Here is a 442,813-nt window from a genome sequence, read left to right on the forward strand (position 1 = left end):
GCGGCGGATTTCCTCGTCGCGGCCGATCACCGGGTCGAGCTTGCCCTCGCGCGCGACTTCGGTGAGGTCGCGGGCGAATTTCTTGAGCGCTTCGTAGCGGTCCTCGGCCGAGGCGGTGTCGGCGGTGCGCCCGCCGCGAAGCTCGTTGATCGCGGCGTTGAGCGCGTCGGCCTTCACGCCCGCGTCGGCGAAGGCCTTGCCGACCGGGGTGCCGCTCGCAAGCACCATCGCGAGCAGCAGCCGCTCGACGGTGACATAGCCGTCGCCGGCCTTGGTCGCGACCTGTTCGGCCTGATCGAGCAGCCGCACCGCGTCGTTGTTGAGGCCCGGCGTCGCCTGCGCGCCCGAGCCCGACACCGCGGGAATCTTGTCGAGCAGCGCGTCGATGCCGGCCCCCGCGCGCGCGGCATCGCCGCCGCTGCGCTGGATCAGCCCGGCGGCCATGCCCTGATTGTCTTCGAGCAGCGCCTTGGCGATATGTTCGGGGGCGATCTGCTGATGGTTCATGCGGATCGCGATCGTCTGCGCCGCCTGCAGGAAGCCTTTGGCGCGGTCGGTGAATTTTTCGAGGTTCATATGTGGTAAGCCCCTTTCTCGCTGCCAGAGATAGTGTTGCCTTTATGCAACACAAGAGCATGGCTTCCCGCGCCCAGGATTTTCCGCCATGAGGGCGCGTCGCACGATCATAATGCAGCGGGTGGGCAAGCGGATGCGTAAATTTTTCCTCGGATTGCTTTTGCTGCTCGCCGCGGTGGCGATCGGGCTTGCGATCTGGGAGCCGCTCACCGCCGAAGCGCCAGCCGCCCCCGCCTACAAGGTGGGCGACGTCCGGATTGCGCGCGACAAGTTCGGGGTGCCGCATATCTTCGGCAAGACCGACGCCGATGTCGCCTATGGCGTCGCCTTCGCGCACGCCGAGGATGATTTTTCGACCTTGCAGGAAGTGCTCGCGATGACGCGCGGTCGCGCGGGGGCGATGCTTGGGCCGGATGGCGCGAAGATCGACTATGTCGCGGCGCTGCTTGGCGTGCGCGACACGACTGCGCGCGACTGGCCGCGCTTGCCCGCCGACGTGCGAGCGCTGTTCACCGCCTATGCCGCGGGGCTCAACCATTATGCCGAAAAGCATCCGGGCGAGGTGCGGATGCGCGGGCTGTTCCCGGTGACCGGCGAGGATGTCGTCGCGGGTTTCGTGCTGCGCTCGCCCTTTTTCTTCGGGCTCGATTCGGTGCTCGGCAAGCTGGCTGCGGGCGAACCGCTGGGCCGCGAGGGCGGTCCGGCGATCGACGTCACGGGCAAGATCGTGCCGCGCGCCGACACGCCGCTCGGGCGCGATCCGGGCGAGAATGGCTCGAACGGCATCGCGGTCGCCCCGTCGCGCATGGCCGACGGCACGACGCGGCTCGTCTCGAACTCGCACCAGCCATGGACCGGCGGGGTCGCATGGTACGAACTCGTCGTCCACAGTCAGCAGGGATGGGATTTCGCCGGCGCCAATTTCCCCGGCTCGCCCTATCCCTTCCTTGGCCACAATGAATATCTCGGCTGGACCAACACGGTGAACCGGCCCGACCTGATCGACGTCTATAAGCTGACGCTCGACGAAAGCGGAAAAAACTATCGCTTCGACGGGAAATGGCTGCCGCTCGAGCAAGAGCGGATCTGGCTCAAGGTCAAATTCGGCCTCTTCGTGCTGCCGGTGCCGCGCACCGTCTGGCGTTCGGTGCATGGGCCGGTGATCGAGAACGACCAGGGTGCCTTTGCGATCCGCTACGCAGGGCAGGACCAGGCGAATATGGTCACCCAATATTACCGGCTGAACAAGGCAAAGAGCTTCGCCGAATGGCGCGCCGCGATGGCGGCGCAGGGCGTGCCGGCGACCAATTTCATCTATGCCGATGCCAAGGGCAATATCGGCCTTTTCTATAATGCGATGTTCCCCGACCGGCCGCGCGGCTTCGACTGGCGCACCATCCTGCCCGGCGACACCTCGGCCGATCTGTGGACCAAGACCCTACCGTTCGACCGCGTTCCCGCGCTCGTCAACCCGGCGTCGGGCTATGTTATCAACGCGAACAATACGCCGTGGGTCGCGGCGGGGCCGGGCGACGAGCTCGATCCGGCGGCCTTTTCGCCCTTGCTCGGGATCGAGGACGACATGACCAACCGCGCGGCGCGGCTGATCCAATTGTTCGAGGCATCGGGCAAGATCGACGAAGCGCGGCTCAAGCAAATCAAATATGACACCGCCTATGCGAAGGCCGGCTATGCCAAGGCATGGATCGACAAGCTGCTCGCGCTCGACACCAAAGGCGACCCGGCGCTCGCCGAAGCGCAAAAGCTGCTTCGCGAATGGGACTGGAATCTCGACGGCAAGGGGCATGGCGACGCGCTCGCGCTGATGGTGCTGCGCCCCGCGGGCAGTGCGCATTACCAGCGCCGCGCCGACCCCGACCCGCGCGAAGTGCTGAGCGAGGTTGCCGCGCATCTCCGGCAATATTTCGGCAGCCTCGACCCGAAGCTCGGCACCGTGCTGCGCCTGCGCCACGGCGAGGGCGCGCATCGCGTCGACCTGCCGCTCGATGGCGGCAACGACACGGTCCGCGCCTCGACCCTGTGGGACGCCGAGCCCGACGGGCGGCTGAAGGTGCGCCACGGCGACAGCTTCATCCTATTCGTGACATGGGACAAAGCGGGGCGGGTGCATTCGCAGTCGATCCAGCCCTTCGGCGCCGCGACGACGCGCCCCGACAGCCCGCACTATAACGACCAGGCGCCGCTGTTCGTGCGCCATCAGCTCAAGCCGGTGCTGTTCGACCCCGCGGCGCTGAGGGCGAGCGGGGCGCGCTTCTACCGGCCTTGAGGATATTTCCATCTATCGTCATGCCGGACTTGATCCGGCATCCAGCGCGGCGGCGCAGCCGTGGACCCCGGATCAAGTCCGGGGTGACGAGGGAGGAAAGGGGAGGGCGCACCGTGCAACTGCGAGCGCCTTCCCGGCCTTGAAAGCGCGGAAATGCCGTCCTAAACCAGTGACACACCTCTGTTCTGCCGACCAATTCCCTTATTGCCTGCGATTTCCAAAGGAGCATCCATGCCCCCCTTCCGCCGTACCGCTCTCGCTCTCGCCGCCTCGACCGCGCTCGTCGCCGCTGGCCCCGCGCTCGCCAAGCCGAAGGCCGAGCAGGCGGCGCCGATCGCCGAACTCGTGAAGGCGGTCGACATTCCGTATCAGAGCTTCACGCTCGACAACGGGCTGCGCGTGATCGTGCATGAGGATCGCAAGGCGCCGGTAGTCGCGGTGTCGGTGTGGTATCGCGTCGGGTCGAAGAACGAGCCCGCGGGCAAGACGGGCTTTGCGCATCTGTTCGAGCATCTGATGTTCAACGGGTCGGAAAACGCACCCGGCGATTTCTTCGAGCCGCTCGAACAGGTCGGCGCGACCGACAGCAACGGCACGACCAACATGGACCGCACCAATTATTTCGAGACGGTGCCGACCGGCGCGCTCGACCGCGCGCTGTTCCTCGAAAGCGACCGCATGGGGCATCTGCTCGGCGCGGTGACGCAGGAAAAGCTCGATAACCAGCGCGGCGTCGTCCAGAACGAGAAGCGCCAGGGCGACAATAATCCCTATGGCCTCCTGCGCTACGAGATTTTCGAGAATCTCTTCCCCTCGGGCCACCCCTATCACCACAGCACCATCGGCTCGATGGACGACCTCAATTCGGCGACGCTCGCCGACGTGAAGAAATGGTTCACCGACCATTATGGCCCGAACAACGCCGTGCTGGTGCTGGCGGGCGACATCGACCCGGCGACCGCAAAGGCGAAGGTCGCCGAATGGTTCGGCGACATCCCGCGCGGTCCCGACGTCCAGATGCCGAAGGTCACGGTCCCGACGCTGCCCGCGCCGCTCGCGAAGCAGGTCTTCGACATGATCCCGACGACGCGCATCTATCGCATGTGGGCGATCCCGGGGCTCAATGATCCCGAAGCGGTGCCGCTCCAGATGGCGATGAGCGTGCTCGGCGGGCTGTCGAGTTCGCGCCTCGACAATGCGATGGTGCGCAAGGACCCGGTCGCGGTCAGCGTCGCCGCCTTCGCCCAGCCCTTCGAGGATGCGGGCATCCTGATCGTCCAGGCCGACGTCAAGGAGGGCGTGTCTCCGCAAGTCGTCGGCAGGAAGCTCGACGAAGAGATTGCGAATTTCCTCGCGACCGGCCCGACCGCCGACGAATTGCAGCGCGCCGCAGCGAGCACTTTGGGCGGCACCATCGCCAGCCTCGAATCGGTCGGCGGCTTCGGCGGCAAGGCAGTGACGCTCGCCGAGGGCGCGCTCTATTCGAACGATCCGGCCTATTACAAGACCGAGCTCGCGCGGATGGCGAAGGCGACCCCCGAGGAAGTGAAGGCGGTCGCGAACAAATGGCTGTCGCGCCCGGCCTTCTCGCTGACCTACACCCCCGGCGAGCGCACCGAGGGCGGCGAGAATCGCGGCGGCGCGGTGCGCGCCGGCAAGGTGGCAGAAGCGGTCGCCCCCGATCGCTACTGGAACCCCGACCTCGGTGACGTCGGCCCCGACACCGGCGTCGGCGCGGCAACCTCGATCGCCGACCGCTCGCAGCTGCCGCCGGTCGCCCAGCTCAAGGCGCTCGATTTTCCCGCGATCGAGCGCACGACGCTCAAGAACGGCATCCCGGTCTATTTCGCGCGCCGCGACGCGGTGCCGACGGTGCAGGTCGCGGTGAGTTTCGACGCGGGCTATGCCGCCGATCCGCACGACGCGCTCGGCACCCAGTCGCTGATGCTCAGCCTGATGGACGAGGGCACGACGAGCCTCCCTTCGATCGCCTTTGCCGAGGCGAAGGAGCGGCTCGGCGCACAGATCGACGGGTCGGCGAGCGCCGACGAAACGATATTCAGCCTGTTCGCGCTGACCCCCAATCTGCGCCCCTCGCTCGCGCTGCTCGCCGACTATATCCGCAACCCCGCCTTCGACGCGCAGGAACTCGAACGGGTGCGCGCGCAGCAGCTGACGCGGCTCAAGGCCGAACTCAACAATCCGCGCGCGGTCGCGTCGCGCGTGCTCGCGCCGGTGCTTTACGGCGCCGATCATCCCTATGGCATCCCGCCCTCGGGGCTTGGCTCGGCCGATGCGGTGCAGGGCGCGACACGGGCCGATCTCGTCGCCTTCCACGACACATGGATCCGCCCCGACATGGCGCGCATCTTCGTCGTCGGCGATACGACGCTCGCCGAGGTGAAGAAACAGCTCGACGCGACGCTCGGCGCGTGGAAGTCGCCTGCGACGCCGAAGCCCGAAAAGAATTTCGACGTCGCGATTCCGAAGCCGCAGCCGCGCATCCTGCTCGTCGACCGGCCCAAATCGCCGCAGTCGGTGATCATGGCGGGCAAGGTGCTGGATGCGAAGGGCGGCGACGACCTCGAAGTGCTGCGCGCGGCGAACGATATCTTCGGCGGCAATTTCCTGTCGCGCTTCAACATGGACCTGCGCGAGACCAAGGGCTGGTCCTATGGCGTGCGCTCGGGCATTTCGGACGACGAAGGCCGCGTGACCTGGGTCGCAACCGCGCCGGTGCAGGCCGACCGCACCGGCGATTCGATCAAGGCGCTGCGCGAGGATCTCGCCGCCTATCTCGGCGACAAGGGCACCACCGCCGAGGAACTCGAGCGCACGATCAACGGCAGCGTGCGCGCGCTTCCGGGCAGCTTCGAAACCTCGGGCGACGTGCTCGGCGGGATGCGCTCGATCGTCAAATTCGGCCGTGCGGACGATTATTACGAAAAGCTGCCCGCCATCTATGAAGCGATGACCGCCCCGGCGATCGACGGCGCCGCCCGGCAGGCGCTCAGCGTCGACGACCTCGTCTATGTCGTCGTCGGCGATGCCGCGACGGTCAAACCGCAGCTTGACGGATTGGGGCTGACCGTGGAAACAGCGACCCCGTAACTAACATCAGTTTCAGTAAGGAGAGCCCCTATGTCTCAAGTCGATGGCAGCTATGATTGCGTGACCAAGTCGCCGATGGGCGACCAGAAGTCGGTTTTCACCGTCAAGAGCGACGGCGACAGCTTCACCGGCCAGAATGCCGGCGCGATGGGTTCGCTCGACGTCGAGAACGGCAAGGTCGACGGCAACAAGCTGAGCTGGACGATGAACATGAAGGTGCCGATGCCGATGACGCTCGAATGCGAAGCGACGATCGACGGCGACGCGCTGACCGGAACGATCAAGGCCGGCCCGTTCGGCTCGATGGCGATGACGGGCACGCGCCAGGCCTGATCCCGCCCGATCGCGATTTTCGGGGCCGTCCGTTGCGAAAGCGACGGGCGGCCCTTTCGTTTATGGGAGGGGCTTTCGGGCGAAGGTCGGTTTTGGGGTGTGAGCGGGCTCTTGCGGCGCAAGAAGGTGCGCGCAGAAGGCGTTGGTTGAAACCGGCGGATCGGGATTTTTCGTTTCGCGCGAAGACGCAAAGACGCGAAGATGTCGCGCTTGCCGCGAAGCGGCTTTCCCTATTTCGCGTTGCGGTGGACGCGACGCTGAAGGAAAAGGCGGCCTTGCGGCCGCGAACCGGCCCCTTCGCGTCTTCGCGTCTTCGCGCGAAACAAATCTCACCGGCACCCGCAGCACGGCGCGTTGCTCTGTTCCCTCAACCCCCGCGGCTGCTATCGCCCGACCGCAGTGGCCCCCTTCGTCGAAGGGCCGCCGCAGGTCAGACCGCGGCCAGCCGCTCGATTTCGGGCGCGCCGGCGAGGCAGGGGCCGAGCTTGGCGCCGAGGGTACGGAAATGGTCCGAGGCGCGGTGCGCTTCGGTCGCCGCCTCGTCGTCATAGCATTCGAGCACCTTGTATACGCCCGCTTCGCCCGTCCTGAACAGGCGGTAATAGCTGTTGCCGGGTTCGCCCGCGCGCACCGCCGGGGCGAGCTCGGCGAAAACGCCTTCGAATTCCTCTTCCTTGCCCGCCTGCACGCGCAGCGTCGCGATGATGCCGATGGCGCTCATATCGCTCTCCCTCATTATGATTGGCGTCCGGGCCGGCACGCGCCGGCCCGGCTCGCATTGTCAGAAGACTTCGAACAGGCCCGCGGCGCCCTGACCGCCGCCGATGCACATGGTGACGACGGCATATTTGACGCCGCGGCGCTTGCCTTCGATCAGCGCATGGCCGACGCAGCGCGCGCCGGTCATGCCGAACGGGTGGCCGATCGAGATCGAGCCGCCATTGACGTTCAAAAGCTCGTTCGGAATGCCGAGCTTGTCGCGGCAGTAAAGCACCTGCACCGCAAAGGCTTCGTTGAGCTCCCACAGGCCGATGTCGTCCATCTTGAGCTCGAAGCGTTCGAGCAGCTTCGGGATCGCGAAAACGGGGCCGATGCCCATTTCGTCGGGCTCGGTGCCCGCGACCGCCATGCCGACATAGCGGCCAAGCGGCTGGAGCCCGCGCTTCTCGGCGACCTTGGCTTCCATCACCACACACGCCGACGAGCCGTCCGACAGCTGGCTCGCATTGCCCGCGGTGATCGTATGACCTTCGCCCATCACCGGCTTCAGGCTCGCGAGCCCTTCGAGCGTGGTGTCCGGACGGTTGCATTCGTCACGGTCGGCGGTGACGTCCTTGTAGGAAACTTCCTTCGTCTCCTTGTCGACGATCGCCATCGTCGCCTTGCAGGGGATGATCTCGTCGGCGAACTTGCCCGCGGCTTGCGCGGCGGCGGTGCGCTGCTGCGACTGGAGCGAATATTCGTCCTGCGCTTCGCGACCGATGTTGTAGCGCTTCGCGACGACCTCGGCGGTGCCGATCATCGGCATATAGGTGTCCTTGTGCATCGCGAGCAGTTCGGCGTCGGGCTCGATGAAGACCTTGCCGCTGCCGCTGACCTTCGAGATCGACTCGACGCCGCCGGCGACGCAGATGTCCTGACGGTCGACGATGATCTGCTTTGCGGCCGTCGCGATCGTCATCAGGCCCGACGAGCATTGGCGGTCGATCGACATGCCGGGGACGGTGACGGGCAGGCCGGCGCGCAGCGCGATCAGGCGCGCGACGTTCGGCGACTGCGACCCCTGCTGCATCGCGGCGCCGAAGACGACGTCGTCGATCTCGCCGCCCTCCAGGCCGGCGCGCTCGACCGCGGCCTTGACCGAAAAGGCGCCGAGCGTCGGCGAGGGGGTGTTGTTGAACGAGCCGCGCGCCGCCTTGGTCAGCGGGGTGCGGGCGGTGGAAACGATGACGGCGTCACGCATGATAGAGGTCCTTCTTTCTGGTTCCGGTTGTCTTTACGGGGGAGGTCAGCCGGATGGATATGCTCACACGAAAAACTGGCTGATCCATTCGGCGATCAGCGCAGGCTTTTCCTCGCCTTCGATCTCGATCGTCACTTCGTTGGTCTGCTGCCACTGGCCGGGACGTTTTTCTTCGAGTTCGAGCAGTTTCACATGGCTGCGGACGCGCTTGCCCGAGCGGACGGGGGCAAGGAAGCGGACCTTGTTGCCGCCATAGTTGACGCCCATCTTGACGCCTTCGATCTTCGGCCCGTCGGTCTTCTGGCCGAGCATCGGGATCAGCGACAGCGTCAGAAAGCCGTGCGCGATCGTGCCGCCGAAGGGGGTCAGCTTGGCCTTTTCGGGGTCGACATGGATGAATTGATGGTCACCCGTCGCATCGGCGAATTTGTCGATCATCGCCTGATCGACGAGCACCCAATCGGAGGTGCCGAGATGCTGCCCGACTTTCGACTGCAATTCCTGCGGCGTGATGGTGGCCATAAATCATCCCCTCAATCTTGGTTCGGGGCGCGTTCTAGGCCTCTCTTGCCGCATCGCACAAGGGCCAAGCCCCGACGCCGCGTCGCCGTAGCGTCAGCTCTGGGCGGGCTTCGGCGTCTTCATCGTCACGCTCTCGGCATAGGGGAGAATCATCGTCCCGTCAGGCGCCGCGGTGAAGGTCGTCTGCGTCGGGTAGGCGAAGTCGTAGCCCGCCCTGGTCATTTCATCGAAGACGCGAATGCCGATCGCGGTGCGCGCAGCGATCACCTGATTATAATCGTCATTGTGGACGTCGGCGACCAGCTCGAAATCGAGGCTCGACGCGCCGAAGCCGACGAAGCTCGAGCGGATGAATTCATGCCCCTCGGCCTCGACCTGCGCCTGGAGCAACGCCGGCAGCGCGCGCAGCATTTCGGGCGTCGTCTGATAGACGACCCCGATCGCATATTGGATGCGCCGCCGGTGAAGGTTGGCGTAGTTGGTGATCTCCTTCGACAGCAAATTGGTGTTCGAGATCACGAGCAGCTCGCCGTTGATCGAGCGGAGGTGCGTGCTCTTGAGCCCGATGCGCTCGACGGTCGCGACGCTGTTGTCATATTTGATCGTCTCGCCGACGCGGAACGGGCGGTCGAAGATGATCGACAGCGAGGCGAAGAGGTCGGAGAAGATGCCCTGCGCGGCAAGGCCGATCGCGATGCCGCCGATGCCGAGCCCGGCGACGAGGCCGGTGACATTGACCCCCATATTGTCGAGGATGACGATCGCCGCGACCGCGAACAGCGCGACGCTGATCAGGATGCGGATGATCCCCATCGCATTGGCGAGCGTTTCATTATGCCCTTCGGCGGCGCGGCGCTGGATCAGCCCAAGCACAATCTCGCGCGCCCAGATCGCGACCTGCAGCACGACCGCGACGGTGAAGACGAAGCGGATTGTCTCCATCACCACCGCGGGCGGGCTGGCATAGCCGGCGACGAGCCGGATCGCGACGATTGCAAGCACCAGCGACTTGGTCTTGTGGATCACGCGGCCGACGATGTCGGTCATGGTGAAATGGCCGGGAGCCGATTGCGCGCGCTTCAGCGCGAAACCGCGGACCAGCGAGAGCAGGAAATAGATAATCAGTCCCGCGCCGACGGCGATCGCTATCTGGAGCCAGTGACCGTTCACCCAGACGACGCTGCTGTCCCACCAATATCGCAGCTCCGCGAGCGGATCGGCGGCGGGCGCGGTCTTTGGCGTGGCGGGGGTTGCGGCGGCCAGGCTAAGCAAAGTCACATCGTTCCTCTTGAACGGTTGCGGGACAGGCGGGCGGGCATGGCCCAATAGCGAACGGTCACCGTGATGGTTCCGCGCGTTTCACGCGTATAGAGTCTGACCCGTTCGGATGGAACCGTTGCGTTGAGGCGCGATTCCACCGACCCTGGAGTCTGTCCTGTTGAAGCGGATTCAATGCTCCCGTTCGTCCTGAGGAGCCATTGAGCCCCGTCGAAATGGCGTCGCGAAAGACAATGCGCCGCGTGGGGTCCTTCGAGACGGGGCTTCGACAAGCTCAGCCCCCTCCTCAGGACGAACGGGCTTCAATCCACCCGATCAGGACAGACGCTAACCCTGCGAGCGTCGCGCGCGATATTTGAGCGCCATCGTCGCGAGCAGGCCGTCCCCGCCGCGCTGAACAATCCGGCGCGCGGGGATTTCGAGGCCGGCGTGCAGCAGGTGCGACACCGCGAGCGTCAGCAGCACGAAGGCCGCGATCGCCTCCGGGCCGACCGCCGCGAGATCGTCGACGAAAAAGAGCTTGAACAGGATCCACAGGAAGAAGTGCGACAGATAGACGGCGTAGCTGATGTCGCCGAGCCATTGCGCGACCCGCCCCGAGAGCGCGGGCCGCGCCGCGAGCGCGGCCTGCAGCGCGAAGATCACGACCGCGACCATCGCGAGCGGGACCGCCATGGGCTGCGGGAGGCCCGCCGCCAGCAAGGCCGCGGAGAGAAGCGCGAGGCCGATCGCGGTGGCGTAAATGACCCGCGCCTCGTCCGCGCGCCCGCGCTGCACGCTCCACCAGCGGCAGAGCGCGACGCCCATCGCGAATTCGGCCAGGCAGCGCGCCAGGCCGGTCGCCGCAATGTCGTCGCCGATGTCCGCGCGACCGGTTGCGGCGAACCAGCCGCCGAGCGCGAGCGCGAGCAGGACAACGAAGGCGGGAAAGACGATCCGCCCGGCGGGCAAGCGCGCGAACAGGCCGCCTGTCGCGGCGAGCAGCAGATAGGCGGCCCATTCGGTCGAGATCGACCAGGCGGGGATATTCCATGTGAGCTCGCCGGCGAAGCCCCAGTTCTGGACGAGCAGATAATGGGCGGGCAGCCGTGCGAAGTCATATTGCGCGCCGGGATCGCGACCGCTCATCAGCAGCGCGGCGGCGAACGCCAGCATCGCCGACAGGATCGCGAGGTGCAGCGGAAAGATGCGCGCGATCCGGCGCACGAGGAAGCGCGGCGCGGCGCGGTGGCCCTCGGCGGCGAACCCGGCGCCATAGTTCCACCACAGCACGAAGCCCGACAGGACGAAGAAAAGGTCGACCGCCAGATAGCCGTGCGCGAGCAGCGCGATCGCCGATTCGGGCAGGAACCCCGCCATCGCGAAGCGAATGTGATAGAAGAGCACCGCCAGTGCGGCGATCCCGCGCAGCCCGGTGAGCGTCGGTAGCATCGGCACTTTGCGCTCGGCGATCATGCGGCGCTTCCCGCGAAACGCGGCGCCATCGTCCGCCAGCCCGACTGCCGCTCGCGGCGGCGGCAATAGGTCGACAGGCCGATTTCGAGCGCGACCATCATATAGATGAAGGGCTGAAAGGCGATGCCGACGAACAGCGCGCCGACCAGATAGATGATGTGGCCGTGCTGAAGCGCGGTCGCGAGCGGCGCGATCCATTGCTCTTCGGCGCGCCGCGTTTTCAAATAGCGGCGCCGCAGCCGCTCCATCTGCAAAATGCCCGCGACGTGGAGCAGCAGCCACAGCGCGAGCCCCGGATAGCCCTGTTCGCCGAGCATTTCGAAATAGGCCGAATGATAGGCGCGCGCGCGCTCGTCGTGGACCGCGGTGTCGGCCGCGTCGGCGGCATCCGCCCCGCCGATCGTTTCGACGCGCAGCCGGTTCTGTCGATAGGCCTCGAACCCGCCGCCGAACGGATGCTCTTTCGCATAATTCCACGTCCACGCCCACACCGCGACGCGCGTCGAGGCCGACTGGTCGACCCGATAATCCTCGAGCGTCTCCATCCGCGTCGTATAGCTTTGCGGCAGAAAAGGAATTGCCGCCGCGACGAGCAGCGCGGCGCCCGCCATATAAAGAAAGCGGTGCTTCACCGCGCGCAGCGACAATATCGCAAAGACGCCAAGGCAGATGAGCCCGGTGCGCGCCTGCGTTCCCACCGGGATCAGCATACAGGCGAAACACAGGGCGAAGGCAAAGAGCGACACGCGCCAGTCGGGCGGAAACACCGTGCCATGGCGGCGCAGCCACAGGATCAGCGGGATGATCGAGATCGCGACCGTCGACATGGTGCTGCCCTCGTAAAGCCCGTAATTTTCGTTGAGCAGCAGTTGCAGCGAGCCATAGCCGCCGCCGCCCGCCGCGGTCTTGATCCCCCCCGCGATCGCGATCGCCGCCGCCGAGAGCAGCATGATCAGCGCCAGCGCCTCGATCCTCAGCTTGGTGCGCAAGGTCAGCGGCAGAAAGATCGCCCAGACGAGCGCCTTCCACACCCAGTCCCATTTGACCAGCGCCTCGACGGGGAAATCGGCCTGCAGCGTCGTGATCCCGCAATAGAGGAGGAGCAGCAGCATCAGCGTCTGGCGCCCCGACCATCGGGTATCGCGCTTGTCGTCGGCGACGAGCCAGCCGAGGATCGCGAGTATGAAGACGATCAGCGAGATCGGGATCGAATTGATCAGGAAATAGCTGAGCCGCTGCGGCGCGACGATGTCGATATAGCAATAGCAGAGGACGAACAGGAACGGCTTGCGGAAGCCGACTCCGATGAAGGCGAACAGGAAGGCGACGAAGGCAAGGTCACGCATCGCCGCCGCGCTCCTTCGCGGCTTCGGCATCGCGGCGCTGCTGCCACAATTGCCGCGCGCTCACTTCATGGTCGAGGTCGTCACGGTGAAGCAGGCGCCACAGTGCGATCGCCATCAGCGCGTGAGTGAGGGCAATCGAGAAATTGTCGACCATGGATGGAGCGATGCCTAGCTTTGGCTGCGACCTCAAGAGTAGCGTTGGGGGCACTACCCCAAGGGGGTTGACGCCGCGTTAAGTCTTCTATGTCACAGACCACCGGCATGACCCGCATCCTGCACGTCCTCGACCACAGCTTGCCCGCGCACAGCGGCTATACCTTCCGCACCCGCGCGCTGATGAAGGCGCAGGTCGCCAAAGGATGGACGGTCGCGGGGATCACCGGGGTGCGGCATCCGCTGCCCGGCCCCGAGGTCGAGACCGTCGACGGCCTGACCTTCTATCGCACGCCGCCCGCCGCGCCCGCGCCATCGCCGCTGCGCGAATGGCGCGAGATCGGCGCGCTCGCGGCGCGGATCGAGGCGCTCGTCGACGACTGGCGGCCCGACCTGCTCCACGCGCATTCGCCGGTTCTCGATGCGCTTGCGGCGCTGCGCGTCGGCAAGCGGCGGGGCATTCCGGTGCTGTATGAAATCCGCGCCTTCTGGGAGGATGCGGCGGTCGGCAACGGGACGGGGCGCGAAAGAAGCGCACGCTATGTCGTGACGCGCGGGCTCGAAACGCACGCGGTCAAGGCGGCCGATGCGGTCGCGGTGATCTGCGAGGGGCTGCGCGGCGACCTGGTCGCGCGCGGGGTCGATCCGGCGAAGATCACCGTTTCGCCCAACGGCGTCGACCTGGGCCTGTTCGGCAGCCCGCCGCCGCGCGACGCGGCGCTGGCGGAGCGGCTCGGCCTCGCCGCGGGGGCGCCGGTGATCGGCTTCATCGGCAGCTTCTATGACTATGAGGGCATCGACGATCTGATCGCGGCGATGCCCGCGCTCGTCGCGGCCGAGGGCGATGCGCAATTGCTGCTCGTCGGGGGCGGGCCGCGCGAGGCGGCCTTGCGCGAACAGGCGGCGGCCTCGCCGGTCGCGGGGCATATCCACTTCGCCGGCCGCGTGCCGCACGAAGCGGTCGAGCTTTATTATTCGCTCGTCGACATCCTCGCCTATCCGCGCAAGAAGATGCGGCTCACCGACCTCGTGACCCCGCTGAAACCGCTCGAGGCGATGGCGCAGGGCAAGCTCGTCGCGGCTTCGGACGTCGGCGGGCACCGCGAGTTGATCGAGGACGGGACGACCGGGACGCTGTTCGCGCCCGACGATCCCGCGGCGATCGCCGCCGCGCTGATCGGCTTGCTCGGCGACCGGGCGATGTGGGACAAGCGGCGGCGAACGGCGCGGGCCTTCGTCGAGGCACATCGTAACTGGTCGTCAAACATTTTGCGTTACGAACCGGTTTACCAACGCCTGCTGGGGCGCGGCGTGGCGCCGCTCGCCGCATGAGGCACGATAGAAGCATCCTTGCGGCGCGCGAAATCAGAAGCGATATGGACGACGAAATTGGAAGCAGGAGGAAGCAGATGGCGATCGCGGTGATGCGCGCGCTGCGTCCGGCCGTTCCGGCGGTCATCGGCGCCGCGGCGCTGACCTTCCTCTTCGCCGCGGTGATGCCGCTCGCGTGGGTCGCCGGGATCAGCTGGAACCTCTATCTCGACCGCCTCTCGCCGCTGTTCGAGCCGCCGGTCGGCAATGGCGGCCGCCTCGCGCTCGCACTTGGCATGGCGGCAGTCGCGGCGCTGATCGCCGGCCTCGTCGCGCTGGCGCTGGCGCGGCCCGATGCCGTCTCCCCGCGGCTGCGCCGCGGTGCGCGCGCCGAGGCCGAAGCCGGTCTCGACAATGTGCTGCCGCGCCGCCGCGCCGATTTCCATCCCGACGATCCGCCGCGCCCGCCGCTCCGCGCCGGTCGCGATCTGCCCGCGGGCGGACTCGCGCCGTTCGTTGCGGCGCGCGAAGCCGAGCAGCTTCCCGAGGCGCCGGTCGCCGACCTCGCGCCGGCTGAACCAGCCGAAGGCGACGAACCCTGGCTGCAACCCGCCGAGCTCGCCATGCCGCGGCGCGCCGATTCGCTCGACCGTTCGCTCGGCGCGATGGTCGCGCGGCTCGAGGCGGGGCTGGCGCGTCGTCAGCGGGTCGAGGAGCCGCCGCAGCCGCCCGTGCCCGACGAATCGGTCGCGGCGACGGAAAGACCGGACGGCGCGGTCGATTTCGCACTGGAAGCCGCGCTCGGCACGTTGCAGCGGATGAACCGGCAGGTGGCCGGCTGACCGGTCAATCCTCGACCGTCAGCACCTCGATCCGCAGCATCGCGCCCGCCGCGTCGCTCTCCACCGCAATATCGGCGACGACATGGCCGGCGAGCCGCCATTCGACCGCCTCCAGATGCGCCGCGAGCGACCGGCGCAGCGGCTCGGCCTCGCCGGCCGCGAAGGCGCAGGGGAAGATGTGCCGCGCCCCGACGAAGCTCGCGCTCGCCCATGGCCGCAGCGTCGAGGCGCCGAGCGCCAGCCCGTGCGGCAGTTCGCGCGCGAGCAGGCGGCGGAGACGCCGGTGCGGGCAGGCGGGCCGCATCGGCGCGGCGGGCGACCAGGCGATCATCGCGCGCTTCCTTCGCGGCGCGGCGCGGCCCCGCGATGCGTCTCGCGCCACATGTTCATGAAATGTTCCACACGTCCGATCATCCGGCGGCCCGGTTCGCGTCCGCCGCGCAGGTCGGATACCAGCCGCGGGTCGCGCACCGACGCGCGGCCGAAGACGGTCGGCGGCATCTGCGATTCCTTCAGAAAGGCCTCGACCCGCTGCAACAGGCTGCGCTCCATTTTCGTCTCCCCGTCGGTTGAAGGTGGCGGGCGAGTCGCCCGATAGGATATTTCCTATCTGAACCGTCATTTCCTACTTGTCTAGGAAAAATCCTCTTGCTAGGAAGAATGCGGAAGGACCAGCCCCGTGACCGACTTCGCCGACGATCCGCGCGCCACGCTCGACCGTCTCTTGCAGGACAAGGGGATCGACTATGCGCGGCTGTCGGCGGTGATCGGGCGCAATGCCGCCTATATTCAGCAATATATCAAGCGCGGGACGCCGCGCCGCCTCGCCGAACAGGACCGTGCGCGTATCGCCGCCTATCTGGGGGTCGCCGAAGCGCTGCTCGGCGGGCCGGAGCAGCGCGTCGCGACGCCGGCGCGGCCGCGCGGCCGCGACATGATACTCGTTCCCAAGCTCGCGGTCGGCGCGTCGGCTGGCGCGGGGGCGAGCATCGACGGCGAAGCGGTCGAAGGCGCGGTGGCGTTCGACCCCAAATGGCTGCGCGACCTCGGCGCCGACCCGCGCGCGCTCAGCATCATCCGTGTCGAGGGCGATTCGATGGCGCCGACCTTGAACGACGGCGACGACATCCTCGTCGACGGCGGCGACGCGGCAGGGCGGCTGCGCGACGGCATCTATGTGCTGCGGATGGACGACGCGCTGATGGTCAAGCGCGTCGCGCGCGCGCCGGGCGCCGGACGTATTTCGGTGATCAGCGACAATCCCCAATATCCGAGCTATCCCGACCTGCCGATGGGATCGGTGCAGCTCGTCGGCCGCGTCGTTTGGACGGGGCGCCGGGTGCGCTGATCGCTACGCGAAAACCTCAGATCGGCTCCGCCATCACCGCCTCGATCTCGTGATCGAGCACTTCGGCGCGCTGACATTGCTCTTCGTCGCCGTCGCGGCATTTCGCCGCCGCCTTGTCGCGCTTGCGCGACAGCTCGCCGAGCCGCTCTTCGCGCTCGCGCATCGCGCGGCCGCGGTTGCGGTCGGCTTCGTCCTGGCTCGTCGTCGACCAGTCGGCGACCTGTCCGGCCGCTTTCACCGGCGCGGTCACGACGCTCTTCACCGTGCTCACGCAGCCGCCGAGCGCCAGCGGCGCCATCAGCATCATGATCGTCGTCGCACGCATCCCGTTTCTCCTCACCTGCGGCCCATCGCATAGCGCGCGGTTTCTGAACAGGCGCTTGCGACGGATAGATCGCAGAAATCGTTCATCTGTCACAGCATTGAAACAATTGGTTAAAGTGCCGTTTACCTTGCCGGAGTAGTCGGGGTGCCACCGACGATCCATCGCATGGAGCCAGTATGAACCCCGCAGACACGGCCCTCGCTCCTTTCTCCGGCCATTCGGTCGCGATCGGGGCCGACGCGCCGATGTCGGACGTCATCGACATTTTTCGCGCCCATTCGGGGCTGCGGGTTCTCGCAGTTCTCGACGACGCGCGGCGCCCCGTCGGCATCATTCGCGAACAGAGGGTGCGCGAACTGCTTTTCTGTCCCTATTGGTTCTCGCTGATGCAGAACCCGACGATCGGCGGCTCGATCGAGGCGATGATCGACCCCTGCCTGACCGCCAGCATCGACGAGCCGACGCAGCGGTTGCTGCAAATCGTTTCGCAGGCGTCCGATCACGAAGCGCTGCTGCTCGTCGAGGATGGCCGGTTCGTCGAGGCGCTCGACAGCGCGCAGCTCGCCAAGCTCGCGATGCTGCGCGAAATGGAACTCGCGCACGAACGCGCGGCGCGCGCGGCGCGGATCGACGCGGCGGGCAAGGGGTTTCAGGACGATGTCGCCGCGCTGACCGCGTCGCTCGCCGACATGGCGCGCGAGGTCGAAGCGGTGGCTGAGCGGCTCACCGCGCGCGCGGGCCAGACCGGTGCCGATGCGATGTCGGTCGCGGGCGCGACGGCGCAGACGGTGGCGGGCCTGCAGGAGCTGGGCGAACGCGGTCATGCGCTCGCCGACGCGATGGCACGGATCGTCGACGACGGCACCCGCGCACGAACCGTGCGGCGCGAGGCCTATGAGCGGGTGCGCGGCGCGAGCGAGCGCGCCGCCGCGCTTCAGGCGGCGAGCCAGTCGATCGAACAGATGCTCGCCCTCATCATCGACATGGCGCGGCGGACGAACATGCTCGCGCTCAACGCGGGGATCGAGGCGGCGCACGCCGGCGATGCGGGGCGGGGCTTCGCGGTGGTCGCGTCGGAGGTCAAGGCGCTGGCGGCGCAGACGCGAGCCGCCGCGGGCGACATCGCGCAGCAGGTCGATCAGATCCGGCAGGCGGTCGAACAGGTCGCGGGCGGCTTTCGCGAGATCGAACGCGCGATCGAGGCCAACAATAAATTCTCCGACACGGTCGACCGCGCGGTCGACGGCCAGCGCACCACGACGCTGATGATCGCGAGCTATGTCGAACAGGCGGTGGCGGCGGGGCGCGAGGTCGACATGCGCGTGCTCGACATCAGCAAGGGCGCGGCGTCGGTCGGCAGCGGCGCCGAAACGCTCGGGCGCCTGTCCTCGGGGCTCAGCGGCGCGGCGCGATCGCTCCACGACCGCGCGCGCCATTTCGTCGACGCGGTGGCGGCGGCATGACGCGAGCTTTAGGCCTTGCGGAACAGCGCTTCGGCGCTCGCCTTGACGCCCCCGGCGGCGTCGCGGTGCGCCTTCGTCCGCGCGATCTCGCCCTCGAGCACGGCAATGCGTTCGCCCAGCTCCTCGACCGACAGCGGATCGAGCGATTGTTTCGTCAACGCCGCGAGTATATCGTCGCGGCGGCGGGGAAGATCGTCGTCATCCATCTATGGGCTCCTCTTCCGGTGGCGACTGTTGACCCGCGCGCCGCGGCTGTCAATAAGGCGGCGCGTTGGGTAAATCGAGGAAAGTGGGGGATTTAGCGTGACCAGCCTGCCCGAAAGCATGACCGCCGTCGCCATTCGCGAGCCCGGCGGGCCCGAGGTGCTGGTGCCCGAACGGCGTCCAGTCCCGCAGCCGGGCGCGGGCGAGCTGCTGATCCAGGTCGCCGCCGCCGGGGTCAACCGCCCCGACGTCCTTCAGCGCATGGGCTTTTACCCGCCGCCGCCGGGCGCGTCCGACCTGCCGGGGCTCGAGGTCGCGGGGACCGTCGCCGCGGTCGGCGCGGGGGTCGATCCCGAATGGCTGGGGCAGGCGGTCTGCGCGCTCGTCGCGGGCGGCGGCTATGCCGAATATTGCGCCGCGCCGGCGGGCAGCGTGCTGCCGGTGCCCAAGGGATTTTCGATGGCCGAGGCGGCGGCGCTGCCCGAAACCGTCTTCACCGTCTGGCACAATCTGTTCGAGCGCGGCTGGGTCAAGGACGGCGAAACCGCGCTCGTCCACGGCGGCACCAGCGGCATCGGCACCACCGCGATCGGCCTTGCCAAGCTGTTCGACATCCGCATCATCGTGACTTGCGGCAGCCCGGCGAAGTGCGACGCCGCGCGCGCGCTCGGCGCCGATCTCGCGATCGACTATTCGGCCGAGGATTATGTCGAGGCGGTGAAGCAGTTCACGGACGGCAGGGGCGTCGATGTCGTGCTCGACATGGTCGGCGGCGATTATGTGCCGCGCAATCTTGCCTGCCTCGCCGATGACGGGCGCCACGTCACCATCGCCTTTCAGCGCGGCGCGACCGCCGAAATCGACATGTCGCAGCTGATGCGCCGCCGCCTGACCATGACCGGATCGACGCTGCGCGCGCGCAGCGCGGCCTTCAAGGCGGCGCTCGCCGACGAGATCCGCCGGACGCTATGGCCGCGCCTCGCCGAGGGCGCGTGGAAGCCGGCCATGGACCAGAGCTTTCCGCTCGCCGAGGCGGCAGCAGCGCACGCCCGGATGCAGGCGGGCGAGCATGTCGGAAAGATCGTGCTGACGGTCTGAGCGAGCGGGTTGGCCGCTCGCGCCTACCAGCTTCCGAAGGTCGCGTCGGCCGGGTTCGCGCGGTGAAAGGCGCGTTCCTTGCGCCGATAGCCATAGCGCCGCCGCTTGGTGAGCAGCAGGCACGGCCATTCGGCGCTTCCCCCGCGCGCGGCGAGGCGAAAGCCCTGTGCGCGATAGGCGGCGAGTACGGGCTCCATCTGCCGCGCGATCAGTCCCGCGAGGATCGCGTGACCGCCCGGCGCGGTCGCCGCCGCGATGTCGGGCGCGAGGGTGATCAGCGGCCCCGCGAGGATATTGGCGACGACGAGATCATAGGGCGCGCGGTGCCGGATCGCCGGATGATCGGTGCCCGGCGCGACGGCGAGCGCCAGCTGGCCGCCCGACCGCCCGAGCGCCACGCCGTTGACCGCGGCATTCTCGCGCGTCACGGAAATGCTCGCCGGGTCGATGTCCGACGCGATCGCCCGCGCGCGCGGCCATAGCGACAGCGCGGCGAAGGCGAGCAACCCCGTTCCGGTGCCGATGTCGGCGATATTGCGCGGGCTCGCGCCGGTCGCCGCGAGCCGGTCGAGCATCGCGAGGCATCCCGCGGTCGTGTCGTGCCCGCCGGTGCCGAACGCCTGGCTCGCGTCGATCAGGAACGGCGTCGTGCCCGCCGGCACCGCGTCGGCATAGCTGCTCGTGTGGACGAAGAAGCGCCCGGCGCGCACGGGTTCGAGGCCTTGCTGGCTCAGCGTCACCCAATCCGCTTCTGGAAGCGCCTCGACTTGCGGTGCGACGCCTGTGGCGCTCGGCACCAGCGATTTCAGCAGCGCCAGCAGGTCGGCGCCGGGCTTATCGTCGACATAGGCGTCGAGCTGCCACGTCCCCGCCTCCTCGTCGATCTCGCGCGTGACCACCACCGGCGGCGCGGCCAGCGCGTCGAGTTCGGGGATCTCGCCCGACAGCGCCTCGGCTTCTTCGCGGGTGCAGGGAAGGGAGACGATCCAGCTCATCGGTCAGCGGACATAGCTCGCGCCATTGGCGTCGAGCACCGCGCCGGTCATCGACGGCGGCGCGTCGAGCGCGCACCAGCGGATCATTTCGGCGATCTCCGCCGGCATTGCGACGCGGCCCAGCGGAATGTCGGCGAGCAATTTGTCGCCGCCGCGGCTCGCGAGATAATCTTCGGCCATGCCGGTCATCGTGAAGCCGGGACAGATGGCGAAGGCCAGAATATCGTCCTTGGCATAGCCGCGCGCGATCGTCTTGGTCATCGCGACCATGCCCGCCTTTGCCGCCGCATAATGCCAGTGCGCCGGACTGTCGCCGCGATAGGCGGCGCGGCTCGCGACATTGACGATGCGCCCGCCGAGCCCCGTCTGCTGCCAGTGCAGCACCGCGAGGCGGCACAGCGACGCCGCGGCGGTCAGGTTGATCTGCAGCGTCCGGTTCCAGCTTTCGAGCCACACGTCGCCCGCCGCCTCGATCGGGTTTGCCTCGAACACTCCGGCATTGTTCACCAGCACGTCGATGCGCCCGTCGAGCCGGTCGAGGCTCTCGGCCCACAGCCGCGCGGGTTCGTCGGGCCGGCCGAGGTCGCCGTCGGCGCTCGACAGCGCGACGATGCGATGATTCCGGTGCGCGAGGGCATCGGCGGCGGCGGCGCCGATCCCGCGGCTCGCGCCGGTGATCAGGATATGCGTGGTCATGGCCCCGCGTTTAGCGGGACCATCGCCATATTCAAAGCGTCACGCCACCCGGCGGCTGAACTCGCTCGCGGCCTGTTCGAGCGACTGGAGCCGCTCGCCCATCCTGGCGAATTTCTCGCTGAGCACGCTGATCTCGCTCGCGACCATGCCCGAATCGTTACGGATGCTGGCGATCGTCGACGACATCGAATCGGCCGCGAGCGCGGTTTCGTCTACCGCGGCGGTGATCGAGGTGACCGTCTGCGCCTGCGCGTCCATCGCGTCGCGGATGCGCTGCGCCGACTGCTGCACCTCGGTGATCGTTTCGCGGATCGACTGGTTGGCGGTCACTGTGCCCTTGGTCGCCTGCTGGATCGCGGCGATCTTGCCCGCGATGTCGTCGGTCGCGCGCGCGGTTTCGTTGGCGAGGCTCTTCACCTCCTGCGCGACCACGGCGAAACCGCGGCCCGATTCGCCGGCGCGCGCCGCTTCGATCGTGGCGTTGAGCGCGAGCAGGTTCGTCTGGCCCGCGATCTCGCGGATCAGGCCCAGGATCGATTCGATCGATTCGGCATGGCGCGACAGCGCTTCGGACATGGCGACGGCTTCGCCCGCCTGTTCGGAGGCGCGCGTCGCGACGCTCGCCGAGGCCTCGACCTCGCCGCGTGCGTCCTCGATCGCGCGGATCAGCCCGGCGGCGGTCGAGGCCGCCTCGCGCATCGCGATCGCCGACTGCTCGGAGGCCGCGGCCACTTCGCTCGTCTTGGCGATCATGCCCTTGGCGGCGATGTCGGCGGCGTCGGCCTGGCTGGCGAGCTGCTGGCGCACCCCGTCGGTGTCCTGCACCAGCGATGCGATCGAGCGGTCGAAATCGCCTGCGAGCGCCTGCCGCTCGCGCGACACGGCGGCGCGTTCGAGCTTTTCGGCATAGCTTTGCATGATGTCCATCTCGAGCAGCGCGAGCCGGTTCACCGCGCTCGTCAGCCGCACGATGCGTGCGGCATCGCCCGCGCAGGCTTCGACGACATAGTGGATCGTGAGCCGCTGGCATTCGGCGATGCAGGAAAGGACCGAAGCGAGCGGAACGCCGACGCGCAGCGCCATATGCGTGTTCTGGCAGGCGATCGTCGCTGCGTCCTGCCCTGCCGCGTCGGCATATTTGACGCGCATATGCTTGGCGCTGCCCTGAACATAGCTGTTGTAGAGTTCGCCCTCGACCTTGCGCTCGTTCGAGGGAAGGGCGTTGAATGCGTCCCAATAGGCGCGGCCCATTTCCTCGTCATGGCCTTCGGTGATCCTGTGGATCTCCGCGGCGTCGGCGGCGAGCCGCCCGTCGAGGTCATAAAAGGGAAAGCGATCGGCCATCAGCACCGGATCGATCTGCTGCTTATGAATGGGATTATCCTTCACCATGATCCTGTCCCCTGGGCCACTTTGGAACGCGCGATTTCTCTCGCCCGCCTGCGTCCGCGAAATTGGTCAACGGGATATGATGCGATAAGGGTAAATTCGTCGTTAACTGCGCGGTGGAATCTCAGGCCGCGCGCACCGGATAGCCTTCGAAACCCTTGATCGTGCGCAGCGCAAAGGCGCTGTGCATCGCGGCGACACCGGGCAGCCGCGACAGGCAGTGGCGGTGCAGCCGGTCGAAATCGGCGACGCTGCGTGCTGCGACGCGCAGGCGATAGTCCGCCGCTCCCGACAGGAGCTGGCATTCGAGGATCTCGTCGAAGCGCATCACCGCGCTTTCGAACGCGGTCAGCGCCTCCTCGCTCTGCGAGGTCAGCGTGATGTCGACGAACACGTCGAGCCCCAGCCCGATCCGCTCGGGATCGAGCCGCGCCGCATAGCCGGCGATGATCCCCGCCGCCTCGAGCGCGCGGATGCGGCGATGGCACGCCGAGGGCGACAGTCCGACCGCGTCGCCGAGCTCGACCGCCGGTTTCGGGCCGTCGCGTTGCAGAAGCTCGAGCAGTTTGACGTCGATTCGGTCGAGCATTTGGCGTCGATTCTTCTCATCTTGCATAATTTGTGCGCGATCCTGTGACAGCAAGCGAAAATATGCAAGCACCTCGCACGGCCTTGCTGTTATGGTTCGCCAAAGGCTTCGGGAACCGGAAATTGGCGCCCGACGTAGCGTTAGTGGAGAGCGATCATGATCATCGGCACGCCGAAGGAAATCAAGAATCACGAATATCGCGTCGGGCTGACCCCCGAAAGCGTGCGCGAACTTGTCGCGCACGGGCATCGGGTGCTGGTGGAGACCGGCGCCGGCGAAGGCATCGCTGCGCACGATGAACTGTATCGCGACGCGGGGGCCGAGATCGTCGCCACGCCCGCCGACATCTTCGCCAATTGCGACATGGTGGTGAAGGTCAAGGAGCCGCAGGCGAACGAGCGCGCGATGCTGCGCGAGGGCCAGATCCTCTACACCTATCTCCACCTCGCGCCCGATCCCGATCAGACGCAGGGCCTGATGAAATCGGGCGCGGTGTGCATCGCCTATGAAACCGTCACCAGCCCGCACGGCGGCCTGCCGCTTTTGAAACCGATGAGCCAGGTCGCGGGGCGCATGTCGATCCAGGCGGGGGCGACCGCGCTCGAAAAGGCGCATGGCGGGCTCGGCGTATTGCTCGGTGGCGTCCCCGGGGTTGCGCCAGGCAAGGTCACGATCATCGGCGGCGGCGTCGTCGGCTTCAACGCGGCACAGATGGCGACCGGGCTCGGCGCCGACGTGACGATCCTCGACCGCGACCCCGAAGTGCTCGAGCGCGTCGGCACCTTCTTCGAATCGCGGGCGAAGACGCGCTTTTCGAACCGCGCGAACCTCGCCCAATGCGTCGCCGAGGCCGATCTCGTCATTGGCGCGGTGCTGATCCCCGGCGCCGAAGCGCCGAAGCTCGTCAGCCGCGAGATGCTGAAGACGATGCGCCCCGGATCGGTGCTCGTCGACGTCGCGATCGACCAGGGCGGCTGTTTCGAGACGAGCCACCCGACGACGCACGACGTCCCTACCTATGTCGTCGACGGGATCGTCCACTATGCGGTCGCGAACATGCCCGGCGCGGTGGCGCGCACCAGCACCTATGCGCTCAACAATGTCACCCTGCCGCACGCGCTGCGCATCGCCGACCTCGGCTGGAAAGAGGCGCTGCGGCGTGACGTGCATCTTTCGCACGGACTGAACGTTTGGAATGGGAAGGTTACGTTCGAGGCCGTAGCCGAAGCCGTCGGAACCGATTATGTGCCTGTCGAACAGGCACTCGCCTGACAGGAGGACCCGAGTTTCCAAAATGACCCTTGAGACGAACGACGATCATGAACCGCTGACGGCAGCAGATGCGGGCGAAGAGAATGAAGTGCTGCGCGCGGTCCGCGAACGCAAGCAGCAGGAACAGGCGGCCGAGGAAGCCGAAGCCGCCGATGGCCGCCGCGGCAAGCGGATCGGATGGAAGACCGCCGCCGCCGCGGGAATCGGCATCGGCTCGGCCGCGGTGCTCGCGGCGCTGCTCTATGCAGGCCGCGATCGGAAGTAGCCGCGCGGGGGCTGACACCTTCGCGGCTGCTTCGGGGTGGGAGCGGACGTTGGGATACGGCACGAACCTCCCCTCCCGCCTGCGGGAGGGGCAGTGAGGCTCGCGAGCTTGCTCGCTAGCCGCAGCGGGGTGGGCCTCTGTGCCGTCGCTGCCCACCCCCGACCCCTCCCGCAAGCGGGAGGGGAGGATTTATGCCCGCTGTCGGCCGATCCCCGCCAACCGCTAAATCTTGCCTGCCTCGGCGCCTAAGCAATTGCATATCGCCGCGGGAAGGCTTAACCGGCGCTCCATCGACCGGATAGAGTCATAAGATACGGGGCTGATATGGCTGGCAAGCAACCGAGCGCACGGCCGCTCTCACCGCACCTCGGGGTGTATAAATGGGCGCCGTCGATGGCGGTCTCGATCTTCCACCGCATCACCGGCGACGGGCTTGCCATCGTCGGCGCGCTGATGTTCCTCTGGTGGCTCGGCGCGCTCGCCGCCGGCCCCGATGCCTATGCCGCCTTCGTCGCGTGCGTCTGGCACGATCCCGACGCGGGTACGGTGCATCGGGTAACCAATATTCTCGGCAAGGTCGTGCTCGTCGGCCTGACCTGGGCCTTTTTCCAGCATCTCTTCTCGGGCCTTCGCCATTTGGTGCTCGACACCGGCGCGGGCTATGAGCTCAAGATCAACCGGCTCTGGTCGACGCTGGTCTTCGTCGGCGCGATCCTCGCGACCGCGGCAACCTGGCTCTACATCGCGAAGGAGGCGCTCAATGGGTAATGGTACGCGTCTCGGCCGCGTGCGCGGGCTCGGCGCCTCGCACCACGGCACCGGCCACTGGCTCCAGCAACGCCTGACCGCGCTCGGCAACGTCTTGCTCGTCGTCTGGTTCTTCGTGTCGCTCCTGCGCCTGCCGCTCGGCGATCATGGCGCGGTGCTGCGCTGGGCCGCGAACCCGACCGTCGCGCTCGCGCTGATCCTGATGGTGGTCAGCGTCTTCTGGCACCTGCGCCTCGGGCTGCAGGTGATGATCGAGGATTATGTGCATGGCGAGGCGGCGCGCCTCTTCGCCATCGTCGTCCTGAATTTCTATGCGATCGGCGCCGCCGCCTACGGCATCTTCGCCATCGCCCGTATCGCTTTCGCCGGGGGATCCGCGGCATGACCGACGCCTACAAGATTATCGACCACACTTATGACACCGTCGTCGTCGGCGCCGGGGGATCGGGCCTGCGCGCGACGATGGGCAGTGCCGAGGCGGGGCTGAAGACCGCGTGCATCACCAAGGTGTTCCCGACGCGCAGCCACACCGTTGCGGCGCAGGGCGGCATCGCGGCCTCGCTCGGCAACAATTCGCCCGACCACTGGACCTGGCACATGTACGACACCGTCAAGGGGTCGGACTGGCTCGGCGACCAGGACGCGATCGAATATATGGTGCGCGAAGCGCCGCAGGCGGTTTACGAGCTCGAACATGCCGGCGTGCCCTTTTCGCGCAACCAGGACGGCACCATCTACCAGCGCCCGTTCGGCGGCCATATGCAGAATATGGGCGAAGGCCCGCCGGTGCAGCGCACCTGCGCCGCGGCCGACCGCACCGGCCACGCGATGCTCCACGCGCTCTATCAGCAGTCGCTGAAATATGACGCGGATTTCTTCATCGAATATTTCGCGCTCGACCTGATCATGGAGAGCGGCGTGTGCCGCGGCGTGATCGCGCTGTGCCTCGAGGACGGCAGTATCCACCGCTTTCGCAGCCAGGCCGTCGTGCTCGCGACGGGCGGCTATGGCCGCACCTATTTCACCGCGACCTCGGCGCACACCTGCACCGGCGACGGCGGTGGCATGGTGCTGCGCGCCGGCCTGCCGCTGCAGGACATGGAATTCGTCCAGTTCCACCCGACCGGCATCTATGGCGCGGGCGTGCTCATCACCGAAGGCGCGCGCGGCGAGGGCGGCTACCTCACCAACAGCGAAGGCGAGCGCTTCATGGAGCGCTATGCCCCGTCGGCGAAGGACCTCGCGTCGCGCGACGTCGTCTCGCGCTCGATGGCGCTCGAAATCCGCGAAGGCCGCGGCGTCGGGCCGCACAAGGACCATATCTTCCTGCACCTCGACCATATCGATCCGAAGGTGCTCGCTGAGCGCCTGCCGGGCATCACCGAGAGCGGCAAGATTTTCGCGGGCGTCGACCTGACGCGCCAGCCGCTGCCCGTCGTGCCGACGGTCCATTATAATATGGGCGGCATCCCGACCAACTATCACGGCGAGGTCGTCACGCTCGGCAAGGACGGCCCCGACACCGTGGTCCCCGGCCTGTTCGCGGTCGGCGAAGCGGCGTGCGTGTCGGTCCACGGCGCGAACCGCCTCGGCTCGAACAGCCTGATCGACCTCGTCGTCTTCGGCCGCGCGACCGGACATCGCCTCAAGGAACTGGTGAAACCCGGCGCCGCGCAGGACGCGCTGCCCAAGGACAGCGCCGACCTCGCGCTCGGCCGCCTCGACCATTTCCGCAATGCCAGCGGCGGCTCGCCGACCGCGGAAATCCGCACCGAGATGCAGCGCGCCATGTCGCAGCACGCCGCGGTGTTCCGCACCGACGAGCTGATGGCCGAAGGCAAGGAAAAGCTCGCCAAGACCTATGCGCGGATGCAGGACATCCACGTCACCGACCGCAGCCTGATCTGGAACACCGACCTCGTCGAAACGCTCGAGCTCGACAATCTGATCGCGCAGGCGGTGGTGACGATGCACTCGGCGCACAACCGCAAGGAAAGCCGCGGCGCCCACGCGCACGAGGATTTCCCCGATCGCGACGATGCGAACTGGATGAAGCACACGGTCAGCTGGTTCGACGGCTGGGGCGGCAAGGGCGGCGGCGTCAAGATCGACTATCGCCCGGTCCACGAATATACGCTCACCGACGACGCCGAATATATCAAGCCGAAGGCGCGCGTTTACTGATATCGGAAAACAGGCAAGGCGCATCAGCGCATCATGCCGCCCGTCTCCTACGCCGCCGCGAGGCGCCAGTCTTCGCGCAACGTGTCGGGCCAGCGAAGGCCGGGCATGGCGACGGGGCTGTCCTCCCCGTCGCCGTCATTGCCGGGAGCCGCGATCTCGCGCGCATATTCGATCGTCGGCGCCGTCTGGCTGCGGCCGAGGCTCGCGCGTTCGGGGTGGCGGCCGGTGGGCCGGAAGCCGAGCTTGCGCAGCACCGCACCCGACGCCGGATTGTCGGTGAAGTGCGATGCGACGAGGCGGCGGATGCCGAGCGTGCGCGCGAGGTCGATCATGTGGCGGCCCGCCTCGGTCGCATAGCCGAGCCCCCAATAGGGCCGCGCGACCCAATAGCCGAGTTCGACGTCGCCGCTCTCCATCCGGTCCATGCCGATGCAGCCGATCAGCCGCGGCGCGCTGGCGGTGCGCTGGATCATCAGAAAGCGGCTCGGGTTCCCTTCCGTCCAGCCGCCGAGGAAGGCGCGCGCATGCGCCTCGTCATAGGGCCAGGGTGCGCGCGACAGGTTGCGCACGATCATCTCGTCGCCGATCGCCCGCGCGAGGGCGGGGGCGTCTTCCTGCCAGCCGGGCCGCAGCAACAGTCTTTCGGTACGCGCAAACATCTCTTTTCACTCCCATTTGCCTGTTGCCGTTGGCGCCAGATGGTGACGCTTTGACGACAGGCGATGTGCGAGGGAGATGGATGGCCCCGTTTTCGCGTCCGCCCGCACGGGGCAAGCGGACAAGAAAAAAGGGAGACCGGGGGCGACCCGTCTCCCTCTTTTCGAACCTGGTTTCCGCTTGGGGCGGAAAGGGCGGCTCCGGGTCGTCCCTGGTGGACGACCCCGACCGGGTCGTCCCTTATTCGGCGGCGTCCGCCATGGCGTCGACCGACACATATTTGCGGCCAAGCTTGCCGTCGTGGAATCGGACGCGGCCGTCGGCGGTCGCGAACAGCGTGTGATCCTTGCCCATGCCGACGTTGACGCCCGGGTACACCTTGGTCCCGCGCTGGCGCACGATGATGTTGCCGCCGATCACGTCCTGACCGCCGAACTTCTTCACGCCAAGGCGGCGGCCGGCTGAGTCGCGACCGTTGCGCGAAGAACCGCCTGCTTTCTTATGTGCCATGACTGATGCTCCTTAATCTGTTGCCGAGCCGCGGACGAGCGCGCTCAGGCGTCCTTCTTGGGGGCTGCCTTCTTGGCAGCGGGCTTCTTCGCGGGGGCCTTCTCGGCGGCTTCCGCCTTCGGAGCAGCGGCCTTCCTGGGCGCGGCCTCCTTCTTGGGAGCCGCTTCCTTCTTGGCCGGCGCGGCCTTCGCTTCGGCAGCCGGAGCCGCTTCGGTCTTGGGCGCGGCTTCCTTCTTCGGCGCGGCCTTCTTGGCGTCGCCGATCGCGGTGATGCGCAGCAGCGTCAGCGACTGGCGGTGACCGTTGCGGCGGCGATAATTGTGCCGACGGCGCTTCTTGAAGACGATGACCTTTTCGCCGCGGGTCTGCGCGATGATCTCGGCCGACACGGTCAGGCCCTTCGCGTCCTTCACTTCGCCGCCGTCGCCGGCCAGCAGGACGTCGCCCAGCGACACGGTGTCGCCCGCTTCGCCGTCGATCTTTTCAACGGCGATCTTGTCTCCAGCGGCGACGCGATATTGTTTGCCGCCCGTGCGCACGATTGCGAACATGGTCTTCCATCCAATCAGAAACTAAAACGCCCGCGCTACCAGTCACCCGCCGAAGCAGGCGATTTTTCCGGCATGCGGGAAAGTCAGCGCCACTAGCGGTGAACGGCGGGGCTGTCAACCGCATATTTCGGGGTTTTTTGCGGTTTTGCCGTCGTTCGCGCCGGCGCGCGGTCTTTACCCGATTCGACCTTGCTGGACCGGTAAAGCGACCATATCAGAGACGGCGATGATGCGCACCCACCTCCTGATGCCGCTTCTTGCCGCCGCCCTGCTGCCGCTTTCGGGCTGTGCATCGGCGCAGCAGACGGGCGCGCCGTCGCTCGCCCCGCGCCCGGTCGAGGGCCGTTTCGACGTCGCGCCGCCCGCGGTGATCGCCGAGCCGCCGGGGCCGCTGCCGACTGACCTTGCCGGCCGCCTCGCGCGCTGGGAATCGGATGCGACGCAGGCGCAGCGGGCATTTGCGGCCGAACGCGACGGCACCGCCGCGCTCGTGTCGGAAGGCGTCGGCGCGAGCGTGGGCAGCGAGCGCTGGGTCGTCGCGCAGCAGGCGATCTCGCGCCTGCAATCGACGCGCGCGCCGCTGACCCTCGCGCTCGCCGACATCGACCGCCTCTATATCGACCGCAGCGTCGAGGAGCAGGTCGACGGCTTGCCCGACATCTACGCGCTGCGCGACCGGCTCGCCGACATGGATGCGACCCAGCGCGCGGTGGTCGATGCGCTGCAGGCGCAATTGCGGGAAGAATAGGGCGTTCGCTATAGCCGTCGCCCCGCCTTCGCGGGGGCGACCTTGTCAGTTCAACCCATGCTTCTTCAGCGCGTGCCGGATCTGATCGTAGCTGAGGCCGAGCGCTTCGGCGGCGACCTTCTGATTATAGCGGCAGCGCGCCATGGTGTCGGCGAGAATCTGCCGTTCATAGCCGTCAACCGCGGCGCGCAGGTCGTTCACCGTCCCGGCCGGCGGCGTGGCGGCGGACGCGGAATCGCCCGGCTGCGCCGGCGCCTCGGCCTTCGCCGCCGCCTTGCTCGCGACCGGTTGCCACGGGCTCGCGAACGGATCGAAGGTCAGCGCATCGACCGGCTTTTCGGGGTCGGCCCAGCGATAGATGGCGCGCTCGATCACATTCCTGAGCTCGCGGACATTCCCCGGCCAGTCGTGCCCCTCCATCGCCGCGAGCGCGCGCGGGCCGAAGCCCGGCCATTCCTCCCAGCCGAGCACCGCCGCCATGCGCTGCCCGAAATAGGTCGCGAGCACTTCGATGTCCCCCTCGCGCGCGCGAAGCGGGGGCAGGGTGATCACCTCGAACGACAGGCGGTCGAGCAGGTCGGCGCGGAAGCTGTTCGCCTCGACCAGCGCGGGCAGATGCTCGTTGGTCGCCGCGACGATGCGCACGTCGACGCGGATCGGGCGCGAGGCGCCGACGCGCGTGACCTCGCCATATTCGACCGCGCGCAAGAGGCGCTCCTGCGCCGCCATCGACATGGTCGCGAGCTCGTCGAGGAACAGCGTGCCGCCGTCGGCCTCCTCGAAGCGCCCTGCGCGGCTGCGCGTCGCACCGGTGAAGGCGCCCGCCTCATGCCCGAACAATTCGGCTTCGATCAGCGTTTCGGGCATCGCGGCGCAGTTCATGATGACATAGGGCTTGTCCCAGCGCGCCGACAGGCGGTGGAGGCGCTCCGCGATCAGTTCCTTGCCGGTGCCGCGCTCGCCGATGACCAGCACGGGGCGGTCGAGCGCCGCGGCCTGGCTCGCGCGATCGACCGCATCCTGAAAAGCCGCCGACTGGCCGATGAACTGCGTTTCGCGCTCCATTCCCAATCATTGGCAATATTTCCCGCTGATTGGCAAGAAAAATCGGCGAGCAAGGCGAATCCGGCGTGAAGTTGCGCCATTTTCGGGGCTTTCCGGCAATTGGCACGGTCCCTGCAAAGATTGGTGCGAACCGGCGCAATGGCGCGCCGGCGCAGTCAGAACAGGGAAGGTTGAAGCCATGAAGACGATGTTTGCCCAGGCCGCCACATTTGCGCTCAGCGCGGCGGGAGCGCTGGCCATTCTCGTCGGCGTGATCGACCATCCCCAGATCGCCGTCAGCCACGCCGGACACTCGGTCGGCATGATTTCGGTGATCGCTGCGGCTTCCCCGGCGGTCGGCCCGATGGCCTGACCGGCACTGGTGCCGGGGCACTCTCCCCCTTGCCCCGCCCCGGCACCAGCATTCATCAACCGTTACTGGGTCTCTAAAAAAGAATTCGATCAGGAGTTAGCAAAATGGGTATTTTTTCTCGAACCCGCGACATCATCGCCGCCAACGTCACCGATTTGCTCGACCGGGCGGAAGATCCCGAAAAGATGATCCGCCAGATCATTTTCGAGATGAACGAGACGCTGGTCGAGGTTCGCGCCTCCGCTGCCCGCACCATCGCGGACCAGAAGGAGATGCGCCGCCATATCGCCAAGCTCGAAAGCCTTCAGGACAGCTGGAAGGAAAAGGCCGAGCTTGCGCTGTCGAAGGACCGCGAGGATCTCGCCACCGCCGCGCTCGTCGAAAAGCAGAAGGCGGGCGACATGGCCGAGAAGCTGAAGGCCGAAATCGCGGTGCTCGACGACGCGCTCAAGGGCTATGAGGCCGATATCGCCAAGCTGCAAAAGAAGCTGAGCGAAGCGCGCGCGCGCCAGTCGGGTATCGTCAACCGCCTCGAAAGCGCCGAAAACCGCTACAGGCTGCGCGAAATGACGAACGGCGACCGCGTCGAGGATGCTTTCTCGCGCTTCGAGATCCTCGAGCGCCGCGTCGACGAGGCAGAAGGCCGCGCCGAAGCGCTTGGCCTCGGCTACAAGAAGTCGCTCGACGAAGAGATCGCCGAGCTGCAGGCCGCCGACAAGGTCGCCGACGAGCTCGCCGCGCTGAAGGCCGCGCAGGGCAAGAAATAAGGAACCGGACCGATGGAAGAAGTCATCATTGTCCCGATCGTCATCGGCACGCTCTTCCTCGGTCTGCCCTGGCTGATCCTCCACTATATCACCAAGTGGAAGCAGGCCAAGACGCTGACCGGAGAGGATGAGCAACTGCTCGACGAACTTTACGATACGGCTCGCCGGCTCGAGAATCGTCTTCATACCGTCGAACGCATCATCAGCGCCGACCATCCCGATTTCCGCCCCGCGGTGCGCAGCGATGAGGATTTGGCGCAGCTCGAGAATATGAACAGGAGGAACTGAGATGTCTGCCAGCCGCACCAAATTCTATCTCGACAAGCAGAACGCCAAATGGAGCGGCGTCTGTGCGGGGATCGCGGACTATAGCGGCATCGACGCGCTGTGGGTCCGGGTCGGCGCGGTGCTGCTCACCTTGATGGGCGGCTTCCCCTGGACGCTGATCGCCTATTGGCTCGTCGCCTGGATGGCCACGCCCAAGCCCTTTGCGCTCTATGCGACGCAGGAGGAGGCTAAATTCTGGCAGGGCGTGCGGTCGAACCCCAGCGCTTCGACCCGCGACATCCGCTCGCGCTTCCGCGACATCGACCGCCGGCTTGCCGACATCGAGCAATATTATACCAGCCACAACCGCCGTCTCGCCGACGAAATCGACGCGCTGCGCTGAGCAGGAACCGGTTTCGAGCGGACGGGCAACAGGGAGAATGAGCAATGAGTTGGGGTAGTCCGTCCTTCGTCCTCGTCATCATCGGCATGTCGATGGTCGGCTGGATGGTGACGACGTGGATGCGCGCCAAGCATGGCTATCCGGTCGAGAATGAATGGGGCGAGACGGTTCATCGAACCACCCCCGACGCCGATCGAAAAATCGCGCTGCTGGAAGGCGATAATGCCAAGCTCGCCGACAAGATTGTCCGGCTCGAGGAACGCATTGCGGTGCTCGAACGCATCGCGACCGACACCAATGGACAAGCGGCGCAGCTCGCCGACCAGATCGACCGGCTGCGCTGAGAGAGAGGATTTGCACATGGAAGCCATTGAAATCATCAGTGCGATCGCCCCCATCGTCACGATCGTCGGCGTGGTCGCGATCGGCGGCTGGGTCTTCACGACCTGGCTCCGGATCAAGAACGGCTATCCGCTCGACGGCGCCTGGGGCCAGGCGATCTATCCGAAGACGAGCGACGAGGCGATGGAGCGCGTCAAGCTGATCAGCCAGGAAAATGCGCAGCTGCGCGCCGAGCTCGGCTCGGTCAAGGATCGCCTCTCGGTGGTCGAGCGCATCGTCACCGATGAGAGCCACCGGGTAGCGAGCGAAATCGAGGCGCTGCGGCGCCCGGCGAACTGAGGAGCGAACCGATGAACGAATATTTCATTCTGGGCTTCTTCTTCATCGTGGTCGGCATCCCGGTGATCCTCGGCGTGGGCGGCGACATGTACAAGCGCCACCTGAAGTTCAAGGAAAAGCAGCTCGAGGCGATCAGCAACGAGACCGCCGAAAAGGCGGCGCAATATGCTGCGCACACCGAACGGCTTGAGCAGCGGATGCGCGTCCTCGAACGCATCGTCACCGATCGCGGCCTCGAGGTCGCGGACGAGATCGAAAAGCTGCGCGACGCGCCGCTCAACTGACGGAAAAGATTTGGAGAAGACCCATGGGTGACGAAATCTGGATCCTGATCCCGCTCGCTCCCTTCATCCTGACCGGCTTCATCGTGTGGTCGAAGCATCAGCAGCGGATGATCGAGAAACAGTCGGAGATGACCGCCGAAAAGGCGGCGCAATATGCGACGCAGACCGAAAAGCTCGAAGCACGCGTGCGCGTCCTCGAACGCATCGTCACCGATCGTGGCATCGACGTCGCCGACGAAATCGACAAGCTGCGCGACGCGCCGCTCAACTGACAGATACGAAAGACACGAAAGGATCCCTCCCCATGAACCCCTTTGAAATGGTCATCGGCATCGTCCTCATCGTGACGATCGGCAGCATCATCCGGGCGAAATATGGCGTGCATGGCCACCGCGGCCGTGACAGCGGCTATGGCCCCGATATTACCCCGCGCGACGATGCCGAGACCAAGGCGCTGCAGGCGGAGATCCGCGCCCTCAAAGAGCGCATCCAGGTGCTCGAACGCATCGCCACCGACAATAACCGCGCCGTCAGCCTCGACGAAGAGATCGAGAAGCTGCGCGACCGGTCCCTCCCGTAAAAGCGACGAAGAAGGAGCCGATCCATGGGCACCATGACGTCCGACCTTGCCACCAATCTGGTCACCGCAGCGATCGCACTCTCCGCGCTGACCATCGTCAGTCTGGTCGCGCTGCGCGGCTGGCGCGACTGGATTCAGCTGAAGCGCGAGGAACTCGCGGCGGGGCACGGCCCGGCGCAGGACCCCGCGGTCCCGCACGCGGGCTCGCGCATCGAGATCGCCGATCTGAAGGAACGGCTGCGCAAGCTGGAAGCGATCGCGGCGGGGGTCGATCTTTAACTATGACGTCGCCCCGCGCAGGCGGGGGCCGCCGGCGGCCTTGCCCGGCGGCGTTGCGTAAACCTCCAGCGGCCCCCGCCTGCGCGGGGGCGACGGTTTCTCTTTAAACCGCATGTCGAATCTGCCACTGCCGCGCCATGCGCAGTCTCGACGATATTTTCGAAGAATATGACTTTCTCGACGGCGACGATCGCTATCGCCTGCTGATCGAACTCGGCCGCAGCCTCGAGCCGATGCCCGACGCGCTCAAGACCGACGCGACGCGGGTAGCGGGCTGTTCGGCGAGCGTGTGGGTCTATCCGGTGCCGCAGGCGGGCGGCCACCTCCACTTCCTCGCCGACAGCAATGCGGCGATCACCAAGGGCATCGTGGCGCTGGTGCTGAGCGCGGTGCAGGACCAGCCCGCAGCGGAGGTCGCCAAGATGGACATCGCCGCCCGCCTCGCCCCCTTCGACCTGACACGCCAGCTCTCCTCGAACCGCACGCAGGGGGTGCCGAACATGATCGCGCTGGTCCAGGACACGGCGCGGCGGATTGCGGCGGAATAGCAAGCGAGCCCCGACGTCGGCAAACGACCGATTGCTGCCCTATTTATCATCGTCACCCCGGACTTGATCCGGGGTCCATGACTTCGGCGCTGCTGTGGATCCCGGATCAAGTCCGGGATGACGAAAGAGAGCAGGCGAACGTCAGTTCCCCACCCCGAAGCCGCCAGATCAGTTTGCTGGACGACCACAAAAAAGGGCGCGGGAGTTGCTTCCCGCGCCCCGTTTTGAATCGATGCCGCCGGACTTAGAAGCCGATGACGATCGAGCCGCTGATCGCGCGCGGCGAGCCGATGTTCACGAAGGTCGAGGTGGTCGTGAGGCCGGTCGAGGCCGAACCGATATAGACCTTGTCGAACAGGTTGCTGACGTTGAGCTGGAAATAAGTCTTTTCCAGGCCCCACTGTGCGAGCGAAAGGCGCGCGTCGAGATCGACGATCGTGTAGCCCGGGAGGGTCACGGTGTTGATGTCGTTCAGGAAGCGGCTGCCGGTGCGCTTGACCTGCGCACCCAGTTCCACGGGTCCGAGGGTTCCCTGGACGCGGGCGCCATAGGTATATTTCGGCGCACCCGCCTCGCGTTTGCCGGCCGTCGGGGCGAAGCTCGTTTCGCCGGTCTGGACGTCGTCCTGGATTTCCGACTTCAGGTAGGAACCGAAGACATAGATCAGGATCGGGTCGGCGGGACGATAGGCGACGCTGCCGTCGATACCGTATTTTTCGACCTTGCCGAGGTTGCGCGTGACGGTGCAATCGCAATCGGGATCATAGGCCGACGCCAGACGGTTGGTATATTTATTGTACCAACCCGATACCTGCGCCTGGACGCGGCCCGACTGATAGCGGAAGCCGACGTCGAACGCGTCCGAGGTTTCCGGCGCCGGCGAACCCGCCGGATCACCCTTGGGGAAGTAGATCGCGCCATAGAGCGCGTCGGTGCCGGGGACCGAGAGGTTCTTCGCATAGCTTGCAAAGACGCTCGCGTTCTGGGTGAACTTATAGGTCAATCCGACGTTCGGCAGCAGCTTGTCATATTTCAGCGTGCGCGACTGCGGCGCGGTATAGTCGGGGTTGGCATCCAGATAGTCCTGAATATTCGCGTCGCCGTTGATGCAGTTGACGTTGCCGCCGGCATCGGTCGTGACGCAATATTGATTAAGGTCACGCTTGAAGAAGGGCGCGCGGGCGCCGAGCAGCACGATCAGCGAATCGTCGAGGAACGAACCGCGATATTCGCCCGAAACCTGATGCAGCGTCGCATAGGAGAGGCGATTCCGCTTCTGCGGCGCGATACCGTCGATATCGAGCAGCGGGTCATTGATCGGGAAGACATCATACGGCTCGCCGTTGGGATATAGCAGGCCCGACGTGCCGGTCTGACGGTGACGCGCCCGGTCATAGGTGTAGGCGATACGGATGCGGTTCGATTCGTCGATGTCGTACGACAGGTTGGCGATCACCCCGTAGCGCCGCGTTTGCGTGTGACTCGGCGACAAAATGGTCACATAGTCGAGCGCGTCGCCGTCGCCGTTCAGATCGACGCCGCCGAAATAATAATATTGTGTGCTGCGGTCCGGACGCCCAGCATTGCGCGGATCCGTCGTATAGATTCCGCCGGTGAAGCCATCGTCCGAGAAACCTTCGTAGCCGGTGGAGGTGCCACCGCCATTCGCTTTCACATATTGGAAGCTCGGATCGACGGTCAGAACCAAATTGTCGGCGAGCGTGAAGCGCGAATTGATGCGGATATTGCCGGTGTTCGACGGATTATAGCGACGCTCGAACTCCGTGCCGCAGCTCGTATCGGCCAAATCGGGGGCGCCTTCGACGCCCGGGTCGATCGCGCAAGGATAGTTGATGTCATAGAAGCGCGAGGAGGGGTCGAGCGGCCAGTTCACGTTCGACGTCGGCGAACCGTTGAAGTTGTTGCGGTTCTCATTGTAGTGGCCGGCGATCGAGATGAAGTCGCCATTGTCGCCGATCGGCTGATAAATCTTGCCATTATACTGCTGCTTGTCGACGCCGCCGTAGTTCGAATAGGTCGAATCGTTCTTTGCCCTTGACGCCGAGAACCACGCCTTGGTGCCCCACGGCGTGAAGACGCCGGTCTGGATCAGGCCGAACGCGCGGTAGAAGGGGCGGTCGCCAGGATTGCCGCGCGCGACGATGTTGCCATAGGTGGCGCTGACCATCGCCCCCATATCGTCGCTCGGGGTGAGCGAGCGGATGTTGATCGTGCCGCCCGCGGCCGATGCGGTCGGGCTGTCGACGTCGGTCGAACCGAGGCTGACGGTCGCCGATTCGATGATCTCGGGATCGAGCATCTGGTTGGTGTAGAGCGCGTAATTGCCCGAATCGTTCAGCGGAATGCCGTCGACGGTCTGCGAGATGCGATCCGACGAAAAGCCGCGGATCGTGAAGCTGCCGCCCAGCGAGCCCCACGGGTCGTTGTTGGTGAAGCTGACACCGGGGACGAGGTTCAGCGTGTCGTTGATCGTCTGACCCGGACGCTGACGCATGATGATTTCCTGGTCGAGCGTCACTTTGGCCTTCGGCGTTTCCGGAACGATGACGCCGCCGACGTCGCGCGAGACCGAACCGGTGACGACGATCGCGTCGTCGAAGTCCTGCGAACCGGTCGACTGCGCGAAGGCAGGCGTCGAGAGCAGCGCAACGGGAAGCGTCGCGACGCTCGCTGCGAGAATATGGCGGAATTTCATGACTGGGTGTCCCCTTTTGGTGGCTTAACGGCGGCGTGCGACTTGCGGCACGCGTTGCCTGCGAGCGCCCCTGGGCCTCGCGTGTGGCACGATTGTGACAGCAATTGTGACAATGCAAGGGGAGGGGGCGGAGGGGGGGACGCCCAAGTTCAGAAACGACGCTTTTGCGTGGCTCAGCGGCCCTCAGCCGCGCGCGGCAGGGGAATTTTTCCCGCCACTGTTGCTGCAATGCAACATGAAAAGGTGGCGGCGCGCCGGGGCGCGCCGCGACTCAGGCCGCGTCGCCGGCGGCCTCTTTCGCCTTGTCGGCATAGACGCGCACCGGCTGCTTGCGTCCTTCGACGACGTCCTTGTCGACGACGATCTCGACCACGTCCGACAGGTCGGGAAGGTCGAACATCGTGTCGAGCAGGATCGCCTCGACGATCGAGCGCAGTCCGCGCGCGCCGGTCTTGCGTTCGATCGCCTTTTTGGCGACCGCGACGAGCGCGTCGTCGGTGAAGGTCAGCGCGACCTCTTCGAGATCGAACAGCTTCTTATACTGCTTCACCAGCGCGTTCTTGGGCTCGCCGAGGATCTTGACCAGCGCATCGACGTCGAGATCCTCGAGCGTCGCGATCACCGGCAGGCGGCCGACGAATTCGGGAATGAGGCCGAATTTGAGGAGATCCTCGGGCTCGATCTGCTTCAGCACTTCGCCCGCGCGGCGCTCGTCGGGGCCGGCGACATGCGCGCCGAAGCCGATCGACTTGCCCTGCAGGCGGTCGCCGATGATCTTTTCGAGGCCGGCGAAAGCGCCGCCCGCGATGAAGAGGATGTTCGTCGTGTCGACCTGCAGGAACTCCTGCTGCGGATGCTTGCGGCCGCCCTGCGGCGGGACGCTCGCGGTCGTGCCTTCCATCAGCTTAAGCAGCGCCTGCTGAACGCCTTCGCCCGACACGTCGCGCGTGATCGAGGGGTTTTCGGCCTTGCGGCTGATCTTGTCGATCTCGTCGATATAGACGATGCCGCGCTGCGCTTTTTCGACATTATAGTCGGACGCCTGCAGCAGCTTCAGGATGATGTTCTCGACATCCTCGCCGACATAGCCCGCCTCGGTCAGCGTCGTCGCGTCGGCCATGGTGAAGGGCACGTCGAGGAAGCGCGCGAGCGTCTGCGCGAGCAAGGTCTTGCCGCTGCCAGTCGGCCCGACGAGCAGGATGTTCGACTTCGCGAGTTCGACATCGTCGCCGCGGCCCGAGTTGGCGAGGCGCTTGTAATGATTGTGCACCGCGACCGACAGCACGCGCTTCGCGGTGTTCTGGCCGATCACATAGGCGTCGAGATGCTGGCAGATTTCGAGCGGGGTCGGCACCGCGCCGTCCTTGCGCGCGGCAACGCCACCCTTGATCTCCTCGCGGATGATGTCGTTGCACAGCTCGACACATTCGTCGCAGATGAAGACGGTCGGACCCGCAATCAGCTTGCGGACCTCGTGCTGCGACTTGCCGCAGAAGGAGCAATAAAGGGTGCTCTTGCTGTCGGAGCCAGAGAGCTTGGTCATAAAATTCCTTTTCGGACCGCACGAATTTCCACGCGGCCGGTACTGACGCGACCCCCGCTGATCGCGTCGCCTGATATCCTAGCCCCGGTGCCTCCAATTACAATATGGCAATTGGGTGACATGGGCGCAATGTCCCGCATAGCGCCGCGGCGCCAAGGACGCCTCAAGAAACGCGGTTAGCGGGAGGTTGCAAATCGGCCCCAAGCCGGGACTTACGGCGTGGGACCCTCGCTCTGCTCGGACGCCGCGTCGGTGTCGGGCATGCCCGGACGACGGTCGTAGACATGATCGACGAGGCCGAAGGCCTTGGCTTCGTCGGCCTCGAGGAAGGTGTCGCGGTCCATCGCCTTTTCGATCTCTTTCAGCGACTTGCCGGTATATTGGACATAGAGGTCGTTCATTCGTTTGCGGATGCGCAGGATTTCCTTCGCCTGAATCTCGATATCCGACGCCATGCCGCGCGCACCGCCCGAGGGCTGGTGGACCATGATGCGCGCATTGGTCAGCGCGACGCGCATTCCGGGCTCGCCCGCGGCGAGCAGGAAGCTGCCCATCGACGCCGCCTGCCCGATGCACACCGTGCCGACGCGCGGGCGGATATATTGCATCGTGTCGTGGATCGCCATGCCCGCCGTGACGACTCCGCCCGGCGAGTTGATGTACATATAGATGTCCTTCTTCGGATTTTCCGATTCGAGGAACAACAGCTGCGCGACGATCAGCGACGCCATCTGGTCCTCGACTTCGCCCGTCACGAAGACGATGCGCTCGCGCAGCAGGCGCGAGAAGATGTCGAAGCTGCGTTCGCCGCGGCTCGTCTGTTCGACGACGACGGGAACCAGGGCGGCCAACGGGTCGATCATTGGAATTTCGTCCTTCATTATCGGGGGCGCCCTGCCGAGAACCGGCGGGCTGGCCCCTCCGCTGCCTTACATCGGCGCCAAGGTAAAGTGTTTCAAGGGGGCAAACGGGTTCAACAGTTCGGGAAAGGGACGTCGATGCCGGCATCGGGGGCGGCGGCAATGGCAAAGCCGAAGACCGGCGACCTTTTATCTCGAAGTTCAGGAAAGTTCAGCCTTGTGTGTCCCGTGATCTCGATCTTTGGGTGTTGGACGCGCTGGGCACTCCCCGTTGAAAAAGCCCGATGAAGGCTGACACAGCGGGATCATGTAGGAAAGCCTTATTTGATGGCGGTGGCCGATTTGGGGTGGTTTGCTGTCATTCGACCAAACCCCTCCTCTTCAGAGGAGGGGCAGCGAGACTTGCCAGCTTGCTGGCTTAGTCGCAGCGGGGTGGTGCTCGAAGTCTTGCGCGCTATCGCGCGCCACCACCCCCAACCCCTCCTCTGAAGAGGAGGGGCTTATTACGCCCGCTCCCGCCCGCAAGCGGTCATTCCGGCCAAAATCGGCAGCGATCGTCCTATTTGGGGTGGAAGCAGCCGTTCCCGCGGTGGCATCATAAGGTGATCCCCGGCGAAGGCCGGGGTCCAGCGCGAAAGCGCTGCGCCTGATGCATGGACCCCGGCCTTCACCGGGGATCACCCAGATATACAGATAGTCCTTTCGTCATCCCGGACTTGATCCGGGATCCACAGCAGCGCCGAAGTCATGGACCCCGAATAAAGTCCGGGGTGACGATGATCAACAGGGCAGCAATCGGTCGTTAGCCGACATCTTCCTTTTCCCGTTCGCTCGGTGCGAACAGGTTATGGATGGCAAACCGGTCGCTTGCCGACCTTCGTCATCCGGCCAAAAAGAAAGGGCGGGAATGACCCCGCCCCGATCGACCGCCCTTGGCTTGCCGACTCAGTCGCCCTCGCCGGGTTCGGGCGAGAAGAATTTCTCGAACTTGCCTTCGACGCCCTTATATTCGTCGGCGTCGGCGGGGCTGTCCTTCTTGGTCGTGATGTTCGGCCATTCGGCGCTGAACTTGGTGTTGACCTCGAGCCACTTTTCGAGCCCGCTCTCGGTGTCGGGCAGGATCGCCTCGGCCGGGCATTCGGGTTCGCACACGCCGCAGTCGATGCATTCGTTCGGATTGATGACGAGCATATTCTCGCCCTCGTAGAAGCAATCGACCGGGCAGACCTCGACGCAGTCCATATATTTGCAGCGGATGCAGGCGTCGGTGACGACATAGGTCATGGGTATCGGCTCCATCTGTCGGCGGCCTCGCCGCCGCCCTTCCATGCGATTCCCAGCCTCCTATGCCGCCCGGCGGCGGCGCGTCAACGCTTAGAGTCTGCCTGATGGATATTTGCGCGCTGTGACGGAGCCGATTTTGGCCGAGCGCGAGGAGTGAGGAGGGAGCCATGCCGAAGCATAGGGACCGACGAAGGACGCGGCGATCGGCCAAAAGCGGCCCGCCCCTTGGGGTTGCCGCAGGAAGCGCCCCGGACGGCGTCGCGTTGCTGGTCCGGGCCACCAGCCCGGCCTGCGCAACGCTCCTTGCCGGGACGCTTCCTGCGGCAATCACAGTGCGCAAATATCCATCAGGCAGACTCTTGCGGCAGTTGCGAATCACTCTCACTCCATAGGCCCTGCGGCGCGGAGAGTGGCGACAGCTTTTTCTTGCGCGCCGAAAGTTCAGCTCGCGGCGGGCGGGGCCGCAGCATCGAGCCTTTCATAATGCGCCTGCGCCTCGCTTGCCGGGCCGCGGCGGCCGGGGAGCGAGAGCAGGCGCACCACCTCGATCCGCTCGCCGAGGGGCAGGACCAGCGTTGCGCCGGGGTGGACCGCGCACGACGCGCGGGTCACGCGGCGCCCGTCGAGGCGGATGTGCCCCGCGGCGACCATCGCCTGCGCGATGCTGCGCGATCGGGCGAAGCGCAGATACCAGAGCAGCTTGTCGAGCCGGATGCTGCCTGCCGCGCCGGGACTGGCCATCAATCCTCGCGCGCTTCGGCGAGCAGGGCGGCGAGGCCGGCGAAGGGGCTGTGCGGCGAGGGGCCGCGGCGCGGAGCACGGTCGCCGCGCGGCGGGCGCGGGCCGTCGTGCATGGGCTTGCCGCCGCCTTTCGCCTTTTTCGGCCGCGCGGCCTTGGCGGGCTTGGCGCGGGGGGAAGGCGCGTCGTTCGGGCGCGGCCCCCGCTCGCGCGCGTCCTTGCGCCCGCGCTTCGCCCGCTTGCGCGTCTCGGCGCGCTTGCGCCCCGACCAGCGCCAGCGTTCGAGCGCCGGGTCGCCGACCGCGCGAAAGCCGAAGCTCGCGAGCAGCGCGCGCCGCGCCGTTTCGTCGAGGCCGAGCGAGGTGGCGAGCGCGGGGTCGATCGCAAAGCCCGGCGGTTCGGGCGCGTGCGGATCGCCGCCCGCCTCGTCGTGATGCGCGTCGTGCGGGTCGCCGCTCGCGACGGGCGCGGTCGGCGGCGCCGCGGCCTGCATCCGCGCGGCGTGCGCCTGACGCGCGAGTTTTTCGGCCATGTCGATGCGCAGCCATCCGCTCGCGCAGCGGCGGAATCCCGCGACGGCAAGCCCCGTCGCATCGCCGTCCTTCTGCAGGACCGCGCCGTGCGGCGGCAGCGGCGGGATGCTGCCGCCCTGTTGCGCGGCGAGCAGCGCCGCGCGCCAGCGCACCGCTTCGGGCTTCAAAAGTTGCGGGTGGAAGATGTCGAGCGTGCCGATGGTGAGCCCCAGCTTGCGGAGCTGCGGCCGCTCTTCGGCGCTCATCGCCGCGAGCTGGTCGTCGACCGCCGCGCGCTCGATCAGCCCGCCGCCGTCGGTCATCGCGGCGAGCAGCGCGCGCACGCGCGGCGGCGTGAACAGGTCGCCCGCGGCCTCGCCCATCGTCGCGAGCGGGCGGGCGTGGCGGGCGAGCTGTTCGGCGACGAAGCGCTGGAGGCGCTCGGCGATCGCCTGCACCTGCGGCGGGTCGAGCCGGCGCAGCGCGGGTTCGAGTTGAATCGACGGCTGGATCAGCGTCGTGCCCTTGGCGAGCGCCGCGACGACCGTGCCGTTCCACGCGAGCCGCGGCGGCGCGGCGGCTTCGGCGACCAGCGCGAGCGCGCTGCCGTCGCCTTCGGCGAGCGCGGTTGCGCGCCGCGCGAGTTCGCCGCGCAGATGCTTCTCGGCCGCCGCGAGCAACAGCCGGTGGTCGCTCGCGCGCGCCGTGGCATCGACTTTGAACTGAAAGCCGGTCAGCGTGCCGATCGCCTCGCCATCGACCGCGACGGTGCCGTCGTGGCCGACCGCGACCGGCAGCGCGGCGTTCCGCTGGCCCGCGTCGCGGATCAACAGCGCGAGCCGCCGGTCGACGAAACGCTGCGCGAGCGCGGCGTGGAGCGCGTCCGACAGACGCGATTCGAGCGCTTGGGTCTGCTCGGTCCAGCCCGCTGCGTCGGCGATCCAGTCGCCGCGCTGGGCGATGAAGCAGAGGGTGCGGACCGCGGCGATGCGGCTCGCGAGCTGGTCGATGTCGCCGTCGGTGTCGTCGAGCCGCGCGAGGCGGCGCGCGAACCATTCGGCGTCGATCGTGCCGCTGCCGCTGGTGCGCCACTGCCACAGCTTCAAAACCGTGCGGCTGTGATGTTCGGCGCCCAATTGTTCGAAATCGGGGAGGCCGCAGACGTCCCACAGCCGTTCGACCGCCTCTGAGTCGCGCCCGCGCGCCGCCACCTCGATGTCGCCCGCGAGATGCCTGAGCACGGCAAGGTCGACCGCCTCGGGCGCCGCGCGCAGCGACGGATGCGCAGGCATCTGTCCCAGATCACCGATCAGCCGGTCGAGCGAGGTGAAGCGCGGCAGCGGGTTGCGCCAGAAGAGGCTGGCGAGCGGCGGAAAGCGATGCTCCTCGATCGCCATGATTTCCTCAGGCGTCATGCCGCCCTGCGGCTGGCCGATCGTCCCGAAGCTGCCGTCCTGCTGGTGCCGTCCTGCGCGACCCGCGATCTGCGCCATTTCGGCGATGGTCAGCCGGCGCAGGCGGCGGCCGTCGAACTTTTGCAGGCTGGCGAAGGCAACGTGGGTGACGTCGAGGTTCAGCCCCATGCCGATCGCGTCGGTGGCGACGAGATAATCGACCTCGCCAGCCTCGAACATCGCGACCTGCGAATTGCGGGTCCTGGGGCTGAGCGCGCCCATGACGACCGCCGCGCCGCCAGCGAAACGGCGCAGCATCTCGGCGATCGCATAGACCTCCTCGGCCGAGAAAGCGACGATCGCCGAGCGCTTGGGGAGCCGCGACAGCTTCATCGGGCCGGCATAGCTCAAGGTCGAAAAGCGCGGGCGGGTGACGATCTCGGCCTCGGGCACCAGATCGCGGACAAGGCCGGTGATGCTCGCCGAGCCGAGGATCATCGTCTCCTCGCGCCCGCGCGCGCGCAGCATCCGGTCGGTGAAGACATGCCCGCGCTCAGGATCGGCGCCCAGCTGCGCTTCGTCGATGCCGACGAAGGCGACGTCGCGCTCCACCGGCAGCGCCTCCATCGTCCCGAGCAGATAGCGCGCGCCGGGCGGCATGATTCGTTCCTCGCCGGTGACCAGCGCGACCTCGCCCGGCCCCTTGATCCGCACGACGCGGTCATAGACCTCGCGCGCGAGCAGGCGCAGCGGAAAGCCCATCATGCCGCTCGCATGCGCCGTCAGGCGCTCGACCGCCAAATGGGTTTTGCCGGTGTTGGTTGGGCCAAGGACGGCCTTGACCGGGGAGGTGGCGGGAGAAGGCATCGTCTTTGCGGTGATGCTGGCATGAGCCGCGTTGCGGCGCAACAGCGATAATCGCGGGTCCGGCACTTTCGGGCGCGGTGCACCTGAATCGGTGCGACTCGCCATATCCCGCGCGGGCCACGCTTCATCGCAGCGACGCGCCGCGACTCTCCCGTTAAATTGACTTTAACGGCCTTTGTTTACAGAAAAACGCGCACGGAAATTTGGATCGGCGCCCGGCTGATATTCGAGGATGGGAGGGCGCCGGGCGGGGGTTGCAACTTGTTCCAGCGTCACGAACCCGTCGCGGGGATGTCCGGCAATGCCGCCGCCCTCGCGATGTCGCAGGCGATCCCGCTCCAGCGGGCGCAGGGCGGGCTTGCGTGGCACGAAAGACTGCGCGACCGGCTCGCCGAGCTCGACCTCGTTCCCGACCTCGGCAGCAATATCGGCTCGGCCGAATGGTGGCGCGGGCTGGCGACGCTGACCCTGCTGTGCGGCAGCGCGATCGCGACCTTCCCGGGGGTTCGGCCGCTCGTCGCGGGCGGCGCGCCGGCGCTCGACACCGCCGATTTCGACGAGGCGCGCGCGCAGATGATCATGCCGCTGGCGCTCGGCGCCGACACGGGACGCCACATGGCGGCGACCGATGCGGTGCGCCCGCTCGCGCACGCGCCCGAACGGCCGCAGATCGAACTCACCGCGACGCTCGGCAACGGCGACAGCTTTGCGCGCCTGCTCGAACGCTCTGGGGTCGGGCGGGCCGAGGCGCAGGCGCTTGCCGGGCAAGTGTCGACCGCGGTGCCGCTCGCCGACATCGCGCCGGGCACGCGCATCGACCTCGTCCTCGGCCGGAGGGCTGCGCGCACGATGCCGCGCCCGGTCGATGCACTCGCGATGCGCGCGCGGCTCGACCTCCGGATTGAAATGGAGCGCGTCGGCGGCCGCCTCGTCATGCGCCGCATCCCGATCACCGTCGACGACACGCCGCTGCGCATCCGCGGCAAGGTCGGCGCCGGCCTCTATCGCTCGGCGCGCGCCGCCGGGGCGCCGCCGCAGGCGATCCAGTCCTGGCTGCGCGTGATCGGCAGGCAGATGCCGGTGTCGGGCATTCGCGCGTCGGACGAATATGACATCATCGTCGATTATCGCCGCGCCGAGACCGGCGAGACCGAGACGGGCAAGCTGCTCTATGCCGGGCTGATCCGCGGCGGAAAACCCAAGCTCTCGATGCTCGAATGGCAAAAGGACGGCCGCAGCCAATGGTTCGAGGCCTCGGGCGTCGGGCAGCAGACGGGCGGCATGGTGCGCCCGACGCGCGGGCGCATCACCTCGGGCTACGGGATGCGCCGCCACCCGATCCTCGGCTACCGGCGTATGCATTCGGGGGTCGATTTCGGCGGCGGCTATGGCGCGCCGATCTATGCGGTGACCGACGGCAGGGTGACCGTCGCCGGGCGCACGGGCGGCTTCGGCAATTATGTGAAGCTCAATCACGGCGGCGGGCTCGGCACCGGCTATGGCCATATGAGCCGCATCGCGGTGCGCGCGGGCCAGCATGTCCGCCGCGGCCAGATTCTCGGCTATATCGGGTCGAGCGGGCTTTCGACCGGCCCGCACCTGCATTTCGAAGTCTATCGCAACGGCCATGCGGTGAACCCGATGTCGGTCAGCTTCGTCACCCGGGCGCAGCTCGAGGGCAAGGAACTCGCCGCCTTCCGCGCGCGCATCCGCGAGCTGACCGCGATCGAACCCGGCGCCGCGCTGACCCCGATCGCGCCGAAGCCGGTGGAGGGACCGAAGCTCGGCACGCTCGCCGATGTGGCGGCGAAGCGGGCGGGCGACGGGATCTGATGTCGTTCCACCCCTCCCCTTCAGGGGAGGGGCAGCGAGACTTGGTTCGGCGCAAGCCGAGCCTTAGTCGAGCGGGGTGGGGCTTCGGGACCTTGTGCAAGGCCGATGGCCCCACCCCAACCCCTCCCCTGAAGGGGAGGGGCTAATTGCACGCCAATATCCGTTTCCCCCGCGCTCAAGCGCGGCTATGCACGCGCCATGACTCACGCCCCCTTTCCCGACACGCGCCTGCGCCGCACCCGCCGCACCGGCTGGAGCCGCGCGATGGTGCGCGAGCATCGTCTGACCCCGGCGAACCTGATCTGGCCGCTCTTCGTATGCGACGGCACGGACGCCGAGGAGCCGATCGCGAGCCTGCCCGGCGTGTCGCGCTGGTCGGTCGATCGGCTGGTCCAGCGCGCGAAAGAAGCGGTCGCTGCCGGCATCCCCTGCCTCGCGCTCTTCCCCTATACGCAGGCCGAGCGGCGCAGCGACGACGGCGCCGAAGCGCTCAATCCCGGCAATCTGATGTGCCGCGCGACCGCCGCAATCAAACATGCGTGCGGCGACGATATCGGCATCCTCACCGACGTCGCGCTCGATCCCTATACCAGCCACGGGCAGGACGGGCTGGTCGACGATGCGGGCTATGTCCTCAACGACGAGACGGTCGAGATATTGGTCGGGCAGGCGCTGAACCAGGCGCGCGCCGGCGCCGACATCATCGCGCCGTCGGACATGATGGACGGCCGCGTCGGCGCGATCCGCGAAGCGTTCGAACTCGAAGGCTTCGGCCACGTCCAGATCATGAGCTATGCCGCCAAATATGCCTCGGCCTTCTATGGCCCGTTCCGCGACGCGGTCGGTTCGCGCGGGCTGCTGAAGGGCGACAAGACGACCTATCAGATGGACCCGGCGAACGTCGAGGAGGCGCTGCGCGAGGTCGAAATGGATCTCGCCGAGGGCGCCGACAGCGTGATGGTCAAGCCGGGCCTCCCCTATCTCGACGTCGTGCGCGCGGTGAAACAGGCCTTTGCGGTGCCGGTCTATGCCTATCAGGTGTCGGGCGAATATGCGATGATCGAGGCCGCCGCCGCGGCGGGCGCGGGCGAACGCGACGCGCTCGTCCTCGAAACCCTGCTCGCCTTCCGCCGCGCGGGCGCGTCGGGGGTGCTCAGCTATCACGCGCTCCACGCGGCGCGCCTGCTCGGCGCATGATCGAGACTGAACGGCTGGTGCTGCGTCCTCCGGCGTCGGATGACCTGCCATGGCTCCGCGAGGAGATGAACAGCGAAGCGGTGATGCGCCACCTTGGTGGAGCGCGTAACGATGCCGAGGTTGCCGACGGTCTTGCTGCCGATATCGCCGCTTTTGCCGAGCCGAAAGGATGGCGGCGCTGGACAATATGGCGGCGCGACGATGAACGCCGCATAGGTCGCTGCGGTCTTTTTCATGTGCGCAGCGGTGCCGCGCCTGATGGTCTGCGCGGCTCGAACGAGATCGGCTGGACGCTCGCCGAACGGTTCTGGGGTCAGGGCTATGCGACGGAAGCGGCGCGCGCGGTGCTGAGCTACGGTTTCGGTGCCGCTCGTTTCCCGATCATCTTTGCGCAGACCAGCGACTCAAATGTTGGTTCGACGCGAATGATGGTGCGGCTGGGCTTCGACCGCCTGCCGGCGCTCGACTATACCGACCCCGATTATCCGCCCGAAGATAATCCGACCACCGTGTGGCGTATGACGCGCGACGTTTGGCGCGCGCGCGCATGACCGCCGCCGCATCGCCGCGCCGCTGGCTGTTCGTGCTGACGATCCTCGTCGGCAGCTTCCTGTTGTTCCTCGTCCAGCCGATGGTCGCGCGGATGGTGCTGCCGCGGCTCGGCGGCGCGCCGATGGTGTGGAACAGCGCGATGCTCGTCTATCAGGCGCTGCTGCTCGGCGGCTATGCCTATGCGCATTGGCTCGCGCGCTTCGCGGTGCGGCGGCAGGCGGCGATCCATCTCGCGCTGCTGCTGTTTGCCGCCCTGTGGTTGCCCATCGGCATTGCGCAGCTCGCCCCGCCGGCGCCGGGGCAGGAGGCGCTGTGGGTGCCGCTGCTCCTCACCGCGTCGATCGGCCCGGTCTTTTTCGCGGTCTCGGCGCAGGCGCCGCTGATGCAGCGCTGGTTCGCCGCCGACGCCTCCGCGGGCGATCCCTATTATCTCTACGCCGCATCGAACCTTGGCAGCTTCGCGGGGCTGATCAGCTATCCGGCGCTCGTCGAGCCGTCGATGCCGCTCGCGGCGCAGAGTTGGGGCTGGACCGCCGGCTATGCGCTGCTCGTGCTTCTCGTCGCGGCGAGCGCGGCGGCGCGCTGGCGCGGCGCGGCGGCGACGCCCAAGGCCGCCGAGGCCGATGCGCCGCGCCCGACGCTGGCACGCCGGCTCCACTGGCTGCTGATCGCGGCGGTGCCGTCGGGGCTGATGCTGTCGACGACGACGCACCTGACCACCGACATTGTGGCGATGCCGCTGCTGTGGGTGCTGCCGCTCGGCCTCTATCTATTGAGCTTCGTCATCGCCTTTTCGACGCTGACGCGGCTGACGATGACCTTCACGGTCGTTGCGCCCGCGGTGCTGCTCGGGGTCGGCGGGCTTGCCCTGCTCAGTTCGGGGGGCGGCTCGATGATGGTGGCCTTCGCCAGCCTCGCGATGCTGTTCGTCGTCGCCGTGGCGCTGCACGGCTATCTCTATCATCTCCGTCCCGCGCCGCGGCACCTGACGCTCTTCTATCTCGTCATGTCCGCGGGCGGCGTGCTTGGCGGCCTGTTCGCGGCGCTTGCCGCGCCCCTGTTGTTCGACTGGGTCTATGAACATCCGATCCTCGTTCTCGCTGCCGCCCTGCTGCTGCCGCTCCCCAGGCTGATCCCGTGGGACAGCGCCTTTGGACTCGCGCCGAGAACTGCGAATGTGGCCGTCGTGCTGCTTGTTGCGGTGGCCGCCATCGCCGCCTGGCGCATGGTCGGCGACTGGACCGGCCGGTACGAAGGCGCTGCGATCGGGTGGAGCGCCGTGCTCTTCGTCATCGGCCTGTTCGTCATTGGCTGGCGCTGGGCCTATGTCGCGGTGCTCGCGATGCTGATGCTCGGCGTCGGCGGCTGGAGCACGGTGCAGGAAAGCTTCACCGACATGCGCGTGCGCAGCTATTTCGGCATCTATACCGTCACCGACGACCCGTATCGCCACCAGCGCCGGCTCGCGCACGGGACGACCTTGCATGGGTTGCAGCGCACCGACGCGGGGCACGAATATGACCCGACGACCTATTACGGGCATGATTCGGGGGTCGGCCTGGCGCTCGATCGCGCGCCCGCCGAAGCGGCGGTCGGCATCGTCGGGCTGGGGGCGGGCACGCTCTCCTGCTACCGCAAGCCGGGTCAGCACTGGACGATCTTCGAGATCGACCCCGCGATGGTCGCGATCGCGCGCGACCCCGCCAAATTCACCTTCCTCTCGCACTGCGCCCCCGATACGCCGATCATCCTTGGCGATGCGCGGCTCGAAATCGCAAAGCAGCCGCCGGGGCGGCTCGACATCCTTGTCATCGACGCCTTTTCGTCAGATGCGATCCCGCTGCATTTGCTGACGGAAGAGGCGATGGGCATTTATGCGCGCGCGCTGAAGCCTGGCGGCCTGCTCCTCGTCCATATCTCGAACCGCTTCTTCGACCTCGAGCCGGTGCTCGCCGAAGAGGCGCGGGCGCGCGGCTGGGCGGCGGCGATCCGCATGGACCCGGGGCCGCCGCGCGAGGACGGCAATCTGACCGGATCGAACTGGGTCGCGCTCGCGGCGAGCCCCGAACGGCTTGCGCAATTGACGGGACCCCTCCGCCCGCGCGACAAGGCCCGCGACGCGGGCGCATGGGTGCCGCTCGAAGAGCGGCCGCATTTCGACCGCTGGACCGACGACTATGCCTCGACATTGCCGGTCCTCTTGTGGAAGCATCTGATCGGAGGTCGCGAATGACCCGCAACGACGTCAGCATCATCGCGGTGAACGGCAAGGCGCCGCGCATCGACCCCAGCGCATTCATCGCGCCGGGTTGCCGGATCATCGGCGACGTCGAGATCGGCCCCGACGTCAGCATCTGGTATAATTGCGTGCTGCGCGCCGACGTCAGCCACATCCGCATCGGTGCGCGCTCGAACATTCAGGACGGCAGCATTCTCCACTGCGACGGACCGATGCCGCACCGGCCCGAGGGCTTTCCGACGATCATCGGCGAAGATGTGCTGATCGGCCATCTCGCGATGGTGCATGGCTGCACGCTCGCCGATCGCGCATTCGTGGGCCTGAAAGCCACGGTGATGAACGGGTGCCGGATCGGCAGCGACGCGATGCTCGCGGCGGGGGCACTGCTCACCGAGAATAAGGAGATTCCCGATCGCGAACTATGGGCCGGGGCGCCCGCGCGGCGTATCCGCGCGATCGACGACGCGCAGGCGGCGGGGATGCAGGCGGGCGTCGCCCATTATGTGCTCAACGGCCGGATGCACAGGCAAGCGGTGGAGGAATAAATCTCCCCTCCCGCTTGCGGGAGGGGTCGGGGGTGGGCAGCGACGTCGCTATGGCCCACCCCGCTGCGGCTAGCGAGCAAGCTCGCAAGTCTCGCTGCCCCTCCCGCAAGCGGGAGGGGAGATTAGCCGTCGCTCTCTTCCGTCGCCGCCAGCCCGTTCCTCATCATCACCGGAAGCTGGGTCAGCGCGAAGAGGAAGGAGAGGGCGGTGACGCCCCACACCTTGATCGTCAGCCACAGATCGAAGCTCATCCGCCCCGCCTCGATCAGCTCGTACATGATGTGGTTGGCGATGCCGAGCGCGGCGAAGAAGATCCCCCAATTGCGCGACAGGGTCAGCCAGCCCGTTTCGGTCACGCCTTCGAGCGCCGATTGCAGCAGATATTTGAGCATCGGCCGCTTCATCAGCCAGCCGCCGAGCAGCAGGGTCGCGAAGGCGGCATAGATGATCGTCGGCTTCATCACGATGAAGCGCTCGTCGTGGAACCACACGGTCAGCGCGCCGAAGCCGAGGACGAGGATGCCCGACATCCACAGCATCGGCGAAATTTTGCCGAGCTTCCATTTCGACACGATCATCGCGACGACGATCGCGGCCATGAAGGCGACGGTGCCCTTGATCGCGCCGGTGGTCGCGGCGAAGGAGCCCTCGCCGCCGGAGGTGAATTTATAGGTCAGGAAAAAGACGAGCAAAGGCCCGAAGTCGATCGCGAAATTGAGCCAGCCATGCTTGGCGGGCGGCGGGGCGGGAATCGGCTCGGGGCCGCCCGGCAGCTGTTCGAGCGGCTCGCTCATCGGATATTTCCTGCAATGATGCCGGCGATCTCGTCGGCGTCGAACGGGCGCAGATCGTCGATGGTCTCACCGATGCCGATCGCGTGGATGGGAAGCCCGTGGCGTTCGGCCGCGGCGACGAGGACGCCGCCGCGCGCGGTGCCGTCGAGTTTGGTCATCACCAGGCCGGTGACCCCCGCGACCTCGCGGAACACGTCGATCTGCGACAGTGCATTCTGCCCTGTCGTCGCGTCGAGCACGAGCACGACATCGTGCGGCGCGGCGGGGTTGAGGCGGCCGAGAACGCGCTTGATCTTGGCAAGCTCGTCCATCAGCTCGCGCTTGTTCTGCAGCCGCCCGGCGGTGTCGACGATCAGCACGTCGATGCCGGTCGCGGTCGCCTGTTTGACCGCGTCGAAGACGATCCCCGCGGCGTCGCCCCCCTCTGGCCCCGCCATGATCGGCACCCCGAGCCGTTCGGCCCAGACCTTGAGCTGCCCGATCGCGGCGGCGCGGAACGTGTCGCCCGCGACGAGCATCACGCCATAATCCTGTTCCTGGAACAGATGCGCTAGCTTGGCGATGGTGGTTGTCTTGCCCGATCCGTTGACGCCGATCACCAAAATCACCTGCGGACGCGGAAAGGCGTCGATTTCGAGCGGTTCGGCGACCGGGCGCAGCACCGCGGCAATCTCGTCGGCGACGATTTTCCTCAGTTCCTCGACATTGCCCGCGACCGCGTCGCGTCGCGCCGCGAGCCGCTCGCGGATACGCGCCGCCATTGCGGGGCCAAGGTCGGCGGTGATCAGCGCTTCTTCGATCCGGTCGAGATCCTCGTCGTCGAGGCGCGACTTGCCCGCGAGGCCCGACAGATTTTCGCCGAGCCGCTCCGACGTGCGGCGAAGGCCGCCGAACAGCCGTTCGCTCCAGCTCGCGCCGCTCATGCCGCAATCCCCGTCGCCCGCATCCGGTCGCCGTCGCGCGCGCCGATCCGCACGCGCACGATGCTGTTCGGCGCGGCGGGCGCCGCGAGGGTCAGCGCCGCGAAATTTTCGGCATGGCCGCTGTGTCCGTCGCGCTCGACGAGCATCGCGGTTTCGCGCCCGCGCTGCGCGTCCATCCAGAGGTGACGGCGCCGGGCATTAGCCTCGCGCAGCCGCGCGGCGCGTTCGCGCGCCGCCGCGCGGCCGACCTGCGGCATCCGCGCGGCGGCGGTGCCGGCGCGCGGGCTGTAGGGAAAGATATGGCCGAAGACGATGTCGGCATCGTCGATCAGCGCCAGCGTATTGGCAAACATGGTGTCATCCTCGGTCGGAAATCCGGCGATCAGGTCGGCGCCGATCGCAATCTCGCTGCGCGCGGCCTTCAGCCGTTCGACGAGCCGCACCGCATCGGTGCGGCGATGGCGCCGTTTCATGCGCGTCAGGATCATGTCGTCGCCCGCCTGCAGCGACAGATGGACGTGCGGCATCACCCGCGCTTCTCCGGTGAGCAGCGCGAACAGCGCATCGTCGATCCGGTCGGGGTCCAGCGACGAGAGGCGCAACCGCTCGACCGGCAGCGCGAGCAGCGCCTCGACCAGCGCGGCGAGGCTGGTGCCGCTGTCATCGCCATAGCTCGCAAGATCGACCCCGGTGAGCACGATCTCGCGCTGCCCGCGCGACAGCGCGACCTCGGCGGCCTCGACGACCGCAGCGACGGTGGCCGACCGCGCGGCGCCGCGCGCCAGCACGGTCGCGCAAAAGGTGCAGCTGTGCGAACAGCCCGTCTGGACGCCCAGAAAGGCGCGGGCATGGTCGGCGCCCGAGAGGGCGGGGGCGTAGGGACCCACGGCCTTGAATAAATCCGTGTGCTCCCGCGGAGGCGGGAGCCCATCACCCGCCGGTGCGATGTCGAACCGGCCGGAGATGGGTCCCCGCCTGCGCGGGGACACGCTGGCCTGATAGCTCTTCGCCAGGCCCTTGGCGTCGTTTCCGACCACCCGCGCGCCCATCGCTTCGAAGGCGCTGCGTTCGAGTTCCGCGGCGCACCCCGTCACCACCACTTCGGCGCCCGGCCGTTCGCGCAAGGCCCGCCGCACCGCCTGCCGCGCCTGCCGCACCGCTTCGTCGGTCACCGCGCAGCTGTTGAAGACGATCGTGTCCGCCGCGCCGGCCGCGATCGCCGCCGCGCGCACGGCTTCGCCCTCGGCGATGTTCAGCCGGCATCCGAAATTGACGACCTCGACCCCGGCGCGAGCGCTCATCCGAAGCGCGCCCAGTCGGTCTCACCCTCGAACACGCGCGTCGCGGCGCCGCTCATCACGATCGGCTCGCCGTCGCGCCATCGAATGACGAGGTCGCCGCCGGGCAGCGAGATGGTGACCGGCGATTTTGCGAGCCCGGCGCGGATCGCGGCGACCGCGGTCGCGCAGGCACCGGTGCCGCACGCCTGCGTCAAGCCGACGCCGCGCTCCCAGACGCGCAATTGCAGCCGGTCGGGTCCGTCGAGGCTCGCGACATTGACGTTGACGCGCTCGGGGAACAGCGGATCGGTCTCGATCCGCGGTCCGAGGTCGGTCAGCGCCACCGCATCGGCTTCGGGGACGAAGAAGATGATGTGCGGATTGCCGACATTGACCGCCGCGCCATGTTCGAGCTCGTCCCACGCGACGGGCATGTCGCGCGTGTCCATCGGCATCGCGAGCGGGATCTGCTCCCAGTCGAAGGCGGGCTCGCCCAAGGTCACCTCGGCGCCGCCGTCGGCGGGGCTGACGCGCAGCATCCCGCCCAGCGTCTCGATCACCGCGGGCTTGCCGATCAGCGTCGCGACGCAGCGGGTCGCATTGCCGCACGCCTCGACCTCGCCGCCGTCGGCATTGAAGATGCGCATCTTCACATCGGCCTTTTCGGACGGTTCGAGCAGGATCAGCTGGTCGCAGCCGATGCCATGGCGCCGGTCGGCGATCGCGTGCGCGCGCGCCGCGGTCATCTCGACCGCGTCCTCGCGCGCGTCGATCACGACGAAGTCGTTGCCGAGGCCATGCATCTTGGTGAAGCGATCCGCCATAGTGTCGCGCATTTAGGAGCGCGCGGGCGCGAAGTCTAGCGACGCGGGTGCGGCCTTCTCATTCTCCCCTCCCTGGAAGGGAGGGGAAACTATGCCGTCTTGCGGAGCGGTTCTTCCGCGCCGCCCGCGGGCAGCATCGGCGCGCGCAGAAGCCCGCGCTCGGCGAGCATCGCCGCGGTGTCGTCCGCCGACATCGCGCGGCCATAGTGCCAGCCCTGGCCCTTGGTGCAGCCGAGCCGCGTCAGCTCGATCGCGGTCGCCTCGTCCTCTACCCCCTCGGCAGTGATCGGCATGGCGAGGCTTTCGCTGAGGCGCATGATCGCGACGACGATCGCCTGCGCGTCGGTGCTGCCGCGCATCGCAGTGATGAAGCTGCGGTCGATCTTGATGCGGTCGAAGGGCAGCGCGCGCAGGTGCGAGAGCGAGCTGTAGCCGGTGCCGAAATCGTCGAGGGCGAGCGATACGCCCTGATTCTTGAGGCTGGTGACGATCGAGCGCACGAGCGGCAGATTTTCGAACAGCGAGCTTTCGGTGATCTCGACCTCGAGCTGGCTCGCCGGAAAGCCGGTTTCGACGAGCAGCTTGGTCAGCTTCTGGCTGAACCACGGGTCCTTGAGTTGCTGCGGCGAAATATTGACCGCCAGCGACACCGCCGGGTCCCATGCCTTCGCGCTTTCCATCGCCTCGCGGATGACGTGCAGCGATAATTCGCCGATCAGCCCGCTTTCCTCGGCGACGGGGATGAAGCGTTCGGGCAGGATCATGCCATATTCGGGCGAGTCCCAGCGCATCAGCATCTCGAAGCCGATCAGGCGTCCGCTCGCAATGTCGACCTGCGGCTCGAAATAGGGGATGAACTCGCCGCGCGGCATGCCTTCGCGAATGCCGTTTTCGATCTGGTTGCGCACCTGGACCGCCATTTCCATGCCCGTCTGGAACCAGATATAGCGGTTCCGCCCTTCGTCCTTGCAATGATACATGGCGATGTCGGCCTGACGGACGAGCGTCTCCATCGTCGCGCTCGCCTCGGTCGCGAGCGCGATGCCGAGCGAGCAGCCGATGCGGATGCGCCGCGCGTCATAGGGCACGGGTTCCTCGAGCGCGGTGACGAGCTGGCCGGCCAGCGCCTCGATATCGGGGCGTGCCGCGGGTTCGAACACCAGCATCGCGACGAATTCGTCGCCGCCGAGCCGCGCCTTGGTCGCACTCGGCGGCAGGATCGCGGAGATGCGCTCGGCGGCGATCTGCAGCACGCGGTCGCCCGCGACATGGCCGTGGATGTCGTTGACGGTCTTGAAATGGTCGAGGTCGAGCAGAAAGAGCGCGACGTGCCGATGCTCCGACGCGGCGCGTGCGATCAGCGCCTGGCCCTGCGCGAGCAGCGCGCGGCGGTTGAGATAGCCGGTCAGCGGGTCGGTATCGGCCAAATAGCGCGCGCGCTTTTCGGCTGCGGTGCGCTCGCGAATCTCGCGGTTGAGGTCGTCGTAGCGGCGCCAGCCGAACAGGATCAGCGCGATGTTGAGGATCAGCATCGTCGCGAGCACGCGGTCGGTGCCGCCGCCGAAACCGGCGATCGTCCGCACGACCGATTGCATCACGCTGCTGCCCGTGCCCACGAACAGCAGGATCGCCGCGACGACGATTCCCCCTGCGAGGACGTCGCGCTTGGCGCCTTCGCTACGATTCCATTCCTTCGGCACAGCCGGTTCGACGGTCATTGAATTTCCCCACAGTCGCGGTCTGTTTGCGCCGCAAGCGGTGAAATTTGCGTTAAGTGCGCCGCGGCCCGCGCTTGCCTTTGCGCGCGCATTGGCGTAAGGGCGCCGCGTCCGTCCGCATCATGCGGAGGGGCGCACAAGACATCCGCGACGGAAAATCTGTCCACGGATAGCCGCTGGTTGGCGAGGTTTCGCTCACCGGCGTCTTTTGCGTTGCGGGTCGTCAGAAGGGTAAAAGGACGCATGTTCGACAGTCTGAGCACTCGGCTTGGCGATGTTTTCGGGAAGCTCCGCGGCCGCGGTGCGCTGACCGAGGCCGACGTGCGCGCCGCGATGCGCGAGGTGCGAATCGCCCTGCTCGAAGCCGACGTCGCGCTGCCCGTCGTGCGCAGCTTCGTCGATCAGGTCACCGAACTGGCGATCGGCCGGAATGTCCTGCGTTCGGTCACGCCGGGGCAACAGGTGGTCAAGATCGTCAGCGACGCGCTGACCGAGATGCTCGGATCGGAAACCGCCGAGCTCGACCTCAATGTCACCCCGCCCGCCGTGATCATGATGGTCGGCCTGCAAGGCTCGGGTAAGACGACCACGACCGCGAAGATCGCCAAGCGGCTGAAGGACAAGGAGCGCAAGAAGGTGCTGATGGCGTCGCTCGACGTCAATCGCCCCGCCGCGCAGGAACAGCTTGCTGTGCTTGGCACGCAGATCGACGTCGCGACCCTGCCGATCGTCGCGGGACAGCAGCCCACCGAAATCGCGAGCCGTGCGATGCAGGCGGCGAAGCTGCAGGGCTATGACGTCCTCATGCTCGACACCGCCGGCCGCCTCCATGTCGACCAGCAGTTGATGGACGAGATGCAGGCGGTGGCGCGCACCGCGAACCCCGCCGAAACCCTGCTCGTCGTCGACAGCCTGACCGGCCAGGACGCGGTTCAGGTCGCGCAGCGCTTCACCGAGCAGGTGCCGCTCACCGGCGTCGTGCTGACCCGCATGGACGGCGATGCGCGCGGCGGTGCCGCGCTGTCGATGCGCGCGGTCACCGGCAAGCCGATCAAATTCGCGGGCACGGGCGAAAAGCTCGATGGCCTCGAACTCTTCCAGCCGTCGCGTATCGCCGGCCGCATCCTCGGCATGGGCGACGTCGTCAGCCTCGTCGAGCGCGCCGCCGAGACGATCCAGGCCGAAGAGGCCGAGGCGATGGCGAAGAAGATGGCCAAAGGTCAGTTCGACCTCGACGATCTTCGCACCCAACTCAATCAGATGCGCCGCATGGGCGGCATCGGCGCGCTCGCGGGGATGATCCCCGGTTTCAAGAAGGCGCAGGCGGCGATGGCGCAGAGCGGCGCCGACGACAAGATGCTGATCCATTTCGATGCGATCATGGGGTCGATGACCCCCAAGGAGCGCGCGGCCCCGGCGATCATCAACGCCAAGCGCAAGATCCGCATCGCGAACGGATCGGGCACCAGCGTGCAGCAGGTGAACAAGCTGCTCAAGATGCACCAGGAAATGTCCACCGCGATGAAGAAGATCCGCAAGATGGGCGGGCTCAAGGGGCTCGGCGCGCTGCTCGGCCGCGGCGGCGGCATCCCCGGAATGGGCGGTATGGGCGGCGGCGCAGGCGGCCTTCCCGGCCTCGGCGGCGGCGCGATCCCGCCCGACCTGGCCAATTTGATGAATAAAAAGAAATAACCCGGACAACCAGTTTAGACTCAGAAGGACAATATCATGGCTACCTCCATTCGCCTCTCGCGCGGCGGTTCGAAAAAGCGCCCCTATTACAAGATCGTCGTCGCCGATTCGCGCAGCCCGCGCGACGGCCGTTTCATCGAGCGCATCGGCAGTTACAACCCGCTGCTCGCCAAGGATAACCCCGAACGCATCAAGCTCGATGCCGATCGCGCGAAGCATTGGCTGAGCGTCGGCGCGCAGCCGACCGACCGTGTCGCCCGCTTCCTCGACGCCGCCGGCCTCAAGGAACGCGCCGCGCGCAACAACCCCAAGAAGGCCGAGCCGGGCGAGAAGGCCAAGGAACGCGCCGAAGAGCGCGCCGCCAAGCTGGCCGAGGCCGAAGAGGCCGCGAAGGAAGCCGCTGCGGCTCCGGCTGAAGAGGCGCCCGTCGCCGAGGAAGCCGAATCGGATGCGACCGGCTCGGTGAAGAGCGAAGAGACCGCCGAAGCCGTTGCCGACGCGGTGGCTGACGAAGTGCCCGCCGAAACGACGGCCGAAGACGCCGCCGCGATCGCCGAGGAAGTCGCCGAGGGCGGCCCGGCGCCGGCCGAAGGCGAAGAAAAGGCCGAGGGTTGATTCTTCTCCCCTCCCGCTTGCGGGAGGGGCCGGGGGTGGGCAAGGACGCGGGATATGGATAGCTCGCCTTCGGCTCGCCCCACCCCTAACCCCTCCCGCAAGCGGGAGGGGGACAAGGCCGACCGCCCCGTCACCCTTGCCGCCATCGCCGGCGCGCACGGGGTGCGGGGCGAGGTGCGGCTCAAATTATTCGGCGAAGGCGTGCAAGGCTTGCGCGCCTTTTCCGCATTCGATGCCGGCGGGCGCAAGCTCACGCTGAAATCGCTGCGCCCCGCCAATCAGGGCGCGGTCGCGCAATTCGCCGAAATCACCGACCGCAGCGCCGCCGAGGCGCTCCGCGGCACCGTCCTGACGGTCCCGCGGTCGGCGCTGCCGCCGCTGGGCGAGGGCGAATATTATCACCACGATCTGATCGGGCTCGCCTGCACCTCGACCGACGGCACGGCGCTCGGCACCGTCGTCGCGGTCGAGAATTTCGGCGCGGGCGACATCCTCGAAATCGAGCGGCCGAGCGAAGGCGGCAAGAAGGCGAAGCGCTTCATGGTGCCGATGAATGCGCAGGCGGTGCCGGCGTGGAGCGACGACGGCGTGACCGTCAACGCGGCTTTCGCCGAATAAAGCGGCGGGCCGGGCACCCGGCGGTCACCGAGCGGCGTGCCCATTTCAGATGGAATCGTTTCTCACCACGGAATCGTTTCTCACCGAAGCCCTGAGCCTGTCGAAGGGCGCCTCTCGTCGATAGCCGCCCTTCGACAGGCTCAGGGCTACGGTTCAACCTAAATTGAGCGGTATCCGATCAGGGAAAAGGTTGGACGGGAATAGCGCCGCAAGGGGGGAGCGGCCGCGGCGCCGGTGGCGCGTCGGCACGGTCGACGCCATTCCCGCCCGTCTCAGTGCGCGCCGGCGCGGGGCTTTGCGCTCCCGCCGGCGCCCGGACCGCGGCGGCGCCACGACCGCCAGGCTTGCGCAATCTGCGAAAGGCCGCGGTCGAGATCGGCGCTGAAGCGGCCGTGATTTTCGGCCCAGCCGCGCATCCACATCTCGTCGATCATCGGTCGTCTCCTGCTGGGTGGGTGCATCTTAAATGCGCCTTCCCTGGCTCCGGCGCCAACAAAAGCTTTGCGGTGCAGCATAAGTTCACCTTATAAGATGGCATGTCCCGCCTGCCGCCGCTCGCCGCGATCCGCGCTTTCGAATCCGCCGGAAGACTGGAGAATTTCTCGCGCGCCGCCGAAGAGCTCGGGATGACGCAGGCGGCCGTCAGCTATCAGGTCCGCCAATTGGAGGATCGGCTCGGCCGCGCGCTGTTCGTGCGCGAAAAGGGACGCGTGCGACTCTCCGAAACGGGGCAGCGGTTGCTCCCCGCGATCAGCACCGCCTTCGCGTCGATGGGCGATGCTTTCGCGGCGCTCGGCAATGACGAGGCCGATATTTTGACGATCAGCGCCGCGACGACCTTTGGCGGCACCTGGCTCAGCGCGCGCATCGGGCGCTTCCAGCTGCGCTATCCCGACCTTGCGGTGCGGCTGTCGATGTCGAACGCCTATGTCGATTTCGACGCGTCGGACGTCGACGTCGCGATCCGCATCGGACCGGGCGGCTGGCCCGGCCTGCGCGCCGATTTCCTGTTCCGCAGCCATGTGACGCCGATCTGCGCGCCGGCTTTCCTCGAGGCGAATCGCATCACCGCGCCCGCCGATCTGCTCAACGTCGAACGGCTCGCCCCCAACGACCCCTGGTGGGCGGGCTGGCTCGCCGAGGCGGGCGTCGACGTCAAACCGCCCCCGCGCCGCGGGGTCGAACTCGACAGCCAGCTTCAGGAGGCGAGCGCGGTGCAGGGCGGCTACGGCATCGCCCTGATGACCCCGCTGCTCTGGCGCGCCGAACTCGACAGCGGGCGGATGGTCCAGCCGTTCGACACGCTCTACCAGCCCGGCGGCGCGAACTGGCTCGTCTATCGCGAAGGCCGCAGCCGGGTGCGCAAGATCGAGCGTTTCCGCGAATGGCTGCGCGAGGAATTCGAAGCGGATCGTCCTCTGCTGCCAGAGGCGCTATGGCAGCCGCTCGATTAGCATTGCTTGAAATGATCGCTGATGTATATACATCATGTATATACGGAGTTTCCTATGACCAAGGAATATCGCGCCAAAGTCTTCAAGTCGGGCAATTCGCTCGCGCTGCGCTTGCCAAAGGCATTGGGGATCACGGAAGGAGATGATGTCGTGATTGCTCCGCACAAGGATGGCAGCTTTTCGCTGTGGAAGGAAAGCGATAGCCTGTCGGTGCTGATGGGGCTCTATGGCGCCTTCTCGCCCGGCTTTATGGGGCATGGGCGTGGTGACACCGATCAGGAGGATTATGATTGGGGTGATGGTGACGCCGGCGGGCGTGCCGCCTGACCCCATGTATATGCTCGACACCAACGTCTGCATCGACTTCGCGCGGGCGCGAAGCGAGAATCTGCGCGACAAGATGCGAGAGAATTTTGCGAGCGGCCTTGCGATCTCCGCCATCACCCTGTCCGAACTGCGCGTCGGCGCGCGCGAGAGCGGCGACGATACGCGCGACGACGAATTGCTCGACACGCTGATCCGATTGATCGACGTCCACTCTTATGACGATGCGGCGGCAGACGCCTATGGGCGAATTGCGCGCCAGATCGGAATCCGGCGGCGCAATTTCGATCGCTTGATCGCTGCGCATGCGGTCAGTCTCGGTCTGACGCTGATCACCCGCAACGCAGCCGATTTCGCCGATGTGCCGGGGCTGACGGTCGAGAATTGGACGCTATAGGCGGCCGATGCCCTTCACCGCCGTCCCGCTCACGCTCTATCCCGACATGTTCCCCGGTCCGCTGGGGCACAGCATGGCGGGGCGCGCGCTCGAAAGCGGGACGTGGAATTGCGCGCCCGTGCAGATTCGCGATTTTGCGACCGATCGGCACCGCACGGTCGACGATACGCCGGCGGGCGGCGGGGCGGGGATGGTGCTTCGCGCCGACGTGCTCGCCGCGGCGATCGACCATGCGAGCGCCGCGCATCCGGGCCTGCCGCTGCTGGCGATGACCCCGCGCGGCGCCCCGATCACCCAGGCCCGCGTGCGCGCGCTCGCGGCCGGCCCCGGCGCCATCATCCTCTGCGGCCGCTTCGAAGGTTTCGACGAGCGGATTTTCGAGGCGCGCGCGATCGAAGAGGTGTCGATGGGCGACATCATCCTGTCGGGCGGAGAGATGGGCGCGCTGATGCTGCTCGACGCTTGCATTCGGCTGCTTCCCGGCGTAATGGGCGCGGCTTCAAGCGGCGACGACGAATCGTTCGAAGACGGTTTGCTCGAATATCCGCACTATACCCGGCCCGCGACGTGGGAAGGGCGCACGATCCCCGAAGTGCTGCGATCGGGGGATCATGCGAAGATCGCCGCCTGGCGGAAACAAAGGGCGGAAGAGGACACACGGTTACGCAGGCCGGACCTTTGGGAGCGCCATGAGGGCGCTCGGGACCGACCTGCCTCTGGCGCGCGGCAAAAGAAGAAGGACTAGAGGCATGAACCTCATCCAGACGATCGAAGCCGAAGAAATCGCCAAGGCTGGCAAAGAAATTCCGACGTTCCGCCCAGGCGACACGCTGCGTGTCGGCGTGCGCGTCGTCGAAGGCGAACGCACCCGCGTCCAGAATTTCGAGGGCGTGTGCATCGCGCGTTCGAACAAGGGCATGGGATCGAACTTCACCGTGCGCAAGCTGTCGTTCGGTGAGGGCGTCGAGCGCGTCTTCCCGCTCTATTCGCCGAACATCGATTCGATTACCGTCGTCCGCAAGGGCGCCGTCCGCCGCGCGAAACTTTACTATCTGCGCGGCCGCACCGGCAAATCGGCGCGTATTGCGGAGCGCCGCGACAACCGGCCCGGAACCGAAGGCTAAGGAGAGCTTCTCTCACCCAAAGCCGAACAGCTTTCCAAAACGGCCGGTTCCGCCAACAGGCAGAACCGGCCGTTTGCATATCGGAAGATGAAAAACGCGAACCAACCATCACCGCCGTTCGTCCTGAGGAGGGACGCAGTCCCGTCTCGAAGGACAGTAGCGCACCGTCGCGGCCCTTCGAGACGGGACTTCGCCAAGGCTCAGTCCCTCCTCAGAACGAACGGAAATACCGGAAAGGCAGAAACATCATGGGTTATCGTATCGTCGTCGCGGGCGCGACGGGCAATGTCGGGCGCGAAGTGCTCGCCATTCTCGCCGAGCGCGAATTTCCTATCGACGCGCTCGCCGCCGTCGCCTCGTCGCGCAGCCAGGGCACCGAGGTGGAAATCGGCGACACGGGCAGGACCGTGAAATGCCAGAATATCGACAATTTCGACTGGTCGGGCTGGGACATGGCGATCTTCGCCATCGGCAGCGATGCAACCGCGATCCATGCCCCCAAGGCGGCGGCGGCCGGCTGCACGGTTATCGACAACAGCTCGCTCTACCGCATGGACCCCGACGTGCCGCTGATCGTGCCGGAAGTGAACCCGGAGGCGATCGACGGCTACACGGCCCGGAACATCATCGCGAACCCCAATTGCTCGACCGCGCAGATGGTCGTCGCACTGAAGCCGCTGCACGACGCCGCGACGATCGAACGCGTCGTCGTCTCGACCTATCAGTCGGTGTCGGGCGCCGGCAAGGCGGGGATGGACGAGCTGTGGAACCAGACGCGCCAGATCTTCGTCGGCGACGAAAAGGATGTGCAGAAATTCACCAAGCAGATCGCCTTCAACGTCATCCCGCACATCGACAAATTCCTCGACGACGGCTCGACCAAGGAGGAATGGAAGATGGTCGTCGAGACGAAGAAGATCCTCGATCCCAAGATCAAGGTCACCGCGACCTGCGTGCGAGTCCCCGTGTTCGTCGGCCATAGCGAGGCGATCAATATCGAGACCAAGGACGAGCTGTCGGCCGAGGAAGCGCAGCGCATCCTGCGCGAAGCCCCCGGCGTCGTGCTCCACGACAAGCGCGAGGACGGCGGCTATATCACCCCGGTCGAATGCGTCGGCGATTTCGCAACCTTCGTCAGCCGCGTGCGCGACGATCCGACGGTCGACAACGGCCTCAACCTGTGGTGCGTCAGCGACAATCTGCGCAAGGGCGCAGCGCTCAACGCGGTGCAGATCGCCGAACTGCTCGGCCGCCGGCATCTGAAGAAGGGCTGAGGCGCCGCGCCCCCGTTCGCGCGGGGGCGCCGGCGTCGCCCGGCCGCGCGTGGTGCAAAAGCCTGTAGCCCTTGCGGCGGCGGGTGCGGTAGGATGCCGTTCCGGTCATATAAGCTGAAGGGCGGGCGATGCGCAGACTGACGACGATCCTGGTGCTGGCGCTCCTGGGTGCCTGCAAGCCCGCTGCCGCGCCTGAAGAGCCCGACGAGGCGATTGTCCCCACCGCGCCCGAAATGCCAGCGGCGAAGGCCGGCGGGCCGGCTGCCGCGACCACTGCGATCAGCCTCGACGGCGAAGGCCTGCGCTTCGTCGACAAGGCGAGCGGCAAGGCGAGCCTCCTCGCTTTCGGCACCCCGCGCGCGCAGGCCGAAGCCGCGCTCGCGCGCGTTGCCGGCGCTGCGGAGGATCGCAGCACCAATGTCGAATGCGGCGCCGGTTCGATGGAGTTCACGCGTTTCGATGCAATGACGCTCAACTTCCAGGACGGCAAATTCGTCGGCTGGTTTCTCGGCAACGAGCCCGGCGCCGACCGCTATTCGACGATGAGCGGCATCGGCATCGGCACGACGCGAGCCAAGGCAAAGCAATCGGTGAGCATCGTCGACGTCGAGGACAGCACGATCGGCGAGGAATTCACGATCGGCAGCGGCGATAGCGCGATCGGCGGCATGTTCGCGGCGCCGGGCGATACGGCGAAGATCGACGCGCTGTTTGCGGGAGCCAATTGCTTCTTTCGCTGACGCGGCCGAAGTTCGACGAAATTTGGCGAGCAAGCACCGGCTCTGCTAGGCTGCGCGCCGATGACGGCTTTCATCCCCTATGCGCCGCTCAACACGCTCAAGCCGTTCGGCCCCGACATCTGGACGGTCGACGGTCCCGAAATCCGCATGGATTACGGGCCGAGCTCGATTCCATTTCCGACGCGGATGACCGTGGTGCGGCTCGCCGGCGGCGGGCTGTGGCTGCACTCGCCGATCGCGCCCGAGGAGACGTTGCTCGCCGCGATCGACCGGCTCGGCCGGGTCGCGTGGCTCGTCGCGCCGAACAGCCTCCATTACTGGTATGTCGCCGACTGGCAGCGGCGCTATCCCGCGGCGCGGACGCTCGCCGTGCCGGGGCTTGCCGACAAGGCGAAGCGCAGCTTTCGGGTCGATGCGGTGCTCGACGGCACCGCGATGCCGCTCTCCGACACGTTCGATGCGGTGCTGGTGCCGGGGACGATGGTCAACGAGGCGGTCTTCTTTCACCGCGCATCGCGCACCGTGATCCTGACCGACCTCATCGAGAATTTCGAGCCGCAGCGGGTGCGAGGCCGCTTCTATCGCTGGCTCGTCCGCCTGTCGGGCGCGGCGCACCCCGACGGCAAGGCGCCGATCGACCTGCGGCTGACCTTCTGGCCCAGGCGCCGCCGCGTCCGCGAAGCGGTGGCGACGATTCTCGGCTGGGATTGCGAGCGTGTCGTGATGGCGCATGGGCTGCCCTATGCCGCGGACGGCGCAGCCGAATTGCGTCGCGCGTTCGACTGGGCCGTGTAGGCGCTACAAAATCTCGTGAACCCGATCCTGCGGCCGGCACAGGCGCACGCCCCTGTCGGTCTCGACGAAGGGGCGTTCGACATAGGCGGGGTTTGCGGCCATTGCGGCGATGATCGCATCCTCGTCCGCATCGGGCAGGCCGCGTTCGGCGGCGTCGGTCCCGCGCAGGCGCAGCGCGTCCTTCGCCGCGAGCCCGGCGTCGGCGAAGAGCTGGCGCAGCTTCGCTTCGCCATAGGGCTGTTTCAGATATTCGATGACGGTCAGTTCGACTCCGGGCGCTTCCTGAAGAATCGCGAGGGTCTTGCGCGAGGTGCCGCAGGCGGGGTTGTGCCAGATGGTCGCTTTCATGCGCGCTTGCCTATCGCCCGGGACCGGCCGACGCAATATGCGGGGTGTAAACTCGCTGTTCATGGTAAATATGGCACAATTGCCCGCATGATTGGACACAGGCTGCTTGCTTTTGATGGGCGAGCTGCCGTTTATGGCCGCACGAGGGATCGCCGAAGGCGGCATGCGGGGTTGGGTTGCAAGACGTGAACAGGTTTATCGATCGCAGGGCGATGCTGGCGACAATGGCGGGGGCGGGCGCCCTTGCCGCGCTGCCGGCGCGTGCGCAATTGCCCGACTGGATCACCGCCAGGGCGCCCGCGGCGCCGCCGGTCGACTATCTGGCGGTCGCGCGCGCGCAGCTCGCGCGCGAGGGCAGCCGCATCAAGCTGGCCGACCGCGTCGGCATCGTCGATTATGGATTGCCCTCCTATCGTCCGCGCTTCGCGCTGGTCGACATGGTCGCGGGGACGATCGACATGTTCCCGGTGACGCACGGGCGCGGCTCCGACCCGCAGCACGACGGCTGGCTCAAGAGCTTTTCGAACCTGCCGGGCTCGCTCGCCAGCTCGCGCGGGGCCTATCGCACCAGCGACTATTATTGGGGCTCGAACGGCTCGTCGATGCGGCTCGCCGGGCTCGATCCCGACAACAGCAACGCCGACATGCGCGCGATCGTCATCCACGGCGCCTGGTACGCCGAACCGTCGCTGATCGCGACGCAGGGCAAGCTCGGGCGCAGCGAGGGCTGTTTCGTGTTCGGTGAGGAATTGCTGCCGCAGATCCTGTATAAACTCGGCCCGGGGCGGCTGCTCTATGCCGACAGGCTGAGCGCACCGCCGCCGCAGCCGGTGCTGCCGCCGCTGCCGGGGACCGAGAATATCGTGCGCACCGGCGCGACCAGCGGAGAGATGCCGGGCGCCACGAAATAGCTTCGGGCGGCGCCCAATCTCCCCTTGCCGATTTCCTGCGAGCGGCCTATATGCACGCTCACTCCTAGACATGGATAGCCAGATAGGACGTCGGGGCCGCGGGCCGCGGCGGCCAGAAACGCATGGCTTTCCGGTCTGCAACCTTGGGACGAGCATTGGTCGATTTCGACGCCCTCAACGCGATCATCGCGCCCGAAGCCGAGGCGATGGGCCTTGCGCTCGTGCGCGTCGCCTTCTTTGGCGGCGACAGCGACCCGACCCTGCAGGTGATGGCCGAGCGGCCCGACACGCGCCAGCTGACGATCGACGATTGCGCCGACCTGTCGCGCCGCATCTCGGACCGGCTCGACGCGCTCGAGGAAGCGGGAAAGGACCCGATCGAGGGCGCCTATCGGCTCGAAGTCTCGTCGCCCGGCATCGACCGGCCGCTGACGCGCCCTGCCGACTTCGCCGACTGGGCGGGGCATGAGGCGAAGATCGCGCTCAAGGAAAAGCGCGACGGACGCCAGCGTTTCAATGGCACGCTCGTCGGCATCGACGGCGTTACCGTCACGATTTCGGACAAGGAAGGGGTGGAGCACAAGCTGCCGTTCGACGCGATCGATACGGCGAAGCTGGTGCTCACCGACAGATTGATAGCTGCAACCGTCCCGCTCTCGACCGAGGGCGCCGACGATATGGAAGAAGAAGGACAGGACTGATGGCCACAGCCATTTCCGCCAACAAGGCCGAGCTGCTCGCGATTGCCAACAGCGTCGCCAGCGAGAAGATGATCGACAAGGGCATCGTCATCGAGGCGATCGAGGAAGCGATCCAGCGCGCCGCGCGCGCGCGTTACGGCGCCGAGAACGACATTCGCGCCAAGCTCGACCCGCAGACCGGCGACCTGCGCCTGTGGCGCGTCGTCGAGGTGGTCGAGGCGGTCGACGATTATTTCAAGCAGGTCGATCTTGCCGCCGCGCAGAAGCTGCAGAAGGATGCGAAGGTCGGTGACTTCATCGTCGATCCGCTTCCCGCGGTCGACCTCGGCCGCATCGACGCGCAGTCGGCGAAGCAGGTCATCTTCCAGAAGGTGCGCGAAGCCGACCGCGAGCGCCAATATGAGGAATATAAGGACCGCGCGGGCGAGATCATCACCGGCGTCGTCAAGTCGGTCGAATTCGGCCACATCGTCGTCAATCTGGGCCGCGCCGAGGGCGTGATCCGCCGCGACCAGCAGATCCCGCGCGAACTGATGCGCGTCGGCGACCGCGTCCGCGCGATCATCCTGTCGGTGCGCCGCGAGAATCGCGGACCGCAGATTTTCCTGAGCCGCGCGCACCCCGATTTCATGAAGAAGCTGTTCGCGCAGGAAGTGCCCGAAATCTATGACGGCATCATCGAGATCAAGGCCGCGGCGCGCGATCCGGGCAGCCGCGCGAAGATCGGCGTGATCAGCTATGACGGCTCGATCGACCCCGTCGGCGCCTGCGTCGGCATGAAGGGCAGCCGCGTCCAGGCGGTCGTGCAGGAAATGCAGGGCGAAAAGATCGACATCATCCCCTGGTCGGAGGATACCGCGACCTTCGTCGTCAACGCGCTCCAGCCCGCGACGGTGCAGCGCGTCGTGATCGACGAGGACGACGGGCGCATCGAGGTCGTCGTTCCCGACGATCAGCTCAGCCTCGCCATCGGCCGCCGCGGCCAGAATGTCCGCCTCGCGAGCCAGCTTACGGGCAAGCAGATCGACATCATGACCGAGGCCGATGCGAGCGAGAAGCGCCAGCGCGAATTCGTCGAACGCTCGACGATGTTCCAGGAAGAGCTCGACGTCGACGAGACGCTCGCGCAGCTGCTCGTCGCCGAGGGCTTCGGCGAGCTCGAGGAAGTCGCCTATGTTCCGGTCGAGGAACTGGCGGGGATCGAGGGCTTCGACGAGGAACTCGCCGAGGAATTGCAGAGCCGCGCGACCGAAGCGCTCGAACGCCGCGAGGAAGCTGCGCGCGCCGAACGCCGCGAACTGGGCGTCGAAGACGCGCTCGCCGACATTCCGCACCTGACCGAAGCGATGCTCGTCACGCTCGGCAAGGCGGGCATCAAGACGCTCGACGACCTTGCCGACCTCGCGACCGACGAGCTGATCGCCAAGAAGCGCAGCGAAAACCGCCGCGGTCCATCGCGCGATCGCGCCGAGGACAAGGGCGGCGTGCTCGGCGAATATGGCCTGTCGGAAGAACAGGGCAACGAGATCATCATGGCGGCGCGCGCGCACTGGTTCGACGACGAACCGGCGGCAGAGCCGCAAGACGGGCCCGCGGCGGAGCCGCAAGACGGGGAGGCCGCCGATGCGGACCCCGCGCAATGATCAGCTAGGCGACACCGACCGCGCAAAGGGGCGCGGCCAACATGCGCCCGAGCGGCGTTGTGTGGTGACCGGCGACGTGGCGCCGGCCGAAAGGCTCGTGCGCCTCGCGCTCGGGCCCGACGGCGTGATTGCGCCCGACGTGCTGGCAAAGGCGCCGGGGCGCGGCGCATGGATCGGCGTCGACCGTGCGGCGCTCGAGGCGGCGCAGGCGAAGGGCAAGCTCAAGGGCGGGCTCGCGCGCGCGCTGCACGAGGGCGCTTTCGTCATTCCCGACGATCTCGGCGCGCGGATCGACGCGCAGCTCGAACGCGCGACGCTGAGCCGGCTCGGGCTCGAGGCGCGCGCCGGGACGTTGCTCACGGGCAGCGAGCGGATCGAGGAAGCGGCGCGGCGCGGACAGGTTCGCCTGCTTCTCCACGCGCGCGATGCGGGCGAGGATGGGCGGCGGAAACTGGCGCAGGCGTGGCGCGTCGGCGAGGATGAAGAGGGCTCGGGGCGCGAAGGCACGGTCTTGCCGGTGGACCGAAGCACCCTATCTATGGCATTGGGGCGTGAAAATGCGGTGCATCTGGCGCTTGTCGACGCCCGCGCCGCGGACCGGGTGCTGGCGCATCTCTCCCGCTGGCAGTTTTTCACCGGATGGTTTAGGGACGCGGCGAACCGCGGTCCCGATACGGATTCCCGCACGGCGGGTAATGGGGCGGCGTCCACGGACTCCGCCGTTTCGGACGCGTAGAAGGATATTTGGTTTTCGATGAGTGACGAACAGGACAAGCCGACTCTGACCCGCAAGCCGCTGGGGCTCAAGCGGACGGTCGAGGCCGGCCAGGTGCAGCAGCAATTCAGCCACGGCCGCCGCAACACGGTGGTGGTCGAGGTGAAGCGCCGCCGCGTCATCGGCCGTCCCGGCGAAACTCCGAGCGCGCCCGAGGCCGAAGAGGCGAAGGAAGCGCCCGCACCCGCGCCCGCCGCTGCGCCCAAGCCGGCAGCGCCGAAGCCCGCCGCGCCGCGCAAGAGCGAGGCCGACAGCCTGATGTCGCGCCAGGAGCGCCAGGCGCAGCTGCTGCGCGAGGCCGAGGAAGCGCGTCTAGCGGCGCTCGAGGACGCACGCCGCCGCGAAGAGGCCGAGCGTGCGAAGGCGATCGAAGAGGAAAAGGCGCGCGCCGCCGAAGCGAAGCAGGAAGAGGCCAAGCCGGAAGAAGAGGCCAAGGCCGCGCCCGAAGCCGCACCCGCCGCCGAGGCCTCCGCGCCCGCCGAGGCGAAGAAGGAAGAGGCCGCGCCGCGTGCCGCGACCGCAGCCCCCGCGCCGCGCCGCTTCACGCCGGTCGAGCCGCCCAAGCGTCCCGAGCCCAAGCGCCCCGAACCGAAAAAGGAACATCGCGGCGATCATCGCCGCCAGTCGGGCAAGCTGACCGTCACGCGTGCGCTGAACGAGGATGAGGGCGCGCGTGCGCGCAGCCTCGCGGCGCTCAAGCGCGCCCGCGAGAAGGAAAAGCGTGCGCATATGACCCCGTCGTCGGGTCCGCGCGAAAAGCAGGTCCGCGAAGTGGTGGTGCCCGACACGATCACGGTGCAGGAACTCGCCAACCGCATGGCCGAAAAGGGCGCCGATCTGGTCAAGGCGCTGTTCAAGATGGGCATGATGGTCACCGTCAACCAGACGATCGACCAGGACACCGCCGAGCTGCTCGTCACCGAGTTCGGGCACGAGATCAAGCGCGTCAGCGAAGCCGACGTCGACATCCGCCACGACGAGGACGTCGATGCGCCCGAGGCGCTGAAGCCGCGGGCGCCGGTAGTCACGATCATGGGCCATGTCGACCATGGCAAGACCAGCCTGCTCGACGCGCTGCGCGGCGCGAACGTGCAGGCGGGCGAGGCCGGCGGCATCACGCAGCATATCGGCGCCTATCAGGTGAAGGCAAAGGACGGCAGCGTCATCACCTTCCTCGACACGCCGGGCCACGAAGCCTTCACCGAGATGCGCGCGCGCGGTGCGAACGTCACCGACATCGCGATCCTGGTGGTCGCGGCCGACGATGGCATCAAGCCGCAGACGATCGAATCGATCAACCACGCCAAGGCGGCGGGAGTCCCGATCATCGTCGCGATCAACAAGATCGACAAGGACGGCGCCAACCCGCAGCGGGTGCGCGAGCGCCTGCTCGAGCATGAGATCATCGTCGAAGCCATGGGCGGCGACGTGCAGGACGTCGAGGTTTCGGCGCTCAAGAAGCTGAACCTCGACAAGCTGCTCGACGCGATCGCGCTGCAGGCCGAGATCATGGAGCTGAAAGCGAACCCCGACCGCAATGCCGAGGGCACGGTGGTCGAGGCGAAGCTCGACAAGGGCCGCGGCCCGGTGGCGACGATCCTCGTCCGCCGCGGGACGCTGAAGGTCGGCGACGTCTTCGTCTGCGGCGCCGAAAGCGGCCGCGTCCGTGCGCTGATCGACGATCAGGGCAAGCAGGTGAAATCGGCGGGTCCGTCGATGCCGGTCGAGGTGCTCGGGCTCGGCGGCGTGCCGATGGCGGGCGACACGCTGACCGTCGTCGAGAATGAGGCGCGCGCCCGCGAAGTCGCCGCCTATCGCCAGGAACAGGCATTGAAGAAGCGGACGGCGCAGGCGCCGGTCAGCCTCGAAGGCATGTTCTCGGCGCTCGCCGACAAGGCCAATGTCATCGAGTTTCCGGTAGTCATCAAGGCCGACGTGCAGGGCTCGGTCGAGGCGATCGTCAACGCGCTGGGCAAGCTCTCGACCGACGAGATCCGCGTGCGCGTGCTCCATTCGGGTGCCGGCGCGATCACCGAAAGCGACGTGACGCTCGCGGCCTCGACGGGGGCGCCGATCATCGGCTTCAACGTCCGCCCGAACGCCAAGGCGCGCGAGATCGCGAACCGCGAGAAGGTGCGCTTCCTCTACTATGACGTCATCTATCACCTGACCGAGGAAATCGCGAAGGAGATGGCGGGCGAACTGGGTCCGGAACGCGTCGAAACCGTCGTCGGCCGCGCCGAGGTCAAGGAAGTCTTCCCGGCCGGCAAGCGCGACAAGGCGGCAGGCCTGCTGGTGCTCGAAGGCGTCATCCGCAAGGGGCTCCACGCGCGCCTCACGCGCGAGGACGTCATCGTTTCGGCGACGACGATCGCGTCGCTGCGCCGCTTCAAGGACGACGTCGCCGAAGTGCGCGCGGGCCTCGAATGCGGCGTCGTGCTGGCCGACACCAACGACATCAAGCCGGGCGACCATCTCGAGGTGTTCGAGGTCGAGGAACGCGAACGGACGTTGTAAGAGCTATCCCTGCACCCCCGCCCGGCGCGGGGGTGCAGCAGGACATAACCGATGCGTCATAATGATCAGAACCAAGGTCCCTCGGTCCGCGTGCTTCGCGTCGGCGAGCAGGTGCGCCATGTCCTGTCCGAAATCCTCCAGCGCGGCGACGTCCACGACGAGGTGCTCGCCAAGCATCCGGTGAGCATCACCGAAGTGCGCATGTCGCCCGACCTGCGCCATGCGACGGTGTTCGTGAAGCCGCTGCTCGGCAAGGATGAGGATGCGGTGATCAAGGCGCTCAGAACCAACACCGCCTATCTCCAGCGCGAGGTCGCGCATCGCATCCGCATGAAATATGCCGCGAAGCTGAAATTCCTGCCCGACGAAAGCTTCGACGAGGCGAGCCACATCGACAAGCTGTTGCGCGACCCGAAGGTCGCGCGCGATCTGGAGGGCGGCGAGGGCTGAGGTTCCCGGGCTGGCTGGCGCGGGCTGTGCGGCCGCGCTATGGCGCGCGCATGGCCAAGCTCTATTTCTATTATGCCAGCATGAACGCCGGCAAATCGACGACGCTGCTGCAGGCGGATTTCAACTATCGCGAGCGCGGCATGGAAACGATGTTGTGGACCGCGGCGCTCGACGATCGCTATGGCGCGGGCCAGATCACGAGCCGGATCGGCCTGCTCGCCGAAGCGCATAAATTCGATCCCGAAAGCGACCTCTGGGCCGCAGTGAGCGCCGAGAACCGGCAGCGCCCGCTCGCCTGCGTGCTCGTCGATGAAGCGCAATTCCTGACGCGCGATCAGGTGCTCGACCTCGCGCGGCTTGCCGACGAGGCCGATATTCCGGTGCTCTGCTATGGCCTGCGCACCGATTTTGCCGCGAACCTGTTTCCGGGTTCGGCGGCGCTGCTCGGCCTTGCCGACGCGCTCGTCGAACTCAAGGCCGTGTGCGAATGCGGGCGCAAGGCGACGATGAACCTGCGCGTCGATGCCTCGGGGCGTGCGGTGGTCGAGGGCGCGCAGACCGAGATCGGCGGCAACGACCGCTATGTCGCGATGTGCCGGCGGCATTTCATGGAGAAACGGCGCGCGGCCGCAAAGGCGCCCGCCGATGCTTGACCGCCTCTATGTCGACCTCGCCGACGGCGATCTTCGTCTCGTCAAGCTCGCCGAGCCGCACCGCGAGGGACTGCGTGCGGCGTGCGCCGCCGATGCCAACATCTGGCCGATCTATTCGTCGAGTTTCGACCCCGATCATTTCGACGCGAGCTTCGATGTGCTGGTCGGGCACGAAAGCCGTATGCCCTATGCGATCCTCGACGGCGACCGGGTCGTCGGCATGACCGCCTGGCTGCGTCCCGACGTGTCGGCGCAGACGATCGAGCTCGGCAACAGCTATATCCACCCCGATGCGCGCGGCACCGGGTTCAATGGCCGCGTGAAGGCGCTGATGCTGGATCACGCCTTCGCGGTGGGCATCCGCCGCGTCGAATTCCGCATCGACGAGCGTAATGCGCGAAGCCAGGCCGCCGTCGCGAAGCTCGGCTGCACGAAGGAAGCTGTGCTGCGCGCCGAGCGGATCACCTGGACCGGGCATGTGCGCGACACCGGGCTCTGGTCGTTGCTGGCGGAGGAGTGGGTAACGGGCGCTTAAGCCCCTCCTCTGAAGAGGAGGGGGGAAGGCTGGGTCAGCCTTTGTTCAGCCGCGCCCTGCTAGACGCGCCCGCATGATACGGAATCTCGCACTCTCCCTGGCCGCCGGTCTGCTTCCCCTTTCGGCAGCGGCGGCCGACGAGCCCGGCAAGCCCGTGCGCGAAATCGGCGCCGAGGCGAGCATCGTCTTCCCGAGCGATTCGACGATCCGCAACTGGGAAGGCGACGACGATCGCGGCGTGTGGATTCAGGACCGTCACGGCGATTGGTATTACGGCCAGTTCGCGGGGCTTTGCCGCGATCTCGATTTTGCCCATGCGATCGGCTTCGAAACGCGCGGCGCGTCGCGGCTCGACCGGTTTGCGACGCTGATCGTGCGCGGCGAGCGCTGCCCGCTCGTCTCGTTCGTCAACTCCGCCCCGCCGCCGTCGAAACGCGACAAGAGCAAGGACATCGCGGGCGACAAGGCGGAAAAATCGAAGGCAAATTGACAAGCCCGGCCCATGCGCCCTAGCCGCGGGGCATGAACGGCTGGGTCATTCTCGACAAACCGGTGGGCCTCGGCTCGACGCAGGCGGTGGGCGCGGTCAAGCGCGTGTGCCGCGAGGCGGGGCTCGGCAAGGTCAAGGTCGGCCACGGCGGGACGCTCGACCCGCTCGCGTCGGGCGTGCTGCCGATCGCCCTGGGCGAGGCGACCAAGCTCACCGGGCGGATGCTCGATGCGAGCAAGGTCTATGATTTTACGGTTGCGTTCGGAACCGAAACCGCGGGGCTCGATGCCGAGGGCGAAGTGGTGGCGACCAGCGAGGTCCGGCCGACGCTGGCCGAGGTCGAGGCGGTGCTGCCGCGCTTCACCGGTGCGATCGAACAGGTGCCGCCGGCCTTTTCGGCGATCAAGGTCGACGGGCAGCGCGCCTATGACCGCGCGCGCAAGGGCGAGGCGGTCGCGATGAAGGCGCGGGGGGTGACGATCCATTCGCTTCAAATCCTCCCCACTTGTGGGGAGGTGGCGGCGCGAAGCGCTGACGGAGGGGGTTGGCGGCCTGAGGCTTCGGTTGATGCTGCGCCCCCCCTCCACCACCCTTCGGGCGGTCCCCCTCCCCGTACCGGGGAGGAATTGGAGAGCATCACCCTCACTGCCCATGTATCGAAGGGCACCTATATCCGCAGCCTCGCGCGCGACATCGCCCGGGCGCTCGGAACCGTCGGCCATGTGACGATGCTTCGCCGCACGAAAGCGGGGCCATTCGCGCTCGATCAGGCGATTTCGCTGGACAAATTGAACGCGTTCGGCCAAGGCGCCGCGCAATCAGATGTGATTCTGCCGCTTGAGGCAGGGCTGGTCGACATCCCGGCTCTGGACCTCTCCCCGGAAGCGGCAGGGGCGATCCGCCAGGGTCGCGTCTGGACCGGGGGAAGCACGCAAGACGGGCTCTATTGGGGACGGGACAGCGAAAAGCGGCCCGTCGCGCTGATAGAGGTTTCGGCGGGAACGCTGAAGGTCGTGCGGGGCTTCAATCTCTAAAGCGATGTTCGAAGGAAGAAGCACATGTCGATTACCGCCGAGCGCAAGGCCGAGCTCATCAAGGAACATGCCCGCGAAAAGGGCGACACGGGTTCGCCCGAGGTGCAGGTCGCGATTCTGACCGACCGCATCAACACCTTGACCGAGCATTTCAAGTCGCACCACAAGGACAATCACAGCCGCCGCGGGCTGCTGATGATGGTCAACAAGCGCCGCAGCCTGCTCGACTATCTGAAAAAGAAGGATGAGGGCCGCTACACCGACCTCATCGCGAAGCTCGGACTTCGCAAATAAGAATTTTCAGCGGCCCCGGCATCCGGGGCCGCTGTCATATTGGTCTGCGCGAAATGTGCATGCCATAAGGGGCTTTCCCGCATCCGGCGGGTCCGCCATCGGGGCAGACAGACGCCCCACACCGTCCGGGCCGGACTGCCCGGAAAGCAGAGGCCCCGCCCGGCATAGGGCCCGGCGGGCGAAGGAAACCAAATGTTTGATGTGAAAAAAGTATCGATCGAGTGGGGCGGTGAAACGCTGACCCTCGAAACGGGCAAGGTTGCCCGTCAGGCCGACGGCGCTGTCGTCGCCACCCTCGGCGAAACGGTCGTCCTGTGCGCCGTCACCGCCGCCAAGTCGGTGAAGGAAGGCCAGGACTTCTTCCCGCTGACCGTCCATTACCAGGAAAAATATTCCTCGGCCGGCCGCATTCCCGGCGGCTTCTTTAAGCGCGAACGCGGCGCGACCGAAAAGGAAACGCTCGTTTCCCGCCTGATCGACCGTCCGATCCGCCCGCTGTTCCCCGAAGGTTTCTATAACGAGATCAACGCCATCGCTCAGGTGCTGAGCTATGACGGCCACAACGAGCCCGACATCCTCGCGATGGTCGCGGCGTCGGCCGCACTCACCATCTCGGGCGTCCCCTTCATGGGGCCGATCGGCGCCGCGCGCGTCGGCTATGTCGATGGCGAATATATCCTCAATCCGACCGACGAACAGGTCGCCGAAGGCGACCTCGACCTCGTCGTCGCGGCGACGCACGACGCGGTGATGATGGTCGAATCCGAAGCCAATGAGCTGTCGGAAGAGGTGATGCTGGGCGCGGTGATGTTCGCGCACGACGCGTGCCGCGAGGTCATCAAGGCGATCATCGGCCTTGCCGAACAGGCCGCGAAGGACCCGTGGGAACTCGCCGCTTCGGACGACAATGCCGCGCTCAAGGACAAGCTCAAGAAGCTGATCGGCAAGGATATTGCCGCGGCCTACAAGCTGACCGACAAGTCGGCGCGCTCGAACGCGCTCAATGAAGCGCGCGCGAAGGCCAAGGAGCAGTTCGTCGCCGACGGGCTCGACCCGCAGGCGGTGATGGCCGGCATCAAGCTGGTCAAGAAGCTCGAGGCCGAAATCGTCCGCGGCGCGATCCTGAAGGACGGCACGCGCATCGACGGCCGTTCGACGACGCAGATCCGCCCGATCGAGGCCGAAACGCACTTCCTGCCGCGCGCGCACGGTTCGGCGCTTTTCACCCGCGGCGAGACGCAGACGATCGCGACCTGCACCCTCGGCACCAAGGAAGCCGAGCAGATGATCGACGGCCTGACCGGCCTGCGTTACGAAAGCTTCATGCTGCACTATAACTTCCCGCCCTATTCGGTCGGCGAAGTCGGCCGCTTCGGTCCTCCGGGACGCCGCGAGGTCGGCCATGGCAAGCTCGCGTGGCGCGCGCTGCACCCGGTGCTGCCGTCGAAGGAGGATTTCCCCTATACGATCCGCCTGACCAGCGACATCACCGAATCGAACGGGTCGTCGTCGATGGCGACGGTGTGCGGCGGTTCGCTGTCGCTGATGGACGCCGGCGTGCCGATCAAGCGCCCGGTTTCGGGCATCGCGATGGGCCTGATCCTCGAAGGCAAGGATTATGCGATCCTGTCGGACATCCTGGGCGACGAGGATCACCTCGGCGACATGGATTTCAAGGTCGCGGGCACGTCCGAAGGCATCACCACGATGCAGATGGACATCAAGATCGCCGGCATCACCAAGGAAATCTTCGAGGCGGCGCTGAAGCAGGCCAAGGAAGGCCGCGCGCACATCCTCGGCGAAATGAACAAGGCGCTCGGCGAGACGCGTAGCGAATTGTCGGCGCACGCGCCGCGCATCGAGACGATCACCATCGACAAGTCGAAGATCCGCGACGTCATCGGCACCGGCGGCAAGGTGATCCGCGAGATCGTCGCGACCACCGGCGCCAAGGTCGACATCGACGACGAAGGCATCATCAAGATCGCCTCGTCGGACCCGGCGCAGATCGAAGCCGCCAAGGCGTGGATTCTCGGCATCGTCGAGGAGCCCGAGGTCGGCAAGATCTATAACGGCAAGGTCGTCAATCTCGTCGACTTCGGTGCGTTCGTGAATTTCATGGGCGGCAAGGACGGTCTGGTCCACGTCAGCGAAATCAGGAACGAGCGCGTCGAAAAGGTCGCCGACGTCCTGTCCGAAGGGCAGGAGGTCAAGGTCAAGGTGCTTGAGATCGACCCGCGCGGCAAGGTCCGCCTGTCGATGCGCGTCGTCGATCAAGAAAGCGGCGAAGAGCTCGAAGACACCCGCCCGGCGCGCGAACCGCGCGGCGACCGCGGTGATCGTGGTCCGCGCCGCGAAGGTGGCGACCGCGGCCGTGGCGGCCGCGACCGCGGGCCGCGCCGCGACGGCGGCGACCGCGGCCCGCGCCGCGAGCGCAGCGACAATGTCCCCGAGGACGAGGGCCATGTGCCCGACTTCCTGAAGGACTGATCGCTTCGGGATCGAAAAGAAAAGGGGCCGCGAAAGCGGCCCCTTTTTTGTGCTGCGAGCGTCGGACTTGGGGTGGGGGAGCGGACGTTTGACCAAACCCCTCCTCTGAAGAGGAGGGGCAGCGAGACTTACGCGCTTTGCGCGTTAGTCGCAGCGGGGTGGTGCTCCTTCACCGGCGTCCACCACCCCAAACCCCTTCTCTGAAGAGGAGGGGCTTAGAGCGTCGAGCGCGAAATCTGAATCATAAGGGGATTCCCTTGGGCTTGGATTTGTGATTCACCCTGATTGGAGGTGGATCATGGGCAAGAGCAGTTCGGTTGATCTTCGGGTTCGGATTGTTGGTGAGATTGAGCGCGGTCGCTCGTGCCGTTCAGCGGCGCGTCGATTTGGGGTGAGCGCGGCGACGGCGGTTCGTCTGGCGCAGCGCAAGGCGCAGACGGGTTCTGTGGCGCCTGCGCGTCAAGGCCGTCCCAAGGGCAGCGGTGTGCTTGACCGGCACGCCGATGCGCTGATCGGCTGGGTCGAGGCCGATGGCGACATCACGATGCCCGAACTGGCAGGGCGGCTTTTGGCCGAGCGGGGGGTGAAGGCGCATCCCGCTTCGCTGTCCCGGCTGCTGATCCAGCGCGGTTTTACCGTCAAAAAAAACGCTGCTGGCGAGCGAAGCCGATCGCGCTGACATTGCCCGCGCCCGGCGGGTATGGCGCGCGCATCGCCAGCCATGGATGAAGAAGCGCCCGGAACGGCTGGTGTTCATCGACGAGACCGGGACGACGACCAAGATGACCCGGCTGCGTGGTCGGGCGCGGCGTGGGCAGCGGCTGAGGATGACGGCGCCCTTCGGCCATTGGGGCACCCAGACCTTCATCGCCGCGCTGCGCCATGACGGGCTCACCGCGCCCTGGGTGATCGACGCCCCGATGAACCGGCGTCTCTTCGAGACCTATGTCGAAACCCAGCTCGCCCCGACGCTCAAGCCCGGCGACATCGTCATCCTCGACAACCTCTCCAGTCACAAGAGCGAGAAGGCAAAGGCCATCCTCAAGGCTCGCGGCGCATGGTTCCTGTTCCTGCCGCCCTACAGCCCCGACCTGAACCCCATCGAAATGGCCTTCGCCAAGCTCAAGGCCCACCTGCGAAAAGCCAAAGCGCGAACCATCGACGCCCTCTGGCAAGCCGTCGGTTCCATCTGCGAACTCTACTCTCCAGACGAATGCCGGAATTACCTCAAAGAGGCTGGATACGTTGCAGATTAAATGCACGACGCTCTAAGAACCTCCGCAACCGCCCGCAAGCGGTCCTTCGTATCGCGCCTCAGCCGAAGAAGCGTTCGGCGTAATCGCTGCGCAGCTGCGCCCAATTGTCCCAGTGCGGCGCCGGCGCCGTGCCGCGCAGCCGCGCTTCGAGGACGTCGATATGGGCGTGCCAGCCGGCGCTGACGTTGAGCAGCACCGCGCTGTCCTCGACGCGCTTGTGGACGAGCGTCAGCAGCACCTCGTCGCCTTTCTCGGCCAGGGTAAAGGTCACGCCGCCGGTGCTGCCCCAGCTGATCGCGAGCTTGTGCGGCGGGTCGATCTCGACGACTTCGCAGGTCATCCGATGCTCTTCGGCCATCTCGTCGGGACGCTGGCCCGGCGGGTCGGTGAGCTCGTCGTTGCGCCAGACGAGTTCGACCGGCGCGCCGACCTGCTGCTCCATCGCGCCCGCGGCGAGCCACTGGCGGCGAAGCTCGCCGTCGACCAGATAGGTCCAGACGCGGTCGATCGGGCCGGGCAGCAGGCGCTCGATCTTCAGCGTCGCAGGCTCGGCGAGCACGCCATAATCGTCTTCGGTCAGCATGGCAGTCATCGTCATTCTCCTTCGTCTTTCGGGGGGGAGGGGTGTCTTCGGGGACGCGGCGCATTCTCGGCACGCAGCAGGTGCTCGAGGGTGTCGAGGCGGCCGGTCCAGAAGCGGCGATAGACGCCGAGCCACTGGTCTGCGGTCATCAGGGGCGCCGGATCGAGGCTGCACATATGCGTGCGGCCGCGCACCTCACGGCGCACGAGGCCCGCCTTTTCGAGCACCTTGATATGCTTCGACGCCGCCGCGAGCGACATGGCGAAGGGCTCGGCGAGCTCGCCGACGCTGCGCGGAGCGGCGGCGAGTTCGCCGAGCATCGCGCGCCGCGTCGCGTCGCCGAGCGCGTGGAAGATCGTGTCGAGAGCGAGCGAATCATGTTCAACCATGCGGTTTAATATTGGCGATTCGCGCCTTATTGTCAACCGAAAGGTTGAATATAAGGAGAGGGGTCGCCATCGCCGCCGCCTTTGGGTTATGCCTTGCCCATGTTCACGATGCTTCTCCCGCTCCTCGCCCTCGCCGCCCAGCCCGCAACCGCCGTGGCCGATCCGCCGCCCTCCGCCGCTCCCGATACGCACCCCTATGTCGCGCTCGATACCGATCTCGGCACGATCACGCTGCGGATCGAGGACAAGCGCGCGCCGATCACCGCGAAGAATTTCCTCCGCTATGTCGACAGCAAGCGGATGGACGGCTTTGTATTTTATCGCTCGACGCGGACGTGGGGCCCCGCGAGCCGGCTGATCCAGGCGGGCAATCGCGGCAATGCGGCGAATAATTTTCCGCCGATCGCGCACGAGCCGACGACCGAAACGGGGCTCACCAATTGCGACGGCGCGCTGTCGATGGCGCGGCTCAACCCCGGCGATGCGACGACCGACTTCTTTCTGCTGCTCTCCGACATCAAGGGGTTCGACGCCGATGCGCAGGGCGGCGACGGGGCGGGCTTCGCGGTGTTCGGCGAGATCGTCGGCGGCCGCGAGGTGGCGGAGAAAATCTATGCCGCTCCCGTATCGCCGACCGCGGGCGACGGGCCGATGCAGGGGCAGATTCTCGATCCGATGGTGACGATCAGGACCGCGCGCCGCGTCCCCGCGCCCGCCAATCCGCCGCAGGGCTGCGTGGTCAAGGCGGCATCGCCCGCCGCACCGGCGCAATAGCAGGGTAGAGCGCCGAAACAGCCCATCATTTATTTTGCGTTCATCCGCGCTGTGGCTATACCGCCCGCATGACTGACCGGACTAACCCGCGCGCCGCCGTGCGCCTGCTCGCCGCAGCCCTTGTGATGACGCCCATGCTTGCGGCCTGTGCCGGGGGCGGCGGGGTGAAAAAGGACACGCGCTATGTCGCGCGCGACGTCAGCACCCTCTATCGCGCGGCGCAGGACCGGCTCGACCGCGGCCAGTACAAGCTCGCCGCCGCGCTGTTCGACGAGGTCGAGCGCCAGCATCCCTATTCGCCCTGGGCGCGCCGGGCGCAGCTGATGAGCGCCTTTTCCTATTATATGGACCGCGAATATACGCCGGCGATTGCTGCCGCGCAGCGCTTCCTTGCGATCCACCCGGGCAACAAGGACGCGCCCTATGCCTATTATCTGATCGGGCTCAGCTATTATGAGCAGATCAGCGACGTCACCCGCGACCAGAAGATCACGCTGCAGGCGCAAGCCGCGCTCGGTGAAGTGATTCGCCGCTATCCCGACACGCGCTACGCCGCCGACGCGCGGCTCAAGATGGACCTTGTGCGCGACCATCTCGCGGGCAAGGAGATGGAGATCGGCCGGTTCTACGAGCGCAGTTCGAACTGGCTAGCCGCCTCGATCCGCTTCCGCGAGGTCACCGACAAATATCAGACGACGAGCCACGCGCCCGAAGCGCTCTATCGCCTCGTCGAATGCTATCTCGCGCTCGGCGTACCGTCGGAGGCGAAGAAGTCGGCCGCCGTGCTCGGCGCCAACTATCCGGGCAGCAAATGGTACAAGCGCGCTTACGAGCTGATGCAGAAGCACGCGCCCGCGGCCTGAGGCGGACAGCCGGGAATGGAGATTCGCGCAGAGTTCGCAGAGGCCGCCGCGATTTTTGTTCACGCGGAGGCGCGGAGGCGCGGAGAATCAGGGCCGATAGGCCCCTCCATCTTTTCCAATCAAGCCTCGTCGCCATCGCAGCAGGAGAAGAGCCGCTTCGCGGCAAGCGCCATCTCTCGGCGTCTCCGCGTCTCCGCGTGAACTTGTTTCCCTACGTCTCTGCGAGCTCTGCGCCAGTCCCAAATCCTGCCTTGACAGTTTCACTCCCGAATAGATTCGCGCTTTGTTCTAATGTAAGGGGCGAATCGTGCTGACCGCCCTGTCCATCGCCAATATCGTGCTGATCGAGCGGCTCGACCTCGATTTCGAGGGCGGGCTCGGCGTGCTCACCGGTGAGACGGGGGCGGGCAAGTCGATCCTGCTCGACGCGCTAGGCCTCGCGCTCGGGATGCGCGCCGACACCGGGCTGGTGCGGCAGGGGGCCGACCGCGCGCAGGTCACCGCCAGCTTCGCGCCGCCCGCGCCGGGGACGCCGCTTGCAGCGCTGCTCGCCGCCAATGACATCGCGCTCGAACCCGGCGAACCGCTGCTGATCCGCCGCACGCTCAAGGCCGATGGCGGCAGCCGCGCCTTTCTGAACGATCAGCCCTGCTCGGCGGCGCTGCTGCGCGAGGTCGGCGGGCATCTGGTCGAGATCCACGGCCAGCACGACGACCGTGGGCTGCTCGCGCCCGCGGGGCACCGCGCGCTGCTCGACGCCTATGCGCGCGCCGATACCGGCGCGGTCGCGGCGGCGCATGGCGCATGGCGCGCCGCCGAGGAAAAGCTCGCCGCGGCAAGGGCGGCGCTCGACGAAGCCGAGCGCGACCGCGAATGGCTCGAACATTGCGTCGCCGAACTGCAGGCGCTCGCGCCCCAGCCCGGCGAGGAAGCCGAGCTCGCCGACGCGCGCGCGTCGATGCAGAAGGGCGAGCGAATCGCCGGCGACCTTGCGACGATCCTCGAGGCGTTCGACGGCAGCGAGGGCGGCCCGGCGCTGCTGCGCGGCGCGGCGCGGCGGCTCGACCGGCTCGCGGGCGACCATCCGCTGCTCGCCGAAGCGCTGGCGAACCTCGACCGCGCGATCATCGACGCCGACGAGGCCGAAGCGAAACTGCACGAGGCGTCGCGCGCGATGGAATATGATCCCGAACGGCTTGAGGCTGCCGAGACGCGGCTGTTCGAACTGCGCGCGCTCGCGCGCAAGCATGGGTGTCAGCCCGACGAATTGCCGCAACTCGCGCTCGACCTAGCGGCGCGGCTCGACGCGATCGAGGGGGGCGGCGCGGGGCTCGCGAAGCTCGAAGCCGCGGTGCGCGAGACCGCGTCGGCCTATACCCATGCCGCGACGGCGCTGTCGAACCAGCGCACGAAGGCGGCGGCGCGGCTCGACGCGGCGGTCGCGGGCGAACTTGCGCCGCTCAAGCTCGACGCCGCGCGCTTCCAGACGCTCGTCGAACCGCTGCCCGCCGAACGCTGGGGCGCCGAGGGGATGGACCGCGTTGAGTTCCTGATTTCGACCAACCCCGGCGCGCCCTTCGCGCCGCTCGCCAGGATCGCGAGCGGCGGCGAACTGTCGCGCTTCATCCTCGCGCTCAAGGTCGCGCTCGCCGAGGAAGGCGGCGCCGACACGATCATCTTCGACGAAATCGACCGCGGTGTCGGCGGCGCGGTCGCGAGCGCGATCGGTGAGCGGCTGGCGCGGCTTGCCGGCGCGGGCAAGCAATTGCTTGCCGTGACCCACAGCCCGCAGGTCGCGGCGAAGGGCGCGGCGCATTTCGTCATCGCCAAGTCGAGCGAGGGCACCGTCACCCGCACCGGCGTCCGCGCGCTCGACGATGCGGGGCGGCGCGAGGAAATCGCGCGGATGCTCTCGGGCGCCGAGGTGACGGAGGAGGCGAGGGCGCAGGCGGAGCGGTTGCTGGAGGTCGTGTGAGTTTTCTCGCCCACGCAAACCCCTCCTCTTCAGAGGAGGGGCAGCGAGACTTAGGCGCTTGGCGCCTTAGTCGCAGCGGGGTGGTGGCGACGCCGGAACAAGCTCGCTCGGGCATCGAGCCCGACCGAGCTTCACCACCCCCATCCCCTCCTCTGAAGAGGAGGGGCTTGTTATGACGGGCCGTCGCACCATGCTTGCGCGCGCCGCGTCGATGCGGCGAGAGCCTACAGAGGCCGAAAAACGGTTATGGCGCTATCTGTCCGGCGCCAGGCTTGGCGGATTGAAATTCCGGCGCCAGGCAATAATCGGCAACCGGATCGCTGATTTCTTCTGTCCGGCGAAAGGGCTTATCGTGGAAATTGACGGCGATACGCACGACCGGGAGCGGGACGAGGCACTGGATCGCCGGCTGGTCGAGCAATATGGCTATCGAACGCTTCGCCTGACCAACGCCGATGTGCTCGATAACATGGACGGCGTGCTGCACCATATCGAAGACGTGGCGCGCCATTTGCCCGACCGATGGCCCCACCCCAACCCCTTCCCTGAAGGGGAGGGGCTTTGAAAGACACCTTTCACCCCCTCGACCGCCCCGTCTGGTCGATGCTCACCGGACGCCAGGCGCATCTCGCGACGGGCGACGCACGGGCGGTGCGGATTGATCGCGGCTATGGGCCATTCGGCGCCGCCGCCGATAGGGGCGCCGCGGCGCAGGCGGCGCTCGCGGCGCTGGTCCCCGATGACGGTGAACTGTGGATCGTCGAGGGCGAGCCATGGCCGCTGCCGCCGGGCACGCGCGAGGTGAAGCGCGCGGTGCTCGCGCAGATGGTCGCCGAAGGGCCGCCGCCCGCCCTGCGCGCCGGCGCGCCCGCGATGGTGCCGCTTTCCGATGCCGACGCGCCCGACATGGCGGCGCTTGCGACACATGCGAAGCCGGGGCCGTGGGGGCCGGCGACGCATCGCTATGGCCCCTTTTTCGGCGTGCGCGAAGACGGGCGGCTGCTCGCGATGGCGGGGCAGCGGATGCTGATGCCCGGCATGGCCGAGGTCAGCGGGGTCGCGACCTGGGCCGACTGCCGCGGGCGCGGGCTCGCGCGGGCACTGATCGGCCATGTCATGCGCGCGATGGCGGCGCGCGGCGAGACGCCCTTCCTGCACAGCTATGCCGACAACGCCGGCGCGATCGCGCTCTATGAAACGCTCGGCTTCCGCATCCGGCGACAGGTGCATGTGCTGGTGATCGCGCGATTGGATACTCGCGCCGAGTTCGCGTCGGTGGCAAAAGCCGGGGCATGACCGATATCGAATCGCTGACCGAGGCCGAAGCCGCGAACGAGCTGATGCGGCTTGCCAAACAGATCGCGCACCACAACAAACTCTATCATGCCGAGGATAGCCCGGAGATTTCGGACGCCGACTATGACGCGCTCGTCCGCCGCAACAATGCGATCGAGGAGGCTTTTCCGCATCTGATCCGCGCCGACAGCCCGAACCGGCTGATCGGCGCCGCGGTCGAGGCGTCGCCGCTCGCCAAGGTCACCCATGCGGTGCGGATGATGAGCCTCGACAACGCCTTCGCAGCCGAGGATGTCGAGGAATTCGTGGCGCGCGTGCGGCGTTTCCTGGCACTGGGCGAGGGCGAGGCGGTCGCGCTGACCGCCGAGGACAAGATCGACGGCCTCTCCTGCTCGCTGCGCTATGAAAAGGGCGAGCTCGTTCAGGCGGCGACGCGCGGCGACGGCACGGTGGGGGAGGACGTCACCGCCAATGTGCGCACGATCACCGACATTCCGCAGAAACTTTCTCCCCTCCCGCGTGCGGGAGGGGTCGGGGGAGGGTCTGTTTCGTCAGAAGCGGCGCGCGACATGCCCTCCCCAAACCCCTCCCGCACGCGGGAGGGGCTTCATGACATCCCCGACGTCTTCGAGATCCGCGGCGAGGTCTATATGGCCAAGGCCGATTTCGCCGCGCTCAATGCCCGCCTGCTCGCCGAGGCCGACGACCCCGAAAAGGCGCGCCAGTTCGCCAATCCGCGCAACGCCGCGGCGGGCTCGCTGCGCCAGAAGGACGCGAGCGTCACCGCGTCGCGCCCGCTGCGCTTCCTTGCGCACGGCTGGGGCGAGGTCAGCGACGTGCCGGAGGCGACGCAGTTCGCGATGATGAAGCGCATCGAAAGCTGGGGCGTGCCGGTGTCGCCGTTGCTGAAGCGCTTGGACGATGCCGCGGGCGTGCTCGACCATTATCGCACGATCGAGGCCGAACGCGCCGACATGCCCTATGACATCGACGGCGTCGTCTATAAGGTCGACCGGCTCGACTGGCAGCAACGGCTGGGCTTCGTCGCCAAGGCGCCGCGCTGGGCCATCGCGCATAAATTCCCCGCCGAACGTGCGCAGACGACGCTCGAAGCCATCGACATCCAGGTCGGGCGCACCGGCAAGCTGACCCCCGTCGGGCGGCTCACCCCCGTCACCGTCGGCGGCGTCGTCGTGTCGAACGTCACGCTCCACAATCGCGACGAGATCGAACGGCTCGGCGTGCGGCCGGGCGACCGCATCGTCGTCCAGCGCGCGGGCGACGTGATCCCGCAGGTCGTCGAAAACCTCACCCGCGACGAAAAGCGCGATCCCTATGTCTTTCCCGATCATTGCCCGGTGTGCGGCAGCGAGGCGGTTGCCGAAGAGGGCGAGGTCGATGTGCGCTGCACCGGCGGCCTCATTTGCGCGGCGCAGAAATTCGAGCGGCTGCGCCATTTCGTCAGCCGCGGCGCGCTCGACATCGAAGGGCTGGGCGAAAAGAGCATCGAGGAATTTCTGGCGCTCGGCTGGCTCGACAAGGGGCCGGCGGACATTTTCCGGCTGAAGGCGCACCGCGACGAATTGCTCGGGCGCGAGGGGTGGAAGGAGAAATCGGTCGACAATCTGCTTGCCGCGATCGAGGCGAAGCGCGAACCCGATGCGGCGCGGCTGCTCTTCGGCCTCGGCATCCGGCACATCGGCGCGGTGACGGCGCGCGATCTGCTCAAGGGATTGGGCGATATAAGGCGCCTGCCCGGCAAGGCGGCCGAATTGCGCGCCTGGGGCGACGCCAATCCGCGCGAGGAAGGCGAGTCCGACGGCAAATATGCGAGCCGCAAGCTCGACGCGATCAAGGCGATCCTCGAGGTGCGCGCCGACGGCATCGGCCCCGCGGTCGCCGAGGCGCTGAGCGACTTTTTCCACGAACCGCACAACCGTGCGCTGTGGGACGATCTGTTCGGCGAAGTGTCGCCGCCGCTCTATGTCGTCGAGACGCAGGAGAGCGAGGTCTCGGGCAAGACCGTCGTCTTCACCGGCAAGCTCGAGACGATGAGCCGCGACGAGGCGAAGGCGCAGGCCGAACGGCTGGGCGCGAAGGCCGCGGGATCGGTGAGCGCGAAGACCGATCTCGTCGTCGCGGGGCCGGGCGCGGGGTCGAAGCTCAAACAGGCGAGCGCGCTCGGCATCCGCGTGATCGACGAAGCGGAGTGGGCGAAGATCGTCGAGGCGGCGGGATAGATTTTAGCTCGTCACCCCGGACTTGATCCGGGGTCCACGGCGCGGGGGGCGGAAATGGATGCCGGATCAAGTCCGGCATGACGATGGTGAGGGACGGCGCAAATGGCGAAACGCGACTATCTGCAAAATCTGATGCGCGACCTCGAATCGCCCACCGAGGTGCGGCGGTTCGGGAGCGGGTGGCTGTCGGGCTTCTTCGCGCTGCTGTTCGCGATCAGCGGTTTCTTCATGGTCGTCGCGCTGCGCTTTCCCGACTGGTTCGCGACCCCCGAGCTCGAAGTGGTCAAGGGCTGGACCGGCTTTCGCGGCGCGGTGCATCTCGTCCTGCTCGCGAGTTACGGCCTGTCGCTGCTCAGCCTGCTGCTGCGTCCGCGCAAGATACTCGGGCTCACCGCGCTGATGATCGGTCTCGCCGCCGCGCTGATGGGCGGGGCGAACGTCCAGCCCGCCGAGACGCGCGACTGGGGGATTTTCTTCGGGCTCGACTTCTTCGTCGTGAACCTGCTCGTCACCGGCTTCATGTTCGCGCCATTGGAACGCGCTTTTCCGCATCGCCGCGCGCAGCGGCTCTTCCGCACCGAATGGCGCGAGGATCTCTTCTACTATCTCGTCAGCACGATGTTCGTGCAGATACTGGGCTTCCTCGCGCTCGCGCCGCAGGCGTTCGTCAACGACCATACGAGTAGCTGGGCGGCGTTCCGCGCCGGGGTCGCGTCGCTGCCGTGGGTCGTGCAGTTCGCGATCGTGCTCGTCGCGTCGGATTTCGTGCAATATTGGTTCCACCGCAGCTTCCACCGCTTCCCCTTCCTGTGGGGGTTCCATGCGATTCACCACAGCGCGAAGTCGATGGACTGGCTCGCGGGGTCGCGGATGCATTTTGTCGAAATCATCCTCCTGCGCTCGATCACCTCGCTACCGCTGTTCACGCTCGGGTTCAGCCCGTCGGTGATGCAGGCCTATATCGGCTTCGTCTATGTCTGGTCGTCGCTGCTTCACGCCAATGTCGGGGGCAATTTCAACCGGCTCGGCCACTGGCTCGCGACCCCGCGCTTCCACCATTGGCACCACGGGCTCGAACGCGAGGCGTTCGACGTCAATTTCGCGATCCACTTCCCCTTCCTCGACAAGCTGTTCGGCACCTTTCATCTGCCCAAGGATCGCTGGCCCGAAAATTACGGCATCCCCGAAGATGTTCCGAAAAACTATGCCGGCCAATTCCTCTATCCGTGGACGCGCACGGGAAAGAAGACCGACGGGGCGCCGGCCGAATAGGGCGCCAGGGCAATCGCATAGGATCTCACCGCACCCCCTGTCTCGTCACCCTGAACTTGTCTGACGATTATCCCTATTGCATCCATATGCCCCGTCATTGCGAGCGAAGCGAAGCAATCCAGAGCGGTTTACGCACACTCTGGATTGCTTCGCTTCGCTCGCAATGACGAAATCCGGAATAGGGATGCGAAGGGATTATTCGCCAACTTGTTTCAGGGTCCATGGTCTGCCCTTTCTAGCTTCGCGGCGCTTGTTCAAAGGATGGGCCATGGATGCTGAAACAAGTTCAGCATGACGAAGGGCTGGGAAGGAGCAAAGCCTTATACGATTGCTCTGAATGGGACGATTTGTCCGCTTGTCAGGCGGTAGCGTGCGCCATAAGGGCGCTTCCGTGGGCATCCTCGCCGCCTTGCGCCGTCCCGGCATCCTGCTGCTGCTTCCCGTGCTGCTGGCGCTCGCCGCGCGCACCTTCGTCGCGCCGGGCTGGATGATCGAGAGCGATGCGAGCGGGTCGATCACCGTGCGCGTCTGTTCGGACCCGGCGAACCCCGGCGCCACCTTGACCATCCCGCTCGAAAAGAGCGGCGACCACCAAGCGTCGAAAAATCAGCATTGCCCGTGGGGCGCGCTTGGCGTTGCACCGATCGTCCCCGACACGCCGGTGCTTCCCGAGGCGCTCGCGCTCGTCGCGCCCGCGCCGACCCCGACCCTGCTGTTCGGCTTCGCGCCGGGCGCCGCGTCGCCGCTGCCGCCGAGCACCGGACCGCCCGCCTTCGCCTGAATCCAGCCTGACCGGCCGGCCACGCAGTCCCGCGTGCGCCGGTCCGCACCTGTATTCCATGCGAAGGATTAAATATGAAAACCGAAGTGACCCGCGCGGCGCCCCTGCTGGCGCTCGCCCTTGCCATGCCCGCGGCGGCCGATGCCGCAGACGCCGACCGCACGATCATCGTCACCGCGCCCGGCGAAACCGACGCCGCCGAAGCGCGTGCCGACAAGACCCCCGGCGGCACCGACGTCGTCGCCCATGAAGACTATGCTGACAAGTCGATCGTCTCGCTGCGCGACACGCTCGCCTTCTCGCCCGGCGTCTATCTCCAGCCGCGCTTCGGGCAGGAGGTGCGCATCGCGATCCGCGGCTCGGGCCTCTCGCGCGGCTATCATATGCGCGGGATCACGCTGCTCCAGGACGGGGTGCCGATCAACCTCGCCGACGACAATGGCGATTTTCAGGAACTCGAACCGATCTTCTTCGACCATCTCGAAGTCTATCGCGGCGCCAATGCGCTGCGCTTCGGCTCGGGGACGCTCGGCGGCGCGATCAATGGCGTGACGCCGACCGGACGCACCGCCGGGGGCGTCTATCTGCGCGGCGACGCCGGCAGCTTCGACAGTGTTCGCGGCCTCGTGTCGGCGGGCGTCGCGAGCGATCGCGTCGATGCGTGGGGCGCCGTCAGCGCCGACACGTCGGACGGCGACCGCGACCACGCCCGGCGCCACAGCCTGCGCTTTCACGGCAATGTCGGCATGAAACTGGCCGACAGGATCACGACGCGCCTCTATGCGAGCTACAATAATATCGATCAGCAGCTTCCCGGTGCGCTGACCTATGACGAGGCGTTGACCACGCCGCGTCAGGCTAATGCGGGCAGCGTCGCGGGCGATCAGGCGCGCGACATCGAATCGCTGCGGCTCCAGAACCGCACCAGCTTCGATTTCGGGCGGGCGAAGCTCGACGTCGGGGTCTTTCTGAACGCCAAGTCGCTCTATCACCCGATCTTTCAGGTCGTCGATCAAAAGAGCGTCGACCGCGGCGGCTATGTCCGCCTCGACTATGCAGGCGGACCGGTCGAAGCGACGCTGGGCGGCGAGCTGCGCGTCGGCGACGTCAATTCGAAGCGTTTCGTCAACAATGCCGGAAAGCGCGGCGCCAGGACCTTCGATGCGAAGCAGGATGCGCGCACCGCGACGCTCTATGGCGAGCTCCGCTTCAAGCCGGTCGAGACGCTCTCGCTGATCGCAGGCGGCATCTACGCCGACGGGATGCGCGAGCAGCACGAGACGTTCAACAGCTTTGCAGGCGGCACGGTGGACAACCGCGGCCGCGCTGATTTCGACAGTTTCTCGCCGAAATTCGGGCTGTTGTTCGAGCCCGTGGCGGGGGTGCAAGTCTATGGCAATTACAGCCGCTCGGCCGAATTCCCCGGCTTCATCGAGCTGGCGCAGGTGTCGACCTTCGTCCCGCTCGATGCGCAGACCGCGTGGACGGCCGAGATCGGAACGCGCGGGCAGGCGGGTGTCGTAAGCTGGGACCTCTCGCTCTATCGCGCCGATGTGAAGGACGAGCTCTTGCAATATACGGTAAGCGCCGACATTCCCGCCTCGACCTTCAACGCGGGCAAGACGCGGCACGAGGGGATCGAGGCCGCGGTCGAATTCGCGCCGGTCGACTGGTTGCGGCTGCGGCAGGTCTATAGCTACAGCAATTTCCGCTTCCGGGGCGACGTCGAGTTTGGCGACAACCGCCTGCCGGTGGTGCCCCGCCACGTCTACCGCGCCGAACTGCGCCTCGGCACCGATGCGCTGCATATCGCGCCGAACCTCGAATGGGTGCCGCAGGGACCCTATGCCGACTACAGCAACACCGTGCGCACGCCGGGCTACGCGCTGCTCGGCTTCACCGCCGGTGCGCGCGTGACCCGCGGCATCGACGCTTTCCTCGACGTGCGCAACCTGACCGGCAAGAAGGCGATCGGCGACATCGGCGCGGTGATCGCCGCGACCGATGCTTCGGCAATCTATTACCCGGTCGAACGCCGCGCGGTCGCTGCCGGCCTTCGCGCGCGGTTCTAGGGTCCAGACCCATTATTTACGGGTCCGAGGCGTCGAAATGGCGAAGATATCGGGTTCGGGCGGGTGCAGCGGGTAGCATCGCTACCCGCAAGGCCGCGTGGGCCCGAGATCGAAGCCATTTCGGCGTCCCTTCGGGATTTGACCGATTTTGTCCATTGCTTCGTCGGCAAGCCTTGAAATATCGACATATTCCGGCGCCTTGCCTCCTCGCACTGAACAAAATCGCTTCAAACCTCGGACCCGTAAATAATGGGTCTGGACCCTAGAAGAAATGCTGTGTGCTCCCGCGCCGCCTTCGGCTCTGCGGGGACACACGCCCTTATACTCGAAGCTACGCCGGTTCGGCCGCCGCCCGCTGTGATGCGGACGCGACCGGCGCGGCGCCGGGGATCACCGCATTCACATCCTTATTCTCGGGAAAGATCGGCCACAGCAGTTGCTGGCCCAGCGTCGCGGGCGGCAGATCCTCGACGCCGTAGCTTTCGGGGAAGCGCCGCGTGATCTTGGCGGTCCCGAACAGCACGTCCCAGAAGAAGAGCAGATTCCCGTAATTGCCCTTGTAGTTCACGGCGGGGTCGCTCGCGTGGCGGCCGTGGTGCGCATGGTGCGTCGCGGGGGTGCTGATCGTGCGTTCGACCACCCACATCACCGGCGCGAGCGCCTTGATCCGATAGAGCGGCGCGTCCCACGCGACATCACTGTGCGCGCCGATGATCACCGCCATCTTCACGATCAGGTAAAAGGCGTAGAACCAGCCGAGCCCCAGATAGACGAGCACCCCGGCAGTCCAGAGGTTCGGCATCATCGCATAATAGATGATGTTGTTCCGATAGACGAGCCGCACGCTCATATAGCGCGCATTATGGTGCGCGCGGTGCAGGTTGTAGAGCCATGGCGTGCTGTGCGACGCGCGGTGCCACCAATATTGCGCCATATCCTCGCAGACGAGGAACAGCGCGAGCGCGGCATACCAGGGGGTATCGACCAGCGCGCCTTCCCAGGCGGGGAAGAAGGCGTGGCCCAGCGCACCGACCGCGAGCAGGATCGCGGGCTGCGTCACCGCCAACAACGCGAACATGCTGACGATCTCGACGATCGCGTCGTGGCGCGACTGTTCGGGCTTGGCGAAAAATTGCGTGCGAAGGATCTCGATCAGGCAAAAGACCAGGTAGATTCCCGCGACAATCAGGCTCGATTGGGCCGAAGTCAGATGCATCCCGTATCTCCCGCTGCGATGCGCGCCACTTGTCTTTTGCCGGCAGTTGTCACAAGAGGGCGGACAGGAATGCAAAGAAGTTATCAATTGACCCTTGCCGAGCGCACGCGGCTGTCCGCCGACGAGCGCGCGCGCCTGCTCGGGCTGGCACCCGCGCGCAGCTTCGCCGACGGGCAGTTCGTCCAGCATCAGGGCGACCCCGGCGATGCCTTCTGGGCGGTGATGGAAGGACATGTGCTCGTCGGGCGCTATGCGGAGGATGGCGGCTTCACGGCTTTCGGGGTCATCGGCCCCGGCGACATGTTCGGCGAGCTCGCCTTCTTCACCGGCATCCCGCGGCAGGCCGACGCGGTGGCGAGCGGGCCGGCGCGGCTCGTCGCCATCGACCGGCCGCTGCTGCGCCGGCTGATGCAGGAGGATGTCGGCTGGGCCGAGCTGCTGTTGCGCAGCCTGGGCCGCCAGCTCGCCGTCTCGCTCGACATCATCGACGCCGAGCGGCGGCTGCCGGTCGTCGAACGGCTGCTGCGGCTGCTGCGCGCGATGGCCGCCGACGGACCAGACGGTGCAAGCGTCCGCGCGACGCAGCAGCAACTCGCCGACCTGCTCGGCGTGTCGCGCGTGACGCTCGGCGCGGCGCTGCGCGAACTCGCCGCGCGGGGCCTCGTCGAGCCGGGCTATGGCCGCATCGCGCTCAAGGCGCCGCTTTCGCCTGCGGGGTGAGGCGGCTATAGCCGGGACATGCCCGCCCTTCTTCGCCGCCGGTTCATGCTCTTCCTCGCCGCCATCCTGCTCGCGCCCGCCGCGGCCGCCGCCGAGCGCGGCCCGCTCGTCCTCGCGGCGGCGAGCCTTCAGGAATCGCTCACCGCCGCCGCCGATGCCTGGGCGGCGAAAGGCCATCCGCGCCCCGTGCTCTCCTTCGCCGGATCGTCGGCGCTCGCGCGGCAGATCATCGCCGGCGCACCCGCCGATCTCTTCCTGTCGGCCGACGAGCCGTGGATGGATGCGGCCGAGAAGGCGGGGCGGATCGAGGCGGGCACGCGCACGACGCTGCTCGGCAACCGGCTGGTGCTGATCGGCCCGGCGTCGGGCACGCTAAGGCTCGCCCCGGCGCGCGGCTTTCCGCTCGCGCACGCGCTCGGCGGCGGACGGCTCGCGGTGGCGAATCCCGACGCGGTGCCCGCGGGCAAATATGCGAAGGCGGCGCTGACCGCGCTCGGCGTGTGGAACGGCGTCGCGGGCAAGCTCGCGCCCGCTGAAAATGTCCGCGCCGCGATGGCGCTCGTCGAGCGCGGCGCGGCGCCGCTCGGCATCGTCTATGCGACCGACGCGAAGGCATCGAAGCGGGTGAGGGTGGTCGGCGTCTTTCCGGCATCGAGCCATCCGCCGATCCGCTATCCGGTGGCGCAGCTGAAAACCTCGCGCCATCCCGACGCGGCGGCTTTTCGCGCCTTCCTCGTATCGAAGGCGGGCCGCGCAATCTTTGCGCGCTATGGCTTTTCGGCGCCCTGAAGGCATGTGGATGCAAACCGACAGCCAGAAAATGATCGCGCCCTGATGCTGTCGGCGGAAGAATGGGGGATCGTCGTCCTGTCGCTGAAGGTCGGCGGGGCCGCGGTGCTCGCGATGCTGCCGATCGCCTTTGCGCTGGCGTGGATTCTCGCGCGCTATCGCTTTCCCGGGCGGCTGCTGGTCGATGGCCTCGTCCATTTGCCGCTCGTGCTGCCGCCGGTCGTCACCGGCTGGCTCCTGCTCATCGCCTTCGGTCCGCTCGGCCCCGCCGGCCGCTGGCTCGAAAGCTGGTTCGGGGTCAGCGTGATGTTCCGCTGGACCGGCGCGGCGCTCGCTGCGGCGATCATGGCGCTGCCGCTGATGGTGCGCGCGATGCGGCTGTCGATCGAGGGGATCGACCGGCGCTACGAGGGCGCGGCGCGCACGCTCGGTGCCGGGCGCTGGCACGCCTTTCGGACGATCAGCCTGCCGCTCGCGCTGCCCGGCGTGCTCGCGGCGCTGGTGCTCGGCTTCGCGCGCTCGATCGGTGAGTTCGGCGCGACGATCACCTTCGTCTCGAACATCCCGGGCGAGACGCGCACCTTGCCGCTCGCCATCTATTCGGCGTTGCAGGTGCCGGGGGCCGAGGCGATGGCGACGCGGCTCGCGCTCTTTTCGGTCGCGCTGTCGCTCGCGGCGCTGATCCTTTCCGAATGGCTCGTGCGCCGCACTCACGCCGGAAGGGTGCGGCATGGCGATTGAGATCGACGTCGCGAAACGGCTCGGCGATCGCACGATCGCCGCGGCCTTTACCGCCGGTCCCGGCCTGACCGCGCTGTTCGGCCCGTCGGGGGCGGGGAAGACGAGCCTGCTCAACATGGTCGCGGGGCTGCTCCGCCCCGACCGCGGGCATATCCGCATCGGCGAGCGGACGCTGTTCGGCGCCGGCATCGACCTGCCGCCCGAAGCGCGGCGCATCGGTTATGTGTTTCAGGACGGGCGGCTCTTTCCGCATCGCCGCGTGCGCGCCAACCTGCTCTATGGCCACGATCTCGCCGCGCCCGCCGAGCGCTGGATGAGCCTCGACGAAGCCGCCGCCTTCCTGGGTATCGTGCATCTGCTCGACCGCTGGCCGCGCAGCCTGTCGGGGGGCGAGGCGCAGCGCGTCGCGATCGGCCGCGCGCTGCTGCGCGGGCCGGAGATATTGCTGATGGACGAGCCCTTGTCGTCGCTCGACGCGGCGCGGCGCGGCGGCATCATGGCCGTGATCGAGCGCATCCGCGACGAACTCGCGCTGCCGATCCTCTATGTCAGCCACGACCGCGCCGAGGTCGACCGGCTCGCGACGCAGGTGGTGGCCATCGGAGAATAAAGTTTCACTTGAAACCAATTTCGTGATAGAAGTGACGCCATGGAGAGCGACTTTACCCACGTCCACGAAACCCCGCCGCCGGGCGCCGCGCCCGACTGGACGATTGCGCAGGATTGGGGGGCGTTCACCGCCGACGAACATGCGATGTGGGACCGGCTGTTCGCGCGACAGTCGGCGATGCTGCCCGGCCGCGCCGCCGACGCCTTCCTGCGCGGGATCGACGTGCTCAAGCTCGAAAAGCCGGGGATTCCCGACTATCGCGAATTGAACGCGCGGCTGACGGACGCGACCGGCTGGCAAGTCGTCGCGGTGCCTGGGCTCGTCCCCGACGACGTCTTCTTCGACCATCTCGCGAACCGGCGCTTTCCCGCGGGCAATTTCATCCGCACGCCGCAGCAGCTCGATTATCTGAAGGAACCCGACGTCTTCCACGACGTCTTCGGCCATGTTCCGATGCTCGCCGATCCGGTGTTCGCCGACTATATGGTCGCCTATGGCAAGGGCGGGCTGCGCAGCCTGAAATATGACGCGCTGAAGCAGCTCGCGCGGCTCTATTGGTATACGGTCGAATTCGGCCTGATCCGTGAGGGCGGGGGCCTTCGCATCTATGGCGCGGGCATCGTCTCTTCCTATGCCGAAAGCGTCTTCGCGCTCGATTCGGACAGCCCGAACCGCATCGGCTTCGATTTGGCGCGCGTGATGCGCACCGATTACCGGATCGACGATTTCCAGCAGAATTATTTCGTCATCGACAGCCTCGAACAGTTGCTCGACGTGACGGTGAACACCGATTTCGCGCCGCTCTATGCCGCCAACGCCGCGCTGCCGCCGATCCCGATCGCCGACATCCTGCCCGAGGACGCGGTGATCACGCGCGGCACGCAGGAATATGCGCTGGCAAAGAGCGGGTAAGCGCGCACGACTTTTTCCGGCGATTGCGATAGGGTCGGCGCCGAACCCGCCGAATCCGCAGGGCTTGCCGCTTTGGCCAAACCGGTATAAAGCCGCCGCCAATGTCCGGCCGCCCCGCGAGGGGCGGCCCTTATTATTTCCGCCCGTGGAGACTAGTCATGGCCAATGCCAATCCGACCCCGCTGATGCCGCACGCGACCGCCGCCTGGCTGGTTGACAATACAGGCCTCACCTTCGCCCAGATCGCCGATTATTGCGGCATCCACATCCTCGAGGTGCAGGCGATCGCCGACGAGACCGCGGCGACCAAATATACCGGCCGCGACCCGGTCCGCGCGCACGAGCTGTCGCTCGAAGAGATCGAAAAGGGCCAGAAGGACCCCAATTACAAGCTCAAGATGAGCGTGCAGGCGCAGGACACGATCCGCCGCACCCGCGGTCCGCGCTACACGCCGGTCAGCAAGCGCCAGGACAAGCCCGACGGCATCGCCTGGATCCTGAAGAACCATCCCGAAGTGTCCGACGGCGCGATCGGCAAGCTGATCGGCACGACGCGCAACACGATCGGCGCGATCCGCGACCGCAGCCACTGGAACAGCGCGAACATCGTCCCCAAGGATCCGGTGACGCTCGGCCTCTGCTCGCAGCGCGAACTCGATGCGATCGTCGCCAAGGCGGCGAAAAAGGCGGGGATCAAGGCGCCCGAGGACAGCCGCCTCGAAGGCGACCGCGAAGCGCTGCTCGAGGAACTGCGCGCCGAACGCGCCGCGGCCGCCGAAGCGCTCGAAGCCGAGGAAATCCACGAAGAGCGGGATTGATCGCGGCATGGCGGGGCGCGGCGACGACGACGGCATCCCGACGGGCACCGGCTCGCCCGACGCCTCGCTGACGCAGGACGACAGCTTCACTGCGACGAGCCACGCGGGCCTCACCTATCCGTGGGGCGAGGCCGCGCCGGGCGCGGGCGAGACGATCCGCATTGCGAACGGGATCAGCTGGGCGCGCATTCCGATGCCGGGCTCGCTTGGCCATATCAACAGCTGGCTGCTCGACGATGATGACGGGATCGCGGTCGTCGATACCGGCATCTGCCTGACGCTCTGTTCGGATGCGTGGAAGGCGCTCTATGCCGGCGCGCTGTCGGATGCGCGCATCACGCGCGTGATCGGCACCCACCTCCACCCCGACCATATCGGGCTCGCCGGCTGGATCGCGAAGAAGCGCGGGGTCAAGCTGTGGATGACGCGCGGCGAAATGCTCACCGCGCGCACGATCGTCGGCGACACGAGCGAGACGGTGCCCGAAGAGGTGCTCGTCCAGTCGCGCGCCGCCGGCTGGAGCGAAGAGGCGATCGAACGCCAGCGCGGCGAAGGCTGGGGCCGCTTCGCCGCGATGATCTTTCCGCTGCCGCGCAGCTATGTGCGGATCAAGGACGGCGATCTGCTCGACATGGGCGCGCAGAAATGGCGCGTCGTCACGGGATCGGGGCACAGCCCCGAACATGCCTGCCTGTGGAACGAGCGCGAGGGCGTGCTCGTCTCGGGCGATCAGGTGCTGCCGCGGATCAGCTCGAACGTGTCGGTGAACATCACCGAACCCGACGCCGATCCCCTGGGCGAATGGCTCGCGTCGATCGACAAGCTGCTCGCGACCGTCCCCGCCGACGTGCTCACCTGCCCCGCGCACGGCGAGCCGTTCAAGGGGCTGCACGTCCGCCTGACCGCGCTGCGCGACGAGCATCGCATGCGCCTCTACAAGCTCGCCGAGGCGGCGGCGGAGGCGCCGATGCGCGCGGTCGACACCTTCCCGCTGCTCTTCAACCGCCCGATCGGCGAGCATAATCAGGGGCTCGCGACCGGCGAGGCGCTTGCGCATCTGAAGCGGCTCGAGGTCGAGGGGCGCGTGACCAGGGAGGATCGCGACGGCGTCTGGTGGTATCACGGCGTCGCATAGTCGGTGTAAACCCCACCGACCGTAGGCGAATAGCTATGAAGCACCGGTCGGCTCTGGCCAAAAGAGCCGATCCTGTTCATAGCGTTGCCGCAATGCACAATTCGACTCGTCCCTCGTCCGCCCCGACGGCCCGGCTTCCCGGCGACCGCGAGATGGTGCTGATGATGGCGATGGTGATGGCGCTCAACGCGCTCGCCATCGACTCGATGCTGCCCACCCTGCCGGCGATCGGCCAGGCGCTTGGCGTAACCGTGCCCAACGACCGACAATATGTGATCTCGGTCTATCTGCTCGGCGTCGGCTTCGGCTCGCTCGTCTATGGGCCGCTCGCCGACCGTTTCGGGCGCAAGGGCGTCCTCGTTCCGGCGCTCGTCGCCTATACCTTGTTCGCGATCGGCTGCGGGCTCGCGACGAGCTATCCGATGCTGCTCGCGCTGCGCTTCGGCCACGGCCTCACCAGCGCCGCACTCGGCGTGATCGTCGTTGCGGTGATCCGCGACCTGTTCGTCGGCGATGCGATGGCGAAGCGCATGTCGCTGATCTTCCTCGTCTTCATGATCGTGCCGATCATCGCGCCGTCGATCGGCGCCGGCGTCGCCGCGATCGCGGGGTGGCGTGCCATCTTCTTCCTCTTCGCCGCGATGGCGCTGCTGATGCTCCTCTGGCTTCGCCGCCTCCCCGAAACGCTCGAGCCGCACGACGTGCGCAAGCTCGACTGGCGGACGATGGTCGCGGGCTGGGTGACGGTGACGCGGCACCGCCGCGCCGCGGGCTATATGATCGCTTCGGGGCTGATGCAGGGCGCGCTGTTCGGCTATCTCAACAGTAGCGAGCAGATCATCGCCGAAGTGTTCGACGCGCGCACATTGTTCCCGCTGATCTTCGCCTGCGTCGCGATCGGCATCGCGATCGCCAATTTCTCGAACGCGCGCATCGTCGAGCGCTTCGGCGCGCGCCGCGTGTCGCAAACGGCGGTCTTCGCCTTCATGGCGACCGCGGCGATGCAGATCGTCGCGGCATTGAGCGGCGCCGAGACGCTGGTGATGTTCACGGTGCTGATGATGGTCAACGTCGGACTCATCGGCTTCATCGGCAGCAATTTCGGTTCGATCGCGATGGAGGATTTCGGTCATATGGCGGGCGTCGCATCCTCCTATCAGAGCTTTGCCAAGACGCTGCTCGCCGCGGTCGTCGGTGCTGCGATCGGCCAGCAATATGACGGCACGACCCTGCCGCTCGCCTATGCCTTCATGCTCTGCGCGGCGGTCGGCCTGGCGCTCGTGCTGTGGGCCGAAGGCGGCAAACTCTTCACCCGCCCCGGAACCGCGCCGAAAAGCCCTTTCTGAGCAATGCCGTGCGGCATCAATCGCCGCGATGCATCACCCAGCTGAACGCCATCGCGTTGAAGATGGTATAGAGGCCATAGAGCATCAGCGCGGTGAACCAGTTCCGCGTCGCGATCGCCATCGCGCCGACGAGCAGCAGGAATTCGAAGACATAGGTGACGTGCGGCCCGACCTTGTCGGCGAGCGGCTTCACCATCTGTTGCACCAGCGGATCGTCGCTCTCCATAAAAGCACGGTGCATCGCGAAATTACCGACTCCAGCGCAAAAGATGGCGAAAAATGCGATCAGCATAGGTTTGCACATGGGGGGTTAAGGGTGGAAATGCCAGTCGCTTTGCGCTTATGAGCGGGCCGGGGGGAGGCGAAGCCCCTCGATCCGATCGAGAGATCCTCACCTCCTCCCCGGCGAAGGACCCGTTCGATGAAGAAATTTGCACCGCTGTCGGCATTTGCCCTGCTGCTCGCTTCGGGCGCCTCGCCAGTGCGCGCACAGATGGCTGACCCGACGGTGTCGCCGCTGCTCATCCCGCCCGCGGTGACGGGCCTGGTGCTCGAAACCGCACCCAAGCCGCTGCCCGACGCCGTGCGCGCGATGATCGAGGCCGCGCTCGATGGCGGCAAGAAGAGCGAGGTCGACACCGTGGTGTCGCTCGCCAAAGCGACCAATCCGCGCTCGATCGACGACATCGACGCGATCCTCGCCGCCTTCGAGGCGCGGCGTCAGGGCGACCTCGCGGCCGATCCCGATCCGGTCGGCGACATGCTCGCCGCGGCGATGGCGAGCAAGAAGGACGGCGACGTCGAAGCGGTCGGCAAACTTGCAAAGAAAGCGCGCCCCGACAAGGCGGCGGAGATCGACGCGATGCTCGCCGATTATCGCGCGAAACGCGCGCAGGAAAAGGAGGCGGCCGCCGCCGCCGAACGCGAGCGGCTTGCGAACGCGAAGATCTGGGAAAACTGGAAGGGCGAGGGACAGATCGGCGCCTCGCTGAGCAGCGGCAACACCGATTCGAAGGGCCTCAGCCTTGGCGTCGCGCTGACGCGCAAGGGGCTCGACTGGAACAATCGCGTGATGGCGCAGGCCGATTATCAGCGCACCAACGGCAAGACGACGGTCGAGAAGTTCATCGCCGAATATGAACCGCAATACCGGCTCAACGACCGCACCTTCGTCTTTGGTCTCGGCCGCTGGGAACGCGACCATATGCAGGGCTTCGACGCGCGCTGGAACGTATCGGGCGGCCTCGGCTACAAGGTGATCGACGGCAAGGCGATGACGCTCAACCTGAAGGCGGGGCCGGCGTGGCGCCAGACCGACTTCATCGACGAGCCCGACGACAGCGAAATCACGGGCCTCGCCGGGGTCGATTTCGGATGGCAATTGTCGCCGGCGCTGAAGCTTACCTCGACCGCCTCGACGATCGTCGGCGAAACGACGACGTCGACCAGTTCGCTGACCGCGCTCAACGCGAAGCTGTCGGGCGCGCTCACCGCGCGCATCGCCTATTCGGCCGCCTATGACACCCACCCCGCGCCGGGGGTCGAAAAGCTCGACACGCTGACGCGCTTCACGCTGGTCTACGGCTTCTAGTCGAACACTTCGGCGCCGCCGATCCGTTGCCCTTCGGCAAGCAGGCCGGCGCCGGGGACGTGGTTGAATTCGATGCGGATGCCGTCGGGGTCCTCGAACAGGATCGAATAATAGCCGGGCGCCCACGGCTCTTCCTGTGGCCCATGGACGAAGACGATGTCGCTGCGGTCCTTCAAAAAGGCATAAAGGCGGTCGACCGCGTCGCGGTCGCGCATCCGGAAGCAGGCATGGTGGAGCCCCGGTGCGCCCTGGTCGAAGCGCTTGCCGGCATTTTCGGGGCTGCCGGTGCGGATGCCGATCGCGGTGCGCCCGCCGACGCCATAGAGCATCGCGTCATTGTCGAGCACCAGCTTGAGCTCGAGATAGCGGATGACGTCGCGCCAGAAAGCGGTCGAACGTTCGAAATCGCCCGCGGTCAGGATGACGTGCGCGACGCCGTTGAGGTCGGACATGGCCTTACACTTCCTCCAGCAACCCCTCGTCCCTGATCCGCTTCTGCCACACCAGCGGCGCGTTGACGTGGACATTCTGGCCTTCGCTGTCGACCGCGACGGTGACGGGGAAGTCCTTGACCTCGAATTCGTAGATCGCCTCCATGCCGAGGTCGGCAAAGCCGACGACCCTGCTGCCCTTGATCGCGCGCGCGACCAGATAGGCGGCGCCGCCGACGGCCATCAGATAGGCGCTCTTGTGCTTCGCGATCGCCTGGGTCGCGGCGGGGCCGCGTTCGGCCTTGCCGACGCAGGCTAGCAGGCCCTGTTCGAGCATCATATCCATGAACTTGTCCATGCGCGTCGCGGTGGTCGGACCCGCCGGCCCGACGATTTCCTCGCCCACCGGATCGACCGGGCCGACATAATAGATGACGCGGCCCCTGAATTCGACGGGCAGCTCCTCGCCCTTTGCCAGCATGTCGGCAATGCGCTTGTGCGCGGCGTCGCGGCCGGTGAGCATCTTGCCATTGAGGAGCAGGCGGTCGCCCTGCTTCCAGTTCGCGACCACCTCGGGCGTCAGCGTGTCGAGGTCGACGCGCTTCGCAGCGCTGTCGGGCGCCCATTCGATCTCAGGATAGTCGGCGAGCACCGGCGGTTCGAGGAAGGCAGGGCCGCTGCCGTCGAGCGTGACGTGGGCGTGGCGCGTCGCGGCGCAATTGGGGATCATCGCGACGGGCTTCGACGCGGCGTGGGTCGGCCAGTCCCTGATCTTGACGTCGAGCACGGTCGAAAGGCCGCCGAGCCCCTGCGCGCCGATGCCGAGCGCATTGACCTTTTCATACAGCTCGATGCGCAGCTCCTCGAGCGGCGAGGCGGGGCCGCGCGCGAGCAACTCGGTCATGTCGATCGGGTCCATCAGCGATTGCTTGGCGAGCAGCATCGCCTTTTCGGCGGTGCCGCCGATGCCGATGCCGAGCATTCCCGGCGGACACCAGCCGGCGCCCATCTGCGGCACCATGTCGAGCACCCAGTCGACGATGCTGTCGCTCGGGTTCAGCATCTTGAACTTCGACTTGTTCTCGCTGCCGCCGCCTTTCGCCGCGACGTCGATATGCACCTTGTCGCCGGGCACCATCTCGACGTTGAGCACCGACGGGGTGTTGTCCTTTGTGTTGACGCGGCTGAAGGCCGGATCGGCGAGGATCGAGGCGCGCAGCTTGTTGTCGGGGTGGAGATAGGCGCGGCGCACGCCCTCGTCGACGACCTGTTGCAGGCTGCGCGGGGAGTCGAGGCGGCAGTCCATGCCCCATTTGATGAAGACGGTGACGATGCCGGTATCCTGGCAGATCGGGCGATGACCCTCGGCGCATAGGCGGCTGTTCGACAATATCTGCGCCATCGCGTCCTTCGCGGCGGGCGACACTTCGCGCTCGTAAGCAGCCCCGAGCGCGCGGATATAGTCCATCGGGTGGAAATAGCTGATATACTGGAGCGCGTCGGCGATCGTCTCGATCAGATCGTCTTCGCGGATGATGACGCTATTCATGCAGGCAGTCCTTCGTCCGTTGTTCGGATTCGCGGGTTTCCCTAGACCCGGCGTCCGGCCACGAAAAGGGGGGTATAAACCGTGTGCTCCCGCGAAGGCGGGAGCCCATCTCCCGACGGCCCAATCTTGCACCGGTCGGAGATGGATCCCCGCCTTCGCCGGGACACACGAATGTTCACAGGCGTTTCAGTCAAAGATGATCATGTCTTAAACGCTTGCGGCCGAAACGGCTGGCGGACGTGATCGGGGCCAGCTCTCGGTGCGGGGCAGTGCGCCGTGGCGGCGGTGCCGGTTCGAAATCGGCGAGCGGACGTCCGTGCGCGAGTGCGCGCCAGCTGCCGGTCGCGGCGAGCGCGAACAGGCCGATCCAGCCGGCGCCGACCGCTGCGGGCAGCGTCCAGCCGAACGCCGGCGGCGAAACCAGCGCCATCGGAATCGTGATCGTCGGCGCCATGACGAGCGAAGCGGGAAGCTGCCAGCGGGGGCCAAGCTCGGTCATGCCATAGGCGATGACCAGATTGGCGAGGCCGAGCAGCACGAACTTCGCGCCGGCCGGCCCCGGCAGGCTCGCCATCGAAGGCGAATAGTCGCCGAGGGTGAAAGCCGATTGAATCTCGAAGAGCAGCGCATTTTCCCAGGCGTCGCACAGCGCGGCCGCCAAGGGCAGCGCAATGGCCGCGAACAGCACGCGCGACCGCAGCTCGCGCCACAGGGCATAGATGCCGCACGCCAGAAAGCCGGCGTAGAAGAGCAGGAAGAGACAGTCGCCCTCATTCCCCGCGCGCATCGCGGCGAGCCGCGCGACCTGCAGCGGGTCGCTTTCGGGGCCGAAGACGGCGAGCAGGTCGGCTTGGCCGCGCGCGAATTCGAAGGCGAGCACCGGCGAGCCATAGCCGTCGGCGAACCCCGCGCCCGTCGCCGGGAAGGTCTGCGCGAGTTTGATGCCGAAAAGCAGCACCGCGATTCCAAAGGCCAGCGCCGCATACCAGGCGCGTGCGGGTGCGGGTGCGCGAAGCCGCTGCGCCTCGAACCATTGCTGGAGCCGCGTGCCGTCGGACGCGGCGCGCATCATCGCCTCACTGACACTCGGCGCATTTGCCGCGCACTTCGATCACCGGACGTTCGGCCGAAAAGCCCGTCGCCTCGGCAGCGGCGCGGACGCCGCCCGCAATCTTGTCGTCGTCGACATGCACCGCGGCGCCGCAGCTGTCGCAGATCAGGAAGATGCAGTCGTGCAGGCAGCCCGGGTGGCTGTTCGCGACGAAGGCGTTCGCGCTCTCGACCCGGCGCACCAGATTGTTCGCGACGAACAGGTCCAGAATCCGGTAAACGCTGTTCGGCGCGACGCGCTTTCCGCGATTTTGCGAAACGATGTCGGCGATTTCATAGGCGCTCGCGGGCTTGCCGATTTGGGCGACCGCGTCGAAGATGGCGGCGCGCATATCGGTCCAGGCTTCGCCGCCCTTCTCCAGCGTGTCGCGCGCCGCTTTCGCGAGCGAGGCGCCGCTGGCTTCGATATGCTTATGCTCATGCTTGCCCATGGCCGATCCTCTGCGCGCGGGGGAGAAATGCCCCGTGCCCGGACAATGTAAGCCTTCCGGCAGGGCCTCGCAAGCTGTGGCGATTGCGGATCAGTGCGTTGCGCGTCTGTTAAGATCGTGGCCGAGCGCCACGACGGCGACGCCGATCATCGTCGCCAGCACCTCGCTGCCGTCGTGCGGCCTGGCGAGCGCCCCCGCCATGATGCCGAGCCCGAAGCTGCCGACCGCGAAAGGCATCATATAGCCGTGGCTGAGCACCCCCGCGAGCAGGGTCACCAGCGCGAAGCCGATCGCGATGACCAGCCCGACCTCGTGAAACAGGGGGTTGTGCAGCACGCCGCCGACCGATGCGATCGACGCGAAGAAGATCGTGGTCGCGAGGCAATGGACGAGGCACAGGCCCGACAGGCCCATCGCGAGTTGGTCGCCCGAGAGCGAGGTCAGCGGCCGCGAATCGCGCGCAGCCCGCACAATCGCGCCGAGGCGCGTCAGGGCAGGGGTCTGGCTGGCGACGTGGGTCACCCGATTCTCCGTGGCCGGTGGGACGGGCAGCGATATGGCATAACATGACAGAGGTTACAACATAACATTGCAGCTGCCATCGAATGGGCGAAAGGCCTCAGCCGCTCGCTTCGGCTCGCAGCGCCTTGCGGTCGAGCTTGCCGATCATTGTCTTGGGCAGCGCCCCTCGCACTTCGACCCCGACGACGCGCTCATGCTTGCCGAGCTGGGGGTTGAGCCATGCGGCAAGCGCCTCGCCCGAAACCTCGAACCCGTCCTCGATCGTCACGAAGGCTTTCGGCATCTCGCCATGATAGGCATCGGGGACGCCGAGGACGATCGCTTCCTTGACCGCGGGATGCTGGTGCAGCCGCGCCTCGATCACGCTCGGATAGACTTTGAAGCCGCCCACCGCGATCATATCCTTAAGCCGGTCGACGATCGCGATGTAGCCGTCGCCGTCGATCGTCGCGACGTCGCCGGTGCGCAGCCAGCCATCGGCGGTGAAGCTGTCCTTGTCGGCCTCGGGCCGGTTCCAATAGCCGCGCATCACCTGCGGCCCCTTGACCGCGAGTTCGCCGGGCTCGCCGGCGGGCGCGTCCTTCGACGGGTCTTCCTTGTCGAGCAGCCGGATGTGCGTCGCGGGGATCGGCTGGCCGATCGTCCCCGCCTTGACCGGGCCGTCATAGGGGTTGGTCGCGACGACCCCCGCGCTTTCGGTAAGGCCATAGCCCTCGACGAGCGAGGCGCCGGTTGCCGCGACGAATTTCTCGCGCAGCTCGGCGGGCATCGGCGCGCCGCCCGAGATGCAGACGCGCAGGCTGGAAAAATCGGTGCTCGCAAGATCGGGGTGGTCGAGCAGCGCCTGATACATCGTGGGCACCCCGGGGAGCGCCGTCGCCCTGGTCCGCGTGATCGTCTGCAGCGCCTGTTTCGCATCGAAGCGCGGCAGCATGGCGATCGTCCCGCCATTCAGGATCGTGCGGTTGAGCACGCAGGTATTGGCGAAGACGTGGAAGAAGGGCAGCACGCCGAGGATGCGGTCGGGGGCGTCATGGTCGGGGTCGATGATGTTCACCTGCCGCGCATTCGCCGTCAGATTCTGGTGCGTCAGCATCGCCCCCTTGGGCGTGCCCGTCGTGCCGCCCGTATATTGGATCAGCGCGACATCCTGTTCCGGGTCGATTGCGACGGGTATCGGCGCGCCGTCATTGTCGGTGAGCGCCGAGAAGCGGATCACGCGCGGATCGTCGGGCAGCGCCGTCACCTCGCGGCGCCGGAACAGGCGATAGAGCACCGACTTGGCGGCGGGCAGGGCGCCCGCGACCGATCCGACGACCAGCCGCTCGAGGCTCGACCCGTCGAGCACTTCCAGCGCGGTCGGCAGCAGGGCAGAGGCGCTCATCGTGAACAGGATTTCGGTTCCCGAATCCTCGACCTGCGCTTCGAGCTCGGCGACAGTGTAGAGCGGCGAGAAATTGACCACGGTGGCGCCCGCGGCGAGCGCGCCATAATAGGCCGCGACATAATGCGGAACGTTGGGAAGGAACAGCCCGACGCGGCTTCCCTTGCCGATGCCGAGGCTCTGGAGCCCGCGCGCGACGCGCGCCGCGCCGCCGGCGACCTCGGCGTAGGAGAAATGACGGCCCATGAAGTCGAGCATCGGCGCATCGCCCTTTCTCGCGACGCTCGCCGCCAGCATGTCGGGAAGCGACAGCGGCGCGAAGATCTGATCCCATTCGGCCGGATGGCGATAGTTGGTCGACCAGGAAAAGGGGCTGTTCACGGGCGCTTCCTTCATGCCTTCGCCTGCGGCGGCAGGGGCTTGCGCCAACCCTAGGCACCGGAACCGCGCGCCGCAATCCGTACCGCAAAGGCAGGGGCAGCGCTTGCAGCGCGGCCGGGCGGCGGCTAGGCAGAAGGCCGTCATTGCCGTCAGGGGGTCGCCATGCCGCATCCGTTACCGCGTCTTGCTGCGCCGTTCGCCGCCATCGTCGCGGTGATGGCCGTTCCTGCCACCGCGAAGGACAAGGAGCCGCTGCCGCGTCCGGCTGAGATCGAAGCGCTTTACGCCTGCCGCGACATCGCCGATCCGACCGAGCGGCTCGCCTGCTTCGATCGCACCGTCGGCGCCCTGTCGAGCGCCGACGAGGCGCGCGAGATCAGCTTTGCCGACAAGGAAACGGTGAAAAAGACGCGGCGCGGACTGTTCGGCTTTTCGCTGCCCGACCTCGGCCTGTTCGGCGGCGACGATGCCGACAAGATCGATCATATCGAGACGACCGTCGTGTCGGCGTCCGATGCCGGCTATGGCCGCTACCGCATCGAGATGGCCGACGGATCGGTGTGGGTTCAGACCGACAACGACATCATGCCGCTGCGGCCGCGTCCGGGTCAGAAGATCGAGATCAAGTCCGCGGCGCTGGGCACCTATTTCCTCAGCCTCGAAGGCCGCCCCTCGATTCGCGTCCGCCGCGAGCAATAGGGACGGGATTCGGACGAGCCGCCGCGGGAGAAGGACCCCGTGCTTCTGGGGGACAGCAAGTTGGCGGTCGATGCAAAGGCTCAGCCCTTCGTCCTGCTCGACGATGCGCGGTGCGAGGGGGCCGCGGCGGCGCGGCTGTTTCGCGGCCCCGTCGACACGCTGACGGCCAAATCCCCCGCCGACGTGCCCGCCTTGCTGGAGGCACTCGATGCGGCGCGGGCGCGGGGTCTGTATGCCGCGGGTTACCTCTCCTACGAAGCCGGAAAGGGGCTTTCCTCCGCATGGCGCGGCGGCGACGGCGGCGCACCGCGGGCGGACGGTCCGCTCGGCTGGTTCGGCTTGTTCGAACAGGTCGAGCGGATCGACGCCGAAGCGGTCGCGGACTGGCTGCCCGACCCGGCGGGCGCCTGGATCGGCGAGGTCGAACCGCGCGTCGCGCGCGCCGATTATGAAGCGGCGGTCGCGGCGGTGCTCGACCTGATCGCGGCGGGCGACATCTATCAGGCGAACCTGACCTTTCGCGCCGGCGTCCCCTTTGCCGGCAACCCGCTCGCCGTCTATGCGCGGCTGCGGCGCACCGCGCGCGCGGGCTATGGCGGCTTCGTCTGGACGGGGACGCAGGCGATCGCTTCGCTGTCGCCCGAACTTTTCTTCGCGCTGCGCGGCGGGCGGGTGGTCGCGCGCCCGATGAAGGGAACCGCGGCGCGGCTCGCCGACCGCGACGCCGACGCCGCCGCCGCCGCCGCGCTCGCGAGGGACCCCAAGCAGCGCGCCGAAAATCTGATGATCGTCGATCTGATCCGCAACGACCTGTCGCGGGTCGCGGTGGCGGGGTCGGTCGCGGTGCCCGACCTGTTCCGGGTCGAGAGCTTTCCGACGATCCATCAGCTCGTTTCCGACGTCGTCGCGACGCTGCCCGATGGGGCGGGAGCCACCGACGTGCTGCGCGCCGCCTTTCCCTGCGGGTCGATCACCGGCGCGCCCAAGGTGCGCGCGATGGAAATCATCGACGCGCTCGAGACGGATGCGCGCGGGCTCTACACCGGGTCGATCGGCTTCATCGCGCCGGACGGCGAGGCGGCGTTCAACGTTGCGATCCGCACATTGATCTTTCCACCGAGCGGGTTGCACGATGCGCCGGCTTGCGCCACGCTGGGTCTGGGTTCGGGAATCGTCGCCGACAGCCGTGCGAGCGAAGAGTGGCGCGAATGTCTGGCCAAGGGGGAATTTGTGGGCGCAGCGGGGGAAAGCTTCGACCTCATCGAAACGATGCAGTTCGATCCGGTCGAGGGCATTCAGCGACTGGAAGGGCATCTGGCGCGGATGAAGGCGAGCGCTGAGGCGCTCGGCTTCATCTTCGATCGCCACGGCGCGCGCAACAGCCTGCAATCGGCGACCTTCCGCCTGCGCCACGCGGCGCGGGTGCGGATGCGGCTCGCACCCTCGGGCGCGCTCGCGGTCGAAGTGTCGCCGCTGCCGCGCCTCGCCGAACTGCCGGTGCCGGTCGCGGTGTGCCCGGCACCGATGGCGGCGGATGATTTCCGCCTGACCCACAAGACGAGCCTGCGCGCCGTCTATGACGCCGCGCGCGAAGAGCGGGGCACGCCCGAAGTCGTCTTCGTCGACGAACCGGGCTTTGTCACCGAAGGAAGCTGGAGCAATATCTTCGTCGAGCGCGAGGGGCTGCTGCTGACCCCGCCGCTCGCGCTCGGGCTGCTCCCCGGCGTGCTGCGCGCCGAACTGATCGAAAAGGGGAGGGCCGTCGAATCGCACCTGCGCGTCGCCGACCTTGCGGACGGCTTCTTCATCGGCAATTCGCTGCGCGGCCTGGTGCCGGCGCGGCTTGCCGGCGGCGCGGCGGACGCGATAGGCTGACCTCGCCGCTGCATAGGTAAATTTTCCGCCGCCCGCCTTGCGATTTGCGGGCGGAGGCGATAGGCGCTGCCGCGCGCAATTTCCTGTCGAACCCGCTGCCACGGAAAGCCTCTTCCATGTCGCTCAAGCCGCACACGTCCGCTGCCCTCAACCGCATCCAGCCCTCCGCGACGCTCGCGATGACCGCGCGCGTGTCGGCGCTGAAAGCCGACGGGGTCGACGTGATCGGCCTGTCGGCGGGCGAGCCCGACTTCGACACCCCCGATTTCGTCAAGGAGGCCGCGATCGAGGCGATCCGCGCCGGGCAGACCAAATATACGCTCGTCGACGGCACGATGGCGCTCAAGGAAGCGATCCGCGGCAAGTTCCGCCGCGACAACGGGCTCGACTATGGGCTCGACCAGATCACGGTGAATGTCGGCGGCAAGCACACGCTGTTCAACGCGCTCGTCGCGACGGTCGATCCGGGCGACGAGGTGATCATTCCGGCGCCCTATTGGGTGAGCTATCCCGACATCGTCCATTTCGCCGGCGGCACGCCGGTGGTGATCGAGGCGTCGGCGGCGCAGCTCTACAAGATCACCCCCGAACAGCTCGACAAGGCGATCACGCCGAAGACGCGATGGGTCATCTTCAACTCGCCGTCGAATCCGTCGGGCGCGGCTTATTCGCCGGCGGAGATGGACGCGCTCGGCGAGGTCATCCGCCGCCACAGCCATGTGATGGTGATGACCGACGATATGTACGAGCATGTCTGGTACGCCGATTTCGCTTTCACCACGCTCGCGCAGCGCTGCCCCGACCTGGTCGATCGCATCCTGACGGTGAACGGCTGTTCGAAGGCCTATGCGATGACCGGCTGGCGCATCGGTTTCGCTGGCGGCCCCGCGTGGCTGATCAAGGCGATCGGCAAGCTGCAATCGCAGTCGACGTCGAACCCCTGTTCGGTGGCGCAGGCGGCGGCGGCGGCGGCGCTCGGCGGACCGCAGCAGTTCCTCGAAGAGCGCAACGCCGCCTTCAGGAAGCGCCGCGACATGGTCGTCGCGATGCTCAACGACGCGCCGGGGCTGAGCTGCCCCGTCCCCGACGGCGCCTTTTATGTCTATCCCGACGCGAGCGGCTGCATCGGCAAGCGCACCCCGGCCGGTCATGTGATCGACAGCGACGAAGCGCTGATCGACTATTTCCTCGATTCGGCGCGCGTCGCGGCGGTTCACGGCGGGGCCTTCGGCCTGTCGCCGGCGTTCCGCGTCTCCTATGCGACCTCCGAAGCGGTGCTCAAGGAAGCGTGCGTGCGCATCCAGCAGGCCTGCGCGGCGCTGAGCTGAGGGATAAGCCGGGACGGCGGGGTGCGGAATCGACCGAAGGCGGACATCGAAATCCTCCCCGCTTGCGGGGAGGGGGACCGCCGCCGAAGGCGGTGGTGGAGGGGGCTGTCGGCCTGACGCGCCGCCGAAGGACGCTACCCCCCTCCGTCAGCGCTTCGCGCTGCCACCTCCCCGCAAGCGGGGAGGATTTGAAACGTCCGCTCCCCACCCCTAAGCCGACTTCGAAAAAAACGCTGTCCTACATTGTCCGGCTGTGCCAGCCTTCGTCTCGGCTCTTTCGAGATGTGGATAAAAGCGATCACGGCCCGGTTTACGCATGCGGGGAACCGGCGCAGTATGTTCGGCAACCGCGCCCGATCGGCGGCTGCACAGGGCTGAACTTTACTGAACTTTGCAACGGCGCGGACCCGGCCCGCGATAACCGACGACCGCAACGTCCGTTTCCCGCCCCAACGCTACCCCCCCCCCCGTATCGGGGTCCTCCGCGCGGTCGATGCAAATGAATGCCAGACAACCGGCCGGTTCAGCGCAAAGTCAGCCGGCGCGTCTAAAAGTGACCCGCATCACTGCAACGGCGGCCGGGGCGCGCCACCGGTTGGGTGTAACCGGGACGGCATCGTCCCCGAATATCAGACCATGACCGAAAGAGACCGCCATGCTCGCCCTGCTTCGCTCCGATTGGCTTCCGACCATGCTCGCCGGCTTCGCGATCGGCACCCTGCTCGTGGTGCTCAAGACGCACGACATCGCGCTGCCGCTGTGATCGGGCGCGCCGGGCTCGCCGCGCTGGTGGCAGCGGTGGCCCTCGCGGGCTGCACGCCCGCCCAGGCGGAGAGCGTCGTCAGGCTGCCCGCCGCCACATTCGATCCCGCCGTCAAGGCGAGCCGCGCGACCGCGATCCTCGCCGGCGGCTGCTTCTGGGGCGTCGAGGGCGTCTTTTCGAACGTCAAGGGCGTGATCGCGGTCGAATCGGGCTATCATGGCGGCAGCAAGGCGAACGCCAGCTACGACCGCACCTCGACCGGCAGCACCGGCCACGCCGAATCGGTGCGCATCACCTATGACCCGCGCGTCGTCAGCTATGGTGACCTGCTGCGCATCCTGTTCTCGGTCGTCGCAGACCCGACGCTCAAGAACCGGCAGGGGCCCGACAGCGGCCCCCAATATCGCGCCGCGATCGTCCCGCTCGACGCCGCGCAACGCAAGGTTGCGGCCGCCTATCTCGCGCAGATCGGCAAGGGCGGTTATTTTGCGAAGCCGATCGTCGCGCGCGTCGAGCCTTATAAGGCCTTCTATCCGGCCGAAGCCTATCATCAGGATTTCATGCGGCGGCACCCCTCGAACGCCTATATCGTCCGGTGGGACGCGCCGAAGCTCGCGGCGCTCAAGCGCCTCTACCCCGCTATGGTGCGCGCGAAGCCCGCCCCTTGACGCGCCCGGGGTTCCCCCGCTTATCGTGCGCGAAGAATCGTTCGTCGCAAATGGCTGGCCGGAGTGGCGGCGCTGCAGAACGATGATCCCCGGCCGCCAGGGCCGGGGAGAGTTTTGGTTCGCATTCGGGGTTGCAATGAAGGTTGAATTTTCGGGCAGGCGCCTGCTCGCGGTCGTGTCGAGCGCGGTGGTGCTGGCGGGATGTGTCGGAAGCAGCGTGATCCCGGCGCCGCGGGCGGCGACCCCCGCGCCGCGCGCTGCAAACGGGGCGGCTGCGGTGCCGGTCGGAACCCCGGTGCGCACCGCGCCGCCGCCGGCGCCTGCGGGCGTGGTCGATCCGGGCTTCCAGCGTCCCCCGGCGGGCCTCGAGGCGCGCATCCACAGCCTGTGGCAGAGCTTTCCCGGCAAGACCGGAATTGCGGTCCAGCGCATCGACGGCGACTGGGCGTTTGCGGAGCGCGGCGACGACCTTTTCCCGCAGCAGAGCGTATCGAAGCTGTGGGTGACGCTGACCGTGCTCGACGCGATCGACCGCGGCGAATTGAGCTTTGACCAGAAGGTGCGGATCGGTCCCGAAGACCTGACCCTGTTCCACCAGCCGCTCGCGGCACGGGTGCGCAGCGAAGGGTCGGTGACGATGACGATCCGCGACCTCATCGAAACCGCGATCACGCACAGCGACAATACCGCGAACGATAGCCTGCTGCGCACCGTCGGCGGCCCCAAGGCGGTGAACGGCTTCATCGCGCGCAAGGATCTGGGCGCGATCCGCTTCGGACCCGGCGAGCGCCTGCTGCAAAGCGGCACCGCGGGACTCAAATGGCAGCAGGCCTATTCGTCGGGCTATGCCTTTCAAAAGGCGCGCGCCGAGCTGCCGGACTGGGTGCGGCAAAAGGCGATGGACTCCTATCTCGCCGACCCGCCCGACGGCGCGAGCCCGTCGGCGATCGCGCGCGCGCTGACGCGTCTCGCGCGCGGGGAGTTGCTCTCGCCCGAATCGACCAAATATGTGCTCGGGGTGATGAGCCGCACGCGCAGCGGCCCGAAGCGGCTCAAGGCGGGGCTACCCGCGGGCTGGGAGTTCATGCACAAGACCGGCACCGGCCAGGATTACAAGGGCATGACCGCGGGCTATAACGACATCGGCATCGCGACCGCGCCCGACGGCACCCGCTATGCGATCGTCGTGCTGCTCGGCACGACGACCTCGTCGGTCCCGGCGCGGATGGCACTGATGCAGGCGGTGTCGGGCGCCGTCGCGGACTATCACGGGCGATAGGCGTGCGACGCAAGCGCGCGGCGTGGCCGCTCCTGCTGCTGCCGCTCGCGCTCGCGGGCTGCGCGACGCCCGAGACGCGGCTGCGGAGCGAGCTCGCCGAAGCGGGGCTTTCCGAACCGATGGCGGCATGCATGGCCGATCGCATGGTCGACCGGCTGTCGCTGACGCAACTTCGCCGGCTCGCCTCGCTCGGCAGCCTCAAGAACGGGCGCGTCGCCGATCTGACGCTCGATCAGTTCCTTCATAAGGTCCGCGCGCTCAAGGACCCGGAGATATTGGCGGTATCAACGAGTTCCGCCGCCATTTGCGCGCTCGGCTGACCTATAGAAATTCTATCGCGTCCCGCGACGCCCCGCGACTTCCGAAGGGGTGGCAATCCGCGCTTCTTTGTGCTTAGGCGGCGCCGATCCTCTCCCGCTCCAGAGTCGAAAGGCCCGGCAGACCTCATGAACATCCACGAATATCAGGCGAAAGAATTGCTCGCGAAATATGGCGTCGCGGTGCCCAAGGGCATTGCCGCGATGAGCGTCGAAGAGGCGGTTGCCGCCGCGAAGCAGCTTCCCGGGCCGCTCTATGTCGTCAAGGCACAGATCCACGCCGGCGGCCGCGGCAAGGGCAAGTTCAAGGAACTTGGCCCCGACGCCAAGGGCGGCGTCCGCCTCGCCAAGACGCTCGATGAAGTCGAAGCTCATGCGAAAGAAATGCTCGGCAACACGCTGGTGACCGTTCAGACCGGCGAGGCTGGCAAGCAGGTCAACCGCCTCTACATCACCGACGGCGTCGACATCGGCAAGGAATTCTACCTCGCGCTGCTCGTCGACCGCGCGACGAGCCGCATCGCGGTGGTCGCCTCGACCGAGGGCGGCATGGACATCGAGGAGGTCGCGCACTCGACCCCCGAAAAGATCCACACGATCACGATCGACCCCGCCACCGGCCTGATGCCGCACCATGGCCGCGCGGTCGCCAAGGCGCTCGACCTCTCCGGCGACCTCGCCAAGCAGGCGGCGAAGATCCTCGAAGGCCTCTACAGGACCTTCCTCGCCACCGACGCGTCGCAGATCGAGATCAACCCGCTCGCCATCTGCCCGACCGCCGAGGGCGACAAGCTCTACGTCCTCGACGCCAAGGTCGGCTTCGATTCGAACGCGATGTTCCGCCACAAGGATCTCGCGGACCTGCGCGACCTGACCGAGGAAGACCCCGCCGAGGTCGAGGCGAGCGAATATGACCTCGCCTACATCAAGCTCGACGGCAACATCGGCTGCATGGTCAACGGCGCCGGCCTTGCGATGGCGACGATGGACATCATCAAGCTGAACGGGGCCTTCCCGGCGAACTTCCTCGACGTCGGCGGCGGCGCCAGCAAGGAAAAGGTCACGGCGGCGTTCAAGATCATCCTCAAGGACCCCGCCGTGCAGGGCATTCTCGTCAACATTTTCGGCGGCATCATGAAGTGCGACATCATCGCCGAGGGCATCGTCGCCGCGGCGAAGGAAGTGAATCTGTCGGTGCCGCTCGTCGTCCGCCTGGAGGGCACGAACGTCGAGAAGGGCAAGGAAATCCTCGCCAGCAGCGGCCTCGCGATCGTCCCGGCCAATGATCTGGGCGATGCGGCGAAGAAGATCGTCGCCGAGGTCGCGAAGGCGGCTTGATGACAGATTTCCCTCTCCCCTGGGGGGAGAGGGTTGCGCAGACTTGCCAGCTTGCTGGCTAGTCGAAGCTGGGTGAGGGTATGCGAGCCACGGGCTCGTGCGGAACTCCGCTCCGCCCACCCTCATCCAGGTTCGCCCCGGACTTGATCCGGGGCTCCCTGTCCTTCTCCCATCGAGGGAGAAGGGATAAACGGGTTCGACTGGTTGACGTTTACGTAAACGCCAATTATGGCGCGATGCACAATTTTTCGAGAGGAGCTGAAGAGCCATGAAAATCCTCGTCCCCGTGAAGCGGGTGCTCGATTACAACGTCAAGCCGCGGGTGAAATCCGACGGCACGGGCGTCGACCTGGCGAACGTCAAGATGTCGATGAACCCGTTCGACGAAATCGCGGTCGAAGAGGCGATCCGCCTCAAGGAAAAGGGCGTCGCGACCGAAATCGTCGCGGTGTCGATCGGCCCGACGAAGGCGCAGGAAACGCTGCGCACCGCGCTCGCGATGGGCGCCGACCGCGCGATCCTGGTGCAGACCGACGATGCCGTCGAGCCGCTCGCCATCGCGAAGATATTGAAGGCGATCGCCGATGCCGAAACCCCCGGCCTCGTCATCCTCGGCAAGCAGGCGATCGACGACGACAACAACCAGACCGGCCAGATGCTCGCCGCGCTGACCGGCTGGGCGCAGGGCACCTTCGCGAGCGCGGTCAATGTCGAGGGCGATAGCGTCAGCGTGACGCGCGAGGTCGACGGCGGGCTCGAGACGGTGAAGCTCAAGCTTCCCGCGATCGTCACCACCGACCTTCGCCTCAACGAGCCGCGCTATGCGAGCCTCCCCAACATCATGAAGGCGAAGTCGAAGCCGCTCGATACCAAGACGCCCGCCGACTACGGCGTCGACACGAGCCCGCGCGTCAAGCTGCTCAAGGTTTCGGAACCCCCCGTCCGCCAGGCGGGCATCAAGGTCGCCGACGTCGACGAACTGGTCGCCAAGCTGAAAGCCATGGGAGTGCATTCATGAAAACGCTTGTTTGGGTCGAACATGACGGCAGCGCCGTCAAAGACGCCACGCTCGCTGCGGTGACCGCGGCTTCGAAGCTCGGCGAAGTGCATCTGCTCGTCGCCGGCGAAGGTGTCGATGGCGTCGCAAAGGCGGCGGCGGAAATCGCGGGCGTGGGCAAGGTCCATGTCGCCGACAACGCCGCCTTCGCGCACAATCTGCCTGAAAATGTCGCGCCGATGATCGCCGGACTGATGGCGAGCCACGATGCGTTCGTCGCCCCCGCGACCACCACGGGCAAGAATATCGCGCCGCGCGTCGCCGCGCTGCTCGACGTGATGCAGATTTCGGACATCCTGTCGGTCGAGGGCGACAAGAGCTTCACCCGCCCGATCTACGCCGGCAACGCGATCGCGACCGTCGAGAGCTCGGACGCCAAGCTCGTCCTCACCGTGCGCGGCACGGCGTTCGAGAAGGCCGCTGCCAGCGGCGGCTCGGGTGCGATCGAAGCCGTGGATGGCGGCAGCGACGCCGGCATTTCGAGCTTCGTCGGCGCCGAGATCGCCAAGTCGGAACGCCCCGAGCTCACCTCGGCCAAGGTCATCGTCTCGGGCGGCCGCGCGCTCGGCTCGAGCGAAAAATATGAAGAGGTCATCGTCCCGCTCGCCGACAAGCTCGGCGCTGCATTGGGTGCCAGCCGCGCCGCGGTCGATGCGGGCTATGTCCCCAATGACTATCAGGTCGGCCAGACCGGCAAGATCGTCGCGCCGGAGGTCTATTTCGCGATCGGCATCTCGGGCGCGATCCAGCATCTCGCGGGCATGAAGGATTCGAAGACGATCGTCGCGATCAACAAGGATGAGGATGCGCCGATCTTCCAGGTCGCCGACCTCGGCCTCGTCGCCGACCTCTTCACCGCGGTGCCCGAGCTGACCAGCAAGATCTGATCGGGCGCAGCATTTGAATACGAATGGCGGTCCTGCGGGGCCGCCATTTCGTTTGATCGGCCGGCGGGCTTCCCGCAGAACCGTCCCGTCACGATAAAAGACGGGAGAGCAAAATGCGCCGATCCTTTTTCGCTCTGGCTGTTGCCGCAATGCCGCTTGTCGCGGCCCCGGCCGCCGCTCCGGCCCGGACCACAGCCGCTGCCCCCACGCTAGCCATAGACAAGGCCCGCATCGACGCCGCGCTCGCGGCGATGGTCGAAAGCGGGCGTGCCGCCGGCGTCTCGGCGCTCGTCTGGAAGGACGGGCGCGAGGTCTATTTCGGCACGGCGGGCATGGCCGACCGCGCCGCGGGCAAGCCGATGCGCCGCGACACGATCGCGCAAATCTTTTCGATGACCAAGCCGGTGACCGGCGTCGCGCTGATGCAATTGTGGGAAGCGGGCAAGGTCCGCCTCGACGATCCGCTCGCCAAATATCTTCCCGAATATGCGCAGATGCGCGTCTATGCGGGCAAGGACGATACGGGCGCGCCGCGCTATGTGCCCGCCGACCGCCCGATCACCGTGCGCGACATCATGCGCCACACCGCGGGCTTCGCCTATGGCGCGGGGCCGACGCCGGCGCACGACGCCTTCGTCGCCGCCGACCCGCTCGCGCTGACCAACAGCCTTGCGGAAGCAAGCCGCCGCATCGCCAGCGTGCCGCTGCTGTTCCAGCCGGGGACCGAGTGGAGCTATAGCGCGGCGGTCACCGTGCAGGCGGCGCTCGTCGAAAAGCTCGCGGGCGAACCCTTTGCCGATTATGTCCGCACCCACATCTTCGTGCCGCTCAAGATGACCGACACCGCGTGGCGCGAGCCCGAGGCGAAATTCGCCCGGCTGTCGGCCATGTACGCGATGAAGGACGGCAAGCTCGTTCAGCAGGACGCCGCCGAGACGCGCAAGCTCAACTTTCAGGACAATGCGCTGACCCCGGGCGGTTTCGGGCTCGCCTCGACGCTCGACGATTATCAGCGTTTCGCGCGGATGCTGCTGGGCGAAGGCGAACTCGACGGGGTGCGGATCCTGAGGCCCTCGACGGTGCGGCTGATGGCGACCGACCAGCTCGACCCCGCGGTGACCGAACGGCTGTGGCTGCCCGGCAAGGGCGCGGTCGGCTTCGGCCTCGATTTCGCGGTTCGCTATGCCCAGCCGCAGACGGCGGAAGAGAATCGCGGTGCAGTCGGCGAATTTTTCTGGGACGGTGCCGCCTCGACGCTGTTCTGGGTCGACCCCGCGAACAAGCTCACCGCGGTCTTCTTCGCCCAGACGATGCCGTTCGACGGGACGCTCCACCACGACATCCGCGCGGCGGTCTATGGCGCGGACTATAAGGGGCCGGCGGGCGATTGACGGCGGCGGCTGTCATGTTTCTGTCACCGCGGAGCGCTTGAGCGGGGCTTTGGCCGTCCGAGGAGTCCGACATGCCCCAGCCCGACAAGCGCGCCTTGCTCGCCGAGGGGCTTGCCGCGGGCGAGGATGACGCGGCGCTTCGCGCGCGCCTCGTCGGCGCGGGCGTGTCGGCGGCGTCGGCGAAATATGAGGTCGACCGGATCGTCAGGGACCCGATGGCCGCGGCGCTGCGCCGCCAGGGTGCGCGCATGGCGAAGCAGGGCTGGCTGCTCGCGAACCTCGACCGGCTCGCGCGCGAGGCCGACGGCGGCTTCGCGCTCGACACGCTCGACAGGCCCGACCCCGCGCCATTCTACCGCCATTATTATGAGGCCAACCGCCCGGCGAAGCTCACCGGCATCGTCGATCATTGGCCGGCGCTGACGCGCTGGTCGCTCGACCATTTCGAAGCGACCTGCGGAGCGGCAACGGTGGAAGCGCAGGTCGAGCGCGAGCGCGACGGCGACTATGAACTCGCCAAGGACGCGCACCGCCGCCTCGTGCGCTTCGCCGAACTGATCGACTGGCTGCGGGGGGATGCGGCGAGCAACGACATCTACCTGACCGCCTATAACAGCGGCACCAACGCGCAGGCGCTCGGGCCGCTGTGGGACGATCTCGCGCCCGTCGAACTGCTCGAAACGCGCGGGAATCGCGACGGCTTCTTCTGGCTCGGGCCGAGAGGAACGCTGACGCCGTGGCACCACGACCTCACCAATAATCTGCTCGTGCAGGTACTGGGGCGAAAGCGCGTGCGCATGGCGCCGCCGTGGGCTTTTGCGCGAATGAGGAACAGCCGCCACTGTTTCTCCGACTGGGCGAACGAACCGCTCCCCGCCGGACCGGGCGATGCCGGCACGCCGCCGGTGCTCGAAACGGTGATCGGCCCCGGCGAGGCCATTTTCCTCCCCGTGGGCTGGTGGCACCAGGTCGAGGCGCTCGACCTGTCGGCGAGCATGAGCTTCACCAACTTCCGCCGCCCCAATGCGCATGTCGAGGATTATGCGTCCTATGGGGCGTTGTAGGGCTTGCCTTCGTCGGGTGCGCGGGGCAGGATTTACGAATGGGAGGAAGGGCGCGTTGTCTTGCACTGCTCGCTATGGCGCTGGGATTGCTGTCGTCCGGCGCGGCGCCGGCCAAGGATCGCGAGCCGCTGCGGCTTGCCCCAAGTTCGAAATGGCATCTCGACTACGCCAAGGATAGCTGCCGGATCGGGCGCAGCTTCGGCGAAGGCGACCAGAAGGTCACGATATTGATCGACCGCTATGAGCCGGGCGATCCCTTTCGTCTGCAATTGATCGGCAAACCCGTGCGGACCCGTCGGTCAGACGGCATTGCCGAACTTCGCTTCGGGCCGGTCGGGCCGATGCAGGAACGATCCTATTATTCGGCAAATGCATCCGACAAGACGCCGGCGATCGTCCTTCGCGGCGCGATGCGCATCATACCGCAGCCCGACGAACCTGAATTCGAGGACGCAGCCGGTCCGGACGCGGGCGACGACGAGGCCGCGGCCGAGAAGGCGGCCAGGATCGCGATTGCGAAAGCGAAGCGAATCACGCCGGCGGAAGAGGCGGCGGCGACATTTCTCGAAGTGAGGAAACCCGCGCATCAGCCCCTTCTTCTCGAAACCGGACCGCTCGACAAAGCGCTCGCGGCGATGCGCCAATGCACCGACGAACTGCTCGATCATTGGGGAATCGACGTTGCCAAACATGCGACCCTGTCGCGGCCGGTGATCCCGAAAGGCAATCCGGGGCGCTGGGTGCTGCCCGGCGACTATCCGCCGGGCAAGGCCTGGATGGGGCAGCGCGCGATCGTCATGTTCCGGCTGAATGTCGATGAGAATGGCAGCGTCAGCGCGTGCCATATCCAGAATTCGATCGGCGACAAAGCGTTCGACGAAGCGGTTTGCGATGCCCTCAAACGACGGGCACGTTTCGAACCGGCGCTCGATAGCGACGGACGACCGATCCCGTCCTATTGGCTCAATGCCGTGAACTTTCACGTCTGAATGACGCCGGCGGGCGCCGCGAAAGATACGCCATGCCCCTCGTCCTCATGACGGCAAACGCGCTTTGGGTCTTGCAGCCGGCCAAAATACTTAGCATCATTAAGTAATGACCGACCTTGCAGCATCCCTGTCCGCCTTCATGTCGCGCGTCGCCGGGCCCGGGGAGTTGTCCGGCCTCGAGCGCCTGTCGGGCGGGGCGAATATGGAAAGCTGGGCGTTCGACTGGGCGGAAGAAGCCTATGTCCTGCGCCGTGCGCCGTCGGCCGACTATATGGCGGGCCGTCCCTATGGCCATGCGGTCGAGGCGGCGCTGGTGAAGGCGGCGCATGCGGGCGGGGTGAAGGCGCCCGAAGTCGTCGGCGTGCTCGCGGAGGGCGACGGCATGGGGACGGGCTATGTGATGCGCCGCATCATAGCCGAGGTGAGCCCGGCGAAGATCCTGGCGGCGCCGCCGCCATCGCTCGTCGCCGATCTGGGGCGCGAGCTGGCGCGCATCCACGCGCTGCCGCGCGAGGTCATTCCCGAAGGCATCCCCGCGATGGACACCGCCGAAGCGCTCGCCGAGCTCAAGGCGCGCTTCCTCTCCTATGGCGGCGACCGGCCGGCGATCGCGCTCGCGGTCAAATGGTGCGAGGATCATCTGCCCGAGCCCACCGAGCCGGTGCTCGTCCACGGCGATTACCGGATGGGCAATGTGATGGTCGATGCGGGCGGCCTCGCCGCGGTGCTCGACTGGGAACTCGCGCATCTGGGCGACGCGCACGAGGATCTGGCGTTCGGTTGCATGACGGTATGGCGCTTCGGCCAGCTCGACAGGCCCGCGTTCGGGGTCGGCAGCCTCGAGGCGTATTTCGCGGCCTATGAGGCGGCGGGCGGGCGTCCGGTCGACCGCGAACGCTTCCGCTTCTGGCTTATTTATCGCACCCTGTGGTGGGCGCTCGGCTGCCTGCAGATGGGGCAGGCGTGGCGGAGCGGCGCCGACACCACGGTCGAGCGCGTCGTCGTCGGGCGGCGCACCGCCGAGCAGGAACTCGATCTCGTCCGCCTCCTCGAAAGCGAGGCGCCCGAGGCCGAGCGCGCCCGGCCTTTGCCGCCATCGCCTGTCGCGCCCGAGGTGCCGGTGGGCGAGCCGACGAACCGCGAGATGGTGCAGGCGGTGCGCGACTGGCTCGGCGAAGCGATCAAGCCGGGGGCCGAGGGCCATGGCAAGTTTCAGGTCGTCGTCGCGATGAACGCGCTCGGCATCGTCATGCGCGATCTCGACGCCGGCGCGCGGGCCGAAGACAAGAGACTCGCCGAAGCGTTGATGCGCGGCCAGACGACGCTTGCCGAGCCCGGACTGCTGGCCAGGCTGCGCCGCGCGGTGCTCGACAAATGCGCGGTCGACAGTCCGAAATATGCGGCGCTCGCGGCGGCGCGCGCGGACTGGGGCGGATAGCGACGATCTGACGCAATCGAATCACTTCTCCCCTGAAGGGAGGGGCTTGGTCAAAGGGAGAGAGACATGGATTTCGCGGTTCCAGCCGACTTGCAGGCCTATCTGGACGAACTCGATGCCTTCATCGAAGCGGAGATCAAGCCGCTGGAAGAGGCCGACGACAATATCCGCTTCTTCGACCATCGCCGCGAACATGCGCGCACCGACTGGGACAATCAGGGCCTGCCGCGTCCCGAGTGGGAGGCGCTCTTGAAACAGGCGACGCGCAAAGCCGACGCCGCGGGCCACTGGCGCTTTTCGGCACCGAAGACATATGGCGGCAAGGACGGGTCGAACCTGTGGATGGCGGTGATCCGCGAGCATTTCGCCGCCAAGGGGCTGGGCCTGCACAACGACCTGCAGAACGAGCATAGCATCGTCGGCAATTTCCCTTTCGTCGAGATGTTCGAGCAGTTCGCGACGAGCGACGAGCAGAAGGCGGAGTTCATCCTCGGCGGCTTCGAGGGCAAGCGGCGGACGGCGTTCGGCCTCACCGAGCCCGAACATGGCAGCGACGCGACGCATATGGAGACGCGCGCGGTGAAGGAGACCCGCGACGGGGTCGAGGGCTGGCGGATCAACGGCGCGAAGATGTGGACGACGGGGATGCACGTCGCGACGCACTGTGCGACCTTTTGCCGCACTAGCGGCGAGGATGGCGACGCCAAGGGGATCACCTGCCTGCTCGTCCCCAATCCGTCGCCGGGGCTCGCAATCGAGGAGTATCTTTGGACCTTCAACATGCCGACCGATCACCCGCGCGTCAGCTTCACCGACGTGTGGGTGCCCGACAGCGCGCGGCTCGGGCCCGAGGGCGGCGGATTGTCGATCGCGCAGAGCTTCGTCCACCAGAACCGCATCCGCCAGGCGGCCTCGTCGCTGGGTGCCGCGGTCTATTGCATCGAAGAGAGCGTGAAATACGCGCGGGAGCGCAAGCCGTTCGGCGAGGCGCTCGCGAAAAATCAGGCGATCCAGTTCCCGCTCGTCGAGCTCGCGACGCAGGCCGAAATGCTCCGCCTGCTGATCCGCAAGACCGCGTGGGAGATGGACAATATGCCCCACAAGGAGATCGAGCGCACCCTCTCCGACAAGGTGAGCATGTGCAATTACTGGGCGAACCGTCTCGTCTGCGAGGCCGCCGACCGCGCGATGCAGGTGCATGGCGGCATCGGCTATTCGCGCCACAAGCCGTTCGAGCATATCTATCGCCACCACCGCCGCTACCGGATCACCGAGGGCGCGGAGGAAATCCAGATGCGAAAAGTGGCAGCCTGGCTGTTCGGCTATCTGGGGCCGCGGCGCGAGACGCTTGGGAAGGTTTGACCCGAAAGATCGGCGTGGGGTGGCCGGTCGCCGCTTGAACGGGGAACGGACATCCCCTCTCGCTTGCGGGAGGGGCAGCGAGGCTTGCGAGCTTGCTCGTTAGCCGCAGCGGGGTGGGCCACCGCACCGTCGCTGCCCACCCCCAACCCCTCCCGCAAGCGGGAGGGGAGAATTGCGGCCACTCCTGTCCGAAGATCGTCACCCCGGCTTTTTGAACCGCAGCGCAAACTGGTCGGTCTTGCCGCGAATCGCCGCGTCGAAGACGTTCGCGGTGCGCGGGTCGTCGGGGTTGGCGTAGAGGTCGTTTTCGGCGTCGAGCACGAAGCCCGCCTTCGTCAGCGCATCGACCACCGCGGCTTTGTCGATGCGGTGCAGGCTGTCCGAAAGCGTCGTGCCGCTGCCGTCCGCCGCGCTGTGATCGACGACGACGAGCGTGCCGCCGGGCTTCAGCGCCGCGAACAGCGCCGCGCTAGCTTTCGCGCCCGTATCGGCGGGGAAGGGCTTCAAATAGAGGTCGTGGAAATTCTGCACCGTGATGATCGTGTCGAGCGGCACGGGGAAGGCGGGCGCGGCGAAGGGCCCTGCGACGGCGTCGACATTGTCATAGGCCGCGGCGACCGCTTGCTGGTCGGTGCCATATTGCGCCTTGAACGCGATGAATTCCTGCGGCTGAAAGGCATAGACATGCCCCGCTGGCCCGACGACGCCCGCGAGGATGCGCGTGACATAGCCGCCGCCCATCACGAAATCGCCGACGCTTTCGCCGGGCGCGACCTCAGCGAAGTCGATCAGCCTGGCGGGCATGCGCGCGGCGTCGCGCGCGCGGTCGGCATCGGGGCGTTTGGGATCGGCGAGGATCGCGGCATAGTTGGTCGCCATCGGCGCGGGCGCGGCCGAGGCGGCGGTGGCTTCGCCTTCGCCAGAGCCGGTCGCGGTGCAGCCCAGCAGCGCGAGCGCGGCTGTGGCGGTGAGCATCATACGGATCATGCTGGTCTCTCCCATCCTGTTGCCGCGCCATCATAGCGCCTTGCCGCGACACTGGCGCGACAATTTGCATCGCGCGATTTTGATGATAGGTTTCGCGTTGAAACCAAATACGGGAGAGAGAGATGTACGATCTGGTGATTCGCGGCGGCACCGTCGTCGACGGCTCGGGCAGCGAGCCTTTCGTGGCCGATGTGGCGGTCGAGGGCGACCGCATCGTCGCGGTGGGATCGGACATCGGCGCCGGGCGCGAAGAGATCGACGCGGCGGGCAAGATCGTCACCCCCGGCTTCGTCGACGTCCACACCCATTATGACGGGCAGGCGACGTGGGATCGGGAAATGGCGCCGTCGAGCTGGCACGGCGTCACCACCGTCGTCATGGGCAATTGCGGCGTCGGCTTCGCCCCGGCGCGCCCCGACCGTCACGACTGGCTGATCGGCCTGATGGAAGGCGTCGAGGATATTCCGGGCACCGCCCTCGCCGAGGGGATGAGCTGGGACTGGGAGACCTTCCCCGAATATATGGACGCGCTCGACAAGCTGCCGCGCACCGTCGACGTCGCCTGCCACGTCCCGCACGGCGCGGTGCGCGCCTATGTGCTCGGCGATCGCGAACAGCCGGGCGCGGTGCCGACCGCCGAAGACATCGCCGAAATGTCGCGCATCGTCGAGGACGGCGTGCGCGCGGGCGCGCTCGGCTTTTCGACCAGCCGCACCGTGATCCACAAGTCGGTCGACGGCGAGGTCGTCCCCGGCACCACCGCGACCGCCGAAGAGCTGATCGAGATCGGCCGCGCGATGGGGCGCGTCGGCTATGGCGTGTTCGAAATGGCGAGCGACCTCAACCGTGAGTGGAACGAGTTCGACTGGATGGGGAAGCTCAGCCGCGAAACCGGGCTGCCGGTGACCTTTGCCGCGCTCCAGTCGATCGCCAAGGAATTGCCGCTGGGCGAACAGATCGAAACGATGCGCGCCGAAAATGCGAAGGGCGCGAATATCGTCGCGCAGATCGCGCTGCGCGGCAACGGCATCATCATGGCGTGGCGCGGCACGGTGCATCCCTTTCGGTTCCGCCCGTCGTGGCGCGCCATCGAAAATCTGCCGTGGGACGAGCAGAAGGCGAAGCTGCTCGATCCCGCGTTCAAGGCGCAGCTCCTCTCCGAGGAGAATGATTTCAGCGAGGCGCCCAAGGACATATTGGGACTGCTGATGGTCGTCGCGGGCGGCTGGGCGATGCAGTTCGAAATGGACGAGGATTTCGATTATGAGCCCGGACCCGAAGCGAGCATCGCCGCGCGCGCGGCGGCGGCGGGGGTCGATCCCGCCGACTATGCCTATGACTTGCTCTGCCGCGACGATGCGACCGGTTTCGCCTATCTGCCGATCCTCAACTATGCCGACGGCAACCTCGACTTCCTCGAAGCGCTGCAGGATGCCGACGACACGGTGAACAGCCTGTCCGACGGCGGCGCGCATTGCGGGACGATCTGCGACGCCGCCTCGCCGACCTTCATGCTCCAGCATTGGGTGCGCGATCGCAAAAGAGGCGGGCGCATCCCGCTCGCGCGCGCGATCAAGCGCCAGTGCCGCGATACGGCAGTGCTCTATGGGCTCGAGGATCGCGGGCTCGTCGCGCCGGGTTATCTCGCCGACCTCAATGTCATCGACATGGAGAGGCTGAAACTCGGCAAGCCGTGGCTGGCCTTCGACCTTCCCGCGGGCGGCAAGCGCCTGTTGCAAAAGGCCGACGGCTATGTCGCGACGGTGAAGTCGGGGCAGGTGACCTTCAAGGACGGCGAAGGGCAGGGCGTCTATCCCGGCGGCGTCATCCGCGGGCCGCAGCGCGTCGAAATGGCGATGGCGGCGGAGTGATAACGAGCGTCGCTAACTGAATTTCATGTGCTCCCGCGAAGGCGGGAGTCCATCTCCCGACGGCGCCATATTGAGCCGGCCGGAGATGGGTCCCCGCCTTCGCGGGGACACATTATTTCAAGGCCGCCACCGTCCGCTCGACGTCCGCGACGCCGCTGTAGGCGTGGAACGACAGCCGCATCACCGACCCCCGAAAATCGGCCTTGATCGCCTGCGCGTCGAGCGCCGCGGCGACGCGCGGCTGGTCGGCGCCGGTGTCGATGCACAGCGTTCCGCCGATGGCGCCGTCCGGCCAGCGCCAGTGCGGGGTCTGCGCCTCGAGCGTGTCGCGGAGCATCGTCTGGAGCGCCAGATTATGCGCGCGGATGTGCTCGACGCCGAGCGCGGCGATCTCGGCGATTCCCGCCGCCGACAGGATGAAGGGCGCGACGTCGGGCGTGCCGCCCCACCAGCGCCGCGCGTCGGGGGCATAGCGGAAGTCGGCTATGTTCATCTCGAACGGATTTTCGTGGCTCCACCAGCCGCGCTCGGCGGGGTCGAGCGCGGTGCGGTCGTGCGGCGCGACCCACAGCCACGCCGCGCCGGGGCCGCCGCATAGCCATTTGACGCTGGTGCCGAGCAGCGCATCGACGCCCCATAGGGCGGGCGTCACCGGCACGACGCCGACCGCCTGCGCGCTGTCGGCGATGCAGCGCGCGCCCGCGGCGTGCGCGGCGGCGGCGATGCCTGCTAGGTCGGCGAGCGCGCCGCTGTTCGAGCTGACGTGCATCGCGATCACCAGCGCGACCTCGTCATCGAGCGCGGCGGCCCAGCTCGCGGGATCGCGAACGTCGGCGTCGGCGGGGAGGTAACGCGCACTCCAGCCTTCCGCCGCAAGCCCGCCGACGACATAGCCGATCGTCGGAAAGGCGCTCGGCGCAAGCAGGATCGTGCGCCGCGGCGTCGCCGCGCCGAGCGCCGAGAGATAGCGCGAGAGGCCCGCGCTGACATTGGTAGCGGGGCAGAGGTCGCGCGGCTCGACGCCGAGCAGGCCGGCAAGTGCGGCGCGCCACTCGTCGATCGCCTCCAGCCAATGTGGCCACGCCTCGCCGGTCTCGGCCCAGGGCATCAGCAGCTTGTCGCGCAGCAACGCTTCGGCGGCGCGCGGCTGACAGCCGACGCTGTGGCTCTTGAGATAGGTGACGCCGGGCGGCAGGTGGAAGCGCCCTGCGACGCTTCCGGGCAGCAACGCGCCGCTCACAGCCCGCTGCCGTGGCCGGGGGCGCCATGGCCGCTGATGCTGTCGCGCTTGACGCCATATTCGGCGCCCCAGCGGTCGGTCATCTCGGCGCGAATGTCCCACAGCTCGGGGAAGAAGCGATGGCGCGCGCCGGCGTTCAAAAGCTCGACGGGGCGACCCTTCAAGGATTTCGACCCCATGCCGATCGAGCGGTGGATCAGCTGGATATGGTGGGCGCGGAACAGCTGGAACAGCTCGTCATACTCGACCAGCGCCTCGGCGACCATATAGGCCTCGTCATGCCGGTAGCCGCTGTCGTAAACGTCGGCGACGCTGCGCCCCTCGGGCTCAAGATAGACGGCCTTGTAGCGCGCCCACAGCGGCTGCGGCAGGGTGAGCAGGAGCTGGAAGCCTGGGCTTTCCTGCCCCGAGCCGTTGCCGAGCTGGAGCCGGATCGACTGGTAATCGAACGGGCTCATCGTTTCGAGCAGCGACAGCTGGTCAGTCATCAGCCGCATCAGCCGGTGGACGCGGTCGAACAAGGTCAGCACGCGCATCGTCTCGCGCGCCGCCATATGGCCGTCGATTTCGGCGAGGGTGAAGGCGATGAGCTTCATCCACAGTTCCTCGACCTGATGGACGATCTGGAACTGCAGCTCGTCGGGGGTGCAGAGGCCGGCGAGCGGCTTCTGGCAGCCGAGCAGGCGGTCGACGGCAAGATAGACGCCATAATCCTTCATGTCGGGCGTCTCGATACGGCGGTGGGTTTCGGTCCTGTCGAGCATGGGGAATTCCCCTTCAAAAATGTGGCACGGGCGATCGAAAGGGCGCGCGGGCACGCGCCGGATCGTCAGCCGCGCGGGGCGACCCCCGCGGGCGGGCGGCGGGGCGAGCCCCACTGGCCGAGCCACAATATGGCGGCGGCGCTGCTCATGGCGCGAGCAGGTCCGCCGGCAGCGTCGGCTCGCTGAGCATCAGCGAAAAGCGCCGCCAGATTTCGTCGCGGTCGGCACCGCCGCGTTCGAGATAGTCCTTCACCATCGCCTCGCCGATAGCATAGTTGATCACGTAGCTGCGATATTGTTCGGTGAAGGCGACCGATTTTTCGGCGCGCTCGTGCGAGACGAGCTGATATTTCTGCGTCAGCGCGACTGCGGCCTGCCGGTCGATCTGCCCGTCGAGATATTGCTGCGCGATCGTCAGCCGCGCGCCCTGCAACGCCTTCATCGCATCGAGGAGTTGCCAGTAGCGATCGTCGGTCGGCGTCGCGATCTCGGCGAGCGGCATCAGCACGTCGCGCTCGGTGTCGGGGCGCGTCTTGTCGGGGAAGGCAAGGTCGATGCCGTAATTGGCGCTGCCCTCGGCGAGCAGGCTTTGTGGGCTGTAGAGCGGATAGACGCTGAATTCGAGCCAGCCGCGCGCCTTTACCAGCTGCTCCTCGATCTTCATGTTGAACAGATGATGGCCCGGATAGCCCTCGTGGCAGCCGAGGTCGAGCGCGCGCGACAGGCGGATCGGCAGGTCGGTGTTGATCTCGATGATGCTCGTATAGGCGCCGACATAATGGTTGTAGCCGCTCCAGCTCTTGCCGGTGACGAACTTCATCACGAAATTTTCGCCCTCGGGCATCGTCACATGCGCCGCGGTGCGCCCGCGGCAGCGCGCGATCGCGGCGTCGAAGACTTTTTCGAGCCGGTCCTTGGGAATGGTGAAGCGGTCGAGATACGCCTCGACGCGGCCCGCAAGCGGGCCGTCGCCCGGCACCAGCGCCGCGATCTTCGCCAGCTCGGCGTCGTAGCTCGCGAGCGGTTTGAGCTCGGGACGCACGCCGAACAGCCGCTCGGCCTCTTCGGCGAAGGGAAAGCGCTTGCCCTGCATCATCATCAGCCGCGTCTCGGCGGCGACGAGCTGCGCACGCAGGAAGGCGGCGCGGCGGCGCTCGATCGGGTCGGCGAGGTTCGGTGCCGCAGCATCGAGCAGGTCGATCAGCCGCCGCGCCTCGGCCTGCAGGGCCGGCACGTCGCGCGGCGCGGTCAGCGCGTCGGCGATCAGCTTGGGCGGGCCGTAATAGGCGTCGATATAGCCCTCTTCATGCGCGCCCGCCTCGAGCGTCAGGATGAGGTAGGCGGCGGCGGCTTCCTTGAGCCTGTCCTGCGCCTGCGCCGCCGCTGCGGGATCGACCTTTGGAGCGGTGAGCGGCCAGGCGTCGGGGACGACGGCCGGCGGCGTGGGAGCCGGTGGCGGCGATTCCGGTGCCGCTGCGTGCGACGCGCCTTCCTTCGCCTTGCGCTCGGCGACGTGGCGGCGCATCTCGGGATCGAGCGCATAGCAGCCCGACAGTGTCGGCGCCGCCACCGACGCCAGCAGCAGACAGGCGATCGCGCGGCGCATCAGGCGGTCGCGGTTCCCCGCGCGTCGGACGTGTCGCGCACGTCGCCGTCGCCGTCGATCTCGCCATCGGACTCGGTTTCGACTTCGTGATGGCGCGGGTGCAGCGGCGCGAGGCGCAGCACGGCATAGCCGGTGAGCGCCGCGAGCAGCGATCCCATCAAAATGCCGATCTTGGCTTCCTCGACGAGCAGCGGCCGGCCCGGAAAGGCGAGCCCGCCGATGAACAGGCTCATCGTGAAGCCGATGCCGCAGAGCACCGCGACGCCATAGATTTGCAGCCAGGTCGCGCCGCGCAGCTTGCCCGCGATGCCGAGCTTCACGCTGAGCCAGACGCTGCCGAAGATGCCGATCTGCTTGCCGAGGAACAGGCCCAAGGCGATGCCGAGCGGCAAGGGGGCGAAAATCTGTGCGAGCGTCAGCCCGCCGATGTCGACCCCGGCATTGGCGAAGCCGAACAGCGGCACGATCGCGAAGGCGACCCAGGGGTGCAGCGCATGTTCGAGGCGATGGAGCGGCGAGGTCGCGCTGTCGGGGTGGCCGGGGGTCTTTTCGAGCGGGATCGCCATCGCCGCGAGCACCCCGGCGATCGTCGCATGGACGCCCGAGAGCAGCATCGCATACCAGAGGATAATGAAGAGCAGCAGATAGACGATCAGGCTTTTGACCCCCGACCGGTTGAACAGATACATGATGCCGAGTACCGCCGCCGCGCCGCCGAGCGCGATCAGGTTGATCTTGGCGGTGTAGAAGAGCGCGATGATGACGACCGCGCCCATATCGTCAACGATCGCGACGGTGACGAGAAACAGCTTCAGCGAGGTCGGTGCGCGCTTGCCGAGCAGCGCTAGGACGCCGATCGCGAAGGCGATGTCGGTCGCCGCCGGAATCGCCCAGCCCTGCGCGAGCCCCGGCGTGCTGCCTGCGGTCGCCATATAGAGGATCGCAGGCATCGCCATCCCCGCTGCCGCGGCGATCATCGGCAATCGCCGCCGGTCCCAGCTCGCGAGGCGGCCGTCGACGAACTCGCGCTTGATCTCGAGCCCGACGAGCAGGAAGAAGATCGCCATCAGTCCGTCGTTGATCCACAGATGTACGGTCATCGGCCCGAGCTTGTCGGTGAGCACCGGGCCGGTTACCGCATGAATCGCGTCGTGATAGAGATCGCCGAGCGCGCTGTTCGCGACGAACATCGCCAGCGCCGCCGCGGCGATGAGCAGCATTCCGCCGGCGCTTTCGCTTTCGAGGAAGTCGCGCAGGGCTGAACGGGGCGAACTGAGAGCCATCGAGCCTAAAATCCTGTCATTCTGGTTCTAATTGGTCGCCCTCTTAGCGTCCCGACGGGGGTTCGTCACCTTTACAAACCCGATTCAATCCTTACGCCTTGATGACAGGGGGCGGCGGCAACGCCGCGAGGGGGATCGGGGCGAACAGGTGGAACTCGCAACCGAATGGCTCGCCTGGCTGGTCCAGCGCGTCGGGCACGAACTGATGCTGTTTGCTGCGGTCGGCGTGCTGCTGATCGGGCTCGACGACCTGATGCTCGATGCGTTGTGGCTGGCGATGCGCGGCCGGCGCCGCGCGGCGCCGCGCGGCGGCAGCGAAAGGACGCCGATCGCCGGCCGCTTCGCCGTCTTCGTCCCCGCGTGGGACGAGGCGGCTGTGCTTCCGGCGATGATCCGCCGGACGCTCGCCGCCTGGGAGGGTGAGGATTTCCGCCTCTATGTCGGCTGCTATCCGAACGATGCTGCGACCCTGATCGCCGTCTCGCCACTCGTCGCGCGCGACCCGCGGCTGCGGCTGGTCGTCGGCGACGCGGATGGGCCGACGACGAAGGGCGACAATCTCAACCGGCTGTGGACCGCGCTCGGCGAGGACGAGCGCGCCGAGGGTCTGCGCTATGCCGCGATCCTGCTGCACGATGCCGAAGATCATGTGCATCGGGGCGAGCTTGCGCTGTTCCGGCTCGAACTTGCGCATCATGCGATGGTGCAAATCCCGGTGGTTCCGATCATCGAGCGCGGCGACCGCTGGATCGGCGCCCATTATGGCGACGAATTCGCCGAGGCGCACGGCAAGGAACTCGTCGTGCGCTCGGCGCTCGGTGTGCCCTTGCCGTCGGCGGGCGTCGGCTGTGCGCTGACGCGGCAGGCGCTCACGCTGCTGGCGATCGAACGCGGCGGCCAGCCGTTCCGCGCCGACAGCCTGACCGAAGATTATGAGGTCGGGATGCTGATCGGCGCCTATGGGCTGCGCTCCGCCTTTGTCACGGCGACCGACCCCGACGGCGATCCGATCGTCTCGCGCGGCGAATTTCCCGCGCGGCTCGATTGCGCCGTGCGGCAAAAGGCGCGCTGGATCGCGGGCATTGCGCTCGAGGGCTGGGATCATCTCGGTTGGCTCGATCCGATCGCGGGCGGCAAGCCGGTGCGAAGCTGGGCCGCGCGATGGATGCTGTGGCGCGACCGCCGCGCGCCGCTGGCGGCGCTCGTCCTGCTCGCCGCTTATGGCGGAGCGGTCCTCGCGGCCGTCGCCCTCGCCGGCGAAACATGGCTCGGCTGGGCGCCGCGGACCGAGAGCGGAGCCATGCGGCTGCTGATCGCGTTCGACGCGGCGCTGCTCCTCTGGCGGCTCGGGATGCGGGGGCATTTCACCGCGCGCCGGTATGGCGTCCGCGCCGCGCCGATGGCGCTGCCGCGTGCGTTCGTCACCAACATCATCGCCATCCTTGCCGCCCGCCGCGCCGTTCTGCTCTACAGCCGGATGCTGCGATCGGGCGAGGTCGTGTGGGACAAGACCGATCATGGCGCGACCGCAGCGCCGGTGCGTCCCATGCTTGCCGCCATACGCCGCCGGTGATGGTGCGGCGACAGGGGACGCGCGCGCATCGCGACGCGCCGGCGCTACGCTTTTTGCTGCTTTGTCTCGCGGGCTGGACCGCATTTCGTCTCGCGGCGAACTGGAACCCGGCGGCGCCCGAGCCGCCCCTCATGCCCGCGCGCGCATGGGCGACACAGGCGATCGCCGGGCCCGCGCAGGCGAGTGTCCGGCCGCGCCGCCGGACGCTCGCCATCGGGATGCTGGCGCCATCGGCGGCCGCCGGGCGGCGCGTGGACGGTCCTGGCCGCCATGCGCCGGGCCCGGCTCCGACGAGCGGGCTTCCGGCCTCGTCCCCCGGCAGGGCTTCATCGGCGGCGGCGCCCGGACCCGCCCCGTCGTGGCGGGGGCCGCATGACCTCCCGCCGACCGCCGGGCCGGCAAGCGGCGGACCCTTTTGGATGCGCCGCGACCTGTCGGGCTGGAGCGCGTCGGCCTGGGCCTTCGTACGGAGCGGCGCGGGCGCGGCGCCCGAAGCCGTCGCCGCGGCGGGCCAGATCGGCGGCAGTCAGGCCGGGCTGCGCATCGCCTATGGCCTGGGTCGCGACGGCCGCGCACGTGCCTATGGCCGGGCGACTGTCGCGCTCGACCGGCCGCGGCAACGCGAATTTGCCGCCGGTATCGCTTTTGCGCCAGTGCCCGCGCTGCCCGTCGACATTGCCGTCGAGCAGCGCGTCGCCGCCGGCAGCGAGGGGCGCACCGCGCTCGCGGCGATGGCCTTCGGCGGGGTCGGCGATGTCGCGCTTCCCGCCGGCTTTCGGCTTGAGGCCTATGCACAGGCGGGCGTGGTCGGCGCACAGCGTCTCGACGGTTTTGCCGATGGTGCGGTCGTGGTCGATCACCGCATCGGATCGAACCCGTCGCTGCCGTTCAGCGTCGGCGCGCTCGCGGCGGGCGCGGTGCAGCCGGGCGCGGCGCGGCTCGATGTCGGACCCAGGCTGACGCTGCGCCTGCCCCGCCTCGCGAAGGGGAGCCGGATCGCGATCGACTGGCGACAGCGGATTGCGGGCGATGCGGTGCCCGGCAGCGGCGTCGCGGTCACGCTCGCCGCCGATTTCTGATTTTCTGCCGCACCGCACCGCAGTCGATTCCCCACCCCGCGAAAATCGTCTAGGGTCCAGCGGAATCGGCGCTATCCGGGCGCCGTGGACGTCACCCGAGGCCCATGGATCTCTATCTTCCCGTCGCCAATCTGTCGGTCAATGCGCTGGTCATCGTCCTGCTCGGCGGCGGGGTCGGCTTCCTGTCGGGCATGTTCGGGGTCGGGGGCGGATTTCTGACCACGCCTTTGCTCATCTTCTATGGCATTCCGCCGACGGTCGCCGCGGCGTCGGCGGCGACGCAGGTGACGGGCGCCAGCGTGTCGGGCGCGATGGCCTATCTCGAGCGCGACGGGGTTGATCTGCGCATGGGATCGGTGCTCGTGACGGGCGGGATGATCGGGTCGTTGATCGGCGCCGGCCTGTTCGAACTGCTCACCGCCTGGGGACAGATCGATACGGTGATTTCGATCCTTTACGTCGCGCTGATGGGATCGGTCGGGACGATCATGGGACGCGAGGCGCTGGGCGCGCTGCGCGCGATGCGCGAGGGGTTGCCGCCGCCGGCCCGCAAGCGGCGCCACCACCCGATGGTCGCCAACCTGCCGCTGCGCTGGCGCTTCTATCGCTCGGGCCTCTATATCTCGCCGCTCGCACCGCTGCTGCTTGGCATGGCAGTGGGGATCATCACGATGCTGCTCGGCGTCGGCGGCGGCTTCATCATGGTCCCGGCGATGGTCTATCTGCTCGGCATGGGGACGCAGGTGGTTGTCGGAACCTCGCTGTTCCAGACGCTGTTCGTGACGATCGCGACGACGATGGTTCACGCGCTGACCACCGGCGCGGTCGACCTGGTGCTCGCCGCGCTGCTGCTGGTCGGCAGCGTCACCGGCGCGCAGATCGGCGCGCGCTTCGCGCAGACGGTGCGGCCCGAATATCTGCGCGCGATCCTCGCCGCGATCGTGCTGCTCGTCGCGCTGCGCATGGCTGTCGATCTCTTTATCCGGCCCGACGAAATCTATACGGTGCAATGAGGCGCGCGGCGCTCTTTCTGGTCGCGCTGCTCGGCGCGGCGGGCTGGGCGATCGCCGCGCGCGCCGCCGATCCGCGGCTAGTGCCCGACGTGTCGAGCCGCGCGATCGACATCCAGTACAGCTTCACCGGCGAGGAGCTGTTGCTGTTCGGTGCGATCCTCTATCCTGGACAGCGGCTGCCCGACGACCGCGCCGACATCGTCGTCGTGCTGAAGGGGCCGGTGCGGCCGATCATCCTGCGCGAAAAGCAGCGCGTCGCGGGGATCTGGGTCAATGCCGACAGCATCCGCCTGCGCACTTCGCCCGGATTTTACGCGATCGGTTCGTCGCGCCCGATCGACCAGCTCGTCGACGAGCGCACCGCGGCGATCTTCGAGCTGGGGCTGAGCAACCTGTCGATGTCGCCGACGGGCTTTTCCGAAGCGAAGACGCTGGCCCGCTTCGAGAACGGGCTGATCGACCTCTATCGGCGGCAAGGCCTGTTCTATGAGGATCCGAAGGCGGTCGAGATTACCGAGGGCGTGCTCTATCGCGCGCGCATTCCGGTGCCCGCGCGCGTGCCGGTCGGCAATTATCGCGCCGAAACCTATCTGATCAGCAAGGGGCGCGTGATCGCGGTCGCCGCGCGCGATGTCGAGATCCGCAAGGCGGGGTTCGAGCGTTTCGTCGCGCTCGCGGCGCAGCGGCACGGCTTTCTCTATGGGCTGACCGCGGTGCTGCTCTCGGTCTCGCTCGGCTATGCCGCATCGGCGATTTTCCGCCGCCGCTAGGGACGGCGCCCGGCAACAACATAAGCGCTTTCTTTACCAACTGCTGCGATACCCCATACCGGGACCACAACAGGCGGGGCATTGGGATGGATATGCAGGGAAGCGGCCAGCGAGCCGGCGAGGCGATGGCTGCGCAACATGTGCGGCTGGCAGGGGGCGGAACGGTTACCCCGGCGACGGTCGCTGCCCCGGCCGCGGCGCATCACCGCGACGAATTGCTCGTCGGCGAAGTGATCGACATAGCGGGCTCGGCCTCGCGCATCCTGCTCGATGCAGCCGCGCTGCAGCGCCTGTCGGCCTCGACCGACGCGGCGGTCGCGATGGCCGGACAGGTCGGCGCGCAGGTCAAGGTGCGCGTCGGCAATGTCTGGCTGCTCGCGAGCATCCGCGACCAGCAGCTCCACCAGGGCGGCGACGGGCTGATCGCCGCCTCGGTCGATTTCCTCGGCGAAGGCGACGAGGAGAAGCTGACCGGGCGCATCCATAATTTCCGCCGCGGCGTGACGCGCTACCCGGTTCCGGGGAGCGAGGTCTTCGCGGCGACGAGCGCCGACCTCAAGCAAATCTATGCCGCCGACGAGCGCGCGCATGTCGAGATCGGCACCGTCTATCCGACCAGGGATATTCGCGGCTCGCTTTATGTCGACGCGATGCTCGGCAAGCATTTCGCGCTGCTCGGCTCGACCGGCACCGGCAAATCGACCAGCGCGGCGCTGATCCTTCACAAGATCTGCGAGCTCGCGCCGCAGGGCCATATCGTGATGGTCGACCCGCACGGCGAATATTCGGCGGCCTTCAAGGGCACGGGCGCGCTGTTCGACGTCGACAATCTCGCCATGCCCTATTGGCTGATGAACTTCGAGGAGCATTGCGAGGTTTTCGTCACCAGCGAGGGGCGCGAGCGGCAGGGCGACTGCGACGTGCTCGCCAAATGCCTGCTCCAGGCGCGGCAGAAGAACCGGCTGGCCGAGGGGATGAGCAAGATCACGGTCGATTCGCCGATCCCCTATCTGTTGTCCGACCTGCTCAGCATCCTCACCAACGAGATGGGCAAGCTCGACAAGGCGACCTCGTCGGCGCCCTTCATGCGGATCAAGGGCAAGATCGAGGAAATGCGCGCTGACCCGCGCTATAATTTCATGTTTTCGGGGATGCTCGTAGCCGACACGATGGCGAATTTCCTCGGCAAGATCTTCCGCCTGCCGTCGGATGGCCGTCCGATCTCGATCATCGACGTGTCGGGGGTGCCGTCGGACATCACGGGGGTCGTCGTCGCGGTGCTGTCGCGCCTGACCTTCGACTATGCGATCTGGTCGCGCGGCGAACCGCAGCGGCCGATCCTGCTCGTGTGCGAGGAAGCCCACCGCTACATTCCGTCGAAGGACGTCGGCCAGGGGCAGGCGGTGCGCAAGATCCTCGAACGCATCGCCAAGGAAGGCCGCAAATACGGCGTGTCGCTCGGCCTGATCACGCAGCGTCCGTCGGATCTCGCCGAAGGCGTGCTGTCGCAGTGCGGCACGATCATCTCGATGCGCCTCAACAACGAACGCGACCAGCATTTCGTCAAGGCTGCGATGCCCGAAGGCGCGCGCGGCTTCATCGATTCGATCCCGGCGCTCCGCAACCGCGAATGCATCATCTGCGGCGAGGGCGTGTCGATTCCCATCCGCGTCTATCTCGATACGCTCGAAGAGGACAAGCGCCCGGCGTCGAACGATCCGCTCTTCTCGAAACTGTGGCGCGAAACCGGCGGCGAGGTCGAAATCCTCGATCGCGTGGTCAAGCGCTGGCGGAGCCAGGGTCGGTAAAACGGCCGACCAGCCTCATGTCGTCATCCCGGCCTTCGCCGGGATGACGAATCTAGCTGCTCGCCGGCGGCTCCCAAAGCTCGATCGGATTGCCCTCGGGGTCGTGGACGCGGGCGAAGCGGCCGACGGCGGGGTCGTCCCACTCCTCCTTGATGATGATTTCCTCGCCCGCCTCGCGGAACGGCGCAAGCACGGCGTCGAGGTCGTCAACGCGCAGGTTGAGCATATATTGGCGATCGGCTGGGAAATAGTCGCTGTCGGCCTTGAACGGTGCAAAGACCAGCGGACCCGCCGCGGTGCTCCAGCTCCATTCCTCGACCGGCCCGGCGGCGTCCGCGCTGCACCCGGCGCCGACGCCGAGCCGCTCGCGATACCAGGCGTTCAACCCGTCGGGATCTCTCGCGCGAAAGAAGAAGCCGCCGACGCCCTTGACATGTCCCATGGCAAACCTCCGTCGTTGAGGTGATGGAGGCAGTCTAGGCGCGCGGCGTCAGCGAATCCACTCCCCGCTGTTCTGGAACTCATCGCGGACTTCGCCCGACCGGTTGAGCCGCGGATCGGCATAGGTCGGCTGTGCCGGTGCCGGCTTTGCACCGGGAACGGGCGTACCGATCGCGCGATCGCCCTGAGCCATCGCGCCCGGCAGCGGGGCGGGCGCGACATCGGGGAGCGGCGCGGCGGTGCTGCCGCTGCCCGCGGGAAGCAGCGCGGTCGGCGCGGTGCCCTGCGCGCGCGCGGCGAGCTGGTCGGCGACCGCCAGATAGGGCCCGGGAACCGGCTCGCGGCCGAGATAGGGCACACGGAACGCGTCGGGCATCCCCCAGCGCCCGCGCCAGCGGTGGAAGATATGCGCGCCGACGATGTTCGTCATCACCAGGCTCTGCCCCCAGCGCGGCCAGATCGCCGTGGTGTGATAATGGGTGGCGAGCCCGACGCCGGGAAAGACCGCGCCGCCGAGCGCTGCCGAGGCGATACGGCTCGCGCGCAGCCAGCCGGCGCGGTTCGGCGCGCGTGCCATCGCGCCGTCGCAGGCGAAGGTGAACTGGCAGACGCCGGCGCGCTGCGACCCCTGAAAGACGACGCCGCACACGCTGTTCGGGAAGCTCGGATGGCGGACGCGGTTGAGCACCGTCTGCGCGACGCCGCGCATCCCGGCGTCGGTCTCCGACCCCGCCTCGTAATAGACCGCGGCGGTCAGGCAATAATGCGCGCGCTCGCGGTCGGTCGCGCTCGCGCCGCGAAAGACATAGGGTTTGGCGGGCGGTCCCACGAAGGCCTCGTCGCGCAGCGCGGCGGGATCGACGGGCGGCAGCGCGGTCGCATCGGCATAGTCGATGCTGCGCGGGTCGGGCAGCGACGGGTCGATCTTCAGCGCGTCGGCATAGCTCTCCGAATTCATGATCGCCCAGCGCTCGGGGTCAAAGGGCTTGAAGTCGAGCGGCACGCTGACGCGATACGCCCCGCTTTCGCGCGGCCGCAGCTGGCCTGCCGACAGCAGCATCGCAAGGCAGGCGACGGTGACCGCCGCGATCAGCCCGGCCCAGAAATTGCGCGACGGCCCGGCCAGCGCGGCGGGCGCCGGATCGCGCCAGCCGGACGACCCGGCCCGCTCGGTCAGATGAAGTTCGGGCTTCATGCGCGCGCTATACTTCCAATTGCGTCGCCGGGCGAATGATTCGCGGGGGCGAAACCCAGCAGTCTGTCATAGCGCGCGAGGTGCGAATAAATGATTGAACCGCGCCTCAGTGGTCGATGTCGGCGCGATACCAGGCGCCGTGCGTGCGAACCGCGATCGGCAGGTCGAACAGCGCGCTGAGCGCATCGCTGGTCAAAAGCTCGGCCTTGGCACCGTCGCGCGCGATCCTGCCGCCGCGCAGCATCACGATCCGGTCGATTTCGGGCAATATCTCCTCGATGTGATGGGTGACGAGCACCAAGGTCGTGCCGCCCGCCGCGATGCCGCGCAGCATGTCGAGGAAATGGTGCCGCGCCGCCGGGTCGAGCCCGGCGCAGGGTTCGTCGAGGAGTAGCGCGCGCGGGCGGTGCGCGAGCGCACGGGCGATGAGGACGCGGCGCGCCTCGCCGGTCGACAGGCTCGCGATGCTGCGCCCGATCAGATGATCGGCCGCCACTTCCGCGAGCGCGGCGCGCGAGGCGTCGATCATGTCCTGCGTATAATGCTGGTGCGCCCACAGGCCGCGCGAGGCGAAAAAGCCGGAAACGACGCAATCGAGCACCTCGAGCGGCGGCTCGGCGTCGAAATCGAGCTGCATCGTCGAGGAGACGATGCCGAGATGCCGGCGCAGCTCGAAGACGTTCCAGCTGTCCTGCCCGAAAATGCGCACGTCGGCGCCCCAGGCGGGGTAGAGCTCGCGCGCGATGAGCTTGACCAGCGTCGACTTGCCCGACCCGTTGGCGCCGAGGATCGCGGTATTCTCTCCAGCCGCGATCGAGAGCGCGGGAAGGTCGAGAATGCAGGCCTCGTCGGCCATGACGCGGACGCCCGCAAGCGCGAGGAGGGGATATTCGTCAGCCATGACCGCGCCCTCAGCATGACGCGATGCGCGAGGGAAGAGGAAATCGCTGCCGCGCCGGCGCGGCGCCATCAAAGAGAAGGCCCGCCTGCGGAAGCCGGCGGGCCATCGGTCTTGGGAAATATGCGGGCCGCTATCTGTCGCCGCGCAGGCGACCGGCCCATGGAGCCGCTAGGGCGCGAGGATCGCGACCGTCAGATAGAGCAGCACCGGCAGGCCGAAGCCGAGCAACGTCAGCGCGACGAATGCGACGCGCGTCCACAAGACGTCGAAGCCGAAATGGTCGGCCATGCCCGCGCACACTCCGAAAAGCATGGCGTCACGACGATTCTTGCGAAAACCCTGTTTCATTTCTTTCCTTTCCATGCCGGCCCCCCGGGCCGGCGCTTGCTGGGGTGTGGGGGGCCGCCGGTCAGATGACCAGACGGCCGAATTCCGTGCCCGTGGGGCCGACCGCGGCCAGGAACATCATCGAGCAATAGAGCGAGGCAACCGCGGCGATCGCGTAGCTCTTGAGCGAGTCGGTGTTGAAATGAGCCATTTTTGAAGTCCTTTCGTTCCGTCCTGCCGGACCATCCGGTGGATGCCCGATACTTTGCAGGGACCGTGCCAAACTCATTCATTGGCGGTTAACCGCCGTTTTCGTCGACGTTGAAATGATCCGCTTCCGAAAATTTTCCGATAGGGAGGTGAAAAATCCCGTCGATGGGAAAATTTTCACTGCGTCGGTCGCGCGGCCGGGCTGGCGCCACGACGAGTGGTGGGTTAGTCGCGGGATGATGACGCTGATCCGCCTCTCCCTGACCGACTTTCGCAATCACGCCGGCGCGGATCTGGTCGCGGCGCCGGGGCTCGTGGCGCTGTACGGCGATAATGGCGCGGGCAAGACCAATATATTGGAAGCGATCTCGCTGCTCGCGCCGGGGCGCGGCCTCCGCCGCGCGCCGCTGGCCGAGATGGTGCGCGACGGCGCGAGCGGGGGCTTTGCGGTCTTTGCAGAGGTGCTTGCGGGGCATCATCCGGCTCCCGTGGCGCTCGGCACGGGGATCGAGCCCGCGCATCCCGGGCGGCGGCTGGTGCGGATCAACGGCAGTCCGGCGGCGGCGGCCTCGCTCGGCGACTGGCTCGCGGTGCTGTGGCTGACGCCGGCGATGGACCGGCTGTTCGTCGAGACCGCGGGCAATCGCAGGCGCTTTCTCGACCGGCTCGTGCTCGCGCTCGACCCGCGCCATGCGCAGCACGGCAATCGTTACGAGGCGGCGATGCGCGCACGCGGCAAATTGCTCGCCGACCTCGCCGCCGCCGATCCGCAATGGCTCGCCAGCCTCGAGGCGCAGATGGCCGAGCATGGCGCCGCGATCGACGCGGCGCGGCAGCACATGCTGGCGGCGCTGTCGGCCGAACTCGCCCGGCAGCCCGACGCGCCCTTCGCGCGGCCGCTGCTGACGCTCGTCGACAGCGAGGGCGCGCCGCGCGATGCGCCGTGGACGGTCGAGGCGCTGCGCACGCTGTTCGCCGGGCGGCGGCGGATCGACGCGGCGGCGGCGCGCGCGACCGCGGGGCCGCACCGCGACGACCTCGCTGCTGGGCACGCCGCGACCGGGCGCGCAGCGGCGCGTTGCTCGACCGGCGAGCAAAAGGCGATGCTGCTGTCGCTGGTGCTCGCGCACAGCGATTGCGTGGCGCGGCTGCGCGGTGCGCGGCCGGTGCTTTTGCTCGACGAGGTTGCGGCGCACCTCGACCCGTCGCGCCGCGACGCGCTCTACGATCGGATCGCTGCGCAGGGCGGGCAGGCGTGGCTGACCGGAACCGAGGCCGCATTGTTCGATGCGATGCCCGCGCCGGTCACGCGCTTTCGCATCGCGGACGGGCGGATCGCCGCGGGCTAGCGGTGGCCGGCAAAGTCCGGCGGTCAAAGAGGCTGGACCCGACCGGCTTGCAAGTTCATGATAGGCGCATGGATATGGCACCGACCTGGTTCACCGGCCAGCTGCTGCTCGCGCTGCCCGGCATCGGCGATCCCCGCTTCGAGCATTCGGTGATCGCGATGATCAGCCATGACGAAGACGGCGCGATGGGCATCGGGATCGCCGACCCGATCGACGGGATGAGCGTCGGGGCGGTGCTCGACCAGCTCGAGATCGCGCACGACGACCCGCTCGACACGCCCGTCTTCCTCGGCGGCCCGGTCGAGCCGTCGCGCGGTTTCGTGCTCCACTCGGACGATTGGGGCGGCGAGGGTGCGGTGCAGGTCGCCGGTCGCTGGATGATCTCGAGCTCGCACGACATATTGCGCGCGATCGGCGAGGGGCGCGGGCCGTCGCGCTGGCTCGTCGCGCTGGGCTATGCCGGCTGGTCGCCGGGGCAGCTCGAGGAGGAATTGGTGCGCCACGGCTGGCATGTGACGCCGGGCAGCGATGCGCTGTTGTTCGATACCCCGCCCGATCAGCGCTGGCAGGCCGCCTTCGCCGAAGCGGGGGTCGACGCGCGGCTGCTGACCACCGAGGGCGGCGAAGCCTGAAAAAGAAGGAAAGCCCCTCCGGCCGGAGCGGAGGGGCGTGTCGAATCAGCGCGCGAGCGCGATCTGGGCCCGGCCGGCGTCGAGATTGGCGAGCGCGGTGCGCGCGGCCCAGCGCGAATCCATATAGTCGCCGCTCGCGAGTTCGAGGTCGTAGCGGATCGGGCTCGCCGCGGCGGCCTCATAGGCGGTGCGCGCTTCGTCGGTGCGGCCGAGGCGCGCATAGGCGGTGCCGAGGTTGATCAGCCGCGACGGATCGCGCGCGTCGAGCGTCGTGTCGCTCGTCAATTTGGCAACCGCCGCTTCGTTCTGGCCTGCCTTCAATTCGGGATAGGCGACCGGCAGCACCATCGAATCGGGCTGCGGCGCGGTGACCACGACGATCGATTGCGCCGTGGCAGGGGTTGCGAAGGCCAGTGCGACGAGCGGAAGCAGGATTTTTTTCATCGAAACTATCTCCCCAAAAACTTTAGGAGATTTTCCGTCCGCGGCGCCGAAAAGTCAATATTTCGGCCTATGTGTCACACAGGTGTCACATAGGCTTTTTATGCTCATCGCAAGCCGCATTATAAGTCTTGATTTCCATAATCTTGGCTGAGGCGACTCGGTGTCACAAATCTGCGCTGCCGATTGTCACAATCGGCGCGCCTCAAAATTTTTTTCGCGCCGCCGCCGAATTGGCGGCCTGCGAATCGTGCGCGCTGGTCTCGCGCGGGCCGGCTCCGGCTTGCGATATAAAGAATAGTTTATATTTGATGGGAGGCGCGCTTTGGGCTAAGGCGCGCAATATAATTGCTCGCCATTTCGGGCCGCGCCCAAGCGGCCGCAAACCGCCTGACAGGAGATATCGACCGTGGCCACTCTCGCCGCCGACGCCCGTGACTATGTGATCGCCGACATCGGCCTTGCCGATTTCGGACGCAAGGAAATCGCGATCGCCGAAACCGAAATGCCGGGCCTGATGGCGCTGCGCGACGAATATGGCGCGGCGCAGCCCTTGAAGGGCGCGCGCATCACCGGCTCGCTGCACATGACGATCCAGACCGCGGTGCTGATCGAAACGCTGAAGGCGCTCGGCGCCGACGTGCGCTGGGCGACGTGCAACATCTATTCGACGCAGGACCACGCCGCCGCCGCGATCGCGGCGGGCGGCACGCCGGTGTTCGCGGTGAAGGGCGAAAGCCTCGCCGACTATTGGGACTATGTCGGCCGCATCTTCGACTGGGGCGACGAGACCGCGAACATGATCCTCGACGACGGCGGCGACGCGACCATGTTCGCGCTGTGGGGCGCGCGCGTCGAGGCGGGCGAGGAATTGTTCGAGCCGACCAATGCCGAGGAAGTCGAATTCGTCCGCGCGCTGAAGGCCTTCCTCGCCGCGAAGCCCGGCTATCTCACCAAGAGCGTGCGCAACATCAAGGGCGTGTCCGAAGAAACGACGACGGGCGTTCACCGCCTCTATCAGATCGCCAGGGAAGGCAAGCTGCCTTTCCCCGCGATCAACGTCAACGACAGCGTCACCAAGTCGAAATTCGACAATCTCTATGGTTGCAAGGAAAGCCTCGTCGATGCGATCCGTCGCGCCACCGACGTGATGCTCGCGGGCAAGGTCGCGTGCGTCGCGGGCTTCGGCGACGTCGGCAAGGGCTCGGCGGCGAGCCTGCGCAACGGCGGCGCGCGCGTGCTCGTTACCGAAGTCGATCCGATCTGCGCGCTGCAGGCGGCGATGGAAGGCTATGAGGTCGTGACGATGGACGAAGCGGTCGGCCGCGCCGACATCTTCGTGACCGCGACGGGCAACGCCGACGTCATCACCGCCGAGCATATGGCGGCGATGAAACCGATGGCGATCGTGTGCAATATCGGCCACTTCGACAGCGAAATCCAGATCGCGGCGCTCGCCAACTACGACTGGACCGAAGTCAAGCCGGGCACCGACCTCGTCAAATTCCCCGACGGCAAGGAAATCATCATCCTTGCCAAGGGCCGCCTCGTGAACCTCGGCTGCGCGACGGGTCACCCGTCGTTCGTGATGTCGTCGAGCTTCACCAACCAGACGCTCGCACAGATCGAGCTGTTCACCAACGCCGGCGACTATCAGAACCAGGTCTATGTGCTGCCCAAGCATCTCGACGAAAAGGTCGCCGCGCTGCACCTCGAGAAACTGGGCGTGAAGCTGTCGAAGCTGACACAGAAGCAGGCCGATTATATCGGCGTGCCGGTCGAAGGGCCATTCAAACCCGATCATTATCGGTATTGATGTTCGCCACTGAGCGGCGGTGGGGCCACACCGTTCGAACGAAAATGGCGCCGGACGATTCCGGCGCCATTTTCGTTCTATCCGGCGTGCGTCAGCAAGACCAAAGTTGCGGCGGAGCGGCCCACCGCTGCGGGCGAGCCGACGTCCGGTGATTGAAACGCCTCCGCACTGTCGATAGGGCGGGTCAATGCCTGTTGCACCGCAGCCCCCTTTCATCGCCCGAAGAGCGCGACGCCGATGACGTCGTCGCCGGGGGCGCTGTTCGCATTGGGGCTGTTCGCCGCGCTGTGGTTCTTCGCCGGGCTGTGGGCGGTCGGGCGCGGGATTGCGATGCAGCGCCGCTCCGCCTTCGTCGCCGCGCAGACCGAGCGGCTCGCGAGCCTGGTCGACGCGTCGCCCTATCTGCCCGTCGTCGTGCGCGCCGACTGGCGGATCGAGGCGGGCGAGCGGCTCGGGCGCTGGCTCGGCCTTGAGGGCGGGGTGCGCAATTTCGACGAGTTGGCGGGCGCCGACTGCGGCCTCGACCGCGCGGGGCTCGACACGCTGCGGCAGGCGATTCTCGGCGCACAGCGCGGCGCGCGGCCCTTTACCCTGAGCTTGCGGCCGCAGGCGAGCGGCCGCACGATCGTCGTCCACGGCGCCCCCGCGCCGCAGGCGGTCGGCGGCCCCGGCTGCGTGCTGCTGTGGCTCAGCGACGCGACCGAAGGACAACAGGCGCTCGCCGACATGCGCCGCGAGCGCGACGAGGCGCTCGGCGCGTTCGAGGCGCTGTCGGGGCTGATCGAGGCGGCGCCCTTTCCGATGTGGTTCCGCGACACCGAGCTTCGCCTCGCGCTCGTCAACGACGCCTATGTGCGCGCGGTCGAGGCGGCGAGCGCCGATGCGGTGATCGACGGCGGCATCGAACTGTGCGAGCCCGTCGCGGGCATCGGCGCGATCGAAGCGGCCGAGGCGGCGCGCGCGGCGGGCAGCGCGCAGATGCGCACCATCCCGGTGACGATCGAGGGCGAGCGGCGGATGATGCGCGTCGTCGACGTTCCGCTCGCGCCGCAGGACGGGGCGCCGATCGGGGTTGCGGGCTATGCGATCGACGTGCAGGAACTCGAAAGCGAGCGCGGCGCGCACCGGCGCTTCGCCGACGCCCAGCGCGAGCTGCTCGACCGGCTGTCGGCGGCGGTCGCCCAATTCGGCCCCGACCAGGGCCTGCTCTTCGCCAACCAGCCCTTTCGCCGGCTGTTCGAGGTCGAGGCGGAAGAGGTCGCCGAAGGCAAACCCTTCGCGCGGCTGCTCGACGCGTGGCGCGACCGCGGGCGCACGCCCGAGGTGCGCGACTATCCGCAATGGCGCGAGGCGCGCGTCGGCTGGTTCGCGCTGCCCTATGCGAGCGAGGAGGAATGGCTGCTGCGCGACGGGACGCATCTGCGTGTCGTTGCGCAGCCGACCCCCGACGGCGGGCTGCTCCTGATCGCCGAGGACCGCACCGAACAGGTCCAGCTCGCGGGTGCGCGCGATACGTTGCTGCGCGTGCGCACCGCGACCTTCGACAATCTGTTCGAGGCGGTCGCGGTATTTGCGCCCGACGGGCGCTTGCACCTGTGGAACCAGCGCTTCCGCCGGCTGTGGGTGGTCGACGAAGGGGCGCTGGCAGCGCATCCGCGCGTCGATGCGCTGATGGCAGGGCTCGCCGACCGGCTCGCCAAGCCCAATCAGGCAAGTCTGATGCAGGAGGTGATCCGCGCCGCGACGCTCGAACGCACGCAACGCGGCGGCCAGATCCGGTTCGCCGACGGGCGCCATTTCGACTTCGCCGCGATCCCGCTGCCCGACGGCAATGCGCTGCTCATCATGCTCGACATCACCGACAGCCGGAAGATCGAGGTGGCGCTGCGCGAGCGCAACGAAGCGCTCGAGGCCGCCGACAAGGTCAAGACCGCCTTTCTGTCGCGGATGAGCTATGAGCTGCGCACCCCGCTGACTTCCATCGGCGGGTTCGGCGAAATGCTGCGCGCGGGCTATGCCGGCAAGCTCAGCGAGCCGCAGAGCCAATATGTCGAGGCGATCATGGACTCGGTCGGGGTGCTGTCGCGCCAGATCGACAATGTCCTCGACCTGGCGCAGGGCGAGGCGGGGACGCTGGCGATCGAGCGCGTCGCGGTCGATGTCCGCACCCTGCTCGCCGAGGCGCTCGACGATGCCCGCTCCTTCGCCGAGGCTGAGGGGATCGAGCTTGTCGGCGATCTTGCCGAGACGATCGGGACGATCGGCGGCGATGCCTCGCGGCTCGCGCGGCTCGTCGCGGGGCTCGTCGACAATGCGATCCGCTATACCGCGCCCGCGCGCCGCCACGGCGGGCGCGTGCTGCTCCATGCGTGGGGCGATGCCAAGGGGGTCGAGATCATCGTATCGGACAATGGCCCCGGTATGCCCGACGCGGTCGCCGCGGTGACCGAGGGGCAGCAGACGGCGACGACGAGCGGCGGCATCGGCCTCGCGCTTGCGCGCCAACTCGTCGCCGCGCACGGCGGCTCGATGGAGGTGGTAAGCGAAAGGGGGCAGGGGACGATGGTGCGCATCCTTTTGCCGCGGGCCGAATGACGCCATTTCGTTGCGACTATAATCTCGACGAAGCCGGACGCATCGGTGCGGCGATCGGCCGGGCGCTGGCGGCCGGCGACGTCGTGCTGCTGTCGGGCGATCTCGGCGCGGGCAAGACGACGCTTGCGCGTGCGATGCTGAAGGCGCGCGGGCTCGCGGGCGAGGCGCCGAGCCCGACCTTCGCGATCGTCCAGCCCTATGCGCCGCCCGAGGTCGATTTGCCCATCGCACATGTCGATCTCTATCGGATCGAAAGCGCCGACGAGCTGATCGAACTCGGGCTCGACGATTATCTCTATGACGGCGCGCTGCTGATCGAATGGCCCGAGCGGCTGGGCGGCGAGGCGTGGCCGGAAGCGCTTGCGCTCAGCATTTCGGGAAGCGGCGACGCGCGCGTCTTGACAGCGACGGTGCCGCCCGCTTGGGAAACGCGATGGCCGCTCCGATGATTCCGCCCGACCATGCGCCCGCCTTTCTCGCCGCGCACGGATGGGGCGACGCGCAAATCCGCCCGCTCGCCGGCGATGCGTCGTTCCGCCGCTATTTCCGCGTGACGGCGCCGGGGCGGCAGGCGGTGCTGATGGACGCGCCGCCGCCGCACGAGGACCCGCGCCCCTTCATCGCGGTCGCCGAATGGCTGTGCGCACGCGGGCTGACCGCGCCGGCGATCCTTGCGCGCGACCTCGACAAGGGGCTGCTGCTGATCGAGGATTTCGGCGACATCCGGCTGCGCGAGACGCTCGATGCGGCGCCGCACGACGAATCCGACCATTATGCCGGCATCACCGACCTGCTCGTCCATCTGCACAGCGAGCCCCCGATGGAAGGGCTGCCGGTACACGGGCTCGACCAATGGCTCGATGAGGTGATGCTGTTCACCGACTGGTATTGCCCGGCGATGGACATCGAGCCCGACCGCGACGCGTTTCGCGCGGCGTGGCAGGCGGTGCTCGCGCCGGTCGAGGCCGACGGCCTGCCGCGCGTCACCGTGCTGCGCGACTATCATGCCGAAAATATCATGCTCGTCCCCGGGCGCGACGGCATCGCGCATTACGGCCTGCTCGATTTTCAGGACGCGCTTGTCGGCCATCCCGCCTATGATCTCGCCTCGGTGCTCGAAGATGCGCGGCGCGACGTCTCGCCGGCGGTCGAGGCGGCGATGCTCGATCGCTATGTCGCCGCGACCGGGCAGGGCGAGGCGTTTCGCACCGCCTATTGGGCGCTCGCCGCGCAGCGCAACACGCGCATCCTCGGCGTCTTCGTGCGGCTGTGGAAGCGCGACGGCAAGGAGGGCTATCGCCGCTTTCAGCCGCGCATGTGGGGGCTGCTCGAACGCGATCTCGCGCACCCGGCGCTTGTCCCCGTCCGGATATGGTTCGACGCCAATGTCCCCGCGGCGAAGCGCGCGGAGGCGTGGATGGAGCGGGGGATATGAGCGCGAAGATCGAAAGCGCGATGGTGATGGCGGCGGGGCTCGGCAAGCGGATGCGTCCCTTGACCGCGACGCGCCCCAAGCCGCTGGTGCGCGTCGCGGGCAAGCCGCTGATCGACCATAGCCTCGACCGCATCGAGGCAGCGGGTATCGGCCATGTCGTGGTCAACGTCCATTATCTGGCCGACGCACTGGAGGCGCATCTGTCGGCGCAGAAGCGGCCCTTCACCATCGCGATTTCCGACGAGCGGGGGCAACTCCTCGAAACCGGCGGCGGGATGGTCAAGGCGCTGCCGCTGCTCAGGGGCGACCCGATCCTGATCGTCAACAGCGACAATATCTGGACCGACGGGCCGCAGGACAGCATCGCGAACCTCGCGCGTCATTGGGATGCGGGCAAGATGGACGCGCTGCTGCTCGTGATCCGCCAGGCGAGCGCGACCGGCCATGGCGGCAAGGGCGATTTCCACATGGACGCGGCGGGACGGCTGTCGCGGCGGCGGCCCGGCCGTATCGCGCCCTTCGTCTATACCGGCGTCCAGCTCGTATCGCGGCGCTTTCTGGACGGCGCGCCCGAGGGGCCATTCTCGACCAATATCCTGTGGGACCGCGCGATCGACGCGGGGCGGCTCTATGGCGTCGCGCATATGGGCCAATGGTTCGACGTCGGGACGCCCGCCAGCATCGCGCCGACCGAAACCGCGCTGACACAGATGTGACGGGCCATCCCCGTCATTGCGAGGAGCCGAAGGCGACGCGGCAATCCAGGGTTGCGCAAACCGCTCTGGATTGCTTCGCTGCGCTCGCAATGACGCGGCGTGAACTCGATGGCTGATGCCAAGCCCACCCTCTTCTCGATCCCGGTTCACCGGGCCTTTGCCGATGCGCTCGCACAGGGGCTGATCGACTGCTATGCCGACGGGGCGCTCGGGCTCGCCGAGGGGCTGATCCTGCTCCCAAGCAATCGCGCGCGCGGCGCGGTGCAGGCGGCGTTCGTGCGCGCTGGGGGCAAGGGGCTGCTGATGCCGCGGCTCGCGGTGATCGGCGACGCCGACCTCGACGAAAGCGTCGGGCTGGCGCTCGACGCGCTGGACGGGACCGAGCCGATCCCGCCCGCAATCGACCCGCTGCGCCGCCGCCTGCTGCTCGCCGAACTGATCGAGCGGCACACGCCGGAGGGGGAGGCGCCGATCGGGGGCGCCGCCGCCTTCCAGCTCGCCGACGGACTCGCGCGCGTGATCGACCAGCTCCATTATGAGGAAGTGCGACCGCGCGCGCTCACCGACCTCGACCTCGGCGCCTTCGCCGAACATTGGCAGGCGTCGCTCGGGCGGCTGCGCCTGCTCGTCGATCATTGGCCCGCGGTGCTCGCGGCGACGGGCAGCATCGACCGCGCCGAGCGCCGCAATCGCCTGCTCGACCGGGTGAGCGCGGGGTGGTGCGCCGCGCCGCCCGCGCGCTTCGTCGTCGCGGCGGGCATCACCACCGCCGCGCCCGCGATCGCGCGGCTGCTGCGCACGGTCGCCGGCATGAAGCGCGGCATGGTCGTGCTGCCGGGGCTCGACCAGGCGATGGCGCGCGAGCAATGGGACGCGCTCGGTCCGACGAAGGCCGATCCTGAAAATCCCGCGCGCCCGCTCGAAACGCACCCGCAATATCATCTGAAGCTGCTGCTCGACCGCATGGCGGTGAGCCGTGAGGAGGTGCAGCCATGGCCCGCGGCATCCGCCTTCGACGGGCCCGAGGCGCGCACGCCGTTCGCCTCGCTCCTCTTCGCGCCCGCCGACTATAGCGCGCGCTGGCAGGCGGCGGGCGACCTGTCGGCGGCGACCGCCGGCATAAGCGGCGCGGTGTTCGCCGACGACGGGCAGGAAGCACAGGGGATCGCGCTGCTGATGCGCGAGGCGATCGAGACGCCGGGACGCACCGCGGCGCTCGTCACCCCCGACCGCGCGCTTGCCGAGCGCGTCGCGGCTGCGCTCGCGCGCTGGGGGATCAAGGTCGACGATAGCGCCGGCCAGCCGCTGGCGCGCACCCCGCCCGGCGCGCTGCTGCTGCTGCTCGCCGAACTCGCGGCCGATTTCGATTCCGTGAAGCTGGTGTCGCTGCTCGGCCATCCGCTCGTTCGCAAGGGGGAGGAGCGCACGGCATGGCTCGACCAGCTGCGGCGGCTCGACCTGATCTTGCGCGAACCCGGACTCGAGCCGGGGTGGCCGGGCGTGACCGCGCGGATTGCGGGGCGCGTCGCCGATCCGAAGGCGCGCGGGCATGGGCGCGCGGTCGAGGTCGAACCATGGTGGCGCGAACTGGCGGCCGCGCTCGAAGCCGCGCTCGCGCCCTTCGCGGCGGGATCGCAGCCCCCCGCGGCCCTGCTGTCGGCCTTGCAGGCGGCGCTCGACTATCTGACCGGCGATGCGGTCTGGGCCGGCCCCGACGGGCGGATGCTCGCCGGGCTGTTCGACCAGTGGGCGCTCGCGCGCGGCGACGGACCGGCGCGCGTCGATCCCGGCGACTTCCCCGCGATGCTGGGGCAGTTGCTCGCGCAGGCGAGTGTGCGGCCGCCCTATGGCGGGCATCCGCGGCTGTTCATCTGGGGGCTGCTCGAGGCGCGGCTTCAGCGCGCCGGCCTGATGATCCTCGGCGGGCTCGACGAAGGGCGCTGGCCCGCCGCGACGCAGCCCGACCCGTGGCTCGCGCCCGGCATCCGCCGCCTCCTCGGCCTGCCCGCGCCCGAGCGGCAGCAGGGACTTGCGGCGCATGATTTCGCGGGCGCGCTCGGCGCGAGCGAGATCGTCGTCACGCGCGCGCAGCGCAGCGGCGGCGACCCCGCGGTCGCCTCGCGCTTCTGGCTGCGGCTGACCGCGCTCGCGGGCGACCTTCCCGAACCCGCACCCGGCGGCGTTCCGCTCACCCGCCTCGCCGCGATGCTCGACGTGCCGCCGGGCGACCCGCAACCGGCGGCGCGCCCCGCGCCCTGTCCGCCCGTGGCCAACCGCCCGCGCAAGATCAGCGTTACCGCGGTCGACCGGCTCGCGCGCGATCCCTATGCCTATTATGCGAACGCGATGCTCGGCCTGTCGAAGCTCGATCCCTTGAGCGCGGCGCCCGATCCGCGCTGGCGCGGCACGCGCGTTCACAAGCTGTTCGAGGACTGGGTGCGCGACGGCGCGACGCGCGAGGGGTTCGAGGCCGAACTCGACGCGCTGCGCCACGACCCCGCGCTCGACGCGATCGCGCGCGCCTTCTGGCTGCCGCGCGTCGAGCCGGCGCTGCGCTGGGCGGCGGCGCAGCTGCTCGATGCGGAGGGGCGCAAGCCGCTCGGCGTCGAGCTGCGCGGCGAAACGGTGGTCGACGGGATCACGCTGCACGGCAAGGCCGACCGCATCGACCGCGACGCCGAGGGACGGCTCGCGATCGTCGACTATAAATCGGGCGGGGCGCCGAGTGCGAAGGCGGCCTATGACAGGCTCGACAACCAGCTCGGCCTGCTCGGCCTGATCGCGCAGCGCGGCGGCATGGAGCGGATCGACCCCGCCGAGGTCGCGAGCCTCGAATATTGGAGCCTGCGTCCCGACCGCCGCGCGGGCGGCGCCGGCAAAATTTCGAACATTTATGGTCCGCGCAGCGGGCTGAAGAGCGCCGGGGAAGCGATCGACCATGCCGCCGACGCGCTCGCCGACCTCGCCGCGCGCTACCTGATCGGCGATGCGCCCTTCGCGCCCGGCGAGGCCGCGGGCTATGGCGATTACGACCAGCTGATGCGCCGCGACGAATGGTTCGGGCGCGGGGAGGGCGGGTGATGGCCGCGCCGTTCAAGCGCCTCGACGATCTCGACCCGCGGCAGGGCGCCGCCGCCGACCCCGAAAGCCATGTCTGGCTCGGCGCGTCGGCGGGGACGGGCAAGACGCAGGTGCTCTCGGCGCGCGTGCTGCGGCTGATGCTGGACGGAGTGTCGCCGGACGCCATCCTCTGCATCACCTTCACCAAGGCGGGCGCCGCCGAAATGGCGCACCGCATCCACGAACGGCTCGCGGCGTGGGTGCGAATGGACGACGGCGATTTGCGGCTCGACCTGCGCGCGCTCGGGCTCGACTGGGACCGGCCCGGGCTGATCGAGCGCGCGCGATCGCTGTTCGCGACGGTGATCGACAGCCCCGGCGGGGCGATCCGCGTCCAGACGATCCACGCCTTTTGCCAGACATTGCTCGCCAGCTTCCCGCTCGAAGCAAAGCTGCTCCCCGGCTTTCGCGCGATCGAGGAGGATGAGGCGCGCGCGTTGCAGCGGCAGGTGCTGAACGAATTACTCGAAAGCCCCTCCCCTTCAGGGGAGGGGTTTGGGGTGGGGCCTCGAAGCCTCGCGCAAGGCCGCGGAGCCCCACCCCCGGCCCCTCCCTTGGGAGAGGAGAGCGACCTGCGCGACGCCGCCGCCATGCTGTCGCGCCGGCTCGGTCCCGATGCGGCGCTGTCCTTTCTGTCGAGCTGCGCGCCGATATTCGGCGGGCCGGCGGCCGCATTGCCGCCGCGCGCCCACGATCTGCGCGAAGCCTTCGGTCTGCCGACGGGCGATCCCGATGCCTGGCTGGTCGAAGAGGTCGCGGCAGGCGCGATCGCCGCCGACGACATCCGGGCGGTCGCGGCGAGCGGCGCCAATTGGGGCACCAGGACCGGGCTCGCCTGCAACGATGTGATGATCGGCTGGCTGATTGCCGACGCCCCCGCGCGCGCGGCGATGCTCGACGAACTGCTCGGCTGTTTCCTGACCGGCAAGGGCGAGCTGCGCGCCGATTTCGCGGGCGAGAAGGGCAAGATGCGCGACTGCCTCGATGCCGCGGTGCGGATCGTCGAGGCGGCGCAGCGCCTGCGCACGACCGCGGCCGCGATGCGCGTCGCCGACGATCTCGCCGCCGCCTGGCATCTCGGCAGCCGCTTCGCCGAGGCCTATGCGCTCGCCAAGCGCAAGGCGGGGCTCGCCGATTTCGACGATCTCATCACGCTCGCGGGGTCGCTGCTGCGCGTCAGCCACTTCGGCGAATGGGTGCGCTTCAAGCTCGACCAGCGCACCGATCATATTCTCGTCGACGAGGCGCAGGACACCAATATGCGCCAGTGGGGCATTGTCCTCTCGCTCGCCGAAGAGTTTTTCGCGAGCGCGCCCGACGATGCCGAGCGCGTCCGCACCCTCTTCACCGTCGGCGATCGCAAACAGGCAATCTTCGGCTTTCAGGGCACCGACCCGCGCGCCTTCGGCGCCGCGCGCGACCTGTTCCACGGGCTCGGCGAGCGCGCGGGGCAGGCGTTCCGCCAGGTCGATCTCGTCTCCAACTATCGCTCGACCCCCGCGGTGCTCGCGGTCGCCGATGCGTGGCTCGCGGCGGGCGGCGCCAAGGCGATGGGACTCGACGGCGCCGAGCCGCCGCACCGCCCGTTCCGCGACGCGCACGCCGGGCAGGTGGAGCTCTGGGCGCCACTCCCCGTCGGCAAGGCGCTCGATGCCGAGGCCGAGGAGGGCGACGGCGACGATGGCGGCGACGGCACGGCGCCCGCGTCGGACCCTGCCTCGATGCGCCTCGCGCGCGCGCTCGCCGACGAGGTCCGCGAGTGGACCCTGCACGGCAAGGACGGGCGGCCGGTCGCGCCGGGCGACATCATGATCCTCGTGCGCCGCCGCCGCGACCTTGCGGCACGGATCGTCGCACGGTTGCAGGCGCTGCACGTCCCCGTCGCCGGCGTGGACCGCTTTGCGCTGACCCAGCCGCTCGCCGTGCAGGACCTGATCGCGGCGATGCGCTTCGCAGTGCAGCCGCACGACGACCTCAACCTCGCGGCGCTGCTCGTCTCGCCGCTGATCGGCTGGACGCAGGAGGAACTTTATGCCCGCACGCGGGCGCGCGGGCGTGCGGCGATATGGGAGCATCTGCGCGCGACCGAGGGCGATCTGCCGCCCGCGACGATGGCGGCGCTGCGCCAGCTGCTCGCCATGGCCGATTTCACCACGCCGTTTCGCTTCCTCGAAACCATATTGTCGGGGCCGATCGACGGGCGGCGCAAACTTTATGCGCGGCTCGGGCGCGAGGCGCGCGATCCGATCGACGAGTTGCTCAATCAGGCGCTCGCTTTCGAGGCGCGCGAGACCGTCTCGCTGCTCGGCTTCCTGACCGCGGTGTCGGGGAGCGCCGCCGACATCAAGCGCCAGACCGAGGCGCGCAGCGACGTCGTGCGCGTGATGACCGTCCACGGGTCGAAAGGATTGCAGGCGCCGATCGTCATCCTCGCCGACGCGACCGACGACGCCGGCATCGGCCACCGCCCCTTCAGCGTCGATGCTGCGGGGTGGGAAAAATTGCCGGTGTTCGCGCTGCCGGCCGACGAACGGCACGGCAGGCTCGCCGAGGCCTATGACAAGGCCGCGCTTGCGGCGGCCGAGGAGCATTGGCGGCTCTTCTATGTCGCGATGACGCGCGCCGAGGAAATTCTCGTCGTCGCGGGGGTGACGAAAAAGCCCGACCGCAGCGTGCCCGAAGCGAGCTGGCACGCCGCGGCCGAAGCCGTACTGACGGGCCTGGGGTGCGATTGGGAAGAGGCGGGGCCGCACTGGGGCCGTCGCCGCGTCCACCGCGCCAATGCGGGCAAATGGGCAAAGGTCGCCAAGACCGCGAAGACCGCGCCGCCGCCGCTCGCGCTCCCCGCCTGGGCGCACGCCGCCGCGCCCGAGGAAGCGCGCCCGCCGCGCCCGCTCGCCCCCTCGGCGCTCGGCGAGGACGATGTCGCGGTGCCGCCGCAGGGCAGCGCGCGCGCCGATGCGGTGACGCGCGGATTGCTGCTCCACGGCCTGTTCGAGCGGCTGCCGCCGGTCGCGGCCGAAAAGCGGCGCGACGCCGCGCTGCGCTGGCTCGCGGCGCAGGCGCCGGCGCTGGACGAGGCGGCACGCAGCGCGATGGCGGAGGAGGTGCTGGGCGTTCTCGACGATCCCGCGCACGCCGCGCTCTTTGGCCCCGGCAGCCTCGCCGAAGTGCCGCTGTCGGCGGTCGTCGATGGCATGGTCGTTGCGGGGATCGTCGACCGGCTGCTCGTCACCGACGAGGCGGTGACGGTGATCGACTACAAGACCGGGCGCCAGGTCCCCGCGACCGCCGCCGAGGTCGCGCCCGCCTATCTGCGCCAGATGGCGGCCTATGCGGGCGCACTCGGCGTCATCTTTCCGGGGCGGCGCATCGCGGCGGCCCTGCTCTACACCGCGGCGCCGAAGCTCGTGCAGCTCGACGACGCGATCCTCGCGGCGCACAAGCCCGCCTTCCCGGCTGCCAAGGCGAATTTGCCCTCCGCGCCCCTTGAGCCCGGCGCGCCGACTGCTTAGCTTGGAGAGCAAGAGGGAATTCAGGAGTCAGACTATGGGTACCAAAGCGATCAGCGACGCGAGCTTCCAGTCGGACGTGCTCGACAGCGACACCCCCGTCCTCGTCGATTTCTGGGCCGAATGGTGCGGCCCGTGCAAGATGATCGGCCCGGCGCTCGAAGAGATTGCCGACGAACTGGGCGACAAGGTCGTGATCGCCAAGCTCAACATCGACGACCATCCCGACGCGCCGGCGAAATATGGCGTGCGCGGCATTCCGACGATGATCCTGTTCAAGAACGGCGAGGTCGCCGAAACCAAGGTCGGCGCGGCGCCCAAGAGCGCGCTCAAGGGCTGGCTCGAAGGCGCGCTGTAAAACTCCGTCATTGCGAGCGAAGCGAAGCAATCCAGGGCGGTTTACGCGAGCTCTGGATTGCCGCGTCGCTTCGCTCCTCGCAATGACGAAGGAAGCTCAGCTCCGATAATCGGCGTTGATGCTGATATAGCCGTGCGTCAGGTCGCACGTCCACACGGTCGCGCGCCCGTCGCCGAGGCCGAGATCGGCGCCGATGCGGATGTCCTGTCCTTTGAGGTGCGCCGCCACCGGCGCTTCGTCATAGCCCTCGACCGGCAGGCCGTCCTTCGCGACCATATGGTCGCCGAAGCGGATCGCGAGCCGGTCGCGGTCGGCGGGCTCGCCCGCCTTGCCCACCGCCATCACGACGCGGCCCCAATTTGCATCCTCGCCCGCGATCGCGGTCTTGACCAGCGGCGAGTTGGCGATCGTGAGCGCGACGCGCCTGGCGCTTTCGTCGCTGACCGCGCCCGATACCTGAACTTCGATGAACTTCGACGCACCCTCGCCGTCGCGCACGACAAGCTGTGCAAGGTCGAGCGCCACCTGTTCGATCGCTGCGTAAAGCGCATCCGCCCCGGCATCGTCCCATGATGCGAGCGGCACATTGCCCGCTTGCCCGGTCGCAAAGAGCAGCACCGTGTCGCTCGTCGAGGTGTCGCTGTCGACGGTGATCGCGTTGAAGCTGCCTGCGGTCGCCTTCGTCAGCATGGCCTGAAGCAGCGCCGGCGCGACCGCCGCGTCGGTGAAGATATAGCCGAGCATCGTCGCCATGTCGGGGGCGATCATCCCCGATCCCTTGACGATTCCCGCAACCTCTACCGTGCGATCGCCGACGATCGCGCTCGCATGCGCGCCCTTGGCAAAGGTGTCGGTCGTGCCGATCGTCTCGGCGGCCGCCTCCCACGAGCAGGGCGCGGCGGTCAGCGCGGCGGCGACGCCCTCGCGCGCCTTGTCCTTGGGCAGCGGGACGCCGATCACCCCGGTCGAGCTGACGAATATCTCGCCCGGCGCGCAGCCGAGATGCTCCGCGACCTGCGCCCTGATCGCCTCGACCGCCTCGCGTCCGCGATAGCCGGTGAAGGCGTTGCTGTTGCCCGCGTTGACGATCAGCGCGCGGCCGCTGCCGCCCTTCACCTGCTCGCGGCCCAGTTCGACCTCGGACGAGCAGCAGACATTGCGCGTGAACACGCCCGCGACCGTTGTGCCGGGCGCCAGCTCGATATAGGTCAGGTCGCAGCGATCCCATTCCTTGTAATGTGCGCGCGCGATGCGGCGCGTCACCCCGGCGATGTCGGGAAGGGCAGGGAAGGCGGCGGGCGCAAGCGGCGAACGGCTGGTCATGGTGGAGCGCGTTTAGCTTTCCGGGCCGAAAAGCAAAACCCCTCCCGTTTACGGGAGGGGCAGCGAGACTTGCGAGCTTGCTCGCTAGTCGCAGCGGGGTGGGCAAAGTCATGTCGCTGGCCCACCCCCAACCCCTCCCGCAAGCGGGAGGGGAGATATTACGCCGGAACGCCGCTGATCGCCTTGACTTCCATGAAGTCCTTGAGGCCGAACAGCCCGCCTTCGCGGCCGTTGCCCGACGCCTTGTAGCCGCCAAAGGGCGCGCCGGGGGCCGGACCCCAATTGTTGACCGCGACCATGCCCGCGCGCAGCTTCGGCGCGACCTGGGCGGCCTTGGCGGGGTCGCCCGAAACGACCGCGGACAGGCCATATTCGGTGTCGTTGGCGATCGCGACCGCCTCGTCGAGATCGGCATATTCCATGATCGTCGCGACCGGGCCGAACACCTCTTCCTTGGCGATGCGCATATTCGGGGTGACGCCCGAAAAGACCGTCGGCTTGATGAAGAAGCCGCGGTTGACGTTCGCGGGCAGGCCGGTGCCGCCGGTTTCGAGCGTCGCGCCTTCGTCGATCGCCGACTGGATCAGGCCCTGGATCTTGTCGAACTGCGCCTTGTTGACGACCGGGCCGATATGCGCGCCTTCCTGCATGGGGTCGCCGACCTCAGTGCCGTCGAACATCGCCTTGATGACGCCGACCGCTTCGGCCTTGCGATCCTTTTGCACCAGAATGCGCGTCGGCGCGATGCAGCTCTGGCCGGTGTTGACGAGCACGCCCTGCACCGTCGGCGGCAGCACCTTTTCGAGCTCGGCGTCGGGCAGGACGAGGTTCGGCGATTTGCCGCCGAGTTCCTGATGCACGCGCTTGACCGTGTCGGCGGCCGCCTTGGCGACGAGGATGCCGGCACGGGTCGAGCCGGTGAAGCTCACCATGTCGATCCCCGGATGCGCGGCGATCGCGTTGCCGACCGTCGGACCGTCGCCCTGCACGAGGTTGAACACGCCCGCGGGCACGCCCGCGGCGTCGAGAATCTCGGCAAAGATCGTCGCATTGCCCGGGCATTCCTCGGAGGGCTTGAGGATCATCGTATTGCCCGCGGCGAGCGAGGGCGCGACCTTGAGCGCGATCTGGTTGAGCGGCCAGTTCCACGGCGTGATCATGCCGACGACGCCGATCGGTTCGTAAACGACCTTGTTCGCGCCCATTTGTTCGCTGAAGCTGAAATTCTTGAGCGCCTCAATCGTGCCGAGGAAGCCGCCGATGCCCGCGCCGACCTGCGCGGTCGCGGCAAAGCTGACCGGCGCGCCCATTTCGGCGGCCATCGACTTGGCGAGGTCGCCGGCGCGCTTCTTATATTCCTCGACGATGCGGCCGAGAATTTCGAGCCTTTCCTCACGGCTCGTCTGCGACCAGCTCTTATAGGCCTCCTTGGCCGCCGCGACGGCATCATCGACGTCGGCGGCGGTGCCGAGGATGATCGTCGAGGCGGGCTCTTCGGTTGCGGGGTTGATGACGTCGTGCGGTTTGCCGCCCTTGCTGTCGACCCATTGGCCGCCGATGAAATTCTGCTTGAAATGCTGGTCGCTGCTCATGTCCTGTCTCCCATCGGCGTGAATTTACGTCTCGGATTGCTACCTAGTCGCTATGGTGAATGAATCAAGCGTGATAGGCAGTGGAAGTGTCCAAGGCCGTCCGTGTGTCCCCGCGAAGGCGGGGACCCATCTCCTGCCGGTTCAAGATGACGCCGTTCGGAGATGGGCTCCCGCCTTCGCGGGAGCACACAGTAATATTGTGAAAACAGTAATTTTCTACCGCTTTTCCGCAGCCAGGCGCGACATCAATATCGCGGCGCGCGTCGCCTGCCGCGCGATGCTGGGCAATTCGACCGTTTCCTCGGGGCCGTGGTCGCCGGTCGAATAGGTGCCGAGCCCCGCGAGCGCGTCGATGTCGGGGGCGACGAAACTGATGTCGGCGGCGCCGCGCTTGATCGGGTCGAGCGCCGCCATCTCGGGCAGGCCGAGGTCGCGGTTCACCGCATTGAGCCGCGTCAGCAGCGCGCGATTGCCTGTCGTCGGCGCCATTGCGGGATAGCCGCCGGGATCGAACGCCAGGCTCGCGCCGGTGCCGGGCGCATGGTCGGCGACGATCGCCGCCATCTTCGCCTTCACCCGTGCCGCCTGCTCGCCCGACAGCGTGCGCAGGTCGCCGCGCGCGATCGCGGTCGCGGGAACGATGTTCGTCTTGCCGCTCGCGCTCGCCCGGATCTTGCCGGTGTCGAGGCTCGCCTGCTCGCCGCCCGCGATCAGCCCGACGTTGAAGGTCAAATTGGGCTCGGGCAGCTCGGTGCGGAAACGATGCAGGATGCGCGCGAGCTCATAGATCGCCCCGTCGCCCTGTTCGGGGGTGAAGATGCCCGAGCTGTGTCCGGTCTTGCCGCTCGCGGTCACCGTCCAGCTTTCCGACGAGCGCCGCGCGACCGAGCTCATGTCGGCGCCGCCGTCGCGCACCAGCCCCTCGAAACCGAGCGCGACATCGCTGCGCTTGCCCGCCGCGATCAGCGCGGCGCGCGCCTTTTCGATCGGATCGCCCGCATCCTCTTCGTCGCCGGTCAGGTGGATTTCGATATTGGCACCATCGAGCGTCCCCGCCGCCTTCATCGCGCGCAGCGCCGCGACGATCACCGTCATCCCGCCCTTGTCGTCGCCCGCGCCCGGTCCCTTCGCCTTGTCGCCCATGCGCTCGAAGCGCTGGAAGGGCGAATCGGGTTCGAACACCGTGTCGAGGTGGCCGATGAGGAGCAGGCGCTTGGTATCGGGCCGCCCCTTGTGAACCGCGACCAGATGCCCCGCGCGGCCCGTCTCGGGCATCGGGGTCCAGGTGACGGCAAAGCCCAGCGGTTCGAGTTCGGCGCGCATCATCGCGCCGACCTTTTCGACGCCCGCAAGGTTCAACGTGCCGCTGTTCTGGTTCACCAGCCGCTCGAGCAGCGCGACGTTGCGCTCCTGCTCGGCCGCGACCGTCCTTGCCATCATCTGCTCCGCCGGCGACAGCTTCGCCTGCGCAGGGAGGGCGAGGGCGAGCGGGAGGGCGAGCAGCGCGGCGAGCGATTTCATGGGCGGCAGACTCCTTTGCCGCCCTTGTGGCCGCTCGGCGGCGAAGGAGCAAGCGGGTCAGCCCGGGTCAGGCCTGTTCGTCGACCTCGTCGAAATCGTCGAGCTTCCTGAGCGCGTCATGGGCGACCGAACGCAGCTTCGCGCTGTTGACCGCGAGGCCCTCGGTGTCGTGCCCCGACAATTCGTCGACGGTGAAGGCGACGCGCGTGCGGTCGGGCGCGAGTTCCTCGAAGGTGAATTTCAGGCCCGTCGCGAGCGCGCCGTCGTCGACGCTATAGATCAGATGCGCCTCGCGGGGGATTTCCATCGCGACGGCGACCTTGACCTTATAGGCATCGGGCCGCTGTTTCGGCGCGATCCGCTCGAACCCGGGCTCGCCCTTTTCGACGACCAGTTCATAAAGCCGCGTCGATCCTCCGTTGGTGACGAGCGGCAGGCCGGCGAAGGCGCCGTCGTCGCCGAACATCTTCGCGAACACCGCCTCGCGCGGCGCGGCGACGGTGCGCGTCTGGTTGACGAGCTCGACCGCCTTGCCGCAGCCGCCCGTGACGAGCAGCGCGGCGATCAGCAACAGATGACGCAGCATGGCCATGACAGCTTCCCTTCGACCGAGCCGTTTAGCCGCGTTGCCTTACCAAAGCGTAAGCCCGGGCGTTTATCGCGGTATCGCTTCGGCGCGCCGGCTTCGCCCAGGCCGTCGTTGACAAAGCTGTAAATAGTGGCATTCTGCAACCGACCAAGGCCGCGCCAGACGGCCCCCTGCCGAGAGGAGCTGCCCCGATGGCCACCCAATATCGCGTTTCCCCCGAAAATCCCGATCCTTTGGACGTCACCCGCGCCGAGCTTTGGAGCGAGGACCGCTGGCAGGAGCCGATGGCGCGCCTGCGCGCCGAGTCGCCGATCCATTATTGCGAGGATTCGAAATTCGGTCCCTATTGGTCGCTGACAACCTACAAGCCGATCCAGCATGTCGAGGCGCTGCCCAAGATCTTTTCCTCGTCGTGGGAAGTCGGCGGGATCACCGTTGCGGGCGACGGCGTCGAACATCTGCAGGAGGGCGAAATCCCGATGCCGATGTTCATCGCGATGGACCCGCCGCAGCACACCGCGCAGCGCCGCACCGTCGCGCCCGCCTTCGGCCCGTCGGAGATCGAGCGGATGCGCGCCGACACGATCGCGCGCACCGCCGCGGTGCTCGACACGCTGCCGATCGGCGAGACGTTCGACTGGGTCGAGAAGGTGTCGATCGAACTGACGACGCAGATGCTCGCGATCCTCTTCGATTTTCCGTGGGAAGAACGCCACAAGCTCACCGCCTGGTCCGACGCGCTCGGCGACATCGAAAGCTTCAACACGCTCGAAGAGCGGCAGGCGCGGCTCGCGATCGCCTATGAAATGGGCGGCGCCTTTCAGGAACTCTGGGCGCGCAAGGCCAGGAATCCGGGGCAGCACGACCTCATCTCGATCATGCTCCAGTCCGACGCGATGAGCCATATGAGCGAGAATGAGTTCATGGGGAATCTCATCCTCCTCATCGTCGGCGGCAACGACACGACGCGCAATTCGATGTCGGCCTATGCCTATGGCCTGTCGCAATTTCCCGAAGAGCGCGCGAAGCTTGAGGCGAACCACGACCCCGAACTCGCGGTCAACGCGATGCACGAGATCATCCGCTGGCAGACCCCGCTCGCGCATATGCGGCGCACCGCGACCGAGGATACCGAACTCTTCGGCCACCAGATCAGGAAGCGCGACAAGCTCGCGCTCTGGTATGTCTCGGCGAACCGCGACGAGAGCATCTTCCCCGACGGCGACCGGATCATCGTCGACCGCGAAAATGCGCGGCGGCACCTGTCGTTCGGCTATGGCATCCACCGCTGCGTCGGCGCGCGCGTCGCCGAACTGCAGCTCACCGCGCTGATCGCCGAGATGCAGCGGCGCCGGCTGCGCGTGAACGTTCTCGGCGAGCCCGAGCGGGTTCACGCCTGCTTCGTTCACGGCTATCGCCACATGGATGTGCAGCTCGAAAAATATTGAGGCGGGCTGAAACCTCCGCCGCGTCCGCCACGTATCATTCGATATGATCGAACGGCGACATCTTATCGGCGGTCTCGCGCTCGGCGGCGCGCTCATCGGCGCGCCGATGCTGTTCGCCAAGCCGGGCCGGCGGCCGCAAGCCGAACCCGGCTGGCGGCTTTCCGAGGCCGAATGGAAAAAGCGGCTCACCCCGATGCAGTTTCGCGTGCTGCGCGAGGCGGCGACCGAGCGGCCCTTTACCAGCCCCCTGAACGACGAGCATCGCGCCGGCATTTTCCTGTGCGCAGGCTGCAAGCTGCCGCTCTATTCGAGCAAGACCAAATATGACAGCGGCACGGGCTGGCCGAGCTTCTGGGCGCCGCTGAAAAATGCGGTCGGCACCGCGACCGACCGCGAGCTCGGCTATCCGCGCACCGAGCTCCACTGCCGCCGCTGCGGCGGGCATCTGGGGCATGTCTTCGACGACGGCCCGAAGCCGACAGGCAAGCGCTATTGCATGAACGGCGCCGCGCTCAGCTTCCGGCCGGCCTGACGCGGTAGACGCGAAGGTCGGTCGAGACGCCGATCGGCACCGGCTGGAGCCAACCCGGAACTTTTCCGGCGGCGAGCATCGCTGCAAGGCCGTCGCTGCGCGCCTTGCGATAGACGTTGAAATCATTGGCCGTGGGGCAAATCACGATCAGGGTCGCGCCGCGACGCCGCGCCAGCGCTTCCGCCTGGGCGGGATCGCCCAGAAAGAACCGTATCGTGTCGGCCATCGCGGCATTGTTGCGATGATGCGGCGTTGCGACCAGGCCATGCGGCGTCCAGAAGATCAGCGGTGCGCCAAGGTCGATCGGGGCGAGGACCGTGGTCGGCGGAATCCGGTCGAGCGCGGCGATGGATGGCGCGTCGAGGCAATTGCCTCCGTCGGCGGGCGCTGGCGCCGTCTCGCGGTCCTCGAAGGCGGGAATGGCGGCGGCGAGCGGGATCGCCACAGCGCTGCTCGCAAGGAACGGCAGCGTTACCGCGGCGAGCAGCGAGCCGCCGAGGCGCGGCAGGGTGGGAAGCTCGCGCGCGCGCGCGAACAGCCGGATGCCGACCCATGCGCATCCGGGTATCGCGAACAGATGCGCGGTCGCGACGCTGCGCAGGACCATCAGCGACACGGCGCTCGCGCCGGCGAGCGCGATCAGAAGCGTTGCCCACTGCCGGCGCTCGGCGGCGCCGTCGCTGTGCCACCACGCGAGCAAGGTGCCGACGAAGCCGAGCAGCGTGGGTATGACCAGATGAATGATGGTCTGTGGCTTCGCCGCCCAGATCGGCTGGCCTTCGAGGACCCGACGATACCAGTAGCGATCGACCAGCGGATCGAGCGAGGCGAAGGGCCCATGCGTGCATTCGGGGGCGGTGCCGACGACGGCGATCGCTGCGGCCGCCGCGGCGATGCCCAGCAACGCGATCCGCATCCATGGGCGTCGGGGCCGGCACGCGACTGCGAGCGTCGTTCCGACACCCGCTGCGATGAAGGCGGCAAGGTAAGGAAGGGACAGCGAATCGCACCAGGTGCCGAAGAGCCCGGCGGGGCCGCGCGTCGCGAACTGGAAGATAAGGGCGCCGCCCGCCAGGCCGAGCATGTAGAAGGTCAGCCGGTCGCGGTCGTCTGCATCGCCGTTCAACGCCCAACGCAGCGCGGCAATCCCCGCGAAGAGCGCCGCCAGCGGCAACCCTTCGATCGACACGGCGATCAGCATCGCTGCGAACAGGCCGCCCAGCAGCCCGGCGCCGCGGCTCGCGGGGCGCAGCGCCTGCCACAGAATCAGCATCGCGAGGAAGACTTGCCAGCCGTGATGGTCGATGCGCAGCGGACGGAATTGGACCATGATATAGCCGCAGAAGATCAGATAGAGTGGCACCGCATAGGCGATGCGGCGATCGGGCAAGCGGCGATAACCGAACGACGCGACGATCAGCAGCGCGAGTAGGTGGAGCGGCGGCCACAGCGCCATCACGATCTGTTCGGCGAGCGGCTGGCCGATAAACGGTCGCAGCAGCAGGATCGCCCCTGCGATCGGAATGTCGACGATTCGAGACCAGTGCATCAGCACGCCGCCATCGGCCGGGTTGACCCGATATTGCATCAGGTCCCACCAGCCTTGCCCGGCCAGCAGGTCGCGCACCTGCACCATGCGCATCGCATCGTCGGTGTCGGGAAGACTCAGCGATGCGATGGCGGGCCACCGGCCGACAAAGATCGCGGCTTCCGCGATGATCCAGACGATCAGCGCGATCCGGAGCGGGGTCATCCACGAGGGCAGGGTCGGCGGCGCTTGACCCGGCGCCTTCGCGCCCTCCGCTCCGGCCGCGAGCGATGCCGCGCTCATGCGATATCCGGGCGGAAGACGAGGTGGCGGCGCAGCCAATAGGTCGTCTGGAAACTCACCACGATCGCGATCAGCTTGGCGAGGCGGGGATCGAGACCGAGCAGGCTGCCGGTGCCGACGATCGCCGTCGTCACCGCCAGCCCGACGAGCGCCGACCCGACGAAGAAGAGCTTTTGCCGATGCCGGTCGCTCGTCCCGCGCGCGGCGGTGCCGTCGGCGAAGACCAGCCGGCTCGACACCAGCCAATGAACGAGGATGCCCATGCCATAGCCGAGCGCCGACGCCGCGACCGGCGTTAGACCCGCACTGAGCAGCAGCAGGAAGAGCCCCGCATCGACGCAGAGCGAAAGTCCGCTCGCGGCGAGATAGGCGAGCCAGCGCAGCTCGCCGCGCCGCACCATATCGATCAACTGCAGCGCCTGTCCGATCATCGCCGGCTCCTCCGCCACCGCTGGGAGCCTACGCCGCCTTGCCGACGCGCTGCGGCACGTCGCGCACCGAAGCGAGCGCGGCGCGTTCGCCTTCGCTGCCGCTCTCGTGATATTCGGCGTCCTCGTTGACGCCCCAGATGTCGTACACCCGTTCGCCCGCGACGATATTGCGCACCGTCAGCATCGCGGTCATCATCGCATGGTCCTGATTGTTGTAGCGGTGCATTCCGTTGCGCCCGACCATGTGCAGCGTCGGGTAGCGTGCTTCGAGTTCCTCGCGCATCGCGGCGACATGCGCGGCATAGTCATCGTCATAGACCGGATAGGCCTTTTCCTGCCGAACCACCGCGCCGCCGACGACGTCGGCCGGGTCGCACAGCCCGAGGATCGCCATCTCGTCGGTCGCGAGCGCGATCAGATCCGCGTCGCTCGACGACCACAGCCCGTCGCCTTCGAAGCAGAAATATTCGAGGCCGACGCAGGCAAGCTCGGGATCGGGCACCATTTCGGGCGACCAGCTGCGGAAATTCTGCACCCGGCCGACCTTGACCTTGCTGTCGTGGATATAGATCCAGTTGTCGGGGAACAGATCCTCCGACCGGATCTTGAGCGCGACGGTCAGGAAGTCGCGATATTTGAGCTTCGGCGCCGCGGTGAGCGCCGAAGCGGGCAGCGGGTGGATGCGCGCGGCAAGCTCGCGCATCGGCGCCGAGCTGATGACATGCGCGGCGTCGATCGCGACGTCGCCGCCGGGTCCGGTCGCGGTGAGCCGCCAGCGCCCCGTCGTCTGGTCCTGCGTCAGCTGCTTGAAGCTGTGGCCCATCAGCACATGGTTGCCGCCGGCGATCACCTTATCGCGTGCGGCGTCCCACATCATGCCGGGGCCGAGCCGCGGATAGCGGAAGGTTTCGAGCAAGGTCTTGGTCGCCATGCCGTCGTTCGGGCGCTTGTTGAGCCCCAGGCTGCGTTTCAGCCCGTCGAGCACCGCGGCGCCGAGCGAGAGTCCCTTGATGCGCTGCGCCGCCCAGTCGGCCGACATCTCGTCGCACGGCATCCCCCATACCTTCTCGGTATAGGTCTTGAAGAAGATCGAATAGAGTTTGTGCCCGAACTGACCCACCGTCCAGTCCTCGAAGCTGCGCACCGCCTTGTTGGGCAGCAGCTTCGCCTTGGCATAGCTCGCCATGCACAGCGCCGAGCGGAACAGGCCGAGGTTCCACAGCGCCTCGAACGCGCGCAGCGGATAGGAATAGAATTTGCCCTCATAATAGATGCGGCTCATCCGCGGGCGCTGGATGAAATCGTCGGGCAATATCTCGTTCCACAGATCGACCACTTCCTGCGATTTGGAAAAAAAGCGGTGCCCGCCGATATCGAAGCGGAACCCCTCATGCTCGACCGTGCGGCTGATCCCGCCGACATAGTCGGGGTCCTTTTCGATGACCGTGACGCGGTAGCCCTCTTTGGTCAGCAGATAGGCAGCGGTCAGTCCCGCCGGTCCCGCGCCGATGATCGCGACGTCCACGCTCGTCGGCCGGCTCGCACTATTTGTCATCCGATTTCCCCACGCAGCAAAATGCTTCGCGTCCGCTGTGGGGGAATGGTTCTAAAAACTGGTTAACGGAGCGCTAGGACTTGATCCTTCCTTGCGGAACAGAACGAAGACGCCAACAAAAAGGGCGTCCGGTCCCCCCAGACCGGACGCCCCGTTGGCGTCGCTGATCGGTGACGATCAGGCGCTGTAATACATGTCGAACTCGACCGGGCTCGGGGTCTGCTCAAAGGCATAGACCTCGTCCCACTTGAGCTCGATATAGGCTTCGATCTGATCCTTCGAAAAGACGTCGCCCTTCAGGAGGAAGTCGTGATCGGCGGTCAGGCTGTCGAGTGCTTCGCGAAGCGAACCGCAGACGGTCGGGACGTCGGCGAGTTCCTCGGGCGGCAGGTCATAGAGATTCTTGTCCATCGCGTCGCCGGGATGGATCTTGTTCTGGATGCCGTCGAGGCCCGCCATCAGCAGCGCGGCATAGGCGAGATAGGGGTTCGCCATCGCGTCGGGGAAGCGGAATTCGACGCGCTTCGCCTTGGCGCCCGCGCCATAGGGGATGCGGCACGAAGCCGAACGGTTGCGGCTCGAATAGGCGAGCAGCACCGGCGCTTCGAAGCCCGGGACGAGGCGCTTGTAGCTGTTCGTCGTCGGATTGGTGAAGGCGTTCAATGCCTTCGCATGTTTGATCACGCCGCCGATGAAATAGAGGCACATGTCCGAAAGCCCGGCATAGCCGTTGCCGGCGAAGCTCGGCTTGCCCTTTTCCCAGATCGACATGTGGGTGTGCATGCCGCTGCCGTTGTCGTCCTTGATCGGCTTCGGCATGAAGGTCGCGGTCTTGCCATAGGCGTGCGCGACCTGATGCACGACATATTTGTAGATCTGCATGCGGTCGGCGGTTTCGGTGAGCGTGCCGAAGGTCAGGCCGAGCTCGTGCTGCGCCGCGGCGACCTCATGGTGGTGCTTGTCGCAGGGCAGGCCCATTTCGAGCATCGTCGAAACCATCTCGGCACGGATGTCGACCGCGCTGTCGACCGGCGCGACCGGGAAATAGCCGCCCTTGGCGCGCGGGCGGTGGCCGAGGTTGCCGCCCTCGTAGCTGCGGCCGGTGTTGGTCGGCAGTTCGATGTCGTCGATCTCGAAGCCCGACTTGTTATAGCCGGTTTCGAAGCGGACGTCGTCGAACATGAAGAATTCGGCTTCGGGACCGACATAGACGGTATCGCCGATGCCGGTCGAGGCGAGATAGGCCTCGGCACGCTTCGCGGTCGTGCGCGGGTCGCGCGCATAGCCTTCGCCGGTCGAGGGTTCGACGATGTCGCAGAAGATGACGAGCATCGGCGTGGCCGAGAAGGGATCGTCGTAGACCGCCTCGAGGTCGGGCTTCAGGATCATGTCGCTCTCGTTGATCGCCTTCCAGCCGGCGATCGACGAGCCGTCGAACATCAGGCCGTCCTCGAGCGCGTCCTCGTCGATGACGCCAGCGCACATCGTCAGATGCTGCCATTTGCCCTTGGGATCGGTGAAACGCAGATCGACCCACTCGATGTCATTATCCTTGATCCGGGCGACGATATCCTTCGGCTTGGTGGCCATGGTCTTACACTTCCTTCTTGCGATGAAATCCCGGGCGGCCCCGGGGCGTTGAACTGGGTTGTCTAGAGCGCGTCCTCGTCGCGCTCGCCGGTGCGGATGCGCAGCGCGGTTTCGACGGGAATGACGAAGATCTTGCCGTCGCCGATGCGGCCGGTCTGCGCCGCGGCGGCGATCGCCTCGACCACGCGTTCCGCCATATTGTCGTCGACGATCACCTCGAGCTTCACTTTCGGCAGGAAGTCGACGACATATTCGGCGCCGCGATAGAGTTCGGTGTGGCCTTTCTGCCGACCGAAGCCCTTGGCCTCGGTGACGGTGATGCCGCTCACTCCGACCTCGTGCAGCGCCTCTTTCACCTCGTCCAGCTTGAACGGTTTGATGATCGCCTCAATCTTCTTCACTTAACTCATCCCCCTTTGGGCTCGCCACCGTCGCTCGCGACCAAAGCCGGACAGGCGCGCCTGTCCGGTTCCCCGGTCGAGTCGGTGCGGTGTCCCGCCATCTTGCATCAATCAAGAGCCGTGCCAATTGGCGAATCGCAAGCTTTCGGCAAGATTTTTGGCACGAAGTTGCGCCGCTGCCCGGTCTTTGGGCAATGCGGTAACGGCGGTGCCTAAAAAAACGGCAACGCGTTCGGGCCCGGCCGCGGACGGGTCACTCTTCGGTGCGGATCAGGATCATCTCGCCGATCAGTGCGAAGAGGATGAACGGCCCCCACGCGGCGAGGAAGGGCGAATAGGCGCCGAGGTCGCCCATCGCGAGCGCGAAATTGTCGGCGACGAAATAGGCGAAGCCGAGCGCCATTCCCAGGATCGCGCGCACGAACAGCTTGCCCGACCGCGCGAGGCCGAACGCCGCGACCGCGCCGAGCAGCGGCATCAGCACCGCCGACAGCGGCCCCGAAATCTTGTGCCAGAGCACCCCCTTCAGCGAATCGACCGGCCGCCCCGCGGCCTCGAGATCGGCGATCGCGCTCTTCAGTTGCAGGAAGGGCAGCTGGTCGCCGTCGACCTGTGCGAGGGTGAACTGGTCGGGGCGCACGCCCTTGGCCGCGACGATGGTGCCCAATTCCTCGACCGTCCCCGACCGGCGCAGGAAGCGCCTGGCGTTCGTCAGCTCCCACCCGCCGTCGACCGCGCGGCCCGTGTCCGCCGACAGGACCGACGACAGGATGCCGCCGGTGCGCTCATAGATTTTGACGCCGCGCAGCACGATCGCCGGTCCGCCGGCCTCGACCGTCTGCGCGTTGATCAGGTCGTCGCCCTCGCGCACCCAGATGTTCGAGCGGACCCCGCTGTCCTTCGGCACCTCGGCATATTCGACCTTTTGCCACGCGCTGAGCGCCGCTGTCGCGCGCGCGACGATCCGCTCGTTGAAGCCGAAGCTGATCGCCGCGACGAGCAGCGCGGCGAGGAACAGCGGCGCGAGCACCTGGTGCGCCGACATGCCCGCCGCCTTCATCGCGATCACCTCGCTGTTCTGGTTGAGCGTGATCAGCGTCAAGATCGTGCCGAGCAGCACCGAAAAGGGCAGGAAGGTCTCGATGATCTGCGGGACGCGCAGCCCGACATAGCGCCACACCTCGGCGTCGCCATTGCCCGCGACGGCCAGGATCTTGCCGCTTTCGCCGAGCAGGTCGAGCGTCTGGAGGATGACGACGAGCGCGAAGAGGATGGCGAAGGTGCGGACGAAGAACAGCCGCCCCATATAGAGCGCCATCGTGCGCGACGGAAAGAAATGGAACTGGTGCATCAGGCGGGTTTCTGCTTGCGGCCAAAGACGTTGAACAGCGCCTTGACGCGCTGCCCCGCCTTGGCGGCGACGCGCTCGAGCGCGTCGATCGGCTGGCCGCCGGGGACATGCGCGAGCGTGTAATACATCCAGATCGCGAGCGCCGCGAAGAGCAGGAAGGGCACCCATAGCGCGATGATCGGATCGACGGTGCCGCGCGCGCCCATGTCCTCGGCATATTGGTTGATCTTGTGCTGCGTCACCAGAATGACGATCGACAGGAAGACGCCGAGCGCCGACGTCGAGCGCTTGGGCGGGATCGCGAGCGCGACCGCGAGCAGCGGGATCAGGAACATCGAGGCGACCTCGACGATGCGGAAATGGAAATTGGCGCGCGTTTCGAGCCGTGTCGCGAGCGGTTCGCTCTTGTCGCGCCCGACGACGAACAGCTCGGGAATCGTCAATTCGCGGTCGCCGCCGCCGCGGGTGCGGAACGCCTCGATCTTGGGCAGCGGGATCGGCAGATCGTGATTGTCGAAGGTCAGGACGCGCGGCACCGGGAATTTGGGCGATTCGTGGATCAGCACCCCCTTGGTCAGCCGCAGGATGATCGTGTTCGGGTCGTCGGTCGCAAGGAACTGGCCCTGCGCCGCGGTCGCCGACACCGCCTGGCCGTCGTCATTCTCGCCGCGCACGAAAATGCCGCGCAAGCTGCGCCCGTCGTCAAAGCTCTGTTCGATGCGCAAGGTCATCCGGCTGCCGAGCTTGGTGAATTCGCCGACCTTGATCGACGCGCCGAGCGCGCCCGAGCGCAGCTCGAACTGCAATCCTTCATAGGCATAGCGCGCATAGGGCTGGATGAAGCCGACGATCGCGAGGTTGAGCAGCGCGAGCGCGAAGGCGAAGACATAGGGCATCCGCATCAGCCGCCCGAAGCTCATCCCCACGCCGCGCAGCACGTCGAGCTCGCTCGACGTCGCGAGGCGGCGGAAGGCGAGGAGGATGCCGAGCATCAGCCCGATCGGAATGCCGAGCGAGAGATATTCGGGGATCAGATTCGCGAGCATCCGCCACACGACGCTGACCGGCCCGCCCTCGGTCGCGACGAAATCGAACAGGCGCAGCATCTTTTCGAGCACCAGCAGCATCGCCGAAAGGACGAGCGTGCCGAGCATGGGAAAGAAGATGAGCCGCGCGATATAGCGGTCGATGGCGGGTAGTCTGTTCAAGCTTTCGTCGCCCCATCACCATGATTTGGCCGCAAAGGTTTCCGATATGCCGATTCAAGGGCGACAGGGACCCATGTCGGCGCGCGCATCGGCGCGACTGGCGTGGCTATAACCTCTGGAGGTATTGAGGTCATGTCGAAAATGTTTTTCGCCGGGATACTCGCCGCCGGTGCTGCCGGAGCGCTGATCGCGCCCGTCGCGGCGCAGGGCGCCACGCTGGGTCCGGCCGCGCATCTGTGCAACAGGAATGCGACCGCGGTGCTGGTCGACGTGCATGGTTTCAAGGCGCGCACGGGGACGCTGCGCGTTCAGGTCTACAACGCCGACAAAAGCTATCTCGAAAAGCGCAAATGGCTCGATCGCGTCGATGTGCCGGTGACCGGCTCGGGCGCGATGCAGGTCTGCGTGCCGGTCAAGCAGCCGGGCAATTATGTCATTTCGGTGCGCCACGACCTGAACGGCAACGGCAAGTCGGATCGCAGCGACGGCGGCGGCCTGTCGGGCAATCCCGACATGAAGGTCACCGATTTCATCTTCAAGCGGAAGCCGAAGCTCGGCGAGGTCAGCTTCGCGGTCGGCGGCTCGACGAAGCGCGTGCCGGTGACACTCAACTATGTCAGCGGCCTCTCTTTCGAGCCGGTCGATTAAGGAGGCTCCGGAGGGCAGTGGCCAGCGTAGCGCTTCTTTCCAACCCCCGCTCGACGGGGAACCGCGCCCTTCTGCCGAGGGTCCGCGAATATTGCGCCGCGCACCCCGACATCTTCCACTATGAGGTCGAACATGTCGACCAGATCGGCGAAGCGATCCGGACGATCGCGATGGTGTCCCCGCGCGTCGTCGCGATCAACGGCGGCGACGGCACCGTCCAGGCGGCGCTGACCGAGCTCTATTCGGGCGGCCATTTCGGCGGCTCGCCGCCGCCCGTCGCGGTGCTGCCCAACGGCAAGACCAATTTGATCGCGCTCGACCTCGGCGCCGCGGGCGATCCGATCAAGGCGCTCGAGCGCGTGGTCGAGCTGGTCGGAAGCGGCCATATCGACGATCATGTGATCGAGCGCCAGCTGATCGCGCTCGACAGCGGCGGCGAGCGGCCGGTGCTCGGCATGTTTCTGGGCGGCGCCTATCTTGCCGATGTGATGCTTTATTGCCGGAATCGCATCTATCCGCTCGGCCTGCCGAACGGCGTATCGCATTTCCTGGCGGCGATGCTCGCCCTGTTCGCGATTTTGTTCGGCGTGGGTGGCGGGCGCCTGCCGCCCAAGCCCGAGGCGATGACCGTGTCGCTGATCCGTCAGGGCGAATTCAAGGGCAAATTTTCGCTGCTGATCGTCACGACGCTGGAGAAGCTGCTGCTTTCGATCCGCACCAACGACAAGCCTGGCGCGGGCGGTCACATGAAATTGCTCGCGACCGAAAGCAATGTCGGCGCGCTCTTTCGTATGCTCGGCGCGACCTGGCGCGGGACGCTCGGCCAACATGAACTCGCCGGCGTCCATTTTCAGCAAGGCGACGAGATACGCATCGAGGGCAAGCGCTCGAACGTCATCCTCGACGGCGAGATTTTCGAGGCGCAGGGCGGCAAGCCGATCATCCTGACCTCGACCCAGCCGGTGCCCTTCCTGCGCCTCGCAGCCTGAGGCGAGGTTTCGCCAATGCGTGGTCCTATCCTTTCCCCTGCATCCCCGAGCGAAGACGAGGGGGCCGGCCGAGCGCAGCCGAGGCCCGGTGAGAATTCTCGCTTCGCTCGAATGAGCCCCTCGTCTTCGCTCGGGGATGCGGGTAAACTGACGCAGCTGGTCCGCGAGGAATTGTCGACCCCCGTTGATCCGCGCGTCGCGGCGATGGCCCGGGCGATCGCCGCCCAATATCCGGGCAGCGCGCGCGCGGTGCTTTTCTATGGCAGCTGTCTGCGCGAAAGCGCGCTCGACGGGCTGATGCTCGATTTCTACCTGATCGTCTCGGACTATGGCGACGCCTATGACCGGCGCTGGCTCGCGCTCGCCAACCGGCTGATCCCGCCCAATGTCTTTCCCTTCGAGCACGACGGGCTGATCGCCAAATATGCGGTGCTCAGCGAAGGTGATTTCGACCGGCTGAACGGTCCCGAAACGCGCAACGTGTCGGTCTGGGCGCGCTTCGCGCAGCCGTCGCGGCTCGTCTGGGCGGTCGACGATACGGCAAGGGACCGCGCGATCGCCGCGGTCGCGCGCGCCGCGCCGACCCTGCTCGCCGCCGCGGGGAAGGTCGCGGGCGAAACCCCGCTCGACTGGTGGCGCCGCGCTTTTTCGCTGACCTATTCGGTCGAGCTTCGCGCCGAGCGCAGCAATCGTGCGCAATCGGTCGTCGACGCCGAACCCGAACGCTATGCGCGCTTCAGCGCCCCCGCCATCGCCGCGATTCCCGCGCGCGCACGCAGCGGCGGCTGGACGCGCCGGCGGATCGAGGGCAAGGCGCTCAGCATCGTGCGGCTGGCGAAAGCGGCCTTCACCTACGCCGGCGGCATCGACTATCTCGCGTGGAAGATCAATCGCCACGCCGGCACCCGGATCGAGATCAAGCCCTGGCAGCGCCGCTGGCCGCTCGTCGCCGCACTGACCCTCGTTCCGCGCCTCGTGAAGAGCGGCGCGATCCGTTAACTCGCCAGCCGCGTGCCTTCGCGGGGGCTGCCGCAGCGCTGGATCGCCTGGTCGAGCGCGGCGAGGGTGAAGGGTTTGCGCAGCACGTCATGGTCGCCGAAGCTCGCAAGCTCGCTTGCGTCGCCTGCATAGCCGGTGACGAACAGCACCGACAGATTCGGCCACCTTGCCTTCAGCCGCGCGATCATTTCCGGCCCCGTCAGCGCGGGCATCAGCACGTCGGACAGGACGAGGTCGAACCCGCCATGCTTCTCGACCATCGCTTCGGCTTGCAGCGGATCGGGGCAGGCGACCGCAGTGTGGCCGAGTTCGTTCACCGCATCGACCGTCGCGGCGAGAACGCGGCGATCGTCCTCGACCACCAAAATGTCGAGTGCGTGCCCGGGCACCGTCGCCGGGACAACGGTGGCGGTGTCGTCGGCGTCGGCCGCGTCGTGCGCCCGCGCGACGGGCAGCAGCATCGCGACGCTCGTGCCTTCGCCCTCGGTCGAATGTATCTGCACCTCGCCTCCCGACTGGCGGCAAAAAGCGAAGACCTGGCTCATCCCCAGCCCCGTGCCCTGACCGACGGGCTTGGTGGTGTAGAAGGGGTCGAAGACGCGCTCGATCACCTCGGGAGACATGCCGCAGCCGGTGTCGATCACCTGCACCGCGAGCGCCGCGCTTTCCTCTTCTTCGTCGCGCAGCGTGCGGATCGTCAGCGACCCGCGCCCCTCCATCGCGTCGCGCGCGTTGACCGCGAGGTTGAGCAGCGCATTTTCGAACTGCTGGCGGTCGATCCGGCAGCGCAGGCCCGCCGCGTTGAGGTCGAGCGTCAGCGCGATCCGGTCGCCGATCGTCCGCGCCATCAGCTCCGAAAAGCCCTGGATGCAATCGTCGATGTCGGTCATTTCGGGGCGGGCGGGTTCGGCGCGGGCAAAGGTCAGCAGGCGCCGCGTCAGATCGGCGGCACGGTTGGCGCCGTCGAGCGCGTTGCGGATATGCCGCTCGGCCTTGTCGGGCGCCTCGGTCAGCCAGCGCTGCGCGAGTTCGAGCCCGCCGACGACCACCGCGAGCATATTGTTGAAATCATGCGCGATACCGCCGGTGAGCTGGCCCACCGCCTCCATCTTCTGCGCCTGCCGCAGCCGCGCCTCGGCGGTCTCGCGCTCGCTCATCTCGCTGCGCAGCGCCTCGTTGGCGTCGGCGAGTTCGGCGGTGCGCGCGACGACCGCCGCCTCCAGCTCCATCGCGCGGTCGCTTTCGGCGAGCTGTTCACGCCGCGCGAGACGGCGTTCGCTTTCGGCGCGCAGCAGCGAAAAGGTCGCGCCGATCGCGACGACCGCCGCCGCCGCACCGAGCAAGGAGAACATCAGAATCGCCTGATTGAGGCTGGCGCGGTCCGATGCCGCGATGCGGTTGCGCTGCGCGAGCAACGCGCGCTCGTCGCGGATCAGCTGGGTCACCAGCTTGTCGATGCGATTGAGCGCCGGATCGTGGCCCGCGGCATTATATTTGGAGATGGCGGCGACGGTCTGCCGGTAATTGGCGCTGAGCGCCGCGTCGCCGAGCTGTTCGCCGCGCTGGTTGAGCTCTTCGGTCAGCGCCGCGACGAGCTGGGCCTGCGCCGGATTGTCGCGCACGTTGCGTTGCAGAAGCCCCAGATATTGCATGGCGACGCCCCATTGCTGCTGGAACATCCGGCCGTCTTCTTTCTGAAGCCCGACCGCGAAGCGCCCGAGCGCCGCCTCGGCGCGCGCAAGCGCGGCATCGAGCGAGCGCGTCTGCGAAATGACCTCCAGGCTGTGCGCCTGCCAGCCGAGCGAGCGGTCGTAATTGTCGTTGGCGCGCATCAGCAGCAGCACGAGCGCGGTGACGACGCCGACCAGAATCGCGCCGACCCCGGCGGTCAGCCAGAAGCGCAAGCGCTGGCGCCGGCCTTCGGCGATGCTGTCGCTGTCCTGCTCAAACACCGGCTCGTCTTACCGGCAATCGCCGGTGCCGCAAAGCCGCGAAGATTCCGGCGATGGCCAAGTCCCGCAATTCGCCGCGAAAAAGAGTCGGTTTGTCGGCGGGAAATCCCGGCTCAGCCGATAATCCCGACGCGCTTGCCTGCGCGTTCGAAGCGCGACAATATCTCTCCGACCTGATCGGACGAATGTTCGGCGCACAGCGAACAGCGCAGCAACGTCATCCCCGCCGGGGTCGCCGGCGGGCGGGCAAGGTTGACGTAAAGACCCTCTTCGAGCAGCGCCTCCCACATCGCGGCGCCCCTTTCGAGGTCGGGCATGATCACCGCGATGATCGCCGATTGCGGCTCGTCGGTGCCGAGCGTGAAGCCGCGGTCCTTGAGGCCCTTGTGCAGCGTCTTCGAATTTTCCCACAGATGCGCGCGCTTGTTGCTCCCGTGCATCAGCTTGCGGATGCTCGTCGCCGCGGTGGCGACGACGCTCGGCGGCAGCGAGGCGGTGAAGACATAGGGGCGGCAGACGAGCCGCAATATCTCGAACTTCGGATGGTTCGACACGCAGAAGCCGCCGACGGTGCCGACGCTCTTGCTGAACGTGCCGATGATGAAGTCGACGTCGTTGATTACGCCCTGCGCTTCGGCGACGCCGCGGCCATGTTCGCCGATGAAGCCCATCGAATGCGCTTCATCGACGAGGACCATCGCGCCATTTTCCTTGGCGATGCGTACCATTTCGTTGAGCGGCGCGACGTCGCCGAGCATCGAATAGACGCCTTCGAGCACGACGAGCTTGCCCGCTTCGGCGGGCAGGCGCTTCAGGCGTTTTTCGAGCGCCTCGACGTCGTTGTGGCGAAAGGCGACGATTTCGGCGTCGCCCATCTTGCACCCGTCATAGATCGACGCATGGCTGTCGATGTCGAGGATGACATAGTCGCCCTTGCCGGCGATCGTCGAGATGATGCCGAGGTTCGCCTGATAGCCGGTCGAAAACACCATGGCATGATCCATGGCATAAAAGTCCTTCAGCGCCTCTTCGACTTCCTTGTGCCCCTGATAGGTGCCGTTGAGCACGCGGCTGCCGGTGGTGCCGCTGCCGAACTTGTCGAGCGCGTCCTTGCCCGCGGCGATGACATCCTCGTCGAAGGTCATGCCCATATAATTATAGGTGCCGAGCAGGATCGTTTCGCGCCCGTTGCAGATCGCGACGGTGGGCGAGAGCACTTTTTCCATCACCAGGCTGAACGGGTCGGTGACGCCGGTGGCGAGCAGGTCGGCGCGCTGCTGGATCAGCGGATCGAATTTGGTGAAGAGGTCGGTCATGGTGATACTCTCATATCCGTTCGTGCTGAGGAGGGGCTGAGCTTGGCGAAGACCCGTCTCGAAGCACCGTGGCAGGCCCTTCGAGACGCCATTTCGACAAGCTCGATGGCTCCTCAGGGCGAACGGGAATCCTTGAACTAGCCCTGCAGCTTTTCCACCGCTGCAGCCAACTGGCCTACGTTTTCGATCTCGGCCTGCTGGTTCATGCTGATGATGATGTCGAACGTATCCTCGACCTCGGCGACGAAATCCATCACCGTCAGGCTGTCCCATTCGAGGTCGCCCGCGAACGTGGTGGCGTCGGTCAGCTCGACGCCCTTCTTGTTGAAGGGGGCGATCAGGCCGTAAATCTGCTCTTTGAGGGCGGTGCTCATGGGGGTGCGTCCCTATAATGAAAACTGCGCGCGGACATGCCGCGCCGCCGCCCGATTGGCAAGCGAATGCGGCGGCAATCGGGCAGCATCTTGCCGATACCCGCCGAACATGGCATCGCATGGGGGCGAAACGGGGACTGGCCTATGAGCAATGAAGGCGAACCGGCCGCGACGGGCTTTCCGTCCAACGCGGTGCATCTGATGCGCACCAACCAGCAACTGACGATGCAATTGTCGCAGATGGCCGACCAGAAAGCGTCGATCCTGATGGGCGCGACCTTCGTCGTCTTCACCATATCGGTGGGGCAGCTGCGCAGCGGCGCGATGGCGGTGCCGCTCGCGGTGCTCGCGACCTTTGCCTTTCTGTCGGCGGTGCTCGCGATTTCGGCGGTGATGCCGCGCTTCGGGTCGATGCCGGCGGAGGGCGATGCGGAGGGCGATACGCGGCGCAATCTTCTCTTCTTCGGCCATTTCTCCGCGATGTCGGAGGAGGCGTTCATCGCGGCGGTCAAGGCGCGTTCGCGCAGCGAAGAGGACATGTACGACATGATGCTGCGCGACACCTATCAGAATGGCGTGGTGCTGGCGCGGCGCAAATATCGCTATCTCGGCTATGCCTATCGGCTGTTCGTCGTCGGGCTGACCCTGACCTTCATCGCCTTCGTGATCGAACTCGCGGTGGGATGGGCGCGGTTGGTTTAGGCCGGCGTGCGTAATCGCGTATGAGATTGCTGCGTGTCGCAGTCTCCCCCCTCGCTTGCGGGAGGGGCAGCGAGGCTTGCGAGCTTGCTCGCTAGCCGCAGCGGGGTGGGGCCTTGCGACGTGGCTGCCCACCCCCAACCCCACCCGCAAGCGGGAGGGGAGAGCCGCTTGCATATGGGATGCTCATCCTCCGGCAAGTCGCGTGGCGGCAGACGATGGCGCCACACCCGCTGTTGCCATTTGGCCACCCCTGCCGAGGATTCGTTCGTCGCTATCCAATTGGAGTGGCGCGGCCCCGACGCTTCTTATATCCGGGCCGGCTATGCTGGCCGAACCCGCCCCCCTGACCGGCGAACCCGCGTCCACCCTGCGCCGCGAATTCCCGGCGACGCTCGCGCTCGCCGTGCCGCTCGCCGCGGCGAATCTGCTGCAGATGATGGTGCATGCGATCGACGTGATCTTCGTCGCGCGGCTCGGCGATGCGGCGCTCGCGGCGGCATCGCTCGGCGTGTCGATCTTCGGGCTGCTCCTGTGGACCGGCACCGGGCTCGTCGGCGCCGCCGCACCCTTCGTTGCCGCCGAACTCGGGCGCCGCAAACATGCGGTGCGCGAGGTGCGGCGCACCGTGCGCATGGCGCTGTGGCTCAGCCTGATCGTCTCGGCGCTGTTCATGGGGGTCTGCGCCGCGGGCGGTCCGATCATGCGCGCGACGGGGCAGGACCCCGAAATCACGCGCCACGCGGCGAGCTTTCTGCTGATCCTGATGTGGGGCATGGTCCCGATGATCGCGGCGAGTGTGCTGCGTATCTTCGTCTCGGCGCTCGGGCGGCCGACGATCGCGACCGCGATCACCTTCCTCGCGCTCTTCGTCAACGCGCTCGGCAACTGGGCGCTCGTCTTCGGCCACCTCGGGATGCCGAAGCTCGGCCTGCACGGCTCGGCGCTGTCGAGCGTGACGACGAGCACCGTGATGCTGCTCGCCTATGTCGTCGTCATCCAGAGCGACCGGCGGCTGCGGCGCTATCATCTGTTCGGTAACTGGTGGCGCTCCGAATGGCCGCGCTTTCGCGAGCTGTTGCGCATCGGGCTGCCGATCGGGCTGATCATCCTCGCCGAAGCGGGGCTGTTCACCGGCGCGGCCTTTCTGATGGGGCGGATCGGCGAGGCACAACTCGCCGGGCATACGATCGCACTCCAGGTCGCGGCGCTCGCCTTCCAGATCCCGTTCGGCGTCGCGCAGGCGGCGACGATCCGCGTCGGCCTTTCCTATGGCGCGCGCGATCATCGCGGGATCGCGCTCGCCGGGCAGGCGTCGCTGATCCTCGGCATCGGCTTCATGGTGCTGACCGCGGCGACGATGTGGATTTTCCCGCGGCTCGTGCTGTCGATCTATGTCGATGTCGACGCGGCGCGCAACGCCGCGCTCGTCGGCTATGCGATGCAGTTCCTGGTCGTCGCCGCCGCCTTCCAACTCTTCGACGGTGCGCAGACGGTGGCGGCGGGCGTGCTGCGCGGGCTTCAGGACACGCGCGTGCCGATGATCATCGCGGTGTGCGGTTATTGGCTCGCGGGCTATGGCACCGCCATCTATCTGGGCTTCTGGACCCCGCTCGCCGGGGTCGGCATCTGGATCGGCCTTGCGGTGGGGCTGGTCGTGGTGGCGGGGCTGCTTCTGCTTCGCTGGCGAATGCGCGCCCGTCTCGGCCTTCTGCCGGCCTGACGAAAAAGTTCGAAAGAATCTTCGGGCAGTGCTTGACGCCCCCAAGGGGTCAACCCATATGCCCGCCTGTTAGCACTCTCGTCCTGTGAGTGCTAAACTGACATCCATTGCATTTCTGGAGGGACATCCATGCAATTTCGTCCGCTGCACGATCGCGTGCTCGTCCGCCGTATCGAAGCCGAGGAAAAGACGGCCGGCGGCATCATCATCCCCGACACCGCCAAGGAAAAGCCGCAGGAAGGCGAAGTCGTCGCCGTCGGCACCGGCGCCAAGGCCGAAGACGGCAAGGTCACGCCGCTCGACGTCAAGGCCGGCGACCGCATCCTGTTCGGCAAATGGTCGGGCACCGAGGTCAAGGTCGACGGCGAAGAGCTGTTGATCATGAAGGAATCGGACATTCTGGGCGTCATCGCCTGAATCCGCTCCCCCGCCCCCGGCGGGACATAATCCACAGTGAAGTTACGCAGTTTTCTGCGGGATCGAAAGGAAGCATATAATGGCTGCCAAGGACGTTAAATTCAGCCGCGACGCGCGCGAGCGCATCCTGCGCGGCGTCGACACCCTCGCCGACGCGGTGAAGGTCACGCTCGGCCCCAAGGGCCGCAACGTCGTGATCGACAAGAGCTTCGGCGCGCCGCGCATCACCAAGGACGGCGTCACCGTCGCCAAGGAAATCGAGCTCAAGGACAAGTTCGAGAATATGGGCGCGCAGATGCTCCGCGAAGTCGCCTCGAAGGCGAATGACGCGGCCGGCGATGGCACCACCACCGCGACCGTGCTCGCCCAGGCGATCGTGCGCGAAGGCATGAAGTCGGTTGCCGCCGGCATGAACCCGATGGACCTGAAGCGCGGCATCGACCTTGCAGTCAACAAGGTCGTCGAGACGATCAAGGCGCAGTCGCAGGCGGTCAAGGGCTCGTCCGAGATTGCGCAGGTCGGCATCATTTCGGCGAACGGCGACAAGGAAGTCGGCGAAAAGATCGCCGAAGCGATGGAAAAGGTCGGCAAGGAAGGCGTGATCACCGTCGAAGAGGCGAAGGGTCTCGATTTCGAGCTCGACGTCGTCGAGGGCATGCAGTTCGACCGCGGCTATCTGTCGCCCTATTTCATCACCAACCCCGAAAAGATGCTGGTCGAGCTGACCGACCCCTATATCCTGATCTTCGAGAAGAAGCTGTCGAACCTCCAGTCGATGCTGCCGATCCTCGAAGCGGTGGTGCAGTCGGGCCGTCCGCTCCTCATCATCGCCGAGGACATCGAGGGCGAAGCGCTCGCGACGCTCGTCGTCAACCGCCTGCGCGGCGGCCTGAAGGTCGCGGCGGTCAAGGCGCCGGGCTTCGGCGATCGCCGCAAGGCGATGCTGCAGGACATCGCGATCCTGACCAAGGGCGAGATGATCAGCGAAGACCTGGGCATCAAGCTCGAGAATGTCACGCTCGGCATGCTCGGCCAGGCGAAGCGCGTCACCATCGACAAGGACAACACCACGATCGTCGACGGCGCGGGCGATGCCGAAACCATCAAGGGCCGCGTCGAGCAGATCCGCGCGCAGATCGAAACCACGACCAGCGACTATGACCGCGAAAAGCTGCAGGAGCGTCTCGCGAAGCTCGCCGGCGGCGTGGCGGTGATCAAGGTCGGCGGCGCCTCGGAAGTCGAGGTGAAGGAGCGCAAGGACCGCGTCGACGACGCGCTCCACGCGACCCGCGCCGCGGTCGAGGAAGGCATCGTCCCCGGTGGCGGCACCGCGCTCCTCTATGCGACCAAGGCGCTCGAAGGCATGAGCGGCGAGAATGAAGACCAGACCCGCGGCATCGACATCATCCGTCGCGCGCTGCAGGCTCCGGTCCGCCAGATCGCCGAGAACGCCGGCTTCGACGGCGCGGTCGTCGCGGGCAAGCTGTTCGACCAGGCCGACACCAACCACGGCTTCAACGCCGCGACCGATACCTATGAGGATCTGGTCAAGGCCGGCGTGATCGACCCGACCAAGGTCGTGCGCACCGCGCTGCAGGATGCGGCTTCGGTCGCCGGGCTGCTGATCACCACCGAAGCGGCGGTGACCGAGCTTCCCGACGACAAGCCGGCGATGCCGATGGGCGGCGCCGGCGGCATGGGCGGCATGGGCGGCATGGACTTTTAAGTCCGCACCGCTCGGCACCTGCCGACGACAAGAGGGGCCGGAGGGAAATCCTCCGGCCCTTTTTCTTGGCGCGGCCATTGCCTGTTCATCGCCGCTGGCATAGCGGAGGCGGCATGAGCCTCTTCCTGGCCTTCCTCGCCGCGGTCGCGTCGCCCGCCGCTCAGGCGGCGCCCGCGGCACCGGCGCCGCAGCAAGCCGTCGCACGCTGCGGCTATCGCATCGTCCGCAGCTATCCGCACGACCCCCAAAGCTTCACCCAGGGCCTCTTCTGGCACGACGGTCATCTCTACGAAGGCACCGGTCAATATGGCCGCTCGCGCGTTGCGCGGCTCGACCTCGAAAGCGGCAAGGCGACCGCCGAAACGCCGCTGCCCGCCGACCAGTTCGGCGAGGGTATCGTGCGCTGGCGCGACCAGATCATCGGGGTGACCTGGCAGGGCGGTGTCGGCCACCGCTGGCGGCTCAGCGATCTCAAGCCGCTCGGGACCTTCCGCTATGCGGGCGAGGGGTGGGGCGTCGCGATGCTGGAGGGCCGGCTGGTGCTCAGCGACGGGACGCCGATGCTGCGTTTCTTCGATCCGGCGACGATGCGCGAGACCGGAACGCTGGCTGTCACGATCGCGGGGCAGCCGCTGCCGATGCTCAACGAACTCGAAGCGATCGACGGCGAGATCTGGGCCAATATCTGGATGACCGACGCGATCGTGCGCATCGACCCCGCGAGCGGCGCGGTGCGCGCGGTGATCGACATGCGCGGCCTGAAGGACGACGCCGGGGCGCACGGCTCCGACAGCGTGCTCAACGGCATCGCATGGGACGCGCGGGCGAAGCGCCTGTTCGTCACCGGCAAATATTGGCCCAAGCTCTACGAGATCGCGCTCACCGGCTGCGATTAACCGCCGAGCGCCGCCGCCATCCGCGCCGCCGCCGCATCATAGACGCGCGCTTTCAGCCCTTCGGTGACGGCCGCGGGCGCGCGGTCGGGGTGGCCGCCGGCGAAGGGCGGGGCAGGATCATATTCGATCGCGAGCTGGATCGCCTGTGCGACCGCATCGCCCTTCAATCGCGCGATCAGGGTGAGCGCGAAATCGAGCCCGCTCGTCACCCCGCCGCTCGTCACGACGCGGCCGTCCTCGACGACGCGGCCGGGCGCGGGCTCGGCGCCGACCAGTGGCAGCAGATGCGTATAGGCCCAGTGCGTCGTCGCGCGCTTGCCCGCGAGCAGCCCGGCGCGGCCGAGCAGGAAGGCGCCGGTACACACGCTCGTCACCCATTGGGCGCTGGCGGCCTGGCGCTTCAGGAAAGCGATCGTCGCGGCATCGCCGAGCGCATCGACGACGCCGTGCCCGCCGGGCACGCAGACGATGTCGGCGGGCGGGCAGGTGTCGAAATCGTGCGTCGCGACGAGCGAGAAGCCGCTGTCGGTGGCGATCGGATCGAGGCTGGTCGCGGCGGCGGCGGCGAGCTTCGCGCCGGGCATCCGGCTCAGCGCCTGCGCGGGCGCGGTGAAATCGAGCTGGGTGATGCCCGGAAACAGCAGGAAAACGATCTGGGTGGAAGCAGCGTCGGGCATCGGGATGGTCCTTTCCTTGGCGGCGGATCACCCAGGCGCGCGGCTCCTACGGCTGTTGCCGGTCCCGCTTCCCGATGGGTCTCCATCTTGCAGCGCCAGTCGCGGGACGCGGCATCATATCGTGCGTCGTCGCGAAGGGAAAGCCTAGGGTGCAGACCCTAGTTGCGGGGCGCCGGTTCGGCCGTGCCGTCTGCCGCCGCGTCGGCGGGAGGGTTTTCGCGACTTTCGAGCATCGCGGCGGCATCGTCGAGCGCCCTGGCTTCGCCGACGGTGACCCCGCCCGGGCCGGGCTCATTGTCGGTCCGGCTGCATCCCGCGGCGGACAGGAACAGCGCCGCGGCGCCGGCGATACCCATCATTCGCTTTCGGCTCATCGCCAATCTTCTCCCAAGAAAAAGGGCTCCGCTCCATGCCGGAACGAAGCCCCCCTTTCCCCGGTTGCACGCCGTAGCGCGCCAGCCGATTACTGCTTGTCGTTGGCCTCGGCCTTCGCCGTTTCCGACTCGATCTTGTCGCCGGCGGCAGCGGCGGCGTCGCCAGCGGCGTTCACCGCGCCCTCGACGGCGTTGCCGGCATCGTCGGCCGCAGCAGCGGTTGCGTCGGCGGCGTCGGCCGCACCTTCGGCCATTGCGTCGCCGGTCGCCGCAACGTCATCGGCGACCGCCGATCCGGCTTCCGACGCTTCCTGCTGCGCCTTTTCCGAGCAGGCGGCGAGGCTGACGGCGGCAGCGGCCATCGAGACGAGGATGAACTTGCGCATGTGAATTCCTTTCGAATGGCTTGGTAGCCGATACCGGCCACTGCGGCGCAGGATTAACGGGGGATGAAGGGCTTGGCAACCGCACCGGTCGGACGGGAAAGCCCATGCCTTGTTTCAAAACGAAAAAAAGGGTCGACGGCGCGGTGCCGGCGACCCTCTTTTCCTGCGGCCCGAAGGCCGGAAAGAAGCGGCTTACTGCTTGGCTTCTTCCATCGCGCCCTTGGCGGCGTCGGTCGCTTCCTTGGCGGCGTCGGCGGCTTCGGCAGCCTTGTCTTCGGCGGTCGCAGCGTCGCCGGTCGCAGCGGCGTCGGCGGCATCGCCCGCGGCTGCGGCGGCGTCGCCGGCGGCATCGGCCGCACCGGCAGCGGCGTCCATCGCGCCGTCGGCAGCGCCTTCGACGGTCGCCGTGGTGTCTTCGGTGGTCGCCGCCGTATCGTCGGCAGCCTTCTCACCGCAGGCGGCGAGGCCGAGCGACGTGGCAAGGACGAGCGACAGAGTGATCGACTTCTTCATGTGGGTATACCCCTCTCGATTGAAATTATCGACCGGCATGCGGATGCGAACCCTTTCGACCCGGCATTTTGCCAATCGCCCCTAGAGCTACAATCTCGAAAAAAGCGGTGCAACGCCCTTTTTGTCTTGCGCCGGTTCAATTCGACCAGTCGTGTCGCCGGGGGCGGCGCAAACGGCAGGAAAGGGGGACGCCCATCCGGTTGACCCGATATAAAGAAATCTTTATATGATGGGTCATGACCGAGCTGCTCGACATTTTTCGCGCCCTTGCCGACCCGACGCGGCTGCGAATCGTCGCGCTGCTGCGCGCGATGGAGCTCGCGATCGGCGAGCTGGCGGTCGTGCTCGACCAGAGCCAGCCGCGCGTCTCGCGCCATGTGCGCATCCTCGTCGATGCGGGCGTCGTCGAACGGCGGCGCGAGGGCAGCTGGGTGTTCCTGCGCATCGCGCGCGAGGGGCCGGTCGGCGACATCATCGCCCGCGCCGAAAACTGGCCCTTTTCGGCGCGCGAGGCGCGGGTGATCGCGCACGACGCGCGGCGGCTCGCGGCGGTGCGCACCGAACGCGAGGCCGCGGCGGAGCGCTATTTCGCCGAACATGCCGCCGAATGGGACGCGATCCGATCGCGCCACGTCGCCGAAAGCGAGGTCGAGGCGGCGATGCTGGCGATGGTGGCGGGGCGGCGGCTCGGCCATCTGCTCGACATCGGCACCGGCACCGGCCGCATGGCGGAAATTTTCGCGCCGACCGCGCGCCGCATCACCGCGCTCGACCGCAGCCCCGACATGCTGCGCATCGCGCGCGCCAAGCTCGCCGGCCAGACGGTCCCGATCGACCTCGTTCAGGGCGATTTCCTGAACCTGCCGATGGACGATGCGAGCATCGACAGCATCGTCATCCATCAGGCGCTGCATTTCGCGCACGAGCCCGACCGCGCGATCGCCGAGGCGGCGCGCGTGCTGCGCGGCGGCGGGCATCTGCTCATCGTCGATTTCGCGCCGCACGAGGATGAGGAGTTGCGCACGCTCGCGGCGCACGCCCGCCTCGGCTTTTCGGACGCGCAGATCCGCGGCTGGTTCGCCTCGGCGGGACTGCTGCTCGAATCCGCGCAGACGCTCGAAGGCGGAACGCTCGCCGTCAAGCTCTGGCTCGGCCGCCGGCGCAGCGACGAAGATCAACCGCCGGTCGCCCGCGACGGCGACGGCTCACGCAAAAGGCTTGCGGCATGACATCGAATCTGAACTCCATCGCCGAGGCGCGCCGCGCCGCCGCTTCGCCGCTCTTCGCCGATCTCGATGGCGATATCGGCGTCAGCTTCGAATTTTTCCCGCCCAAGACCGAGAAGATGGAGGCGCAGCTGTGGGACACGTTCCACGCGCTCGAACCGCTCGCCCCGCGTTTCGTGTCGGTCACCTATGGCGCCGGCGGTTCGACGCGCGAGCGCACCCATGCCACCGTCGCGCGGATCGCGAAGGAAAGCCGCGTGCCGGCCGCGGCGCATCTGACCTGCGTCGAGGCGTCGCGCGACGAGATCGACGCGGTCGCGCGCGACTATTGGGACGCCGGGGTGCGCCATATCGTCGCGCTGCGCGGCGACGTGCCGGGCGGCGCACCGTATCGCGCACACCCCGACGGCTATGCCAATGCCGCCGAACTGGTCGCCGGATTGAAGGCGATCGCGCCCTTCGACATTTCGGTCGCCGCCTATCCCGAGGTTCATCCCGACGCGGCGAACGCGACCGCCGATCTCGACAATCTGAAGCGCAAGCTCGACGCCGGCGCGACGCGCGCGATCACGCAATTCTTCTTCTCGCCCGACGCCTTCCTGCGCTTTCGCGATGCGGCGGCGGCGGCGGGGATCGACGCTCCGATCATCCCCGGCATATTGCCCGTGTCGAACGTGTCGCAGACCCGGCGCATGGCCGATATGTGCGGCACCGCGATCCCGGCGTGGATGGTCGCGCTCTTCGAAGGGCTCGACGATCATCCCGCGGCGCGCCAGCTCGTCGCCGCGACGATCGCCGCCGAGCTCAGCCGCCGCCTTTACGCGGGCGGGGTGCGCGATTTCCATTTCTACACGCTCAACCGCGCCGAACTCAGCTATGCCATTTGTCATCTGCTGGGGCTTCGGCCGGTCGCTTCGGCAAAGGATCAGGCAGCATGACCTCCCCTTCGACCTCCAGCGCCCGCGAAGCGCTGACCGTGGCGGCCAAGGAGCGCATCCTGCTCACCGACGGCGGCTGGGGGACGCAGATCCAGCTCAGGAAGCTGGGCGAGGCCGATTATGCGGGTTCGCTCGGCCTGCCGCACGACCAGAAAGGCAATAACGACATCCTCGCGCTGACGCGGCAGGACATCGTGACCGCGATCGGCGAAGCCTATCTGGCGGCGGGGTCGGACATCGTCTCGACCAACACCTTCAGCGCCAACCGCATCAGCCAGGCCGACTATGGCGCCGAAGCGCTCGTCGCCGACATCAACCACGAAAGCGCGCGCCTCGGCCGCGCCGCCGCCGACAAATTCGCCGCGCTCGATGGACGCCGCCGCTTCGTCGCGGGCGCGGTCGGGCCGACGAACAAGACGCTGTCACTGTCGCCCGACGTCAACAACCCCGGCTATCGCGAGATCGACTTCGACGAATTGAAGGACGTCTATCGCGAACAGGTGGTCGCGCTCGCCGAGGGCGGCGCCGACTTCATCCTGATCGAAACGATCTTCGACACGCTCAACGCCAAGGCGGGGATCGCCGCGACGCTCGAGGCCGAGGCAAAGGTCGGGCGCGAGCTGCCGCTGATGATTTCGATGACCCTGACCGACCTGTCGGGGCGCAACCTGTCGGGCCACACGGTCGAGGCCTTCTGGTATGCGGTGCGCCACGCCAGGCCGCTGACCGTCGGGCTCAACTGCTCGTTCGGCGCGGCGCAGCTGCGCCCGCACGTCCGCGTCCTCTCCGACCTCGCCGACACGCTGGTCATGGTCTATCCGAATGCGGGCCTGCCCAACGAACTCGGCGAATATGACGAGCTGCCCGACACGACCGCGGGCCTCGTGCGCGAATGGGCCGAACAGGGCCAGGTCAATATCCTCGGCGGCTGCTGCGGATCGACGCCCGCGCATATCGCGGCGATGGCGAAGGCGATCGAGGGGCTGGCGCCGCGGCGCGTGCCGCAGGTGCCGGTGCGCACGCGGCTGGCGGGGCTCGAACCCTTCACGATGGCGGCGGCCTGACCGATGCCCGATCCTCTGCCATGGCGGGTCCGCGAGGCGGGCCCGGATGACGCGTCCGCGCTCGCGCTGGTCGGCGCCGCGACCTTTCTCGAAACCTTCGCGGGCATTCTCGACGGCGACGCGATCGTTGCGCACTGTGCCGCGCAGCACCGCGCGGACGCCTATCGCGCGCTGCTTGCTTCGGGCGCGCAGGCGTGGATCGCCGAAGCGCAGCCGGGCGGCGCGCCGGTCGGCTTCGCGCTGATCGCCAGGCCCGATCTGGCGGCGGCCGAGGAGGGCGATATCGAGCTCAAGCGCATCTATTCGCTGTCGCGCTTTCACGGCAGCGGCCTTGGCGCCGCGCTGATGGAGCGCGCCATTGCGGGAGCAAAGGGGCATCGCCGCCTGCTCCTCGGCGTCTATGCGCGCAACGAGCGGGCGCTCGCCTTCTATCGCAAGCAGGGCTTTGCCGACATCGCGACCCGCCGGTTCGACGTCGGCGGCAAGCTCTACGACGACCGCGTCCTCGCGCGGCCGCTCGCCAATTGATGTCTTTGCTGGATTTTCGATGACCGCCACCCTCTCTTCCTCGACCTTCGTCAACATCGGCGAGCGCACCAACGTCACCGGCTCGGCGGCGTTCAAGCGGCTGATCCTCGCCGACGATTTCACGGCCGCGGTCGAGGTCGCGCGCCAGCAGGTCGAAAATGGCGCGCAGGTCATCGACGTGAACATGGACGAAGGACTGCTCGACGCGGAGCGGGCGATGACGACCTTCCTCAAGCTGATCGCCGCCGAACCCGACATCGCGCGCGTGCCGGTGATGATCGATTCGTCGAAGTGGGAGGTGATCGAGGCGGGCTTGAAATGCGTCCCCGGCAAGCCGATCGTCAATTCGATCAGCATGAAGGAAGGCGAGGAGCCGTTCCTCGACCATGCGCGTAAGTGTATGGCCTATGGCGCCGCGGTCGTCGTGATGGCGTTCGACGAGGCCGGGCAGGCCGACACGAAAGAGCGCAAGATCGAGATTTGCGAGCGCGCCTATCGGCTGCTCATGGGCATCGGCTTCCCGCCCGAGGACATCATCTTCGATCCCAATATCTTCGCGGTCGCGACGGGGATCGAGGAGCATGACAATTATGCGGTCGACTTCATCGAAGCGGTGAAGGAAATTCGGCAGCGCTGCCCGCACGTCCATTTTTCGGGCGGCCTCTCCAACCTGTCGTTCAGCTTTCGCGGCAACGAGACGGTGCGCCGCGCGATGCACAGCGTCTTCCTCTATCATGCGATCCCCGCCGGGCTCGACATGGCGATCGTCAACGCGGGCCAGCTAGACGTCTATGACACGATCGACCCCGAGTTGCGCACCGCGTGCGAGGACGTCATCCTCAACCGCAAGGTTGCGGACGAGGCCGAGACGCCGACCGAGCGGCTGATCGCACTCGCCGAGCGCTACAAGGGCAAGGACGCGGCGCAGGAAAAGGCCGCCGAGGAATGGCGCGGCTGGGAGGTCGCCAAGCGGCTCGAACATGCGCTGGTCAAGGGCATCGACGCCTATATCGTGTCGGATACCGAGGAAATGCGCCTCGCGATGGACCGCCCGATCGAGGTGATCGAAGGGCCGCTGATGGACGGGATGAACGTCGTCGGCGATCTGTTCGGGTCGGGCAAGATGTTCCTGCCGCAGGTGGTCAAATCGGCGCGCGTGATGAAAAAGGCGGTCGCGCATCTGCTGCCCTTTATCGAGGCGGCGAAGGAGCCGGGCGCGAAGGGCAAGGGCAAGGTCGTGATGGCGACCGTCAAAGGCGACGTCCACGACATCGGCAAGAATATCGTCGGCGTCGTGCTTCAGTGCAACGGCTTCGAGATCGTCGACCTCGGCGTGATGGTGCCCTGGTCCAGGATCCTCGAGGCGGCGAACGAGAATGACGCCGACATGATCGGCCTCAGCGGCCTGATCACGCCGTCGCTCGACGAGATGGTGACGGTTGCCGAGGAAATGCAGCGCGCGGGCATGACGATGCCGCTGCTGATCGGCGGCGCGACGACGTCGAAGGTCCACACCGCGTTGCGCATCGACCCCGCCTATCAGGGACCGGTGCTCCATGTGCTCGACGCGAGCCGCGCGGTCGGCGTCGCGACCTCGCTGGTCAGCACGACGGGGCGCGACGCCTTCGTCGGCGGCTACAAGGCCGACTATGCGCATATCCGCGACGTGCGCGCGAACAAGGGGCAGAGCGCGCTCGTGCCGATCGCCGACGCGCGCGCGAACGGCTTCGTGCTCGACGAGCATATCCGCCCCGGCCCGCCCGAAAAGCCCGGCGTGCATGTCTTCGACGACTGGGATCTGGCCGAGCTCGTCGAATGGTTCGACTGGACGCCCTTCTTTCGCGCGTGGGAGCTTGCGGGCACCTATCCCGCGATCCTCGACGACGAAGTGGTGGGGGAGAGCGCGCGCAGCCTCTATGCCGACGCCCGCGCGATGCTCGAGCGGATCGTCGGCGAAGGCTGGCTCAAGGCGCGCGGGGTCGCGGCGCTCTGGCCGTGCCGGCGCGAAGGCGACGATGTGATCATCCATCTGGAGGAGGAGGAACGCCACGTCCGCATCCCCTTCCTGCGCCAGCAGATTTCCAAGCGCGAAGGGCGGGCGAATATGTGCCTCGCCGATTTCGTCAGCCGCGACGGCGACTGGATCGGCGGCTTTTCGGTCGCGATCCACGGCATCGAACCGCATCTCGCGCGCTTCAAGGCGGCGCACGACGACTATAGCGACATCCTTTTGAAAGCGCTCGCCGACCGCTTCGCCGAGGCCTTTGCCGAGCGGCTCCACGCGCTCGTCCGCACCGATCTGTGGGGCTATGCGCCAGCTGAGCAGCTGACTGCCGAGGCGATCATCAAAGAGGAATATCGCGGCATCCGCCCGGCGCCGGGCTATCCTGCATGCCCCGACCACAGCCTGAAACCGATCCTGTTCGATCTGCTCGACGCGGGGCGGACCTCGGGCGCGACCCTGACCGAAAGTTTCGCGATGCTGCCGACCGCGGCGGTTTCGGGCTTTTACTTCGGCCATCCCGACGCGAGCTATTTCGGCGTCGCGCGGGTGGGCGAGGATCAGCTCGCCGACTATGCGGAAAGGCGCGGGGTCGACATCGAGACCGCGAGGCGCTGGCTACGGCCGAACCTCGACTAGAAATGATCGCCCTTTAATTAAAGCATGTGTGTCCCTGTGAAGGCGGAGACCCATCTCCGGCGGGTTCAGAATAGAATGATCGGGAGAAGGGCTCTCGCGTTGGCGCTACGCGCCGCCTTCGGCTCCGCGGGAGCACACGGCTTATTCAGCCGAAGGGATCATGCTCTCAGGCTTCGCGCCCCACGGCGGCGCCGAGCCGCTTCAGCAGCGGCGTCGCCATCGGGATCGACAGCATCGTGCTCGCCACCGCCATCAGCAGCAGCGCAGTGAACGCCTCGTTGGTGATGATCGCCTTGTCGAGCAGGATGTTGACGAAGATGATCATGATCAGCGCCTTGGTCTGCAAGAGCCAGCCGATCAGCCTTGCCTCGCCCCGCTGCCAGCCGAGGATGCGCCCGGCGAGTCCCACCCCGGCGAGCTTGCCTGCGACCGACGCGACGAGCAGCACGCCGGCGACCGCGAACACCGCGGCGCCGCCAACGTCCCACTGCGTCCTCAGCCCCGTCGACAGGAAAAAGACCGGCATCACCGTCATCAGCACGATGTTGCGAAACCGGTCCATCGGCTCGTGCCCGAACCATTTGGCGTCGAGCACCGCGCCCGACAGAAAGGCGCCGACCATGAAGTGCAGCCCCGACCAGTCCCCCGCGAAACCGCAGGCGATCAGCCAGACCAGCCCCACCGCCCAGCGATCGGGCGCATCGAGCCGGGCCATCAGGCGCCGGATCAGCCACGCCGCGACCGCAAAGCCCAGCAGGAACATTGCCTGCCGCCCGATCCGCTCCCAATCGACGAGGATCAGCGCGAGCACGCCCCAGATCGCAATATCGTCGAGGCTCGCATAGCGCAGGATGCGCTGTCCGATCGGCTCGCGCAGGATGGCGAGCTTTTCCATGAACAAGACGAGGATGGGCAGCGCGGTCACCGCGCACGCCATGCCGATTCCCGCCACAACCTGCCAATGCGCGCCCGCCGCCCCGATCCATCCGGGGGTGCGCAGGATGAACAGTGCGGCAACGGCGCCGAACAGCAGCGGCGTGCCGAGCGCCAGGCCCGCGGTAATGCCGGTTTAGCGGCGATGCTTCCACGCCTGGCCGATGTCGAGCTCGATCCCCGCGACCCAGACGAACATCATCACCGCCCACCAGGCGATGCCGTTGAGCGACGCGATGACTTCGGGCCGGAAGACGAAGGCATAATAGTCCGGAAAGACCGCGCCGAGCACGCCCGGGCCGAGCAAAATGCCGCCGATGATCTGCACCACGACGAGCGGCGCCCAATAGTCGGTGCGGAACACGCGCCACACGAACCACGGCACCGCAAAGATGATCAGCAGCGCGATCAGGAAAACTTCGGTATGCGTCACGCCCCACTCCCCCAAGCGATCGTTACCGGTTGCTAGTCGGAGCGTGTGTCCGCAGCAATGGCGAATAGGATTTCATCTTTGGCCGCCCGATTGTTCCGCGCTGGCACAGCGATCGGGCCGGCCCGCTTCGTTCGAGACTCGCGCGATCGGGGCGGCTATCCAGCGGGGATGGTCCAGTCGATTGTCCGCCGCCAGATGCTGCCGCTGTTCGCCCTGCCGCTGCTGTTCGCATCGGTGCCCGTGCCCGCGCAGCCTGGCCCCGCCCCCTATGTCGTCGCCGAAAGCGGGCGCGGCTATGCGCGATTACAGGAGGCTGTCGATGCGGTCGGCGGCGGGCAGGGGACGATCCGCATCGCGTCGGGCTATCACCGCGACTGCGCGGTGCAGACCATGGGACGCATCGCCTTCGTCGCCGCCGAGCCGGGCCGTGCGATCTTCGACGGCGTGACGTGCGAGGGCAAGGCGGCGCTGGTGCTGCGCGGCGACGGCGCGCGCGTCGACGGCCTCGTCTTTCAGAATATGCGCGTTCCCGACGGCAATGGCGCCGGCATCCGGCTCGAACGCAGCAATCTCGACATCGTCAACAGCCTGTTCCGCAACAGCGAAGAGGGGATATTGACCGCGAACGACCCCCAGGCGACGCTGACGATCGACCGCTCGACCTTCTCGCGCCTCGGCCGCTGCGATCGCGGGCTGAGCTGTGCGCACAGCGTCTATACCGGCGATTATGGCCGGGTGGTGGTGACCAACACGCGCTTCGAAAAGGGCAGCGGCGGCCATTATCTGAAGGTCCGCGCGGGCCGCGTCGATGTCGAGGGCAACAGCTTCGACGACAGCCAGGGCAGCGCGACCAACTATATGATCGACTTGCCGTCGGGCGCCACCGGGCGGATCGCGAACAATCTGTTCGTCCAGGGGCGCGACAAGGAAAATTATTCGGCGATCATCGCGGTCGCGGCGGAGGAGCGCAAGCATCCCTCGCGCGGCCTCGTCATCGAGGGCAATCGCGCGCGCCTGCCCGAAGACATGGGGCGCAAATCGGCCTTCGTCGCCGACTGGAGCGGCGAGCCGCTCGCGATCGGGGCGAATGATCTGGGGCCGGGGCTGACGCGTTTCGAGCGGCGCTGACGCGCTGGTTCATATCCGTTCGCATGGTCGAAGCCCGTGTGTCCCCGCGAAGGCGGGGACCCATCTCCGACCGGTTTAAAATGGCGCCGGCAGGAGATGGGCTCCCGCCTTCGCGGGAGCACACCACCCCTTTTTCAATCGGCGGTGGCGGAGCTGGATCAGGCCTCGCCGCGCGTTTCGATCAGCGAGGCGGCGAGCGCTTCGGACGGCGACTTGCCGCCCCACAGCACGAACTGGAACACCGGATAAAAGCGCTCGCACTCGTCGATCGCGCTCTCGACCAGCGTTTCGGCAAGGTCGAGCGACAGCGCCGCGTCGCCGCCGACCAGCATCCCGTGGCGGAACAGGATCGTGCCGCTGTTCGACCACAGCTCGAAATGGCCGAGCCAGAGTTGCTCGTTGATCAGCGCGAGTGCCTCGTGCGCGACGGCCCGCTTGTCCTCGACGACGCGGATGTCGGGAAAGGCGAGCATCTGGATCACGCCGTCCTCGGCGCGCCAAACCGCGCGCAGCTCATAGGTCGTCCAGCTGCCCTGCGCGGTGGCGACGATCTCGTCCTCGCCGATCATCTCGTGCGGCCAGTCGTGCGCCGCGAAATAGGACGCCAGCATCTCCATCGGTGCGGCTTCCTGATTGTCGTCGTCGTAAATATCGTCGCTCATAGGGGGCGCTTTAGCGGCTATGGAGCCGAGTGGCGAGTCCGCGCGCGAAATCGCTGCACCGGCAAATCTTACCGTCATCCCAGCGAAAGCTGGGATCTCTATTGTCTTGCCGGACGATGGCGGCCCCAGCTTTCGCTGGGGCAACGCGTCATTTCGCCTTGGGTTTGCGCGCGGCCGGCTTTGCCGCCGATGCGCGGGCGGCGGGCTTCGCCGCGCCTTCGAGCTTGTCGAGCCGCGCCTTCAGCGCATCGGCTTCGGCGCGCGCCTTGGCGGCCATTTCCTTCACCGCCTCGAATTCCTCGCGGCTGACGAAGTCCATGCGGCCGATGAATTCCTTCGCGCGCTCGCGCATCGCCGCTTCGGCCTCGCGGCTGGCGCCGGCGACGGTTCCGGCGATGCCGTTCACCATCTTGGCGAAGTCGTCGAAAATCCGGTTCTCGCTCTGCATGTCTCTAATCCTTCGTAGGGGGACGGGTCCCCTTGCCGTCACCCTATCTGGGTGCTCGCCGCCGCGGGAACAAGGGTTTCGGCATCGGGATTGCGCTGGTCGATCTGGAAATTGAGGATCGTCGCAAAGCTCAGCCACGCCATATAGGGGACGAGCAGCCACGCCGCCGCCTTGCGGATCGGCGCAAAGGCAAAGGCCGTCGCGACCGTCACCATCAGGATGAAGATGATGAGGTAGAGCGCGCTCGTCACCTGATGCTGGCCAAAGAACAGCGGCGACCAGGCGAAGCTGGCGATCAGCTGAACGAAGAAGAGCAGCAGCGCAAAACCGCGCCCCTTCGCGCCGCGCGCGTGGAGGATCATCGCGAGCGACAGCCCAAGACAGGCATAGAGGGCGGTCCAGACCACGCCGAACACCCAGCCCGGCGGCACGATCGCGGGACGGTCGAGCGCCGCGAACCAGCGATTGTCATAGCCGCTGTTCGACAAGAGCCCCATCAGGCTGCCGATCAGCACGATCGCGGGCACGGTGACGAGCGCCCAGCGCCAATAGGACATGCGAAGCTGGCCCGGCGTCGCTAATTCGGTCATGCTCGGCTTGGCCCCCATTGCGATTCTGACAGGCGCAGATGTTGCGGCTGGCACGCGGGTCGTCAAGCGAACAGCTGCGGTTTTGTTTCACTCGGGGACATAAATTGTCTCACACAAAGGCGCAAAGGCACGAAGACGCCGGCAATCTCTCGCAAACCCGCTCGTTCGGGCGCGCGCAGCGCCTTTTCGATGGTCGCCGGTAGCGACAACGGGCTGACCTCTTCGTGTCCTTGTGTGAGAAACGGGAATCCTGCCGTTCAGTCTTCGCGCACCGCCGCGACCAGAAATTCGACATTTCCCTCGGGGCCGGTGATCGGGCTTTCGACCAGATCGACGACGCGCCAGCCTTCGCTTTCGAGCCAGTCGCGCACCGCGTCGCACACGCGCACATGCACCGCGGCGTCGCGCACGACGCCCTTTTTGCCGACCTCGTGCCGCGCGACCTCGAACTGCGGCTTGATCAGCGCGACGAGCCGCGCGCCGGCTTTCGCAAAGGACAGCGGCACCGGCAGCACCTTCGACAGCGCGATGAAGCTCGCGTCGCAGACGATCAGGTCGGCGGGTTCGGGAATATGCTGGGCGGTCAGGATGCGCGCGCTCGTCTGTTCGTGGACGATCACGCGCTCGTCCTGGCGCAGCTTCCACGCGAGCTGGTTGGTTCCCGAATCGACCGCATAGACGCGCGCGGCGCCGCGGCTCAGCAGCACGTCGGTAAAGCCGCCGGTCGACGATCCGACGTCGATCGCCACCGCGCCCGCAACATCCCAGCCGAGATGTTTCAGGGCATGGTCGAGCTTGATCCCGCCGCGCGACACCCACGGATGGTCGCGGCCCTTGACGCTGATGTCGGCATCGGCGGGAAGCTGCTGCCCCGCCTTGTCGATCTTGCGGTCGCCGGCGAAGGCGAGCCCCGCGAGGATCAGCGCCTGCGCGCGCGTCCGGCTCTCGGCGAGCCCGCGGTCGACGAGCAGCTGGTCGGCGCGCTGCTTCGCCATCATTCATCCTCCGTCATTGCGAGGAGCGGAGCGACGAAGCAATCCAGAGTCGCGCAAACCGCCCTGGATTGCTTCGCTGCGCTCGCAATGACGAACGAACGGATCATTCTGCTTTCGCCCGCCCGGTCAGCAGCGTCGGGGTCAGGATCTGCGGCAGGATTTCGGGATCGGCCGTACCCGGCGCATACCAGAGGTAGAGCGGCACGCTATTGCGCCCGTGCGCGGCGAGCGTGCGCGTGATCGCGGGATCGCCGTTCGTCCAGTCGCCGACCAGCGTGACGACCCCTGCCTTGTCAAACGCCGCCTGCACCGCATCGCGCTCGATCGCGCCAGCCTCGTTCGCCTTGCACGACAGGCACCAGTCGGCGGTGAAATAGACGAAGACCGGCTTTCCGCTCGCGCGCGCCCTGGCGAGCGCGGCATCGGAGAAGGCCGAACCCGCGGCTGCGTGACCCCGCTGCGCGGGTGTCAGCTCGGCGGCAGCCCCGGCGACGCTGCCGAGCAGGAGCAGGCCCGGCGCCGCGAGCAGCCAGCGGCGACCGTCGCCGTGCTGGACCGAACCCATGTGCCACAGCAGTATGACGATCATCGCCACCGCGATTGCCGGATAGATCAGGGCGGCACCGCCTCCCGCCTGCCGCCACAGCAGCCACGCCAGCGCCGCCGCGGTCAGCCCCATCGGCACCGCCATCCACTTGCGGAACGTCGCCATCCACGGTCCCGGCCGGGGCAGGCGACCTCGCAGCGCGGGGACGAAGCCGATCGCGAGGAAGGGAAGAGCAAGACCGAGGCCGAGGCCGCCGAAAACCGGCAGCGCCGCCCAGACGGGCAGCACCAGCGTCGCGCCGAGTGCCGCACCGAGCAACGGGCCGCTGCACGGCGTCGCGACGAAGGCGGCGAGCGCGCCGGTCCAGAAGCCGCCCGCTGTGCCCTCCCTGGCGGCCAGCGCCTGCCCGCCGCCGAAGGAAGGCAGCTCATAGACGCCCGCGAGATTGAGCGTGATCGCGACCGCGAGCAGCAGCAGGACCAGCACGCTCAGCGGATGCTGGAGCTGGAACGCCCAGCCCACCTGTTCGCCTGCCGCACGCAGGCCGAGCAGCACGGCCCCCAGCAGCAGCGCGGTCAGCACTGCGCCCGCGGCATAGGCGAGCGCCTCGACCTTTGCCGCGCGCGCCGCGCCGCCCGAGCGCGCGAGGCTCAGCGCCTTCAGGCTCAGGATCGGAAAGACGCACGGCATCAGGTTGAGGATCAGCCCGCCGAGGATCGCGCCGCCGAGCGCGGTGCCGAAGAGCGCAAGGTCGAAGCCGTCCGTCGCTCCGGCGACCGGTTGGCCGGCCCGCGGCACCGCGCCCGGGTCGAAGCGAATCGACAGGCCGCGCCCGTCGGCGAGCTTGAGCAGCGCATCGACCTCGCCCGCCGCATCGCCATTGGTGCGCGTTTCGATAATCAGGTCGCTGCCGTTGCGGCTGAAACTCTGCGGCGCCGCATAGTCGGCGAGGCGCGGCGTTTCGACGAACAGGTGCGGGTCGGAGAGCGCGGTGCTCGCGGGCAGCGGCACCGCGAAGCGCAGCGCGTCGCCCGTGCGCTCCCAGCGCCCGGCGCGGTCGAGCGGCTGCGGCAGTTTCGCGCGCCACGCATCGAAGCGCGCGCGCGACGCTTCGGTCACGGCACCGTCGCCCGCGCGCAATGCGACCGAGATCACCGCGCGTTCGGGCACGCACACCTTGTCGGTGCAGGCGAGCCAGTCGGCGACGCCCGAGAGGGTGAGGTCGGTGCCCGGCGCGACGTCCGAGCCGACATGAACGTCGGCGAGCAGCGCATAGGGATGCTCATAGACATGGTTCATCATGCCGAAGAGGATCAGCGGTTCGGGAACCGGATAACGAAACGGGCTTATCGTCACGCCCTCGGGCGCGTTCCATTTGACGCGCAGTCCGAAACCCGCGTCGCCGCCGTTGGACCAATAGCCGTGCCAGCCCTTCTCGGGCGTCATCGCCAGAGCGATCGCCGTCTCCCCGCCGGGCGCGGGCGCGGGGGATTCGGCAACGAGCTTCGGGGCGATATGCGTCGGCTGCGCGCGCGCAGGCGCCAAAGCGAGCGCCGCCAGCACGAATAAGCCGAGCGCGGCGCGCCACGCCGCTGTCATCATAGCGTCCCCGATCTGTCCCATGCCCGCCGCGCGTCTGCCTTTCGTTCGAGACTTGCCATATAGGCGGCTTTCGTCGAGAGGACAGCCCGCGCCAACCCCGGACGACGGAGAAAGCCTCGTGAAGCTCAAAAACTGCACCGCCCTGATCGCCGCCACGCTCTGCCTTGCCGGCCCCGCGGCGGGTCTTGCCCAGGATTCGGCGCCGGCAGTGCAAAAGGTTACCGCGGCAACCCCCGCGCCAAAACTTCTCGTCGTCGTTGCGGTCGATCAATTCTCCGCCGACCTCTTCGCCGAATATCGCAGCCACTTCACCGGCGGTCTCGCGCGGCTCGCCTCGGGCGTCGTCTTTCCGGCGGGCTATCAGGCGCACGGCGCGACCGAAACCTGCCCCGGCCACTCGACGATCCTGACCGGAAACCATCCCGCGCACACGGGAATCATTGCCAATAATTATTACGACCTGTCGGCCGCGCGCGCCGACAAGAAGCTCTATTGCGCCGAGGACGAGACGGCGCCGGGCAGCAGCTCGAAGGAGTATGTCGCCTCGATCGACCATCTGCTCGTCCCGACGCTCGGCGATCTGATGAAGGCGCGCGATCCCAAGGCGCAGGTCGTATCGGTTGCGGGCAAGGACCGCGCGGCGATCATGATGGGCGGGCGCCGGGCCGACGAGCTGATGTGGCTGACGCCCAAGGGGCTGACGAGCTTCAAAGGCGTGACGCTGTCGCCGACCGCGCAGCAGGCGAGCGCTGCGATCGCCGCGGCCATCGCCGAACCGCGCCCCGGCCTGACGCTGCCCGCCGATTGCGCATCGCACGACATCGCGATTCCGCTCGACACGGGCGGCACCGTCGGCACCGGCCGCTTCGCGCGCGACGGCGGCGATTTCCGCCGCTTCAAGGCGTCGCCCGAAGCCGACGGCGCGGTGCTCGCGACCGCGGCGGCGCTGCGGCAGGTGCGCAAGATGGGCGAAGGCAGCGGCACCGACCTCCTGATCGTCGGCCTGTCGGCGACCGACTATGTCGGCCACGGCTTCGGCACCGAGGGCAGCGAAATGTGCCTGCAAATGATGAGCCTCGACCGCGAACTCGGCGATTTCTTCGCGCAGCTCGACGCGACCGGGATCGACTATGAGGTCGCGCTGACCGCCGACCATGGCGGCCACGACATGCCCGAACGCAACCGCCAGAACGCCTGGCCCGGCGCCCAGCGCGTCGACCCCGCGCTGGACGCCGACGCGATGGGCAAGGCGGTCGCCGAGGAGCTGGGCCTGCCGCAGCCACTCCTCTATGGCGACGGCCCCTTCGGCGACATGTATCTCGCGAAGTCGTTGACCCCCGAGCAGCGCCGGGCGGCGCTCGCCGCGCTCGTCGCACGCTATCGCGCGCATCCGCAGGTCGAAGCGGTCGTCACCGGCGAGGAACTCGCGCAATGGCCCATCTCGAAACGCGCACCGGACGTCTGGTCGCTGATGGACAAGCTGCGCGCCTCCTATAATCCCGGGCGCTCGGGCGACTTCATCGTCGTGCTGAAACCGCGGGTGACGCCGATTCCCGAATCGGGGGTCGGCTATGTCGCGACGCACGGGTCGGTCTGGGATTACGACCGGCGCGTGCCGATCCTCTTCTGGCGCAAGGGGCTCATCGGTTTCGAACAGCCGAATGCCGTGATGACGGTCGACATATTGCCGACCCTCGCGGCGCAGATCGGCCTGCCGGTCGACCGGACGAAGATCGACGGCCGCTGCCTCGACCTGCTTTCCGGGCCGGACGACAGCTGCCGCTGACAGGAAGAGAAAAGAACAGGGTGATGACGAATAAAGTGGGGAGTTTCGCCGGCCGGATGCTGCTGGTCGGATGCGGCAATATGGCGGGCGCGATGCTCGACCGCTGGCTCGGCGCGGGGCTCGACCCGGCGCGGGTCGCGATCGTCGATCCCGCGGCCTCGCCGCGCGCTGGGGTTGCGCAATACGCCTCGCTCGCCGAATGGCAGGCCGCCGGCGGCACCGCCGACTGGATCATGCTCGGCATGAAGCCGCAGCAGCTCGGCGAGGTGGCGGAGGAACTGGCGCCGATGGTAACCGGCGAGGTGACGCTGCTTTCGATCCTCGCGGGGGTTTCGCTCGCCGATCTCGCCGCGCGGTTCCCCGATGCGAGGGCACAGGTGCGCATCCTTCCCAATCTCGCGGCGCGGATCGGCGCGGGCGTTTCGGCAGTGGCGAGCCTCGGCGCGCCCGATCGCGCGATGATCGCGGCGTTGCTCGACGCACTCGGCGAGGTCGTCGCGCTGGACGACGATATGACGATGGACCTGGTCACCGCCTTCACCGGCAGCGGCCCCGCCTTCGTCTTCCGCCTGATCGAATCCTATGCCGCGGCGGGCGAACGCCTCGGCCTGTCGTCAGAGGAGGCGCTCAAGCTCGCCAATGCGACCTTCGGCGGCGCGACTGCGCTTCTGTCCGAAAGCGGCGAAAAGCCGGGCACGCTGATCGCGCAGGTCGCGAGCAAGGGCGGCACGACGCAGGCCGGACTCGACGTCCTCGACGAGGACGGTCAGCTCGTCGCGCTGATGACCAATGTGCTGCGCGCCGCGCGCGACCGCGGCCGCGAACTCGCCGATCTGGCGAGGGGTGAGGGGTGAGGGGTGAGGGGTAGAGTCTGTCCTGTTGAGGTGGATTCAAAGCCCCCGTTCGTCCTGAGGAGCCATTGAGCCCAGTCGAAATGGCGTCTCGAAGGACCATGCGCTGCGTCTGGTCCTTCGAGACGGGGCTTCGACAAGCTCAGCCCCTCCTCAGGACGAACGGGCTTCAATCCGGCTGATCAGGACAGACTCTAACCCCCCTCGCGTCCCAGTCGCGCGACCCGCCCGCGGTCCCCCGGCGGCAGCAGCGCTTCGTTGACCTGCCAGAATCCGGTCACCGCCGCTTGCCCGGCGTGCGTATAGGCGCGGCTCATCGCGTCGCGCAGCAGGGTGAAGATCGCGCCTTCGATCTGGCGGCCGGCGCTGGTCAGGCGCAATTCCTTCTGCCGCCGGTCGCGATTGCCCGGCCGGGTCGTCAGGAGGTCGCGCGCTTCGAGTTCCTTGACGACGCGCCCGAGCGACTGTTTGGTGATCCCGAGCAGGGCGAGCAGGTCCGAAATCGTCAGCCCCGGTGCGCGCGCGATGAAATAGAGCGCCCGGTAATGCGCGCGTCCGAGGCTATTTTCCGCGAGCCGCGCGTCGATCGTGCGCCACAGCGCGGCGTGGCCGAAGAACAGATATTCGATGCCGCGGCGGACCTCTGCCTCGCGCAAGAAAAGGGCAGATGCGGCGGGGACTTGTGAAAGAAAATTTTCTTCGGCCATGGCGACTACCGTTGCGCCGCGCGCCCGGCTTTGGCAAGAGGCGCGCACCGGCCAATCCCGGCCGGCACCCCCAACAGCAAGGTTTCGTCCATGTCCGCTCCCGCTTTCGCCCGTCTGCCGCACCCGAATCCGACGGCCGACGAAGTCCGCGCGGCGGCGACTGCGGACCCAGCGTTCGGGCGCGTCTTCACCGACCATATGGTCTCGATCCGCTATAGCGAAGGCAGGGGCTGGCACGATGCGCAGGTGATGCCGCGCGGGCCGCTGTCGCTCGATCCCGCGACCGCGGTGCTGCACTATGCGCAGGAAATCTTCGAAGGATTGAAGGCCTATCGCCTCGACGACGGGTCGATGGCGCTGTTCCGGGTCGAGGCCAATGCCGCGCGCTTCAACGCCAGCGCGCGCCGCATGGCGATGGCCGAACTGCCCGAGGAGCTGTTCGTCGCCGCGGTGAAGGAAATCGTCGCCGCCGACGCCGGCTGGTTCCCGCAGGTTCAGGGCGGCGCGCTCTATCTGCGCCCCTTCATGTATGCGAGCGAGGTGTTCCTCGGGGTGAAGCCCGCGGCCGAATATCATTTCCTCGTCATCGCCTCGCCGGTCGGCAATTATTTCAAGTCGGGTGCCCCCGCGGTGTCGCTCTGGGTGTCGGAGGATTATACGCGCGCCGCGCCGGGCGGCACCGGCGCCGCCAAATGCGGCGGCAACTATGCCGCGAGCCTGATCGCGCAGCAGGAAGCGATCGCCAAGGGGCACGACCAGGTCGTCTTCCTCGACGCCGCCGAGCATCGCTGGATCGAGGAACTGGGCGGGATGAACATGTTTTTCGTTTTCGAGGACGGCAGCATCGTCACCCCGCCGCTGACCGGCACGATCCTGCCCGGCATCACCCGCGACGCGATCATCACGCTGGCGAAGGACGCGGGGCTGGCGGTGCGCGAGGAACGCTATGCGATCGACCAGTGGCAGGCCGATGCGGAAAGCGGGCGCCTGACCGAAAGTTTCGCCTGCGGCACCGCTGCGGTCGTGACGCCCGTGGGCAAGGTGACGCGCGGCGACACCAGCTTCACCATCGGCGCTGGCGGGCCGGGGCAGGTGACGGCGATGCTCAAGAACAGGCTCGTCGACATCCAGCGCGGCCGCGCCGCCGATCCGCACGGCTGGGTCACGCGCCTTTAACCGGATCGCGGCGCAAGCTGCGCCTTGCCAATCCGGGGCGGCGCGTATAGGAGCGCGCTCGCACCGGCGACTTGGGGCGTAGCCAAGCGGTAAGGCAGCGGTTTTTGGTACCGCCATGCGCAGGTTCGAATCCTGCCGCCCCAGCCAGTGCCTCCGTTCGGGCGGCCAGCCGGTGGACGTCGATGTGCGCGAACGGGCTGCTCATGCCTTGCCCCCGGTGCAACTCTGTCGCAGGGGCGGGCCGCAGCCCGGCAGGCAAAGGGCGCATAACCGGTCAGCCGCGCAACATCTGCATCGCCGCCGCGCGGATGCGCCGGTAATTGCCGTCGGCGAGCGGGCCCAGAATGCCGTGCTGCTCCTCGGGCAGAAAGGCGAGCGGATGGCCGCCCGGCCGAAAGACATAATGATCGAACCAGGCGCGCCACGCGGCGCGCTCGGCCTCGGGGCGCTCGGCGATCGCGATCATCGCGAGCAGCATCGCGGCCCACGGCCTGTCGGGGCCCGCGGCGAAGCCGTCCCACCAGAAGTTGACCAAAATGTTGAGCGCGTCCAGTGCCTCGACCTTGTGCCACCACAGCTTGGGTATGTAGATCGCGTCGCCGGCCTCGAGTTCGACGACCAGCGCGTCCTGCCGCCGCGTCTCGAAGCGCGGGTAGCGCGGATCGCCGGGCGCGCTGTCGACCGCGAGCCCGACCGGCTGCCCCGCGAGGGTGCGGTCGATCGGGCCGACGTAAAGATCGCCGATCGCCGACGGCGGGAACAGGGTGAAGCGGCGGCGGCCCGCCGCGACGCAGGCGACATTGTCCATCATGTCATAATGGCAGGCGACGTTCGACGCATGGCCGATCCAGATGCGCGGCAGCACCGTATCGGGAAGAAAGGGCAGGGGCGTCAGCCGCTCGATGCCGGGGAAATAGCGTTCCGAGGGGAGCGATCCCATATAGAGCGTTTCGCCGTCCGGCCCCGCCGCCGATCCGGCGATGCGCCGCAACCCCTCGCGCGTCGCGAGTTCCTCGCGCACGAAATTGAAGCCCGTCAGCGCCGCGTCATAATAATAATGCCCCTCGATCGCTGCCTGCCCGACGAAAATCTCGGCCTCGCGCCCGGCATCGAAACGGTGCAGCGCATCGACGACGCCGTTCGCGCCGCCCTCCAGCAGCGGCCAGTTGCGCGCCGCCCCGCGCAGCAGCACGGGACGGCCCGGAACCATCACCCGTTCGCGAAACGCCTCGGCATCGGCGAGCGCTTCGGCGTCCGCCGCGGCGATCGCCCCGCTCATGCCAGCGCGGCGCAAAGGCGATCGTTGCGGATACGCGCGAGCCGCCGGATGTGCTGGACCGAGGCCGATTGCGCATAGGCAATCTGCAGGTCGCCGCGGCGAAACAGGTCGAGCGCGGCATCGTCGGGCAGCGCGTGCAGCGCGTCGAGGCTGACCGAATAAAGGCCGTCGAGCCGCAGCCGGCCTCCGTCGTCGAAATCGAGCGTGATGTCGATCGGCTCGATCAGCCGATGGGCGAGGAAGCGCGCGATGATCGCCTCGGTTTCGGGGAGCCCGTGGTGGAGCGTCTGCACCGCGTGCCGGATGCGGCCCAGCCTCTCGCTCGGTTCGCCGTCCGCGTCGAACAGCGCCTCGCCCGCGCGGTCGAAAATGGCATCGTCGCGGTCGATCGCAATCTTGTCGTCGACCACGAAAAAGCCCTGCCGCACCAGGTCGGCTGGGCGGTAGCCGGGAAGCAGGCCCTCTTCGGCGAGCAGATTCTCGCCGGGCTCCAGCCCCATGATCGCCCCGGCATAAAAGGCCCCCGTCTCGGGATGTTTGGTGAACAGGATCGGATAGTCGTGCATCGCCGCGAGAAACTCGGCGGCGACGAGCTGGACGAAATTGCGCCGCGCGGCATTGCGGGTGTTCACGCGCAAGGCGCCATGCGCCCGGGGATCCAAAAACTCCAACATATTTCCTCTCCTCCCCGATCAAATGCGCCTGTTTTCTAATGGATGGCGCCATCCCAACGCAAATATTTACCGGTAACTCCGACAAAAACTTGCATCGCCTGCGATCGCGATTATGATAGCGCTACCTAATGCGACATGGCCAGCGGATTCTCGCGCCCCGACTCGGGACCGGAATCGGCCGGATCGAATCGTTGGAAAAGTTAGCCCTGATCGAAGTGGGGCAACGAAAGAGGGAGAGGCATGATGTTGAGCGCGTCCAAGCGTGTGAAATCTTCTGGTAGCGTTATCACCTTGTCGCTGGGCTGTGCCACGAGCGCGCTGGCGCTCGCATGGGCGGCCCCGGCCGCGGCGCAGGACAGCCAGGCGCCGGCCGCGGACGAGGTGACCGACGAAGCGATTGTCGTCACCGGTCTGCGCGGCTCGCTTCAACGCAACCTCGACGTCAAGCGGACCTCGTCGGGCGTTGTCGACGTGATCTCGGCCGAGGATATCGGCAAATTCCCCGACTCGAACGTCGCGGCGTCGCTGCAGCGCCTTCCCGGCGTGTCGATCCAGCGCAGCGGGTCGCGCGGCGAGCCGACGGGTATCACCGTTCGCGGCTTCGGCGGCGACTTCAACACGACGCTCTATGACGGACGGCGCATCTCGACCGCGACGGGCGGCCGTCAGATCGACTTCAGCACCGTCGGGGTCGATTTCATCGGCCAGCTGAGCGTCCTCAAGACTCCCGACGTCGCCCTGTCGGCCAGCGCCATCGGCGCGACGGTCGATATTGCGTTCCCCAAGCCGTTCGACAATCCCGGCCTGCGCATCGCGGCGACCGCATCGGGGTCGATGCAGGACCGTGCCGACGATATCGTGCCGACGGCGGGCCTGCTCATCAGCAATACGTGGGACGACACCATCGGCATTCTGGCCGACGTCATCTACACCCGGCGCGACACCGACACCAACCGCGTCTATGTGAACGGCTGGCCGGGCGGCAATTTCGCGCCGTGCCAGCTCGCCGGCAGCAGTGCGGCGACCTGCTCGCCGACCGCAGCGACGGTCGATCCCGCGGTTCCCGCGTCGGATCAGCGCACTATCCCGGGCTGGTTCCCCCAGCAATATGGTGCCGAGCAGCAGCGGGTGAAGGACGAGCGCATCGACGCCCGGCTCGCGCTGCAATGGCAGCCGTCCGACAATATCATGGTCACGCTCGACAATAATTTCTCGCGCCAGAAGGTGGTGTCGGAAAATTACGCTTTCGGCGTCTGGTTCAACCAGACCGACCTGCGCAATGTCGAACTCGACGAAAATGGCACGGCGGTCAATTTCACCCAGGCCGGCAGCCCGACCGACTTCACCTCGGCGCTGAACACCGAGGTGCTCAAGACCAACCAGACGGGCCTCAACGTCAAGTTCGACGCGACCGACAATCTGAACTTCGAGTTCGATGGCGCCTATTCGAAGAGCTGGCGCAATCCCGGCGGTAATATCGGCAGCCTCAACGCCGACATCGGCTATGGCGGCGATCTCGGCACCAATTTGCAGTTCATCGTCGACGGCAACAGCAAAAAGGCCTTTCCGTCGATCGCCAATTTCGGTCCCGCGGGCAGCGCCGCCGACTGGGACAATCAGGCGCTGATCGGCTCGCACGTCACGGTCAACCAGACCCAGCGCAACACCGACGAACTGTGGCAGTTCCGCGCGGTGGGAACCTGGGAACAGGATGATCTGACGGTCAAGTTCGGCGGGCAATATTATCAGGATACCTATGATTTCCTGAACCAGAGCACCTTCACCAACAATTTCTGGCAGGCCTATGCCGGCTATGGCACGCCATCGGGCCGCAATACCGGCATCGCGCCGCTGCCCGGCTCGCTCTATCAGGGCAGCATCAGCCTCAACGGCTTCATTCCGGGCTATAACGGCAGCCTGCCGCCGTCGGTGTTCCTGTTCAGCCCCGTCGACTATCAGAATTATCTGACGAGCCTCGGCAATCCGCAGACGCAGAATATTCCGGGTTTCAACTATGGCTCGGTCAACGGCTTCACGGGCACCTTCGACGAGGCGGTCGATCCCGGCAGCGTCCTCAATGTACGCGAGCGGACATGGGCGCTTTTCATGAAGGTCGATTTCAACACCGAAATTGCCGGCATGCCGTTCCACTTCAGCGCGGGCGTGCGGAACGAGAATACTCATCTCCGTTCGATCGGGCAGGGGCGGCTTCCCGTCTCGATCGCGACGAGCACTGCGGACCCGACGCTGCTCACCGTGTCCTACGGTCCGACGCAGCCGATCGAGCGCGGCAGCGACTATTCCTATCTGCTGCCCAGCATTGATGCGCGGCTCGAAATCACGCCCGAATTCCAGATTCGCATGAGCGCATCGCGGACCTTGACCCGCCCGGCGCTCAACCTGCTCAACCCGGTGCTCAACGTCGGGTCGGGCCAGCGTGTCGGCGCCTTGACCGCGAGCGGCGGCAATCCCGATTTGCGCCCCTATCTGGCGGATAATTTCGATATCGCCGCCGAATGGTATTATCAGCGCAACTCCTATTTCTCGGTCAACGCCTTCCTCAAGAATGTCAGCAACTTCATCGTCGGCGGCGTGACAACCCAGCCGATCAACGGCGTCGTCGACCCGACCACCGGACAGCCCGCAATCTTTGCCGTCACGCAGCAGATCAACGGCCCCGATGCGACGGTGCGCGGCGTCGAGCTTGCGTGGCAGCATGTGTTCGGCGATTCGGGCTTCGGCTTCCAGGCCAACGCGACCTTCGTCGATACCAATCGTCCCTATGACGAGCTCGATATCTCGCAGACCGGCTTTGCGGTCACCGGGCTTGCCAATTCGGCGAACTTCGTCGGCTTCTATGACAAGAACGGCTTCCAGATCCGCGCAGCGCTCAACTGGCGCGACGAATATCTGCTCCAGTTCGGGCAGAATCAGAATACGGGATCGTTCGGTGCCGAGCCGACATTCGTCGACCCGAGCTTCCAGGTCGATTTGAGCACGAGCTACGATATCAACGACAATTTCAGCGTATTCGCCGAAGCGCTGAACCTCAACAACAACCAGCAAAGCACGCACGGGCGCTTCTCGAACCAGCTGCTCGACGTGTTCGACTATGGGCGTCGCTACACGCTCGGCGTGCGCTTCCGCTATTAAAGGGGGCCTCCCATGGGGCGGAATGCGATCATTCGCATTCCGCCCGATTTTTTGTAACCCCGATTTTTTGTAACAATGGCCGCATGCAAGTGATTCAGCGCATTGTCATCGTGGGGGGCGGAACGGCAGGCTGGCTGACCGCCGGGGTGATCGCCGCGCGGCATCGCGGGCGTATGCCCCACGGCTTCGAAGTGACGCTGGTCGAATCGCCCAATGTTCCGATCATCGGCGTGGGGGAGGGGACCTGGCCGACGCTGCGCACCACCCTGCGGCGCATCGGCGTGTCGGAAACCGACTTTTTCCGCCACTGCGACGCGGCGTTCAAACAGGGCGCGCGCTTCAACCGCTGGACGACCGGCGCCGACGACGACGGCTATTATCACCCGCTGATGCTGCCGCAGGGGTTCGCGCAGGTGAATATGGTGCCGCATTGGCTCGCGGACGGCGACGGCAGCTTCTGCGATACGGTGACGCCGCAGGGGCGGCTGTGCGACGCGGGGCTTGCGCCCAAGACGATCGCCACGCCCGAATATGAAGCGCTGGCGAACTATGCCTATCATCTCGACGCGGGCAAATTCTCCGCCTTTCTTCAGCGCCATTGCTGCGAAACCCTCGGGGTCCGCCACATTCTCGCCGACGTGACCGAGGTACGGATGACCGAATCGGGCGACGTGGCGGCGCTCGAAACCGCGCAGGGGCCGGTGATCGAGGGCGACCTCTTCGTCGACTGCACGGGCTTTCGCGCCCTGCTCATCGGCGATGCGATGCAGGTGCCGTTCCGGCCGTGCGGCGACACGCTTTTCTGCGACACCGCGCTGGCGGTTCAGGTTCCTTATGCCGATCCGGCCGATCCGGTCGCTTGCCACACGATCTCGACCGCGCAGTCGGCGGGCTGGATCTGGGACATCGGGCTGCCGACGCGGCGCGGCATCGGGCATGTCTTTTCGAGCAGCCACATCAGCGCCGACGAGGCCGAGCGCGAATTGCGCGCCTATATCGGCCCGGCGGCGGACGGGCTGACCGTGCGCCGCATTCCCATCCGGTCGGGGCATCGCGAAACCTTCTGGAAAAACAATGTCGTCGCGGTGGGGCTCGCGGCGGGATTTCTCGAGCCGCTCGAGGCGTCGGCGATCGTCCTTGTCGAACTGTCGGCCAAGATGATCGCCGAGCAACTGCCGCCGAACCGCGCGGTCATGGACGTCCTCGCGCGCCGCTATAACGCGACGACCCATTATCGCTGGGGGCGGATCATCGACTTCCTCAAACTTCACTATGCGCTGACCCGGCGCGACGACAGCGATTTCTGGCGCGACAACCGGCGGCCCGAGACGATTCCCGGCCGGCTGCTCGACCTGATGGAGCTCTGGAAATTCCAGCCTCCCTGGCTGCACGACGAATTCGACCGCGCCGAAGAGGTCTTTCCTGCCGCCAGCTATCAATATGTTCTCTACGGAATGGGCCACCAGACCCGAACGCCGCAGGGCGAGGGGGCGACCGATGCCGAACTGGCGCGGCGTGCGCGGCGCGAGACCGAGGTGCAGACCGCGCGGCTGATGGCCGGCCTGCCGCGGCACCGCGAGCTGCTCGACAAGATCGCGCAGCACGGAATGCAGCCAATTTGATCGCCCGCCGCGCGGGCGGCGCATTTTTCCGAACGAAGGGGGTAGTGATGAATTGGATGGCTCGGCGCGTGATGGTTGCCGCCCTGATGTCGGCGGCGGCGGCGGTGCCCGCCGTCGCTCCCGCGCAACCCGCCGAGCAGCGCGGCGCAGAGGAGGATGCGGCGGTGCGTCTCGCGCGCGATCTGGTCGCGAAGATGACGCTCGAGGAAAAGCTGCCGCAGCTTTTGAACACCGCCCCCGCCATCCCGCGCCTCGACATTCCCGCCTACAACTGGTGGACCGAATCGCTGCACGGGGCGCTCGGCCCGGTGCCGACCACCAATTTTCCCGAACCGGTCGGGCTCGCCGCGACCTTCGATACGCCGCTCGTCGAGCGTGTGGCGGACGCGATCGGCACCGAGGTCCGCGGGCTCCACACGCTGGCGCGGCAAACCGGCCGGCTCGGGCGGATCGGCACCGGGCTCGATACCTGGTCGCCCAACATCAACATCTTCCGCGATCCGCGCTGGGGGCGGGGCCAGGAAACCTATGGCGAGGACCCTTTTCTGACCGCCGAGATGGGCAAGGCGTTCATCCGCGGTATGCAGGGCCCCGATCCCGACCGCCCGCATGTCATCGCCACGCCCAAGCATTTCGCGGTCCACAGCGGACCGGAGGCGACGCGGCACAGCGATAATTTCTTCGTGTCGCCCTATGACATAGAGGACAGCTATCTGCCCGCCTTCCGCGCCGCGATCGTCGAAGCGCGTGCGGGGTCGATCATGTGCGCCTATAACCGGGTGAACGGCCAGCCCGCCTGCGCGAGCGACCTGCTGCTCAAGACGCATCTGCGCGGCGCCTGGGGTTTCGAGGGCTATGTCGTCTCCGACTGCGACGCGGTGCGCGACATCGACGAAAATCACAAATATGCCCCCGACGCGGCGGCCGGGGTCGCGATCGCGATGCGAACCGGGGTCGACAATGAGTGCAACACGAACACGCTGTCCGATACCGCGGGGCTCGAGCGGCGCTATCGCGATGCGCTGGCCCAGGGCTTGCTGACCGAAGAGCAGATCGACGACAGCCTCGTCCGCCTCTTCGCCGCCCGCTACCGGACCGGCGACCTTGCGGGCCTCGCCGATGCGCCGCCCGCCGTGCCGGCGAGCGCGATCGGCGCCGCCGAACACCGCCAGCTCGCGCTCGACGCCGCCGAAAAGGCGATGGTGCTGCTCAAAAATTCGGGCGTCCTGCCGCTGAATCCGACCAGCCGCGTCGCGGTGATCGGCCCGCTCGGCGACGCGACGCGCGTGCTGCGCGGCAATTATTCCTCGACGCTGACCGGCCCGCCGGTTTCGGTGGTCGACGGGCTGCGCGCGGCGCTCGGCGACGAACGCGTGACGCTCGTTCCGTTCGGCGAGTCGATCACCGACGGCGACCGCGTGCCGACCTCGGCGCTGCGCACCCCCGACGGCCGGCCGGGCGTGCTCGTGCGCTATTATAATCCGCTGACCCCCGTGCCGGCCGAGTTCGCACCCGGCGAGCGCGACAAATTCCTCAAAACGGTCGAATATTCGGCAACGCCGGTCGTGTCGCGGATCGAACCCGATGTCGGCGACCGCCAGCTGGAACTCGCCAAGGTCGCCGACGTGCATCGCCGGACCTTCACCGGCTTCCTCGTCGCGCCAAAGAGCGGCACCTATCGCGTCGGGCTGACCGGCCCCGGCGGGGTGCTGACCTTCGACGGAAAGCTGATCGCCGACCGCCGCGCCAGCCGCTACAACGACCTGCCCAGCCTGACGACGATGCATCTGACTGCCGGACAGCGCTATTCCTTCACGATCGAGGGCGGCGGGTCCGATCTGGTGTGGAAGCGCATCTCGCCGACCCCGGCCGCCGACCTTGCGCGCGCCGCCGCGGACGCCGACGTGCTGGTCGCGGTCGTCGGGCTGACCTCCGACATGGAAGCCGAGGAGACATCGTTCCAGATCGAGGGCTTTGCCGGCGGCGACAAGACCTCGCTCGACCTGCCGCGCGATCAGCGCGTGATGCTCGAACAGGCGCGCGCGACAGGCAAGCCGATCGTCATCGTCGCGATGAACGGCAGTCCGATCAACCTGCAATGGGGCAAGGATCATGCCGCCGCGATCCTCGAAGCCTGGTATCCGGGCGAGGCCGGCGGCACCGCGGTGGCGAATATCCTGACTGGGCGGACGAATCCGTCGGGGCGCCTGCCGCTGACTTTTTATCGCAGCGTCGACGATCTGCCGCCGTTCGACGATTATGCGATGAAGGGGCGCACCTATCGCTATTTCACCGGCACGCCCGTCTATCCGTTCGGCCACGGCCTCAGCTACACGGATTTCGATTATGGGCCGCTGACCGTGCGCGCGGCGCCCGGTGGCGGACAGGACGGCGTCACCGTCACGACCGAGGTCGCCAACAAGGGCGCGCGGGCGGGCGAGGATGTGGCGCAGCTCTATCTTTCCTTTCCGCCGCGTCCGGGAATGCCGCGACTGGCGCTGCGCGGTTTTCAGCGGGTTTCGCTCAAAGCCGGCGAGACGAAAACGCTGCGCTTCGAGCTGTCGCCGCGCGATCTGTCGAGCGTGACGCCCGGCGGCGACCGCCGGGTGACTGCGGGCCGTTACCGCGTCACGATCGGGTCGGGCCAGCCCGGAACCGGCGTCGCCACCAGCGAAGCGAGTTTCGCGGTCGACACACCGCGCGACCTGCCGCGATGAGCCGGAAGGGACCGCTACGGGTTGTTCCCGGTTGACTTGTCGGCGGCCTTCGCCTTGATCATGGGTCATGGACAAGGAAAAGGCGGGCGATCGGGCCGAAAAAGCCAGACGGGGGACAGGTGCCGCGCGTGAACGGGGGCCGGGGCGCCGCTTGCGCGGCGCGGTCGCGAACAAGCTCGGCACCGCGATCCTGTCGGGTGAGTTCGGGCCGGGCGATATCCTGTCGGGGGAGATTGCGGCGGCGGAAGCGCTCGACGTCTCGCGCGGCGCCTATCGCGAAGCGATCCAGGTGCTCGCAGCCAAGGGTCTCGTTCAGAGCCGGCCCAAGACAGGAACGCGCGTGCTGCCGCGCGAACGCTGGAATCTCCTCGACCCCGAAGTGCTCGCCTGGGCCTTTGCGGGCACCCCCGACGCGCGCCTCGTGCGCAGCCTGTTCGAGCTTCGTCTGGTGATCGAACCCGCAGCGGCGGGCTTCGCGGCGCAGCGCCGGACAAAGGCCGACATCAAGCGGATGCGCGACGCGCTGAACGGAATGCGGCACCATTCGCTCGCGACCGCGGAGGGGCGCGCCGCCGACCGCGATTTCCACGATGCACTGCTCCGCGCGACCGACAATGACGCCCTGATCGTGATCAGCGCGTCGATCGGCGCCGCGGTTTCGTGGACCACGCAGTTCAAGCAGCGCACGCGCGCACTGCCCCGCGACCCGATTCCCGACCATGCGCGCGTGCTCGATGCGATCGTCGCCGGCGATGCCGAAGGCGCGAGCGAGGCGATGCGGCTGCTGGTCGAACTGGCGCTCAAGGACACGAAGGACGTGATGGCGATTCCGCCCGCGGGCCCTGGCCCGGCCGACGACATCTGATCATCCGGCGGTCAGGCTTTCGCCGCGCAGCCGGACCGGCCGCCCGCCCGCAAGCGCGACCTCGACCGAGCGGCCGGCGCACGAGACGCGGCGTATGCCGCCGGCCTCGGCGGTCAGCACCGCCTCCTCGATCCGGCCGCCGCGCCAGCGAATATCGACCCGGCAGCGCCCGCGCGCGCGCAGACCCGCGACCGAACCGTCGGGCCAGGCGGCGGGCAGCGCGGGCAGCAGCCGGATCGCGTCGCCGCGGCTGCGCATCAGCATTTCGGCGATGGCGCGCGTGCCGCCGAAATTTCCGTCGATCTGGAAGGGCGGATGCGCGTCGAACAAATTGGGATAGGTGCGGCCCGGCCCCAGCAGAAAGGCGAGGATGCGGTGGGCATGATCGGCTTCGCCCAGCCGCGCCCAAAGCGCGGCGCGCCAGGCGGTCGCCCAGCCGGTCGATTCGTCGCCGCGCAGTTCGAGCGACCGGCGCGCGGCCGCGGCGAGGCCGGGCGTGCGTTCGGGGTCGATCTGGTCGCTCGGAAACAGCGCATAGAGGTGCGAGACGTGGCGATGGTCGGGCTCGGGGGCGAGCGCGTCCCAATCCTCGCGCCACTCCTGAAGCTGTCCTTGCGCGCCGATCCGGTCGGGGGCGAGCCGCGCCCGCGCGCGGCGAATCTCGGTCGCGAAATCCGCATCGACGCCCAGAATGCCCGCCGCCGTCGCCACCTGGTCGAACAGGTCGCGCAAAATCTGGTTGTCCATCGCGGGGCCGGCGCAGATGGCGGCCCCGAACCCATGCCGGTTTTCGGGTGAGATGGACGGGTTGGTCACCAGTTCGCCCGTGACCGGATCGCTTTGCAGCGTGTCGAGGAAGAACAGCGCGGCGCCGCGCATCAGCGGATAAGCCGCGCGCAGAAAGTCGCGGTCGCGGCCATAGTCATAGCGTTCCCATAAATGGGTACACAGCCACGCGCCGCCGGTCGGCCACATCCCCCATTTCGCGCCGTCGATCGGGGCGGTGGCGCGCCACAGGTCGCTGTTGTGATGGCACATCCAGCCGCGCGCGCCATACATCTCGCGCGCGGTCTTCTCGCCGGTGATCGCAAGCTCGCGCACCATCCGCAGCAACGGCTCGGTGCATTCGCCGAGCGCGGTGACTTCGGCGGGCCAGTAATTCATCTCGGTGTTGATATTGACCGTATATTTCGACTGCCACGGCGGATCGTCGGAACCGTTCCAGATGCCCTGCAGATTCGCCGGCTGGCTTCCCGGCCGCGAGGAAGCGATCAGCAGATAGCGCCCATAGTCGAAATAGAGCGCCGCCAGTGCGGGATCGTCGGCGAGGCGGTCGGCGCGCACCCGCTCGTCGGTCGGGCGCAGGGCTGCCGGCGTCGTGCCCAGATCGAGCGATACCCGCCGGAAAAGCGCCCGATGCGCCGCGACCGCATCGGCGCGCAGCCGCGCGAAGCCGCGCGCGCGGGCGCGGTGCAGCGCGTCGAGCGTCGCGGCTTCGGGATCGCCCGCGACATCGTCGAAGCGGCGATAGCTCGTCGCCATCGCGATCATCACGGTGATCGCGCGGGCGCCCTTCACGCGCAGCCGGACGCCGAGCGGCGCGACTGCGCCGCCATCGACCTCGACCAGTGCGCGGGCGGCGAAGCGCAGCGCGCCCGCCACACCGGCCCGCGCGGCGTTGCGGCCGGTCAGCGTCACCATGTCGCCCGCCGCGACGGCGTGCGCTTCGGGCTGCCCCGACGTCAGGGCGACATCGAGGTCGAACGGCGCGTCGGCGGCCAGCCGCACCACGAGCACATCGTCGGGGGCGGAGGCGAAAATTTCGCGTCGGTGGCCGATGCCGTCGAGCCGAAAGCGCACCGTCGACACCGCCGAATCGAGATCGAGTTCGCGACGGTAGCCGGTGATTTCGCCAGGCTCGGCGGCGGGCAGGTCGAGCAGCAGATGCCCGACCGACTGATAGGCCATCTGGGTGCGCGGGGCGCCCATCAACCGGGCGTCGGCCAGCGCTTCGGCTTCGGCATATCGCCCTGCGGCGACGAGGTGGCGCACCTCGGGCAGCGCGTCCCGCGCCGCCGGGTTGACCGGGTCATAGGGGCCGCCGGTCCACAGCGTATCCTCGTTGAGCTGGAGCCGTTCGTGCGCGGTGCCGCCAAAGATCATCGCGCCGATCCGGCCGTTGCCGACCGGCAGCGCTTCGATCCATTCGCTCGCGGGCTGGCGATACCACAGCCGGGACGCCGGGGCCGGGGGCGCCGGTGCCGCCGCCGCGCCGGCAGCGGGCAGGACGGCGGCGGCCGCGGTCATCCCCTGCAGCACGTCGCGCCGCGAGACGCCGGGGCCGCCGGTTCCGTCCATGCTCAGCGCAGCCGCAACACGACCACCGATTTGGGGGGCAGCCGCGTCGCGAGCTTGCCGCCGGCGACCCTCGCGGCGTCGAACGGCTTCGGCGCGACGGCGCCGGGATGCTCGAAGCTGTTGTGAGCATCCATCGCTTCGGCGGTCAGGATACGGCCCGACGCGGCGGTCGCGCGAACGCCTTTCAGATCGACGGTGACCGGCAAGGCGCGGTTCGGATCGACATTGACCAGCGCGACATGCACCGCCCCCGCGGTGTCGCGCACTGCGGAGACGCTGATCGCCGGAATGTCGACCGTGCCATTGCGATAGCGCGGCCCGTCGACCGTGACGGGCAGGCTCGTCGCATTCTGCCACGGCATATAGAGGTCGAAGGCCCAATAGGTCGGGGTCTTCACCATGCGCGGCCCGTCGGTCAGCAGCATCGCCTGCAGCACATTCACCATCTGCGCGATCGCCGCCATGCGCACGCGTTCGGCGTGGCGGGTGAAGATGTGAATGTTGAGCGCCGCGACGATCGCATCGCGCAGGCTGTTCTGCTGCTGCAGGAAGCCGGGGTTGGAACCGGGCGTCGGGTCGTACCACGTCCCCCATTCGTCGACCGCGAGCATCACGCGCTTTTCGGGGTCATATTTGTCCATGATTGCCGAATGGCGCGTGATAAATTCGTCCATCTGCAATGTGTGTTGCAGCGTCGAGGCCCATTCGGCCTCGGGGAAGCCGAGCGCCGGCCCCTTGTCGTTCCAGTCGGCATCGCGCGGCCGGGTGTAGAAATGCAGCGCCAGCCCGTCGATGGTTTTGCCCGACAGCCGCATCATCGTGTCGGTCCATTCATAATTGCTGTCCGACGGGCCGCTGGCGATCTTGAGCATCTTGCCCGTCCCCGCCTTGGCAAAGGTGGCGAAGCGGTTGGTCAGGTCGGCGGCATATTCGGGGCGCATATTGCCGCCGCATCCCCACAGTTCGTTGCCGATGCCCAGATAGGCGAGCGTCCAGGGTTCGGTGCGCCCGTTCGCGGCGCGTTCCCTGGCCAGCGAGCTGCTGTTCGCGGCCGCGGTCATATATTCGACCCATCGCGCGGTTTCCGCCGGCGTGCCGCTGCCGACATTCGCCGAAACATAAGCGCGCGCGCCCAGCCGTTCGGCGAATCCCATGAATTCATGCGTGCCGAAGCTGTTGTCCTCGTTCACGCCGCCCCAGTTGGTGTTGATCTTGACCGGGCGGTCTTTTTGCGGGCCGATGCCGTCGCGCCAGTGATATTCGTCGGCAAAGCATCCGCCCGGCCAGCGCACCATCGGCACCTTGATCGCCTTCAGCGCCGCGAGCACGTCGCTCCGATAGCCGTCCTCATTGGGAATCGACGACCCCTTGCCGACCCAGATTCCGCCGTAGATTCCGGTGCCCAGATGCTCGGCGAACTGTCCGAAGATGTCGGCATCGACCTTTGGACCTGGCTGGTCGGCGCGAATCGTCGCGGTGATGGTAGCGCCATCCTGTGCGCCCGCCGGGGCGGCGATTCCCGCGATGGCGAGCGTCAGCGCGCCGAAAAGGGCGCGGCGGCGGCGGCCCGGCAAGCCGGCTTCGTATGATTTTGTCACGTCGATTCTCTCCCCTGAACGGTCGTTTGCCGGGCGATCCGCCCGTTATTTTGTAGGAGTAGAAGGAAAATCGCCGGCACGTCAAACAAAAAGGGCACTTGGAAATGTTCGATGGTAGCGCTATCAAAATTTCCACGCCGCTCAGACGGCAGCCAAGGAGAAGATGCCGATGCGAAGTGCAACAATTTCCCTCGCAATCCTCGCCACCTGTCTGGGTGGTTGCAACGGCGGCGCCCCCGACGCGCCGACCAAGGCGACCGAATCGAGCGCCGACGGCGCGCGCGCGCCCGACGGGCGCCGCTATCTGGCGCAGCCGCTGGTCGATGAAATCTATACCGCCGACCCCTCGGCGCACGTCTTCGACGGCAAGCTCTATATCTATCCGAGCCACGACATCGACGCGGGCATCGCCGACGACGATCTGGGCAACCAATATGCGATGCGCGACTATCGCGTGCTCCGCCTCGACCGGCCGGGCGGGCCGGTGACGGTGGGGCCCGTCGCGCTCGACATCAAGGATGTGCCCTGGGCGTCGCAGCAGATGTGGGCGCCCGACGCCGCCTATAAGGACGGCACCTATTATCTCTATTTCCCCGCGCGCGACAAATCGAAGGACAAGAACGGCCTCGGCGCCTTCCGCATCGGGGTCGCGACGTCGAAGGACCCGATGGGGCCGTTCGTTGCCGAACCCTCTTATATCCCGGGCAGCTTTTCGATGGACCCCGCGGTGTTCACCGACGACGATGGCGCGAGCTATATGTATTTCGGCGGCATCTGGGGCGGCCAGCTCCAGCGCTGGAAGGACGGCGTCTATGATCCGAACGGGTCCGACACCGACCTGATGCAGGACGATGCGCCCGCCATCTCGGGCAAGGTCGTGCGGATGAGCGCCGACATGAAGCATTTCGACGGCCCGGTTCGCGACGCCGTGATTCTGGACGAGCAAGGAAAGCCGGTGAAGGGCGGCGACCACGACCGGCGCTTTTTCGAAGCCTCGTGGGTCTTCAAGCGCGACGGCAAATATTATTACACCTATTCGACCGGCGACACGCATTTCGTGAATTATGCGATCGGCGACAATCCCTTCGGTCCCTTCACCTACAAGGGGCATATCCTCGCCCCGGTGCAGGGATGGACGTCGCACCATTCGATCGTTCAGTGGAATGGCAAATGGTGGCTCTTCTACCATGACACTCAGCTCAGCGGGAAAAACCACCTGCGCAGCGTCAAGATGACCGAGCTCAAGTTCAACCCCGACGGGACCATCCCGACGATCGACCCCTTCGTCCCCTGATGTTTCTGGGCATCGACATCGGCACGTCGGGCGTGAAGGCCGTCGCGCTCGACGAGACCGGCGCCGTGGCGGGGCAGGGCGTCGCCGCGCTGTCGGTTCAGCGCCCGCATCCCGGCTGGTCCGAACAGGACCCCGACGCGTGGTGGCTGGCGACGACCGCGGCGGTGCAGGCGATCGACCCCGCCGTGCGCCGCTCGATCCGCGGCATCGGGCTGGCGGGACAGATGCACGGTGCGACGCTGCTCGGCGACGACGACCGGCCGCTGCGCCCCGCGATCCTGTGGAACGACGGCCGGTCCGAAGCCGAATGCGAAGCGCTCGAAGCGGCAGTCCCCGCGCTGCGCACGATCACCGGCAACATCGCCATGCCGGGCTTCACCGCGCCGAAGCTGCTGTGGGTGCGGGCGCACGAGCCCGCGCTGTTCGACCGCGTGCGCACCGTGCTGTTGCCCAAGGATTATGTGCGCCTGCGCATGACCGGCGACAAGGCTTCGGATCTGTCCGACGCCGCGGGCACCCTGTGGGTCGACGTCGCGCAGCGCGCGTGGAGCGATGCGGTCCTCGCCGCGACCGGGCTCACCGAGGCGGCGATGCCGAAGCTCTATGAGGGCAGCGAGATCACCGGCACGCTGCGCCCTGAGGTCGCCGAGCTATGGGGAATGCCAGCGGTGCCCGTCGTCGCGGGCGGCGGCGACAATGCCGCGGGCGCTGCGGGCGTGGGGGTGGTCAACGACGGCGACGCGCTGCTCTCGCTCGGCACGTCGGGCGTGATCTTCGTCGCGACCGACCAATTCCGGCCCAACCCGGCGCGCGCGGTCCACGCCTTTTGCCACTGCCTGCCCGGCATGTGGCACCAGATGAGCGTCCATCTGTCGGCGGCGTCGTGCATCGACTGGGTCGCGCGGCTGACCGGCGCGGCGGGGGCCGCCGATCTCTTCGCGCGCGCCGAAGCCACCGGCCCCGGTTCGGGCGACGAGCTTTTCCTTCCCTATCTCTCGGGCGAACGCACGCCGCACAATGACGCGCGCGTGCGCGGCGCTTTCCTTGGCCTCGACCACGACACCGATAGCGGCCGGCTGGCGCAGACGGTGCTCGAGGGCGTCGCCTTCGCGCTCGCCGACGGTCTCGATGCGCTCCGCGACGCGGGAACGCAGGTGAAGCAGCTCTCGGTGATCGGCGGCGGTGCGCGATCGGACTATTGGGGCCGCATCATCGCCGCGGCGTTCGAGGTGCCGCTCGTCTATCTGAAGGGCGGCGAGGTCGGACCGGCGCTGGGCGCGGCGCGGCTCACGCAGCTCGCGGTCGACGGCGGCGAAGCGGCGGCGGTGTGCGCCGCGCCGCCCGTCGCGCGGCGGATCGACCCCGACCCGGCGCTCGTCGATCGGCTTTCGCATCGCAAGGCGCTGTTTCGCCAAGCCTATCCCCGAATTTCCTCCAAGAAAGGCTCTTGAATGTCTGCCACCGATTATTTCGCCGCGTTTCCGGCCATCGCCTATGAAGGGCCGGAGACCGACAACGAACTCGCCTATCGCTTCTACGACAAGAACCGCAAGGTCCTCGGCAAGACGATGGAAGAGCATCTGCGCTTCGCGGTGTGCATGTGGCACACCTTCTGCTGGCCGGGGTCGGACGTCTTCGGCGCGGGCACCTTCGATCGCCCGTGGCAGCAGCACGCCGATGCGGCGGAGGCGGCGGCGATGAAGCGCGAAACCGCGCTCGGCTTCGTGCGCAAGCTCGACCTGCCCTTCTATTGCTTCCACGACGTCGACGTGATGGAGCCGGCCACCGACGTCGCCTCCTATCGGCGCCATTTCGCCACCGCGGTCGATCATCTCGAAGCGCTGCAGGGCGAAACCGGGCGCAAGCTTCTGTGGGGCACCGCCAACCTCTTTTCCGATCCGCGCTACGCGGCGGGCGCTGCGACCAGCCCCGATCCCGAAATCTACGCCTGGGCGGCGCTGCAGGTGCGCTCGGCGCTCGAGGCGACGCATAGGCTAGGCGGCGCCAACTATGTGCTGTGGGGCGGCCGCGAGGGCTATGAAACGCTGACCAATACCGACCTGAAGCGCGAGCTCGACAATTTCGGGCGCTTCCTGAACCTGGTGGTCGAGCACAAGCACAGGATCGGCTTTACCGGCACGATCCTGATCGAGCCCAAGCCGCACGAGCCGACCAAACATCAATATGATTTCGACACCGCCACCGTCTATGGCTTCCTCAAGCGCTACGGGCTCGAGGACGAGGTGCGCGTCAATATCGAGGCCAATCATGCGACGCTGTCGGGCCATACCTTCGAGCATGAGATCGCTACCGCCGCCGCCTTCGGCATTTTCGGGTCGATCGACGCCAACCGCGGCGATCACCAGAATGGCTGGGACACCGATCAATTCCCCAATTCGGTCGAGGAAATGACGCTCGCGATGCTCGAGATCGTCCGTGCGGGCGGCTTCACCACCGGCGGCTTCAACTTCGACGCGAAAGTGCGCCGCCAGTCGGTCGATGCCGAGGATCTGCTGCACGGCCACATCGGCGGCGTCGATGTCGTCGCGGCGGCGCTGCTCAACGCCGAACGGATCATCGCCGACGGGCGGATCGACGCATTCAAGAAGGAGCGCTATGCGGGCTGGGACGGCGAGCTGGGGCGGATGATCCATCGCGAGGGCACCAGCCTTGCCGACATCGCCGATCATGCGGTTGCCGCCGACCTCAACCCCAGGCACCGTTCGGGCAAGCAGGAACGGCTCGAAAATCTTGTCAACCGCTTCGTCTGACGGGTCCGCGGCGCGCGCTCCGGTGCGCGCCGCTCCCGTTCAGGGGCGCACGAAGCGCCAGCGTCCCGCGTCGCTCTGCGGATCGAAGCGCGCGAGTGTCGGCGTGCTCGCGCCGATCGCGACCAGCGCCAGATCGGCGCCGGCGCGCGTCTTGGGGGTGATGCGATAGCTGCCGTCGGTCAGCTGGTCGATCCGCCACAGCTCGGCATCGGCGCCGGTAAAGGCAGGCACCGCCTGAACCTCGTCGGCGGGGGTCGCGGCCAGCGCGCGCTCGGTGCCGGCGACGGTGATCTTGTAATATGGGGCGCCGAACCAGCCCCCCGCCTCGGGAACCGGGGTGATCGTCCAATGCTGGTTCGGCCGCACCATATAGGCCGACAGGTCGACGCGCACCGCATCCTTCGGCCATGTCCCCGCGACATCGGAAAGACTCTGACCGGGCACCGGTTTCACCGGATCGTCCGGCCCCGCCATGAAACTGGCGCGCGCGTCGAACGGGATACGGACGAAATCGACCTTGAGTTGCAGCGCATTGCCGCTGCGCGCCGACTGGATTTCATAGGTGCCGGGGTCGAGGTTGCGGCCCGCGACCGGCCATCCGTCGCGCCACAGCAAAGGTTCGATCGCCAGCACGCTGCGCCCGCTGCGCTCCATGTCTGCCTCATAGTGCAGCGACATCTTCTCGATCCCGCCGCCCAGGTCGAGGCGCCCGAAATGCCCCGCGCCGATCATCCGCCCGTGCGCGGCCGCGACCAGCTTGCCGCCGCCCTTGAGCAGGGGAATGCCCATATTGTCGACATAGGGGCCGCGCACGTCGCGCGAGCGGCCGACGCGGATATTATAGGTCGAATTGGGCCCGTCGCAGCAGGTGCCGTGGGTGCCGAGCAGATAATACCAGCCGTCGCGATAGAGCAGCGCGGTCGCTTCCATGTCGATCGCGATGTCGACGGGCTCGTTGCCTTCCAGCCGCCGGCCGCTTTCCGGATCGAGTTCGACGAGGCGGATCGAACCGAAATAGGTGCCATAGCTCAGCCAGAGCCGGCCATCGTGATAGAGAAAGGCGGGGTCGATCGCGTCATTATTCTCGACCCCGTCGCTCGACGCGACCGTCCCGACCTCATGATATTCGAAATCGGGCGACGCCGGATCGAGCGACTTCGTCCACATGATCTTCACGTCGCTCGCATGCCCGCCCGACATGCCGCCGCCGCCGACCGCCCAGGCGACATAATAGCGATCGCCGATCTTCACGACGTCGGGCGCGACGCCGCCGCCAGGGCGGACCGGTCCGCTCGCCCAGGTCCAGCCGTCTTCCGAAACCAGTCCGCCGCCGCGCGTGCCGAAGGTGAACCATTTGCCGCCGGATTCGACGACGGTCGACGGATCGTGGATGAAGACGTCGCCCGCCAGCTGGGCGGTCGCGGGGGTTTGCAGGGCAAGCGCCAGCGACAGGCCGAGCATCGGGCGGAATAAGCGGGTCATGAAAGCTCCTGTGCGAAGGGGAGGGCGCGCCGCGCCATCATTGCACCGCGATGGCCAGGTCGCGTATCGGCTCGCCGTCGGCGTCCAGAAAACGCAGGCAGAAATCGCTGAGGCCGGGGCCGTTGATCACCGCGCCATAGAGGATGTTGCGCCCCTTCTTCAGCGTCAGCCGGTCCGACAGCACATCGTCCATCACCATGCGCCGGTCGTCGAACAGCGTCGCCGCCTCGCGGCCGTTCAGCCACCAGACCGACGCCGAATTCGACCCCACCGCCATCCGCACATCGTGCATCTCGCGCGGGCTGTCGACGACGGTGACGGCCCAGAAGATCACGCCATATTTCGGCTTGCCCAGCGCCTGCGCAAAGTTGAACAGCTTGACATCCCACAGCTTCGAATCGAGCGCGTGCCAGCGCAGCGCGCCGTCCGCGGCCGCCTGTCCATCGCGCGGCACCGCCCCGAAGCGGCCCGGAAAGGTCTCGGGCGCCAGCGCCGCGCGCACATAGCTGCCCGTGAACAGCGTGTTGGTCGGATTCGGCTTGCTGACCGGCTCGAGGAGCAGCCAGCGCCGGATGAACCCGTCGGCGTCGGGTGCGGCTGCGGCTGTGGTCGCGGGCTCGAAGAAGTCGGCGAGCGGCGGCACTCCCGGCGCCGGACGGGCGAAAGCGGGCGCCGCCGCGGCGAGCGACGCTGCCGACGCCGCAATGACGATCCAGGGTGTCGGGCCATTTTTCATATGTCTCCCCCGCTGCGCTCGCGCGTTGTCGCGCCGCTACCGCTTTCCCCCGACCTAATCACGTCTCGACAGCTTCGTCAACTTGTCCTACAAAAATATTGATCAAATCGCGAATTAATGTTGATTAGTCGTGATTTGACTCAATCAAATGTAAGACAAATATATTGGGAGACAGGTGATGAAAGACACGAGCAGGTGTATCGGGGTTCGCGGTTCGGCGCGGCAGCGCAGAGGGCCGCTGGCCGCGCTCGCCGCGGCGGTCGCGCTCGCGGCGGCGATTCCGGCCGCGGCGCAGGACGATCGGATGACGCCGATCGAAACCCCCGCGCAGCCGACCGCGATCGAACTCGGGACCGGACCGCTTCCCGGGGCGACGGCCAAGGAATCCTGGCACAGCCAATATGGCAGCAAATTCGCTCGCAACGTCACGGTGGCGACGCTCACGCCCTTCCTGCCCGATCCGGCCAAGGCCACGGGGGCGGCGGTCGTCGTCGCACCCGGCGGCGGTTTCCGGACGCTGTCGATGGAGAATGAAGGCTGGGATGTCGCCCGCGCGCTCGCCGATCGCGGTGTCGCGGCCTTCGTGCTGAAATATCGGCTCAATCCGACCCCCGCCGACATGCCGGGCTTCGAGAAATCGATGCGCGAGCTGTTCTCGGGCAACGCGCGGCCCCCGCGCATGGACCCCGACCAGGCGATGAAGGCTATCGCGCCCCAGATCGCCGATTCGCGCGCCGCTTTCGCGCTCGTCCGCCGGCGCGCCGGCGAATGGCACGTCGATCCCGACCGGGTCGGCATGGTCGGCTTTTCCGCCGGGGCGATGCTCACCATGGCGACGGCGCTCGCGGGCGAGGATGCCAAGCCGGCGTTCATCGGCAATATCTATGGTCCGCTCTCGGCGGTGACCGTGCCTGCCGACGCGCCGCCGCTGTTCGTCGCGCTCGCCGCCGACGATCCCTTTTTCGCGCACGGCGGCTTCGGCCTGATCGAAAGTTGGCAGGCGGCGAAGCGCCCGGTCGAATTCCACCTCTATGAACAGGGCGGGCACGGGTTCGGCATGTATCCCAAGGAAACGACCAGCACCGGCTGGTTCGACGCCTTCGCGAGCTGGCTGGCCATGCACGGCTATCTCAAACCCGCGAAGTGACCCCGGCGCGCGGGGTCTTGCAGCGGCCCCGCGCGTTGTTATGGTAGCGCTACCAAGAATCAGAATGAGGGGAGGCTGCCATGGTCCGCCGATATGGTATTATGCTCGCCGCGCTGATCGGCACCGCCGGGGTTCCGGCCGCCGCGCAGGACGCGCCGCCGCAGGACGTGCCCTTGCGGCTCGACCGCGCCGATTATTTCGAGGCGCCGGGCGTCAACTGGCTGATCTTTTCGAACGTCAACGAAGGGCTGTTCGCCGACGCGAAGATCAGCGGCGTCGAGCTGATTCAGCAGGGCGTGCGCACCGCGACCAACGGCGATGTCCGGCTTTCGCCGACCCCCGGCCAGTGGGATCCCGCCGCCCGGTTCGTCAGCCGCCGCGTCGACAAGCAGGCCGGGGTGATCGAAGCGGTGATGCAATATCCGGACTTCGGCTACACCGTCCGCGCCGAGCGGCGCGGCGGATCGGTGGTGATTTCGGTGCTCCTCGACCGCCCGCTGCCCGCCGAGATGGTGGGCAAGGCGGGCTTCAACCTCGAATTCGTGCCCTCGGCCTATTGGCATCACGCCTATCTCGCCGACGGGCGCCCCGCCCTGTTTCCGCGGCACCCCGCCGACCGGATGCAGCTGACTGCCGAGCGCAACGCGGCCTCGGGGCGCAGCGACGGGCCGGGCGCCGAGCCGCTGCCCTTTGCGCGCGCGCGCCGCTTCGTCTTCGCGCCCGAAGAGCCCGCGCGGCGCGTCAGCATCGCCGCCGCCGACGGCGAACTGGAGCTGTTCGACGGACGCAATCAGGCGACCAACGGCTGGTATGTCGTGCGCCAGCTGCTCCCCGGCGGGCGCAGCGGCAAGCTGCTCGAATGGGTGCTCGATGCCGAAAGCGTGCCCGGCTGGCTGCGCCCGCCGGTGATCGCCCATTCGCAGCTCGGCTATCTGCCGAAGGCCGCGAAGATCGCGACGATCGAGCTCGACCGCGACGACCGCCGCCAGCTCCAGCCGCGCCTGTTTCGCATCGACGCATCGGGGCAAAATGTGCCGGTGCCGCTGAAACCGGCGCGCGAATGGGGCGCCTATCTGCGCTATCGCTATCTTCAGGTCGATTTCAGCGGCGTGACAACCCCCGGCGTCTATCGGCTCGAATATGGCGGCACGCGCACCGCGCCCTTTCCGATCGCGCCGGGCCTGTTCGACAGCGCCTGGCACGCGACGAACGACGTCTATCTGCCGGTCGCGATGGACCATGTAGCGGTCAACGAGGCCTATCGCGTCTGGCACGGCGACGCGCACCGCGACGATGCGCGTCAGGCGCCGGTCGATCACGAACATATCGACCTATATCGCCAGGGACCGACCACCGACACGCGCTTCGCGCCCGGCGAGCATATCCCCGGCCTCGCGGTCGGCGGCTGGCTCGACGCCGGCGATTTCGACATCCGCACCCAGACGCAATATCAGGTCGTCCGCCAGCTCGTCGACATATGGGAGGATTTCGGCCTCGATCGCGACACGGTCGCGGTCGACTGGGACAGCCGCCGCGTCGAGCTGCACGTCCCCGACGGCACCCCCGACCTTCTTCAGCAGGCACGGCACGGCAGCCTGCAACTGCTCGCGCAATATGACGCGGTCGGGCACGCAATCAACGGGATCGTCGAGCCCGACGTCGGGCAATATACCCACCTCGGCGACGCCGCGAGCAAGACCGACGGGCTGATCTACGATCCGGCGCTCAAGCCCTATGAGCGTGCCTATGATAGCGCCGGCGGCCGCAGCGGCACCCCCGACGACCGCTGGGCCTTCACCAGCAAGTCGACCGCGCTCGACTATGGCGCGGCCGCGGCGCTCGCGGCCGCCGCGCGCGCGTGGCGCGGCCGTGACGACGCCTTCGCCCGCCGCTGCCTCGATCGCGCGCAGCGGATCTGGGACGAGGAGCACAGCCGCCCGCCCGCGCTCTTTCGCCACGGCAATACGACCGGCGGGCCGCTCGAGGCCGAGGAGTTCGGCGCCGCGGTCGAGCTGCTCCTCGCGACGGGCGATCGCCGCTATGCCGCGCGCGTCGAAGCGCTCGCGCCGGCGATGCTGAAGGCCTTCGACTTCACCGCGCAGACGATGGTGAAAGCGCTGCCGCATATGCCGCCCGCCTATCGCGCCTCGGTCGAGCAGGCGGCGCGCCAGTGGGCGACGCGGGCGGAGGCGCTGCAAAAGGCCAATCCCTTCGGCGTCCCGATCACCGACGGCGGATGGGCGGGCAGCGGCACGGTGCTCGGCTTCGGGCTGACCGGTTATGCGCTCCACCGCGCCTTCCCCGACATCGTCGGCGCCGAGCCGACGCTGCGCGCGCTCGATTTCATCCACGGCCACCACCCGGCTTCGGACCGTTCCTTCGTGTCGGGCGTCGGCGCGCAATCCAAAGAGGTCGCCTATGGCAGCAACCGGGCGGATTTCTCCTTCATCCCCGGCGGAGTGGTCCCCGGCGTGCTGATCCTCAAGCCCGACTATCCCGAAAATCGCGACGACTGGCCCTTCTTCTGGGGGGAGAATGAATATGTCGTGCCCGAAGGCGCGATGTATATCGCGCTCGCCAATGCGGCCCGCGATCTGGAGCGCGAAATGCGATAGGCAAGGCCCGATCGCGGCGTCCGTAGGCCGCGAACTTGCAATCGGCGCCTCGCGCGGCGAGTTTGGGGCAAGGCAACCGGTTCGCGCCGGACCCGTTGCCATGGCAAGGGCAATCGGAAGGGGCCGCTATGGGCGAGAGCGACCGACAAGCGACTTCGGCATCGTCGCACCGGATCAAGATCAATCCGCCGGTCTTCTACACGTCGGCCGCGCTGACGCTCGCGTTCGTGGTGTTGGGATCGCTGTTCGTCGAGCGCGCGGGGACCGTTTTCGCCGCGCTGCAACGTGGCATCACCACCGATTTCGGCTGGTTCTACATCGTGTCCGTCGCGGGCTTTCTCATCTTCCTGTTGTTCCTGATGTTCAGCAGCTATGGCAATGTAAAGCTGGGCGCCGACGACAGCGAACCCGAATATAGCTACCTCTCCTGGTTCGCGATGCTGTTCAGCGCGGGCATGGGGATCGGCCTCCTCTTCTTCGGCGTGGCGGAGCCGATCCAGCATTTCGCGACGCCCCCGGTCGGCGAAGGCCATACGATCGAGGCCGCGCGCCAGGCGATGATCCTCACCTTCTTTCACTGGGGCTTTCACGCCTGGGCGATCTATATCGTCGTCGGGCTGGCGCTCGCCTATTTCGCCTTCCGGCGCGGCTTGCCGCTGACCGTGCGCTCGGCGCTGTTCCCGCTGATCGGGCGGCGCATCTATGGACCGATCGGACATGCGATCGACATATTCGCGGTGCTGGGGACGATGTTCGGCGTCGCAACGTCGCTCGGCTTCGGCGTGCTTCAGGTCAATGCGGGTTTTCACCATCTTTTCGGCCTGCCGGTCGGGCCGTGGGTCCAGCTCGCCCTGATCGCGGCGATCACCGCCCTTGCCACCCTCTCGGCTTTCGTCGGGCTCGACCGGGGGATCAAGCGCCTTTCCGAACTCAACATCTTAGTCGCCGTCGCGCTGCTCATATTCGTGCTCCTCGCGGGCTCGACGATCTTTCTGATTCAGGCCTATGTCCAGAACCTCGGCGCCTATCTCGGTGCCTTGGTGCAGCGGACGTTCCGCATGTACGCCTATGAACCCAACGACTGGTTCAGTAACTGGACGCTCTTCTATTGGGGCTGGTGGATCAGCTGGTCGCCGTTCGTCGGCATGTTCATCGCGCGCATCTCGCGCGGGCGCACGATCCGCGAATTCGTGACGGGCGTGCTCCTCGTCCCATCACTGTTCACCTTTTTGTGGATGACGGTATTCGGCAACACGGCCATCGCGATGGACCTGAACGGCACCGCCGACCTCGCCGCAGCGGTGGCGAAGGACATGCCGGTCGCGCTGTTCCGGATGTTCGAACATCTGCCCTTTTCGGTGATCGCGTCGGGGCTTGCGACGCTGCTCGTCATCACCTTCTTCGTGACCTCGGCGGATTCGGCGGCGCTCGTCATCGACACGATCACCTCGGGCGATGCCGACGATCCGCCGGCATGGCAGCGCATCTTCTGGGCGGTCGGTGCGGGGGTCGTCGCCGCCGTCCTGCTCGTCGCCGGCGGGCTGCAGGCGCTGCAGACCGCGGCGATCGCCAGCGCGCTGCCCTTCACGGTCGTCATGATCTTCATGTGCTATGGCTTGCTGCGCGCGCTTCAGGCCGAAAGCGGCGGTGCCGACATCGACCTGTCGGCGACGGCTGCGGCGCCTTTTCCAGAAACCGGCGGCTGGACGTGGCAGCAGCGGTTGACCAGCATCACGCGATTTTATGCGAGGGCCGAGATCGACGCTTTCCTGTCGCGCGATGTGCGCTCGGCGCTGGACGATGTCGCCAGGGAGATGCGCCAGAACGGCCTCGCACCCGATCTGGTCGCCGGAAGCGAAGCGATCGAGCTCAGCGTACCGCACGGAAAGCTCGGCACATTCCAATATGCCGTGCGCAAGCGCGCCTTTCGGGCGCCGAGCTTCGCCTTTGCCGAAACGCCGAAAGCGCAGGCGCGCGAACCGCTGCACTATCGCGCGATGGCGACCGGTTCGGAGGGCGACCAGCCGCACGACGTCACCGGTTATTCGCAGGCGCAGCTGATCAACGACATCCTCAACCGCTACGCGCGCTTCCGCCATAGCCGGCGGATCGGCTGATCCGCGCGTCCCGCGTCAGCTGCTCCCGCCGGCCACCGCCGCGACTAGCCGGCGAAAGCCCTGCGCCGCAGCGACCGTCGCGGGCAGGTTCAGGCAGCGTTCGTCGTCGGCGGCGACATGATGATAGCGATGGATGCCGAAGACGCCGGCGGCGGGGGCGTATCCCGCCTTGATCACTTCGTCGAGCTCCCCCGCCGAAAGCGCTGCGCTCGATACCGGCGCTTCATAGCCCGCCTGACCGGCGAACAGCGCGCGCGCGAGCGGCAGCAGCTCGGGTGAGAGCGAGAGGAAACGCTGCGGATCGACGCTGGGAAGCGGCGCCACATGGCCGGGGATTTCGTGCCAGTCGCGCGCCGCGACATTGGCGCCGATGTGCAGCCAGAAGCGCGTCGCGGCGGGGGGCGGGGCGATCCGCTTCATCGCTTCGGCGGCGCCGAGATATTCATATTCGTGCCCCGTGTTGCAGATGAAGGCGAGGTCGTGATCGGGCATCGCGCCCGCCGCCCAGCGCGCGAGATCGAGCCACGCGGCAACGCCCGGTCCGCGTTCGGCGGCGCAGCCGAACCAGCCCGACCGCGGGGTCGAGATCGCGAGCCAGCGGCCCTTGCCGCGGTCGATCCGCCCGACGAGGTTGAACGCGGGGCGGCGGCCTCCCTTGCCGTCGATCGTCAATCGCGCCTCGGTGCGCTGCATGGCGGCGGCGAGGAAGGGATCGGCGTCCGCCGGCGCGAGCAGGGCGACGGGACCGCCGAACATCGGTTTGCGTCCGTCGGTGTTGAGCGCGATCACTTGGCCCGTCGGGCCGTTGGTGATCGCGACCGCGGCCCGCGCGCCGCCCGCAAAGGCCGCTTCGATCGGCCCGCGCGCGTGCTTGGCGAGCATCGACGACCAGCGGGCGAAGGAAAGGTCGACGAGCGCGATCGCGCCCGCGAGCGAGGTCGCGGCGCGCCCTGCCGCATCGACGCGCACCAGCGGTCCCGATACGCCGCCCGGACCGGTCGGCACCACGATCGGCTGCGGATAGACGGCGGCGGCCTTGCTGCCGCTCGCCAGCGTCGCGGCCGAGGCATCGAAAAAGGGCACTTCGAACGATTGCCGCTCGACCGCATAGCCCGCGCGTTCCAGCTCTCCCGCGAGCCACGCGCCGCATGCCATGTCGCCGGGACCGCCCGCGCGCTTGTTGCCGAAGCCGACATAACGCAGCAGGTCGCGCTCGATCGGCTCGGCGGCGTGCCGGTCCGCGGCGGCGGCCGATGCGGCGAGCGGCAGCAAGGCGCCCGCGCAGAGGAAGCTGCGTCTGCTGGCGTCGGTCATGGACTCTCCCCGGCCTGTTCGATTGTCCCGATCATCCTGCAGGCCCCCGAAGCTGTCAACTATTGTACGACAATCCTGATTATATTGTCGCTCATTTCCTTGAGGGCGAGCGCCTCATCGGCTATCGCGGGGACCGATGAACGAAAGCGAAGCCAGACGGGAAGGCGGCTTGCCTCGCGCGGGGGGCGGCCGCGCCGCCGATGCGGTTGCCGACGCGCTGCGTCAGCGTATCCAGGCCAACGACCTCGCGCCCGGCGCGTGGCTGCGCGAAGCGCGCCTCTGCGCCGAATTCGGCGTCGGCCGCTCGATCGCCCGCCGCGCGCTGCGCATTCTGGGCGAGGACGGACTCGTCGAGATCGAGGAAAATCGCGGCGCGCGCGTGTCGGCGACGACGGCGGAGGAGGTGTTCGACCTCTATGAGGTTCGCGCGGCGCTTTATGGCCTCGCGGCACGCTTCGCGTGCCTGCGGATGTCCGATCGCGCGATCGGACAGATGATCGACGACATCGACCGGCTGCTCGATGCGGCCGCCGCGGGCGCGCCGGCCGAGCAGGTCATCGAAGCGAGCGAGGCGATCTTCGGCGCGATGGCGGACCATGCCAGCGCGGACGCGCAGCGGATGATCGCGTCGATCCGGCGCAAGACGCGGTTTCATTTTTCCTATGCCGCGCTCGCCTTGGCGGCGCATGGCGGCGGCCCCTATGACCATTGGCGGCAGATCCGCGCCGCGCTGCCGCGCCGCGACGCGGCGGCGGCGAGCGAGGGCGCGCGCAACATTCTCTATTTCATGCAGGGCGAGGTCGCGCGGATCATGCTCGCGCACCGACGGCAGCCGCAGCCCATGCAAAGGACGGCCGCACCGGTGCGTTGAACAGGGGAAGGGACATGCGAAACGCTTTGCGACTGACGGCGGCGATGATGGCAGCGCTGCTCGCCGGCTGTTCGCCCGCAACCGCGGCGGCTCCCGCGAATCCCGGCGCGGCGGACCAGCGCGATGCGGCGATGCGGGCGTTGCTCGACTATGTGCGGGCGCAGAAGACGACGGGCCTTCTGATCCAGCGCGGCGGCGAAACGCTGGTCGAAAGGAACTGGCCGGCCCCCGACGATGCGATGCTGGCGATCTTTCTCTATGGCAAGACCGCCGACGGCGCGCTGCTCGAAGATGTCGCCTCGCAGCAGAAGAGCTTTGTGTCGGTGCTCGTCGGCGTCGCGATCGACAAGGGCCTGATCGACGTCGACCGGCCCGTCAGCGATTATATCGGGACCGGCTGGTCGAGGGCGACGCCGGCGCAGGAAAAGGAGATCCGCGTCCTTCATATCCTGCAGATGAATTCGGGGCTCGACGAAAATTTCGCCTACGTCGCGCCCGCCGGCACGCAATTCTTCTATAATACCGCGGTCTATGCGGTCGCGAAGCGCATCCTGACCGCCGCCGCGCGGCAGCCGCTCGACCGGATCACGCGCGACTGGCTGACCGGGCCCGCGGGGATGGCCGACACCGCATGGCGCCAGCGGCCGGCGGCGCTCGCCGACGTCGGCAACCCGACCGGGCTCGTCACCTCGCCGCGCGACACCGCGCGCTTCGGGCGCATGATCCTGGCGGGGGGCGTCGCCGAAGACGGCACGCGCATCCTGTCACAGGCCAGCCTGAACGCGCTGTTCGCGCGGTCGGCGACGAACCCCGCTTATGGGCGCCTCTGGTGGCTGAACGGCGGCGATTTCACGGTCGGCGCGACGGGGCGCCGCCGCGCGGGGCCGCTCGTCGCCGCTGCGCCCGCCGATCTGGTCGCTGCCCTCGGCTTCCTCGACCGGCGGCTCTATATCGTGCCCAGCCTCGACCTCGTCGTCGTGCGCACCGGCGCCGACGCCCCCGACGCCGATTTCGACGAGCAACTGTGGCGGCGGTTGATGCGCGTCCTGAACTGACCTTTCGGTCAGGCCCGCCAATGCTCCGTTTTCGCCGTCCTTGTGCCTCGCGATCAGGGATTCCCCGGATTTCCCGCGCGCCGCAAACGCTTATCGTTGCAGGACCCCGGCAAGGGCTGGAAGAACCCATGGCAACTGAATGCGTCGCATATAGGGATGGAAAGGGCGGGCTTCATTCGACCCCGGAAAAGGCGACATTGTCCGACCTGTCGAGCGTGCTCGGCCGGGTCGGCGAGGAAGGCGGGATGACCGCGGGCGTGGCGAAGCTGATCCTCGACAAGCGCGCCGAACTCGAACGCGTCTTTGCCGAACATGACAGGATGGTCGAGGCGGCGATCGCCGCCGGGCATGACGGTGCCGAGGTGGTGCCGCTCGACCGCGCGCACGACGGGTCCTGAACCGGCTTCCTCGCATCAGGCGCGGCAGGCCGCGACAAACGGGTTTCACCCGATTGATCGTATCCGCCATCGCCGCAATTCTCGTGCCCGTCCGCCCGGAACGAGGATAGCCCGCATGACCCGAAACCGCCAGATCACCGCCCTCATGGCCTCCGCCGCGCTGTTGTCGGCGGTGCCGTTCGTCCTCCAGCCGCGCGCCGCCTTCGGACAATCGGACGCCGTCGCCGTCGCGCCCTCGGGCAAGACCGTCGACGCGCGCGTCTGGCCGCGCTCCTACAAGGTCGATGGCGTCGAATTCGCGCTCTATCAGCCGCAGGTCGACAGCTGGGAGGGCAATGAGATCAAGGCACGGCAGGTGATGGCGGTCACCACCGGCCAGACCAAAGGCGCCGACGGCAAGGCCAGGAACAGCGAAACCTATGGCGTGCTGTGGCTCAGCGCAAAGACCGGCACCGACAAGGAGGCGCGGATCGTGGCGCTCGACGATCTTACCGTCGACAAGGGCAGCTTCCCGAGCGCGCCCGATCAGGAGGCGCGCTATCTCGCGGCGGCGCGCAAGGCCTTTCCGACGACGCAGCTCGTCGTCAGCCTCGACGCGATCGAGGCGCAGCTCGCGATCGCGGGCGAGAGCGAAAAGGCGAACAACGTCCCGGTCTCCAACAAGGCGCCCGAGATCATCGTCTCGCTCGAGCCCGCGATGCTCGTGCTCGTCGACGGCGACCCGGTGTGGCGCGCGAGCGGCGTGGCGGGGGTCGATCGCGTGCTCAACACATCGGCGCCGATCCTGCGCTATCAGGGCAAGCTCTATCTCGGCCATGCCGGGCAGTGGATGACCGCGACGAGCCTCGACGGCCAGTGGGCGGCGGCTCCGACGCCGCCCGCGCCGGTCAGCCAGGCGCTCGACCAGCTGCTGAAACAGGGCGGCAATGCCCAGCAGCAACCACAGCAGAAAGCGGCCGCCGGCTCCGACGCGATCAAGACCGTCTATGTCCGCACTCACCCCGCCGAGCTGATCGCGATCGAGGGCGAGCCGAAGTTCGCCGACGTCCAGGGCACGTCGCTCAGCTATGTCACCAACACCCCCGCCGATCTGTTCCTCGAAGGCGCGGATAACTGGTACGCGCTGCTGTCGGGGCGCTGGTTCACCGCCAAATCGACGAACGGCCCATGGAGCTATGTCGCGCCCGACAGGCTGCCGCCCGACTTTCTGAAGATCGACAGCGACGGTCCGAAGGGCGCGGTGCTCGCGTCGATCGCGGGCACCCCCGAAGCGAAAGAAGCGCTCGTCGCCAATTCGGTGCCGCAGACCGCGACCGTCCAGCGCGCCGACGCGAAATTCACCGCGACCTATGACGGCGCGCCGCAATTCGCCGCGATCGAGGGCACCCAGCTCAGCGTTGCCAAAAATTCGCCCGCGCCGGTCTTCCGCGTGAGTTCGTCGAGCTATGTCGCGCTCAGCAACGGCGTGTGGTTCACCGCCTCGGCGGCGACCGGGCCGTGGCAGGTCGCGACCGAAGTTCCCGCGGCGATCTATGGCATCCCCGCGACCTCGCAATATCATTATGTCACCTATGTCCGCATCTACGGCTCGACGCCCGAGGTCGTCTATGTCGGCTATACGCCGGGCTATTACGGCACCGTCGTCAACAACAATGTCGTCGTCTATGGCACCGGCTATGCGTGCGACCCGTGGGTCGGCGCCTATTATTACGGCTGCCCGACGACCTATGGCTATGGCGCCTCCTTCGCCTTCGGCGCCGCGGTGGGCTGGTCGCTCGCCTTCGGCTTCGGCTGGTACGACCCCTGGTACGGACCCTATTGGGGGCCGTGGTATTATCCCGGCTATTATCCGGGATATTGGCCCGGCTATTGGGGCGGCGCCTATGCCTGGGGCGACGTCTATGGCCGCTGGGGCAACAGCGTCGTCGCGGGGCGCGGCGCCGCCTGGTACAACCCCTATACCGGCAATATCGGGCGCGCCGGGCGCGGCGGCTATTACAATGAAGCGACCGGCGGGCGCGGCTGGGGCTATGCCGGGCGCAACACCAATATCTACACCGGCAACACCACCGCCGCGGCGGGCGGCATTCGCTATAATCCGCAGACCGGGCGCGTCGTCGCCGGGCACGGCGGCGCGGCGGGCAATATCTACACCGGCGGCGGCGCAGCGGCAGGCGCGCGCACCGTGGTCAACACCAACACCGGCCGCGTCACGCGCGAGGCGGGCGGCGCGACGCGCAGCGCCGGCGGCGCGACCGCTGCGGGCGGCTTCAATACGCAGGGCGCCGGCGGCGACGCCAGGGGCGCGGGCTATGTCCATTACGACCGGTCGAGCGGCGGCGTCTCGGGCGGCGGCGCGGTCGATGTCAACGGCAACATCTATGCGGGCAAGGATGGCCACGTCTATCGCTACGATCCGGGGAGCGGCTGGCAGTCGGTAACCGGCAAGCGCGGCGGCGGCGGGACCTATGGCCCGACCGACAATGGGCTCGACCGCGAGCGCGCGGCGCGCGACCGCGGCTTCGAACGCGACACCATGGCGGGCCGCGGCTTCGAGCGCCCGGGCACCCAGCGCCCCGCCTTCGACCGCAGCACCATGGGCCGCGGCTTCCAGGGCCGGATGGGCGGCTTCCGCGGCGGGCGCATTCGCTAGGGCGAAATCGCCACCCTCCAGAAAGGCTTGCGAAAATTGGTGTGTCCCCGCGAAGGCGGGGACCCATCTCCGACGGGTTCAGGATTGAGCGTCAGGAGATGGGCTCCCGCCTTCGCGGGAGCACACGGCTTTTTCTGTCAAGGATGATCTAGAGCAAATTGCGGGAAATCTGAATCGACCCGTCTCCCCGAGCGAAGACGAGGGGCTCTGCCGAGCGAAGTCGAGGCTGCGACGCTGCGGTTCTCGCTCCGCTCGAACGAGCCCCTCGTCTTCGCTCGGGGAGACGGTGCAGATTTAAGGCTCGCTGCTCTAGGGTCAGGACCCTAGCTCCAATCCGACCCCTTTGGATTCGGGGGATGCTCGCTCGACGTCCGCTCCGTCAGGCCGGTGAAGGTTCTTCGATGTCGGGAAAGAAACCCTTTATCCCCCGTCCGCCGCACTCCGGCGGCCGCGACGGGGGAACAGGTTGTGTGTGCACGATAAGAACAATAAGGGAACAAAAATCCCCTGTCAACGCTTTTCCGCGGCTCTCCAATAAACTTAGTAATAAAAGTTTTTCACCCCACGCAGTTGACGTAAAGGGAAAGCCGGCTATCCCGGCGCCGAGCGCGCGAGCGCCACAGCAGCGGGAGAGAGGGATATGGCGAAGGATCCGGTTTTCGACCTGACGGGCCGCGTCGCGCTGGTGACCGGCGCGTCGTCGGGGCTCGGCGCGGGCTTCGCGCGGGCGCTCGCGGCATCGGGCGCGAAGGTCGTGCTCGCCGCGCGCCGCGCCGACAAGCTCGCCGAACAGGTCGCCGGAATCGAGGCGGCGGGCGGGCAGGCGGTCGCGGTATCGCTCGACGTCACCGACGAAGCCTCGACCAAAGCGGCCTATGACGCCGCCGAAGCCGCCTTCGGCCCCGTCGACACGATCGTCGCCAACGCCGGTGTCGCGACCGAAAAGCTCGCGCTCGGACTCGGCGTCGACGAGGTCGACGGCCTGCTCGCCGCCAATGTCCGCGGCGTCTTCCTGACCGCGACCGAAGGCGCGCGGCGGCTCGAAGCCGCGGGCAGCCGTGAGAAGCAGCACGGCCGCGTCGTCATCATCGGGTCGATCACCGCCGACAAGATCTTTCCCGCAACCTCGGTCTATGGCGCGACCAAGGCGGCGGTGCGCCACATGGGCAAGGCGCTCGCGCGCGAATGGGCGCGGCGCGGGATCAATGTGAACGTCATCCAGCCGGGCTATTTCGAATCCGAAATGACCGCCGATCTGTTCGCCAGCGAGGCAGGCCGGAAATTCGTCGCGACCTTCCCGCGCCAGCGGCTGCGTCCGCCGAGCGACCTCCACGCACCCTTGCTCTTCCTCTGCTCGGACGCCTCGCTGGGGGTCACCGGCAGCGTGATTACGATCGACGACGGACAGACGCTGTGAGCGGCGCGCTGCTGGTCGAGGCGCGCGGCGCGGTCGAGATCGCGACGCTCAACCGGCCCGAACGATTGAATGCGCTGAACGAAGGCCTCGTCGACGAGTTGGGCGCCTATTTCGGCGGGCTCGCCGAGCGCAAGGAGGTGCGCGTCGTCATCCTGCGCGGGGCGGGGCGCGGCTTCTGCGCCGGACTCGACATTCAGGAGGACCGCGCGACCGACGAAACCCCGGTGCTGCGCACGCTCCGGACGCAAACGAACATCGGCAATATCTATCGCAAGATGCGCGCCTGCCCGCAGCCGATCATCGCGCTCGGTCACGGCGCTGCGGCGGGCGGCGGGCTGTCGCTGCTGCTCGCCTCCGACGTGCGCTACGCCGCGCCCGATTTTCGCTGCAACGCCGCCTATATCCGCATCGGGCTCGGCGGCTGCGACATGGCGTCGAGCTATTTCCTGCCGCGCCTCGTCGGCGCCAGCCTTGCGTCCGAAATGATCCTCACCGGCCGCTTCATCGACGCCGAGCGCGCGCTGTCGGCGGGCTTGGTCAGCGAGATCGTCGACGCCGACAAGCTGCTCGACCGCGGCCTCGCGCTCGCCGACGAGATGCTGGCGACGAGCCCCTGGGGGCTGCGCCTGTCGAAGCAGGCGCTGAATCTGAACATCGACGCGCAGAGCCTCGACGCGGCGATGGCGATCGAGGACCGCCAACAGGTGATCCTCTCGGCGACCGAGGACCATCAGGAAGCCCTCGCCGCCTTCCTCGCCAAACGCCCGCCCGACTATCGCGAGCGATAGAGGCGGGACCGGCCGCCTGCCATTGTGGGTGCGGACAAAGATTCGCGCAGAGGCGCAGAGACCGCAGAGGAAAAAATTGATTCACGCGGAGACGCGGAGACGCGGAGAAGCAATATTTGCCGCGAAGCGGCCTTCTTCATGCGGGTCTCGCCGTATCGTCGAAGCGGGAGAGAATGAGGGGGCCTGACGGCCCAAATCCCCTCCGCGACTCCGCGTCTCCGCGTGAACAAATCTCTGCGGTCTCTGCGCCTCTGCGCGAATCTCCTGCTACGCCGTCAGAACGCATCTTCCCTACCTTCCGGCATTTCGATCCGCGTCATCATCACCCCCGATTGCCAACGCAAATTATATTGGCATAATCGCTGCCAATAATTTACAAGGACGAGGAGGGGGCGATGGCCGGGCGCTTTTCGACTGGGGGGTCGATGCCGCAGCGCGGCATTTTAGGGCGGTCGGCCGTCATCGCTTTATGCGCTTCGTTCGCCGTGATGCCCCTTCGGGCGGCTCCGGTGGCGGCCCCCGCTTTTCCATCGCCCGCACCGTCCCCGGCGCGCGCCGCGCATCCGAATATCGTCGTGCTGCTCGCCGACGATTGGGGGTTCAGCGACGTCGGCGCCTTCGGGGCCGAGTTTGCGACGCCGAACATCGACGCGCTGGCCAGGGCTGGCACGCGCTTTTCGAATTTCCACGTCGCGGGGTCGTGCTCGCCGACACGCGCGATGCTGATCACCGGGGTGATGAACCATCGCAACGGGCTCGGCAACATGGCCGCAACCATTCCGCCCGAACATGCCGGCAAGCCGGGATATGACACGGTGCTCAACCACCGCGTCGTGACGATGGGCGAAATGGCGCGCGCCGCGGGCTATCGCACCTATCTCACCGGCAAATGGCATCTCGGCAAGGATAGGGCGCGGCTGCCGGGCGCGCGCGGCTACGACCGCGCCTTCAGCCTCGCCGATGCGGGCGCCGACAATTTCGAGCAGCGCCCGATCGAGGGGATGTACGACAAGGCCGACTGGTTCGAGGACGGCAAGCCCGCGACGCTGCCGAAACAACATTATTCGTCGCACTTCATCGTCGACAAGATGATCGACTATATCGACGGCGGCGCGGCGAGCGGCAAGCCCTTCCTCGCCTCGGTTAATTTCCTCGCCAACCATATTCCGGTGCAGGCGCCCGACAGCGACATCGCGCGCTACCGCGCGATGTATCGCGACGGCTGGACCGCGCTGCGCGAAGCGCGGGCGAAGCGTGCGGCGGCGCTCGGCATCGTGCCGGAAGGCACGCCGATGGTGACGATGGCGACGACGCGCGACTGGGCGAAACTCGACGCCGACGAGCGCAAGGCGGCGGCGCGGGTGATGCAGGCCTATGCCGGCATGGCGAGTGCGATGGACCGCGAGATCGGCCGGCTCGTCGCGCATCTGAAGGCGACCGGCCAGTATGAGAACACGATCTTCGTCTTCCTGTCGGACAATGGGCCGGAGCCGACGAACCCCTATGCCAGCCTGCGCAACCGCATCTTCCTGAACCTGCATTACGACACGTCCCTTGCGAATATCGGCCGCCGCAACAGTTTGAGCGCGATCGGTCCGGGCTGGGCGAGCGCCGCGGCGTCGCCGCTTGCGGGCTACAAGTTCAGCGCCGCCGAGGGCGGGCTGCGCGTCCCGCTGATCGTCGCCTGGCCCGGCCATGCGAGCGTCCGCGCGGGGGCGATCAGCAACGGCTTCGCGCACGTCACCGACATCGTCCCGACGCTCGCCGAGCTTGCCGGCCTGCCGCTGCCGCAGGGCGAATGGAAGGGGCGGCGGGTCGAACCCGTGGTCGGGCGCAGCCTTGTCCCGATGCTGAAGGGCGCGGCGGACAGCGTGCATGGCGACACGCCGCTCGGTTACGAGCTGTCGGGCAATGCGGCCCTGTTTCGCGGGAACTACAAGCTGGTGCGCAACCTGCCGCCGACCGGCGACGGCCGGTGGCGGCTGTTCGACATCGCCGCCGATCCGGGCGAGACGCACGACCTCGCGGCCGAAATGCCCGATCGCTTCGCGACGATGCAGGCCGACTACCGCGCCTTCGCGCGCGCCAATGGCGTCCTCGACATGCCGCCCGGCTACACCGCCGACGCACAGATCAACGCCTATGCGTGGGAGCATCAGGGCAAGAAACGCGCGATCCGCCTCGCCGCCGCGGCGGGGGGCGTGCTGGCGCTGCTGATCGGCTTGGTCTGGGCGTGGCGCCGGCGGCGCCGACGGGCGAGAAGCTGGAGTCTGTCCTGATCGGCTGGATTCAAAGCCCCCCGTTCGTCCTGAGGAGCCATTGAGCCCCGTCGAAATGGCGTCTCGAAGGACCATATGCCGCGTCTGGTCCTTCGAGACGGGGCTTCGACAAGCTCAGCCCCTCCTCAGGACGAACGGGAGGCTTTGAAATCCGCTCGAACCGGACAGACTTCAGGGCGTTTCGGGACTCGCCGCGAGCAACGCCGCGACCATATGCGCGGTCACTGCGCCCGCATCCTCGGCGGTCAGGCCCTGATCGTGGCGCAGCGCGCGCCAGGTCTGGAACGACAGCGCCGCGATCAGCGCCTCCACCCGTATCCGGTCGGCCTTCACGGCGTCGGGCAGCAGCCGCAGCACCAGTTCGCGTTCGATCGTGACCACGCGGCCATATTCGGCCATCAGAAAGGCGGACTGATAGCGTTTGAGGTTCGCGGCGAGGCGGAAGGGCAGCATGGTTTCGAATACCCGCGCGCGCCGCCGCGCCAATTCGCGCACGTCGGCGCGCCAGTCGGCACCGTCATAGGGCGCGGTGGCGACCGGCATCACCCGCGCGGCGATGGTCGCCGACAGCTCGGCATAGAGCGTGTCCATGTCGTCGAAATGGCGAAAGACGGTGCGCAGCCCGACCCCGGCTTCCTCGGCGACGCGCGCCGCGCTCGGCATCAGGTCGCCGCCCTCGATCAGCTCGACCATCGCCGCGACGATGCGCCGCCGGCTCGACCGGCTGCGCGCACGCCGCCCGTCGCTGTCTGCCGTCCCCATGTCCGTTTTCGATGCCATAGGTCTCCGCTGGCCCACCGCGCCGCCAAGGTCAATGGCGGCGAGCCAATGCGCTTGCGCCGCTCCATCTATTGGCACATATAGTGTCATAAGTTTCGAGGCAATCGCCTTGCGGATGTGGGGAAAGATGATGAAGAAGCGATGGCTCGCGCTCGGCGCGGTGGCCCTGCTCGGTGCGGGCGGCTATTACGGCTTCCAGGCGAACAAATACCGCCTCCCCGGCCTGATCCAGGACTGGCAGACCCCGGTACAGCCGAACCGGCCGGTCGCGTGGCAGCAGGGTCCCGCGAAGCCGCCCGAAGGCAAGAGGCCGCCGAACATCATCCTGATCGTCGCCGACGACCTTGGCTGGAACGACATCAGCCTCAACGGCGGCGGGGTTGCGGGCGGGATCGTTCAGACGCCGAACATCGACGCGCTCGCGCGGCAGGGCGTGAATTTCACCGCCGCCTATGCCGCCAACGCGACCTGCTCGCCCTCGCGCGCGGCGATGATGACCGGCCGCTATCCGACGCGCTTCGGCTTCGAATATACCGCGGTGCCGGTCGAATTCGCCGAGAATCTGGCGCACGGCGGCGGCATCGGCCCGCTGAAACCCGTCTTTCACCAGGAGCTGATCACCGACGACATCCCCGATTATCCCGACATGGGTGTGCCCGCGAGCGAGGTGACGATCGCCGAGGCGGTGAAGGCGGCGGGTTATCACACCATCCACATCGGCAAATGGCATCTGGGCGAAGCGCCGGCGCTCCAGCCCAATGCCCAGGGGTTCGACGAGAGCCTCGCGGTGCTCGCGGGCGCCGCGAAATTCCTGCCCGACGACGATGCCGACGCGGTCAACGCCAAGCTGCCCTGGGATCCGATCGACCGCTTCCTCTGGGCGAACCTGCGCCACGCGGTGACCTTCAACGGCGGCGAGCGCTTCCACCCCAAGGGGCATATGACCGATTATTTCGCCGATCAGGCGATCGCGGCGATCGACGCCAACCGCAACCGCCCCTTCTTCCTGTATCTGGCGTTCAACGCGCCGCACACGCCGCTGCAGGCGACGAAGGAGGATTATGCGAAGCTGCCGCAGATCAAGGATCACAAGACGCGCGTCTATGGCGCGATGATCGCGCAGCTCGACCGGCGGATCGGCGACGTGATGGCCGAGCTCAAGCGCACCGGGCTCGACGACAATACGCTCGTCCTCTTCACCAGCGACAATGGCGGCGCCTGGTACACGGGTATCCCCAACCTCAACGCTCCCTATCGCGGGTGGAAGGCGACCTTTTTCGAGGGCGGCATCCGCACGCCCCTGTTCATGCGCTGGCCGGGGCATATCGCGCCGGGGTCGGCGCGCGCCGACGCGACCGGGCATCTCGACATCTTCGCGACGATCGCCGCCGCGGCGGGCGCGAAGCTGCCGACCGACCGGGTGATGGACAGCCAGGACATTCTTGCCGGCCCCGCGAAGCGCAACGCGCTCTATTGGCGCTCGGGCGATTATCGCGCGGTGCGCGCGGGCGACTGGAAGCTGCAAGTGACGAAGCGCCCCGCCAAGGTCCGCCTCTACGATCTCGCGACCGATCCGACCGAGCAGCATGATGTTTCGGCGCAGCAGCCGCAGCGCGTCGCGCAGCTCCAGGCGATGCTCGCAGCGCAGAACAAGGACATGGCAAAGCCGATCTGGCCCGGCCTGTTCGAAGGACCGATCCGCGTCGACGTGCCGATGAACGCGCCGTGGAAGGCGGGGCAGGATTATATCTACTGGACCAACTGAATAGGAATTCATCGCACGTTGAATTAATCGCATTGCATCCTTATCTGCGCCGGGCGTTATTGTTTCAGGCAGCAAGGGGATGCGGCGGATGGCTCACCCATCTTCGCGGCGCGGGCGGCGGCCCGCCGATCAGGGCGACACCGAGCGCGGCATCCGCCTCGCGGCGCTGCGACGTTTCGCCGACCAGGGCTTTGACAGGGCGAGCCTGCGCGACATCGCCGCCGATGCCGGGGTCGACGCCGCGCTGATTTCCTACAAGTTCGGATCGAAGCTCGGCCTGTGGAAAGCGGTGGTCGAACGCGTCGGCACAGTGACGCTCGAGCAGATCGCCGCGGCCGCCGCCGCGAAGCCCGATCGCGGCGAACGCCCGCTTGCCGCCGCGATGGAGGCGCTGATCGACGTTTATTGCGCCAACGACACCGTGCCGCGTTTCCTACTCCGCGACGCCGGGCACGATCCGCAGCGCGCGGCGTGGGTGTTCGACCATGTCTCGCAGCCGTTGCTCGACCATTATCTGCCGCTGATCCGCGCGGCGCACGATGCGGGGGAGATGCGCGCGCCGATCCCCGAGATGGCCTTCCTGACCTTTGCCTATGGCGTCGCGGTCAATGTCGTGCGGCGCGACATGCTGACCGGCTATGCGCCGCAGCTCGCGAACGACGATGAATTTCGCGCCGCGCTCTGTGACACGCTGATCGCGCCGCAGCTTCGTCATGGCTGATCCCGCGGCCTCCGGCGCGGGCGGCGCCTATGTCTTCAAACCGCACGAGCGCCCGTTCATGCCGGGATCGCCCGCGTCGCCCGACCATCCCGCGCCGCGCAAATTCGGCTATCTGCTGATCGGCCTCTATCTTGCGATCATCGCGGGCTTTCAGAACGGGCTGCTGATCGCCAACCTCACCGTGCTGCAGGGTCATCTCGACCTCACCCCGGTCGATACCGGCTGGGTCACCGTCGCCTATAATATGACCAATGCGTGCATGAGCATATTGCTCTACAAGTCGCGCCAGCAATTCGGCATCCAGCGTTTCGTGCGCGTGATCATGATCGCGCTGCTGCTCGCCAATTTCCTCCAGCTGTTCGATGCAGGCTATCGGATGGAGCTCGTTGCGCGCGGGGTTTCGGGGATTGCGGCGAGCGGCCTGACGACGCTCGCGGCCTTCTATCTGATGCAGGGCTTTCCGCAGGAAAAGCGCATCGCGGGCTTCCTGCTCGCGATCGGGCTCGCGCAGGTCGCGGTGCCGCTCGCGCGCGCGATCTCGCCGCTGCTGCTCGCCGACGGCGACGTCTATAATCTCTTCGTCTTTCAGTTCGCGCTCTCGCTCGTCGCGGTCGGGCTGGTCAATATTCTTCATCTGCCGCCGGGCGAGACGATCCGCTCGTTTGAAAAGCTCGACCTTCTGACCTTCCCGATGCTCGCGGTCGGCGTCGGGCTGCTCTGCGCCTTCCTTGTCCAGGGGCGGATCGTGTGGTGGACGACGCCGTGGCTCGGTGCCGCGCTTGCGGTGTCGGTGCTGCTCATCGGGAGCGCATTTCTGATCGAGCACAACCGCGCCAACCCGATGCTCCAGACGCGCTGGATGGGCAGCCGCGACCTCGTCAAATTCGCTCTCACCGGTGCGCTGGTGCGCGTGCTGACCTCCGAGCAGAATTTCGGATCGACCGGCCTTCTATCGACGATCGGCCTCGTCAGCGATCAGCTCGTCCGCTATTACGCCGTCCTCTCGGCCGCGACGCTCGCGGGAGCGCTGCTCGCGATCCTGACGCTCAACCCCGCCGATCTCCGCCGCCAGACGCTCGTCTCGCTCGCGGTGATCGCCTTGGGGGCCTTCCTCGATACCCATTCGGGGCTGCGCACCGGCCCGGTGAACCTCTATTTCTCGCAGGCCGCGATCGCCTTTGCCGCGGTCTATTTCATGGGGCCGATGCTGATGGAGGGGCTGCTGCGCGCGCTGTCGAAGGGGCCGTCCTATCTCGTCAGCTTCGTCGGGGTGTTCAGCCTGTCGCAGACGCTCGGCGGGCTTGCCGGTGTCGCCGCGCTGTCGGCGTTTCACACGCTGCGCACCAAGGCGCATCTGATCACCTTCGCGAACAGCATTTCGCCCGCCGACCCGGATGTTGCGCAGGGGATCGGCCGCATCGCCGCGGCGCAAGCGGGGACGATGACCGACCCTGCGCTGCGCAGTGCCGTCGCCGGCGCACAGGTCGTGCGCGAGGCGATCCGCGAGGCGGCGATCCTTGCCTATAATGACGTCTTTTTCGTGATCGGATCGCTCGCGGCGCTGGCGTTCGTGCTGATGTTCGCGCGGTGGATCCACGACCGCCGCCGCGGCCACAATCCGCTCGCCGCCGAACTCGCCGCCCTACAGAAGATGAGAGCCGGAAACCAATGAGCCAGGAACAGGAAACATCGTCCGAAACGCCCGCCGAAGCACAGGAGGGCTGGAAGCCGCCGCGCTCGCGGCCGCGCATCATCCTGTTCGGGTCGCTGATCCTGATCGGCGTGCTCGCGATCCTTTATGCCTGGGGCCTGCCGCCGTTCCGCGCCGCGAGCCAGACCACGGACAACGCCTATGTCCGCGGCCAGACGACGATCATCGCGCCGCAGGTCGGCGGCTATGTGACCGACGTGCTCGTGCGCGATTTCGAACGCGTGAAGAAGGGGCAGGTGCTCGTGCGGATCGACGACCGCATCTATCGCCAGCGCGTCGCGCAGGGGCAGGCGAATATCGCCGCCCAGTCGGCGAGCCTCGAAAACAGCGCGCAAAGCCTGCGTTCGGCCGAGGCGCAGGTGCAGCTGCAAAGGGCGGCGGTCGCGAGCGCCAAGGCGCAACTCGCGCGGGCACAGGCCGATATGCGTCGCGTCGACGAACTCGTCGATGCGGGGTCGGTGTCGCTGCGCGAGCGCGACCAGACGCTCGCCGCGCTGCGTCAGGCCGAAGCGGCGGTGCGTCAGGCCGAGGCGCAGCAGGCGATCGCGGCGCAGCAGGTGCGCTCGGTCGGGGTCGGGCGCGGCGGGCTGGAGGCGGGGGTCGAAAATGCCCGGGCGCAGCGCGGCCTCGCCGACATCGACCTCGAAAACACCGTGATCCGCGCGCCGCGCGACGGCCAGCTCAGCGAGGTGACGGTGCGCGTCGGGCAGCTCGTCAACCCCGGCACCCAGCTCATGTATCTCGTCCCCCAGCGCCACTGGATCGTTGCCAATTTCAAGGAAGCGCAAACCGCGAAGATTCGCGTCGGACAGTCGGCGAGCTTTCGCGTCGATGCGCTCGGCGGCGCGAAGCTGACCGGCCATGTCGAAAGCATCGCCCCCGCGGCGGGCAGCGAGTTCAGCGTCATCAAGCCCGACACCGGATCGGGCAATTTCGTGAAGGTGCCGCAGCGCATCGCGGTGCGCATCCGCATCGACCCGGGGCAGAAACTCGCCGAGCGGCTCGGCCCCGGCATGTCGGTGGTCGCGACCGTCCACACGGGCGCCGACTGATGCGCCGCGCCGTCCCCCGCGCCGCGCTGCTGCTGCCGCTGCTGCTCGCGGCTTGCGTGCCGGCGATCGGCCTGCGTCCCTCCGCGAGCGCAGTTGCTCCGCCTGCCGACTGGCGCACCGACCTGTCCGCAACCGGCTCGATCGATGCGCGCTGGTGGACGCGCTTCGGCGATCCGCAGCTCGCCGCGCTCGTCGAGCAGGCGCGCGCGAACAATGTCGATCTCGCGATCGCCGCGGCGCGCGTTGCGGAAGCGCGCGCGCAGGAGCGCGTCGCGCGCTCGCTGCTGCTGCCTTCCCTCAGCGTCGGGGGGGGCGCCGCCGAGGCGCGAAGCCTCAACGCCTTTGGCGTCGCGACCGAGAGTTTCGCCGCGCAGCCCACCTTTCAGGCCTCCTATGAACTCGACCTCTTCGGCCGCAACGCCGCGCAGGTCGATGCCGCGCACGCCAATGCGGCGGCGGTCGCGGCGGCGCGCGAGGCGGCAATGCTGTCGGTCAGCGCCGCGACGGCGAGCGGCTATGTCACCCTGCTCGCCCTCGACGAACGGCGCACGCTGCTCAAAGAAACCCTGACCTCGCGCGGCGAGGCGCTGCGCATCGCGCGCGACCGGGCCGAGGCGGGTTATACGTCGCAGCTCGAACTGCGGCAGGCCGAGGCCGAATATCGCGGCGCCGAACAGCAGATTCCGGCGGTCGAGGCAGCGATCGCGCGGCAGGAAAATGCGCTGTCGCTGCTCGTCGGCGACGCCCCGCACGCGATCGCGCGCGGCGGCGACTTCGACGCGCTGACCGCGCCCGCGGTGCCCGGCCTGCTGCCGTCGGACCTCGTCCGCCGCCGTCCCGACATCGCACAGGCCGAATATGCGCTTGCGGCGACCGATGCCAATCTGCGCGCCGCGCGCGCGCAGTTCCTGCCGCAAATCCGCCTGTCGGGCTCGGCGGGCGCAGTGATCTCGTCGGCGCTGTCGGACCCGGTCGGCATCTGGTCGATCGGCGGCAGCATCCTCGCACCGCTGTTTCAGGGCGGGCGGCTGCAAGGGCAGTTCGACGCGGCGACCGCGCAGCGCGACCAGGCGGCCTTCGCCTATCGCAAGACCGTGCTCACCGCCTTCCGCGAGGTGGAGGACCAGCTCGCGCTGATCGACCGGCTCGGCGTGCAGGAAACCGCGCTCGTGGCGCAGCGCGCGGCGGTCGCCGACGCGCTGCGCCACGCGATGAATCGCTACCGCGCCGGCTATTCGCCCTATCTCGAACAGATCGAGGCGCAGCGCGCGCTGCTCGCGGTCGACATCCAGCTGATCCAGCTGCGCGCCGACCGCCTTACCGCCTATATCGCGCTCTATCAGGCGCTCGGGGGCGGGGCGCCCGGCTGACCGGCCGTGTACATCGCCTCTGGACCTTTCGCGCCGATGCATTATATACCAACCGTTATGGAAACCGAAACCATCCCCGCGACCAAGGGGCGCCCGCGCGAATTCTGCGTCGATCAGGCGCTCGCGGAGGCGCTGCGCGTCTTCTGGACCAAGGGTTATGACGGGGCCTCGATGGCCGATCTCACCGAAGCGATGGGGATCACCAAGCCCAGCCTCTATGCGGCGTTCGGCAACAAGGAAGCGCTGTTTCACAAGGCGCTCGACCTCTATGAATCCGAAAAGCTCGACTATACGCGCGCCGCGCTCGAACAGCCGACCGCGCGCGCGGTCGCCGAATATTATCTGCGCGGCGCGCTCGATCGCCATTGCGGCGGCGAGGATCCGAAAGGCTGCATGGGCCTGCTCGGCACGCTCGCGTGCAGCCCCGAGGCCGAATCGATCAAGGCCGACGTCGTGCGCCGCCGCGCCTCGTCCCAGCGCGCGCTCGTCGAGCGTTTCGAGCGCGCGAAGCGCGAGGGCGACCTGCCGGCGCATATCGATCCCGAAGGGCTGACGGGCCATATGCTCGCGATCCTGCAGGGGATCACGGTCCAGGCGAGCGCCGGCGCGTCGCGCGACGAGCTTGCGCGGCTGGTCGAAACAAGCCTCGCTTTATGGCCGAGCAGATAATTCTGTAACAGCTGGTATAAAACTCCTTGACAAGATGAACGGCGGATTTATATACCGCATAGTACAGATGGTCGGGGCGACCACTTCGCCGCGACGAGCGAAGGGAACGCTTATGCCCAACTGTCCGTTCACCAAGGCCTAGTTCGCTAGACCAACCCAGATAATTTGCGAAAGACCGGTTGCGACGCCCGCGGGGCGGCGGACGGGCTTTCGACTCCGAAATCTCCCCTCGCCGGGCGCAAGCGTCCCGGGGCGAAAGCCCCGTTGCGCCCGGCCCATGTCCAAGGAGGACCGGCCATGGCTACACTTGCCCTTGCAGAGCGCCCTGCGCGCGCTTTCGAATCCGCAACCCCCGGCGCGAAGCTGTTGCCCGCGCCGCGCCTCTCCGCAGCCCCCGTAGCGCCGAAAGCCCAGAATCCCGCGGGCTTTTCGGCGCTGGAATGGTCGGTCGTGATGCTCGCGCGTCACGACCGGCCATCGAGCCTCCGCGAACCCGGCCGCGTCGCCAAATGGCTCGGCGCGCTGTTCGGCAGCGGCGTCAACCGGCGGCTCGCCGACCCGAAGCTCGAGGCGCTGCGCCGCATGGCGGTGCTGACCTGGCACCACAGCTATTCGGTGCCGAAGGCCGAGCTCAAGGCCTTCTTCGACGCCGGCTATTCGCCCGACCATTATGAACTGCTCGGCAAGCGCGTCGCCGAAGTCCATGTCGCGCGCCTCTTCCGGAAATAGTCTCTCCCTCATTTCGAAAGTCGCTCTCCCCATGAACATGCTCTCCCCGATCCGGCGCGAGGAGGCGGCGAAGACCGCCCCCGCGTCGGCCTCCATCCAGCCGCCGCGCCGCTGGCGCCGCGCGCTCCAGATCGGCCTGCCGCTCGCGATCCTCGTCGCGGCGGGCTATGGCCTCACCCACCGCGAAGGCCCGGCGAACGCCGCGCCGGCGCTGCCCGTCGTCACCGTCGCCGCGCCGCTGGTGCGCGAGATTACCGAGTGGGACGATTATGTCGGCCGCTTCGAGGCGAGCCGCTCGGTCGAGGTGCGCCCGCGCGTCTCGGGCCAGCTCACCGGCATCCACTTCACCGACGGCCAGATCGTGCGCAAGGGGCAGCTGCTCTTCACGATCGACCCGCGCCCGTTCAACGCCGCGCTCGCCGAAGCACAGGCCGACGCCGCGAGCGCGCGCAGCAACCTTGCGCTTGCCCGCACCAACCTTGCGCGCGCCAACCGGCTGATCGCCGACGATGCGATTTCGCAGAGCGACGTCGATCAGCTGAACGCCGAAGTGCGCGCGGCGAGTGCGGCGCTCGCTGCCGCGGAGGCGCGCGTCCGCTCGCGGTCGCTCGACGTCGAGTTCACCCGCGTGCGCGCGCCGATCGGCGGGCGCATCTCCGACCGCCGCGTCGACCCCGGCAATCTGGTTGCGGCGGGCGAGGGCGCGGGGACGCTGCTCACGACGATCAACGCGCTCGATCCGATCTACTTTGCCTTCGACAGTTCGGAGGCGCTGTTCCTCAAGGCGCAGCGCGACCGACAGGCGGGCCGGACGACCGGACAGCAGGTCGAGGTCCGGCTGCAGGATGAAAGCGACTACAACTGGAAAGGCCGTGTCGATTTCACCGATAATGCGATCAACGACCATTCGGGGACGCTCCGGGTGCGCGCGGTGATCGACAATCCCGACTATTTCCTGACCCCCGGCATGTTCGGCAACATGCGGCTCGCGCAGGGCGGGCAGGTGTCGGCGCTGCTCGTCCCCGACGCCGCGGTGCGCACCGATCAGGCGCGCAAGCAGGTGTTCGTGGTCGCGAAGGACGGCACCGTCGCCGCGCGGCCGGTCGAAACCGGCCCGCTCGTCGCCGGGCTGCGCGTCATCCGGTCGGGCCTGACGGCACAGGACCGGGTGATCGTGCAGGGCATCCAGTTCGCCCAGCCGGGCGGAAAGGTGACGGCGAAGCCGACGACGATCAAACCGAAAGCCGCGCCCGCCGCGACCGCGATCGGTGAGGGACAGTCGCCCGCCGCTTCGCAGGCCACGCTCGCGGGATAAGCGCGCCCTTCGCCCCCGCGCCGTCCGGGGCGAGGGCCGCCCGCCGTCCGATTTCCATCTTTTGCCGGCCCCCGGTGGGCCGAGGAGGCTCGACATGCGTCTCAGCCATTTCTTCATTCGCCGCCCGATCTTCGCGGGCGTCATCGCGATCATCATCACGATCATCGGCGCCTTCGCCTATTTCGGGCTGCCGGTGTCGCAATTCCCCGCGGTCGTCCCGCCCACGGTGACGGTTAGCGCCAATTATCCGGGCGCGTCGGCCGAAACCGTCGCCGACACCGTCGCGGCGCCGATCGAGCAACAGATCAACGGCGTCGACAATATGCTCTATCAGTCGTCGCAATCGACCGGCGACGGGCGGCTGACGATCACCGTCACCTTCAAGCTCGGCACCGATCTCGATACCGCGCAGGTGCTAGTCCAGAACCGCGTCGCGCTCGCCGAGCCGAGCCTGCCCGAAGAGGTGCGGCGGCAGGGCGTCGTCGTGCGCAAGACCTCGCCCTCGTGGCTGATGGCGGTCAACGTCCTGTCGCCAGACGGCTCGCTCGATCGCAGCTATGTTTCCAACTATGCGCTGACCCAGCTCAAGGACCGGCTGACGCGCGTCGACGGCATCGGCGACGTGCAGGTGTTCGGCGCCCGCGACTATGCGATGCGCGTGTGGATCGACCCCGGCCGCGCCGCCGAGCTCAATCTGACCGCGGGCGACATCGTCACCGCGCTGCGCGCGCAGAATGTCCAGGTCGCCGCGGGCGTCGTCGGCCAGCCGCCGTTCGACACCGGCGCCGCGCACCAGCTCAATGTCGAGACGCAGGGCCGCTTCAAGACCGCCGACGAGTTCGCCAATATCATCGTGCGCACCGACCCGACGGGCGCGATCACGCGCCTGCGCGACGTCGCGCGCGTCGAGCTGGGGGCCGAGGATTATGGCGTCAACGCCTATCTGTCGGGCCAGGATTCGATCATCATGGGGATCACCCAGCGGCCGGGCACCAACGCGCTCGCCGCCGCCGAAGGGGTGAAGGCGCAGCTCGCCGACGCGGCGAAGAGCTTTCCCAAGGGCCTCGAATACCGGATCATCTGGAACCCGACCGAGTTCATCAGCGAATCGATGCATGCGGTGCAGAAGACGCTGCTCGAGGCGATGATCCTCGTCGTCATCGTCATCATCGTCTTTCTGCAGAGCTGGCGCGCCGCGATCATCCCGATCGTCGCGATCCCCGTATCGCTGATCGGCACTTTCGCGGTGCTCGCCGGGCTCGGATACTCGCTCAACACGCTGTCGATGTTCGGCCTCGTGCTCGCGATCGGCATCGTCGTCGACGACGCGATCGTCGTCGTCGAGAATGTCGAGCGCAACATGGAGCACGGCCTGTCCCCGCGCGAGGCCGCGCACACCTCGATGGACGAGGTGTCGGCGGCGCTCGTCGCGATCGTGCTCGTGCTGTGCGCGGTGTTCGTGCCGACGACCTTCCTCACCGGCATCACCGGCGAATTCTATCGCCAGTTCGCGGTGACGATCGCCACAGCGACCGTGATCTCGCTGATCCTTTCGCTCACCCTGTCGCCCGCGCTCGCTGCAATGCTGCTGCGCCCGCGCGCCGCCGAGGCTCCGGCGTCGGGTTGGCGCCGCTACGCCTGGCTCGCGGGCGACCGTTTCAACCGCGCCTTCGACCGGCTGAGCAACTGGTATGCCGACACCGCGCGCCGGATCATCGCCGTCCCGCGCAAGGCGCTCGCGACTTACGGCGGGCTGATCGTCGCGACCGCCGCGATCTTCTGGGCGACGCCGGCGGGCTTCGTGCCCGCGCAGGACCAGGGCTATGCGCTCGCCGCAATCCAGCTCCCGCCCGGCAGCTCGATCCAGCAGACCGACGCGGTGCTCAAAAAGGTGGTGAAGAAGCTGCTCGACGTGCCCGGAACCGAGGCGGCGGTGATGTTCGCCGGCTTCGATGGCGCCTCGGGCACGCAGGCGTCGAACGCCGGGGCGGCCTATGTCACCTTCAAGCCCTTCGACGAGCGTGCGGGCACCGACCGCACCGAACGTAATATCGAGGACGATATGCGCGCGGCGCTCGCCGACGTGAACGACGCCTTCGTGTTCGTGATCCCGCCGCCGGTCATCCAGGGTATCGGCAATGGCGGCGGCTATCGCATGATCGTGCAGGACCGCAGCGACGCGGGCTATCAGGCGCTCGAACAGGCGTCGGGCCAGCTGATCGGCGAGGCGCATCAGCAGCGCGAGCTTGCGAACGTCTTCACCCTTTACAACACCGCGACGCCGCGCGTGTACGCCGACATCGACCGCGCCAAGTCCGACATGCTCGGCGTGCCGCCGTCGCGCGTGTTCGAGGCGCTGCAGGTCTATCTGGGTTCGGCCTATGTCAACGACTTCAACCTGCTTGGACGCACCTTCCGCGTCACCGCGCAGGCCGAGGCCGCGGCGCGCGACGACCCGTCGGACATCGCGCGCCTCAAGACCCGATCGAACACGGGCGAGATGGTGCCGATCGGCGCGGTCGCGACCTTCAGCGACAGGACCGGTCCCTATCGCGTCACCCGCTACAACCTCTTCCCCGCGGTCGAGGTGGATGGCGAGACGGCGCCGGGATATTCGACCGGACAGGCGATCGAGGTGATGGAAAAGGTCGCCGAAAACCTGCCCGCGGGCTTCTCGGCCGAATGGACCGACATCGCCTTCCAGCAAAAGGCGGCGGGCAATATCGCGGCGCTGATCTTTGCGCTGTCGGTGGTGTTCGTCTTCCTCGTGCTCGCCGCGCAGTTCGAAAGCCTGATGCTGCCGCTCGCGATCATCCTGATCGTGCCGATGACGCTGCTCGCCGCGATGGCGGGCGTCAATTTGCGGGGTCTCGACAATAATATCTTGACCCAGATCGGCCTCATCGTGCTGATCGCGCTCGCGGCGAAGAATGCGATCCTGATCGTCGAATTCGCCAAACAGGCCGAAGAGCGCGGCGCGAGCGTGGTCGAGGCGGCGGTCGCGGCGGCGCGCGCGCGTCTCCGCCCGATCCTGATGACCAGCTTCGCCTTCATCCTCGGCGTGGTGCCGCTGGTCTGGGCGTCGGGTCCCGGCTACGAGCTGCGCCAGGCGCTCGGCACCGCCGTCTTCTACGGGATGATCGGCGTCACGCTGTTCGGGCTGATCTACACCCCGACCTTCTATGTCGTCTGCCGCACGATCGGCGATCGCATCGCACGGCGGCGTGCGCAGGGCGGGGAGGGCGCGACGGTCCCCGTGGCAGCAGAATAATGGCCGCAAACACGCCCGTGCAACACCTTGGTGGGCTCCCGCGAAGGCGGGAGCCCATCTCCCGGCGGCGCCGTCTTGAACCCGTCGGTGATGGGTCCCCGCCTTCGCGGGGACACACAGTCCCAAATTTCAGGAGCCATTCGATGATCCTCCGCAGCTTCCTCATCGCAACCGTTTCCGCGCTGACGCTTTCGGCCTGCGCGGTCGGGCCGGACTTCGCACCTCCTACGTCTCCCTCCGCGGCGTCCGGCCCGCTCCTTTCGGTCAAGGAGGGCGTGACGACCAGTGCGCCAGCCGACGCTGAATGGTGGCGGCTCTACAAGGACCCGGTGCTCGATGGCCTCGTTGCCGACGCGCTCGCGGCGAACACCGACGTCCGCGTCGCCGCCGCACGCATCGCCAGGGCGCGCGCCGCCTTGCGCGAAGTGCGCGGCGACCGCCTGCCGTCGACCGATCTCAGCGCCGGCGCCACCTATGGCCGCGTCAGCGAAAGCCAGACCTTGCCCGGCGCCGACCGTGAGGGATGGCAGGTCGATGGCGGGCTGACCGTCGGCTACGAAGTCGACCTGTTCGGCCGCGTGTCGCGCGGGGTCGAAGCGGCGCGCGGCGATCTGGCGGCGGCACAGGCCGATGCCGATGCGGTGCGCGTCACCGTCGCGGCCGAAACCGCACGCGCCTATGCCGACGCGGCCTCAGCGGCCGAGCGGCTCGGCGTCGCGCGGCATATCGTCGACCTGCTCGACAAGTCGGTCGCGCTCACCGCGCGCCGCGCCGAGGTCGGCCTGACGACGAAGCTCGACACCGCGCGCGTCGCCGCGCTGCGCGACCAGCGCCGCGCCGACATTCCGGCAATCGCCGCCGAGCGCGATGCCGCGCTCTTCCGCCTTGCGACCCTCACCGGCCGCGCGCCCGCCGATCTGCCGCCGATCGCGGCCGAGCGGCAGACGACCTTGCGGCTCGACCAGCCGATTCCGGTCGGCGACGGCGCCGCGCTGCTCGCGCGCCGTCCCGACGTCGCCGCCGCCGAGCGCCGCCTCGCCGCCGCGACGGCGCGCATCGGGGTCGCGACCGCCGACCTCTATCCGCGCATCAGCCTCGGCGGTTCGATCGGGCAGACGAGCACGGGCCTTGGCGACCTGTTCGGCGGCGGCCCGCTCCGCTGGCTGCTCGGGCCGCTGATCAGCTGGTCCTTCCCCAATCAGGAAACGGTGCGCGCGCGGATCGACGGCGCCGAAGCCGACAGCCAGGCCGCGCTCGCCGAATTCGACGGCACCGTCCTCGGCGCGCTCGAAGAGACCGAAACCGCCCTCTCGACCTATGCGCATCTTCTCGACCGGCGCACCGCGCTCCAGTCGGCGCGCGACCAGGCCGAAACCGCGGTCCGGATCACCCGCGCACAGCAGCGCGAAGGCGCGATCGACGGGCTCGAAGCGCTCGACGCCGAACGCACCTTCGCCGAAGCCCAGGCTTCGCTCGCGCTTGCCGACGCGCGCATCGCCGATGCGCAGGTCGACCTGTTCCGCGCGCTCGGCGGCCGCTGGTCGCAGGGGTAGCGGCAGCGTCCGAGCATCAATAGGCCGTGTGTCCCCGCGCAGGCGGGGACCCATCGCACGGCGGTGCCATATAGCATGGTTCGGAAGATGGGCTCCCGCCTTCGCGGGAGCACACGGCTATTTGGATCGGACCGAGCCAGTCTACCGCAACCCCAATCTTTCGGCGAGGAAGTCGACGAACACGCGGACCCGCGCCGGGGTATTCGCTCCGCCCGCGAAGACCGCGTGGATCGTCTCGACGTCGCCCGGATTATAGTCTTCGAGGATCGGGACGAGCTCGCCGCGCGCGATCTCGTCGACGACGCTGAAGGCGCCGACGCGCGCGATCCCGACCCCCGCCGCTGCGAGCTGCCCCAGCGTTTCGCCGTTGTTCGCTTCGATATTCCCCTTCACCGACAGCGCGAAATCCTTGCCGTCGCGGCGAAAGGGCCAGACGGGCTCGGCGCGGCGGAAGTTGAAGTTCAGGCAATTGTGGCCGAGCAGATCCTCGGGAAGCTGCGGCGTGCCGTGGCGCGCCAGATAGGCGGGCGAGGCGATCACCACGCGCCGGTTCTCGCCGAGCTTGCGCGCGGTGAGCGGGCTGTCGGCGAGCGGGCCGAAGCGCACCGCGACGTCGGCCTCGCCCGCCGCGACGTCGACGAGCCGGTCCGAGAGGCTGATGTCGACCACTATATGCGGATAGCGGCGCGCGAACTCGCCAAGCCGCGGGACGATACACAGTCGGCCGTGCGCGTGCGCGGCGCTGACGCGCAGCCGCCCGCGCGGCGCGCCCTGGTCGGCGATCGCCTGTTCGCTGTCGTCGAGGTCGGCGAGGATGCGCTTCGCCGAGCGCAGATAGGCCTCGCCCTCGGCGGTGAGCGCCAGCGCGCGCGTCGAGCGCAGCAGCAGCCGCACGCCGAGCCGCGCCTCGATCCGGTCGACTGTCCGGCTCACCGCCGACGGTGTGAGGTCGAGCCGGCGCCCGGCGGCCGAGAAACTGCCCTCCGCGGCGACCGCGGCGAACACTTCCATTGCCCGCGCGCGGTCGGCGCTTCCATCCATCTTTGCGTCCATTGCAAAAATCCTTGGCGCATCCGGCCGCTAATCGGTCGCGCGACGCGCCTCTATCTATGCGCTCTATTCGCAATTGAAAGGGATGACCATGGATTATCGCCAATTGGGATCGTCGGGCCTGCGCGTTCCCGCGCTCAGCTTCGGGACCGGCACCTTCGGCGGCAAGGGACCGCTGTTCAGCGCCTGGGGGCAGAGCGATGCGCGCGAGGCGCGGCGGCTGATCGACATCTGCCTCGACGCCGGCGTCACGCTGTTCGACACCGCCGACGTCTATTCGGACGGCGCCTCCGAAGAGATACTCGGCGAAGCGATCCGGGGACGGCGCGACGCGGTGCTGATCTCGACCAAGACCGGCCTGCCGATGGGCGACGGCCCGCAGGACTGGGGCGCGTCGCGCATCCGGCTGATCGCGGCGGTCGAGGCGTCGCTGCGCCGGCTCGGCACCGATCATATCGACCTCTTGCAGCTCCACGCCTTCGATGCTTCGACCCCGGTCGAGGAGCTGCTCGGCACGCTGGGCAGCCTGATCGCCGCGGGCAAGCTGCGCTACGCCGGGGTTTCCAACTATCCGGGCTGGCAGCTGATGAAGGCGCAGGCCGCCGCCGATCGCCACGGCTGGCCGCGCTTCGTCGCGCACCAGGTCTATTATTCGCTGATCGGCCGCGCCTATGAGGCCGATCTGATGCCGCTCGCCGCCGACCAGGGCGTCGGCGCGCTCGTCTGGAGTCCGCTCGGCTGGGGCCGCCTCACCGGCAAGATCGGCCGCGACAAGCCGGTCCCGGCGGGCAGCCGCCTCCACGACACCGAGCAGTTCGCGCCGCCGGTCGCCGACGACCTGCTCTACCGCGTGATCGACGCGCTCGAAGCGGTCGCGGCCGAAACCGGAAAGACCGTGCCGCAGGTCGCGATCAACTGGCTGCTCCAGCGGCCGACGGTCGCCTCGGTGATCATCGGCGCGCGCAACGAGGAGCAGCTGCGACAGAATCTCGGCGCGGTCGGCTGGGCGCTCACGCCCGATCAGGTCGCGGCGCTCGATGCGGCGAGCGATGTCCTGCCGCCCTATCCGCACACCCCCTATCGCCAGCAGGAGGGCTTCGCCCGCCTGAACCCGGCGATGGTCTGACGGGACGAAAGACGATGAAGATCAATCCGGCTCTCCTTGCCCTTTCGATCGGCGCCTTCGGGATCGGCATCACCGAATTCGCGCCGATGGGGATGCTCCCCGACATCGCGACCGGGCTCGGCGTCTCGATCCCCGCCGCGGGGCTGCTCGTTTCGGCCTATGCGCTCGGCGTGATGGCCGGCGCGCCGCTGATGACGCTCGCGACCGGGCGGATGAAGCGGCGCACCTTGCTGATCGCGTTGATGGGCATCTTCACGCTCGGCAACCTCTTGTCGGCGATCGCGAGCGATTATGCGATGCTGATGGCCGCGCGCGTCATCACCTCGCTCAACCACGGCGCCTTCTTCGGTGTCGGATCGGTCGTCGCGGCGAGCCTTGTCGCACCCGAACGGCGCGCGAGCGCGGTCGCGGCGATGTTCATGGGGCTGACGCTCGCCAACGTCGTCGGCGTCCCGCTCGCGCCGTGGATCGGCGAGAGCTTCGGCTGGCGCGCTGCCTTCGGCGCGATCGCGGTGTGGGGGCTCTTCACCATGGCGGCGTTGCGCGTCGCGCTTCCCGACATGCCGCGTGGCGAGGGCACCGACATGCTCGCCGAACTGGGCGTGCTGCGGCGGCGCGAGGTGCTCGTTGCGCTGGCGCTCACAGCGGTCGGGTCGGCGGCGATGTTCACGGTCTTCACCTATATCGCGCCGATCCTGCGTGAAGCGACGGGGGCGGGGACGCTGTTCGTGACCGCGATGCTCGTCGTTTACGGGCTCGGGCTGACGGTCGGGAACTGGCTCGGCGGGCTGTTCGCCGACAAGTCGATCGAGCGGACGCTGATCGTCGCGCTGGCGGCGCTCGCGGTGCTGCTCGTCCTGTTCGCGGCGACGATGTTTTCGGCGGCGGCAGCGGCGCTCACCATCTTCGCTTGGGGCGTCGCGACCTTTGCGATCGTCCCGCCGCTCCAGATGCGCGTGATGGAGGCCGCGTCCGATGCGCCCAATCTTGCCTCGGCGGTCAATATCGGTGCCTTCAATCTCGGCAATGCGATCGGTGCCGCGCTCGGCGGCGCAGTGATCGGGCTCGGCCTTGGCTTCCCGGCGGTATCGCTCGCGGGTGCGGCAATGGCGGTTGCCGGGCTGGCGATCGTGCTCGCGTCGCGGCAGCGGAGGACATCCGCGGCGTGCCCGGCGGTGGCATATTCGGAACGCTGAAAATTCAAGCCATTATTGATCGAAATTTCCGATCAATGCGGCGCGGATTTCCAATTTCCGCACTGCACAATGAACCGCTAGGGGAGGGCCTCCAATCACCAACAGGAGGCTCTCCATGTCCGTTCTCAACACCACCCTCAAACCCTTCAAGGCGACCGCCTACAAGCAGGGCAAGTTCGTCGACATCACCGACGCCGATGTGAAGGGCAAGTGGGCGGTTTTCTTCTTCTACCCGGCCGATTTCACCTTCGTCTGCCCGACCGAGCTCGAGGATCTCGCCGACATCTATCCGCAGCTTCAGAAGATGGACGTCGAGGTGTTCGCCGTGTCGACCGACACGCATTTCTGCCACAAGGCGTGGCACGACACCTCGCCGGCGATCGGCAAGATCGACTATTATATGGTCGGCGACCAGAACCACGCGCTGTCGAACAATTTCGAAGTCCTGCGTGAAGGCGTCGGCCTCGCCGACCGCGGCACCTTCGTCCTCGATCCCGAGGGCGAGATCCAGCTCCTCGAAATCACCCCCGAGGGCGTGGGCCGCAACGCCGCCGAACTGCTGCGCAAGATCAAGGCGCTGCAGTACTGGGTCAGCCACCCGGGCGAAGTCTGCCCCGCGAAGTGGGAAGAGGGCGCCGACACGCTGGCTCCTTCGCTCGACCTCGTCGGCAAGATTTAAGCGATCGAAAAATGCCGCGTGCTCCCGTGAAGGCGCGCGCGGTAAACCAATGCTCGTCATTGCGAGGAGCGAAGCGACGCGGCAATCCAGAATATGCGTAAACCGCCCTGGATTGCTTCGCTTCGCTCGCAATGACGAGTGCCATAAATCCCAATATACGCAGGAGCTCTCCCCATGCTCGACGCCAATATGAAGCAGCAGCTTCAGGGTCTTCTCACGAATCTTCGTGAACCGATCGAACTCGTCTCTTCGCTCGACGACGGCGCGAAGTCGGCGGAGCTTGCCGAGCTGCTCGACGAAATCGCCGCCCTGTCGGACAAGGTCGGCGTCAGCCGCGCCGACGACGATGCGCGCCGCCCGAGCTTCCTGATCCGCCGCGCAAGCAACCATGACGTCGCGGTGCGCTTCGCCGGCATCCCGCTCGGCCATGAATTCACCTCGCTCGTCCTCGCGCTGCTGCAGGTCGGGGGGCATCCCCCCAAGACCGCGCCCGAGCTGATCGAGCAGGTCGCGGCGCTGGGCGGCGACTATCATTTCGAAACCTATTTCTCGCTCTCGTGCCAGAATTGCCCCGACCTTGTGCAGGCCTTGAACCTGATGAGCGTCATCAACCCGCGCATCACCCATACGGCGATCGACGGCGGCCTGTTCCAGGCCGAGGTCGAGGCGCGCAAGGTGATGGCGGTGCCCACCGTCTTTCTGAACGGCGAGGAATTCGGGCAGGGCCGCATGGAACTCGAACAGATAATCGCGAAACTCGACAGCGGTGCCGAGGCGAAGGCGGCTGCAAAGATCGCCGCGAAGGACGCGTTCGACGTGCTCGTCGTCGGCGGCGGCCCCGCGGGCGCCGCGGCGGCGATCTATGCTGCGCGCAAGGGCATCCGCACCGGTATCGCCGCCGAACGCTTCGGCGGGCAGGTGCTCGACACGATGGCGATCGAAAATTTCATCTCGGTTCCGCACACCGAAGGGCCGAAGCTCGCCGCGCAGCTCGAGCAACATGTGAAGGATTATGACGTCGACATCATGAACCTCCAGCGCGCCGAAAAGCTGATCCCGGCCCGGCAGGAAGGCGGACTGCACGAGGTGCAACTGGCGAGCGGCGCGTCGCTAAAGGCGCGCACGTTGATCCTGTCGACCGGCGCGCGCTGGCGCCAGATGGGCGTCCCCGGCGAGGACGTCTATCGCAACAAGGGCGTCGCCTATTGCCCGCACTGCGACGGCCCGCTCTACAAGGGCAAGCGCGTCGCGGTGATCGGCGGCGGCAATTCGGGGGTCGAGGCGGCGATCGACCTCGCGGGCATCGTTGCGCATGTGACGCTGGTGGAATATGAAAGCGAACTGCGCGCCGATGCGGTACTGCAACGCAAGCTCGCGAGCCTCCCCAACGTCAAGATCATCACCTCGGCGCTGACCACCGAAGTGCTCGGCGACGGGAACAAGGTGACGGGTCTTGCCTATAAGGATCGCAATAGGGATACGCCGCACCAGATCGAGCTGGAAGGCGTCTTCGTCCAGATCGGGCTGGTTCCCAACACCGAATGGCTGGCGGGCGCGGTCGCGCTGTCGGGCCGCGGCGAGATCGAGGTCGATCATCGCGGCGAGACGAGCCAGCCGGGCATCTTCGCGGCGGGCGACTGCACGACCGTGCCCTACAAGCAGATCGTCATCGCGATGGGCGAGGGGTCGAAAGCGGCGCTGTCGGCATTCGACTATATGATCCGCCTGCCGGTGGAGGCAGAGGCCGAAGCGGCGTGATACTTGCATCGTCATGCCGGACCCTTCGACAAGCTCTGGACAGGCTTGATCCGGCATCCATTTGCTGCGGCGCCCGAATGGACCCCGGATCAAGTCGGCCATTATCCCGTGGACATCCGTGGAGGCCCGATACTCCGTCATTGCGAGCGAAGCGAAGCAATCCAGGGTAGGCGTAAACCGCCCTGGATTGCTTCGCGCAGTTTATCCTGAGCGCCTGCAAGGCAGTCGAAGGGCTCGCAATGACGAGATTACGGATGCGAGCGGGACAGTCGCCGATCAAGTCCGGGGTGACGATTTTTCGGGCGGTGCTGGCTTCGCTGTGATGGCGCCAAGGCACTCGGCCAGCCGCTCCACGTCCGCATCGGAAAAATGCAGCCCCAGCTTGCTGCGCCGCCACAAGATGTCGTCGGTCGTCTGCGCCCATTCGCGCGTCGCCATCCACTCCACCTCGGCCGCGCTCAGCCCGTGCGCGATTTCGCCGCCGAGCGCGTCCCAGTCCTGCGCGCCGCCGAGCCAGCGCCGCGCGTCGGTGCCATAGGCCTTGACGATCCGGTCGACCGTCGCGGCCGGCAGGAACGGGTGGGCGAGGCGATATTCGGCCTTCAGCGTCGCGGCGCCGTCGGCCGGAAAATCGCCGCCCGGCAGCGGCGAGGCGCCGGTCCAGCGCTTGCCCTTCAGCGCGGGCACGACCTCGGCAAGCGCGTCGACCGCCTCTTCGGCGACGTGGCGATAGCTGGTGATCTTGCCGCCATAGATGGTGAGCAGCGGCGCGCCTTCATCGCTGTCGAGGTCGATGCGATAGCCGCGCGTTGCCGCTTCGGGCCTGCCCGACCCGTCCTCGATCAGCGGCCGCACCCCCGAATAGGTCCAGACGACGTCGGCGGGGGTGATCGCGGCGCGGAAATATTGGTTTGCGCCCTCGCACAGATAGGCGATTTCCCCGGCGCTCGCCTGGATGTCGGCCAGCGAACCCTGATGATCGGCGTCGGTGGTGCCGATCAAGGTGAAGTCGCGCTCATAGGGGATGGCGAAGAAAATCCGCCCGTCGGGAAGCTGGAAGAAATAGGCATAGTCGTGGTCGAACAGCTTGCGCACGACGATGTGCGAGCCGCGCACCAGCCGCATACCATAATCGGGCGGCGCCGACGCGAGGCGTTGCACGTCGAGCACCGCGGGCCCCGCGGCGTTGACGAGGCTGCGCCCGGTGAAGCTGTAGCTCCGTCCGTTCGCGCCGGTCGCCTCGACCACCCACAGCCCCTTCTCGACACGCATCGCCTCGGCGCGGGTGCGGGTGCGGATGCGCGCGCCCCTGTCGGCGGCATCGCGCGCGTTGAGCAGGACGAGGCGTGCATCGTCGACCCAGCCGTCCGAATATTCGAAACCGCGGACATAGCGCGGATCGAGCGGCGCGCCGGCGGGATGCTTGCGAAGGTCGATCGAGCGCGTCGCGGGCAGCATCTTCCGCCCGCCGATATGGTCGTAGAGGAACAGCCCGAGCCGCAGCAGCCAGCGCGGGCGGAGTCCGTCGCGATAGGGAAGCACGAAGCGCATCGGCCGGACGATATGCGGCGCGATGCCCCACAGGACCTCGCGCTCCTTCAAGGCCTCGCGCACGAGGGTGAATTCATAATGTTCGAGATAGCGCAGCCCGCCGTGGATCAGCTTGGTCGACGCCGACGAGGTGCCCTGCGCGAGATCGCCCGCCTCGACCAGCAGCACCCGCGCGCGGCGCCCCGCCGCGTCGCGCGCGACCCCTGCGCCATTGACCCCGCCGCCGATCACGATGACGTCATAGGGTGGCGGCGGCGCGGTCATGGGTTCGGCCATAATGGGATTGGCGGCGAAATGGAATCGTTGGTGGCGGTGGTGTCGGCTTTCGGGCGGTAGCGGGCGTAATAAGCCCCTCCTCTTTAGAGGAGGGGTTGGGGGTGGTGGCGCGCGATAGCGCGCAAGACGTCTAGCACCACCCCGCTGCGACTAAGCCAGCAAGCTGGCAAGTCTCGCTGCCCCTCCTCTGAAGAGGAGGGGTTTGGTCGAATGACAGCTAACCACCCCGAAACGGTCGCTCGCGTCCGCGCGCGCTCAATAGCTTCGCGGCATCCCCAGCACATGCTCGGCGACATAGGAGAGGATCATGTTCGTGCTGATCGGCGCGACCTGATAGAGGCGCGTCTCGCGGAATTTGCGTTCGATGTCATATTCGGCGGCGAAGCCGAAGCCGCCGTGCGTCTGGATGCACGCCTCGCCCGCGGCCCAGCTTGCTTCGGCGGCGAGCATCTTTGCCATATTCGCCTCGGCGCCGGCGTTCTCGCCCGCCTCATATCGGGCGATCCCGTCGCGGACGAGCAGCTCGGCGGCACGCATCTGCGCATAGGCGCGGGCGATCGGAAATTGCACGCCCTGATTCTGGCCGATCGGACGGCCGAACAGCACGCGCTCCCTGGCGTAGCTCGATGCCTTTTCGATGAACCACTTTGCGTCGCCGATGCACTCGGCGGCGATCAGCAGCCGCTCGGCGTTCATCCCCGACAATATATAGCGGAACCCCTTGCCCTCCTCGCCGATCAGGTTCGCGGCGGGGACGCGCATCCGGTCGAAGAAGATTTCGGTCGTCGCATGGTTCATCATCGTGTCGATCGGGCGGATCGTCAGCGTCCCCGCGGCGAGCGCCTCTTTCATGTCGACGAGGAAGACCGACAGTCCCTCGGTCCGGCTCGCCGCTTCCTCGCGCGGCGTCGTGCGCGCGAGCAGGATCATCAGGTCGCTATGCTCGGCGCGGCTGGTCCATAATTTCTGGCCGTTGACGACATATTCGTCGCCGTCCCGCTTCGCCGTGGTCTTCAGGCTCAGCGTATCGGTGCCGCTCGTCGGCTCGGTAACGCCGAACGCCTGCAGCCGCAGCTCGCCGGTCGCAACCTTCGGCAGATAGCGCGCCTTCTGCTCCTCGTACCCGTGGCGCAGCAGCGTGCCCATCACATACATTTGCGCATGGACCGCGCCGCCGTTGCAGCCCTGGCGCTGGATTTCCTCGAGGATCGCGGCGGCCGCCGAGAGCGGCAACCCCGCGCCGCCATATTGCTCGGGGATCAGCGCCGCGAGATAGCCTGCCTGCCCCAGCGCGGCGACGAACTCCGACGGATATTCGCGGGCCTTGTCCTTGGCCTGCCAATAGGGGCCGGGAAACTGCGCGCAGAGTTTCGCCACCTCTTCGCGGATGTCGGAATAATCGTGCAACATCTTCTCCCCTGTCCGCCCGTCGCCGTCATCGCAGCGAAGGTCACTCCATTCGATCAAGAAGCTGTGTGCTCCCGCGAAGGCGGGAGCCCATCTCCCGGCGACTCCATGTTGAACCGGCAGGAGATGGGTCCCCGCCTTCGCGGGGACACACGTCGCTCTTCGATTCGATCATTCTTCGACGCTATCGTTCTGCCACCTCCGCCAGCAGCTTTTTCGCCTCTTCGCCCTGCCAGTCGATCGCGCCGATGATCCGCCATACTTCCTTGCCGTCGGCATCATAGAGGATGCTCGTCGGCAGCCCACCCGCGGCGGCGTCGATCAGCGCATTTTCGGGGTCGAGATAGGGCTGGAGCACGCTCAGCCCCGCCTGCTGAAACCACGGATCGACGACCTCGGCGCCCTGAATATCCTGCGCGATCGGCACTATGGTCAGCGCGCCGCGCCGCGCGGCGGCGAGCTTGTCGAGCGTCGGCATTTCGGCGACGCACGGCGCGCACCAGGTCGCCCACAGATTGACGAGCAGCGGACGCCCGCGAAAGGCCGCGAGCGTCACCGGCGCGTCGTCGGGACCGCGGAAGGTCGCGCTCGGTGCCGCCTCGCCGGCATGGCTGCGGTCGAGCTTATGCTCGAAACTTTCGATCCCGCGCTTCGCTTCGCCTTGCGAAACATTTGCTTGTCGCGCGTCCGCTTGCTCCGCCTGCGGCTTTTCCCTATCGCAGCCCGCGACCGCCCCCGCGAGCAGCAGGGCGATAAGGGCATATTTCGGATCTGGGACGCGGCGAATGGCGAATTCTCCCGAGAGTAACAGCATGTGGGGCGGCCGCTTCGGTGGCGGCCCGGCGGCGATCATGCAAGAGATAAATGCGTCGATCCCCGTCGACAAACGGCTGTGGGAAGAGGATATCGCCGCAAGCCGCGCGCACGCCGCGATGCTCGGCGCGCAGGGGATCATCGCCGCCGAGGACGCCGCGGCGATCGACGCGGGCCTTGCGCAGATCGCCGGGGAATATGCGGCGAACGGCGTTCCCGTCGACCTCAGCCTCGAAGACATCCATATGACCGTCGAAGCGCGGCTCAAGGAGATCGTCGGCGAAGCGGCGGGGCGGCTGCACACCGCGCGCTCGCGCAACGATCAGGTCGCGACCGACTTCCGCCTGTGGACGCGCACCGCCTGCGACCGCATCGACACGGGGCTGAAGGGCTTGCAGGTCGCGCTGCTTGCGCGCGCCGAAGACCATGCGGACAGCATCATGCCCGGCTTCACCCATTTGCAGGTCGCGCAGCCGGTGACGCTCGGCCATCACCTCCTCGCCTATGTCGAAATGGCGCGCCGCGACCGCTCGCGCTTTCGCGATGCGCGCGCGCGGCTCAACGAATCGCCGCTCGGCGCCGCGGCGCTCGCGGGGACCAGCTTTCCGCTCGATCGCGACGCGACGGCACAGGCGCTCGGCTTCGACCGGCCGATGGCGAACAGCATCGACGCGGTGTCCGACCGCGACTTCGCGCTCGAATTCTGCGCCGCCGCGTCGATCGCCGCGATCCATCTCTCGCGCCTTGCCGAAGAGGTGGTGATCTGGGCGAGCCAGCCCTTCGGCTTCGTCGCCTTGCCCGACGCCTGGTCGACGGGCAGCTCGATCATGCCGCAAAAGCGCAACCCCGACGCCGCCGAGCTGGTGCGCGGGCGCGCGGGGCTGCTGCTCGGCGCCTTCCAGCGGCTCGCCGTGATCGTGAAGGGGCTGCCGCTCACCTATTCGAAGGATTTGCAGGACGACAAGGCGACCGTCTTCGAGGCGTTCGACGCGCTCGCGCTGTCGCTCGCCGCGATGACCGGCATGGTCGAAACGCTGACCTTCCGCACCGACCGGATGCGCGCGCTCGCCGCATCGGGCTATTCGACCGCGACCGACCTTGCCGACTGGCTGGTGCGCGAGGCGGGGGTGCCCTTCCGCGAGGCGCATCACATCGTCGGCGCCTGCGTGAAACGATGCGAGGAGCTGGGCGTTGACCTGTCGCAGCTGCCCGCCGAAGCGGCCGCCGCGATCCACGCCGCGGTGACGCCCGCCGCGCTCGCGGCGCTGACCGTCGAGGCGTCGGTCGCGAGCCGCAAGAGCTATGGCGGCACCGCGCCCGAGCGGGTAAGAGACGCCATCGCCGCGGCGCGCGCCGCGCTGGAGAATTGACATGCGCATTCGTCTGATCGCTGCGACTTTCGGGGGAGCCGCCTTGCTGGCCGCCCTCGGCGGTTGCGGTCAGCGCGAGGATCTGAAACCGGTGGCGGGACAGGCCGCCCCGGTCATTCCCATCGGCGCGACGCGCCCCCCGACAAACGAGGAGCTTACGACGCCTGACGCACAGGCCATGCCGGTGCGCAGCGACGAACTTCTCAAACGCTCGGAAAAGCGCGAACCCGACGATTTCGACCTGCCCCCGCCGGGCTGAGTTTCAGGACCTTCTTTTCATGGATCATTTTCAATACCGCGACGGCGTCCTCCACGCCGAGGATATTCCGCTGCCCCGTATCGCCGAAGAGATCGGCACCCCCGTCTATGTCTATTCGCGCGCGACGCTCGAACGCCATGCGCAGGTGTTCCGCGACGCGCTGAAGGATGTGCCGAAGAAGCACATCGCCTTTGCGATCAAGTGCAACCCCAACCTCGGCGTGCTGCGCGTGCTCGCGCGGCAGGGCTATGGCGCCGACGTCGTCTCGGGCGGCGAGCTCGAACGCGCGCTCGCCGCGGGCATGGCGGCCGAGGACATCGTCTTTTCGGGCGTCGGCAAGACGCGCGCCGAGCTGGCGCAGGGGCTCGACCGCGGCATCGGCCAGTTCAATATCGAGCATGAGCCCGAAGGCGTCGCGCTTGCGGAGATCGCCGCGGCGAAGGAGACGACCGCGCAGGCGGTGCTGCGCGTCAACCCCGACGTCGATGCCGGCACCCATGCGAAAATCTCGACGGGCAAGGCCGAGAACAAGTTCGGCGTCGGCATCGACGTCGCGCCCGCGATCTTCGACCGGCTCGCAGGGCTTCCGGGATTGAAGATGCGCGGGGTCGCGCTCCACATCGGCAGCCAGCTCACCAGCCTCGCGCCGCTCGAAGCCGCGTTCGAGCGCGTCGGCCGCCTGATCGCCGATCTGCGCGCCGCGGGGCACAGCATCACCCACGTCGACCTTGGCGGCGGCCTCGGCGTGCCCTATCGGCCCGAGGACAATCCGCCGACCCCCGCCGATTATGGCGCGATGGTCGCGCGCGTGACGAAGGACTGGGACGTCACGCTGATGTTCGAACCCGGCCGCGTGATCGCGGGCAATACCGGCGTGCTGCTCACCGAAGTGCTGTGGGTCAAGCCCGGCGCGAGCCACCCCTTCGTGATCGTCGATGCGGCGATGAACGACCTCGCGCGCCCCGCGCTCTACGATGCCTGGCACGATTTCGTTGCGGTCGAACCGAACGGCGAGAAAATGACCGCCTCGATCGTCGGCCCGGTGTGCGAGACCGGCGACACCTTCGCGCGCGACCGGGTGATCGACGCGGTGAAATCGGGCGACCTCGCCGCCTTCCGCACCGCGGGCGCCTATGGCGCGACCATGGCCTCGACCTACAACAGCCGCAGCCTGGTGCCCGAGGTGCTCGTCGACGGCGACCGCTATATCACCGTCGCCGACCGCATCGCCGCGGGCACGATCATGGCCGCCGAACGCGTGCCCGACTGGATTGAATAGGTCCTAAACCCCTCCCCTTCAGGGGAGGGGCAGCGAGACTTGCGAGCTTGCTCGCTAGTCGCAGCGGGGTGGGCCGTTGCCACGTCGCTGCCCACCCCCGACCCCTCCCGCAAGCGGGAGGGGGGCAGGCACCGTCGCGGGCATATGCGATTGCCCTCCCCTGAAGGGGAGGGGCTTGCTATAGGACACGCCATGCACCAGCTCCCCATCTTCCTGAACCTTTCCGGCCGCACCGCCGTGCTGGTGGGGGAGGGGGAGGCGGCCGACGCCAAGGCGCGGCTGATCGAGCGCGCGGGCGGGCGCATCGTCCGCGCATGGGAGCCGGGCGCCACCATCGCCTTCGTCGCGCTCGCCGACGAGGATGCCGCGCGCGCCGCCGCCGAAGCGCTGCGCGCGAAGGGGCTGCTCGTCAACGTCGTCGACCGTCCGGCGCTGTGCGATTTCACCACGCCCGCAATCGTCGACCGCGCCCCCGTCACCATCGCGATCGGCACCGGCGGCGCCTCGGCGGGGCTCGCCAAGGCGGTGCGCCAGCGCGTCGAGGCGCTGCTGCCCGCCCGGCTCGGCGACCTCGCTGCGGCGCTCTTCAAGGCGCGCGATGCGATGAAGGCGCGCTGGCCCGACCCCGCCAGCCGCCGCCGCGCGATCGACGCCGCGCTCGCCCCCGGCGCCCCGCTCGACCCGCTCGCCCCCGACGCCGCCGGCCAAGTCGAGGATTGGCTCGCCGCGTCCGAAACGGCCGCGCGCCCCGCGCGCCTCGAAACCATCCGCCTGACCAGCGCCGACCCCGACGACCTCACCCTGCGCGCCGCGCGCCTGCTCGGCCAGGCCGACCACATCTTCCACGCGCCCGGCGTCCCCCCCGCCATCCTCGCCCGCGCCCGCGCCGACGCGGTGCGTCACCCCGCCGACGCGCCGCCGCCCGCGCCGCCACCGGGGCTGGTGCTGTGGGTGACCCTATAGGGCCGTCGTCGCGCCCGGCCGATCGCGCTATTCGAGCGGCAGCTCGATCTCGCGCATGATCCGGTCGGTTTCGGACAGGATTTTGACGATCTTCTGATAATGGCCGATGTCGTCGAACGACAGCGCCCGCCCGCGCCGGTCCTTCAGCCACTTCTGCGCCGGCTGATAACCGCCGATATGGAAATTCCACGCGATTTCGGACACGTCCTCGAAATATTGATCCTTGTTGATGAACACACGGCCCGTCTGCCCTCTCCCCTTCGGGGGAGAGGAGGGAGGCGCGTCAGCGCCGGAAGGAGAGGGCGAGCCCGCGCTCCCCTGCGAACAGGGTTCGAACTTCGGAAAGCCGCTCGCCACTACATCGTCGCCCTCACCATGATAGCGATAGGGCGCCGCACCGATCGCCGCCGTTTCCATCAGGTGCAACCGCCGCAGCGCCTCGCCCTTTTCGCTGACATGCGCGAACACCTCGGGCGACTTGGGATAGGGAATGCGCGGAAAGTCGATCTTCAGAAACTCGGCATAGGTTGAGCGATAGGCGGGCGAATGCAGCACGCCATAGATATAGTCGAAAACCTTGACCTCGCTCGGCCGCGCGTCGCCCGTGGCGGCGCGGAAATCATAAAGCCCCTCCCCTTCAGGGGAGGGGTTGGGGTGGGGGCCATCGGCATTGCGCGACATCGCCGTATCGGCGGGGTCGATCCCGGCGGCGGCGCAGATGGCGGCGTAGAGTTTGGGATCGAGGTTGGAAGTGCGAACGTCAGGCGCGAAGGCATCTGCTTGCTCGGACTGTTTATTCGGGCTCCGATACAGAGGAAAGAAGTAGCTCTGGTCGTACCGGGAGGCAGTCTTGTTCGAAACGATGACGCCTGAGACCAAGGGGGAGAAGTTATCAGCAGTCATCCTTGGCGAGAGCAGTGCAATGTTCGGGGCGACCGAAAAGTCGCCCATCACATCAAGGCGAGGCCAATCCACCATGTCTTGGTGATACAGAATGCTGCGATAATCGAACGGGCGATACTGGATGGTAGCTATACTGCTAGACCAGTTTAGAGCCTGTAAGGCTTTCCTCTTGTCAGGGAGTTTCCAACCTCGGCTGTCACCGGCAGGATATTTGCCAGCCGTTTTGGAGCCGAAGAATTCCAGACGAGCGGCTGCATCTGACTTGGCTGGATCGAGAAACGTTTTGATCTTTTCGCGCAGCAAGGGGCCATCGAATTCCACTGCGAGGTTGTCGCGAGCCGTGATGACTCCGGTGCATTGCGAACGGAACAAATCGGAGACTGAAAACCCTTGGGAATAGGAATCGAGACCCTTGTTCGATTCCGCTTCAAACATGTAATAGGGTGCGTCCGGTGTGACTAAACGAGAGCAGGCCATTTGGCATGTTCCCGCCCACAACGCCTCGCTCTTGGCGTCGCGACTGCCCCAAAGCTCGCCGTGGTAAACTTCCGAAAGCTCGGCCTGCCGAGCCGCTGCCGAGCCGCTGCCGAGCCGCTGCCGAGCCGCTGCCGAGCCTAATTGCTATGACAATAGCAACACCTTGTTGAATATCAAAGACATTTTTATCAAATGAACCGTCTGGTGCGACTTCTTTTTTGTTGGCGTTTCCATGCAAGTCCAGCACCCAAATCTTGTCGAATGTCTTGAGCATGTGCCAACGCATTCCTCGGAAGGTCGGATTATCGAGATAACCGTGATTGGTGATGAAACCGAGCACGCCACCCGACGGATTATTGGCGATCAGATGTTCGGCCATCCGAAGGAACTTTACATAATCGTCTTGAAGCCAGTGCTTCCGCTCACCGAAGTGCTCGCCATCGACGTATTTGTAATCTTCGATGAGTCCGGTGATCCAACCGCCCATATTCTGTGAGATGCCCGAATAAGGCGGATTCCCGATCACGCACATGATCGGCGTCTGCCGCTTGACTTCGCTCGCGCCGCGCGCTTCCTCTGCGAGCGGCTGAAAGAACAGGTCCTTCACCTCGCGCTCGGCGGGTTCCAGTGCGTTGGTCAGCCACACCGACAGGCGCGGCGGCTTTGCGCTCGGTTTGTATCCCGTCTCGGTCAGCATCATGTCCAGCTTCATGTGGCACATGGCATAACTCGCCATCAGCAGCTCGAAACCATGCAGTCGCGGCAGCAGATCCTGTTCGACATAGGATGACCATTTGCCCGGCGCGCGCGCCTTCACCCGGTCCGAAATCAGCTGCACCGCCTTCGCCAGAAAGGTGCCCGTGCCCGTCGCCGGGTCCAATATCTGGACCTTGTGAACATCCTTCCTGATCGTGCGCGGCTTGCCCGTCTTGGGGTCGTCCTGCCCGGTGTCCCAGTCGACCGTCACCTTGCTGGTGTCGGCCAGCCCGTCGGGCAGGCCGAACTCGCTCTTCAGCACATCGTCGACCGCGCGGACGATGAAATCGACGACGGGTTCGGGCGTGTACCACACCCCCCGGCTCTTGCGCTTCCTGGGGTTATAGGCGGCGAGGAAGTCTTCATAGAAATGGATGAAGGGGTCGTTGCGCGCGGTGAACTTGCCGAAATCCTTGAACAGCGAATGCGGGTCGCTCGCGCGCAGCACTTGCGCCAGATCGTCGACAATATAACGCAGGCGATTGGGCAGCGCCGGGCCGGCGATATAATCGAACAATCCTTTCAGAAAGGGGTTCGACGCGGGCAGTTTCTCCAGCGCCTCGGCGCGGCTGAATGTGTCGGGCGTGTCGTCGTGAAAGCGCGCGGCGAACATGCCGTAGGTGATCGTCTCGGCATAAATGTCGGCAAATTCGTCGGGGGTCAGCGCGGGCAGCAGATTGGCCTTGAAACTTTGATACTGGCCGCCCAGCCCGCTGCGATAGTCGGGGTCGTCGGCCAGCGCGATACCGATCTCGTCCTTGATGATCGCCGCCTTCGCCGCCATCATCTCGGCCAGCTTTGCCGCCGACCGGATGCTGATCGGCTTCGCTTCCGCAAACAGGCGAAGCTGGCGTTCCAGTTCCTCGAACCGCTCCGGGTTCTGCTGCAATCCCAACAGGAAATCGGCGATCGACACGAAATGCACCGGCGCGCCGTCGCGGATGAACTCGAAATCGACGCCGTTGGTATAGATCAGGTTGGGATAGGCCGCCTCATAGCGTTTGCGCTGCTCGACCGAATAGCCTTTCAGTCGGATGACGTCCTTGTCGATGTCTTTCGCCTCGGCCCAGCCGAAGGGCACGCCGTCGCGCTCGAACAGGAAGTCGACCATGCCCGCGTCGCCGCGCTTCGGTTCGTTGACCACGGTGATCGCCGGGTCGATGCTCTGAAACAGGCGGAACAAGGCGGGGCGATAGCTATGCTCGGTTGCGTGTCCGCTCTCGAACTGTGAACGCACCTCTTCCAGATAACCGGCAATATCCATTAATCTTTTCGCCCCGATCTGCCCTTCTCGACGGCGGCACAGTGGCGTCGCTCCCGCTGCAGGGCAAGCCTCTTCGTGCCTTTGCGCCTTTGCGTGAGATCCTCTTTTCTTCTTCTTCGCCTCCCCCCGCGTCTCCGCGCGAAAATATCGCTTTCCTACATTATCCCGCTGTGCCAGCATTGCCGCCATCGCTCTTTGACTCGTCCGATCCCGCCCTCCCGTCGCAACGCCTGCGCGTGCCGCCGCACCGGGCGGCTCGCTCACTGATTCGTCGGACACCGCCGGCCTTTCGGTGCGGCGGCCCCACCAGGGAAAGGACGCGTCACAAGGCTGACCTTTACTGAACTTTGGACGAAATCGCCTCGCGCGGGCCGCGCCGCCCACTCGCTGCTGACAGCCGCGCATTCCCCTGCTAACGGCGCGCGATGACGACTCCTCTCTCGCATATCCGCAATTTCAGCATTATCGCCCATATCGACCATGGGAAATCGACGCTCGCCGACCGGCTCATTCAGTTCACCGGCGGGCTGACCGAGCGCGAGATGTCGGCGCAAGTCCTTGATAATATGGACATCGAGAAGGAGCGGGGGATCACGATCAAGGCGCAGACGGTGCGCCTTTCCTACAAGGCGCACGACGGCGAGACCTATCAGCTCAACCTGATGGACACGCCGGGCCACGTCGACTTCGCCTATGAAGTGTCGCGGTCATTGGCCGCGTGCGAAGGCGCGCTGCTCGTCGTCGATGCGGCGCAGGGGGTCGAGGCGCAGACGCTCGCCAACGTCTATCAGTCGATCGAGCACGACCATGAAATCGTCCCCGTCATCAACAAGATCGACCTGCCCGCGGCCGACGTCGACAAGGTGAAGGCCGAGATCGAGGATATCATCGGCCTGCCCGCCGACGATGCGGTGCTGACCAGCGCCAAGTCGGGGATCGGCATCGAGGAGACGCTCGAAGCCATCGTCGCGAAGATCCCGCCGCCCAAGGGCGACGCCGCCGCGCCGCTCGTCGCGATGCTCGTCGACAGCTGGTACGACCCCTATCTGGGCGTCGTCATTCTCGTCCGCGTGATCGACGGCACCTTGAAAAAAGGCCAGCAGATCAAGTTCATGCAGGCGGGCACCACCCATCTGATCGACCGCGTCGGCTGTTTCACGCCCAAGCGCACCGACCTCACCGAAATCGGCCCCGGCGAGATCGGCTTCATCACCGCGCAGATCAAGGACGTCGCGCAGGCGCGCGTCGGCGACACGGTGACCGACGCGAAGCGCCCCGCCGCGGCGCCGCTGCCGGGGTTCAAGGAAGCGCAGCCGGTCGTCTTTTGCGGCCTCTTCCCGACCGACGCCAACGACTTCGAGAAATTGCGCGAAAGCATCCACAAGCTGCGCCTCAACGACGCGTCGTTCAGCTTCGAGATGGAGACGAGCGCCGCGCTGGGTTTCGGCTTTCGCTGCGGCTTCCTGGGCCTCCTCCACCTCGAGATCATTCAGGAGCGGCTGACCCGCGAATATGACCTCGACCTGATCACCACCGCGCCGTCGGTGGTCTATAAGCTGCGGCTCAGCCGGTCGAAGGAGGGCGGCCCGACCGAGATGGAACTGCACAACCCCGCCGACATGCCCGACCCCAATCGCATCGACGAGATCGAGGAGCCGTGGATCGAGGCGGTGATCTATGTCCCCGATGATTATCTGGGGCCGATCCTGAAACTGTGCCAGGACCGCCGCGGCATCCAGAAGAACCTCACCTATGTCGGCGGCCGCGCGCAGATCACCTATGAGCTGCCATTGAACGAGGTGGTGTTCGACTTCTACGACCGGCTGAAGAGCATCAGCCGCGGCTATGCCAGCTTCGACTATCACCAGATCGGCCACCGCCCCGGCGACCTCGTCAAGATGAGCATCCTCGTCAACAACGAGCCCGTCGACGCCCTCTCCATGATCGTCCACCGCGCGAGCGCCGAGGCCCGCGGCCGCGGCATGTGCGAGCGGCTGAAAGACCTGATCCCGCGCCACATGTTCAAGATCCCGATCCAGGCGGCGATCGGCGGGAAAGTGATCGCCCGCGAAACCATCGCCGCGCTGCGCAAGGACGTGACCGCCAAATGCTACGGCGGCGACGCGACCCGCAAGAAGAAGCTGCTGGAAAAGCAGAAAGAGGGGAAGAAGCGGATGCGCGAATATGGCAATGTGAACATCCCGCAGGAGGCGTTTATCGCCGCGCTGCGGATGGGGGATGATGCTTAGCGTCGGTATCGCGCTCCAAGACCGGTCATGCAGCCGGTCTGCAGACGATCCCGAAACCTGAAGGGGGAGGGGACGCGCCCGGGAGGCGGCGCAGCGGCCGGGCATGCGCTTCGTTGCGGTGAAGAGCGAGGAGAAGCAGACCGCCGGCCTCCTGGTCCGCGCCCTGCCCGTGTCCGGCCCCGCTTACGCCGGCAGGCGATAAGGAGCGCGGTAGCGGGGTGTGATCAGGGCGTTGGCTTCGGCGTCATCCTTGAACTGGCCCGCAACGGCATCCCAATGGACCTTGCGTCCGGTGCGCCAGGCGACGTTGCCCATCTGACAGACGATGGCGGTATTGGCGGCCGACTCGATGGGACAAGCGGGCGTGCGTGCGCGATCCTTCACGCAGGCGATGAAGTCCGCCGTGTGCCGGTCGAGCCCGTTGTCCACGGCATTGGTGACGGGAATTTCCGGAGTTAGCGCCTTGCCGTCGCTCATCTCGGGCGAGACCCACCATTTGCCGCGGTCCACCACCAGCGTGCCGGTCTCGCCCACAAAGGCCACGCCATGGTCGCCGCCGCCGAAGGGGCCGTGGCTGATGCCGACCGCATGCTCCCATTCCACCGAATAATTGCCAAAGTCGAAAATGGCGGTCTGGGTGTCCGGCGTTTCCATGGCCGAATCCGGATAGGCATAGGGGCCGCCGAGCGAGCTGACGGAATTCGGTGCCTCAGCCTTCATGCCGAGCAGGGCGATGTCCATCAGGTGGACGCCCCAGTCGGTCATCAGGCCGCCGGCATAGTCCCAGTACCAGCGCCAGGTGAAGTGGAAGCGGTTCGGGTTGAACGGACGCAATGGCGCCGGGCCGAGCCAGCGGTCGTAATCCACGCCGGGAGGCGGCGCCTGGTCGGGCTGGGGCGGGACGTTCTTCATCCATCCCTGATAGGCCCAGGCCTTGACCTTGCGCACGCGGCCGATGCCGCCCGAATGGACATGGGCGACGGCATCGGCCCAATGCTGGTTGCTGCGCTGCCACTGGCCGACCTGGACCACGCGGTTGTGGCGCTGCTTGGCGGCGACCATGGCGCGGCATTCGGCGATCGAGTTGCCGAGCGGCTTTTCGCAATAGGCGTCCTTGCCCGCCGACATGGCGTCGGTGAGTTGGAGCGCGTGCCAGTGGTCGGGCGTGGCGACGATCACCGCATCCACCGACTTGTCGTCGAGCATGCGGCGATAGTCGTCGTAAAGCCGCGGCGCGCGGCCGGAGGCCTTCTGCAGCTCGCTGCCGCGACCGGTCAGGACCGTGGCGTCCACGTCGCAGAGGGCGACGGGGGCGACGTCGGCGCCCTTGCTCATCGCCATGAGGTTCGCCCAGCCCATCCCCTTGCAGCCGATCAGACCCACTTGGACCTTGTCGTTGGCGGACGCGCGGCGCCGGTTCTGTGCAAAGGCCTGGCCAAGCGGCGCGAGGGTTGCGGCCGAGGCGGCGAGGCCGCCGGCGAGAAGGGTGCGGCGATCGAAGCTGGCGGTCATACGGGTCCTCTCCTCGACAATCGTTCCGGCGTTGGTAGCGCAAACATATCCCTGCGCAAGGCGTAAAGTGCGGGTCGCCGGGCAGGCCCAATGACTGCTTTCCAGCTCACGGGACCGCACAAGGCGGCTTGGCCCGGGCCGCAACTCAACTGTCATGTGGGGACGGATATGGTTGAAGAGGCTGGCGCGGGCAGTACGGCTCTCGCTTATCGATCCCGAAGGACCCACAGGCCACGTTTCGACCGCGCGGTTCACGCGGCGGCGAGAAGCCGGCGGCGCCCTCGCGCTTGCGCAGCTGATAGAGCGTCGAGGTCGAATGGCCCGCGGCCTTTGCCGCCATCCTCACCGGCCCCGTCGCGGCGAGATGCGCGACGAACAGCCGCTGCTTGTGCGGGGTGATCCCCGACCAGCGCTTCGTCTGTTGCGGCACCGGATCGAAGGCAAGCTCGGGCGGCAGGTCGTCGGGGTCGGCGACGAACGGCTCTTCGCCGGGGAAATCGGAGGCGGCGGGGGCGGTGCCGGTGAGCGGCGGCAGGATATCTTGCGGAATGACTGATTCGCTTTCGGTTCGTTGAAAATCAATAAAAGAACCAAATAGGATTGTTGTAGGAAAGCGAAAAATGCGGCGTCGCGTTTTCGGGCGCATTTGCGCGGCTTTCCGGGCGGGTGCTGCGACGAAGCGAGGCGGAACGGCGTCGAAACGAAAAATGTGATGTTGTAACATATGGACGAAAGGCGTAGCCGGACCCTCGCCTTTCGTGCTGCCGCGACGGGCGGACACATTTCTATATCATAACATATTAGGGGAAGCATTCATGCGGATGATCCTTCTGCGGGCCGGCTGCGCGATGATCGCGATGACGGGCGCTGCCACTCTCTCCCACGCCCAGGACACCGCCGTCGCGGACGGAACCACGGATCAGGCCGACGCCTATCACGACGAGCCGAGCCGCGACATCGTGGTGACCGGCGTGCTGCCGACCGCGCGGCAGGACATGCTGTCGGGGGTCGCGGTGCTCGAAGGCGCCGACCTGACGCAGAAGCTGCGCCCCTCGATCGGCGAGACGCTGGCGCGCACGCCGGGCGTGTCGGCGACCTCGTTCGGGCCGAGCGCGTCGCGCCCGGTGCTGCGCGGGCTGCAGGGCGAGCGCGTGCGCGTGCTGACCGACGGCATCGGCTCGATCGACGTGTCGAACACCTCGGCCGACCATGCGACGGTGGTCAACCCGCTGCTCGCCGACCGCATCGAGGTGCTGCGCGGGCCGCAGTCGCTGCTTTATGGCTCGGCGGCGATCGGTGGCGTCGTCAACGTGCTCGACAAGCGCATCCCGACCGAAGTGCCGGGCGAGCCGGTGCATGTCGGCGCGATCGCCACCTATGGCAGCGCGGCGAAGGAGCGCTCGGTCGCGGGCGCGATCGACGTGCCGCTGACCGGGCATCTCGTCGTCCATGCTGACGGCAGCTATATGAAGTCCGACGACATGCGGATCGGCGGCTATGCGCTGACCCCCGAACTGCGCGCGCAGGCGCTCGAATCGGCGGCGCTGCCGGTCGATCCCGACGAAGAGGAGCCGGTCGACTTCGCCGCCAACGCCGCGGTGCGCGGCAAGCTGCCCAACAGCGCCGCGGAGACGTGGACCGCGGGCGCGGGCATCGCCTATATCGGCGAGGGCGGCAGCCTGGGCATCGCCTACAGCCATTATGACAGCCTCTATGGCGTGCCGATCCGCTTTGCGACCGAGCCAGGGCAGGAGCAGGAGGCGCCGCGGCTGAGCCTGTCGCAGGACCGCATCGACGCGCGCGCCGAGGTGAATGCGAACGGCAGCCTGATCGACAAGATCAAGCTGCGCTTCGGCTATGCCGACTATCAGCATTCGGAGCTGGAAGAGAATGGCGAGGTCGGCACCACCTTCTATAACAAGGGAATGGAAGGCCGGCTGGAGTTCACCCAGGCCAGGCGCGGCCTGTGGTCGGGCGCGACCGGTGCGCAATTCTATACCCGCGATTTCAACGTGGTCGGCGAGGAAGCCTTTCTGCCCAAGAACAGCACCGGGCAATGGGGGCTGTTCACGTTGCAGCAGCTCGATTTCGACCGGCTGAAGCTCGAAGCCGGCGCGCGGTTCGAGCATACGAGCCTGAGCGCCAAGCCGCTGCCCGGCCAGCCGCAATTTTTCGCCGGCGACCGCAGCTTTGATTCCTTCTCGGGCTCGCTGGGCGCGTCGTACCGTTTTGCGGACGACTGGCGTTTTGGCGTCAATGTGTCGCGGACCGAGCGCGCGCCGGCGGCCGAGGAGCTGTTCGCCAACGGGCCGCACGCGGGCACCGAGGCGTTCGAGATCGGCAATCCCGACTTCGACCTCGAAACCGCGTGGAGCGTCGAAGCGGTGCTGCGCGGGCAGGGGACGGGTTATACCTTCGAAGCCTCGGCCTATCATAGCTGGTTCTCGAACTTCATCTATGACGACCGGACCGGCGAGATCGAGGACGGGCTGCCCGTCTATCAGTTCAGCCAGGCCGACGCGCGCTATTACGGCTTCGAGGTGCAGGGGTCGCTGACGCTCGCGAAGCTGGGCGATGCCGAGATCGTCGCCGACGGGCTCGCCGACTATACGCACGCGCGGATCGTCGACGTCGGCCCGGCGCCGCGCATCCCGCCGCTGCGCCTGCTCGGCGGTCTCGGCGTCAATTCGCCCAAGATCGACGTGCGCGGCGAGGTCGAATGGGTCGACGACCAAGATCGCATTTCGACCTTCGAGACGCCGACGAAGGGCTATACGATGGTCAATGCCGAGATCAATTTCCGGCCGTGGGGCACCGACCGCCCGCTGAGCTTTGCACTGTCGGCGAACAATATCTTCGACGTCGACGCGCGGCGGCACGCGAGCTTCCTCAAGGATTATGCGCCGCTTGCCGGGCGCGACATCCGCCTGACCGCGCGGGTGAATTTCTGAGCCGCAGGGGCCGGGGCCGCCCTCCGCCCCGGTCTCTGCCCCAAGCAAATATTGGGCCGCGCCAGTAATTTCTGGCGCGGCCCGGCCCGTTTCGGGCGATCTTCGACGTTGACGCTGGGCCGCCACGCCGCAAAAATGCGCGCCGGGTCGCCGCGCGGAGGAGTCGTCACTCGTTCGCGCGTCCGTCCCGCTGTTGGGTGGCATTGGGGGGACGGATGCCGGATCGCGGCCAGTGGCGCTTTGGGGCGTTCGAATATGACGAGACCGCAGGCGCCGTCCGCGTCGGAGGCGAACCCGTCGAACTCGACCGCAGCGCGCTCGCCATCCTGTTGGCGTTGATGTCGAACGTCGGCAAGGCGGTCGACAAGGACCGGCTGCTCGAAGCGGGCTGGCCGGGGCGGATCGTCCATGAAAATTCGCTCGCCAAGGCGATCGCGCGGCTGCGCCGGACGCTGGGCGAGGACGGCAAGCGGATCGAGGCGGTTTACGGCGTCGGATACCGGCTGAACGCCGGCGCGGCGGCGGTGGCCGTGCCTGCTGCTCCGTCAGCGGAGCCGGTCGCGGCGCGCGGTCGTTGGCTGCCGCGCGCGGCGGGGCTGGTGCTGCTGTTCGCGCTCGCGGCGGCGCTGGCGCTCGTCTGGAGCCGCGGCGACGGCGCCGCCGCCGATCGCGACGAGGGGCTGAAGATCGGCGAACCCGCCGATGTGACGGGGCGCGTGCTGTGGGTCGACGACCATCCGGAGAATAACAGGAGCGAGCGGGACTTTCTGCTTGGGCACAAGGTCGCTGTTTATGACGTGACATCGAGCGCCGATGCGCTGAAGCTGCTCGCCATGTATAAATATGACGCGGTGATTTCGGACATGGGGCGGAATGGCGAGCCGCTCGCGGGGATCGAACTGGTCAGGGCGATGCGGGCGCGCGGCGACGTGACGCCCTTTTATCTCTACACCATCCTGCCGTCGAAAGCGCAGCGCGACCTGCTTGCCGAAAGCGGGGGGCAGGGGGTCGCGGTGACGCCCGAGGGACTTTACGCCTTCATTCTTCCCGACCTCGCGCCCGCGGCCTCGGCGCCCTAGGCCGATGGCGACGGGCGGCGAGGACGATAGCGAGGGCGGCCATTGGCGCATCGAAGATGCCGGCTTCGATGCGACGACGGGGCGGCTGACGGTCGCTGGGCGTGCGGTCGAGCTCGACCGGCCGTGCCGCGCGCTGCTCGCGGCGCTGCTCGCAGCGGATGGGCGGGCGCTCGGGCGCGACGCGCTGCTCGCCGCGGGATGGCCGGGGCGGATCGTTCACGAAAACTCGCTGACCAAGGCGATCGGCCGGCTGCGGCAGGCGCTCGGCGCCGAGGGCGCACGGATCGAGGCGGTCTATGGCAGCGGCTATCGGCTCAAGGGACCGGCCGAGCGGGGCGGCGTGACGATGGCGGGCGGCGCAGGATCGAGGTGGCGGCAGGCGCTGGTCGGCGACCGGCGGCGCACCGCGACAACGCTGGCTTTCGCCGGGCTTGCGATCTGCGTAGCGCTCGCGGTGGCGGCGCTATTTGCGGCGCAGGCGGCGCGCGCGCGGGCGGCAGAGGAGGCACGCGAGAAGGAGGCGCTGGTCGCCTTTCTGTCATCGGACCTGTTCGCTCCGGGCGAGCTGGCCGCGCAGGGACGGGACGGCCCTTCGCTGCGCGCCGCGGTCGCACGCGCGGCGGCGACGATGAACACCGAATTGCGCGACGATCCGGCGACCCGGGTGACGGTTCACCGGATGATCGCAAGCGCCTATGCCGGATGGGGCGATTATGAGGCTGCGGTGCTTCACCTCCACCGCGCGCGCGCGGTCGCGGAGCGGCTCCACGGCGCGAGCGCGGCGAAGACAACGCCGATTGATATCGCGCTGTGCAGCAATTTGCGCCGCGCGGGCGACACGCGGCTTGCCGAAACGACGTGCGCGCGGGCGGTGCGGGGCGCGCAGGGAAGCGATGCCCGCACCGTCGCGGTTGCACAGCTCGCCGAAGCGAAACTGCTCGTCGATATCGGCGACTATCGGCGCGGTGCCGCGCTGCTCGATGCCGCCGCGGCGCAGGGGGCGCGGCTGACCCCCGGCGAGCGTGCCGATCTGCAATGGTTTGCGGGCCGTGCGCAGGCAAAGCTCGGCCATTTCGCCCGCGCCGATGCGGCCTTTCGCCGCAACCTGGCACTGCGCGAGGCGATGGGCGGCGAGCGACCCTCGCTGACCGGCTGGGCGCACGCCGACTATGGCAGCTATCTGGCCTCGATCGGCGATTTTGCGGCCGCCGAGCGGCATTTCGCGCGCGCCGAGGCGCGGTTCGCGGCGGCGCGCGGTGTCGATGCGGTCGATGCGCTCGCGCCGGATTATGGGCGCGCGCTCGCGGCGCTCGATAGCGGCGACCCGCAAGGCGCGCGCGATCGCCTGCGCCCGATCCTCCAGCGCTACCGCGCCGCGCTCGGCGGCGACCATCTGCGCACGCTCGACGCGATGACGCTGCTCGCGCTGGCCGAAGCGCAGGCGGGCGATGCGGCGCGCGCGACGGCGCTGCTCAAGGAGGCGCGGCAGACGGGGGCACGGGTGCTGTATCGCCGCGACGGGCGCGCGGTGTGCTTTCACATGCGCCGGGCGCGGACGCTGGCGGCGCTGGGCGACACGGCGGGTGCCGACGCGGAGGCCGGCCGGGCGGCGGCGGCGATGGATCGCAGCGGCGTGCCGGCGAGCCATCCCTGGCGGGCGCGGCTGCACTGCGTCGCTGCGCGGATCGCGCTGGCGCGCGGCGACGCGGGGGCGGGGCGGGACGAAGCGAAGCGGTGCCTGTCGGCGCTGCAACGGGTCGCGGACCTGCCCGCGACCTATCCGGCGTTGGCGGAGGCCCGGCTGCTGGCCGGGGAGTGAGGCGCCCGGGCGGCGGGAGCCGGGAGACCGTGCCGTTTCGGCGACGAGCGTTTGCCAACCGAGCGAGGAATGGCGGGTTTCGGGCGAAAGCAGCCGCAGGATTGAAGGAAGAGAACGGCGGAGGGATGCGAAGGCGGCGCAGTAGGCGAGCAACGCGCTGTGCTGCGAGTGCCGGCGAGATTTATTTGGCGCGAAGACGCGAAGGGGCCGGTTCGCGGCCGCAAGGCCGCCTTTTCCTTCATCGCCGCGCCCACCGCAACGCGAAAGGAGAAAAGCCGCTTCCCGGCAAGCACGACATCTTCGCGTCTTCGCGTCTTCGCGCGAAACAAGAAATCCCGATCCATCGGTTTCGACCAACGCCCTCTGCGCGCGCCTACTCGCACCAAAAGATGCCCATTCCCCACGCCGAATCTGCCGCCAGCCTGTTTACCTGCCGTCGGGATGCCTAGAGTCTTGTTTTACCGTGTTTTCCAAGTCGTCAGGTGATTCCACCTGACTTGAAAACACTCTAGCCCAGCTCGCTCAGGTCCAGCGCCGCGAGCAGCGCAGTGCGGGCGCGGCGGACGTCGGCGGTCAGGGCAGGGGAGGCGAGGTCGCCGGGGGCGATGGCTTCGGGCCAGTGCCTTGCAACCACATCGGCGATCGCATCGAGCTTGTCCGCGTCGGCGATGAAGCGCGGGTCGATCGTCGCGGGATCGGCGACGACGCGCAGCCGCAGGCAGGCGGGGCCGCCGCCGTTCGCCATCGACTGGCGCACGTCGACCGGAAACAGCCGGCGGATCGGGCCGTTGCCCGCGACATGCGCCTCCAGCCAGTTCCACACGCTTTGCGTTTCGCGCGCTTCGGTCGGCACGACGAGCCCCATGCCGGCGCCATCGGGCAGGCTGACGAGCTGCGCGTTGAACAGATAGGATTTGATCGCGTCCGGCAGGCTCACCGCACTCGCGGGCACTTCGACGATCTCGACCTCGGGAAAGGCGGCGCGGATCTGTGCGTGCGCGCCTTCGCGGTCCTCGAACGCGGTTTCGTGCGTGAACAGCACGCGCTCGTTCGCGACCGCGACAACATCATTGTGAAAGGCGCCGCCCTGAATCGCGGTGTCCGACTGGCGGATGAACAGCGTCTTTGCCGGGTCGAGCCGGTGATGGCGCGCGATCGCCTTTGACGCGTCGAGATGCTGGCGCGCCGGGAAGCGGCCGCCGCCAACGCCATAGACGAAGATTTCGACCCCCGGCGCGCCGTGCCCGGCGCACAGCCGCATATGGTTCGCCGCGCCCTCGTCGCCGAAGGGGGCGGGGACAGGGCTATGCACCGCGAAGGCGGGATCGGCAAAGGCGAGCCTCAGCTGTGCGAGCGTGCCCTGCCATTCGTGGCTGCGGTGCGGCATCGTCATCAGGTTGGCGACGGTCAGATGGCATTTGCCGTCGGCGCTGTCGGGCGCGGGCGAGACGGTCGCGGCGTTGGCCGCCCACATCGACGAGGCCGACCAGGCCTGCGCGCGCAGATGCGGCTCGGCGGCGTCGAGCGTCGTGCCGAGCGCGGCAAGCCACGCCGCGTCGGGGCGGTCGAGCGGCATGAAGAAACCCTGCGCGAGCCCGAGCGCTAGATTGTGCCGCATCTTGTCGATGCCCTGCAGCGCCGCGGCGCGCGGCTGCGACACGTCGCCGGCGTGGCTCGACGAGGCGATATTGCCGCGGCTGAGCCCCGCATAATTGTGCGTCGGGCCGATGATCCCGTCGAAATTGATTTCGGTGAGCATAAACTTCAATCCTATCCTCAACCCCTCTCCTTCAGGGGAGGGGCAGCGAGACTTGCGAGCTTGCTCGCTAGTCGCAGCGGGGTGGTGCTCCTTCACCGGCGTCCACCACCCCAAACCCCTCCTCTGAAGAGGAGGGGCTTTCTTCCGTCCTACCGCCCGATCCAGCTGATTTCGTCGCCACGCGCGACGCCGAGCAGGTCGGCGCTCCTGGCGTCGATCGTGCCGCCCGCGCCGACCTTGCCGAAGCAGCAGCGGAAGCGGTCGAGCCGCCCGGTGGCGATCAGCGCGTCCTCGCCCTCTTCGGCGACGCCGGTCAGCTCGACGTGCCGCGCATCGCAGATGCTCGCGACCTGGTCGGTGCGCGCGGTCATCGTCGGGCCGCCGTCGAAGATGTCGATATAATTTTCGAACGCAAAGCCCTCATTCTCGAGCATCCGCATCGCCGCGCGGCCGCTGGGGTGCGGGACGCCGATGACGCTGCGCGCGCTTTCGGGCAGCATCGCGACATAGACCGGATGCTTGGGCATCAGGTCGGCGATGAACTGGTTGCCGTGGACCGCGTTGAACTGGTCGGCTTCCTGAAAGCTCATCCCGAAGAATTTGCCCGCGACCCCGTCCCAGAAGGGCGAGCCGCCCGCTTCGTCGATCACCCCGCGCAGCTCGGCGAGGATGCGGTCGGCAAAGCGCGCGCGGTGGCGGGCGATGAACAGATAGCGCGACCGCGCGAGCAAGAGGCCGAGCCCGCCGGCGCGCGCCGCGGGGTGGAGGAACAGCCCGCCGACCTCGCTCGCGCCATTGAGATCGTTGCTGAGCATCAATATCTGCGCGTGGAAGGTGCGCCCCAATTGCTCGCTATGCTTGCTGTCGGTGCCGATGCGATAGCTATAGAAGGGCCAGCGCTGGCCGACCTGCCCGAAGATCTGGCAGGTGCCGCGCACCTCGTCGGTCTCGCTGTCGGCGAGCACCATCAGATAGAGCTCGTCGGCGGGATATTCCCTGTCCGACGCAAAGCTCGCCTCGGCGCGTTCGAGCTTGGCGCCAAGCGCCTTTTTGTCGGGGGGCAGGTTGGTGAAGCCCCCTCCCGTCAGCTTCGCCATTTCGTAAATGCTCTGGAGATCGCCCGGCTTTGCCGCCCGGATCACATAGCTCACACAGTCCCCCGTTCCGCTAAACGTAAAAGTGTCAAGGTCGACAGCCGCGCGCGTTCGGGCAGGCTGCCCGTGATCAGAAATTCGTCCGACGAATGGATGGCGCCGCCGCGCGGTCCCATCGTGTCGACGACGGGCACGCCGCACGCCGCGATATTATTGCCGTCGCACACGCCGCCGGTCGCTTTCCACGCGATGTCGATGCCGAGCGCGGTGCCGCAATCGCGCACCAGCTCGAACAGCCGCGTCGCCGGTGCGTCGAGCGGCTTGGGCGGGCGGTTGAAGCCGCCGTGGAGGTGGCAATGCACGCCATGCTCGCGCTCGATCGCGGCGATTGCGGCGTTCAGCGCCGCCTCGGCCGCCGTCGCGGCTTGGGGGGTCGCGGGGCGCATGTTGACGCGCAGAATCGCCTGGTCGGGGACGACATTGTTCGGGCCGCCGCCGTCGATCTTTGCGGGGTTGACCTTGAGGTCGGGCGCCTTGAGCGCAGCGAGGCGCAGCGCGAGGTCGGCGGCGGCGACGAGCGCATTGCGCCCCTCTTCGGGGTTGCGCCCGGCGTGCGCCGAGCGGCCGTGGACGAGAACCGAGTAATTGCCGCTGCCGGGCCGCGCGCCCGCGAGCGTGCCGTCGGGGAGCGCGGGTTCGTAGGTCAGCGCCGCGGTCTTGCCCTTCGCGAGCCGCGCGATCAGCCCCGCCGAGGCGTGGCTGCCCGTTTCCTCGTCGCTGTTGATCATCACGTCATAGCCGATACGCGGCGCGAGCGGCGAGGATTCGAGCGCCGACAATGCCGCAAGGATCACCGCGAGCCCGCCCTTCATGTCGGCGGTGCCGGGGCCGTTCAGCACGCCCTCTTCGAGCCAGGTGAGCGACTGGAACGGGTGATCGGCGGCGAACACCGTGTCCATATGGCCGGTGAGCAGCAGTTGCACCGGCGCGTCGGGCCGGACGCTGAGGTGAAGGTGCGCGCCGCGCTCGATCGTCTGGACCCGACCTGCGGCATCGACGCTTTCGACCGGATCGGGGGCGACGAGGCGAAGATCGCCGGGCAGCGCCGAATAGGCGTCGGCGAGCAGGCCGGCGACGGTTTTGAGGCCGGGCAGATTGCCCGTTCCGCTGTTTACCGCCGCCCACGCCTCGACCTGCGCGAGCATCGGCGCATCGCCCGCGCGCTCGATCGCCGCGGCTTCGGTGGATGAAAGGCTGGTCATGGAGCGCGTATAGCCAGACACGGTGGGGTTTGGCGACCCCCCGCACGCGAACGCCGGCCGCGCCGCGTCGCGGCTTGTCCGCTTGTCGAAACGCACCTATCGTGACCGCCCAGCAGCGGCCGGAGGCAGGGCATGGCGACGAAGGCGGCTCCGCCGCTCAGCGGCATCGAAGTGCATAGCATGCTCCACGACGGCACCGCCGTCTGCCTGCGGGCGATCACCCGGAAGGATGAACCGCTGCTGCGCGCGGCGATCGCGAGGCTGTCGGCCGAATCGCGCTATCTGCGCTTTTTCTCGCCCGCCCCGATGCCGCCCGATCATGTCGTCGAGCGGCTCGCCGACGTCGACGGCCACGACCATATCGCGTGGGGCGCGATCTGCACCGAATGCGAAGGGCGGCCGGTGATCGGCGCGGTGCGCGCGGTGCGGCACCGTCCCGACGGGCCGATCGGCGAATATTCGGTCGCGGTGGTCGACGCCTATCACGGCCAGGGCCTCGCGCGGATGATGAGCGCGGCGCTGCTGATCCAGTGCCGCGCCGAAGGACTGGCCGAACTCGACGTCCATATCCTGTCCGAAAATCGCGCCGCCGCCCGGCTGGTGCGCGCGCTCGCCGCGCGCTGGATGCAGGAATCGGCGGGCGTCGTCGAATATCGGCTCGACGTCGCGGCGGGGGTCGAAGCGTTGCGGCAGGACCGCGACGCGCGCGGGGTGCAGGATGTGTTCCGGGCGCTGGAGGGCGGGGTTTAGGGCGGCTTTCGACCGATTGCGGTCATAAGGGTCCTCCCCGGCACGGGGAGGATGTCCGCTCCCTACCCGCAAAGCGGACGTCGCCCTCCCGCACCAATGAAAAAGGGCGCCGGGGCATGGCCGCCGACACCATTTGCCGTCTTCGTGCGAAGACAGGCTTATTGCTTGGTCTGATCCGCAGGCGCGGTCTGGGTGTCGCCGGTGCCGCTCTCGGACGGGGCGATTTCGCCGCTGTCGTCCATCTGATTGGCCTTTTCTTCGCCCATTTCCTCGACCTTGTCGGCCTTTTCTTCCATGGCGTCCTGCGCCGGGCCTTCGGGCATGGCATCGGCCTGATCGTCGATGGCGTCGGCCTGCGTCTCGGCCTGGTCCTCGACCTTGTCGGCCTGCGGGCTCTGGCAGGCTCCCAGCGCGAGCGCCGAAGCGGCGGAAAGCGAGATGATGATCTTGCGCATGTGAATGTCTCCTTGATTACGCCCGGCCTTAACGCCGGGTGAACCCGTGGGTTGCAACAAAATCGTCAAACTGCGGGAAACCGCGGGTTATTCCGTTGCGCCGCGTCCGCGGCGGCGATGGCGGGCAAAAAAGAAGGCGCCGAAGCGCCCTCTTCCCTTCCGATCGGAGCGCGGCTCAGAAACGCTGCTGGCGCTCGTAGAGGTCGCGATAATGCTGGATGCGCGTGACGCGCAGGCCCGGCATCCCGCTGCGGTCGATCGACCGCTGCCAGCTTGCGAATTCCTCGAGGCTGAGCCCGTAGCGCTCGCACGCCTCGTCTACGGTGAGCAGGCCGCCGTTGACCGCGGCGACGACCTCGGCCTTGCGGCGCACGACCCAGCGCGTCGTGTTGGGCGGCGGCAGCGAGTCCAGCGTCAGCGGTTCGCCGAGCGGACCGATGACCTGGGCGGGGCGGATTTTCTGGTTCTCGATCATAATCATTCCATAAAGTCTTCAACGGGGGGGATCGGTTCGACCGACAGCCACCTGCCTATTCGCGAGGGATTCAACATCGGCTGAAACCCTCTGGTAAACGGGCTGTTCACGGTTTCGGGCAGCATGCCCCCGCGATCGGACAGATCGAGGAAGCGCGCCGGCCCCTGGTCGACGGAACGGGCCCCACCCGCATGTCCGCCCAGAGTCCTGCAGCGTGCATGAAGCCTTGCCGCCTGCGATGCGCGCTGCGCCCGCGCGCGCAGCAGGCGCGCCGTCGGCAGCGCCGCCTGACGTGCGCCCGACACCGCCAATATGATGTCGAAGCCGGGCTTCGACAGGCTGGCGGTGCCGGCGGGTTGCGGGAAATCGGAGGCTGCAAGGTTCATGAGCATCGCTCTATCGCGAACCGCCTAAAGTCCCGTAAATGCCGGTTTCAGCACCTGTTAGCGAAGCTTAATCGCCGTCAATATTTTGACGCGCAGCGCCGAAAAGCTGGCTTTTTTGCAACATCGCTCCTAGATGGCGCCCGTGATGACCACCACCCTTGCCCCCGCGCGACTCGGCGATTTTCAGCTCGCCGGGTCGATGAACGCCCGGCGAATCGTCGTCGCCATGTCGGGCGGCGTCGATTCGAGCGTCGTCGCCGCGCTCGCCGCGCGCTCGGGCGCCGAAGTGATCGGGGTCACGCTCCAGCTTTATGACCATGGCGCGAAGGCGAAGCGCGTCGGCGCCTGCTGCGCCGGGCAGGATATTCGCGACGCGCGCGCGGTCGCCGACCGGCTGGGCTTTGCGCATCACGTCCATGACCATGAAAGCCGCTTCCGCGACACGGTGATCGACCAGTTCGCCGACGAATATCTCGCCGGCCGGACGCCGATCCCCTGCGTGCGTTGCAACATGGGGGTGAAGTTCACCGACCTGTTCGACCTCGCGCGCGATCTGGGCGCCGATTGCCTGGCGACCGGCCATTATGTGCGGCGGGTGATGGGGCCCGCGGGCGCCGAGCTGCACCGCGCGGTCGATCCGGCGCGCGACCAGAGCTATTTCCTCTTTGCGACGACGCAGGCGCAGCTCGACTATCTGCGCTTTCCGCTCGGCGGGCTCGAAAAGAGCGTGGTGCGCGAGATCGCGCGCGATCTGGGCCTCGGCGTCGCGGGCAAGCCCGACAGCCAGGACATCTGTTTCGTTCCCGACGGCGATTATGCCGGTCTCGTCCGCAAGCTGCGGCCCGACGCCGACGACCAGGGCGAAATCGTCCATGTCGACGGGACGCTGCTCGGCGCGCACAAGGGGCTGATCCATTATACGGTCGGGCAGCGGCGCGGAATCGATATCGGCGGGCAGGCCGAGCCGCTCTATGTCGTGCGGCTCGACGCCGCGGCGAAGCAGGTGATCGTCGGGCCGCGGCGCGCGCTCGCCGTTTCGGGCGCGCGGCTCGGCGAGGCGAACTGGCTCGCCGAGGTCGAGGGGCGCCCGGTGCTCGCGAAGGTGCGCAGCATGGCAAAGCCCGTGCCCGCGCATATGGCGGGCGACCGGCTGGTCTTCGCGGCCCCCGAATATGGCGTCGCGCCGGGGCAGGCGGCGGTGCTTTACGATGCGGCGGACGAAAGCCGGGTGCTCGGCGGCGGCTGGATCGAGGAAACCTTCGCAGCGGAATAGATTGAAACTTTCCCGCGGATCGCGCAGCCTGCGCGCAATCAGGGGAGAGCGAAGATGGTTCACTGGGTATTGCGCGGCGTCGTCCTGTTGTGGGCGGCCTTCTTCTTCATTTTGGGCGTGCGGGGCATCCTCGATCCCGCGACCTTCACCGACATGTTCGGCATCGCGGTCGACGGCGGCGCGGCGAATACGGTGCGCGCCGACCTGTCGGCCTTTTTCCTCGTCTCCGCGGGCGGCGCGGCGATCGGCGCGCTGATGCCGCGGTGGCGCGGCGCGCTGTTCGTGCCCGCGGCGCTCTATGGCACCGCGCTCGTCGGCCGGCTGGTCGGCGTTGCGAGCGGCGATCCGGTCAATGGCGCGATCGTGCAGGCGATGATCGTCGAGGCGCTGTCGACGCTGCTGATGGCGGGCAGCTGGCGCCTGTTGTCGCGGCGCGCGGGGCCCGGGATCGCCGAGCCGGCGTGACGGGGCCTTTCGGGCGGCGACTTGTCATTTACGCAATAGTGTGAGTTACTGTGTATCGGGTCGCATCTCTTGTTTCCTTTGAAGTGGGGAGGAACGAAGATGCCGGCAGACCAGGACAAGCGCGGGACCGATCGACGAAAGGGTGATCGGCGCGTCGCAGACGATCCGAGCTATACGGGCCCCGAACGTCGCAAGGACGATCGACGGTCGGGCGGAGACCGCCGTTCGCCCGGTTGAGACGAAGGACGACGCGGCGCCGCCGAGGAGCGAATGATGGACAAACCGGCGACGCCGCGCCTTTCGGTCGATATCGTGTCCGATGTGATGTGCCCGTGGTGCATCATCGGCTGGCTGCGCTTTCAAAAGGTGATGGCGCATTTCGCCGGCCGGCTCGATTTCCGGGTGCAATGGCATCCGTTCGAGCTCAACCCCGACATGCCGCCCGAGGGCGAGGATGCCGCGGCTCATGTCCAGCGCAAATATGGGATCAGCGCCGAGCAGTCGCGCGCGAATAGCGGCAAGATGGCGGCGGTCGCGGCCGAGCTTGGCTTCACCTTCAACCGCGGCCCCGGCTTTCGCATGCGCAACAGCTTTGACGCGCACCGGCTGCTGACGTGGGCGGGGGCGCTCGAGGAGCCGGGACAGACCGCGGCGACGGGGGTGCAGACCGCGCTCAAGCTTGCGCTGTTCCGCGCGCATTTCACCGACAATCGCGACGTGAGCGACCATGGCGTGCTCGCCGATGTCGCGGCGTCGGTCGGGCTCGACCGCGCGCGTGCCGCCGCGATCCTGACGAGCGACGATTATGCCGAAATGGTGCGCGTCGAAGAGGCCTATTGGGCCGAGCAGAATATCACCGGCGTTCCCGCCTTCATTCTGGACGGGCGGATGCTGGTGCCGGGGGCGCAGGACCCCGAGGTCTTCATTCGGGTGATCGAGCGCAAGGTGCTGGCCGACGCGGCTTGAGCAACCGGCGGCGCGGCGGCGCGTTGAGGGGGCAGAGGAAAGGAGTCCCCCCGATGACCGAAGATCCCCGCAACCCGGAGGCGCCCGAGGCGATCAACCGCGAGCAACGCGACGACCCCGCGCAGGCGCAAAGCGTCGCCGACGAGGCGCGCCGCGCGCGCGGCCTCGAGGATTCGGACAAGACCCCCGCGCGCGACGAGACCGACGACGCGCAGGATCTGGTCGACCATATGCGCCAGATGGACCATTCGGGCCGCATCGACATGGACGCCTATCGCGGCGAGCGCAGCGACGACGACGAAGAGGATGAACTCGGCCCCGGCGGGGTCGACGACGACGAGCCGCGCGGTGCGCCCTGATCCCAAGTCGGCAGTCCTTGCAGGCGCGGACATTGTCGATCGCGACGATCATGCGGATGACGCCGGTCGAAATGACGCCGCGGCGGTTACGGTTGGTGCGAGGTCGACGCCGGAGCGGATGGGAGTCTTTGCCTTTTGCTAATCCTGCGGTGGCAGGATCGGGGTCATGGCCCGCTACTCCCCGACCCGCTATCCGCCACCGCGCTGGCTGCGCCAGGGACGCCATCGCCGCCGCCGTGGCCTTCGTTTTGCCGAATGGCTGGCGATCACGGTCGTGGGCGGCTTCGGCGGTACCATGGCGGCGCTGCACCTCACGCCCGGCGGCTCGAGCGCCTTCGCCGATATTGCGGTCCGCTCGGCGGAGCCCGACGCGCTGTCGGCGCAGTTCGGTTTTTGCCACAGCGGCGGCGGGGGCAACTGCGTCGTCGATGGCGACACCTTTTGGTTCGCGGGCGAGAAATATCGCATCGCCGACATCGACACCCCCGAAACGCACCCGCCGCGCTGCGCCGAGGAAGCGCGGCTCGGCCGCGCAGCGACCGACCGGCTGCGGGCGTGGCTCAACGCGGGCGCCTTCAGCCTCGAAGAAATCGCGCGACAGCGATCGTTATGGCCGCAAGCTGCGGATCGTGGTGCGCGGCGGCACCAGCGTCGGGTCGGTGCTCGTCGCCGAAGGGCTGGCGCGGCCGTGGGAGGGCCGTCGCCGACCGTGGTGCTGACGTTCACTCCTCGGGCGGGGGCGGTAGTTCGGCGCGCAGCGGCGGGTTGGGGCCGGCGATCTGGCGGCCCACTTCGTCGGCGAGGAGCTGGGCGACCGGATCGTCGGCCATCGCGCGCCATTCGCCGCGGCGCGCTTCCAGCGCGGCGGCGCGCTCGCCTTCGGGCAGCGCGAGGACGCGCAGATAGAAGCGCACCGCGCGCAGCCACGGCGCGTCGTCGGTCAGCGCATCCTCGGCCCAGCGGCTGAACGGGCCGCCCGCGGGAAGCCAGTCGCTGCCCTGGCGACGGAGGAAGAAAAGCAGGCGCGAGCCGCGCGGCACCATGGTGCGGATGCAGCCCCCGGCATAAGCGAGCGGATGCGCCTGTTCGAGCTGATAGGGATTGCTGAGCAGCGCGAAGTCGCCGCTCGCGAGTCCGACGGGCAGCGTTGTCGGCGCGTCGGCCGCATCGCCCTTGAGCGCCGCGACCGGGCGGATGCGGACGCGCATCGCATCGGAGCCGTTGCCCGCTGCCGGCCCTTCGACCACCGCGAGCAGGATCATGTCGGCCGCCGCGGTGAGGTCGAGATTGGTGGGCACGCGGTAGCCCGGAACGGGCGAGCAGGCGGCCGCCGGCGAGGGGGCGGCGAGGAGCGCCAGGCCGACGAGAAGGAGCGCGCGCATGCCGCGATGCTAGCGGGCGCGGCGCGCCAGACCAAGGTGCAACTTGGTATTACCCAGCCCGGCGAAATTTCGTCGCGGCCCGTCCCATGCTATGCATCGAATCGCACAACCCACGCGTATCATCGTTTTCACAGCGAGGAGAATGAGCATGGCCGAGCATGACCACAGCGCGATCAAGGAACATATGACCGTCGTCGGCGCCGATGGCGTCCATGTCGGGACCGTCGACCATCTCGACGGCGAGCGGATCAAGCTGACCAAGCGCGACAGCCCGCAGGCCGAGGACGGCGAAGGCGCGAAGCATCATTATCTGCCTGCCGGTCTCGTCGCGTCGGTCGAGGGCGACACGGTGCGCCTGTCGGCCACCGCCGCCAATGCGGTCGAGATGTTCGAGGAGGCCGAATAGCCCCTCGCCCGAAAAACCAGAGGGCCGCGCGGCGCAATCCGGCGCCCCGGCACGCAACTGGCCCGCCCGACCCCTTTCCGGCGCGGGCCATTTTCTTGGCGTGGCGCGGTAGTCTAGAGCAGCGAGCCTTAAATCTGCACCGTGTCCCCGAGCGAAGACGAGGGGCTCTGCCGAGCGAAGTCGAGGCTGCGACGCTGCGGTTCTCGCTCCGCTCGAACGAGCCCCTTGTCTTCGCTCGGGGAGACGAGTCGATTCAGATTTCCTGCAATTTGCTCTAGCCCCCGACTTCGCGGGCGCAGTCGATGCAGAGCGCGGCTTCGGGTTTCGCCTCGAGCCGCGCGGGGGCGATCGCCTGGCCGCAGCGGGTGCAGGCGCCGTAATCGCCCGCGTCGATGCGCGCGAGCGCGGCGGCGACCGCGCGCGCCTCGCGCGTCAGCAGCGCATCCTCGCCGGCGAGCGCGTCGTCGTCCTCGCGCTCGGTCGCCGCGTCTTCGCCGTCGGGGCTGACCGGCGCGGTCATGTCGCTTTCGACGCGCGCGCCGCGGGCGTGAAGGTCGGCGAGGCGATCGGCGAGGCCGGCGCGGATCGCGGCGAGTTCGGTGGTCGAGAAAGCCATGGCAATTCCTTTCGCTGCGCCCGGGCTAGCCGGACCGGACGAGGGCGTCTTTGCGCGGCGTCAACGACGCATCATGCGCGCGCAGGGGCGCGAGGCAAGCGAAAAGGCGCCGGGAAGGGGAACCTGGCGCCTTTGCTTGCGATCATGGGGGAAGCGATCGCGGGTAAAGGAAACGGCTTAGCGAACGTCGGCGTCGGCGCCCGCATGGAGCGTCAGCGAATCCTTCGGAAGCTTGCTGACGAGGCTGCCCGCGGCGCCGTCGGCCTTGCTGTAGAGCTCCGACAGCGGGATGTTGTAGAGCTTGCCGCCGCTGACGACGACCGCATTGTCGCCATCGACGCTCTGCACCGTGCCGATGCTGTTGCCGTTCATGTCGGTGACATTGGCGCCGGCGCGGACCTGATCCTGCGTCGCGAGCTTGAGGTTCGCCGAGTCGGCCGTGTCGTTCACCATATCGTCGGTCTGGCCGACGACGTCGCCGACGGGCTGAGTGACGCGGCCGGCGGTGTCGCTCGCGACCTCGCCGGGATTGACCTGACCGGTGACGTCGCCGGTGACCTGCCCGGCGACGCCGCCGACCTGTGCGAAAGCGGGGGTGGCGAGCGCCGCGCTGCCCGCGGCGAGAAGAATGAGGGTGGTACGCATCGTCTCTCTCCTGTCGTGTGTCCGTTCGGGGACGGGGATGCGGAAGAAACGAATGAAGCGAGGGGCTTGTTTCATGAACGCCGGAGAAAACGCGCGTTCAGCCGGTCACCGGAAAGGATAAATATCGTGATTTCACAGGTTGTTGGTGAATAGAGCTGGCGGCGAGGAGAGATGCGGTAACGCGGCGGGTCGCCGAAAATATGCGACGAACTCCGCCGCGCCCGCGCCGCCGCTCGTCAGTGCGCTTGACGGTCGGTGGCGATCAGCTTGTTGAGCGTGGCGATACGCCGCCGCGCGCCGGTCCAGTCGCGCTCGGGATGCGCCTGAATCCGGTCGAGGAGCGAGCGGACCTCCTTGCGGCGGTCGCCTTCGGTTACGGCCTGCATGGGCTTTCTCCTTTCCGATCGCCTGCATAGCATGGCCGCCCGGAGTCGGGCAAAGCGCCGGGCGCGACTGGCCGCAAGGCGCGGGCGGGCAATCCTGTTTTGCGCCGGCGCAGCGGCGCGCTATGGCGGCGCGATGGACATGGAGACGGCACGAGGGCGGCGATCGCGCGAAGTGGTGCTCGGCCGGCTGCGCACGGCGCCGGTGCTCGCGTGGGCGGGTGCGGCGGCGGCGGGGCTCGTCTGGGCGCTGTGGGAGCTTTTGTGGGGCGGCGGTTTTGCCGCGAGCGGCTTCTACCGGTTGCTCGGGCCGCTGACCGGGCCGCTGATCGTTGCGATCTTCGGCTATGCGACCTTCGATTTCGGGCGGATGTTCGCGCTGCGGCGGCGCTATCTGCGCCACGACGGGGTGCGCCTCTATCGCGGCGCCGACCGCTCGTGGCCGCTCGCCAATATCCGCGACGTCGTGGTGACGCGGGGCGCGCTGGGTATCGGCTCGCTGCGGCTGGTGGTCGACGACGACAGCGAGACGACGCGCGAGCTGGCAAAGCTCTATATGCTGGAGGGTCCGGTCGAGGCGGTGCGCGGCGCGGTGCTGTTCGCGACCGGGCGCCCGGTTCCGCTGTCGCAGACGCTGCATTGAGGCGCGGCGCGGTTCAACCCCGCCGTCCCCAAAACGCCTGCAGCGGCCGCTCGCCAAGGTGCGGCCAGCCGAGATAGATGGCGAGGTAGGTGAGCAGCGCCGCGCTGATCACCCCGAGCCCGAGCGCCGGATTGGCATAGCCGAGGATCGCGCCGAAGGCGGCGGCGAAGGACAGCGCGGTCAGGCGGCCGTGCGCCTTTATGTCGTGCGTCTTGCGCCGCAGCCGCCGGCCGCGCAGCGACAGCGCGATGCGCGCGAGCGGCGGCACCGCAAAGGCGAGCGCCATCCACCCCCAGTGGTTGAAGACGCTGTCGGGATTGAAGATGCGCGCGACGAGCCCGGTGGGCGCGGCGCCGAACAGGCCGATCGCCGCCATGATCGCGAGCATCGCGAAAATCTCGACGAGGTCGATCGCCGCCTCGGCCGGGCCGTAGCGCGGGCTGCCGTCGGGATCGACCTGATAGGCGACGATCGCCCCCTCGCCATATTGCGCGGCGAAATAGAGGATCATCAACCCCGCCGCCCACAGCTGGTAACGGTCGGGAAAGGGCGCGGTGAGCGCACCGAACAGGAAACTGCCGAGCAAGGCGGGATAGAGGAGGCCGTAGATATAGGTCGGCAGGCGCATGGGGAAGGGGTAGCGCGCCGGGGCGGCGGGGGGAAGGGGGGCGTGGGGCGGCTGGGCCGGACCAAAGTTCAGTAAAGGTCAGCCTTATGCGCGCTGCACATCGGAGGATTCGGACATATCGACGCGCTGCGCCGCGGTGGCGACCGATCTGGTATCGGCGAGCACCTCGATAAAGGCGCGCTGCTTGTCGGGCGACCAGCCATCCTTGCGGCGCTTGCGCAGCACCGGCACCCAGTCATAGGCGGCGGGGTCGCGCCCGTGCGCATCGAGCGCAGGGGTGGCGGCGGGGTCGGCGGCGGGCGTGAGCTCCGCGCCGGGCGAGGGGATGGGGGCGATATGGCTCATCCGCCAGTTTGGAACACAGCCGGATAATGTAGGAAAGGGGTTTTCGGGTGGAGCGTGCGAAATAGGATTTGTGAGAAGGTATGGCGAGACCCCAGACGAGGACGCGACCCGGCTGACTTCAGCCGTCTTCATGTGGCGCTTCGGCAATCCGGGGTTCAGTAAGCCGTCACTGCAATTCTCTTAAGCCTTAACTGTCTTGTCCGCTTTGACTCGATTTTGATCGGCATAGATTCTCCATTTTGTTACAGAATTATACGGATTTTTCTTGAAATGCTACCAGTATGGCAGTTTTAAAGTTCATTTTGGAGTTAATTTTGCGCGAAGACGGGGGTGATTTGAGGCATGATTCTCGTGTCTTGGGAGCAGGGGGACGCGAATGGGACAGGAAGGAACAAATCCAGGCAGCGGATATGATCTGCCATATCGGTTGAGTCTTATCGAACAGCAGATCCAGTCGCTGTTCAAAAACGGACCGGTCATATCGACGCCGGAATCGACCTATCGACATGTCGGGAACGGGTGGCGCGGCAAGCCGGTGCCAATTTCCTTTCCCGATGGAAAGGCGCGTGGCGTTCGTGAAATGCTCTGGAGACGGCGGCGGCGGGAAAGTCATTTTCCCGCCGATCTTTTTGCCGATCCGGCGTGGGATATGCTGTTGGATCTTTACGCATCCCATTACGAGCGAAAGACGGTGTCGGTTTCGAGCTTGTGTATCGCCGCGGCGGTTCCCGCGACGACAGCGCTGCGATGGATTAAGACGATGGCCGAAGAAGGTTTTTTCGACCGCACCGAAGATCCTGACGACGGGCGTCGGATCCACATCGCGCTTTCGGAGGATGGGCTTCAGCGGATGGACAATTATTTCAACGAACTGACGCAGGAAGGCGAATAGGAAGGCGTGTGCGGGGCGGCTGGTTTGCTGCCCCGCCGATAGCTTTGCAGGCGCGCCAATTACCTCAAACCGAAAATCCGCCCGCATTCCGCCGGTTCGAACTCGCCGCCAGCACCTTCTTGCCCGTCGGGGTCAGCGTCCATTTCGCGCCCTGTTGCGCGACCAGGCCGAGTGCGACGAGTTCGTCGCGGATGGGGTCGGTGGGGAGTTGGGGGCGGCGGTTCGAGAGGCCCTCGAGGCAGGCGCGTTGCGGCTGGCTGAGGATCAGGAGTTTGAGCTTTTTCTTTTCGGTCATTTGCGACTTCTCTTTTCGATCATCGTTTCGGGCCGTGCGGCCCACCCCGCTTCGCTAAGCCAGCAAGCTGGCAAGCTTCGCTGCCCCTCCCCTGAAGGGGAGAGGGTTTGGTTTTATTCCGCGGCGATGCCGGCCTTGGCGAACATATCCTCGCCCTCGTCGCCTTCGGTCGCGGCGGCCGGGTCGTCGTTGGCTTTGGCCTTCTTGCGGTTGTCGAAGCTGGTCCACACGCTGTTCCAGTCGCCGCGCGTCGCGGCCTTGCTGTACTCGGTCGCGCGCGTTTCGAAGAAGTTGGCGTGCTCGACGCCGTTCAGGAGCGGGGCGAGCCAGGGGAGGGGGTGTTCGTCGATCATGTAGATCGGCTGGAACCCAAGCTGCCCGAGGCGCCAGTCGGCGATGTAGCGGATGTAGCGTTTGATCTCCTTGGGCGTCATGCCGGGGACCGGGCCCTGTTCGAAGGCGAGGTCGATGAACGCATCCTCGAGCCGCACCGTTTTCTGGCAGCAGTCGATGATGTCTTCCTTCACCGCCTTGGTCAGGCAGTCGCGTTCCTTGACGAAGGCATGGAACAGGCGCGTGATGCCTTCGCAGTGCAGGCTTTCGTCGCGCACCGACCAGCTGACGATCTGGCCCATGCCCTTCATCTTGTTGAAGCGCGGGAAGTTCATCAGCATCGCGAAGCTGGCAAAAAGCTGCAAGCCTTCGGTGAAGCCGCCGAACATCGCGAGCGTGCGCGCGATATCTTCGTCGCTGTCGACGCCGAAGGTGCCGAGATAGTCGTGCTTCGCGCGCATCTCGTCATATTCGAGGAACATGCCATATTCGCTCTCGGGCATGCCGATCGTGTCGAGCAGGTGGCTGTAGGCCGCGATATGCACCGTCTCCATGTTGCTGAACGCGGTCAGCATCATCTTGATCTCGGTCGGCTTGAACACGCGGCCATATTTGTCGTGGTAGCAATCTTGCACCTCGACGTCGGCCTGGGTGAAGAAGCGGAAGATCTGCGTGAGCAGATTGCGTTCGTGATCGCTGATCTTCTGCGCCCAGTCGCGGCAATCCTCGCCCAGCGGCACCTCCTCGGGCATCCAGTGGATCTGCTGCTGGCGCTTCCAGAAATCATAGGCCCAGGGATATTCGAAGGGCTTGTAGGTCTTGCGGGCTTCCAACAAAGGCATCGGTCTATCCTCGGGTCAAATCTTGTTCGTCATTCCGGCGAAAGCCGGAATCCATCGATGGGTTGCGCTCCTTCGCGTGGACCCCGGATCAAGTCCGGGGTGACGAGGGAGTGGCGACGGGTCACTGGCAGGCCAGACACTCGTCATAGTCGGTGCTCCCCGCGGCGAGTTCGAATTTTGCCGCCTCGGGCGTGTTGTCGGCCTCGACCCCGCCCGCGAAGCCGGCGCGCTGGACCGATTTCGAGCGGAGATAATAGAGCGATTTGATCCCGAGTTCCCACGCGCGATAGTGGAGCATGAGCAGGTCCCATTTCTCGACGTCGGCGGGAATGAAGAGGTTCAGCGACGCGGCCTGGTCGATATAGGGGGTGCGGTCGGCGGCGAGTTCGAGTAGCCAGCGCTGGTCGATCTCGAAGCTCGTCTTGAAGCAGTCCTTTTCGTCCTGCGTCAGAAAGTCGAGGTGCTGGACGCTGCCGCCCTTTTCGAGGATCGAGTTCCAGATGCTGTCGCTGTTCTTCGCCTTGTCGACGAGCAGCGCCTCGAGGTGCGGGTTCTTGACCACGAAGCTGCCCGACAGCGTCTTGTGGGTATAGATATTCGCCGGGATCGGCTCGATGCACGCGCTGGTGCCGCCGCAGATGATGCTGATCGACGCGGTCGGCGCGATCGCCATCTTGCACGAAAAGCGCTCCATCACCCCCTGATCGGCGGCGTCGGGGCAGGGGCCGCGCTCCTTGGCGAGCAGCATCGACGCCTGATCGACCTGGCTGCGGATATGCTTGAAGATCCGAAGGTTCGACGATTTCGCCATCGCCCCCTCGAACGGCAGGCCGCGCGCCTGCAAGAAGCTGTGGAAGCCCATCACGCCGAGGCCGACGCTGCGTTCGCGGCTCGCCGAATATTTGGCGCGCGCCATTTCGGGCGGGGCGCGGTCGATATAGTCCTGGAGGACGTTGTCGAGCATGCGCATGACGTCCTCGATGAACCGCTTGTCGCCGTTCCACTCGTCCCAGGTTTCGAGGTTGAGCGAGGAGAGACAGCAGACCGCGGTGCGATCATTGCCGAGATGGTCGCGGCCGGTCGGCAGGGTGATTTCCGAGCAGAGGTTCGAGGTCGTGACCTTCAGCCCCAGGTCGCGGTGATGCTTGGGCATCATGCGGTTCACCTGGTCGATGAAGATGATATAGGGTTCGCCGGTCGCGAGGCGCGTCTCGACGAGCTTCTGGAACAGGCTGCGCGCGTCGACGGTGCCGCGCACGCTGCCGTCCTTGGGGCTGCGCAGGTTGAATTCGGCGCCGTCGCGGACGGCCTCCATGAACTCGTCGGTGAGCAGCACGCCGTGGTGGAGGTTGAGCGCCTTGCGGTTGAAGTCGCCCGAGGGCTTGCGCACCTCGAGGAACTCCTCGATCTCGGGGTGCGAGATGTCGAGGTAGCAGGCGGCCGAGCCGCGGCGCAGCGAGCCCTGGCTGATCGCGAGGGTCAGGCTGTCCATCACGCGGACGAAGGGGATGATGCCGCTCGTCTTGCCGTTGAGGCCGACGGGCTCGCCGATGCCGCGCACCGCGCCCCAATAGGTGCCGATGCCGCCGCCGCGGCTCGCGAGCCAGACATTCTCGTTCCAGGTGCCGACGATGCCCTCGAGGCTGTCGTCGACGCTGTTGAGGTAGCAGCTGATCGGCAGGCCGCGCCCGGTGCCGCCGTTCGACAGCACGGGGGTCGCGGGCATGAACCACAGGCGGCTGATATAGTCGTAGAGCCGCTGCGCATGTTCGGCATCGTCGGCATAGGCCGAGGCGACGCGCGCGAAGAGATCCTGATAGGATTCGCCGGGGAGGAGATAGCGATCCTTCAGCGTTTCCTTGCCGAAATCGGTAAGCAGCGCGTCGCGGCTTTCGTCGGTTTCGACCGCGAACCGGCGCGCGTGAACCTTCGGCTCGCCGCCGTCGTTCGGCTTGGCCGCGTCGCGGCTCGAATCGCTTTTCGATTCGGTCGCTTCGGGCGCGTCGTTCTTCGCCAGTTCCATCGTCGCCACGTCGTTCGTCTCCACCCGGTCCGTTTCCCGAAAATCCATTGCTTCACCCCGTTTCCTGCCGCGCGCCGCCGCGCGAGATGTTCCCGTCTTGTTCGACTCGTAGGGCGAAGCCCCAGCCTAACATTTTCCGCCCCCCGCGTGGGACTTTTTTTGGGCGCGAAAGGGTCTTTCCGCAGCCCATATGCGATGGGCGACGGAATTCCGCCATTTCCGGCCAAATACTAATGCTTGGGGTGCCCCCTTCGGCTGACCCACCACCTATAGTGCCACGTCGGCGCGTCGATGCAAGACGGTAAATGACAGATCGGGGACTCGACTCGTCGCTATTCCGATTCGTTTCGTCGCGCATGAAGGGCGCTTCGCCGGACGAAGGCGCGGCTTTCTGCGGGTGTCGGCGACGCGGCGCGGTGCGGCCGGGAGCGCAAAAAAAATCGGGTGGGCGGCGACCGGTTGGGGCGGTGCTCACCACATCTTGTGGATGGGACGCGGCGCAGGGCGTCCCGGCCGGCGCAACGAAAAAGGGCCCCGGCGATGCCGAGGCCCTTTATCTAATCCTTTGGAGGCTTAGGCCGACGAACCACCGCTCACGGTGCCACCGCCGCCCATCCAACGCCAAAACCAGCCCATTGCTTGTCTCCTGATGCGCACTGTCGAAAGCAGGACAGTTAACACACCATATACCTTAACAGATAAGGTAAAGCGAGTCTTAACCTTAACAATTCGTAACCAAATTGGCAGTTACGCGGTACGGCTGTGCGGAGAGGTCAGGAGGCTGGATGCGAGATCGGAGAAAAGCTGCGGTTTCCCAAGATGATAACCTTGACCGACGTCGCAGCCGAGCTGCTCGAGCAGCGCCATCGTCGGAGCATCTTCGATGCCTTCGGCGACCGCGACGGCACCAAGGCGGTGCGCCAGGTCGATGGTCGACTTGACCACTTCGAAGTTGCGCTGCGAATCGCGCATCGTCATCACGAAGCGCTTGTCGATCTTGATCTCGTCGGCCTCGACCTCGGTCAGATATTCGAGGTTCGACTGGCCGGTGCCATAATCGTCGATCGACAGGCGGATACCGGCGCGGCGGAGCTGCGCGAGCGTCTGGCGCGCCTGACGGCTGTTTTCGATCTGCGCGGTTTCGGTGATTTCGATTGTCAGCCATTCGGCAGGCAGATGATGCGCGGTGAGCATCACGCGGATCGTGCCGACGAGGTCGTTGTGATCAAGCAGCGCCGCCGACAGGTTGACCGACATGTTGATCGCGAGGCCGCGGTCGCGCAGCTGCGCCGCCGAGCGGATCGCCTGATCCATCACGAACAAGGTCAGGCGATAGATGTCCTGGCTCTTTTCGGCCTGGACGATGAATTCGTCGGGCGGGATCGGCCCGCGCGTCGGGTGCGTCCAGCGCGCGAGCGCCTCGACGCCGACGAGGCGGCCGGTCGCGATCTGATATTGCGGCTGGAAGGCGACCCAGATGTCGCCGCCGGCGAGCGCATCCTCGAGCTGCGAGTGAAAGCTCAATTGCCAGCCGGCATCGTCCTTTTGCCGCGGCATATATTTGGTCCACAGCGCGCGCGTGCGGATCGACTTTTCGGCGGCAACCAGCGCGGCGGCAAGCCGCTGCGCATTCGATCCTTCGAACTCGTCGTTGACGCCGAAGGCGATCGCGACGTCGATCTTGAACTCGCCGATCGTCAGCGGCGCGTTGAACAGTGCCGCGAGGCCGGCGAGATGCCCCTCGATCTGGCTGTGCTGATAATAGGGAACGAGCCAGGCGAACGTACCGTCGAGATCGTGATGGAGCTGCGTCCCGTGGCACGCGAGCGTCAGGCGGCGCGCGACCTGGTCGATGAGTTGCTGGCTGCCCTCACCGGGCAGGAAGGCGGCGAGATCCTCGAAATTGACGAGCTTGGCGGCAATGATCGTTGAGCTGCCGAACGGCGTTTGACTGCGCAGTGCCTCGAAGTTTGGGAGGCCGGAGACGGGGTTTTCGCGCTGCGCCGAGAAATGCCGGCGCTTGCGCGATACATGAGTGCTGACGAGGGCGACGAAGAACAGACCCGCTCCGGCCGACGCAGTCACAAGCGACAAGCTCAACAGAATTTCGCCCGCAACAAGAAGGGCTGCGATACCGGCGGCCATCCATGCGAATCGACGCTGGAGTGGCGTGAGCAGGACGAACAGCATCGCCGCAATCGAAGCGAGCAGCCCCGGCAGCCAGCCGATATCGACGGGATCGCCGCGTTTGAGCGTTTCGGCGGCTATCAGGTGAATATAGGCGCCGGGCACGAAGTCATGCCCAGGCAGATAATGTTGATCGGGCATGACCGACGCGGTGTTTGCGAAAATGACGTCCTTTCCTGCGAGCTCGCGGGCGCCAACCGTGCCGTCCAAAAGATCGATTGCGCTATATTCGGTGATGGTCGACACGTCATAGGAAAGATCGACCCGGAATTTGACGGGCCGATCTGCGCGCTTGTTCGCCAGGACCGCCGACAGGCTGGGCAGCAACCGCCCATTGGCCTCGTACATCAGCGGCACGCTCCAAACCTGCCAAAACTCGTTCTCCCAGGCGATGCTGGCAAGGAGCGCATCCTTTCCGACGATCGCAGGATCCGGAAAGGTCGTCAGCAGCCTTTCCGTTCCGGGAATCGTCGTAGTTGCAACCGCGAGAACGATCCGGTCGCTCATCTGGTGGACGGCGCTTGCCAGTGCCGCCGTGCCGCTATGTTCATCTTGCCGGGGGTAATAGAAGTCCACCATCAACCGCCGAACGCCAGCCTTGTCGATCGCTTCGATGACTTGCGCATGATCCTTCCGCGAAAAGCGCCCCCCAGGCATCGCACGCAGCGTCCGGTCGTCGATCCCCACGACGACAATGTCGCCTGTAACAGCCCGGTCGCCGAGCCGGCCCATGGCCATCGCGATCATTCGATCCGGAAGCTCGCCCGCGCCGGAAAAACCGACCGCGATGCTCAACAGCAGCGACAGCAACAGGGTGCGCCAGCTGATGATCATCCGGTTGTTCACAAGCGGCACGCGCGCTTCTCCAGCAATTGCCGGATCGGATTAGTTGCCGATGGTTAGCATCGCGTTAATTATGCGTGCGATGCGTGGCGCGGACCGCGCGCTTTTCTGCGCGATTCAGGCGATTTCGGGGAGCGCGGCGTCGCCCGCGAGTGCCGCGGGAGCGAGGCCTGCCGCCGCCGGGACGATCTGTTGCAGATAGAAGCGCGTCGAGGCGATCTTCGCCTCGAGGAAGGCGGTGTCGCCCGCGCCTTCCTCGAGCGCCGCCTTTGCGCCGCGATGCTGGAGCGCCATCAGCCAGCCGCACGTCGCGGTCGCGAGCATGGTGAGATAGGGGTAGCTTCCCGCGAGCCGGTCGGGCAGCGGCGCCTTCGCCATCCAGTCGGTGACCGCGCGGCACGCCTCGGCGAGCTGCGACAGTTCGGGGAAATCGTCGCCGGCACCATAAGCGATGTCGTCGATCAGCCCGCGGATCAGGTCGCCGCCCGCCATGCCGAGCTTGCGGCCCACCAGGTCGGCGGCCTGGATGCCGTTTGTGCCTTCGTAGATCGGCGCGATGCGCGCGTCGCGATAATGCTGCGCGGCGCCGGTTTCCTCGATGAAGCCCATGCCGCCATGGACCTGGATGCCCAGGCTCGCGACCTCGCAGCCGATGTCGGTCGCGTGCGCCTTCGCCAGCGGGGTCAGGATTTCGGCGCGCATCGCCGCGGCCTCGTCGCCCAGCTTGCCGAAATCGACCTGCGCCGCGGCATAATAGACGAGTGCGCGCGCCGCCTCGGTCTGCGCGCGCATCCGCCACAGCATCCGGCGCACGTCGGGATGCTTGTCGATCGTCACCGGAGTGCGATCGGGCGATCCGGCGAGCGACGACTGCACGCGCTCGGCGGCGAAGCGCTGCGCCTGCTGCGTCGCGCGCTCGCCGATCTGGATGCCCTGACAGCCGATCATCAGGCGGGCGTTGTTCATCATCACGAACATCGCGCGCATCCCGCCCATTTCCTCGCCGACGATCTCGCCAAGGCAATCCTCATCCTCGCCATAGATCATCACCGCGGTCGGCGAGCCGTGGATTCCGAGCTTATGCTCGATCGAGGCGCAGCGCACGCCGTTCGAAATCGTCGGCCGCCCGTCCGCATCGAGGCGGTATTTGGGGACGAGGAACAGCGAGATGCCGCGCGTCCCTTCGGGCGCGCCGGGGGTGCGCGCGAGGACGAGGTGGACGATATTGTCGGTGAGGTCATGCTCGCCGAAAGTGATGAAGATCTTTTGCCCCTTGATCCGGTAGAGGCCCGCGTGCTCGCCTTCGGTCACCTTTTCGGCGGTCGAACGCAGCGCGCCGACGTCGCTGCCCGCGGCGGGCTCGGTCAGGTTCATCGTGCCGTTCCATTCGCCGGTGATCAGCTTGGGCAACCAGGTCGCGCGCTGCTGCTCGGTGCCATAGGCCATCAGCGCGTGGATCGCGCCGGGGGTCAGGATGTTGCAGAGCGAAAAGCCCATATTGGCGCTGCCGAGTGCTTCGATCACCACGGTCGCGAGGGTGAAGGGCAGGTCCTGCCCGCCATAGGCGCCGGGGCCGTCGATGCTGCCCCAGCCCGCCTCGACGAACTGCCGGTAAGCCTCCTTGAAGCCGGGGGGCATGATGACCTTGCCGTCGTCCCATTTCGGATTGTTCGTGTCGCCGACGCGGTTCAGCGGCGCATAGACCTCGGCGGCGAAATCGCCGATGCCGGTGACGATCGCCTCGACCATGTCGGGGGTCGCGGCGGCAAAGCGCTCATGCTCTGCCATCGCGTCGATGCGCGCGATATGCTGAAGAACGAAGAGCTGTTCGGTGGTGGGCGCCGCATAGGTCATGGGGTTTCCCGCTTTTGGGGGTGATTCCGTTGCGCCCGGCGCTATAGCGCGGCATGGCCGAGCGTCAAAACGAGACTGTGGCAACCGAGGTCGTTCCCTTTGGGGACGAGGCGATCGCGCGCGCCGCGGAATTGATCGCGGCCGCGCAACCGGTCGCGGTGCCGACCGAGACGGTCTATGGCCTCGCCGCCGACGCGCGGAGTGCCGAGGCGGTCGCGCGCATCTATGCCGCGAAGGGACGGCCCGATTTCAACCCGCTGATCGTGCATGTGCCGGACCTTGCGGCGGCCGAGGCGCTTGGCGTGTTCGGGGCGGCGGAGCGGGCGCTTGCGGCGCGTTTCTGGCCGGGGCCGCTGACGCTGGTGGTGCCGCGCCGCGCGGATTGTCCGGTGGCGAGCGTCGCGACCGCGGGGCTCGACACGATCGCGCTGCGCGTGCCGGGGCATCGCGCGATGCAGGCGCTGCTCGCCGCGACCGGCGCGCCGCTCGCGGCGCCGAGCGCCAATGCGAGCGGGCGGGTGAGCCCGACCAAGGCGGCGCATGTGCTTGCGAGCCTCGCCGGCCGGATCGCGCTGGTGATCGACGACGGTGCGACGAGCGCGGGGGTCGAATCGACGATCGTGCGCGTCGTGGGCGGCAGGGTCGAGGTGCTGCGGCCGGGGCCGGTCACCGCGGCGATGCTGGGCGAGGTGTCGGGGCTGCCGGTCGCGGGGGTCGCGGGCGCCGAGGTCGTCGCGCCGGGGATGCTTGCGAGCCACTATGCGCCGGGCAAGCCGGTGCGGCTTGGCGCGGCGGATTTTGCCGGCGACGAGTTCGCAATCGGCTTCGGCGGCTTGGCGGGCGACTATAATCTGAGCGCGGCGGGCGACCTGACCGAAGCCGCGGCGCATCTGTTCGACGCGCTCCACGCGGGGGCGGCGAGCGCGAAGCCGCGGATCGCGGTGGCGGCGATTCCTGCCGCGGGGCTGGGCGCGGCGATCAACGACCGGCTGGCGCGCGCGGCGGTGTGAATTTTTGGCTCACACAAAGGCACAAAGGCACGAAGATAAATCCTATCTTCGTTCGTGCTGAGCTTGTCGAAGCACCGTATTTTTGCGACGTCGAAAGACAGAACGGCCCTTCGACAAGCTCAGGGCGAACGGAGGAAAACAACTTTTTTTTCGTGCCTTAGTGCCTTTGTGTGAGATAGTCTTTCAGGCCGCCGCCGGCTCGACCGGGTCGAGCTGCGGGGTCTTGCGCGCGACGATCAGGCACGCCGCGACGATCAGCAGCGCGCCGGCGATGGTCGGCAGCGTCACCGGCTCGGCATAGAAATACCACCCGAACGTCATCGCCCACAGGAAGCCGGTATATTCGGTGGTCGCGAGGATCTGCGCCTCGGCGCGGGCATAGGCCCAGCTCAAGAGCAGCAGCGACAGCGTCGCAAGCGCCGCGGCACCCGCGATGTGGGGGGCGTGGGCGGCATCGGGAACCGCGAGAAACCACGGCGCGCCGAGCGCGAGGATCGCGGCGACGAAGGCGTTCTGATAAAAGGCGATCTCGAGCGGTTCGGCCATCTTCGCCTGCCGCCGCGCGAGGATCAGGTTGATGGCGTAGAAGACCGCCGAAAGGAACACCGCGCCGACCGCCCACAGCGCCTCGGGCGCATAGGTGCCGCGCCCGAGCTTGCCCGCGACGATCACGACCACGCCGAGCAGCCCGAGTAGCGAGGCGGCGACCGAGCGCGGTCCGATCTTCTCGCCCAAAAACAGCGCGGCCATATAGAGCGTCATCAGCGGCGCGACGAAGGCGAGCGCGATCGCGTCGGCCATCGGCAGTCTTGCCAGCGCCCAGAAAAAGGTGATCGCCATCCCCGCGACGAACAGCGACCGCACCGCATGGATGCGCATCGTCGCCGCGCCCGGCCAGCGCGGCCGCGCGCAGGCATAGACCGCCCCGCTGAGCAAGGTGCCCGCACCGGTGCGCCAGAGCACGGCGTTATAGGCGCCGATCTCGATCGACAGCCCCTTCATCAGCACGTCCATCATCGAAAAGGTCGCAATCCCGCCGCACGCGACGAGAAAGGGGATGACGGGGGAAGCCGAATCGGGGCGCATGGGGAGGGCTTTAGCGGGGTCCGGGGTGGTTCGTCCCGGTGGATGTTGCGTATTTCGCAAACACCCGCCGCGACCCCTATGCAAGTCATCTGAAAACGGCCGATAAACGCCTTATCTTTCCCGTTCGGTTTGAGGAAGAGCGATGTCGGCTAACGACTGGAAGCTGCCCTATTTATCATCGTCACCCCGGACTTGATCCGGGGTCCATGACTTCGGCGCTGCTGTGGATCCCGGATCAAGTCCGGGATGACGAAAGAGAGCAGGCGAACGTCCGCTTTCTACCGCAAAGCCGCCGATCAGACCGGGAGCAGCAGGGTCATCCATCAATCCCATCCGTACGCCGGATGAAATCTGCAACGTCGCTGTGCATCTCGGTCAGGAGGGCCGGGTTGACATAGATCATATGGCCGGCGGGATAATATTTGTAGGCGATGTTCGCTTGCAGCTCCTTGGGCACGGGCAGGTGCTGGAGTTCGTACCAGCCGGCGAAATAGGGGGTCGAAATGTCGAAATAGCCGCCGGTGACGAGCAATTTCATCTTCGGATTCTGCTTCATCGCGACCGCCAGGTCGGGGAGGACGTTGGGGAGGGCGATCAGCGGACGGGCGGCGCCGGGTGGTTGGTGCTTGTAATCCCAGCTGCCATAGACATCGAGCCCGCCTTCATAATGCGTGCCCGCGCCATAGCCGAGCGCGGTGCGGACATAATCGTTGAACGCCGCGGTATAGGCGGCGCCGATCGCGCTGCCCTGCGGGTCGTTCGACGCGATCTTCGACAGCGGATCGAGCGTCGCGCCGGTGAAGCGCGTGTCGAGCGTGCCGGTGGTGAGCCCTTGGTCCGCGAGCAGTTCCTTTTGCAGCGCGCCATATTCGATACGGAGGTTCGTCTTGAGCAGATAGTCGACCGGCAGGCCGGTGTAGCCGTGGAGCTTCGCCGCGATCGCCTGCCGTTCGGCGTCGGGCAGATTATTTCCCTTGAGCAGCGCGAGCGCATAGTCGCCGGTCGCGAAAGCCTCGACCTCTTTCAGAAAGGGTTCGAGCTCGCGCCCGGCGCCCGCGCGCTTGTGATACCAGGCGGTCGCGGCATAGCTCGGCAGCGACACGATATAAGGCAGGTCGACCCCCGGATTGACCTGCGGATCGTCGGGGATCAGGTCCCAGTTCAAGATGTCGGAGAGCAGGATCACGCCATTGAGGTCGATGTCCTGCCGTTGCAGCGCGAGCGTCATCCCGGCGGCGCGCATCGTCCCATAGCTTTCGCCATAGAGATATTTGGGCGAGGTCCAGCGGCCGTATTTCGACAGGAAGTCGCGCACGAAGACGGTGAAGGCGTGAATATCCTGATCGACGCCATACCACGCCTTCGCCTTGTCCTCGCCCGCGACGCGGCTGAAGCCGGTGCCCGGCGCATCGACGAAGACGAGGTCGGAGACGTCGAGCAGGCTCTGATCGTTGGCGACGGTGCGATAGGGCGCGCTGCCGTGCGCGAGGTCGGGGGTCTCGACGCGCACCGGGCCAAAGGCGCCCATGTGGAGCCACAAGGTCGGCGAACCGGGGCCGCCGTTGAACAGGAAGGTGATCGGCCGGCTGGCGGCGGGCGCCCCCTCCTTGAAATAGGCGGTGTAGAACATCGAGGCTTCGCTGTCGGGGACATCGTCCGCCGCATCTTCGTCGCGCTTGCGGTCGATGGGCACACTGTCGTCCCAGCCCGCGGGATGGACGACCAGCGTTCCCGCGACCGCGCGATAGGGGATCGCGACCCCGCCGACGGTCACCGAACCGCGGCTTTCGATCGCGGTGGGGGTGAACATCGGGCCGCTGGGAGCGGCGGTGTCGGCGGCGCCTTGCGGCTCGTGCGACTGCGCCGTCGCGCAGCCGGCGAGGGCGAGCGCGAGGGCGGCGGCGGTAATGGCTTTCATGTCGAATCCTTAGTGGCCGGTCGTTTGAATTGCGTCATTGCGAGGAACGCAGTGACGAAGCAATCTCACGCTATCGACCTTGCGCAAGGCCGATGACTGGGGATTGCCGCGTCGCCTTCGGCTCCTCGCAATGACGTGATGGACTATCGGAACGACGCCATTCCCGCACCGTCGATATTGAGTTTCTGCCCCGAGCAATAGGGGTTGGCGTCGGACACGAACCACAGCACCGCCGCGGCGACGTCGCCGGGGTCGGGCACGCGGCCGAAGGGGAATTTGGCGTCGAGGTGGTGGATATCGTCGTTGCCCGTCACTGCGCGCGCGAGCCGCTCGCCCATGTCGCTGACGGTGAGCGACGGCGAGACGATGTTCACGCGGACGCCATGCTTCAGCTCTTCCTTGGCCAGCGTGAGCGCGAGCGCCTCGGCGGCCGCTTTCGCCATATTATAGGGCGCGCCGTTCGCGGCATTGTGCAGCGTCGCGACGCTGGAGATGACGACGATGTCGCTGCGGTCGTGCCGGCGGAGCTGGGGCAGGCAGAGGCGCGACAGGCGGTGCGCGCCGACCGCGTGAACGCCGAGCAATTTCTCGACTTCGGCGGCGTCGGTATCGGCGACCGGCGTGCCGCGGCTCGCGATGCCGGCATTGTTGACCAGGATCGACAGCGGACCCAAATCGGCTTCGATTCCCGCGACCATCGCGGCGCTCGCCTCTTCGTCGGCGACCGACGCCTGATACGCCTTCGCCTTGCGGCCGAGCGCCCGGATCGCGGCGACGGTCTCGCCCGCCGCCGCCTCGTCGCGCGTATAGTTGACCGCGACGTCGGCGCCCGCCCTTGCCAGCGCGAGCGCGATGCCGCGCCCGATCCCGCGCGAGGCGCCGGTGACGAGCGCGGTGCGGCCTGCAAGGTTCAATTCGGCCATGTGTCTCTCTCCCTTCGGTTTCGGCGATTATGGCATGACGTTTCCGTCAACGTAAGCTAGCTTCGCCGCCATGAGCTGGAAAAAAGAACTGGACGAACTCGCCGCACGGCGGGCGATGGCCGAGAAGATGGGCGGTGCAGAAAAGGTCGCGCGCCAGCATGGGCGCGGCAAGATGGACGCGCGGGCGCGGCTCGCGGCGATCGTCGATCCGGGGAGTTTTCGCGAGATCGGCAAGATCGCGGGGCGGGGCACCTACGGCCCCGATGGCGAGCTGGAAGACCTTGCGCCAAGCAATTTCATCTTCGGGCGCGCGAATATCGACGGGCGGCCCGTGGTCGCCTCGGCCGACGATTTCACCGTGCGCGGCGGTGCGGCCGATGCGGCGCTGCACCGCAAATTCATCCAGTGCGAAGCGATGGCGCACGAATATCGCCTGCCGCTGATCCGCATGATCGACGGCACCGGCGGCGGCGGGTCGGTCAAGACACTCGAGGATATGGGCTATACCTATATCCCGCACGTTCCGGGCTGGGACCAGATCATTGCCAATCTCGACACGGTGCCGGTGGTCGCGCTCGCGCTCGGCCCGACCGCGGGGCTCGGCGCGGCGCGCGTCGTCGCGAGCCATTACAGCGTGATGGTGCGCGGCCTGTCGCAGCTTTTCGCGGCGGGGCCGGCGGTCGCCGCGGCGATCGGCGATACATTGGACCGCGAGGAACTCGGCGGCACCGACGTGCATACGCGCAACGGCGTCGTCGACGACGAGGTGGCATCGGAGGCCGAGGCGTTCGCGGCGGCGCGGCGCTTCCTGTCCTATCTGCCCTCGTCGATCCACGAGCGCGCCGCGCGCATCGCGTCCGACGATCCCGTCGGCCGGCGCGAAGAGGCCTTGTTGTCCATCGTTCCGCGCGAGGCGAAGCGGGTCTATTCGATGCGGCGCATTGCCGAGGCGGTGTTCGACCAGGGCAGCGTCTTCGAAATGGGCGCGCGCTGGGGACGGGCGGTCATCACCGCTTTCGCGCGATTGGGCGGCTGGCCGGTCGCGGTGCTCGCGAGCGATCCCTCCTATCTCGGCGGGTCGTGGGACGCGAAGACCAGCGAAAAGGCCGAGCGTTTCGTCAAGCTCGCCGACCAGTTCCGCCTGCCGATCGTCCACCTCGTCGACAATCCCGGCTTCATGATCGGCGGCGAGGCCGAGCGGACGGGGACGATCCGTTACGGCGTGCAGGCGATGAACGCGATCTACCGCGCGAGCGTGCCGCTGGCGTCGGTCGTCGTGCGCCGCGCCTATGGCATTGCGGGCAGCGCGATGTCGAACGCCGAGCGCTTCCAGTACCGCTTCGCCTGGCCGTCGGGCGACTGGGGCAGCCTGCCGATCGAGGGCGGGGTCGAGGTCGCCTACAAGAGCGAGCTCGAGGCGGCCGAGGACCCGGCGGCGCATCTGGAGGCGATCCGCGAGCGGCTGAACCGCGTCCGCTCGCCCTTTCGCACCGCGGAGAAATTCGGGGTCGAGGACATCATCGACCCGCGCGATACGCGGCCATTGCTGTGCGAGTTTGCAGAGCTGGCGTGGCGGGCCTTATAGCCTCGTCTCGCCGACGGCGATTATGCCGACACGCGGCCGCTTTTAGGGTGAGGAGCGGACGGTTCACCCCGCTTCGTCATCCCGGACTTGATCCGGGATCCACGACAACGCCGCGGCTATGGATCCCGGATCAAGTCCGGGATGACGATGAAGGAGATGGCGGGTTCCGGTATTAGCGGACATATCTGCAATCGCCTTAACAAGAGAGGCGTATCAACCGAGCAGCTTCGTCGCGCGCTCGCGCCAGCTCGTCGCGAGCACCTCCATCGCCGCCAGTTCGGCGAGCGCCGCGGGTTCGCGCTTGCCGCCGCCCGCGATCAGCAGGCGAAAGGCGCGCTCGACCGGCCAGCCGGGGAGCGGGCGTTCGACGAGTGCCAGAGCGTCGCCCGCCGCGACCGCGCCCTCTTCGAGGACGCGATAATACCAGCCGCTGCGCCGCGTCCTGACCACCGTTGCGGGGACGGTCTCGATGCCGAAGCGGTGGCCGAGCTTCCAGCACGGCTGGCGCCCCTGGCTGATCTCGACGAGCGCGCTGCCGAGCCGGTAGCGGTCGCCAATGCACGCCGCATCCTCGACGAGGCCCGAGGTCGAGATATTCTCGCCGAAGGCGCCCGGCGATGCGAGCAGCGCATGGCCGCCGAGCGCGTCGTCCCAGAAGGTATAATGGTCGCGCGGATAATGGTGGATCGCCTTGTCGGGGCCGCCGTGGACCGACAGGTCGGCCTGCTCGTCCCCCGCAAGGCCGAGGAAGGTGACGGCGCGCGGGCCGGTCGCGGGCGTCTTGGCGATCGCGCTCGGCTCGCCACGCGCGCCAAAGACGTGCGCCTTGCCGGTGAGGACCGAGTCGATGCGGTAGGTCATGCCCGCTGTCGTGCCGTGCGTCGCCCCAAAAGAAAAGGGGCGACCCCGCGGGGCCGCCCCTTCCTCGTTTCGTGGCTTTCCGAACGGATCAGAAAGCAACGCCCAGGCCGACCGCGAAGGTGTCGAAATCGCTGAAGTTGCCGATGAACTGGTGGCGATATTCGGCCTTGGCGTACATGTTCTGGCCCAGCTTGTGCTGATAGCCGACGCCGGCATAGGGATCGTCGATGTCGGTAAAGGTGTAACCGCCGGTGACATAGGCCTTGCCCGCGGTGCCGACCTTGGCGCCGACGCGGCCGCCGGCCGAGAACTGGACGTCGAAGCCGTCCTTCAGCACCTTGTCGCCCGCGATTTCGGCGCCCGCAAAGGCGGTCGAACCGAGGTCGAAGTCATAGCCGGCGGCGGCACCGATGGTGGCGTCGTCGAGGCCCGAGCCGGTGATGTACCCGCCGCGCACTTCGGCGCGAACCTCGCCGCCGTCGGCGGCCATGGCGGGGACGGCAACGACGGCCGAGAGGAGAGCGGCTGCAACTGCGAATTTTTTCATTGTATGTTCCTTCATTCTAGTCAGGACCGCGCCCTTTGGGTCGTGGCCCGCGCCCTAGATGGGCTTCGCGGCTGTCGCTGCAATGAACGAATCATTCAGAATATGACAATTTTGCTACCTGTGTTATTTTTACCACACGGTATAGAAAGGGCGCGCGCCAACAGCCGCGATTTTTCGCGGAAAATGGGACCCTGATGGCAGGGATTCAGCCGAGCGCGGCCTGTTTTTCGGCGGCGATGCGGTCGAGTTCGGCGCGGCTCGGCCTCGTCGCGGCGCTCTTGAGCTGGCCGCAGGCGGCCATGATGTCGCGGCCGCGCGGGGTGCGGACGGGGGCGGAGATCCCGGCCTCGAAAATCAGATTGCTGAACGCGCGCACCCGCTCGGGCGACGAGCATTCATAGGGCGCGCCGGGCCAGGGGTTGAAGGGGATCAGATTGACCTTCGCAGGGAGGCGATACTGCTTGATCAGCCGCACCAGTTCGCGCGCGTCGGCGTCGCTGTCATTCTTGTCCTTCAGCATCACATATTCGAAGGTGATGCGCCGCGCATTGTTCGCGCCGGGATAGGCGGCGCAGGCCTCGAGCAGTTCCTCGATGCCATATTTGCGGTTGAGCGGCACGATCTCGTCGCGGATTTCCTTGCTGACGGCGTGGAGCGAGACCGCGAGGTTGACCCCGATCTCCTCGCCCGCGCGCGCCATCATCGGCACGACGCCGCTCGTCGACAGGGTGATGCGGCGCTTCGACAGCGCCAGGCCGTCGCCGTCCATCACGATCTTCAGCGCGCCCTTGACCTCGTCGAAATTATAGAGCGGCTCGCCCATCCCCATCATCACGATGTTGGTGAGCATCCGGCCGTCAGCGGTGTAGTGGCCCGCCTCGTCGTCGTCCTGGTCGCCGCCCGCCATATTGCCCTTCGGCCATTCGCCGAGCGCGTCGCGCGCGAGCAGCACCTGCCCGACGATCTCGCCCGCGGAGAGGTTGCGCACGAGCCGCATCGTGCCGGTGTGGCAGAAACGGCAGTTCAAGGTGCAGCCGACCTGGCTCGACACGCAGAGCGTGCCGCGGTCGGCGTCGGGGATGAACACCATCTCATATTCCTGGCCGTCGGCGGCGGCGAGCAGCCATTTGCGCGTGCCGTCGTTCGACAGCTGCGCCTCGCGCACGGTCGGACGGCCGACGATGAAGCGCTCGGTGAGCCAGGGGCGCATCGCCTTTGCGATGTCGGTCATCGCGTCGAAATCGGTGACGCCGCGATGATAGATCCAGTGCCAGATCTGCTTCGCGCGCAGCTTCGCCGCCTTCGCGTCGAGCCCGGCTTCCTCGAGCGCGGCGCGCACGCCCTCGCGTGTCAGGCCGACGAGGTCGACGCGATTGCCCCCGCGCAGGGGAACGGTGCCCGTCGTGACCGGGTCGATATGGCCGGGGATCTGCATGATGGGCGGCCATATAGGGAGGTTGGGGGGAAAGCGCAATTCTCGCTGCTGTCGTCATTGCGAGGAGCGTAGCGACGAAGCAATCCAGGGCGGCGCGGGTGACTCTGGATTGCTTCACTCCGTTCGCAATGACGATCAGCGGGGGTTATAGATTGTTCAGAAACGCCAGCCGTTCCGCGACCATGCCCTCTGCCTCGGCATTGCGCAGCGGCAGCACATTCTGCACGAGGATTTCGGGCGGCGTCGGTTCGATCGCGAACAGCGCCATCACCTCGTCGGCGAAGGCGTCGAGCGGCATATAGCCCTCGCGCGTCGACTGCCCCGGGGTCAGTTCGGTGCGCACCGCGGGCGGGGCGAGTTCGATCACCTCGACCCTGCCTTCCAATTGGACGCGCAGCGCCTGCGTATAGCTGTGCAGCGCCGCCTTGGTCGCCGAATAGGTCGGCGCCTTGGGCAGCGGCACGAAGGCGAGGCCCGAAGTGACGTTGACGATCGCGCTGTCATCCTGCGTCGCGAGATGGTCGATCAGCGCATCGGTCAGCCGGATCGGGCCGAGCAGGTTGGTGACCACGGTCGCCTCGGCGTCGGAAAGGTCGCGCTCGCTGCCGACCGCCTCGTACATCATCACCCCGGCGTTGTTGACGAGGATGTTGAGCGCCGGGAAGCGCGCCGCGATGTCCTTGGCGAAGGTGGCGATGGCGTCCGCGTCGGTGACGTCGAGCGTCATCGCGTGCATATTCTCGCGGCCCGCGACCGCAGCCTCGAGCTTCGCGGCGTTGCGGCCGGTGACGATCACGGCATTGCCCGCGTCGTGCCAGCGCTGCGCGAGCGCGAGCCCGATGCCCGAGCCGCCGCCGGAGACGAGGATGGTGTTGCCTGTGGTTTTCATGGTGGTTCCTCCGTTTCGGGGTTGGGGAGGACGCCTATTTATGCCTATACTCTCCAAAGGAAAGAAGGCACCCCAAAGTGCCATAGTTACCTAAAAGTGAGAATTGGATTTTCCTGCATGTCGCAGCCGCAAGAAATTTCCCATGACGCACAGGCGCCCGTCGATCCGCGCGTCGAGATGCTGGTGAACGAGCTGATCGGCCGCGTCGCCGACAAATGGACGCTGCTCGTGCTCGAGGAACTGGAAGATCATGGGACGTGCCGTTTCACCGAGCTCGCGCGGCTCGTTCCCGGTATCAGCCAGAAGATGCTGACCCAGACTTTGCGCGCGATGGAACGCGACGGGCTCGTCCACCGACAGGTGTTCGCGGTCGTGCCGCCCAAGGTCGAATATTGCCTGACCGACCTCGGCCGCAGCCTCGGCGAAGCCTTTTGCGGGGTGTGGCACTGGGCCGAGGCGCATCTGTGCGAGGTCGAGGGCGCGCGCGCCGCGTTCGACGCGCGGGGGGAGGGTAGCAAGTCATCATCGGTGATTTAATAAGCCGTGTGCTCCCGCGGAGGCGGGAGCCCATCTCCCGTTCGTTTCATCTAGAACCGGCCGGAGATGGGTCCCCGCCTTCGCGGGGACACACGGATTTTCTGAGCGCCTTGTTCGACAAGGAGCAGGCCGAAGTGTTGCCGCGTCACTTCGCGCGCGTCGTCACCCGGATCGGCTGGCCCTGCTTCGCCTCGGCGATCGCCAGTTCGGCGTCGGCCGCGGCGAGGCGGCGGGTGTCGCGGCGACATTCGCGAACCTGATTCTTGCCTTCGAGGTCGTAGTCGGGCGCAGTGCCGCAGACCTCGACGACCGCGCGCCAGATCCGGCGGTCGAGTGCGCGCGCGCCCTTGTCGGTAGAAAGGTCGAGGTCGCGATGGTCGACGACCGCCGTGCGGGTGCGGGGCGCATCCTGGGCGAGGGCAGGCTGGCCCAGCGCAAGGGCGGTCAGGGCGGCGAGGATCGGAAGCTTTTGCATCTCAAATCTCCTTCGTCCGGCTGGTTGAGGAGGGGAGGAAGCCGGCAGGAGCAAATTAGGCGTTCGCGCGCACCGGCGGGAGCAACGATGTTGCGCACTCATTCTGCGAAATTGCAGAATGCGGCGGCAGCGGTTATCGCGCACAAGCAGGGGGCGCCATGTTCGACTGGAACGACCTCAGATCCTTTCTTGCCGTAGCCGAAAGCGGCAGCACGCTTGCGGCGGCACAGGCGCTGCGCGTCAGCCAGACGACGGTCGCACGGCGCATCGCGGCGCTCGAAGAGGCGACCGGGCTCGCCCTGTTCGAGCGGCGGCAGGCGGGCTATGCGCTGACCCCGGTGGGGGAGGCGATGCTCGGCCATGCGCTTGCGGTGCGCGAGGCCGCCGACCGCTTCGGCGAGGCCGCGGGGGCGCGCTCGCGCGATACCGGCGGCACGGTCAGCGTCACGACGATGGAAATCTTCGCGGTCACCATCCTGCCGCCGATCCTGCGCGACCTGCGCGCCGCGCATCCCGAAATCCATATCCAGCTCGACACGTCGGACGAGTCGCGCGACCTCGCGGCGGGCGCCGCCGACATCGCGATCCGCAGCAGCAAGCAGCCGTCGGGCGCCGGCCTGGTCGGGCGGCGCATCGCCGACAATGGCTGGACGCTCTATTGCAGCCGCGACTACGCCGATCTGCACGGCATCCCGCACAGCCGCGAGGAACTCGCCGCGCATCCCTTCATCGGCGGCGGCGGCCACGTCTGGGAACCCTATCGGGCGTGGCTGCGCCAATATGCGCTCGAGGATGCGGTGGTGATGCAATATGACACGGCGTCGGGCCTGCTATCGGGCGTGCGCGCGGGGATGGGACTGTCGGTCCTGCCCGCCTTCATCGCCGACCGCGAAAGCGACCTCATCCGCTGCATCCCGCCGAAGAATGAGGACACCACCGGCGTCTGGCTGCTCACCCACGAACGCCTGCGCCACGTGCCGCGCGTGCGGGCGGTGCTCGATTTCCTTGCGAATGCGCTGACGCGGCTGGCGCGGGCTTAGGGATGGCACGAGGGAGAGAAGGCGGTTTTGGGGGAGAAAGTTGTCGTTTCCCGTCTTCGTCATTCCCGCGAAAGCGGGAATCCAGTGCGGGGTTAGCCGACGCACGCCCTGGATTCCCGCTTTCGCGGGAATGACGACATTATAAGGCGCCGAATGTCCCCTGCCGGTCGCGAGCCGGCACCCTTCCACCCGTTCGTGTCGCGCCAGCCTCCGCAACCGCCTCAGCGGATGCGTGCGCAGCCGAGGGCCGCGGCGTCGATGGCGGTCGCGACGGCGAGATCAGCGGCGTCTTCGGCTCGATCATCGAGATGCACGGGCCATGGGAACGCGTGACCGATGCGCGCGCGCCTGTCCTGAAGGCTATTTTTTGAGGCCGATCTCGCGCAGCCGCTCCTGCAGATAGTCGTCGGCGGTGATCGGCACCGGATAAAGGTCCGGATGCTCGGCGTCGATGCAGCTGTCCAGCGTCTCGATCCGGTAATCCGAACGGAAATGCAGGAAGAAGGGCATCGAATAGCGCGCGACGCCGGCGCGGCCCTCGTCGGGATTGCGCACGCGGTGCGTCGTCGAGGGCAGGCGGTTGTTGGTCAGCCGTTGCAGCATGTCGCCGACATTGACCGCCATCGCGCCCGGCGGCGGCGAAACGGGAAGCCAGCTGCCGTCCTTGTCGAGAATCTCGAGCCCGGCTTCCTCGGCACCGAGCAGCAGGGTGATCGTATTGATGTCCTCATGCGCTTCGGCGCGAATGCCCTTCGCGGGCGCCTCGACCGGCGGATAGTGGAGCAGGCGCATCACGCTGTTGCCGTCCTTCACCGTGTCGTCAAAGAAATCGGGCGCAAGGCCGAGGTAGCGCGCGATGCCCGACAGCAGCCGGCCGCCGACGCGGTCGAACTCGGCGAACAACGCCTCGAAGGTCGCGCGAAAGCTCTCGACTTCGCCCGGCCAGACATTGTTCGGCTGCTGCGCGGCGAGGCGATGTCCGGCGGGAAGGTCGCGGCCGACGTGCCAGAATTCCTTGAGGTCGACTTCCTTGGCGCCCTTTGCGATCTCGGTGCCGAACGGCGTATAGCCGCGCGCGCCGCCGCCGCCGGGGATGAAATAGGCGCGCTTGACCGCTTCGGGCAGCGCGAAAAATTCCTTCGCCTTCGTCCAGGCGCGGTCGATCAGCGCCGGGTCGATGCCATGGTCGGTGATCATCGCGAAGCCGAAGCGCTCGAACGAGGCGCCGAAATCCTGCGCGAAACGATCGGCGGGCAGCGATAGGGAAATGACGGGAACGGCGGCGGTCATGCTGTTAATCCATAATGTTGAGGCTGTGGCGCGGCTTGCCGGCGGACCGGCGGCGCGTCTTTGACATGAACGGGGATTTAGGCGCTCGGGCGGCCATGCGAAAGGAAAAAAGGCGGTTCCCCCACCCGTTTGCCTCGGCTAAGCCCCGCGCCATGGGCAAGCAATATTGGCTGATGAAATCCGAACCCGACGCCTATAGCTGGGACGACCTCGTCCGCGACGGCAGCGGCATATGGGACGGCGTGCGCAACCACACCGCCAAGCAGAATATGCAGGCGATGAAGGTCGGCGACGAGGCGCTTTTCTATCACAGCAATATCGGCAAGGAATGCGTCGGCATCATGCGGATCGTCGAGACCGCCTTTCCCGACCCGACCGCCGACGCGGGTTCGCCGTGGGTCGTGGTGCGCGTCGAACCGGTGCGCCCGCTCGCGCATCCGGTGTCATTGAAGGCGATCAAGGCCGATCCCAGGCTCGCTGATATGAAACTCATCCGCCAGTCGCGCCTGTCGGTCGCGCCGGTGCGTGCCGCCGAATGGCAGCATATCCTGAAAAGGTCCGAAAAGCCCGAAGACTGATCAGGCGCCGAGCTTTGCCTGCAAATGGCTCGCCACCGACGGGTGGAGCGGTTCGACGAATTCGCAGCCATAGCTGCAGCCTTCGGCGCGGCGCACGATCGCCTCGCGCGGTTCCAGCCCGGGCAGGCTGACCCAGATGCGCTTGCCGATCGCCTGACGCGAATAGGTGAACATGCGAAAGCCCGTTGATGACAGGTCGTAAAGTTCGGCGTCGAACGGATTCTGCCCGGCTTCGCGAAAGCGTGCGCGGCCATCGACCGAAGCGCGCCGGGCGCGGCGGGCATTGGCGGGGGGATTGAGCGTGGGGGCGGTGCTCGGCACGGTCGGTCGCCTTCATATTGTTTCGATTCGGGTCGAAACTAGCGCCCGGGTGGTTAGCGCAAGATCAACGCAGAGCGTGAAGGAAGCCGGTTAAGGCGGTGTTGATCCTGTTTCCATCAAATGACTCGGAAAGGGGGTGACGAGGCCCGCCGCGTCGCGCCAGTCGGCGGTGAGCCAGCGAATATGGTCCTCGCGGTGCAGGATCACCGGCATCGTCGCTCCCTGATGGCGCTCGACCAGCGAATTGGGCTCGGTCGTCAGCACCGCGAAGCTCGGCCAGTCCTCGGTTTGGCGGTGGATGCCGGCGAAGGCGAAGACATGTTCGCCGGCGAGCGAATACCAAAGCTGCCGCTTGGTGCCGGCAGTCCCCGACCAGCCGGCAAAGGCGGTCGCGGGGATCAGGCAGCGCAATTCGGGATGGCGCAGCGTGCCGGTCCAGAAGGGGCTTTGCAGGTTGCGCACGCTCGTTACCGGCCGATCCCCGCGCGGCGGCGGCGGGACGCCCCACAGCTTCGGTCGCAGCACGGGACGCGACCCGGGGCGGCCGTCGCCGACGACGACCGGCGCCGGGCGGCCGGGCGTCACATAGCCGCCTTGCCATGGGTCTTTTCCCGCCTCGGCGCCCAGCACCGCCGCGATTTCGGCGGCGTCGGCGTCGAGGCGATAGAGGATCAAGGGGTCATACCAAGCTGCAGAGATCGCAACCTATGAGGACGGCCTTCTGGCGGTTCTCGGCGAGGAGCGCCCGAAGGGGCGATGCGGTGTATCGTGCCGAGGGCGTGACGCTGTCCGGGGGCCGCCAGAAGGCCGCCCGCAGGATTGCCAGTCCCGTCCGCTGGACGTCGTCGCAGGGTCGCGACGATGAACCACATCGCCGCTTCCGCCGCTCCTCGCCAGCAAACGGGACTGACAATCCTCATAGGTTGCGATCTCTGCAGCTTGGTATCAGTCCGACGGGCGGACGCGGCCGCGCATCGCCTTCACCGATCCGCGCGCCTTCTTGCCCTCGATGCGGCGCGCCTTGGCGGCCTTGCTCGGCCTGGTCTTGATGCGCCGCTCGGGGCGCTTGAGCGCAGCGTCGATCAGGTCGGAAAGGCGCGCGCGCGCATCGGCGCGGTTCGCCTCCTGCGTGCGGAAACGCCGTGCGAGGATGACCAGTTCGCCGTCGGCGGTCATCCGGCTGCCCGCAAGCGCCTTCAGCCGCCGCCAGGCATCGGGCGCGAGGCCGAGCGCATAGACGTCGACGCGCAGCTGGCATGCGGTCGCGACCCTGTTGACATTCTGCCCGCCGGGTCCCGAGCCGGCGAGGAAGCGTTCGCTGATCGCGCTTTCGGGAATCTCAGCCACGGGTCGGCGCGGCTCCCTCGGGCGCGGCAAAGCCCAGCGCCGCGAAGCGGTCGGGGAAGGGCGCCTCGGCGATAATCGGCGGCTTGACGTCACGGTCCACGACCAGCCGCTCGGCGTGCAGCAGGGTGCGATCGCGCCCCGTGCCGGCGCCATAGACCGGATCGCCCGCAATCGCGAAGCCGAGGCCTTCGAGCGCGTGGACGCGCAGCTGGTGCGTGCGCCCCGTCTCGGGACGGAAACGAAGCAGCGCGCGGCCGTCCACGACGGCGAGCTTTTCCCAATGCGACACCGACGGCTTGCCTTTCGCGTCGCCGACCATCCGCCAGCCCGCCTCCGCGGTCGAAACCTTGGCGAGCGGCAGGTCGATCGTGCCGCGCTCGCCCTCGGGGATGCCGTCGAGGATCGCGAGATATTGCTTTTCGACCGCGCGCCCCTCGAAGGCGCGGGTGAAGCGGCCGTGCGCCTTGGGGTTGCGCGCGAGAAGCAGGCAGCCCGAGGTGTCGCGGTCGAGCCGGTGGACAGGAAGCGGCCAGCGCTTGAAGCCGAAGCGCAGGCTGTCGAGATGATTTTCGAGGCTGAGGCTGCCGTCGCGCGGCGGATCGACCGGCAACCCTTCGGGCTTGTCGATGACGAGGGCCTCGCCGTCGAGGAACAGGACGCGGTCGGATAGGAGCATGGAGCGCGCTATAGGGCGGCGGCGGTTCGACCGAAAGGGGAAAGCTCGGATCGCAAAAGCGGTGGCGGCTTTGGGGTTGGGAGGGGACATAGCGATCCTATTAAGCCCCTCCCCTTCAGGGGAGGGGCTTCCTCGTCCCTACGATTGGTATCGCCCGAAAGTCGCCGTATCCACGAGCGGGACAATCGCCTCCTTCCGTCAATTGATCGGCAGGAAATCGCGCTGATATTCGTCTTTCAGCGCGTGGACGACCGCCGCGGTCACCGGCAGGTTGATCGTGTAGCTGCCCTCGGCATAGGGGCCGACTTCATAGGGGGCGATGGCGATCGTCATGCGGTCGAGATATTTGCCGTCGGTCGAGCCGAGCCAGATCGTCTGCGCCGATGCGGAGGGGCATTGGCCGAAGCTGCTGTCGGGGTCGCGCGACCAGTCGATGCCCTTCGCCGCCTTGGCGCGCTCGACGCCGGCGCACAGATCGTCGTTGACCGCCCGGTCGAACGCTTCGCCGCTTTCGAACAGGTCGAGCGGCTTCAGCCGCTTGGCATGATTGCGATCCCAGACGAGCGAGTCGAAGCTGTGCATGCCGTGCGCGCCGCCCATATAGGTGTCGATCTCGGCCGACAGGCTGAGGAAGCGCGGGGTGCTCGCGACGCGCTTCCACGTCTGAAGATGGCTGTGCGGATGATAGGGAAAGCCGTTCTTTTCGGCGTCGTCCTTGTCGCGCTTCGCCGTTTTGATCAGCGCTTCGCGCTGCTTTTCGCGATCGTTGTCGAGCCACGCCGCGAGATCGGGGATGCGCGCCGCCTCGCGCGGATAGGCATAGGCGAACTCGACAAGGTCGTTCGACAGCTTGACTTCGGACTCAGTGACTTCCTTCGCGGCAAGGTCCTTCGCGCCGTCGGGCGGGGCGCCCGGCACCGAAGCGGCTGCCATTTTTTCGGCGGGGGACTGCGGCTTTTCCGAGCAGCCGGCGGCGAACAGCGCGCCGGTCAGGACGAGCGCGGCGGAGGAGCGGGAGATCATCGTCATGGCCGAACAACGCCGGGAATCGACAAAGTTTCCCTATCGGCTTAGGCAGATGGAGCATGATCGACTATTCCGACCTGATCCAGCCCGACAAGGGGCAGGATGCGCGCGCCATCCATCTCGTCGACAAGAAGAGCTATGATGCGTGGCTGACAGGCCGCAGCGCGCGCGAACGCGCCGCGCTTGCCGCCGCCGCCTACAAGCCCGACGCCTACGCCCATGCGATCCTGCCGGGCGACGATGCCGAAAGCTGGTCGGTCGTCACGACCGTCGCCGATGTCGAGAATCTGTCGGCCTGGTGTCTCGCCAAGCTGGGGCAGGTGCTTCCCGAAGGGCGCTATCGCATCGAGGGGCGGCAGCCGGGCAAGGCGCTGTTCGGCTGGATGAGCGGGCAATATCGCTTCGATGCCTATCGCACCAGGGAAGAGGCACGCGGTCCGCGCGTGCTGCTGACCGCCGACGTCGGTGCGATCGCGCCGATGGTCGCCGAAGCGCGCGCGACCGCGCTCGTCCGCGACCTCGTCAACACCCCCGCCGCCGACATGGGACCGGCGGCGCTCGAAAAGGAGGCCGCGCGGATCGCGAAGGCGCATGGCGCGACGCTGGCCGTCACCAAGGGCGAGGCGCTCGAACAGGGCTATCCGATGATCCACGCGGTGGGCCGTGCCGCCGCCAAGCATCATGCGCCGCGGCTGATCGAGATCGTCTGGGGCAAGGAGGATCATCCGCGCGTCGCGCTCGTCGGCAAAGGGATCGCCTTCGACAGCGGCGGGCTCGACATCAAGCCCGCGGCGGGAATGCGGCTGATGAAGAAGGATATGGGCGGCGCCGCGCACGTCCTTGCGCTTGCCGAGCTGGTGATGGCGACCGGGTTGCCGATCCGCCTTCACTGCCTTGTCGCCGCGGCCGAAAATGCGATTTCGTCGGATGCCTTCCGCCCCGGCGACGTGCTCAAGAGCCGCAAGGGACTGACGGTCGAGATCGGCAACACCGATGCCGAAGGCCGGCTGGTGCTCGGCGACGCGCTCGCCAAAGCGGGCGAGGACAAGCCCGAGCTGATCGTCGATTTCGCGACGCTGACCGGCGCCGCGCGCGTCGCGCTCGGCCCCGATCTGCCGGCGCTCTATGCCAATGACGATGCGCTTGCCGCCGACCTGATCGCGGGCGGCACCGACCGCGACGATCCCGTCTGGCGGATGCCGCTGTGGGACGGCTATGCCGACCTCCTCGAAACCGACATCGCCGACCTCGGCAATGCGGGCAGCTCGGCCTTTGCGGGGTCGATCACCGCGGCGCTGTTCCTGAAACGCTTCGTCCCCGACGATACGCGCTGGGCGCATTTCGATACTTTCGCCTGGCGTCCGACGGCGAAACCCGGGCGCCCGAAGGGCGGCGCGGCACTGGGGCTGCGCGCGGCGTGGGCGATGCTGCAGGCGCGCTACGACCGCCGCGGCCGCGGCTGAACCCGCTTGATCAAGCGCGGCGCGCTGGTCTAATGCCGCGCGATTGTCCGCGATCGCGCGGATCTTTGGCTTTGCACAGGACGAGATGTGACCGCGAACAAGGGCGATAATTCAGCATTGAACCGGGTGCGCATGGGGCGCCCCGGCGCTGCCGGCGCGGGCCGCGACCGCTTCGGGCTCGCCGGCGTCGCGCAGGATTTCGACCCGCGCATCGTCGCGATCCGCCCCGACCTCGCCGACATCGCGGTCGCGGGGACCCATTTCGCGCCGCATTATGCCGCGCCCAAGATGACGAGCTGCGTCCTGCCCTCGGCCGCGATACGCGCCGCACCATCGCTCGATGCCGAGCAGACGAGCGAGCTGCTGTTCGGCGAAGGCTTCGCGTTGCTCGACGTCACCGGCGGCTGGGCGTGGGGCTATGGCCTTGCCGACCATTATGTCGGCTATCTGGCCGCCAATGCGCTCGGCAACCCGATCGCGCCGACGCACCGCGTCGCGGCCGCCGAGGCGCGCCTTCATTCCGCCCCCGACGCGGCAAGCGGCGGGTCGGCGATCCTGCCCTATGGTGCGCTGGTGATGGGCGAGGTGCAGGGCGACTGGCTGCGCACGGTCCACGGCTATATCGAGATGGACGCGCTCGCGGAGATCGACGCATTCGACGCCGATCCCGCCGCGGTCGCCGAAGCGATGATCGGGACGCCCTATCATTGGGGCGGGCGCACCGCGCAGGGGATCGACTGTTCGGGGCTCGTCCAGCTCGCATGGGGCGCGGCGGGCATCCATCTGCCGCGCGACAGCGACCTGCAACTCGCGGCGCTCGGCAGCGACAAGGATGTCGCGCCCGCCGGCCTGGCGCGCGGCGACCTGGCCTTCTTTCCCGGCCATGTCGGGATCATGGCCGACCGCGACACGCTGATACATGCGAGCAAGCACAGCATGTCGGTCGCCGCCGAACCGCTCGCCGACGTCATTGCGCGCTTCGCGGCCGAGGGGCACGACCCCGCGGTCAGCGGCATGAAGCGGGTGCGTTGAGGCGATGACGCAGACGGTCTTCATCGACGGCGCGGCCGGAACCACGGGGCTGGAAATCGCCGAGCGGCTCGCGGGGCGGAGCGAGTTTACGCTGCTGCGCCTGGACGAAGCGCGGCGCAAGGAGGCCGCCGCGCGGCGCGAGGCGCTGAACGAGGCCGATTTCGTTATCCTCTGCCTGCCCGACGATGCCGCGCGCGAGGCGGCCGCGATGATCGACAATGATCGGACTCGCGTCATCGACGCCTCGACCGCGCACCGCGTCGCGCCGGGCTGGGTCTATGGCCTGCCCGAAGTCAGCGGCCACGACGCGGTCGCCGCGGCGATGCGCGTGTCGAACCCCGGCTGCTATTCGACGGGCTTCATCGCGCTCGTCGCGCCGCTGGTCCGCGCCGGGCTGCTTCCCGCCGACTGGCCCTATGGCTGCAACGCGGTCAGCGGCTATTCGGGCGGCGGCAAGGCGCTGATCGAGCGCTTCGAGGCCGATCGCGACATCGCGTGGCGCGGTTATGCGCTGGCGCTCGGGCACAAGCATGTCCCCGAGATGCAGGCGCGCTGCGGGCTTGCCGTCGCGCCGCTCTTTTCGCCCGCGGTGATCCCCGCGCATCGCGGCATGGTGGTCGAGGTGCCGCTGCCGCTCGGCGCGATGCCCGGCGCGGCGACGCCCGATGCGCTGCGCGCCGCGCTCGCCGAATATTATGCCGGCAGCCCGATCGTGGGGATGGGCGAAGCGCCCGCCGACGGCGAGATGCTGCTGCGCGCCTCGGACGGTGGCAGCGACCGGCTCGACCTGTTCGTCTTTGCCAATGGCGACGGCAGCCAGGCGCGCCTCGTCGCGCGGCTCGACAATCTGGGCAAGGGCGCGAGCGGCGCCTGCGTCCAGAATCTGAACATCATGGCGGGCCTGCCCGAAACCGCGGGGCTGCGGCTTTAGCGCGATCATCTTTGACACAACAAGCTCGTGTGCTCCCGCGAAGGCGGGAGCCCATCTCCCGACGTCGCGACCTGGCGCCGGTCGGAGATGGGTCCCCGCCTTCGCGGGGACACACGAACTTTAGATGATCGAGCGTCGGCTAGCGCAGGTGCAGTTTCAGTGTGCCGGGCCGCTTATTCCGCCGCTTCGAGTTCGGCCGGCGCCGCGGCGGTCGCGGCGCTCGCATGGCCGAAGCGCAGCACACCGTCGTCGACCGGCCCGCTCTTCATGTCGATCCGGTCCTGCACATAATTCTGGCTGAGCCGCCACGGCAGATCGACCGCGCTCTTGGGCATGATGTGCAGCGCGCGCTGGATATAGCCCGACGAGAAATCGAAAATATTCTCTTCGGTCAGGCTCGACGGATCGGCGAGGAGCGGCGTTGCGACCTCGGTGCGGGTGTCGCGCATGTGGTTGAGGACGCGGCAGACATATTCGGACACGATATCGGCGCGCAGCGTCCAGCTCGCGTTGAGATAGCCGAACACCGCCGAGAAATTCGGCACGTTCGAGAACATGCACGCCTTGTAATAGAAATGCTCGCTCCAGTCGATGAGGTCGCCGTCGACGCGCACCGGAATCTTGCCCGCCACCGCCAGCTTCAGCCCGGTTGCCGTGATGATGATGTCGGCGTCGAGGTGGCGGCCCGACTTGAGCTGAATGCCGCTCTTGTCGAAGCGCTCGATATGGTCGGTGACGACCGATGCCTTGTCGGCCTTCATCGCTTCGAAGAAATCGGCGTCGGGGACGAGGCACAGCCTTTGTTCCCACGGATTATAGGGCGGGGTGAAGGCGACCGGGTCATAGCGGTCGCCGAGCGCCGCCTTGAGCTTCCGGGTCAGGAAGTCGGCGACCTTTTCGGGCTTTTCGCGCGCGCGGCGGAAGACGATGTCCTGCAGCCGGATATTCTTGAAGCGGGTGATCCGATAGGCGAGCTTTTCGGGCAGGATCTTGCGCAGGAAATTGGCGAGCGCGTCCTTGGCGGGGCGGATCGCATACCAGGTCGGGGTGCGCTGCAGCATCGTCACATGCGCCGCCTTGCCGGCGATCGACGGGACGATGGTGACCGCGGTCGCCCCCGATCCGATCACCACGACGCGCTTGCCGGCATAGTCGAGATTTTCGGGCCAGAATTGCGGGTGGACGATCTGACCCTCGAAATCCTCGCGGCCGGTGAAATTGGCGTCATAGGGTTCGTCATAGTCGTAATAGCCCGAGCCGAGATAGAGCCAGCGCGCGGTGGTGGTCGAGGTCGCGCCGCTTTCGTCCTCGAGCGTCACCGTCCAGCGCGCGTCGGCGCTGCTCCAGTCGGCGCCGACGACCTTGCGGTTGAAGCGGATACGCTCGCGGATGTGGCGCTCGTCGACGATGCGATTGAGATAATCGAGGATGGCGGGGCCGTCGGCGATCGACTTTTCATGCTTCCACGGCTCGAAGACGAAGCCCAGCGTGTGCATGTCGCTGTCCGAGCGGATGCCGGGATAGCGGAACAGGTCCCAGGTGCCGCCCAGATTGGCGCGGCGCTCGACCAGCGCGAAACTGCGGTCAGGCGAATGCAGTTGCAGATGCACTGCCATGCCGATGCCCGAGATGCCGGCGCCGACGATCAGCACATCCTGATCGACCGGGGCAGCCTTTGCCTGCGCGGGGCGGTCCTTCGTCGCCGTGCCTGCCATCATCATGTCTCCCGTCTTTTCTATCGAGCGGGTCGGTGCCCTGGCTCGCTTCGAGCAGCAGCTTACGCATAGCGTTGCATTTTGCAATCGAATTGACGTTTACGGAAACTGCGAGGCCTGGAACGCAGCCCATTGCCGCTGTCACGATATTGTCATAGGGGCGTCACCCAATTGTCATCAATGGCCACTGCCCCCGGCCGCCCGTCAGGAAAGGAGGAGGCGTCATGCGACAGATCGCGGTTCTCCCCTATCGCTTCGGCGGCCCCGGGCGCGACGGCCCGACCGAGATATTGCTCATCACCTCGCGCGGCACCGGGCGCTGGGTGATTCCCAAGGGCAATCCGCTCACCGGCCTGTCGCGCCACGCCTCGGCGGCGATCGAGGCCGAGGAGGAAGCCGGAGTGCTCGGCGCGGTCTGCCCGACCGCGATCGGCAGCTATCATTATCGCAAGCGCCGCGCCAATGGCGCGTCGGTGATGCTCAACGTCGAGGTGTTTCCGCTCGCGGTGACCAAGGAACTCGGCGAATGGAAAGAGCAGGACGAGCGCGAGCGGCGCTGGTTCGCGCTCGACAAGGCCGCCGAGGTCGTCGATGAGCCCGACCTGCAGGCGATGATCCGCTCCTTCGGCGACAGCGGCTTTCGCGCGGCAGCGCGCACGAGCGGCGTCGTCGATACGATTGCAGACAAGACGGGGGTTAGCCGCATGTTCGCCTGGTTCCAGCGCCTGCTTCCCAGGCAGGGCAATTTCTTCGAGCTGTTCGAACGCCATGCGGCGACGCTCGCCGCAGGATCGGAGGCGCTCGCGCGGCTGCTCCAGGGCGGCGACGGCATGGCGGACCATATTCAGGAAATCGTCGAGCGCGAGCATGACGCCGACGCGATCACCCGCGAAGTGTTGCAGACGGTGCGCCGCACCTTCCTGACCCCCTTCGACCGCAGCGCGATCACCGACCTGATCGCCTCGATGGACGATGCGATCGACGAGATGCAGAAGACCGCGGGGGCGGTCGACCTTTACGACGTCCGCGAATTCGATCCCGAAATGCGCGACATCGCGGGCATCATCGTCGATTCGGCGCGGCTGACGGTCGAGGCCCTGCCGCTCCTGCGCAATATTTCGGCGAACGGCCCGCGGCTGCACGAGCTGACCGAGCGGCTGGTGCGCATGGAAGGCCATGCCGACGAGATCCACGCGGCGGGGCTCAAGCGGCTGTTCCGCGAACATGGCGAGCAGAACACGATCCACTTCATGATCGCGCGCGAGCTTTACAGCCACCTCGAACGCGTCGTCGACCGATTCGAGGATGTCGCGAACGAGATCGACGGCCTGGTCATCGACCACGCGTAAGCGGGGGCGCCGCCATGCATGAACTCGCCTTTCCCTTCCTTGCCGGACTGATCGTCCTTGCGCTGGCGTTCGATTTTCTGAACGGCCTGCACGACGCCGCGAACAGCATCGCGACCGTCGTCGCGACGCGGCTCCTCAGGCCGGTTCAGGCGGTGATGTTCGCCGCCTTCTTCAATTTCGCGGCCTATTTTCTCAGCCTCGTCTTTCCGGCGCTGCACAAGGTCGCCGAGACGATCGGCGCGGGGCTGATCGACAAGGATCTGGTGACGCCGGCGGTGGTGTTCGGCGCGCTCGTCGGGGCGATGTTCTGGAACGTCGTCACCTGGCTCAAGGGCATTCCCTCCTCGTCGAGCCACGCGCTCGTCGGCGGCATCGTCGGCGCCGGGGTCGCGCATGCGGGGTTCGAGGGCATCGAATGGTCTGGGCTCAACAAGACCGTCATCGCGATCTTCCTCTCGCCGCTGCTCGGGATGCTGCTGTCGATGCTCGTGATGCTCGCGAGCAGCTGGGCGCTGCGCGGTGCCACCGCGAAATTCGCCGAGCGGACCTTCCGCACGCTGCACCTCTTTTCCTCGGCAGCCTATTCGCTGAGCCACGGGCTCAACGACGCGCAGAAGACGATGGGGGTGATCGCGGTATTGCTCTATTCGACCGGCTATATGACCGGCGATTTCCACGTCCCGCACTGGGTCGCCTTCGCCTGCTATATCGCGATCGCGCTGGGGACCTTGTCGGGCGGGTGGAAGATCATCGAGACGATGGGCGGGCGGATCACCAAGCTGTCGCACCATCAGGGCTTCGCCGCCTCGACCGGCGGCTCGATCATGGTCTTTGCCGCGAGCCTGCTCGGCATTCCGGTGTCGACGACGCACACGATCACCGGCAGCATCATCGGCGCCGGCGTCGCGCGCCGCGCGAGCGCGGTGCGCTGGGGCGTCGCGAGCAACGTCGTCGTCGCCTGGTTCATCACCATCCCCGCGAGCGCGGTGGTCGCCGCGATCTTCTATTCGCTGACGCGGCTGTTCTAAGCCCGCTTCCGCGGCGATCGGTGCCATTCTGGCGGCAATTTTTCTTCGGTCTTTGCCGCGCTGCGCGTCCGCGCTAGGCAAGGCCGCAGGTAAGAGGCAGGGGAAATCCGGAATGATCGCAGTCGTTCGGCTGATGGCGCTGCTGGGGGCGTCGCTTTCGCTCGGCGTGGCGATGGCGGCGCAGACGGGCGCCGCGCCGGAGCGCCCCGACTTCACGCGCATGACCGATGCCGAGCTGTTGTCCGCCTTCGCCGACGCAGCCCAGCGCAAGGAAACCGACTTCTGCGGCTTCCTTGTTCCGCTCTATTGGCAGATGGAGATGCGCGGCAGCTTCAATCCGAATGTGAAATATATGCGCGCCGCTGCGGAGATGAGTTGTGCGGTTTCGGAAGAGCGCTGGACCGATGCCTATCAGAAGCTGAAATATGTTCGCGGCTCGGGAAAGATCGAGCTGGACAGGATTGCGTCGATCAACATCGCCGCGCTGGCGGGCGATCGCGCGGCCGCTTCCGCCGACCTGATTGCCTTTCTCGACTCTCCGGAAGCCGAAGGGCAGACCGAGCCGCTGGCGCAAACCGCGCGCAACCTGTTCCACTCCCATCGCCAGGCCAAAGATTACGAAGGACTGCTCGCACTGATGCGCGGCCTGGATACGCCCGGCCATCTGGCCAGCTTTTCCGAGGACATGCAGATCTCGATCAAGTCGGATCATTTTACCGCGGAGGTCGAGGCGGGCCACCCCGACCGAGCCATCGAGCTGGTGGATCAGACCGTGCTGGCCGATTCGGTGATCGACGTGCTTGGTGATCGACGGTTCGAAAAATACTGGCCGCAGCTCGAGGCCAAGGCTGGCCTCCATCTGCAGGTGTTTCTCGAGGCCGAGCTCCGCCGAGCCGTTGCGAATTACCAGAGTCAACCCGACAAGCCCGGCGCGATCAGGAGCCTGGCGCTGGCCTATCTGCGCAACGGACGTTTCGAGGAGGTCGTTGCGCTTCTCGACAAACATCAACCTTCTGATTTTACCGGCTTGTCGGAGGATATGGGCTGGGCGCTCAACGCCAAAGTCTATGCGCTCGATGCGCTGGGCCGTCACGACGCGGCCGGCGACATCTTCGACCGCATCGTCGCTCAGGCGGACGACCCCTCCACAAGCGCGTGGATGGTCAATTTCGCGATCAATCGCGGCGAGCGGCTAGTCGATCTCGGGCAATATGAGCGGGGATTGGAAGCGGCCGAATTGGCGGGACGCATCGCCGAGGAGGGTGGGAACGGCTATGCTCGCATGCTTGTGCGGCGCGCCAAGCTGTGCGCGTTGACGGCGCTCGGGCGCGAGGGCGAGGCCAAGGCCGTCATGATGGATGTCGAGCAACATCTGGCCGATTCGGCGCCCGTGGCGGCGGCCGCCATGCTGTGTGGCGGCGCCGAGGATCGCGCCGCAGAGATCGTCCGCAATGAACTGAACGACCGATACCGCGCGATGCCCATGATAAGAGCGCTGCAAAAGCAGAGTTTCGATCTGTACGGCACGTCGTCGGTGACGCCCTCGCTCGCGCTGCGGGTTCGACCGCGCGCCGATGTGGCTCCCGTTTTCGAAAGGGTCGCGCGCGATATTCCGCTCGAATATGCTCCCGCCTTTGGAACAAGGCGCGAAGAACTGGCGGCGCACGGCGGGAATGCCGTGCCGAACCAAAGTCAGGCCGCAACCACCCCGTAAAGATCATGCTCGTCGGCGTCCTCGACGACGACATCGACGATATCGCCCGCCTTCAGGCTCGCGGCGACGTCGCGCAGATAGACATGGCCGTCGATTTCCGGCGCGTCGGCCTGGCTGCGGCCGGTCGCGCCGATGCTGCCCTCTTCGTCGGGCTCGCCCACCTCGTCGATGATGACGGGGAGGGTGCGGCCGATTTTGGCTTCCAGCTTGGCGGCGCTGATCGCCGCGGTCTTGGCCATGATCCGCTGATAGCGTTCTTCCTTGACCTCCTCGGGCACCGGATTGTCGAGCGCATTCGCCTGCGCGCCCGCGACGGGTTCGAAGCGGAACGCGCCGACGCGGTCGAGCTGCGCTTCGTCGAGCCAGTCGAGGAGATATTGAAAGTCCGCCTCGGTTTCGCCGGGGAAGCCGACGACGAAGCTCGACCGGATCGCGATGTCGGGGGCGATGGCGCGCCATGCCTTGAGCCGCTCGAGCACCTTGGCTTCGTTCGCGGGGCGCTTCATGCGCTTGAGGACGCTCGGGCTCGCGTGCTGGAAGGGAATGTCGAGATAGGGGGTGAGCAGCCCCTCGGCCATCAACGGGATCACCGCGTCGACGTGCGGATAGGGATAGACATAGTGGAGGCGCACCCATGGCGCGTGGCCCTCGCCGGTGCGGAGCTGGCCGAGTTCGCGCGCGAGGTCGGTCATGTGCGCGCGCACCTCGCGACCGTGCCACTGGCGCGGGTCGTGGCGGATATCGACGCCATAGGCCGAGGTATCCTGGCTGATGACCAGCAACTCCTTCGTTCCCGCCGCGACGAGCTTTTCGGCTTCGCGCAGCACCGCGTCGATGCGGCGGCTGACGAGCTTGCCGCGCAGGTCGGGGATGATGCAGAAGGAACAGCTGTGGTTGCAGCCCTCGGAGATCTTCAGATAGCTGTAGTGGCGCGGCGTCAGCTTCAGCCCGCCCTCGGGGACGAGATCGACGAACGGTCCCTGCGTCGGCGGTGCGGCGTCGTGGACGGCATCGACGACCTGCTCATATTGATGCGCGCCGGTGACCGCGAGCACCTTGGGGAAGCGCGCGCGGATCGCCTCGGCCTCATTGCCCATGCAGCCGGTGACGATGACGCGGCCATTCTCGGCCATCGCCTCGCCGATCGCCTCGAGGCTTTCTTCCTTCGCCGAATCGAGGAAGCCGCAGGTGTTGACGAGCACGACGTCGGCGCCCGCATAATCGGGCGACAGGCCATAGCCGTCGGCGCGGAGCCTGGTTAGAATCCGTTCGCTGTCGACGAGCGCCTTCGGGCAGCCGAGCGAAACCATGCCGATTTTCGGCTGGGCGGGGAGGGTCCTGGTTATCATGATCGGGCGCGCCCATAGGCGATTTTTGCGGCTTTGTCACGCGCGGCGCGTTTGGGCATGGAAAAGCTGCGCAGGACGAAAGGAAACAGGATGATCGGAGTGTGGGCGGCAATCTCGGCGGCACTTGCCGTCGCGGCGGGCGCGTTCGGGGCGCATGGCGCCGCGGGGGTGCAGGAAGCCGACTGGCTGCGGACGGGCGGAATCTATCAGCTGGTGCACGCGGTTGCCGCGCTCGCGATCATGGGCTTCGCGCGCGGGCCGGCGATCCTGCTGCTCGCCGGCGCGGCAATCTTTGCGCTCACCCTCTACGCGATGGCGCTCGGCGCGCCGCGCTGGCTCGGCATGGTGACGCCGATCGGCGGCGCCCTGCTGATCATCGGCTGGCTGTGGGCGGCGTGGCTCTATTGGCGGGGGTGAGCGATTATCCCGCCTCGCACGGTATCACCTCGACGACGAGGTCGCCGAGCTTGAGATTCTGTGCCTCCGCTTCCCAGAAGCCATAAGGCCGGCCGCCGCGATAGATGCGCAGGCCGCGGCCGCCGCTCGCGAGCGCGTCGAGGCTCTTGCCGACCTCTTCGGGATGCACCGGCCGTTCATTGAGCTGCACCTTGCCCGTCACCGAGGCAAGGTCGGCCATATAGTCGGCGACATGCGCCCCTTGCGCCGATCCCGCGAGCAGCAGGCCGGTGAAATTGACCGGGTTGATGACATTGTTTGCGCCCGCCTGCCGCGCGAGCAGTTCATTGTCCTGCGCGCGGATGACGACGCTGATCGGCACCTGCGGCGCGAGGTGGCGGACGGTGAGGACGATCAGAATCGAGGTGTCGTCGCGCCCCGCCGAAACGAGGACGGTCTGCGCCGCCGCGATGCGGACGTCGAGCAGCGTCTCGTCGCTCGACGCATCGCCCTGCAGCACGTTGCAGCCCATCTCCTCCGCCGCCGCGATCCGCGAGTTCGACGGGTCGATGACGACGATGTCCGCGGGATCGGTGCCGCGCGCGATCAGCTCCTTCACCGCTTCGGAGCCGCTGATGCCAAAGCCGAGGACGACGATATGGTTGGTGAGCTTTGCCTGGATGCGGGCCATGCGCCATTTTTCCCATGTGCGTTTGATGACGAAGCTATAGGCGGTGCCGACGAAGATGAAGAGCACCGCGATGCGGATCGGCGTCACGATCACCGATTCGATCAGCCGCGAGCGGTCGGAGATCGGCGCGATGTCGCCGAAACCGGTCGTCGTGACCGAAATCATCGTGAAATAGACGACGTCGAGGAAGCTGACGTGACCGTCATGATGGTCGACCAGCCCTTCGCGGTCGATCCAGTGGACCATGATCACGAAGAAGATGAGCAGGAAGGCGAGCCCGAGCCGCGCCGCGACGTCGGCCCAGACCGGCCAGCGGCTCGCACGGCGAAGCGGCTGGAACCGGCGCTGGCTTTTCACCCTGGTCTGTCTGCGATCGCTCATCGCGGCGGCAACTGCTTCATCGCCCCATCGCTACCCGATTTGCGTGCGACTGGAAATGCCGTTGCCGCCCTCGAACCCGATGGCGGTTTAGGGGTGGGAAGCGGACGGTCCTCCCCGTGCCGGGGAGGATCCTTTGGCCGCAATCGGTTGTTACCCACTTCAGCGGATGCGTGCGCAGCCGAGGGCCGCGGCGTCGATGGCGGTGGCGGCGCCGCGCAGCTTGTAGGTGTCGGCGATCGCGCGGCCGGTTGTCGAGGTGCTTTCGACGCTCATGCTCGGCGCCGCGCGCATTGCGGCGATGATGCCCGCGTCCATGCGCGCGTCGCTCGCCCAGCCGTGGACGCCGCTCCCCGTCAGGATGAAGCGCCGCGACCCGATCGTCAGCCGCAGCTCGGCGCCGTCGCGGCGCGGGCGCGACAGGCGGACGTAAAATTGACCGCGAATCCCCGACTTCGGCCAATAGCCGATGCTCGCATAGCCCTTTGCTTCGGGCCGGCCGATCGTCGCCGAGGGCGCGGCGATCGCATAGCAGCGCGGGGTCGCGGGGTCGCGGAAAGCGCCCCAGCCTTCGAACACGCCGAGCGCGGTGGGCGCCGCGGCGATGGCGGCGGCCGGAAGGGCCAGCAGGATCGAAACCGGGAAAAGCGCACGCCGCATCGCCGCCTGCGTTCGCGCGAATGGCGGTGCATTGCAAGCATGGCTTGCACCGTGCGGTGCGTTCGTTAAGGAAGGTGGACATTTTCGGGGGTAGGGAGTCGGACGCCGAATCGTTCGCGGCGCCCTGCCTTTCAGGGACTTCTCTCCACCGGACGAGCCCGCAAGACAGGGATAAAGAATCAGAATGAAAGCGACGATCGAACGCGCAGTGCTCCTGAAAAGCCTTGGCCACGTCCAGTCGGTGGTCGAGCGGCGTAACACCATTCCGATCCTGTCGAACGTGCTGATCGAGGCCGATGCCTCGGGCCAATTGAAGCTGATGGCGACCGACCTCGACCTGCAGGTCGTCGAAACCGTCGCGGCAAAGGTCGAGACGCCGGGCACCACCACCGTTTCGGCGCACACCTTGTTCGAGATCGCGCGCAAGCTGCCCGAAGGGTCGGAAGTCAGTCTGTCGGCCGCCGAGGGCAAGATGCAGGTCAAGGCGGGCCGTTCGAACTTCAACCTGCCGACCCTGCCGCGCGACGATTTCCCGGTGATCGCCGAGGGCGAACTGCCGACGAGCTTCGAGCTGCCGGTCGCCGAGCTCATCCAGATCATCGACAAGACGCGCTTCGCCATTTCGACCGAGGAAACGCGCTATTATCTGAACGGCATCTTCTTCCACGTCGCCGAGGATGCGTCGGGGCCGGTGCTCAAGGCCGCGGCGACCGACGGCCACCGCCTCGCGCGCTACACGGTGACGCGCCCCGAGGGCGCGACGGGGATGCCCGACGTGATCGTGCCGCGCAAATGCGTCGGCGAGATTCGCAAGCTGCTCGACGAGGCCGAGGGCAATGTCGAGATCAGCCTGTCGGCGTCGAAAATCCGCTTTCAGCTCGGCCATGCCGTGCTGACCTCGAAGCTGATCGACGGCACCTTCCCCGATTACAGCCGCGTCATCCCGACCGCGAACGACAAGCTGTTGAAGGTCGATCCGAAGAGCCTGTTCCAGGGCGTCGACCGCGTCTCGACGATCGCCAGCGAAAAGACGCGCGCGGTGAAGGTCGGGCTCGACAAGGACCGCATCACCTTGAGCGTCACCAGCCCCGAGAATGGCACTGCGGCCGAGGAACTGCCCGCGGGATACGACAGCGAGCCGCTCGAGATCGGCTTCAACGCGCGCTATCTTTCGGACATATTGGCGCAGGTCGACGGCGACAATGTCGAGCTGCACCTCGCCGACGCGAACGCGCCGACCCTGATCCGCGAGACCGAGAAGAGCCCGGCGCTTTACGTGCTGATGCCGATGCGGGTGTAGCGCCCGCGTAGCTATCCGCCGGCAGGCATTCGTCATTGCGAGCGCAGCGAAGCAATCCAGAGTAGCGTAAACCGCTCTGGATTGCTTCGCTGCGCTCGCAATGACGACGAGGGGGCTTGGCGTTATCCCGCCTTCGCCACCCGCCAGATCACGCCGCCGGTGTCGTCGGCGACGAGCGCGGTTCCGTCCTTCGCGACCTTGACGTCGGCGGGCCGGCCGCGCGTCGTTTCGGCGTCTTTCGCGAGGAAGACGGTGAGGAAGGGGATGGGGAGCGCGTCGACCGGCTTGCCGTTGGCGCCGAACTTCACGAACACCACGTCATAGCCCGACACCGGCTCGCGGTTCCACGATCCGTGCCGCGCGATCAGCGCGCCGTTCGCCCAGCGGTCGCCGAGATCGAGCCCCTGGGTGAAGGTCATGCCGAGCGGCGCGGTGTGCGCGCCGAGCGCATAGGCGGGCCGCTTCACATATTGGCGGTTATCCTCTTCGGGCGGGTCGACGCGCGGATCGACGAAGCCGCCCCAATAATACCAGGGCCAGCCGAAGGTGTCGCCTTCGTCGATGTCGGTCAGATAATCGGGGACGAGGTCGCTGCCGAGCATGTCGCGCTCGTTGACCACGCCCCACAGCGTATCGCTGCCCGGATAGAAGGCGAGGCCGACGGGGTTGCGCAGCCCGGCGGCCCAGGTGCGGACATAGCCATTCTCGGGCCGCACCTCGAGCACGCGGGCGCGGCGCGCTTCGTTCGCCATGCCCTTTTCGCCGATATTGCTGTCGGCACCGACGCCGACATAGAGCCAGCCGTTGGGCGCGGCGGCGAGGCTCTTGGTCCAGTGGCGGTTGGTGCCCGCCGCGGGCAGGTCGGTGATCTTCTTCGGCTTGCCCGCCATCTTCGTCGCGCCCTCGACATAGGGGAAGGCGAGCAGCGCGTCGGTGTTCGCGACGTAGAGCGTGTCGCCGACGAGCGCCATGCCATAGGGCGAGTTGAGCCCCGTGATATAGGCGCTCTTCACCTCGGCCCTGCCGTCGCCGTCGGCGTCGCGGAGCAGGGTGATGCGGTTCGCCGAGGCACCGCCCGCGCCGGCCTTGCTCATCATCCGCTTCATCACCGCGCCTTCGATGCCGCTGTCCTGGCGCGGCGGGCTTTCGGCCTCTGCCACGAGAACGTCGCCGTTCGGGAGCACGAGCATCGAGCGCGGATGGTCGAGTCCCTCGGCGAAGCGCGCAACGGACAGCCCCTGCGCCGGGGCCGGGGCCGCATCGGCGGGCCAGCTCGTCGCCTCGGGGACATTCATCGTCGGCAGGGTTTGCGGATGCTGCGAGGCCATCACCGGGACGCGGCCGCTCGTCTCGGCGGTCGAGAAGCGCGCAACGTCGGGGCGCGACATCGCGTAGAAGACGATGCCGCCGATCACGAGGATCAGCAGCAGGGCGATGGCGACATATTTCAGGATCTTGCGCATGACGCTCTGCTTACACCGGCGAGCCGTGGCGGCAAAGGGGCGAAACGCGGCGCGGCGCCATGGTTAAGCGGGGGTGCGGTTCGATTAACCTTACCCCGATGTTCATCACGCTCGGGAACGGCGCGGTGAGGCTGGCGCGATAGGGAAGGCGTCCCGCAGCCCGCCGGAGATCCGATGCAGCTTCCCGCCCCCTATCTGTCCGATCGCGCCGCGGTCGACGACGCCGAAGCGTTGATCCGCGAACATGGCGAGGAAGCGGGTTTTGCGGCGGCGGCGCGCGCCGAGCAGTTTCGGGTGCTCGGCAACCATATCCATTTCGCGCGCTGGCGGCAGATCGAACGGCTGATCACCTATTTGTCGGTCGATGCGCCGCTCGATACGGTGCATTGACGGCGGCTCAAGCCGCGCGGCGCCGCTGGCGCCACCGCCAGACCAGCCAGCCCGCGAGCGCCGCCAGCAACAGCAGCGTCACCGGCACCACGATCGCCATCAGCCGCGCCATATCGTCATAGCTTTCGGCGAAGCTCAGCGCCTCGGGCTTGGTCGTGCTGCCGAGCACATTCCACGCGACGATCTGCATCGGCTTGCCGTTCTCGGCATGGAAGCGCAGCGAAACCGTCGTCCATTTGCCCGTGCCGGTGCCGACGACCACGGCGTCCTCGCGCCGCCGCGAGGCGCCATCGGCGAGGTCGGCGCCCCATTCATAGGAGGCGATCCGCCACGTCGCGCCGCGGCCGGGACACTCGCCGGGCAATTTCGCCGCGGCGCTGCGGACGCTGCCGACGAGTTCGGGATGGAGGGCGGGCAGGACGGCCGCCGGATCGGTGCAGAAGTCGCGCGCCAGGGCGATGATCTCGTCCTGACGTTCGCGCGGCACCATCCGGTCGAGCGCCGCCTGAAAGCTGCAGCCCGCAAGCGCGGCACCCAGCAGCGCTCCGCCCGCGAAAATCCGCCGCCACTTACGCATCGCGATCCTCCCCTGGCGGGGATTATGCCGGATCGCGGCGCAACTGGCCAGCGGGGTCAGTCGACGTGTTCGGGTTTGCCCTTGCGCGAGCCTTCGGCGAAATCCTCGAGCTGCTTTTCGCTCATGCTGTCGTACATTTCGCGCGAGGCGCCCTTGAGTTCGGATTTCGGCGTATCGCCGCGCTTGGCGCTCAGCGCCGCGCCCGCGGCCTTTTGCTGGGCTTTGGATTTGGCTGGCATGACATATCTCCTGTCTGCCCCCTCTATCCGTTAACGATCATCCCGCCGTTGGGATGCAACACCTGACCCGACATATAGCTGCTGTCGTCGCAGGCGAGGAACATAGGCCCGCCGGCCCTGGGCTGCCCTGCCATGGCGTCCTCCTTCTAGAGCAAATTGCGCGAAATCTGAATCATCCGCATCCCCGAGCGAAGACGAGGGGCTCGTTCGAGCGGAGCGAGAACCGCAGCGTCGCCGCCTCGACTTCGCTCGGCAATGCCCCTCGTCTTCGCTCGGGGAAACGGTGCAGATTTCCGGCACGATGCTCTAGGCGTTGCCTTTGCGAGCGCGTGGCGGTTCCGGCGTGGGGCGTGGAGTTTCAATTTCCTCGCCGGAACGGGGAGCGGGACCGCCGCGAAACGGTGGTGGAGGGGCCGAAACGCTGCGCCATGACGAGAGGCTCCGACCCTCCGTCAGCCCTGCGCCTACGGCGCAGTTTATCCTGAGCGCCTGCAAGGCAGTCGAGGGGGGCTGCCACCTCCCCGTTCCGGGGAGGAACTGGAATGACCGCCTCCGCCCGCTACCGATCCCCCTCATAGGCGCTCCGCAGCGCGGCGAGCGAGGCGTCGTGGGTCAGGTCGAGCTGGAGCGGGGTGATCGAAATAGAGCCGTCGTCGATCGCTTCGAGGTCGCTGTCGTGCGCGAGCGAATGTTCGATGCCGTGCAGCCCGAACCAATAATAGGTATAGCCGCGCGGGTCGGTGCCCTCGACGATCGAGCCGCGGCTGTAATCGTGAAAGCCCTGGCGGACGACGCGGATGCCCTTGACCGCGGCGGCGGGCAGCGCGGGGAAGTTGATATTGACCAGCGTGCGCGGCGGCATCGGGGTTTTCAGCAGCGGCGCGAGCGCCTTCGCGCCCCACGCCTCGGCCGCCTCGAAGGGCACGGTGTCGCCCATGCCCTCGCGCGCATAGACCTGGCTGAGCGCGATAGCGGGGATGCCGGCGAGCGCCCCTTCGATCGCCGCCGAGACGGTGCCCGAATAGGTGATGTCGTCGCCGAGATTGGCGCCGCGGTTGACGCCCGAGAGGATCAGATCGGGCTTTTCGGGCATCAGCTTGCCGATCGCGATCATCACCGAATCGGTCGGGGTGCCGGTGCAGGACCAGCGCCGCTCGCCATGCTGGCGCACGCGCACCGGGCGCGAAAGGGTGAGCGAATGGCCGGCGCCCGACTGTTCCTCCGACGGCGCGCAGACCCAGATGTCGTCCGAAAGCTGCCGCGCGATCGCCTCTAGCACCGCGAAGCCGGGGGCGTGATAGCCGTCGTCGTTGGTGAGGAGGATGCGCACGCTTTCAATCCTTCTTTTATCCGTTCGTCCTGAGGAGCCATTGAGCCCCGTCGAAATGGCGTCTCGAAGGACCCATGCTTCGAGACGGGCCTTCGCCGGGGCTCAGTCCCTCCTCAGCACGAACGGGGTGTTAAGTCAGGTTCGGCTCCAGCCGCGTGATCCCGCCCATATAGGAATGGAGCGCTTCGGGGATGTCGACGCTGCCGTCGGCCTGCTGATAATTTTCGAGAATCGCGACGAGCGTGCGCCCGACCGCGAGGCCCGAGCCGTTGAGCGTGTGGACGAACTCGTTGCCCTTCGCGCCCTCGCGGCGGAAGCGCGTGTTCATGCGCCGTGCCTGGAAATCGCCGCAGTTCGAGCAGCTGGAAATCTCGCGATATGCGCCCTGTCCGGGCAGCCAGACTTCGAGATCATAGGTCTTGCGTGCGGCAAAGCCCATGTCACCGGCGCAGAGCAGCATTTTGCGATAGGGGAGGCCGAGCGCTTCGAGGATGCCCTCCGCGGCGCGCGTCTTGCGCTCGAGTTCGGCGTCCGAGTCCTCGGGGCGGACGATCGAGACCAGCTCGACCTTCCAGAACTGGTGCTGGCGGATATAGCCGCGCGTGTCGCGCCCCGCCGACCCCGCCTCGGACCGGAAGCAGGGGGTGAGCGCGGTCATGCGGATCGGCAGCTCGGCTTCGGTCAGGATTTCCTCGCGCACCGCATTGGTCAGGCTCATTTCGGAGGTCGAGATCAGCCACATGCCGTCGGTGGTCTGGAACAGATCCTCGCGGAATTTGGGCAGCTGGGTCGTGCCGAACGCCGCTTCGTCGCGGACGAGCAGCGGCGTCGCGCATTCGGTATAGCCCGCTTCGGTCGTCTGCTTGTCGAGCATGAACTGGCCGAGCGCGCGTTCGAGGCGCGCCATCGGGCCTTTGAGAAAGGCGAAACGGGCGCCCGACATCTTCGCCGCGGTTTCGAAATCGAGCCCGAGCGCGGGGGCGAAATCGGCATGTTCCTGCGGCTTGAAGTCGAAGCTGCGCGGGGTGCCCCAGCGCGCGATTTCGACATTGCCTTCCTCATCCTCGCCCTCGGGGACATCGGCGGCGGGAAGGTTGGGGAGGGCGGCGAGGATGTCGTGCAGCGCCGCGAGCTGCTCGCGCTCGGCGGCTTCCTGTTCGGGCAGCTTGTCCTTGAGCGCCGCGACCTCGGCCTTCAGCGCCTCGGCGGTCTGCTTGTCGCCTTTCGCCATCGCCTGGCCGATCGCCTTCGATGCTTCGTTGCGGCGCGCCTGCGCGGCCTGCATCTCGGTCTGCAAGGCGCGCAAGCTGGCATCGGCGGCGAGGATCGCCGCGGATTGCGGTGCGACGCCGCGGCGCGCGAGGCCGGCGTCAAAGGCTTGCGGGTCGTCCCGGATCAGGCGGATATCGTGCATGGCCGCGCTATGGCGTCGCCGTCCGCCCCGCGCAACCCCGCACGTCGCCGCTCAGCGTTCGGGCGGCGTCCAGCCCTTGCCCGCCATGCAGGTGTCGATCGCGAACCGGCGTTCGGGTTTGCCGCCGAGCGCGGCGGTGCGGCCCTTGCAGTCGGCCATCGCCTGATTGAAGGGCTCGGCGCCCGAGCCGGTCCAGCCGTGGTCACTCGTCGCGCATCCCCCGAGCAGCAGGGGGAAAAACAAAAGCATCGCGCTTCGGCGCATGGCGGCCTCCCTTGATCGCGCATGGGCTAACCCGGCCGGAGGCGCGTTGCAATGCGCGGCCGTCGTTCCGGTTTTCGCGACCGGCGCGACACCGGCACGAAAAAAGGGCCGCCCCGGGGCGGCCCTCGATCGGCGGCCGGACGGGCCGGCCTCCAGTGGATTTCAGGCCGCGTCGGCCTCGTCCGCCTGATTCGCGGCGCGGCGGCGCGCGACGAGCGCGGCGGCAGCGGCGCCGAACAGCAGCATCATCGGCGGCGCGGGAACCGGAGTCGGATCGCCCGGCGGGTTGCCGCTGCTGCCGCCCGAACTCGACGAGGAGGACGAACTCGACGAGCTGCTGCTCGACGAAGAAGAGGAGGACGAACTCGACGCCCCGAAACTGCTGCTGCCGCCGGTCGCGCCCGACGAGGTCGACGACGAGCTGCTGCTGCTCGACGACGACGATGAGGAACTGCCGCTCGAAGCGCCTCCGCTCGAACTGGCGCCGCCCGAGGACGACGAACTCGATGAAGAAGAAGAAGAGGAGGAGGACGAACTGGACGAGGAACTGCTGCTCGACGAGGAGGAGCTGACGTTGCCCGAGGAGGTAGAGACGCCGCCGGTGGACGTCGAGACGCCGCCAGTGGACGTCGAGACGCCGCCGGTCGACGTGCTCACGCCGCCCGTGGACGTGCTGACACCGCCGGTCGAGGTCGAAACGCCTCCGGTCGAGGTGGTCGAGCTGATGCCGCCGGTCGAGGTCGATACGCCCCCGGTGGAAGTCGACGTCGACACACCGCCGGTCGAGGTCGAAACGCCGCCCGAGGTGCTGCTTGTGGTCGAGCTCAATCCGCCGGTCGTGGTCGAGGTGACGACGATGCTGCCGCTGCTGCCGCCGCTCGATCCGCCGAAGAAGCCCCCGAAGAAACCGCCGCCGAAGCCGCCGCCAAAGCCGCCGCCGATCACCGTCACGCCGCTGCCGCCACCGCCGCCTTCGAAGCCGCTCTGCTGCGGGAAGGGGGCATAGGGGATCGGCGGCAGGGGGATCGTCTGGGTGACGACCTGCGGGGTTTCGGCGCGCACCGTTTTTTTGGTGGTGACGACGCGGCGGACGCGCTTCACCTTCTTGGGCGCGTGCCGTTGGCGCACGACCTTCTTGGGCGCGGGCTTGCCGCAACAGGAGGTCTGGCAGCAGCAACAGGTCGCGGCGGGCGGCTCGGCGACCTGCATCGCGCCGCCCCCCAGAAGCGCACCGCCGCATGTATAAGCGCCAAGCTTGGCTAGAGCCATTCGGACAGACATGGATATTCTTTCTTTTCCGGCTGTTTGGCGAAAAAGGCCCCGACCCCCGGCACCCCGCTCGCTGTTCGGCTAGACCCAAAAGGCCAAAGCTTTGTGAATGCGTCCATCGCGTTAACCGCGATAGAGTGTCCGAAGACGGGATTAGAGCGGCAAAATCAAGCATTCCGACCATTTCTGTCCCGTATCGGAACAGAAAAATGGAAATTTGATCCGAATTCCTAACGAGCGGCTGGTTTGTAACCAGACAGCGGGGAGAGATTTATCCCCCGCGCCGCGGCCCCGGTTCAGCGCCGCTTCACTCACCCGGCCGCATTGGTAGCTTCGGCGCTTGTATCGCTCCCGAGGGCCCGGTATAGGCGCGGCGCAATCCCCGGATCGCCAGCCGCGGCGGTCCTGCGACAGGAAAGGACGCGAGAAGCCCCTTATGCCAACCCAGATTGCCGACGTTGGCGCCGACGCGCTCCGCGAAGCCAAATCGAACCTCGATTCGGACTATAGTCCCAGCGAAGACGAGCCGTTCATGAACGAACGGCAGCAGGAGTATTTTCGGGGACTCCTGATCGCCTGGAAGAAGTCGATCCTCTCCGAAGCCGAATCGACGCTGGCGCAATTGCAGGACGGGCCGCTGCGCGAACCCGACCTTGCCGATCGCGCGTCGAGCGAGACCGACTGGGCGATCGAGCTGAGGACCCGCGACCGCCAGCGCAAGCTGATCGCCAAGATCGATTCGGCGATCCGCCGCATCGACGAGGGCGAATATGGCTATTGCGCGGTCACCGGCGAGCCGATCTCGCTCGCGCGGCTCCAGGCGCGTCCGATCGCGACGATGACGCTGGAGGCGCAGGAGCGTCACGAGCGCAACGAACGCGTCTCGCGCGAGGATTGATCGCGGGCCGGGCTATTCCCCGGCTTTCATTTACATTTCGGCAAGGGCTCATCCCTAGATTCTCCGCCTTGGAATATTCGAGGCAGAAGCGAGGGACGGGTCGCATGGAATCGCAAGGGTCGCGAACGCTGGATGAGGAAGTCGCCGCGCTGTCACGCAGTGCCGATCGCGACAGCCTGTTCATGCAGGCCAATCTCTATGTGACGAACGGCGGGCAGCCCGCGCTGGTGCGCGTGCGCAACCTGTCGCCGGGCGGAATGCTGGCCGAAGGGCCGGTGCGCGTCGCCGAAGGCGCGGCGATCGAAGTCGAACTGCGCAACATCGGCCCGGTTCCGGGCCGCGTCGTCTGGGTGGGCGAGGGGAAGTTCGGCATCGCCTTCGACCGGCAGGTCAACCCGCAGGTGGTGCGGCGTCAGGTGAAGGCCGAATCGGATCTGCCGCCGCATCTGCGGCGGACGGGACTCGAACGCGCGCCCTTCCGCCGCCGGGGCTGACGCTCGCAAGGAGGCGCCAGCCGGCGGCATGTCGCGTCGGGCCGGTTCAGCCCGTCGTCAGCATCTCTTCCTTGAGCTTGAGCTTCTGCTTCTTCATCTGCGCCAGCCGGGCCGTATCGGGGGCAGGCCGGCGCTCTTCATTCGCAATTTTCGCGTCGAGATCCGCATGGCGGGACCTCAGGGCGGAAAGGTGCGATGTGCTCATGGACCATTCTCCTTTTCGACTCGATGGGGACCGTCGATTAAATCACGAATCGGCGGCGATGTCGTGCCGATTCGGCCACCCGGTGCCCGTTGCGGACGGGGCGTGAACGTGGCAGAAACAGCCGCGTGAACCCCGAAGATATCGCCCAGCGCCTCGAACTGCTCCGCATCGAACATCGCGACCTCGACGCCGCGATCATCGCGCTGGGGGAAGGGGCGGTTCCCGACCAGCTTCAGCTCGCACGGCTCAAGAAAAAGAAGCTCAAGCTGCGCGACGAGATCGCCTGGTGCGAGGATCAGCTGCTTCCCGACATCATCGCCTGAGCGGCTGAGAGCCTGATTCAAAACGGGACGCGACAAGGAAAGATGGTTAGCGGCATTGCGGCCGCGGCCCGCCCCGTGGCATCCCCCCGTGATGAACAGGGGACCGTCCGTTCCGCCCGAGCTGACCTCGCCCGTCCACCGGGCGCAGGTCGAGGCGCTCTATGTCGAGGCGATGCTGCTCGCCGACGAGGCGCATGCGGCCTTTGCTGCGGCGCGCGATTTCGGCGGCGTCCCGCGCGACGCGCTGCTCCAGATCAGCCTGGCGTGCGAATCGCTGAAGACGACAACGCGGCTGATGCATATCATCGCCTGGCTGCTCCACCGCCGCGCGATGATCGCGCGCGAGCCCGGCGTCGGCAAGCGCGACAAGGCTGCGTGCCTCGGGGAGCCCATCGCTGCCGACTGGTCGGTCTGCGCGCGTTTCGACGCGCCGATCCGCGACATCGTGTCCGCGAGCGAACGGCTGTTCGACCGCATCGCACGGATCGAAGCGGGCTGGGCCCGCCCCGAAGCCCCGCGCCCGGTTCAGGCGCTGCTCGCGCAGCTCGAGGCGCGGCTCTAGGACGTCAGATCGAACCGTAGCCCTGAGCTTGTCGAAGGGCGACTGTCGACGGGAAGCGCCCTTCGACAAGCTCAGGGCTATGGTTTCATCCGAACGAGCGCGCCTACCGCTTCGCACCCATCTGCTGTGCATAGCCCGCCTGCACCATCGCGCTCATCCGGTCGAAAAGCGCGTCGGGATCGCTGCGGCGGAGCGCGGGGATTTCGGCTTCGGCGCCCTCGGCGACGACGATTTCGCGCTTGCCGTTCTCGACGGCGTCCAGGATATGCGCCGCCGCGACCTCGGCGGGAAGGCCGTTGTCGATCGCCTTGTCGCTCGTCCCGCGCACGCTGCCGTCGGCATTCAGCGCGTTGCGGCTGACGTTGGTGCGCACCGACCCGGGCGCGACCACGAGCACCTTCAGGCCGAGATGCTCATTTTCGGCGCGCACCGCGTCGTGATAGCCGATCAGCCCGTGCTTGGCGGCGCAATAGGCGCTGCGGACGGGAATGCCCGCCATGCCCGCGACGCTCGATATGGCGACGATCCGGCCGCCGCCCGCCGCGATCATACGCGGCAAGAGCGCCTGCGTCAGTGCGATCGGCGCGAGCAGGTCGACGTCGATTATCTTCTGATAGACCGAAAAGCCGGTTTCGATCGCCAGGCTGCGCTGCGAAATGCCGGCGTTGTTGACGAGCCCGTCGATTTGCCCGCACCAGTCCCACGCTTCCTGCACCATCTGCGGGATCGCCGCATAGTCGGTCGCCTCGAAGGGCAGGATCATCGTTCCGGCGCCGCAATCCTTTGCCACCGCTTCGAGCGCGGCGACGTTGCGGCCCGACAGGATCAGCCGCGCGCCGCGCGCCGCCAGCCCGCGCGCCAGCGCCGCGCCGATTCCCGACGATGCGCCCGTAACCCACCAGATTTGCTCATGCATTTCGGCATCCCCATCCATGATTTCGTCTCAAGGTGAAACGCGTTTGCCGGGGCGTCAAGGCGCAGAGGCACGGATTTCCGTGCGGGGGGTGGCAATTTTGTTGCGAATCCGTTATAGGAAATATCAACGCGCCGCCAATCCGCCTCTTCCCGCCGCCGGGCCGAGGCACATTCGGCGCATCCGATGGAGCCAAATCCCTTGTCACGATAGACTGGCGAGCGCCGCCCGAACTGCCCTGATCCCCCTCCCGCGAGGGCCGGATACACCGGTGTTCACGCGCTTTCCCGTCCCGACAAGGCCAATGAAAGGAAGCTGCATGTCCGCAAACTCGCTCGTCTTTGAAGTCGGGGATTATGTCGTTTATCCAAAGCATGGCGTGGGGCGCGTCATCGAGCTGCAAAAGTCCGAGATCGCGGGCATGCAGCTGGAACTCTATGTCCTCCGCTTCGAAAAGGAAAAAATGACCCTTCGCGTCCCGACCAACAAGGCCGAAGGCGTGGGGATGCGCAAGCTGTCGTCGGACAAGACGCTGAAGGAAGCGCTGCAGGTGCTGACGACCAAGCCCAAGGTGAAGCGCACCATGTGGTCGCGCCGCGCGCAGGAATATGAAGCGAAGATCAACTCGGGCGACCTCGTGTCGATCGCCGAGGTGACGCGCGACCTGTTCCGCGCCGACGACCAGCCCGAACAGAGCTATTCGGAGCGCCAGATCTTCGAAGCGGCGTCGAGCCGCCTCGCGCGCGAACTCGGCGCGATGGAGGAAAGCGACGAAAAGACCGCGCAGGCGAAGATCCTCGAGATCCTCAACGAGCACGCGCCGAAATATTACACCGAGAAGGCGTAAGCGCCGAGCCCGGTGAAACATGAAAGGGCGGTCCTGCGGGGCCGCCCTTTTCTTTTTTTTGGGGCCGCGACCGCACGCCCGGAAATGGGTTGGGCGCTATTTGAGATTCGCGCAGAGATCGCAGAGAAGAAGAATGCTCACGCGGAGACGCGGAGGCGCGGAGACGTAGCGTTCGCCGCGAAGCGGCTTTGTCCCTTCGGCACTGCGGTATGGCGCAGCGTTGATCGAAAAGGAGGGCCTGTCGGCCCCGACCCGCTCCGCGTCTCCGCGTCTCCGCGTGAATCAAATCCTCTGCGATCTCTGCGCGAAATTGGAATGGCACGCCGGCCAGCAGCCGGAAAGCGGCCATGCGGACCTCGTTTTCCGACGAGGGATCAGGGATAGGTCGCGCCCACGAAATAAAGCCCGTCGGGCGGGGCGTTGAGGCCGAGGGCTCCCCTGTCCGCCGCGTCGAGTGCGGCCTTCAGGTCGCGCGCCGACCATTTGCCCTGGCCGACGAGGGTGAGGCAGCCGACCATCGAGCGTACCTGATGGTGAAGGAAGCTGCGCGCCGCGGTTTCGACGATGATTTCGTCGCCGTGGCGGCTGACGCTCAGCCGGTCGAGCGTCTTCACCGGGCTTTGCGACTGGCAATGCGCCGAGCGGAAGGTCGTGAAGTCGTGCCGTCCGACGAGCGCCTGCGCCGCGCCGTGCATCGCTTCGGCATCCAGAGGCTTTGCGACCTGCCACGACAGCCCCTTGTCCCACGTCAGCGGCGCGCGGCGGTTGACGATGCGATATTCATAGGCGCGCCCGATGCACGAAAAGCGCGCATGCCAGTCGTCCGCAACGGTTTCACAGGCGAGGATCGCGACCGGCGCGGGACGCAGCTGGGCGTTGAGCGCCTCCATCAGCCGGAAGGGGGTGAGCGGCTTTTCGATGTCGACATGCGCGCGCATCGCGATCGCATGGACGCCGGCGTCGGTGCGCCCCGCGCCATGCACCGCGGCCTCCCCGCCGGTGATGCGCGCGATTGCTTCCTCGATCGCCTGCTGGACGCTCGGACCGTGCGACTGGCGCTGCCAGCCCATGAAGGGGCGGCCGTCATATTCGATGGTGAGCGCGAAGCGGGTCATGCGAGCCGCGTGCCCTTCGCGATCGCCCGCCCGCGCAGCAGGTCGACGGCATCCATCGCGGGCTTGCCCGCACGCTGGACACGGGTGGCGCGGATCGCGCCGGGGTTGCAGGCGATGGTCAGCGCGTCGTCGAGGGTGACGCCCGGGGCGGCGCCGGGGGTGGTGTCCGCTGGATGGATGACCTCGGCGGCGAGCAGCTTGAACCGCTCGCCCTCGAGTTCGAAGAAGGCACCGGGCGCCGGGTTGAAGGCGCGGATCTGGCGTTCGACCTGCACCGCGCTCACCAGGAAATCGAGCCGCGCCTCGCTCTTGTCGATCTTCGCGGCATAGGTGACGCCCGCCTCGGGCTGCGGTTCGGGTGGGAAGGCGGGCAGATCGCCGAGCACCTCGACCATCAATGCCGCGCCCATGTCGGCGAGTTCATCGGTCAGGTCGCCCGCGCTCTTGCCGTCCACCGGCGTGCGGCCGACGCGCCGCATGCCGCCGGTGTCGAGCCCCGCGTCCATCTGCATGATCGTCACGCCGGTCTCGGTATCGCCGGCGAGGATCGCGCGCTGCACCGGCGCCGCACCGCGCCAGCGCGGCAGGATCGAGCCATGGACGTTGAGGCAGCCTTCGCGCGGGGCGTCGAGAACCGCTCGCGGCAGGATCAGGCCGTAAGCGGCGACCACCGCGACATCGAGGTCGAACGCGGCGAAGTCGGCCTGTTCGTCGGCACCTTTCAGGCTTTTCGGCGTGCATACGGGCAGGCCATGTGCCTCGGCCCAGAGGTGGACGGCGCTCTTTTGCAGTTTCTTGCCGCGCTGCGCGGGGCGCGGCGGCTGGGTATAGACCGCCGCGATGTCATGCCCCGCGGCGTGCAGCGCGGCGAGCGTCGGTACCGCAAAGGGCGGGGTTCCCATGAAGGCGATGCGCATGGCTGCGCGCTTTGGCGGAGGATGGAGGGTTGTGCAAGGTTGATGCTCCCCTTCTTCGTCATGCCGGGCTTGATCCGGCATCCATTGCGGCGCCGCTGTCATGGACCCCGGATCTCCTGAGCTTGTCGAAGGGCCGGGGTGACGAGGAAGTTGCAGGGAAGGGATATTGCGGGCGAGGGCGGAGGTCACTACCACCCCGCCATGGCGTCCACCGAAATCGAAGCGCTCGTCCAGCAACTCGCCCGCCTGCCGGGGCTCGGCCCGCGGTCGGCGCGGCGTGCGGTGCTGCATCTGATGAAGAAGCGCGAGAGTGCTTTCGCGCCGCTGCTCGCGGCGCTGCAGACGGTGTCCGAGCGGCTGGTGACCTGCGGCATCTGCGGCAATGTCGACACGCAGGACCCGTGCGCGATCTGCGCCGACCCGCGCCGCGACGCGCGGTCCTTGTGCGTCGTCGAGGAGGTGTCGGACCTGTGGGCGCTCGACAAGTCGCGGCTGTTCCCCGGCAAATATCATGTGCTCGGCGGGCGGTTGTCGGCGCTGGAAGGCGTGCGGCCGCAGGACCTGAGCATCGACGCGCTGGTCGCGCGCGTGTCGGCGGGCGGGATCGACGAGGTAGTGCTCGCGATGAACGCGACCCTCGAAGGGCAGACGACCGCGCATTATCTCGCCGAGCGGCTTGAGGGCTATCCGGTGCGGCTGACCCAGCTCGCGCACGGCCTGCCGGTCGGGGGCGAGCTCGATTATCTGGACGAAGGAACGCTGGCGCAGGCACTGCGGGCGCGGCGGCCGGTGGGGTGAGGCTGCATCGCGCCGATCATTGACCGCCCGGCCGTGCATACCTAAATGGCATCCATGGCCCTGCTACCTATCATAGAGACGCCCGATCCGCGGCTGCGCGTCATTTCGAAGCCCGTCGAGACGTTCGACGCCGAGCTGAAGCAGCTCGTCGCCGACATGTTCGAGACGATGTACGACGCGCCCGGCATCGGCCTCGCCGCGATCCAGGTCGGGGTGCCGCAACGTATCCTGGTGATCGACCTGCAGGAGAGCGATCCCGAGGACCCCGAGGGCAAGCGCGTGATCCGCGCGCCGCGGGTGTTCATCAACCCCGTCTTCTCCGACTTTTCGGAAGAGCATAGCGTCTATCAGGAAGGCTGCCTGTCGGTCCCCGAACAATATGCCGAGGTATCACGTCCCGCCGAGGTCACGGTCGATTGGCAGGACGAGGACGGCAAGCATCATCAGGAACGCATGACCGGGCTGATGGCGACGTGCATCCAGCACGAGCACGACCATCTGGAGGGCATATTGTTCATCGACCATCTGTCGCGGCTGAAGCGCGACATGGTGCTGAAGAAGCTCGCGAAGCTGCGCAAGGCGGCTTAGAGTGATTTCGAGTGAAATGGAACATTTCACGGCTCGGAAATCACGGCAAAACAGGTATCTAGAGTGCCGGTTTTGATTCTATCAAAATCGAACGCGCTCTAAGCCGACATTGAAATTGCATGTGTCCCCGCGAAGGCGGGGACCCATCACCGGTCGCTTCGGAATCCCGCCATCGGGAGATGGATCCCCGCCTTCGCGGGGATACACCTAATCATTGCGGCGCGTCCTAATCCGCCTTCTTGGCGACCCCCACCATCGCGGGGCGCAGCAGGCGGTCCTTCATCATATAGCCGGCCTGCATTTCCTGCACGATCGTGCCGGGGTCCTTTTCGCTCGGGATTTCGAGCATCGCCTGGTGCTGGTTCGGGTCGAGCGGCAGGCCGACCGCGGCGATGCGGGTGATGCCGTGGCGTTCGAACACGCTCATCAGTTCGCGCTCGGTGGCCTCGAGCCCGGTGAGCAGCGGCTTGATCGCCTCGTCGGCGCGCTGCTCCTCGCTGAGCGAGGCGAGCGCGCGGCCCAGATTGTCGGCGACCGAGAGGATGTCGCGCGCGAATTTGGTCGCGGCATAGGCGTGCGCGTCGGCGACCTCCTTTTCGGCGCGGCGGCGGACATTCTGCGTCTCGGCGCGCGCATAGAGCAGGTCCTGCTGCACCGCGGCGAGCTGCTCGGCGAGCCTGGCCGCCTCGTCCTGGGGCGCCGCTTCGGCGGTCGCGGTCTCGCCTTCGGTTTCGGGCGCTTCGGCTTCGGGGGGCGTGCCGTTGTCGACGGGGGTCTCGTTTTCGATGTCAGTCATGGGCCTATCGTATCAGTCTTGAAAGCGATTGTGCGGTGAAATCCACCATGGGAACGATGCGCGCATAGTTCAAGCGCGTCGGGCCGATCACCCCGACCACGCCGACCACGCGGCCGTCGCTGCCATGATAGGGCGCGGCGATAACCGACGATCCCGACAGCGAGAAGAGCTTATTCTCCGACCCGATGAAAATGCGCGTCGCGCTGCCTTCGCGCGCGCTGTCGAGCAATTGTGCGATGTCCTGCTTGGTTTCGAGCTCGTCGAGGAGCAGGCGGACGCGGTCGAGGTCGCCGACCGCGCTGTCGTCGAGCAGGTTCGCCTGCCCGCGCACGATCAGCACCGGGCGGTCGGCGCCGTCGGTCGACCAGAGCGCGAGGCCGCGCGAAACGAGGTCCTGCGCGGCGCGGTCGATCGCGATGCGCTCGGCCTCGATCTCGCGCCGCACGCGCGCCTGAGCCTCGGCGAGCGTCAGGCCGCCGAGCATCGACGAGATGTAATTGCCCGCCTCGACCAGCGCCGACGGGGTGACGCCGGCGGGAATGTCGATGACGCGATTTTCGACCGTGCCGTCGCCGGCGACGAGGACGACGAGCGCCTGGGCGTCCGACATCGGCACGAAGGCGAGCTGTTTGAGCACGCGCTCGTGCTTCGGCACGAGGACGAGTCCCGCGCAGGCCGAGAGGCCCGAGAGCGCCGAGGTCGCCTGCGCGAGTGCGCTTTCGATCGGGCCGCCGTCGGCGAGGCTCGCCTCGATCTGCGCGCGATCCTCTGCCGACGGTTCGGCGACCTGCATCATGCCGTCGACGAACAGGCGCAGCCCCTGTTCGGTGGGCAGCCGCCCGGCGCTGGTATGCGGACTCGCGAGAAGGCCGAGTTCTTCCAGATCCTGCATGACGTTGCGGATCGACGCGGGCGACAGGTTGAGCGTGGCGAGCTTCGACAGGGTGCGCGACCCGACCGGATGGCCGGTTTCGAGATAGGCGTCGACGACGAGCCGGAACACGTCGCGCGCGCGCGTCGTCAGTTCGGTGATCGGCGGGGTCGTCATGGCATGGATTTAGGGATGGCGGGGGGATGGGGCAAGCATCGCTGGAATAGGCTCGCACGAAGCCACGACGCCGCGAAGACGTCGTGCGTGCCGACCTTTCGCATAGTTTACCCCGTCATTGCGAGCGAAGCGAAGCAATCCAGAGTGTGCGTAAACCGCTCTGGATTGCTTCGCTTCGCTCGCAATGACGAAAATCCTGGATTTCTTCAAGATGCGGTTGAGCGATTGACGGCGCACGCCTAAGAGCCGCGGCAATCTTCAATCGAAAGGATCCCCATGCGACCCTCCGGCCGCGCGCCCGACCAGATGCGCCCCATCGCCATCGAAACCAACTTCACCATGCACGCCGAGGGCAGCGTGCTCGTCGGCTTCGGCAACACCAAGGTGCTGGTGACCGCGAGCGTCGAGGAAAAGGTGCCGCCCTTCCTGCGCGGCAAGGGGCAGGGCTGGGTGACCGCCGAATATGGCATGTTGCCCCGCGCGACGCACACGCGCGGCAGCCGCGAGGCGGCGCGCGGCAAGCAGTCGGGGCGCACGCAGGAAATCCAGCGGCTGATCGGCCGGTCCTTGCGCGCCGTCGTCGACATGGAAAAGCTCGGCGAGCGGCAGATATTGATCGACTGCGACGTGATTCAGGCCGACGGCGGCACGCGCACCGCGTCGATCTCTGGCGCGTGGGTCGCGATGCGGCTGGCGGTCGACAAGCTGCTGGAAGCGAAGGCGATCGCCGAAGATCCGATCGCCGACCAGGTTGCGGCGATCTCGTGCGGCAATTATCAGGGCACCGCGGTGCTCGACCTCGATTATGACGAGGATTCGGTCGCCGAGGCCGACGGCAATTTCGTGCTGACCGGCAAGGGCCGGATCGTCGAGGTGCAGGCGAGCGCCGAGGGCGCGACCTACGACGAGGAAGGCCTCTTGCGCCTGCTCCGCCTCGCGCGCATCGGCTGCGGCGAGATTTTCGCGGCGCAGGCGAAGGCGGTGGGGCGATAGGCTTTCCATCGAGCCGCAAAGGGACTATCCTGAGGACCATGAGCGATCTGCGTCATGTCGATATGGAAGTGCTGCGGGAAATCGCAGCCACCGCGGCGCGGCGCGAGGCGGCCGAGAGCGCGGCCGCCTTGTCGGAAGGTTTCGTGCATCTGGCGCAGTGGGCAATGGCAATCGCCGTGGGAGGAGCGCTGTTGTTTGCGGTGTTCCACTATGTGCCGGGCCTGACGCTCGACGTGAGCAAGCCGATCGAGATTGCGGCCTTCATTTTTTCGGGCCTGGTCTATCTGTGGGTCAGTCGCTCGGTCATACGCCGCGAGCGCGAAATGGACCTGATCGAAGAGCGCTTTATCGCGCTCGACGACAGGATAAATGCACGGCTGCATTCCGACTGACATGCCGGATCTTCGGCTTCGGCAATATCCCGTGGGCGACGAAGAATGGCGCCGCTGGCTCGCGCTCGTCCCTTTGCTGCCGGCCCGAAATGCATGGAGCATTGATGCCTTTTTCGAGCGGGCGCCGCGCTATTTTTCGCGCATTCCGCCGGTTGCTGCACTGTTGCCACACGAACGGAACGACCTTCTTGTCCTGTTTCGCGACTATGCGCGCGCATTGCGTCAGGACCAGCGAAAGTCGCGCTGGCGCGGCCGCGTCGATGTCGGCTTGGGGTTGGCCGCCTTTGTCAGCGTCCCATTTTCATGGGCCGTCAGCGCGGTGTCGTTCGGCGTGCTGCTGCGCAACCAATATGCCGACCGTCAGGCGCGGCTGCGACGGGACATGCTGATCAGCCTGTCCGAATGGATCGAGGAGTTGTTGTGACGGCCTTTCGCAAACTCGCCCCCGGGCGGCTCGTCATCGCGAGTCACAATGCGGGCAAAGTGCGAGAGATTCGGGCGCTGCTCGAACCCTATGGGATCGAGCCGGTGTCGGCGGGCGATCTCGGCCTGCCCGAGCCCGAGGAGACGGGGACGACGTTCCGCGAGAATGCTATGCTCAAGGCGCACGCGAGCGCGTCGGCGGCGGGCCTTCCCGCGCTCGCCGACGACAGCGGGCTCGAGGTCGCGGCGCTCGGCGGGCGGCCGGGGGTCTATACCGCCGACTGGGCCGAACGGCAGTGGTTCGAGGGGGAAAAGGGCCGCGACTGGTATATGGCGATGGGCAAGGTCGAGGGGCTGCTCGCCGCGCAAGGGCCGGACGTCGACCGCAGCGCCGCCTTCGTCTGCACCCTCGCGCTCGCCTGGCCCGACGGCCATACCGAGGTTTTCGAGGGGCGCGCGTCGGGCAGCCTGACCTGGCCGCCGCGCGGCACGCTGGGCTTCGGTTATGATCCGGTGTTCGTGCCTGCGGGAAGGACGCAGACCTTCGCCGAAATCGACCCGGCCGAAAAACATGCGATCAGCCACCGCGCCGATGCCTTTGCGAAGCTGGTGGCGGGGGTGTTTTGACGCGTCAGCGCGCGGGCCGGGCGCGCAGCCACAGCGATTGACGGCCATAGTCGATCGCGAAGCCCTCAGCGGCCAGCCAATCAATGCCGAGGATGGCGAGATGGTTGCCCGCGGCGTCGAGACGGCCGAAGACCGGCAGCGCGCCGACGCGAATGCGGCGCTTGTTCCAATGCCACGGCCCGATCGCGACATTGCGAACCTCGCCTTCGCGGAGCGGCAGGTCGCGTCCGTCGATACCCGCGATCGACCCGCCCGGCTGCACCGCCGCGCCTGTCAGTCCGATCCGTTCGGCGAAAGCAGGGTTCAGTGTCGTATATTGCGCGCCGGTGTCGAGTAGAGCCCACCCCGATACGCCGCCGATCCGCATCGGCAGCATGATTTTCCACGGCCGAAGCCAGCGGGCGTCGACCGCCCGCCATCCGTCGCCGGGAAGCGCCGATCCGCTGCTTTTCAAATCGACGCAGCGCCCGCCGGGCGACCAGACGGCGAGCCGCTTCTCGAACAGATCGACGCCCGCGAGGCCCGCGACGTCGTGGCTGTCGAAATCGGGGGCGGGCAACGACGGAACGACGATGTCGCGCAGGCGGACGGGGCCGGCCTCGAACGCGGCGACCCGGCGGAAGGAGACGGTGATCGCGCCGCCCAGGCCCTGCGCTTCGTCGCTTTCGGGATCGTATGGCAGCGCCAGCGCGTCGGCGCGCGCGGGATCGATCGTCGTCCCGCTGGCGGCGGTGTCGAGCACGAAGGCGAAAGGGCCGGCTCCATCGATGTTCGCGCGGATGATCGGTGTGCCGTCGTCGCCGGCTTCGATGGGCAGGCAGGTCGGCGCCCCCTGCTCCGCGGCCATCGTCGACGGAGCGACGAACGACCCGCCAAGCAAGGCAACAAGACCGACGGCGGCGCACTTCATGCTGTATTGCATGCCTAAGACAGAGGGAGCCGTCAAGCGCGCCCGCTGACTTTGCCCGCAAAGTCGCTATAGGGCTGCGCATGGCCGAACCGCTCGCCCTCTATGTCCACTGGCCCTTCTGCGTGTCGAAATGCCCCTATTGCGACTTCAACAGCCATGTGAGGGAGAACGTCGATCAGGCGGGGTGGCGCGCGGCGCTGCTGGCTGATTTGCAGCATGAGGCGGCTTTGCTGCCGGTGCGGCGGGTGTCGTCGATCTTCTTCGGCGGGGGCACGCCGAGCCTGATGCCGCCGGAGACGGTCGCTGCGGTGATCGCAGCGGCGGACGACGCCTGGGGGCTGGCCGACGATTGCGAAATCACGCTCGAGGCGAACCCCAATTCGGTCGAGGTCGCGAATTTCGCGGCGCTCGCCTCGGCAGGGGTCAACCGCGTGTCGATCGGCGTGCAGAGCTTCGATGCCGAGGCACTCGGCTTTCTGGGCCGCGCGCATAGCGGCGACGAGGCGCGGCGCGCGATCGCGGCGGCGCAGGCGCATTTCGCGCGCGTGAGCTTCGATTTGATCTATGCGCGCCCGGGGCAGTCGCCCGGCGCGTGGGAGGCCGAACTGGCGGAGGCGCTGGCGTTCGGGACCGGGCATCTGTCGCTTTACCAGCTGACGATCGAGCCGGGGACGCGCTTTGCCACGCTCGCGGCGAAGGGCGCGCTGACCATTCCCGACGGCGACGCCGCCGCCGACCTGTTCGACGCGACGCAGGCGCTGACGCGCGCGGCGGGCCTGCCGCGCTACGAGGTATCGAACCATGCGCGCCCCGGCGAGGAGAGCCGGCACAATCTGACCTATTGGCGCTATGGCGACTATGCCGGCATTGGCCCCGGTGCGCACGGGCGGCGGCTCACGCAGGCGACCGAGCGGCACAAGAAGCCCGAAAATTTTCTCTCCGCGGTCGTGCGCAACGGGCAGGGGCTCAGGCACGAGGCCGACTTGCCGCCGCAGGAGCGTGCGACCGAGGCGATGCTGATGGGGCTGCGGCTGACCGAGGGCGTCGACCTGAGCCGCGTCGAGGCGCGGAGCGGGCTGGCGCGCGAGGATTTCGTCGATGCGGGTGCGGTGGCGCGGTTGGCGGTGCAGGGGCTGATGGTGCAGGAGCGCGACCGGTTGGCGGTCACCGACGCGGGGATATTGCTGCTCGACAGCATTCTTTCGGAGGTGGTGAAAACCTACTAGAGTGCGTTCGGTTTTGATAGAATCAAAACCGGCACTCTAGATTCTTGTTTTGCCGTGATTTCCGAGCCGTGAAATGTTCCATTTCACTCGAAATCACTCTAGGCTCCCCAGACCCGTTCGCATCGAGCGAAGTCGAGGTGCCCCTCAGCTTTACGCCGGCCCGATGGGTGTCTCGACTTCGCTCGACACGAACGGAAAGGGAAGGGCAAGGGTGGCTTCAGACTTGATCCGCGAATGGGACGCGCATCTGGCGAACGAAAAGCGCCGGTCCGATCACACGTGCCGCGCCTATGTCGCAACGGCGGAGCGGTTTTGCGCCTTTCTGTCGCGGCATCAGGGCGGCGCGGTCGATGGCGCGATGCTGAGGGCGCTGACCCCTAATGATTTGCGTGCTTACCTTGCGGCGCGCCGCGGCGAGGGGCTGGGCAATGCGTCGGCGGCACGCGAATTGTCGGCGCTGCGCAGCTTTCTGCGCTTCGTTGGCGGGTCGAACGCCAGCGTGCCGCAGATGCGCGGGCCGCGCGTCAAAAAGGGGTTGCCGCGTCCCGTCGCGCCGCACGAGGCGATGCAATTGGCGCAGGATGTTGAGGACAATGCACGCGAGGGCTGGGTCGGCGCGCGCGATTTCGCGCTGCTGCTGCTGCTCTATGGCGCGGGCCTGCGCATCGGCGAGGCGCTGGCGCTGACCGGCGCCGCGCTACCGCTCGGCGAGACGCTGCGCGTCACCGGCAAGCGCGCCAAGACGCGCGTTGTGCCGATCCTGCCCGCGGTCGCGGCGGCGGTGGAGCGCTATGTCGCGGCTTGCCCCTGGCCGACCGCGAAGGACAGTCCGCTGTTCCTCGGCGCGCGCGGCGGGCCGCTGCAGCCCGGCGTCGTGCGCGCGAGCGTGCGGTCGGCGCGGCGCGCGCTGGGATTGCCCGAACGCACGACGCCGCACGCGCTGCGGCACAGCTTTGCGACGCATCTGCTCGCGGGGGGCGCCGACCTGCGCTCGCTTCAGGAATTGCTCGGCCACGCGAGCCTCGCCTCGACGCAAGTGTATACGGCGGTCGACGCGGCGCATTTGCTCGACATCTATCGGAATGCCCATCCGCGGGCGTGACGGCGGCTATGGGGTGGCCAGTTGCCATCGCCGTCTTTGGTTATCGCGGGCTGGGTCCGCGCCGTCGTTTCAAAGTTCAGTGAAGTTCAGCCTTGTGCGGCCGCGTTCGGCGACCATGCCGCGCCGGTTCCCCGCATCCGCAAGCCGGGCCGCGACCGCTTTTATCCACCTATCGAAAGAGCCGAGACGAAGGCTGGCACAGCCGGACAATGTAGGACAGTCGTTTTTTTGCGGCGGATGTCCGCATTGGGGTGGATAGCGGACATCAGTTGTAGTTGAACTCGATCCTGCTGATTTTCGGGAAAAGCCAAGCCATCCCCATGTAGTCGAACATGAAGAGAGGTGAGATCGCAATCGTTGGCGAGGGCAGCCAGTCTCCTCCAAAGGTAGAAATGGCTAGCATATGGACTAAGCCATAGAACCCTATGGTCGCCCAAAACCGAATGTCTCTGCAGGCTTCGCGGTATGCGTATGCCGTAACACCGATGACTGCACTTGAGATACCCGCCAAGAAAGCTGAATCGACGTCTAACCCTACCAGCGCCAGCCCGACCCACACTCCTATCATTAGCGGCAAGAGCCACAGCAAATCCCGGCGGACCAAAGTTTGGAATCTGAATTGTGCTGCGGACATCGTAGAAACATATGCCGCAAACGCCAACGTCCGCAATGGGGTCGATAGCGGTCGTCGGCGCAGCGTGACGATAAAGACCGATCATTCGTTCTTGGTCTTTGGCCTCCACGTGAAGACGCGCCAGAGATAGAGCAGAACCAGCGCCCCGATCGCCGCGACCGCCACCGGACCGACGACGGCGTCGAGGTTGGCGAAGCGCTTGCCGAACCAGCTTCCCGCCCCGGCGAGCGCGGTGATCCAGATCGTCGATCCCGCCGCGGTCCAGATCAGAAATTTCGCCTGGTTCATATGCACCATGCCCGCGGGCAGCGACACCATGGTGCGCGCCACGGGCATGAAACGCGCGGCGAAGACGATGCCGGGGCCGAAGCGCAGGAAGCCCTCGTGCAGCCGCTCGACCTCGCGCCAGTCGAGCGTCAACCAGCGGCCGTGGCGGTCGATGAAGGGCTTGAGGCGTCGATAGCCGATCCAGCGGCCGATGCCGTACCAGACCCAGTTGCCGAGCGTCGTGCCCACGACCGCGACCGCGATCAGCGTCCAGAAATCGAAGCGCCCCTGCGCCGCTGCGATGCCGCCGAGCGCCATGATCACCTCGCTGGGGATCGGCGGAAAGACGTTTTCGAGCACCATCAGCACGAAGATGCCGAAGTAACCCCAGCCCTGGATCAGGTCGAGAATGAAGCCGGTCATGCGGGGGCTAACGCGGCGTCGGCGTCAAACGATCCACCCGCATCGTCTATCCGACCCGCCGCGCGATCGCGTCCCAGATCATCCCCGCCGTGTCGCTGTTGTTGAAGCGGTCGATCGCGACGATGCCGGTCGGCGAGGTGACGTTGATCTCGGTCAGCCATTCGCCGCCGATCACGTCGATGCCGACGAAGATCAGCCCGCGTTCCTTGAGCGCGGGGCCGAGCGCGGCACAGATTTCCTGCTCGCGCGGGGTCAGCTCGGCGGCTTCGGCATAGCCGCCGACCGCGAGGTTCGAGCGGAATTCGCCTTCGCCGGGCTTGCGGTTGATCGCGCCCGCGACCGCGCCGTCGACGAGGACGATGCGCTTGTCGCCGGCGGATACGCTCGGCAGATATTGCTGGACCATGAAGGGTTCGGGCCACACCTGCCCGAACAGCTCGACGAGCGCGCCCAGATTGCCGCCGTCGGCGTCGACGCGAAACACCGCCTTGCCGCCGTTGCCGTGCAGCGGCTTGATGACGACGGCGCCGTAGCGCTTCTGGAAATCCTTCACCGCATCGAGGTCGCGCGTCACCATCGTCGGCGGCATGAACTGCGGGAAATCGAGGACGAAGACCTTTTCGGGCGCGTTGCGGACCGAGACCGGATCGTTGACCACCAGCGTTTCGCCGCGGATGCGCTCGAGCAGCCAGGTGCCGGTCAGATAGCCGAGGTCGAAGGGCGGGTCCTGCCGCATCAGCACGACATCGACATCGCGGCCGAGATCGAGCGTCACTTCATCGCCGAAGCGATAGTGATCGCCCGCCTCGCGCTTCACCTCGAGCACCGGGTGCGCGCGTGTCGTCAGCCGCCCCGCCTCCCACGTCAGACCGCGGACGTCGTAATGAAAGAGGCTGTAGCCGCGCTCGATCGCCTTCAGCATCAAGGCAAAGCTGCTGTCGCCGGCGATGTTGATGCCGTCCATCGGGTCCATTTGCACGGCTGCGCGCAGGGTCATCATTCACTCCCAAGGTTGCCAGACGTGGACCAGATGGCGTGGCAGGCGGCGCGGCGCAAGGAGCATGACGTCGATACGGATATCGTCGCTCGGCCTTGCGAAGCGCGCGCTCAGCATTTCGGCGGCGGCCGCGACGCGGCGCAGGCGGTATTGGTCGATCGCATGGTCGAGGTCCGCCGCGCGCTCGCGCCACTTCACCTCGACGAACGCGACGGTGCGCCCGCGCCGCGCGACGAGGTCGACTTCGCCCGCGGGAACGCGCAGCCGCTGGCCGAGGATGCGCCAGCCGTGGAGGCGCAGCCACCATGCCGCGCGTGCTTCGGCCTTGCGCCCGCGCGCTTCGGCGGCGGCGCGGCTCAAGCCTCGGCCTTCAGCTCGAGCGCGCGGGCATAGACCGCGTGGCGGTCGCGGCCGAAGCGTTTGGCGACCGCCTTGGCGGCCTTTGCAACCGGCTGGTCGGCGAGCGCTTCGCGGAGCGCGGCGTCGACGGTCGCCTCGTCGGCCTCTTCGACCAGATCGTCGGCGGGCGGCGCGACGACGATGGCGATTTCGCCCTTCGGCGGCGCGTCGGCATAGCGCGTAGCAAGCTCGGCGAGCGGGCCTGTCACGCATTCCTCATAGAGTTTGGTGATCTCGCGCGCGACCGCGGCCTCGCGGTTGCCGAGCCCTTCGGCGAGCGCCGCCAGCGTCGCGGCGAGGCGCGGGCCGCTTTCGTAGAAAACGAGGCTCGTGCGCAGTCCCGCGAATTCGGCGATCGTGTCGGCGCGCGCCTTGGCCTTGTTCGGCAGGAAGCCTGCGAACAGGAAGCGGTCGCTCGGCAGTCCCGACAGGGTGATCGCGGCGATCGCGGCGCACGGGCCGGGCAGGGTGGTGACGTGCCGCCCCGCCGCGCGCGCATCGCGCACCAGCTTGTAGCCGGGGTCCGAAATCAGCGGCGTTCCCGCATCCGACACCAGCACGACGACCTGATTTTCCATGCGCGCAACCAGATCGGCGCGCGCGCGTTCGTCGCTATGGTCGTGATAGGGGGTCATCTTTATCCGCAAACCGAGGTGCGACAGCAGCTTCGCGGTCACACGCGTGTCTTCGGCGGCGATCAGATCGGCGCGGGCGAGCACCGCCGCGGCGCGCGCGCCGATGTCGCCGAGGTTGCCGATGGGCGTCGCCACGATATAGAGACCGGGCAAGGGAGTATTGGATATGGTCGAATCCGGCATGACGCCGAAAATGGCAGAAACTGCGGCAGAGCGCCAAGAGAATGCGCCGCCCAGGCGCCGCATGCTGCGCGGGCTGGCGACGCTGGCGCTCGGCGGGCTGCTCGCGGCGTGTCAGGTCGTGCCGAAAACCGCGGGTCCGCCGCCGCCGCCGCCGAGCGGGGGCGAGACGATCGAGCCCGGCCTGCCGACCGACACCGACCGGCACCGCGTCGCGCTGCTCGTGCCCGAAACGGGGACCAATGCCGATGTCGGCACCGCAATCGCCAATGCGACGACGATGGCGCTGCTCGATACCAAGACCGAGAAATTGCGCATCACCACCTATGATACCGCGCTCGGCGCGGCGGCGGCGGCGCGGCAGGCGGTCGCCGACGGCAACAAGCTGATCCTCGGGCCGCTGCTCAGCGAAGATGTCGCGGCGGTCGCACCGATCGCGCGCGCGGCAAAGGTGCCGGTGCTGAGCTTTTCGAACGACAGCGCGGTCGCGGGCAACGGCGTCTTCATCATGGGCTTCGTCCCCGGCCAGTCGGTCGAGCGCGTCGTCGCCTATGCGCGCAGCAAGGGGCACATGCGTTTCGGCGCGCTGGTCCCCAAGAATGTCTATGGCGACCGATCGGTCGCGGCGTTCCGCGCCGCGGTCAAGCAGGCCGGCGGCACGCTGGTCGCGGTCGAAAGCTATGACCGCAGCGCGACCGCGCTGTCGGGCGCGGCGCGGCGGCTCGCCAATGCGGGCGAGATGGACGCGGTGCTGATCGCCGACGTCGGCGGCAATGCGATCCGCGCGGTGCCGGTGCTGCGCGACGCCGGCGACAAGCAGATCCTCGGCACCGAGCTGTGGAATACCGACGCCTCGCTCGGCACCAGCCCGGCGATGCGCGGGGCCTGGTTCGCCAGCGTCTCGGACGGCCTCTATGGCCAGCTCGCGACCAAATATCGCCAGCGCTATGGCAAGGCGCCCTATCGGCTCGCGAGCCTTGGCTATGATTCGGTGCTGCTGACGGTGCGCATCGCGCGCGACTGGAAGCCGGGGACCAATTTTCCCGTCACCCGGCTGCTCGCGTCGGACGGTTTCGGCGGGATCGACGGCATCTTCCGCTTCGACAATCAGGGCATCGCGATCCGCGCGCTCGAGGTCAGCGAAGTCGGCGCCGGCGGCTTCCGGGTGATCGACCCCGCCCCGACGAAGTGGTAGGCTGAGGGTCGTTCGCCAACCCCCGGGGCGTGGCAAAGCCGCCACAGTCCGGCGAAAAGCGTGGGTGCGTCGACACGGGCGGCCTTTACGGCGGCCGCGCGTTCACTATATGACCACCAGGCGCATCCGCGTGGGGTGCCGTGCGCGCATTTGAAACGATCTGAGGAGATACAGCTATACGCCCGCCCATGACCCGCCGCCCGCTGGCCCCGATGCCACCGAAGAACGGCCCGCGATACAATGAGTTCATCGCCTCGCCCAAGGTCCGCGTGATCGACGAGGAAGGCGAAAATCTGGGCGTAATGCTGACTGCCGAAGCGATCGAACAGGCCGCCGAAGTCGGGCTCGATCTGGTCGAAGTCTCTCCGAACGCCGATCCGCCGGTGTGCAAATTCCTCGACGTCGGCAAATATAAATATGAGGCCCAGAAAAAGGCCAACGCCGCGCGCAAGACCCAGAAGACGCAGGAGATCAAGGAGATCAAGATGCGTCCGAACATCGACGATCACGATTTCGACGTGAAGATGAAGAAGGTCTTTCACTTCCTCGAGGAAGGCGACAAGGTCAAGATGACGATGCGCTTCCGCGGCCGCGAGATGAGCCATACCCAGCTTGGCCTCAACGTGCTCCAACGCGTCGCCGAGATGACCGCCGAAATCGCGAAAATCGAAGCGCACCCGCGCACCGAAGGCCGCCAGATGCTGATGGTGCTCGCGCCGAAGTAAGGTGCAGCGTCAGCCGATACGAATTTGAAGGGCGGTCGTTCCGGCGGGACGGCCGCCCTTTTCGTAGCGCCGCTCGACCATGTGCGCCGTACCCTTGCCGTCGATCGCGATCAGCGTCGACGCGCGCGTGCCATAGACATCACCGCGCAGGAAGAGCGCGGGGTCACCGGTCGCGGTCAGCGTGTCGAGCAGGCCGGCGGGATCGCTTGCTGCCTCGACCACCGCTTCAAGCGCAGCGCGGAGCCGCTCGGCGCGGGGGCAGGGGCGATCGACGGGTTCGTTGGCGATCGCATGGACGCCGGGGGCGAGCGAGGCAATGCGCGGCTTTGGGCGGTTGGTAAGCAGTTTCGCCTCGCCGTCGGCCGCGAACAGGTTGAAGGCGTTGAAACGATCGAGGTCGGCCTCGACCGGCGCGGCGAAGCGTCCGCCGCCGCGCAGCAGGTCGGTGACGAGCGCACCGCGCGACTCCTTCGCCGGATCGGGCATCGCGCCGCGGACGTTGGTGACGACGACGGCGCGCCCGCTCGGCGCATGGAGGCCCATCCAAGTACCGCCCGCCTGCAAGTCGCGGCCTGCGACGATGCCGCTGCCGTCGTCCCACGCGGCGAGCGGCGCGCTCGACCGATCGTGGAATTCGTCGCGGTTGCCGACGAGGATCAAGGGCCAGTCCCGATGGACCCGCCAGGCGAGGGCGACGACGCACATGCGCGCGCTATCGCCGCTGGGCGCGCGATTGCCAAGGGGGCGATGCTGTCATGCCGAAATAATACAGTTTCCCGTGCCCGCAAATGATGGTAGATTGCGCGCGTTCAATGGGGAGGGGTTCGCCATGAATACGACTGTCAAAACGCCGTGGCATCTGTGGGTGGTCGGCGGGCTTTCGCTGCTGTGGAACGCGATCGGCGCGTTCGATTATACGATGACCAAACTCGGCAATGCCGAATATCTGTCCGCTTTCACGCCTGAGCAGATCGCCTATTTTCAAAGCTTTCCGCTCTGGGCCAACACCGGCTGGGCGCTCGGCGTGTGGGGGTCGGTGCTCGGCTCGCTGCTGCTGCTCGCGCGCAGCCGTCACGCGGTCACCGCCTTCGCGGTGTCGCTGCTCGGCCTCGCGATCAGCAGCGTCTATCAGTTCGGCCTGCACTGGGGCGAGCTGATGCACATGTTCGGGGCCTTTCCGATGATCTTTACCGCGATCATCTGGATCGTCGCGATTGCGCTGTTCCTTTACGCGCGGCGCCAGGCAGCGAGCGGGGTCTTGCGCTGACGAAAGGCGGCACGCGCCGTTAACGGCGCGCCCGCCTGTCCTATCGCGCGCGGATGAAGGCGCGGATGTCGGCCGATAATTTGTGCCGGTCCTCGTCGCGGATATACATCATGTGTCCCGCGTCATAATATTCATACTCGATCCGGTCCTGCGGGATGCCGGTGCGCGACAGCGCATATTCGGCGGCGAAAAAGGGCGTCGCGAAATCATAATAGCCCTGCGCGACGAGCACGCGCAGCCCCGAATTTTCGCGCAGCGCCTGGCCGATATAGGGCGCGACGTTCAGATAGGCGTTGGTGTCGCGGCCGCCGAGGCGCCAGTCCCACTGGCTGCCGATGGAGCCGATCGACTGATATTCGCGATCCGTCTTGAATCCCAGCGTGTCGCGCGCCCAGCTGTTGATCGCGGCGGTATAGCCCGCGTCGATGCCATAGAAGCTCGGGTCGTTGTCGGGCGTTTCGCCGGCATTGTCATAGTCCTTGCCGGTATAGCGGCTGTCGAGACGCCCGATCGTCAGCCCGCGATCGCGCAGCAATTCCTTGTAGAAGCGGCCGGGCGTCACGCGCAGGTCGGCGCTTTCGAGATAGGTTTCCGAAAGACCGGTGAAGCGCGCCAGCTCGCGGCGGATCTGCGCGCGCTCCTCGCCCTGCAATTTCTGGCCCTTGAGCAGCGCCGAGGCATAGGGGCCGATCGCCCATTGCCGCGCTTCTTCGGCAAAGGCCTCGGGCGAGGCGGCGGTCGCCTTGCCGTGATAGAGCGCGGTCACCGCCATCGACGGCAGGTTGGTGATGTATGAAAGCTCGTTGCCCGGCGTGTCGGCGCCCGCGGCGAAATCGAGCACGGTCGAGATCAGGATGATGCCGTTGAGGGCGACGTCATTATATGTCTCGTTCATCAACTGGTTCGCGACCGCGGCCGACCGCGTCGTGCCATAGCTTTCGCCGCCGAGATATTTGGGGCTGTTCCAGCGGCCGTTGTCGTTCAGCCAACGGCGGATCACCTCGGCGACGAGCTTCGCATCCTGCGTCACGCCGTAGTAGTCCTTGGGGTCGGCCTTGCCGATCAGATGCGAAAAGCCGGTGCCCGGCGGGTCGATGAAGACGATGTCGGTGACGTCGAGCAGCGCATCGGGATTATCGACGATCGGATAGGGCGGGGCGCCGTCGTCGGTGCCGTTGCCGGGAATCGCGACCCGCTTCGGCCCGAACGCACCCATCATCAGCCAGACGGTGCCCGATCCCGGGCCGCCGTTGAAGAGGAAGGTCACCGGACGATTGGGGTCGCGCGGTTCCTTGACATAGGAGGTGGTGACGACCGCCACCTCGGGCACGCCCTCCTTGTTCTTGATGATCGTCTCGCCGATCGTCGCGGCATAGGCGATGCGCTGGCCGCCGAAGGTGCCGCTGAGTTTGGTGGTTTGGATTTGGGGTTCGTAATCGGCGGCGGGCTTTTCGGCCTTTGCCTTTGCAGCACCGGCGTCGTCGGGCTTGTCCTGCGCGTGAAGCGCGGCGGGCGCGGCGAAGGCAAGCGCCAAGGCGATGAACGAAAGACCCGATTTCATTGATATTTCTCCCCGTTTGCGGCGCGACCCTATGCAGCGCGCGCGGGGGCGGCAAGGTTACTTGTCGGTTACAGATGGGGTTTCGTCGAAGGTATCAGGCGGCTTTGGGTTGCACCGTGAGCTGCAGGCCGAGCGCGTCGAGAACCGTCGTTAGCGTCTGAAGGGTCGGATTGCCGTTTTCGGAAAGCGCATTGTAGAGCGCCTGCCGCCCGAGTCCGGTCTGGCGCGCAATCTCCGTCATGCCCTTCGAGCGGGCCACGGCGCCCAGTGCTCGGGCAATATGCTTCGCGTCGTTCCCTTCCATCGCCGCTTCCAGATAATAGCGAATATCCTCGGCGGTTTCGAGATAGTCGGCCGCGTCAAAGGGAAGTGTCTTCAATGCCATCTTCTATTTCCTTTGCCAGCGTTTTGGCTCGCGCAATGTCGCGTACCTGGCTGTCCTTGTCACCGCCCAGCAGTAGCAAAATCAGTTTGTCGCCTTTCCACATGTAATAGAGTCGATATCCGGGGCCGAAAGCAAATCGCAGTTCGAATACGCCGCCGCCAACAGATTTCGCGTCTCCTACATGGCCGAACGCCAGACGATCCAAACGATCGACGATCCGCGAACGTGCCAAACGGTCCCGCAAGGTCCGCAGCCATTTGTCGAATTGCGGCGTTCGCTGGAATTGAATGGCCTGTCTTTCATAAAGGACAGGTAGCGGATTGTCAATTGGCTCTTCCATGAGGAACTCCTGATAGCAGCGAGTTCGTCATGGTAATCACCCCCTCGAGGGAGAAGGGTCCGTTTCGGTGGCTATTCCCCTACCGCCTCCACTTGGTCTTGCTCTGCTTCCCGAACCGGCCCTTCCTCGTCCCCGGCTTCCCCTCGTTCGAGCGCCCCACTCTGGGCGCCACCTGCTCGTCCGGCGGCAGGCCCAGCTCATCCGCCTCCAGCTTGCGGATTTCGTCGCGCAGCCGCCCGGCTTCCTCGAATTCCAGGTCCGCTGCGGCGTCGCGCATCTTCTTTTCGAGCTCCTGGATATAGGCGCGCAGGTTGTGGCCGACCATGTGCGCGGGCTTATCCTCGCCGATGTCGATGACGACGCCATCCTTTGATGCGACATGCGCGATGATGTCGCCGATGTTGCGCTTGATCGTCTGCGGCGTGATGCCATGCTCTTCGTTATACGCCTGCTGCTTTTCGCGGCGGCGGTCGGTTTCGCGCAGCGCGCGCTCCATGCTGCCGGTGATGCGGTCGGCGTAGAGGATGACGCGGCCGTCGACGTTGCGCGCGGCGCGGCCGATCGTCTGGACGAGGCTGGTTTCGCTGCGCAGGAATCCTTCCTTGTCGGCGTCGAGGATCGCGACCAGACCGCATTCGGGAATGTCGAGGCCTTCGCGCAGCAGGTTGATGCCCACAAGCACGTCGAACACGCCGAGGCGGAGGTCGCGGATGATCTCGATGCGCTCCAATGTCTCTACGTCCGAGTGCATGTAGCGGACCTTGAGCCCAGCTTCGTGGAGGAATTCGGTGAGGTCCTCGGCCATGCGCTTGGTGAGCGTGGTGACGAGCGTGCGGTAGCCCGCCGCGGCGGTCTTTTTCGCCTCGGCTATGAGGTCGTCGACCTGCTCCTCGACCGGCTTGATCTCGACCGGCGGGTCGATGAGGCCGGTGGGGCGGATCACCTGTTCGGCGAAGACGCCCTGCGTGCGGTCCATCTCCCACGTCCCCGGCGTCGCCGAGACGCTGACCGTCTGCGGACGCATCAAATCCCATTCGGAAAAGCGCAGCGGACGATTGTCGATGCAGCTCGGCAGGCGGAAGCCATATTCGGCGAGGGTGATCTTGCGGCGATGGTCGCCCTTCGACATCGCGCCGATCTGCGGGATCGTCTGGTGGCTTTCGTCGACGAAGAGCAGCGCGTTGTCGGGGAGATATTCGAACAGGGTCGGCGGCGGCTCGCCGGGGAGGCGGCCGGTCAGGAAGCGGCTGTAATTCTCGATCCCCGCGCAGCTTCCGGTCGCGGCGATCATTTCGAGGTCGAAATTGGTGCGCTGTTCGAGCCGTTGCGCCTCGAGCAACCGCCCCTCGGCCTCGAGTTCCTTGAGCCGCTCGGCGAGTTCATGGCGGATCGCCTCGGTCGCCTGTTTCAGCGTCGGGCCGGGGGTCACATAGTGGCTGTTCGCATAGATGCGGATCGAATTGAGATTGGCGATCTTCTTGCCGGTCAGCGGATCGAACTCGGTGATCTCCTCGATCTCGTCGCCGAAGAAGCTGACGCGCCACGCCATATCCTCATAGTGCGAGGGGAAGATTTCGAGGCTGTCGCCGCGCACGCGGAAATTGCCGCGCGCGAACGCCTGGTCGTTGCGCTTGTACTGGAGCGCGACGAGCTTGCGGATGATCTCGCGATTGTCGGCGACCTGGCCTTTCTTGAGGTCGAAGATCATCGCGGAGTAAGTCTCGACCGAGCCGATGCCATAGAGGCACGACACCGAGGCGACGATGATGACGTCGTCGCGTTCGAGCAGCGCGCGCGTCGCCGAATGGCGCATCCGGTCGATCGCCTCGTTTACGCTCGACTCCTTCTCGATATAGGTGTCCGACCGCGGCACATAGGCCTCGGGCTGATAATAGTCGTAATAGCTGACGAAATATTCGACCGCATTGTTCGGAAAGAAGCTCTTGAACTCGCCATAGAGCTGCGCCGCGAGGATCTTGTTCGGCGCGAGGATCAGCGCCGGGCGCTGCAATTCCTCGATCACCTTGGCCATGGTGAAGGTCTTGCCCGAGCCGGTGACGCCGAGCAGCACCTGATCGCGCTCGCCCGCGCGCGCGGTGTCGACCAGTTCGCGGATCGCGGCCGGCTGGTCGCCCGCGGGCTGATAGTCGCTGACCAGCTCGAAGGCCTTGCCGCCCTCGACCTTGTCGGGACGCGCGGGGCGGTGGGGGACATAATCCTCCGCCGTTTCGATTTCGTCGAGCGACGTGCGAATCTGAATTGCCATTGCGATCAATATGGGGAGGATGAAGGGCTTCGGCAATGACGGGAGACCGACGATGAGCAAGCCTGTGATCGCGGCAGCGATATCGATTCTGGTGCTGGCGGCGTGTGGAAAATCGGACGAAGGCGTATCGGCGAAGAACGCATCGGTCGACGAGGTTCAGGAAAAGGTCGCGGCCGCTGCAAGGTCGGGCGAATTCATGGCGCCCGGCCAGTGGAAGGGGGCGATGAAGGTCACCAACCTGTCCTTTCCCGAAGAGGAGAAATTGCCCGCGGCGATGCGCGACCAGATGAAGGCGCAGATGGCAAAAGGGCATAGTTTCGAAAATTGCCTGACCCCCGAGGAAGCGCGTGATCCGCGCAAGAATCTGGCCGAGAATCAGGGTGGCCAATGCACCTATGATCATTTCGAGATGGCGAATGGCGTTATCGACGCAAAGATGACGTGCAACGCCGGCGGTGCGAAACGCGTGATGACGATGAACGGCACCTATAGCCGCGACAGCTATGACATGAAGATGTCGGCTCGCGGCGACGGGGCCGGCCCCGCCGCGATGTCGATGGATATGGAAATGTCGGCGCGGCGGGTCGGCGAATGCAAGGCCGGCGAAAGCTGATCGCGCGGGCTGCCCGAACGGGCGCCGGGAATGAGAGGGGAGGCAGGGGCAGGAGCGGACTTGCCGGCCGGCAGGTAGGTGGGGCTACGTTGCCGACCGGCGAAGTCTCAGTGTATGGAACCGGCAAGTCCGGCGAAGGACGCCAGGGACCAGCTCGCATCCTTCGACCCACCGGTTCCAATTCGTCCACCTGAGAAAAATCTCAGACCAGACCGCGGCGCTGTGGGGGGCGTCGCGACGATGCAAATCTGGCAGAGGAGTGCTCGTCGGAGCAGTTACAAGGGGTCACGTATCGGCGTGTAGCCGGATGTTTGGATTATATTAACTTTTTTTGCTGGTTTTTTGGGAAGAGTTTGCCGGAACAAATGGCGGGAAAGCGCGTTTCCGGTCGCTTGTTACCGTTACATGAGGGCGACAATGGCTGGTAGGGGACGAAGATTGTCGTATCTACCGCGCTCGGCAACGCGGGGGGCGCTATAGGGTGGAAATGGACCGCACCAAGGCTAATGACATTGATGCCGCCGCCGACGCCGAGCGGATCATTGGCGAGGAGCTCGAACGGCTCCTCGTATCGCCGCTTTTCGTGCGCTCGCCGGTCCTGTCGCGGCTGCTCCAGTTTCTGGCCGAACATCAGCTTCGCGGCGGCCGCGGCGTGCCCAAGGCCTATGCGATTGCGACCGAGGCGCTGGGTCGCAGCGCCGATTTCGATCCCGCGGTCGACAGCTATCCGCGCGTCATGGTCGGCCGGCTGCGCAGCCTGCTCGATCGCTATTATGCCGACACCGCGTGGGTCCATCGTCTGCGCGTTCCACAGGGTAGTTACGAACTGGTCGTCCAGCACCGGGCCTCACCGCCCGCGCGTGTCGCGGCTGAGGAAGATGACGTAACAGCGGCGGCGCCTGTTGCCGATCCGGCCACCGGCGCCGGCGTGACGTCAAGGCAGCGCCGGCGCTGGCGGGCATGGGGTATTGCGGCGGCGGCCGCGCTGCTTGCCGCCCTCGCTGCCTGGTGGTGGTTCGACGGCCGCGAAGACCTGCGCGGTCCCGAACCTCTGCCGATCCTCGAGGTCAGCGCACCCTCGGCGGGCGACACACCGATATCGCGCGCGATCGCGCGGGCGCTCGACGGCAAGTTGCGCGACGGATTGCGCCGTTTCGATCTCGTCGACCTGCTGAGCGCGCGGCGGCCCGGCACCGGCGTCTCGGCGCGCGGCGCCGACTACCGGCTCGATTCGTCGATCGTACGGACCTCTGAGGGTCCCGTCGACGTCACCCTCGTGCTCAATCGCGTTTCCGACCAGCGCGCGATCTGGTCGACGCAGCTTCGCGTCACCGACGACCAGATCCCCGAATTCGGCACGCTGGCCCCCGCGATCGCGCAGATTGCCGGCGATTACGGGATCATCGTCCGCGATCAGGTGCAGCGCGAGCCCGAAAATTTTGCACCCGGCTACCCCTGTCTCGCGCAGTTCAACCGCATGCGGCAGATGCGGAGCATGACCAATGCGCGGCAGGTCGAAGCGTGTCTGCGCGCCTCGATCGAGGACAAACCGCGCGACGCGGCGCTTCTCGGCGCGCTGTCGTGGCTGCGCTTCGGCGACTGGCAGCCGCGGCGCGAGACCCCGGAAGGCAAGGCGGCGTTCGCCGAAGCGCGACGGCTGGCGAGGGCCGCCTATGAAAATGCCCCGAACAGCACGGTCGGGCTGTTCGCGATGGCGCGCGCCCATTTCTATGCCGGCGACTGCCAGTCGGGCGTGGCGATGGGCGATGCGGCGCGCCTGCTCAATCCCTATGACGCCGACATCGCGGGCTTTCTGGGGCTGTTCAAGGCGGCATGCGGCGATGCGGCCGCCGCGCTGCCGCTGCTCAAGCGGTCGGTCGAACTCGACCCGAGCTATGCCGGGGTTCCCGCGGTCACGCTCGCCTTCATGCTCGCGCAAAGCGGCGACGCCGACGGGGCGCTCGCGCTGCTCGACCGGATGCCGGCGCCGAGCAATCTCGAGCCGCAATATCTGATGGTTCGCGCGATCGTCTTCGCGCGCAAGGGCGATATGGCGCAAGCGCGGCGGCTCTGGCGGCAGTTGCTCGATTACACCCGCAAACCCGTGGGCACGCCGCCCGAAGAGGTGCTGCGCCAGTTCATGATCACCCCGGCGGTGATCGCCCGCGCGGCGGAGGTGCTCCGGGCTTCCGGCGTGGTGTCCGCGGAGCCCCCCGATTGACCGGCTTTCATCTTCGAAGGCGACGGCGGGGCAGCGCCCGGATCGCGCCAGCCCTCTTGCCAGCCCCGCCGCTGGGCTCTAGGGCAAATCCCAACATTCACGACATAGCCAGAAAAAGGAACTGTGCATGAGCGATTCGGCTGAAAAGGTTAAAAAGATCGTCGTCGAACATCTGGGTGTCGAAGCCGACAAGGTCACCGAAGAAGCGAGCTTCATCGACGATCTGGGCGCCGACAGCCTCGATATCGTCGAACTGGTGATGGCGTTCGAGGAAGAATTCGGCGTCGAAATCCCCGACGATGCGGCGGAAAAGATCGCGACCGTCAAGGATGCGATCGACTATATCGAAGCGAACAAGGGCTAAGGCTGCCCGGTCCGGCGCGGCCGGACGCGGCGGCGACGCTGCCCACGCGTTTCCGGCTTCCCGGTCCAGGGCGTTTCGGCGCTGCGGCCGGGAAGCTTTTTTTATGCGCCGGTGTTTTGAAGGCTGCGCGCCGACGGCTATATGAAACGCGTCCCCGCGGGACCGGGGACCGACGAAAGGAACGACTATGCGCCGCGTTGTGGTGACGGGTTTGGGATTGGTGACGCCGCTGGGCGGAGACGTCGAAACCAGCTGGGCCAATCTGCTTGCCGGAAAATCGGGCGCGGGAACCATCACCCGCTTCGACGCGTCGGACCAGAAATGCACGATCGCGTGCGAGGTGAAGCCCGCCGACCATGACTATGGTTTCGACCCGAACAAGCGCGTCGATCATAAGGTGCAGCGCCAGGTCGATCCTTTCATCATCTATGGCATCGACGCCGCGGGCCAGGCGATCGAGGACGCCGGGCTGACCGAGATGAGCGAAGAGGACCGGCTGCGTACCGGCTGCTCGATCGGCTCGGGGATCGGCGGGCTGCCGGGGATCGAGAGCGAAAGCCTGCTGCTCGCCGAAAAGGGGCCGGGGCGCGTCAGCCCGCACTTCGTCCACGGCCGCCTCATCAACCTCATCTCGGGGCAGGTCAGCATCAAATATGGCCTGATGGGCCCGAACCATGCGGTCGTCACCGCCTGTTCGACCGGCGCGCATTCGATCGGCGATGCGGCGCGGATGATCAAGGACGGCGACGCCGACATCATGCTCGCGGGCGGGTCCGAATCGACGATCTGCCCGATCGGCATCGCGGGCTTCGCGCAGGCGCGCGCGCTCAACATGAGCAGCAACGACGCCCCCGAAAAGGCGAGCCGTCCCTATGACAAGGACCGCGACGGTTTCGTGATGGGCGAGGGCGCGGGCGTCGTCGTGCTCGAGGAATATGAACATGCCAAGGCGCGCGGCGCCAAAATCTATGCCGAGGTCGTCGGCTATGGCCTGTCGGGCGACGCCTATCACGTCACCGCGCCGCACCCCGAAGGTTTCGGCGCCTATCGTTCGATGGAGATGGCGCTGAAAAAGGCGGGCATGACCCCCGCCGACATCGACTATATCAACGCCCACGGCACCTCGACCATGGCCGACACGATCGAGCTCGGCGCGGTCAAGCGGCTGTTCGGCGATGCGATCGGCACCGTGTCGATGAGCTCGACCAAATCGGCGATCGGCCACCTGCTCGGCGGCGCCGGCGCGGTCGAGACGATCTTCTGCATCCTCGCGATCCGCGACCAGATCGTTCCGCCGACGCTCAATCTCGACAACCCCGACGAAGGCACCGAAGGCGTCGACCTGGTCCCGCACAAGGCGAAGGCGCGCCCCGTCAAGGCCGCGCTCAACAACAGCTTCGGTTTCGGCGGCACCAATGCGAGCCTGATCGTCAAGGCGGTCGAAGCCTGACGCGATGCGCTGGCTGCTTGCAGCCTTGCTCGCCATGGCGCTGACCGCCTGTTCGGGCGGCGCGCCGCGCGACACGGTGGTCGTCATCCCGCCGGGCGCGAGCATCGCAAAGGCGGGCGAGATATTGGAGGAGGCGGGGGCGACCTCGGCCTCGGCCTTCGTCAACCACGCGCGCTTCTTCGGCGGCGACGCGCCCATCAAGCCCGGCGAATATGAAGTGAAAAAGGGGATGAGCGCGGGCGACATCCTCGCGCTGATGCAGGCGGGCAGGACCGTCCAGCGCTTCGTCACCATTCCCGAAGGCATGCCCTCGATCATGGTGTGGGAACGGCTGATGGCCGAGAAGCGGCTGACCGGAAAAATCGCGGTCCCGGCCGAGGGCAGCGTGCTGCCCGACACCTATGCCTATACGCGCGGCGAGACGCGCGCCGCGGTGCTCAAGCGGATGCAGGCGGCGATGGACAAGGCCTTTGCGGAATTGTGGGCGAAACGCAGCCCGCGCACCGCGGCGAAGACCCGCAACGAGGCGCTGACGCTCGCCTCGATCGTCGAGAAGGAGACCGCGGTGCCCGCCGAGCGCCGCGCGGTCGCGGGGGTCTATACCAACCGGCTTGCGGTCGGGATGCGGCTGCAGGCCGATCCGACGATCATCTATCCGATCACCAGGGGCAAGCCGCTCGGCCGCCGCATCAAGCGGTCGGAGATCGAGGCGGTGAACGACTACAACACCTACAGCATGGCAGGGCTCCCCAAGGGGCCGATCGCCAATCCGGGCAAGGCGTCGATCGCCGCGGTGCTCGACCCCGCACCGAACGACTACCTCTATTTCGTGGCGAAAGGCGACGGCGGTCACGTCTTCGCGCGCACCCTCGCCGAGCACAGTGCGAATGTGCAGAAATGGTATGAGATCCGGCGGGCGCGGGGAGAGATGTAGAAAAACGTCGCCCCAGCGGAAGCTGGGGCCGCTGGAAGCCCTGCGCTGCGCCGATCGCGGCCCCAGCTTTCGCTGGGGCGACGGAAGATGGGAGGGAGCATGACCACCGCGAAGCTGTTCCTCCACGGCGTTCCCGACAGCCCGGCGATCTGGGGGCCCTTGATCGGCACGCTCGACCTTGGCGACACGCCCGTCGCGGTGCCCGCGCTGCCCGGCTTCACCGGTCCGCTGCCCGCGGGCTTTGCGGCGACCAAGGAGGCCTATGCCGACTGGGCGGCGGGCGAGGCCGAGGCGCTCGCTGTGGCGCACGGTCCGATCGACATCGTCGGCCACGACTGGGGCGCGCTGATCGCGCAGCGCGCCGCGACGTTGCGCCCCGACCTCATCCGCAGCTGGGCGGTGTCGAACGCCGTGATCGATCCCGACTATCGCGGCCATCGCATCGCGCGCATCTGGAACACGCCGCTGCTCGGCGAGATATTCATGGCGCTGAGCCGGCCCGCCGCGCTCGCCAGGGGGCTCGCCGAGCAGGGTATGCCCGCCGCGATCGCTGCCGAAGAAGCCCGCCAATGGGCGAACAAGGACAAGCGCCGCGCGATCCTGAGGCTCTATCGCTCGGCGCACGGGCTCGATTTTTCGCGCGACTGGGCGCGCGACCTCGACCGCTTGCCGCGTCGCGGCGCGCTGATCTGGGGCGCCGACGATCCCTATGTCGACCGGTCCGTCGCCAGTCGTTTTGCCGCGGCGCGGGGCTTTCCGCTCACGATGATCGAGGACGCGGGGCATTGGGCGATCGCCGAGCGTCCCCTTACGGTCGCGGCGTCGCTACGCGCCTTTTGGGACGGACTCGATAGGGAGGCGCGCGATTGAACGGCTCAATCGATTATTGTGAGCCAATTTATCGATTGGCTTTCGGCGCCGCGAACGACCATCTGCGCCCTCGTTCCCGACAATCGGGGCCGGCACCCCGCCGCCCCTGCGCGAGAACCTCGAAATAGCCGGCGCGGCCATCCCCCCTCCCGACCGCGCCGCTGGCGCCGCGCCCATCGTCGTCACTGGAACGATGGGTGCGGCGGACCAGCGCCATTTCGACGCATTGCGCGCCGCGCATTTTCCGCCCGAACGTAACTATCTCGCCGCGCATATCACGCTCTTTCATCAGCTGCCGCCGTCTGCGCGCGCCGAGCTCGAGCGGCTGATCCACACGATCGCCGCCGACACGCCGCCGCCGCGCGCGATGCTGCGCGAGGTCTATTCGCTCGGCCGCGGCGTCGCCTTTCGCATCGAGAGCCCCGACCTGCTCGCCATCCGCGCGCGCATCGCCGAGCGCTTTGCCGGGATGCTACCGGCGCAGGATCGCGGCACGCCGCGGCTCCACATCACGGTGCAGAACAAGGTGACGCCCGAGGCGGCGCGCGCGCTGCTCGCCGAGCTGGCCAAAGATTTCCGCCCGCGGCCGCTCGCCATCGCGGGACTCGCGGCGCATTTCTATCGCGGCGGCCCATGGGAGTTCGCCTTCGCGCGGAATTTTCGCGGACCGCACGCACGATATTGACCGCCGCCGCCGCCATGCCTATAGGCGCTGCTCGCCCGCAGCGGCGGCCTTTCGGGGCGGAGTAGCTCAGCTGGTTAGAGCAGCGGAATCATAATCCGCGTGTCGGGGGTTCAAGTCCCTCCTCCGCTACCAAAAACTCCTTGAAAATGCTTGACTTTTTTCGAGCCTCCGAGACGGGGCTGGAAAAGTTTTACACCGATTTTACAGCTGCCAGCCTCTCGACGAGCGATACAATCACTCTTTGTTCGTCGACATACCGAGCTCGAATTGCCCCGATCCGCTGCGCTGTCCAACCGATGATCCGGGCGATTTCCTCGTCCGTCAGCCCCATCGTGGCGAGCCATGTGACGTAGGTCCCGCGCAGATCGTGAATGGTCCTATCGAACCCCTCAGGCTTGTGCTTTTGGAACACGCTGCCGAGACCGCTCTCGGTCCAAGGCTTGCCTCTGCTGTTGCGAAGGATCGTGCCGGTCCGCCATTCACGGCGATCGAGCAGCCGACGCAGCGTGGAAGTGATAGGGATGACGGCGCGCCCCTTGCGCTTCTTCGTCACGATGACGATCGATTTGTCGTGGACGTGTGACCAGTCCAGACGGACGAGGTCACCGAGTCGCAGGCCGGTGAAGGCGGCGATCTTCAGCGCATCACGAAGCTGAGCCGGCGCGCCGACCATGGCGCGGATATGGCGTCGCTCCCAGATCTCGTCCGATTTATCGGCGCTGTGGAGCAGGGGGATATTGTGCGCGACGTTGATTCTCAGACGGCCGCGCTGGAGCCCCCATTCAAGGAGCGTGCCCAGCATCACCGTGAGCTTGTCCGCAGTGCGTGGCTTGTCGCGCCACTCATCTCGCCAAGCGATGATGTCGCCGCGCATGCGCCGGTCTTCGAATGCGCCGAGCCGAGCGCGGCCAAATTTCTCATCGATGCGGTCGAGTGTTCGGCGATAGTCTCGCTGGGTGCTGTCGGAGAGCCGCTGGAATTCCGGGCTCTTCTTATAGTCAGCGATCAGACCCTTCAGTCCGTAAGTGGGGGTGACCCGAAGCTCGGCAGCGCGGTCGAGAAGCGCCCGTGTGATCACCGGGCGTGGTCCTTTCTCACTATAGATTTGAGGGCCGCCCCGCCATGCGTATATGTACCAGCGCGCCCCGGCCTTAACGACGTGGAGACCGTGATTCACTGTGTTTCCAGTCGTCATAATCGCTGCCTGATTGCGCCTTCGGGCGACGGAATGTGATTCCATCCGCGCGAATGTCAACCTCGTCGTACTCGACGCCGGCCTTTACGGCAGCGGTGATCACCCGCTTGATCTCGGCACTCGACAGCAGTTTCACGTCAGCAACCCTCCAGGGGCAGATACCCGGACGCGACCAGCGCGCCGCGGCAGCGGCATCGGTGGCGACGTGCGAGACAACGCCAGCAGCGGTCAATCAACCACTTCACTGAGCCTCTCCTCGATGAACTCGCGGACCTCCGGTGTCAGCGGCTTCAGCTTCTCGGCAAGGATGCTGGTCCAGTCGAAGTCGCCGAGCGAGACCTCTCCGGCCTCCCCGTTGTCCTTCGACGCCCGTTTGGCGGTCAGCGCGAGGCAGTCGAGATCGTCGGGGAGTTCCTCGCCCTCGGCGAGGAGGACGCGCACGCACTTGTCCGCGAGATCGTCGCGCGCCTCGAGCTCCTCCAGCGTCAGGGTGACGTAGAGCGAGCCGTCGGGGTCCTCGGCGTGGCTGTAGGGCTCCATCGAACCGGTGCAGATGACGGTGTGCCCGTCGACCTCATACTCGCCCGGCAGGTGATAATGCCCGGAATAGATCGTAAGCCCGTCGCCGAACTTCGCCTTGAGCGCGGCGGTCGGTGCCATGTGGCTGTCGTCGCCGCCGAACGACTGGAGATCCCAGTGGCCGATCGCGACCTCGACCCGCCCGTTGTCGTAGAGCTTCTCGACCTGATCGAGTGCGGTGCGGCTCCATTCCCACGGGAACAGAGCCAGCCCGTCCTTGATCCACGGACGGCGAACAATGGTGACTTTAGGGTGGCCGTCGAGGAGAGCCTCGAGCATCTCAAATGCACCGATAACTTCCAGCTTACGCGGAAGGTCGTGGTTGCCCGCGAGGAGCAGAATCTCGTTGCCGGTTGCCTGAGCGGCTGCGTCGATCGCGACATAGGCGTCGAGCACGACCTTGTAGCCGACGTGCGGGTGATCGAAGAGATCTCCGACCATGACGACGATGTCTGCCTCCTGCACGAGTTGCTCCTGAAATTTCTGGAGCTGCCGGCACTCGCGCTCGCCGCGGCGGTGTAGGGGGACGCCGGCTTCGAACCGGCGGCCGAGATGCGGGTCGCCGATGAGAGCGACCCGCTTCCCGTTATTCAGCGAGAACTTCATGGAATACCCCGTTCTTGGCGGAGAAGAACATCTTCAGCTGCTGAGCGCAGTCAGAGAGCGCGTTGTGGGCGACTCCGGCTTGGATGAAGCTCATGTCGATGTGCTCGGCACCGCGATCGCGGCACGCGGCGATGTAGGTGTTGAGGTCGCGCGCCTGCCGGTAGTGGAATGGCATCGGGCGACCGAGCTGTTCGAAGTGGCTCGCGAGCATCGGCCAGTCGAAGCTGAGGGGCTTGGACCAGAAGCGATAGCCGTTCTGCGGGGCGTCCTTGGTCACCCACTTCGAGAAGTCGACGAAGACCTGCTCGGCGTCCTCTTGGCGAGCGATGATGCTCGAATAAGTGGACGAGTGCTGGCCCCAGAATTCGCGCGTGCCCTCGTCCCAGAAGCGGTTAGGGAGAAGCGCAGGGCAGCGGTCGAAGACCTCGCCGACCGCCTGCTCCTCGAGATTGAACTTGATGGCTGCGAGCTGCAGAATACCCGAATGAGCGGGCTTCGTTCCGGTGGTCTCGAGATCCACCATGATATCGGTCATAGTTGCCAAGGGGTGAGGTCCTTAAATTTGGCCGACGCCTTTCCTGCGGCGACGGCTTCGCTGAAGAATTGAGCCGTCATCTTGAACCACCGCCCGAGGCCGTAGCTGAAGATGTAGAAGTTGTAGGGGCCGCCGACCAATGCCTGCCTCAGGGCAGCAGATCGTTGGCCACGTTCGATGTTGGAAAAGGGGAAGCTGGTCGCAGATTGAACCGACTTGACCTCGGCATATTCAATCGTAGCGTTCTGCGTGACGAGGAAGTCCGCAGGCTTGGGATAGTCAGCCACGGCACGACCACCGTTGCGGCCCCTAAGATCGGACTGATCCCAAAAGCGCTCGATGACGACGCCAGGGCGCTTGCGCATCGTGTCGAAAAACGCATCCTGCGCCTCGCTGCCATCATTCTTCCGGCGCGACGAAGCCACGACCACGCTCCACGATAACGAAAAACCAAACGAAGCAGATTGCGGAAACGAACCGCATCACCGGTTGCCACTGGGCCGGGTTCCAACTCAGGCTGACGAATGACCCCAGTAGGTAAACGAGGGTCAAAACGATCAGCGAGGAGATCAGCTTGGCTACGTAGTAAATCAAAGGGAAGTCCTCCATTTCTGAAGGACTTCCCTACGCAACCTTGACGGGAGGCGCGTCTCGTATCGAGGCAGTCGCTATGCGACTCCCTCGTTTGTGTAACCCGGTAGGAACCGAACCCCGTGGGTGTTCACCTTTGCCGGTCGCCAGACGAAGCCGCAGCCCTGACAGGCGTGCGTGTGGTGCGCGACCTCGGCAAACGCCTCCTCATCGATATGACGAGTGCCGCACTCGGGGCAATGAAGAATCATCGGAATCGTATAGTCGGAGGCGAGCTTCGACGCTTCGAGAATGAAGCCGGGTTTCGGCGGCGGAATGCGACGATAGGAAACCATCAGAGCATGTGCCGATACTGGCGGAAGCCGACGAAGTTGCCGTGCTCCTGTTCGTGAGCCCACACCTGATAGAGATCGCCGTCCTCGCCTGGGCCGTCCATCAGATTGTCCGCCTGCGCGACGTGCTCGGCCGGGCTGGCGTGGATCGGGGTGCTGCTCACCAGCTTGTCGTGCAGCTCGATCGCTCGATCCATGGTCATGTCGAAGCCGTCCACGGTCTTGTAGCTTGTCGAGGCGCAGCGGGCGACGGAGAGTTTAATCGCCTCTTCAGATGCCAGGAACTGAGTTCCCTGAATAACCCCATCTGAAATGTCGAGCCGGAGAGAGAGGGTCCCATCGTCCTCACGCTGAGAATTGACGAACGGCAAATGCCATTCGCCCGGCTGCAGCTCCTGAATGTCCTCCTCGCGTTCGAGGCACTTCCTGATCTCGCGCGCGAGGATCTGGATGTGCGGCTCGGCGGCCTCGTGGTCGCGCAACTCGAGGAAATTGTCCCACTCGGTACCGCTGACGAGGACGGTGATATGTGCGAACGGCTCGAGCAGGCGGTTGACGATCTGCTTGTGGTATCCCGCCTTGGCGAAGGTGTGGGCCATCTCCACCGCCTTGTCGCGGGCGCGTAGCCATTCTTTCTCGGCGTCGAAGGTGACACGCGAGTCCGGCATGCAGTATCCGCCGTCGATGACCATCTCCACCGTGGGAGAGTGAACGGTCGCCTGCATGCCCTTCTGGTTCAGACCCCAGAACACCGGCACGAACGGGTTTTCGATAACGTCCTTGATCAGCTTCTCGACCGGGATGGCGCGCGAGCTCGCTGCGTTCCGGCTGAAGACGCGGTGCGTCATGAACTCGGCATGGATGCACCGCGGGTAGCGGAGCAGGAGGGTGGAAAGGACTTTGTCCGGGGCCGCGGCGTTGCGCGATCGGAGGATGGCGGTCGAAGAGATGGTGGTCATCAAAGCGTCCTTTCCGCGCCGTGGAACTTGGTCGCGACGGGGAAACGCGGGACGCCGTCGGGGGTGAATTGGAAGAACTGAACGGTCACGACCTTGTGGTCCTCGTTCAGCAGCTCGCGGGCGCGCTCCTGCGTGCCCTTGATGCCCGCGCCGAAGGTGCGGCCGTCCGGGAGGCGACAGATCGCTCGCTTGGCCATGCCAGACCAGTTGCCGAGCCCTTCCTCGATCGAAACGAGCTCGAACTCGTCGTCGACAAACTCCTTGCGCTTGCGCAGCGCCTTCGAACGCTTCTGCTCGTAGGCGGCGTCGGCGCGCCAGATCGATCCCTCGTAGCCCTCCTCGAGCCAGAGACCGTGGGCCTCGTCGTAGTCCTCTTGGCAATTCACGCGGATCGTCTCGACCTGATGAACGCAAAACATCTGCTCGGTGAAGATCTTGTCGTAGAAGCGCGAGCTGAAGGCCTCGTCACCGGGTAGATCGTAGACGTGATACTCGACGACCTTGGCGGTTTCGGCCAACTGCTCGGGCGTCGGCTTTTGCTTGCGCACGAGGCTGATGATCTCGTTGAAGTTGTCCTTCAGCTCGTGATTGTAGAGCTCGCCATCGAGAACGAGCGACGGTGTGTGCTCGAACAGTGGCGCAAGCTCAGCAATGATGTGGGGGCAACTGGTGATCGGCTTGCCCTGGCGGCTGAACAACCCGTCTTTGGTCGCGATGCAACGCACGCCGTCGAGCTTCGGCTGAGCGAAGCCCGGCTCGAATACCTCGTATTTCTCTGCCAGCATCGGCTTGAAGAAATGGGCGCCGCCGTCGATGTCCTCGAGACGCTCGTGATACTCGCGCGTCAGTTTGTGTTTGTAGGCCGCATCGACCTCGAACTGAGCCTGCTCGTCGTCGGTGCGACCCTGCTTGCCAACGCACTGCGTCCATTCGCTGACAACCAGCTTGCCGTCGAGGAGGCCGGCAACGGTGCGGTGGCGACTGCCCTCGCGCTCCATCGACCAGACGCGGGTCTTGCCCTTGGAATCCTTCTTGTAGATTTTCACGCTACTACCTTTGCTTTTCCGATGTCATTTGCCGGCACCTTGGTGTCGGCGAGGAAGTTGACGACCCGAGCGACGATGTCGTCGGGGAGTTTCTTGCCCTGCAGTTCGGGCGGGATGAGGTCTTCGTATGGGGCGGCCTCGTCGAGCTCCCACTGGGAGAACGGCGTGGCGTTGTAGGGCCGGAAGGTCTTCCCGATCGACACGGTGCAGTCGAGCGGGAGGGTCTTCACGACATTGGGATGCGTGCACATGGCCTTCCGCAGCAGCGGGATGAAGATCATCACGACATCGCGGTGGACAGAGAACACGAGCTCGTCGTGGATCGGCATCATGAAGCGGACTTTGTCCGCGATGCCGGCGGCTTCGAGCATGGGAGTGAGGTTGAGGATCGACTGTTTGGCCAGCGTTGCGCAGGAGCCCTGGATCATAGCGTTGACCGCCTGATTGCGGGCGCGACTCTGGATGCGCTTGATCGCGAGCTCGGCATAAGCGTTCAGGCTCGGCGAGGCGTCGATCTCGGCGAACTTGTGACGCATTGCCGAGGCCCACGCCTGTGTGGCCTCGTAGCGCGCACGGCGGTGGCCGTCGGGGAGCGTGACAAAGCCGAACTCGGTCACCTCGGTCTGCGTGTCGACCCGCCACTTTTCAGCAAGCGGGAAGCGCGCGCGGTAGCGATCGACCGCTTCCCACATTTCGTCGCTGGACCAGCCGAGGTTTCCGCCCACGGTCGAGAGCGAACCCGAATACCAGTAGTTGAAGTTGGCGCCCTTGCCGACCGGGGTGCCACGGGCGTGCTTGAAGAACGCCTTGGGCTCCATGATCGCGCCGGTCGCGGTGTTGCGCAGGATGCGGCCGTTCGGGTTTTCGCCGAACTTGAAGAGCTTGAACTCCTCCTCGGTGAGCCCCGGCAGGGTCTTGACGGCGAGACAATCGGCCGCGGCGCCGGAGTGAAGGTCGCCGTAGGGGAGCTGACCAAAGACCTCCGCGAAGCCGGGATCGTTGCTGAAATCGCCGATCAGCACCAGCTCGACCGACGACCAGTCGGCCGAGACCACGAGATGGTCGTCATCATCCGCGAGATAGAAGCTGCGGATATACGTCGAATTGCCCTGCTTCGCGAGCTGCATGGGGTTGGGGAAGGACGCCGCGAGGCGGCGCGTGGCCAGCTTCGAGCTGATCGACGGATAAACGCGGGACGTTTCTGGATCCATCAGCTGGGTGTAGGGCGTGAGATAGAGCTTCATGCGCTGCTCGATCTCGGCCATTTCCTGCAGCGAGGTCAGGATCGCCTCGGTCTGCTTGTCCTCCTCCTTCTGGGCGCGCAGCATCATGCGACCGCGCACCTCGGCATCACTGCCGACCTTGCCGTCGCTGAAACGGATCTTCAGGCCCATCAGGTCATAGAGGATCGTCCGCATTCCGTGGTAGTGGACGAGGTTCAGACGGCCGCCAGCGAGCTTGATGCCCTTCTCCTCGGCCCAGGCATTGCCGATCGGGTTCGAGGCCTGCGTGCACTGCTCGTAGGCGTCCTCGCTGTCCGGCGTGCTCGCCCATTCGGTGATCTGCTTGCGCTTTTTCTCCCAGTGCTTCTCGTACCAGTCCTCATGCTCGGCGAGCTTCTCGTTCTTCCCCTCGGGGAAGGGCAACAGCTCCTTGATCTGGGCTTTGAATTTGCGGAGCACGGTCGCCATGTTCTCGCGCTCGACACCCTGACGCTCGTAGACCTGCTCGAGGTCGAGGCGGAGGCCGTCGCGCCACATGTTGGCATAGTGACGGACCATCGGATTTTCGGTTCGCAGGAATGCGACCAGCGCAGCTGGGTTCTCGGCCAGCATCCGCTTCTCGAGTTCGCGGAACACGCGGACGGCCCAGTAAGCGTCGTCGGCGCCGTAATCGACGACCTGCTCGCCGGTGAGCTCGCCCATATGAGACGCGCCGTGTGCCTTCAGCGTCTCTTCGAACGTGGCCATCTGGTAGCCAAACAGGCTCTTCACCAGCTTCTTAAGGCCGTAGCCGAGCGCGAGAGCGTCGACGTGGCCGTTGTAGCTGTGGGCTGCCTTCGACGTCTTGCTGATGAACTTGCCGAGCATCTCGGCCTGATCGCTGTTGAGCTCGCGCCCGCGGGTGTCGGGGTCGTAGCCCGAGAAGGCCATCTTCGCCGCCTTGGCAATCTTCACGAACCCGTTGAGCGGTTCATCGAGGAAGCGGCGGATCTCGTACTCGTCGGGGCCGTGATGTGACACCGCCATCTGGAGCGTGCAGACCACGTTCTCGAGAATGTACTGCCAGCACTGCTCGAGCATGACGAGCTCGAAGGCCGCGTTGTGGGCAACCCGGATCGCCTCAGGATTTATCCAGGAGAGGATCTCCAGGACCGCCCCGAGCGCAAGCCGGTTCTCTTCATCGGCGTGCGCCGCGTTGATGTAATAGGCCGTCTCCGACCCCTCGGGGTAGAGCGAGATACCGGTGATGACCGTGCGGCGGTGATCGAAGACGTGGCGCTTGCCGTTGTTGTAGGCGTTCAGGCCGTCGTGGCGGTCTTCGTCCTGCGTTTCGATGTCGACGCCAACGCACAGCGCGGCCAGAAGCTCGGCACGGAGTGCCTCGAGCTCGGCCTCGGTGGTGCGGGCGTCAATGAGCTTGGATGAAATGGACAAAGATCTGGTCCTGCCGGTGCTGAAAATAGTCGAGGACTTGAGGGGGCGTGAGCTCCGAGGTCTCGGAGACGGTGCTGATCAGGGGGATTGTCGCGTCCGCCAGGGCGTCGAGCACATCAGAGGGCTCGACGCCGGCATGAATTTCGTCACGGATCAACTCGATGAATTTGTTCAAAGAAAATACCTGCTGAGCAGCGCCTCGGCTGCGATCGGATCATTGTTCCCCGGGATCGCGCCCTTGTTCAGGGCGTCCTCGGGGACTTCGAACATGTGCGTGATCAGCAGCATGTTCTGGAGGACTTCGAGATTGCCGGGCTCGTGGAGCCACGCCATCACGCGGGAGGGGAGAGGGATATGTTCGAAGGCGTGAAGCGAGCCGAGCCTGATGGCCGCTTCGAGGTCGGGCCAATAGGGTTCCGATCGTTCCCACGTCAGAGGCCCGAAGCCGACGACGCCGGAGATGTTGTCGGAACTGTCACCGCGCAGAGCCTTGTAGAGCGGCACCCACCGCGGCGCTACGACGCGGGCCTCGCGCCGTATGCCTTCGATCTTGATCAGGGGGTTGGCCTCGAGCTGGAGATAGTCGAGGTCGTTGCTGTGACAGGTGACGGGAATGCCGCGCGCGGCGAAGCGGCGGGCGAGGGTGGCAACGACGTCGTCGGCCTCCCACTCTTCGACGCAGAACTGCTGAGCGGGGCTCAGCGTGAGCAATTCGCGGAACAGCCGGATCTGAGCGAAATGATCCTCGGCCATGGGCTCCCGCTTGGCCTTGTATGCTGGATAGAGCGCCTTGCGGCGGTCGTTGTGACGGGCGCCGTCCCAGCACCAGATATGCGAGCCGGTCTGGGACCGCTCATATTCCTGGCGGAGGCTGAGGCGCTTTTGACCGGGGAGGGACGGCTTCGTCATCGCGCGAAGCCGCACGTTGTTGCCGTCGTAAATGTGGATCACGGGAAAACCTCTTTGCGCAGAAGTTCGACGCCGTCGAAGAAGCGTGCGTCCGAACGATACAGGGCCTCAGCGCGCTTGAGCCCGTAGTGGACCGCCTTCTTGTCCTTGATCAGGAACTTGGCGATCCGCTTCTTGCCCCAGCCAATGTCTTGGTGGAGCACCATGGATACTGCCCATCGGACGCGGCACGTCGCGGGCATGCGCCCCTCCCGAAACACGTCCGTCTCATCGGAAAGGCCGAAATAGGCGGACGCGACACGAACAAGAAGGGCGCCCAAATTGGGCGCCCTTCCGTTTGCAGGTGGCGGGGGGGCGACCACCTGCACGATCGTCAGAGGACTTCGAGCTTCTCGAAGCGGACGACGCCCCACTCGTTGTTGTTCGAGTTGGTCTTCTTCTCGTGGATGAATTTCACCTTGAGGCGAGCCTCGAGAAGCGAGGGGTCTTCCTTGTTCAGCTGCTTCACGAAGCGCTGGAATTCCTTGTAGCCGGTGAGCGACGGCGTGTAGCCGATCTCGAGGCCGGCCTCGAACGTGGTCGAGGACTTCGGGTCCTTGACGTCCTCGGCGAGTTCGAAGGGAATTTCGACGGTGTCGTAGGGACCATCGACCTTGTCGTTGGTCTTCTGCAGGCGAGCGAGTTCGGCCATGAAATTCTGGCCGCCCGCCGCCGTGACGCCGTCATAGCTCTTCACGAAGGTCGTGTTGCCGCCCGTGTTGGCGCGGATCTGGCTGATCACGACGACGTCGGACATGTCGACGATGCCGACGACTTCATCGAGGAGACCCTTGAAGTCGCTGCCGATCTTCAGACCTTCGGTCTTCGGCAGCAGATAGGTCTCGACGAGGATGCCGGCGTTGTCGTTGACCGACTGCAGCGTGCGCTTGGCCGGAACGCCGCCCGGCTGCTGAAGCGCGGGGGGCTGGTAGGTCGGGACGTCGGGAGCCGTGTGGTTGGCAGCGGCGGCCTCGGCCTGAGCCATGACATTGTCGAGTGCAGATGCGGTGCTCATAAAATCAAACTCCAATATTGAATGTTCGGATTGAACCCGCGAATCCTACGGACGCGGGTTGATTGGGTCATGTTGATAAGAAGAAGTCGCTATGCGACTTGTAAGATACGTCGAGTGGGGTCGACCTTATTGGCCGTTTCAGATTTGATCTTTACGATCTGATATTTTCGCTGATCAACGCTGTTTTTATACTGCACGAAGATCACACGAAGCGTCGTGGTGCGATTGCCACGGCTCCCGCGTCGATACGCCTGGAGAATGTTGGTGTCCTTGTAGTCGATCGATATGAAGACCACGATGTCCGCTCTTTCCCAGTTGAAGCCGACGGCTACAGTGGGTCCGGACCCGACGATCGCATCGAGCTCGCCCGCGCAGAACGCTGCGTCGATCCGAGCTCTTTCTTTCGCCGAGACATTTGCATTGATCAGGCCGACGCGAAGCCCTTGTTCCTCAAGGACTTTGACGCAGCGTTCTTGCTCGGGTTGGAGTTGGGCGAAGACCAGCATTGGCCGGCCTTCAGTTGCGTAGGCGGCAAGGAGCTTGTCCTTGCCAGTGACCTCGCCCTTGGCCAGCCCCATCGTTTCGGGGTGGGCCATGATTTGTTGGGCGCGGATTAGGTTGACGCCGGGGAGTGTGCCGTCGAGCACGCGCATGTCGTCGAGTTCCAGCATCGCTTGCTCGTGGAACTCATCGTATTTTTCCCGGCACTGCGGCCCCATCTCTACGACCTTGGTCTCGAAATGGACAGGCTCGTCGCCGTAGACCTCCTCGAAGGTGTGGCGGACCGAGTGGCGCGCGAGAATGGCTTGGATCTTCTCGAAATTGTGCCACAGCTCGACGCGGTCGAAGTCGTCGTATTTGAGCGCGTGCTCGTCGAGGAACCCTTGCTTCGAGCCATAATAGCGGGGCTCGATCGCGTGGATCGCAGGGAAGGCGCTGTCGAGGCGGCCGTCGATCAGCGTGCCGGTCATGCCGCAGAACTGGCTGCATCGATCGGTGACGAAAAAGAAACTGTCCGTCTGCTGGCTATCCGCGGTGCTGTAGCCCATGTGGAGCTCGTCGACGAGGAAAAGGTCGATCTCGGGGATCGTGTCCAGCAGTCGCTCCCAGTGCGAGCGCAAAAAGCTGAACGTGCAGATGAACACCTTGGCGTCGCTCGCCGCGGCGATCAGATCCTTGGCTTCTTCATCCTCGAAAAAGATGTCGTATTTCGGTTTCCCGTCGGGGCCGAGGACCGGAAAGCACAGGGCAGGTTCCTTCGGCAGCTCGCGGCTCGGCGCCGCCTTGCCGACCGTCCACCAGCCGGGGCCTTGCTCGTTCTTGAGCGGCGAGGGATAAACCAGCTGGCCCGGTCCGTCGTAGTGGTGGGTGTTCGTGACCTCCCCGGACGCGAGCCGGATGCGCATTGAGCGGACGCGCTTTTGCCGCGTGAACGTCGGCCCCGTCCAGTTCCTGGTGAGCGGCGCAAAGTCGCTCTCGAGGATCGCGATGTCCTCGGGCTCGAACTCGGTAAAGAGCCCGAACTCGTCCTTGTTCTTCTCCATCAGCGACTTGGGCATGGCCCAGATCGTCTTCCGGCCGTGTCTGGTCCAATGGTAATAGGCGAGGACACAGACCACCCCGGTCTTGCCTGTCCCGGGGTCACTCAGATTAAGCGATTTCTTCGCTCCGATATGAAAGGCAAGATCAGATGCTTGGTAGGGGCGGAGCGTGTAGGGCGGATCAGCCATAGTTAAGCTCAGCGAATTGCCCGTGATACTTTCTCGCGGCACTGTCGTAGGCGCGAGCAGCGTCGTCCTCGTCCGCAAACTGGCCGAGGCTGATCGGCTGACCTTGGAACTTTATGACCGCGCGCCACAGGCCGTTGTCCGGCCTCCAATACACGCCCTTATGCTTGCTGCTGGGGCCGGCCTTGAGCTTTCGGGACCAGGCGCGCCGATGTTGCGCGCTTTCAGTTTTCGTAACTACCCGGAGGTTGCCCCTCCGATTATCCAAGGTGTCATAATTCACATGATCGGCGATGAGCGGGTCGCCTGGCCCGAGCCCGAGAACAAACCGGCCCAGCTGAACCGCCCGGCCGTCAATCTTGGCACGCGCAGTAACCGGGTGAGCTCGCGTGTCGTCGCCAACCGCAAACCACTTGTGCTGAATAACGGCTTCAAGATCCTCCGGGGAAATCTTCGACCAGTATCCCCGGGTCAAAGGAATCTCGGGACCTCCCGGGGCAAATCGATAGCCCCGACGTAGGTCGCGATAATTCTGAACCAGTTCTGCGGGATCAGTGTCGTGCTCGATGCACTCGATGAGCGCATCGAGCAGGTCTCTGTCGTTTTGAAAGTTAGCCACGTCGTGGTCGTCCTAGATGAAAATCGCCGCAGGCCGCGCAGTGGTAGGCTTGCAGCTTTTGTCCGTTGCCTTTTCGACGGCAGAACGACCGGCGCGCCTTTTCGGCGGCCGGTCGGCTGGGGTAGGAGATCTTTCCGGAACACCCCTTCACCTCGGGGAAGGGGCTATACTGAAGCATCCCGAAACACCCGGTTGGTGATGGCACGGAAGACGAAGTCGAAGAGCTGGCCGACCCAGCTGAAGATCGAAGTGAACTCGGCCACGATCAGGAACGGCCAATAGGCGATGCGCGAACCGATCCGCCGGGGGCAGTCCCGCGGACTGGGCGGGTCCGAGCGGAACCCATAGAGGCCAAGCATCGATTGGCGCGTTGTGTCCTTGCGGAGTGTCGCCAGCGCGGCCTTCACCTCGACCATGTCCTGGTACCAGCGGAAGGCCGACCATCCGAGGCCGATCGCGAGATAGGCGCCGAACCCGAGCAGCCATGTGGTCGTCGACAGCTGCGGAAGGGGCAGGCTGTCGACAACGAAGTGAGCCACGATGGTCAGGCCGGTAAGCCACAGGGCGACGAACCAGACCGGGATGTCATCATCCCGGTCGCCGCCATACCCGAGCGCGGCTGCGGGCACGAGAAGGCCGATGACGAGGGCGATCCAGAAGATCAGGGAGCCGAACTCGATCACAGCTTCTTCCCTCCCGCCGCTGCGCGGGCGTCGGGCTTGTGGTCGGCGCGCTGCGCGTTGTAGTCGCGCTTCTCGTCGGTGACGGACTCGATGTCGTAGCCGTAGGTCTCGGCGATCACATCGACGATGAAGAGTGCCTCGCCGAGGCCCTCGGCGAGCTGCTCATGCCGGCCCTTCCGGTGGCCTTCCATCGCCTTCGAGATTGCGTTCACCGCGTCCATGATACGGTAGGAGTGATCGTTGCCGCCGATCTCGTTGGCTTCCGAAATGAAGCCTTCCACGATGTCGCCGACAGCGATGCCGAGCTTGCCGCACAGATCGAAGATACGGATGCGGGCATCGGCGAGCTCAACCGCGAAGCTGTCGAGGTGCGGGAGATGCTGGTCCTTGCCGCCGGACACGAAGCCTTCATCAGCTTCGGACAGCTCGGTGACGACGAGCATCAGCTTGGTAGCGACAAGCTCGGGGGTGACTTGATCGGGCCACCAGCCGGCGTCGGCGGAGGCCTTGTGGAGTTCGATGCAGCGGGCATTAAGACGCGAGTTCATAGAAACGCTCCATGAAAAGTTCGTAGGCTTGGTCGGGGGTGAGGGGGTCGAGACACAGGTCGTCGAGGGGCGGGTCCTCCACGCCGTGGAGAACCTCCCAGTCGGAGAAGTCCTGCTTGATCAGTTCCTTCTCGACCTTGAGCATCTGAAGGTCGGCGAGCTTTACCTCGGGTGGCAGCGGGAATTGAAATCCGAACTGGCGCGCCATCTCGGTCTCGATCGAAACCTCGAGGTCTTTGAATGCCGGGAGGGCGACCTTCAGCGGCGTGGTGATGTCGTTGGTGAAGGCCTCGGACGTGTCGTGCATGAGGCCGGTGAAGGCGAGGTCATCCGGCACCAGCCGGCTGACGTTCACCGCGTGTTGCGCAATCGAGTAATGCCAGGGCAGGTGCCCTGCAAAGCGGCAGTTGTTTGCGAGGGGACGGGCAATGTCCTGAATATTGATCAGGGAATTGCCGGGGGCGGCGTAATCGAACATCCCGCCTGACAGGAGTCCGATACCATGGGTTAGTTGGATCGACATCCAGCCCAATTACGGGCGTATGGATTCACCGTCGCGCCAGTTATTAGAAGTCGCTGTGCGACTTACGTAATATCAGTCGGTGCGCTATCCGGATCGGCGTTGAAGCGGTCGGCCGCCGCTTGCGCTCTCTCGGCCGTCGAATAGGTCTCTATCAAGCTGGTTCGGTTTTCGACGGCGCCCTTCATCTCGACGCGGACAACCCAATAATCGCCATCTGGATCGGGGCCTTGCACTTCGAATGTCGGCATCGCTCCCTCCTCAAATCAACGTCGGGTCTTCGACCGGCTTCCGCTTGAACCATGGCTCTGTCGTGCGATCAACGACCAGTCTGCTTGCCGGATACTTCCGCACCAGCGCCGTCGCTTCCTCGGCGGGAGCGCGCAACCATGCGTCATGCTCGTCGGGATGCAGAATCACCGGCATTCGATCGTGAATGTCGAACAGATCTTCGGTCGCGTCGACCATGACGCCGGTATAGCAGTCGCCCCATTCGTCCGACGGCCGCCATAGCCCGGCCCATGCCGCGACAGGCTGATCTTCGACGCTGATCCATGTGCGCGTCATCTTGCCCTTCGGCCCCTCTGCCTCGGCAAAGGCGGTGAAGGGGATGAGGCAGCGATGCGCGGGCGTCACGAACCAGTGCTTCCAGAACGGCGTCAGCAGTTTGTCATCACGGGCGTTGTTGACCGGCTTCGGCTTGCTGGTCGGCTTCATGCCCTTCAAGCGGACAGGGAAGCCCCAAGTCATCGATTGCAGGACGCGGCGGCCTTCATGATCGCGGACGACGATGCCGGGATAGCCGGGGTAGACCTGCTCGGGCACGTTGAAGGTTCGGGTCGGCGTGGCCCGGAACAGGTCGGCCATCTCCTGGACCGCCGTCTTCGCCTCATAAAGATTACACGTAGGCGCCTCCTCGCTCGCGAGCATGACGCGCCCGCTCCGAGAGTCAACGCCGCCGCTGAACTTCGCGCTTCCACTCTCGCATATCCGCGAACGGTAGCCTCACCGTCGCGTCCTTCATCACCAGCTCGATCGACGGACCCTGTTTGACGCGCCCGGCCTGAAAGCACTTCGTGCAGCGGAGCCGACGCGGCACGGCATAGAGGCGTTCATCCCAGCCCCGGCGCCGGAACCATGCCCAAAGGTCAATGCTTTCGAGGATCGCCCAATGTCCGCAGGGGCAACGCGCGAGGATGTTCTTATGGAACACACCCGCATCAACGAGGTCTCTCGCTTCATAGACATACTGCCGACTCATGACTCGACAAATTAGAACGAAAGTGGAACATTTGAGCAAGAGACAGAATCGAGTCGGAGACGAAAGATGGAAACGATCGACCGCAAATACCGCGGGCTTGAGCTATGGGACGTCGACGACGTCGCGCCCGAGATCAGGAACGAAGCGACCGCATCCGCGCTTGCAGTGCTGGATCAGAAGGGCGTGTCGCCTTTGGAGGCGCGCGTGGCTCAGTTCACGCTCGAGGCCATGGACGACAAGGGCGTTCTCGACAAGGACGACCCGAAGAAGCACGGCCTGAACATGGCGCATCTCGAAGCCGGACAGGAGGCCCATGCGGCGGCGCGCAAGGTGATCGAGCGGCTGGCCCCCAATCGCGCAGAGCCATATCTGATGCTCGGCGTGGCCGAATGGGCGCTGGAAGAGTGGCGCGAGACCGAGGCGGACCCGACGAAGGCATGACACCTGAATATCGACACAATGGACCGACGCCGACCGAGCGGATTGCCGACTATCTCGATAGCAGGGCGGATCGCTTCGCCAAGGAGAGCAGTTCGGACGCTCGCATCAGGGCCAACGCGCTCCGGGTAGAGGCGTCGAATATCCGTGCCGGGCTGATTGAGGGCTGATATGCACCGCATCGAGCGCGATGACCTGCGACACCACATCTTCATCGCTCTCAAGTGTGTGCGATCTGGGAAAAACGGAAAGGGCAAGCATCCTGTCGAGGAACTGCGCGATATGCGCATCCTGTCGAACCTGACCGAAAAAATCCTCAACATGGTCGACAGCGATCATCGGATGGTGATCAGCACCGAGCCGAAGGTGAACGGCTACGGAACCTTCGGCAAGTGGGGAGTCGATGAGCCTTGGCCTCAGGGGTGCGAGCCGGGAGCTAACGACCCGCCGCCGCCTAACGCCGATCGTCACTGAATAGATGAGGAAAATCGGCAATAGCGTCGGCTAGATCAGCAGGCGCGACATAATCGGGCCACTCGTCGAGGTCGTGGCGCAGCCAATCTTCGGCGAGCTCAGTGGTGCGTTCGATCGCGACGATCGCAATACGGACCTCGCACTGGTCATCACGGGTTCCGTCGAGATATGCCTTTCGCATGGCATCAACACCACGCTCGTTTGCAGCGATCTCCCGCGCCATCGCTAGCACTTTGGGGTGGGTCATTGGCCCTCGTCCGGCGCAAATTTTCGCATGACCGCCTCAAATGCTACCTTCCGGCGCTTAGCATACAACTCATCCATTTCGATGGGTGCGCCGTCCGGGGCGTGCTCGTGTTTGATCTGGAACGTGAGCCAGTCGGCCAGCGCTTGCTCCTGTTCTGCCAGGGCATGAAGCGCACAATCATAGATACGCTTGGCCTCGGCGTTTCTGCGAAGGATATGGTGTGCCTCTTCAACTCCGATGCCGAAAGCTTTGTCCAGGCGTTGGCGGGCGCGATCAAAACAGGTGCTCATCGCCTTTTCTGGCTCCCGATGATCCGCATCTCGATCACCGAATAATCGCCGGTCTTCGGATCGATCTCGGCAAGAAACGCTTCGCGGATTTTGCGACCCGTCTCGGTGCGAATTGGCACGTTCTGAATGTTGGGCTCGGTCGGCTTTCTCATGTCCGTCTCCACACGCTCATGTGCTCGTCCTCGCGCTGCGTCATCAGGATGACATTCTCCGGCCAGTCCCAGTCAAGAGCAAGGACAAACTCCGCAAACTCGGCCGCATCGACGAAGTAGTTGTAGCCGGCGCTGTATTCGCGCCACTGCGGATGCTTGGTGCCTCCACCGTGATCCGCGACATCCTTCAGAGGCCCAAAATTCCTCTCTGCGAGCCAATCGGTTACGGCTTTGATCAAGCGCGGGTCCTCGGCGGGTTCGGTGAACAGGCAGACGCCCGTGACTCGACTCATATATCAGGAAATCCTTACAGAACAGCGCGAACGGAGAGACCGAGGGGGAGAGGCTCCCAACGCCGCGGATTTTTCACGACGTGAACCAGCCCGAGCTTACGCAGGCGCTGGCGAGCCCTGTCCTCGATCCGATCGGCACAGCCGAGTTGCTGGCCGTCGCAAACGCGCTTCAGGAAATTTTTCTCGACAAGGCTTAGCTCTTGGGCGATTGTCGTCACTTCAACGGTCATGGCTTCTTCACCTTATAGAGGTGCGGGAAATCGGCAACGGCGTTGGTGGGATCGAGGCCACCTTTGCGGGGACGGGGCCGTGAAATAGATCACGAAAAATCCCGCTGAACTGCGTCTGCAGCGTCGACAATTTGGTTGTAGCGCTCCAGAGCCTGTTCCGGCCAACCCGCATAGGTCATCTCGTAGTAGAGATGCGTGGCGATCTCGTCGAGATTGAGGGTGACCCCCTCACAAACGACAGGAAGAAGCTTCCAACGCCCCCACGGCTCGAATTCGATCGCCCAGTTAGTGGCTTCCGCATCCCGCCCCGAGACATCGATCCGCTCATCACCGTCGTCCTTGCGGGAGGAAATTAGGACGACCATGCCGTCTCCCTCATCCACACCGATCGAATTGTTAAGCGTAGTCCGAAATTTCAGGACGCTCTCGACGTTACCCCAACCATCATCGGGGCCGTAGTGCGAGCAGTATATTTCCGCGACCCGATGCGGGTCGGAGGCGTTGATGATTTGACTGACATTCATGCTCGATACCTCGGATGCGTGACCGCGCTAAGGATCATATCCATCGCGATCATTCGGTTGATGTGCTGCGAGCGGCCGATGTCGACGCAGGCCGTGATGCCGCTCGGGGTGTGGGTGACCCTGACCCCCGCGGGGCCAGAGCCGACGTGCTGCCCCCCGGGTTCGCGCGGGGGCCAGGGTTCGATCTGGAGGTGGTCGGGGTCGATCACGCCATCGCCCTTTCCTCGTCGGTGGCGGGGCGAATGCCGGCGCATTCGAAGTCCATGTCGTCGTCGGTGGTCCAGCCGTCGCCTCGGCGATAGACCGCGGTGACACCCTCGACGACAAACCAGCCTTCGCGCTTGGGGCAGTCGGCGATCGCTTCCATCGTGTAGTCGAGGAAACCGCCATAGGCATGCTCGTAGCTGGCAGCGCCGTTCCCACCTTTGATGACTGTGCAGGTTTCGATCTTGAAGCCTTTCCAGTCCCAGCGTTCGTAGGGATCGTCGTCGGAGATGACCTCGATCAGGACGTCTTCGGGGGAGGAGAAGTCGAACTTCTCTTCGGGTTCGGGTGAGGGGTCGTCGGTGAAAATCATGTCTCGATCTCCATCGTCAGCGGACGCCAATCCGGGTTCTCGCGCGGATAGCCGCGCGGGTTCGTCACGATGCGGACGCCCTGCACGACGACATCCGTCGCCGCGTGGGTGTGGCCGTGGTGCCAGACCGCGATCTTGTGCCGATGCTTCGCCAGCAGCGGCTCCATGTGCGGGTTCCAATACCATTCGTTCGAGAACTGGCCCTCGAAGCGCGGATCGAGCGAGGCCATCGCTGGGGCGGTGTGGGTCACGACGATCGCCTTGCCACGGATCTCGGTCAGCATCCGATCGACGAATGCCGCGTCGCGCAGGGCGAGCGCGTTGGCCTGGCTGGCGTTGATGCCGATCAGCCGACTGTCGTTCATATACGAGCGCCAGTAGGACTGGTCCGAAACGCAATACCAGCCGTTGCAGCCGACGAGCCAAAGCCCAGACACGACCTCGAACGCCATGTCTTGCTCGAGGCCGAGCTCAAAAGCCGTTTCGGTGTCCTCGACCGTCCGACCCTGCGCCGCGTTGGCGTAGTGCTCGTGGTTGCCGTCGACCGCGAAGACGAAGTGGCCCTTGCGCTTCAGCTTGTTGAGATACTTGAGACCGACGAGGCCGTTGCCGCAGTCGCCGGCAACGATCACGTTCTGCTCGAGCGGCGGGGTCTTGGGTTGCGGGTGGTCGAGGTGGAGGTCGGAGACCAGGCTGTATTTGAAGGTCATTCGCCGATCTCCACCATCTCGCGCAGCGCCTGTCGGCGGGGAGTGTCTTCGAAGGCCCGCTCCGCTTCGATGATGGCGTCGGCGAGAATAGTCGACAGGATCTGCTCAGCGGCGTTCGACACGAACGAGAGCGCCTCGCGGGCGCGCGGCGTCGATCCCGCAACGAGCGAAACGCTCAGGCGCAGGACCTCGTTTATGGGACGCCCCTCGGCGTATTCCTTGAACCAGAGCAGGGCGTCGGCGGCGCGTATGCGGTGACCCGCGGCGCGGGCTTCGGCCTCGTCACGCTCACGCGCTTCAGCAACCTTGATAGGGTCGATCATGCCGCAACTCCGATCACAGAGATTTCCCAGTTTTCATTCGTCGGAGGGCCGACGATACCGTTGCCGCTTGGGTCGCAGACGATCTCGCCATCGAGAACGACCACGCTGTGCGTGACGCCGATCCGCGACGTGCCGCAGAGGATCATCGGCGTGTGCGGATTGGTCTTCGACGCGATCCGTAGGACGGTCTCGAGGGACTCGTCGGCGTAATAGGCAAAGCGCGCCTCGGCGAGGCCGCGCTCGGCCAGCCAACGGGTTTGGCGTTTGTGCCACCAGTTGGGCGAATCTCGCCCTGCGGTCGGGTCGTCGCAGAAGTGCGGAACTTCGGAGGGGTGAAGGTCGAGGATTACTGCGATGCAAGTGCGCTGGCAGTCGCCGTATTGCCCGTTTTCAGGGTCGTGCTTAATCAGCTGCTGATGTGGGGTCATGTCGGTTCGCCCTTTCGAGGCGCTTGATCGTGATTACCGATCTGCCGAAGCACTCGGCGGCCACCTCGGGGGTGGCCCATTCGAGTGCTTCGAGAATTGCTTGGCGCTCTTCCGGACCGACGCAGCTACGCCGCAAGGTCGATCTCCGAGCGAATGTCGTTGGCGCGGGCGCGGTAGATTATCGCGGTGCCGCGGTGGTAGTGGCGATTTTCGAGGTCACGCTCGCCACGGGCGTCGTGCTTGTCGGCGAGCTGTTCAAACCAGTTGGCGATCGACTCTCGGTCGGACATGATGATCTCCTGCGAAAAAGGGATCACCTTCCTAATGCCGAGCGGAAACGATTTCCGCATCGGCGAAAGAAGTCACACAGCGACTTGGTGTGGTTGTGCGAGAACTGACGAAATGCGGTTCCGAAGAACCGCCGACGACGTCCGCGCGGCGAGCGATCGCAGGTCGTCCCGCGCGACGCGCTGGACCAGCGGGTTGTTGGGGCCGGCTCGATTGAGCCGGGAAACGATCTCGAAGTATTCTTTGATCAACCGAACACCTTTCGGCAGAATTCCGGGAAGGGCGTGTCGAGGTAGCGCGCGAAGCGCTCGAGCTCGGCGAGCGTCCAGTTGTGTCGATACGGCCGCTCGGATGCGAGGCGTTGCTGTTTCGCCGACAGGCCGGTGGCCATGCTGATCGTCAAAGCATGGTCCCGCTGCCGGGCATCGTACATGAGGTTGGCGAGGCGGTGGCGAACCATATCGCTGTCCGACGTAATGCCGACAGGCATCTTGTCGCGCTCGGCTTTCGCCGCCTCGGCCGAGTCGTAATCGAGTCCATGCTTCTTGATAATCTCGTAGCATGTGACCTTGCAGTGATCGAGCGGCATGCCCACCAACATGCTGATCGCTTTCAACGACGTCTTTTCCTTCAGAAGAGCAAGGATCTGGTCCTCTCGCTCATCCAGAAGGCTCTGGCGCCGTTCCAGTGCACTGACTGTTCCATGGGTCACGGAGAAACACTCCCGAATAGAATTCCGCGACGTGCTTGGGAGGCTCTTTTATGGCTTCCCTGACTTCCAGAAGCAGGCGGACTTTATCCTCATCTTCCCGAATTTGGGCGGGGGTTTCCGTCTGTAGCCACTGGTCGAACAGGGCGCTGAGAACTTCGAAAAACACATCTTCCGAAATTGGTGTCATTGTAAAACTCAGCCCTTCGGGTTGCTCGAAGGGGGAGGCATAGCCGCCCGAAGGGCTATCACAAAATTGAATCGTGCAGGCTAGGCAGCCAACAAGTCGCTATGCGACTTCTGCACAAATCCTGACGTGTCGGCCTTGCCCTTTAGGCCTTTGACCTTCAGCCCGACGACGCAGGGACTTGGATCTGCGGGACGATAATCGGTTTCGTCTCCGTCGACCACGGGGAGACCCAGGTATTCGCTGGGAATTTCAGCGGCGGGGAAGACCACCGCTATGTTTCGGCCACGTTTCATTTCTGCGATCACTTCCTTCATGTTGTCCTCCTTCAGCGAGAAGGTCAGGTGGTAGTTTCCCAGCGATTCGCGGCCGGGGATCGCAGTGTAATCATAGAACTGGAGTGTAGGAAATATCCTATCGATCACGTTTTGTTCCCTATCTGAGACAGGAAATTTCCTCGCGAGATAGGCCTTAACCTCAGGAAAAAGAATGAACTTTTTCTTTTCCCAGACGATATCGCTCGTCCCGTTCAATCTTATCGCGGGCTTCATGCCCTTGCGCTCCGCGCGAATCGCGTGGGCCGCGATCTCTAGGGCAAGGATGTTCATGAAAAGGTTACGGTCGTCGAAGAAAAGTCGGGTGCGCTTGAGCCTCGCCTGTGTCTTCGTCGTCATGTAGGCCGGCGAGCCGGCGAAGTGGAGGCACGCCGCCGTGCAGCCGGCGGATCGCTTGGGGCAGACCTCGCGGCCCGACATGTTGCCGGGCGCGAGGTGGAGGACGGCGGTGGAAACGTTGAGTTTGTCGTTCTTGGCAACTTTGGGGTTCGATCCGAGATCGGACAGTAGGGTGCGGACCCCCGCGCGGGCGCGGAGGTCTGCCAGCAATGTCATTGGACTGATCCTTAGTCGGGAAGTTCGAGAGGCGGCAACGGCGCCTCGATCTGGGCGATCCGTGTTTGGATCTCTTCAAAGGTCATGGTTTTGAGGTCGCCGATCGAAATCGAAGGGCCGAAGTCCATCGACGACTCGTACTCCACACGGTGAGCGCCGGGGATGTAGATGACCCCGCCCGGGCCATATCCACCGCCCGCAGCCCACCAATGGTGGTAGGCCAGGCCATGCCTAATGGCGAAGTCGTCGAACGGATCGACACGGGCATAGTTGGCCTCGTCGATCCAGATGTCGAAGCGCTCGTCCTCGACGAGGGTCTTGCGAACGTCGTCCTCGCCCTGGATATAGCTCTCCTGCTCGATCAGTTCGAGCAGCTCGTCGTAGGCTTCCTGCGTCAGCTTTCCGCCGAGCTGGAAATAGGCAGTGGTACGGTCGCCCATCAAAAGCTCTCCGCATAGGTTTCGACGATCGAGGCGCCGGGAAGATTGCCGGGGTCGATCAGTTGAATGAGACAGGCGCCGAGATCGTCCTCGAACATGGCGCGGGCCTCGTCTTCAGTATGGTTGGGGTCCTCCGCGAGGAAGGATGCCGTCGCGCGATCGAAGAGAAGGCCTTCGTCGGTGATTCGGACCTCGATCACGACATTGTAGATGCTCACTTGCCAAGCTCCTGAAATCGCCACGCCACGCACTGTGCCAGGACGGCCAGCCGCGGCAGGTCGCAGTTGTGAATTTCTTCCTCGACCGAGATGCGGTCGAGGGTGTCGTTGGTGAGTTGGAGTTGGGGGAGGGAGGGCGTTGAACCCTCCTCGGCCGCACCGGAACCATCCGGCTCCCCCGCAGTCAGTCGGACAATCTCCGCCGATTGCATGTCGATGACAGTGTTCAGGTGGAACTCTTCGTCTGCCCACCGCTGAGCGAACGCCATCAGGCCGGCCTTGTCGATCGGAATGTCGACCTGCTCAAACTGCTTGTTGATCGCGCGCGCGTCGGCCTGCGTCCCGGCGAGGACGACGCGGCCGTCCTCGGCTTTGGCTTTGTAGAAGATCACAGCTCGTTCACCGTGTAGGTCGCAGGGAAGGTGCGGTCTTCCCACGCCGCGTCGAGCGCATCCTCCAGCAGCGAAACATCGATTTCGGGACCGAACGCAGGAACGCGCCCGTCCAAGGTCTGATACTGCCAAAAGCCTCCGTGCTGGGGGTCTTCCTGGGCGAAGGTCACACCGACTACATCGGGGTGATGCTCGCGGACATGGCGTAGCGCGATAGCGATTGAGGCGGGGATCATTCTTCAACTCCTGTCCAGAGCAGGGCGTGCTGACCGAAACACAGGTGCCAATAGCGCCAGTATTTCAGAGCTTGCGGGTCGCTCCGTTTGAACTTCTTGCGGTGATATTTGCGTAGGCGGTTGTGCTTCCAGCGGTCACGCTTCGTGATCATCGGCATACACCCACACCCACGCCATGACGTAGGCGCCCTCGTCGCTGGCCGAGACCACGGCGTGGTCGTCGATCTCGCACTCGCCGTCGCGGACGAACGGGAGATCCTGCGCGGCGGCGCGATAGCTGGGGTTTTTGGCGTCGGGGGCGAGATAGGTGTCGATGCGGTTGAGCAGCAGCGACGTCTCGTCCTCGGTGAGGGGACGTCCGGCTTCGAGATAGTCCTTGAGAAGAGCCATCTCGCCGTTCGTGAAGCAGACCCAGGTCGCGCTGTCAGTCGACATCTTCGACCTCCTCGACGTCGTCGTCGACGGAGACGATCGTCATGGCAGGTGACACCGAAAAGTCCGGCAGATCCTCGTGGTCGAAGGGGAGACCGCTCACGTCGTAGTCGGTGTCGATCTCGCCCTCGGCGACAACCACGGCCCGGGCTTCTTCAGGGGTGTTCGCCTTCACATAGGCAGTGGCGGCGACTTGGCATTCGATGCGGAAAAGCTTCATGCTTCCTCCTTCACGAAGACCGAAAAGTCCCCGTAGAATTTGCCGTCGTGCTCGACGAGACCGTCGACGACGGGCAGGTGGTGGTCGGTGGGGTGGACATCGCTCAGCTCACGGCCGCCTGCCCACGATTTCATCTCGGCAAACTTCTCGGGGAAGAACTCCTCGATGACATCAAGATGCGCTGCGATCTTGATGTCGCACATGTAGGTGACGTGGACGTATTCGAGCGGGCCGATTGTCGGCCCATCGAAACCCCAGTCGTCGAGCTGTTCGTCAGGCGCGTTGCGGCCGTGGAAGAGGTGCAGATAGACGCCGGTCACAGGAGAGCCTCCTCAACAGCGACGAGCTCGTTGATCGCAACGCGCACGCGGCGCGCCGCTTCTTCAGCGTCGTCCGAGAGCTCGATCATCAGAAAGGTGAACAGGGTGTCGCCGATGTCGTGGATTTCATCGGGCTGAACGTGTTGGAATTCGCCGTCGGCATAGACGTCGGCGACGATCCGCTGGGCGCGGTTGAATTTACTCATCAGAATGCTTCCTCAAATATTCTATCGCCTGCGTGAGCAGATCAGGGCGGTCTTCAAAGCAACCCAGCCCTTTGTTGCAGTTGGCACAAAGTAGGTCCCGCAAACGCCCCGATGCGTGGCAATGGTCGACGGCCAAAGAAGCCGGCTTGCGTGTGGCGTGATGAATGTACCGTTCAGGCCGCTTGCAGATCGCGCAGACACCTCCTTGCTCAACGAGCATCCGGTCGTAATCCTCAGGGGTGCAACCGAATGCTTTGAGACGTCGCGCTCGACCTTTCCTGCGCGCCTCTTCCGGATTCTTCCAGTATCCGTCGCGCTTTTGCTTGGCCTTTCGTTGTCTGTCGCATTCGCGACATTGACTCGCCAAACCAAACGGTCGACGACTGGGACTTGGGCAGAAATCTTCCCAGGGAAGTTCGCGCTTGCACTTGCTACAGAGGGCAATTCGCAATTGGCGGCGGCGCTTGGCTTGAGCCATTTGCTCTATCGTCGGCATCCCGAGCGTATGCTCGCGGTGCAAGAACATGTTCAAAACCTAGCGCCGCAACCTCACTCCACCACCCGGGGCACAAGTTCGAGACGATCTGAGGTGGTGGTCATCCAGAGCCTGGCGCCGCACGCGAGCGGCTCGTGGGGCCGGTAAACGAACCGGCCAATGACCTCGCCATCGACGACGAGATCGACTTCGTGGGCGCGCTCGGAGCCCCGATAATCCCGGAGGATTATCGGGGGCTCGTTGGTGCCATGCTTCCGGTTGGAAGCGATGGCACACTGAGCGACGTGAAGGATCCGCTTCCTAGACAAGGGGATCGAGCATGCCGTGGACATGCTCACCGTTCTTCAAGAAGAAACCCCGCTTCAATGGGCCGACGAGGATCCAGCCGAGCGGCGTGGTGGTGTCGTGGGGGTGGACGTCGTCGATCTTGTAGGGGTCGATGTCGTCGAGCAGGCAGTCGAGATTGTTGTCCGGGTCCCAGTCGTCGCAGACGCCCTGCGGATCTGCGGTCAGCAGATTGCCGTCGAGCTCGTAGATCGCCTTGTCCTCGGTCGTGCCGGGGAGCAACTGCACCTCGTCGCCGGCCATCGTCTCGTAGACCTGACCGGGCCAGTAGCGGAAGCGCGCCGGCACCGGCGGCTCGAACACCGTGTTCGTGGTGAAATAGCTGCCGATCTCGATCGGCGACGTCTCGTCGACGACTTCCATGCGGCAGCACCGGCCCTTGGTGTCGTTGTAGTCGCGCGGGATCGCGGTGACGTCGGCCGGATCGATCTTGACGATCATCACCGGGTCGTCGCTCTCGCCGACCGGTCCGCGCTTCAGATACTCGATCGAGCAGAAATGGATACCGGCCGAGCAGGTCCGGTCCGGGTCCTCGTCGCATTCGCTCCGCGGCATCTCGAGCACGGCGCCGACCTTGTGGAAGAAGGTTTTGCCGGTGTTGTGGTCCCAGTAATCCTTCCGCACCCTCTTGAAGGCGAGAATGAAACCGTCCGGAGTGATCGGCAGATTGGCCTTCTCGACCCACTGGTAGAGCTGCTGCTGGGCGCGATACGACGGGTTCAGCTGCAGCCGCTCGAGGAAGGCGACGAGCGGCTCGACGAGCCCTTCCTCGCCGCTCTTCAGGAAGGCAAGGATCTTGCGCGTCAGATAGGTGTCGATCGGGCGGTCCTTGTAGGTCAGGACGCCGTCCTCGACGCGGACGTAGCCCTTCATGTAGCGGACCACCGCTTCCTTGATATCGACGAGACCGCGATAGAATTCGACGTCCTCGACGCCGTTGCGAAGGGAGTCGCGGATCGTTTCGAACTGGACGTGCGACGAGGGGATGACGACGGGTTTCGACCCGAGCATCAGCGTGATGCTCTGGTCGGTCATGATATACGGGATCATCAGATGAACTCCTTGAGGAGCTGCTTCAGCGGATCGCTGAGGTAGTTGGTGTCGAGGAGGGCTTTCGCCTTCCACTGCTTGGTCTTGAAGGCTTCGGCCAGGCGCTCGCCGTTGATCCGCGGCGGCAGCTTGGGTTTGACGGCGTCCTGCAGAACGGCAGGAGCGCCGACGGCGGGTTTGATGAACTGCTGGTGCAGGGCAAAGATCTTGCCCAGCGGCGTATTCGGGCGTGGCTCGCCCGGCAGGCGATCGATGTATTGGAAGAGCGGGCGAAGGTGCTCGTCCTGGAGCAGGGCCTTGGCCTGCGGGAGGGTGGGGTAGCGCGAGAGCGCCGCGTCGAAGGCGGCCTTGTAGGCCTTGTCGAAAGGTGTGAAGTGCTTGAGGTGCTTCGCGTCGACCTTGTTAACGAACACGAGGCGGTCGGAGGACACGAGCTCGGAGCGAATGCGGGTCTCCAGACCGGGCTCGCGCGGGCTGAAGTTGTCGAGGACCACGAGGACCCCTTCCTCGGGGCACGGGATTTCCTCGAGATGGTGTCGGAACTTGGCGTCCCAGCGCGACGACGGGCTCCAGCCGAAGGCGCGGACGTTCGCGCGCTGTGCCTTGGCGTATTTGGTGCGCTCGGGCTTCGGCAGGTCCGAGGTCAGGATAACGTCCTGCGGATTGCCGTAGGCTTCGAGCGCGTCTTTCCCGCGGAGAACGAGAACTTCCTGGCCGCGGCGCAGGTTGTTCTCGCCCCAGAGGCGGATGCGAGCGATGTTGGCATTCTTCGAGCTCGGCTCGAGATCGTCATAGATGACGTAATCGATCCGGTGCGGCGTGACGCCGAGGCCGTATTCCCAGTGAGCGGGCGGGACCTTGTGGGCGCGACGCGACAGCTCGAACTTCCACGCTTCGACCCCGAGCGTTGCTGTGGGTTTCAAATACTGCTTGATCTCCTGACCACGCCAGCGAGCGTGTTGGGTCACGAGCTTCCCGCGGCCGATGTGATATTCGCCGCCGATCTCCTCGTGCATGGCGACCGTCGCGGCCCAGAGCGAGGGCTCGTTCTCGAACATCGTCGGGATCGAGGCGACGACCTCGTCGATGATCTCTTCCAGCTTGTCGGTGATCGTCTGGTTGGTGAGATCGCTGTAGAGCAGCGTTTCGCGGCTCGGCGTGATGCTGACCGAGCCGATCGGGACGTAGAGATCGAGGCCGCACTGGAAGAAGGGATTGAGCCGCTCGTTCGTCCGGAGCTCGTAGGGGAGCTTCGCCATCTCGATCGGATAGCGCACGCCGCCCATGACGACATGGAAGTCGCGCGTCTTGTTGATGATACCCCAGCCGGCGCCGAGCTGGTCGTATTTCACCGCCTCGACGGGATGGTTCACGACATTCGGCAGCGGTGTGAAGAAGGGCACGACCTTCTCGGTCGCCTCGCGGAAGAGGTTGAAGTGGTGCGTCTCGACCGGAAAGCTGACCTCAACGCCATTGGCGTCGGTCGTTTCCTCCTGCGATAGGAGCGCGATCGCCGGGATGCTGTCCTCGTCCTTGAACACCGAATAGACCGAGCGCACGCCGTCGTGGACGGAAACGAGCACGAACTGGTCGGTGTAGGAGAAGGGGCTCTTCGAGCCGATGCCCCAGCCGCCGATCTGGTCGTTCGACTGGTCCTTCGTCGAGCCGTCGGTGTAGGCCATGAACTTCGTCATCATGAACTCGTGGCTCATGCCGATGCCGGTGTCCGTGACACGGAAATAGGGGTCGAACTCGTCAGGCAGCCAGACCTTGACCGGCGTCTCGTTCTTGCCGGCGGCGGTGTGGGCGTCGATCGCATTGGCGACGAGCTCGCGGACGATCGCGGTGTATTTGTCCGCGTAGATCTGGGTGGCGAACATGTCGAAGACCTTCGCCGTGGCTTTGACGGTGGCGCGCGCCGTCTCCATCACACCCGCGGGCATGACGTTGCGCGCTTCATGCTGAAGCAACATGTTGGAATTCCTTATCCGAAGACGATCTCGCCGAAGACGGCGAGCTGCAGGAAGACGTCGGCGTCTTCCGCGTCGTAGGTTTCCTCGACGACCGCGAGCGCCCGGCGCGGGTAGAGCTCATTGAGCAGGCGCCAGCCCTTCTCGAGGGTGTCGGACTCGATGGTGTGGACGTCGCGCATGCAGTCGGTCAGCGCGAGCTTGAACGGCGACAGGTAGAAGCGCGCGTCGGCGTAATAGGGGGGCTCGTACTCGTCGGTGCCGCTGACGAGCTCGAGGTCGCTCGCCCAATAGCCGCAGCCGCCTTCGATCGCCGTGACCATCAGGTCAGCCAGCATCGAGGCCGTGAGCGTGTGCGTGACGGTGGCGTCGATCACAGCTCGATCTCCTTGATGATCTTGGACATCTGCTTGTCGCCCTGGGCGTAGCCGGGGCGAGGGGCCTGCGAGGGGGCAACCGCGGCGGCGAGGCCGAAGCCTGCGTTCTCGATCTTGTCGACGCGCAGGAGTGCCCAGCACGGAAGGGGACGGCTTGCTTCGCCGTCGATCTGGAAGCCCCGGATCACGGGGGCGTTATCCTTGATCGAGAGGCCCACGGCGTGGACTTCGATCGTCTTCGGCTTCCCCTCGTAGGAGATGCACAGGGGTACGGCGCGATCGATCGCTTCGATCGCGAGATTGATGGTATCCATGATTTGAATGTCCCTTAAATCCGAGGGATTGGTAGGGTGTTCAGGGGTAGTCGCTATGCGAGATAGTTGAATTCCTCGGGGAGCCGACCCGCGTAGATCGTCGTCTCGAATTCATGTGTGCTGGGAATAGGCTTGCCCTCGAGCATCCACCGGATGCGTAGACCGGCGCCGTGCGGGGTGTCGTCGATCATGGACCACGCTCCGCTGAAGCACCATTCGGCCGCATCGGAGAACCAGCGCATGCCGAATTGGTTTTCGCAATAGTCGGGCCAAGCGTCGTCGCCTATTCCCGGGTGGATGCCCGCGCGCGGCCCGTGACCGAGGGCGCAGCCGACCGATCCACAAGGGTGTGCGTCTCCCGGTCCGAATTCCCGTTCGGTGCCGGGGAGCTTGCAAAAGGTGCCCATATCGAAATCGTGGTAGTCGGTGGGAAGCCGGAGGAGATAATCCGCCAACTTGCTCAGATTATCCCGGTTCACGACACCCTCTCGATCCGCGGGTTCTTGACCCACAATCCGCCGACGGTACGGTCCTCGATCATGAACCAAGACGAGAGCGCAGCGACAGCGTCGCGATAGGTCTCGAACTCGGTTGCCTCGTCCTCGGCGTAGGGCTGGACAGGCGAGCTATGACCGACGTGCAGGGCGTCGCCGGGGCGCGTGATCATGGGGCGGACGACGCCATAGGTGTGCTTTGCGGTCTCGCGAGAGGGCGAGCTGCGCTTGACGGTGAAGCGGATCCTATATGGCATTTCGCAGGGTCTCCAGTCGCGGCCGGACAAGCAGGCCCTGCTCGTCGGCATATCTGTTGCGCAGTTCTTGCAGGTGGCGTTCGGATTGGTTGACCGCAGTCTTCAAGCGGTCATGGCGCGCAAAGGCGCGGCGGAGCTCAGCCGCCGTAGATTGTCGGGTCATCGCTGTCGGGTATCCCATTGTGGAGGGCGTAGAGGATGCGCTTGCCAGCGCCTTGGGGGGTGTTGTCGACGTAGCTCCAAGCGGAGCCGAAGATGTATGTCTGCAGCTTGAAGTCGCCTCCGAAAGCCCGAGCGATGTAGTCCTCCCAGTCTTCGCCCGGGATGGGGTCGATGCCGGCGCGCGGGCCGTGGCCACCAGCGCAACCGACGGTGCCGCACACGGCATCCTTGGGGCGGCAGCAGAGGTCGTCGGCCCACCACGACATGTCGAACTCGTCATAGTCGTCGGGCAGGGCGACGAGATAGGCGGCGAGCCGGCGCAGGTTCTGATATTGCTCGAGGGTCAGGCCGTGGGGATAGTGGAAGTCATCGACGGAGCCGGTGTTGAGATAGTGTCGGATGCGGAGAGCGGCTGCCCAGGGGCAGTCGACGTTGTCCTGACTGAACAGAAATCGATACTCAGGAGAATAGATTGGGGCTCCAAGAAGGTTGTCCGCCACCGCGTTCCAACTGGACTGCGTCTCCCATCCGACGATGCCGGTGTAGGGGACATGGCCGACGGCGCACGCGGAGCTGCCGCAATGGTCAGAATTGCGGATGCAAATACCGTCGAGACCCCTGTCGTCGCAGTTATAAACCCTCATTTTGAAGTGGCCGTAATCGACCGGCAGCTCGATCAGATAGTCAGCCAAGGTCGATAGGTTGTACCGTTGCAGATCGGTGAGCATTGTTGAGCTCCTCGAGAATTGTGAAGGCAAGCGCGAACGCTTGCTGCCGGGTTCGGCAGGTCGAGATGAAAAGGTCCTTCGCGTCGTCGTAGCGATCGGCGAGAAGGAGTTCGGTGATCGGATGGTGGGCCATGGCCCGTGGATTACGTGGAATGCGCGGTGTTCGGGACTTCGATGGGGGAATTGATCCCGTTCCTTTCCATGAACTTGATCAGGCTCTGCCGGTGCTTGAACCGGCCGAGGCGCTGGAGCTGGTCGAGGGTGTAGCCGTCGTCCTTGGCCCGGCGGATGACGCGGACCTTTTGCTGGTGCAGGACGCGGCGGGCTTGTTGGCCTTTATGCTGGTGGGCGGAGATCATGCCGCCTTTCTCACTTCCTGAAACCATTGCAGCACGAGCGGTTTGCTCGGCGCCGTGGTGGGCACCTCGAAGACGCGCACGTCGTCGGGCATTTCTTCGTATTCCCAGGCGTTGAACCAGAGGTCCCGGGCCTCCTCCGGGCTGTGCGCCCAGACAAAGAGATCCCAATTGTCGGCGCCGTCGTCCTGCGCGACGAGATAGAGCCGAAGGCCACTCTCCGCCGCGTTCCAGAGATCGACGATGCGCTGGGCGTCGTCGTTCTCTGTCGCGAGGCAGATCAGGCGGGAGCCGTCCTCGGTGAGGATCTGGCTCTCCTTCTTGGACCAGCGGTCAAGACGAAGGCGTGGCATCGTCGTCGCCATCGTCGAGCTGCTTGTCGAGCCACTGCTCGAGGGCCTTGCCGGCCTTGGTCATGATCGGGGACTTGAGGGCTTGCTCGCCCATCTCGCTTGCCGCGATCGCGTAGAAGGTCTCCTTGCTCGGAACGAGCCACATCGAGAACCAGATCACCACGATGATCGGGAGCAGCCACCGCGAGAAGGCCGTGCCGCGGTAGATCGCCGGCGCCTCGTCGTCCGTCTCGAGTGTCGCCAAGGCGATCCGATTGAAAACGAACGCGAGAGCGAGAGCGATCATCACCCAGAACATGATGAACAGCATCCAGCTGGCGAAGGTAGGGAGCACGTCGGCCCAGTAGAGAATCTGGCTGAGCTGGTTCATGCGCGGCGAGCCTCCCGACGCTGCCGTGCCAGCAGATCCTTGGCCTTCGGGTTGTTGAGGCCGAGCCACTTGCCGCGGCCCATGTAATGGACCTTGCGGGGCGGCATCGTGATATAGCCGAGAAGCTTCCCGGTTTTCATATCGATCTTGGGGTGGACGGCTTTGGAGGGAAGGACTTGCCGCTGGATGCGGCGGACGAGACTGCTCATATTACCAAGCTTTCTGGAATTGGGTTTTGATGACGACGTAGTGGTCGCAGTCGGCGATGCCGGAGACCACGAGATGGCCGACGTCGCCGGGGTTGGCGACGTGGAGGGTGTCGGTGGCGGTGTAGGAATAGTCGCCGCCCTTCCAACCGCAGAAGGTGCGGCCGTCGATCGCGTTCTTGAGCTCGTCATACAGGTCGCGAACCGTGGGCTGCACGTCGGGCATGGCGGAGTGCCCCAGTGCTGGCTCGGCATAGACACCGCGCCACGAGGCGACGGTCGTAGGACGCGCCGGGAAGTCGAACTCGATCAGGGCGTCGGGGTCGCAGTTGCGAAGGAGGACGATGAGATCGCCGACCGAGATCGTCATTTGCGGAATTCCTTGTAGAGTTCGAGGTGCCTTTCGGCGGGGAGGTCGTAGGGGCCGAACGGGATCTCGCGCCCGGCAAGGACGTAGCGGATGCGCGCTGCGGCGCCCCGATGGTGGTTGTCGATGTAGGACCATGAGCCGCCGAACAGCCACTCCCAGAGCGGAGTGTTCGAGCAGTCTTCTCCGGTGAAGAGCAGGGAATAGTCATCCCAGTCGACATAGAATTTGCCGGAGACGTGGGGGGACTCGGTGATCAGACATTCCGGCATCAGAATGCCCGCGGCGGGGCCGTGGCCGACAGCGCAGGCAGCCGTTCCGCACGAGGGCACGCCGCCGTTGTGCTGAGCGTAGTGGGCTTCGGCCTCGTTGGCTTCTTCGTCGAGGGCGAACAGGTAGCCCGACATCTCGAAGTGCTGATAGTCTTCGGGCAGGCTTTCGAGGTAGGTGGCGAGCTTGTCGAGGCGCTCGCGATTGATGGGCTGTAAGGTCATGACTCGTTGCTCCCAGAGTTTGGGTTCGGGCGGTAGGTGTCGTGGAAGAAGTCGCTATGCGACTAGGGTCGCTTTTCCGCCGCAAGAGCATGGCGAATGCGGTCGAGCACGCCCTTGCGGTGGTCATAGAAGTCGTCCGTGTGGGTGCGAACGCGCTGGAGTTTAGGGTCGTACTCACCGACCACGGGGTGAGGGCGGGGAGGCATCACCACGTTCGGTGCTTTTCAGCGACCCATTCGCGGCCGTCGTATTCGTCGATCTCCCAATCGACGTCGTCAGGAATCTCGACGATTTCGAGTTTCGCGAACGCACCATTTGCCGCGGCGCCGAGTTCTTCGACAGCGGCGACAAGAGCGGGGTCGTCGCGCTGGATATCGTTCTTGGAAATCCGCGCGGCCTGAACCTCTGCATTGATGCGCTGGCGCTCCCCGAGCGGGAGGACCGACCAGTTGGCAGGCGTCTCGATCGGCTCGGGCACGATCCAATAGACCAGCATGCTCGGATAGCCGAGCATGGGCTTGGGGTATACGGTAAGACCCTTGTGCCGGGCGTAGGCGAGCATGCCCTCATGGCTGAGGCCAAAGCCGCCGTAACAGCGGTTGACTACGATTTTGCGCATTCGGAAATCCTTTGGCGAAGCGCCGGCACAAGGGCGGTGCTGTCGTGGTGCCAGGCGCGGATGGCGTCGATCGAGCGCTTGTCGCCCCAGACCGTGACGCCGCCGCAGGAGAAGCCGGATTGTGGATTGGGCAGGACGTCGGTCAGGATTTGGGCGATTTGCTCAGGGGTGGCGCGGACGTGGGCACGCTCGAGGGCTTTGGTGAACTGGTCGTGGCTGATCATCGGATCGGCTTGAGCTCGGTCGTCTCGTCCCAGCTGCGCGCGATGTCCTTGCGCAGGGCGGTGATGGTTTCGGGGCTGAGGCCGCCGCGGATTGCAACGGGGTTGATCAGCTGCCTCCCGCCGAGCGCGGTGAGCTCGACGACGACGGCGCTCGCGGCGAGGTTGCCCGCCTTCTCGAGCGTCGCACTGGCGAAGTGGTAGGAGCTGGCAAGCTGGGCTTCCATCTCCTTGAGCTTGCGGGTGAGCTCGGCCTTGGTTGGGCCTTTGCTTTTCTTCTCAGTCACTTGTCAGCTCCTTGAACGGGAGCTGGTGAAGGGCCACGTCGAGCTCGTCGCGCATTTGGTCGACGCCGACCGTTCGGCGCTGGACGTGGGAGCGCATGACTTCGAGCACGTCGTCCAAGCGGACGTAGCGCTGGGGCACGATGAGGTCGTGGTATCCCGACACGGCGGCGCCGTTGGTGTCGTAGTAGACGGCGACTTCGGTGCCCGCAGGGGCGACGAGAACGAGACCAACCACCGGGTGGCTGGGTGGCCCGGCGCGGTCGACGCAGATGATGCGGACGGGACGGCCGGCGGTGTTGAAGTAGGTTTTGCCGAGTTCAATCATGGTGAAGCTCCCTCACCAGCACGACCTCATCGCCGTCATAGAGACGAACGAGCGTATCCAGCGGAAGGTCGGTAAGCGCGGTGGCGCCCCGCTCGACTTCGGGTTCGATTTCGCCGTTGGCGATGGCAAATCGTCTCCAGGCGTCGATCGCCGCCTCTTTGCTATGAGCAAGAGGGCCGGCATACGGGCGGGCGTCGGGATAGGCGACGGCGTGGCCAATGACGGCGAAGTGTTTCTGTTTCATTCCTTGATGTCCTGATAGTTGCGCTCGGCGAAGGGTTGGTCGTGCTCGCCGCGAGCGAAGATGACGATGTCATCGGGAAGGACCTCGCGCCGGGCGCGGCGGTCCCATCCGATGTGGATGAAGTCGGGAGGGCCGAAGACCCGAATGGCGCGGTTGTACTCGTCGCCGCGGAACCAGACGAAGTGGAGAGCCATCAGAATACGCCGGGCTGGCGTTCCCTTTTGACCCAGCACAGGAATTTCCAGCGTTTGCGGCCGTTCGAGAAGGTGATGCGCTTGAGGACGACGAAGTGGTTCTCGCCCGAGCGGCGCTTAAGCCGGGAGAGCATTGATCCGCTCGTCGAGCAGGGCGAGCACTTCGGCGTGGGTGTGGGTGTCGTTGAAGCCGACGTAAGTCTGGTGCTCCTTGAGGAGAGGGCTGTCGTTCAGATGGTCATCGATCTCATCGGTGATGTCGTGGCCGATCGTCTGGATTGCTGCGCCCATGAGGCACCAGCAGGTGACCTCGGGGTGCGGGACAGTGAGCTGGTGTCCTTTGGCGTCCCTGCCATAGGCGCCTTGGGTCCAGCACCGGGGGTCTGCGAGGAGGTCGCGCATGGCGATGAGGTCGTCTTTTAGCACAGGACGAGATCCTCGGCCTCTTCCTGCGACATGCCGGTCCACTTGAGACCGCGGCGGTCGAGGAGCTCGATGAGGTCGTCGACGTCGCCGTGGTCGAACGCTTCTTGAAGCTGCTTGAGCTCGCACAGCTGCCCAGGGTCGGCCAGGACAACGCGGCCCGCCTTGACGAGGCCGCCGATGTGCATGGATCCGACGGTATCCTCTAACGGCCTGTCGGCAAGGAGTTGCTCCTCGGGCGTCATCAGCGCGCCGATGATGCAGGGCGAGGAATAGGTGCATTCCCGAATGTTCGGTGCAGCTTCGTCGATATGGGCCTGGGTCAGGTTGTTGAGGTCGATGTGGATGGTCACCGTTCAAACTCCAGTGCGGCCTCGATCGTCGGGTTGTCGGTCGAGGCATGGAAACGCTCGAGGCGGGTGGGCTCGGGCTTGATGAGGCCGAGCTCCTTGAGCACATTGATGTGCTGATCCTCGGCCGTCCCAGCGTGCCACGGCGGGTTGTTGATACGGCGAAAGCGCTGACGCGCGTGCTCCTCGGGGACCTGGACGGTGTCCTCGACGGGGGCGACGGCGCGGCGGTAGCCAATGATGTCGCCGGTGTTACCTTCGCGGTTCCAGCGCAGGACGTTGTGCCTGGGCCAGTCGTCGTCGCAGAACGACGGGCCGCGGTAGAGCCGTCCCCGGCCGTCCCAATCAGCGGGCGCGCTGTCGCCGCCCGGCCAGTAGACGAGGTCGGTGCCGCGCTCCTGGTTGTAGCGCTCGACAGTGTAGTAGGGGTGGTCGGCGGGGAGGCGGATGCGGAGCGGGCAGGGCCAGTCACTGCTCCAGCTCCACGACAGGAGCGTCTGGCCGTGCTCGCCGATCCAGCGGTCGGCGTAATTCTCGAACAGGCCGACGTCGGTGTCACGGAGCCAGTCGGGGATGACGCCGTTCACGATGATCGGCCGGCCGTAGCCGTCGCTGGGGGCGGCTTTGGGGCGGTAGCCGACGATGTCGAATTCGGGGCAGAGCCGCTCTGCGGCCGGGGCGTGCTCCCAGCTGCAACCCGCGGCGTCGGGCTGGATCGAGCCGATGCGGTAGATGATCTCGCCGCCGTCGTAGTCCTCGGGCGCGCTGTCGCCGCCCGGCCAGTAGGTGAAGCCCTGGCTGGTCGCGAGGTAGTAGGCGTGGTCGGCGGGGAGGCGGAGGTGGGTGACGTCGTCCCAGCCGCAAACGCAGTCCACGCGAACGCCCGTCGAGAGGGGGCCGCAGGTGGTCCAGTGCGGGATGACGAGGGTGTCGTTGGCCAGCCAGTCGGGGCGGCCGTTCGGGGTGGGGATCGGGTCGCCCCAAATGATCTTGGTGTCACTCATGGATGTGGTCCTTGATGGTGCGGAGGTTTTGGATGACAGCAGGCAGGCGGCCGCGGTCGTTGTTGTTCCAAATTTCGTCGAGGCGGAGGTCGGCGTTGACCGCGTAGAGCGGCGGGTAGACCTCGTCGGTGTTGTAGGCGTCGAGCTTGAGCTCGCGGGCGAGGTAGCCGAGGGCGCACCAGCTGCAGGCGTCGGGGTCGAGGACGCTTACCTTGTCGCCGTGCTCGTCCTGGGCGAGGTTGCCGGTGCAGCGGTCATAGGGATTGGTTTCGAGCCACGCGATGGTGTTGTCGATGGCTTGGGCGAGTTTACTCATGAGGCTGTGTCCTGAAAACGCGGTCGCCGATAACGCGGAGGCGGATGCCGTGGCGCTTGGCGTACTGGCTGGCTGCGGATGAGACGGAGGCACGGGAGGCGCCGTCGGGGATGGGGAAGCTGTCGCCGGGCTTGGCGAGGGTGGCGAAGGCGTATTTGGTCATGAGACGGGGCCGAGAGGCACCCACCAGAGCTGGCTTCGCCACTCGTAGACGGCGACGTCCGGCTGGTCGGGACCGCCCATGGTGTGGCGGTAGTCGCCGAGCGTGCGGGCGAGCATGAGATTGGTGACGGCGTGCAGGGTCTGCAGAAGCTTGCGCATCGCGAGGTCCTTCGGGTTGATGTGGGGGGTGGTTTAGGGCGTGGTCGTCGCCGTTGTCGTGGGCGGACGAGGAAGTCGCTGTGCGACTTGTTAAGAAACATTCGGGGATGTTGAAGAACGTTAATGAGGTGCGAAGACGAGAAGTCTAATGCAGGTTTGAAAAGTTGAAGTCGCTGTGCGACTTCTAGGGAAACGTTAATTTCCCTATATATAATATTTTTTAGAGAGAGAGAGAGAGAGAGAGACCAAATGTAGAGAATAGGAATATATTAGACAGTATGTCTCAGAGAGCGGAAAATCGCTACTCGCTGCCTAATTTTTAGGCACACTGCCTAAAAAACAGGCACTCCCTCCAACAAGTCGCACAGCGACTAGCACTTTTCAAAACCGCACTAGCCTTTGTGCCCCTCCCCCACCTTAACAAACAATAATCTTCCCGATCCCCGAGCTCGCTTGATCGTCCGCGCATCGAGTCCCATCAGAGCGGCCTCGTCCTTGGTTTTCGACCGCACGAGCGCGACCGAGTAGGACGGCATGGCACCGAGCTGCATAAATTTCACTGCGTCTTCCTCGGTCACGCTCGCGACATTTCGCCGGACGTCCTCTTCCGAAACAACCACTTCACGACGCCCGCGCTCGATCTGATCCCGGCGCAGGCCGGGCATCAGGACCATGAGGTCGCGGGGGCGGAAGCCCGGTGTCTGACAAAGCACCCCGAACTCGTAGACCCAGAACGGGTTCACTCGCTCGAGGCGCCGCCGATACAGCACCGACTGGAATTTGGGGCTGGCTTGGTTACCTGACAGGATGTCCATGTCGAACAGCACGGCAGTATCCCTCCGGCTTGGCCTTGAGACGCGCCCGGCAATCGCCCTTGGACAGGTCGTGGTCGAGGACGTAGACGTCGCCGTGGTCGAGGACCTCGAACTGGTAGGTGGGCGTCGCCTCGTCCTTGTCGTGGTCATTGGCGAGGTGGAGCAGGAACGCGAGGGGCCAGCAGAGCAGCCCGACGAGGATGAATTTATCCTTCATGGTCGATCATCCGCTGGCCCGGGCGATGCCGCTCGCCGATGCGGCACTGGGGATAGAGGTAGAGGAAGTCGCCGTTAGCGTGAACGAAGACGAGCCACAGAAGGCCCTCGCGTGGAACGGACCTAAACATGGTACTTGCTCGCGAGCACGACCTCGGCGTGGCGACAGAGCTTCTCCCCCAGCTGGTCTACAGGCTGGGTAAGCAGCCGCTCCCGTGCGTCCGCCAGGACGTCGCGCACGGCGTCGAGATGGTCGGCGACGAAGTCGAGGAAATCGTCGTCGTGGGGCTCAGGTTCGGGCGAAACGTAAATCCAGACGCCAAGCGCCACGAACAGGGCGCCGACGGCGCGCAGGACGATCGCGAGGGGGTCGGCGAGGGGCATCGGGGCGGCGACGACCACCACCCCGAGCACGACCACGGCGATGCCGAGAACCCTCAACATTTGAGTTCCTCCGCATTCGGACAGGTCAGATTTTCTGCAGAGTATTTCCGCCAGTTGCGGATCGCGTCGTCGATCACGCGCTGCTCCACGCCCACGATCCGGGCCTTCTCCCGGCCGAGCCGCTTGACGACCCGCTTGAGGCTGAGGTCGGGGTGGCGGACGCGGTCGAAGGTCTCGACGAAGCGGCCGTAAATCCTGGCGGCTTCCTCGAAGTCGTTGGATTTGCAGGCCCGGATCATGAGGTTGGCCTGAAAGAGGGCGGCTTCTTCGCCGAGGCGGCTTTGAACGAAATCAGACATTACGGATCTCCCCGTTGGAAAGGCGGACGCGCAGCTGCTGACCGGTCGACGGGTTGAAAAGCCCGAGCAGGTCGTCGCGGCACGCAGCCGGCAGGATGGTGAAACCCGACCTTGCGAAGCGCCGGGTTTCGGGAAGCGCCTCAAGGTCGAGTTGAAGAATGTTCCAAACAGGCATGATTCGTCTCTCCTTCCGTGGGAAGTCGCAGTGCGACTTGTGATTGCGTGCGCGACGCGCACGACAAATCACCCCGCGAAGCGCAGGGCTTTGCGGGGTGATTTGTTTCAGGAATTCAGGGGCTTAATCGGCCGGGTTCATCGCCTCGTAGAAGGCGTTGGCCATGCGCTCGAAATGCTTGGCCGCGAGGCGGGCGCTTTCCGCTTTTTGGGTAATTACCCAATTTTCGTGCTCGCTCCGCCAGTCGCGCGACTGGTCGAGGCGCAGCTCGTCGTTGCGCTTATATTCCTGCGACCACGGCTTTTGCGGGCGCAGCGAAGGGTCGGGATGCGGCGCGCACGTCCGACTTTCGACGCCGGCACCGGCGAGCATCGCGCGCAGGACCTGGCGCTCCTGGACAACGCCCGCGCGATAGACCGCTTCCGGAATCCCGCGGTTGATCTCCCGAAATTCGGGCCGTGGAAGTCGCCGGTTTCGGGCCGCTCGAAAGCCCGGAATATAACCGGGGCTCGCTTCCATCCCGTCCGGCGTCGGGTCCGTCATGCGCGCGAGCTGCTCCGCGTTGGTCCGGACGCGCTGCGCGCGCACGAGATCGTCAAGGATACGGGACATGGCGAGGGCCTTTCGTGTCGGGGAAAAAGGCCCGGTTTTGGGTAATTACCCAAAACCGGGCAGGGGGCGGGAGAGGGTTAGGCGGCGTCGGCAATCGGCTCGATCGAAGCGGCGGCCGTATCGACGGCCTCGCGCACGGCCAGCAATTCCATCTGGACGGCGGCCAGAACGTCGACGGGCAGACTGGCGATATACTCCGCCACGCTGGCCAGAACGCCTTGCGCGTGCGCCGTCGGGTCGGCAGGGGGCGCGGCGCCATCCGCTTCGGCCTCGCCTTCCGCTTTGGCCTCTTGCTCCGCCGCGGCCGGATCATCGGCCTGAAGCTTTGCCTTCACCGCGGCTCGGACAGCATCGCGGAGCACATAGAGCCCCTTGGCCGCGCCATCGGCCTTGGCGACATAGGCGTCGATGGCCTCGCCGATGGCGGGAAGCGCCTCGCCATAGGTCTTGAGATTGTCATCAATCTCGAAGATGGCGCGGAAACAGTTACGCGCCGCTTCGCCGCCCTTGGCATAGCGAAGGCCATTGATGCTATCGACAGCCTTGCCCTTGGGGGTTTTGGGATTGCCGTGCGCGGCGAGCGCCGTGACGGTGAGGGCGGATTGCGTCACTTCGCCCGCCTTGAGCCCTGCCAGCGCCATGCGCGCCACGTCATCGCTCTTGTTCGCAACGGCAACGCCGTTTTCGCGAAGTTTCCGAATATCGGCGCCAAGCGCCACTGCATCAAATTTCAACATTGTTTCAAACCCTTTTCAAACTTGGGTAATTACCCAAAACGCTGCCCCGGAATTTGAACGCACGTCTCCCGGTCCCCGGAGCAGGGGCAGGACGCGGGAGTGCGAGGGCTCAACCGGCGCGATAGCTCGCGCAAGGCCTTGCCACCCCCTCTAGATACAGTGTCCGCCCAGGTGCACGCTCACAAGTTGAGCAACGGCAAAGAAAAGAAAAAAGCACGGTTTTTCAAAGGGTAGCACGATAATTTTACGTCAAAAACGCTCTATGTAGGGTGATTATCCCTTCTCTCTCCCCGGGAAATTTTCGGTTTTTTGGGTTTTTACACAAGAAAAAGGGCCGGTTTCTTGTCGAAACCGGCCCATTATTACTCGCCCAGACCCTTTATTCGGACCCTGCGGAACATCGCCCGCTTGACCCCGGCCTTGTCCTCATACGGGATCTGGGGGTAGCCGAGCTCCTCCATCATCTGCAGGAACCGCTCAAAGGTGACGTTGAAGCCCCGCGACACCTCCCGCATGTAGAAAACATACTGGTCGAAGCACTCGCGCGCGTCGGAGGAGTCCTCGTCGGACCCGGTCGGGCGCACCTTGTCGTTCGATTGCAGCCACGCAGCCACGCTGTTGTTCGCGCGCTGGATCTGCTCGAGGCGCGCAAGGTGGCTCGCCGGCTGGGTGTAGTCGTTCTGCCGGAGCAGCCGCGGGAGACCCTGCACCGCCCACGCGGCGATCGCCTCCCGCTCCTCGGCCACGAGCACCTCGTGGTAGTCGGGGATGCGCTCTTCGGCGGCCACCACCTTTTCGAAGTCGAAAATCTGCCAACGGCGCACGAACCCCATCGAGGTATCGCGGCTCCGCGGCAGGTGGTTCGAAGCGAACCAGTGCGCGGCGATCGGCGCGAAGGTGAACCCGTCCCGGCCCTTGAACTCGGTGCTCTGGGTCGCGCCCTCGACGACCTCCTTGAAGGCCTTGCCGTCGATCACCGTCTCCTCGGGGAGTTCGCCGCAGACATTGAGCGTGCGGCCGACCATGCCCGAGAGCTGAAACCGCTGGCCCCACCGCTCCGGCGACAGGGTGCAGATCGCCTTCGGCGGCATCATCGCCTGCAGAACCTCGAGGGCCTGCGACTTGCCGGTCTTCGCCTTGCCATAGAGCAGGAAGGCGCGCTGGAACCGCGGGGCGATGCCGAACATCGTGGCCGCGAAAGCTTCCTGCAGGGCCATGACCTTCTCGGCATAGTCCTCGTCGTCGCCCCACGCGCTCTCGAGATAGGCGAGCCACTTGTGCGCCTCGCCCGCGCGCTCGGGAACGTAATTGAACGGCATGGTGAAGGTCTTGCCGTATTTCGGCGAGTGGTCGTGGAGCACGCCGCCGCTGTCGAGGAAGCCGTTCGCGAAGTTGATGCCGATCTCGAACTCCTCGATGAGGTCGGAGCGGCAGAGCCGCGAGATTGTCTTGACGATCGCCTCATAGTCATTGTGGCGCCGGGAAAGGATGTTGCCCTTCACCCCGGTCGCGACCGCGACATAGACATCCTCATGGTCGACCTGTCCAAAGCAGGAGCCGCCCCACTGCCAGAAGCAGCCCTGCGAGAATTTGAGCTCGCCGCCGCGGCTCATCTCCTCGATGACCTCGCGCGCAATGCTCTCATGGTCGGCGGCCATCTCGCCTTCGCCGCTGCTGTCCTGCCGGGCTTCCTTCAGCATGCGCGCGAGCGCGGGCTTGCCGATCCCCGTCTCCTTGCCGAAGCGGCTCTTCACATAGTTCACGAGGCCGTCGCTTTCGAGCGATCCGAAGTTGTCGTCCTTGCCGACCTCGGAGAACAGCTCTCCGATCTTCGAGATCAGCCAGTCGGTGTTGTCGGGCTCTTCGGCTGCACGGGCATCGATCCACTCGCGCGCCTTGGTGAGCGTCCAGCGCTGGACCTTGTTCTTCTCGATCAGAGCCTTGATCGCGCTGATCTCGCGCTGCTCGTCCGAAAGTCCCACGTCCCAGCCATCGGGGAGCGTGCGGCCGCCCTCGACATCCTTCAGCAGGAATTCGAGCAGCTTCGCGACGCCCTTGCCGGGGTCCATGTCATCGCCCGCGATGCTGGTCGTGAAGTCGGTGACCCACACGACCATGTGCTCGATCGCTTCGGAAAGCGATAGGCGCGTCGACTTGTCGATGCCGAGCACGACCCGGGCGAGATACCCAGCGTGGCGGACCATCTGGATGTCACGCTCGCCCTGCGGAACGACATCGAGCGGCTTCGAGCGTGACCCCTGCGCCAGGGTGATGCCACTGCCGCGGGACTTCAGCACGTCGCCAAGGGCATCGCGCAGATCCTGCTCGACGTCATCGTCGATCGCCGGGATCTGGTCGAGCACGTCCCACAGATCGCAGTTCGCCTCGTAGGGCTTGCCGGTGTCGGGGTGGATCGAGGGCGGCAGCACCATCTGGTTGCCCTGACCGAGGAACTCGACGATCGACTTGTTGTCGCTGTCCCGCAGCTTGAAGTTCCGCTGGCCCTTCCAGCGGTAGACGAGGCCCATGCCCTTCTTGCCGACGCGCTTCCACGGCGACGTGGGCAGCGCGTCGAGAATTGCTGTGACGAGCTCCTCGTCCTCGGTATCGATGTCGATCGCGCAGAGGCCGGAGGCCGGTCCGAAGGGAAGGCCGATATTGTGGTCGGGATAGCTGTCGAGCCAAAGCATCTGCATCGACTGCGACGGCATGACCGCCGCATAGCTCTGCCACTCGTTCAGGATCGGAGCCTTGCCGGCGCCCTTGCCGAAGCTGTTCCACTTCTTCAGCGGAATGACGGGGAGCCCCACGGCCCAGTAGCGGGGGGCGAAATCACCAAAGATGCTCATGCTCAGTCCTCCCGGTACGGCGCGATGCGCTCGAGAAAGACTTCGCGGTCATCCTCCTGCACCAGATCGTCGAGGATGGAGATCACGACGGCCTCGAACTGGGCGATGCGCTTGATGTTGAGCACGCGCTCGCGCAGGTTGATGATCTTTTCGATGATGGTGGTCTTGAGCTTGAAGACGGCGAGGCGCGCGGATGGGTCGAGCTCATTCTCGCCTTCGCCTTCCTCCATTCCCTTCAGCTGCTCGAGAAGTTCGGCGAGTTCGGCGGCGATCTTCTCCTGATCCTCTTCGGCGAGACCGGGAGCCTTTTTGCGGCGTTCAGGGCTGCCGTCGTTGACGATGCGCTTCTCGACCTCGACCACGCGCTCTTCGATCTGCAGGATTTCCTTCAGGACGTTGCGCACGTCGATATCGTAGGGGCAGTCAGGGCGATCGAAGATCTCCTGATCGGCGAGATAGTGCTTTTTGAGGGACTGGAGCGAGCGAAGCACTCCGATGCGGAGCGTGGGATAAGCGATGTCTGTCATTCGCCCCACCTGATTCCAACCGACTCGGCTCGCAATCGGTTTTCTTGAAGTCGCTGTGCGACTTCCTGACCCGGGTGCCTAATTCACCCCCTCGTCTAGACTTGAACCCCTCATCCTAGTCCCCCTCCGCTCGTGTTCACCGAGCTCTACAACAACGTCCGCCTCCGATACGGCCACGGCAGTGGCTCGATGAGCATGGGCGAATGGATCGCGGCCAACACCACGATCAAACGGCGTCCGTTCAGCTATCGGCACTACCCGTTCCAGCAGGCCATCGCCGATGACATGCACCCCAATCTCTATGTGAAGAAAATCTCGCAGATTGGGTTGGCCCTCGACCTTGACACCCCCGTTCCGACCCCAACCGGCTGGTCGACAATGGGTGACCTGAGGGTCGGGGACCAGGTCTTTGATGAGCAGGGCCGCCCCACCGCAGTCGAGTACGTATCGCCGGTCTATTACGACCGCGAGTGCTACGAAATCACGTTCGATGACGGCGAGAAGATCAGGTCAGACGAGCAGCACCGCTGGAAGGTCGACAGCTATCGGGCTTTTCGCGGCGACGAGATTTATGCGGGGCGGGGGCGACCGCCGAACGGTAGTGGGTTCACCAAACAGGGCGTCGTCACGACGAAGCTCATCGCCGAGAATTTTCAACACAAGGGCCGCAATGTCTTTGCAATCGACAATACCGCGGCATTGGACCTTCCCGAGGCCGAGCTACCTGTCGACCCCTATTTCCTCGGACTTTGGCTCGGCGATGGAAACAAGCACGCCTGTTGCCTGACGGCCACGGCTGCCGACGCCCTGTTCTATGCTGAGGAGTTATTGCGCCGGGATCTGGCTTGCGTGCCTTCAAGCAATGCCTCGAACGGGACGGTCCAGTTTCTGGTTCATTTCCCGGGTCAGAAGCGACCTGGTCGGGGAGAACCAAATTCGGTGAGCTGGGAGCTGACCAAGCTGGGTCTGCTCAACAAGGAGAAGCGGATCCCCGAGGTTTATCTGCGGGCGTCTGCGCGTCAGCGTCTTGATCTCCTTCGCGGCCTCATGGACACCGACGGTTCAATTACAAAGTTGGGTCGAGCCTCGTTCTACAATTGTGAGCCGGAGCTTGTGCATCAGGTCGAGGAGCTGGTGCGTTCGCTGGGCCTGAAGCCCCGCGTTCGATGGCGGGAGCCAGCGGGGGGCACGTTGAAGAGCGGGCATGTCATCAACTCCAAGCGTCGGGCCGCCGAGGTAAGCTTCGTCGCCTATGCTGAAGATGATGTGTTTCTCCTTCCACGCAAGCGGGAAAGGTTGAAGCCGCGGGCGCAAGGCCGAACCACCGAGAGTTACCGTCGACGTATCGTTGACGTCCGGCGGATCAAATCCATTCCAGTCCGATGCATCTCGGTGGCGTCTGAAAATCACCTGTTTCTCGCCGGGCGCGCGATGGTTCCGACACACAATACCGAGGTCCAGATCCGCAAGTTTCTCGCGATGCTGACGCGGAACACGGCAATCTCGGGGATCTTCACGCTGCCGTCGGAGAAGATGTACCGGAAGATCTACGCCGGGCGCATCAAGCCCGTGCTCGACGCGGACGCGATCTTCAATCCGCCCACCGGCTCGACCCCAGTGCGGAGCTCGAGCCTCATCCAGATCCGGGACAGCTTCGGCTACATCACGGGCTGCACCGAGGGCGAGGCCACCTCGATCTCGGCCGACTTCCTCATGCACGACGAGCTCGACCTGAGCCCCGAGGACATGATCGCTCTATACCAGTCGCGTCTTCAGAACTCCGAAATGAAGATGACGCAGCGGTTCTCCACGCCGTCCTTCAAGGGCTTCGGCATCGACCGCGGCTTTCAGCTGTCGGACCAGCGCGAGTATCTGGTCAAGTGCGAGGCCTGCAACCATCATCAGGTCCCGATGTTCACGCCGGCATTCGTCCATGTCCCGGACTTCAAGTTCGACGTGTCGGATTTTGCCGACCTTACCTCGAACCAGATCGCGTCGCTGAACACGCAGGACGCCTATGTGCGCTGCGACAAATGCTCGGCGCGCCTCGACCTGGCCAATCCCGATCTGCGCGAATGGGTCGCGAAATACCCGAGCCGCACGCTTGTTCGCGGCTATCAAATCCGACCTTTTTCTACGAGCCGCCTCGACCCCGCCTATGTGTTCCAGCAGCTCGTGCACTATCAGTCGCTCGGGTTCCTCCGCGGCTGGTACAACACCGTCATCGGCGAGGCGTACACCGACGCAAACGCCCAGCTCCAGCGCGGAGACATCGAGGCGTGCATGCAGGGCGCCCGAGTGCCCGAGGTGTCCTCGTCGCGCCGGGTGTTCCTGGGCGTGGACGTCGGCTTTGTCTGCCACCTCACCCTGTCGTTCGACGATGACGACGGCAATCCGGTGCTGTTCTATTTCGAGGTCGTGCCCATCGGCGCCCTCGAGGATCGCGTGCGGGACCTCCGTAAGATCTACAACATCGTGCAGGGCTGCGTTGACCGTTTCCCGTTCGAGCCGAACGCCGACGCTCTGCGCACGATCACCAACGACCTCATCATGCCCGTCCAGTATCGCGGAAACGCCGCGCTCGCGCCGGTCAAGGACGAGCTCGGCAACATCACCCACTATTCCGCAAACCGCACGTATATCCTCGACCGTGTCCAGTCCCTCGTGGGGCATCGCGCGCTGGTTCTTGCTGGTTATGGCGATCAGCGGGAGACTTTGATCACGCACCTGATGGATAACGTGCGCAAAGAGGAACCGGATTACTCGGCAACATGGCTGAAATCTCCGAGCGGGACGGACCACTATTTCCACTCGATCGCGCTGAACCTGCTGGCGAGGCGCGTGAACGAGCATGCCTATGCGCAGAACAAGGAAACGGTCCGCTACTCGATGGCCTGCGCCGGCGCCCCGGTTGGTAGCAGCGCGAACGACAATCTTCTCGGCCGGGGCGCCGAACGAATTTCGAGGTTGGGATAACCCATGGCACTCTCCGACAGCATTGCTCAAATCCTGCTGCCGAAAGGCAAGGGCACCAAGGGCGGTAAGGGGTTCACTCCGACCTACAACCCGCGGGACGTCAAGGTGGCGGTGCCGGGCTACCAGCAGCATCTCGACGATCTGCTGACCAGTCGCATTGCGAACGACAGTCGCACGCTCCTCAACACACTGATCAATCACGACCCCGACGTTTCGTCGGCGGTGCACTCCTATCTGACGATCGCAGGGTCTGCCGATCTGGTCATTGCCGCTTACGACCAGGATGGGAACATTGATGTCGACGCCACGAAGACGGCGCGGCGAATTCTCGAGAACCTCACGACGACCAACGACTACACGGTCGGCTTCAGCGATAAGCCCATCCTCTCCACGCTGCTCGACGATCTTCGGTACATGATCCTGCTCCGCGGAATGAACGCGGCCGAGCTTGTGCTCGACAAGAGCTACGTGCCGACGGAGTTTCGCCTGATCGATCCGGTCAGCCTCGAGTGGCGGGAAGCCAAGCCGGGCGTCTTCAGCCCGATCCAGAAGCCCTCCGGTTCGAACACCGAGATCGACCTCAACATCCCGACGTTCTTCACGTCGAAGTTCCACCAGAACCCGACGAGCATCTACACCTTCTCCACCTTCGTGTCGGCGATCAACACGATCACCGCCCGCGCGACGGTGATCAACGAGCTCTACAAGATCATGCGGATCGTCGGATATCCGCGGATGGACGTGTCGATCCTGCAGGATGTGATCGAGCGGAATGCGCCGCCCAACATCAAGGACAATCCGACCGAGATGCGCAATTGGGTGTCGCGCGAGCTCACGTCCATTCAGTCGACGATCGCCGGGCTTTCTGCACGAGATGCGTTCGTCCACTCCGACGCCGTGAAGGCCGAGATCATCAACGACAAGAACCCGTCGGCGGGTCTTCAGATTGAGCGCGTGATCGACATTCTCGACAACCAGAATCAGGCGGCCCTCAAGGTGATGCCTGCGGTCGTCGGCAAGTCGAGCAACGGTCAGGTGGCTTCGACGGAGGCTCGGCTCTTTGCGCTCGGTGCCGACGCACTGAACCGTTCGATCGCAGCCCTCTTTTCCAAGACGCTGACCTTCGCCGTCCGGCTGGCCGGAAGCGAAAGCCGCGTGGCCGCCCGTTTCCGGCCCGTCGAGCTTCGGCCGGTGCTCGAGCTTGAGCCCCAGCTGACGATGCGCGCGTCGCGTCTTCGCAACGAGCTTTCGCTCGGCACCATCACGGACGAGGAATACCACCTCGAAATGTTCGGGCGCCTGCCGCGCGCAGGTGCGCCTGTCCTTTCCGGCACCGGGTTCATGAACCCGGCAGATGCGAGCGTCTCGGTCAACGCCGAGGACGTCTCGCCGAACGACGATCCGCTCGGCCGCGGGCTCACGGCTCCGGGCAGCGAGAGCGCCAAGTCGAACGAGGTCGACCAAGGTGGTTGAGGCAGGTTCACCCGTCCTTCCGTGACTTCGGCACGGTCGGCTCCGCATAGCCTGCGGAGTGAAACAGCTTCCCATGACCCCCGAGCTCGCGCAGCTCATCAAGGACCGGGTGGGTTCGGACATCGATCCGACCAACTTCGCGGTCTTCGAGGCGATTGCGCTGAACACCAAGCCGCTGCGCGGCAAGGACGGCACGCTACATGAGCGTGCGGTCGTCGCGCCGGTCACGCTGCGACAGATGGCCGATCACATCAAGAACGGCGGTCACCTCCCGCTGATCTCCGATCACCAACTCACCGGTGAGCCCCAGGGGCGCGTGTTCGACGCCGAGCTGCTGTTCAACAATGTCAACGACATCGAGCTTCGGGTCCTCTTCTATCTCGACCCGACCGAGAGCCGGCTCATCAGCAAGCTCAACGCGGGATCGCTCGACGAGGTCTCCGTCTCATTCTTCCCGACGCAGTTCCTCTGCTCGGAATGCGGCTGGGATTATCTCAGCCCCGAGGCGGACTACGAGAACTTCTTCGATCGCACCTGCGCCAACGGACACACCATCGGCGAAGACGGCGTTCACGCAGATCTGGTCGGCCTTTCCGACTTCATTGAAGTCAGCCTGGTTGCGCGAGGTGCAGCCGATCAGCCGCGCATTGTCGGCAAGTCCGACTCTAAGTTGCAGCCCGCATCGTCAATGCGCCTCGCGGCGCATGCGGAATTCAAGGATCGCCTGATTGTCCAGGCGTCCAGAGGAGAAGACCCTGTGAGCAATTTTGATCCCACGGCGCTCGTCACGGAGCTTTCGGACGTCAAGGCCGAAGTGAAGGTCCTGAAGGCGGCCAAGGAAACGTTCGACGCGACGATCACGTCGCTGACCGGCGAGCGCGACACCGCGCTTACCCGCGTCACCGAACTGACCGCCGAGCTGGAGACGGCCAACACCGAGCTTGAGACCGCCAAGGCGGAATCGAAGATCGAGGAGGCCGCTGCCGCCCTGAGCTTCATGCAGACCATTTTCTGCAACCTGACGGTCGCCTCGGGCAAGGAAAAGCCCAAGGACGACGAACTCCCGACCACGGTCGCCGAGCTCGAGAAGGAGATCAAGGCGATGACGTCCGATCTCACCTCGATCCTGCCCGTCGGCGGTACCGCCAATCCCGCCAAGGAAGGTGAAGGCGACGCCCAGCCGAAGCTGGTGGCCAGCGCCTACACCAACCGCAAGCTCTAAGAAGGAAGGACCGACCCGTGGTTTACAACCCCAACAGCGTCGTCAACTACACTTTCTCGTTCGACGACTTCACGTTCACCCGCAAGCTGGCCGCCGGCATCACCGCCGCTGACGTCGGCAAGGCGGTCGAAATCGACACGAGCGCGGCCGGTCAGGTCAAGCTCGCGACCGACGACGCCGTCGTCTACGGCCGCCTCGAGACGTTCGAGGACCGCGGGAACGGTCTGCTCGTCGGCGCGGTCTCGCGCAAGTTCCTGACCAAGCTGCCGCTCAAGGCCGCCCTCGCGGGGCTCGACGCTGTGGCGGTCGGCGATACGGTCGTCGGCGCGGGCGCCGGCGAGGTGAAGGCGCTCAACGACGGCGCCGCCAAGACGCCCGACGAAACCATCAACACCGTGATCGAAGTCGGCGACGACTTTGTGATCGTCGAAAAGCTGTAAGGAGCAGACCGTGAAGCCCGCAAATCTCATCGAACTGGCCCGCAACCGCCAGCCGGCCGAGGTCGTCCTGAAGGATGTGCTCGACGAGAACATGTCGACCAGCATCAAGGCCGGTCAGAATCTCGTCCAGGCAGCCAAGCAGTTGAAGATCAGCCTGCCGGACTATCTGACGCTCGCGATCGACACCGAGAAGGGTGATTTCAAGGGCTCGAAGCTGAACGGCTTCGAAGCGGCCCTCGCTCACCTCGGCCTGCCGATCCGCGACGACTTTGCCAACGGCATCCTGCTGCAGGCGGCCGCGGACACGTTCCAGACCTATCCCGGCACGCGCGCGATGTTCCCGCCCGTGATCGACGCGATCCTGCAGTGGAAGTACCGCCAGGACAACATCGAGTCGATCGCGCCGATCATCGCGCAGTCGCGCGGTATCTCTGGCAACGAGATGATCACGACCGTCGTCGACGACAAGGATGCTGATTATCAGCAGACCGGCGTCATCGCCGAGGGCGCGCGCATCCCGATCCGCTCGATCCGCACGACCGAGAAGGGCGTCAAGTTCTACAAGTTCGGCGGCGGCTTCGAATTCACCTACGAATTTGAGCGTCGGGCGAGCCTGGACATCGTGACGCCCTACGCTGCGCGCATGCAGCGCGAGGTCGAGATCGGCGAAGTGGCGATCGCCACCGGCCTGATCATCAACGGTGACGGCGTGAATGCCGCAGCGCCGGTGGTCAATGCGACCGATCTCGCGGCCGCGATGCCCGCTGACGGCCAGCCGGTTCCCAAGGCCGGTCGCCTCGACTGGAACATCTTCCTCGCATGGCTCGTCAACCGCGCGAAGGCTGGTGTCCCCGTCGATACCGTGCTCGGCAACTACGACATGTATCTCGAATGGCTGCGCATGTTCGCGAAGCCGACCGCAGATGCCGGCATGTCGCAGGGCGACATCCTCCGCAAGGCGGGCGTCGACGTCGCGATCCGCAACCCGCGCTTTGACTTCAATGTCGACTTCGCGCTCTCGTCGACCGCTCCGGCGGCGAAGCTCACGGGCTTCATCAAGAACGAGACGCTCGAGGAGCTGGTCGAAAACGGCTCGGACATCGAGGAGTCGACCCGCGCGATCGAGAACCAGAAGGTCAAGTTCGTGAAGACCGAGAACAAGGGCTACCGCCTCGTGTTCGGCGACACCCGCTCGGTCCTGAACCTCAACCAGGCGTAATAGAGACGGGGGTCTTCGGACCCCCTCTCCACGGAGAGCAATCATGAAAGTCACGGTGAAAACCACGGGTCAGTTTCTGGTCCATGACGTGTTCGGTGGCCAGACGGTCTCGCCCGGTGAAGTGAAGGAGGTCCATGTGACCGAATTCATCACGCAGGCGCTGCTCGACAAGCGTCTCGAGGAAGTCGACAGCAAGGGCAAGGGCAAGGAACCTGCCGCCCCGCCCGCCGAGAAGAAGGCCGAGGACGAAAAGCCCGCCGCTGGCGGACCGACGTCGGGGGCGGCCTCCAAGAAATAAGGTAGGACATCATGCGCGCGGGCCTCGACTTTTCGCAGCTCGTGACGTTCGACGACGGAGCGCCTGACGGGGATATCTCGTGGGCGCTCTATCGTTTGGACGGCACTGAAATCACCAGCGGTATGGTAACACCGGCGGCCAACGCGGTCTCGGCCGTGATCCTTGTCGACGGCGCGTTCAATTTGTTCGCCGGTGGCAATCTTCGCGAGATGCGCGAACTGACTTGGGCATATACGACCGGCGGTCAGACCCGATCGGGCTCAGCGGACTACGCTATCGAGGGGAAGGTGCCGTTTCCGGTCAGCCCCTCCGGTGTGCGCGAGAAGCTCGGCGTGACCGCGAAGGAACTGCCCGACGAGGAAACCGACCTCATCGGCGCCTACTGGGAGCTGGGGTCAATTTCGAGCGACACCGCTCTGGCCGCATACGCCAACCTTGAGACTGCCGACGCCTATCGCATTGCCGACGGCATCGAGGCGCTCGCCGCGCTTGAGGTTCTCGACACGCTTCAGGTCCGCATCGCCAAGATGGAAAGCAGCGGAACGAACGAGTTCCAGCGCGGGGCGATCGATTGGGAGATGCTTCGCGGCAGGCTGGGCTCTCTCGTGTCGCGCGCGACCGACATCCTTGAGCCGGCCAACGCGGGAGGCGCAACCGGCGGTTCCCTATTCGTCCTCGCCACAATTTCGGATGACTTCAGTGGTTAGCCTAGCCTCGGTAACGGACCGGTTCCTGACCCCGATCCAAGTGATCGCCGGGGGCATCGGAACAGTGTTCGGCGTGATCAGTGAGACCGATCAGACGCAGGTGCCGTCGTATATTTTCGTGCCCCCGCGCCACGTTCTCCGCACGCGGCATCCGACGCCGGTGCGCTTGGGAATGGTTATCCGCACCCCCGCGGGCGAGGTGTTCATCGTCGGCGATAACGGGCCGTCGGAGCACGCCTCCGGCACCCTGTGGGACAGCTACCGGCTTTTCCGCGCGACGCACCAGCTTCAGTGGAAGCGTCGCACCTACGTGGTCGACCCCGTGACCAAGCAGAAGGCCGATGCGCCTCCAGCGAACATGGGCCTGATCTGGGTCGGCGTCGAGCCGACCGATCGGGAGGAGAACGAGCGGCGGATGAATACGACATTTGAACGGGCTCGCTTCATCACGGCCGCGAACGTGCAGGCGGACGATCTTCTCGGAGAGTATGAGGTGATCCGTTCCGACACGCAGCTGGGCCTTCAAATCGGATTTCTTCAGACATGACCAGCCCACTGACCCCCATCTACAAATCGTTGATGCGTCACATCACGGACCTCATCGAGGAGCTGAATGCCGATCTCGGGACCGGTATCCTCTATCACGCCTGGGAGACCCGCGGCGAGGAGGATCAGCTGCCGAAGACCACGCTCATGGGGCTCGACGGTTTCAATTTTCACGAGAACGCCGGGCTCTGGATCGTCCGCTTTTCCGTGACGGTTTCGTCCTATCAGGACATCAATCTCCTCAAGGAATTCGATATCCTCGACGGGATTTACGAGTGGTTTGGCGAGAAGAAGCGCGTTCCACTCCGCGATATGTCCTCGGGCGAGGAGGAGAACCAGCTGGTGGTTACCGACTTCGAGGTGGCCCCCATGGCGCAGACGATGATCCGCAACTATCGCACGGTGTCGATCGAGCTCAAGCGCACGGCGAACGATGGCTGATGTTCGTCTCCGTCTCTTTTTCAACTTCAGCAGCGGCAAGTCGCACGCGCAGGTGACCCGCCGGCAGCTCGACGCTGCGGCATCGACGATCATTCAGAATGTCGCAGTCAGCTATGCCGAGCGGGAGAAGGAGTATTTCTTCAACCACCTCTCGCGCACGGTCCGAACCGACGTCTTTCGCGAGATCACCAACGTCGCCGATCGATATCGGCGTCTCATCATTGGCAAATCGCGCGGCCCGGGAACTGCAATTATCGATTCTGCAGCAGAACATGGGCCAAGTGCAAATTTGCACGGCCTCTCCTGGACCCCCCGGCGCGAGAACTATCTTCGCCGGAAGCGCCGGGAGCTCGGGCACACTCGATGGTGGCAGGGGTGGACCGGTCACATGTCGGACGTGCTGGCCAAGGGGCAGAACTGGGTCGAGATCTTTGGCCCGATCCGCGTGGCCTTTACGCCGGGCAAAAGCCGGGACTTCCGCCTGCGGACGATCAACTTCGGTCTGCGGCAGAGCGAAGCGCGCGTTCACATTGGCACGCTCAATGTCACGGCCCTCGAACGGGTCACTCCGGCAATGATCGCAGCGGGCACCAAGCGAGGGATTCCTGCGGCAATTGCTGCAGCGGGCTACGAGGAGCTGGCATATCGCGTCGGCGGGCCAGCCGAATACCGGCAGACGCTGGAACCGTTCCTGTCTTTCGTGCTGACGAGGGCGATTCCCTACGCGGTGCGACGCCGCGTGGAGGCGGGGCTGCACAAGCCGATCCGCTAATTCCCCCCACATCGTGGTTCGTGAAGGAGGGGAGACGTAGGTCTTGGCTCCACCAACCTCAACCATCGGAGCACCCGTGCAGCCGCAAAAGCGAAGCTTCACCGTCCGAGTTCCCATCGAGCTCTATCTGCAACTAGGTCAGATCGCCCAGGATGAAGGCACTGACGTCAACGCGACCGTAAATCGCCTCATCCGGATGGGGCTCGGCGAGCGGGAGAGCCTGCTGCTGCTCCTGAACCGGATCCTCAACAGCACCGAAGCGAAGGAAATTCTCAGTGAAGCGGCCTGACCTCAAGATCGAGATCACGATCGGCGAAGAGAAGCGCGAGATCAAATGGACCTATGGTCTGTCCAACGACATCCAGCGGCTGGTCCCAGACTTCGGCGCCGCGGTGAACGATATCGTCAGTGACCCCGGGATCCGCGACTATATCATCCGGCGTGCTCTCACTGACAAGAAGGGCATCGTGCGCGAGGAGAGCGAACTGATCAGCTTCGAGGCGATCGACGATATCGATCCTGAAGAAGTGCTTCGGTTGCTCGAATGGGTATCGGAGCACCTCCTGTATTTTTTCGTCACCTCGGCGGCTGTCACCAGCCGCCAAGCGAAGGAGTACAGCAGCGAGCTGGGGCGATTGAGCCCCTCTTCGACTGGTTCAGCGGACTCTCCTTCGACGACGCCACCTGCTGGGCCTTCGGCTTAGTCGAAGGAGACCTCGAGGAGTTGTACTGGACGCTGAGCTACTGGGAAATCTCACGGAAAATTCAGCTCAAGTACGGCGAACTTTCCGCTCTGCAGCTATGCACCTACGCCGGATTCGCGGACATCGTCTCGGCCGCTCTCGGCGGCGGGAAGAAGGCGCCGGAACTGAAGAACACCGTCAACACCGGGTCGCTCGAGGGCGATGTGGCCGCAATCAGGTCGCTCCTGCGGATTGGTGGTTGAGCTAGGTTCACTGCCGACTTCTTTCATCGGGAGGATGCGGCGACCATTGTTCCTCCCGAGTTTCATCACGAAGAAGGAGCCCTGCTGTGGGAGCCGTCCAGAAAAACGCATTCATGCTTTCGAGCGCCACCCTCATGATGGCGCCCGCGTTCACGAACGACGTGTACGCGCTCACGCCGGGCGAGCACTCGGTGGGGATGATCAAGGAAGTCGCCGTTCCGCTCGACAGCTCGATGATCGAGCTCAAGAACGGCGTGGCGCAGGCGACGGTCGACTCCAAGCGCACCGGGGTCCAGCCGATGATCACGGGGACCGCCTACGAGTTCACCGCGGCCAACATCGCGCGCTCGCTCGCCATGGGCGGCACTCCGGCTGCGATGAAGCGCGGCAAGCTCGACACTGCGCTCGCAGGCGACGACGTTTCGCTCAGCCTGCTGAGCGACCCCGTTCCCGGCGAAGCGACCTCGGCGATCACCGCACTGGCCGACATTCCCGCGGGCTCCACGCTGCTCATCCAGCGCACTGGCGCGGAAACCGACTATGTCTTCCCGACCAAGTCGAGCGGTGTCGCAACCGGCGCCGGCCCCTACGTGGTGCCGCTCGCGGGCAACTATGCGATCCCGACCGACATGAGCTTCCCGATCGGCTCGAAGGTCTGGGTGGCCCCGGCCATGCACATCGGCGACATCTACGCGGACGATCTGTTCTGTGTGAAGATCACCGGCACGCTTTCGAACTACGATCGCCCGGTCACCTGTGTCTTCCCGAAGGTCAAGGTGTCCAAGGGCTTCAATCTGCAGTTCACCGAGACCGACTACGGCGGCATGCCGTGGGAGCTTCTTCCGCTGTTGATGTCGGCCAGCGAAGCGATCGACCGTCTCGCCGACATCGGCACCGGCGCGTTCGGCGACATCTACATCGGCGCATAATTTCAGGTGGGTGGTGGAGGAAGCCCCGGAGCTACAGCTCCGGGGCTTTTTCTATTTCACCCCTTACCCTGAGCCGCATGCGGCGTGAGCGATAGATAGTCGACATGGCTCTATCAGTGCTGAATATCTGCCCAAATACACTAGTTCCGGTCACTATCCCTCCGGAGCCGGTGACTGGTGTTTCGATGAATGGATGGGCTTTCACGTCGAAACCGGCGGTTCCCTATCAGCGCAAATTCCGGGTGACTTTGCACGGCCTTCGTTGGTATCTCGACGGCGCTGGGTTATACAACGCAGGGACGGACCCCACGCGCAACGCCCGCGCGCTCGAGCTGTTCTATCAGGCTCACGGCAACTGGAAGTCTTTCCTGTGGCTACACCCGCACATTGGGCAATTAGAGGTTCGATTTTCGGCCCCTGTTAGCGTACCCGAGGGGATCCCGAATAGCGGGGGCTTGATTAAAGCATTTGAAATCAATCTGATTGAGCATAACCCGGGCTTTGGCTAAGCGGCAGAGGCTCGCCGGGCGAGCAGGGAGGCGCTTATTTTGGCCTTTGTTTCCGTAGAGTGCTTCTTGCCTGAAAACCCCGTATGTGCTGGCGCCCGGCCGCTTAGCGCGGCACTGAGTTTGGCCTTGTGCTCCGCCGACTTCGGTCGCCCTTTCTGAGCAGCGCTCATGTTAACCCGAACCTCCGAGCTCAGTTTAACCCCTCTTCGCCGGGCTGCCGCTTCAAGCTGCTTGTCCGTGGGGTTCCCTCGGCGTTTCTCGTATGCTGCGACCTGAGCTGGCGTAAGGGGGCGGCCCTTTATGGTAGCCGCCATTTTAGCGACCCCAGCAACCCGCCCCGGCGTTTGCGGCTTCCCTTTGCGATCCAGGCTCATTTTCGCGCGGCATTCTTCTGATCTTCTTTTGCCGGAGTTCTTTGCAGAGATTTTTTCGCGGGTCCTGTCGCTGAGCGTCTTCCCGAGGTGCGCGCGTCGTAGTTTTTCTTTGGCTTCCGGGGTTGCGAAGGCCGTTGCAACCGCGATGGAGATCTTCTCCCTGACTTCCGGAGGATGTCTGGGTCCATAGCCGGTTCGCGCCGTTAGAGCTAAATTATAAACTCCCTCAGGACACGATCGAAATTCGTCTGTGATACTGTCCTCGACGGCATGGAGATTTGACTCGGCCATGCCGGAAGCCAACACAAAGTAGCTGAAGTTTTCCTCACCATGCTTATCCCACGAATTCTGAAGATGAACACAGTGATGTCGACCTTGGCGGAGCATCCAGCGGTGATTCTGCCAGCGCTCTCTCATCCGAACGGACGACCCCACATAGATGCGGCCCGTCACGATGTTTAAGATGCCATAGATGCCGGGTGTGTCCGAGGGGGTTTCGAAGGTGTCTATGAACTTACGCATCCGCATAGGATAAAGTCCCCGCGACGATTTTGAATCCGTCGGCCGACAAGTCGCACAGCGACTCTATCGTCTCTTGCTTTTTGCGGCCTCGTCCTCGAGTGCCTGAGCTACCGCCTTCGCCTCGTCGAGATACGATTCCCACATAGGCCGGCCCTCAAATTTTGTGTTCTCCGGGTTTCCGGCGAAGCGGCACAGGGCGCGGGCAATGACTTCGAGTTGGGTCATTAGGGTTGCGCCAGCAGTTTCTTTTTCGCTGCCTCAAACTCGTCCGGCGTTAAGGCTCCAGAATCTCGGAGGGACACGAGCTGCTGAAGTTGGTCGGCGAGAGAGGGCGTGCTCGGGGCGGGGGAGACTGCCTCGGCTTGCGTGATTGCCGGTGGAGGTGGGAATGAACCCGCCGATTTTGTACACGACGCCGACACAAAATCCATCTCATTGGATTCCCCGAGCTCCTTGAACAGTACAGCCCCGGAGCGGTCCATCACGACCACAAAATATGTCGGACCGGTATAGCCACCCATTCGGTTTCTGGCATTGACCCGGCCGCAGGTCACTAAGCCATTAACGCGCTTGCGGAGGAAGGGCTTCCAGTAACCATCCAGGAAGCCGTAGGGCCATTCAAACTGCGCAGACCCCGGATCTATCAGGAGCGACTTAACGGCCTCCTCGCCATTGCGTCTAAACAGGTCATAGTCGATGTCCGATCTTGATGGGGTGGCGCTGGAAATGTTGGCCGTCTTCAAGTCCGAAGGCACCAGGTCATCTTGCGCGTAGGCGACCGAAACAGTGCCGATTAGCCCTGCAATAGCGAGAGCGATTTTTGTGACGTTCTTCATACCCGAATTATCCCACATTCTAATTCCCCCCGTCAACTTGCTCTAGCCGCCCCCGGTCAACAATCCAGGGGGATGGTCGACCCCACGAACACCCAGACTGTCGATGTCGAGCTTCTCGCGGAAGGCGCGGACGTCTCGAAGGCAATGGATCTGATCAATGCCAAGATTGAGAAGGCCTTGGCGGCGGTCAACAAGATTTCCTCGTCGGCCGACGCGGGCGCGAAGAACTTCAACGCCAAGCTGGACCGCACGGTCAAAGACCTGCAGCGGGCGATGTCGCAGCTCGCGACCCTTGAGAAGTCGATGTACGCCGGTGCCGGGGATGTCCGGCAGCTCAGCCAGGCTCAGCAGTTCGGCAAGAGCACCGAGGCCGCCGCCCGCTTCGCCGGCACTGTCAAAAATGCCGGGAACGCCGTTGAGGCGGTGAACGCGCGCATCAACGATCTGACCAAGAAAATGGCTCGGATCGGTCAGCAGGATTTTCTCCCCAAGCAGAAGATGCTTCGTGCGCAGGAGGATCTCCGGGCCGTCGATCGTGAACTGCGGTCGGTCGATCGATCGATGGATCGCCTCAACACCAAGGCCCGACTGAGCGGCGGAGACTTCACAGCACAGCAGCGGCAAGTCGCGGAGGCACAGGCCAATCTGTTCCGCGCGCTGCGGGACGGCCGCCGGACCAACTTCACCAACGAGCTGAACCAGCTTCGCGACGCGATGGCCCGCTACGGCGTGGACGTCCGCAATGTCGATGCCGACCTGCGCCGACAGGGACAAGCCTATGATCAACTCATTTCAAAAGCGAGGCAATACGCAAACGAGACCAAATTTCAGCAGGAGGGACGGCTCAGGCGTGAGGCCGGGCGGTTGGGTGTCCCGGGTGATCTTTCGACTGAGGGCGCCACCGAGCGTCTGGCCGCAGCGACGATCCGCGCAGCGAACGCCAAGGAGCGACTGAACGTTGAACTGGCTAGCAAGGCCGGGCAGGCGGAGCTCGCGAAAGCAGTGGCCGACTACGAACGGTATAACACCGAACTCGTCGAAAGCGTGGCCCTCCACAATAAGCTGCAGACGGAACTGAAGCAGAGCGCCGCGGCGCAGGCAGCGAGCGTTGCCAGCATGGCGCGGTCGCAGGTGACTTCGCAGCAGAAGGGACCGCTCGGCACCATCCTGTCGCCAAGCTACGGCGCAGCCGCCTTTGCCCGGACGTCGGTCTACGGCGCCGCGGCGATGGCAGCCTATGGCGCCTTCAATACGCTCCGTGATGGCGCGCGCTTTGTCGTCGAGTTTCAGGACGCGCTGGCCAACTTGCAGGCTATCTCGGCTGCGACCGACGGGCAAATGGTCAAGCTGCGGGACACGATCCTCGACGTCTCGACGGCATCCAAATTTTCCACGATCGACCTGACCAAGGCTGCGACGGTGCTCGCCCAGGCGGGCTTCTCAGTTCGCGAAACCCAGCAGTCCCTCGCGTCGGTGTCACAGCTCGCGACAGCCTCGGGGGCCACGATTGCGGAATCGACCGACCTCATCACCAGTGCTGTCGGTGCTTTCCAGCTGCAGGCAAGCGAGGCGGCTCGCGTGTCCGACCTCCTGGTCGCGGCCCTTAACCGATCGAAGCTGGCCGTCCCGCAGGTGGCGGCGGCAATTCAGTATGTCGGCGCCACGGCCTTCGAGAGCAACATCTCGCTCAATGAACTCGTTGCCGCTGCGGGCGCGCTCGCCAATGCCGGCGTGAAGAGCGGTTCGACGATCGGCACCGGTCTCCGCCAGTTCCTCGTGGACCTGCAGGACCCGACCAAAAACCTGAAGGAAGAGTTCGACAAGCTCGGTCTCACCCAGGCCGATGTGGACGTGAAGACCCGCGGTCTCACGACCGTCATGAAGACCCTGCGCGACGCCGGCTTCGGGTCCGCGCAGGCCTACGCCGGTCTGGAGACCCGCGCGGCTGCCGCGTTCCTCGTCCTGAAGAACAACCTCGATACGATGCAGGACCTCACCTTGGCCCAGCTCGCGCAGGGTCAAGCTGCCGAAGCGAGCGCCACGGCAATGGACTCGCTGTCCGCCGAGTGGCAGCGCTTCAAGAACGTCATCAATAAGCAGAATGCCGAGAGCGACGCGCTGCAGGATTTGCAGGACAGCGCCAAGGGCGCACTGCGAGGGATCAGCGACCTGATCGCGGCCAACGACAATCTGGCGGCGAGCCGTCTGGGCGTTTACGACCAGACGAAGAAGAACATGCAGCAGAACATCGACGAGGGCCGCATTCTTTCGGCCGTCGGCGACTCCTTCAAGCTGTTCGGCTACGACGTCGACAACGCCGTCCGCTCCGCGGTTGGCATGAACCAGCAGTTCAAGGCGGGCGCAGAGTCCGCCGAGGATTACGCCACGGCAGTTGCGAACGGCAATGAAACGATCATCGGCTATCAGGCCACGATCAGCGCCGTCGACGACGCCATGGCCAAGCTGCTTCTGCAGGAAGACACGCTGCGCAATGAGCACGGCGCGCTCGGCGTCGAAACGGCAATGCTCGCCACGCGCTTCGAGGGCCTTTCCAAGTATCTCGTCCAGAACACGAACGATTTCTACGGCGCGATCAACGCCGTTCGCCAGTATCGCGCTGAGCTGAGCGCGACTCTGATCAAGCAGCTGGAAGCCCAGCGCGGGCTGCTTCAGGCTCAGCGTTCCCAGCAGCAGGGCGTGGCAAATGCCGCGTTTCGCGAAGCTGACCGGAACGTGACATCGTCCACGGGCCGGGGTATTCTTGCGCAGCTGGCGCGCAATCCGACCGATCCGATTGTGCGCCAGATGGCGCTGAATTACGCGGCGCAGCCGGGGGTCAGCTCGTTCGAGGCAAAGACGATCCGCAAGGCGGCCGAAAGCGCCGCGGCATTCGACACGACCAACCGCAATGTAGAGATCGTCGGGCGCCAGCTTGCCTATGCCCGGGCGGGCCAGGGCAACGAGGCACAGACCAACACCCAGAGCCTTCAGAAGGTCACTGCCATTATGGGGCAGCTGGGCGCCGAAGCCAGTGACATGGACCAGAAGGCACGGGCTGGTATTTACGATCCGATCGCCAAGCAGGCCGAGCAGGCTGCCGAGGCCGCTCGCGCACGCGCGCAAAGCGCCACCTCCGACGGCGAGCGCCAGTTCTGGAGTGACACTGCGAGCCAGTGGCATTCGCTTGCCAATCAGGCGTCAGGTGCCGCCAAGCCCACCTCGGCCGAGACAAAGGCTGAGCAGAAGGCCGCAGCTGCAGCACAGCGGGCGGCTCAGCGGGAAGCGCGCCGGCGCCTGCGCGGCGACAAATTCGTTTCGCAGGCCGGGCTGAAGACGGCCGAACTCGACTTGAAGGACGCTCTGTCGGACAACACTGAGCCGCTGAATTATTCCGAGTTCAAAGAGGGCAAGGACGAGATTGAAAAGGCGCTAGCGAACTGGATCGCTAAGCGCCAGGAATTGATGAAGGACGAAATTGCGTCGAAGCGGATGGGAGGCGAGGAGGCCGACAACTATCGGCGTGAGATCGCCAGCCAGATCGAGGCGAAGCGCCGAGAAATCAACGCCAAGATCGCTGAGAACATTGGGTCCATGCTTGAGAATGCCGTGGATGCGGCCGATCGCGAGTTCGAGCAGTCGATGCAGCCCTTCGAGGACGGCATCAAGCTTGCTGAGGCCCGTCGCAAAGCCCTCGATCGTATCGGCGTTCGGGACAGCATCCCGGACTACGTGCGCGAGAACGCCGACTTCCGGGTTGAGCAGCAGACGGAGAGCCGGGACCGCGCCTCCATCTCTCGTAACGAAACTCGACTGGCACGGCTGGCGGATGCCTATATGGATCTCCAGCGTTCTATCGAGTCCCTCAAAACCTCGGCCCAGGTTGAAGATGACTATCGGAGCGTGATCGATGAGGTCGCACCTGACGGGTCCGAAGGCATTCTCGTCGTTGCCGACGTGATGAAGCAAGCGGCCGAGGCGACCGGAAACTTCACAGACGACGAGCTTCAAAAACTCACTCTGAAGCTCATCGAAACCGCGACGAACATGCACAACCTGCGCGTCGAGAACGACGCCATGCGCGCTTCGTTCGAGGGGGCGGCGGATGTGCCACGAACGCTGGCCGAGGCGTTCCAGTTGGCCACGGTCGCGTACACCCGAACCGTGGCCCTCAATAGGACCATGAAGGCCAGCATTATCAATGACCTCGGCGCGGCGATAAAGCAGACGCACAGCGATTTTACGCAGTTTTGGTCTGACATGCTATCCCGGCCGGATCAGGTCCTGCGCAACCTCAAAAATTTCGCGCTTAGCGTGGTGCAGACTCTGCGCGACATGGCTGCTCAGGCGCTCGCGAACAACATTTTCTCCACCATCCTTAACTTGGTTGGAACTGTTGTCAGAGGAGGCGTCGGTATTGGCGGGGGCGGGAGCGTTGGTTCGGCGAACGGCCGAATTAGTGTTGGTATCGGCGCGAACTTCAACGGCGGCCTGATCGAACGCAAGGAAGGAGGTCTCGTTACCGAGGGTGTCCCGAACCGCGATAGCGTCGTGACTGGACTTG

The 442,813-nt window shown here is 66.4% G+C and carries 465 protein-coding genes, 2 tRNA genes, 1 pseudogene and 1 riboswitch (2 of these 469 only partly in view); of the genes and pseudogenes, 228 read left to right on the forward strand and 240 right to left on the reverse strand.

What is annotated here, in order from left to right; all coding sequences use genetic code 11:
* A protein-coding gene (gene clpB / locus KNJ79_RS03085) for an ATP-dependent chaperone ClpB (RefSeq protein ID WP_317152760.1) crosses the window boundary here: on the reverse strand, positions 1-576 show its beginning. It extends 2,001 nt beyond the left edge of the window; 576 of the gene's 2,577 nt are visible here — the first part of the coding sequence; its start codon is at positions 574-576; its stop codon lies beyond the left edge, outside the window.
* Between the two features lie 88 nt (positions 577-664).
* Here clpB and KNJ79_RS03090 point away from each other — a divergent pair, with 88 nt between their 5' ends.
* The 3 genes from KNJ79_RS03090 to KNJ79_RS03100 all read left to right on the forward strand — a co-directional run bounded on the left by KNJ79_RS03090 (position 665) and on the right by KNJ79_RS03100 (position 6,307).
* Complete coding sequence (locus KNJ79_RS03090) at positions 665-2,863, forward strand: acylase (RefSeq protein WP_317152761.1); 2,199 nt, start codon at positions 665-667, stop codon at positions 2,861-2,863.
* A gap of 231 nt (positions 2,864-3,094) precedes the next feature.
* Positions 3,095-5,974 carry a M16 family metallopeptidase gene (locus KNJ79_RS03095; protein ID WP_317152762.1) on the forward strand — a complete coding sequence of 960 codons (2,880 nt, stop codon included), beginning with the start codon at positions 3,095-3,097 and terminating at the stop codon, positions 5,972-5,974.
* Positions 5,975-6,004: 30 nt separating this feature from the next.
* Complete coding sequence (locus KNJ79_RS03100) at positions 6,005-6,307, forward strand: hypothetical protein (RefSeq protein WP_317152763.1); 303 nt, start codon at positions 6,005-6,007, stop codon at positions 6,305-6,307.
* A 430-nt stretch (positions 6,308-6,737) separates the two neighbouring features.
* Here the strand turns inward: KNJ79_RS03100 and KNJ79_RS03105 are convergent, their stop codons facing one another.
* The 7 genes from KNJ79_RS03105 to KNJ79_RS03135 all read right to left on the reverse strand — a co-directional run bounded on the left by KNJ79_RS03105 (position 6,738) and on the right by KNJ79_RS03135 (position 13,025).
* Positions 6,738-7,028 carry a putative quinol monooxygenase gene (locus tag KNJ79_RS03105; RefSeq protein WP_317152764.1) on the reverse strand — a complete coding sequence of 97 codons (291 nt, stop codon included), beginning with the start codon at positions 7,026-7,028 and terminating at the stop codon, positions 6,738-6,740.
* A gap of 60 nt (positions 7,029-7,088) precedes the next feature.
* A complete protein-coding gene (locus KNJ79_RS03110; protein ID WP_089216969.1) occupies positions 7,089-8,270 on the reverse strand; it encodes an acetyl-CoA C-acyltransferase in 1,182 nt (393 codons plus the stop codon).
* Between the two features lie 63 nt (positions 8,271-8,333).
* Complete coding sequence (locus KNJ79_RS03115; protein WP_089216968.1) at positions 8,334-8,792, reverse strand: MaoC family dehydratase; 459 nt, start codon at positions 8,790-8,792, stop codon at positions 8,334-8,336.
* Positions 8,793-8,885: 93 nt separating this feature from the next.
* Entirely contained in the window at positions 8,886-10,070 is a 1,185-nt protein-coding gene (locus KNJ79_RS03120; RefSeq protein ID WP_317152765.1) for a mechanosensitive ion channel family protein, read from the reverse strand.
* Between the two features lie 327 nt (positions 10,071-10,397).
* Positions 10,398-11,525, reverse strand: a complete 1,128-nt coding sequence (locus tag KNJ79_RS03125) for an acyltransferase family protein (RefSeq protein WP_317152766.1) — start codon at positions 11,523-11,525, stop codon at positions 10,398-10,400.
* Positions 11,522-12,871 (reverse strand): putative O-glycosylation ligase, exosortase A system-associated, encoded by a 1,350-nt coding sequence (locus tag KNJ79_RS03130; RefSeq protein WP_317152767.1) that lies wholly within the window; start codon positions 12,869-12,871, stop codon positions 11,522-11,524. Before KNJ79_RS03130 ends, KNJ79_RS03125 begins: the two co-directional genes overlap by 4 nt.
* A complete protein-coding gene (locus KNJ79_RS03135; RefSeq protein ID WP_170935604.1) occupies positions 12,864-13,025 on the reverse strand; it encodes a hypothetical protein in 162 nt (53 codons plus the stop codon). Before KNJ79_RS03135 ends, KNJ79_RS03130 begins: the two co-directional genes overlap by 8 nt.
* 107 nt (positions 13,026-13,132) lie before the next feature.
* Here KNJ79_RS03135 and KNJ79_RS03140 point away from each other — a divergent pair, with 107 nt between their 5' ends.
* Both KNJ79_RS03140 and KNJ79_RS03145 read left to right on the forward strand, forming a co-directional pair.
* Entirely contained in the window at positions 13,133-14,356 is a 1,224-nt protein-coding gene (locus KNJ79_RS03140; RefSeq protein WP_317153851.1) for a TIGR04063 family PEP-CTERM/XrtA system glycosyltransferase, read from the forward strand.
* Between the two features lie 77 nt (positions 14,357-14,433).
* Complete coding sequence (locus KNJ79_RS03145) at positions 14,434-15,177, forward strand: hypothetical protein (protein WP_317152768.1); 744 nt, start codon at positions 14,434-14,436, stop codon at positions 15,175-15,177.
* Between the two features lie 4 nt (positions 15,178-15,181).
* Here KNJ79_RS03145 and KNJ79_RS03150 read toward each other — a convergent pair whose 3' ends face one another.
* Together KNJ79_RS03150 and KNJ79_RS03155 are read right to left on the reverse strand one after the other, a co-directional pair.
* Positions 15,182-15,508: a hypothetical protein gene (locus KNJ79_RS03150; protein ID WP_317152769.1), complete on the reverse strand. Its 327-nt coding sequence runs from the start codon at positions 15,506-15,508 to the stop codon at positions 15,182-15,184.
* Entirely contained in the window at positions 15,505-15,729 is a 225-nt protein-coding gene (locus KNJ79_RS03155; protein WP_317152770.1) for a hypothetical protein, read from the reverse strand. Before KNJ79_RS03155 ends, KNJ79_RS03150 begins: the two co-directional genes overlap by 4 nt.
* A gap of 127 nt (positions 15,730-15,856) precedes the next feature.
* On the opposite strand from KNJ79_RS03155, the gene KNJ79_RS03160 reads away from it, so the two are divergent.
* Positions 15,857-16,525 carry a S24 family peptidase gene (locus tag KNJ79_RS03160; protein ID WP_089216962.1) on the forward strand — a complete coding sequence of 223 codons (669 nt, stop codon included), beginning with the start codon at positions 15,857-15,859 and terminating at the stop codon, positions 16,523-16,525.
* 16 nt (positions 16,526-16,541) lie between these two features.
* Here KNJ79_RS03160 and KNJ79_RS03165 read toward each other — a convergent pair whose 3' ends face one another.
* Positions 16,542-16,850 (reverse strand): hypothetical protein, encoded by a 309-nt coding sequence (locus KNJ79_RS03165; protein ID WP_089216961.1) that lies wholly within the window; start codon positions 16,848-16,850, stop codon positions 16,542-16,544.
* 176 nt (positions 16,851-17,026) lie between these two features.
* Here KNJ79_RS03165 and KNJ79_RS03170 point away from each other — a divergent pair, with 176 nt between their 5' ends.
* Entirely contained in the window at positions 17,027-18,313 is a 1,287-nt protein-coding gene (locus tag KNJ79_RS03170) for a methyl-accepting chemotaxis protein (RefSeq protein WP_317152771.1), read from the forward strand.
* Positions 18,314-18,321: 8 nt separating this feature from the next.
* On the opposite strand, the gene KNJ79_RS03175 is transcribed toward KNJ79_RS03170, so the two are convergent.
* Complete coding sequence (locus KNJ79_RS03175; RefSeq protein ID WP_089216960.1) at positions 18,322-18,519, reverse strand: DUF1192 domain-containing protein; 198 nt, start codon at positions 18,517-18,519, stop codon at positions 18,322-18,324.
* 97 nt (positions 18,520-18,616) lie between these two features.
* Between KNJ79_RS03175 and KNJ79_RS03180 the strand changes: the two genes are divergently transcribed.
* Positions 18,617-19,615: an NAD(P)H-quinone oxidoreductase gene (locus KNJ79_RS03180; protein ID WP_317152772.1), complete on the forward strand. Its 999-nt coding sequence runs from the start codon at positions 18,617-18,619 to the stop codon at positions 19,613-19,615.
* Between the two features lie 23 nt (positions 19,616-19,638).
* Here KNJ79_RS03180 and KNJ79_RS03185 read toward each other — a convergent pair whose 3' ends face one another.
* The 4 genes from KNJ79_RS03185 to KNJ79_RS03200 form a co-directional block, all read right to left on the reverse strand.
* A complete protein-coding gene (locus KNJ79_RS03185; RefSeq protein ID WP_317152773.1) occupies positions 19,639-20,610 on the reverse strand; it encodes a 50S ribosomal protein L11 methyltransferase in 972 nt (323 codons plus the stop codon).
* Positions 20,611-20,613: 3 nt separating this feature from the next.
* Complete coding sequence (locus tag KNJ79_RS03190) at positions 20,614-21,306, reverse strand: SDR family NAD(P)-dependent oxidoreductase (protein ID WP_317152774.1); 693 nt, start codon at positions 21,304-21,306, stop codon at positions 20,614-20,616.
* A gap of 39 nt (positions 21,307-21,345) precedes the next feature.
* The gene (locus KNJ79_RS03195) at positions 21,346-22,698 is read right to left on the reverse strand and encodes a methyl-accepting chemotaxis protein (RefSeq protein WP_089216956.1); all 1,353 of its coding nucleotides are present in this window, start codon (positions 22,696-22,698) and stop codon (positions 21,346-21,348) included.
* A 121-nt stretch (positions 22,699-22,819) separates the two neighbouring features.
* Entirely contained in the window at positions 22,820-23,284 is a 465-nt protein-coding gene (locus tag KNJ79_RS03200; protein WP_317152775.1) for an Lrp/AsnC family transcriptional regulator, read from the reverse strand.
* 156 nt (positions 23,285-23,440) lie between these two features.
* On the opposite strand from KNJ79_RS03200, the gene ald reads away from it, so the two are divergent.
* The 5 genes from ald (at position 23,441) to sdhA (ending at position 27,773) form a co-directional block, all read left to right on the forward strand.
* Positions 23,441-24,556: an alanine dehydrogenase gene (gene ald / locus KNJ79_RS03205; protein ID WP_317152776.1), complete on the forward strand. Its 1,116-nt coding sequence runs from the start codon at positions 23,441-23,443 to the stop codon at positions 24,554-24,556.
* A gap of 22 nt (positions 24,557-24,578) precedes the next feature.
* Positions 24,579-24,821, forward strand: a complete 243-nt coding sequence (locus tag KNJ79_RS03210) for a hypothetical protein (protein WP_317152777.1) — start codon at positions 24,579-24,581, stop codon at positions 24,819-24,821.
* A gap of 324 nt (positions 24,822-25,145) precedes the next feature.
* Positions 25,146-25,589, forward strand: coding sequence for a succinate dehydrogenase, cytochrome b556 subunit (gene sdhC, locus KNJ79_RS03215; protein ID WP_089216953.1), 444 nt, complete (start codon positions 25,146-25,148; stop codon positions 25,587-25,589).
* Positions 25,582-25,974, forward strand: coding sequence for a succinate dehydrogenase, hydrophobic membrane anchor protein (gene sdhD / locus KNJ79_RS03220; RefSeq protein ID WP_089216952.1), 393 nt, complete (start codon positions 25,582-25,584; stop codon positions 25,972-25,974). The genes sdhC and sdhD overlap by 8 nt, the downstream gene beginning before the upstream one ends.
* A complete protein-coding gene (gene sdhA / locus KNJ79_RS03225) occupies positions 25,971-27,773 on the forward strand; it encodes a succinate dehydrogenase flavoprotein subunit (RefSeq protein ID WP_317152778.1) in 1,803 nt (600 codons plus the stop codon). Before sdhD ends, sdhA begins: the two co-directional genes overlap by 4 nt.
* Before the next feature lie 47 nt (positions 27,774-27,820).
* On the opposite strand, the gene KNJ79_RS03230 is transcribed toward sdhA, so the two are convergent.
* The 3 genes from KNJ79_RS03230 to rplU form a co-directional block, all read right to left on the reverse strand.
* Positions 27,821-28,432 (reverse strand): GNAT family N-acetyltransferase, encoded by a 612-nt coding sequence (locus tag KNJ79_RS03230; RefSeq protein ID WP_089216950.1) that lies wholly within the window; start codon positions 28,430-28,432, stop codon positions 27,821-27,823.
* A 238-nt stretch (positions 28,433-28,670) separates the two neighbouring features.
* Entirely contained in the window at positions 28,671-28,940 is a 270-nt protein-coding gene (rpmA, locus tag KNJ79_RS03235; RefSeq protein ID WP_089216949.1) for a 50S ribosomal protein L27, read from the reverse strand.
* 44 nt (positions 28,941-28,984) lie between these two features.
* A complete protein-coding gene (gene rplU, locus KNJ79_RS03240) occupies positions 28,985-29,491 on the reverse strand; it encodes a 50S ribosomal protein L21 (RefSeq protein ID WP_317152779.1) in 507 nt (168 codons plus the stop codon).
* 226 nt (positions 29,492-29,717) lie between these two features.
* Between rplU and KNJ79_RS03245 the strand changes: the two genes are divergently transcribed.
* Positions 29,718-30,239 carry a hypothetical protein gene (locus KNJ79_RS03245; protein WP_317152780.1) on the forward strand — a complete coding sequence of 174 codons (522 nt, stop codon included), beginning with the start codon at positions 29,718-29,720 and terminating at the stop codon, positions 30,237-30,239.
* Between the two features lie 45 nt (positions 30,240-30,284).
* Here KNJ79_RS03245 and pspF read toward each other — a convergent pair whose 3' ends face one another.
* Entirely contained in the window at positions 30,285-31,304 is a 1,020-nt protein-coding gene (gene pspF, locus KNJ79_RS03250) for a phage shock protein operon transcriptional activator (protein WP_317152781.1), read from the reverse strand.
* Here pspF and KNJ79_RS03255 point away from each other — a divergent pair.
* The 11 genes from KNJ79_RS03255 to KNJ79_RS03305 all read left to right on the forward strand — a co-directional run bounded on the left by KNJ79_RS03255 (position 31,282) and on the right by KNJ79_RS03305 (position 35,465).
* Complete coding sequence (locus tag KNJ79_RS03255; RefSeq protein WP_317152782.1) at positions 31,282-31,656, forward strand: hypothetical protein; 375 nt, start codon at positions 31,282-31,284, stop codon at positions 31,654-31,656. The two genes, pspF and KNJ79_RS03255, sit on opposite strands and share 23 nt — an antisense overlap.
* 104 nt (positions 31,657-31,760) lie before the next feature.
* Positions 31,761-32,423, forward strand: coding sequence for a phage shock protein PspA (gene pspA / locus KNJ79_RS03260; RefSeq protein ID WP_089216946.1), 663 nt, complete (start codon positions 31,761-31,763; stop codon positions 32,421-32,423).
* Between the two features lie 12 nt (positions 32,424-32,435).
* Positions 32,436-32,711, forward strand: coding sequence for an envelope stress response membrane protein PspB (gene pspB / locus KNJ79_RS03265; RefSeq protein WP_089216945.1), 276 nt, complete (start codon positions 32,436-32,438; stop codon positions 32,709-32,711).
* Position 32,712: 1 nt separating this feature from the next.
* Positions 32,713-33,093: an envelope stress response membrane protein PspC gene (pspC, locus tag KNJ79_RS03270; protein ID WP_089216944.1), complete on the forward strand. Its 381-nt coding sequence runs from the start codon at positions 32,713-32,715 to the stop codon at positions 33,091-33,093.
* Between the two features lie 44 nt (positions 33,094-33,137).
* Positions 33,138-33,437 carry a hypothetical protein gene (locus tag KNJ79_RS03275; protein ID WP_317152783.1) on the forward strand — a complete coding sequence of 100 codons (300 nt, stop codon included), beginning with the start codon at positions 33,138-33,140 and terminating at the stop codon, positions 33,435-33,437.
* A gap of 16 nt (positions 33,438-33,453) precedes the next feature.
* Complete coding sequence (locus KNJ79_RS03280; RefSeq protein WP_317152784.1) at positions 33,454-33,774, forward strand: hypothetical protein; 321 nt, start codon at positions 33,454-33,456, stop codon at positions 33,772-33,774.
* Between the two features lie 11 nt (positions 33,775-33,785).
* Positions 33,786-34,058, forward strand: a complete 273-nt coding sequence (locus tag KNJ79_RS03285) for a hypothetical protein (RefSeq protein WP_089216941.1) — start codon at positions 33,786-33,788, stop codon at positions 34,056-34,058.
* A 23-nt stretch (positions 34,059-34,081) separates the two neighbouring features.
* Positions 34,082-34,330 (forward strand): hypothetical protein, encoded by a 249-nt coding sequence (locus KNJ79_RS03290; protein ID WP_089216940.1) that lies wholly within the window; start codon positions 34,082-34,084, stop codon positions 34,328-34,330.
* A 32-nt stretch (positions 34,331-34,362) separates the two neighbouring features.
* Positions 34,363-34,638 carry a hypothetical protein gene (locus KNJ79_RS03295; RefSeq protein WP_089216939.1) on the forward strand — a complete coding sequence of 92 codons (276 nt, stop codon included), beginning with the start codon at positions 34,363-34,365 and terminating at the stop codon, positions 34,636-34,638.
* Between the two features lie 24 nt (positions 34,639-34,662).
* Positions 34,663-34,917, forward strand: coding sequence for a hypothetical protein (locus KNJ79_RS03300; protein WP_170935602.1), 255 nt, complete (start codon positions 34,663-34,665; stop codon positions 34,915-34,917).
* Between the two features lie 137 nt (positions 34,918-35,054).
* The gene (locus tag KNJ79_RS03305) at positions 35,055-35,465 is read left to right on the forward strand and encodes a SufE family protein (RefSeq protein WP_317152785.1); all 411 of its coding nucleotides are present in this window, start codon (positions 35,055-35,057) and stop codon (positions 35,463-35,465) included.
* 244 nt (positions 35,466-35,709) lie between these two features.
* Here KNJ79_RS03305 and KNJ79_RS03310 read toward each other — a convergent pair whose 3' ends face one another.
* From KNJ79_RS03310 to KNJ79_RS03335, 6 genes are all read right to left on the reverse strand, one after another.
* Complete coding sequence (locus KNJ79_RS03310) at positions 35,710-38,181, reverse strand: TonB-dependent receptor (RefSeq protein ID WP_317152786.1); 2,472 nt, start codon at positions 38,179-38,181, stop codon at positions 35,710-35,712.
* Between the two features lie 271 nt (positions 38,182-38,452).
* Positions 38,453-39,724, reverse strand: a complete 1,272-nt coding sequence (gene clpX, locus KNJ79_RS03315) for an ATP-dependent Clp protease ATP-binding subunit ClpX (protein WP_089216936.1) — start codon at positions 39,722-39,724, stop codon at positions 38,453-38,455.
* Positions 39,725-39,936: 212 nt separating this feature from the next.
* Positions 39,937-40,587: an ATP-dependent Clp endopeptidase proteolytic subunit ClpP gene (clpP, locus tag KNJ79_RS03320; RefSeq protein WP_317152787.1), complete on the reverse strand. Its 651-nt coding sequence runs from the start codon at positions 40,585-40,587 to the stop codon at positions 39,937-39,939.
* A 942-nt stretch (positions 40,588-41,529) separates the two neighbouring features.
* On the reverse strand, positions 41,530-41,868 hold the full coding sequence (gene fdxA, locus KNJ79_RS03325; RefSeq protein WP_089215328.1) for a ferredoxin FdxA: 339 nt from the start codon (positions 41,866-41,868) through the stop codon (positions 41,530-41,532).
* 441 nt (positions 41,869-42,309) lie between these two features.
* Positions 42,310-42,609, reverse strand: a complete 300-nt coding sequence (locus tag KNJ79_RS03330) for an RNA-binding S4 domain-containing protein (RefSeq protein WP_089215297.1) — start codon at positions 42,607-42,609, stop codon at positions 42,310-42,312.
* A complete protein-coding gene (locus KNJ79_RS03335) occupies positions 42,609-45,380 on the reverse strand; it encodes a helicase-related protein (protein WP_317152788.1) in 2,772 nt (923 codons plus the stop codon). Before KNJ79_RS03335 ends, KNJ79_RS03330 begins: the two co-directional genes overlap by 1 nt.
* Positions 45,381-45,671: 291 nt before the next feature.
* Between KNJ79_RS03335 and KNJ79_RS03340 the strand changes: the two genes are divergently transcribed.
* The 5 genes from KNJ79_RS03340 (at position 45,672) to KNJ79_RS03360 (ending at position 51,746) form a co-directional block, all read left to right on the forward strand.
* Entirely contained in the window at positions 45,672-47,213 is a 1,542-nt protein-coding gene (locus tag KNJ79_RS03340; RefSeq protein ID WP_394357167.1) for a M23 family metallopeptidase, read from the forward strand.
* 198 nt (positions 47,214-47,411) lie between these two features.
* Complete coding sequence (gene hemB / locus KNJ79_RS03345) at positions 47,412-48,410, forward strand: porphobilinogen synthase (protein WP_317152790.1); 999 nt, start codon at positions 47,412-47,414, stop codon at positions 48,408-48,410.
* Positions 48,407-48,961 (forward strand): GNAT family N-acetyltransferase, encoded by a 555-nt coding sequence (locus KNJ79_RS03350; protein WP_089215294.1) that lies wholly within the window; start codon positions 48,407-48,409, stop codon positions 48,959-48,961. Before hemB ends, KNJ79_RS03350 begins: the two co-directional genes overlap by 4 nt.
* Positions 48,958-51,195, forward strand: a complete 2,238-nt coding sequence (locus KNJ79_RS03355) for a spermidine synthase (RefSeq protein ID WP_317152791.1) — start codon at positions 48,958-48,960, stop codon at positions 51,193-51,195. Before KNJ79_RS03350 ends, KNJ79_RS03355 begins: the two co-directional genes overlap by 4 nt.
* Positions 51,192-51,746 (forward strand): gamma carbonic anhydrase family protein, encoded by a 555-nt coding sequence (locus KNJ79_RS03360; protein ID WP_089215293.1) that lies wholly within the window; start codon positions 51,192-51,194, stop codon positions 51,744-51,746. Before KNJ79_RS03355 ends, KNJ79_RS03360 begins: the two co-directional genes overlap by 4 nt.
* Positions 51,747-51,868: 122 nt before the next feature.
* Here KNJ79_RS03360 and KNJ79_RS03365 read toward each other — a convergent pair whose 3' ends face one another.
* The 5 genes from KNJ79_RS03365 to KNJ79_RS03385 form a co-directional block, all read right to left on the reverse strand.
* Positions 51,869-52,540 (reverse strand): inner membrane-spanning protein YciB, encoded by a 672-nt coding sequence (locus KNJ79_RS03365; RefSeq protein WP_317152792.1) that lies wholly within the window; start codon positions 52,538-52,540, stop codon positions 51,869-51,871.
* Positions 52,537-53,463, reverse strand: a complete 927-nt coding sequence (ftsY, locus tag KNJ79_RS03370; RefSeq protein WP_317152793.1) for a signal recognition particle-docking protein FtsY — start codon at positions 53,461-53,463, stop codon at positions 52,537-52,539. Before ftsY ends, KNJ79_RS03365 begins: the two co-directional genes overlap by 4 nt.
* Entirely contained in the window at positions 53,460-54,764 is a 1,305-nt protein-coding gene (locus KNJ79_RS03375) for a MiaB/RimO family radical SAM methylthiotransferase (RefSeq protein WP_317152794.1), read from the reverse strand. The genes ftsY and KNJ79_RS03375 overlap by 4 nt, the downstream gene beginning before the upstream one ends.
* Complete coding sequence (gene dapF / locus KNJ79_RS03380; RefSeq protein WP_089215289.1) at positions 54,761-55,567, reverse strand: diaminopimelate epimerase; 807 nt, start codon at positions 55,565-55,567, stop codon at positions 54,761-54,763. The genes KNJ79_RS03375 and dapF overlap by 4 nt, the downstream gene beginning before the upstream one ends.
* Before the next feature lie 89 nt (positions 55,568-55,656).
* Positions 55,657-57,285 carry a putative bifunctional diguanylate cyclase/phosphodiesterase gene (locus KNJ79_RS03385; protein WP_317152795.1) on the reverse strand — a complete coding sequence of 543 codons (1,629 nt, stop codon included), beginning with the start codon at positions 57,283-57,285 and terminating at the stop codon, positions 55,657-55,659.
* A gap of 243 nt (positions 57,286-57,528) precedes the next feature.
* On the opposite strand from KNJ79_RS03385, the gene ffh reads away from it, so the two are divergent.
* Genes ffh through rimM form a run of 3 tightly spaced genes read left to right on the forward strand, consistent with a single transcriptional unit; the run spans position 57,529 to position 60,210 of the window.
* The gene (gene ffh, locus KNJ79_RS03390) at positions 57,529-58,977 is read left to right on the forward strand and encodes a signal recognition particle protein (RefSeq protein WP_317152796.1); all 1,449 of its coding nucleotides are present in this window, start codon (positions 57,529-57,531) and stop codon (positions 58,975-58,977) included.
* A gap of 36 nt (positions 58,978-59,013) precedes the next feature.
* Positions 59,014-59,592, forward strand: coding sequence for a 30S ribosomal protein S16 (gene rpsP, locus KNJ79_RS03395; RefSeq protein ID WP_089215286.1), 579 nt, complete (start codon positions 59,014-59,016; stop codon positions 59,590-59,592).
* A gap of 54 nt (positions 59,593-59,646) precedes the next feature.
* A complete protein-coding gene (gene rimM, locus KNJ79_RS03400; RefSeq protein WP_317152797.1) occupies positions 59,647-60,210 on the forward strand; it encodes a ribosome maturation factor RimM in 564 nt (187 codons plus the stop codon).
* A 272-nt stretch (positions 60,211-60,482) separates the two neighbouring features.
* Here the strand turns inward: rimM and KNJ79_RS03405 are convergent, their stop codons facing one another.
* Complete coding sequence (locus tag KNJ79_RS03405; protein WP_170935468.1) at positions 60,483-60,644, reverse strand: hypothetical protein; 162 nt, start codon at positions 60,642-60,644, stop codon at positions 60,483-60,485.
* Between the two features lie 102 nt (positions 60,645-60,746).
* On the opposite strand from KNJ79_RS03405, the gene KNJ79_RS03410 reads away from it, so the two are divergent.
* From KNJ79_RS03410 to KNJ79_RS03445, 8 genes are all read left to right on the forward strand, one after another.
* A complete protein-coding gene (locus KNJ79_RS03410) occupies positions 60,747-61,664 on the forward strand; it encodes a LysR substrate-binding domain-containing protein (protein WP_317152798.1) in 918 nt (305 codons plus the stop codon).
* A gap of 54 nt (positions 61,665-61,718) precedes the next feature.
* The gene (locus KNJ79_RS03415) at positions 61,719-61,991 is read left to right on the forward strand and encodes an AbrB/MazE/SpoVT family DNA-binding domain-containing protein (RefSeq protein ID WP_317152799.1); all 273 of its coding nucleotides are present in this window, start codon (positions 61,719-61,721) and stop codon (positions 61,989-61,991) included.
* The gene (locus KNJ79_RS03420; RefSeq protein WP_245836598.1) at positions 61,951-62,385 is read left to right on the forward strand and encodes a type II toxin-antitoxin system VapC family toxin; all 435 of its coding nucleotides are present in this window, start codon (positions 61,951-61,953) and stop codon (positions 62,383-62,385) included. The genes KNJ79_RS03415 and KNJ79_RS03420 overlap by 41 nt, the downstream gene beginning before the upstream one ends.
* A gap of 7 nt (positions 62,386-62,392) precedes the next feature.
* On the forward strand, positions 62,393-63,130 hold the full coding sequence (trmD, locus tag KNJ79_RS03425) for a tRNA (guanosine(37)-N1)-methyltransferase TrmD (protein WP_317152800.1): 738 nt from the start codon (positions 62,393-62,395) through the stop codon (positions 63,128-63,130).
* A 4-nt stretch (positions 63,131-63,134) separates the two neighbouring features.
* Positions 63,135-63,509: a 50S ribosomal protein L19 gene (gene rplS, locus KNJ79_RS03430; protein WP_089215281.1), complete on the forward strand. Its 375-nt coding sequence runs from the start codon at positions 63,135-63,137 to the stop codon at positions 63,507-63,509.
* 248 nt (positions 63,510-63,757) lie between these two features.
* Positions 63,758-64,783: an aspartate-semialdehyde dehydrogenase gene (locus tag KNJ79_RS03435; RefSeq protein ID WP_317152801.1), complete on the forward strand. Its 1,026-nt coding sequence runs from the start codon at positions 63,758-63,760 to the stop codon at positions 64,781-64,783.
* Between the two features lie 128 nt (positions 64,784-64,911).
* Positions 64,912-65,523: a hypothetical protein gene (locus KNJ79_RS03440; RefSeq protein ID WP_317152802.1), complete on the forward strand. Its 612-nt coding sequence runs from the start codon at positions 64,912-64,914 to the stop codon at positions 65,521-65,523.
* Between the two features lie 60 nt (positions 65,524-65,583).
* Positions 65,584-66,318 (forward strand): DUF4336 domain-containing protein, encoded by a 735-nt coding sequence (locus KNJ79_RS03445; protein WP_317152803.1) that lies wholly within the window; start codon positions 65,584-65,586, stop codon positions 66,316-66,318.
* A gap of 3 nt (positions 66,319-66,321) precedes the next feature.
* Here KNJ79_RS03445 and KNJ79_RS03450 read toward each other — a convergent pair whose 3' ends face one another.
* The gene (locus tag KNJ79_RS03450) at positions 66,322-66,666 is read right to left on the reverse strand and encodes an arsenate reductase family protein (RefSeq protein ID WP_317152804.1); all 345 of its coding nucleotides are present in this window, start codon (positions 66,664-66,666) and stop codon (positions 66,322-66,324) included.
* 185 nt (positions 66,667-66,851) lie between these two features.
* Between KNJ79_RS03450 and KNJ79_RS03455 the strand changes: the two genes are divergently transcribed.
* From KNJ79_RS03455 to KNJ79_RS03515, 13 genes are all read left to right on the forward strand, one after another.
* A complete protein-coding gene (locus KNJ79_RS03455) occupies positions 66,852-67,577 on the forward strand; it encodes a murein L,D-transpeptidase catalytic domain family protein (protein WP_245836597.1) in 726 nt (241 codons plus the stop codon).
* Between the two features lie 155 nt (positions 67,578-67,732).
* Positions 67,733-68,278: a ribosome maturation protein RimP gene (gene rimP, locus KNJ79_RS03460; RefSeq protein ID WP_317153852.1), complete on the forward strand. Its 546-nt coding sequence runs from the start codon at positions 67,733-67,735 to the stop codon at positions 68,276-68,278.
* A complete protein-coding gene (gene nusA, locus KNJ79_RS03465; RefSeq protein WP_317152805.1) occupies positions 68,278-69,921 on the forward strand; it encodes a transcription termination factor NusA in 1,644 nt (547 codons plus the stop codon). The genes rimP and nusA overlap by 1 nt, the downstream gene beginning before the upstream one ends.
* Entirely contained in the window at positions 69,902-70,657 is a 756-nt protein-coding gene (locus tag KNJ79_RS03470) for a DUF448 domain-containing protein (protein ID WP_317152806.1), read from the forward strand. Before nusA ends, KNJ79_RS03470 begins: the two co-directional genes overlap by 20 nt.
* An 18-nt stretch (positions 70,658-70,675) precedes the next feature.
* Complete coding sequence (infB, locus tag KNJ79_RS03475; RefSeq protein WP_317152807.1) at positions 70,676-73,213, forward strand: translation initiation factor IF-2; 2,538 nt, start codon at positions 70,676-70,678, stop codon at positions 73,211-73,213.
* A 51-nt stretch (positions 73,214-73,264) separates the two neighbouring features.
* Positions 73,265-73,663: a 30S ribosome-binding factor RbfA gene (gene rbfA / locus KNJ79_RS03480; RefSeq protein ID WP_089215271.1), complete on the forward strand. Its 399-nt coding sequence runs from the start codon at positions 73,265-73,267 to the stop codon at positions 73,661-73,663.
* A 50-nt stretch (positions 73,664-73,713) separates the two neighbouring features.
* A complete protein-coding gene (locus KNJ79_RS03485; RefSeq protein WP_317152808.1) occupies positions 73,714-74,316 on the forward strand; it encodes a thymidine kinase in 603 nt (200 codons plus the stop codon).
* Positions 74,309-74,851 carry a GNAT family N-acetyltransferase gene (locus KNJ79_RS03490; protein WP_317152809.1) on the forward strand — a complete coding sequence of 181 codons (543 nt, stop codon included), beginning with the start codon at positions 74,309-74,311 and terminating at the stop codon, positions 74,849-74,851. Before KNJ79_RS03485 ends, KNJ79_RS03490 begins: the two co-directional genes overlap by 8 nt.
* Before the next feature lie 73 nt (positions 74,852-74,924).
* Complete coding sequence (locus KNJ79_RS03495; RefSeq protein WP_245836596.1) at positions 74,925-75,341, forward strand: DUF6491 family protein; 417 nt, start codon at positions 74,925-74,927, stop codon at positions 75,339-75,341.
* Positions 75,342-75,373: 32 nt separating this feature from the next.
* On the forward strand, positions 75,374-76,375 hold the full coding sequence (gene truB / locus KNJ79_RS03500) for a tRNA pseudouridine(55) synthase TruB (RefSeq protein ID WP_170935467.1): 1,002 nt from the start codon (positions 75,374-75,376) through the stop codon (positions 76,373-76,375).
* 24 nt (positions 76,376-76,399) lie between these two features.
* On the forward strand, positions 76,400-76,669 hold the full coding sequence (gene rpsO, locus KNJ79_RS03505; RefSeq protein WP_089215268.1) for a 30S ribosomal protein S15: 270 nt from the start codon (positions 76,400-76,402) through the stop codon (positions 76,667-76,669).
* Between the two features lie 192 nt (positions 76,670-76,861).
* Positions 76,862-79,159 (forward strand): polyribonucleotide nucleotidyltransferase, encoded by a 2,298-nt coding sequence (pnp, locus tag KNJ79_RS03510; RefSeq protein ID WP_317152810.1) that lies wholly within the window; start codon positions 76,862-76,864, stop codon positions 79,157-79,159.
* A gap of 298 nt (positions 79,160-79,457) precedes the next feature.
* A protein-coding gene (locus KNJ79_RS03515) for an IS630 family transposase (protein ID WP_394357132.1) occupies positions 79,458-80,415 on the forward strand; the annotation gives its coding sequence in 2 pieces (ribosomal slippage) (positions 79,458-79,789 and positions 79,788-80,415; 960 coding nt in all).
* A 58-nt stretch (positions 80,416-80,473) separates the two neighbouring features.
* Here the strand turns inward: KNJ79_RS03515 and KNJ79_RS03520 are convergent.
* Positions 80,474-81,007 carry an SRPBCC family protein gene (locus KNJ79_RS03520; RefSeq protein WP_317152811.1) on the reverse strand — a complete coding sequence of 178 codons (534 nt, stop codon included), beginning with the start codon at positions 81,005-81,007 and terminating at the stop codon, positions 80,474-80,476.
* A gap of 2 nt (positions 81,008-81,009) precedes the next feature.
* Complete coding sequence (locus tag KNJ79_RS03525) at positions 81,010-81,387, reverse strand: ArsR/SmtB family transcription factor (protein ID WP_317152812.1); 378 nt, start codon at positions 81,385-81,387, stop codon at positions 81,010-81,012.
* Between the two features lie 108 nt (positions 81,388-81,495).
* On the opposite strand from KNJ79_RS03525, the gene KNJ79_RS03530 reads away from it, so the two are divergent.
* The 9 genes from KNJ79_RS03530 to KNJ79_RS03570 all read left to right on the forward strand — a co-directional run bounded on the left by KNJ79_RS03530 (position 81,496) and on the right by KNJ79_RS03570 (position 92,660).
* Positions 81,496-82,161 (forward strand): peptidylprolyl isomerase, encoded by a 666-nt coding sequence (locus KNJ79_RS03530; protein WP_317152813.1) that lies wholly within the window; start codon positions 81,496-81,498, stop codon positions 82,159-82,161.
* Between the two features lie 68 nt (positions 82,162-82,229).
* Positions 82,230-83,024, forward strand: a complete 795-nt coding sequence (locus KNJ79_RS03535) for an outer membrane protein assembly factor BamD (RefSeq protein ID WP_089215263.1) — start codon at positions 82,230-82,232, stop codon at positions 83,022-83,024.
* Between the two features lie 307 nt (positions 83,025-83,331).
* Positions 83,332-84,999, forward strand: a complete 1,668-nt coding sequence (recN, locus tag KNJ79_RS03540; protein WP_317152814.1) for a DNA repair protein RecN — start codon at positions 83,332-83,334, stop codon at positions 84,997-84,999.
* A 172-nt stretch (positions 85,000-85,171) separates the two neighbouring features.
* Positions 85,172-85,564, forward strand: a complete 393-nt coding sequence (locus KNJ79_RS03545; RefSeq protein ID WP_317152815.1) for an endonuclease domain-containing protein — start codon at positions 85,172-85,174, stop codon at positions 85,562-85,564.
* A 38-nt stretch (positions 85,565-85,602) separates the two neighbouring features.
* Complete coding sequence (locus tag KNJ79_RS03550) at positions 85,603-86,295, forward strand: GNAT family N-acetyltransferase (RefSeq protein WP_317153853.1); 693 nt, start codon at positions 85,603-85,605, stop codon at positions 86,293-86,295.
* Positions 86,292-88,535: an NAD-dependent DNA ligase LigA gene (gene ligA, locus KNJ79_RS03555; RefSeq protein ID WP_317152816.1), complete on the forward strand. Its 2,244-nt coding sequence runs from the start codon at positions 86,292-86,294 to the stop codon at positions 88,533-88,535. Before KNJ79_RS03550 ends, ligA begins: the two co-directional genes overlap by 4 nt.
* A 102-nt stretch (positions 88,536-88,637) precedes the next feature.
* Positions 88,638-89,807 (forward strand): sterol desaturase family protein, encoded by a 1,170-nt coding sequence (locus KNJ79_RS03560; RefSeq protein ID WP_317152817.1) that lies wholly within the window; start codon positions 88,638-88,640, stop codon positions 89,805-89,807.
* Between the two features lie 391 nt (positions 89,808-90,198).
* A complete protein-coding gene (locus tag KNJ79_RS03565; protein WP_317152818.1) occupies positions 90,199-90,588 on the forward strand; it encodes a hypothetical protein in 390 nt (129 codons plus the stop codon).
* 74 nt (positions 90,589-90,662) lie between these two features.
* Positions 90,663-92,660, forward strand: a complete 1,998-nt coding sequence (locus KNJ79_RS03570) for a TonB-dependent receptor family protein (protein ID WP_317152819.1) — start codon at positions 90,663-90,665, stop codon at positions 92,658-92,660.
* A gap of 331 nt (positions 92,661-92,991) precedes the next feature.
* Here KNJ79_RS03570 and KNJ79_RS03575 read toward each other — a convergent pair whose 3' ends face one another.
* Positions 92,992-93,876, reverse strand: a complete 885-nt coding sequence (locus KNJ79_RS03575) for a sterol desaturase family protein (protein WP_089215256.1) — start codon at positions 93,874-93,876, stop codon at positions 92,992-92,994.
* Positions 93,877-93,963: 87 nt separating this feature from the next.
* Between KNJ79_RS03575 and KNJ79_RS03580 the strand changes: the two genes are divergently transcribed.
* The 8 genes from KNJ79_RS03580 (at position 93,964) to KNJ79_RS03615 (ending at position 100,947) form a co-directional block, all read left to right on the forward strand.
* The gene (locus KNJ79_RS03580; RefSeq protein ID WP_317152820.1) at positions 93,964-94,596 is read left to right on the forward strand and encodes a Crp/Fnr family transcriptional regulator; all 633 of its coding nucleotides are present in this window, start codon (positions 93,964-93,966) and stop codon (positions 94,594-94,596) included.
* Between the two features lie 18 nt (positions 94,597-94,614).
* Complete coding sequence (gene modA / locus KNJ79_RS03585; RefSeq protein ID WP_317152821.1) at positions 94,615-95,385, forward strand: molybdate ABC transporter substrate-binding protein; 771 nt, start codon at positions 94,615-94,617, stop codon at positions 95,383-95,385.
* A 45-nt stretch (positions 95,386-95,430) separates the two neighbouring features.
* Positions 95,431-96,126 carry a molybdate ABC transporter permease subunit gene (gene modB / locus KNJ79_RS03590; RefSeq protein WP_317152822.1) on the forward strand — a complete coding sequence of 232 codons (696 nt, stop codon included), beginning with the start codon at positions 95,431-95,433 and terminating at the stop codon, positions 96,124-96,126.
* Entirely contained in the window at positions 96,116-96,736 is a 621-nt protein-coding gene (locus KNJ79_RS03595; protein ID WP_317152823.1) for a molybdenum ABC transporter ATP-binding protein, read from the forward strand. Before modB ends, KNJ79_RS03595 begins: the two co-directional genes overlap by 11 nt.
* Before the next feature lie 39 nt (positions 96,737-96,775).
* Positions 96,776-97,648: a phenylalanine 4-monooxygenase gene (gene phhA, locus KNJ79_RS03600; protein WP_317152824.1), complete on the forward strand. Its 873-nt coding sequence runs from the start codon at positions 96,776-96,778 to the stop codon at positions 97,646-97,648.
* A gap of 158 nt (positions 97,649-97,806) precedes the next feature.
* Positions 97,807-98,466, forward strand: a complete 660-nt coding sequence (locus KNJ79_RS03605; RefSeq protein ID WP_245836592.1) for a DUF1013 domain-containing protein — start codon at positions 97,807-97,809, stop codon at positions 98,464-98,466.
* Between the two features lie 7 nt (positions 98,467-98,473).
* Positions 98,474-99,601 carry an MBL fold metallo-hydrolase gene (locus tag KNJ79_RS03610; RefSeq protein ID WP_317152825.1) on the forward strand — a complete coding sequence of 376 codons (1,128 nt, stop codon included), beginning with the start codon at positions 98,474-98,476 and terminating at the stop codon, positions 99,599-99,601.
* Positions 99,602-99,693: 92 nt separating this feature from the next.
* Entirely contained in the window at positions 99,694-100,947 is a 1,254-nt protein-coding gene (locus tag KNJ79_RS03615; protein WP_089215249.1) for a multidrug effflux MFS transporter, read from the forward strand.
* A gap of 16 nt (positions 100,948-100,963) precedes the next feature.
* On the opposite strand, the gene KNJ79_RS03620 is transcribed toward KNJ79_RS03615, so the two are convergent.
* Complete coding sequence (locus tag KNJ79_RS03620) at positions 100,964-101,188, reverse strand: hypothetical protein (protein ID WP_317152826.1); 225 nt, start codon at positions 101,186-101,188, stop codon at positions 100,964-100,966.
* Between the two features lie 180 nt (positions 101,189-101,368).
* Between KNJ79_RS03620 and KNJ79_RS03625 the strand changes: the two genes are divergently transcribed.
* Positions 101,369-102,538, forward strand: coding sequence for a DUF481 domain-containing protein (locus KNJ79_RS03625; protein ID WP_317152827.1), 1,170 nt, complete (start codon positions 101,369-101,371; stop codon positions 102,536-102,538).
* Here the strand turns inward: KNJ79_RS03625 and KNJ79_RS03630 are convergent.
* The 6 genes from KNJ79_RS03630 to KNJ79_RS03655 form a co-directional block, all read right to left on the reverse strand.
* Complete coding sequence (locus KNJ79_RS03630) at positions 102,535-102,990, reverse strand: VOC family protein (RefSeq protein WP_317152828.1); 456 nt, start codon at positions 102,988-102,990, stop codon at positions 102,535-102,537. The two genes, KNJ79_RS03625 and KNJ79_RS03630, sit on opposite strands and share 4 nt — an antisense overlap.
* Before the next feature lie 4 nt (positions 102,991-102,994).
* Positions 102,995-104,518, reverse strand: a complete 1,524-nt coding sequence (locus KNJ79_RS03635; RefSeq protein WP_317152829.1) for a fumarate hydratase — start codon at positions 104,516-104,518, stop codon at positions 102,995-102,997.
* A 190-nt stretch (positions 104,519-104,708) separates the two neighbouring features.
* On the reverse strand, positions 104,709-105,590 hold the full coding sequence (locus tag KNJ79_RS03640; protein WP_317152830.1) for a hypothetical protein: 882 nt from the start codon (positions 105,588-105,590) through the stop codon (positions 104,709-104,711).
* A gap of 4 nt (positions 105,591-105,594) precedes the next feature.
* Positions 105,595-106,059: a Fur family transcriptional regulator gene (locus KNJ79_RS03645; RefSeq protein ID WP_089215244.1), complete on the reverse strand. Its 465-nt coding sequence runs from the start codon at positions 106,057-106,059 to the stop codon at positions 105,595-105,597.
* Positions 106,060-106,149: 90 nt separating this feature from the next.
* Entirely contained in the window at positions 106,150-106,581 is a 432-nt protein-coding gene (locus tag KNJ79_RS03650; RefSeq protein WP_317152831.1) for a MerC domain-containing protein, read from the reverse strand.
* A gap of 97 nt (positions 106,582-106,678) precedes the next feature.
* Positions 106,679-108,361 (reverse strand): AMP-binding protein, encoded by a 1,683-nt coding sequence (locus KNJ79_RS03655; protein ID WP_317152832.1) that lies wholly within the window; start codon positions 108,359-108,361, stop codon positions 106,679-106,681.
* 147 nt (positions 108,362-108,508) lie between these two features.
* On the opposite strand from KNJ79_RS03655, the gene KNJ79_RS03660 reads away from it, so the two are divergent.
* The 14 genes from KNJ79_RS03660 (at position 108,509) to KNJ79_RS03725 (ending at position 124,801) form a co-directional block, all read left to right on the forward strand.
* Complete coding sequence (locus tag KNJ79_RS03660; protein WP_317152833.1) at positions 108,509-109,045, forward strand: hypothetical protein; 537 nt, start codon at positions 108,509-108,511, stop codon at positions 109,043-109,045.
* A gap of 39 nt (positions 109,046-109,084) precedes the next feature.
* Entirely contained in the window at positions 109,085-110,920 is a 1,836-nt protein-coding gene (gene pabB / locus KNJ79_RS03665; protein ID WP_317152834.1) for an aminodeoxychorismate synthase component I, read from the forward strand.
* 116 nt (positions 110,921-111,036) lie between these two features.
* A complete protein-coding gene (locus tag KNJ79_RS03670; RefSeq protein ID WP_317152835.1) occupies positions 111,037-112,248 on the forward strand; it encodes a pyridoxal phosphate-dependent aminotransferase in 1,212 nt (403 codons plus the stop codon).
* A 762-nt stretch (positions 112,249-113,010) separates the two neighbouring features.
* Entirely contained in the window at positions 113,011-113,679 is a 669-nt protein-coding gene (gene msrA / locus KNJ79_RS03675; protein ID WP_317153854.1) for a peptide-methionine (S)-S-oxide reductase MsrA, read from the forward strand.
* 136 nt (positions 113,680-113,815) lie between these two features.
* On the forward strand, positions 113,816-114,958 hold the full coding sequence (locus KNJ79_RS03680) for a serine hydrolase (RefSeq protein ID WP_089215317.1): 1,143 nt from the start codon (positions 113,816-113,818) through the stop codon (positions 114,956-114,958).
* A 2-nt stretch (positions 114,959-114,960) separates the two neighbouring features.
* On the forward strand, positions 114,961-115,278 hold the full coding sequence (locus KNJ79_RS03685; protein WP_317152836.1) for a hypothetical protein: 318 nt from the start codon (positions 114,961-114,963) through the stop codon (positions 115,276-115,278).
* A 126-nt stretch (positions 115,279-115,404) separates the two neighbouring features.
* On the forward strand, positions 115,405-116,613 hold the full coding sequence (sucC, locus tag KNJ79_RS03690) for an ADP-forming succinate--CoA ligase subunit beta (RefSeq protein ID WP_089215239.1): 1,209 nt from the start codon (positions 115,405-115,407) through the stop codon (positions 116,611-116,613).
* 268 nt (positions 116,614-116,881) lie between these two features.
* Complete coding sequence (locus KNJ79_RS03695; protein ID WP_317152837.1) at positions 116,882-117,631, forward strand: electron transfer flavoprotein subunit beta/FixA family protein; 750 nt, start codon at positions 116,882-116,884, stop codon at positions 117,629-117,631.
* On the forward strand, positions 117,628-118,557 hold the full coding sequence (locus KNJ79_RS03700) for an electron transfer flavoprotein subunit alpha/FixB family protein (protein WP_317152838.1): 930 nt from the start codon (positions 117,628-117,630) through the stop codon (positions 118,555-118,557). The genes KNJ79_RS03695 and KNJ79_RS03700 overlap by 4 nt, the downstream gene beginning before the upstream one ends.
* A 149-nt stretch (positions 118,558-118,706) precedes the next feature.
* A complete protein-coding gene (locus tag KNJ79_RS03705; protein ID WP_317152839.1) occupies positions 118,707-119,948 on the forward strand; it encodes a serine hydrolase domain-containing protein in 1,242 nt (413 codons plus the stop codon).
* A gap of 71 nt (positions 119,949-120,019) precedes the next feature.
* Positions 120,020-121,012: a cupin-like domain-containing protein gene (locus tag KNJ79_RS03710; RefSeq protein WP_317152840.1), complete on the forward strand. Its 993-nt coding sequence runs from the start codon at positions 120,020-120,022 to the stop codon at positions 121,010-121,012.
* 74 nt (positions 121,013-121,086) lie between these two features.
* Positions 121,087-122,001 carry an energy transducer TonB gene (locus tag KNJ79_RS03715; protein WP_317152841.1) on the forward strand — a complete coding sequence of 305 codons (915 nt, stop codon included), beginning with the start codon at positions 121,087-121,089 and terminating at the stop codon, positions 121,999-122,001.
* A 106-nt stretch (positions 122,002-122,107) separates the two neighbouring features.
* Entirely contained in the window at positions 122,108-123,439 is a 1,332-nt protein-coding gene (locus KNJ79_RS03720) for a phosphotransferase family protein (protein ID WP_317152842.1), read from the forward strand.
* 66 nt (positions 123,440-123,505) lie between these two features.
* The gene (locus KNJ79_RS03725; protein WP_317152843.1) at positions 123,506-124,801 is read left to right on the forward strand and encodes an acyl-CoA dehydrogenase family protein; all 1,296 of its coding nucleotides are present in this window, start codon (positions 123,506-123,508) and stop codon (positions 124,799-124,801) included.
* Between the two features lie 198 nt (positions 124,802-124,999).
* Here KNJ79_RS03725 and KNJ79_RS03730 read toward each other — a convergent pair whose 3' ends face one another.
* Complete coding sequence (locus KNJ79_RS03730; RefSeq protein ID WP_317152844.1) at positions 125,000-125,788, reverse strand: methyltransferase; 789 nt, start codon at positions 125,786-125,788, stop codon at positions 125,000-125,002.
* Positions 125,789-125,910: 122 nt separating this feature from the next.
* On the opposite strand from KNJ79_RS03730, the gene KNJ79_RS03735 reads away from it, so the two are divergent.
* Positions 125,911-127,659, forward strand: coding sequence for an N-acyl-D-amino-acid deacylase family protein (locus tag KNJ79_RS03735; RefSeq protein ID WP_317152845.1), 1,749 nt, complete (start codon positions 125,911-125,913; stop codon positions 127,657-127,659).
* Positions 127,660-127,771: 112 nt separating this feature from the next.
* Here KNJ79_RS03735 and KNJ79_RS03740 read toward each other — a convergent pair whose 3' ends face one another.
* The 4 genes from KNJ79_RS03740 to nhaA form a co-directional block, all read right to left on the reverse strand.
* Positions 127,772-128,899, reverse strand: coding sequence for an aminotransferase class V-fold PLP-dependent enzyme (locus KNJ79_RS03740; protein ID WP_317152846.1), 1,128 nt, complete (start codon positions 128,897-128,899; stop codon positions 127,772-127,774).
* Complete coding sequence (locus KNJ79_RS03745) at positions 128,896-129,663, reverse strand: tryptophan 2,3-dioxygenase family protein (RefSeq protein ID WP_317152847.1); 768 nt, start codon at positions 129,661-129,663, stop codon at positions 128,896-128,898. Before KNJ79_RS03745 ends, KNJ79_RS03740 begins: the two co-directional genes overlap by 4 nt.
* Positions 129,664-129,808: 145 nt before the next feature.
* A complete protein-coding gene (locus KNJ79_RS03750; protein WP_317152848.1) occupies positions 129,809-131,269 on the reverse strand; it encodes a hypothetical protein in 1,461 nt (486 codons plus the stop codon).
* Positions 131,269-132,552 (reverse strand): Na+/H+ antiporter NhaA, encoded by a 1,284-nt coding sequence (gene nhaA, locus KNJ79_RS03755; protein ID WP_317152849.1) that lies wholly within the window; start codon positions 132,550-132,552, stop codon positions 131,269-131,271. The genes KNJ79_RS03750 and nhaA overlap by 1 nt, the downstream gene beginning before the upstream one ends.
* 148 nt (positions 132,553-132,700) lie before the next feature.
* Here nhaA and KNJ79_RS03760 point away from each other — a divergent pair, with 148 nt between their 5' ends.
* From KNJ79_RS03760 to KNJ79_RS03780, 5 genes are all read left to right on the forward strand, one after another.
* On the forward strand, positions 132,701-134,125 hold the full coding sequence (locus KNJ79_RS03760) for a glycosyl transferase family protein (protein WP_317152850.1): 1,425 nt from the start codon (positions 132,701-132,703) through the stop codon (positions 134,123-134,125).
* Positions 134,122-135,204, forward strand: coding sequence for a hypothetical protein (locus KNJ79_RS03765; protein ID WP_317152851.1), 1,083 nt, complete (start codon positions 134,122-134,124; stop codon positions 135,202-135,204). Before KNJ79_RS03760 ends, KNJ79_RS03765 begins: the two co-directional genes overlap by 4 nt.
* 104 nt (positions 135,205-135,308) lie before the next feature.
* Positions 135,309-136,217 (forward strand): sulfite exporter TauE/SafE family protein, encoded by a 909-nt coding sequence (locus KNJ79_RS03770; protein WP_089215224.1) that lies wholly within the window; start codon positions 135,309-135,311, stop codon positions 136,215-136,217.
* On the forward strand, positions 136,214-136,987 hold the full coding sequence (locus KNJ79_RS03775; protein WP_089215223.1) for a TIGR02186 family protein: 774 nt from the start codon (positions 136,214-136,216) through the stop codon (positions 136,985-136,987). The genes KNJ79_RS03770 and KNJ79_RS03775 overlap by 4 nt, the downstream gene beginning before the upstream one ends.
* Positions 136,988-137,112: 125 nt before the next feature.
* Positions 137,113-138,795 carry an ATP-binding protein gene (locus KNJ79_RS03780; RefSeq protein WP_394357147.1) on the forward strand — a complete coding sequence of 561 codons (1,683 nt, stop codon included), beginning with the start codon at positions 137,113-137,115 and terminating at the stop codon, positions 138,793-138,795.
* A 52-nt stretch (positions 138,796-138,847) separates the two neighbouring features.
* On the opposite strand, the gene KNJ79_RS03785 is transcribed toward KNJ79_RS03780, so the two are convergent.
* The 5 genes from KNJ79_RS03785 to KNJ79_RS03805 all read right to left on the reverse strand — a co-directional run bounded on the left by KNJ79_RS03785 (position 138,848) and on the right by KNJ79_RS03805 (position 141,870).
* Positions 138,848-139,237, reverse strand: coding sequence for a VOC family protein (locus KNJ79_RS03785; protein WP_317152852.1), 390 nt, complete (start codon positions 139,235-139,237; stop codon positions 138,848-138,850).
* A 48-nt stretch (positions 139,238-139,285) separates the two neighbouring features.
* Positions 139,286-140,431, reverse strand: coding sequence for a cell wall hydrolase (locus KNJ79_RS03790; RefSeq protein WP_317152853.1), 1,146 nt, complete (start codon positions 140,429-140,431; stop codon positions 139,286-139,288).
* 106 nt (positions 140,432-140,537) lie between these two features.
* A complete protein-coding gene (locus tag KNJ79_RS03795; protein ID WP_317152854.1) occupies positions 140,538-141,332 on the reverse strand; it encodes an ABC transporter ATP-binding protein in 795 nt (264 codons plus the stop codon).
* A 168-nt stretch (positions 141,333-141,500) separates the two neighbouring features.
* Complete coding sequence (locus tag KNJ79_RS03800; protein ID WP_089215220.1) at positions 141,501-141,680, reverse strand: PspC domain-containing protein; 180 nt, start codon at positions 141,678-141,680, stop codon at positions 141,501-141,503.
* Positions 141,681-141,741: 61 nt separating this feature from the next.
* A complete protein-coding gene (locus KNJ79_RS03805) occupies positions 141,742-141,870 on the reverse strand; it encodes a hypothetical protein (RefSeq protein ID WP_281252654.1) in 129 nt (42 codons plus the stop codon).
* Positions 141,871-142,108: 238 nt separating this feature from the next.
* Here KNJ79_RS03805 and recF point away from each other — a divergent pair, with 238 nt between their 5' ends.
* Positions 142,109-143,218: a DNA replication/repair protein RecF gene (recF, locus tag KNJ79_RS03810; protein WP_089215313.1), complete on the forward strand. Its 1,110-nt coding sequence runs from the start codon at positions 142,109-142,111 to the stop codon at positions 143,216-143,218.
* A 68-nt stretch (positions 143,219-143,286) separates the two neighbouring features.
* Complete coding sequence (locus tag KNJ79_RS03815) at positions 143,287-143,850, forward strand: YqgE/AlgH family protein (protein WP_089215219.1); 564 nt, start codon at positions 143,287-143,289, stop codon at positions 143,848-143,850.
* Positions 143,851-143,895: 45 nt separating this feature from the next.
* Here the strand turns inward: KNJ79_RS03815 and KNJ79_RS03820 are convergent, their stop codons facing one another.
* A complete protein-coding gene (locus KNJ79_RS03820) occupies positions 143,896-144,294 on the reverse strand; it encodes a hypothetical protein (protein ID WP_317152855.1) in 399 nt (132 codons plus the stop codon).
* Between the two features lie 406 nt (positions 144,295-144,700).
* On the opposite strand from KNJ79_RS03820, the gene ahcY reads away from it, so the two are divergent.
* From ahcY to trxA, 8 genes are all read left to right on the forward strand, one after another.
* Complete coding sequence (ahcY, locus tag KNJ79_RS03825; protein ID WP_317152856.1) at positions 144,701-146,107, forward strand: adenosylhomocysteinase; 1,407 nt, start codon at positions 144,701-144,703, stop codon at positions 146,105-146,107.
* A 237-nt stretch (positions 146,108-146,344) separates the two neighbouring features.
* Entirely contained in the window at positions 146,345-148,702 is a 2,358-nt protein-coding gene (locus tag KNJ79_RS03830) for a PAS domain-containing sensor histidine kinase (RefSeq protein WP_317152857.1), read from the forward strand.
* The gene (gene tsaE / locus KNJ79_RS03835; protein ID WP_317152858.1) at positions 148,699-149,151 is read left to right on the forward strand and encodes a tRNA (adenosine(37)-N6)-threonylcarbamoyltransferase complex ATPase subunit type 1 TsaE; all 453 of its coding nucleotides are present in this window, start codon (positions 148,699-148,701) and stop codon (positions 149,149-149,151) included. The genes KNJ79_RS03830 and tsaE overlap by 4 nt, the downstream gene beginning before the upstream one ends.
* The gene (locus KNJ79_RS03840; protein WP_317153855.1) at positions 149,148-150,137 is read left to right on the forward strand and encodes an aminoglycoside phosphotransferase family protein; all 990 of its coding nucleotides are present in this window, start codon (positions 149,148-149,150) and stop codon (positions 150,135-150,137) included. Before tsaE ends, KNJ79_RS03840 begins: the two co-directional genes overlap by 4 nt.
* On the forward strand, positions 150,134-150,853 hold the full coding sequence (locus tag KNJ79_RS03845; RefSeq protein ID WP_317152859.1) for a nucleotidyltransferase family protein: 720 nt from the start codon (positions 150,134-150,136) through the stop codon (positions 150,851-150,853). The genes KNJ79_RS03840 and KNJ79_RS03845 overlap by 4 nt, the downstream gene beginning before the upstream one ends.
* A 108-nt stretch (positions 150,854-150,961) precedes the next feature.
* Positions 150,962-153,934 (forward strand): double-strand break repair protein AddB, encoded by a 2,973-nt coding sequence (gene addB, locus KNJ79_RS03850; RefSeq protein WP_317152860.1) that lies wholly within the window; start codon positions 150,962-150,964, stop codon positions 153,932-153,934.
* Positions 153,934-157,488 carry a UvrD-helicase domain-containing protein gene (locus tag KNJ79_RS03855; RefSeq protein ID WP_317152861.1) on the forward strand — a complete coding sequence of 1,185 codons (3,555 nt, stop codon included), beginning with the start codon at positions 153,934-153,936 and terminating at the stop codon, positions 157,486-157,488. The genes addB and KNJ79_RS03855 overlap by 1 nt, the downstream gene beginning before the upstream one ends.
* 34 nt (positions 157,489-157,522) lie before the next feature.
* A complete protein-coding gene (gene trxA / locus KNJ79_RS03860) occupies positions 157,523-157,843 on the forward strand; it encodes a thioredoxin TrxA (protein ID WP_089215207.1) in 321 nt (106 codons plus the stop codon).
* A gap of 96 nt (positions 157,844-157,939) precedes the next feature.
* On the opposite strand, the gene argJ is transcribed toward trxA, so the two are convergent.
* The 4 genes from argJ to KNJ79_RS03880 all read right to left on the reverse strand — a co-directional run bounded on the left by argJ (position 157,940) and on the right by KNJ79_RS03880 (position 162,871).
* The gene (gene argJ / locus KNJ79_RS03865; protein WP_089215206.1) at positions 157,940-159,166 is read right to left on the reverse strand and encodes a bifunctional glutamate N-acetyltransferase/amino-acid acetyltransferase ArgJ; all 1,227 of its coding nucleotides are present in this window, start codon (positions 159,164-159,166) and stop codon (positions 157,940-157,942) included.
* Positions 159,167-159,324: 158 nt separating this feature from the next.
* A complete protein-coding gene (locus KNJ79_RS03870; RefSeq protein WP_317152862.1) occupies positions 159,325-160,758 on the reverse strand; it encodes an aldehyde dehydrogenase family protein in 1,434 nt (477 codons plus the stop codon).
* A gap of 216 nt (positions 160,759-160,974) precedes the next feature.
* Positions 160,975-162,279, reverse strand: a complete 1,305-nt coding sequence (locus KNJ79_RS03875; protein ID WP_317152863.1) for a M20/M25/M40 family metallo-hydrolase — start codon at positions 162,277-162,279, stop codon at positions 160,975-160,977.
* A gap of 67 nt (positions 162,280-162,346) precedes the next feature.
* The gene (locus KNJ79_RS03880; protein ID WP_317152864.1) at positions 162,347-162,871 is read right to left on the reverse strand and encodes a hypothetical protein; all 525 of its coding nucleotides are present in this window, start codon (positions 162,869-162,871) and stop codon (positions 162,347-162,349) included.
* A gap of 188 nt (positions 162,872-163,059) precedes the next feature.
* On the opposite strand from KNJ79_RS03880, the gene KNJ79_RS03885 reads away from it, so the two are divergent.
* Together KNJ79_RS03885 and msrB are read left to right on the forward strand one after the other, a co-directional pair.
* Positions 163,060-164,316 (forward strand): cytochrome P450, encoded by a 1,257-nt coding sequence (locus KNJ79_RS03885; protein WP_089215202.1) that lies wholly within the window; start codon positions 163,060-163,062, stop codon positions 164,314-164,316.
* A 43-nt stretch (positions 164,317-164,359) separates the two neighbouring features.
* Complete coding sequence (gene msrB, locus KNJ79_RS03890; RefSeq protein ID WP_317152865.1) at positions 164,360-164,848, forward strand: peptide-methionine (R)-S-oxide reductase MsrB; 489 nt, start codon at positions 164,360-164,362, stop codon at positions 164,846-164,848.
* Here msrB and KNJ79_RS03895 read toward each other — a convergent pair.
* The 7 genes from KNJ79_RS03895 to lptF form a co-directional block, all read right to left on the reverse strand.
* Entirely contained in the window at positions 164,829-166,679 is a 1,851-nt protein-coding gene (locus KNJ79_RS03895; RefSeq protein ID WP_317152866.1) for a hypothetical protein, read from the reverse strand. The two genes, msrB and KNJ79_RS03895, sit on opposite strands and share 20 nt — an antisense overlap.
* Complete coding sequence (locus KNJ79_RS03900) at positions 166,676-167,110, reverse strand: GtrA family protein (protein ID WP_317152867.1); 435 nt, start codon at positions 167,108-167,110, stop codon at positions 166,676-166,678. Before KNJ79_RS03900 ends, KNJ79_RS03895 begins: the two co-directional genes overlap by 4 nt.
* 28 nt (positions 167,111-167,138) lie before the next feature.
* Positions 167,139-168,665, reverse strand: coding sequence for an NAD(P)/FAD-dependent oxidoreductase (locus KNJ79_RS03905; RefSeq protein WP_317152868.1), 1,527 nt, complete (start codon positions 168,663-168,665; stop codon positions 167,139-167,141).
* 177 nt (positions 168,666-168,842) lie between these two features.
* On the reverse strand, positions 168,843-170,255 hold the full coding sequence (gene glnA / locus KNJ79_RS03910) for a type I glutamate--ammonia ligase (protein ID WP_089215197.1): 1,413 nt from the start codon (positions 170,253-170,255) through the stop codon (positions 168,843-168,845).
* Between the two features lie 62 nt (positions 170,256-170,317).
* On the reverse strand, positions 170,318-170,656 hold the full coding sequence (locus KNJ79_RS03915) for a P-II family nitrogen regulator (protein ID WP_089215196.1): 339 nt from the start codon (positions 170,654-170,656) through the stop codon (positions 170,318-170,320).
* A 253-nt stretch (positions 170,657-170,909) separates the two neighbouring features.
* The gene (lptG, locus tag KNJ79_RS03920) at positions 170,910-172,007 is read right to left on the reverse strand and encodes an LPS export ABC transporter permease LptG (protein ID WP_089215195.1); all 1,098 of its coding nucleotides are present in this window, start codon (positions 172,005-172,007) and stop codon (positions 170,910-170,912) included.
* Positions 172,007-173,161 (reverse strand): LPS export ABC transporter permease LptF, encoded by a 1,155-nt coding sequence (gene lptF / locus KNJ79_RS03925; RefSeq protein WP_317153856.1) that lies wholly within the window; start codon positions 173,159-173,161, stop codon positions 172,007-172,009. The genes lptG and lptF overlap by 1 nt, the downstream gene beginning before the upstream one ends.
* A gap of 186 nt (positions 173,162-173,347) precedes the next feature.
* On the opposite strand from lptF, the gene KNJ79_RS03930 reads away from it, so the two are divergent.
* From KNJ79_RS03930 to KNJ79_RS03940, 3 genes are all read left to right on the forward strand, one after another.
* Positions 173,348-173,863 (forward strand): DUF2141 domain-containing protein, encoded by a 516-nt coding sequence (locus KNJ79_RS03930; RefSeq protein WP_089215193.1) that lies wholly within the window; start codon positions 173,348-173,350, stop codon positions 173,861-173,863.
* Positions 173,864-173,880: 17 nt separating this feature from the next.
* Positions 173,881-174,852 (forward strand): diacylglycerol/lipid kinase family protein, encoded by a 972-nt coding sequence (locus KNJ79_RS03935; protein ID WP_089215192.1) that lies wholly within the window; start codon positions 173,881-173,883, stop codon positions 174,850-174,852.
* A 111-nt stretch (positions 174,853-174,963) separates the two neighbouring features.
* A complete protein-coding gene (locus KNJ79_RS03940) occupies positions 174,964-175,851 on the forward strand; it encodes a hypothetical protein (protein WP_317152869.1) in 888 nt (295 codons plus the stop codon).
* On the opposite strand, the gene KNJ79_RS03945 is transcribed toward KNJ79_RS03940, so the two are convergent.
* The 3 genes from KNJ79_RS03945 to KNJ79_RS03955 form a co-directional block, all read right to left on the reverse strand.
* Positions 175,848-177,803 (reverse strand): ATP-binding protein, encoded by a 1,956-nt coding sequence (locus KNJ79_RS03945; protein ID WP_317152870.1) that lies wholly within the window; start codon positions 177,801-177,803, stop codon positions 175,848-175,850. The two genes, KNJ79_RS03940 and KNJ79_RS03945, sit on opposite strands and share 4 nt — an antisense overlap.
* Positions 177,804-177,916: 113 nt before the next feature.
* Positions 177,917-179,119, reverse strand: coding sequence for a serine palmitoyltransferase (gene spt, locus KNJ79_RS03950; protein ID WP_317152871.1), 1,203 nt, complete (start codon positions 179,117-179,119; stop codon positions 177,917-177,919).
* Between the two features lie 137 nt (positions 179,120-179,256).
* Positions 179,257-179,493, reverse strand: coding sequence for an acyl carrier protein (locus KNJ79_RS03955; RefSeq protein WP_317152872.1), 237 nt, complete (start codon positions 179,491-179,493; stop codon positions 179,257-179,259).
* 144 nt (positions 179,494-179,637) lie between these two features.
* Between KNJ79_RS03955 and KNJ79_RS03960 the strand changes: the two genes are divergently transcribed.
* From KNJ79_RS03960 to KNJ79_RS03980, 5 genes are all read left to right on the forward strand, one after another.
* Positions 179,638-180,195, forward strand: a complete 558-nt coding sequence (locus tag KNJ79_RS03960; RefSeq protein ID WP_089215187.1) for a Pycsar system effector family protein — start codon at positions 179,638-179,640, stop codon at positions 180,193-180,195.
* 322 nt (positions 180,196-180,517) lie between these two features.
* Entirely contained in the window at positions 180,518-181,915 is a 1,398-nt protein-coding gene (locus KNJ79_RS03965; protein ID WP_317152873.1) for an MATE family efflux transporter, read from the forward strand.
* Positions 181,916-182,044: 129 nt separating this feature from the next.
* Positions 182,045-182,332, forward strand: coding sequence for a co-chaperone GroES (gene groES / locus KNJ79_RS03970; RefSeq protein ID WP_089215186.1), 288 nt, complete (start codon positions 182,045-182,047; stop codon positions 182,330-182,332).
* A gap of 79 nt (positions 182,333-182,411) precedes the next feature.
* Positions 182,412-184,058 carry a chaperonin GroEL gene (gene groL / locus KNJ79_RS03975; RefSeq protein ID WP_089215185.1) on the forward strand — a complete coding sequence of 549 codons (1,647 nt, stop codon included), beginning with the start codon at positions 182,412-182,414 and terminating at the stop codon, positions 184,056-184,058.
* A gap of 113 nt (positions 184,059-184,171) precedes the next feature.
* Positions 184,172-184,954, forward strand: a complete 783-nt coding sequence (locus KNJ79_RS03980; RefSeq protein WP_317152874.1) for a glutaminyl-peptide cyclotransferase — start codon at positions 184,172-184,174, stop codon at positions 184,952-184,954.
* On the opposite strand, the gene KNJ79_RS03985 is transcribed toward KNJ79_RS03980, so the two are convergent.
* The 4 genes from KNJ79_RS03985 to KNJ79_RS04000 all read right to left on the reverse strand — a co-directional run bounded on the left by KNJ79_RS03985 (position 184,951) and on the right by KNJ79_RS04000 (position 186,904).
* The gene (locus tag KNJ79_RS03985; RefSeq protein ID WP_317152875.1) at positions 184,951-185,631 is read right to left on the reverse strand and encodes a DJ-1/PfpI family protein; all 681 of its coding nucleotides are present in this window, start codon (positions 185,629-185,631) and stop codon (positions 184,951-184,953) included. The two genes, KNJ79_RS03980 and KNJ79_RS03985, sit on opposite strands and share 4 nt — an antisense overlap.
* A 22-nt stretch (positions 185,632-185,653) precedes the next feature.
* A riboswitch (ZMP/ZTP riboswitch) is annotated at positions 185,654-185,744 on the reverse strand.
* Positions 185,745-185,789: 45 nt separating this feature from the next.
* Positions 185,790-185,990: a hypothetical protein gene (locus KNJ79_RS03990; protein WP_317152876.1), complete on the reverse strand. Its 201-nt coding sequence runs from the start codon at positions 185,988-185,990 to the stop codon at positions 185,790-185,792.
* A 104-nt stretch (positions 185,991-186,094) separates the two neighbouring features.
* Positions 186,095-186,391: an entericidin EcnAB gene (locus KNJ79_RS03995; protein ID WP_089215181.1), complete on the reverse strand. Its 297-nt coding sequence runs from the start codon at positions 186,389-186,391 to the stop codon at positions 186,095-186,097.
* Positions 186,392-186,583: 192 nt separating this feature from the next.
* Complete coding sequence (locus KNJ79_RS04000; RefSeq protein ID WP_089215180.1) at positions 186,584-186,904, reverse strand: hypothetical protein; 321 nt, start codon at positions 186,902-186,904, stop codon at positions 186,584-186,586.
* A gap of 236 nt (positions 186,905-187,140) precedes the next feature.
* Here KNJ79_RS04000 and KNJ79_RS04005 point away from each other — a divergent pair, with 236 nt between their 5' ends.
* Genes KNJ79_RS04005 through metH form a run of 5 tightly spaced genes read left to right on the forward strand, consistent with a single transcriptional unit; the run spans position 187,141 to position 193,301 of the window.
* The gene (locus KNJ79_RS04005; protein WP_089215179.1) at positions 187,141-188,133 is read left to right on the forward strand and encodes an ArsR/SmtB family transcription factor; all 993 of its coding nucleotides are present in this window, start codon (positions 187,141-187,143) and stop codon (positions 188,131-188,133) included.
* A complete protein-coding gene (gene metF, locus KNJ79_RS04010; RefSeq protein WP_089215178.1) occupies positions 188,130-189,068 on the forward strand; it encodes a methylenetetrahydrofolate reductase in 939 nt (312 codons plus the stop codon). Before KNJ79_RS04005 ends, metF begins: the two co-directional genes overlap by 4 nt.
* The gene (locus tag KNJ79_RS04015) at positions 189,065-190,132 is read left to right on the forward strand and encodes a homocysteine S-methyltransferase family protein (RefSeq protein WP_317152877.1); all 1,068 of its coding nucleotides are present in this window, start codon (positions 189,065-189,067) and stop codon (positions 190,130-190,132) included. Before metF ends, KNJ79_RS04015 begins: the two co-directional genes overlap by 4 nt.
* Positions 190,133-190,135: 3 nt before the next feature.
* The gene (locus KNJ79_RS04020) at positions 190,136-190,660 is read left to right on the forward strand and encodes a GNAT family N-acetyltransferase (protein ID WP_089215176.1); all 525 of its coding nucleotides are present in this window, start codon (positions 190,136-190,138) and stop codon (positions 190,658-190,660) included.
* 19 nt (positions 190,661-190,679) lie between these two features.
* A complete protein-coding gene (gene metH, locus KNJ79_RS04025) occupies positions 190,680-193,301 on the forward strand; it encodes a methionine synthase (RefSeq protein WP_317152878.1) in 2,622 nt (873 codons plus the stop codon).
* Between the two features lie 166 nt (positions 193,302-193,467).
* Here the strand turns inward: metH and KNJ79_RS04030 are convergent.
* Positions 193,468-194,667 (reverse strand): annotated as a pseudogene (locus tag KNJ79_RS04030) (cation:proton antiporter).
* Between the two features lie 168 nt (positions 194,668-194,835).
* Between KNJ79_RS04030 and KNJ79_RS04035 the strand changes: the two are divergent.
* Positions 194,836-195,795, forward strand: a complete 960-nt coding sequence (locus tag KNJ79_RS04035; RefSeq protein WP_317152879.1) for a right-handed parallel beta-helix repeat-containing protein — start codon at positions 194,836-194,838, stop codon at positions 195,793-195,795.
* A 158-nt stretch (positions 195,796-195,953) separates the two neighbouring features.
* Here the strand turns inward: KNJ79_RS04035 and KNJ79_RS04040 are convergent, their stop codons facing one another.
* The 5 genes from KNJ79_RS04040 to KNJ79_RS04060 form a co-directional block, all read right to left on the reverse strand.
* On the reverse strand, positions 195,954-196,457 hold the full coding sequence (locus KNJ79_RS04040; protein ID WP_317152880.1) for a type III secretion system chaperone family protein: 504 nt from the start codon (positions 196,455-196,457) through the stop codon (positions 195,954-195,956).
* A 148-nt stretch (positions 196,458-196,605) separates the two neighbouring features.
* The gene (locus KNJ79_RS04045) at positions 196,606-196,905 is read right to left on the reverse strand and encodes an accessory factor UbiK family protein (RefSeq protein WP_317152881.1); all 300 of its coding nucleotides are present in this window, start codon (positions 196,903-196,905) and stop codon (positions 196,606-196,608) included.
* A 38-nt stretch (positions 196,906-196,943) separates the two neighbouring features.
* Positions 196,944-197,495 carry a TspO/MBR family protein gene (locus KNJ79_RS04050; RefSeq protein WP_317152882.1) on the reverse strand — a complete coding sequence of 184 codons (552 nt, stop codon included), beginning with the start codon at positions 197,493-197,495 and terminating at the stop codon, positions 196,944-196,946.
* A gap of 257 nt (positions 197,496-197,752) precedes the next feature.
* Complete coding sequence (locus tag KNJ79_RS04055) at positions 197,753-198,490, reverse strand: TlyA family RNA methyltransferase (RefSeq protein WP_317153857.1); 738 nt, start codon at positions 198,488-198,490, stop codon at positions 197,753-197,755.
* A 103-nt stretch (positions 198,491-198,593) separates the two neighbouring features.
* Entirely contained in the window at positions 198,594-200,660 is a 2,067-nt protein-coding gene (locus tag KNJ79_RS04060) for a protein-disulfide reductase DsbD family protein (protein WP_317152883.1), read from the reverse strand.
* A 97-nt stretch (positions 200,661-200,757) separates the two neighbouring features.
* Between KNJ79_RS04060 and KNJ79_RS04065 the strand changes: the two genes are divergently transcribed.
* The gene (locus KNJ79_RS04065; protein ID WP_317152884.1) at positions 200,758-202,425 is read left to right on the forward strand and encodes an alkaline phosphatase family protein; all 1,668 of its coding nucleotides are present in this window, start codon (positions 200,758-200,760) and stop codon (positions 202,423-202,425) included.
* Between the two features lie 23 nt (positions 202,426-202,448).
* On the forward strand, positions 202,449-203,279 hold the full coding sequence (gene proC / locus KNJ79_RS04070) for a pyrroline-5-carboxylate reductase (RefSeq protein WP_317152885.1): 831 nt from the start codon (positions 202,449-202,451) through the stop codon (positions 203,277-203,279).
* A 191-nt stretch (positions 203,280-203,470) separates the two neighbouring features.
* Here proC and KNJ79_RS04075 read toward each other — a convergent pair whose 3' ends face one another.
* The gene (locus tag KNJ79_RS04075; protein WP_317152886.1) at positions 203,471-203,983 is read right to left on the reverse strand and encodes a MarR family winged helix-turn-helix transcriptional regulator; all 513 of its coding nucleotides are present in this window, start codon (positions 203,981-203,983) and stop codon (positions 203,471-203,473) included.
* Between the two features lie 90 nt (positions 203,984-204,073).
* Here KNJ79_RS04075 and KNJ79_RS04080 point away from each other — a divergent pair, with 90 nt between their 5' ends.
* A complete protein-coding gene (locus KNJ79_RS04080) occupies positions 204,074-205,159 on the forward strand; it encodes a branched-chain amino acid aminotransferase (RefSeq protein WP_317152887.1) in 1,086 nt (361 codons plus the stop codon).
* A 72-nt stretch (positions 205,160-205,231) separates the two neighbouring features.
* Positions 205,232-205,306: transfer RNA gene (locus tag KNJ79_RS04085), tRNA-Gln, on the forward strand.
* A gap of 127 nt (positions 205,307-205,433) precedes the next feature.
* Here KNJ79_RS04085 and KNJ79_RS04090 read toward each other — a convergent pair.
* Positions 205,434-206,438 carry a cupin-like domain-containing protein gene (locus KNJ79_RS04090; protein ID WP_317152888.1) on the reverse strand — a complete coding sequence of 335 codons (1,005 nt, stop codon included), beginning with the start codon at positions 206,436-206,438 and terminating at the stop codon, positions 205,434-205,436.
* On the reverse strand, positions 206,435-207,112 hold the full coding sequence (locus KNJ79_RS04095; protein WP_317152889.1) for a SapC family protein: 678 nt from the start codon (positions 207,110-207,112) through the stop codon (positions 206,435-206,437). The genes KNJ79_RS04090 and KNJ79_RS04095 overlap by 4 nt, the downstream gene beginning before the upstream one ends.
* A 240-nt stretch (positions 207,113-207,352) precedes the next feature.
* On the opposite strand from KNJ79_RS04095, the gene KNJ79_RS04100 reads away from it, so the two are divergent.
* The 4 genes from KNJ79_RS04100 to KNJ79_RS04115 all read left to right on the forward strand — a co-directional run bounded on the left by KNJ79_RS04100 (position 207,353) and on the right by KNJ79_RS04115 (position 215,469).
* Complete coding sequence (locus KNJ79_RS04100) at positions 207,353-210,265, forward strand: TonB-dependent receptor (RefSeq protein ID WP_317152890.1); 2,913 nt, start codon at positions 207,353-207,355, stop codon at positions 210,263-210,265.
* A gap of 83 nt (positions 210,266-210,348) precedes the next feature.
* Entirely contained in the window at positions 210,349-211,887 is a 1,539-nt protein-coding gene (locus tag KNJ79_RS04105) for a tryptophan halogenase family protein (RefSeq protein ID WP_317152891.1), read from the forward strand.
* 56 nt (positions 211,888-211,943) lie between these two features.
* Entirely contained in the window at positions 211,944-214,604 is a 2,661-nt protein-coding gene (locus tag KNJ79_RS04110) for a glycoside hydrolase family 3 C-terminal domain-containing protein (RefSeq protein WP_317153858.1), read from the forward strand.
* A gap of 67 nt (positions 214,605-214,671) precedes the next feature.
* On the forward strand, positions 214,672-215,469 hold the full coding sequence (locus tag KNJ79_RS04115; protein ID WP_089215163.1) for a FadR/GntR family transcriptional regulator: 798 nt from the start codon (positions 214,672-214,674) through the stop codon (positions 215,467-215,469).
* Here KNJ79_RS04115 and KNJ79_RS04120 read toward each other — a convergent pair whose 3' ends face one another.
* On the reverse strand, positions 215,470-217,827 hold the full coding sequence (locus KNJ79_RS04120; protein WP_317152892.1) for a glycoside hydrolase family 95 protein: 2,358 nt from the start codon (positions 217,825-217,827) through the stop codon (positions 215,470-215,472).
* 2 nt (positions 217,828-217,829) lie between these two features.
* Complete coding sequence (locus KNJ79_RS04125; protein WP_394357168.1) at positions 217,830-219,401, reverse strand: alpha-N-arabinofuranosidase; 1,572 nt, start codon at positions 219,399-219,401, stop codon at positions 217,830-217,832.
* Between the two features lie 187 nt (positions 219,402-219,588).
* On the opposite strand from KNJ79_RS04125, the gene KNJ79_RS04130 reads away from it, so the two are divergent.
* Genes KNJ79_RS04130 through xylA form a run of 3 tightly spaced genes read left to right on the forward strand, consistent with a single transcriptional unit; the run spans position 219,589 to position 223,490 of the window.
* The gene (locus KNJ79_RS04130; RefSeq protein ID WP_394357148.1) at positions 219,589-220,719 is read left to right on the forward strand and encodes a glycoside hydrolase family 43 protein; all 1,131 of its coding nucleotides are present in this window, start codon (positions 219,589-219,591) and stop codon (positions 220,717-220,719) included.
* On the forward strand, positions 220,719-222,170 hold the full coding sequence (gene xylB, locus KNJ79_RS04135) for a xylulokinase (RefSeq protein WP_317152893.1): 1,452 nt from the start codon (positions 220,719-220,721) through the stop codon (positions 222,168-222,170). Before KNJ79_RS04130 ends, xylB begins: the two co-directional genes overlap by 1 nt.
* Positions 222,171-223,490: a xylose isomerase gene (gene xylA / locus KNJ79_RS04140; RefSeq protein WP_317152894.1), complete on the forward strand. Its 1,320-nt coding sequence runs from the start codon at positions 222,171-222,173 to the stop codon at positions 223,488-223,490. It begins immediately after the preceding gene.
* A gap of 39 nt (positions 223,491-223,529) precedes the next feature.
* Here xylA and KNJ79_RS04145 read toward each other — a convergent pair whose 3' ends face one another.
* Together KNJ79_RS04145 and KNJ79_RS04150 are read right to left on the reverse strand one after the other, a co-directional pair.
* Positions 223,530-224,972: a family 43 glycosylhydrolase gene (locus tag KNJ79_RS04145; protein ID WP_317152895.1), complete on the reverse strand. Its 1,443-nt coding sequence runs from the start codon at positions 224,970-224,972 to the stop codon at positions 223,530-223,532.
* Positions 224,973-225,009: 37 nt separating this feature from the next.
* Positions 225,010-225,708 (reverse strand): acetylxylan esterase, encoded by a 699-nt coding sequence (locus tag KNJ79_RS04150; RefSeq protein WP_317152896.1) that lies wholly within the window; start codon positions 225,706-225,708, stop codon positions 225,010-225,012.
* Positions 225,709-225,886: 178 nt separating this feature from the next.
* Here KNJ79_RS04150 and KNJ79_RS04155 point away from each other — a divergent pair, with 178 nt between their 5' ends.
* The 3 genes from KNJ79_RS04155 (at position 225,887) to KNJ79_RS04165 (ending at position 231,587) form a co-directional block, all read left to right on the forward strand.
* Entirely contained in the window at positions 225,887-226,855 is a 969-nt protein-coding gene (locus KNJ79_RS04155) for an alpha/beta hydrolase (protein ID WP_089215157.1), read from the forward strand.
* 80 nt (positions 226,856-226,935) lie between these two features.
* Positions 226,936-229,470, forward strand: a complete 2,535-nt coding sequence (locus KNJ79_RS04160; protein ID WP_317152897.1) for a glycoside hydrolase family 9 protein — start codon at positions 226,936-226,938, stop codon at positions 229,468-229,470.
* A 128-nt stretch (positions 229,471-229,598) separates the two neighbouring features.
* A complete protein-coding gene (locus tag KNJ79_RS04165) occupies positions 229,599-231,587 on the forward strand; it encodes a BCCT family transporter (RefSeq protein ID WP_317152898.1) in 1,989 nt (662 codons plus the stop codon).
* Positions 231,588-231,602: 15 nt separating this feature from the next.
* Here the strand turns inward: KNJ79_RS04165 and KNJ79_RS04170 are convergent, their stop codons facing one another.
* Positions 231,603-232,901, reverse strand: coding sequence for a hypothetical protein (locus KNJ79_RS04170; protein WP_317152899.1), 1,299 nt, complete (start codon positions 232,899-232,901; stop codon positions 231,603-231,605).
* A 136-nt stretch (positions 232,902-233,037) separates the two neighbouring features.
* On the opposite strand from KNJ79_RS04170, the gene KNJ79_RS04175 reads away from it, so the two are divergent.
* From KNJ79_RS04175 to KNJ79_RS04205, 7 genes are all read left to right on the forward strand, one after another.
* A complete protein-coding gene (locus KNJ79_RS04175) occupies positions 233,038-233,772 on the forward strand; it encodes a GntR family transcriptional regulator (RefSeq protein ID WP_317152900.1) in 735 nt (244 codons plus the stop codon).
* 14 nt (positions 233,773-233,786) lie between these two features.
* A complete protein-coding gene (locus tag KNJ79_RS04180) occupies positions 233,787-234,827 on the forward strand; it encodes a serine hydrolase domain-containing protein (protein WP_089215153.1) in 1,041 nt (346 codons plus the stop codon).
* Positions 234,828-234,955: 128 nt separating this feature from the next.
* Positions 234,956-235,225, forward strand: coding sequence for a hypothetical protein (locus tag KNJ79_RS04185; RefSeq protein ID WP_245836582.1), 270 nt, complete (start codon positions 234,956-234,958; stop codon positions 235,223-235,225).
* 115 nt (positions 235,226-235,340) lie between these two features.
* The gene (locus KNJ79_RS04190; protein WP_317152901.1) at positions 235,341-237,878 is read left to right on the forward strand and encodes a hypothetical protein; all 2,538 of its coding nucleotides are present in this window, start codon (positions 235,341-235,343) and stop codon (positions 237,876-237,878) included.
* 640 nt (positions 237,879-238,518) lie between these two features.
* Positions 238,519-239,295 carry an SDR family NAD(P)-dependent oxidoreductase gene (locus KNJ79_RS04195; RefSeq protein ID WP_317152902.1) on the forward strand — a complete coding sequence of 259 codons (777 nt, stop codon included), beginning with the start codon at positions 238,519-238,521 and terminating at the stop codon, positions 239,293-239,295.
* Entirely contained in the window at positions 239,292-240,083 is a 792-nt protein-coding gene (locus KNJ79_RS04200) for an enoyl-CoA hydratase/isomerase family protein (RefSeq protein WP_317152903.1), read from the forward strand. Before KNJ79_RS04195 ends, KNJ79_RS04200 begins: the two co-directional genes overlap by 4 nt.
* A 509-nt stretch (positions 240,084-240,592) precedes the next feature.
* Positions 240,593-242,362, forward strand: coding sequence for an arylsulfatase (locus KNJ79_RS04205; RefSeq protein WP_317152904.1), 1,770 nt, complete (start codon positions 240,593-240,595; stop codon positions 242,360-242,362).
* A gap of 171 nt (positions 242,363-242,533) precedes the next feature.
* Here the strand turns inward: KNJ79_RS04205 and KNJ79_RS04210 are convergent, their stop codons facing one another.
* Positions 242,534-243,142 (reverse strand): TetR/AcrR family transcriptional regulator, encoded by a 609-nt coding sequence (locus KNJ79_RS04210; protein ID WP_089215149.1) that lies wholly within the window; start codon positions 243,140-243,142, stop codon positions 242,534-242,536.
* Positions 243,143-243,269: 127 nt separating this feature from the next.
* On the opposite strand from KNJ79_RS04210, the gene KNJ79_RS04215 reads away from it, so the two are divergent.
* From KNJ79_RS04215 to KNJ79_RS04260, 10 genes are all read left to right on the forward strand, one after another.
* Positions 243,270-244,907, forward strand: a complete 1,638-nt coding sequence (locus KNJ79_RS04215) for a sulfatase-like hydrolase/transferase (protein WP_317152905.1) — start codon at positions 243,270-243,272, stop codon at positions 244,905-244,907.
* An 88-nt stretch (positions 244,908-244,995) separates the two neighbouring features.
* Positions 244,996-245,628, forward strand: coding sequence for a TetR/AcrR family transcriptional regulator (locus KNJ79_RS04220; protein ID WP_245836577.1), 633 nt, complete (start codon positions 244,996-244,998; stop codon positions 245,626-245,628).
* Complete coding sequence (locus KNJ79_RS04225) at positions 245,621-247,300, forward strand: MFS transporter (protein WP_317152906.1); 1,680 nt, start codon at positions 245,621-245,623, stop codon at positions 247,298-247,300. The genes KNJ79_RS04220 and KNJ79_RS04225 overlap by 8 nt, the downstream gene beginning before the upstream one ends.
* A complete protein-coding gene (locus KNJ79_RS04230; protein WP_317152907.1) occupies positions 247,297-248,391 on the forward strand; it encodes an HlyD family secretion protein in 1,095 nt (364 codons plus the stop codon). The genes KNJ79_RS04225 and KNJ79_RS04230 overlap by 4 nt, the downstream gene beginning before the upstream one ends.
* Positions 248,391-249,761, forward strand: a complete 1,371-nt coding sequence (locus KNJ79_RS04235) for an efflux transporter outer membrane subunit (RefSeq protein ID WP_317152908.1) — start codon at positions 248,391-248,393, stop codon at positions 249,759-249,761. Before KNJ79_RS04230 ends, KNJ79_RS04235 begins: the two co-directional genes overlap by 1 nt.
* Before the next feature lie 57 nt (positions 249,762-249,818).
* Positions 249,819-250,430 (forward strand): TetR/AcrR family transcriptional regulator, encoded by a 612-nt coding sequence (locus KNJ79_RS04240; protein ID WP_317152909.1) that lies wholly within the window; start codon positions 249,819-249,821, stop codon positions 250,428-250,430.
* A gap of 297 nt (positions 250,431-250,727) precedes the next feature.
* Positions 250,728-251,159, forward strand: coding sequence for a hypothetical protein (locus tag KNJ79_RS04245; protein ID WP_317152910.1), 432 nt, complete (start codon positions 250,728-250,730; stop codon positions 251,157-251,159).
* A 31-nt stretch (positions 251,160-251,190) separates the two neighbouring features.
* Positions 251,191-252,474 (forward strand): efflux RND transporter periplasmic adaptor subunit, encoded by a 1,284-nt coding sequence (locus KNJ79_RS04250; RefSeq protein WP_317152911.1) that lies wholly within the window; start codon positions 251,191-251,193, stop codon positions 252,472-252,474.
* A 94-nt stretch (positions 252,475-252,568) separates the two neighbouring features.
* Positions 252,569-255,745, forward strand: coding sequence for an efflux RND transporter permease subunit (locus KNJ79_RS04255; protein WP_317152912.1), 3,177 nt, complete (start codon positions 252,569-252,571; stop codon positions 255,743-255,745).
* A gap of 143 nt (positions 255,746-255,888) precedes the next feature.
* Entirely contained in the window at positions 255,889-257,298 is a 1,410-nt protein-coding gene (locus KNJ79_RS04260) for a TolC family protein (protein WP_317152913.1), read from the forward strand.
* 141 nt (positions 257,299-257,439) lie between these two features.
* Here the strand turns inward: KNJ79_RS04260 and KNJ79_RS04265 are convergent, their stop codons facing one another.
* Positions 257,440-258,351 (reverse strand): LysR family transcriptional regulator, encoded by a 912-nt coding sequence (locus KNJ79_RS04265; RefSeq protein WP_089215139.1) that lies wholly within the window; start codon positions 258,349-258,351, stop codon positions 257,440-257,442.
* A gap of 88 nt (positions 258,352-258,439) precedes the next feature.
* Between KNJ79_RS04265 and KNJ79_RS04270 the strand changes: the two genes are divergently transcribed.
* From KNJ79_RS04270 to ahpF, 4 genes are all read left to right on the forward strand, one after another.
* Entirely contained in the window at positions 258,440-259,474 is a 1,035-nt protein-coding gene (locus tag KNJ79_RS04270) for an aldo/keto reductase (protein ID WP_317153860.1), read from the forward strand.
* A 14-nt stretch (positions 259,475-259,488) separates the two neighbouring features.
* The gene (locus KNJ79_RS04275; RefSeq protein ID WP_317152914.1) at positions 259,489-260,670 is read left to right on the forward strand and encodes an MFS transporter; all 1,182 of its coding nucleotides are present in this window, start codon (positions 259,489-259,491) and stop codon (positions 260,668-260,670) included.
* Between the two features lie 115 nt (positions 260,671-260,785).
* On the forward strand, positions 260,786-261,349 hold the full coding sequence (ahpC, locus tag KNJ79_RS04280) for an alkyl hydroperoxide reductase subunit C (protein ID WP_317152915.1): 564 nt from the start codon (positions 260,786-260,788) through the stop codon (positions 261,347-261,349).
* Positions 261,350-261,523: 174 nt separating this feature from the next.
* The gene (gene ahpF / locus KNJ79_RS04285) at positions 261,524-263,107 is read left to right on the forward strand and encodes an alkyl hydroperoxide reductase subunit F (protein WP_317152916.1); all 1,584 of its coding nucleotides are present in this window, start codon (positions 261,524-261,526) and stop codon (positions 263,105-263,107) included.
* 276 nt (positions 263,108-263,383) lie between these two features.
* On the opposite strand, the gene glpD is transcribed toward ahpF, so the two are convergent.
* The 3 genes from glpD to KNJ79_RS04300 all read right to left on the reverse strand — a co-directional run bounded on the left by glpD (position 263,384) and on the right by KNJ79_RS04300 (position 267,155).
* The gene (glpD, locus tag KNJ79_RS04290) at positions 263,384-264,922 is read right to left on the reverse strand and encodes a glycerol-3-phosphate dehydrogenase (protein WP_317153861.1); all 1,539 of its coding nucleotides are present in this window, start codon (positions 264,920-264,922) and stop codon (positions 263,384-263,386) included.
* A gap of 267 nt (positions 264,923-265,189) precedes the next feature.
* A complete protein-coding gene (locus tag KNJ79_RS04295; protein WP_317152917.1) occupies positions 265,190-266,344 on the reverse strand; it encodes an acyl-CoA dehydrogenase family protein in 1,155 nt (384 codons plus the stop codon).
* 181 nt (positions 266,345-266,525) lie between these two features.
* Positions 266,526-267,155: a TlpA family protein disulfide reductase gene (locus KNJ79_RS04300; protein WP_317152918.1), complete on the reverse strand. Its 630-nt coding sequence runs from the start codon at positions 267,153-267,155 to the stop codon at positions 266,526-266,528.
* Here KNJ79_RS04300 and argH point away from each other — a divergent pair.
* The 4 genes from argH (at position 267,154) to KNJ79_RS04320 (ending at position 271,025) form a co-directional block, all read left to right on the forward strand.
* On the forward strand, positions 267,154-268,524 hold the full coding sequence (argH, locus tag KNJ79_RS04305; RefSeq protein WP_317153862.1) for an argininosuccinate lyase: 1,371 nt from the start codon (positions 267,154-267,156) through the stop codon (positions 268,522-268,524). The genes KNJ79_RS04300 and argH overlap by 2 nt on opposite strands.
* A 43-nt stretch (positions 268,525-268,567) precedes the next feature.
* On the forward strand, positions 268,568-268,783 hold the full coding sequence (locus KNJ79_RS04310; protein ID WP_394357149.1) for a hypothetical protein: 216 nt from the start codon (positions 268,568-268,570) through the stop codon (positions 268,781-268,783).
* A gap of 19 nt (positions 268,784-268,802) precedes the next feature.
* Complete coding sequence (gene lysA / locus KNJ79_RS04315; protein WP_317152919.1) at positions 268,803-270,062, forward strand: diaminopimelate decarboxylase; 1,260 nt, start codon at positions 268,803-268,805, stop codon at positions 270,060-270,062.
* 192 nt (positions 270,063-270,254) lie between these two features.
* Complete coding sequence (locus KNJ79_RS04320; protein ID WP_317152920.1) at positions 270,255-271,025, forward strand: precorrin-2 dehydrogenase/sirohydrochlorin ferrochelatase family protein; 771 nt, start codon at positions 270,255-270,257, stop codon at positions 271,023-271,025.
* A gap of 27 nt (positions 271,026-271,052) precedes the next feature.
* Here KNJ79_RS04320 and KNJ79_RS04325 read toward each other — a convergent pair whose 3' ends face one another.
* Positions 271,053-272,363: a type ISP restriction/modification enzyme gene (locus tag KNJ79_RS04325; protein ID WP_317152921.1), complete on the reverse strand. Its 1,311-nt coding sequence runs from the start codon at positions 272,361-272,363 to the stop codon at positions 271,053-271,055.
* Complete coding sequence (locus tag KNJ79_RS04330; RefSeq protein ID WP_317152922.1) at positions 272,356-274,425, reverse strand: Eco57I restriction-modification methylase domain-containing protein; 2,070 nt, start codon at positions 274,423-274,425, stop codon at positions 272,356-272,358. The genes KNJ79_RS04325 and KNJ79_RS04330 overlap by 8 nt, the downstream gene beginning before the upstream one ends.
* A 425-nt stretch (positions 274,426-274,850) precedes the next feature.
* Between KNJ79_RS04330 and lepA the strand changes: the two genes are divergently transcribed.
* The gene (gene lepA, locus KNJ79_RS04335) at positions 274,851-276,674 is read left to right on the forward strand and encodes a translation elongation factor 4 (protein WP_317152923.1); all 1,824 of its coding nucleotides are present in this window, start codon (positions 274,851-274,853) and stop codon (positions 276,672-276,674) included.
* A 183-nt stretch (positions 276,675-276,857) separates the two neighbouring features.
* On the opposite strand, the gene KNJ79_RS04340 is transcribed toward lepA, so the two are convergent.
* Positions 276,858-278,186 carry a Gfo/Idh/MocA family protein gene (locus KNJ79_RS04340; RefSeq protein ID WP_317152924.1) on the reverse strand — a complete coding sequence of 443 codons (1,329 nt, stop codon included), beginning with the start codon at positions 278,184-278,186 and terminating at the stop codon, positions 276,858-276,860.
* 145 nt (positions 278,187-278,331) lie between these two features.
* Positions 278,332-278,910 (reverse strand): hypothetical protein, encoded by a 579-nt coding sequence (locus KNJ79_RS04345; protein WP_317152925.1) that lies wholly within the window; start codon positions 278,908-278,910, stop codon positions 278,332-278,334.
* Positions 278,911-279,001: 91 nt separating this feature from the next.
* On the opposite strand from KNJ79_RS04345, the gene KNJ79_RS04350 reads away from it, so the two are divergent.
* From KNJ79_RS04350 to KNJ79_RS04360, 3 genes are all read left to right on the forward strand, one after another.
* A complete protein-coding gene (locus KNJ79_RS04350; protein ID WP_317152926.1) occupies positions 279,002-281,137 on the forward strand; it encodes a TonB-dependent receptor in 2,136 nt (711 codons plus the stop codon).
* A 215-nt stretch (positions 281,138-281,352) separates the two neighbouring features.
* A complete protein-coding gene (locus KNJ79_RS04355; protein WP_089215125.1) occupies positions 281,353-282,216 on the forward strand; it encodes a winged helix-turn-helix domain-containing protein in 864 nt (287 codons plus the stop codon).
* A gap of 4 nt (positions 282,217-282,220) precedes the next feature.
* The gene (locus KNJ79_RS04360) at positions 282,221-284,035 is read left to right on the forward strand and encodes a winged helix-turn-helix domain-containing protein (protein WP_317152927.1); all 1,815 of its coding nucleotides are present in this window, start codon (positions 282,221-282,223) and stop codon (positions 284,033-284,035) included.
* Positions 284,036-284,543: 508 nt separating this feature from the next.
* On the opposite strand, the gene KNJ79_RS04365 is transcribed toward KNJ79_RS04360, so the two are convergent.
* The 3 genes from KNJ79_RS04365 to KNJ79_RS04375 all read right to left on the reverse strand — a co-directional run bounded on the left by KNJ79_RS04365 (position 284,544) and on the right by KNJ79_RS04375 (position 288,150).
* On the reverse strand, positions 284,544-285,794 hold the full coding sequence (locus tag KNJ79_RS04365) for an N-succinylarginine dihydrolase (RefSeq protein WP_317152928.1): 1,251 nt from the start codon (positions 285,792-285,794) through the stop codon (positions 284,544-284,546).
* A 149-nt stretch (positions 285,795-285,943) separates the two neighbouring features.
* Positions 285,944-286,945 (reverse strand): arginine N-succinyltransferase, encoded by a 1,002-nt coding sequence (locus KNJ79_RS04370; RefSeq protein ID WP_317152929.1) that lies wholly within the window; start codon positions 286,943-286,945, stop codon positions 285,944-285,946.
* The gene (locus tag KNJ79_RS04375) at positions 286,942-288,150 is read right to left on the reverse strand and encodes a hydrolase (RefSeq protein WP_317152930.1); all 1,209 of its coding nucleotides are present in this window, start codon (positions 288,148-288,150) and stop codon (positions 286,942-286,944) included. Before KNJ79_RS04375 ends, KNJ79_RS04370 begins: the two co-directional genes overlap by 4 nt.
* 132 nt (positions 288,151-288,282) lie before the next feature.
* Between KNJ79_RS04375 and KNJ79_RS04380 the strand changes: the two genes are divergently transcribed.
* A complete protein-coding gene (locus KNJ79_RS04380) occupies positions 288,283-288,900 on the forward strand; it encodes a GNAT family N-acetyltransferase (protein WP_317152931.1) in 618 nt (205 codons plus the stop codon).
* A 158-nt stretch (positions 288,901-289,058) separates the two neighbouring features.
* Here the strand turns inward: KNJ79_RS04380 and KNJ79_RS04385 are convergent, their stop codons facing one another.
* The 3 genes from KNJ79_RS04385 to KNJ79_RS04395 all read right to left on the reverse strand — a co-directional run bounded on the left by KNJ79_RS04385 (position 289,059) and on the right by KNJ79_RS04395 (position 290,216).
* Entirely contained in the window at positions 289,059-289,355 is a 297-nt protein-coding gene (locus KNJ79_RS04385) for a hypothetical protein (protein WP_089215119.1), read from the reverse strand.
* Positions 289,356-289,530: 175 nt separating this feature from the next.
* Positions 289,531-289,830: a CtrA inhibitor SciP gene (sciP, locus tag KNJ79_RS04390; RefSeq protein ID WP_089215118.1), complete on the reverse strand. Its 300-nt coding sequence runs from the start codon at positions 289,828-289,830 to the stop codon at positions 289,531-289,533.
* A gap of 2 nt (positions 289,831-289,832) precedes the next feature.
* Positions 289,833-290,216, reverse strand: a complete 384-nt coding sequence (locus KNJ79_RS04395; RefSeq protein ID WP_317152932.1) for a hypothetical protein — start codon at positions 290,214-290,216, stop codon at positions 289,833-289,835.
* A 145-nt stretch (positions 290,217-290,361) separates the two neighbouring features.
* On the opposite strand from KNJ79_RS04395, the gene mnmA reads away from it, so the two are divergent.
* The 5 genes from mnmA to KNJ79_RS22490 all read left to right on the forward strand — a co-directional run bounded on the left by mnmA (position 290,362) and on the right by KNJ79_RS22490 (position 293,998).
* The gene (gene mnmA / locus KNJ79_RS04400) at positions 290,362-291,489 is read left to right on the forward strand and encodes a tRNA 2-thiouridine(34) synthase MnmA (RefSeq protein ID WP_317153863.1); all 1,128 of its coding nucleotides are present in this window, start codon (positions 290,362-290,364) and stop codon (positions 291,487-291,489) included.
* A 54-nt stretch (positions 291,490-291,543) separates the two neighbouring features.
* Complete coding sequence (locus KNJ79_RS04405) at positions 291,544-291,954, forward strand: hypothetical protein (protein ID WP_317152933.1); 411 nt, start codon at positions 291,544-291,546, stop codon at positions 291,952-291,954.
* A 270-nt stretch (positions 291,955-292,224) separates the two neighbouring features.
* Positions 292,225-292,920 carry a DsbA family oxidoreductase gene (locus tag KNJ79_RS04410; protein ID WP_317152934.1) on the forward strand — a complete coding sequence of 232 codons (696 nt, stop codon included), beginning with the start codon at positions 292,225-292,227 and terminating at the stop codon, positions 292,918-292,920.
* 53 nt (positions 292,921-292,973) lie between these two features.
* The gene (locus KNJ79_RS04415; protein ID WP_317152935.1) at positions 292,974-293,279 is read left to right on the forward strand and encodes a hypothetical protein; all 306 of its coding nucleotides are present in this window, start codon (positions 292,974-292,976) and stop codon (positions 293,277-293,279) included.
* Positions 293,280-293,707: 428 nt separating this feature from the next.
* Positions 293,708-293,998 (forward strand): hypothetical protein, encoded by a 291-nt coding sequence (locus KNJ79_RS22490; RefSeq protein WP_394357150.1) that lies wholly within the window; start codon positions 293,708-293,710, stop codon positions 293,996-293,998.
* Positions 293,999-294,001: 3 nt separating this feature from the next.
* Here KNJ79_RS22490 and KNJ79_RS04425 read toward each other — a convergent pair whose 3' ends face one another.
* Complete coding sequence (locus KNJ79_RS04425) at positions 294,002-294,661, reverse strand: hypothetical protein (RefSeq protein WP_317152936.1); 660 nt, start codon at positions 294,659-294,661, stop codon at positions 294,002-294,004.
* A 148-nt stretch (positions 294,662-294,809) separates the two neighbouring features.
* Here KNJ79_RS04425 and KNJ79_RS04430 point away from each other — a divergent pair, with 148 nt between their 5' ends.
* Complete coding sequence (locus KNJ79_RS04430) at positions 294,810-295,067, forward strand: DUF2171 domain-containing protein (protein ID WP_089215111.1); 258 nt, start codon at positions 294,810-294,812, stop codon at positions 295,065-295,067.
* 274 nt (positions 295,068-295,341) lie between these two features.
* On the opposite strand, the gene KNJ79_RS04435 is transcribed toward KNJ79_RS04430, so the two are convergent.
* From KNJ79_RS04435 to KNJ79_RS04445, 3 genes are all read right to left on the reverse strand, one after another.
* Positions 295,342-295,683 carry a TraR/DksA family transcriptional regulator gene (locus KNJ79_RS04435; protein WP_089215110.1) on the reverse strand — a complete coding sequence of 114 codons (342 nt, stop codon included), beginning with the start codon at positions 295,681-295,683 and terminating at the stop codon, positions 295,342-295,344.
* Between the two features lie 177 nt (positions 295,684-295,860).
* On the reverse strand, positions 295,861-296,328 hold the full coding sequence (locus KNJ79_RS04440; protein WP_317152937.1) for a hypothetical protein: 468 nt from the start codon (positions 296,326-296,328) through the stop codon (positions 295,861-295,863).
* Positions 296,329-296,564: 236 nt separating this feature from the next.
* Complete coding sequence (locus KNJ79_RS04445; RefSeq protein WP_170935454.1) at positions 296,565-296,714, reverse strand: hypothetical protein; 150 nt, start codon at positions 296,712-296,714, stop codon at positions 296,565-296,567.
* Between the two features lie 31 nt (positions 296,715-296,745).
* Here KNJ79_RS04445 and KNJ79_RS04450 point away from each other — a divergent pair, with 31 nt between their 5' ends.
* A complete protein-coding gene (locus KNJ79_RS04450; RefSeq protein WP_317152938.1) occupies positions 296,746-297,354 on the forward strand; it encodes a hypothetical protein in 609 nt (202 codons plus the stop codon).
* A 13-nt stretch (positions 297,355-297,367) separates the two neighbouring features.
* Here KNJ79_RS04450 and KNJ79_RS04455 read toward each other — a convergent pair whose 3' ends face one another.
* Entirely contained in the window at positions 297,368-297,982 is a 615-nt protein-coding gene (locus KNJ79_RS04455) for a hypothetical protein (RefSeq protein ID WP_089215108.1), read from the reverse strand.
* An 84-nt stretch (positions 297,983-298,066) separates the two neighbouring features.
* Positions 298,067-298,327 (reverse strand): hypothetical protein, encoded by a 261-nt coding sequence (locus KNJ79_RS04460; protein WP_317152939.1) that lies wholly within the window; start codon positions 298,325-298,327, stop codon positions 298,067-298,069.
* A 376-nt stretch (positions 298,328-298,703) separates the two neighbouring features.
* Here KNJ79_RS04460 and KNJ79_RS04465 point away from each other — a divergent pair, with 376 nt between their 5' ends.
* On the forward strand, positions 298,704-299,219 hold the full coding sequence (locus KNJ79_RS04465; protein ID WP_317152940.1) for a winged helix DNA-binding protein: 516 nt from the start codon (positions 298,704-298,706) through the stop codon (positions 299,217-299,219).
* 64 nt (positions 299,220-299,283) lie between these two features.
* On the opposite strand, the gene KNJ79_RS04470 is transcribed toward KNJ79_RS04465, so the two are convergent.
* The 5 genes from KNJ79_RS04470 to KNJ79_RS04490 all read right to left on the reverse strand — a co-directional run bounded on the left by KNJ79_RS04470 (position 299,284) and on the right by KNJ79_RS04490 (position 307,596).
* Positions 299,284-299,514, reverse strand: coding sequence for a hypothetical protein (locus KNJ79_RS04470; protein ID WP_317152941.1), 231 nt, complete (start codon positions 299,512-299,514; stop codon positions 299,284-299,286).
* A gap of 113 nt (positions 299,515-299,627) precedes the next feature.
* The gene (locus KNJ79_RS04475; RefSeq protein ID WP_317152942.1) at positions 299,628-300,689 is read right to left on the reverse strand and encodes a ribonucleotide-diphosphate reductase subunit beta; all 1,062 of its coding nucleotides are present in this window, start codon (positions 300,687-300,689) and stop codon (positions 299,628-299,630) included.
* A 121-nt stretch (positions 300,690-300,810) separates the two neighbouring features.
* On the reverse strand, positions 300,811-302,760 hold the full coding sequence (locus tag KNJ79_RS04480; protein WP_317152943.1) for a ribonucleoside-diphosphate reductase subunit alpha: 1,950 nt from the start codon (positions 302,758-302,760) through the stop codon (positions 300,811-300,813).
* 699 nt (positions 302,761-303,459) lie between these two features.
* A complete protein-coding gene (locus KNJ79_RS04485) occupies positions 303,460-305,754 on the reverse strand; it encodes an EAL domain-containing protein (protein ID WP_317152944.1) in 2,295 nt (764 codons plus the stop codon).
* A 105-nt stretch (positions 305,755-305,859) separates the two neighbouring features.
* Positions 305,860-307,596, reverse strand: a complete 1,737-nt coding sequence (locus KNJ79_RS04490) for an acyl-CoA dehydrogenase (RefSeq protein ID WP_317152945.1) — start codon at positions 307,594-307,596, stop codon at positions 305,860-305,862.
* A gap of 53 nt (positions 307,597-307,649) precedes the next feature.
* Here KNJ79_RS04490 and KNJ79_RS04495 point away from each other — a divergent pair, with 53 nt between their 5' ends.
* Positions 307,650-308,606 carry an L-threonylcarbamoyladenylate synthase gene (locus KNJ79_RS04495; RefSeq protein WP_317152946.1) on the forward strand — a complete coding sequence of 319 codons (957 nt, stop codon included), beginning with the start codon at positions 307,650-307,652 and terminating at the stop codon, positions 308,604-308,606.
* A gap of 183 nt (positions 308,607-308,789) precedes the next feature.
* On the opposite strand, the gene KNJ79_RS04500 is transcribed toward KNJ79_RS04495, so the two are convergent.
* The 3 genes from KNJ79_RS04500 to KNJ79_RS04510 all read right to left on the reverse strand — a co-directional run bounded on the left by KNJ79_RS04500 (position 308,790) and on the right by KNJ79_RS04510 (position 312,533).
* The gene (locus KNJ79_RS04500) at positions 308,790-309,692 is read right to left on the reverse strand and encodes a DMT family transporter (protein ID WP_317152947.1); all 903 of its coding nucleotides are present in this window, start codon (positions 309,690-309,692) and stop codon (positions 308,790-308,792) included.
* Between the two features lie 316 nt (positions 309,693-310,008).
* On the reverse strand, positions 310,009-311,610 hold the full coding sequence (locus KNJ79_RS04505) for a S10 family peptidase (RefSeq protein ID WP_317152948.1): 1,602 nt from the start codon (positions 311,608-311,610) through the stop codon (positions 310,009-310,011).
* A 143-nt stretch (positions 311,611-311,753) separates the two neighbouring features.
* Complete coding sequence (locus tag KNJ79_RS04510; RefSeq protein ID WP_317152949.1) at positions 311,754-312,533, reverse strand: SDR family NAD(P)-dependent oxidoreductase; 780 nt, start codon at positions 312,531-312,533, stop codon at positions 311,754-311,756.
* A gap of 70 nt (positions 312,534-312,603) precedes the next feature.
* Between KNJ79_RS04510 and KNJ79_RS04515 the strand changes: the two genes are divergently transcribed.
* Positions 312,604-314,118 (forward strand): acyl-CoA carboxylase subunit beta, encoded by a 1,515-nt coding sequence (locus KNJ79_RS04515; protein ID WP_317152950.1) that lies wholly within the window; start codon positions 312,604-312,606, stop codon positions 314,116-314,118.
* 213 nt (positions 314,119-314,331) lie between these two features.
* Here the strand turns inward: KNJ79_RS04515 and KNJ79_RS04520 are convergent, their stop codons facing one another.
* The 4 genes from KNJ79_RS04520 to KNJ79_RS04535 all read right to left on the reverse strand — a co-directional run bounded on the left by KNJ79_RS04520 (position 314,332) and on the right by KNJ79_RS04535 (position 317,850).
* Positions 314,332-314,979, reverse strand: coding sequence for an MOSC domain-containing protein (locus KNJ79_RS04520; RefSeq protein ID WP_317152951.1), 648 nt, complete (start codon positions 314,977-314,979; stop codon positions 314,332-314,334).
* Positions 314,980-315,067: 88 nt separating this feature from the next.
* The gene (locus KNJ79_RS04525) at positions 315,068-315,526 is read right to left on the reverse strand and encodes a hypothetical protein (protein ID WP_089215716.1); all 459 of its coding nucleotides are present in this window, start codon (positions 315,524-315,526) and stop codon (positions 315,068-315,070) included.
* A 205-nt stretch (positions 315,527-315,731) separates the two neighbouring features.
* The gene (gene rlmN / locus KNJ79_RS04530) at positions 315,732-316,961 is read right to left on the reverse strand and encodes a 23S rRNA (adenine(2503)-C(2))-methyltransferase RlmN (protein ID WP_317152952.1); all 1,230 of its coding nucleotides are present in this window, start codon (positions 316,959-316,961) and stop codon (positions 315,732-315,734) included.
* Between the two features lie 145 nt (positions 316,962-317,106).
* On the reverse strand, positions 317,107-317,850 hold the full coding sequence (locus KNJ79_RS04535) for an SDR family oxidoreductase (RefSeq protein ID WP_317152953.1): 744 nt from the start codon (positions 317,848-317,850) through the stop codon (positions 317,107-317,109).
* A gap of 117 nt (positions 317,851-317,967) precedes the next feature.
* On the opposite strand from KNJ79_RS04535, the gene KNJ79_RS04540 reads away from it, so the two are divergent.
* Complete coding sequence (locus tag KNJ79_RS04540; protein WP_317152954.1) at positions 317,968-318,387, forward strand: winged helix-turn-helix transcriptional regulator; 420 nt, start codon at positions 317,968-317,970, stop codon at positions 318,385-318,387.
* A gap of 145 nt (positions 318,388-318,532) precedes the next feature.
* Here KNJ79_RS04540 and KNJ79_RS04545 read toward each other — a convergent pair whose 3' ends face one another.
* The gene (locus KNJ79_RS04545; protein ID WP_317152955.1) at positions 318,533-318,862 is read right to left on the reverse strand and encodes a UrcA family protein; all 330 of its coding nucleotides are present in this window, start codon (positions 318,860-318,862) and stop codon (positions 318,533-318,535) included.
* Positions 318,863-319,020: 158 nt separating this feature from the next.
* Here KNJ79_RS04545 and KNJ79_RS04550 point away from each other — a divergent pair, with 158 nt between their 5' ends.
* The gene (locus KNJ79_RS04550; RefSeq protein ID WP_089215711.1) at positions 319,021-319,902 is read left to right on the forward strand and encodes a LysR family transcriptional regulator; all 882 of its coding nucleotides are present in this window, start codon (positions 319,021-319,023) and stop codon (positions 319,900-319,902) included.
* Positions 319,903-320,262: 360 nt separating this feature from the next.
* Here KNJ79_RS04550 and KNJ79_RS04555 read toward each other — a convergent pair whose 3' ends face one another.
* Positions 320,263-321,192: an isopenicillin N synthase family dioxygenase gene (locus KNJ79_RS04555; protein ID WP_317152956.1), complete on the reverse strand. Its 930-nt coding sequence runs from the start codon at positions 321,190-321,192 to the stop codon at positions 320,263-320,265.
* A gap of 152 nt (positions 321,193-321,344) precedes the next feature.
* Between KNJ79_RS04555 and KNJ79_RS04560 the strand changes: the two genes are divergently transcribed.
* The gene (locus tag KNJ79_RS04560; RefSeq protein WP_317152957.1) at positions 321,345-321,770 is read left to right on the forward strand and encodes an EVE domain-containing protein; all 426 of its coding nucleotides are present in this window, start codon (positions 321,345-321,347) and stop codon (positions 321,768-321,770) included.
* Here KNJ79_RS04560 and KNJ79_RS04565 read toward each other — a convergent pair whose 3' ends face one another.
* The 5 genes from KNJ79_RS04565 to KNJ79_RS04585 all read right to left on the reverse strand — a co-directional run bounded on the left by KNJ79_RS04565 (position 321,771) and on the right by KNJ79_RS04585 (position 325,143).
* On the reverse strand, positions 321,771-322,091 hold the full coding sequence (locus KNJ79_RS04565; protein ID WP_317152958.1) for a PilZ domain-containing protein: 321 nt from the start codon (positions 322,089-322,091) through the stop codon (positions 321,771-321,773).
* A gap of 90 nt (positions 322,092-322,181) precedes the next feature.
* Entirely contained in the window at positions 322,182-322,766 is a 585-nt protein-coding gene (locus tag KNJ79_RS04570; protein WP_317152959.1) for an SOS response-associated peptidase family protein, read from the reverse strand.
* A 270-nt stretch (positions 322,767-323,036) separates the two neighbouring features.
* On the reverse strand, positions 323,037-323,438 hold the full coding sequence (gene arfB, locus KNJ79_RS04575; RefSeq protein ID WP_317152960.1) for an alternative ribosome rescue aminoacyl-tRNA hydrolase ArfB: 402 nt from the start codon (positions 323,436-323,438) through the stop codon (positions 323,037-323,039).
* On the reverse strand, positions 323,431-324,114 hold the full coding sequence (locus KNJ79_RS04580) for an RluA family pseudouridine synthase (protein ID WP_317152961.1): 684 nt from the start codon (positions 324,112-324,114) through the stop codon (positions 323,431-323,433). Before KNJ79_RS04580 ends, arfB begins: the two co-directional genes overlap by 8 nt.
* Positions 324,115-324,312: 198 nt before the next feature.
* Complete coding sequence (locus tag KNJ79_RS04585; RefSeq protein ID WP_317152962.1) at positions 324,313-325,143, reverse strand: DUF4163 domain-containing protein; 831 nt, start codon at positions 325,141-325,143, stop codon at positions 324,313-324,315.
* Between the two features lie 56 nt (positions 325,144-325,199).
* Between KNJ79_RS04585 and KNJ79_RS04590 the strand changes: the two genes are divergently transcribed.
* The 3 genes from KNJ79_RS04590 (at position 325,200) to argC (ending at position 328,566) form a co-directional block, all read left to right on the forward strand.
* The gene (locus tag KNJ79_RS04590) at positions 325,200-326,603 is read left to right on the forward strand and encodes a leucyl aminopeptidase family protein (RefSeq protein ID WP_317152963.1); all 1,404 of its coding nucleotides are present in this window, start codon (positions 325,200-325,202) and stop codon (positions 326,601-326,603) included.
* 87 nt (positions 326,604-326,690) lie between these two features.
* The gene (locus KNJ79_RS04595) at positions 326,691-327,635 is read left to right on the forward strand and encodes a C40 family peptidase (RefSeq protein ID WP_317152964.1); all 945 of its coding nucleotides are present in this window, start codon (positions 326,691-326,693) and stop codon (positions 327,633-327,635) included.
* Positions 327,636-327,639: 4 nt separating this feature from the next.
* On the forward strand, positions 327,640-328,566 hold the full coding sequence (gene argC, locus KNJ79_RS04600) for an N-acetyl-gamma-glutamyl-phosphate reductase (RefSeq protein ID WP_317152965.1): 927 nt from the start codon (positions 327,640-327,642) through the stop codon (positions 328,564-328,566).
* A gap of 173 nt (positions 328,567-328,739) precedes the next feature.
* On the opposite strand, the gene KNJ79_RS04605 is transcribed toward argC, so the two are convergent.
* Positions 328,740-330,281 (reverse strand): flavin-containing monooxygenase, encoded by a 1,542-nt coding sequence (locus KNJ79_RS04605; protein WP_317153864.1) that lies wholly within the window; start codon positions 330,279-330,281, stop codon positions 328,740-328,742.
* Between the two features lie 224 nt (positions 330,282-330,505).
* Between KNJ79_RS04605 and KNJ79_RS04610 the strand changes: the two genes are divergently transcribed.
* The 3 genes from KNJ79_RS04610 (at position 330,506) to KNJ79_RS04620 (ending at position 334,372) form a co-directional block, all read left to right on the forward strand.
* Positions 330,506-331,630 (forward strand): DUF47 family protein, encoded by a 1,125-nt coding sequence (locus KNJ79_RS04610; RefSeq protein WP_170935499.1) that lies wholly within the window; start codon positions 330,506-330,508, stop codon positions 331,628-331,630.
* 14 nt (positions 331,631-331,644) lie between these two features.
* On the forward strand, positions 331,645-332,658 hold the full coding sequence (locus KNJ79_RS04615; protein ID WP_089215701.1) for an inorganic phosphate transporter: 1,014 nt from the start codon (positions 331,645-331,647) through the stop codon (positions 332,656-332,658).
* 220 nt (positions 332,659-332,878) lie between these two features.
* Positions 332,879-334,372, forward strand: a complete 1,494-nt coding sequence (locus KNJ79_RS04620; protein WP_317152966.1) for a tetratricopeptide repeat protein — start codon at positions 332,879-332,881, stop codon at positions 334,370-334,372.
* Here KNJ79_RS04620 and rimO read toward each other — a convergent pair.
* On the reverse strand, positions 334,351-335,721 hold the full coding sequence (gene rimO / locus KNJ79_RS04625) for a 30S ribosomal protein S12 methylthiotransferase RimO (RefSeq protein WP_317152967.1): 1,371 nt from the start codon (positions 335,719-335,721) through the stop codon (positions 334,351-334,353). The genes KNJ79_RS04620 and rimO overlap by 22 nt on opposite strands.
* Positions 335,722-335,811: 90 nt before the next feature.
* Between rimO and KNJ79_RS04630 the strand changes: the two genes are divergently transcribed.
* Positions 335,812-336,138, forward strand: a complete 327-nt coding sequence (locus KNJ79_RS04630; RefSeq protein WP_317152968.1) for a DUF423 domain-containing protein — start codon at positions 335,812-335,814, stop codon at positions 336,136-336,138.
* Positions 336,139-336,142: 4 nt separating this feature from the next.
* Here KNJ79_RS04630 and KNJ79_RS04635 read toward each other — a convergent pair whose 3' ends face one another.
* Positions 336,143-337,189 (reverse strand): potassium channel family protein, encoded by a 1,047-nt coding sequence (locus tag KNJ79_RS04635; RefSeq protein ID WP_089215698.1) that lies wholly within the window; start codon positions 337,187-337,189, stop codon positions 336,143-336,145.
* Between the two features lie 159 nt (positions 337,190-337,348).
* Positions 337,349-337,846 (reverse strand): hypothetical protein, encoded by a 498-nt coding sequence (locus tag KNJ79_RS04640; protein WP_317152969.1) that lies wholly within the window; start codon positions 337,844-337,846, stop codon positions 337,349-337,351.
* A gap of 184 nt (positions 337,847-338,030) precedes the next feature.
* Between KNJ79_RS04640 and dnaN the strand changes: the two genes are divergently transcribed.
* Positions 338,031-339,146, forward strand: coding sequence for a DNA polymerase III subunit beta (gene dnaN / locus KNJ79_RS04645; RefSeq protein ID WP_089215696.1), 1,116 nt, complete (start codon positions 338,031-338,033; stop codon positions 339,144-339,146).
* Positions 339,147-339,268: 122 nt separating this feature from the next.
* Here dnaN and KNJ79_RS04650 read toward each other — a convergent pair whose 3' ends face one another.
* Entirely contained in the window at positions 339,269-340,609 is a 1,341-nt protein-coding gene (locus KNJ79_RS04650; RefSeq protein WP_317152970.1) for a PQQ-dependent sugar dehydrogenase, read from the reverse strand.
* A 174-nt stretch (positions 340,610-340,783) separates the two neighbouring features.
* Here KNJ79_RS04650 and KNJ79_RS04655 point away from each other — a divergent pair, with 174 nt between their 5' ends.
* Complete coding sequence (locus KNJ79_RS04655) at positions 340,784-340,999, forward strand: hypothetical protein (protein ID WP_089215694.1); 216 nt, start codon at positions 340,784-340,786, stop codon at positions 340,997-340,999.
* Between the two features lie 7 nt (positions 341,000-341,006).
* Here KNJ79_RS04655 and KNJ79_RS04660 read toward each other — a convergent pair whose 3' ends face one another.
* The 5 genes from KNJ79_RS04660 to KNJ79_RS04680 form a co-directional block, all read right to left on the reverse strand.
* Entirely contained in the window at positions 341,007-341,576 is a 570-nt protein-coding gene (locus KNJ79_RS04660; RefSeq protein ID WP_317152971.1) for a hypothetical protein, read from the reverse strand.
* A gap of 56 nt (positions 341,577-341,632) precedes the next feature.
* Complete coding sequence (locus KNJ79_RS04665) at positions 341,633-341,815, reverse strand: DUF3008 family protein (RefSeq protein WP_089215692.1); 183 nt, start codon at positions 341,813-341,815, stop codon at positions 341,633-341,635.
* Between the two features lie 559 nt (positions 341,816-342,374).
* On the reverse strand, positions 342,375-343,145 hold the full coding sequence (gene surE, locus KNJ79_RS04670; RefSeq protein WP_317152972.1) for a 5'/3'-nucleotidase SurE: 771 nt from the start codon (positions 343,143-343,145) through the stop codon (positions 342,375-342,377).
* A 130-nt stretch (positions 343,146-343,275) separates the two neighbouring features.
* Positions 343,276-344,559 carry a serine--tRNA ligase gene (gene serS / locus KNJ79_RS04675; protein WP_317152973.1) on the reverse strand — a complete coding sequence of 428 codons (1,284 nt, stop codon included), beginning with the start codon at positions 344,557-344,559 and terminating at the stop codon, positions 343,276-343,278.
* Positions 344,560-344,610: 51 nt separating this feature from the next.
* The gene (locus KNJ79_RS04680; protein ID WP_317152974.1) at positions 344,611-344,823 is read right to left on the reverse strand and encodes a hypothetical protein; all 213 of its coding nucleotides are present in this window, start codon (positions 344,821-344,823) and stop codon (positions 344,611-344,613) included.
* Positions 344,824-345,109: 286 nt separating this feature from the next.
* Here KNJ79_RS04680 and KNJ79_RS04685 point away from each other — a divergent pair, with 286 nt between their 5' ends.
* The 3 genes from KNJ79_RS04685 (at position 345,110) to KNJ79_RS04695 (ending at position 347,484) form a co-directional block, all read left to right on the forward strand.
* On the forward strand, positions 345,110-345,829 hold the full coding sequence (locus KNJ79_RS04685; RefSeq protein ID WP_317152975.1) for a hypothetical protein: 720 nt from the start codon (positions 345,110-345,112) through the stop codon (positions 345,827-345,829).
* A 699-nt stretch (positions 345,830-346,528) separates the two neighbouring features.
* On the forward strand, positions 346,529-346,990 hold the full coding sequence (gene dksA / locus KNJ79_RS04690) for an RNA polymerase-binding protein DksA (RefSeq protein ID WP_317152976.1): 462 nt from the start codon (positions 346,529-346,531) through the stop codon (positions 346,988-346,990).
* A 104-nt stretch (positions 346,991-347,094) separates the two neighbouring features.
* Positions 347,095-347,484 (forward strand): PilZ domain-containing protein, encoded by a 390-nt coding sequence (locus KNJ79_RS04695; RefSeq protein WP_317152977.1) that lies wholly within the window; start codon positions 347,095-347,097, stop codon positions 347,482-347,484.
* A gap of 46 nt (positions 347,485-347,530) precedes the next feature.
* Here the strand turns inward: KNJ79_RS04695 and KNJ79_RS04700 are convergent, their stop codons facing one another.
* Positions 347,531-347,689: a DUF465 domain-containing protein gene (locus KNJ79_RS04700; RefSeq protein ID WP_089215685.1), complete on the reverse strand. Its 159-nt coding sequence runs from the start codon at positions 347,687-347,689 to the stop codon at positions 347,531-347,533.
* A 125-nt stretch (positions 347,690-347,814) separates the two neighbouring features.
* On the opposite strand from KNJ79_RS04700, the gene KNJ79_RS04705 reads away from it, so the two are divergent.
* Together KNJ79_RS04705 and KNJ79_RS04710 are read left to right on the forward strand one after the other, a co-directional pair.
* A complete protein-coding gene (locus KNJ79_RS04705) occupies positions 347,815-348,012 on the forward strand; it encodes a YdcH family protein (protein WP_089215684.1) in 198 nt (65 codons plus the stop codon).
* 91 nt (positions 348,013-348,103) lie between these two features.
* Complete coding sequence (locus tag KNJ79_RS04710; RefSeq protein WP_317152978.1) at positions 348,104-348,574, forward strand: DUF1465 family protein; 471 nt, start codon at positions 348,104-348,106, stop codon at positions 348,572-348,574.
* Positions 348,575-348,677: 103 nt separating this feature from the next.
* Here the strand turns inward: KNJ79_RS04710 and KNJ79_RS04715 are convergent, their stop codons facing one another.
* Positions 348,678-349,490: an SDR family NAD(P)-dependent oxidoreductase gene (locus KNJ79_RS04715; protein ID WP_317152979.1), complete on the reverse strand. Its 813-nt coding sequence runs from the start codon at positions 349,488-349,490 to the stop codon at positions 348,678-348,680.
* 316 nt (positions 349,491-349,806) lie between these two features.
* Here KNJ79_RS04715 and KNJ79_RS04720 point away from each other — a divergent pair, with 316 nt between their 5' ends.
* On the forward strand, positions 349,807-350,334 hold the full coding sequence (locus KNJ79_RS04720; protein ID WP_089215682.1) for a CarD family transcriptional regulator: 528 nt from the start codon (positions 349,807-349,809) through the stop codon (positions 350,332-350,334).
* Positions 350,335-350,708: 374 nt separating this feature from the next.
* Here KNJ79_RS04720 and truA read toward each other — a convergent pair whose 3' ends face one another.
* Complete coding sequence (truA, locus tag KNJ79_RS04725; protein WP_317152980.1) at positions 350,709-351,449, reverse strand: tRNA pseudouridine(38-40) synthase TruA; 741 nt, start codon at positions 351,447-351,449, stop codon at positions 350,709-350,711.
* Complete coding sequence (fmt, locus tag KNJ79_RS04730) at positions 351,446-352,366, reverse strand: methionyl-tRNA formyltransferase (RefSeq protein WP_317152981.1); 921 nt, start codon at positions 352,364-352,366, stop codon at positions 351,446-351,448. The genes truA and fmt overlap by 4 nt, the downstream gene beginning before the upstream one ends.
* Positions 352,367-352,567: 201 nt before the next feature.
* Here fmt and recR point away from each other — a divergent pair, with 201 nt between their 5' ends.
* A complete protein-coding gene (gene recR / locus KNJ79_RS04735) occupies positions 352,568-353,164 on the forward strand; it encodes a recombination mediator RecR (protein ID WP_089215679.1) in 597 nt (198 codons plus the stop codon).
* Positions 353,165-353,218: 54 nt separating this feature from the next.
* Complete coding sequence (gene def / locus KNJ79_RS04740) at positions 353,219-353,752, forward strand: peptide deformylase (RefSeq protein WP_317152982.1); 534 nt, start codon at positions 353,219-353,221, stop codon at positions 353,750-353,752.
* Positions 353,753-353,978: 226 nt separating this feature from the next.
* On the opposite strand, the gene grpE is transcribed toward def, so the two are convergent.
* The gene (gene grpE / locus KNJ79_RS04745) at positions 353,979-354,548 is read right to left on the reverse strand and encodes a nucleotide exchange factor GrpE (RefSeq protein ID WP_317152983.1); all 570 of its coding nucleotides are present in this window, start codon (positions 354,546-354,548) and stop codon (positions 353,979-353,981) included.
* A gap of 4 nt (positions 354,549-354,552) precedes the next feature.
* Entirely contained in the window at positions 354,553-355,596 is a 1,044-nt protein-coding gene (gene hrcA / locus KNJ79_RS04750; protein WP_317152984.1) for a heat-inducible transcriptional repressor HrcA, read from the reverse strand.
* A gap of 276 nt (positions 355,597-355,872) precedes the next feature.
* On the opposite strand from hrcA, the gene rph reads away from it, so the two are divergent.
* Genes rph through rdgB form a run of 4 tightly spaced genes read left to right on the forward strand, consistent with a single transcriptional unit; the run spans position 355,873 to position 358,031 of the window.
* Positions 355,873-356,589, forward strand: coding sequence for a ribonuclease PH (rph, locus tag KNJ79_RS04755; RefSeq protein WP_317152985.1), 717 nt, complete (start codon positions 355,873-355,875; stop codon positions 356,587-356,589).
* Between the two features lie 38 nt (positions 356,590-356,627).
* The gene (locus tag KNJ79_RS04760; RefSeq protein WP_089215674.1) at positions 356,628-356,981 is read left to right on the forward strand and encodes a hypothetical protein; all 354 of its coding nucleotides are present in this window, start codon (positions 356,628-356,630) and stop codon (positions 356,979-356,981) included.
* A complete protein-coding gene (locus tag KNJ79_RS04765; RefSeq protein WP_317152986.1) occupies positions 356,959-357,405 on the forward strand; it encodes a hypothetical protein in 447 nt (148 codons plus the stop codon). Before KNJ79_RS04760 ends, KNJ79_RS04765 begins: the two co-directional genes overlap by 23 nt.
* On the forward strand, positions 357,402-358,031 hold the full coding sequence (gene rdgB, locus KNJ79_RS04770; protein WP_317152987.1) for an RdgB/HAM1 family non-canonical purine NTP pyrophosphatase: 630 nt from the start codon (positions 357,402-357,404) through the stop codon (positions 358,029-358,031). Before KNJ79_RS04765 ends, rdgB begins: the two co-directional genes overlap by 4 nt.
* Before the next feature lie 4 nt (positions 358,032-358,035).
* Here the strand turns inward: rdgB and KNJ79_RS04775 are convergent, their stop codons facing one another.
* Entirely contained in the window at positions 358,036-358,941 is a 906-nt protein-coding gene (locus tag KNJ79_RS04775; RefSeq protein WP_317152988.1) for a retroviral-like aspartic protease family protein, read from the reverse strand.
* A gap of 80 nt (positions 358,942-359,021) precedes the next feature.
* On the opposite strand from KNJ79_RS04775, the gene hemW reads away from it, so the two are divergent.
* Both hemW and KNJ79_RS04785 read left to right on the forward strand, forming a co-directional pair.
* Entirely contained in the window at positions 359,022-360,167 is a 1,146-nt protein-coding gene (hemW, locus tag KNJ79_RS04780) for a radical SAM family heme chaperone HemW (protein WP_317152989.1), read from the forward strand.
* 163 nt (positions 360,168-360,330) lie between these two features.
* Positions 360,331-361,269 (forward strand): tyrosine recombinase XerC, encoded by a 939-nt coding sequence (locus tag KNJ79_RS04785; RefSeq protein ID WP_394357151.1) that lies wholly within the window; start codon positions 360,331-360,333, stop codon positions 361,267-361,269.
* 265 nt (positions 361,270-361,534) lie between these two features.
* On the opposite strand, the gene KNJ79_RS04790 is transcribed toward KNJ79_RS04785, so the two are convergent.
* The 5 genes from KNJ79_RS04790 to rsmI all read right to left on the reverse strand — a co-directional run bounded on the left by KNJ79_RS04790 (position 361,535) and on the right by rsmI (position 364,807).
* Positions 361,535-361,903 (reverse strand): hypothetical protein, encoded by a 369-nt coding sequence (locus KNJ79_RS04790; protein WP_317152991.1) that lies wholly within the window; start codon positions 361,901-361,903, stop codon positions 361,535-361,537.
* An 81-nt stretch (positions 361,904-361,984) separates the two neighbouring features.
* Positions 361,985-362,593 carry a DedA family protein gene (locus KNJ79_RS04795; RefSeq protein WP_317152992.1) on the reverse strand — a complete coding sequence of 203 codons (609 nt, stop codon included), beginning with the start codon at positions 362,591-362,593 and terminating at the stop codon, positions 361,985-361,987.
* Between the two features lie 46 nt (positions 362,594-362,639).
* On the reverse strand, positions 362,640-363,590 hold the full coding sequence (gene gshB / locus KNJ79_RS04800; RefSeq protein ID WP_317153865.1) for a glutathione synthase: 951 nt from the start codon (positions 363,588-363,590) through the stop codon (positions 362,640-362,642).
* Between the two features lie 3 nt (positions 363,591-363,593).
* Positions 363,594-363,950 carry a YraN family protein gene (locus KNJ79_RS04805; protein WP_317152993.1) on the reverse strand — a complete coding sequence of 119 codons (357 nt, stop codon included), beginning with the start codon at positions 363,948-363,950 and terminating at the stop codon, positions 363,594-363,596.
* Positions 363,947-364,807 carry a 16S rRNA (cytidine(1402)-2'-O)-methyltransferase gene (gene rsmI / locus KNJ79_RS04810; protein WP_317152994.1) on the reverse strand — a complete coding sequence of 287 codons (861 nt, stop codon included), beginning with the start codon at positions 364,805-364,807 and terminating at the stop codon, positions 363,947-363,949. The genes KNJ79_RS04805 and rsmI overlap by 4 nt, the downstream gene beginning before the upstream one ends.
* A 61-nt stretch (positions 364,808-364,868) precedes the next feature.
* Here rsmI and KNJ79_RS04815 point away from each other — a divergent pair, with 61 nt between their 5' ends.
* The gene (locus KNJ79_RS04815; protein WP_394357169.1) at positions 364,869-365,999 is read left to right on the forward strand and encodes a penicillin-binding protein activator; all 1,131 of its coding nucleotides are present in this window, start codon (positions 364,869-364,871) and stop codon (positions 365,997-365,999) included.
* Between the two features lie 188 nt (positions 366,000-366,187).
* A complete protein-coding gene (gene infC, locus KNJ79_RS04820; protein WP_089215663.1) occupies positions 366,188-366,724 on the forward strand; it encodes a translation initiation factor IF-3 in 537 nt (178 codons plus the stop codon).
* A gap of 9 nt (positions 366,725-366,733) precedes the next feature.
* Here the strand turns inward: infC and KNJ79_RS04825 are convergent, their stop codons facing one another.
* Positions 366,734-367,429: an NRDE family protein gene (locus KNJ79_RS04825; RefSeq protein WP_317152996.1), complete on the reverse strand. Its 696-nt coding sequence runs from the start codon at positions 367,427-367,429 to the stop codon at positions 366,734-366,736.
* A 124-nt stretch (positions 367,430-367,553) separates the two neighbouring features.
* Between KNJ79_RS04825 and KNJ79_RS04830 the strand changes: the two genes are divergently transcribed.
* Positions 367,554-367,991: a hypothetical protein gene (locus tag KNJ79_RS04830; RefSeq protein WP_317152997.1), complete on the forward strand. Its 438-nt coding sequence runs from the start codon at positions 367,554-367,556 to the stop codon at positions 367,989-367,991.
* Between the two features lie 40 nt (positions 367,992-368,031).
* On the opposite strand, the gene KNJ79_RS04835 is transcribed toward KNJ79_RS04830, so the two are convergent.
* The 4 genes from KNJ79_RS04835 to uvrB all read right to left on the reverse strand — a co-directional run bounded on the left by KNJ79_RS04835 (position 368,032) and on the right by uvrB (position 372,543).
* A complete protein-coding gene (locus KNJ79_RS04835) occupies positions 368,032-369,552 on the reverse strand; it encodes a S10 family peptidase (protein WP_317152998.1) in 1,521 nt (506 codons plus the stop codon).
* A 94-nt stretch (positions 369,553-369,646) separates the two neighbouring features.
* Positions 369,647-369,937 (reverse strand): addiction module antidote protein, encoded by a 291-nt coding sequence (locus KNJ79_RS04840; RefSeq protein WP_317152999.1) that lies wholly within the window; start codon positions 369,935-369,937, stop codon positions 369,647-369,649.
* The gene (locus tag KNJ79_RS04845; RefSeq protein WP_317153000.1) at positions 369,912-370,277 is read right to left on the reverse strand and encodes a type II toxin-antitoxin system RelE/ParE family toxin; all 366 of its coding nucleotides are present in this window, start codon (positions 370,275-370,277) and stop codon (positions 369,912-369,914) included. The genes KNJ79_RS04840 and KNJ79_RS04845 overlap by 26 nt, the downstream gene beginning before the upstream one ends.
* 79 nt (positions 370,278-370,356) lie before the next feature.
* Entirely contained in the window at positions 370,357-372,543 is a 2,187-nt protein-coding gene (uvrB, locus tag KNJ79_RS04850; protein WP_317153001.1) for an excinuclease ABC subunit UvrB, read from the reverse strand.
* A gap of 52 nt (positions 372,544-372,595) precedes the next feature.
* Here uvrB and KNJ79_RS04855 point away from each other — a divergent pair, with 52 nt between their 5' ends.
* The 8 genes from KNJ79_RS04855 to KNJ79_RS04890 all read left to right on the forward strand — a co-directional run bounded on the left by KNJ79_RS04855 (position 372,596) and on the right by KNJ79_RS04890 (position 379,812).
* Positions 372,596-373,156 carry a DUF3617 domain-containing protein gene (locus KNJ79_RS04855; protein ID WP_170935496.1) on the forward strand — a complete coding sequence of 187 codons (561 nt, stop codon included), beginning with the start codon at positions 372,596-372,598 and terminating at the stop codon, positions 373,154-373,156.
* Between the two features lie 487 nt (positions 373,157-373,643).
* On the forward strand, positions 373,644-375,377 hold the full coding sequence (locus tag KNJ79_RS04860) for a tetratricopeptide repeat protein (RefSeq protein WP_317153002.1): 1,734 nt from the start codon (positions 373,644-373,646) through the stop codon (positions 375,375-375,377).
* Between the two features lie 127 nt (positions 375,378-375,504).
* Entirely contained in the window at positions 375,505-375,741 is a 237-nt protein-coding gene (locus KNJ79_RS04865) for an acyl carrier protein (RefSeq protein WP_003039428.1), read from the forward strand.
* A 187-nt stretch (positions 375,742-375,928) separates the two neighbouring features.
* On the forward strand, positions 375,929-377,191 hold the full coding sequence (gene fabF / locus KNJ79_RS04870) for a beta-ketoacyl-ACP synthase II (protein WP_089215654.1): 1,263 nt from the start codon (positions 375,929-375,931) through the stop codon (positions 377,189-377,191).
* 4 nt (positions 377,192-377,195) lie between these two features.
* Positions 377,196-378,125 carry an endolytic transglycosylase MltG gene (gene mltG, locus KNJ79_RS04875; RefSeq protein WP_317153003.1) on the forward strand — a complete coding sequence of 310 codons (930 nt, stop codon included), beginning with the start codon at positions 377,196-377,198 and terminating at the stop codon, positions 378,123-378,125.
* A gap of 99 nt (positions 378,126-378,224) precedes the next feature.
* Positions 378,225-378,995, forward strand: a complete 771-nt coding sequence (locus KNJ79_RS04880; protein ID WP_317153004.1) for an alpha/beta fold hydrolase — start codon at positions 378,225-378,227, stop codon at positions 378,993-378,995.
* Positions 378,996-379,188: 193 nt separating this feature from the next.
* A complete protein-coding gene (locus KNJ79_RS04885; protein ID WP_317153005.1) occupies positions 379,189-379,680 on the forward strand; it encodes a 2'-5' RNA ligase family protein in 492 nt (163 codons plus the stop codon).
* A 55-nt stretch (positions 379,681-379,735) separates the two neighbouring features.
* Positions 379,736-379,812, forward strand: a tRNA-Met gene (locus KNJ79_RS04890).
* 58 nt (positions 379,813-379,870) lie between these two features.
* Here the strand turns inward: KNJ79_RS04890 and KNJ79_RS04895 are convergent.
* From KNJ79_RS04895 to KNJ79_RS05000, 22 genes are all read right to left on the reverse strand, one after another.
* The gene (locus tag KNJ79_RS04895; protein WP_317153006.1) at positions 379,871-380,758 is read right to left on the reverse strand and encodes a tyrosine-type recombinase/integrase; all 888 of its coding nucleotides are present in this window, start codon (positions 380,756-380,758) and stop codon (positions 379,871-379,873) included.
* Between the two features lie 73 nt (positions 380,759-380,831).
* Positions 380,832-381,011, reverse strand: a complete 180-nt coding sequence (locus KNJ79_RS04900) for a hypothetical protein (protein WP_317153007.1) — start codon at positions 381,009-381,011, stop codon at positions 380,832-380,834.
* Positions 381,012-381,103: 92 nt separating this feature from the next.
* Positions 381,104-382,060 carry a metallophosphoesterase gene (locus KNJ79_RS04905; RefSeq protein WP_317153008.1) on the reverse strand — a complete coding sequence of 319 codons (957 nt, stop codon included), beginning with the start codon at positions 382,058-382,060 and terminating at the stop codon, positions 381,104-381,106.
* A complete protein-coding gene (locus KNJ79_RS04910) occupies positions 382,041-382,595 on the reverse strand; it encodes a 3'-5' exoribonuclease domain-containing protein (RefSeq protein ID WP_317153009.1) in 555 nt (184 codons plus the stop codon). Before KNJ79_RS04910 ends, KNJ79_RS04905 begins: the two co-directional genes overlap by 20 nt.
* The gene (locus KNJ79_RS04915; protein ID WP_317153010.1) at positions 382,592-383,020 is read right to left on the reverse strand and encodes a hypothetical protein; all 429 of its coding nucleotides are present in this window, start codon (positions 383,018-383,020) and stop codon (positions 382,592-382,594) included. The genes KNJ79_RS04910 and KNJ79_RS04915 overlap by 4 nt, the downstream gene beginning before the upstream one ends.
* Positions 382,995-383,204 carry a hypothetical protein gene (locus KNJ79_RS04920; RefSeq protein WP_317153011.1) on the reverse strand — a complete coding sequence of 70 codons (210 nt, stop codon included), beginning with the start codon at positions 383,202-383,204 and terminating at the stop codon, positions 382,995-382,997. The genes KNJ79_RS04915 and KNJ79_RS04920 overlap by 26 nt, the downstream gene beginning before the upstream one ends.
* Before the next feature lie 59 nt (positions 383,205-383,263).
* Positions 383,264-383,521: a hypothetical protein gene (locus KNJ79_RS04925; RefSeq protein ID WP_317153012.1), complete on the reverse strand. Its 258-nt coding sequence runs from the start codon at positions 383,519-383,521 to the stop codon at positions 383,264-383,266.
* A complete protein-coding gene (locus KNJ79_RS04930) occupies positions 383,521-384,477 on the reverse strand; it encodes an FAD-dependent thymidylate synthase (protein WP_317153013.1) in 957 nt (318 codons plus the stop codon). The genes KNJ79_RS04925 and KNJ79_RS04930 overlap by 1 nt, the downstream gene beginning before the upstream one ends.
* Entirely contained in the window at positions 384,477-385,523 is a 1,047-nt protein-coding gene (locus tag KNJ79_RS04935) for an ATP-dependent DNA ligase (protein ID WP_317153014.1), read from the reverse strand. Before KNJ79_RS04935 ends, KNJ79_RS04930 begins: the two co-directional genes overlap by 1 nt.
* Positions 385,520-388,180, reverse strand: a complete 2,661-nt coding sequence (locus tag KNJ79_RS04940) for a DNA polymerase (RefSeq protein ID WP_317153015.1) — start codon at positions 388,178-388,180, stop codon at positions 385,520-385,522. Before KNJ79_RS04940 ends, KNJ79_RS04935 begins: the two co-directional genes overlap by 4 nt.
* Positions 388,155-388,355 carry a hypothetical protein gene (locus KNJ79_RS04945; protein ID WP_317153016.1) on the reverse strand — a complete coding sequence of 67 codons (201 nt, stop codon included), beginning with the start codon at positions 388,353-388,355 and terminating at the stop codon, positions 388,155-388,157. Before KNJ79_RS04945 ends, KNJ79_RS04940 begins: the two co-directional genes overlap by 26 nt.
* Positions 388,352-389,131, reverse strand: a complete 780-nt coding sequence (locus tag KNJ79_RS04950) for a hypothetical protein (RefSeq protein WP_317153017.1) — start codon at positions 389,129-389,131, stop codon at positions 388,352-388,354. The genes KNJ79_RS04945 and KNJ79_RS04950 overlap by 4 nt, the downstream gene beginning before the upstream one ends.
* Positions 389,128-389,409 carry a hypothetical protein gene (locus KNJ79_RS04955; RefSeq protein WP_317153018.1) on the reverse strand — a complete coding sequence of 94 codons (282 nt, stop codon included), beginning with the start codon at positions 389,407-389,409 and terminating at the stop codon, positions 389,128-389,130. The genes KNJ79_RS04950 and KNJ79_RS04955 overlap by 4 nt, the downstream gene beginning before the upstream one ends.
* 53 nt (positions 389,410-389,462) lie before the next feature.
* Positions 389,463-390,143 carry a hypothetical protein gene (locus tag KNJ79_RS04960; protein ID WP_317153019.1) on the reverse strand — a complete coding sequence of 227 codons (681 nt, stop codon included), beginning with the start codon at positions 390,141-390,143 and terminating at the stop codon, positions 389,463-389,465.
* An 89-nt stretch (positions 390,144-390,232) separates the two neighbouring features.
* Entirely contained in the window at positions 390,233-391,873 is a 1,641-nt protein-coding gene (locus KNJ79_RS04965; protein ID WP_317153020.1) for a DEAD/DEAH box helicase family protein, read from the reverse strand.
* Positions 391,866-392,489, reverse strand: a complete 624-nt coding sequence (locus KNJ79_RS04970) for an AP2 domain-containing protein (RefSeq protein WP_317153021.1) — start codon at positions 392,487-392,489, stop codon at positions 391,866-391,868. The genes KNJ79_RS04965 and KNJ79_RS04970 overlap by 8 nt, the downstream gene beginning before the upstream one ends.
* A 164-nt stretch (positions 392,490-392,653) precedes the next feature.
* A complete protein-coding gene (locus KNJ79_RS04975; protein ID WP_317153022.1) occupies positions 392,654-393,172 on the reverse strand; it encodes a hypothetical protein in 519 nt (172 codons plus the stop codon).
* Entirely contained in the window at positions 393,169-393,720 is a 552-nt protein-coding gene (locus KNJ79_RS04980) for a nucleoside triphosphate pyrophosphohydrolase family protein (protein ID WP_317153023.1), read from the reverse strand. Before KNJ79_RS04980 ends, KNJ79_RS04975 begins: the two co-directional genes overlap by 4 nt.
* Positions 393,704-394,198 (reverse strand): YfbR-like 5'-deoxynucleotidase, encoded by a 495-nt coding sequence (locus KNJ79_RS04985; protein WP_317153024.1) that lies wholly within the window; start codon positions 394,196-394,198, stop codon positions 393,704-393,706. The genes KNJ79_RS04980 and KNJ79_RS04985 overlap by 17 nt, the downstream gene beginning before the upstream one ends.
* A 107-nt stretch (positions 394,199-394,305) precedes the next feature.
* Entirely contained in the window at positions 394,306-394,491 is a 186-nt protein-coding gene (locus KNJ79_RS04990) for a hypothetical protein (protein WP_317153025.1), read from the reverse strand.
* Positions 394,492-394,501: 10 nt separating this feature from the next.
* A complete protein-coding gene (locus KNJ79_RS04995) occupies positions 394,502-395,107 on the reverse strand; it encodes an SOS response-associated peptidase (protein WP_317153026.1) in 606 nt (201 codons plus the stop codon).
* Positions 395,108-395,189: 82 nt separating this feature from the next.
* Complete coding sequence (locus tag KNJ79_RS05000; RefSeq protein ID WP_317153027.1) at positions 395,190-395,501, reverse strand: hypothetical protein; 312 nt, start codon at positions 395,499-395,501, stop codon at positions 395,190-395,192.
* 66 nt (positions 395,502-395,567) lie between these two features.
* On the opposite strand from KNJ79_RS05000, the gene KNJ79_RS05005 reads away from it, so the two are divergent.
* From KNJ79_RS05005 to KNJ79_RS05015, 3 genes are read left to right on the forward strand one after another with little or no spacing between them, the layout of a single operon-like run.
* Positions 395,568-395,942 carry a hypothetical protein gene (locus KNJ79_RS05005; protein ID WP_317153028.1) on the forward strand — a complete coding sequence of 125 codons (375 nt, stop codon included), beginning with the start codon at positions 395,568-395,570 and terminating at the stop codon, positions 395,940-395,942.
* A complete protein-coding gene (locus tag KNJ79_RS05010) occupies positions 395,939-396,109 on the forward strand; it encodes a hypothetical protein (protein ID WP_317153029.1) in 171 nt (56 codons plus the stop codon). The genes KNJ79_RS05005 and KNJ79_RS05010 overlap by 4 nt, the downstream gene beginning before the upstream one ends.
* A 1-nt stretch (position 396,110) precedes the next feature.
* Complete coding sequence (locus KNJ79_RS05015) at positions 396,111-396,413, forward strand: hypothetical protein (RefSeq protein ID WP_317153030.1); 303 nt, start codon at positions 396,111-396,113, stop codon at positions 396,411-396,413.
* Here the strand turns inward: KNJ79_RS05015 and KNJ79_RS05020 are convergent.
* From KNJ79_RS05020 to KNJ79_RS05325, 62 genes are all read right to left on the reverse strand, one after another.
* Positions 396,394-396,660, reverse strand: coding sequence for a hypothetical protein (locus KNJ79_RS05020; protein WP_317153031.1), 267 nt, complete (start codon positions 396,658-396,660; stop codon positions 396,394-396,396). The genes KNJ79_RS05015 and KNJ79_RS05020 overlap by 20 nt on opposite strands.
* Complete coding sequence (locus tag KNJ79_RS05025) at positions 396,657-396,950, reverse strand: hypothetical protein (protein WP_317153032.1); 294 nt, start codon at positions 396,948-396,950, stop codon at positions 396,657-396,659. Before KNJ79_RS05025 ends, KNJ79_RS05020 begins: the two co-directional genes overlap by 4 nt.
* On the reverse strand, positions 396,947-397,102 hold the full coding sequence (locus KNJ79_RS05030; protein WP_317153033.1) for a DNA polymerase: 156 nt from the start codon (positions 397,100-397,102) through the stop codon (positions 396,947-396,949). The genes KNJ79_RS05025 and KNJ79_RS05030 overlap by 4 nt, the downstream gene beginning before the upstream one ends.
* Complete coding sequence (locus KNJ79_RS05035; protein WP_317153034.1) at positions 397,099-397,395, reverse strand: hypothetical protein; 297 nt, start codon at positions 397,393-397,395, stop codon at positions 397,099-397,101. Before KNJ79_RS05035 ends, KNJ79_RS05030 begins: the two co-directional genes overlap by 4 nt.
* Before the next feature lie 14 nt (positions 397,396-397,409).
* Positions 397,410-397,625, reverse strand: coding sequence for a hypothetical protein (locus KNJ79_RS05040; RefSeq protein WP_317153035.1), 216 nt, complete (start codon positions 397,623-397,625; stop codon positions 397,410-397,412).
* Positions 397,626-397,714: 89 nt separating this feature from the next.
* Positions 397,715-398,149, reverse strand: a complete 435-nt coding sequence (locus KNJ79_RS05045; protein ID WP_317153036.1) for a DUF6557 family protein — start codon at positions 398,147-398,149, stop codon at positions 397,715-397,717.
* On the reverse strand, positions 398,146-398,358 hold the full coding sequence (locus KNJ79_RS05050) for a peptide chain release factor family protein (RefSeq protein ID WP_317153037.1): 213 nt from the start codon (positions 398,356-398,358) through the stop codon (positions 398,146-398,148). The genes KNJ79_RS05045 and KNJ79_RS05050 overlap by 4 nt, the downstream gene beginning before the upstream one ends.
* The gene (locus KNJ79_RS05055) at positions 398,355-398,726 is read right to left on the reverse strand and encodes a hypothetical protein (protein WP_317153038.1); all 372 of its coding nucleotides are present in this window, start codon (positions 398,724-398,726) and stop codon (positions 398,355-398,357) included. Before KNJ79_RS05055 ends, KNJ79_RS05050 begins: the two co-directional genes overlap by 4 nt.
* Positions 398,723-399,436, reverse strand: coding sequence for a metallophosphoesterase (locus tag KNJ79_RS05060; RefSeq protein ID WP_317153039.1), 714 nt, complete (start codon positions 399,434-399,436; stop codon positions 398,723-398,725). The genes KNJ79_RS05055 and KNJ79_RS05060 overlap by 4 nt, the downstream gene beginning before the upstream one ends.
* Positions 399,433-399,759 (reverse strand): hypothetical protein, encoded by a 327-nt coding sequence (locus tag KNJ79_RS05065; RefSeq protein WP_317153040.1) that lies wholly within the window; start codon positions 399,757-399,759, stop codon positions 399,433-399,435. The genes KNJ79_RS05060 and KNJ79_RS05065 overlap by 4 nt, the downstream gene beginning before the upstream one ends.
* The gene (locus KNJ79_RS05070; protein WP_317153041.1) at positions 399,756-400,187 is read right to left on the reverse strand and encodes a hypothetical protein; all 432 of its coding nucleotides are present in this window, start codon (positions 400,185-400,187) and stop codon (positions 399,756-399,758) included. Before KNJ79_RS05070 ends, KNJ79_RS05065 begins: the two co-directional genes overlap by 4 nt.
* A gap of 125 nt (positions 400,188-400,312) precedes the next feature.
* On the reverse strand, positions 400,313-400,477 hold the full coding sequence (locus KNJ79_RS05075) for a hypothetical protein (protein ID WP_317153042.1): 165 nt from the start codon (positions 400,475-400,477) through the stop codon (positions 400,313-400,315).
* A 72-nt stretch (positions 400,478-400,549) separates the two neighbouring features.
* Positions 400,550-400,726, reverse strand: coding sequence for a hypothetical protein (locus KNJ79_RS05080; protein WP_317153043.1), 177 nt, complete (start codon positions 400,724-400,726; stop codon positions 400,550-400,552).
* Positions 400,723-401,187, reverse strand: coding sequence for a hypothetical protein (locus KNJ79_RS05085; RefSeq protein WP_317153044.1), 465 nt, complete (start codon positions 401,185-401,187; stop codon positions 400,723-400,725). The genes KNJ79_RS05080 and KNJ79_RS05085 overlap by 4 nt, the downstream gene beginning before the upstream one ends.
* A gap of 267 nt (positions 401,188-401,454) precedes the next feature.
* The gene (locus tag KNJ79_RS05090) at positions 401,455-402,261 is read right to left on the reverse strand and encodes a GP88 family protein (protein ID WP_317153045.1); all 807 of its coding nucleotides are present in this window, start codon (positions 402,259-402,261) and stop codon (positions 401,455-401,457) included.
* 11 nt (positions 402,262-402,272) lie between these two features.
* Positions 402,273-402,701 carry a hypothetical protein gene (locus tag KNJ79_RS05095; protein WP_317153046.1) on the reverse strand — a complete coding sequence of 143 codons (429 nt, stop codon included), beginning with the start codon at positions 402,699-402,701 and terminating at the stop codon, positions 402,273-402,275.
* Positions 402,701-402,919, reverse strand: coding sequence for a hypothetical protein (locus KNJ79_RS05100; RefSeq protein WP_317153047.1), 219 nt, complete (start codon positions 402,917-402,919; stop codon positions 402,701-402,703). The genes KNJ79_RS05095 and KNJ79_RS05100 overlap by 1 nt, the downstream gene beginning before the upstream one ends.
* Complete coding sequence (locus KNJ79_RS05105; protein ID WP_317153048.1) at positions 402,916-403,311, reverse strand: hypothetical protein; 396 nt, start codon at positions 403,309-403,311, stop codon at positions 402,916-402,918. Before KNJ79_RS05105 ends, KNJ79_RS05100 begins: the two co-directional genes overlap by 4 nt.
* Positions 403,308-403,547 (reverse strand): hypothetical protein, encoded by a 240-nt coding sequence (locus KNJ79_RS05110; RefSeq protein WP_317153049.1) that lies wholly within the window; start codon positions 403,545-403,547, stop codon positions 403,308-403,310. The genes KNJ79_RS05105 and KNJ79_RS05110 overlap by 4 nt, the downstream gene beginning before the upstream one ends.
* Positions 403,544-403,699 (reverse strand): hypothetical protein, encoded by a 156-nt coding sequence (locus KNJ79_RS05115; RefSeq protein WP_317153050.1) that lies wholly within the window; start codon positions 403,697-403,699, stop codon positions 403,544-403,546. Before KNJ79_RS05115 ends, KNJ79_RS05110 begins: the two co-directional genes overlap by 4 nt.
* Positions 403,683-403,982, reverse strand: a complete 300-nt coding sequence (locus KNJ79_RS05120) for a hypothetical protein (protein ID WP_317153051.1) — start codon at positions 403,980-403,982, stop codon at positions 403,683-403,685. The genes KNJ79_RS05115 and KNJ79_RS05120 overlap by 17 nt, the downstream gene beginning before the upstream one ends.
* The gene (locus tag KNJ79_RS05125; protein ID WP_317153052.1) at positions 403,972-404,199 is read right to left on the reverse strand and encodes a hypothetical protein; all 228 of its coding nucleotides are present in this window, start codon (positions 404,197-404,199) and stop codon (positions 403,972-403,974) included. Before KNJ79_RS05125 ends, KNJ79_RS05120 begins: the two co-directional genes overlap by 11 nt.
* Entirely contained in the window at positions 404,196-404,519 is a 324-nt protein-coding gene (locus KNJ79_RS05130) for a hypothetical protein (RefSeq protein ID WP_317153053.1), read from the reverse strand. The genes KNJ79_RS05125 and KNJ79_RS05130 overlap by 4 nt, the downstream gene beginning before the upstream one ends.
* Entirely contained in the window at positions 404,516-404,725 is a 210-nt protein-coding gene (locus tag KNJ79_RS05135; RefSeq protein WP_317153054.1) for a hypothetical protein, read from the reverse strand. Before KNJ79_RS05135 ends, KNJ79_RS05130 begins: the two co-directional genes overlap by 4 nt.
* Positions 404,718-405,221 carry an endonuclease VII domain-containing protein gene (locus tag KNJ79_RS05140; RefSeq protein ID WP_317153055.1) on the reverse strand — a complete coding sequence of 168 codons (504 nt, stop codon included), beginning with the start codon at positions 405,219-405,221 and terminating at the stop codon, positions 404,718-404,720. Before KNJ79_RS05140 ends, KNJ79_RS05135 begins: the two co-directional genes overlap by 8 nt.
* Positions 405,222-405,521: 300 nt before the next feature.
* Positions 405,522-406,616, reverse strand: coding sequence for a hypothetical protein (locus KNJ79_RS05145; protein ID WP_317153056.1), 1,095 nt, complete (start codon positions 406,614-406,616; stop codon positions 405,522-405,524).
* Complete coding sequence (locus tag KNJ79_RS05150) at positions 406,616-408,544, reverse strand: ATP-binding protein (RefSeq protein ID WP_317153866.1); 1,929 nt, start codon at positions 408,542-408,544, stop codon at positions 406,616-406,618. Before KNJ79_RS05150 ends, KNJ79_RS05145 begins: the two co-directional genes overlap by 1 nt.
* A gap of 56 nt (positions 408,545-408,600) precedes the next feature.
* On the reverse strand, positions 408,601-408,963 hold the full coding sequence (locus KNJ79_RS05155) for a hypothetical protein (protein ID WP_317153057.1): 363 nt from the start codon (positions 408,961-408,963) through the stop codon (positions 408,601-408,603).
* A complete protein-coding gene (locus KNJ79_RS05160; RefSeq protein WP_317153058.1) occupies positions 408,960-409,277 on the reverse strand; it encodes a hypothetical protein in 318 nt (105 codons plus the stop codon). The genes KNJ79_RS05155 and KNJ79_RS05160 overlap by 4 nt, the downstream gene beginning before the upstream one ends.
* 53 nt (positions 409,278-409,330) lie before the next feature.
* Positions 409,331-409,756: a hypothetical protein gene (locus KNJ79_RS05165; RefSeq protein WP_317153059.1), complete on the reverse strand. Its 426-nt coding sequence runs from the start codon at positions 409,754-409,756 to the stop codon at positions 409,331-409,333.
* Positions 409,753-410,028 (reverse strand): hypothetical protein, encoded by a 276-nt coding sequence (locus KNJ79_RS05170; RefSeq protein WP_317153060.1) that lies wholly within the window; start codon positions 410,026-410,028, stop codon positions 409,753-409,755. Before KNJ79_RS05170 ends, KNJ79_RS05165 begins: the two co-directional genes overlap by 4 nt.
* A 137-nt stretch (positions 410,029-410,165) precedes the next feature.
* Entirely contained in the window at positions 410,166-410,918 is a 753-nt protein-coding gene (locus KNJ79_RS05175; protein WP_317153061.1) for a hypothetical protein, read from the reverse strand.
* Positions 410,875-411,051, reverse strand: coding sequence for a hypothetical protein (locus KNJ79_RS05180; protein WP_317153062.1), 177 nt, complete (start codon positions 411,049-411,051; stop codon positions 410,875-410,877). Before KNJ79_RS05180 ends, KNJ79_RS05175 begins: the two co-directional genes overlap by 44 nt.
* 10 nt (positions 411,052-411,061) lie before the next feature.
* Positions 411,062-411,277 (reverse strand): hypothetical protein, encoded by a 216-nt coding sequence (locus KNJ79_RS05185; RefSeq protein ID WP_317153063.1) that lies wholly within the window; start codon positions 411,275-411,277, stop codon positions 411,062-411,064.
* On the reverse strand, positions 411,274-411,639 hold the full coding sequence (locus KNJ79_RS05190; RefSeq protein ID WP_317153064.1) for a hypothetical protein: 366 nt from the start codon (positions 411,637-411,639) through the stop codon (positions 411,274-411,276). Before KNJ79_RS05190 ends, KNJ79_RS05185 begins: the two co-directional genes overlap by 4 nt.
* Complete coding sequence (locus tag KNJ79_RS05195) at positions 411,608-411,997, reverse strand: hypothetical protein (RefSeq protein WP_317153065.1); 390 nt, start codon at positions 411,995-411,997, stop codon at positions 411,608-411,610. Before KNJ79_RS05195 ends, KNJ79_RS05190 begins: the two co-directional genes overlap by 32 nt.
* Positions 411,994-412,206 carry a hypothetical protein gene (locus KNJ79_RS05200; RefSeq protein WP_317153066.1) on the reverse strand — a complete coding sequence of 71 codons (213 nt, stop codon included), beginning with the start codon at positions 412,204-412,206 and terminating at the stop codon, positions 411,994-411,996. Before KNJ79_RS05200 ends, KNJ79_RS05195 begins: the two co-directional genes overlap by 4 nt.
* Position 412,207: 1 nt before the next feature.
* Positions 412,208-412,573, reverse strand: a complete 366-nt coding sequence (locus tag KNJ79_RS05205; RefSeq protein ID WP_317153067.1) for a hypothetical protein — start codon at positions 412,571-412,573, stop codon at positions 412,208-412,210.
* Complete coding sequence (locus tag KNJ79_RS05210; RefSeq protein ID WP_317153068.1) at positions 412,570-413,064, reverse strand: hypothetical protein; 495 nt, start codon at positions 413,062-413,064, stop codon at positions 412,570-412,572. The genes KNJ79_RS05205 and KNJ79_RS05210 overlap by 4 nt, the downstream gene beginning before the upstream one ends.
* Positions 413,065-413,269: 205 nt before the next feature.
* Entirely contained in the window at positions 413,270-413,683 is a 414-nt protein-coding gene (locus tag KNJ79_RS05215) for a hypothetical protein (protein ID WP_317153069.1), read from the reverse strand.
* Positions 413,668-413,907 (reverse strand): hypothetical protein, encoded by a 240-nt coding sequence (locus tag KNJ79_RS05220; RefSeq protein ID WP_317153070.1) that lies wholly within the window; start codon positions 413,905-413,907, stop codon positions 413,668-413,670. Before KNJ79_RS05220 ends, KNJ79_RS05215 begins: the two co-directional genes overlap by 16 nt.
* On the reverse strand, positions 413,904-414,191 hold the full coding sequence (locus KNJ79_RS05225; RefSeq protein WP_317153071.1) for a hypothetical protein: 288 nt from the start codon (positions 414,189-414,191) through the stop codon (positions 413,904-413,906). The genes KNJ79_RS05220 and KNJ79_RS05225 overlap by 4 nt, the downstream gene beginning before the upstream one ends.
* The gene (locus tag KNJ79_RS05230; protein ID WP_317153072.1) at positions 414,184-414,516 is read right to left on the reverse strand and encodes a hypothetical protein; all 333 of its coding nucleotides are present in this window, start codon (positions 414,514-414,516) and stop codon (positions 414,184-414,186) included. The genes KNJ79_RS05225 and KNJ79_RS05230 overlap by 8 nt, the downstream gene beginning before the upstream one ends.
* On the reverse strand, positions 414,509-414,760 hold the full coding sequence (locus tag KNJ79_RS05235; protein ID WP_317153073.1) for a hypothetical protein: 252 nt from the start codon (positions 414,758-414,760) through the stop codon (positions 414,509-414,511). The genes KNJ79_RS05230 and KNJ79_RS05235 overlap by 8 nt, the downstream gene beginning before the upstream one ends.
* The gene (locus KNJ79_RS05240; RefSeq protein WP_317153074.1) at positions 414,757-414,954 is read right to left on the reverse strand and encodes a hypothetical protein; all 198 of its coding nucleotides are present in this window, start codon (positions 414,952-414,954) and stop codon (positions 414,757-414,759) included. The genes KNJ79_RS05235 and KNJ79_RS05240 overlap by 4 nt, the downstream gene beginning before the upstream one ends.
* A complete protein-coding gene (locus KNJ79_RS05245; protein ID WP_317153075.1) occupies positions 414,954-415,088 on the reverse strand; it encodes a hypothetical protein in 135 nt (44 codons plus the stop codon). Before KNJ79_RS05245 ends, KNJ79_RS05240 begins: the two co-directional genes overlap by 1 nt.
* A complete protein-coding gene (locus tag KNJ79_RS05250) occupies positions 415,072-415,380 on the reverse strand; it encodes a DUF6197 family protein (RefSeq protein ID WP_317153076.1) in 309 nt (102 codons plus the stop codon). Before KNJ79_RS05250 ends, KNJ79_RS05245 begins: the two co-directional genes overlap by 17 nt.
* On the reverse strand, positions 415,374-415,730 hold the full coding sequence (locus KNJ79_RS05255; RefSeq protein ID WP_317153077.1) for a hypothetical protein: 357 nt from the start codon (positions 415,728-415,730) through the stop codon (positions 415,374-415,376). Before KNJ79_RS05255 ends, KNJ79_RS05250 begins: the two co-directional genes overlap by 7 nt.
* Positions 415,727-416,731, reverse strand: coding sequence for a hypothetical protein (locus KNJ79_RS05260; protein WP_317153078.1), 1,005 nt, complete (start codon positions 416,729-416,731; stop codon positions 415,727-415,729). Before KNJ79_RS05260 ends, KNJ79_RS05255 begins: the two co-directional genes overlap by 4 nt.
* Entirely contained in the window at positions 416,724-417,047 is a 324-nt protein-coding gene (locus KNJ79_RS05265) for a hypothetical protein (RefSeq protein WP_317153079.1), read from the reverse strand. The genes KNJ79_RS05260 and KNJ79_RS05265 overlap by 8 nt, the downstream gene beginning before the upstream one ends.
* Positions 417,040-417,210: a hypothetical protein gene (locus KNJ79_RS05270; RefSeq protein ID WP_317153080.1), complete on the reverse strand. Its 171-nt coding sequence runs from the start codon at positions 417,208-417,210 to the stop codon at positions 417,040-417,042. The genes KNJ79_RS05265 and KNJ79_RS05270 overlap by 8 nt, the downstream gene beginning before the upstream one ends.
* On the reverse strand, positions 417,207-417,368 hold the full coding sequence (locus KNJ79_RS05275; RefSeq protein ID WP_317153081.1) for a hypothetical protein: 162 nt from the start codon (positions 417,366-417,368) through the stop codon (positions 417,207-417,209). The genes KNJ79_RS05270 and KNJ79_RS05275 overlap by 4 nt, the downstream gene beginning before the upstream one ends.
* Before the next feature lie 392 nt (positions 417,369-417,760).
* The gene (locus KNJ79_RS05280; protein ID WP_317153082.1) at positions 417,761-418,195 is read right to left on the reverse strand and encodes a hypothetical protein; all 435 of its coding nucleotides are present in this window, start codon (positions 418,193-418,195) and stop codon (positions 417,761-417,763) included.
* Positions 418,164-418,400: a hypothetical protein gene (locus KNJ79_RS05285; RefSeq protein ID WP_317153083.1), complete on the reverse strand. Its 237-nt coding sequence runs from the start codon at positions 418,398-418,400 to the stop codon at positions 418,164-418,166. Before KNJ79_RS05285 ends, KNJ79_RS05280 begins: the two co-directional genes overlap by 32 nt.
* The gene (locus KNJ79_RS05290) at positions 418,390-418,530 is read right to left on the reverse strand and encodes a hypothetical protein (RefSeq protein WP_317153084.1); all 141 of its coding nucleotides are present in this window, start codon (positions 418,528-418,530) and stop codon (positions 418,390-418,392) included. The genes KNJ79_RS05285 and KNJ79_RS05290 overlap by 11 nt, the downstream gene beginning before the upstream one ends.
* Positions 418,523-418,843, reverse strand: coding sequence for a hypothetical protein (locus KNJ79_RS05295; RefSeq protein WP_317153085.1), 321 nt, complete (start codon positions 418,841-418,843; stop codon positions 418,523-418,525). Before KNJ79_RS05295 ends, KNJ79_RS05290 begins: the two co-directional genes overlap by 8 nt.
* The gene (locus tag KNJ79_RS05300; RefSeq protein ID WP_317153086.1) at positions 418,837-419,142 is read right to left on the reverse strand and encodes an HMG-box domain-containing protein; all 306 of its coding nucleotides are present in this window, start codon (positions 419,140-419,142) and stop codon (positions 418,837-418,839) included. The genes KNJ79_RS05295 and KNJ79_RS05300 overlap by 7 nt, the downstream gene beginning before the upstream one ends.
* Complete coding sequence (locus tag KNJ79_RS05305; RefSeq protein ID WP_317153087.1) at positions 419,135-419,317, reverse strand: hypothetical protein; 183 nt, start codon at positions 419,315-419,317, stop codon at positions 419,135-419,137. Before KNJ79_RS05305 ends, KNJ79_RS05300 begins: the two co-directional genes overlap by 8 nt.
* Before the next feature lie 123 nt (positions 419,318-419,440).
* A complete protein-coding gene (locus tag KNJ79_RS05310; RefSeq protein ID WP_317153088.1) occupies positions 419,441-419,929 on the reverse strand; it encodes a hypothetical protein in 489 nt (162 codons plus the stop codon).
* 77 nt (positions 419,930-420,006) lie between these two features.
* A complete protein-coding gene (locus tag KNJ79_RS05315) occupies positions 420,007-420,666 on the reverse strand; it encodes a hypothetical protein (RefSeq protein ID WP_317153089.1) in 660 nt (219 codons plus the stop codon).
* A 362-nt stretch (positions 420,667-421,028) separates the two neighbouring features.
* A complete protein-coding gene (locus KNJ79_RS05320) occupies positions 421,029-423,515 on the reverse strand; it encodes a phage/plasmid primase, P4 family (RefSeq protein WP_317153090.1) in 2,487 nt (828 codons plus the stop codon).
* Between the two features lie 2 nt (positions 423,516-423,517).
* Positions 423,518-424,042: a hypothetical protein gene (locus KNJ79_RS05325; protein ID WP_317153091.1), complete on the reverse strand. Its 525-nt coding sequence runs from the start codon at positions 424,040-424,042 to the stop codon at positions 423,518-423,520.
* Positions 424,043-424,174: 132 nt separating this feature from the next.
* Here KNJ79_RS05325 and KNJ79_RS05330 point away from each other — a divergent pair, with 132 nt between their 5' ends.
* The 15 genes from KNJ79_RS05330 (at position 424,175) to KNJ79_RS05400 (ending at position 436,520) form a co-directional block, all read left to right on the forward strand.
* Complete coding sequence (locus tag KNJ79_RS05330) at positions 424,175-427,018, forward strand: phage terminase large subunit family protein (RefSeq protein ID WP_317153092.1); 2,844 nt, start codon at positions 424,175-424,177, stop codon at positions 427,016-427,018.
* Positions 427,019-427,021: 3 nt separating this feature from the next.
* Complete coding sequence (locus KNJ79_RS05335) at positions 427,022-428,491, forward strand: hypothetical protein (protein WP_317153093.1); 1,470 nt, start codon at positions 427,022-427,024, stop codon at positions 428,489-428,491.
* Positions 428,492-428,564: 73 nt separating this feature from the next.
* Positions 428,565-429,713 carry a hypothetical protein gene (locus KNJ79_RS05340; RefSeq protein WP_317153094.1) on the forward strand — a complete coding sequence of 383 codons (1,149 nt, stop codon included), beginning with the start codon at positions 428,565-428,567 and terminating at the stop codon, positions 429,711-429,713.
* A gap of 17 nt (positions 429,714-429,730) precedes the next feature.
* Complete coding sequence (locus KNJ79_RS05345; RefSeq protein WP_317153095.1) at positions 429,731-430,153, forward strand: hypothetical protein; 423 nt, start codon at positions 429,731-429,733, stop codon at positions 430,151-430,153.
* Between the two features lie 142 nt (positions 430,154-430,295).
* Entirely contained in the window at positions 430,296-431,372 is a 1,077-nt protein-coding gene (locus KNJ79_RS05350) for a phage major capsid protein (RefSeq protein ID WP_317153096.1), read from the forward strand.
* 43 nt (positions 431,373-431,415) lie between these two features.
* Positions 431,416-431,670, forward strand: a complete 255-nt coding sequence (locus KNJ79_RS05355; protein ID WP_317153097.1) for a hypothetical protein — start codon at positions 431,416-431,418, stop codon at positions 431,668-431,670.
* Between the two features lie 11 nt (positions 431,671-431,681).
* On the forward strand, positions 431,682-432,377 hold the full coding sequence (locus KNJ79_RS05360; protein ID WP_317153098.1) for a hypothetical protein: 696 nt from the start codon (positions 431,682-431,684) through the stop codon (positions 432,375-432,377).
* Positions 432,361-432,924 carry a hypothetical protein gene (locus KNJ79_RS05365; RefSeq protein WP_317153099.1) on the forward strand — a complete coding sequence of 188 codons (564 nt, stop codon included), beginning with the start codon at positions 432,361-432,363 and terminating at the stop codon, positions 432,922-432,924. Before KNJ79_RS05360 ends, KNJ79_RS05365 begins: the two co-directional genes overlap by 17 nt.
* A 32-nt stretch (positions 432,925-432,956) precedes the next feature.
* Positions 432,957-433,364, forward strand: coding sequence for a hypothetical protein (locus tag KNJ79_RS05370; protein WP_317153100.1), 408 nt, complete (start codon positions 432,957-432,959; stop codon positions 433,362-433,364).
* Positions 433,357-434,136, forward strand: coding sequence for a hypothetical protein (locus KNJ79_RS05375; protein ID WP_317153101.1), 780 nt, complete (start codon positions 433,357-433,359; stop codon positions 434,134-434,136). Before KNJ79_RS05370 ends, KNJ79_RS05375 begins: the two co-directional genes overlap by 8 nt.
* 76 nt (positions 434,137-434,212) lie before the next feature.
* Positions 434,213-434,425 (forward strand): hypothetical protein, encoded by a 213-nt coding sequence (locus KNJ79_RS05380; RefSeq protein ID WP_317153102.1) that lies wholly within the window; start codon positions 434,213-434,215, stop codon positions 434,423-434,425.
* Complete coding sequence (locus tag KNJ79_RS05385) at positions 434,412-434,840, forward strand: hypothetical protein (RefSeq protein ID WP_317153103.1); 429 nt, start codon at positions 434,412-434,414, stop codon at positions 434,838-434,840. The genes KNJ79_RS05380 and KNJ79_RS05385 overlap by 14 nt, the downstream gene beginning before the upstream one ends.
* 20 nt (positions 434,841-434,860) lie before the next feature.
* On the forward strand, positions 434,861-435,082 hold the full coding sequence (locus KNJ79_RS05390; RefSeq protein ID WP_317153104.1) for a hypothetical protein: 222 nt from the start codon (positions 434,861-434,863) through the stop codon (positions 435,080-435,082).
* A gap of 86 nt (positions 435,083-435,168) precedes the next feature.
* The gene (locus KNJ79_RS05395; protein ID WP_317153105.1) at positions 435,169-436,011 is read left to right on the forward strand and encodes a hypothetical protein; all 843 of its coding nucleotides are present in this window, start codon (positions 435,169-435,171) and stop codon (positions 436,009-436,011) included.
* 104 nt (positions 436,012-436,115) lie between these two features.
* Positions 436,116-436,520 carry a hypothetical protein gene (locus KNJ79_RS05400; RefSeq protein ID WP_317153106.1) on the forward strand — a complete coding sequence of 135 codons (405 nt, stop codon included), beginning with the start codon at positions 436,116-436,118 and terminating at the stop codon, positions 436,518-436,520.
* Here the strand turns inward: KNJ79_RS05400 and KNJ79_RS05405 are convergent.
* The 3 genes from KNJ79_RS05405 to KNJ79_RS05415 form a co-directional block, all read right to left on the reverse strand.
* The gene (locus KNJ79_RS05405; protein ID WP_317153107.1) at positions 436,517-437,416 is read right to left on the reverse strand and encodes an NUMOD3 domain-containing DNA-binding protein; all 900 of its coding nucleotides are present in this window, start codon (positions 437,414-437,416) and stop codon (positions 436,517-436,519) included. The two genes, KNJ79_RS05400 and KNJ79_RS05405, sit on opposite strands and share 4 nt — an antisense overlap.
* Before the next feature lie 63 nt (positions 437,417-437,479).
* Positions 437,480-437,641: a hypothetical protein gene (locus KNJ79_RS05410; RefSeq protein ID WP_317153108.1), complete on the reverse strand. Its 162-nt coding sequence runs from the start codon at positions 437,639-437,641 to the stop codon at positions 437,480-437,482.
* Complete coding sequence (locus KNJ79_RS05415) at positions 437,641-438,252, reverse strand: SHOCT domain-containing protein (RefSeq protein WP_317153109.1); 612 nt, start codon at positions 438,250-438,252, stop codon at positions 437,641-437,643. The genes KNJ79_RS05410 and KNJ79_RS05415 overlap by 1 nt, the downstream gene beginning before the upstream one ends.
* A gap of 72 nt (positions 438,253-438,324) precedes the next feature.
* Between KNJ79_RS05415 and KNJ79_RS05420 the strand changes: the two genes are divergently transcribed.
* Positions 438,325-442,813, forward strand: partial view of a phage tail tape measure protein gene (locus tag KNJ79_RS05420; protein WP_317153110.1) — the 5' portion only. The gene runs 275 nt beyond the window's last position; the window shows 4,489 of its 4,764 coding nt (coding positions 1-4,489); it begins with the start codon at positions 438,325-438,327; its stop codon lies off the right edge, out of view.

Origin of the sequence: Sphingopyxis indica (genome assembly GCF_032879645.1) — a bacterium.
Lineage (GTDB): Bacteria > Pseudomonadota > Alphaproteobacteria > Sphingomonadales > Sphingomonadaceae > Sphingopyxis > Sphingopyxis indica.

Excerpts from the sequence above, each read along its gene's own strand:
- KNJ79_RS04790 (WP_317152991.1), bottom strand. The coding sequence starts at position 361,903 with ATGTCCGCAGCACAATTCAGATTCCAAACTTTGGTCCGCCGGGATTTG.
- KNJ79_RS04430 (WP_089215111.1), top strand. The coding sequence starts at position 294,810 with ATGGCCGAGCATGACCACAGCGCGATCAAGGAACATATGACCGTCGTC.
- nusA (WP_317152805.1), top strand. The coding sequence starts at position 68,278 with ATGGCCACAGCCATTTCCGCCAACAAGGCCGAGCTGCTCGCGATTGCC.
- KNJ79_RS03290 (WP_089216940.1), top strand. The coding sequence starts at position 34,082 with ATGGGTGACGAAATCTGGATCCTGATCCCGCTCGCTCCCTTCATCCTG.
- KNJ79_RS03655 (WP_317152832.1), bottom strand. The coding sequence starts at position 108,361 with ATGAAGGAAGCGCCCGTGAACAGCCCCTTTTCCTGGTCGACCAACTAT.
- KNJ79_RS04250 (WP_317152911.1), top strand. The coding sequence starts at position 251,191 with ATGAACATGCTCTCCCCGATCCGGCGCGAGGAGGCGGCGAAGACCGCC.
- KNJ79_RS03605 (WP_245836592.1), top strand. The coding sequence starts at position 97,807 with ATGGCCAATGCCAATCCGACCCCGCTGATGCCGCACGCGACCGCCGCC.
- ahpF (WP_317152916.1), top strand. The coding sequence starts at position 261,524 with ATGCTCGACGCCAATATGAAGCAGCAGCTTCAGGGTCTTCTCACGAAT.
- KNJ79_RS03615 (WP_089215249.1), top strand. The coding sequence starts at position 99,694 with ATGCACAATTCGACTCGTCCCTCGTCCGCCCCGACGGCCCGGCTTCCC.
- KNJ79_RS04425 (WP_317152936.1), bottom strand. The coding sequence starts at position 294,661 with ATGCGCGCGCTCCTTCTCGTCGGCCTGGCGCTCCTCGCCGCCCCCTCG.
- KNJ79_RS04015 (WP_317152877.1), top strand. The coding sequence starts at position 189,065 with ATGACCTCCCCTTCGACCTCCAGCGCCCGCGAAGCGCTGACCGTGGCG.
- KNJ79_RS04240 (WP_317152909.1), top strand. The coding sequence starts at position 249,819 with ATGGAAACCGAAACCATCCCCGCGACCAAGGGGCGCCCGCGCGAATTC.
- KNJ79_RS05260 (WP_317153078.1), bottom strand. The coding sequence starts at position 416,731 with ATGAGTGACACCAAGATCATTTGGGGCGACCCGATCCCCACCCCGAAC.
- KNJ79_RS04550 (WP_089215711.1), top strand. The coding sequence starts at position 319,021 with ATGTTCGACTGGAACGACCTCAGATCCTTTCTTGCCGTAGCCGAAAGC.
- KNJ79_RS04620 (WP_317152966.1), top strand. The coding sequence starts at position 332,879 with ATGACCGATGCCGAGCTGTTGTCCGCCTTCGCCGACGCAGCCCAGCGC.
- KNJ79_RS05355 (WP_317153097.1), top strand. The coding sequence starts at position 431,416 with ATGAAAGTCACGGTGAAAACCACGGGTCAGTTTCTGGTCCATGACGTG.
- KNJ79_RS03985 (WP_317152875.1), bottom strand. The coding sequence starts at position 185,631 with ATGCCCGACGCTGCTTCCACCCAGATCGTTTTCCTGCTGTTTCCGGGC.
- KNJ79_RS04395 (WP_317152932.1), bottom strand. The coding sequence starts at position 290,216 with ATGAACCTTGCAGCCTCCGATTTCCCGCAACCCGCCGGCACCGCCAGC.
- KNJ79_RS04150 (WP_317152896.1), bottom strand. The coding sequence starts at position 225,708 with ATGAAAAATGGCCCGACACCCTGGATCGTCATTGCGGCGTCGGCAGCG.
- KNJ79_RS05275 (WP_317153081.1), bottom strand. The coding sequence starts at position 417,368 with ATGCGCAAGCTTCTGCAGACCCTGCACGCCGTCACCAATCTCATGCTC.
- KNJ79_RS04795 (WP_317152992.1), bottom strand. The coding sequence starts at position 362,593 with ATGACCGGCTTCATTCTCGACCTGATCCAGGGCTGGGGTTACTTCGGC.
- KNJ79_RS04110 (WP_317153858.1), top strand. The coding sequence starts at position 211,944 with ATGGCTCGGCGCGTGATGGTTGCCGCCCTGATGTCGGCGGCGGCGGCG.
- rph (WP_317152985.1), top strand. The coding sequence starts at position 355,873 with ATGCGACCCTCCGGCCGCGCGCCCGACCAGATGCGCCCCATCGCCATC.
- KNJ79_RS04330 (WP_317152922.1), bottom strand. The coding sequence starts at position 274,425 with ATGGATATTGCCGGTTATCTGGAAGAGGTGCGTTCACAGTTCGAGAGC.
- KNJ79_RS03785 (WP_317152852.1), bottom strand. The coding sequence starts at position 139,237 with ATGGGACATGTCAAGGGCGTCGGCGGCTTCTTCTTTCGCGCGAGAGAT.
- dnaN (WP_089215696.1), top strand. The coding sequence starts at position 338,031 with ATGAAAGCGACGATCGAACGCGCAGTGCTCCTGAAAAGCCTTGGCCAC.
- lptF (WP_317153856.1), bottom strand. The coding sequence starts at position 173,161 with ATGCTCGGCACGCTCGTCCTTTCGGCGATGCTGCTGGTGCTCGAAAAG.
- KNJ79_RS04445 (WP_170935454.1), bottom strand. The coding sequence starts at position 296,714 with ATGCAGGCCGTAACCGAAGGCGACCGCCGCAAGGAGGTCCGCTCGCTC.
- KNJ79_RS03570 (WP_317152819.1), top strand. The coding sequence starts at position 90,663 with ATGAAAACCGAAGTGACCCGCGCGGCGCCCCTGCTGGCGCTCGCCCTT.
- KNJ79_RS03735 (WP_317152845.1), top strand. The coding sequence starts at position 125,911 with ATGTACGATCTGGTGATTCGCGGCGGCACCGTCGTCGACGGCTCGGGC.
- KNJ79_RS05090 (WP_317153045.1), bottom strand. The coding sequence starts at position 402,261 with ATGACATTGCTGGCAGACCTCCGCGCCCGCGCGGGGGTCCGCACCCTA.
- KNJ79_RS03870 (WP_317152862.1), bottom strand. The coding sequence starts at position 160,758 with ATGAGCAGCGACCAGCATTTCAAGCAGAATTTCATCGGCGGCCAATGG.
- KNJ79_RS03620 (WP_317152826.1), bottom strand. The coding sequence starts at position 101,188 with ATGCACCGTGCTTTTATGGAGAGCGACGATCCGCTGGTGCAACAGATG.
- KNJ79_RS05075 (WP_317153042.1), bottom strand. The coding sequence starts at position 400,477 with ATGTCCGACCGAGAGTCGATCGCCAACTGGTTTGAACAGCTCGCCGAC.
- xylA (WP_317152894.1), top strand. The coding sequence starts at position 222,171 with ATGTCTGCCACCGATTATTTCGCCGCGTTTCCGGCCATCGCCTATGAA.
- hemB (WP_317152790.1), top strand. The coding sequence starts at position 47,412 with ATGACTCACGCCCCCTTTCCCGACACGCGCCTGCGCCGCACCCGCCGC.
- KNJ79_RS04100 (WP_317152890.1), top strand. The coding sequence starts at position 207,353 with ATGATGTTGAGCGCGTCCAAGCGTGTGAAATCTTCTGGTAGCGTTATC.
- KNJ79_RS03750 (WP_317152848.1), bottom strand. The coding sequence starts at position 131,269 with ATGCGCCGCGCGATCGCCTGTCTGCTGCTGGCGTCGGTGGCGGCGCCG.
- KNJ79_RS04610 (WP_170935499.1), top strand. The coding sequence starts at position 330,506 with ATGCGACAGATCGCGGTTCTCCCCTATCGCTTCGGCGGCCCCGGGCGC.
- KNJ79_RS04855 (WP_170935496.1), top strand. The coding sequence starts at position 372,596 with ATGAGCAAGCCTGTGATCGCGGCAGCGATATCGATTCTGGTGCTGGCG.
- KNJ79_RS04605 (WP_317153864.1), bottom strand. The coding sequence starts at position 330,281 with ATGGCAGGCACGGCGACGAAGGACCGCCCCGCGCAGGCAAAGGCTGCC.
- KNJ79_RS03990 (WP_317152876.1), bottom strand. The coding sequence starts at position 185,990 with ATGATGGGTATCGCCGGCGCCGCGGCGCTGTTCCTGTCCGCCGCGGGA.
- KNJ79_RS04435 (WP_089215110.1), bottom strand. The coding sequence starts at position 295,683 with ATGGCTTTCTCGACCACCGAACTCGCCGCGATCCGCGCCGGCCTCGCC.
- KNJ79_RS03155 (WP_317152770.1), bottom strand. The coding sequence starts at position 15,729 with ATGGAGCGCAGCCTGTTGCAGCGGGTCGAGGCCTTTCTGAAGGAATCG.
- KNJ79_RS04585 (WP_317152962.1), bottom strand. The coding sequence starts at position 325,143 with ATGACGATGATCTCCCGCTCCTCCGCCGCGCTCGTCCTGACCGGCGCG.
- KNJ79_RS03140 (WP_317153851.1), top strand. The coding sequence starts at position 13,133 with ATGACCCGCATCCTGCACGTCCTCGACCACAGCTTGCCCGCGCACAGC.
- KNJ79_RS05200 (WP_317153066.1), bottom strand. The coding sequence starts at position 412,206 with ATGAGCAGTCTCGTCCGCCGCATCCAGCGGCAAGTCCTTCCCTCCAAA.
- KNJ79_RS05170 (WP_317153060.1), bottom strand. The coding sequence starts at position 410,028 with ATGCCATATAGGATCCGCTTCACCGTCAAGCGCAGCTCGCCCTCTCGC.
- metH (WP_317152878.1), top strand. The coding sequence starts at position 190,680 with ATGACCGCCACCCTCTCTTCCTCGACCTTCGTCAACATCGGCGAGCGC.
- KNJ79_RS04115 (WP_089215163.1), top strand. The coding sequence starts at position 214,672 with ATGGACAAGGAAAAGGCGGGCGATCGGGCCGAAAAAGCCAGACGGGGG.
- mnmA (WP_317153863.1), top strand. The coding sequence starts at position 290,362 with ATGACCACCACCCTTGCCCCCGCGCGACTCGGCGATTTTCAGCTCGCC.
- KNJ79_RS03545 (WP_317152815.1), top strand. The coding sequence starts at position 85,172 with ATGACGGGCCGTCGCACCATGCTTGCGCGCGCCGCGTCGATGCGGCGA.
- KNJ79_RS03905 (WP_317152868.1), bottom strand. The coding sequence starts at position 168,665 with ATGACAAATAGTGCGAGCCGGCCGACGAGCGTGGACGTCGCGATCATC.
- KNJ79_RS05140 (WP_317153055.1), bottom strand. The coding sequence starts at position 405,221 with ATGCCGACGATAGAGCAAATGGCTCAAGCCAAGCGCCGCCGCCAATTG.
- rsmI (WP_317152994.1), bottom strand. The coding sequence starts at position 364,807 with ATGCCGGATTCGACCATATCCAATACTCCCTTGCCCGGTCTCTATATC.
- KNJ79_RS04090 (WP_317152888.1), bottom strand. The coding sequence starts at position 206,438 with ATGAGCGGGGCGATCGCCGCGGCGGACGCCGAAGCGCTCGCCGATGCC.
- KNJ79_RS05180 (WP_317153062.1), bottom strand. The coding sequence starts at position 411,051 with ATGGCCCACCATCCGATCACCGAACTCCTTCTCGCCGATCGCTACGAC.
- KNJ79_RS04515 (WP_317152950.1), top strand. The coding sequence starts at position 312,604 with ATGAGCTGGAAAAAAGAACTGGACGAACTCGCCGCACGGCGGGCGATG.
- KNJ79_RS03745 (WP_317152847.1), bottom strand. The coding sequence starts at position 129,663 with ATGCTCGACAGGACCGAAACCCACCGCCGTATCGAGACGCCCGACATG.
- KNJ79_RS04905 (WP_317153008.1), bottom strand. The coding sequence starts at position 382,060 with ATGAAGTTCTCGCTGAATAACGGGAAGCGGGTCGCTCTCATCGGCGAC.
- KNJ79_RS05110 (WP_317153049.1), bottom strand. The coding sequence starts at position 403,547 with ATGATCCCCGCCTCAATCGCTATCGCGCTACGCCATGTCCGCGAGCAT.
- KNJ79_RS04960 (WP_317153019.1), bottom strand. The coding sequence starts at position 390,143 with ATGAGCACCGCATCTGCACTCGACAATGTCATGGCTCAGGCCGAGGCC.
- KNJ79_RS03330 (WP_089215297.1), bottom strand. The coding sequence starts at position 42,609 with ATGGCCAGTCCCGGCGCGGCAGGCAGCATCCGGCTCGACAAGCTGCTC.
- infC (WP_089215663.1), top strand. The coding sequence starts at position 366,188 with ATGACCCGCCGCCCGCTGGCCCCGATGCCACCGAAGAACGGCCCGCGA.
- modA (WP_317152821.1), top strand. The coding sequence starts at position 94,615 with ATGCCCGCCCTTCTTCGCCGCCGGTTCATGCTCTTCCTCGCCGCCATC.
- KNJ79_RS05070 (WP_317153041.1), bottom strand. The coding sequence starts at position 400,187 with ATGACCCCACATCAGCAGCTGATTAAGCACGACCCTGAAAACGGGCAA.
- KNJ79_RS03700 (WP_317152838.1), top strand. The coding sequence starts at position 117,628 with ATGAAAACGCTTGTTTGGGTCGAACATGACGGCAGCGCCGTCAAAGAC.
- KNJ79_RS03530 (WP_317152813.1), top strand. The coding sequence starts at position 81,496 with ATGCTTCTCCCGCTCCTCGCCCTCGCCGCCCAGCCCGCAACCGCCGTG.
- rpmA (WP_089216949.1), bottom strand. The coding sequence starts at position 28,940 with ATGGCACATAAGAAAGCAGGCGGTTCTTCGCGCAACGGTCGCGACTCA.
- KNJ79_RS03410 (WP_317152798.1), top strand. The coding sequence starts at position 60,747 with ATGTCCCGCCTGCCGCCGCTCGCCGCGATCCGCGCTTTCGAATCCGCC.
- KNJ79_RS04130 (WP_394357148.1), top strand. The coding sequence starts at position 219,589 with ATGCCGATGCGAAGTGCAACAATTTCCCTCGCAATCCTCGCCACCTGT.
- KNJ79_RS03450 (WP_317152804.1), bottom strand. The coding sequence starts at position 66,666 with ATGAAAGCGACCATCTGGCACAACCCCGCCTGCGGCACCTCGCGCAAG.
- KNJ79_RS04080 (WP_317152887.1), top strand. The coding sequence starts at position 204,074 with ATGTCCGCTCCCGCTTTCGCCCGTCTGCCGCACCCGAATCCGACGGCC.
- KNJ79_RS05295 (WP_317153085.1), bottom strand. The coding sequence starts at position 418,843 with ATGTTGAGGGTTCTCGGCATCGCCGTGGTCGTGCTCGGGGTGGTGGTC.
- KNJ79_RS03625 (WP_317152827.1), top strand. The coding sequence starts at position 101,369 with ATGAAGAAATTTGCACCGCTGTCGGCATTTGCCCTGCTGCTCGCTTCG.
- KNJ79_RS04930 (WP_317153013.1), bottom strand. The coding sequence starts at position 384,477 with ATGACCACCATCTCTTCGACCGCCATCCTCCGATCGCGCAACGCCGCG.
- dksA (WP_317152976.1), top strand. The coding sequence starts at position 346,529 with ATGCCAACCCAGATTGCCGACGTTGGCGCCGACGCGCTCCGCGAAGCC.
- KNJ79_RS05160 (WP_317153058.1), bottom strand. The coding sequence starts at position 409,277 with ATGGATACCATCAATCTCGCGATCGAAGCGATCGATCGCGCCGTACCC.
- KNJ79_RS03420 (WP_245836598.1), top strand. The coding sequence starts at position 61,951 with ATGATTGGGGTGATGGTGACGCCGGCGGGCGTGCCGCCTGACCCCATG.
- rpsP (WP_089215286.1), top strand. The coding sequence starts at position 59,014 with ATGGCTACCTCCATTCGCCTCTCGCGCGGCGGTTCGAAAAAGCGCCCC.
- KNJ79_RS04835 (WP_317152998.1), bottom strand. The coding sequence starts at position 369,552 with ATGAAATCGGGTCTTTCGTTCATCGCCTTGGCGCTTGCCTTCGCCGCG.
- KNJ79_RS05240 (WP_317153074.1), bottom strand. The coding sequence starts at position 414,954 with ATGGCTCTCCACTTCGTCTGGTTCCGCGGCGACGAGTACAACCGCGCC.
- rplU (WP_317152779.1), bottom strand. The coding sequence starts at position 29,491 with ATGTTCGCAATCGTGCGCACGGGCGGCAAACAATATCGCGTCGCCGCT.
- uvrB (WP_317153001.1), bottom strand. The coding sequence starts at position 372,543 with ATGGCAATTCAGATTCGCACGTCGCTCGACGAAATCGAAACGGCGGAG.
- KNJ79_RS03770 (WP_089215224.1), top strand. The coding sequence starts at position 135,309 with ATGGATCTCTATCTTCCCGTCGCCAATCTGTCGGTCAATGCGCTGGTC.
- KNJ79_RS03880 (WP_317152864.1), bottom strand. The coding sequence starts at position 162,871 with ATGGCCATGCTGCGTCATCTGTTGCTGATCGCCGCGCTGCTCGTCACG.
- KNJ79_RS05185 (WP_317153063.1), bottom strand. The coding sequence starts at position 411,277 with ATGATCTCCGCCCACCAGCATAAAGGCCAACAAGCCCGCCGCGTCCTG.
- KNJ79_RS03495 (WP_245836596.1), top strand. The coding sequence starts at position 74,925 with ATGATACGGAATCTCGCACTCTCCCTGGCCGCCGGTCTGCTTCCCCTT.
- KNJ79_RS03100 (WP_317152763.1), top strand. The coding sequence starts at position 6,005 with ATGTCTCAAGTCGATGGCAGCTATGATTGCGTGACCAAGTCGCCGATG.
- KNJ79_RS05370 (WP_317153100.1), top strand. The coding sequence starts at position 432,957 with ATGCGTCACATCACGGACCTCATCGAGGAGCTGAATGCCGATCTCGGG.
- truA (WP_317152980.1), bottom strand. The coding sequence starts at position 351,449 with ATGACCCGCTTCGCGCTCACCATCGAATATGACGGCCGCCCCTTCATG.
- KNJ79_RS05285 (WP_317153083.1), bottom strand. The coding sequence starts at position 418,400 with ATGAAGGATAAATTCATCCTCGTCGGGCTGCTCTGCTGGCCCCTCGCG.
- recF (WP_089215313.1), top strand. The coding sequence starts at position 142,109 with ATGACGCTGATCCGCCTCTCCCTGACCGACTTTCGCAATCACGCCGGC.
- KNJ79_RS04910 (WP_317153009.1), bottom strand. The coding sequence starts at position 382,595 with ATGACCGATATCATGGTGGATCTCGAGACCACCGGAACGAAGCCCGCT.
- KNJ79_RS03535 (WP_089215263.1), top strand. The coding sequence starts at position 82,230 with ATGACTGACCGGACTAACCCGCGCGCCGCCGTGCGCCTGCTCGCCGCA.
- KNJ79_RS03485 (WP_317152808.1), top strand. The coding sequence starts at position 73,714 with ATGGCCAAGCTCTATTTCTATTATGCCAGCATGAACGCCGGCAAATCG.
- KNJ79_RS05000 (WP_317153027.1), bottom strand. The coding sequence starts at position 395,501 with ATGAGTCGGCAGTATGTCTATGAAGCGAGAGACCTCGTTGATGCGGGT.
- KNJ79_RS04145 (WP_317152895.1), bottom strand. The coding sequence starts at position 224,972 with ATGACCCGCTTATTCCGCCCGATGCTCGGCCTGTCGCTGGCGCTTGCC.
- KNJ79_RS03105 (WP_317152764.1), bottom strand. The coding sequence starts at position 7,028 with ATGAGCGCCATCGGCATCATCGCGACGCTGCGCGTGCAGGCGGGCAAG.
- KNJ79_RS05325 (WP_317153091.1), bottom strand. The coding sequence starts at position 424,042 with ATGACAGACATCGCTTATCCCACGCTCCGCATCGGAGTGCTTCGCTCG.
- KNJ79_RS04495 (WP_317152946.1), top strand. The coding sequence starts at position 307,650 with ATGGCCGAGCGTCAAAACGAGACTGTGGCAACCGAGGTCGTTCCCTTT.
- KNJ79_RS04355 (WP_089215125.1), top strand. The coding sequence starts at position 281,353 with ATGCCGGATCGCGGCCAGTGGCGCTTTGGGGCGTTCGAATATGACGAG.
- KNJ79_RS05300 (WP_317153086.1), bottom strand. The coding sequence starts at position 419,142 with ATGTCTGATTTCGTTCAAAGCCGCCTCGGCGAAGAAGCCGCCCTCTTT.
- KNJ79_RS03820 (WP_317152855.1), bottom strand. The coding sequence starts at position 144,294 with ATGAAAAAAATCCTGCTTCCGCTCGTCGCACTGGCCTTCGCAACCCCT.
- KNJ79_RS03150 (WP_317152769.1), bottom strand. The coding sequence starts at position 15,508 with ATGATCGCCTGGTCGCCCGCCGCGCCGATGCGGCCCGCCTGCCCGCAC.
- KNJ79_RS03405 (WP_170935468.1), bottom strand. The coding sequence starts at position 60,644 with ATGATCGACGAGATGTGGATGCGCGGCTGGGCCGAAAATCACGGCCGC.
- KNJ79_RS05305 (WP_317153087.1), bottom strand. The coding sequence starts at position 419,317 with ATGCCTGTTTGGAACATTCTTCAACTCGACCTTGAGGCGCTTCCCGAA.
- KNJ79_RS04275 (WP_317152914.1), top strand. The coding sequence starts at position 259,489 with ATGAAGATCAATCCGGCTCTCCTTGCCCTTTCGATCGGCGCCTTCGGG.
- KNJ79_RS03355 (WP_317152791.1), top strand. The coding sequence starts at position 48,958 with ATGACCGCCGCCGCATCGCCGCGCCGCTGGCTGTTCGTGCTGACGATC.
- KNJ79_RS04375 (WP_317152930.1), bottom strand. The coding sequence starts at position 288,150 with ATGACCAGCCTTTCATCCACCGAAGCCGCGGCGATCGAGCGCGCGGGC.
- KNJ79_RS03470 (WP_317152806.1), top strand. The coding sequence starts at position 69,902 with ATGCGGACCCCGCGCAATGATCAGCTAGGCGACACCGACCGCGCAAAG.
- KNJ79_RS04865 (WP_003039428.1), top strand. The coding sequence starts at position 375,505 with ATGAGCGATTCGGCTGAAAAGGTTAAAAAGATCGTCGTCGAACATCTG.
- KNJ79_RS04500 (WP_317152947.1), bottom strand. The coding sequence starts at position 309,692 with ATGCGCCCCGATTCGGCTTCCCCCGTCATCCCCTTTCTCGTCGCGTGC.
- pspC (WP_089216944.1), top strand. The coding sequence starts at position 32,713 with ATGTCTGCCAGCCGCACCAAATTCTATCTCGACAAGCAGAACGCCAAA.
- KNJ79_RS03415 (WP_317152799.1), top strand. The coding sequence starts at position 61,719 with ATGACCAAGGAATATCGCGCCAAAGTCTTCAAGTCGGGCAATTCGCTC.
- KNJ79_RS05405 (WP_317153107.1), bottom strand. The coding sequence starts at position 437,416 with ATGCGTAAGTTCATAGACACCTTCGAAACCCCCTCGGACACACCCGGC.
- KNJ79_RS03175 (WP_089216960.1), bottom strand. The coding sequence starts at position 18,519 with ATGGATGACGACGATCTTCCCCGCCGCCGCGACGATATACTCGCGGCG.
- KNJ79_RS03185 (WP_317152773.1), bottom strand. The coding sequence starts at position 20,610 with ATGAGCTGGATCGTCTCCCTTCCCTGCACCCGCGAAGAAGCCGAGGCG.
- KNJ79_RS04040 (WP_317152880.1), bottom strand. The coding sequence starts at position 196,457 with ATGAGCGACGATATTTACGACGACGACAATCAGGAAGCCGCACCGATG.
- KNJ79_RS05030 (WP_317153033.1), bottom strand. The coding sequence starts at position 397,102 with ATGAGAAAGCCGACCGAGCCCAACATTCAGAACGTGCCAATTCGCACC.
- KNJ79_RS03720 (WP_317152842.1), top strand. The coding sequence starts at position 122,108 with ATGACCGACCTTGCAGCATCCCTGTCCGCCTTCATGTCGCGCGTCGCC.
- KNJ79_RS05020 (WP_317153031.1), bottom strand. The coding sequence starts at position 396,660 with ATGACCCACCCCAAAGTGCTAGCGATGGCGCGGGAGATCGCTGCAAAC.
- metF (WP_089215178.1), top strand. The coding sequence starts at position 188,130 with ATGACATCGAATCTGAACTCCATCGCCGAGGCGCGCCGCGCCGCCGCT.
- KNJ79_RS04410 (WP_317152934.1), top strand. The coding sequence starts at position 292,225 with ATGATGGACAAACCGGCGACGCCGCGCCTTTCGGTCGATATCGTGTCC.
- KNJ79_RS03125 (WP_317152766.1), bottom strand. The coding sequence starts at position 11,525 with ATGATCGCCGAGCGCAAAGTGCCGATGCTACCGACGCTCACCGGGCTG.
- glnA (WP_089215197.1), bottom strand. The coding sequence starts at position 170,255 with ATGGCCACCAAGCCGAAGGATATCGTCGCCCGGATCAAGGATAATGAC.
- KNJ79_RS05290 (WP_317153084.1), bottom strand. The coding sequence starts at position 418,530 with ATGTTTAGGTCCGTTCCACGCGAGGGCCTTCTGTGGCTCGTCTTCGTT.
- KNJ79_RS04540 (WP_317152954.1), top strand. The coding sequence starts at position 317,968 with ATGTCGCAGCCGCAAGAAATTTCCCATGACGCACAGGCGCCCGTCGAT.
- KNJ79_RS04020 (WP_089215176.1), top strand. The coding sequence starts at position 190,136 with ATGCCCGATCCTCTGCCATGGCGGGTCCGCGAGGCGGGCCCGGATGAC.
- KNJ79_RS04170 (WP_317152899.1), bottom strand. The coding sequence starts at position 232,901 with ATGACCGACGCCAGCAGACGCAGCTTCCTCTGCGCGGGCGCCTTGCTG.
- KNJ79_RS03670 (WP_317152835.1), top strand. The coding sequence starts at position 111,037 with ATGTCGCTCAAGCCGCACACGTCCGCTGCCCTCAACCGCATCCAGCCC.
- KNJ79_RS03280 (WP_317152784.1), top strand. The coding sequence starts at position 33,454 with ATGGAAGCCATTGAAATCATCAGTGCGATCGCCCCCATCGTCACGATC.
- KNJ79_RS04380 (WP_317152931.1), top strand. The coding sequence starts at position 288,283 with ATGGCGACGAAGGCGGCTCCGCCGCTCAGCGGCATCGAAGTGCATAGC.
- dapF (WP_089215289.1), bottom strand. The coding sequence starts at position 55,567 with ATGGCGGATCGCTTCACCAAGATGCATGGCCTCGGCAACGACTTCGTC.
- KNJ79_RS05150 (WP_317153866.1), bottom strand. The coding sequence starts at position 408,544 with ATGGAGACGGCGCGCGCCACCGTCAAAGCCACGGCGAAGGTCTTCGAC.
- tsaE (WP_317152858.1), top strand. The coding sequence starts at position 148,699 with ATGACGCCATTTCGTTGCGACTATAATCTCGACGAAGCCGGACGCATC.
- KNJ79_RS03795 (WP_317152854.1), bottom strand. The coding sequence starts at position 141,332 with ATGGCTGACGAATATCCCCTCCTCGCGCTTGCGGGCGTCCGCGTCATG.
- KNJ79_RS03575 (WP_089215256.1), bottom strand. The coding sequence starts at position 93,876 with ATGCATCTGACTTCGGCCCAATCGAGCCTGATTGTCGCGGGAATCTAC.
- KNJ79_RS03715 (WP_317152841.1), top strand. The coding sequence starts at position 121,087 with ATGGCGCTGGGATTGCTGTCGTCCGGCGCGGCGCCGGCCAAGGATCGC.
- KNJ79_RS03445 (WP_317152803.1), top strand. The coding sequence starts at position 65,584 with ATGACGGCTTTCATCCCCTATGCGCCGCTCAACACGCTCAAGCCGTTC.
- pspA (WP_089216946.1), top strand. The coding sequence starts at position 31,761 with ATGGGTATTTTTTCTCGAACCCGCGACATCATCGCCGCCAACGTCACC.
- KNJ79_RS04180 (WP_089215153.1), top strand. The coding sequence starts at position 233,787 with ATGCGAAACGCTTTGCGACTGACGGCGGCGATGATGGCAGCGCTGCTC.
- KNJ79_RS04885 (WP_317153005.1), top strand. The coding sequence starts at position 379,189 with ATGGGTGCGGCGGACCAGCGCCATTTCGACGCATTGCGCGCCGCGCAT.
- KNJ79_RS05360 (WP_317153098.1), top strand. The coding sequence starts at position 431,682 with ATGCGCGCGGGCCTCGACTTTTCGCAGCTCGTGACGTTCGACGACGGA.
- pspF (WP_317152781.1), bottom strand. The coding sequence starts at position 31,304 with ATGGAGCGCGAAACGCAGTTCATCGGCCAGTCGGCGGCTTTTCAGGAT.
- KNJ79_RS05265 (WP_317153079.1), bottom strand. The coding sequence starts at position 417,047 with ATGAGTAAACTCGCCCAAGCCATCGACAACACCATCGCGTGGCTCGAA.
- KNJ79_RS03780 (WP_394357147.1), top strand. The coding sequence starts at position 137,113 with ATGGCTGCGCAACATGTGCGGCTGGCAGGGGGCGGAACGGTTACCCCG.
- KNJ79_RS05205 (WP_317153067.1), bottom strand. The coding sequence starts at position 412,573 with ATGACGATCTCGGTCGGCGATCTCATCGTCCTCCTTCGCAACTGCGAC.
- KNJ79_RS04845 (WP_317153000.1), bottom strand. The coding sequence starts at position 370,277 with ATGGAAGAGCCAATTGACAATCCGCTACCTGTCCTTTATGAAAGACAG.
- modB (WP_317152822.1), top strand. The coding sequence starts at position 95,431 with ATGCTGTCGGCGGAAGAATGGGGGATCGTCGTCCTGTCGCTGAAGGTC.
- KNJ79_RS04185 (WP_245836582.1), top strand. The coding sequence starts at position 234,956 with ATGGCAACTGAATGCGTCGCATATAGGGATGGAAAGGGCGGGCTTCAT.
- glpD (WP_317153861.1), bottom strand. The coding sequence starts at position 264,922 with ATGACCGCGCCGCCGCCACCCTATGACGTCATCGTGATCGGCGGCGGG.
- ftsY (WP_317152793.1), bottom strand. The coding sequence starts at position 53,463 with ATGAGCGGCGCGAGCTGGAGCGAACGGCTGTTCGGCGGCCTTCGCCGC.
- KNJ79_RS04220 (WP_245836577.1), top strand. The coding sequence starts at position 244,996 with ATGGCTCACCCATCTTCGCGGCGCGGGCGGCGGCCCGCCGATCAGGGC.
- KNJ79_RS04980 (WP_317153023.1), bottom strand. The coding sequence starts at position 393,720 with ATGAACTCGCGTCTTAATGCCCGCTGCATCGAACTCCACAAGGCCTCC.
- KNJ79_RS03275 (WP_317152783.1), top strand. The coding sequence starts at position 33,138 with ATGAGTTGGGGTAGTCCGTCCTTCGTCCTCGTCATCATCGGCATGTCG.
- KNJ79_RS03805 (WP_281252654.1), bottom strand. The coding sequence starts at position 141,870 with ATGGCTCATTTCAACACCGACTCGCTCAAGAGCTACGCGATCGCCGCG.
- KNJ79_RS03875 (WP_317152863.1), bottom strand. The coding sequence starts at position 162,279 with ATGAAATCGCTCGCCGCGCTGCTCGCCCTCCCGCTCGCCCTCGCCCTC.
- KNJ79_RS04075 (WP_317152886.1), bottom strand. The coding sequence starts at position 203,983 with ATGGCCGAAGAAAATTTTCTTTCACAAGTCCCCGCCGCATCTGCCCTT.
- groL (WP_089215185.1), top strand. The coding sequence starts at position 182,412 with ATGGCTGCCAAGGACGTTAAATTCAGCCGCGACGCGCGCGAGCGCATC.
- KNJ79_RS05245 (WP_317153075.1), bottom strand. The coding sequence starts at position 415,088 with ATGCTCTCCCGGCTTAAGCGCCGCTCGGGCGAGAACCACTTCGTCGTC.
- KNJ79_RS03790 (WP_317152853.1), bottom strand. The coding sequence starts at position 140,431 with ATGAAGCCCGAACTTCATCTGACCGAGCGGGCCGGGTCGTCCGGCTGG.
- KNJ79_RS03300 (WP_170935602.1), top strand. The coding sequence starts at position 34,663 with ATGGGCACCATGACGTCCGACCTTGCCACCAATCTGGTCACCGCAGCG.
- serS (WP_317152973.1), bottom strand. The coding sequence starts at position 344,559 with ATGCACGATATCCGCCTGATCCGGGACGACCCGCAAGCCTTTGACGCC.
- KNJ79_RS05145 (WP_317153056.1), bottom strand. The coding sequence starts at position 406,616 with ATGATCCCGTATATCATGACCGACCAGAGCATCACGCTGATGCTCGGG.
- ahpC (WP_317152915.1), top strand. The coding sequence starts at position 260,786 with ATGTCCGTTCTCAACACCACCCTCAAACCCTTCAAGGCGACCGCCTAC.
- KNJ79_RS04635 (WP_089215698.1), bottom strand. The coding sequence starts at position 337,189 with ATGAGCGATCGCAGACAGACCAGGGTGAAAAGCCAGCGCCGGTTCCAG.
- KNJ79_RS04055 (WP_317153857.1), bottom strand. The coding sequence starts at position 198,490 with ATGGCGAAGCAGCGCGCCGACCAGCTGCTCGTCGACCGCGGGCTCGCC.
- KNJ79_RS05340 (WP_317153094.1), top strand. The coding sequence starts at position 428,565 with ATGACCCCCGAGCTCGCGCAGCTCATCAAGGACCGGGTGGGTTCGGAC.
- KNJ79_RS05210 (WP_317153068.1), bottom strand. The coding sequence starts at position 413,064 with ATGACCTTACAGCCCATCAATCGCGAGCGCCTCGACAAGCTCGCCACC.
- KNJ79_RS04210 (WP_089215149.1), bottom strand. The coding sequence starts at position 243,142 with ATGGCATCGAAAACGGACATGGGGACGGCAGACAGCGACGGGCGGCGT.
- KNJ79_RS04440 (WP_317152937.1), bottom strand. The coding sequence starts at position 296,328 with ATGCGTACCACCCTCATTCTTCTCGCCGCGGGCAGCGCGGCGCTCGCC.
- KNJ79_RS03210 (WP_317152777.1), top strand. The coding sequence starts at position 24,579 with ATGACCCTTGAGACGAACGACGATCATGAACCGCTGACGGCAGCAGAT.
- KNJ79_RS04480 (WP_317152943.1), bottom strand. The coding sequence starts at position 302,760 with ATGGATTTTCGGGAAACGGACCGGGTGGAGACGAACGACGTGGCGACG.
- KNJ79_RS05400 (WP_317153106.1), top strand. The coding sequence starts at position 436,116 with ATGGCTCTATCAGTGCTGAATATCTGCCCAAATACACTAGTTCCGGTC.
- KNJ79_RS03095 (WP_317152762.1), top strand. The coding sequence starts at position 3,095 with ATGCCCCCCTTCCGCCGTACCGCTCTCGCTCTCGCCGCCTCGACCGCG.
- nhaA (WP_317152849.1), bottom strand. The coding sequence starts at position 132,552 with ATGGCTCTCAGTTCGCCCCGTTCAGCCCTGCGCGACTTCCTCGAAAGC.
- KNJ79_RS05410 (WP_317153108.1), bottom strand. The coding sequence starts at position 437,641 with ATGACCCAACTCGAAGTCATTGCCCGCGCCCTGTGCCGCTTCGCCGGA.
- KNJ79_RS04525 (WP_089215716.1), bottom strand. The coding sequence starts at position 315,526 with ATGAAAAAATTCGCAGTTGCAGCCGCTCTCCTCTCGGCCGTCGTTGCC.
- KNJ79_RS04760 (WP_089215674.1), top strand. The coding sequence starts at position 356,628 with ATGAGCGATCTGCGTCATGTCGATATGGAAGTGCTGCGGGAAATCGCA.
- KNJ79_RS03525 (WP_317152812.1), bottom strand. The coding sequence starts at position 81,387 with ATGGTTGAACATGATTCGCTCGCTCTCGACACGATCTTCCACGCGCTC.
- KNJ79_RS03725 (WP_317152843.1), top strand. The coding sequence starts at position 123,506 with ATGGATTTCGCGGTTCCAGCCGACTTGCAGGCCTATCTGGACGAACTC.
- hrcA (WP_317152984.1), bottom strand. The coding sequence starts at position 355,596 with ATGACGACCCCGCCGATCACCGAACTGACGACGCGCGCGCGCGACGTG.
- KNJ79_RS05215 (WP_317153069.1), bottom strand. The coding sequence starts at position 413,683 with ATGCGCAAAATCGTAGTCAACCGCTGTTACGGCGGCTTTGGCCTCAGC.
- KNJ79_RS03930 (WP_089215193.1), top strand. The coding sequence starts at position 173,348 with ATGTCGAAAATGTTTTTCGCCGGGATACTCGCCGCCGGTGCTGCCGGA.
- addB (WP_317152860.1), top strand. The coding sequence starts at position 150,962 with ATGGCTGATGCCAAGCCCACCCTCTTCTCGATCCCGGTTCACCGGGCC.
- lepA (WP_317152923.1), top strand. The coding sequence starts at position 274,851 with ATGACGACTCCTCTCTCGCATATCCGCAATTTCAGCATTATCGCCCAT.
- KNJ79_RS05125 (WP_317153052.1), bottom strand. The coding sequence starts at position 404,199 with ATGAAGCTTTTCCGCATCGAATGCCAAGTCGCCGCCACTGCCTATGTG.
- KNJ79_RS03550 (WP_317153853.1), top strand. The coding sequence starts at position 85,603 with ATGCTCACCGGACGCCAGGCGCATCTCGCGACGGGCGACGCACGGGCG.
- KNJ79_RS04235 (WP_317152908.1), top strand. The coding sequence starts at position 248,391 with ATGCGCCGCGCCGTCCCCCGCGCCGCGCTGCTGCTGCCGCTGCTGCTC.
- KNJ79_RS03340 (WP_394357167.1), top strand. The coding sequence starts at position 45,672 with ATGTCCGGCAATGCCGCCGCCCTCGCGATGTCGCAGGCGATCCCGCTC.
- KNJ79_RS04925 (WP_317153012.1), bottom strand. The coding sequence starts at position 383,521 with ATGGTTTCCTATCGTCGCATTCCGCCGCCGAAACCCGGCTTCATTCTC.
- sciP (WP_089215118.1), bottom strand. The coding sequence starts at position 289,830 with ATGATCGAGAACCAGAAAATCCGCCCCGCCCAGGTCATCGGTCCGCTC.
- KNJ79_RS04095 (WP_317152889.1), bottom strand. The coding sequence starts at position 207,112 with ATGTTGGAGTTTTTGGATCCCCGGGCGCATGGCGCCTTGCGCGTGAAC.
- KNJ79_RS05375 (WP_317153101.1), top strand. The coding sequence starts at position 433,357 with ATGGCTGATGTTCGTCTCCGTCTCTTTTTCAACTTCAGCAGCGGCAAG.
- trxA (WP_089215207.1), top strand. The coding sequence starts at position 157,523 with ATGGGTACCAAAGCGATCAGCGACGCGAGCTTCCAGTCGGACGTGCTC.
- KNJ79_RS04215 (WP_317152905.1), top strand. The coding sequence starts at position 243,270 with ATGATGAAGAAGCGATGGCTCGCGCTCGGCGCGGTGGCCCTGCTCGGT.
- sdhC (WP_089216953.1), top strand. The coding sequence starts at position 25,146 with ATGGCTGGCAAGCAACCGAGCGCACGGCCGCTCTCACCGCACCTCGGG.
- KNJ79_RS03800 (WP_089215220.1), bottom strand. The coding sequence starts at position 141,680 with ATGAAACAGGGTTTTCGCAAGAATCGTCGTGACGCCATGCTTTTCGGA.
- fabF (WP_089215654.1), top strand. The coding sequence starts at position 375,929 with ATGCGCCGCGTTGTGGTGACGGGTTTGGGATTGGTGACGCCGCTGGGC.
- KNJ79_RS03135 (WP_170935604.1), bottom strand. The coding sequence starts at position 13,025 with ATGGTCGACAATTTCTCGATTGCCCTCACTCACGCGCTGATGGCGATC.
- KNJ79_RS03660 (WP_317152833.1), top strand. The coding sequence starts at position 108,509 with ATGCCGCATCCGTTACCGCGTCTTGCTGCGCCGTTCGCCGCCATCGTC.
- KNJ79_RS04720 (WP_089215682.1), top strand. The coding sequence starts at position 349,807 with ATGTCCGCAAACTCGCTCGTCTTTGAAGTCGGGGATTATGTCGTTTAT.
- mltG (WP_317153003.1), top strand. The coding sequence starts at position 377,196 with ATGCGCTGGCTGCTTGCAGCCTTGCTCGCCATGGCGCTGACCGCCTGT.
- KNJ79_RS03845 (WP_317152859.1), top strand. The coding sequence starts at position 150,134 with ATGAGCGCGAAGATCGAAAGCGCGATGGTGATGGCGGCGGGGCTCGGC.
- sucC (WP_089215239.1), top strand. The coding sequence starts at position 115,405 with ATGAACATCCACGAATATCAGGCGAAAGAATTGCTCGCGAAATATGGC.
- KNJ79_RS03520 (WP_317152811.1), bottom strand. The coding sequence starts at position 81,007 with ATGACTGCCATGCTGACCGAAGACGATTATGGCGTGCTCGCCGAGCCT.
- KNJ79_RS03230 (WP_089216950.1), bottom strand. The coding sequence starts at position 28,432 with ATGTTTGCGCGTACCGAAAGACTGTTGCTGCGGCCCGGCTGGCAGGAA.
- KNJ79_RS03310 (WP_317152786.1), bottom strand. The coding sequence starts at position 38,181 with ATGAAATTCCGCCATATTCTCGCAGCGAGCGTCGCGACGCTTCCCGTT.
- KNJ79_RS03190 (WP_317152774.1), bottom strand. The coding sequence starts at position 21,306 with ATGACCACGCATATCCTGATCACCGGCGCGAGCCGCGGGATCGGCGCC.
- KNJ79_RS04545 (WP_317152955.1), bottom strand. The coding sequence starts at position 318,862 with ATGCAAAAGCTTCCGATCCTCGCCGCCCTGACCGCCCTTGCGCTGGGC.
- KNJ79_RS04105 (WP_317152891.1), top strand. The coding sequence starts at position 210,349 with ATGCAAGTGATTCAGCGCATTGTCATCGTGGGGGGCGGAACGGCAGGC.
- KNJ79_RS04005 (WP_089215179.1), top strand. The coding sequence starts at position 187,141 with ATGACCGAGCTGCTCGACATTTTTCGCGCCCTTGCCGACCCGACGCGG.
- KNJ79_RS04860 (WP_317153002.1), top strand. The coding sequence starts at position 373,644 with ATGGACCGCACCAAGGCTAATGACATTGATGCCGCCGCCGACGCCGAG.
- KNJ79_RS04640 (WP_317152969.1), bottom strand. The coding sequence starts at position 337,846 with ATGCGGCGTGCGCTTTTCCCGGTTTCGATCCTGCTGGCCCTTCCGGCC.
- KNJ79_RS03285 (WP_089216941.1), top strand. The coding sequence starts at position 33,786 with ATGAACGAATATTTCATTCTGGGCTTCTTCTTCATCGTGGTCGGCATC.
- KNJ79_RS03245 (WP_317152780.1), top strand. The coding sequence starts at position 29,718 with ATGATGCGCACCCACCTCCTGATGCCGCTTCTTGCCGCCGCCCTGCTG.
- truB (WP_170935467.1), top strand. The coding sequence starts at position 75,374 with ATGAACGGCTGGGTCATTCTCGACAAACCGGTGGGCCTCGGCTCGACG.
- KNJ79_RS03435 (WP_317152801.1), top strand. The coding sequence starts at position 63,758 with ATGGGTTATCGTATCGTCGTCGCGGGCGCGACGGGCAATGTCGGGCGC.
- fmt (WP_317152981.1), bottom strand. The coding sequence starts at position 352,366 with ATGCGCATCGCCTTCATGGGAACCCCGCCCTTTGCGGTACCGACGCTC.
- KNJ79_RS04825 (WP_317152996.1), bottom strand. The coding sequence starts at position 367,429 with ATGTGCGTCGTCGCCCTCGCCTGGCGGGTCCATCGGGACTGGCCCTTG.
- KNJ79_RS04555 (WP_317152956.1), bottom strand. The coding sequence starts at position 321,192 with ATGACCGCCGCCGTTCCCGTCATTTCCCTATCGCTGCCCGCCGATCGT.
- rimM (WP_317152797.1), top strand. The coding sequence starts at position 59,647 with ATGGATAGCTCGCCTTCGGCTCGCCCCACCCCTAACCCCTCCCGCAAG.
- recR (WP_089215679.1), top strand. The coding sequence starts at position 352,568 with ATGGCGTCCACCGAAATCGAAGCGCTCGTCCAGCAACTCGCCCGCCTG.
- trmD (WP_317152800.1), top strand. The coding sequence starts at position 62,393 with ATGCCCTTCACCGCCGTCCCGCTCACGCTCTATCCCGACATGTTCCCC.
- KNJ79_RS03710 (WP_317152840.1), top strand. The coding sequence starts at position 120,020 with ATGCCCCAGCCCGACAAGCGCGCCTTGCTCGCCGAGGGGCTTGCCGCG.
- KNJ79_RS04190 (WP_317152901.1), top strand. The coding sequence starts at position 235,341 with ATGACCCGAAACCGCCAGATCACCGCCCTCATGGCCTCCGCCGCGCTG.
- KNJ79_RS03560 (WP_317152817.1), top strand. The coding sequence starts at position 88,638 with ATGGCGAAACGCGACTATCTGCAAAATCTGATGCGCGACCTCGAATCG.
- KNJ79_RS04350 (WP_317152926.1), top strand. The coding sequence starts at position 279,002 with ATGCGGATGATCCTTCTGCGGGCCGGCTGCGCGATGATCGCGATGACG.
- sdhA (WP_317152778.1), top strand. The coding sequence starts at position 25,971 with ATGACCGACGCCTACAAGATTATCGACCACACTTATGACACCGTCGTC.
- KNJ79_RS04965 (WP_317153020.1), bottom strand. The coding sequence starts at position 391,873 with ATGGCTGATCCGCCCTACACGCTCCGCCCCTACCAAGCATCTGATCTT.
- KNJ79_RS03440 (WP_317152802.1), top strand. The coding sequence starts at position 64,912 with ATGCGCAGACTGACGACGATCCTGGTGCTGGCGCTCCTGGGTGCCTGC.
- KNJ79_RS04785 (WP_394357151.1), top strand. The coding sequence starts at position 360,331 with ATGGGTGTCTCGACTTCGCTCGACACGAACGGAAAGGGAAGGGCAAGG.
- KNJ79_RS04615 (WP_089215701.1), top strand. The coding sequence starts at position 331,645 with ATGCATGAACTCGCCTTTCCCTTCCTTGCCGGACTGATCGTCCTTGCG.
- KNJ79_RS03840 (WP_317153855.1), top strand. The coding sequence starts at position 149,148 with ATGATTCCGCCCGACCATGCGCCCGCCTTTCTCGCCGCGCACGGATGG.
- KNJ79_RS03295 (WP_089216939.1), top strand. The coding sequence starts at position 34,363 with ATGAACCCCTTTGAAATGGTCATCGGCATCGTCCTCATCGTGACGATC.
- ald (WP_317152776.1), top strand. The coding sequence starts at position 23,441 with ATGATCATCGGCACGCCGAAGGAAATCAAGAATCACGAATATCGCGTC.
- KNJ79_RS04340 (WP_317152924.1), bottom strand. The coding sequence starts at position 278,186 with ATGACCGCCAGCTTCGATCGCCGCACCCTTCTCGCCGGCGGCCTCGCC.
- rlmN (WP_317152952.1), bottom strand. The coding sequence starts at position 316,961 with ATGCAGATCCCCGGCCATATCGACCCGGTCACGACGGGCACCGTTCCC.
- KNJ79_RS04630 (WP_317152968.1), top strand. The coding sequence starts at position 335,812 with ATGATCGGAGTGTGGGCGGCAATCTCGGCGGCACTTGCCGTCGCGGCG.
- hemW (WP_317152989.1), top strand. The coding sequence starts at position 359,022 with ATGGCCGAACCGCTCGCCCTCTATGTCCACTGGCCCTTCTGCGTGTCG.
- KNJ79_RS03145 (WP_317152768.1), top strand. The coding sequence starts at position 14,434 with ATGGCGATCGCGGTGATGCGCGCGCTGCGTCCGGCCGTTCCGGCGGTC.
- KNJ79_RS04830 (WP_317152997.1), top strand. The coding sequence starts at position 367,554 with ATGAATACGACTGTCAAAACGCCGTGGCATCTGTGGGTGGTCGGCGGG.
- sdhD (WP_089216952.1), top strand. The coding sequence starts at position 25,582 with ATGGGTAATGGTACGCGTCTCGGCCGCGTGCGCGGGCTCGGCGCCTCG.
- KNJ79_RS22490 (WP_394357150.1), top strand. The coding sequence starts at position 293,708 with ATGGCGACACCTTTTGGTTCGCGGGCGAGAAATATCGCATCGCCGACA.
- KNJ79_RS04490 (WP_317152945.1), bottom strand. The coding sequence starts at position 307,596 with ATGACCTATGCGGCGCCCACCACCGAACAGCTCTTCGTTCTTCAGCAT.
- KNJ79_RS05135 (WP_317153054.1), bottom strand. The coding sequence starts at position 404,725 with ATGAGTAAATTCAACCGCGCCCAGCGGATCGTCGCCGACGTCTATGCC.
- KNJ79_RS05010 (WP_317153029.1), top strand. The coding sequence starts at position 395,939 with ATGACACCTGAATATCGACACAATGGACCGACGCCGACCGAGCGGATT.
- rplS (WP_089215281.1), top strand. The coding sequence starts at position 63,135 with ATGAACCTCATCCAGACGATCGAAGCCGAAGAAATCGCCAAGGCTGGC.
- KNJ79_RS04560 (WP_317152957.1), top strand. The coding sequence starts at position 321,345 with ATGGGCAAGCAATATTGGCTGATGAAATCCGAACCCGACGCCTATAGC.
- KNJ79_RS04360 (WP_317152927.1), top strand. The coding sequence starts at position 282,221 with ATGGCGACGGGCGGCGAGGACGATAGCGAGGGCGGCCATTGGCGCATC.
- KNJ79_RS03595 (WP_317152823.1), top strand. The coding sequence starts at position 96,116 with ATGGCGATTGAGATCGACGTCGCGAAACGGCTCGGCGATCGCACGATC.
- KNJ79_RS05175 (WP_317153061.1), bottom strand. The coding sequence starts at position 410,918 with ATGCTCACCGATCTGCAACGGTACAACCTATCGACCTTGGCTGACTAT.
- KNJ79_RS04985 (WP_317153024.1), bottom strand. The coding sequence starts at position 394,198 with ATGTTCGATTACGCCGCCCCCGGCAATTCCCTGATCAATATTCAGGAC.
- KNJ79_RS04460 (WP_317152939.1), bottom strand. The coding sequence starts at position 298,327 with ATGAGCCATATCGCCCCCATCCCCTCGCCCGGCGCGGAGCTCACGCCC.
- KNJ79_RS04415 (WP_317152935.1), top strand. The coding sequence starts at position 292,974 with ATGACCGAAGATCCCCGCAACCCGGAGGCGCCCGAGGCGATCAACCGC.
- KNJ79_RS03170 (WP_317152771.1), top strand. The coding sequence starts at position 17,027 with ATGAACCCCGCAGACACGGCCCTCGCTCCTTTCTCCGGCCATTCGGTC.
- KNJ79_RS04990 (WP_317153025.1), bottom strand. The coding sequence starts at position 394,491 with ATGCCGACATTCGAAGTGCAAGGCCCCGATCCAGATGGCGATTATTGG.
- KNJ79_RS03830 (WP_317152857.1), top strand. The coding sequence starts at position 146,345 with ATGACGTCGTCGCCGGGGGCGCTGTTCGCATTGGGGCTGTTCGCCGCG.
- KNJ79_RS05310 (WP_317153088.1), bottom strand. The coding sequence starts at position 419,929 with ATGTCCCGTATCCTTGACGATCTCGTGCGCGCGCAGCGCGTCCGGACC.
- KNJ79_RS05015 (WP_317153030.1), top strand. The coding sequence starts at position 396,111 with ATGCACCGCATCGAGCGCGATGACCTGCGACACCACATCTTCATCGCT.
- KNJ79_RS05095 (WP_317153046.1), bottom strand. The coding sequence starts at position 402,701 with ATGGGCGACCGTACCACTGCCTATTTCCAGCTCGGCGGAAAGCTGACG.
- KNJ79_RS04590 (WP_317152963.1), top strand. The coding sequence starts at position 325,200 with ATGATCGACTATTCCGACCTGATCCAGCCCGACAAGGGGCAGGATGCG.
- KNJ79_RS03960 (WP_089215187.1), top strand. The coding sequence starts at position 179,638 with ATGAGCAATGAAGGCGAACCGGCCGCGACGGGCTTTCCGTCCAACGCG.
- KNJ79_RS04000 (WP_089215180.1), bottom strand. The coding sequence starts at position 186,904 with ATGAAGAAGTCGATCACTCTGTCGCTCGTCCTTGCCACGTCGCTCGGC.
- KNJ79_RS04265 (WP_089215139.1), bottom strand. The coding sequence starts at position 258,351 with ATGGACGCAAAGATGGATGGAAGCGCCGACCGCGCGCGGGCAATGGAA.
- KNJ79_RS04195 (WP_317152902.1), top strand. The coding sequence starts at position 238,519 with ATGGCGAAGGATCCGGTTTTCGACCTGACGGGCCGCGTCGCGCTGGTG.
- groES (WP_089215186.1), top strand. The coding sequence starts at position 182,045 with ATGCAATTTCGTCCGCTGCACGATCGCGTGCTCGTCCGCCGTATCGAA.
- KNJ79_RS04710 (WP_317152978.1), top strand. The coding sequence starts at position 348,104 with ATGAACAGGGGACCGTCCGTTCCGCCCGAGCTGACCTCGCCCGTCCAC.
- KNJ79_RS05035 (WP_317153034.1), bottom strand. The coding sequence starts at position 397,395 with ATGAGTCGAGTCACGGGCGTCTGCCTGTTCACCGAACCCGCCGAGGAC.
- KNJ79_RS05415 (WP_317153109.1), bottom strand. The coding sequence starts at position 438,252 with ATGAAGAACGTCACAAAAATCGCTCTCGCTATTGCAGGGCTAATCGGC.
- KNJ79_RS04165 (WP_317152898.1), top strand. The coding sequence starts at position 229,599 with ATGGGCGAGAGCGACCGACAAGCGACTTCGGCATCGTCGCACCGGATC.
- KNJ79_RS03195 (WP_089216956.1), bottom strand. The coding sequence starts at position 22,698 with ATGGTGAAGGATAATCCCATTCATAAGCAGCAGATCGATCCGGTGCTG.
- KNJ79_RS03630 (WP_317152828.1), bottom strand. The coding sequence starts at position 102,990 with ATGTCCGACCTCAACGGCGTCGCGCACGTCATCCTGACCGCGGGCGAT.
- proC (WP_317152885.1), top strand. The coding sequence starts at position 202,449 with ATGACGAATAAAGTGGGGAGTTTCGCCGGCCGGATGCTGCTGGTCGGA.
- KNJ79_RS03895 (WP_317152866.1), bottom strand. The coding sequence starts at position 166,679 with ATGAGCGCGGCATCGCTCGCGGCCGGAGCGGAGGGCGCGAAGGCGCCG.
- KNJ79_RS04520 (WP_317152951.1), bottom strand. The coding sequence starts at position 314,979 with ATGACCTACCGCATCGACTCGGTCCTCACCGGCAAGGCGCACGTCTTT.
- KNJ79_RS04405 (WP_317152933.1), top strand. The coding sequence starts at position 291,544 with ATGGTTCACTGGGTATTGCGCGGCGTCGTCCTGTTGTGGGCGGCCTTC.
- KNJ79_RS04270 (WP_317153860.1), top strand. The coding sequence starts at position 258,440 with ATGGATTATCGCCAATTGGGATCGTCGGGCCTGCGCGTTCCCGCGCTC.
- KNJ79_RS03115 (WP_089216968.1), bottom strand. The coding sequence starts at position 8,792 with ATGGCCACCATCACGCCGCAGGAATTGCAGTCGAAAGTCGGGCAGCAT.
- KNJ79_RS05120 (WP_317153051.1), bottom strand. The coding sequence starts at position 403,982 with ATGTCGACTGACAGCGCGACCTGGGTCTGCTTCACGAACGGCGAGATG.
- KNJ79_RS03490 (WP_317152809.1), top strand. The coding sequence starts at position 74,309 with ATGCTTGACCGCCTCTATGTCGACCTCGCCGACGGCGATCTTCGTCTC.
- KNJ79_RS03995 (WP_089215181.1), bottom strand. The coding sequence starts at position 186,391 with ATGCGCAAGTTCATCCTCGTCTCGATGGCCGCTGCCGCCGTCAGCCTC.
- KNJ79_RS03640 (WP_317152830.1), bottom strand. The coding sequence starts at position 105,590 with ATGATGCGCGCCGCGTCCGACGGCACGCGGCTCCAGCAATGGTTCGAG.
- KNJ79_RS05055 (WP_317153038.1), bottom strand. The coding sequence starts at position 398,726 with ATGATTTTCACCGACGACCCCTCACCCGAACCCGAAGAGAAGTTCGAC.
- KNJ79_RS03375 (WP_317152794.1), bottom strand. The coding sequence starts at position 54,764 with ATGAGCGCTCGCGCCGGGGTCGAGGTCGTCAATTTCGGATGCCGGCTG.
- rbfA (WP_089215271.1), top strand. The coding sequence starts at position 73,265 with ATGCGTCATAATGATCAGAACCAAGGTCCCTCGGTCCGCGTGCTTCGC.
- KNJ79_RS04535 (WP_317152953.1), bottom strand. The coding sequence starts at position 317,850 with ATGAAAACCACAGGCAACACCATCCTCGTCTCCGGCGGCGGCTCGGGC.
- argJ (WP_089215206.1), bottom strand. The coding sequence starts at position 159,166 with ATGACCAGCCGTTCGCCGCTTGCGCCCGCCGCCTTCCCTGCCCTTCCC.
- KNJ79_RS04155 (WP_089215157.1), top strand. The coding sequence starts at position 225,887 with ATGAAAGACACGAGCAGGTGTATCGGGGTTCGCGGTTCGGCGCGGCAG.
- KNJ79_RS04365 (WP_317152928.1), bottom strand. The coding sequence starts at position 285,794 with ATGCTCACCGAAATCAATTTCGACGGGATCATCGGCCCGACGCACAAT.
- lptG (WP_089215195.1), bottom strand. The coding sequence starts at position 172,007 with ATGCACCAGTTCCATTTCTTTCCGTCGCGCACGATGGCGCTCTATATG.
- KNJ79_RS04345 (WP_317152925.1), bottom strand. The coding sequence starts at position 278,910 with ATGTTACAACATCACATTTTTCGTTTCGACGCCGTTCCGCCTCGCTTC.
- KNJ79_RS04775 (WP_317152988.1), bottom strand. The coding sequence starts at position 358,941 with ATGAAGTGCGCCGCCGTCGGTCTTGTTGCCTTGCTTGGCGGGTCGTTC.
- KNJ79_RS03885 (WP_089215202.1), top strand. The coding sequence starts at position 163,060 with ATGGCCACCCAATATCGCGTTTCCCCCGAAAATCCCGATCCTTTGGAC.
- KNJ79_RS05045 (WP_317153036.1), bottom strand. The coding sequence starts at position 398,149 with ATGAATGTCAGTCAAATCATCAACGCCTCCGACCCGCATCGGGTCGCG.
- pnp (WP_317152810.1), top strand. The coding sequence starts at position 76,862 with ATGTTTGATGTGAAAAAAGTATCGATCGAGTGGGGCGGTGAAACGCTG.
- KNJ79_RS03090 (WP_317152761.1), top strand. The coding sequence starts at position 665 with ATGAGGGCGCGTCGCACGATCATAATGCAGCGGGTGGGCAAGCGGATG.
- KNJ79_RS04045 (WP_317152881.1), bottom strand. The coding sequence starts at position 196,905 with ATGCAGAGCGAGAACCGGATTTTCGACGACTTCGCCAAGATGGTGAAC.
- KNJ79_RS03385 (WP_317152795.1), bottom strand. The coding sequence starts at position 57,285 with ATGACCGTCGAACCGGCTGTGCCGAAGGAATGGAATCGTAGCGAAGGC.
- KNJ79_RS04300 (WP_317152918.1), bottom strand. The coding sequence starts at position 267,155 with ATGCTGTTACTCTCGGGAGAATTCGCCATTCGCCGCGTCCCAGATCCG.
- KNJ79_RS05220 (WP_317153070.1), bottom strand. The coding sequence starts at position 413,907 with ATGATCAGCCACGACCAGTTCACCAAAGCCCTCGAGCGTGCCCACGTC.
- KNJ79_RS03645 (WP_089215244.1), bottom strand. The coding sequence starts at position 106,059 with ATGGGCAAGCATGAGCATAAGCATATCGAAGCCAGCGGCGCCTCGCTC.
- KNJ79_RS03165 (WP_089216961.1), bottom strand. The coding sequence starts at position 16,850 with ATGCGTGCGACGACGATCATGATGCTGATGGCGCCGCTGGCGCTCGGC.
- KNJ79_RS04245 (WP_317152910.1), top strand. The coding sequence starts at position 250,728 with ATGGCTACACTTGCCCTTGCAGAGCGCCCTGCGCGCGCTTTCGAATCC.
- KNJ79_RS03955 (WP_317152872.1), bottom strand. The coding sequence starts at position 179,493 with ATGAGCACCGCCCTCAAAGAGCAGATTTACGGCCTGATCGCCCCCTTC.
- KNJ79_RS04385 (WP_089215119.1), bottom strand. The coding sequence starts at position 289,355 with ATGCGCAAGATCATCATCTCGCTTTCCGCCGCTTCGGCGCTCGCGCTG.
- clpX (WP_089216936.1), bottom strand. The coding sequence starts at position 39,724 with ATGACCAAGCTCTCTGGCTCCGACAGCAAGAGCACCCTTTATTGCTCC.
- KNJ79_RS05195 (WP_317153065.1), bottom strand. The coding sequence starts at position 411,997 with ATGAACCAGCTCAGCCAGATTCTCTACTGGGCCGACGTGCTCCCTACC.
- KNJ79_RS04680 (WP_317152974.1), bottom strand. The coding sequence starts at position 344,823 with ATGCGCCGAAGCGCGATGCTTTTGTTTTTCCCCCTGCTGCTCGGGGGA.
- KNJ79_RS03350 (WP_089215294.1), top strand. The coding sequence starts at position 48,407 with ATGATCGAGACTGAACGGCTGGTGCTGCGTCCTCCGGCGTCGGATGAC.
- KNJ79_RS04255 (WP_317152912.1), top strand. The coding sequence starts at position 252,569 with ATGCGTCTCAGCCATTTCTTCATTCGCCGCCCGATCTTCGCGGGCGTC.
- xylB (WP_317152893.1), top strand. The coding sequence starts at position 220,719 with ATGTTTCTGGGCATCGACATCGGCACGTCGGGCGTGAAGGCCGTCGCG.
- KNJ79_RS04060 (WP_317152883.1), bottom strand. The coding sequence starts at position 200,660 with ATGGGACAGATCGGGGACGCTATGATGACAGCGGCGTGGCGCGCCGCG.
- KNJ79_RS05190 (WP_317153064.1), bottom strand. The coding sequence starts at position 411,639 with ATGGCGACGACGATGCCACGCCTTCGTCTTGACCGCTGGTCCAAGAAG.
- infB (WP_317152807.1), top strand. The coding sequence starts at position 70,676 with ATGAGTGACGAACAGGACAAGCCGACTCTGACCCGCAAGCCGCTGGGG.
- KNJ79_RS04920 (WP_317153011.1), bottom strand. The coding sequence starts at position 383,204 with ATGGAGGACTTCCCTTTGATTTACTACGTAGCCAAGCTGATCTCCTCG.
- KNJ79_RS03980 (WP_317152874.1), top strand. The coding sequence starts at position 184,172 with ATGAGCCTCTTCCTGGCCTTCCTCGCCGCGGTCGCGTCGCCCGCCGCT.
- argC (WP_317152965.1), top strand. The coding sequence starts at position 327,640 with ATGACGCAGACGGTCTTCATCGACGGCGCGGCCGGAACCACGGGGCTG.
- fdxA (WP_089215328.1), bottom strand. The coding sequence starts at position 41,868 with ATGACCTATGTCGTCACCGACGCCTGCATCCGCTGCAAATATATGGAC.
- rpsO (WP_089215268.1), top strand. The coding sequence starts at position 76,400 with ATGTCGATTACCGCCGAGCGCAAGGCCGAGCTCATCAAGGAACATGCC.
- KNJ79_RS05320 (WP_317153090.1), bottom strand. The coding sequence starts at position 423,515 with ATGAGCATCTTTGGTGATTTCGCCCCCCGCTACTGGGCCGTGGGGCTC.
- KNJ79_RS04035 (WP_317152879.1), top strand. The coding sequence starts at position 194,836 with ATGGTCCAGTCGATTGTCCGCCGCCAGATGCTGCCGCTGTTCGCCCTG.
- lysA (WP_317152919.1), top strand. The coding sequence starts at position 268,803 with ATGGATCATTTTCAATACCGCGACGGCGTCCTCCACGCCGAGGATATT.
- KNJ79_RS03335 (WP_317152788.1), bottom strand. The coding sequence starts at position 45,380 with ATGCCTTCTCCCGCCACCTCCCCGGTCAAGGCCGTCCTTGGCCCAACC.
- grpE (WP_317152983.1), bottom strand. The coding sequence starts at position 354,548 with ATGACTGACATCGAAAACGAGACCCCCGTCGACAACGGCACGCCCCCC.
- ffh (WP_317152796.1), top strand. The coding sequence starts at position 57,529 with ATGTTCGACAGTCTGAGCACTCGGCTTGGCGATGTTTTCGGGAAGCTC.
- KNJ79_RS05115 (WP_317153050.1), bottom strand. The coding sequence starts at position 403,699 with ATGATCACGAAGCGTGACCGCTGGAAGCACAACCGCCTACGCAAATAT.
- KNJ79_RS03130 (WP_317152767.1), bottom strand. The coding sequence starts at position 12,871 with ATGCGTGACCTTGCCTTCGTCGCCTTCCTGTTCGCCTTCATCGGAGTC.
- msrB (WP_317152865.1), top strand. The coding sequence starts at position 164,360 with ATGATCGAACGGCGACATCTTATCGGCGGTCTCGCGCTCGGCGGCGCG.
- KNJ79_RS04455 (WP_089215108.1), bottom strand. The coding sequence starts at position 297,982 with ATGCGCCTGCCGACCTATATCTACGGCCTCCTCTATCCCGCCTTGCTC.
- KNJ79_RS05335 (WP_317153093.1), top strand. The coding sequence starts at position 427,022 with ATGGCACTCTCCGACAGCATTGCTCAAATCCTGCTGCCGAAAGGCAAG.
- KNJ79_RS04695 (WP_317152977.1), top strand. The coding sequence starts at position 347,095 with ATGGAATCGCAAGGGTCGCGAACGCTGGATGAGGAAGTCGCCGCGCTG.
- KNJ79_RS04510 (WP_317152949.1), bottom strand. The coding sequence starts at position 312,533 with ATGGCCGAATTGAACCTTGCAGGCCGCACCGCGCTCGTCACCGGCGCC.
- KNJ79_RS05235 (WP_317153073.1), bottom strand. The coding sequence starts at position 414,760 with ATGAAACAGAAACACTTCGCCGTCATTGGCCACGCCGTCGCCTATCCC.
- rimO (WP_317152967.1), bottom strand. The coding sequence starts at position 335,721 with ATGATAACCAGGACCCTCCCCGCCCAGCCGAAAATCGGCATGGTTTCG.
- KNJ79_RS03365 (WP_317152792.1), bottom strand. The coding sequence starts at position 52,540 with ATGAGCGAGCCGCTCGAACAGCTGCCGGGCGGCCCCGAGCCGATTCCC.
- gshB (WP_317153865.1), bottom strand. The coding sequence starts at position 363,590 with ATGACCCTGCGCGCAGCCGTGCAAATGGACCCGATGGACGGCATCAAC.
- KNJ79_RS04175 (WP_317152900.1), top strand. The coding sequence starts at position 233,038 with ATGAACGAAAGCGAAGCCAGACGGGAAGGCGGCTTGCCTCGCGCGGGG.
- KNJ79_RS04450 (WP_317152938.1), top strand. The coding sequence starts at position 296,746 with ATGGCCGCCCGGAGTCGGGCAAAGCGCCGGGCGCGACTGGCCGCAAGG.
- KNJ79_RS04505 (WP_317152948.1), bottom strand. The coding sequence starts at position 311,610 with ATGAAAGCCATTACCGCCGCCGCCCTCGCGCTCGCCCTCGCCGGCTGC.
- KNJ79_RS04995 (WP_317153026.1), bottom strand. The coding sequence starts at position 395,107 with ATGGCCGACCTGTTCCGGGCCACGCCGACCCGAACCTTCAACGTGCCC.
- pspB (WP_089216945.1), top strand. The coding sequence starts at position 32,436 with ATGGAAGAAGTCATCATTGTCCCGATCGTCATCGGCACGCTCTTCCTC.
- def (WP_317152982.1), top strand. The coding sequence starts at position 353,219 with ATGGCCCTGCTACCTATCATAGAGACGCCCGATCCGCGGCTGCGCGTC.
- KNJ79_RS04225 (WP_317152906.1), top strand. The coding sequence starts at position 245,621 with ATGGCTGATCCCGCGGCCTCCGGCGCGGGCGGCGCCTATGTCTTCAAA.
- KNJ79_RS04160 (WP_317152897.1), top strand. The coding sequence starts at position 226,936 with ATGGTCCGCCGATATGGTATTATGCTCGCCGCGCTGATCGGCACCGCC.
- KNJ79_RS03360 (WP_089215293.1), top strand. The coding sequence starts at position 51,192 with ATGACCCGCAACGACGTCAGCATCATCGCGGTGAACGGCAAGGCGCCG.
- KNJ79_RS03940 (WP_317152869.1), top strand. The coding sequence starts at position 174,964 with ATGAGCCCCTCGTCTTCGCTCGGGGATGCGGGTAAACTGACGCAGCTG.
- KNJ79_RS04650 (WP_317152970.1), bottom strand. The coding sequence starts at position 340,609 with ATGCGCAAGATCCTGAAATATGTCGCCATCGCCCTGCTGCTGATCCTC.
- KNJ79_RS05365 (WP_317153099.1), top strand. The coding sequence starts at position 432,361 with ATGACTTCAGTGGTTAGCCTAGCCTCGGTAACGGACCGGTTCCTGACC.
- KNJ79_RS05060 (WP_317153039.1), bottom strand. The coding sequence starts at position 399,436 with ATGACCTTCAAATACAGCCTGGTCTCCGACCTCCACCTCGACCACCCG.
- KNJ79_RS04765 (WP_317152986.1), top strand. The coding sequence starts at position 356,959 with ATGCACGGCTGCATTCCGACTGACATGCCGGATCTTCGGCTTCGGCAA.
- argH (WP_317153862.1), top strand. The coding sequence starts at position 267,154 with ATGTGGGGCGGCCGCTTCGGTGGCGGCCCGGCGGCGATCATGCAAGAG.
- KNJ79_RS05270 (WP_317153080.1), bottom strand. The coding sequence starts at position 417,210 with ATGACCAAATACGCCTTCGCCACCCTCGCCAAGCCCGGCGACAGCTTC.
- KNJ79_RS04260 (WP_317152913.1), top strand. The coding sequence starts at position 255,889 with ATGATCCTCCGCAGCTTCCTCATCGCAACCGTTTCCGCGCTGACGCTT.
- KNJ79_RS03110 (WP_089216969.1), bottom strand. The coding sequence starts at position 8,270 with ATGCGTGACGCCGTCATCGTTTCCACCGCCCGCACCCCGCTGACCAAG.
- KNJ79_RS03635 (WP_317152829.1), bottom strand. The coding sequence starts at position 104,518 with ATGAATAGCGTCATCATCCGCGAAGACGATCTGATCGAGACGATCGCC.
- KNJ79_RS05065 (WP_317153040.1), bottom strand. The coding sequence starts at position 399,759 with ATGATCGACCCTATCAAGGTTGCTGAAGCGCGTGAGCGTGACGAGGCC.
- KNJ79_RS03695 (WP_317152837.1), top strand. The coding sequence starts at position 116,882 with ATGAAAATCCTCGTCCCCGTGAAGCGGGTGCTCGATTACAACGTCAAG.
- KNJ79_RS04580 (WP_317152961.1), bottom strand. The coding sequence starts at position 324,114 with ATGCTCCTATCCGACCGCGTCCTGTTCCTCGACGGCGAGGCCCTCGTC.
- KNJ79_RS05040 (WP_317153035.1), bottom strand. The coding sequence starts at position 397,625 with ATGACCGTTGAAGTGACGACAATCGCCCAAGAGCTAAGCCTTGTCGAG.
- KNJ79_RS03775 (WP_089215223.1), top strand. The coding sequence starts at position 136,214 with ATGAGGCGCGCGGCGCTCTTTCTGGTCGCGCTGCTCGGCGCGGCGGGC.
- clpP (WP_317152787.1), bottom strand. The coding sequence starts at position 40,587 with ATGATCGACCCGTTGGCCGCCCTGGTTCCCGTCGTCGTCGAACAGACG.
- KNJ79_RS04880 (WP_317153004.1), top strand. The coding sequence starts at position 378,225 with ATGACCACCGCGAAGCTGTTCCTCCACGGCGTTCCCGACAGCCCGGCG.
- KNJ79_RS03610 (WP_317152825.1), top strand. The coding sequence starts at position 98,474 with ATGGCGGGGCGCGGCGACGACGACGGCATCCCGACGGGCACCGGCTCG.
- KNJ79_RS03200 (WP_317152775.1), bottom strand. The coding sequence starts at position 23,284 with ATGCTCGACCGAATCGACGTCAAACTGCTCGAGCTTCTGCAACGCGAC.
- KNJ79_RS03730 (WP_317152844.1), bottom strand. The coding sequence starts at position 125,788 with ATGATCCGTATGATGCTCACCGCCACAGCCGCGCTCGCGCTGCTGGGC.
- KNJ79_RS04715 (WP_317152979.1), bottom strand. The coding sequence starts at position 349,490 with ATGCATGAGCAAATCTGGTGGGTTACGGGCGCATCGTCGGGAATCGGC.
- KNJ79_RS04470 (WP_317152941.1), bottom strand. The coding sequence starts at position 299,514 with ATGACCGAAAAGAAAAAGCTCAAACTCCTGATCCTCAGCCAGCCGCAA.
- KNJ79_RS03965 (WP_317152873.1), top strand. The coding sequence starts at position 180,518 with ATGCTGGCCGAACCCGCCCCCCTGACCGGCGAACCCGCGTCCACCCTG.
- KNJ79_RS03680 (WP_089215317.1), top strand. The coding sequence starts at position 113,816 with ATGAAGGTTGAATTTTCGGGCAGGCGCCTGCTCGCGGTCGTGTCGAGC.
- KNJ79_RS05230 (WP_317153072.1), bottom strand. The coding sequence starts at position 414,516 with ATGATTGAACTCGGCAAAACCTACTTCAACACCGCCGGCCGTCCCGTC.
- KNJ79_RS05005 (WP_317153028.1), top strand. The coding sequence starts at position 395,568 with ATGGAAACGATCGACCGCAAATACCGCGGGCTTGAGCTATGGGACGTC.
- KNJ79_RS04295 (WP_317152917.1), bottom strand. The coding sequence starts at position 266,344 with ATGTTGCACGATTATTCCGACATCCGCGAAGAGGTGGCGAAACTCTGC.
- KNJ79_RS04665 (WP_089215692.1), bottom strand. The coding sequence starts at position 341,815 with ATGCCAGCCAAATCCAAAGCCCAGCAAAAGGCCGCGGGCGCGGCGCTG.
- spt (WP_317152871.1), bottom strand. The coding sequence starts at position 179,119 with ATGACCGACCTCTTCACCAAATTCGATCCGCTGATCCAGCAGCGCGCC.
- KNJ79_RS04655 (WP_089215694.1), top strand. The coding sequence starts at position 340,784 with ATGCAGCTTCCCGCCCCCTATCTGTCCGATCGCGCCGCGGTCGACGAC.
- KNJ79_RS03705 (WP_317152839.1), top strand. The coding sequence starts at position 118,707 with ATGCCGCTTGTCGCGGCCCCGGCCGCCGCTCCGGCCCGGACCACAGCC.
- KNJ79_RS04120 (WP_317152892.1), bottom strand. The coding sequence starts at position 217,827 with ATGGACGGAACCGGCGGCCCCGGCGTCTCGCGGCGCGACGTGCTGCAG.
- KNJ79_RS03855 (WP_317152861.1), top strand. The coding sequence starts at position 153,934 with ATGGCCGCGCCGTTCAAGCGCCTCGACGATCTCGACCCGCGGCAGGGC.
- KNJ79_RS03900 (WP_317152867.1), bottom strand. The coding sequence starts at position 167,110 with ATGATCGGACAGGCGCTGCAGTTGATCGATATGGTGCGGCGCGGCGAG.
- KNJ79_RS04050 (WP_317152882.1), bottom strand. The coding sequence starts at position 197,495 with ATGACCGAATTAGCGACGCCGGGCCAGCTTCGCATGTCCTATTGGCGC.
- KNJ79_RS04475 (WP_317152942.1), bottom strand. The coding sequence starts at position 300,689 with ATGCCTTTGTTGGAAGCCCGCAAGACCTACAAGCCCTTCGAATATCCC.
- KNJ79_RS04660 (WP_317152971.1), bottom strand. The coding sequence starts at position 341,576 with ATGCGTAAGTGGCGGCGGATTTTCGCGGGCGGAGCGCTGCTGGGTGCC.
- KNJ79_RS04230 (WP_317152907.1), top strand. The coding sequence starts at position 247,297 with ATGAGCCAGGAACAGGAAACATCGTCCGAAACGCCCGCCGAAGCACAG.
- KNJ79_RS04700 (WP_089215685.1), bottom strand. The coding sequence starts at position 347,689 with ATGAGCACATCGCACCTTTCCGCCCTGAGGTCCCGCCATGCGGATCTC.
- ligA (WP_317152816.1), top strand. The coding sequence starts at position 86,292 with ATGACCGATATCGAATCGCTGACCGAGGCCGAAGCCGCGAACGAGCTG.
- phhA (WP_317152824.1), top strand. The coding sequence starts at position 96,776 with ATGGAGAGCGACTTTACCCACGTCCACGAAACCCCGCCGCCGGGCGCC.
- KNJ79_RS04815 (WP_394357169.1), top strand. The coding sequence starts at position 364,869 with ATGCTGCGCGGGCTGGCGACGCTGGCGCTCGGCGGGCTGCTCGCGGCG.
- KNJ79_RS03815 (WP_089215219.1), top strand. The coding sequence starts at position 143,287 with ATGGATATGGCACCGACCTGGTTCACCGGCCAGCTGCTGCTCGCGCTG.
- KNJ79_RS03305 (WP_317152785.1), top strand. The coding sequence starts at position 35,055 with ATGCGCAGTCTCGACGATATTTTCGAAGAATATGACTTTCTCGACGGC.
- KNJ79_RS04320 (WP_317152920.1), top strand. The coding sequence starts at position 270,255 with ATGCACCAGCTCCCCATCTTCCTGAACCTTTCCGGCCGCACCGCCGTG.
- KNJ79_RS04840 (WP_317152999.1), bottom strand. The coding sequence starts at position 369,937 with ATGGCATTGAAGACACTTCCCTTTGACGCGGCCGACTATCTCGAAACC.
- KNJ79_RS04465 (WP_317152940.1), top strand. The coding sequence starts at position 298,704 with ATGGGACAGGAAGGAACAAATCCAGGCAGCGGATATGATCTGCCATAT.
- KNJ79_RS05025 (WP_317153032.1), bottom strand. The coding sequence starts at position 396,950 with ATGAGCACCTGTTTTGATCGCGCCCGCCAACGCCTGGACAAAGCTTTC.
- KNJ79_RS05315 (WP_317153089.1), bottom strand. The coding sequence starts at position 420,666 with ATGTTGAAATTTGATGCAGTGGCGCTTGGCGCCGATATTCGGAAACTT.
- KNJ79_RS03255 (WP_317152782.1), top strand. The coding sequence starts at position 31,282 with ATGAACTGCGTTTCGCGCTCCATTCCCAATCATTGGCAATATTTCCCG.
- KNJ79_RS04325 (WP_317152921.1), bottom strand. The coding sequence starts at position 272,363 with ATGTTTGAAGCGGAATCGAACAAGGGTCTCGATTCCTATTCCCAAGGG.